Consider the following 461,373-nt stretch of genomic DNA (forward strand, 5'->3'; position numbering starts at 1 on the left):
GCACACCGTGGCACGCATCGGTGACGGCGGCGATCTGCTCAAGTGCTCGTTCTGCGGCAAGAGCCAGAAGCAGGTCAAGAAGCTCATCGCAGGGCCCGGTGTGTACATCTGCGACGAGTGCATCGACCTCTGCAACGAGATCATCGAGGAAGAACTCGCGGAGACCAGCGAGGTCCGCTGGGAGGAACTCCCGAAGCCTCGCGAGATCTACGAGTTCCTCGAGGGCTACGTGGTCGGCCAGGAGGCCGCCAAGAAGGCCCTCTCCGTAGCGGTGTACAACCACTACAAGCGAGTCCAGGCCGGCGAGAACGGCGGGGCGAACGGCCGTGACGACGCCATCGAGTTGGCGAAGTCCAACATCCTGCTCCTCGGCCCCACGGGCTCCGGCAAGACCCTCCTCGCGCAGACCCTCGCGCGCATGCTGAACGTCCCCTTCGCGATCGCCGACGCCACGGCGCTCACGGAGGCCGGCTACGTCGGCGAGGACGTCGAGAACATCCTGCTCAAGCTGATCCAGGCGGCCGACTACGACGTCAAGAAGGCCGAGACCGGGATCATCTACATCGACGAGATCGACAAGGTCGCGAGGAAGAGTGAAAACCCCTCGATCACGCGCGACGTCTCGGGCGAGGGTGTCCAGCAGGCCCTGCTGAAGATCCTGGAGGGCACCACCGCCTCGGTCCCGCCGCAGGGCGGCCGTAAGCACCCCCACCAGGAGTTCATCCAGATCGACACGACGAACGTGCTGTTCATCGTGGGCGGTGCCTTCGCCGGTCTCGAGAAGATCATCGAGTCCCGGGCGGGCGCCAAGGGCATCGGCTTCGGCGCGCAGATCCGCTCCAAGCGCGAGATGGAGTCCAAGGACCAGTTCCAGGAGGTCATGCCGGAGGACCTGGTCAAGTTCGGCATGATCCCCGAGTTCATCGGCCGCCTCCCGGTCATCACCTCGGTCCACAACCTCGACCGCGAGGCCCTGCTCCAGATCCTCGTCGAGCCGCGCAACGCGCTCGTCAAGCAGTACGAGCGCCTCTTCGAACTCGACGGCGTGGAGCTGGACTTCGAGCGCGAGGCCCTCGAGGCGATCGCCGACCAGGCCATCCTCCGCCAGACCGGCGCGCGCGGCCTGCGCGCCATCATGGAGGAAGTCCTCCAGGGCGTGATGTACGAGGTCCCGTCCCGCAAGGACGTGGCCCGGGTCGTCATCACGGCGGACGTCGTCCAGTCGAACGTCAACCCGACGCTGATTCCGCGGGATGCGCGGGGGCGGGGGCCGGGGGAGCAGAAGACCGCCTAGTCACCCACCGCACGCGAAGGCGCCCGGCACAGCTTGTGCCCGGGCGCCTTCGTCGTTGCCTTCGTCAGGTCTTGACGCGGACTTCCTCGCGGACCTTCGTGGTGAGGTCGATCGCCACGTCCTTGGTGACGCCCTGCGCCGCCTCAGCCGGCGACACGATGGCGATCGTGCTGTAGTCGGCCCACGCGCAGAACCAGTTGATCTTCTCCTTCTTGGTCAGCTGGTCCTGTGACTTGGCCGACTGGCACTTCATGGCCGCACCGTCGAGGTCGGCCTCCTCGGGCTCCCCGATCAGTTCGGGCTTGCCGGACCCGGACGAGGCCTCCTTCTCCGACGACTTCTTGAAGTTGGCGAAGAACAGGTTCAGCGTCGCCTCCGGGTCGGAGATCTCACCGTAGGCACCCGCCACCGTAAGGGTCTTGGCCGACGCCATCTTCGCAGCGGACGACGGATCGTCGGGGTCGTAGTCGCTCAGGTCCACCGTGGAGTAGAGTCCCGCGGCGGTCTTGGCGCCCTTGACGCCGCTCTGCTCCAACTCCGACGCGTTTCCGGCGGTCTGCCCGTCCTTCGTGGTGCGCTTGTACTCGCTGAGCACGGTCGCCGGCGTCGCGATCTTGTGCGGCCCGTCGTCCTCCAGGCCACCACCACTGCCGCCGATCACGAAGTACGCGCCGACACCGATCGCGGCGACCACGGCCACCGCGCCGAGGATGATGCCGGTCTTCTTCTTGCCGCCGCCCGGAGCCGGGGGCTGGGGCACGCCGTACGGGGCCTGGCCGTAGGGCGGCTGCTGGCCGTACGGGGGCTGCTGGCCGTAAGGCGGCTGCTGGGGCGGGACGCCCTGCGGGGGCTGCTGGGGGTAGCCGTAGCCGGGCTGGGGCGGAGGGGCCTGCTGGGGATAGCCGTAGCCGGGCTGGGGCGCCTGCGGCGGCTGGCCGTACGGGCCCGGCTGGCCGTACGGACCGGGCTGCTGGGGCTGCCCGCCGTACGGGCCCGGCTGGTTGTAACTCATGTTCTGGGTTCCCCTCCAGATGCTTATGTGTTCCGGACATCCTGGCGCAGACCCGCCGTGTGCATGGCATCGGGGCCCCCACCGTTACAAACGAAACGCGTTTCGGGACCGGTCGGTGACACCTCTAAACTGACCCCCGTGACCGAGAACGCTCAGCAGCAGCCACCAGCGCCCAGCACCGACCTGCCGACCCAGTACGCGCCGGCCGACGTAGAGGGGCCGCTGTACGAGCGCTGGGTAGAGCGGGGTTACTTCGAGGCGGACGAGAAGAGCGACAAGCCGCCGTACACCATCGTCATCCCGCCGCCGAACGTCACGGGCTCGCTCCACCTGGGGCACGCCTTCGAGCACACGCTCATCGACGCCCTGACCCGCCGCAAGCGCATGCAGGGCTACGAGACGCTGTGGCAGCCCGGCATGGACCACGCCGGTATCGCCACGCAGAACGTCGTCGAGCGCGAGCTCGCCAAGGAGGGCAAGTCCCGCCACGACCTGGGCCGTGAGACGTTCGTCGAGCGCGTCTGGCAGTGGAAGGGCGAGTCCGGCGGGCAGATCAGCGGCCAGATGCGCCGGTTGGGCGACGGTGTCGCCTGGTCCCGCGAGCGCTTCACGATGGACGAGGGCCTGTCCCAGGCCGTCCAGACCATCTTCAAGCGGCTCTACGACGACGAGCTCATCTACCGCGCCGAGCGCATCATCAACTGGTGCCCCCGCTGTCTGACGGCCATCTCGGACATCGAGGTCGAGTACCAGGACGACGACGGCGAGCTCGTCTCCATGAAGTACGGCGACGGGGACGACACCATCGTCGTCGCCACCACCCGTGCCGAGACGATGCTCGGTGACACGGCCGTCGCGGTCCACCCCGGCGACGAGCGGTACAAGCACCTGATCGGCAAGCTGGTCAAGCTGCCGCTGACCGACCGCTCCATCCCGGTCGTCGCCGACGAGCACGTCGACCCCGAGTTCGGCACCGGCGCCGTCAAGGTGACCCCGGCGCACGACCCGAACGACTTCGAGATCGGCCAGCGCCACGACCTCCCGGCCCTGACGATCATGGACGAGCACGCGGTCATCACCGCCCACGGCCCCTTCCAGGGCCTGGACCGGCTGGAAGCGCGGTCGGCGATCGTCGCCGCGCTGCGCGCGGAGGGCCGGATCGTCGCCGAGAAGCGGCCGTACGTCCACTCCGTCGGCCACTGCTCGCGCTGCAAGACGACCATCGAGCCGCGGCTGTCCATGCAGTGGTGGGTCAAGGTCGGCCCGCTCGCGAAGGCCGCCGGTGACGCCGTCCGCGACGGCAAGGTCAAGATCCATCCGCAGGAGATGGAGAAGCGCTACTTCGACTGGGTCGACAACCTCCACGACTGGTGCATCTCGCGGCAGCTGTGGTGGGGCCACCGCATCCCGGTCTGGTACGGCCCGAACGGCGAGGTCGTCTGCGTCGGCCCCGACGAGGAGGCGCCCGGGACCGAGGCCGAGGGCTGGCGTCAGGACACCGACGTCCTCGACACCTGGTTCTCCTCCGGCCTGTGGCCGTTCTCCACGCTCGGCTGGCCCGAACAGACCGAGTCGCTCGCGAAGTTCTACCCGAACTCGGTCCTCGTCACCGGCTACGACATCCTCTTCTTCTGGGTCGCCCGGATGATGATGTTCGGCCTGTACGCGATGGACGGCACCCCGCCGTTCCACACCATCGCCCTGCACGGCATGGTCCGCGACCAGTTCGGCAAGAAGATGTCGAAGTCCTTCGGAAACGCGGTCAACCCGCTGGACTGGATGGACAAGTACGGCAGCGACGCCCTCCGCTTCACCCTCGCCCGCGGCGCCAACCCGGGCGTCGACGTCCCGATCGGCGAGGACTGGGTCCAGGGCTCGCGGAACTTCGCCAACAAGATCTGGAACGCGACGCGTTTCGCGATGATGAACGGCGCGACGATCGAGGGCCCGCTGCCGGACGCCGCGAAGATGTCGGCGACCGACCGCTGGATCCTGTCCCGGCTGAACTCCGTCGTCGCCGAAGTCGATGCGTTCTACGAGGACTACCAGTTCGCGAAGCTCTCCGACGCCCTGTTCCACTTCGCGTGGGACGAGGTCTTCGACTGGTACGTCGAGCTGTCCAAGACGACGTTCCAGGCGGGCGGCGAGGCGGCCGAGGTCTCCAAGCGGGTCCTCGGTGAGGTCCTCGACGTCACGCTGAAGCTGCTGCACCCGGTGGTCCCGTTCGTCACCGAGACCCTGTGGACCACGCTCACCGGCGGCGAGTCGGTCGTCATCGCCGACTGGCCGAAGGACAGCGGTTTCCGGGACGCCGATGCCGAGCGTGAGATCGAGAGCCTCCAGTCGGTCATCACCGAGGTCCGCCGCTTCCGCGCCGACCAAGGTCTCCAGCCCGGCCAGCGGGTCCCGGCCCGGCTGACCCTGGACGGCACGCGGTTCGCGCCCCACGAGGCCGCCATCCGCCAGCTGCTCCGCCTTCAGCCGGAGGGCGACGCCTTCACGGCCACGGCGACCCTCCCGGTCGCCGGCGCCGAGGTCGCCCTCGACCTGTCCGGCACGATCGACGTGGCGGCGGAGCGCAAGCGCCTGGCGAAGGACCTCGCCGCGGCGGAGAAGGAGAAGTCCCAGGCCAACGGCAAGCTCGGCAACGAGGCGTTCCTGGCGAAGGCCCCCGACCACGTCGTCGACAAGATCCGCACCCGCCTCGCCAAGGCGGAGGAGGACATCGCCCGCATCCAGGCCCAGCTGGAGAGGCTGCCGCAGGGTTAAGGGTCCGTACGGTGTGCGAGGCCCCCGGAGCCGTCAGGCCCGGGGGCCTCACCTATGTCTCAGGGGCACGTCCCTGCTGTTCGGGGGCGCGGGGAACTGCGCGAGCGACCCCCACCGGCCCGCAGCCGCCCAGGGGCGCAAGCCACCGCGAACAATGTCAGTCGGTCTCCGTAGACTGGGCCCCGTGAGCGAGCTCCCTCCAGACCACAACGCCGACGACCAGCCCGACCCCCTCGACCCCTTCGACGAGATCATCGCGGAGGAAACCGACCGCGACCCCGACCTCGCGGTCATCGAAGCCGGCAGCCGCACCCTGCGCACCCAGGGCGGCCCGCCCGACGCCGACATCCCCACGCGTCCCGCCGACCCCGAGGTCGACAAGGCCCTGCGCGAGGTCGAGACCGAGCTCGCCACCCGGTGGGGCGAGACCAAGCTGGAGCCCTCCGTCAGCCGTATCGCCGCGCTGATGGACGTGCTGGGGGAGCCGCAGCGGTCGTACCCGTCGATCCACATCACGGGGACGAACGGCAAGACCTCCACGGCCCGCATGATCGAGGCCCTGCTCGGCGCCTTCGAGCTGCGCACCGGCCGCTACACCTCGCCGCACGTGCAGTCGATCACCGAGCGCATCAGCCTCGACGGCGCCCCCATCGCGCCCGAGCGGTTCATCGAGACGTACCAGGACATCAAGCCGTACGTGGAGATGGTCGACGCCTCCCAGGAGTACCGGCTGTCCTTCTTCGAGGTGCTCACCGGCATGGCGTACGCGGCGTTCGCCGACGCCCCCGCCGACGTGGCCGTGGTCGAGGTCGGCATGGGCGGCTCCTGGGACGCGACGAACGTGATCGACGGGGACGTCGCCGTCGTCACGCCCATAGACCTCGACCACACCGACCGGCTGGGCTCCACGCACGCCGAGATCGCCACGGAGAAGGCCGGCATCATCAAGCAGGGTGCGACGGTCATCATGGCGCAGCAGCCGGTCGACGCGGCGCAGGTGCTGCTGAAGAAGGCCGTCGAGGTGGACGCGACGGTGGCCCGGGAGGGGCTGGAGTTCGGTGTCGTCGAGCGGCAGGTGGCGGTCGGCGGACAGCTCGTGACGCTGCGCGGACTGGGCGGCGAGTACCCCGAGGTGTATCTGCCGCTGCACGGCGCGCACCAGGCGCACAACGCGGCCGTCGCGCTCGCCGCCGTCGAGGCGTTCTTCGGCGTCGGCGCGCAGCGGGCCGACGCGCTGGACCTGGACACGGTCCGCAAGGCTTTCGCGGCCGTCGCCTCGCCGGGCCGGCTGGAGGTCGTGCGCCGGTCGCCGACGGTCGTGCTGGACGCCGCCCACAACCCGGCCGGTGCCCGGGCCGCGGCCGAGGCGATCGGGGAGGCATTCCAGTTCAGCCGCCTCATCGGTGTGGTCGGCGCGAGCGGCGACAAGAACGTCCGGGGGCTGCTGGAGGCCTTCGAGCCGGTGTTCGCCGAGGTCGTGGTCACGCAGAACTCCAGCCACCGCGCGATGGACGCCGACGAGCTCGCCGGTATCGCCGTCGAGGTGTTCGGCGAGGAGCGCGTCCAGGTCGAGCCGCGGCTGCCCGACGCCCTGGAGGCGGCCATCACGCTGGCCGAGGAGGAGGGCGAGTTCTCCGGCGGCGGTGTGCTCGTCACCGGTTCCGTCATCACCGTCGGCGAGGCCCGACTGCTCCTGGGGAGGGGCTGAGTCCCGTGCGCACGCTCTGTTCTTCGACCCTGATCGGCGAGTTCTTCGTCATCGGGTTCGCCGGTCTGGTCGCCATGAAGGACCCCGACCTGTCCATGACGACCGTGTGGACGGTCAGCGGCATCGCGATGTTCCTGTGCCTGGTGCTGTGCGGCCTGGTGACGCGCCCGGGCGGGGTGGCCCTCGGCTGGGCGCTGCAGATCGCGCTCATCGCGTCGGGGTTCATCGTGCCGACCATGTACTTCCTGGGGGCGATCTTCGCGGCCCTGTGGTGGGCGTCGGTGCACTACGGCCGGAAGGTGGACGAGGCGAAGGCGAGATTCGCTGCCCAGGCGAGTTCCTCCACACCTGACGCTGCGTGACAGTCGCCCCGACACGCCGGGTAATCTCGTCCCACCGCTAAACCTTTACGTACAAGGAGCCCGTAGTGAGCCAGCGCACCCTCGTCCTCCTCAAGCCCGACGCCGTCCGTCGAGGCCTGACCGGCGAGATCATCAGCCGCATCGAGCGCAAGGCGGGCTGGACGATCACCGCGCTGGAGCTGCGCACCCTGGACCAGGACACGCTGGAGCAGCACTACGGCGAGCACAAGGGCAAGCCCTTCTACGAGCCGCTGGTGGACTTCATGGCCTCCGGTCCGGTCGTGGCGCTGATCGTCGAGGGTGAGCGGGTCATCGAGGGCGTGCGCGCGCTCGCCGGCCCGACCGACCCGATCGCCGCGGCGCCCGGCTCCATCCGCGGCGACTACGGCGTCATCGTCCGGGAGAACCTGATCCACGCCTCCGACTCCGAGGAGTCCGCCGAGCGCGAGGTGAAGATTTTCTTCCCCGGCCGGGCGTAGCGTCCGCACCTCACCAGCACATACGGCAGGTCCGGGGGCCGCAGCCCTCGGACTTTGCGGCATATGCGTGGCGATCGAGGGAACGATGGTCCCCAAACGCCCGTCTCCAGAAGCGAATGCGGACGGCATCTGCTGACAATGGCGGAGACCCTCCCGCAGTGTTCGCGAAGGCGCGTCTACGATGGAAGCCTTCACGTCACAGCACCCACCTTTGCCTACCTGAAAAGCCCTCAAAAGCTAGTGGGAAGGCCAGACGAATCCTGATGGGGAACTCAATGTCGTTCATCGGCCGTGACATGGCTGTCGACCTCGGGACCGCCAACACGCTGGTGTACGTCAGGGGTCGCGGGATCGTACTCAACGAGCCGTCCGTCGTCGCGATCAACACCAACACCGGTGGCATCCTCGCGGTCGGCGCCGAAGCGAAGAAGATGATCGGGCGCACGCCCGGCAACATCGTTGCCGTTCGTCCGCTGAAGGACGGCGTGATCGCCGACTTCGAGATCACCGAGCGGATGCTCCGCTACTTCATCCTGAAGATCCACAAGCGGCGGTATCTGGCTCGTCCGCGGGTCGTCGTCTGTGTGCCCTCGGGCATCACGGGCGTCGAGCGCCGCGCCGTCATCGAGGCGTCGTCCCAGGCCGGCGCCCGCCAGGTGCACATCATCGAGGAGCCGATGGCCGCGGCCATCGGTTCCGGCCTGCCGGTCCACGAGGCCACGGGCAACATGGTGGTCGACATCGGCGGCGGCACCACGGAGGTCGCGGTCATCTCCCTCGGCGGCATCGTCACCGCCCAGTCCATCCGTGTCGCGGGCGACGAACTGGACAACGCGATCATCCAGCACATCAAGAAGGAGTACTCCCTCCTGCTGGGTGAGCGCACGGCCGAGCAGATCAAGATCACGATCGGTTCGGCGTACGACCTCGACTCCGACGAGCACACCGAAATCCGCGGCCGGGACCTCGTCTCCGGGCTGCCGAAGACCGTCGTCATCTCCGCCGCCGAAGTCCGCAAGGCGATCGAGGAGCCGGTCAACGCGATCGTCGACGCCGTCAAGACGACCCTCGACAAGTGTCCGCCGGAGCTGTCCGGCGACATCATGGACCGAGGAATCGTTCTGACCGGCGGCGGAGCGCTGCTGCGCGGTCTCGACGAGCGGCTGCGCCGGGAGACCGGCATGCCGATCCACATCGCCGAGGACCCGCTGGACAGCGTGGCGCTCGGATCCGGAAAGTGCGTCGAGGAGTTCGAGGCGCTCCAGCAGGTGCTGGACGCCCAGCCGCGCAGATGACATAACTCTTCGATTCCGCCGTACGGGACGATCTCCTCTCGTACGGCGGATCGTTGATACATCTGCATAAGCTCCCACAAAGCAGCCCCTCGGGTTTCCCTGGGGCTTCCCGAATTCCTATGAGGAAGGGCACGGCCGCCGCACGTGAGGGACACACGAGAGAGCCGGCTGCTCCTGGTGCTGCTGATCGCCATCGCGTTCGCGTTGATCACGGTGGACATCCGCGGCGGGGAGGACTCGCCCGTCGACGGTGCCCGGCAGGGCGCGGCGACGGTCTTCGGCCCGATCGAGAGCGGCGTCTCGGCCGCGGTCGACCCGGTCGGCAACGCGGTCTCCGCCATCCGCGACTCCGGTGAACGGCACGACCGGCTCGCCGCGCTGGAGAAGGAGAACGCGGCCCTGAAGGCGCGACTCGGCAGCGACGACCGCAGCCGCAGCCGCCTCAAGCAGCTCGACAAGATGCTGAAGATCGCCGGCCAGGGCCAGTACGGCATCAAGGGCGCCGAGGTCATCGCCATCGGAGCCGCGCAGGGCTTCTCCTGGACCATCACCGTCGACGTCGGCGCCAACGACGGCATCAAGCGCGACATGACCGTCCTGAACGGGGAGGGGCTCGTCGGCCGGGTCACCACCGTCGGCCCCAACACCGCCACGGTCCTGCTCGCCAGCGACCCCGACTTCACGGTCGGCACCCGGATGGAGTCCGGCGACGAGCTCGGCTTCGCCTCCGGGCAGGGCGACCGCCCGCTGCGCGTCGAACTCCTCAACGGCAAGGCCGAAGTGAAGAAGGGCGACCGCCTGGTCACCTTCGGCTCGCAGGCCGACCGGCCGTTCGTGCCCGGCGTGCCCGTCGGCGTGGTCTCCCGCGTCGACCCCTCCGGCGGCGGCCTGACCCGCACGCTCTACGTCACGCCGTACGTCGGCTTCACCAAGCTCGACATCGTCGGCGTCGTCGTCGAAGCCCCGAAGAAGGACCCGCGTGACACGGTCCTCCCGCCCAAGCCCAAGCCGACCCCCAGGCCGACGGTGACGGTGACCGTGACGCCGTCGGCCGAGGCACCCGTGGACGGCCAGAACCAGCAAGAGCAGTAGGAGCTGTCACCCCATGCGCGTCAACCGGATCCTGCTCTCCTCCGCCCTGGTCGTCGTCGCCCTGGTGATCCAGGTGAGCGTCCTCGCCCGCCTCCATCTGCCGGGCGCCGTGCCCGACCTGCTGCTGCTCACCGTGCTCGGCCTCGCGCTGGTGTACGGGCACGTGGGCGGTGCCCTCGTCGGGTTCGGCGCGGGCCTGCTCGCCGACCTGGCCCCGCCCGCCGACCACGCCGCCGGGCGCTACGCGCTCGTGCTGTGCGTCATCGGCTACCTCGCGGGCCTGGTGAAACCCGAGACCGGCCGCCTCAAGTCCGCGACCGGCCCCATGGTCGTGGTGGTCGCCGCAGCGGTCGGCTCCACGCTGCTGTACGCCGGGGTCGGCGCCCTCGTCGGCGACACCGCCGCCCGCCACGTGGGCCTCGGCAGCCTGTTGTTCACGGCCGCCCTGTACGACCTGCTGCTCGCCCCGTTCGTGGTACCGGGGATCATGGCCCTGGCCCGGCGCGCCGAGAACGATCCGCTCGCCGAGTCGACCTCGGCCGCCGCGAAGGCCACGGACATCTCCTCGGGCTGGCTCTCCGGCGGCACCGGGCTGAAGATCGGCAGCCAGCGCAACGGGCTGCGGGTGAAGGCGGCCCGGGCGCGCATGGCACGCGCAGGGCGCATCAAGGGGGTCAAGCGGCTGTGACCGCAGGGAAGTTCACCCGAACGGGTCGGTCCAGTAGGAACGCCGGCTCGTGGGCCCGTCGTTCATCACTCGTATCCGCACATCCGTGCCCGGAGGCACGGTCGCACCCGCACACCCGTACGCGCACCGAGAGGGGGAGGCAGCCGCAGTGACCAACATTCCCGAGACCGGCAGGAACTCACGGGTCCAGATCCGGCTCGTCGTCATCCAGGTCCTCGTCCTCTCCCTCCTGCTCACCCTCGGCGGACGCCTGTGGTACCTCCAGATCCGTGAGGGCGCCGCCTACGCCAAGGAGGCCTCGGGCAACCACGTCCAGCAGGTCGTCCAACCGGCCGTCCGCGGCTCGATCCTGGACGCGCGGGGCGTGGCGATCGCGGACAACGAGACGCGGCTGGTGGTCTCCGCCTCCCGCACCGACCTGCTGAAGATGAAGGACGACGGCAAGGAAGTCCTCACCAAGCTCGCCGGGGTCCTGGGCATGACACCCGAGGACGTCCAGATGAAGGTCCGGCTCTGCGACGCCAAGACGCCGCAGCCCTGCTGGAACGGCTCGCCGTACCAGCCCATCCCCATCACCGACGAGGCCACCGCCAAGCAGGCCCTGCAGATCCGCGAGCGCGCCGAGGACTTCCCCGGCATCACCGCCGAGCCGGAGGCCGTGCGCCGCTACCCGAGCCCGGGCAAGGCCAACACCGCCCAGGTCCTCGGCTACCTCTCCCCGGTCACCGACGAGGAGATCAAGAAGGCGCAGAACACCAACTCGCCGTATCTGCGCTCCGACCAGGTCGGCCGCTCGGGCCTGGAGCGCCAGTACGACAAGGCGCTGCGCGGCAAGGCCGGCGTGACCCGCTACGAGGTCGACAACCTCGGCCGGGTCATCGGCCAGGCCGAGGCCGACCCGGCCCACCCCGGCGACAACCTCGTCACCAGCATCGACTCCCGGGTCCAGCGCATCGCCGAGTACCAGCTGAACGAGGCGATGAAGGAAGCCCGCAAGCAGCACGACCGCAACACCGGCACCAACTACAAGGCCGACTCCGGCGCCGTCGTGGTGATGGAGGCAAAGACCGGCCGCGTCGTCGCCATGGCCTCGAACCCCACCTACGACCCCAACGCCTGGGTGGGCGGCATCTCCGCCAAGGACTACACACGCCTCACCGGCAAGAGCTCGAACTACCCACTGCTCAACCGCGCCATCCAGGGCCAGTCGGCCCCCGGCTCCATCTTCAAGGTCATCCCGACGGCCGCCGCGGTCAACGCCGGGTACTCCTTCAACGGCCCCTACAACTGCTCCAGCTCGTACTCGATCGGCGGCCAGGTCTTCAAGAACTTCGAGTCCCAGAGCCACGGCCCCATCAGCCTCGGCCGCGCCCTGGAGGTGTCCTGCGACACCGTCTTCTACGCCCTCTCCCACGAGGAGTGGAAGCGCGACGGGGGCACCAAGCCGAAGAAGAAGCCCCACGACTGGTTCTACAAGACCGCCCACCAGTTCGGCCTCGGCAAGGAGACCGGCATCGACCTCCCCAACGAGGTCACCGGCCGCGTCCCCGACCGCCAGTGGAAGCTGAGCTACTGGAAGGCCAACAAGGACGCCTGGTGCCGCACCGGCAAGCGCAACGGCAGCTACGCCGAGAAGATCGCCTACGAGAACTGCCTCGAAGGCAACCGCATGCGCGCCGGTGACTCCGTCAACTACTCCATCGGCCAGGGCGACACGCTCGTCACGCCCATCCAGATGGCCACCATCTACTCGGCCATCTCCAACGGCGGCACCCTCTACAACCCCTCCGTGGGCAAGGCCGTCATCAGCGCCGACGGCAAGACGGTCACGCCGATCAAGCCCGAGTCGCACGGCAAGCTGCCGATGACGCAGAAGACGCGCGACGAGATAGACGAAGCCCTCGCGGGAGTCGCCACCCGCGGTACGGCCGCCTGGAGGTTCGGCGGCTGGCCGCAGGACAAGATCCCGATGCACGCCAAGACGGGTACGGCGGAGGTCTACGGCAAGCAGACGACCTCCTGGTTCGCCACGTACACCAAGGACTACTCGATCGTCATGACGATCTCCCAGGGTGGTACGGGTTCCGGCGCCTCGGGCCCCGCCGTCCGCAACATCTACAACGCGCTGTACGGCGTCTCCGAGGACGGCGACATCGACCGGAAGAAGGCCCTGCTGCCCACCCCCCAGAAGACCCTGCCGAAGGTCAAGACGGACGGCACCATCGCCTCCCCGAAGGTCCCGAAGGACCCGGCCAAGGACCAGAAGGCCGACAAGAAGGACCCCAACGCCCCGGCGGACCCGCTCCAGCCGGTCACGTCGGCCCCGCCGTCACCCGAGAACCGTGACACCCGAAGGCGGCGCCGCCGGGGAAGCCGGAGGTGCCCAGCATGACCGGCGGAGTGAACAGCTTCCAGGTCTCCGGCTACGGGCCCGAGCGCTCCGGCTGGACCCGACTGCTGGCCCGTGACTCTGTGGCGCGGCGGCTCGACTGGCCCATCCTGCTGTCGGCGGTGGCCCTGTCGCTGCTCGGCACGCTCCTGGTCTACTCGGCGACCCGCAACCGCACGGAGCTCAACCAGGGAGATCAGTACTACTTCCTCGTCCGGCACCTGCTGAACACCGGCATCGGCCTCGTCCTGATGGCCGGCACGATCTGGCTCGGCCACCGCGCCCTGCGCACGGCCGTCCCGGTCCTGTACGGCTTCTCGCTGCTGCTGATCCTGCTGGTGCTCACCCCGCTCGGCTCCACGATCAACGGCGCCCACTCCTGGATCAAGCTGCCCGGCGGCTTCTCGCTCCAGCCCTCGGAGTTCGTCAAGGTCACGATCATCCTGGGCATGGCGATGCTGCTGGCGGCCCGGGTCGACGCGGGCGACAAGCAGTACCCCGACCACCGCACGGTCGTGCAGGCGCTCGGCCTGGCCACCGTGCCGATGCTGATCGTCATGCTGATGCCCGACCTCGGGTCGGTCATGGTGATGGTCATCATCGTGCTCGGCGTGCTGCTGGCCTCCGGGGCGTCCAACCGGTGGGTGTTCGGCCTGCTCGGCGCGGGCACCCTGGGCGCGGTCACCGTCTGGCAGATCGGGATCCTCGACGAGTACCAGATCAACCGCTTCGCCGCCTTCGCCAACCCCGAGCTCGACCCGGCCGGCGTCGGCTACAACACCAACCAGGCCCGCATCGCCATCGGTTCGGGCGGGCTGACCGGCTCCGGCCTCTTCCACGGCTCGCAGACCACCGGCCAGTTCGTGCCCGAACAGCAGACGGACTTCGTCTTCACCGTGGCGGGAGAGGAACTGGGCTTCCTCGGCGGCGGCCTGATCATCGTGCTCCTCGGCATCGTCCTGTGGCGGGCCTGCCGCATCGCCCGGGAGACCACGGACCTGTACGGCACGATCGTGGCCGCGGGCATCGTCGCCTGGTTCGCCTTCCAGACGTTCGAGAACGTCGGCATGACACTCGGCATCATGCCCGTCACGGGCCTGCCGCTGCCGTTCGTGTCCTACGGAGGATCGTCGATGTTCGCCGTGTGGATAGCGGTGGGGTTGTTGCAGTCGATCCGGGTGCAGCGGCCGATGTCGGCCTAGCGGCCCGAACGGGGGAGCGGAATGTCCGGGGAGCGCGTCGCCCTGTGCCCGGTGACCGAGGAGCTGGTGAGCCATCTCCTCGCACTGGCGGAGCTGGACCTGACCGACGACGACGCCGTCGAGGCGCGGATGCGGGAGGCCGGCTGGCCCGACTGGTCGCAGGCGGTGCGGGGACCGGCGTACGAGGACGCACCCGATGTCCCCGACGCCACCCACATCAGCCCGCAGGGCCACTTCGTCACCTGCGACGGCGACGGCTCGCTCCACCTGCCGTTCGCCTACCTCTACTCCGTCGACGGCGGTCTGCTCGACGAGGACTGCTGGGGCCCGTTGCCCGGCTGGACCAGCGAGGAGGGCGCCTGGCGGCCGGAGTTCGACGCCCACTTCGCCGCCGTGGTGCGGCAGTTCACCGAGCGGCTGGGCCTGCCGGACCACGACGTCCGGCAGCCCAGGTACGACACCCGGTATGTCAGCTGGCGCCTGGAGCACAACGTGCTGATCGTCGGACAGGGCCCGGAGCCGCTGTCGTACCACCAGTTCGAGGACGCCCACGTGTACCTCGTTTCCCGGACGGTGAAGGACGCGCCGTTCCCGGACGGCGAGGAGATGCGGGCCCTGCTGACGGCCTGAACGCGTTGCCCCCTGGGGCACGCACCACTGCTGTACCGGCCGATCAGCCACTAGATTTGGTTCATGGCGGAGACGAAACGCGAGATCGAGCGCAAGTACGAATCCGACGAGAGCGGCCTCCCCGACCTGACCGGCGCCGGCGGGATCGCCGCCGTGGTCGACAAGGGCGTGGCCCACCTCGACGCCACCTACTACGACACCGGAGACGAGCGCCTCGCCGCGTCCTCGGTCACCCTGCGCCGCCGCACCGGCGGCTCCGACGCCGGCTGGCACCTGAAGTTCCCGATCGCGCGCGACGTCCGCGACGAGATCCACGCCCCGCTCTCCGACACCCTCCCCGACGACCTCGCCGCGCTGGTCCGCTCCCGCGTCCGCGACAGCGAGCTGCTCCCGGTGGTCCGGCTGCGCTCCGCCCGCGACGTACGCCACCTGCTCGACGCCGACGGCCGGCTGCTCGCCGAGCTGAGCGTGGACACCGTGCACGCCGAGCGGCTCACGGGACGCGGCGGCAAAGCACAGTGGACCGAGATCGAGGTGGAACTCGCCGACGGGGGAGACCCGGCCCTGCTCGACAAGGTGGAGAAACGGCTGCGCAAGGCGGGCGTACGGCCGTCGGCGTCGTCGTCGAAGCTGGCCCGCGCCCTGGAGGAGACGGCGCCGGGCAAGCGGCGCAAGTCCCCGCACGTCCGGCGGCCGGTGACGGCCGGAGACCATGTGCTGGCCTACCTGCGCACCCAGCGGGACGCGATCGTCGAGCTCGACCCCGCCGTCCGCCGGGACGCCGAGGACTCCGTGCACAGCATGCGCGTGGCCACCCGCCGGATGCGCAGCACCTTCAAGTCGTTCGGCGCGATTCTCGACCGGGCCGTCACCGACCCCGTCGCCGACGAGCTGAAGTGGCTCGCCGGCGAGCTGGGCCTGGACCGGGACCGCGAGGTGCTGACCGAGCGGCTGACCGCGGCCGTCGACGAGGTGCCCGCCGGCCTGGTCCGCGGCCCGGTCACCGAGCGCGTGCACTCCTGGGCCGGCGCCGAGCACGGCGGGGCCCGCGGCCGCCTCCTCGGGATCCTGGACTCCCGCCGCTACCTGGCCCTGCTCGACACCCTGGACGCGCTGATCGCCGACCCACCGCTGCTCGAGGCGGCCGGCAAGGAGCCCCGCAAGCCGATCGCCAAGGCCGTGCGCAAGGACTTCCGCAAGGTGACCGGGCTGATCGGGCAGGCGGCGGACCTGGAGCCCGGCACCGACCGGGACGTCGCACTGCACGAGGCACGCAAGAAGGCCAAGCGCACCCGCTACGCGGCGGAGGCGGCAAAGCCCGTCCTCGGCAAGCCCGCCAAGACCCTGGTCAAGTCCATGAAGGCGCTGCAGAACCTGCTCGGCGAGCACCAGGACAGCGTCATGGCCCGGCAGGCCCTGCGCGAGCTGTCCGCGGTCGCCCACGCGGCGGGGGAGAGCGCCTTCACCTACGGCCTCCTCCACGAGCGCGAGGAGCAGCGGGCGGTGCGCGTGGAGGCGGAACTGCCCGGGTTCTGGGCCGGGATCAAGGACGGTGCAGCGGGCTTCTGATCTTCCGGCGTACGGAGGTACCCCGCGACCGCGTTAGTCTGGATGGTCACCCCTGTCAGTTCAGTCCAGCTCACGAAGGTGCGCGACATGCCTGCCGAAGTCGCTGCGTCGGTCTTCCCGCAGCTCGAAGCTCTGCTCCCGCATGTGCAGAAGCCGATCCAGTACGTCGGCGGAGAGCTCAACTCCACGGTCAAGGACTGGGACTCCTGTGACGTCCGCTGGGCGCTCATGTACCCGGACGCCTACGAGGTCGGTCTGCCCAACCAGGGCGTCATGATCCTCTACGAGGTGCTCAACGAGCAGCAGGGCGTCCTCGCCGAGCGCACCTACAGCGTGTGGCCGGACCTCGAGGAGCTCATGCGGGAGCACCACGTCCCGCAGTTCACGGTGGACAGCCACCGGCCCGTGAAGGCCTTCGACGTGTTCGGCCTGTCCTTCTCCACGGAGCTGGGCTACACGAACATGCTCGCCGCGCTCGACCTGGCCGGCATTCCGCTGGAGTCCAAGGACCGCGGTCTGGACGACCCGATCGTCCTGGCCGGCGGCCACGCGGCGTTCAACCCCGAGCCGATCGCCGACTTCATCGACTGCGCCGTGATCGGCGACGGCGAGCAGGCGGTCCTGGAGATCACCGCGATCGTCCGCGCCTGGAAGGCCGAGGGCCGCCCCGGCGGCCGCGAGGAGCTCCTCTTCCGCCTGGCGCGGACGGGCGGGGTGTACGTCCCCGGCTTCTACGACGTCGAGTACCTGCCGGACGGCCGTATCGCCCGTGTCGTGCCGAAGCGCAGCGGGGTCCCGTGGCGGGTCTCCAAGCACACCGTCATGGACCTCGACGAGTGGCCGTACCCGAAGCAGCCGCTGGTCCCGCTGGCCGAGACGGTCCACGAGCGCATGTCGGTGGAGATCTTCCGCGGCTGCACCCGCGGCTGCCGCTTCTGCCAGGCCGGGATGATCACCCGCCCGGTGCGCGAGCGCTCCATCACGGGCATCGGCGACATGGTCGAGCAGGGCCTGAAGGCGACGGGCTTCGAGGAGGTCGGCCTGCTGTCCCTGTCCTCCGCCGACCACACGGAGATCGGCGACATCGCCAAGGGCCTCGCCGACCGCTACGAGGACGACAAGATCGGCCTGTCGCTCCCCTCCACCCGCGTGGACGCCTTCAACATCGACCTGGCGAACGAGCTCACCAGGAACGGCCGCCGCTCCGGCCTGACCTTCGCCCCCGAGGGCGGCTCGGAACGCATCCGCAAGGTCATCAACAAGATGGTCTCGGAAGAGGACCTGATCCGCACGGTCTCGACGGCGTACGGCAACGGCTGGCGCCAGGTGAAGCTGTACTTCATGTGCGGCCTGCCGACCGAGACCGACGACGACGTCCTGCAGATCGCCGACATGGCGACGAAGGTCATCGCCAAGGGCCGCGAGGTCTCCCGCTCCAACGACATCCGTTGCACGGTCTCGATCGGCGGCTTCGTCCCCAAGCCGCACACGCCCTTCCAGTGGGCCCCGCAGCTCTCCGCCGAGGAGACCGACGCCCGTCTGCAGAAGCTGCGGGACAAGATCCGCGGCGACAAGAAGTACGGCCGCTCCATCGGCTTCCGCTACCACGACGGCAAGCCCGGCATCGTCGAGGGCCTCCTCTCCCGCGGCGACCGCCGCATCGGGGCGGTCATCCGCGCGGTCTACGACGACGGCGGCCGCTTCGACGGCTGGCGCGAGCACTTCTCGTACGACCGCTGGATGGCCTGCGCCGACAAGACGCTGCCCGCCTTCGGCGTGGACGTCGACTGGTACACCACCCGCGAGCGCACCTACGAGGAGGTCCTCCCGTGGGACCACCTCGACTCCGGCCTGGACAAGGACTGGCTCTGGGAGGACTGGCAGGACTCCCTCGACGAGACCGAGGTCGAGGACTGCCGCTGGACGCCGTGCTTCGACTGCGGGGTGTGCCCGCAGATGGACACCCAGATCCAGATCGGCCCGACGGGCAAGAAACTGCTGCCCCTGACGGTCAAGAACGCGGCACCGGCGCCGAGCGGGCACTCGCACTGAGCGGAGCCGGCCAGGTCCGGTCCTGATGTCGGCCGCCGAGGAGCGGCCGACATCCTTCTGCGGCCTCCGTGCTCGTGTCGCACCCCACGCCCGAGAGCCCGGAGGTGAGAGGTCCGTCCTGTGGGGGACCCGCTCAGCAGGCCGGGTTGGTGACGCTCCCCTGGGGGGCTGACCCGGTCAGGTTCCCCCAGTTCAGAATGTGTGCTGGGGGAGCCGTCAGGTCAGGCGGCCCTCCTCGCGGACCCGAGGGGCGACCTCGCGGAGCTTGATGTTCCTCTCCTGGGAGTAGCCGCGCAGCGCCAGAAGCCGGCCGGCTGTCTCGCCGGCGTCCGTGAAGAAACCCCGGGCGCTGCGAGTAGAGGTTGAGCGCGCCGAGATCCTCGTCGTCGGGGTGCGGCAGAAAGCCCATCAGCCTGCCCACGCCCAGGCCCTGGGTCTCCCGTGCGAACACGCGCCAGTCCACTGCCGTCCTTCTCGGTCCGAGTGCCGGGCATGCGTACGGGACGGACTCCTTGCGCGGCCTATCGAATCTCGATAGATTTCCATCGCGGCTCGATCGAGGGAGTGGTGATGGGGAAGCTGGCGGTGGCGGCGTTGCGCGGGGTGCTCGTGGTGTTGCTCGCCGGGTCGCTGTTCGTGCAGGCGGTGATGGTGCCGCTGCTGGCCGTCGACATGAACGGTCTCAGGCCCGAGTACGCGTATCTGCGCACCCCGATCCTCGTGATCACGATCCTGGGTATTGTGACGGCCCAGGTCGTCGTGGTCTGTGTGTGGCGGCTGGTGACGATGGTGCGTCGCGGGACGGTGTTCTCCACCGCCGCCTTCCGCTACGTGCACATCGTGATCGGCGCGTTCGTTGCGGCCGCCCTGCTGGTCTTCGCGCTCGCGGTCGTGCTCGCGCCGGGCGAGGCCGTCGCACCCGGGGTGGTCCTTCTGCTGTGCGGGGTCGTGATGGCCGTGCTGGGCGTCGCGCTGGTCGTGCTCGTGCTGCGGATGCTGCTCGCGCAGGCCGTCGCACGCGACATCGAGGCGGCCCGAATGCAGGCCGAGCTGGAAGAGGTCATCTGATGCCGATCGCCGTCGACATCGACGTGATGCTGGCCAAACGCAAGATGTCCGTGGGCGAACTGGCGGAACGCGTCGGCATCACCCCCGCCAACCTGGCCGTCCTCAAGAACGGCCGCGCCAAGGCGGTCCGCTTCTCCACCCTCGCCGCGCTGTGCGAGGTGCTGGAGTGCCAGCCGGGAGATCTCCTGCGCTGGGAGACGGACGGGGCAGCGGACTCCACCATGCTCTGATGGAGAACATCGGCATCCGCCCCGCCCGCCCCGCCGAACTCGCGGCCGTGGCCAGCCTGAGGTGGGCGTGGCTCGTCGAGAACGGCTCGGAGGACCTCGGCGAACCCGACGACTTCGTACGGCACTTCGTCGCCTGGGCGGAGGAGAACGCCCGGACCCACCACTGCACGGTGGTCGTCCGCGACGACCGGGTCATCGGCATGGCCTGGCTCGCGGTGGTGCAGCGGGTGCCCACGCCCCGTGCGCCCCGGCGGCCTCCGGCGATCTGCAGTGCGTGTACGTCGTACCCGAGGCGCGTGACGGCGGACTCGGCGGGCGGCTCGTCCGGGCCGTCCTGGACGTGGCCCGCGAGCTCGGCCTGGAGCGGGTGACCGTGCACTCCAGCTCGCGGGCCATCCCCGCGTACGCCCGCAGCGGCTTCGAGGAGTCGCCCCGGCTGCTGCAGGCGCGGATCACCCGCGCGTAAGCCGTATGATCTTGCGGCCGAGTGGAGGAATCGCGGGAGAACGGGGCGGGGTTGTGCGGTGCTGGATCCGGACGGGCCCCTGAGGGCGTCTACGACGGTATGGATCTGGAGAAGCATCCCCACGAGGGCTTTGAGGCGCGGGTCGATCCGGGCAAACGGCCTGCCGAGCCGCAGGTCCGGCGCGAGCCGGAGGCGGTCGAGGGGTGTCTCGCCGTCGCGATCCGGATTCCCGTGCGGATCATCGTGCTCGTCCTCGTCGTCCCCGTACGGATGCTGTGGGACGCGCTCGTCGTCACCGGCCGGTTCCTGAACGACGCACTGCTGCGGCCGCTCGGCCGGGCGCTGCTGTGGCTCGGACGGGCGGTGTTCGTCTGGCCGTTCGTGGGGCTGTGGCGGTACGTCGTCGTCCCGGTGGGCAAGGCCCTGGGGTGGCTCGGGAACGTCCTCCTCGTCGTGCCTCTGGTCTGGCTGTACCGCTGCGTCCTGACACCGGTGGGGCACGCGCTCGCGTGGGTCGCGCGGGGCGTCGGGGCGGCCGTCGCCTGGCTCGCGAGGGGCGTCGGAGCCGCGCTCGGCTGGGTGTACGCCCAGCTGCTCACGCCCGTCGGACACGCGGTGGCATGGGTCCTGAAGGGGCTCGGCGCCGGGCTCGCGGCGCTCGGCTTCGGCCTCTGGACGGCCGTGGCCTGGCTCGCCAGGTACCTCGTCGTCGTACCCGCCGTCTGGCTGTACACCTGGCTGCTCGCGCCCGTCGGCCGCGCGGTCGTCTGGTGCGGCAAGGGGCTCGTGTGGCTGGTGAGCACGATCGTCACAGGCATCGGCAGGGCCCTCTACTGGATCGCCCGCATCCTGCTCGTCCTGCCCGCGCTCGCCCTCTGGCGGTGGATCCTCACGCCGGTCGGACGCGTCCTCGCCGTCATCGGCCGGGAGGTGTGGGACGCCCTGGGCCACGCCTGGCGCGTCGCCGGGCACATCTCGCTCGCCGTCGGGCGCTTCCTCGGCACCCTCCTCCGGTGGATCTTCGTCGAACCGGTGCGGTGGGTGTACCGCAGCGTGCTGACGCCCGTCGGGCACGTCGTGCGGGACGCCGTCCTGCGACCCGCCGCCGAGGCCGCCCGCAGCGTGGGACGGGCCACCCGGCAGGCGCTGGCCGCCGCCCGGGAGTCCGTACGTCAGGCCCGCGCCGACTTCCGGCGGATGCTCTTCGGCGAGCCGCGGCAGCCGCAGCCGGTCGGCCGGAGGGAACCATCGGGGCGCGAGACACGTACTCTTGGTAGCAGTACGACCGCTCTCACGAAGGACTGAACGACACTGGGCAAGCGACAGCCCGAAGGCCCGCCGCCCGCACCCGCGGTGCAGCGCATCCGACTGCGCTACACCAAGCGCGGCCGCCTCCGGTTCACCAGCCACCGTGACTTCCAGCGCGCTTTCGAGCGTGCGTTGCGCCGTGCCGAGGTGCCGATGGCCTACTCGGCGGGCTTCACACCGCACCCGAAGGTGTCGTACGCCAATGCCGCACCCACCGGCACGGGCAGTGAGGCGGAGTACCTGGAGATCGCGCTCACCGCACCGCGCGACCCGGAGCAGCTCAGGGCCCTCCTCGACGATTCGCTGCCCACCGGGCTCGACATCACCGAGGCGGTCGAGGCCCGCACCTCGGGACTCGCCGACCGGCTCACGGCTTCCGTCTGGGAGCTCCGGCTGGACGGAGTGCCGGTCGAGGAGGCCCGCCGAGCGGCGGACGTCTTCAACGCGGCCGAGACCGTCGAGGTCCAGCGCCTCGCGAAGAACGGCGTCCGTACGTTCGACGCCCGTTCCGCGGTCGCGAGCCTGGAGGTCCGCGGTCCGGAGGAAACGCACAGTTCGCAGGCTGATAGGCCGACCGACCAGCCCTGTGCGATACTGCGGCTGGTTGTTCGGCACGTGACGCCTGCCGTACGACCCGACGACGTCCTGTCCGGTCTCCGCGCCGTGGCCGACCTGGCGCCGCCGGTCCCCGCTGCGGTGACCAGGCTGGCGCAGGGGCTGTTCGATGAAGAGACCGGCACGGTGACCGACCCGCTCGCGCCCGACCGCGAGGCAGTCGAGGCCCACTCAACGGCCGAACCGACTGCCGCCGCGACGGCGTCGGCGTAAGGAAGGTCCCGCGTAGGGACGGATGTCGTAGCGCCGCCCTCGGACTCGGGAGCCACCTGGGTCGGGCAGCGCACCGACCAGAAGACTTTCGCCAGGCCGTACGCATTCGGTGTACGGAACCGGCGAGACAGGACACAGAGAGCTCCCGTGCGGCGCCCGCGCCCCGGACGGCGGCGAACGCGCACAGCGCGCGCCGCGGACGTCACCGGCATCGCCGGACCAGGCGCGGCGCCCGGGAGCCTGACGGGAGATAAGCCCGCATGCTCGAACCGACCGAACCCACAGAGGGTTCCGAACAGAACACTCCCAGCGACACCCTGCCGCCCCGCCGGCGGCGGCGTGCCGCGTCCCGCCCGGCGGGTCCGCCCACCGGTGCCTCTTCCGACGCGCCGGTGGAGACCGTCGCGCCGGCCATACCGGTCGCCGAGGCCGAGGATCTCGCGGCCGACGTCGTGGAGGCAGACGAGGTCGAGGAAGCCACGGCCGAGGCGGACAAGGCTCCCGAGGCCGTTGTGAGCGACGAGGCCGCCGCGCCCGCCCCGCCCAAGCGGCGTCGCGCCGTGCGCCGTGCCTCCGCGCCCACCGGCGCTCCGGAGGCGGCCGAGGCCGCCGAGACCGTGGTCAAGGCGACGGCCGGAACTCCCGCCGCCGAGCCGGCCGAGGCCGTCACCCTCGCCGCGTCCACCGACGTGACCGAGGACGCCGCTCCCAAGCGCACCCGCCGTCGCGCCACCCGCACCGTGACCTCGCCCACCGCCGCTCCGGCGGAGACCGCCGAGACCGTCGCCGCTCCGGCGCAGGCGGCCGAGACCGTCGCCGCCCCGGCCGTGTCGGAAGCCCCGGAGCCGACGGCCGTGGCCGAAGGTGCCGAGGCCGCTGAAGCTGAAGAGGCTGCTCCGCGTCGGACTCGCCGGCGTGCCTCGCGGCGGGCGTCCGCGCCCGCCGGGGCGCCTTCCGCCGCGGACGCGGTGGGGGGCAACGCCGAGGAGGCGAAGGCACCCGTGACCGAGAACCCCGCCGCCGAGCCCGCCCGCGCGTCCGAGGCGACCGCCTCCGAGACCGCTGCCGCGGAGCCCGCCCGTGCTGCCGACGCCCCCGTCGAGGCCGCCGAGTCGGCCGAAGAGGCCGGACCGCGGCGCCGTCGCCGCGTCGTGCGCCGGGCCGCCAGTGGCTTCGCCGAGCCCGCCCAGCCCGCCAAGGGCGCGAAGGCCTCGAAGGCCGCCGCCCGGGCGACCGCGGGTGCGGCCGACGGCGAGAGCGAGCCGACGTCGCGTCCGAGGCGGCCCGCCGTCGCGCTGTTCCAGGCGCCCGTCTTCACCGAGCCCCAGTTCCAGACCCCGGAGCGGGCCGCTGCAGCGGCCGCCGCCGAGGCGGCCGGGGCCGAGGAGCCGCAGGAGGCCGAGGAGTCCGAGGAGTCCGCGCCGGCCGAGGCCCAGCGCGAGGAGCAGACCGGCGGCTCCCGCCGTCGGCGCCGTCGCCGGGGTGCCGGCGACGAGCCCGAGACCCAGGCCCCCGAGACCGCCGCCGCCGACACCTCCGCCGATGAGGCGGAGGAGGCCGACGAGTCCGCCGAGGACCAGGCCGACGGCGACGACCAGGACGAGTCCGAGGGCACCGGCTCGCGCCGCCGCCGTCGCCGGGGAGGCCGCCGCCGCAGGCGCGGTGAGTCCGCCGACTCCGACGGTGAGGGCGGCGAGGACGCCGAGTCCGAGCAGGGCGCCGCGCAGGACACCGAGGACGGCGCCGAGGAGGACGACGAGGACTCCGACGACGCCACCGACCGCGACGAGTCCGGCGGAGGCGGCTCCAGCAGCAGCCGCCGGCGCCGTCGCCGCCGTCGCCGCGCCGGTGACTCCGGCACCGACTCCGAGCCCTCCGACGACGACCCCGAGCGCACGGTCGTCAAGGTCCGCGAGCCCCGCCCCAAGGCCGAGCCGTCCGACGAGGTGCAGTCCATCAAGGGCTCGACCCGTCTGGAGGCCAAGAAGCAGCGCCGCCGCGAAGGCCGCGAGCAGGGCCGCCGGCGCGTGCCGATCATCACCGAGGCCGAGTTCCTGGCCCGCCGCGAGGCCGTCGAGCGTGTCATGGTCGTCCGCCAGCACGGCGACCGCACGCAGATCGGCGTCCTCGAGGACGACGTGCTCGTCGAGCACTACGTCAACAAGGAGCAGGCGACCTCGTACGTCGGCAACGTCTACCTCGGCAAGGTGCAGAACGTGCTGCCGTCGATGGAGGCCGCCTTCATCGACATCGGCAAGGGCCGCAACGCCGTCCTGTACGCCGGTGAGGTCAACTTCGAGGCGCTCGGCATGGCCCACGGGCCGCGCCGTATCGAGTCCGCCCTGAAGTCCGGCCAGTCCGTGCTCGTCCAGGTGACGAAGGACCCGATCGGTCACAAGGGCGCCCGCCTGACCAGCCAGGTCTCCCTCCCGGGCCGCTACCTCGTGTACGTGCCCGAGGGCTCCATGACCGGCATCAGCCGCAAGCTGCCCGACACCGAGCGGGCCCGGCTGAAGACCATCCTCAAGAAGATCGTCCCCGAGGACGCGGGCGTCATCGTGCGCACCGCCGCCGAGGGCGCGAGCGAGGACGAGCTGCGCCGGGACGTCGAGCGGCTGCAGCAGCAGTGGGAGGACATCCAGAAGAAGGCCAAGGGCGGCAACGCTCCGACGCTGCTGTACGGCGAGCCGGACATGACCGTCCGGGTCGTGCGCGACATCTTCAACGAGGACTTCTCCAAGGTCGTCGTCAGCGGTGACGAGGCGTGGTCGACCATCCACGGCTACGTCTCGCACGTCGCGCCGGACCTCGCCGAGCGGCTGTCGAAGTGGACCTCCGAGGTCGACGTCTTCGCCACCTACCGGATCGACGAGCAGCTCGCCAAGGCCCTCGACCGCAAGGTGTGGCTGCCCAGCGGCGGTTCGCTGGTGATCGACCGGACCGAGGCGATGGTCGTCGTCGACGTCAACACCGGCAAGTTCACCGGCCAGGGCGGCAACCTCGAGGAGACCGTCACCAGGAACAACCTGGAGGCGGCCGAGGAGATCGTGCGTCAGCTGCGGCTGCGCGACCTCGGCGGCATCATCGTCATCGACTTCATCGACATGGTGCTGGAGTCCAACCGGGACCTGGTGCTGCGGCGCCTGCTGGAGTGCCTGGGCCGGGACCGTACGAAGCACCAGGTCGCGGAAGTGACCTCGCTCGGGCTCGTGCAGATGACCCGCAAGCGGGTCGGGCAGGGCCTGCTGGAGTCCTTCTCCGAGACCTGCGTCCACTGCAACGGACGCGGCGTCATCGTGCACATGGAGCAGCCGACGGCCGCCGGGGGCGGCGGCAAGCGCAAGAAGCGCGCGCGTGCCGGCGCCGCCGAGCAGCCGCACGTGCACGAGGCGGCCGTCGAGACCGCCGAGCAGGAGGCCGAGACCGAGGCCGAGGTCGGAGCCGAGGCCGCCGAGCCGATCGCGCTGCCCGAGCCGTCCTTCGAGCCCGACGAGGAGCTGTACAGCAGCGCCGCCGAGGCGGAGGCCGCGGCCGGCCGCGGACGGTCGCGTCGCCGGGCCGGCCGGCGGGCGTCGGCGCCGGCGGGCTCCCCGCGCGGTGAGGCCGCCGAGCCGAAGGCCGAGCAGGGCAGGGACCGCACCCGGCGCGGCCGGGGCCGGGCCGAGCAGGCCGAGGCCGAGGCGCCGACGGCTCAGGAGGTGACCGCCGAGCAGGAGGTCGCCCGTCCGGTGCAGCCGGAGACGGCCGCCGAAGCCCAGGCCGAGCCGATGGCCATGGAGGACCCGGTGGTCGAGGCCGCTCCGGTCGTCGAGGCCGCTCCGGCCGAGGAGGCCGCGCCCAAGGGCCGTACCCGGCGTCGGGCCACCCGCAAGGTGTCCGCTCCGGCCGGTTCCCCGGCGGGGGCCGAGGCGACCGTGGTGACGGTCGCCGAGACCGCGCCCGCGGCCACCGAGGTGGCCGAGCAGGCCGAGGCCGCCGAGCCGGTCGCCGAGGCGCCCGCGGAGAGCGCCGCCCCGGCCCGTCCGCGTCGCCGCGCCGTGCGCAAGCCCACGGTGTCCACGGCGTCCGAGGACACGGCCGTCGTGGTCGTCCCGTCGGCCGCGTCCGAGGAGGCTCCGGAGGCTCCCGTGTCCGCGGAGGCGCCCGCGTCGGACGGTGCCGTCACCGAGGAGGCCGCCGAGGAGTCGGCGCCCGCCAAGAAGACGGCCCGCAAGACGGCCAAGAAGGCCACGGCGAAGAAGGCCGCCACCACCAAGAAGACGGCGGCGAAGAAGACCGCCGCCAAGAAGACGACGGCCAAGAAGGCGGCGAAGACCACCAAGACCGCCGCCAAGAAGACCACGTCGAAGAAGACCGTGGCGGCGGAGCAGTCGGCCTCGTCCGCGTCCTCCGTCTCGGCCTCCACCGACGAGGGCTGAGATCCACTGCCTGTGCGACCGGCGTGACCGGTCGCACAGGTGGCGGGCCCGGCTCGGTTTGACCCCTTCGGCCGCGGCCCCGTAACCTTGACCGTCGGCGTGTCGACTGACGCGTCTACATCCCCGTAAACCTCATCCTCCGGGCGCCGGGCGCCAGGAGAGGCTGCTCGCTGAGTCGGGCGGCTGGCCTGCGGGGGTGCCGTTTCCCGAGCTAGAGAGTGAGTCCCGCGTGTACGCCATCGTGCGCAGCGGTGGTCGCCAGCACAAGGTTGCTGTCGGCGACATCGTTGAGGTTGACAAGATTTCCACTGCCAAGGTTGGCGACTCGGTCGAGCTCTCGACCCTGCTCGTTGTCGACGGCGACGCCGTGACCAGCGACCCGTGGGTGCTGGCCGGCATCAAGGTCCAGGCCGAGGTCGTGGACCACCACAAGGGCCAGAAGATCGACATTCTGCGCTACAAGAACAAGACCGGTTACCGCCGTCGCCAGGGCCACCGCCAGCAGTACACGGCGATCAAGGTCACTGAGATCCCCACGGCTGCGAAGTAAGGGACTGAGGAGAAATGGCACACAAGAAGGGCGCATCGTCCACCCGGAACGGTCGCGACTCCAATGCCCAGCGGCTCGGCGTGAAGCGCTTCGGCGGTCAGGTCGTCAACGCGGGTGAGATCCTGGTCCGTCAGCGTGGCACCCACTTCCACCCGGGCTCCGGCGTCGGCCGTGGCGGCGACGACACGCTGTTCGCCCTCGAGGCCGGTTCGGTGCAGTTCGGCACCCACCGTGGCCGCAAGGTCGTGAACATCGTTCCGGTCGCCTGATCGGAAGCTTTCGCGAGGCGGACCTCACTTCCCTCACGGGAAGCGGGTCCGCCTTTCGCGTGTTACGCAGAGAGCAACCCCGTACAACCTCGTACACATACGTACGCACCTGGAGGCACACACCATGACCACCTTCGTGGACCGCGTCGAGCTGCACGTCGCCGCGGGTAGCGGAGGCCACGGCTGTGCCTCCGTCCACCGTGAGAAGTTCAAGCCCCTCGGCGGGCCGGACGGCGGTAACGGCGGGCGCGGCGGGGACGTGATCCTCACCGTCGACCAGTCGATCACCACGCTGCTCGACTACCACCACTCCCCGCACCGCAAGGCCACCAACGGCAAGCCCGGCGAGGGCGGCAACCGCTCCGGCAAGGACGGTCAGGACCTCGTCCTGCCGGTGCCGGACGGCACGGTCGTGCTGGACAAGGCGGGCAACGTCCTCGCCGACCTGGTCGGGCACGGCACGTCGTACGTCGCCGCGCAGGGTGGCCGGGGCGGACTCGGCAACGCGGCGCTGGCCTCCGCACGGCGCAAGGCGCCCGGATTCGCGCTCCTCGGCGAGCCGGGAGACCTGCGGGACGTCGTCCTGGAGCTGAAGACCGTCGCCGACGTGGCCCTCGTCGGGTACCCGAGCGCCGGCAAGTCGTCGCTGATCTCGGTACTGAGCGCCGCCAAGCCGAAGATCGCCGACTACCCCTTCACCACGCTCGTGCCGAACCTCGGTGTCGTCACGGCCGGTTCGACCGTCTACACGATCGCCGACGTGCCCGGTCTAATCCCCGGCGCCAGCCAGGGCAAGGGCCTGGGTCTCGAGTTCCTGCGGCACGTGGAGCGGTGCAGTGTGCTCGTGCACGTCCTCGACACCGCGACGCTGGAGTCGGAGCGTGACCCCGTCTCCGACCTCGACATCATCGAGGAAGAGCTGCGGCAGTACGGCGGGCTGGACAACCGGCCGCGCATGGTCGTCCTGAACAAGATCGACGTACCGGACGGCAAGGATCTGGCCGAGATGGTGCGCCCCGACCTGGAGACGCGCGGCTACCGCGTGTTCGAGGTCTCGGCCGTGGCGCACATGGGCCTGAAGGAGCTGTCCTTCGCGCTCGCCGAGCTCGTGGCGCAGTCGCGGGCCGCGAAGCCGAAGGAAGAGGCCACCCGGATCGTCATCCGGCCCAAGGCCGTGGACGACACCGGCTTCACCGTGACGCAGGAGGCCGACGGCCTGTTCCGGGTACGCGGTGAGAAGCCCGAACGCTGGGTGCGCCAGACCGACTTCAACAACGACGAGGCCGTCGGCTACCTCGCCGACCGGCTCAACCGGCTCGGTGTCGAGCAGGAGCTGATGAAGGCGGGCGCCCGGGGCGGCGACGGCGTCGCCATCGGCCCCGAGGACAACGCGGTCGTCTTCGACTGGGAACCGTCCATGACGGCCGGCGCCGAGATGCTCGGCCGGCGCGGTGAGGACCACCGACTCGAGGGGGAGCGGCCCGCCGCGCAGCGCCGCAAGGACCGGCAGGCCGAACGGGACGAGGCGCAGCAGGAGTTCGACGACTTCGAGCCGTTCTGAGTTAACAAACAGCAAATTCGCAACGGACTTCGGTGCAACCAAGTCGTTCTTCGGTGAGTCGTACAGGGTGGCGCCGGTGGGGATCTTGTTCCCCACCGCGCCGTAACTGCCCAGCGGATCAACGGAGTTGACGTGCCTCAGTCCATGAGCAAGCGCAGGGTCGGCCGAGCGGTCGCCGCGGCCATCGCCGTCGTCGCGGCCGTGACCACCCCGGTGGCCGCCGCCCCGGCCGCCCCGGCCGCCCCGTCCGTCGCGAAGAAGCTCCAGGACGACTTCAACGGCGACGGCTACCAGGACCTGGCCGTCGCCGCCTCGCGCGGAAAGGTCGACGGGCAGGCCCAGGCCGGTTACGTGGCCGTCGTGTACGGCTCGGCCAAGGGTCTCGACCTCACCCACAAGCAGGTCCTCAGCCAGAACACCCCGGGTATACCGGGTGCCGCGGAGACGAACGACGACTACGGCGACGGTCTCGCCGCCGGCGACCTGGACGGCGACGGCTACGCCGACCTGGTCGTGGGTGCCCCGGGTGAGAGCGTCGGAGACGTCAGGGCGGCCGGCACGCTCGCCGTGCTGTGGGGCGGGAAGCAGGGCCTGTCCGGCGGCACGGCCGTGGCCACCGGCACCGAGGAGGACCGGGTCGACCCCGAGACTCCGGCGCTCGGCGACTTCGACGGCGACGGCCAGCTGGACCTCGCCACCGGCAACCGCCTGCTGTCCGGGCCGTTCGACCGCACCACGGGCGCCGCGAAGAGCCGGACCCTGGCCATCGAGCCCGCGTACGTCACGGACGACGTGGCGGCCGGGGACGTCGACCACGACGGCATCACGGACCTGGTCGCGCTCATCCATGACGTCAGCGACGACGACATGCACGACCCCGACTACAGGCACCGGCGCGCGGTCTTCCTGCGGGGCACCCGTGACGGCCTGAGCGCCCCCGCCCCGGTGAACAACCCCGACGGCACGCGCATGCGCGGCGGCGAGAGCCTCGGCGTCGGCGACGTGGACAAGGACGGGTACGCCGACCTCGTCATCGGCCGCCCGAACGACGGCTTCGGCGAAGTCGACCTCGACGACCCGCTGTTGAAGGGCGGCCAGATCGGCGTGGTGCACGGCTCGGCGAACGGACCCGACACCTCCCGTACGACGATCATCACGCAGGAAACCCCGGGTGTGCCCGGAAGCTCGGAGTGGTCCGACAGTTTCGGCGGGTCCATCTCCGTCGGTGACGTCAACGCCGACGGCTACGCGGACGTCTCCACCGGCAGCTCGAGCGAGGACCTCGGCGAGGTGTACGCGGCCGGCCAGGTGACCATCCTGCGCGGCGGCAGGTCCGGGCTCACCGGGAACGGCGCCTACAGCATCAGCCAGAACACCGAGAACGTCCCGGGCACCGCGGAGCAGAACGACTTCTTCGGCGCCGACACCAACCTGCTCGACGTCAACGGCGACGGCCGGGCCGAGCTGTTCGCCGGCGCCACCGGCGAGAACCGGGACGGCGGCGTCTGGGCGTTCCCCAACCCGGTGAACACCCCCACCGCAACCGGCTCGGTCAGCTTCGGCGCGGGCACCCTCGGCACGGTCAAGAGCGGCTCCTCCCTCGGCAGGGGTTTCGCACGCTGACCCGTTACTGATCACTTGTCAGACTCGCCCCGGCAACGGCTTGTTCCGATGCTGGCGGCGAGTCTCTCTTTGTCTGCTTAGTTGTCATGTACGTGAACCCCGGCGTTCAGCGGGCGGACCGCCCGCGAGCGTGAAGCTTCCCAGTGTCCAAGTGGCCAGCGAGGTAAGGGAGTCAGCCGATGACCGGAGCAGTATCCCCCGACCGACGCCGCTTTCTGACCGCAGGAGCCGCGGTGCTCGGCGCCGCGGCCTCCGCCCAGCTGTGGCTCCCGGCCGCCGCCCGAGCGGCCGAGACGCCGTTGCCCGACGGTGTGTTCAGCCTCGGCGTCTCCTCGGGCGACCCGCTGCCGGACGGCATCGTGCTGTGGACCAGACTCGCCCCGGACCCGCTGAACGGCGGCGGCATGCCCGACCGGCCGGTGCCGGTGGAGTGGCAGCTCGCCGAGGACCCCCGGTTCAGAAAGCTCGCCCGACAGGGCACCGCGCAGGCACGGCCCGAGTACGGACACAGCGTTCACGTGGACGTACGCGGGCTGCGCGCGGACCGTACGTACTGGTACCGCTTCCGCACCAGCGGGCAGCTCTCGCCCGTCGGCCGCACCCGTACCGCGCCCCACCCTCACAGCTCCGGTGGCTCCCTGCGCATGGCCCTCGCCTCCTGCCAGAACTGGCAGCACGGCTATTTCACGCCATACGCAGACATGCTTGATCAGGACCCGGACGTCGTGGTGTTCGTCGGCGACTACATCTACGAGTCCACGCCCTCGGCGACGGGCGTACGGCGGCACGAGGGCACCGGTGAGCCGTTCAGCCTCGTCCAGTACCGCAACCGCTACGCGCAGTACCGCACCGACCCCGACCTCGCGGCGATGCACGCGAGCGCGCCCTTCGTGGTGACCTTCGACGACCACGAGGTGGACAACGACTTCGCCGGCGAGATCCCGCAGGACCCGGACAAGCAGCCGCACGACGCGTTCGTCGCCCGGCTGACCGCTGCCTACCAGGCCTTCTACGAGCACATGCCGGTCCGTGCCACCGCCGTCCCGGACGGCCCGCACATCCGGATGTACCGCCGCCTGGAGTTCGGCCGCCTGGCCCGGCTCAACGTCCTGGACACCCGCCAGTACCGCAGCGACCAGGCAACCAGCCAGGCCGGCGCCCAGGACCCGTCGCTGACCATGCTCGGCGCCCGGCAGAAGCGGTGGCTGCTGAACGGGCTGCAGGACTCGCCCGCCCGCTGGAACCTCATCGCCTCCCAGATCATGATGGCCGAGACGGACCTCCAGGTGGGCGAGGGCAAGCTCTGGTTCTACGACGCCTGGGACGGCTACCAGGCCGAACGCAACGCGTTCATGGAGGAGTTCCGGCAGGTCCGCAACCCCGTGGTGCTCTCCGGCGACCGGCACCTGACGATGATCAGCGACCTCAAGGAGGACTACGCCGACCCGGACTCCAGGGTCGTCGGCGCCGAGTTCGTCGGCACCTCCGTCTCCAGCAACGGCGACCAGGACCAGGCCGCCTTCCGTAAGGAGTGGGACCCGCGGCGCCCGGACAACCCGCACTGGAAGCTGCTCGACGCCCACCGCGGCTACCACCTCTTCGACGTCCGCCGTGACGGCATCGACGCCCAGGTGAGGGTGGTCGACACCGTGCGGCAGCCGACCTCGACGCCGAGCACGCTGGCGAGGCTGCGGGTCGAGGCGGGCCGCCCGGGCGTCGAGGTCGTCTGACCCGCCCCGCGAGGCGCGTGAGCCCGGGACTCCTCGGAGTCCCGGGCTCTTCGTCGTACGGGACGTGTGAGATGTGTGAGAAGTCCGACCCGGTCTCGCGGTGTATTGCTCGCGCCGAGACCGAAATGCTGCGCAATCGCAACCAGGAATTCGGCAATGAGCTGCCGGGAGAGCGGTATTCGCGGTCGGCCCGCATCAAGAACGCGTGCCGCCACGGGTCCCGGGAAGTGCGGATCCGCACACCGCGGCCCCGTGACCGCCCCGGCGAGCGGCGGCCGTGGTGCACGGGGCGCCGTCAAAGCGCGTACCGTGCACAGGACATCGTCCCAAGGAGCCCGTGAGGGCCCTCGGTCACCGCCGCCCCGAGCGGCTCCGCTGTCGCTGGGCTTCTGTGCAGTTACTCACAGCGCATTTCCCGGGGCTCGCGCAGCCGTCTCGCAATCAGCGGCGTCTCCAGGTGAATGAGAGGTTGCGCGCACATATGCGGTGGAGGTCGCTCACCTTGCATTGCGGTAACCACAAGTGGGACCATTTCCAAGTTCCCTGTCGCCCCAAGGTAGGTCACCTGTGTCCCAGCACATAGCCAAGCCCCGTACCACCGCAGTGATCCTGGCCGGTGGTACCGGTCAGCGCGTGGGTCTGTCGATCCCCAAGCAGCTGCTGAAGATCGCCGGCAAGGCAGTCATCGAGCACACGCTGACCACCTTCGAGAACACCGACTCGATCGACGACATCATCGTGCTGATGGCGCCGGGTTACGTGCCCGACATCGAGAAGATCGTCGCGAAGGCCGGATTCAAGAAGGTCTCGAAGGTCATCGAGGGCGGCTCCACGCGGAACGAGACCACCGAGCGCGCCATCGCCGCGCTGGGCGAGGGCCTGGCCGAGGGCGAGGACGCCAACGTCCTCTTCCACGACGCCGTGCGCCCCCTGCTCTCGCAGCGCGTCATCGACGACTGCGTCGTCGCCCTGGAGCGCTACCAGGCCGTCGACGTGGCCATTCCGTCCGCGGACACCATCATCGTCACGCGCACGCACGGCGAGGACGGTGAGTTCATCACCGAGATCCCGGACCGCTCCCGGCTGCGCCGCGGCCAGACGCCGCAGGCGTTCAAGCTGTCCACGATCAAGCGCGCCTACGAGGTCGCCGCGGGTGACCCCAACTTCCAGGCGACCGACGACTGCTCCGTCGTGCTCAAGTACCTGCCGGACGTGCCGATCCACGTCGTCGCGGGTGACGAGTACAACATGAAGGTCACCCAGCCCGTCGACGTCTTCATCGCCGACAAGCTCTTCCAGCTGGCCTCCACGGCCGCCCCCGAGCAGGTCTCCGAGGAGGCCTACCGCGAGCTGCTGACCGGCAAGACCATGGTCGTCTTCGGCGGCAGCTACGGCATCGGCAAGGACATCGCCGAGCTCGCCGAGTCCTACGGCGCCAAGGTCTACGCGCTCGGCCGCTCCACCACCGGCACCCACGTGGAGAACCCGGAGGAGGTCGACGACGCCCTGTCGAAGGCGTACGCCGAGACGGGCCGCATCGACTACGTGGTCAACACCGCCGGCGTGCTGCGCATAGGCAAGCTCGCCGAGACCGACAACGCCACCATCGAGGAGGCGCTGAAGGTCAACTACCTGGCCCCGGTGCAGATCGCCCGGTCGTCGTACAAGTACCTGTCCGAGACCAAGGGCCAGCTGCTGCTCTACACCTCCAGCAGCTACACGCGGGGCCGTGCCGAGTACAGCCTGTACTCCTCCACCAAGGCCGCCATGGTGAACCTCACCCAGGCCCTGTCCGACGAGTGGGCCGGCGACGGCGTCCGCGTCAACTGCATCAACCCCGAGCGCACCGCCACCCCCATGCGCACCAAGGCGTTCGGCCAGGAACCCTCGGGCTCCCTGCTGTCCTCCGAGGCCGTGGCCCGCACCTCGCTCGACGTGCTGCTCTCCGAGCTCACCGGCCACGTCATCGACGTCCGCCAGCAGGACCCGACGGCCGGCGCGGCCCGGGCCTCCGGCTTCGAGCAGGCACTGGCCACGGTGCTGGACCGGCAGGACGGCGTGTAATAATTGGCGCCAAATAGACTTCAGTAATTCAGGCCTCTGCGCCCTCCTGTCAACGGCTTTTGTCGTCGAACGGAGTGTTCGCAGGGGCCTGAATCCATACCGTCTCGCGAATATTCACAGACCAGCCGCATTCTCGAACCAAGACCGGCACACCCCTCCCAAGAGCAGGTTTCTCCGTGATATCCACCGCTATTCGCGTCGCCCGGGTGGGCAGCGCGGCCGAGCTGGCCGCGGCGATCCTCATGGTGGCGGGCTTCCCCGCCCTCATGCTGGCCGCGCTCGTCCCGAGCGTTCCCGCCTTCGCGGCAGCGGCCGCCGTGACGTACCTGGCGGACCACTATCTGCACCGCAAGGGCAGCTACCTGATCAACCGCCTCGGCAAGGTGCGGGCCGGTCTGTCGATCCGCTTCCTGATAAGGCAGCTGCTGCTCGTCCTGCTGCTGGCCCGGCTGTCCCTCGCGGACAACCTGATCTACTACGGGGCGATCGCCTGCTTCATCGCCTTCTACGGCCTCCAGGCCCCGCACGGCGCACTGGTCCAGCTGATCCGCAACCGCCGCCGCATGCCGGTCGCCACCCGCAACGTCGACCTGGCCTCGCGCATCTGCATCCCGGACGCCCCGCCGCGCAAGCTGCTGCACCGCTCCGCCGAGAAGATGCTCCACCTCGACCTGGTGGCGGTCGTCGGCATCCTGGTCGCCGCGCAGGTCAAGTCGGCCCTGATCGGCTTCATCGGCATCGGTGTCACCGTGGCCCTGGCCACCCTGTACGTCCTGGCGCTCGTGCCGTACGTGCGCGGCCATAAGATCCCGCCGAAGGCGGAGACGGTCCTGGCCGCCGTCGACGACTGGCTGGGCGAGTACAAGCCGGAGACGGTCCTGTACTTCTCGGGTTCGAAGGACTCCGCCTACCAGGTCAACATGTGGCTCGACACCATGGAGAAGCTGGAGTCCAAGCCGCTGATCATCCTGCGTGAGCGGGCGATCCTGAACAATCTGGCGCCCACCACGGTCCCCGTCATCTGCGTGCCCGGAGGGGTGCACCTGATGAACCTGGACCTCTCCACGGTGCGCGTCGCGCTCTACGCGGCCAACGTCGGCAAGAACATCCACCTGCTGCGCGTGCCCACCATCAAGCACGTCTTCATCGGCCACGGCGACAGCGACAAGCTCGCCAGCGTCAACCCGTACAGCAAGGTCTACGACGAGGTGTGGACGGCCGGCCGCGCGGGCCGCGACCGCTACGCCATCGCCGACGTCGGTGTCCGCGACGACGACATCGTCGAGGTCGGCCGCCCGCAGCTCGCCCCGATCCAGACCTGGCAGGGCGTGCCCGAGGGGCGCATCCCCACGGTTCTGTACGCCCCCACCTGGGAGGGCTGGGACGGCAACCCGGGCAACACCTCGGTCGTGCTGGCCGGCGAGAACATCGTGAAGCAGCTCGTGCAGGCCGACCCGCCGGTCCGCGTCCTGTACAAGCCGCACCCGTTCACCGGCAACGTCAGCAAGGAGGCCGGCGCCGCTCACCGGCGGATCACCGCCCTGGTGCAGAAGGCCGCCGCGGAGCGCGCCATCAACACGCGCTTCATCGCCGACACCGCCGCCCAGGCGCAGGCCAAGGCCGAGCTGGAGCGGATCGAGGCCCGGCTCGCGCAGCTGTCCGGCTCCGGCGGCGACCGTGGCGACGAGGCCGTGGCCACCCGTGACGGGCTGGTCGACGTCGCCCGGCACGAGGAGGTCGCCCGGCTGCGCGCCGAGTGGAACGACGCCTACTGGCGTTCCTTCCCGTCCTGGGAGCACCGCGTCATCACGGGCGCCGAGCCGCGCCTGTACGACTGCTTCAACGTCTCCGACGCGATGGTCTCCGACATCTCCAGCGTGGTGTCCGACTTCATCGCGAGCGGCAAGCCGTACGCGGTCACCGACTCCGCCGAGGTGGGCGTCGAGGAGTTCAAGCGGAACAACACGGCGGTGCGTGCCGCGGTGATCCTCTCCAACAGCGCGTCCGAGCTGGGCGAGCTGCTCGGCGCGGTCCGCGCCCCGGACGCCGACCGGCTGGCCGAGGACCGCAAGGAGCTCAAGCGGTACCTGCTGGGCCCGGACGAGCCGACCTCCCTCGAGCAGTTCAACACCGCCGTCGCGAACCTCGCGGTCAAGGCCGAGACGCGCAATGTCGGCCAGCAGTCCCGGGACGTGGCCGCCCTCGCGGAGAGCGAGGCCGAGCTGGCGAACGCCGTGCCTGGGCAGCGGGTGGCCGCTGCCGGTGACACGGACGGGGTCGGAACGGCCTGAACTTCCGCAGCTGACTGAAGAGTTCGGCCCCGAGGAGCTTCTCCTCGGGGCCGAACTCTTTCTGCTTCCCGGGTCCTGTCGGCGCAATGTGTGACGTGTCCCACTAACACCCGTGTGCGAGGCAACCGCTTGCCTCGATCACCCGTCTACCAAGTAGCGAATGAGGCGATACGGGGGGAATATCCCGTTGACTAGGGGGAAACGTGACCGTGACGCAGCCTGATGTGAGTGTGATCATCGGTGCGTACGAAGCGATGCCGTATCTGATCGAGTGCCTCTCGTCCGTCGAGGCGCAGACCATCGATCCGACACGCGTCGAGGTCATCGCGGTGGACGACGGTTCGACGGACGGGACGGGGGAGTACCTGGAGGAGTTCGCCGAGCGCGCTCCCATGCACGTGCTGGTGATCCGGCAGGAGAACTCCGGCGGCCCCAGCGGCCCGCGCAACGTGGGCCTGGGCAAGGCCACCGGACGCTACGTCTTCTTCCTCGACGCGGACGACCGGCTGGGCCCCGAGGCCCTGGAGCGGATGGTCGACATGGCCGACCGCGCCGGCACGGACGTGGTGCTCGGCAAGGTCGAGGGCGTCAACCGCTCGGCACCGAAGTCCATGTGGGGCAAGACGGTGGAGCGGACGGACGTCTTCTCCTCCAACATCAAGTTCACGCTCAGCGCGCAGAAGCTGTTCCGCCGCGCCCTGCTGGACCGGCACGGCATGCGCTTCGACGAGTCGCTGTTCACCGGCGAGGACGCGCTGTTCACCATGGAGGCGTATCTGCGGGCGGACGGCGTCTCCGTGGTCGCCGACCACACCTGCTACTACCTGGTCGGCCGCGACGACGGCAAGCACGTGACGAAGAGCGGCAGTTACACGCTGCGCTTCGACTCCGCGCGGGCCCTGATGGAGCTCATCGCCGATCTCGTCCCCGCGGGCGGCCGACGCGACCAGCTGATGATCCGGCCCTTCCTCGTCACGCTGCTGCCGCAGTTCGGGCCCAAGTACCTGACGGACAGCGAGGAGGTCCGCCGGCACAAGTTCGAGCTCGCCAAGCCGCTGATGGACACCTACTGGACCGAGGGCGTCGCCCAGCGCCTCAAGGTGCACGAGCGGCTGCGGCTGCACCTGGTCGCCGAGCAGCGCCCCGAACTGCTGCCGGACGTCGTGCGGTTCGTCAAGGCCAAGAAGCAGGCGGCGGCCCTCCTCGAGAGGAAGGGCCGCCGTGTGTACCTGGCCTACCCGCACTTCCGGGACCGCGCCGCCGGCGTCCCCGATGCGGTCTACCTCGCCGAGCCCCGGGAGGCCCGGGCCTTCCCGGGCTACCGCGAGGGCGGTGTCGACACCTTCATGCGCCGGGCGGTGCGCAAGGCGCGGCGGGTGCTGACGTCCCGCGAGATGCGGCACGCGGCGTGACCGCGCGTGCCGCTGCCCAACGCGGTGTGGTCGGGCCACAGCGGTGCGGTCGGGTCCTCCGTCGCGGTGCCGCTCGACGCGGTGCGGTCGGGATCTGGAACGCGGTGCGGTCGGGATCTAGAACGCGATGCCGCTCAACGCGGTGCGGAAGGGACCTGGAACGCGGTGCCGCTCAACGCGGTGCGGTCGGGACCTCGGTCGCGGTGCGCTGACCGGGCACCGCGGCCAGCCGCTCCGCCACCCGGGCCCTGTGGTCCCGGGCCGCCCCGCACAGCGCCCGGACGGCGTCGTTGAAGCGCTCCTGCGACGAGGGCTCCGCCGGGCCGAGCAGCCGCAGTTTCAACTCGGCTCGTGCCTCGGCCAGCTCGTCGCGCTCCGGGTGCCGGACGGCGTCCAGCAGGTCCGGCACCCCGGCGGCGTCCGGCGTCAGCACCGTCGCCGCGACCACCGTCGGGAACGCGACACGGAAGGCGTCCTCGGACAGCCCACTGGTGTTGGCCACGGCGTACGGCTTCGCACTGGCGAGGAAGTCGCTGATCACGCTCGACACATCGCTGATCAGCAGGTCGGCCACGTTGAAGCAGGAGTACAGCGTGGGCCTGGCGTCCGTGATGATCTGGTGCTCACCCTCCGGCAGCGAGGCCCAGTACGCCTCCTCCCACGCGGCCGTCGCCCGCGCCACCGCCTCCGCGCGGCCCGGCTCCGGCGCCGACTGCACCAGCATCCGCTCCACGGTGTCGGCCCCGGCCCGGAACACCGACGTGGTGAGCCGGTCCAGCTCGGCGGTGCGGAGGGTGAGTTCCGCGCTGTCCGAGGGGCGTGCCCCCGCCCGCTCCCGGTTGGCCGCCCGGATCAGCTCCCGGATCCGCAGATCGGCCGCGCCGGCGCGCGGGTCCACCGAGCCCGTCAGCGGGTGCGGCTTGTACAGGAGCCGCACGCCCGGGTCGGCGAGCAGCGCCCGGACCAGGTTCTCCCCGGCCGCGATCACCGAGGTGTTGCCGGGATTGCCGTCCCAGCCCTCCCAGGTCGGCGCGTACAGCACGGTCGTGCGCGGCCCGGCCGGCGGGCCCGCGTAGGGCAGCACGCCGTCCAGCTGCGGGCGGCCCGTCTCCACCACGTCCTTGTCCTCGACCCCGACCTCGGCCAGGGCGTAGCGCTCGCGCGCGGCGGGCCCGGCCACCCACACCTCGTCGTACGCCTTCGCGTACGGGTTGCAGGACGACAGCTTGTCGCTCTCGCCGTGGTTGACGAAGGTGTGCTTGATCGTGGGGATGCGCAGCACCTGAGAGGTCTTGCCGGAGTTCGACGGGTGGATGAGGACCTGGAGCGTGGAGTGCTCCAGGCGCATCAGCGTCGACACCTTCGGCAGGCACACGATGGGGATGTCCGTCGCAGCGATCTTCTGCACCATGAACCGCTCGCGCAGGATGATGACCGGCCTGCCGTCCAGTCCGGCGAGCGGCTCCAGCCACATGTTCGCCTGGTAGGCCGAGGCGGCACCGCCGGAGAAGTACAGGCCGGCGGTCGGCCGGTACGCGGCCAGCCAGGCGTCGAACCAGTCGAGCACCTCCTGCTCGTCCGCCGGGCGGCGACCCGGCAGCAGGCGCAGGAGCAGCGCGCCGAGGCCGATCAGTCCGAGGGCGAGGGAGAGCGCGATGCCCGCCGCCGCGTAGACCGGCCGGTCGCCCGGCGCGCTGGCCAGCAGCCCGGCCGTCGCGGGCAGGCCGAACACGAGCAGTCGGTGGCCGGGGCGGCGCAGCAGCACGGACGGGGCGGGGGACAGCCGCAGTGCCGAGGCGTCGATGTTCCGGGTCACCACGGGCAGCGTGCGGGTGCGGCGGACCAGCACGGAGACCGCCTGGATCGCGCAGTGCAGCACGTAGAAGACGAGCAGCCCGGCCACCAGCGGGGCGTACACCGTCTCCCGGTCCTGCTCGCCGAGCCGCAGCAGGGCCACGACCAGCAGCAGGTCCCGCAGGACGTGCCGCACGGTGATGTCGGCGTGCGACTTGGCGAACAGCGACAGCACCCCGCGCTGCCACCGGTACAGCACGCCCTCGGTGGCCAGGGAGACGGCCGTCGCGGCGATCAGCAGCGGGACGTGGGGCAGCAGCGCCGCGACCGCCTGTGCGGCGAAGGCGGCGGCCAGGACGACGGTGACCAGCCCCTTGAGGAGGGCCTGCGGGCGGGGGAGAGGTACGGGCACTGCGGTCACTCCAGGAGCGTCGGGTCGGCGCAGGTCGGCCGTCCGGGTTAACGCGCGGCGACCTCTCTACGACACGCGCGTGTCGTAGGGGCGTGGGGGCGGTTGCCGTCTCGCGTGTCGTCGGACCGTAGCGGAAGATCCTGTTCCTGTCGCGGGCGGGGGTCGAAGAAGGTCGCGGTGAGGTTCGAGAGGGGCGAAAGGTCACGTCATGGGGTGGAAGAAGGGCGGCAGCGCTCCCGTGACGACGGCGGCACTGCTCCCGTGCGACGGCGGCAATGCACCCGTGACGACGGCGGCAGCGCCCCCCTTACGTCGGCAGAGTCGTTCCCGTGCCGACGGCGGCAGCGCTCCCGTGACGCCGACGGCACCGTCCGTAGCGTGGACCGGCGCCGCACCCCGCCCGGCCGTCCCGTAGATTTCCTGGTGAGCGACCGAATCGATGCGAGGGGACGGACGGCGACGTGGCAGGGGCAAGGCAGGCCGTGGGCGAGGCCCGCAGGATCGTCGTCAAGGTCGGGTCCTCCTCGCTGACCACCGCCTCGGGCGGCCTGGACGCGGACCGCGTGGACGCGCTGGTCGACGTCCTCGCCAAGGTCCGCAGCGGCGGGGAACGCGAGATCGTCCTGGTCTCCTCGGGCGCCATCGCCGCCGGCCTCGCCCCGCTGGGCCTGCGCCGCCGCCCCAAGGACCTCGCCCGGCAGCAGGCCGCCGCCAGCGTCGGACAGGGACTGCTGGTCGCCCGCTACACCGCCTCGTTCGCCCGCTACGGCGTCCGCGTCGGGCAGGTCCTGCTGACTTCCGACGACATGAGCCGCCGCTCGCACCACCGCAACGCCTCGCGCACCCTCGACAAACTGCTCGCCATGGGCGCCTTCCCGATCGTCAACGAGAACGACACCGTCGCCACGGACGAGATCCGCTTCGGCGACAACGACCGCCTCGCCGCCCTCGTCGCCCACCTCGTCCACGCCGACCTGCTGGTCCTGCTGTCCGACGTGGACGGCGTCTACGACGGCGACCCGGCAAAGCCCGGCACCTCCCGCATCGGCGAGGTGCGCGACCCCTCCGACCTCGCGGACGTGGAGATCGGCAGCACGGGCAAGGCCGGTGTCGGCACCGGCGGCATGGTCACCAAGGTCGAGGCCGCCCGGATCGCCGCGGCCGCCGGCGTCCCCGTCGTCCTCACCAGCGCCGTCCACGCGGCCGACGCCCTGACCGGCCAGGACACCGGCACCTTCTTCCACCCCACCGGCAAGCGCTCCGCCGACCGGCTGCTGTGGCTCCAGCACGCCTCCACCCCGCAGGGCGCGCTGACCCTCGACGACGGCGCCGTGCAGGCCGTCGTGGACCGCCGCAAGTCGCTCCTGCCGGCCGGGATCGCCGCCGTCGAGGGCGAGTTCAGCGCCGGCGACCCGGTCGAACTGCGGGACGGCACGGGGCACGCGGTGGCCCGCGGGCTGGTCAACTTCGACGCCAAGGAGATCCCGCGGCTCATCGGCCGCTCCACCCGGGAACTGGCCCGCGATCTCGGACCCGCGTACGAACGTGAGGTCGTACACAGGGACGACCTGGTGGTCCTGCACCCGTAATGGGTCGAAACGTCCGCCCCCGGTGGTGGACGTTCCGCAAAACCGCCACGCGACGCCTTGCGGCCTGCTCAACTTTGTCCCAGGGAACTGTTCCGCAGCAGCGCCAAGCGCAAAGGAGGCCGTCGTGAGACGAGTGCGCCCTGGGACTCAAGTGTCCCGCGGTGGTGCCGGCTCCCGTGCGGCCGGTGAGGAGCGCGCCCTGACGAGCGTGGCGGCCGGGGACCGGTTCCAGGGCGAGGAACCCGGCGACACCCCGCGGCTGTGGCACGTCACCCTCAGCGTCTCCGGCAAGGAGGCCCCGCTCCCGGAGGTCCGGCGCGCCCTGGAGCAGCTCGCCCACGACCATCCCTTCTTCCTGACCAGCCGATACGCGGTCGACCACGCGGAGATCCGCTACTGGGAGGAGGCCCGCGACCTGCACGACGCGGCCGCCGTCGCCCTGCGCCTGTGGGGGGAGCACCGGCAGACCGCCGGGCTGCCGCCCTGGGAGATCGTCGGCCTGGAGGTCATCGACCGCGCCACGTACCACCAGCGCATCGCGGAGGGGTACGGGCCGCCCCCGGCCTCGCCCGTCGGAGTTCACCCGTTTTGATCCGGTCCGGGAAACGTCTCGGGGTGTGAAACGCGCGATGAACGGATCCGCCGGGCGCACTACGCTTCCCTCATGACCACGCTTTCGCCGTACGACTCCATGTCCCCGGTCACCGAGGCCGCCTACCGCGCCAAGGCCGCCGCCGCGACCCTCGCGCCGCTGCCCCGGGCCGAGAAGGACGACGCGCTGCTCGCCATCGCGGACGCGCTGGAGGTCCGTGCGAGCGAGATCGTCGAGGCCAACTCCAAGGATGTCGCCAAGGCCCGCGAGGCCGGCATCAGCGAGGGCATGATCGACCGGCTCACGCTCACCCCCGAGCGGATCCGCGCCATCGCCTCCGACGTGCGCGACGTGGCCGCGCTGCCCGACCCGGTCGGCGAGGTCGTCCGCGGCTCCACGTTGCCCAACGGCATCGACCTGCGCCAGGTCCGCGTGCCGCTCGGCGTCGTCGGGATCATCTACGAGGGCCGCCCGAACGTCACCGTCGACGCCGCCGCCCTCTGCCTGAAGTCCGGCAACGCGGTCCTGCTGCGCGGCTCCTCCTCGGCGTACCAGTCGAACACCGCCCTGGTGCGCGTCCTGCGCGACGCCGTCGGCGGGGCCGGACTGCCCGCCGACGCCATCCAGCTCGTCCCCGGCGAGAGCCGCGACAGCGTGCGCGAGCTGATGCGCGCCCGCGGCCTGGTCGACGTGCTCATCCCGCGCGGCGGCGCCTCCCTGATCAACACGGTCGTCCAGGAGTCCGTCGTCCCGGTCATCGAGACCGGCACCGGCAACTGCCACGTCTACGTCGACGCGCAGGCCGACCTCGACATGGCCGTCGAGATCCTGATCAACTCCAAGGCCCAGCGGGTCGGCGTCTGCAACGCCGCCGAGACCCTGCTGGTCCACCAGGACATCGCCGCCGCGTTCCTGCCCCGCGCCCTGGACGCCCTCGCGGAGGCCGGCGTCACCGTGCACGCCGACGAGCGCGTGCAGGCCTACGCCGGGGACTCCAAGGCCACCGTCGTCGAGGCGACGGCCGAGGACTGGGAGACCGAGTACCTGTCGTACGACATCGCCGCCGCGGTCGTGGACTCCCTGGACAAGGCCGTCGAGCACATCCGGCTGTGGACCTCCGGCCACACCGAGGCCATCGTGACGACCTCCCAGCAGGCCGCCCGCCGCTTCACCCAGCTGGTCGACTCGACCACCGTCGCCGTGAACGCCTCCACCCGCTTCACCGACGGCGGCCAGTTCGGCTTCGGCGCCGAGATCGGCATCTCCACGCAGAAGCTGCACGCCCGCGGCCCCATGGGCCTGCCGGAGCTGACCAGCACGAAGTACATCGTCACCGGGGACGGGCACGTACGGCGCTGACCCGCGCTTCCCCGCAGCGCGGGGGTATGCAAGCAGCCGTATGACCGTGCAGGTCATCCTGATGGCGCAGACGCGCGCGACCGGAGTGCCCGGGCGGGACTGCGCCGTCCGGGCCCCGCGCGAGCCGTCTCAACCGGCGGATGAATTTCCGTACCGTCTGCCCAAATTGACCCCCCAGGTCTACTCTGGATTCGTGCCGGAGGACGTGGGGGGCACGCCGTTTCCGGACGGCCGGGAGCCCGACGACGACCACGACCGCGGGGTGTCGGACGAAGAGTTCGCCTCCGTGGTCTTCGACGAGGCCTTCGTACGCGCGGCCGTGGTGCACGAGCCGACAGCGGTGGAGCGCCTCCTGGCCGCGGCGCAGGCGAGAGCCGAGGCCTCCGAGGCGGAGTCGCGCCGCGCCCACACCAGAGGCGAACGCTTCGACGACCGGTACGGTCCGGACGGGCGGGGAGATTTCGGCCATGATCCCGACCTCGACGAGTTCGACGACCCCGATGTCATCGAGGGCCACTACGGCAGCACCGGGCCGTACTCCAAACAGGTCCGCTGGCACCGCCCCGTCGCCTGGCTGCTCGCCCTCGTGATGGGCATCGGCATGGTCGCCCTGGCCTTCACGGCGGTCTACCGGGGCGCGTCCTCCAACCGGGACGAGCCCGCGCCACCGCCCGCCTCCACCGGCCTGGAACAGGGCAGCGGAGCCGCCCCTTCGGCTTCCGCCGACTACTCCCAGCCGGCCGTCTCGGTGATCCCCCGCAGCCCCTGACCGGAACCCGCCCATCCTGGTGAGAACCTGTCAGAACTTGTGGAGCAGCCGGGCGTTTACCCGAGCTTCCGGCGACCTACCCTGAAGATATGGGCGGGCCAGGAAACCCACCTGAGGGGGGTCCCGAGGGCGCCCCCGGAGGTGGAGAGGACGAGTACCGATCCGTCGTCTTCGACGAGTCGTTCGTCCGTGCTGCCCGCCTCCAGGAGTTCTCCGCGCAGGAGCGCATCGCCGACCACGCGCCCGCCGTGCGACGCCGGCCGCCCCTGCGCCGGGGCCTGTCCCGGCAGGCCCTGGTCCTGGTCCTGCTGATCGCCGTCGCCTTCGGCACCGCGATCTACATGGGCGTACGGCACCCCTACCAGGCCCCCGCCGCCAGGGAGCCCATCGAGCCTCTGCGGATGACCGTCATCCCGCTCGCCCCCGAGGGCAAGGTGCCCGGCACTCCCGACCTGGCGAACCTGTACGAGCACAGCCCCGCCGCACAGTTCCGGACCGGCGCGGAGGGCGTGCCACTGCCCGCCTCGCGGCGCACCGCGCACTTCTCGGACAGCCAGGTCGTGAGCGCCCTGAGCACCGCCAAGGACTACATCGTGCGGTCGGCCCTCGACCCGGAGGTGCTCACGGGCGGAGAGGTCAGGGCCGTCCGCGTACTGCTCGACCCCGAGCAACTGGACCAGTTCGACCAGAGCTTCACCCGCCCCACCGCCGACGGCCGCCACGCGCCCACCGGCTGGCTGGTCCGCTTCGACCCCTCGCGCGCCCAGCTCGCCGACCACAAGGTCCGGGTCCAGGGCACGCTGCAGGCCGCCGAGGCCGACGCGTCCACCCTCGAGGTCACCGCCGACCACACGTTCGTGTACGCGCTGCGGGCGACCGGGTCCGGCTCCGGTGGCAAGGACGAGGTGTCCCTGTTCACCCTCCGGCGCGAGCTGCACTTCCGCTTCGACCGCGACGACCTGCGGCTGCACCAGACCCAGCTCGTCGTCTCCTACGTCCAGGCCGGCCCGCTCTCCTGCGCCGAGGACTCCACGAACCATCTGAGACCCCTCCTGGCCGGCCAGACGGCCAAGGAGGGCGGCCCCGCGGGCACCGACCCCTACGCCACGGGCAGCGCGACGGCCCTGTGCGGCACGCTGGCGACGAGCGCGCAGCCGAAGGTCTGAGGGGCCGCAGGGCCGGAAGGGGTCTAGCTGTCTAGCTGCCCTCGCGCGGCGGCCGGTCGTCCCCCGAGGAGTCCGACGGGCCCGTCTGTGGCCCCTGGGGCGGCTTCGGGGACGCGTTCGTGAAGCCGCCGAAGCCGCGGCGGACCCGGTCGCCCAGGTCGCCGGCGCCGCCCGCGAGGTCGGTGACCAGCTTCATCAGCGGGTCCTTGGAGCTCTTCACATGGCTGCCGTAGTGGTTCGCCGACTCGCGCCAGGAGTCCCGGACCGAGGTGTCCTTGTCCTCGTCGCGCCGCGGGTAGTGGCCGTCCATGATCCGCTGGTAGTCCCGCGACTCGGCCCACTTCTTCAGCTCGGCCGCCCGCACGGTGGTGAAGGGGTGGGAGCGGGGCAGCACGTTGAGGATCTTCAGCACCGAGTCGCGCAGGTCACCGCCCGCCTCGTACTCCTCGGCCTGCGCGAGGAACGCGTCCACGTTCATCTCGTGCAGGTGGTTGCCGCCCGCGATCTTCATCAGACCCCGCATGGAGGCCTGCAGATCCTGCCCGACCAGCAGCCCGGCCCGGTCCGCTGAGAGCTCCGACTTGCGGAACCACTCCCGCAGGCCGGTCACGATCGCCATGATGGCGAGGTTGCCCAGGGGGATCCAGGCGACCCGGACGGCGAGGCTGGTCAGGAACAGCAGGATCGTCCGGTAGACCGAGTGACCGGACAGCGCGTGGCCCACCTCGTGCCCGACGACCGCCCGCATCTCCTCCTCGTCGAGGAGCTCCACGAGGCCCGTGGTGACGACGATGATCGGCTCGTCCAGACCGATGCACATCGCGTTCGGCTGCGGGTCCTGGTTCACGTACATCGGCGGGACCTTCTCCAGGTCCAGGATGTAGCAGGCGTCCCGCAGCATCACGTTCAGATGGGCGAACTGCTGGTCCGAGACCCGCACCGAGTCGGACAGGAACAGCAGCCGCAGACTGCGCTCGGGAAGCAGGCCGCTGAGCGCCTTGAACACCGTGTCGAAACCGCTCAGCTTGCGCAGCGCCACCAGGGCGGAGCGGTCGGCCGGGTGCTCGTAGGTGCGCGAGGAGATCCCGGGGAAGCGCCTGCGCTGCCTGCTCGGCACGTGCTCGTGCCCGTTGTGCTCGTGGCCGTCGGACATGTCTTCCCCCAGCGTCTGGTGTGACCTTTGCGGCCCTTTGTGCGGGCTTTTGCTTCCCCGAGGCAGAGCCCAGCCTAGGCGGAGTTACGGTGGTCGGGCAGTACAGCGAAGGAGACCACCGTCATGGAGCACCACCCCGCATCCGCCTGGCTCGCCGGGGCCGCGAACGCCGCCGGGGGACAAGGACCGGGGATGCTGCGGATCGTGCTGATCGTGATGATCCTGGGCTGTGCGCTGACCGCGTGGTTCCTGCTGCGTGGCTACAGACGGAAGGACGACTGAGGCCACGCGAAGGTTCCCCGCCGGGCCCCCGGGACCGGCCCCGGCGGCGGCACGCGTGACGGCCCGCGGCGTGAACAAGCGGAGTCGGGGTGATCGCGGAACGGGCGCCCGCTTACGATGAGCCGACGTCTTTAACCCGCCCTCACGCGATAGGTCCTGCCGAAGATGAGCTTCCACAGCACCGCTGCCCAGTTGGTCACCCTCGCCGCCGAGGGTGAAGAGCACGGCGGAAATCACGAGAGCCTCAGCCCCTACCTCACCGGCGGTGGCGCCCTCTTCATCCTGCTGCTCCTGCTGTGGATCACCACCCGCTTCAACCGCGACCGCTGAGACCGGCGGGGCATCCCGCCGAGGATGCCCGGGGGACCACGGGGGCGGCCGGAGCCCTCAGGCAGGGCCGGTAGGGTCTGCACGCATGGGAGAGCAGGACATGCCTACCGGTCCGGCGAACGAGACGCCGCACGACCCGGCACGGGACACGGCGAGCGGAACCGAGCGACACTCGGAGCCCCGCCGTGCCTCCGCGGTGGCCGGCCGGACCGGCGGCCCCGGAAAGAGCCCGTCGCGACCGGGCAAGCGTCGCCTCGGTGTCATGGGCGGCACCTTCGACCCGATCCACCACGGGCACCTGGTGGCGGCCAGCGAGGTCGCCGCGGCGTTCCACCTCGACGAGGTGGTCTTCGTGCCGACGGGCCAGCCCTGGCAGAAGACCCACCGCAGCGTCTCCCCGGCCGAGGACCGCTACCTGATGACGGTCATCGCGACCGCCGAGAACCCGCAGTTCTCCGTGAGCCGCATCGACATCGACCGCGGCGGCCCCACCTACACCGTGGACACGCTGCGCGACCTGCGCGCGCTCAACCCGGACACGGACCTGTTCTTCATCACCGGCGCCGACGCGCTCGCCCAGATCCTGACCTGGCGGGACAGCGAGGAGCTGTTCTCCCTGGCGCACTTCATCGGGGCCACCCGGCCGGGCCACCACCTGGACGACTCCGGACTCCCGGAGGGCGGTGTCTCGCTCGTGGAGGTTCCGGCTCTGGCCATCTCCTCCACGGACTGCCGTGCGAGAGTCGCCAAGGGCGACCCCATCTGGTACCTGGTGCCGGACGGCGTCGTGCGCTATATCGACAAGCGCGAGCTGTACCGCGGCGAGTGAGCCGAGAGGGGCACCGGTGAACGACCGATACGACGCGGGGTCCGCGGGATACGGCGCCGACCAGTACGAGCTCGTCGGCTACGACGAGTACGGCCAGCCTGTCTACCGGCAGGTCCCGCCACAGCAGACCCAGCAGCAGACCTACGACCCGTACACCCAGCAGCACCAGCAGGGCTACGGCTACGACCCGTACGCGCAGCAGGGGCAGCAGCAGGGACAGCAGCCCCCGCCCGCCTACGACTACGGCACCGGCGGGCAGCCCGCTCCCGACTACGGCTCCTACGACCCGTACGGCACCGCCACGCACCAGGGCGGTGCCGCGCAGGGCGCCCCGCACGACCCCTACGGCCAGACCGCCGCCGGTACCACCACCGGCCGGCAGCCCCGAGTCGCCGAACAGACCGCTCACATCCCGCAGCAGGCCGGCCCCGACCACGACCGGGAAGCCCCCGACGAGCCGCAACGGGATTACCACACCGAGCAGTTCGCCTTCGTCGAGGAACCGGACGCCAACTCCGAAGACGTCATCGACTGGCTGAAGTTCACCGAGAACCGCACCGAACGCCGCGAGGAGGCCCGGCGCCGGGCCCGCGGCAGGATCGTGGCCCTGGTGGTCGTCCTCGCACTCGTCGTGGCCGGCGGCGTCGGCTACCTCTGGTACGCGGGGAAGCTGCCCGGTCTGTCGTCCGAGGACTCCAAGGCGGGCACCGCGACGGCCGCCGGCGCCCAGAAGCGCGACGTGATCGTCGTCCACCTGCACGACACCAAGGGCGGCGGCACCTCCACGGCCCTCCTCGTCGACAACACCACCACCGAGCGGGGCACCACCGTCCTGGTACCCAACTCCCTCGCCCTGACCAGCGACGACGGCACCACGACGACGCTCGCCAAGTCGGTCGAGGACGACGGCTCCGACGGCACCCGCGACGCGCTCGACACGGTCCTCGGCACCGACATCGAGGGCACCTGGCGCCTGGACACCCCCTACCTGCAGAACCTCGTCGACCTCGTCGGCAACATCGACGTCGACACCGACGCCGAGGTGCCCGACCCCGCCGCCAAGAAGAAGGGCGAGGCCCCGCTGGTCAACAAGGGCCGGGACCAGACCCTGAGCGGCAAGATGGCGGTCGCCTACGCCACCTACCGCGCCCCCGGCGAGGCCCAGAACGCCCAGCTGGAGCGCTTCGGCCAGGTCATGCAGGGCGTCCTGCGCAAGATGTCCTCCGACCCGCAGGCCGCGACGACCACCATCCAGACCCTCGCGCAGATCCTCGACCCGTCCCTCACCGACAAGGACCTCGGCACCTTCCTCGCCGGGCTCTCCGACCTCGCCAAGGGCGGCGACGTCAAGACCGATCTGCTGCCCGTCCAGAACGACGGCACGCTCAGCGCCCAGGCGAGCGCGCGGGTCGTCAAGAACGTCCTCGGCGGCACCGCCAAGAGCCCCGACAAGGACGCCGCCGTCAGCGTCTCGGTGCAGAACGCCACCGGCGTCAAGGACAACACCGAGAAGGCCCGCGTCGTGCTCCTCAACGGCGGCTTCACCTTCCTGGAGGGCGGCACCGGCACCGCCCGGACCATCTCCCAGGTCGTCTACGCCGACGCCGCCGACAAGGCGAACGCCGCCGAGGTCGCCAAGACCCTCGGCCTGTCCGCGGGGTCCGTCTCGAAGGGCAAGACCTCGGGGAGCGCGGACGTCTCCGTGGTCCTCGGCCAGGACTACAAGCCGTCCGCCGGCTAGTCGACGGGAGCGCGCTCCCCACGTGATCCCCGTAATCGCGTGGGGGGCTCGCTGCGGTCCGTGAGACCCTTGGTGTCAAGTGTCCGCCGACCGAAAGCCATGCAGTGACCGTGACCGACCGCTCTCACGAGCTGATCAACACCGCCGCCCAGGCGGCCGCCGACAAGCTGGCCCACGACATCGTCGCCTACGACGTCAGTGACGTGCTGTCCATCACGGACGCCTTCCTGCTGGCCTCGGCACCCAACGACCGCCAGGTCAAGGCGATCGTCGACGAGATCGAGGAGCGCCTCTCGAAGGAACTCGGCGCCAAGCCGGTGCGCCGCGAGGGCGACCGCGAGGCCCGCTGGGTACTGCTCGACTACGTCGACATCGTCGTCCACGTCCAGCACAGCGAGGAGCGCGTCTTCTACGCCCTGGAGCGGCTGTGGAAGGACTGCCCCGAGGTCGAACTGCCCGAGGAGGCCAAGGCCACCCGCGGGAAGGCCGAGGAGCACGCCAAGCTGCGGGCGGCCGAGGAGGCGGCGGAGCTGGACGGTGACTGGCGGTGACCTCCTTCAGTGAGGCGTCCGCCGGGAAGGGCCGTGGCCGTCGCGTCATCCTGTGGCGGCACGGCCAGACCTCGTGGAACGTGGAGCGCCGTTTCCAGGGCAGCACGGACGTCGAGCTGACCGAGACCGGCCTCGCCCAGGCCCGCCGCGCCGCCCGGCTGCTCGCTTCCCTGAAGCCGGACGCCGTGGTCGCCTCCGACCTGCGGCGCGCAGCGGCCACGGCCGCCGAGCTCGCCACGCTCACCGGCCTCGACGTCACCCACGACGAGGGGCTGCGGGAGACCTACGCGGGCGCCTGGCAGGGCCTGACGCACGACGAGATCATCGCCCGGTACGGCGAGGAGTACGCCGCGTGGAAGCGCGGTGAGCCCGTCCGCCGCGGTGGTGGCGAACTGGAGACCGAGGTCGCCGACCGAGCCGCCCCCGTGGTGCTGCGGCACGCCGAGAAGCTCCCCGACGACGGCACGCTCGTCGTGGTCAGCCACGGCGGCACGATCCGCACCACCATCGGCCGCCTGCTGGGTCTCGATCCCCACCACTGGGAGAGCCTCGGCGGACTCTCCAACTGCTGCTGGTCCGTGCTCGGCGAAGGCGCCCGCGGCTGGCGTCTGCTGGAGCACAACGCCGGCACCCTGCCGGAACCGGTGCTCGGCGACGACGACTGACCCCCGGATTTCACTTTCCGGCAGGTCGCAGGCTAAAGTTCTTCTTGTTCGCCCCGCCAAGCGGGAAGAGCACGAGGGGCTATAGCTCAGTTGGTAGAGCGCCTGCATGGCATGCAGGAGGTCAGGAGTTCAATTCTCCTTAGCTCCACGTCAAGATCCCGTTCCCGCGCAGGGGGCGGGATTTTTCGTGCTCCGGCTTGAGTCACTCGGGCTCGCTCAGGCGTATACCTCTACGGCTCCGCCGGGTGCCGTGTCCGGACTGGTACTGAGGCGTCGCTGACCGTATTGGTCCGGCCGTGGCAGAATCAAACGGCCGGAAGGGGGCGCGGCCCGACGGGAGGAGTAGCGATGCCTGCGAGCATCCGCGAGGAGGTCGACCACCTCCTCGAAGCAGCGTTCACACGGGAGATGTCCACCCGCCTCAGCTGCCCTTCCTGCGGTTCCGCGCATGTGGCCCAGATGCTCGGCGACAACGGCGGGATTTCCTACGTGTGCACGGCCTGCGGCCACAGCTGGAGCTGATCGATGGGTGCACACAGGCGGAAGTGCGACTGGTGCGGCAGCGGGACTCCGATCGTCCGCGACATGGAGCCGATCAATCCCGACTACCAGTACTGGTGCGAGGAATGCGCGCGGGCGCTGATCATAAAAGGCGACCCGATCGAGACGTACCGCGAGTTGGAGGGCGAGCCGATCTACGGCCGGCTTCTGGAGGAGCACTGCACGCTCAAGCGGTTCTACTCGTTCGTCACGGCATAACGGGCATTTCGGGCAAAGCGAAACCGATTTGGTGTTGGGCCTGATGGGCCAGTAATGTTGGCGTCGCCGCCGGGGAAACCCGGAGGAGCACTGGCAAGGGGCTATAGCTCAGTTGGTAGAGCGCCTGCATGGCATGCAGGAGGTCAGGAGTTCAATTCTCCTTAGCTCCACAGCAGATGAGAAGGCGGGCCATCCGAATCGGATGGCCCGCCTTCTTCGTGTGCGTCGTCCTGAGAAGTGTCGCCCGGGTGTGCTCACGGCGGGCCCCGCGGGGCCCGCCGTGTCTGTGCTCAGCGGCCGAGAGCGCGGCGGCCGCGGCCCTGGGAGAGGACCGGGAGGTTGCGGGACGGCGCTCCCGGCGCGCTCGCCTCCTCGAGGCGCAGCGCCAGCGCCGGGCAGCGGCGCACCGCGCGTAGAGCCTTGGCCTCGGCGTACCGCGGGACCTGCGCCTGCGCCACGGTCGGGAAGCCGTCGGCGCCCAGCTGGAACACCTCGGGGAGGATGTCCGCGCACAGTCCGTGGCCCCGGCACAGCGTCCAGTCCACGTAGATCTTCTGGCGGCTGGGGCCGTTCTCCTCGGACTCTCCGCCGCCCGGGATGCCCGTGGGGGCCCTGCCCCCCTCGAAGAGCGGCAGAACGCCCTCCACGGGCCGCCCGCAGCCGTTGCCGAGGACGTGGGCGGCCAGGTCGTCGGTGAAGGCCTTGATGGTCGACTCGATGAACATCGCGGAGCCGTCCGGGTGCGAGCACGCCCCCCGCCGCTTCACGTTCTTGGCGACCTGCTTGAGGGCCTCCAGGGCGGCCGGCCCGCCGCCGTTGAGGATGTCCTCCAGGCCGCGTGCGGCGGCCGGCAGGCCGAGGTAGCAGGGGCCGCACTGGCCCGCGCTCTCCTCGGCCAGCCACTGCGCCACCCGCAGCGACTCGCCCAGCGGGCAGGTGTCCTGAGTGATCGGCAGAATCGCGCCGGCGCCGAGCGCGCCGCCCACCGCGTCCAGGGAGTTGCGGGAGACGACCGCCTCGTTGACCGTCGCCGCGTCGATCCACTTGCCGTGGTAGCCGCCGGTGAGCACGCCCTGCGGCACCGGCGGCGCGCCGGCGAGCTGCAGGACGTACCGCAGCGGCACGCCCGTCGGGACCTCGATCACCATGGGGCGGGCGACCGCGCCGGAGACCGTGAGCATGACGGTGCCCGGCTCGTCGTACAGGCCGGTGTTGCCGTAGCGCTCCGGGCCGATACGGGCGGCGATCGCGAGCTGGGCGAAGGTCTCGGCGTTGGACAGCAGGGTGGGTGCGCCGCCGACGCCGTTCTGCGAGGCGCTGACCTTGCGGCCGGGCGGGACGGCCGGGCCGCCGTCGATCGAGCGGATCAGCGACGCGGCGGCACCGGTGACCATGCGGACCGGGTTGCGCTGGACACGCGCGCGCAGCGCCGACCGGCGGCCGTTGCTGAGGCCGCGTTCGGCGAGCGCGGCCTCCATGGAGCGCTGGGTCGACTCACGGGTGACCCCCACCACGAGCGTGCGGGCACCCAGGGCCTCGGCGCACAGCAGCGCGCCGTCCAGGATCAGATGCGGGGCACGGTTGATCAGCACCGTGTCCTTGCGGCAGGCCGGCTCGTCCTCACTGCCGTTCACGACGACGACCGGCCGGACGCCGCGCTTGATCGCCGCATCGGCGACCGAGCGCAGCTTCTTGTGGAAGGGGAAGCCCGCGCCGCCGCGGCCCTTCAGGTTGATGCGTTCGGCGAGTTGCGCGAGCTGCTCGCCGCCCATCGGCTCGAGCGGCCCGTGCACCTTGAGATGCATGGGCAGATCGAGCCGATCGACAAGGTCGAAGCCCGACGTGAGCTGGGGAAGACCGACTACACGGACTTCGGGTACGTCGGGCAGGGCCTCGTTCACTTAAAGCCTCCGGAAGGCGTGTTCCAAGGTTCGCCCGATCCCGGTGCGTCGAAGTCATAGGACGCACCGGGGTTTGTTTCATTGGCGGGACCGCTGTTGTACGTGTCGTTCGGGTAGTACGTGTCGTAGACGGCATTCGTCTCACCCGTGTCGTACACATCACTCGATCCGTAGCCGGCGGCGCCTGGATTGCCATAGGCCGGGATGCTTTGTCCAGTGTCCTGGAAGGGGTCGTAGGGCGGGATGTTGAAGCCCGTGTCCTGGAGCGGGTCGTAGGCCGACGGCGGGGCCTCGCCGACCGGGGGCGGGGACGGGATCGGCCAGTTGCCCGAGGTGCTGGAAGGACCGTCCACGGTCGGGATGACCTCGGTGGGCTGCATGTCCAGCGGCAGTTGCATGCTGGTCGTCGGCCCGGGCGCGAAGGCCTGCCCGCCCTGGGGAGGGCCCGAGACGGCCCGGTAGGCGGCGGCGAAGCCGTTCGCCGGTTCCTTGGCCGCGCCGCGTTCCGCCTTCTCGTACAGCGGTCCCGTCGGGGACGCCGCGGCGCGCGCGGAGGCTCCCCGGCCCTCCTGGTCGCCGCGCGCGAACCCGCCCGCCGCCCGGGCCCGGCTTTCCTCCAGGTCCCTGCGGCCCAGGCCGTCGCCGGGTCCGATCATCGAGGCGATCTTGTCGGCGACCTTGCGCTTGACCTGGCGCGGGGCAGCGCGCAGGGCGAGCGCTCCGGCCACGCCGGCCAGGGACAGGCAGTACAGGATGACGAAGATCGGCTTGGCGGAGCGACCCGCGTAGAGTCCGTGGACCAGGGCGGCGCACCAGGCCGGGTAGGCCAGCATGTGCATGGCTCGCCAGCGCGCCGCGACGGGCGCGGGGGACGCGAAGCGGTTGCGCAGCACGCCGGTGATGCCTACGAAGATCATGAGCATGCCCGCCAGGGTGCCCAGCCCGATCAGGAACGACCTGCCCCCGACCACTTCCTCGTCGGTGAACACCAGCCCGAAGGGGATCACCGCGGCGATCCACGAGGTGTGGGCCAGCGCCAGCTTCACGCCGATGTGCACCAGCAGGAAGACGATCGAGGCGACGGCCGTGGTCCGGTGCACGGCCTGCGCCAGGATGCGGCGGCGCGTGTCGAGGAGGACCCGGTCCTGGGCGATCAGGCCCCAGATCACCGAGCACGTCAGACACACGAGGGACAGCACGCCCGCACCGAAGTTGAGGAACTCGGCGAACGAGTCGTCTGCCGTGGAGTCGTAGGGGTTCACGACAAGCCTCCCCACGTCCCGGCGACCGGGTGTAGGGAGGTGTTACTGCGATGAGGGTTCATGGGGGCAACTCCGAGCGGTTCGGGAAAGCAGCGGTCCCGCTGCCGAACTCTAAGCGGAGTCATACCGATCAGTACGAGGTTTGAGTTATTGCGTTGTTATCAAAGGACAATGTGCTTGTTGTGATGTCCTTTAGCGGCTGTTACGCGAAGTAACTATTGACCTTGGTTCAGGTTTTCGGGCGCCGGGGTGGCCCCGAAAGTGCGTCGCGACGCGCTGAGGGCCTGCGGTACCCTAGCGCCATGCGTGCCGTACGCCTTCTGCTTAGCGGGCCGCGCTGATCAGTCCCGGCCACCGGACGAGTCGAGTGGCCGGCATCGGCGCGGCGTCCCCTCCTGTGTGAGGGGATTTTTCGTTTCTCGAACCAGACAGCCGCAGGCAGAGACGATCGATGGAGCTTTGAGGATCATGAGCGAGACGAACCCCGCCGTCACCTCCGAGGTGGCGGCGCCGCACCGCTACACGGCCGCCATGGCTGCCGAGATCGAGGCACGCTGGCAGGACTTCTGGGACGCCGACGGCACCTACGCCGCGCCCAACCCCAAGGGCGACCTGGCCGGTGACCCGGAGATCGCCGCCCGCCCCAAGAAGTTCATCATGGACATGTTCCCGTACCCCTCCGGTGCGGGCCTGCACGTCGGTCACCCCCTGGGCTACATCGCCACGGACGTCTTCGCGCGCTTCCAGCGGATGACCGGCCACAACGTCCTGCACACCCTGGGCTTCGACGCCTTCGGCCTGCCCGCCGAGCAGTACGCGGTGCAGACCGGCACGCACCCGCGCGTGTCCACCGAAGCCAACATGGAGAACATGAAGTCCCAGCTGCGCCGGCTGGGCCTGGGCCACGACAAGCGCCGGTCGTTCGCCACGATCGACCCGGACTACTACAAGTGGACCCAGTGGATCTTCCTGCAGATCTTCAACTCCTGGTACGACCACGACGCCCGCCGGGCCCGCCCGATCGCCGAGCTGGTCGCCGAGTTCGAGTCCGGTGAGCGTCCCGTACCGGGCCACACGCGCGCGTGGAGCGAGCTGAGCGCCGCCGAGAAGGCCGACGTCCTGGGCGAGTTCCGGCTGGCCTACGCCTCCGACGCGCCGGTCAACTGGTGCCCCGGGCTGGGCACCGTGCTGGCCAACGAGGAGGTCACCGCCGAGGGCCGCTCCGAGCGCGGCAACTTCCCCGTCTTCAAGGCCAAGCTGCGCCAGTGGAACATGCGCATCACGGCCTACGCCGACCGCCTGCTGGACGACCTGACCGAGCTGGACTGGCCCGAGGCCATCAAGCTGCAGCAGCGCAACTGGATCGGCCGCTCCGAGGGCGCCCGCGTCGACTTCCCCATCGACGGCGAGCGCATCACGGTCTTCACCACCCGCCCCGACACCCTGTTCGGCGCCACCTACATGGTGCTGGCGCCCGAGCACCCGCTGGTCGAGAAGTTCACCCCGGCCGCCTGGCCGGAGGGCACCCACGAGGTGTGGACCGGCGGCCACGCGACCCCCGGTGAGGCCGTCGCCGCCTACCGCGCCCAGGCCGCCTCGAAGTCCGACGTGGAGCGCCAGGCCGAGGCCAAGGACAAGACCGGCGTCTTCATCGGCGCGTACGCCACCAACCCGGTCAACGGCGAGCAGGTCCCGGTCTTCATCGCCGACTACGTCCTGATGGGCTACGGCACCGGCGCGATCATGGCCGTCCCGGCCGGCGACCAGCGCGACTTCGAGTTCGCGCGCGCCTTCGAGCTGCCGATCCACTGCATCGTCGAGCCGACCGACGGCCGCGGCACGGACACCTCGACCTGGGAGAACGCCTTCGCGTCGTACGACGCGAAGATCATCAACTCCTCGAACGACGAGGTCAGCCTGGACGGCCTGGACGTCGCCGAGGCCAAGGCCCGCATCACCGAGTGGCTGGAGCGGTCCGGCGTCGGCGAGGGCACCGTCAACTTCCGGCTGCGCGACTGGCTGTTCAGCCGCCAGCGCTACTGGGGCGAGCCCTTCCCGATCGTCTACGACGAGGACGGCATCGCGCACGCCCTGCCCGAGTCGATGCTGCCCCTGGAGCTGCCCGAGGTCGAGGACTACTCGCCGCGCACCTTCGACGCGGACGACGCCGACACCCAGCCCGAGACCCCGCTGTCGCGCAACGAGGACTGGGTGAACGTCACCCTGGACCTGGGCGACGGCCGCGGCCCGCGCCCGTACCGGCGCGAGACCAACACCATGCCCAACTGGGCCGGTTCCTGCTGGTACGAGCTGCGCTACCTGGACCCGCACAACTCCGAGAAGCTGGTCGACCCGGAGATCGAGCAGTACTGGATGGGCCCGCGCGAGGGGCAGCCCCACGGCGGTGTCGACCTGTACGTCGGCGGCGCCGAGCACGCCGTGCTGCACCTGCTGTACGCGCGTTTCTGGTCCAAGGTCCTGTACGACCTGGGCCACGTCTCCTCCGCGGAGCCGTTCCACAAGCTGTTCAACCAGGGCATGATCCAGGCCTACGTCTACCGCGACAGCCGTGGCATCGCGGTGCCGGCCGCCGAGGTGGAGGAGCGCGACGGCGCCTACTGGTACCAGGGCGAGAAGGTCTCCCGCCTGCTGGGCAAGATGGGCAAGTCCCTGAAGAACGCGGTCACTCCGGACGAGATCTGCGCCGAGTACGGAGCCGACACGCTGCGCTTGTACGAGATGGCGATGGGCCCGCTGGACGTCTCCCGGCCGTGGGACACGCGCGCGGTGGTGGGGCAGTTCCGGCTGCTGCAGCGGCTGTGGCGCAACATCGTCGACGAGGCGACCGGCGAGCTGACCGTCGTCGACGCCGAGACCGACGAAGAGACGCTGCGCGCCCTGCACAAGGCGATCGACGGGGTCCGCGGCGACCTGGAGGGTATGCGGTTCAACACCGCCATCGCCAAGGTCACCGAGCTGAACAACCACCTGACCAAGGTGGGCGGGGCCGTGACCCGACCGGTCGCCGAGGCCCTGGTGCTGATGGCCGCGCCGCTGGCCCCGCACATCGCCGAGGAGCTGTGGCGCCGGCTGGGGCACACGGACTCGGTGGTGCACCAGGACTTCCCGGTGGCCGACCCGGCGTACGTCGTCGACGAGACCGTAACCTGCGTCGTGCAGGTCAAGGGCAAGGTCAAGGCCCGGCTGGAGGTCTCGCCGTCGATCTCCGACGACGAGCTGGAGAAGGTCGCGCTGGCCGACGAGAAGGTCGTCGCCGCGCTGGGCGGTGCGGGGATCCGGAAGGTGATCGTGCGCGCGCCGAAGCTGGTGAACATCGTTCCGGCGTAGCCGCCGGGCGTACGGCTGCTCTCGAGGTGGTCCGCCTGGGCTCGGACCGTTCTCGGTTCCGCTCAAGGGGCAGGGCGGCTCTCGGGGTGGTCCCCTACGGGCAGGTTCGGGGTTTTTCTGGAACTCCGGACCTGCCCGTTGCGTTTACCGTTGAAGAGCGACGTGAGGCGCCGCGACGTCCTGAGGAGGAGCCCTTGTGGAAGCAGTGATCGCAGTCTTCGCCCTGCTCTTCGTGCTCTTTGTCGGGCTCGGGGTGTACGCGACGGTGAAGGCGGTCGGCGCCGCCAAGCGCGGCGTGGACCGCGGTATCACCCAGGCCCGCCGCACGGTCGAGGACCACACACTGCGCGCCAGGTCCTTCGCCCAGCCCGGCGCCGCGGGCGAACTCGCCCAGCTCCGGCTGAAGCTGCGCACCTCGATGCGGGCCACGCAAGAGGCGCTGCAGGCGGCCGTCGCCGAGGACGAGTCCCTGAAGGAGTCCCTCGGCCTCTTCGAGCGGCTCAGTGCGCACGGGCACGAGCTGGACGACGAGCTCAAGCGCCTGGAGTCCGAGCCGGACCGCGCCGCGCTCACCGAACGGCTGCCCGGGCTGCGCGAGCGCACCGAACGCATCACGCACTCGGCGGACTCGCTGCGCTGGGCGGCCCGCGACCGCGCCCGCCGCTTCGCGGACGACGACCTGGACTCGCTCAGCGCCCAGATCGACCTGGAGTCCGGGGCCCTGCGGCACTGGACGGCGCCGGAGCCGCAGCCCGCGTCCTCGCCGCAGCCCGCGTCCTCCGGGCAGCACGCGTCGTCCTCGCGGCCGGGCTCGGCGTCGCAGTCCGCCGCGCCGCCGCCCTGGCCCGAGGCGCCCGCCGCCGATGCCACCACGGCCGGGCAGACCTGGCAGGACGCCGCGCAGTCGAGCCCCGAGCAGGAGCCGGTGCGGCCCGCCATCACGCCGCCCGCAGCGCGCCCGACCTACCCCTGGCAGAAGAAGCCCCGTCCCGAGAGCACCACTTGATCCGGCCAGTGGCCCCGCAGGGCGCGGGGGCCGGGCTGCCGCACGGGCGCTACGGCAGGTAACCTCCAGCTCATGTCCCGCCATGTCGCGATCGTCACCGATTCAACGGCCTACCTGCCGACCCGGACGATGGAGCGTCACGGCATCACCGCGGTACCTCTGACCGTGGTCCTCGGCGACCGGGCGCTGGAGGAGGGCACCGAGATCTCGACCCGCGCCCTCGCTCAGGCTTTGCAGAAGCGGCGCCCCGTGACGACCTCGCGGCCCGGTCCCGCCGTCTTCGAGGAGACCTACCGCAAGGTCGCCGAGTCCGGCGCCACCGGCATCGTCTCCCTCCATCTCTCCGCCGAGCTCTCCGGGACGTACGACGCGGCCGTCGTGGCCGCACGGCAGGCGCCGGTGCCGGTGCGGGTGGTGGACACGGGCATGATCGCGATGGCGCTCGGGTTCTGCGCGCTCGCCGCGGCGGAGACCGCGGAGTCGGGCGGGACGGTCGACGAGGCCGTCGCGGCCGCCGAGAAGAGGGCCGCGGGCACCTCCGCCTACTTCTACGTCGACACCCTCGACTACCTGCGGCGCGGTGGGCGGATCGGCGCCGCGCAGGCCCTGCTGGGCTCGGCGCTCGCGGTGAAGCCGCTGCTGCAACTGGCCGACGGCCGTATCGAGCCGCTGGAGAAGGTGCGGACCGCGTCCAAGGCGATCGCCCGCCTCGAGGAGATCGCGGCCGACCGTGCGGGCAGCGCCCAGGTGGATGTCGCCGTCCATCATCTCGCCGCCCCGGACCGGGCGTCGGCTCTCGCCGACCGGCTGCGGACGCGGGTGTCCGGGCTGGCCGATCTGCATGTCAGCGAGGTCGGGGCGGTGATCGGGGCGCATACGGGACCCGGGCTGCTGGGGGTCGTGGTTTCGCCCCGGTGAACGTTGCTGTGGGACTCCGGCCGCCCGTGTGAGTGACGGAGTTATCCACAACCGGGGGATTGTCCCCGGGAATTGACCAAGATCATCGCGGGTGGGCCGGAGTGGCCGATCCTCGTCGCATGGCACTTCGATCACGTTCACGCACAGCGACCGCGACCAGTGGGCCGGGCCGTCATCCGGCGTCCGACGGGCGCGTCCGTCATCACCGACGCCCGCCTGTCGCGCGCGGGCGGGCCCGGCAGCGCCATGCCTCTGCGGAGGAACTGCGGCGGCGGGCGGGGGTGTTGTTCGGCGAGCACGCACGGCAGGCAGAGCGGGCAGGACACGCAGAGCGGGCAGAGCACGCAGGGCCGGCCGGGCCTCCTGGGCGTGCCGAGCCGGTCGAACCGGCCGGGGAGCGGCGGGAGTCGGGGCAGGGACCGCCGGGCTGGGTCGGCCTCGACGGGACTCCGCGAGGACGTGCTGGCCGCCCCGCGCTCGCGGAGCCCATGGATGGTCACCCGGAGGCGGAACCCATGGGCGGTCTCCAGGGCGAGGACGTCCGCGTGGGTGGGGGAGTCTGGCGGGAGCGGGCCAGGTCGGCGCTGCGGGAGCGCATGCCGCTGTGGTTGCAGGCCAGGTGCGGTCTGGAGCGGCGGAGCGTGCTGGCGCTGGCGGTGGTGCTCGTCGTCGCCGCGGCCTTCGCCGTGCAGCACTTCTGGGCAGGCCGAACCCAGTCCGTGCGGCCGCCGGAGGTGGTGCGGGCGGCGGTGCCGTACGGGGTGGGGCAGGAGAGCGGGCAGACCGGAGGGAAGGACGGCCCGGGCGCCGCGCGGGCGCCTGCCGGTGCCGCCTCGGGGGCTTCCACCGGGTCCGTGAAGGCGGGGGCGCCCGAGATCGTCGTCGATGTGGGCGGCAAGGTGCGTGAACCAGGGATCCACCGGCTGCCGGCCGGCTCGCGGGTCGCGGACGCGCTGCACGCGGCGGGCGGGGTGAAGCCCGGCACGGACACCGACGGGCTCAACCGCGCCCGGTTCCTCGTGGACGGCGAGCAGGTGATCGTCGGAGGGCCGGCTCCCGCACCGGCTCCCGGGGCGGGTGGTGGTTCGGCTCCGGGCGGCCCGGCCGGTGGGGTGGCCGGGCCGGCCACCCCCATCCCCCTCAACACGGCCACCGCGGACCAGCTCGACACCCTGCCGGGGGTCGGTCCGGTGCTGGCGCAGCACATCATCGACTACCGCACGCAGCACGGCGGTTTCCGTTCCGTGGACGAGCTGCGCGAGGTGAATGGCATCGGCGATCCGACGTAGACAGGGAGACCTCCAGGCCGGTCCGGCTTAGGCCACCCCACCCGTGGGCGGTGCCGACGTTTGTCGGAGCTATCTAGGGAATGGCCTACCTTCCAGACCAGCGCATAGCACGACATGTCTGGATGGTGGTCTCAGTGGACGCCACGCCGCAGCGAGCGGTCCTGCTCGTACGAATAAGTGACGACAAGGCCGAGGACGCGGCAGGCGTCGGCCGTCAGGAAGCGGACGGCCGCAAGCTGGGCGACCGTCTGGGGTGGGGTATCGCCGAGGTGCTCGTCGAGAACGACACCTCCGCCTTCAAGCGTCGCAAGATCAAGCTTCCAGACGGCACCACGGCCCTCCGGACCGTCCGGCCGAAGTTCCGTACTGCACTCGACAAGCTCAGTTCCGGGGAACGTGACGGACTGCTTGCGTACGACCTCGACCGCATCGCCCGCGACCCACGCGACCTCGAAGACCTGATCGACGTGGTGGAGTCCCACGACCCTCGCATCCCCGTCCAGAGCGTGACGGGGTCGCTTCGGCTCTCCAACGACGCCGACGTGACCATGGCCCGCGTCATGGTTGCCGTCGCCAACAAGGCCAGCCGCGACACCCGCCGACGCGTCGCCCGCAAGCATGTGGAGCTGGCGGCCGAGGGGAAGTGGAACGGCGGCGGCTTCAGGGGCTACGGCTTCACCCGCAAGGGCATGGAGATCATCCAGGAAGAGGCCAAGGTCATCCGAGACATCGCCGCATGGGTGCTGGACGGCCGCTCCCTCAACTGGATCAAGGACGTACTGAATCGCCTGAAGGTGCCCACGGTCACCGGAAAACCGTGGAACGCACGGAGTGTCCGGAGCGTCGTCACCAAGCCGTCTGTGGCCGGGTTGAGGGCTCACAGAGGCGAAATCGTCGGCCCCGGCCAGTGGGAGGCGATCCTCGACCGCGCCACATGGGAGGCCGTCTGCGCCACGTTGGCGGGACGGGTGCGCAACGTCGATCTGACCCTGAAGCGGTGGCTCACGGGCGTCCTGCACTGCTCTCAGTGTCACCGTGAGATCTCTGGTGCGCAGGGCAACGGCGGCCCCCGGTACTGGTGCTCGACGCCGCACGGTGGCTGCGGAAAGATCGCCGTCAACGCGGCCAAGGCCGAGGCGGAGGTCGAGCGGCAGGTGCTCGACCTCATCACCCGGCCGCGCATCCTTGAACGGCTGGATCACATCAGCCGCAGCGAGGTGACCGATGACGCCCGGCGTGAGCTGGTCGACGATGAAGCCCAGTTGAAGGAGCTCGCCGGGATGTGGGCACGCAAGGAAATGACCCTGGGCGAGTACCGCGAGGCGCGGAAGATCATCGAAGACCGGGTCAAGGGCTCCCGCGCCCTGATCAACGCGTCGGCCCCGCGTGCCCTGCGCCGCCTGCTGGCCGGGGACGTGCGTGCCAACTGGGCGGCGCTGTCGGCGGCGGACAAGCGTGACATCGTGCTGACCCTGGTGCCCGAGGGGTACGAGGTGCTGCCGCACGACCGCTCGCGCGGTAATCCGTTCCAGCCCGAGCGCCTGCGGCCCGAGCACGTCACCTCAGCGGCGTGAGGCCCCGTCGTCGTCCTCCAAAGAACGAGGGCGACACCCTCGAAGTGCTCAACGTCGACCAGCTTTGAGCGAAGGTCTCCTCTTCAAGATCCACCGTCCTGACATTGAGGAGTCCAACCGGAGGTTCAAAGCAGCCCTTCGCCTTTGGTGTTGTGGGAGGTCAAGGCCCGGACGGTCCCACGAGGAACGTCACTCGACGCCTACTGAGCGGCACACCGACCCCGCCGGGGTCTGTGCATGGGATGGCCTGGCGTGTTTTGGAGATGAGGTGCATAGCGGGGCAATACGGGTCTGCACCCCGAGCGGCACGCGGAGTCAATGTCGCGGGGGCGGCAGAGGCTAGTCGTCAACCGCTAAGCCCACCAGGGAGGAGACGCCAATGCTTCCCGATGTTCCGTTCTCCGGCCGGAAGCTCCGGACAGTCCGCAAGGCCAAGGGGATGACGATCCTCGGACTGTCTCACGCAGCCGGATCTACGCCCGCCACCATCGCCAACTACGAACACGGCCGCTTCCGACCGGCCACTCCCGACCGGCTGTCTCGTCTCGCCACTGCACTGGGCGTGAGCGTCGAGGACCTCCTCGACGACGCCGCATGAGGGCCGACGACGAGCGCCCCGACAACCCCCTCGTGCATGCCGTAGGCGACCTGTCGGACACCCAAATCCGGAGGCTTGCCGCGCTGCTGCGACTCGGAGAGGGGCGGGACCGGGACTCCGAACGACACGAGGAGGCGGCGTGACTCGAAGGCAACTGGCCACCTTCCACCCCGCCGAGTGGCTCGACGGCTGCGTGCCGACGACCCGTGCCGACGTGCTGGCCGCGTTCGCCGCCTGGCGCCGAGCCCGGAGGTCGCACCGGCGGGAACGGGCGGCGTGCGGCGAACCGCCGGTGTCGGCGTGGTTCGAGGCCCAGCAGTTCGCGGAGGCGCTGGCGGCCCTGGCAGCAAGCAACGACGACGACGAAAAGCCGCCCAGATCGTGACACCGCCCCCGGCCGGTAACCGGGGGCGGCATCCCACATCAACACGACCCGCAAGAAAGTCGAGCAGATGATCAATTGGATACCGAATAATACCGCCCCTCGTCCTAGCCTCGCCTTCACCGATCCGCCGGCGTACAACCGCATCAGCTTCCTCGCCGACCACGCGGCGATGCTCACCGAGGAGGGCCAAGCCAAAGTCCGCGCGTCGGTCGAGCTCGCGCACTTGGCCGCGTTCGACGAGGCGCTGCGCATTGCCACGGACAAGGCAACGGAGGGCACGTACGGGAAGCTGGTCCGGGCGCTCGTCGATGCCTCCGACGTCGACTTGCTGCCCGATCCGGAGCCGCTCATCGACGCCATCCTCGACAGGGACACCCTTGTGTGGATGTACGGGCCGCCTGCCTCATACAAGTCGTTCCTGGCACTCCACATGAGCGGGTGCGTGGTCACAGGGGACCGCTTCTGCGGCCATGCCGTGATGCGCACCGGGACGGTCCTCTACCTCTGCGCCGAGGGCAAGCGCGGTCTCAAGAAGCGCGTGAAGGCGTGGGAGCGGCACCACGGCAAGACGATGAAAGGGGTCAAGTTCCTCCCCGTGGCCGTCCAACTCCTCGATGACGAGCAGGTCGACGCCCTTGTCCGGCTGTGCGGGGAGACCGGCCCCGTGCTAGTCGTGATCGATACTCAGTCGCGGTGCACGGTCGGCATGGACGAGAACTCCAACGGCCAGATGGGGCAACTGGTGGACGCCGCAGACCGGATACGGAAGGCGACGGGGGCGTGTGTGCTGCTCCTCCACCACACCGGACGGGACGGCAAGGGGCTGCGCGGGGCGTCGGCCATGGACGGCGCTGCCGACGCAATGATCAAAGTCGAGGCCGACAAGGGCGCGGGCGCGGTGACGATGTCCAGCGGCAAGCAGAAGGACTCCGCCGAATTCCCGCCCATCACGCTACGTGTCCAGGTGGAAGCGGAGAGCCTCATCTTGTCTCACGAGCCCGTAAGAATTTCCACCGGGGGTGAAGGGGAAGTTCTCAGGGTTCTCACCGAATGTTTCACGACGGCGGCAGCTAGCCCGAGCAAGATCATCGAACTCGCGGACGCATCCAAAGCGACCGTGTACCGCGCCCTAGAGTCCCTGGTCGCAAAGGGTGCAGTGATCAACTCTGGCAGCAAGACGCGACCGCAGTACAGCCTCGCCCAAGGGCAAGATCAGATCCCAAATTCTCACTCGTCTAACTGAGGTTTCTCATCGGCCGTCAAATTCTCACGGCCCCCCATCCCTAGATGGGGCCGGGACGAGAAACTTCGCCGACATCGATACCAACACCGAAAAGGAAAGGGCTATGAACCCTGTCTATGATGCCATTTACAAGATCGGCGACGACATTCAATTCCTCCCCGTCATTCGCTGGACCGAAGACGGGAAGCCCCTGGTCGTCGACGAGGCCACCGGCCAGTTGGTCGAAGCGCGGTCGCTCCCTGGATTTGTCCAGCTGGCCGAGAACCGCCACTGGCGCTTCAAGGCCCGCTCTGGGCGCCCTGAGACCAAGGGTGGGCGGTGGCCGAGGTGATGGCCGCAGCCTTTCCTCCGGGGTCGCCAGAGGCAAACCTGGTCCACTTCGCCGTGATGGCGGTCTTGTCGAGCGACCCAGCCCGATTTGCGCGACGACTGAACCTCGTCCAAAGGCAGGAACTACGGCACATCGCCGATGAACTCGTCCAGCGGAAGACAGAAATGCGTCCGGACTCGGACACTGGGCGACACTTGATAAGTGCAGCAGATACCGCCGAAATCCTTCGGGTGACAGCGCGGACAGTTACGCGCAGGGCAGTCCAACTGGGCGGCACCCAGATTGGCGGCCGGTGGTTTTTCGACAAGGCCTATGTGCTGGAGAAGGCGAGAGAGGTAAACGGGTATGGAGCGTAAGACCTACGAGGCGGCGGACGTTGAGCTCAAATCGACCGGTACCAGGGGTGAAGTATTGGCGGCGTTCTCAATTTTCAACGAAGTCGACAGCGATGCGGACGTTGTGCTGCCGGAGGCGATACCTCACGGAATTGAGGTCCCCATGTCAGCCTTCAACCATAAGAGTTGGGAGGGGGCGCTACCCGTCGGCAAGGGAGTTGTTAGCGTCGACAGCCGGCGAGCGACGTTTACTGCGAAGTTCTTCGATACGACGGGCGGGCGGGACACTTACGAGACCCTGCGGCAACTCGGTCCTTTGGCACAGTGGAGCTGGGGATTCGACGTAACCGAAAGCGAACGCGGCACGTTCGAAGGCCGCCGCGTCAGATTCATCAAGAGGGTGCGGCTCTACGAGGTTAGTCCCGTTCTCGTCGGCGCGAACCAGAACACGCGCACCCTGGCTATCAAGAGCGCGGATGCCACTCGCGCCGATCTGCTGCGGATCCGGGAGAACCTGTACCGCGAGGTGCTGGCCGATTCCAAGCGTCGTTTCGAGGACGACTGCCGCCGTGAAGCTATGCAGAGTGAGGTGGAGCGTTTGCACGACAACTACGTCAAGGCCGTGGGCGTCGGCTACAGCTACGACCGCGAATCGATCGTGCCGGGGGCGGTCCGCGCCGCCGCACGTGCCGCCGTCGGCGTCTATGCCGCTGAACTTGGTCTTGACCGTAACCAAATCAGGATTCGTTGGTTCTCGGCGGAGGATGACACGGGCGCAGCGATGAAGGGCGAGTTCGTTGATTTCTGGTCGGAGAGGCCACTCCTCGGACGGTGCCGTCCCAAGATGACACCCAATGTCATCGAACTCAACTCCTCCCTTACGGAAGACGACTGCTGGAACGTCGTTCCCCATGAGTTGAAGCATCTCTCTGACCCCGAAGCGTCAGAAGAGGACGTGCGTCTTTACGAGAGCCGGGTACGGCTGGAACGGATGGGTTACTCAGCATGAATAACATCGACGACCGGCGGCGCGGCCCGTCGAAGACGGAACTCAAGCAGCAGGAACTCCGCGAGGTGTTGCACCTCTCAGAGGACTTGCACGAACTCGAATCCAACGCCCGAACCCTGCTGCGCAGCGTACTGCTCAACAGGGATATCCCGGAGACGCAGTACCTCATCGACGTGGTGAGGCGCGCGAAGGAAATCTATCTGACCGAGGGGCGATGACGATGCGAACTCCCCAACAAAACAAGTCCGTTCGTGCGCCGAGGACCAAGGCCGGCGCCTCTGTCGCGTGCCCTAAGCCGGGGCCCTGTGGCGACGGCTGGGCCATCGACGGGAAGGGCGCCAACGCTGGTGTTGCCGTGGCATTTTACTGCCGGACCCATGGCCGTTCCGACCTGGTTCACGTCCGCCCTACGTCCGACCTCATAACGGAGGCGGAGGCGGCGGCCATTGCGGAACACGCGCCGCTCGTCGAGGCGGCCCAGAAGGCCGAATCCGAGGCCGAGACCGCATATGAGGCGGCGTCGAAAACCTGGGCGGACTCAGAGTTGGCTGTACGCGCCGCCGAGGCGCAGGACGCAGAGGCACGGTGGCGGGCGCAGCACGCGGGACAGCGGGCCTCGCAGCATCCCCAACTGGCCAGACTTCGGGGCGAACTCGCAAATCGGCGGGACGAGTTGAGGGAAGCGGAAAGGGCTTTGTCGAGGGCCAGGGGCAAGGCGGGGCAGGCAATGCGCGCTGCTGAACAGGCGCGGCGCGTTGCCCGAGATCGGGAGATATGGCCGGACGCGTGAGACGACGAGGGAAGCGGAAGAGCGTGCACCCCCCAACCTGCCCCCTCGGGAGTGGGCGGGTTGGGGGTGGGGTGCCCCCTTCCCATCCCCACCCACCCACTCGTTCCTATGCCTCTTCGTACCTTCTTCAGTCTTGAATCAACAATCAAATTCAATCACAAATTGAAAAAACACCTAAAGGAAAAATAGTTTGATTTCGTTCGAGGTCGAGCGCGCCCCCCGGCTGCGGGGTACGGCGCGCTTAGGGATGGGGGGGGGAGGGGGGTCGACTCAATTTCAAGCCGCTCCGACCCGACCCGACCTCGAACGCGTTTTTTCCCGGACCCCAAAAAAGCTGGCTGGTTACTCGCGGCGTCGCATGGTTGGCGATGGCCCCAAGCCAGAGCAAGTCACGGTCTCGTGCCGTCATCATCCAGAGCAACGCTTGCAGCTTCGACAAATCTATCTATCACTTCGTCCAAACGCATCTGGCGCTCATGTATCTCCCGGAGGACTTCCGCGAGGGCCTCTCGCCCCGGGAATCGGCGTTCGGATGGTAGCGCCGCCATTGAACCCATTACTGCGAAAGAGCTATTGCAGACGCTTTTTGCGGCTGCGCCTATATCAGCTGGCCCGCCAGCCAGTTGGACGCGCGTAAGGATTTTCTCTATCTTGCCGTGGAGAGTGTATGATTCCATTATTAGGCTATCGGTTTCCTGATTTCCTCCCTCTCGGACGAGTTGCCTAAATTCTTCTTCATTCTGCGGCATAGGTCCGATCGATAAATGTGTGGCATGGGCGGCGTGAGTCCTTGCGGCGTCGATGAACTCCTCGTAGACGGCCTGCCGCGCGTCCCGCCGCTGCCGACGGTGCTCGGCCCGTGCTGCGATCTTCGCCTGTTCGCGTGCCGACCACCCCGTGGCGAACGCCGCCCCCGTCGTCGCAACCGCACCCGCCAGCGCACCCAACACTGCCGCCAACCCAGCATCCATACGGGAGAGTTTGGCACTGCCCTGCTGAACCGCACGGACGAGTCGTCCCAGCAGTCCAAGTTTGCCTACGTCAACCGTCCCGGCTCGCGTACACGTTCGGAGTAACGCTCCGTCAACCCCGTAGGAAAACATGCAGGTTGACGCCTATCACTCGAACGGGTGAATGGTGAGTAACAGCACATAAGTCCATTTGGATTCGCTCTACTGGCCGGTAGCCGTAGATGATCCTCGTCACCTCGCCAGTGACGGTGGGGCGGTCCGACGGACGCCGAGTCCTGCCGCTGTCCGGATCACGGGTGACATATGAGATCGGCAGGAGTGGGGGACCCAAGCATGACGGGTCGCTCGGAGCGATCTTTCCGAGCAGCCCTTGGGGTGAAGCCGCAGACGTGCGGCCGGGCAACTTCGCCAGCCCGAATCCGACAGGTCATCCTTCACAGGCGGCTGCAGAAGGTGAAGGTTGCACATGTGTGCGACGCAGAACGGCCCGCAGGTCTCGGGGTCTGAGGCGGTTTCCGGTTCCGGTGGCGGGAGCGGAGACAATGACCGCGAGGCTAAGCAGATCCGGAAGTTCGAAGCGGTGATCATCATCCTGGTGGGGATCATCGGCGGAGGCTTCGCGGGCGTCGTCCGTCGGACGATGGATCATGCCTCGTACTACGAGGCCATCAGCACGGGAGTTGTGGGTGCGATCGTGCTGTCCGGTTTCATCATCGGAATCATCAAGTACATCCGCAACCAGTCTTGACCAGGCCGTACATGCGTAGTTCCACCTAGTCCCCTCCACTGCCAGGGGGCATTGAGATCATGGTCTTCACGGCGATCCCGTAACAGACCTTCAGGCCGCAAGAGGGGTCTCGGCGCACAACGTCGGGGCCCCTTCCTCTTTGGAGGCCAACGAAGGTCGGATGAAACCGTCACGCTGTCGTACAAGCTGGCTTGATCTTCAGCCCAGGGTGCCGAGAGCCCGGGTGATCCGCAGTCTCGCGTTGGCGCCGTGTACCGCGATCCTGGACAGCTCGGCGAACGCCTTCAGGTACATGCGGATCTCGCCGGGAGTCGTGATGTTGACCTCCGCCGTCAGCGTCTCGACCGCCACCTGTCCGTCGTCGAAGGCATAGAAGGCCTCCAGCGGCCACACGGTTCGGCGGGCCGTGAAGGGGATGATCCCGAGGGACACATTCGGCCGGGACATGATCTCCAGCAGATACCGGAGCTGTCCCGCCATCGCAGCGTCGTCGCAGACCCGGTAGTAGAGCACCGCCTCTTCGAGCAGCAGGGCGAACCGGTGGTTGCCCTCGTGGACGACGCGAGAGCGGTTCAGGCGCGCCTGAACGGCATCGGCCACGTCATCGGGGGTGCCCTGAAAGTCCGTGATGGACCGCAGGAGCCCTGTCGCGTAGTCGGCGGTCTGGAGCATGCCGGGCACCAGGTTCGAGGCGTAGACGCGGAAATGGGCTGTCCGCTCGTAGAGCGGCAGAGTCTTCTCGTGGACGCGACGCATGCCGTCCCTGTGGATCTGCCGCCATTGCACGTACATCGACTCGGCAGTGCGGGAGGCGGCGATCAGATCCGTCGCCTGATCCTCCGCGCCACACGCCCTGCACCACGCCCGTATGTCGGCATCGGACGGAGCGGTCTTGGCACGGGCGATGCGGGATGCCTTCGACTTGTGCCAGCCGCACCGCGTCGCCAGTTCAAGCCCACTGAGCCCGGCGTCCCTCCGGATCTCGTCCAGGCGAGCAGCGATAGCGGCACGGGCAGCCTGCGCGGTGGACAGCGGGGACGTGGACATGAACTGGCGTACCGGCTTCTCAGATGGCGTACTTCTCGTGCGGGATGGCCCGCTCCCAGACGGCGTCGAACGCGGTGGCACATAGGCGAGCAACCGCCGGCTCGTTGGTCTCGTCGGTGTGCACCCAACGCCCGTCGCCGTCGAAGATGTTGAACTGCACGATACGACCGTCGAAGAGCCAGAAGTCGTTCCCCGGAAGGGTGAGGTCGGAAGCCTGCCGCCTCGGGAGCCAGCGGATCTCCTCGCCTGCGGCGACGTTGGTGAACGTGAACGAGTGCTCGTACCGGATGTACTCGCTGTGTGGCTCACCTACGATCCTCGCGCGGCGCATAACAACGCCCTTGGCGGTGACCTCCTGGACGAGGTCGAGCCAGGGGCGCCACCACGACTCGCGGTCTTCCGGGTCGAGCCGGTGACCCTGCTTCCACGCCGCGAAGCCCTCATCCTCGTTGGAGATCGCGTATGTGTCCCGCATCTCCAGGTGCACAGCGGAGTGCTTCACGGACCGGATCAAGTCCGCAAAGCTACTGAGGCTTTGCGCCATCAAGTGCCTCCCTTAGCAGCGGGATCATGCGCTGCGGTAGCCGGATTACTCCCTCATGCTCCGGGAGCGGACTGTCCTGGACGGTCCGGGCGACCGTGTCGGCATCGGCCGTGACGCCCTGGATGACAAGGTCTCGCGTCTCCTCGTCCACCCACACGGCCGGACAACCGTGATCTCCGGACTCCGGATCTTTGCCGACGAACCGTAGCTGCATTGCCTCTCCCAACGTCGAGTCGGTTGCTGCCGGTTGCACGGTGAGCCTCACCTGGTTGGAAGGGCTGGTCAAGGATGCTCATGCCCTCGTGCAACCGCGTGCAACTTCGTGGACCGCCCATCTCCCGGCTTCCTACAGTCGTATCTGGAGTCACACGAGTCGGGGAGACACGATGGCAGCCACGCGCCACAAGACCACCCAGGAACCGCCCGTAGTACTGCCGATCGGCCTGGACGCCTGGTTGCTGGACTGTGCGCCGGTCAGTGACTGCACGACGTGTCAGTCCGAATGGCGGAAGCTGAACACGGCGAAGAAAGCAGGCCGCATCGCCCAGGCCGCCCGGCACGCCACTGCGGTCAGGGATCATGCCGGGGGCGCGCACTCGTGACCATGGACATGGATACGTACAGGGACGGCCGCAGGCAGGCCACCGATGCTGCGGAGGCCATCAGGGCGGCCTTGGCCGCTCTCGGCCTTCCCGAGCGCGTGTGGGGCAGCGTGCGCCCGATGGTGACCCACAGCGGCAAGCCGTACGTCCACCTGGGCATGGTGCGCGCCGACGTGGCCGAGCGAATGGCCGAGGCTATGCAGGCCCCGGCGGAGCGTGCTGAAGCCGTTCAGGCGGCTCCGCCGAGTGGTGGTCCCCACCCCCACACGGTCTAACGCCAGAGGCGACCCCCAGTCGAGTCACATAGCGTCGCGATCGGTGACTCTATGCGACTCACAGGAGGTCAGCATGCGAACAGCGTCATCCCGCAGTGACAAACCGCGAATACGGCCGACTCGCCGGATCGCCCTAATGGCCGCCGCCAGTCTGGCGGCGGGCTCCCTGGTCCTCTCATCCGGACTCCCGGCCATGGCCCAGACGCCCGAACCCACGCCGTCCGACGAGCACACCACTACTTCCCCGACGCCGAGCCCTTCGACGCCCACGCCGGAACACACGACTGCATCGCCGACGGCGCCCAGCCCGTCAACACCCGCCGCGCGCCCGCCCTCGGTGCCCCCGTCGCCACCGACGCCCGCGCTGCCACCGACGCCCCCACGGCCATCCGGTGAAACGACACACACGGTGGTGCCTGGAGACACCCTGTGGGGCATCGCAACGAGGTTCCTCGGCTCTGGCCCTCAGTGGCCGACCATCTACGACACGAACCAATCGGCGATCGAACAGGCTGCCAGGAATCATGGGCACCCATCGAGTCGTCGTGGCGGGCTGATCTTTCCGGGCACGACCCTGCGCGTGCGGCACGAGGAAAGACGGGGGTTGTTCCACTACCTGACTCGCCAGCAGCAGCAGGTCGTGAGCTGCACGGCCGACATCCTCATTCTGCGCCGAGCAGGAGGCTCCCCCAGCGCGTTGCGCAGCGCCCTGACTAAGAGCGCTGCAGGAAGGGCTCTCAATGCCGCCGAGAGGCGGGCCCTCAATGCAGCCGAGAAGCTGCTGGGCGTCGTCGGAGGCTGCGAGGATTTGCTCTCCGAGGCTGGGGGCTTGGTGGGCATCCTGCGCGAGGGCCTGGAGTCCCAGGAAGGTGGGCTGCTTGCCATCGTGCGCGACGCTGCAACGACAGATTCGGTGCTTGCGCGGACACTGAACGACGCGCTGACACGCTATAACGGGCTCCAGTGCGTCAGGTCCATCCGCGATGTGGCCGTCGCCGTGGGGACGTCCAACCGCCCCGAGGCACTGCCGAGCGGACTAGAAGCTGTGCGCGGTGTGTTCACGAGCTGCGAAGAAGCGGCGAACGGGTTCAGTGAGTCCCTCAGCCGTCCGGAGCGATTCATCGTTCCCTGACGACCGTGTCGAGACGGCCCCACGGGCCGACTCTTTGGGCACCTCAGCTCGAAGGGTCGGCCCGTCGCATTGCTAGGTCGGCTTGACTAAGTCGGCGACCGCCGCTTCGCCGACCTGCGCGACCTCGTACGGCCATGAGGAGCCTCCCGGGCCCGCCGGTGCGGCAGGACGAGCCCGCGTCCGGGCTCCGTCCCACCCGGTCGCCCGTGCACGCCTCCTCCGGCACCCGTCTCGGCACCGCCCGGCCACGCCAGGAGGGCCCGACCGACCTGCGGCTCGTACCACCCGCCCTCGCGGCCTGGGGCACGGCGGCGCTGGTCCTGGACGCGCATCCGGCGTGGGCGTTCGGCCTCGTGATCGGCTGCCTGGTGGCCGTCGGACTGCTGCCGTTGGCCCGGCGGGCCCGCGGGGCGCGGGTGGCGTCATGGCCGCGCGCCTCCGCCGCCGCCCTGCTGCTGTGTGTCGCGGCGGCTGCCGCCTCGGCAGGGCTGCACGGGGCGGATCTGCGCCGGGGTCCGGTGCCCGGCCTGGCGCGGGAGTACGCGACGGTGACGGCCGAGGTCGAGCTCTCGTCCGACCCTCGGCTCACCCGGCCCAAGGTCAGGGGCGATCACGTGGCCCCGACGGCCGTGCTGATCGACGCCGATGTGCTGCGCGTCCAGGAGGCGGGCGGCACAGCGGTGACGACACGGGCGCCGGTGCTGGTGATCGTGGACGTGGACGCGGCTCCGCCCGGTCGGGTCGCCGATGGGCGGGGCCGGTCACCGTGGCTCGGTCTGCTGCCGTCGACGCGGCTGCGGGTCAGTGCGCGGCTGGCACCCTCGATGACGGGCGGCGACCGCGTCGCGGCCGTGCTGCGGGTGCGGGACCAGAGCGAACCGGAGGTGGTGGGAGAGCCCTCGGGGCCGCAGCGGCTCGCCGGGCGGCTGCGCGCCGGGCTGCGGGAGGCGACCGACGGGCTGCCGGCGGACCCTCGGGCGCTGCTGCCCGGCCTGGTGATCGGGGACACCTCGCGGATCACTCCGGAGCTGGAGGAGGCGTTCAAGGAGACCGACCTCACGCACACGCTGGCCGTGTCCGGGGCCAACTTCACGATCCTCCTCGCGCTGCTGCTCGGCCCGCCGGGCCTGGCGCAGCACGTCGAGCGGCGGGGCCTCGCGCCCCGGCTCGGCATCTCCCTGCGCGGGACGGCGGTGCTCGGGGGCGTGCTCTCGCTCGGGTTCGTCATCGTGTGCCGACCGGATCCGAGCGTGGTGCGCGCCGCGGCCTGCGGAGCCGTGGCGCTGCTCGCCCTGGCGACCGGCCGTCGGAGGTCGATGATCCCGGCGCTCGCGACGGCGGTCCTGCTGCTGGTGCTGTACGACCCGTGGCTGGCGCGGAGTTACGGATTCCTGCTGTCCGTCGTGGCGACCGGCGCCCTGCTCACACTCGCGCCGCGCTGGAGCGCCGGACTCCGGCGGCGCGGAGTACCGCCGCGACTGGCCGAGGCGCTGGGCGCCGCCGCGGCCGCGCAGGCCCTGTGCGCGCCCATCGTCGCCGTGCTGTCGGCGCGGGTGAGTCTGGTGGCGGTGCCCTGCAATCTGCTCGCGGAGTTCGCGATCGCGCCGGCGACGGTGCTGGGGTTCGCGGCGCTGGCCACGGCGCCGGTGGCGATGCCGGTGGCCGAGGCCCTCGCGTGGTGCGCGCACTGGCCCGCCGGATGGATCGCGCGGATCGCCCGGGCGGGGGCGGCGCTGCCGGGCGGGGGAGTGGACTGGCCGGGCAGTTGGGCGGGCGCGGCGCTGCTCCTGGCCGCGACCCTGGTCGTGGTGCTCATCGGACGGCGGCTGCTCGGGCATCCCTGGTGGTGCGCGGCCTGCGGACTGCTGCTGGCGCTGGTGGTGGTGCAGCCGCCGCCGCTGACCCGGGCGGTCACGGGCTGGCCGCCGCCGGGCTGGCGGCTGGTGATGTGTGATGTGGGGCAGGGCGACGCCATGGTGCTCGCGGCGGGTGAGGGGACCGGCGTGGTGGTGGACGCCGGGCCCGACCCGCAACTCGTCGACCACTGTCTGCGCTCACTGGGCATCAGCAGGATCCCGCTGGTCGTGCTCACCCACTTTCACGCCGATCACGTGGCCGGCCTGCCCGGGGTGCTGCGTGGCCGGGCCGTGGGCGCGATCGAGACGACGGGGTTCGAAGAGCCCGCCGACCAGGCCGCGTTCGTGCGGAGACTGGCGGCGGCGCGGCGGATCCCCGTGACGCGGGCGGCGGCCGGGGAGGGGCGGCGGACGGGGGAGTTGTCCTGGCAGGTGGTGTGGCCGCCCCCGAGTCCGCCGCCGGACTCGCCTCCGTGGAGACCGCCGGGGGCACCTCCGGGAGTCCTTCCGGTCCATCCGCCTTCGCCGGAGGGGCCGAACGACGCCAGCGTCGCCATGCTGGTCCGCACGGCCGGACTGCGCCTGCTGCTCCTGGGAGACCTGGAGCCCCCGGCGCAGCGTGCGCTGGCGAGATCACCCGCGGCCGAGGCACTGGAGGGTGTGGACGTCCTGAAGGTGGCCCACCACGGCTCTGCCTACCAGGACCCAGGGCTCATACGCCGGGCGGCCCCGCGGCTGGCCCTCATCTCCTGCGGCGAGGACAACTCCTACGGGCACCCGGCGCCCGGCACCGTCGCGGCGCTGCGCGCCGGGGGCGCGGCGGTGCTGCGGACGGACCGGGACGGCGCGCTCGCGGTCGCAGGAGAGGGCGGAGAGCTGAGGGTGGCGCGAGACTGAGGGCATGAACTCAGCACAGGTTGATGCCTATCTCCGCCGACTGGGAGCCGAGCACCCGGCGTGGCCCACCGTCGACGCGCTGCGCGAACTGCACCTGCGTCACCTGCGGACCGTGCCGTTCGAGAACCTGTCGATCCATCTGGGCGAGGAGATCGTGCTGGAGGAGAAGCGGCTGCTGGACAAGGTGGTGGGCGCGCGGCGGGGCGGGTTCTGCTACGAACTCAACGGCTCCTTCGGGGCGTTGCTCGCGGCACTGGGGTACGACGTGGCGCTGCTGGCGGCGCGGGTGTACGGGGAGGAGGGGCGGCTCGGGATCCCGTACGACCATCTCGCGCTGCGGGTACGGACGGTGGACGGGGGTGACTGGCTGGCCGATGTCGGGTTCGGGGCGCACAGCCACCTTCCGCTGGCGTTCGGGGACCGGGGTGAGCAGAAGGACCCTGGGGGCACGTTCCGGATCGTCGAGGCGGGGCCGGACGCGGCCGGGGTGCGCGGCGGGCACGGCACGGTGGAGGCGGCGGACCTGGACGTGTTCCGGGACGGCAGAGCGCAGTACCGCCTGGAGACGCGGCCGCGGGTGCTCGGTGACTTCGTGGCCGGGGCGTGGTGGCACAGCACGTCGTCGGTGTCGCATTTCACGCGGTCGCTGGTCTGTTCGCGGGTGACGGAGGAGGGAGGGCGGATCACGCTCAGTGGGCGCAAACTCACGGTGACGGCGGCCGACGGGACGCGGGAGGAGCGGGAGCTGGAGGCGGACGAGGAGATCCTCGGGGTGTACCGGGAGCGGTTCGGGATCGAGCTCGACAAGGTGCCGGCGCTGCGAAATCCCGCGTAGACATCCATTCCGGCCACACGGGGCTACTCGTGTGTAGTACCAGCACATGTGCTGGATTCCCGTGATGTGGTCCCGTGTTGCCCCGAAAGCCTCACCGGTGGTCGAATGCTCCTTCGGTAAGTGTGATCAACAGTGATCAACAGGCGATTTCGAGCCACTCAGGGAGTCGTGGATGATCGGCCGCTGGCGGGGAAGCCGCACCGACCGGGTGCAACGAACGAGTCCCCTGGCGGCGGTGCCGACCCCGCCCAGTGCGGGGGTGCTGGCCTGCCGGGTGCTGGACCCGGTCAACGAGCCGGTCAGACACGCGGAGTTCGCGGTCACGGACGCCGTGGGGCGGCCGGTGGTCAGCGGGGGAGCGGATCCGTACGGGTCGTTCGTGACGACCGTGCCCGCCGGGGAGTACCGGCTCGCGGTGTCGGCGGAGGGATACACGCCGTACCGGGCGACCACGCAGGTCGCCGAGAACGCGCTCGCGTCGCTCGGGGACGTGACGCTGCAGGTGGCCCGGCCGCCGGAGCTTCCCGATGCCGGTGACTGGGACATCGAGTCGGCGCACTCCTCGATCGGCTTCACCGCGCGGCACATCGGACTGGCCCGGATCCACGGGCGGTTCAAGTCGTTCGCGGGGGTCATACGCGTCGCCGATCCGGTGGAGCGGTCGGCGATGCACGTGGTGATCGACGCGGCGTCCATCGACACCGACATGAGGATGCGCGACGACCATCTGCGCTCGGCGGACTTCCTGGACGTCGAGAACTTCCCGACGCTGGAGTTCTACAGCGAACGGTTCGTGCACAAGGGCGGCAACCGGTGGGCCGTGACCGGGGCGCTGACGCTGCACGGCGTGACACGGACGGTCACGCTGGACACGGAGTACCTGGGGCTGGGCAACGGCATGGAGGGAGAGGTGCGGGCGGCCTGCCGGGCCACGACCGAGCTGCACCGGGACGACTTCACCGTGAGCTGGCAGACCATGCTGGCGCGGGGCATCGCGGTCGTGGGGCCGAGCATCAGGGTCGACCTCGATGTGCAGGTCGTCCGCAAGGGCTGAGCGGCCGGGCCGCGAGGCGGTGTCGGACAATGTCCGGCGTGAGTGATGTGCGACATGTGCTGGTGCTGCCCGACCGTGACGCCGCGGAAGAGGTGGTGGAGGCGCTGCGGGAGCGGTTCGGGGTCGTCGAGGAGCCGCAGCTGGTGCGGGACGCGCTGGCCGGCGAGGACGACGCCGAGGACGCGCAGTGGCTGGTCGTCCTGCGGGACGAGGACGAGCGGCTGGATCCCGCGGAGCTGGACGGGCTGGCCGGCGAGTGGGAGGGCTGGCGGGAGGAGCCGTAGCGGCTCCCTGTCCCGCGTGCGCGCACGGACCGGCCCGCGTGCGCGCACGGCGCGGTCCATGAGGACCCCCGCCCGGTCCGTCGGGGTCCGTTGTCAGTGGCGCGTGGGATGCTTGGCGCGATGGCCAGGAAGACTGCGAATGACGACCCCCTCGCCCCGGTGACGCTCGCCGTGGGCCAGGAGGACCTGCTCCTCGACCGTGCCGTGCAGGAGGTGGTGGCCGCCGCGAAGGCCTCCGACGCCGACACGGACGTACGGGACCTGACCCCGGACCAGGTGCAGCCCGGCACGCTCGCCGAGCTGACGAGCCCGTCGCTCTTCGCGGAGCGCAAGGTCGTGGTCGTACGCAACGCGCAGGATCTGTCGGCCGACACGATCAAGGACGTGAAGGCGTACCTCGGTGCCCCCGCCGAGGAGATCACCCTGGTGCTGCTGCATGCCGGCGGGGCCAAGGGCAAGGGGCTGCTCGACGCCGCGCGCAAGGCCGGGGCGCGTGAGGTGGCCTGCCCGAAGATGACGAAGCCGGCGGACCGGCTGGCGTTCGTGCGGGGCGAGTTCAGGACCACGGGGCGATCCGCCACGCCGGAGGCGTGCCAGACGCTCGTCGACGCGATCGGAAGCGATCTGCGGGAGCTGGCCTCGGCGGTGTCGCAGCTGGTCGCGGACGTCGAGGGGACGATCGACGAGGCGGTCGTCGGACGGTACTACACCGGGCGGGCCGAGGCGTCGAGCTTCACCGTCGCCGACCGGGCGGTCGAGGGGCGGGCGGCGGAGGCCCTGGAGGCGCTGCGCTGGTCGCTGGCGACCGGGGTCGCGCCGGTACTGATCACGAGCGCGCTCGCACAGGGAGTCCGGGCGATCGGGAAGCTGTCCTCGGCCCGCGGGGGCCGCCCGGCCGACCTCGCGCGGGAGCTGGGCATGCCGCCGTGGAAGATCGACCGGGTGCGGCAGCAGATGCGCGGCTGGACTCCGGACGGGGTGTCGATCGCGCTGCGCGCCGTGGCCGAGGCGGACGCGGGGGTGAAGGGCGGCGGCGACGACCCCGAGTACGCGCTGGAGAAGGCGGTGGTCACCATCGCCAGGGCGGCCCGCTCCAGGGGACGCGGCTAGCGGGATCCGGGCCGATCGGCCCCAGGCCTCGGCGGCACCTTGCTCCACGGGCCGTCCCGGTACGGCTTCAGGGCCCGCCCCGCGATGGGCCTTCCCTCTGCGCCTCGTTCCAGGCCCCGCCCCTCCACGGGCCGTCCCCGTACGGCTCACTTCAGGGCCCGCCCCGCGATGGGCCTTCCCTCTGCCCCTCGTTCCAGGGCCCGCCCCCTCCATGGGCTCGCCCGACACGGCTCGCTCCGTGAGCCGCCCGCCTCAGAACACCGGCTCCCCCATCCCCAGCAGGTTCCCCTCGCTGTCGTGGAACCAGGCGCCGCGTTCGCCCCGTGCGCCCTTGCTCGGGTAGTTGCCCTCGATCTCGGCGATCCCGCCCCGGGTCCGCAAGCCGGGGGCGTCGACCTCCTCGAAGACCACGCCGCGCCGCTTCAGCTCGGCGACCGCCGCCTCGATGTCCTCGACCTCCAACGCCATCTGCGTGAAGGTGCCGGGCGAGGCTCCCGTCGACCGGAACAGTACGAACTCCGCGTCGCCGCAGCGGTAGAGCAGCCCGCCGGGGCGTTCGTCCACGGGGTCCAGACCGAGTTTCTCCGAGTAGAAGCGCCGCGCCCGCTCCAGGTCCTGGGCGGGGAGCCTGGTCGCCGCGCGGACCAGGGCCGGCGCGCTCGTGTCGTCTGCGTCCATGTCTCCACTGTGCCGTGATCGAGTCGCCCTCCTCCTGCCGAAGAGGAGAATCGGGTGTATCAGCCGTACGTCGCCAAGTGACGGAGAGGTGGCGAGGGTCATGGCTGAACACCCGCATGCTGCGCTGGTCCGCAAGGGGTTCGAGGCCTTCTCGCGCGGTGACATGGACACCCTGCGGGAACTGATCGCCAAGGACGCGACACATCACGTGCCCGGCAGTCACCCGCTCTCGGGTGACTTCAAGGGCCAGGACGCGATCATGGACATGTACCGGCGGCTGGGCGAGGAGACCGCCGGATCGATGCGTCTGGAGATGCTCGGCATCGCCGTCGACGGCCGGGGGCACGCGGTCGGCATGTGCAGGTTCACGGCCGAGCGGCAGGGCAGGAAGCTGGACGACACCGGCTGCATCGTCTTCCGGATCGTCGGCGACAAGGTCACCGACCTCGACGAGTGCGTCGAGGACATCGAGAAGAACAACGAGTTCTGGTCCTGAACAGGCCGAAGGCCCCGCCGGCCGCCCTGGGGAAGGGCGGAAAGCGGGGCCTTCGGTTCAAGCTGCGGGATCCGCGCCCGCGTGGCGAACGCAGGCCGCGCGCGGATCCGGGGGTGCCGGACGGGAGCGGATGAGAGAGGGCCCGCTCGATTCCCTCCGGCGTCACATCAGATGTCAGCCCTTGAGCGCGTCGACCTTCTGAGCCAGCGCGGACTTCTTGTTGGCGGCCTGGTTCTTGTGGATGACGCCCTTGGAGACGGCCTTGTCGAGGTGACGCGCGGCGAGGCGCTGGTACTCGGTGGCCTTCTCGACGTCACCCGCGGCAGCAGCCTCACGGGCCTTGCGGATCGCGGTCTTGAGGGAGGACTTGACGGCCTTGTTGCGCAGCCGCGCCTTCTCGTTGGTCTTGATCCGCTTGATCTGGGACTTGATGTTCGCCACGAATGAGCCTTCTCAGGTTCTGGCACGAGGCCGCACGGACACCGCACGATTCCCGCACCGGGTGATTTCTTGGGTCGCGCCTCCTGCGAGAGGGCATGAGGCACAGCCACCCAGGCTACCAGCGGCCCCTTCCGCGGCCCAAACCCGTCCGCGGTCCCCACCCGTGGGACCATGGAGGCTACGTATCGATCCGACCCGAGACCGCAGACACTGCGGACGCCTCAAGAATCAGGACCCTGCGTGCCCGCGATCCCCAGCCACGTGCCCGAGCCGAGCCGTACCGACCCGGCTCTGATCCGCAACTTCTGCATCATCGCGCACATCGACCACGGCAAGTCCACGCTCGCCGACCGGATGCTCCAGCTGACCGGAGTGGTCGAGCAGCGGCAGATGCGCGCCCAGTACCTCGACCGCATGGACATCGAGCGCGAGCGTGGCATCACGATCAAGTCACAGGCGGTGCGTCTGCCGTGGGCCCCGACCCACGACAAGAACGACACGCACATCCTGAACATGATCGACACCCCCGGGCACGTCGACTTCACCTATGAGGTCTCCCGGTCGCTCGCCGCCTGCGAGGGGACCATCCTCCTGGTGGACGCCGCCCAGGGCATCGAGGCGCAGACCCTCGCCAACCTCTACCTGGCGATGGAGAACGACCTCAAGATCATCCCGGTGCTGAACAAGATCGACCTGCCGGCGGCGCAGCCCGAGAAGTTCTCCGAGGAGCTCGCCAACCTGGTCGGGTGCGACCCCGACGACGTGCTCAAGGTGTCCGCCAAGACGGGTCTGGGCGTCGAGGCGCTGCTCGACAAGGTCGTCGCCGAGATCCCCCCGCCGGTCGGTGTCGCGGACGCGCCCGCCCGCGCGATGATCTTCGACTCGGTCTACGACTCCTACCGCGGTGTCGTGACGTACGTCCGTGTCATCGACGGTCAGCTCAACAAGCGCGAGCGCATCCGGATGATGTCCACCGGCGCCACGCACGAGCTGCTGGAGATCGGCACCAACTCACCGGAGATGCTGGCGGCCGACGGCCTCGGCGTGGGCGAGGTGGGCTACCTCATCACGGGTGTGAAGGACGTCCGTCAGTCCAAGGTCGGTGACACCGTCACCAGCCAGCACAAGGGCGCCGAGGAGGCGCTCGGCGGCTACAAGGACCCCAAGCCGATGGTGTTCTCCGGCCTCTACCCGCTGGACGGCTCGGACTACCCGGAGCTGCGCGAGGCCCTGGACAAGCTCCAGCTCAACGACGCCGCGCTGGTCTACGAGCCGGAGACGTCCGCGGCCCTCGGTTTCGGTTTCCGTGTCGGCTTCCTCGGCCTGCTGCACCTGGACGTGATCCGGGAGCGGCTGGAGCGCGAGTTCGGCCTCGACCTCATCGCCACCGCGCCGAACGTGGTCTACCGCGTCCTCATGGAGGACGGCACCGAGCACACCGTCACCAACCCGAGCGAGTTCCCCGAGGGCAAGATCTCGGAGGTCTACGAGCCGGTCGTGCGGGCCACCATCCTGGCGCCCAGCGAGTTCATCGGCTCGATCATGGAGCTGTGCCAGACCCGGCGCGGCACCCTGCTCGGCATGGACTACCTCTCCGAGGACCGGGTCGAGATCCGCTACACCCTGCCGCTCGCGGAGATCGTCTTCGACTTCTTCGACCAGCTGAAGTCCAAGACCCGCGGCTACGCCTCGCTCGACTACGAGCCCACCGGCGAGCAGACCTCCAGCCTGGTCAAGGTCGACATCCTGCTGCACGGCGACAAGGTCGACGCCTTCTCGGCGATCACCCACAAGGACGCCGCGTACGCCTACGGTGTGCGGCTCGTCGCCAAGCTGCGCGAGCTCATCCCGCGGCAAGCCTTCGAGGTGCCCATCCAGGCCGCCATCGGCTCCCGGGTCATCGCCCGCGAGACCATCCGCGCCATCCGCAAGGACGTCCTCGCCAAGTGCTACGGCGGTGACATCTCCCGTAAGCGGAAGCTGCTGGAGAAGCAGAAGGAGGGCAAGAAGCGAATGAAGATGGTGGGTTCCGTAGAGGTTCCGCAGGAAGCCTTCATCGCGGTCCTGTCCAGTGATGACAGCGCGGGGTCGGGCAAGGGCAAGAAGTAACCACGGATTACCGTGGGTTACACCGCAATCCGGGTTGAACAGGGGCTCGTCGTGCGAAAGTGCGGCGGGCCCTGTGCGTATGCGGGGTAGCTCTCTGTACGAAGTGACAGGCCGCGAACCCTTACGCGGCGGCCGGTCGCCCTTTACTCTGATCCCTGCTCGTTAGTTACTCACGAGTTAAACAACGGGCGTGACCTGCACCTCGTGAGTGCCACCCAGCCGCACCTGAGCCAGCCGCATCGTCGCGGGCCCCGGAGGATGTCGTGAGCGACACACAGACCCTGATCGAGAACCGTCCCCCGTCCGTGGCGGGCCTCTTCCTGGAGCGCGTCACGGCCACGCCGGACGCCGAGGCCTATCGGTACCCGGTCCCATCGTCCGCGGGCCAGGGCCCGGACGAGTGGAAGTCGCTGAGCTGGGCGCAGGCAGCCGAGCGGGTCTACGCCATCGCGGCGGGGCTCATCGAGCTGGGCGTGCAGGCCGAGCAGCGCGTCGCCCTCGCCGCCGGCACCCGGCTCGAGTGGATCCTCGCCGACCTCGGCATCATGTGCGCCGGCGCGGCCACGACCACGGTGTATCCGCAGACCAACGCCGAGGAGTCCGCGTACATCCTGTCGGACTCCGAGAGCCGGGTGCTGATCGCGGAGAACGCCGAGCAGCTGGCCAAGGCCCAGGAGAAGCGCGCCGAGCTGCCCGAGCTGACGCATGTCGTGGTGATCGACGCGGCCGGGGTCGAGACCGCCGACTGGATCCTCACCCTGGACGAGCTGGAGAAGCGCGGCGCGGCCCGGCTGGAGAAGGACCCCGACCTGATCAAGGAGCGGGTCGGCGCGATCACCAAGGACCAGCTGGCCACCCTCATCTACACCTCCGGCACCACGGGCCGCCCCAAGGGCGTGCGCCTGCCGCACGACAACTGGTCGTACATGGCGAAGGCGATCGCCGCGACCGGGCTGGTCAGCGCCGAGGACGTGCAGTACCTCTGGCTGCCGCTCGCGCACGTCTTCGGCAAGGTGCTGACCTCCGGGCAGATCGAGGTCGGGCACGTCACCGCCGTGGACGGCCGGGTCGACAAGATCATCGAGAACCTGCCGGTGGTGCAGCCGACGTACATGGCGGCCGTGCCGCGCATCTTCGAGAAGGTCTACAACGGCGTGGCCGCGAAGGCCCGCGCAGGCGGCGGCGCCAAGTACAAGATCTTCCAGTGGGCCGCCGAGGTGGCCCGCGAGTACGCCAAGGTCGCGCAGGACAACTTCCGGCGGACCGGGACCGCGTCCGTGCCGTTCGGGCTGGGCGCGAAGCACAAGGCCGCCGACGCGCTGGTCTTCTCCAAGATCCGCGAGGCCTTCGGCGGCAACCTGCGGGCGTGCGTCTCGGGCTCCGCAGCACTCTCGCCGGAGATCGGCTACTTCTTCGCCGGCGCAGGCATCCACATCCTGGAGGGCTACGGCCTGACCGAGTCCTCGGCCGCGTCCTTCGTGAACCCGGGCGAGGCCTACCGCACCGGCACGGTCGGCAAGCCGCTGCCCGGCACGGAGGTGCGGATCGCCGACGACGGGGAGATCCTCCTGCGCGGCCCGGGCATCATGGAGGGCTACCACAAGCTGCCCGAGAAGACCGCCGAGGTGCTGGAGTCGGACGGCTGGTTCCACACCGGGGACATCGGGGAGCTGTCGCCCGACGGGTACCTGCGGATCACCGACCGCAAGAAGGACCTCATCAAGACCTCGGGCGGCAAGTACATCGCCCCGGCGGAGGTCGAGGGGCAGTTCAAGGCGGTGTGCCCGTACGTCTCCAACATCCTGGTGCACGGGGCCGACCGGAACTTCTGCACGGCGCTCATCGCGCTCGACGAGGCCGCGATCACCGAGTGGGCCAAGGAGAACGGGCTCGAGGGGAAGCCGTACGCGGAGATCGTCGCCGCGCCGGTGACCGTCGAGATGGTCGACGGGTACGTGAAGCAGCTCAACGAGGGGCTTCAGCGGTGGCAGACCATCAAGAAGTTCCGGCTGCTGCCGCGTGACCTCGATGTCGAGCACGGCGAGATCACGCCGAGTCTGAAGCTGAAGCGGCCCGTTGTGGAGCGGGAGTACAAGCACCTGATCGAGGAGATGTACGAGGGCTCTCGCGAGGCGTAGGGGGTGCTGGGGCTGATCGAGCGGCTGCGGGTTCGTTGTGGTCGCTCGCGCCCACGCGGCGGAGCCGCAGATCGATACAGCCCCGCGCCCCTAGGGGACGTCACCCACCCGGCGTCGCAAGTCCTGGACCTCCGTGCGCAGGCGTTCCACTTCCCTCCCCTTGCGGTAGAGGTCCAGGAAGACGCTGACCTTCGCCCTGAGGACCCACGGGTCGAACGGCTTGGTCACGTAGTCGGCGGCGCCGGTCGCGTAGCCGCGGAAGGCGTAGCCCGAGTCGTCGTCCGCGCCGGTGAGGAAGATGATCGGGACGTCACGGGTCTGGTCGAGGCGTTTGATGTGGGACGCCGTCTCGAAGCCGTCCATGCCGGGCATGCGGATGTCCAGCAGGACCAGGGCGATCGGCCGGCGCAGGAGGGCCTTCAGGGCCTCCTCGCCGGAACGGGCCCTCAGGAGCGGCTCGTTGAGCGAGGCCAGCACGGCCTCCAGGGCGGTCAGATTGTCCTCCATGTCGTCGACCAGGAGGATTCCGGCGCGTTCGGGGTGAGTGGCCGTGCTGCTCATGCCTCTTCTTCCATGCCCTCGGGGTCCAGCAGTTCGCACACGACCGTCAGCAGGCCGTCGATGTCCACCGGTTTGGGCACGTAGTCGTTGGCGCCGCGGGCGATGGACTTCTCCCGGTCACCGGGCATGGCCTTGGCGGTCAGCGCCACGATCGGCAGGCCCGTCCAGCGGGGTGTGCGGCGGATCGCGGAGATGGTCTCGTAGCCGTCCATCTCCGGCATCATGATGTCCATCAGGACCAGTTCGACGTCCGGGCTGCGCTCCAGCGTCTCGATGCCCTCGCGGCCGTTCTCCGCGTAGAGCACGGTCATGCCGACCCGGCCCAGGACATGGGTGAGGGCGAAGACGTTGCGGATGTCGTCGTCGACGATCAGCACCCGTCGGCCGGCCAGGATCCTGCCCGGCCTGCCGGACGTCCATGCCTCCAGTTTCGTGGGGGACGGCCAGGCGTCGTCCGTGTCGTGCGCGACCGGGAAGGGCCCGGTGGTCGGCTGGAGCGGCAGGGGCAGGTCGGCGCGGTCCTCGGGGAGGGGCGCGGGAGCCGTGTGCCCGGGGCTGACGACCGGCACGTACAGGGTGAACGTAGAGCCCTTGCCGGGTTCGCTCTCGGCGACGATCCGGCCGCCGAGCAGGCCCGCGATCTCCCGGCTGATGGACAGGCCGAGCCCGGTCCCGCCGTACTTGCGGTTGGTGGTGCCGTCGGCCTGCTGGAACGCCTCGAAGATCACGGGGAGCTTCTCCGGCGCGATCCCGATGCCGGTGTCGGACACGGTGAACGCGATGACGTCGCCGGTGTCCCGGACGTAGCGGTGCTCGGCGTCCTCCACCCGGTCCACCCGCAACTCGACCTTGCCGTTCGCGGTGAACTTGATCGCGTTCGAGAGCAGGTTGCGCAGGATCTGCTGGAGCCGCTGCTCGTCCGAGAACATCTCGCGCGGTACGCCCTCGCCGACCGCGACCTCGAAGGCCAGCCCCCGGTCCAGGGTGAGCGGACGGAACGTGGCGTGGACGTAGTCGAGCAGTTTGATGAGGGGGAGTCGCTTGGGGCGTACGTCCATCCGGCCGGCCTCGATCTTCGACAGGTCCAGGATGTCGTTGATCAGTTGCAGGAGGTCCGAGCCCGAGCGGTGGATGGTCGTCGCGAACTGCACCTCCTGGTCGGAGAGATGGCCGTCGGGGTTGTCGGAGAGCAGACGGGCCAGGATCAGCAGGGAGTTCAGCGGTGTGCGCAGCTCGTGCGACATGTTGGCCAGGAACTCGGACTTGTACTGGGAGGACGTGGCCAGCAGGGCGGCCTTCTCCTCCAGTTCGGCGTTGGAGCGCTGGAGTTCGCCCTGCTGCTTCTGGAGTTCGTCCGAGCGCTCCTGGAGCTGCATGGCCAGGCGCTGGGACTCGCCGAGCAGGGACTCCGTGCGGGAGTTGGCGATGATCGTGTTGATGGCGACGCCGATGGTGTTGACGAACTGGTCGAAGAACGCCAGGTGGACGTCGGAGAAGCGGGAGAACGAGGCGAGTTCGATGACGCCGAGGAGCTTGTCCTCGAAGAGGATCGGGATGATGACGATCGTGGTCGGGGCCGCCTCGCCGAGGCCGCTGTTGATCTTGATGTAGTCGGGCGGGGCGCCCTCCACCAGGATCCGCTTCTTCTCCCGGGCCGCCTGCGCGACCAGACCGTGCACCGGCAGGCCGCCGGTCTCGACGGTCGCGTCCTGGGCGGCGCCGTACCCGGCGATGAAGGCCAGGCCCTTGATCGGCACGGTGGTGCGCGGGGCCGCGCTGTCCTCGTCCGGGTCGGCCAGATAGAACGCGCCGTACTGGGCGTTCACCAGCGGGGTCAGCTCGCGGAGTATCAGGTCGGCGACCTCCATCAGGTCCCGGTGGCCCTGCATCAGGGCGGCGAGCCGGGCCAGGTTGGACTCCAGCCAGTCCTTCGCGCGGGTCGTCTCGCGCAGGTTGGCCACCATCAGGTTGATGTTGTCCTTCAGCTCGGCGACCTCGCCCTGCGTCTCCACGGTGATCGAGCGGGACATGTCGCCCTGGGCCACGGCGGAGGCGACCTCGGCGATGGCGCGGACCTGGGTGGTGAGGTTGGACGCGAGTTCGTTGACGTTGGTCGTCAGGCGCTTCCAGGTGCCGTAGACGCCCTCGACCCGGGCCTGGCCGCCCAGTTGTCCCTCGGAGCCGACCTCGCGGGCGACGCGCGTGACCTCGGAGGAGAACGAGGAGAGCGTGTCGACCATGGTGTTGATGGTGGTCTTCAGTTCCAGGATCTCGCCGCGTGCGTCCACGTCGATCTTCCGGGACAGGTCGCCCTGCGCCACGGCCGTCGCGACCTGGGCGATGTTGCGCACCTGGGACGTGAGGTTGTCGGCCATGTAGTTGACGTTGTCCGTCAGGTCCCGCCAGACGCCGGAGACGCCCAGCACCTGGGCCCGGCCGCCGAGCCGCCCGTCGGTGCCGACCTCGCGGGCCACGCGGGTCACCTCGTCGGCGAAGGCGCGCAGCTGCTCCACCATCGTGTTGACGGTGTCCTTCAGTTCCAGGATCTCGCCGCGCGCGTCGACCGTGATCTTCTTCGACAGGTCGCCGTTGGCCACGGCCGTGGTGACCTGGGCGATGTTGCGGACCTGCGAGGTCAGGTTCAGCGCCATGAAGTTGACGTTGTCGGTGAGGTCCTTCCAGACGCCGGAGACGCCCCTGACCTGCGCCTGCCCGCCGAGGTTGCCTTCCGTGCCGACCTCGCGGGCGACGCGGGTGACTTCGTCGGCGAAGGCGGAGAGCTGGTCGACCATCGTGTTGATCGTGGACTTCAGCTCCAGGATCTCGCCCTTGGCCTCCACGGTGATCTTCTTGCCGAGGTCGCCCTGGGCGACGGCAGTGGAGACCAGGGCGATGTTGCGCACCTGGGAGGTGAGGTTGTCGGCCATGAAGTTGACGTTGTCGGTGAGGTCCTTCCAGACGCCGGAGACGCCCCTGACCTGTGCCCGGCCGCCGAGGTTGCCTTCCGTGCCGACCTCGCGGGCGACGCGGGTGACTTCGTCGGCGAAGGCGGAGAGCTGGTCGACCATCGTGTTGATCGTCGACTTCAGCTCCAGGATCTCGCCCTGCGCCGCGACCGTGATCTTCTGGGACAGGTCGCCGTTGGCCACGGCCGTCGTCACCTGGGCGATGTTGCGGACCTGGGAGGTGAGGTTCGACGCCATGAAGTTGACGTTGTCGGTGAGGTCCTTCCACACCCCGGACACGCCGCGCACCTGGGCCCGGCCGCCCAACTGGCCCTCGGTGCCGACCTCGCGGGCCACGCGGGTCACCTCGTCGGCGAAGGCGGACAGCTGGTCGACCATCGTGTTGACGGTCAGCTTCAGCTCCAGCAGCTCGCCGGTCGCCTCCACCGTCACCGTGCGGGTCAGGTCGCCCCGGGCCACCGCCGTCGTCACCGCGGCGATGTCCCGCACCTGGGCCGTCAGCCGGGAGGCCATCGTGTTGACGGCCTCCGTCACGTCCCGCCAACTGCCCGACAGGCCCTGCACCTTGGCCCGGCCGCCGAGCCTGCCCTCGGTGCCGACCTCGCGCGCGACCCGCGTCACCTCGCCCGTGAACAGGGAGAGCTGGTCCACCATCGTGTTGACGGCCCGGCCCAGGCGGCGCAGGTCGCCCCGCAACTGCCGTGTCCCGTCGTGCAGATCGACCCGCTGGGTCAGATCGCCGCCGGCCACCGCGTCCAGCACGCGCGTGGCGTTCGCAGCCGGGGCGACCAGGGCGTCGAGCAGCTGGTTCACATCGTTGACCCGGGATGTCCACAGGCCCTGGCCCGGGCTTGCCGAGAGCCGCTCGTCGAGCCGGCCGTGCCGCACCAGCTCCCGTCTGACGCGCCGCGTCTCGGACGTGAAATGGACGCTGCGGTCCATGATCTGGTTGAAGACCGCGGTGAGTTCGGCCACCATCCCGTGGCCGGATTCGGGCACCTTGGTGAAATCACCGTCACGTGCCGCTGTCATGGCTGCGAGCAGGGGACGCAGATCGGATGCACGAATCTGACCGTCTTCGTGCCGGTCTTCGACCACAGGAGTAGCACTGTTCTCACTCATGGCGGCCCACTTCGGTAACTCGGCGCTTATGGGCGGGGTCAGTCTGTCACTCTGTCGGCATCGACTGTGGCGTATTCGTACGAACTGCCCGGGGAGCTGTCCATGGGGGCCATTCCGACGCAACGGGAGACCGCTTCCCGTGCCTCAGAGGCGCCTGCACCCGCTTGGGAGACGACCGTGCCCGTCCAGGAGGGGCCCGTTTCCGAGGAGCCCGCACCGTCCGCGGAGGTGATCACACCGTCCATCGGGGCGCCCGCACCGGAGTGCGCGCGGGCGCACGCGACCCTGCCCGGCAGTTCCCTCGCGCCGGGCGCCGCACGCGCCCTGGTGCGCGCGGCCCTCACCGAGTGGACCGGGCTCGGCCTGCCCGGCGCCGAGCACCTCACCGACCGCCTCGCCGACGACGCCACGCTCGTCGTCAGCGAACTCGTCACCAACGCCGTCGTGCACGCCGGCACCGACGTCGAGATGGAGTGCCGGCTGGAGGGCGACACCTCCGACACGGCCGCGCTCGTCGTCGAGGTCTCCGACCACCACCCCTCCCGCGCCCCGCGCGGCAGCGAGCCGGAGACGCCGCACGACACCCCCGAGTACGGGCGCGGCCTGCGGCTCGTCGGCGCGCTCTCCGAGGCGTGGGGGATCACGTACCGCACGGGCCGCAAGACCGTCTGGGCGCGGCTGCCCGCCGGGGGGTGCGCGGCGGGCGAGCAGATCGAGGCGTACGCCGGGGAGCACGCGCTGGCGCGCGGCCTCCGGGTGGCGGAGATCCTGGCGCCCGAGCCGCGCCCGGACGACGAGACCGCGGAGACCCAGGCACCCGAACCACGCCAGGGCGACGAGGCGGTGGAGGCCCTACGGGCCTGGCGTGGCGCAGGCGACCCGTGGGACCTGCACGACGGAGGAGAGACATGGGACTCGCGGGAGGGCGGAGAGGCACGGGACTGGCCCGCCTTACGGGAGGCTCGTGACCTGCGTGACTGGAACGACCTACGGGACTGGCGGGACCGGCACGAGAACCGCGACGGACGCAACGGGCCCGACGGCGCCTGGCTCGGCCGCGGCGCCCTCTCCTTCCTGGCCGAGGCCTCCGACCTGCTCGCCGGGCAGCTCGACGAGGACCTGGTCGCGGCCCTCGCCGGGCAGCTGATCGTGCCCCGGCTGGCCGACTGGTGCGCGGTGTGGCTGGAGGACGAGGCCACCGGCGGCGGCTGGAGCGGCGGAGCGGGCGCGGGCGGACCACGCCTCGCCCGGGTCTGGCACGGCAGCGAGAACCGCATCGAGGAGCTGCGCCGCGTCCTGGAGAAGGACCCGCCGCAGCCGTTCGACCCGACGGGGTCGTCGTCGCCGTTCGAACGCAACCGGGAGCGGGGCAGGTCCGGGCCCGTCGACTACCCCTGGCCCGGCGAGGCGCTCGGCGACGGCGAGCCCGGCTCGGCCCTCGCGTACCGGCTGGTCGCCGGGGGACGCCCGCTGGGCACCCTCGTCATCGGGCGCTCCGGGAAGGCCGGCTTCCCCGACGAGATCACCGGCCTCGCGGAGGACCTCAGCCGCCGGGTGGCCCTCGCCATCGGCGCCGCCCGCCAGTACGCCCGCCAGGCCACCATCAGCGCCGTCCTGCAGCGCGGCCTGCTGCCCGGCGCCGTGGCGGAGATCCCCGGCATGCGCAGCGCCCTCGTCTACGAGCCGTGCGACAAGGGCGGCCCGAGCGGCGACTTCTACGACCTGTTCCCCGCCGGCGACGGCCGCTGGTGCTTCGCCGTGGGCGACGTCCAGGGCAAGGGCCCCGAGGCGGCCGTCGTGATCGGCCTGGCCCGGCCCTGGCTGCGACTGCTGGCCCGCGAGGGCTACCGGGTCGCCGACGTCCTCGACCGTCTCAACCAACTGCTCCTCGACGACGCCACGGAGGCCGCCGACGCGGCGGCCCGGGCGCTGGTGGCCGCGGGCGCGCGTCCGACCCCGCCCGGCGACGGCCCCCAGACGCGCTTCCTGTCCCTGCTGTACGGCGAGCTCGTTCCCTTCGACGGCGGCGTCCGCTGCACCGTCGCCTCCGCCGGGCACCCACTGCCGCTGCTGCTCGGGGCGGGTGGCGAGGTCCACACGGCCGCGCAGCCCCAGACCCTCCTCGGTGTCGTGGAGGACGCCACCTACACCAGCGAGACCTTCGAGCTGCGCTCCGGCGACACGCTGCTGTGCGTCACCGACGGTGTGACCGAGCGCCGCTCGGGCTCCCGCCAGTTCGACGACGGGGACGGGCTCGCGACGGCGCTGGCCGGGTGCGCCGGGCTGGACGCGGAGCTGATAGCCGAGCGGATCAAGCGGCTGGTGCACGAGTTCGGGGCGCGTCCGCCCGCGGACGATCTCGCGCTGCTGGTCCTCCAGGCGGACTGACAGCCGCTCCGGGCGGAGCCGGCGCGCCGGTGCTGGACAATGGAAGGCATGCCTTCCGCACTCCCCGACGGCGAGCCCGTCCCCGACGACGGCGCGCTGCCCGCGTCCGCGCTCGCCGGGGCCGCCGACCGCCCGCTCGGGTTCTACCTGCACGTCCCGTACTGCGCGACCCGCTGCGGCTACTGCGACTTCAACACGTACACCGCGACCGAGCTGCGCGGCACCGGCGGGGTACTGGCCTCCCGCGACAACTACGCCGAGACGCTGGCCGACGAGGTCCGGCTGGCGCGCAAGGTGCTGGGCGACGATCCGCGGCCGGTGCGCACGGTGTTCGTGGGCGGGGGCACGCCCACCCTGCTGGACGCCGGGGATCTCGTACGGATGCTGAAGGCCGTGCGGGACGAGTTCGGGCTGGCGGAGGACGCCGAGGTCACCACCGAGGCGAACCCGGAGTCGGTCGACCCCGCGTATCTGGCCGCCCTGCGCGAGGGGGGCTTCAACCGGATCTCCTTCGGGATGCAGAGCGCGCGGCAGCACGTGCTGAAGGTGCTGGACCGCACGCACACGCCGGGGCGGCCCGAGGCCTGTGTGGCGGAGGCCCGGGCGGCCGGGTTCGAGCACGTCAACCTCGACCTGATCTACGGCACGCCGGGGGAGTCGGACGACGACTGGCGGGCCTCGCTGGACGCGGTGCTGGGGGCCGGGCCGGATCACGTCAGTGCGTACGCGCTGATCGTCGAGGAGGGGACGCAGCTCGCGCGGCGGATCCGTCGCGGCGAGGTGCCGATGACCGACGACGACGTGCACGCCGACCGGTACCTGATCGCGGACGAGGTTCTCTCGGGCGCGGGCTTCGAGTGGTACGAGGTGTCGAACTGGGCGACCTCGCGGTCCGGGCGGTGCCTGCACAACGAGCTGTACTGGCGGGGGGCCGACTGGTGGGGCGCCGGGCCCGGTGCGCACAGTCACGTGGGCGGGGTGCGGTGGTGGAACGTCAAGCATCCGGGGGCGTACGCGGCCGCGCTGGCGGCGGGACGGTCGCCGGGGGCCGGGCGTGAGGTGCTGAGCGATGAGGATCGGCGGGTCGAGCGGATTCTGCTGGAGTTGCGGCTCAGGGAGGGCGTGCCGTTGTCGCTGCTGCGGGAGGAGGGTCTTGCGGCCTCGCGCAGGGCGCTGTCAGACGGGCTCCTGGACGCCGGGGCGTATGAGGAGGGGCGAGCTGTGCTCACTCTGCGCGGGCGGTTGCTGGCGGACGGGGTCGTCCGGGACCTCGTGGACTGAGGTGCTGGGCGTGCGGGCTGAGGGGGGTGGGTCCGCAGCCCGGCGGCGCGGGGTGCCGATGCCCCACCCGTGCCGCCCCAAGCGGCACGCATGCCCGCAGCGGGGGCGGGGCGGCACGCATGCCCGCAGCTGGGCGGCAGCGCGCGCCCGCAGCTGGGCGGCTGCGCACGCTCGCTGTCAACAGCTGCGCAGCTGGGTGGCTGCTGCGCATGCCGCAGTCAGGGTGCCGTAACGAAGTCGATCAGTTCTTCCACCCGGCCCAGCAGTTCCGGCTCCAGGTCCTTGTACGAGTGGACCCCTGACAGGATCCGCTGCCAGGCCGCACCGGTGTTCTCCGGCCAGCCCAGAGCCCTGCACACGCCCGTTTTCCAGTCCTGGCCGCGTGGGACCCGTGGCCAGGCGGCGATGCCCTGGGACGACGGTTTCACGGCCTCCCAGATGTCGATGTACGGGTGGCCGACGACCAGCGCGTGCTCGCTCGTCACCGACTGGGCGATGCGCCACTCCTTCGAGCCCGGTACGAGGTGGTCCACCAGGACGCCCAGCCGTGCGTCCGGGCCGGGGGCGAACTCGGAGACGATCGACGGCAGGTCGTCGACGCCCTCCAGGTACTCCACGACCACGCCCTCGATGCGCAGGTCGTCGCCCCACACCTTCTCGACCAGCTCGGCGTCGTGCCGGCCCTCGACGTAGATGCGGCCGGCGCGGGCGACACGCGCGCGTGCGCCGGGGACGGCCACCGAACCGGAGGCGGTGCGGGTGGGACGCGCGGGGCCGCCCGGCGAGGGGCGGACGAGGGTCACCACCCTGCCCTCCAGCAGGAAGCCGCGCGGCTCCATCGGGAACACCCGGTGCTTGCCGAAGCGGTCCTCCAGCGTCACCGTGCCGGCCTCGCAGCGGATCACCGCGCCGCAGAAGCCGGTCCCCGGCTCCTCCACCACCAGGCCCGGCTCCGCCGCCACCTCGGGCACCGGCTTCGGCTTCTTCCACGGCGGGGTCAGATCGGCGGAGTACTGGCGCATTCGGATGACGATAGGAGAAGGCGAACGGTGATCACCGCGACACGCCGAAACGCGCCGCCAGCGCGTCCCGTTGAGCCCGCACGAACGCCGCGTCCACCACCGCTCCGTGACCGGGCACGTACACCGCGTCCTCGCCGCCCAGGTCGAGCAGCCGGTCCAGGGCGGCCGGCCAGTGCGACGGCACCGCGTCGGGGCCCGCCTGCGGCTCACCGGACTCCTCGACCAGGTCGCCGCAGAACACCACCTCCGGATCACCCGGCACCAGCACCGCCAGATCGTGCGCGGTGTGCCCCGGGCCGACGTTCGCCAGCAGCACCTGCCGTCCGCCGCCCAGGTCGAGCGTCCACTCGCCGGAGACCAGGTGGCCGGGCGGGGTCAGCCGCTCCGCCGCCTCCTGGGCCGTGGGCGCCGCCAGGCCCTGGCGCACCCCGTCCTCGCGCAGTTCCTCGCGGTCCCGCACCCGCGTCAGCAGCGCGTCCACGCCCACCGCGCCGAACACCTCGGTGTCCGGGAGCGCCGCGGCGCCGAAGACATGGTCGAAGTGCGGGTGGGTCAGCGCGAGATGTGTCACACGGTGACCGGTGAGTGCCCGCGCCTGCGCGCCCAGTTTCGCGCCCTCGGCGAGGCTCGACCCCGCGTCGATCATGAGGACCGCCCCCTCCCCGGCGACCAGCCCGATCGTGCAGTCCCACACCGGCAGCCGGCACCGTCCCACACCGGCGGCCACGCGCTCCCATCCGAGGTCTTCCCAAGTCACCGTCATACGGCGACGCTAGCGGTGCGCCCCGCTCGGGGCACGGCGCCGCACGACCAGCCTTGCCGGGGGTGTACCCCACCGCCGTACACTGGGCCGGGGAATGCTGGCACTCGCACGCGCAGAGTGCCAGGCTCGACAGGCAGGACCACGGGCGGACGACTTCTGGAGGTGTGCGCGATGCTCAGTGAACGCAGGCTTCAGGTGCTGCGCGCCATCGTCCAGGACTACGTCGGCACCGAGGAGCCGGTGGGCTCCAAGGCCCTCACCGAGCGGCACAGCCTCGGCGTCTCTCCGGCCACCGTCCGCAACGACATGGCGGCCCTGGAGGACGAGGGATACATCGCCCAGCCGCACACCAGTGCCGGGCGCATCCCCACCGACAAGGGCTACCGGCTGTTCGTCGACAAGCTCGCCGGCGTCAAGCCGATGACCGCGCCCGAGCGGCGCGCCATCCAGAACTTCCTGGAGGGCGCCGTCGACCTCGACGACGTCGTGGCGCGGACGGTGCGGCTGCTCGCGCAGCTGACACGTCAGGTCGCCGTCGTGCAGTACCCCTCGCTGACCCGTTCGACGGTGCGGCACGTGGAGCTGCTCTCCCTCGCGCCCGCACGCGTGATGCTCGTGCTGATCACGGACACCGGGCGGGTCGAGCAGCGGATGGTCGACTGCCCGGCGCCCTTCGGCGACGCCTCGCTCGCGGATCTGCGCGCCCGGCTCAACAGCCGTGTGGCGAACCGCCGTTTCGCGGATGTGCCGAGTCTGGTGGAGGATCTCCCGGAGGCGTTCGAGCACGAGGACCGGGGTACGGTCTCCACGGTGCTCTCCACACTCCTGGAGACGCTCGTCGAGGAGAACGAGGAGCGGCTGATGATCGGCGGCACCGCCAATCTGACCCGCTTCGGGCATGACTTCCCTCTCACGATCCGGCCGGTGCTGGAGGCGCTGGAGGAGCAGGTCGTGCTCCTCAAGCTGCTCGGCGAGGCGCAGGATCCGGGCGTGACCGTACGGATCGGTCATGAGAACGCCCACGTAGGACTCAACTCCACGTCCGTCGTGTCGGTCGGTTACGGTTCGGGCGGCGAGGCAGTCGCCAAGCTCGGCGTGGTCGGACCGACCCGCATGGACTACCCGGGAACGATGGGAGCGGTACGCGCAGTGGCACGGTACGTCGGACAGATCCTGGCGGAGTCGTAGTGGCCACGGACTACTACGCCGTACTCGGCGTGCGCCGCGACGCGTCGCAGGAAGAGATCAAGAAGGCCTTCCGGCGGCTCGCGCGCGAGCTGCACCCGGACGTCAACCCCGATCCGAAGACCCAGGAGCGGTTCAAGGAGATCAACGCCGCTTACGAGGTGCTGTCGGACCCGCAGAAGAAGCAGGTCTACGACCTCGGCGGCGACCCGCTCTCGCAGGCCGGTGGCGGCGGCGCGGGCGGCTTCGGAGCCGGCGGTTTCGGGAACTTCTCGGACATCATGGACGCGTTCTTCGGTACGGCGTCGCAGCGCGGACCGCGCTCGCGCACCCGCCGCGGCCAGGACGCGATGATCCGCATCGAGGTCGAGCTCGACGAGGCAGCCTTCGGCACGACGAAGGACATCCAGGTCGACACGGCCGTCGTCTGCAACACCTGCAACGGCGAGGGCGCGGCCCCGGGCACCTCCGCCCAGACGTGTGACATGTGCCGCGGCCGCGGTGAGGTCTCGCAGGTCACCCGGTCCTTCCTGGGTCAGGTCATGACGTCCCGCCCCTGCCCGCAGTGCCAGGGCTTCGGCACGGTGGTCCCGACCCCGTGCCCGGAGTGCGCGGGCGACGGCCGCGTCCGGTCCCGCCGTACGCTCACGGTCAAGATCCCGGCCGGTGTCGACAACGGCACGCGGATCCAGCTCGCCGGCGAGGGCGAGGTCGGTCCCGGCGGTGGTCCGGCCGGTGACCTCTACGTCGAGATCCACGAGCTGCCGCACAGCACGTTCCAGCGGCGCGGCGACGACCTGCACTGCACGGTGACGATCCCCATGACGGCGGCGTCCCTCGGCACGAAGGTGCCGCTGGAGACGCTCGACGGCATGGAGGAGGTCGACATCCGCCCGGGCACCCAGTCCGGCCAGTCGATCCCGCTGCACGGCCGGGGCGTCACGCACCTGCGCGGCGGCGGACGCGGTGACCTCATCGTGCACGTCGAGGTCCAGACCCCGACCAAGCTCGACCCCGAGCAGGAGCGCCTGCTCCGCGAGCTCTCCAAACTCCGCGGCGAGGAACGCCCCACGGGTCAGTTCCAGCCGGGGCAGCAGGGGTTGTTCTCGCGGTTGAAGGACGCGTTCAACGGGCGCTGACGCCGGTGGTCCGGCTGCTGCCGGGGGTCCGGGGGGCGTCCCCCGGGCAGGCGCAGTCAGCCGGGGCAGCAGGGGTTGTTCTCGCGGTTGAAGGACGCGTTCAACGGGCGCTGAGACCGAGCGTGCTTCTGGTCTATGCCAGTCGGCAGGCCGGTTTCGGGGTTGTTCGGAGGACGTGACAACATGCGGTCATGTCCTCCGCACTGACCGATCTCTTCCCCCTCCCGATCGTGCAGGCCCCCATGGCGGGCGGCGTCTCCGTACCCCAGCTCGCCGCGGCCGTGTGCGAGGCGGGCGGGCTCGGGTTCCTCGCCGCCGGGTACAAGACCGCCGACGGGATGTACCAGGAGATCAAGCAGATCCGGAGCCTCACCGGCAGGCCCTTCGGCGTCAACGTCTTCATGCCGCAGCCGGAGTATGCCGACCCGGCAGCCGTCGACGTCTACGCCCACCAGCTGGCCGGCGAGGCCACCTGGTACGAGGCCGAGCTCGGTGATCCGGACAGCGGACGCGACGACGGTTTCGAGGCCAAGCTCGTGGTGCTGCGCGACAACCCCGTCCCGGTGGTGTCCTTCCACTTCGGCGTCCCGAGCGGCGAGGTCGTCGACGCCCTGCACCGCGTCGGCACCTTCGTCCTGGCCGCCGCGACCACCCCCGACGAGGCCCGGGCCGTCGAACGGGCGGGTGCGGACGGGGTCATCGCCCAGGGCGTCGAGGCCGGCGGCCACCAGGGCACCCACCGGGACATCCCCGAGACGGACGGATCCGGCATCGGGCTGCTGTCGTTGATCGCCCAGGTCCGTGAGGCCGTGAGCATCCCGATCGTCGCCGCCGGCGGCATCATGCGCGGCGGCCAGATCGCCGGGGTCCTCGCGGCGGGCGCGAGCGCGGCCCAGCTGGGCACCGCCTTCCTCGCCACCCACGAGTCGGGCGCGAACGCCCTGCACAAGCAGGCGCTGACCAACCCGCTGTTCGTCCGCACCGAGCTGACCCGGGCGTTCTCCGGGCGGCCCGCGCGCGGCCTCGTCAACCGGTTCCTGCGCGAGCACGGCCCGTACGCGCCCGCCGCATACCCCGAGATCCACCACCTCACCGCGCCGCTGCGCAAGGCCGCCGCCAAGGCCGGTGACGCGCAGGGCATGGCGCTGTGGGCCGGGCAGGGGCACCGGATGGCGCGGGAGCTGCCCGCCGGGCAGCTGGTCGAGGTGCTGGCCGGGGAACTGGCCGCCGCCCGGGCCTCGTTGACGGGCGGGGGCGCGCTGTGACCGCGCCGGTGTTCGTGGTCGAGCACTTCGACGCGGGCGGCGGCGGCCGGTACGTCCTCGACGGGCCGGAGGGGCGGCACGCCGTCTCCGTGAAGCGGCTGCGCGCCGGTGAGGACGTCGTCCTCACGGACGGAGCGGGCCGCTGGGCGGACTGCGTCGTGCTCGACACGGAGGGCAAGGACCGGCTGATCCTCCAGCTCGACTCGGTGTACGAGGAGCCCGCGGAGCAGCCCCGGGTCACCGTCGTCCAGGCCCTGCCCAAGGGCGACCGCGGCGAGCTCGCCGTCGAGACGATGACCGAGGTCGGGGTCGACGCGATCGTGCCGTGGGCGGCGGCGCGCTGCATCACGCAGTGGAAGGGCGACCGCGGGGCCAAGGCGCTGGGCAGGTGGCGGGCCACGGCCCGGGAGGCCGGCAAGCAGTCCCGCCGGGTGCGCTTCCCGGAGGTCGCGGAGGCGGCGACGACCAAGCAGGTCGCCGCCCTGCTGGCCGGGGCGGACTTCGCCGCCGTGCTGCACGAGAGCGGCGACGCGCCGCTGGCGACGGCCGAACTGCCGGCCACCGGTGACATCGTGCTGGTCGTGGGGCCCGAGGGGGGCGTCGCGCCGGAGGAGTTGGCGCTGTTCGAGGAGGCGGGGGCGCAGGCGTATCGCCTCGGGCGCAGTGTGCTGCGCACATCGACTGCCGGGACGGCCGCCGCGGCCGTGCTCCTGGCACGCACCGGACGCTGGTCCTGACCGTTCCCAGAGACTGAGCGGGGGTGAGTCCTGTTGCCAGAACTCATGCTCGGCCGAACGCCCCGGACGGTGTTGGACGTTCTGATTGCCCGCGTTCGCTCCGCGTCCGGCGCCGACGGATCGTGTCCGTGGTCCGGGGATGCGGGGGCGGGTTTCCTCACGTCCAGGAACACGCCGGTCGGCCTGGACGGTCCGATGCCCCACCGCATCACTCCGGTGCGGTGGGGGCGGTGCTGTCCGTCGCCGGATCGGGTGTCGCTGGGCGCGCCTTCCGATCGCCACGGCGGCAGCGTCATGGCGAGTGGTTGTACGAGTCATGCTGGTGAGGGGTTTCTGCCAGTGCTGGGCACCCCAGCGGCTGGTGTAGGCGGGGTCGACGGCGATGACCGCGATACCCGTCTGATCCGCCATCGAAGCCAGCCGGGCGCGCAGGCGGCCCGTGGGCATGCCGGAGATCAGCTGCCGGAAGCGCTTCTTACGGCCGTGCTTCTCGCGGGTCTTCTCCGCGGTGAAGTCCAGATCCTCTACCGCGATCGCCTTCACGCCACAGGCTTGTGCCCAGTGCAGGAGGCGGGTGAGGGCGTGGCGCACCTGGGCGTCACGGTGGTGGGCACTGCCGGTCAGATCGTAGAAGAAGCGGCGCGGGCTCCCGGTCGGGTTGCCGTGGACATCCAGGCGCCAAGCGGCCACGTGGTCGGCGTTCATGTCCACCCCGATCACCCCGTGGGCGAGGGCGGCCTCGATCGGAAGGGTGGGGGTGGGCGGGATCTGCCAGGCGGCGGTCACATACCAGCGATCGCGGCCAGTATCGAAATGGATACGGTAGGCGACCGCCCGGTTGGCCGCGACACGGTCGGCCCACTCGCGGCCCCGATGCGCGAACACGATCCGGCAGGCCAGCACGTATCGGCCGTGTGGGGCGTTGGCCAGATGCGTGAGCGGAGCGGGGAGTTTGATGCTCACCTCACCGTCGGGGGTGATGCGGAACGTCTCGTTGTCGTAGCGTTTGCCCGACCCGCCGTCGGCCTGACAGAACCAGCGCTCCGCCTCCCAACGCCCACGCCACACGCACTCCGTGAGCCCGGCCTCGTCCAGGTGGTGTGTCATGAGTGGCCTTGGTGATACTGCCCGCCCACCTGGACGACGAGAGCGGGGTCAGCTCCCGCTTGCGCACCGCCCACGCCTCAGCCGAGTGCTCCAGACCGTCCCGGCAGCGCGCCTTGAGATCCTTCGACGCCAGCGACCCCGAATGTCCGCCCATCAGGCGCAGCACCTCCGCTTCGCCGGGCGTCAGGTGCTTGAGGCGGGCACGGACGGCCACACCAGAGGGGCCGGACGCGACGAACGGCGCCGCGATACTCCTCAGCTCGCCCGCCCCTGTCACCCCTCTGCCCGGCACCACCCGAAGTGTTCTCGTCATGGGGAACGAGTGTCACCCGCGAAGGTCACGCATTCGATGCAAGAACATCAGTTCCCGCCGGAAACGACTCCAGGTCCAAGGCCCACGACACGACACGGACCAGTAGCACTCATCCCCTTGGAGGCACCGTGGAACTCGCCCAGGTTCGTCTGCTCGTGACCGACTTCCCCGCCTGTTACCACTTCTACGGCGAGGTCCTCGGCCTCAAGCCGCAGTCGGGGGCGGCGCAGGGGCCGTACGAGAAGTTCAGCCCCGCGGTGGGCTCCGCGGGGATCGCGTTGCAGGACCGGTCGATGATGGCCGAGGTGCTCGACGAACTGGGCGACACGGCGGCCGGTCACCGCTCCCTGGTGGTGCTGCGGGTGGACGGGCTGGACGCGTACTGCGAGGAGATCACGATGCGCGGCGCGACGGTCCTGCACGGCCCGGCGCCCATGACGGACCGCATGCGGGTGGCGCATCTCAAGGACCCCGAGGGCAACGTGGTGGAGCTTCAGGAGTGGCTGCTGCTGCGCGGCTGACGCCTTTGCGCCCTACCGCGCGGCCCCCGTCAGTGGCAGGCTCCCCTCCATGGGGGCTTCGACGAGGTATCGACTGGGGCCGCGCGGGCGGCGCGTGGCGGTCGCGGCGACGTTCGCCGTGCTGGCGGTGGGCGGCGCTGTCGCCTGCGAGCCCGGCGCCATCAGTTCCGCGTCCGTCGCGTACACCACCGACGAGACCGTGACCAAGGAGCTCAACCGGCAGAAGGCGGGCGTGCGTTGGCTCACCTGTACCGCCTCCTACGGGGAGAACGGCGGGAAGTCGTCACCCTCGGCGCGTGAGCGGACCGTCGCCACCGTCGACTGTGAGGGCGAGACCGACGACGGCAAGGACATCACCGTCGACGGCAAGGTCACGCACGCGGTGGACGGCGCCTGCGTGCGCGGGAACATCACCGCCAAGGTGGACGGCAAGGTGTGGTTCCAGGTCGACGGCCTCGGCGACTGCAACTCCACCACCCCGCCCCCCGTCGGCGGGCCCGCCGACGGCCGGCCCGGGCCGACGGTCACCGTGACCGTCACCCAGACCGTCTGGTGCGACCGGTACCCGGACTGCCGCCCCGTCGAGGGCAAGTGATCCGAACCCTGTCCGCGCGGCGCGGTCCCTGCATAGGGTGATCAGGTGACATCGTCTGCTTACCTCCGGTTCCCCCATGTGCACGGCGACCTGGTCGCCTTCACCGCCGAGGACGACGTGTGGCTCGCTCCACTCGACGGCGGCCGGGCCTGGCGGGTCAGCGCCGACAACATGCCGGTGACCCAGCCCCGCATCTCGCCCGACGGCACCACCGTCGCCTGGACCTCCACCCGCGACGGCGCCCCCGAGGTGCTCATCGCCCCGGTCGACGGCGGCCCGGCCAAGCGGCTGACGTACTGGGGGAGCCTCAAGACACAGGTGCGTGGCTGGACCCCGGACGGCGAGGTGCTGGCGATCAGCACGCAGGGGCAGGCGAGCCTGCGCCGCACCTGGGCGCGCGCCGTCCCGCTGGACGGCGGCCCGGCCACCACCCTGCCGTACGGGCCCGTGGGCGACGTCGCCCACGGCCCGCACACGGTGCTGCTGTCCGCGCCGATGGGGCGTGAGGCGGCCTGGTGGAAGCGCTACCGCGGCGGTACGGCGGGCAAGTTGTGGATCGACCGCGAGGACGACGGGGAGTTCACGCGGCTGCACGAGGACCTCGACGGCAACCTCGAGTACCCGCTGTGGGTGGGGGACCGGGTCGGCTTCCTCTCCGACCACGAGGGCACCGGAGCGCTCTACTCCTCCCTCGCCGACGGCTCCGACCTGCGCCGGCACACGGCACTCGACGGTTTCTACGCCCGGCACGCCGCGACCGACGGCACCCGGGTCGTCTACTCCAGCGCCGGTGAACTGTGGGTGCTGGACGACCTGGAGGGGGCCGAGCCGCGGCGGCTGGACGTGCGGCTGGGCGGACAGCGCGCCGACCTGCAGCCCTTCCCCCTGAACGCCTCCCGGTGGTTCGGATCGGCGTCCCCCGACCACACGGCGCGTGGCAGCGCGGTCGCCGTCCGCGGCTCCGTGCACTGGGTCACCCACCGCGCCGGACCGGCCCGCGCACTGGCCGCGACACCCGGGGTGCGGGCCCGCCTGCCGCGCACGTTCCGGGCGGACGGCGAGCAGTGGGTGGTGTGGGTGACGGACGCCGAGGGCGACGACGCCCTGGAGTTCGCACCCGCCACCGGACTCGCCCCCGGGGCGACGCCCCGCCGGCTCGCCGCAGGGCAGCTCGGCCGGGTACTGGACCTCGCCATGGCGCCCGACGGCAGCCGGGCGGCCGTGTCCTGCCACGACGGGCGCCTGCTGCTCGTGGAGCGGGAGACGGGCGAGGTGCGGGAGGTCGACCGCAGTGAGGACGGCGATGTGTCGGGCCTCGTCTTCTCGCCCGACTCGTCCTGGCTGGCCTGGTCCCACCCCGGCCCCCGGCCCCTGTGCCAGCTGAAGCTCGCCAACACCACCGACCTGTCGGTCACCGAGGCCACCCCGCTGCGCTTCCAGGACTACGCGCCCGCGTTCACGATGGACGGCAAGCACCTCGCGTTCCTGTCGACCCGCTCCTTCGACCCGGTCTACGACGAGCACGTCTTCGACCTGGCCTTCGTGGTGGGCGCCCGGCCGCATCTGATCACCCTCGCGGCCACCACGCCCTCCCCGTTCGGTCCGCAGCGGCACGGCAGGTCCTTCGAGACGCCCGACCGGGAGGAGACCCCCGACAGCGAGGGCACCCCCACCACCCGCATCGACCTCGAGGGCCTCGCCGACCGCATCGTGCCCTTCCCGGTCGAGGCCGCCCGCTACACCAACCTGCGCGCCGCCAAGGACGGCGTCCTGTGGCTGCGCCACCCGGTCGCCGGTGTGCTCGGCGCGTCCCGGGCCACTCCGGACGACCCCGAGCCCAAGTCCGAGCTGGAGCGCTACGACCTCGCCCAGCAGCGCGTCGAGCATCTCGCCGTCGACGCCGACCACTTCGCGGTGAGCGGCGACGGCAAGCGGGTGCTGCTGTGGACCGACGGGCGGCTGAAGGTCGTCCCCAGCGACCGGCGGGCATCGAGCGACGACGACAGCGACTCCAACATCACCGTCGACCTGGGCCGCGTACGCCAGTTCGTCGACCCGGCGGCCGAGTGGCGCCAGATGTTCGACGAGAACGGCCGCATCATGCGGGACCACTTCTGGCGGCCCGACATGAGCGGCGTCGACTGGGACGGCGTCCTCGACCGCTACCGCCCGGTCGTGGACCGGTGCGCCACCCACGACGACCTCGTCGACCTGCTGTGGGAGGTGCAGGGCGAACTCGGCACCTCCCACGCCTACGTCACCCCGCGCGGCGGACACGGCGGCGGCCCCCGCCAGGGCCTGCTCGGCGCCGACATCTCCCGCCACGAGGACGGCAGTTGGCGCGTCGACCGGATCCTGCCCTCCGAGACCTCCGACCCGGACGCCCGCAGCCCGCTGGCCGCGCCGGGCGTCGCGGTACGCCCCGGGGACGCCATCGTGGCGATCGCGGGGCAGCCGGTCGACCCCGTTCTCGGCCCCGGCCCGCTGCTGATCGGCACGGCCAACAAGCCGGTGGAGCTGACCATCTCCCCGTCCGGCGGCGGCGACCCCCGGCACGCCGTCGTCGTCCCGGTCGCCGACGAGGAACCCCTGCGCTACCACGCCTGGGTCGCCGACCGCCGCGCCTACGTCCACGAGAAGTCCGGCGGCCGCCTCGGCTACCTCCACGTCCCGGACATGCAGGCCCCCGGCTGGGCCCAGATCCACCGCGACCTGCGCGTCGAAGTCGCCCGCGAGGGCCTGGTCGTCGACGTCCGCGAGAACCGCGGCGGCCACACCTCCCAGCTGGTCGTGGAGAAACTGGCCCGCCGCATCGTCGGCTGGGCCGTCCCGCGCGGCATGCGCCCCTACAGCTACCCGGAGGACGCCCCGCGCGGCCCCGTCGTGGCCGTCGCCAACGAGTTCTCCGGCTCCGACGGCGACATCGTCAACGCGGCGATCAAGGCCCTGGGCCTCGGCCCGGTCGTCGGCACCCGCACCTGGGGCGGCGTCATCGGCATCGACAGCCGTTACCGCCTGGTCGACGGCACCCTGGTCACCCAGCCCAAGTACGCCTTCTGGCTGGAGGGCTACGAGTGGGGCGTGGAGAACCACGGCGTGGATCCCGACGTGGAGGTCCTGCAACGCCCGCAGGACCACGCGGCGAACAGGGACGCCCAACTGGACGAGGCCATCCGACTGGCACTGGAAGCGCTGGAGGCAGTACCGGCGAAAACGCCCCCAGGCCTGCCCACCTAAGGGGCGCGGGGAACGGCGCGACCAGCCACAACGCACCCGCACCCGACGACGATAGGATTCCCGGCAAGACCGATCTCGGCCGACCCCCGGAGGGAAAATGGCAGGGGAGCCCCAGGAAGACTGCCTGTTCTGCAAGATCGTCGCAGGCACCATCCCGGCGACCATCGTCCGCCAGACGGAGACGACCGTCGCGTTCCGCGACATCAACCCCCAGGCCCCCACCCACGTCCTGGTCATCCCCAAGGCGCACTACGAGAACGCCGCCGCCCTGGCCGCCGCCGACCCGGACCTCACCGCGGACGTGGTCCGCGAGGCCCAGGCCGTCGCGGACGAGGAGAAGCTCGACAGTTTCCGTCTCGTCTTCAACACCGGCAGCGGCGCAGGTCAGACGGTGTGGCACGTGCACGCCCACGTGCTCGGCGGCCGCGGCCTCGACTGGCCTCCGGGGTAGTCCGCCTTGTCCGTACGTGAACTCGTGGTACTCGGCACCGCCAGCCAGGTCCCGACCCGGCACCGCAACCACAACGGCTACCTGCTGCGCTGGGACGGCGAGGGCATCCTCTTCGACCCCGGTGAGGGCACGCAGCGCCAGATGCTGCGTGCCGGGGTCGCCGCGCACGACCTGAACCGGGTCTGCGTCACGCACTTCCACGGCGACCACTCCCTCGGCCTCGCCGGTGTGATCCAGCGCATCAACCTCGACCGGGTGCCGCACGAGATCACCGCCCACTACCCACGCTCCGGACAGCGCTTCTTCGACCGGCTCCGGTACGCCACCGCCTACCGCGAGACCGTCGGCATCACCGAGGCCCCGGTGGCCGCCGACGGGCCCCTCGCCCGCACAGGCGGCTACACGCTGGAGGCCCGAAAGCTGTCGCACCCGGTGGAGTCGTACGGCTACCGGATCGTCGAGCCCGACGGCCGCCGCATGCTGCCCGAGCGGCTCGCCGCGCACGGCATCAAGGGCCCGGACGTCGGCCGGCTCCAGCGCGAGGGCTCGCTCGACGGGGTCTCGCTGGAGGACGTCAGCGAGGTGCGGCGCGGCCAGCGGTTCGCGTTCGTCATGGACACCCGGCTCTGCGACGGCGTGTACGCGCTCGCCGACGGCTGCGACATGCTCGTCATCGAGTCGACGTTCCTCGACGAGGACGAGGAACTCGCCGTCGAACACGGTCACCTGACGGCTGGTCAGGCAGCCCGGGTGGCCCGGGACGCCGGCGTTCGGCACCTCGTGCTGACCCACTTCAGCCAGCGCTACACCGACCCGGACGAATTCGAGCGGCAGGCGCGGGCCGCCGGGTACGAGGGTGAGCTGACCGTGGCCCATGACCTACTGAGGGTGCCGGTTCCGAAGCGTCGGTGAAACGGCCGTACGATGAATTGATGTCCCTCCCCAAAGCCGAACTGCACCTTCACATCGAAGGCACCCTGGAACCGGAGCTCGCCTTCGAGCTCGCCGCGCGCAACGGCGTCACGCTGCCGTACACCGACACGGACGAGCTGCGCGAGGCCTACCGGTTCGAGGACCTGCAGTCCTTCCTGAACCTGTACTACGAGCTCATGGCCGTCCTGCGCACCGAGCGGGACTTCGAGGACCTGGCGAACGCCTATCTCGCCCGGGCCGCCGCGCAGGGCGTGCGGCACGCGGAGATCTTCTTCGACCCGCAGGCCCACACCGGCCGCGGCCTGGAGATCGGCACGGTCGTCGAGGGGCTGTGGCGCGCGCTGGGGAGCAGCGAGGCGAACCACGGCGTCTCGACCCGGCTGATCCTGTGCTTCCTGCGCGACGAGTCCGCCGAGTCGGCCCTCGCCACGCTGGACGCCGCCAAGCCGTACCTGGACCGGATCACCGGCGTCGGCCTCGACTCCGCCGAGGTCGGGCACCCGCCGGTGAAGTTCCGCGAGGTCTACGAGGCCGCCGCCGCGCTCGGCCTGAGGCGGGTCGCCCACGCCGGTGAGGAGGGCCCGCCCGAGTACATCACCGAGGCGCTGGACGTCCTCGGCGTGGAGCGGGTCGACCACGGGCTGCGCTGTGTGGAGGACCCGGCGCTGGTGGAGCGGCTGGTGCGCGACCGGGTGCCGCTGACGCTGTGCCCGCTGTCCAACGTCCGGCTGCGCACCGTCGACACCCTCGCCGACCACCCGCTGCCCGCCATGCTGGACGCCGGTCTGATGTGCACGGTCAACTCCGACGACCCCGCCTACTTCGGCGGCTACGCCGGCGACAACTTCGACGCCGTGCGCGCCACCCTCGGCCTCACCGAGGAGCGGCTGCGTGAGCTGGCCCGCAACTCCTTCCTCGCCTCCTTCCTGGAGGACGACGAGGAGCTGCGGGCGCGGTATCTCGCCGAGGTGGAGGCCTACACCTTCGGTTAGCCCCGGGCGGGTCTCAGAAGACCTCCGACCCCGCCTTGCCGTAGGCACGCTGGGCGGGGACGGCCGGGGTCTCGACCGGGATCTCCACCACCGGCTGTTCCGGGGCGCCGATCTCGGGGATCGCGCCGGTGGGCGTGCCCGTGGCGGCGGCGACCAGGGCGGCCGGGTGACCGCCGCGGCGGCGGATCGCGCCGGGCAGCAGCGGGCGTCCGCCGGTGTGCAGGGCGACGGCGGTCATCGGCAGGGCGATCACCAGCAGCCCGACGCCCAGGACCGCGCCCATGATTGGAAATCCGGCCTGCGCCGACAGCACGCTGCCGGTCAGCGGCCCGGCCGCCGTGCCCAGCGAGGACGCCGAGCCGACCAGCACCGCCCAGCGGCCGCGCGGGTCGAGTGAGGCGGCGAGCCCGATGAGGTACGACAGCACCACCGGGTAGAGCGTGTTCCAGGCGATCTCGCCGGCCGCGAAGCTCCCGAGGTCGGTCGCGGAGGCGCTGAGCGCGATGCAGGCGGCGATGAGGACGGTGCCGCCGCCGATGGGTATCGCGCGTCCGAGCCGGGCCCCGAGGGCGCCCGCCGCGAGGACCCCGGTCAGTCCGGCGCCCAGGCCGAGGGCGAAGACCACGCCGACGGTGGCCTCGCCGAGGTGCGCCTGCTCCAGGCCGATGCGTCCGCTGACGCCCCACAGGGAGTTCTGGGCGAGCGACCAGCACACCATGGCGGCGGCCAGCAGCAGCCCCGAACGGGCGTGCGGCAGCCGGGCCTTGTCGTGCCGGGCGGGCGCGACGGGCGTGCCGGTGGGGAGGCTGCCGGTGAGCGGCCAGACCGCCAGGGCCGTGAGGGCGATCGCGGCCAGCGGCAGGCCGTGCCCCGGGCCGAGGTGCGGCACGGTCAGATACACGGCGCCCGCGAGGGCGGAGACGGTGAGCAGTCCGGCCGTGGAGGCCCGGTGCGGATCGCGCTGTCCCGCGATGAGGGTAGCGGCGACGGTCGTGGCCGTGCCGGAGCCGAACCCGCCGACCATCGCGCCGGCGACGACGGCGGGGACGGCGGTGGTCAGGGCGGCACCGCCGTAGCCGAGCAGGGCCAGGGCGAGGCCGAGCCGGGCGAGGGTGCGGGCTCCGAGCCGTTCGACCCGGGAGGCCAGGACGAATCCGGCGGCGGCCGAACTCAGCAGCAGGGCACTGCCGACGGCGCCGGCCTGGGTGGCGGAGAGCGGAAGGTCCGAGTCGAGTCTGCCGACGGTGGTGGGCAGCAGATACGGAGCGAGGTACCCGGCCGTGAAAAGGGCGACGAGGGGCCAGGGAGTGGTGCGGGGGGCGAACACGGGCGTTCCCAGGGCATGCGAAAGGAGCGGGGGAAAGGGGGGGTTGGGCGACGACCGTCGACGGACAGGAACGCGCGAGCAATTTGTATCAAGCACGTAGTCGCACACGGGAACCCGGGGCGTGTGATCTGGAGCACGTTGCGTTTGGTGTGGTGAAGCCCGGGTAAACGAGCGCCTTTCGTCAGGCGGCGACGGCGTTTCCGCTAACGCCAGTGCACCGATCCGGACCCCGACGGAACGGTCGCCTCGGCCTTGATCCGGATCTCCCGCATCACCGCGACGATCCGCTCCTCGTGCGCGGGCGTGAGCCGGGCGACGGGTACCGAGCAGCTGATCGCGTCCAGCGCCGGGCTGTCGTAGCGCAGTGCGAACCCGAAGCCGACGATGCCGGTCACGCCCTCCTCACGGTCCACGGACCAGCCGCGCGAGCGGGTCTCCGCGAGGTCGGCCAGCAGGGATTCCCGGCTCGTGTGCGAGTTCGGGGTCAGTGCCTCGTAGGGGCCCTCGGGCAGCTCGGCGTCCGGGCGCTGAGCCAGCAGGGCCTTGCCCAGGGCCCCGACGTGCGCGGGCAGGCGCCGTCCCACCCGGCTGATCGTGCGCAGGTACTCGTGCGACTCCCGCGTGGCCAGGTACGCCACGTCCCGGCCGTCCAGCCGGCCCATGTGGATGGTCTCGCCGAGCGCCTCGGACGCCTCGTCGAGGTAGGGCCGCACGGCCCGGACCCGCGGGTCGGAGTCGAGGTAGCTGGTGCCGGTGAGCAGGGCGTGGATGCCGATGCCGTACAGGGAGCCGGTGACGTCGGTGCGGACCCAGCCGCGCGAGATCAGCGTCTGCAGCAGCGCGTACATCGAGCTGCGCGGCACGCCGAGTTCGTCGGCCAGCTCCTGGAGCCGGGCCGGGCGGTCGCCGCGCGCGGCGAGGAGTTCCAACAGCTCCACCGTGCGGGCCGCGGACTTCACCTCGCGGACGCCCCCTGTGTCTGACATGTGCCGATGGTAATCGGGCCGCCCGGGCGGTTGACGTCTGCATACTCAGCCTTCATTCTCATATATAGATGACGTCTACATAAGGAGATGACTGGGAGATGACCGTGAGCGCTGGACCGGTGGCGGTCGCGCAGCGGCTGCGGGACGGCATGGCGGGCGGCGTGCTGTCGTTCCCGCTGACCGCCTTCCGCGACGACGGCGCCCTCGACCCGGACGGCTACCGCGCCCATGTCGCCGAGCGGCTCGCCGCCGCGCCCGGCGCCGTGTTCCCGGCCTGCGGCACCGGCGAGTTCTTCTCGCTCGACGAGGACGAGTACCGGCAGGTCGTCACCATCACCGTCGAGGAGGCCGCCGGCCGCGTTCCCGTCGTCGCGGGCACCGGCTACGGCTGGGCGCAGGCCGTCCGGTTCGCGCGCATCGCCGAGGACGCCGGAGCCGACGCACTCCTGGTGCTGCCGCACTACCTGGTCACCGCCCCGCAGGACGGACTGGTCGCCCAGCTGGAGCAGATCGCCGCCCGCACCCCGCTGCCCCTGATCGCCTACCAGCGCGGCCAGGTCGCCTTCACCGCCGACTCGCTCCGGCGCATCGCCGCCGTGGCGAACGTCATCGGCCTCAAGGACGGCCACAGCGACCTCGACCGGCTCCAGCGCCTCACCCTGGCCGCACCCGAGGACTTCCTGTTCTTCAACGGCGCCTCCACCGCCGAGATCCAGGCCCGCGCCTACGCCACCGTCGGCGTCCCCGCCTACTCCTCCGCCGTCCACGCCTTCGCCCCCGAGATCGCCGGCGCCCTCTTCACCGCCCTGCGCGACGACGACCACGGCACCGTCGACAAGCTGCTGCGCGAGTTCTACGTCCCGCTCGTCGAACTGCGCGACCGCGTCCCCGGGTACGCCGTGTCGCTGGTGAAGGCGGCGGCCCGGATCCGCGGCCACCGGGTCGGCCCGGTCCGCGCCCCGCTCACCGACCCCTCGCCCGCCGACCTGGCCGCCCTCACCGCCCTCCTCACCACCGGACTCGACCTCGTGGGAGCCACCCTGTGAACCTCACCATCACCGACGTGACGCTCACGCCGATCCTGGTCGCGGACCCGCCGCTGCTGAACACCCAGGGCGTCCACCAGCCGTACACGCCCCGGCTGATCGTCGAGGTCGTCACCGCCGACGGGATCACCGGCGTGGGGGAGACCTACGGCGACGCCAAGTACCTGGAGCTGGCCCGCCCGTTCGCCGACCGGCTGAAGGGACGCCAGGTCAGCGATCTGAACGGCCTGTTCACGGTCGCGGACCAGGTCGCGGTGGACGCCTCCCGCGTCGAGAACGCCGTCGACGTCGGCGGGCTGCGCGGCGTCCAGACCGCCGACAAGCTGCGGCTGTCCGTCGTCTCCGGCTTCGAGGTCGCCTGCCTGGACGCCCTCGGCAAGGCGCTCGGACTGCCCGTGCACGCCCTGCTCGGCGGCAAGGTGCGCGACGCCGTCGAGTACAGCGCCTACCTGTTCTACAAGTGGGCCGGCCACCCCGAGGGCGTACCCGCCGAGAAGGACGACTGGGGCGCCGCCGTCGATCCGGCGGGGGTCGTGGAGCAGGCCCGCCGCTTCACGGAGCGCTACGGCTTCACCTCCTTCAAGCTCAAGGGCGGCGTCTTCCCGCCCGACGAGGAGATCGCGGCGATCAAGGCCCTGGCCGAGGCGTTCCCCGGACATCCACTGCGGCTGGACCCCAACGGCGCCTGGTCGGTGGAGACGTCGGTGAAGGTGGCCCAGGAGCTCGGCGACGTCCTGGAGTACCTGGAGGACCCGGCGCTCGGCACGCCCGCCATGGCCGAGGTCGCCGAGCGCACCGGCGTGCCGCTCGCCACCAACATGTGCGTGACGACCTTCGCCGAGATCCGGGAGGCCTTCACCCGGGGCGCCGTCCAGGTCGTGCTCTCCGACCACCACTACTGGGGCGGACTGCGCAACACCCAGCAGCTCGCCGCCGTCTGCCGCACCTTCGGCGTCGGCGTGTCGATGCACTCCAACACCCACCTCGGCATCTCGCTCGCCGCGATGACCCACGTGGCGGCCACCGTCTCGAACCTCCACCACGCCTGCGACTCCCACTACCCCTGGCAGTCCGAGGACGTCCTCACCGAGCGGCTCACCTTCGAGGGCGGCAAGGTCGCCGTGTCCGACGCGCCCGGCCTCGGCGTGGAGCTCGACCGCGCGCGGCTGGCCGAACTGCACCGGCGGTGGCTGGACGACGACGGCGCCCTGCGCGACCGTGACGACGCGGCGGCGATGCGGATCGCCGACCCGAAGTGGGTGACGCCCGCGATGCCCCGCTGGTGAGGCCCGCCGAGGCCGGGGCAGGGGGCGTGCGGGGGCCCGGTGTGAGCTGACGGGACGGGTGGGTCCGGCGTGAGCGGCGTCACGTTGTCGGTGATGTGGTGCAGACTGGCCTGATCCGCACCACGTCAGGGAGCGCACAGTGACCGCGTCCACCGCCCCGGCCGGAAAGGGCCCGGCCGGAAAGGGATCGCACCGCCAGAGCCAGGTCGATCCCCTCGCCCCGCTGCGCACACCGGACGACCCGCCCTGGGACGTCTATCTCACCGGCACCGTCTTCCTGGACATCATCTTCACCGGGCTCGACTCCGCCCCGGTGCGCGGGACGGAGTCCTGGGCGCGCGGCATGGGGTCGAGCCCCGGCGGCGTCGCCAACATGGCCACCGCACTGGCCCGCCTCGGCCTGCGCACCTCCCTCGCGGCCGCCTTCGGCGACGACCACTACGGCGACTACTGCTGGGACGCCCTGGAGCACGGCGAGGGCATCGACCTCTCCCCGTCGCGCACGGTGCCCGGCTGGCACTCCCCGGTGACCGTCTCCATGGCCTACGAGGGCGAGCGCACCATGGTCTCGCACGGCCACGAGCCACCCCCCGAGGAGCCCGCGCCCGCCTGCCCGCCACGCGCGCGTGCCGCCGTCGCCTCCCTCGCCCCCGGCATGAGCGCGCCCTGGATCGCCCAGGCCGCGAGCAACGGCACCCGGGTGTTCGGCGACGTCGGCTGGGACGACACCGGGGAGTGGGACCTGGCGGGGCTCCCCGACCTGCGGCACTGCGAGGCGTTCCTGCCCAACGCGCAGGAGGCGATGCGGTACACGGGCGCGGACTGCCCCCGGGCCGCCGCGCACGCCCTCACCGAGTACGTGCCCCTCGCGGTGGTCACCCTCGGCGCGGACGGGGCCTATGCGGTGGACCGGCGCACGGGCGAGACGGCGGAGGTGCCGGCCATCGCCGTCGAGGCGCTCGATCCGACCGGGGCCGGTGACGTGTTCGTCGCCGGGTTCGTCGCCGGGACGCTGGCGGACTGGCCGCTCGCCGACCGGCTGGCCTTCGCCGGGCTGACCGCGGCGCTGTCGGTGCAGGAGTTCGGAGGGTCGCTGTCGGCACCGGGCTGGTCGGAGATCGCGGCGTGGTGGCGCAGGGTGCAGTCGGTCGAGGGGCAGTCGCCGGTGGCGCTGGAGAGGTACGGGTTCCTCGCGGAGCTGGTGTCGGAGGAACTGGTGCGGCCCTGGCCGCTGCGCAGGGCCGTGCCGACGATCGGCTTCCGGCGCTCGGCGTGAGGCTCCCGTGGCTCCCGGGTGACAACCGGCCCCCAAAACCCCTACGGCGTTGTCACTCCCCCGTCGTACCCTGGGAATCGCGAGGCCGCCCTCAGCTGTGCGGCCATGACGAGGAGGAACCGCAGGCCTTAAGCGCCGGCCCATGACTCAATCATCGACAGCTCACACCCCCGCGCAGGAGCAGGCGAGAGCGCAGCTCACCGTCCCCGCCCAGCACCCCATGGTGACCGTGCTGGGGTCCGGCGACTCCCTCCTGCGCGTGATCGAGAAGGCCTTCCCGGCGGCCGACATCCACGTCCGGGGCAACGAGATCAGCGCGGTCGGCGACCCGAAGGACGTCGCCCTCATTTCGCGCGTGTTCGACGAGATGATGCTGGTGCTCCGCACGGGGCAGCCGATGACGGAGGACGCAGTGGAACGCTCGATCGCCATGCTGAAGGCGAGCGACAACGGCGAGAGCGACGGCCAGGAGACCCCCGCCCAGGTGCTCACACAGAACATCCTGTCCTCGCGCGGCCGCACGATCCGCCCCAAGACGCTCAACCAGAAGCGCTACGTCGACGCGATCGACAAGCACACGATCGTCTTCGGCATCGGCCCCGCGGGCACCGGCAAGACCTACCTGGCGATGGCCAAGGCGGTGCAGGCCCTGCAGTCCAAGCAGGTCAACCGCATCATCCTGACCCGCCCCGCGGTCGAGGCCGGCGAGCGGCTCGGCTTCCTCCCGGGCACGCTCTACGAGAAGATCGACCCGTACCTGCGCCCGCTCTACGACGCGCTGCACGACATGCTCGACCCGGACTCCATCCCGCGGCTGATGGCGGCGGGCACCATCGAGGTCGCGCCGCTCGCCTACATGCGCGGCCGCACCCTCAACGACGCCTTCATCATCCTGGACGAGGCCCAGAACACGAGCCCCGAGCAGATGAAGATGTTCCTCACCCGACTCGGCTTCGACTCGAAGATCGTGATCACGGGTGACGTGACCCAGGTCGACCTGCCGGACGGGACGAAGAGCGGCCTGCGCCAGGTGCAGGACATCCTGGACGGCGTCGAGGACGTCCACTTCTCCCGGCTGTCGTCCCAGGACGTCGTCCGGCACCGGCTCGTGGGCCGTATCGTCGACGCGTACGAGAAGTACGACACCACGCACGGCACCCAGAACGGCGCGCACAAGAGCCGCGGCAAGTCCGGGCACAAGGGGAAGTAGACACACACAGCACCATGTCGATCGACGTCAACAACGAGTCCGGCACCGAGGTCGACGAGCAGGCGATCCTCGACATCGCCCGCTACGCGCTCGCTCGGATGCGCATCCACCCGCTGTCCGAGCTCTCGGTGATCGTCGTGGACGCCGACGCCATGGAGCAGCTCCACATCCAGTGGATGGACCTCCCCGGTCCGACGGATGTCATGTCCTTCCCGATGGACGAGCTGCGCCCGCCCTCCAAGGACGACGACGAGCCGCCGCAGGGCCTGCTCGGCGACATCGTGCTGTGCCCCGAGGTCGCCGAGAAGCAGGGCAAGGACGCGGAGACGCAGCACTCCATGGACGAGGAGCTCCAACTGCTCACCGTCCACGGGGTGCTGCACCTGCTGGGCTACGACCACGAGGAACCGGACGAGAAGGCCGAGATGTTCGGCCTCCAGGCGGCCATCGTGGACGGCTGGCGCTCGGAGCGGGGCCTGACCGGCCCGTCCCCGGCGCCGACGGTCTCGTAACGCCGCCGATGAGTCCGCAACTCGTCCTGGGCGCCGTCGCCCTGGTCGTCGTGGCCTGGCTCGCCGCCTGCGCGGAGGCGGGCCTCGCCCGCGTCTCCAGCTTCCGCGCCGAAGAGGCCGTGCGCTCCGGCCGCCGCGGCAGCGCCAAGCTCTCCCAGGTCGCCGCCGATCCGACCCGCTACCTGAACGTGGCGCTGCTGGTCCGCGTCGCCTGCGAGATGGCCGCCGCCGCGCTGATCACCTACGGCTGCCTGAAGGAGTTCGACGGCACCACCGAGGCCCTCCTGGTCGCCATCGCGGTCATGGTCCTCGTGTCGTACGTCGCCGTCGGCGTCTCCCCGCGCACCATCGGCCGCCAGCACCCGCTGAACACCGCGACGGTCTCGGCGTACGTCCTGGTGCCGCTGGCCCGGATCATGGGCCCGATCCCGTCGCTGCTGATCCTCATCGGCAACGCGCTCACCCCCGGCAAGGGCTTCCGCCGCGGCCCCTTCGCCTCCGAGGCGGAACTGCGCGCCCTGGTCGACCTCGCCGAGAAGGAGTCCCTCATCGAGGACGAGGAGCGCCGCATGGTGCACTCCGTCTTCGAACTGGGCGACACCCTCGTCCGTGAGGTCATGGTCCCGCGCACGGACCTGGTCGTCATCGAACGCTTCAAGACCATCCGCCAGGCCCTCACCCTCGCCCTGCGCTCCGGCTTCTCACGCATCCCGGTGACCGGGGAGAGCGAGGACGACATCGTCGGCATCGTGTATCTGAAGGACCTGGTCCGCAAGACGCACATCAGCCGCGACGCCGAGTCCGAGCAGGTCTCCACGGCCATGCGCCCGGCGTTCTTCGTGCCCGACACCAAGAACGCCGGCGACCTGCTGCGCGAGATGCAGAAGGAGCGCAACCACGTCGCCGTCGTCATCGACGAGTACGGCGGCACCGCGGGCATCGTCACCATCGAGGACATCCTCGAGGAGATCGTCGGCGAGATCACCGACGAGTACGACCGCGAACTGCCGCCGATCGAGGAGCTCGGCGACGACCGCTTCCGCGTCACGGCCCGCCTCGACATCAGCGACCTGGGCGAGCTGTACGGCCTGGAGGAGTTCGACGACGAGGACGTCGAGACGGTCGGCGGCCTGCTGGCCAAGGCACTGGGGCGTGTCCCCATCGCCGGAGCCTCGTCCGTCGTGGACCTCCCCGACGGCCGGGAACTGCGGCTGACCGCGGAGGCCGCGGCCGGCCGCCGGAACAAGATCGTGACCGTGCTGGCGGAGCCGGTGGGCCCGGCGGACCCGCCCGAGGAGGAGAAGCCGGAGTGACCCCGCAGGAACTGCGCGCGTTCTGCCTGTCGTTCAACGCGGCGGTGGAGGACTTCCCGTTCAGCCCGGAGATCTCGGTCTTCAAGGTGCAGGGCAAGCTGTTCGCCCTGTCACACCTCGACGCGCGCCCCCTCAAGGCCAACCTCAAGTGCGACCCGGACGAGGCGGTCCGCCTCCGCGGCGAGTACGAGGGCCTCGTCGTCCCCGGCTGGCACATGAACAAGCGCCACTGGAACACCGTCACGGTCGACGGCGAGCTCCCGGACCAGCTGGTCCGCGAGCTCATCGAGGACTCGTACGACCTGGTCGTCGCGGGCCTGCCCCGAGCGGACCGCCTCCGCCTCGACCGGCCCTGAGACGGGGCCGGGGCGGCCGCTACGTATGCTCGGATCATGACCGACAGCAGCGCGCTCGACCCCGAGGACCGCAAGATCGTCACCCTGGCCCGTTCCGCGCGGGCCCGCAACGGCGTGCCCGAGGGCGCGGCCGTACGGGACGAGACCGGACGCACCTATGTCGCGGGCACCGTGGCCCTCGACTCCCTGAAGCTCAGTGCCCTGCAGACGGCGGTGGCGATGGCGGTGGCCTCGGGCGCGACGTCCCTGGAGGCGGCGGCGGTCGTGACGGAGGCGGAGACCGCGTCCGACGCGGACCGGGCGGCCGTACGGGACCTCGGTGGCGCGGAGACGCCGGTTCTGGTGGCGGGGCCCGACGGAACGGTCCGGACCACCGTCGCCGCCGGCTGAACTTCGCTGTAACCGGCGGTAATTAGGCCAGTTTTCAACCTTGCCGCCGTCTGCCCCACACGCATCAATGGAACCGTCCATTCCGACGGACCGTCAGATTCGACTCTCGGCGGTGTGCCCGCATCCATGCGCCGAGCGGTCCGCCCCCCACGGAAACGGAGCCGGAATCCCATGAGATGCAAGCGAATCGGAACAGGTGCGGCACTGGCGGCCGGGGCCCTCGCGGTCACCGGACTCGCCTTCGCCCCCGCGGCCCTCGCCGTCACCCCCCAGACGGCGACGATCAGCGCGGACTGCGGCACCTTCGGCAGCGGCGAGGCCACCCTCACGGCCACGCAGGACGGCACCGCCGCCACGCTCACCGTCAAGTCCTCCGCGATCACGGCGCCCATCGCGCTGGGAGAGGACTCGATCTCGTCCACCCTCACCCTGGTGAAGGCCGGCGGCGGCACCGTCGACTTCGCCGGCACGGAGAACCCGGCGATGGCCGCCGGCGCCCCCGTCGAGGTCGGCCCGCTCAGCGGCACCGTGGCCTCCGGCGACAGCCTGGAGGCCTTCGGCGGCTCGCTGAAGATGACCGTCTTCGGCATCACCATCACCTGCACGGCGACCGGGCCGCAGTCGCCGGGCCCGTTCGTGTTCGACTGAGCCAGGAGCGGCGCGGCCCCGGTGTCAGAGCGCGTCGGGGCCGCGCTCGCCCGTCCGTACCCGCACGACCGTGTCGACGGGCAGCGCCCACACCTTGCCGTCGCCGATCTTGCCGGTGTGCGCGGCCTTCACGACCGCGTCGATGACGTCCTCGGCCACCGCGTCCTCGACGACGACCTCGATACGGACCTTGGGCACCAGGTCGACCTGGTACTCGGCGCCGCGGTACACCTCGGTGTGACCGCGCTGCCGGCCGTAGCCGCTGGCCTCGCTCACGGTCAGGCCGTGCACGCCGAGTTCCTGCAGGGCGTTCTTGACCTCGTCGAGGCGGTACGGCTTGACGATCGCGGTGATGAGCTTCATGCCTGGGGGGTGACCTTCTGGGCGGGGGAGACGACGGAGGAGGAGACCGGGGCACCGTGGCCCAGGACCCCGTGATCGTAGGCCGTCTCGGCGTGCACCGTAAGGTCCAGGCCGGTCTGCTCCTGCTCCTCGGTGGCGCGCAGGCCCATCGTGGCGTCGATCAGCCTGCCGATCCCGTAGGTCACGCCGAACGCGTACACCGCCACCACGACCACGGCCACCAGCTGCTTGCCGAGCTGGCCGAGCCCGCCGCCGTAGAGGAGGCCCTCGGCGCCGCCCGTCATCGACTCGACGGCGAAGACGCCGATGAGCAGCGTGCCGATGACACCGCCGACCAGGTGGACGCCGACGACGTCCAGGGAGTCGTCGTAGTTCAGCTTGAACTTCCAGCTCACGGCGTACGAGCAGACGACACCGGCGGCGAGGCCGACGACCAGCGCGCCGAGCAGCGAGACGGACCCGCAGGACGGGGTGATGGCGACCAGACCGGCGACCGCGCCGGACGCGGCGCCCAGGGTCGTGGGGTGGCCGTCGCGCTTCTGCTCCACGAAGAGCCAGCCCAGCAGGCCCGTGCAGCCCGCGGCCAGGGTGTTGAGGAACGCGGCGGCCGCGAGACCGTTGGCGCCGAGCGCCGAGCCGGCGTTGAAGCCGAACCAGCCGAACCAGAGCAGACCGGCGCCCAGCATCACCATGGGCAGGTTGTGCGGACGCATGGCGTCCTTCTTGAAGCCCATCCGCGGGCCCAGGACCAGGCACAACGCCAACCCCGAGGCACCGGAGACGATCTCCACGGGCAGCCCGCCCGCGAAGTCCAGGGCACCCAGCCGCTCCAGGATCCAGCCGCCCGGCCCCCATACCCAGTGCGCGACCGGAACGTATACGAGCAGCGCCCACACCGGCACGAAGACCAGCCAGGCGGCGAACTTCGCCCGGTCGGCGACCGCGCCGCTGACCAGCGCGGCCGTGACGATCGCGAAGGTGAGCTGGAAGGTGGCGAACAGGACCGTGGGGACCGTGCCCTGGACGCTGTCCGGGCCCAGGCCGCTCATGCCGACGTGTTCCAGCCCGCCGATGAGTCCGCCCGCCGCGTCCTCGCCGAAGGCCAGGGAGTATCCGGCCGCCAGCCACACCACCGTCACCAGGGCGATCGACACGAAGCTCATCATCAGCATGTTGAGCACGCTCTTCGTGCGGACCATGCCGCCGTAGAAGAGGGCCAGGCCCGGGGTCATCAGCAGGACGAGGGCGGTGGCGGCGAGCAGCCAGGCGGTGTCACCGGTGTCGGCGCTTGCGGCGGCGAGGGTCACGGTTGTCTCCAACGGTGCGGGGGCTCGTCAGAGGTTCACCGGCCCTCGTTTCCGGTTGCGTACGGGTGTGTTTCCGTGACGTTTCGTTGCGTGAGGGTTTCGGAAAGCTCACGGAATGCGTCCGGTACGGGGCGGCTCCGGGGATCAGGGAGAATGGGCGGCATGAGCGTTCGTACCCAGTCATCCGAAGAGCCGGCCGGAGCTGTCCACAGGGCCGGTTTCGCCTGCTTCGTGGGCCGTCCCAACGCGGGCAAGTCCACCCTCACGAATGCTCTGGTCGGCCAGAAGGTGGCGATCACGGCGAACCAGCCGCAGACGACGCGGCACACCGTGCGGGGCATCGTGCACCGCCCGGACGCCCAGCTGATCCTGGTCGACACCCCGGGGCTGCACAAGCCGCGCACGCTGCTGGGCGAGCGGCTCAACGACGTCGTGCGCACGACGTGGGCCGAGGTCGACGTGATCGGCTTCTGTCTGCCGGCGAACGAGAAGCTCGGCCCCGGTGACCGGTTCATCGCGAAGGAACTGGCGTCCATCAAGAAGACGCCGAAGATCGCGATCGTCACCAAGACCGACCTCGTGGACAGCAAGACGCTCGCCGAGCAGCTGATCGCCATCGACCAGCTCGGCAAGGAGCTGGGCTTCGAGTGGGCCGAGATCGTGCCGGTGTCGGCGGTCGGCGACCAGCAGGTGGGTCTGCTCGCCGACCTGATCGTGCCCCTGCTGCCCGAGGGCCCGGCGCTCTACCCCGAGGGCGACCTGACCGACGAGCCCGAGCAGGTCATGATCGCGGAGCTGATCCGCGAGGCCGCGCTGGAAGGCGTCCGCGACGAGCTGCCGCACTCCATCGCCGTCGTCGTCGAGGAGATGCTCCCCCGCGAGGACCGCCCCGCCGACAAGCCCCTCCTCGACATCCACGCCTTCGTCTACATCGAGCGCCCCAGCCAGAAGGGCATCATCATCGGCCCCAAGGGCAAGCGCCTGAAGGAGGTCGGCATCAAGTCCCGCAAGCAGATCGAGGCGCTGCTCGGGACTCCCGTCTTCCTCGATCTGCATGTGAAGGTCGCGAAGGACTGGCAGCGGGATCCGCGGCAGTTGCGCAAGCTGGGGTTCTGAGGTTGCGCGAGGCCATGGCGTGAGCCTTGGCCTCGTGACGTCCCGCAGCACGTCATCAAGCCGTCCGCAGGCTCGCCCACACCGCGTTTCCGCCCGTGAGGGTCGAGTGGGTGATGCCCCAGCTGTCGGCTATCTCCCGGACGAGCAGCAGGCCGCGGCCTCCCTCGTCGTCGAGGCCGGGGCAGCGGTCGGGGATGCCGCGGCCCGTGAGGTCGCCGTCGTGGACCTCCAGCCGGAAGCGCGCGTCCGTCATCAGCTGGACGCCGCACAGGACCCGCTCGCTGAGCGTGTGCAGCACGGCGTTGGTGACCAGCTCGGACACGAGCAGCACGGCGTTCGCGCACACCTCCTCGGGCACCTGCCACGAGGCCAGCCGCGCACGCATGGCATGGCGGGCGACTCTGACGCTGGTCCGCTGTGGGGACAGCTCCAGCCAGTCGGTGCGATCCGGGCGCACCGCGTCCAGGAACCGGGGAGTGGATGTCGTGTGGGGGGACACGGCGATCGCCTTCCGTGGGGGGTGGGCGCAGTCAAGGAAGGGGCGAGCGGACAACGGACCGGCCGGTTGGGGGAGTTGCTGCTTCCGGAACCCTGGTCACACAAGTAACTATGCTCGTAGAGCAGTTCACGCTGCAACTATCTGCCTGACACTTCAGCGGAATCTCGCGAGGAACCCCGGGGCTTCAGCCCCGGGAGGAATCGCGTCTGGTGACTTCCCGAACGCCCTCGGGGGCGACGCCCCGACGGACGCCGAGGTCAGCCTGTGGACCGGGGTGGGCATCAAGCCGTAGGCGCCTGCGCCCTCAGCAGCTCCCGGTACCAGTGGTAGGACGCCTTGGGGGTGCGCTCCTGGGTGTCGAAGTCGACGTGGACCAGGCCGAAGCGGCGTGCATAGCCCTCCGCCCACTCGAAGTTGTCGAGCAGGGACCACACGAAGTAGCCGCGCACGTCGACGCCCGCCTCCACCGCCCGGTGCAGGGCCCGGACGTGGCCGTCCAGGTAGGCGATGCGGTCCTGGTCGTCGACGCCCGGGTAGGAGCAGCCGTTCTCGGTGATGACGACGGGCGGGAGCCGCTCGCCGTAGCGGTCGCGGAAGGTGGTGAGGAGCTCGGTGAGCCCTTCGGGGACGACGGGCCAGCCGAAGTCCGTGACCGGGTGGCCCCCGATCTCACGGACGGAGAAGGGCAGTTCGGCGGGCATGGTGATCCCGCCGAACTCGATCTCCGCGCCCTGCGGGGCTCCCACCCGGGTCGGGGCGTAGTAGTTGATCCCGTACCAGTCGAGCGGCTCGGCGATCACCTTCAGGTCCGCTTCCACGTCCCCGGGCATCAGTTCGCCGATGCCGTCCGGGTAGCGGCCCAGCAGCAGCGGGTCCGCGAACAGGCGGTTCAGCAGCAGGTCGTAGAAGTCCGCCGCCTCCACGTCCGGCGCCTCCGTGGACGCCGCCCAGGTCGGGCCGTGCGAATTGGCGATGCCGATGTCCGACGCGCCCGAGGCGCGCAGGGCCCGGACGGCCAGGCCGTGGGCGAGGAGCTGGTGGTGGGCGGCCGGCAGCGCGTCGAACAGCAGCTGCCGGCCCGGGGCGTGTACGCCCAGGGCGTGGCCCAGCAGGGTGTGCTCGGCGGGCTCGTTCAGGGTGATCCACTTCGTCACACGGTCGCCGAGGCGGTCCGCGACCCGCGCCACGTGCTCGGCGAAGCGTTCGGCCGTGTCCCGCTCCAGCCAGTCGAGGTCCGCGGGCAGGTCCCAGTGGAACAGTGTCGGGACGGGACGGACCCCCGCCGCGCACAGGTCGTCGACCAGCCGGTCGTAGAAGTCCAGGCCCTTCTCGGAGCGCGCCCGCGGCCAGGAGATCGAGAAGCGGTAGGCGTTCACGCCCAGACCGGCCAGGAGGGCCACGTCCTCGCGGTGACGGTGGACGTGGTCGCAGGCCACCGCCGCCGTCGAGCCGTCCTTCACCCGTCCCGGCTCGGCCGTGAAGGCGTCCCAGACGGACGGCTCGCGCTCGTCCGCGGCGCCCTCGATCTGGTGCGCCGAGGTGGAGACGCCCCAGAGGAAGCCGGCCGGGAAACGGGGGATCGGATTGCCTGCGTCAGTCGCCATGCGCTGGATCATCCGTACCGGCGGTAACGGAAGTCAACGGCCGGGCGGAAAGGAGCTGTTGCCCGGCCGGTGACGTGGACCCGTCACGCCCCTTCCTTCAGCACCCGCGAGATCAGCTTCCGCTGCTCGTCCGTCAGCCGGGGATCCGCGCAGTACACGGTCTTCCCGTCCACGGTGAGCTGGTAGGTGAACCCGTCCGGGACCCCGACCGGCGGTGTGCTCCGGCCGGCGGCCACGGCCTGCTCCGCGAGGGCGTGCCACTCGGAGGCATCGGGCCGGTCCGAGGTGTTCACCTCGGCATGCCGCTCGATGCCCGCGAACCCGCCCGTGCGCCGCACCTGAATACGCATGGAACCTGTCTAGTACGGAACTACAGGGTCCGCACCCCGACCTGCTCCCAGGCCTTCGACACGGCGTCCAGTTCCTCCCCGTCGCCGAAGCGCTCCCGGGCGGCCTTCACGGTGAGCGTGGCGAAGTCGGCGAACATCGCCTGCTGCTTCAGGCGACCGCTCGTGAGGACGTCGTACCAGACCTGTCCGGCCCGCTCCCAGGCGTGGCCGCCGAGGGCCGTGGCCGCGAGGTAGAAGGCGTGGTTCGGGATGCCCGAGTTGATGTGGACACCGCCGTTGTCGCGTCCGGTGCGCACGAAGTCGTCCATCGTCGCCGGCTGCGGGTCCTTGCCGAGGACGTCGTCGTCGTACGCCGTGCCCGGCGCCTTCATGGAGCGCAGCGCCGTGCCGGTCACGCGCGGGGCGAGCAGGCCCGCGCCGATCAGCCAGTCGGCCTCGGTGGCGGTCTGGCCGAGCGTGTACTGCTTGATCAGGGCGCCGAAGACGTCCGACAGGGACTCGTTGAGCGCGCCGGGCTGGCCGAAGTAGGTGAGGTTGGCCGTGTACTGCGTGACGCCGTGCGCGAGTTCGTGGCCGATGACGTCGATCGGGATGGTGAAGTCCAGGAAGATCTCGCCGTCCCCGTCGCCGAAGACCATCTGCTCGCCGTTCCAGAACGCGTTGTTGTAGTCGCGGTCGTAGTGCACCGTCGCGTTCAGCGGGAGGCCGTTCCCGTCGATCGAGTCGCGCCGGTAGGCCTGGAGGAACAGCTCGAAGGTCGCGCCGAGACCGGCGTAGGCGCGGTTGACGGTGGCGTCCTTGCCGGGCTTGTCGCCCTCGCCGCGGACCTTGTGGCCGGGCAGGTCGGTGCCGTGCCGGGCGTCGTGGATCGTGCGCTGCGGCTTGCCGTCGGCGACCGCGGCGACGGCACTCGCGCCGATGACCGTGGTGAGGCGGCGCTGGGTGCGTTCGAAGGCGTCGCGCTGCAGGGTGCGGCGGGCGGGACCGGCGAGCGAGGAGTCCTCGGCCTGGGCGAGCTTGTCGAGGACATGAGGCGGAACGATGGTGCAGAAGACGGGCTCGAAGCCCCCGTGAGTCGTCATGCCCGGCACCCTTGCACTGCGTGACGAAACTGTCACTAGCCGCCACCATGATTGGTGAAATACCGGGACAACGCCCTTCACGCTCCGTGGTGAGTGCTATGGAGAAGTGGCGTAGCGCACTTTTTGTCCCGAATGTGCGCCGGGTCCCGCATACTGATACGACCCCACGCGCCGGGAGAGGCTCGGCTAGCATGCTGCGCATCATGCGTTTCGGGCTGCTTCTCCTTAGCTGCCGCGGCGAGGGCCTGTAGTCGAGGCCGACTCCCTCCCCGCGGAGCTTGGTGCTGCGTCGTCGGCCGTCCTTCCGGACACCCTCTGAGGAGCCCTAAGCATCATGGCGAACCGCCAGCAGCCCAGTTCCCTGCCGATCCACAAGTACGGCCGCTACGAGCAGGTCGACATCCCGGACCGCACCTGGCCGGAGCAGCGCATCACCACCGCCCCCCGCTGGCTCTCCACCGACCTGCGTGACGGCAACCAGGCCCTGATCGACCCCATGTCGCCCGCCCGCAAGCGCGCCATGTTCGACCTGCTGGTGAAGATGGGTTACAAGGAGATCGAGGTCGGCTTCCCGGCCTCCGGCCAGACCGACTTCGACTTCGTGCGCTCCATCATCGAAGAGCCCGGGGCCATCCCCGACGACGTCACCATCTCCGTACTGACCCAGGCCCGCGAGGACCTGATCGAGCGCACGGTGGAGTCCCTGAAGGGCGCCAAGCGCGCCACGGTCCACCTGTACAACGCCACGGCCCCGGTCTTCCGCCGGGTCGTCTTCCGCGGCTCCAAGGACGACATCAAGCAGATCGCCGTCGACGGCACCCGGCTGGTCATCGAGTACGCCGAGAAGCTGCTGGGCCCCGAGACCGAGTTCGGCTACCAGTACAGCCCCGAGATCTTCACCGACACCGAGCTGGACTTCGCGCTGGAGGTCTGCGAGGCGGTCATGGACGTCTGGCAGCCCGGCCCGGGCCGCGAGATCATCCTGAACCTGCCGGCCACCGTGGAGCGCTCCACGCCCTCCACCCACGCCGACCGCTTCGAGTGGATGGGCCGCAACCTCTCCCGCCGCGAGCACGTCTGCCTGTCGATCCACCCCCACAACGACCGCGGCACCGCCGTCGCCGCCGCCGAGCTGGCCCTGATGGCCGGCGCCGACCGCGTCGAGGGCTGCCTGTTCGGGCAGGGCGAGCGCACCGGCAACGTCGACCTGGTCACCCTGGGCATGAACCTGTTCTCCCAGGGCGTCGACCCGCAGATCGACTTCTCCGACATCGACGAGATCCGTCGCACGTGGGAGTACTGCAACCAGATGGAGGTCCACCCGCGCCACCCGTACGTGGGCGACCTGGTCTACACGTCCTTCTCCGGCTCCCACCAGGACGCCATCAAGAAGGGCTTCGACGCCATGGAGGCCGACGCCGCCGCCAAGGGCGTCACCGTCGACGACATCGAGTGGGCCGTCCCCTACCTGCCGATCGACCCCAAGGACGTCGGCCGCTCCTACGAGGCGGTCATCCGGGTCAACTCGCAGTCCGGCAAGGGCGGTATCGCCTACGTCCTGAAGAACGACCACAGCCTGGACCTGCCGCGCCGTATGCAGGTCGAGTTCTCCAAGGTCATCCAGGCCAAGACCGACGCCGAGGGCGGCGAGGTCACGCCGAAGGACATCTGGGCGGTCTTCCAGGACGAGTACCTGCCGAACCCCGAGAACCCGTGGGGCCGCATCCAGGTCCGCACCGGACAGTCGACGACCGACACCGACGGCGTGGACACCCTGACGGTGGAGGCCACGGTCGACGGGCAGGACACCGTTCTGACCGGTACGGGCAACGGTCCGATCTCGGCCTTCTTCGACGCCCTGCAGTCCGTCGGCATCGACGTACGCCTGCTGGACTACCAGGAGCACACGATGAGCGAGGGCGCCTCCGCCCAGGCCGCCTCCTACATCGAATGCGCCATCGACGACAAGGTCCTGTGGGGCATCGGGATCGACGCCAACACGACGCGGGCCTCGCTGAAGGCGGTCGTCTCGGCCGTCAACCGCGCGGCTCGCTGACCAGCCGTACGGGTTCGCGGCCGCAGGCCGCTCACCGGTGCCACAGGGGCTCCGTCCGCCGATGTACGGCGGGTGGAGCCCCGTCGTATACCGGCCATTTGCTGTGGAGGTCACGGAAAGGTCTCCTCCGGGGTGCTGACTCCTCGTCTCTGATGTGGCTAACATCACGCAAGCGCGGCGACGTTGCCGTGCGGCGTGACGGAGGTGCGACGTGCTGCCAGGACGGGGACGAAACGGCCATGCCGCCAGGCTTTCTCGCGTCCTGGGCACCCGGACCGCGTGGACGGCCGCCGGTGACGGGGAGTTCTTCTGCCCCGGCTGCGGCGGCGACCGCAACTACCAGCGGCTGACGGGACAACGCCGCTTCACCCTGCTCGGCCTGCCCGTGCTGCCGCGCGGCGAGACCGGCCCGGTCGTGGAGTGCGCCGCCTGCCGCCGCCACTTCGGCACCGACGTCCTCGACCATCCGACCACCACCCGCTTCTCCGCGATGCTCCGCGACGCCGTGCACACGGTCGCCCTCGCGGTGCTCGCCGCGGGCGGCGCCGGGTCCCGTTCGGCCCTGGAGTCCGCCGTGCTCGCCGTGCGCGCGGCCGGCTTCGACGACTGCACAGAGGAGCAGCTGGCCGCCCTCGTCGAGGCGCTGGAGGCCGACACCGGCCGGATCGTCGGCGAACCCTGCGGCGCGGGGCTGGCCATAGAGCTGCACGAGGCTCTGGACCCCCTCGCCCCGCACCTCGCCACCGTCGGCCGCGAATCGATCCTGCTGCAGGGCGCCCGCATCGCCCTGGCGGACGGGCCGTACACCCCGGCCGAGCGGGATGTGCTGGCGACGGTGGGCGCGGCGCTCACGATCTGCTCCGACGACGTGACCCGCCTGATGGCGGCGGCGGCCCGCACCCCCTCGTAGGATCCGCCTCCGCGTTACTCCCCGGGGAGTAACGCGCGGCCCGGACCGCCCGCCGCAGTACCCCTCGACTCGACCTCACGTCCGACGAACCGGCGCACGACCGGCGGGAGTCCGGAGACCGATCCAGACACCCGACCGGAGGTGCGTCGCCCCGTACCACGCCCTCGACAACACCCACTCCGCGCCGACCCCGGCCACGTACATCGCCCTGTACACCGTCGCGGTGACCGGCCGTCCGCTGCGCACCGTCCTGGTCGGCGCGGGAGTCATCGGCCTCTCGGCCAGCGTGATGCTCACCGTCGGCATGCACCAGGCGCTGGAGGTGCTCCGGATATCGGGCTGGGTCGTCGCCGTGCTGTTCTGCGGGGTCGACGTGCGCGTCTACGGCCAGTACGTCGCCTCCATCGTGGAACGCGCCGAACGGGCCGAACGCACCCGGGAGGAGGAGGCCCGGCGGCGGGTCGCCGAGGAGCGGCTGCGCATCGCCCGGGATCTGCACGACCTGCTCGCCCACAGCATCACCCTCATCGGCGTGCAGACCTCCGTCGCCGCCCATGTGCTGGCCGCCGACCCGGAGCGGCTCCACCGGGAGACGGTGGCCAAGGCCCTCGACGACATCGCCGAGACCTGCCGCAGCGCCCGCGGCGAACTCCGTACGACCCTGGAGGTGCTGCGCGAGCACGGCCCCCGGACGTCCGCGGCCCGCTGCCCGGCCTCGACGGGCTGCCCGACCTGGCTCAGGCAGCGCGGCTGGCCGGTGCCCGGGTCGAGCAGACGGTACGGACAGCGCAGGCACCGCCCGCCGTCGGCGCCGCCGCCTACCGGATCGTGCAGGAGGCCCTGACCAACGCGGTACGGCACGCGGGACCCGGACCGGCCGTCCACGTCGAACTCGACGAGCGGGACGGTGCCCTGCACCTGTCGGTCCGCGACGACGGCACCGGACCGGCCCCGGGCGGCACCCCGGGCTTCGGACTCGTGGGGATGCGCGAGCGGGCCCGCAGCGTCGGTGGCACACTCGACGCCGGACCGCGCACCGGGGGCGGGTTCGAGGTCACCGCGGTCCTGCCGCTGGCCACGACGGGGGAGAGGACCGGATGACCGTACGGGTGCTGCTCGCGGACGACCGGACGCTGGTGCGGGAGGCGTTCGCGATGCTCGTGGAGTCGGCCCGCGACATGGAGGTCGTCGGCCAGGCCGCCACCGGCCGGCAGGCCGTCGAACTGGCCCGCGGCGCCCGCCCCGACCTCGTGGTGATGGACATCCGCATGCCCGACCTGGACGGCATCGAGGCGACCCGGCTCATCGCGGCCGACGAGGACCTCGCGGACGTACGGGTGCTCGTCCTCACCACGTACGACACCGACGAGAACATCGTGGACGCCCTGCGCGCCGGGGCCTCCGGGTTCCTGGTCAAGGACACCCGGCCGGCCGAACTCCTCGACGCCATCCGCACGGTCGCGGCCGGCGAGGCCCTGCTGTCGCCCGGGCCCACGGCACGGCTGATCGAGCGGTTCCTGCGCAGCCCCTCGGCACCGGAGACGGGCGGACCCGAGTGCCTGTCCGGCCGGGAGCGCGAGGTGCTCGCGCTGGTCGGCCGCGGCCTCAACAACACGGAGATCGCCGACGCGTTGGGCCTCAGCCCGCTCACCGCGAAGACCCATGTCAGCCGCATCATGGGCAAGCTGGCGGCCCGGGACCGGGCGCAACTGGTCATCGTCGCCTACGAGTCGGGGATGGTGACCCCGGGGACCGTCTGACGCGCGGGCACGGCCCGGCCGCTAGAGCAGACCGGCCGCCGCGAGGTACTTCCCGACCTGCTCCACCTCGTCCGGCGACAGCGGGATCTGCGGCTGAGCCGTCGCCGGGGAGTCGATCACGCCCCGCAGGTGCAGCGCGGTCTTGAAGGCGCCGATCGCCGAGGAGTTCGGGCCCATCCGGGCCGGGTCGCCGACGGTCACCATGCCGAACAGGGCGCACAGCCGCTCCTGTTCGGTCCGGGCCCCCTCCCAGTCCCCGGCACGGCACAGACCGTCCAGGCGGACGTAGCCGTGCGGGTCGACGTTGCCCAGGCCCGGCACCGTGCCGTCCGCGCCGATCGCGAGGGCCGCGTCGACGATCAGCTCGGAGCCGGTCAGCACGCTGAAGCCCGTGATGCCCCGGCGCTCCCGCACACCGGTCACGATCTGGCGGAAGGCCGCCAGATCGCCGCTGGAGTCCTTGAGCCCGGCCACCACACCGTCGGCGGCCAGCTCCAGCACCACGTCGGCCGGCAGCTTCGTGTGGACGGCGACGGGAAGGTCGTAGGCGATCACCGGGACCGGGCTCGCGGCGGCGACCGCGCGGTAGTGGCGGGCGATCTCCGCGGGGTGGGTGCGGGCGTAGAACGGGGCGGTGACCACGACCGCGTCCGCGCCCGCCGCCGTCACCGCCGCGACATGGTCCAGGACCCGGGGCGTCGTCATGTCGATCGCCCCGGCCAGCACCGGGAGCTGCCCGCCCACATGGGCCGTGACCGACTCGACGACCAGCCGGCGCTGCCGGTCCGGCAGATACGCGGCCTCCGAGGTCGAGCCGAGCACGAACAGGCCGTGCACCCCGCCGGCCACCAGATGGTCGACAAGCCTGGTCAGCGACGGGACGTCCACCTCGCCGTCCGATGTCAGGGGCGTGCAGACGGGCGGGATGACACCGGTCAGCGGGGCGAGAGTCATGGGGCCTCCATCGGGTCGCGTCGAAGGACGAGGTCGCGGGTCGACTCGTCCTCCCGGACAGGATGGTGGCAGCGGAAGCGGTGCGCGGGCGCCGACGCGGCGGAGAAGCCCGGCATCTCGTCCGCGCACACCCCGTCCGCCTTCCAGCAGCGGGTGCGGAACGGGCAGCCGCTCGGCGGGCGGGTCGCCGACGGCAGCGGACCGGCCAGCTGAATCGGGTCGACCGGGTCGAGCAGGCCCGGCGTGGCGGAGAACAGGGCGCGGGTGTACGGGTGCCGGGACCGGTCGGTGACCAGGGCCGCCGGGGACTCCTCCACGATCCGGCCCAGGTACATGGTGATCACACGGTCGCTCATCCGCCGTACCGTCTGGATGTCGTGCGAGACGAACACCAGGGCCAGACCCAGGCGTTCCTTCAGGTCCAGCAGCAGATTGAGGATCTGGGCGCGGACCGACACGTCCAGGGCGCTCGTCGGCTCGTCGGCCACGACCAGGTCCGGGTCCAGCGCCAGCGCCCGGGCGATCGCGACGCGCTGGCGCTGCCCGCCCGACAACTGCGCCGGCAGGGCCCCGGCGAGGGCACGGGGGAGGCCGACGAGGGACATCAACTCGCGTACCCTCTCGTCCCGCTCGCTCCTCGTGCCGCGGTCGTGCACGTCCAGCGGGTCCCGCAGGATCTGCCGGACGGCCAGGCGGCGGTTCAGGGCCGTCGACGGGTCCTGGAAGATCATGCCGATGCTGCCGCCGACGGCCCGGCGGCGCTCGGCGGCCGGCATCGCCCACAGGTCCCGGCCCCGGAACGCCACCGTCCCCCGCGTCGGCGGCTGCACCCCGACCAGGACCTTCGCCAGCGTCGACTTCCCGCAGCCGGACTCGCCCACCACGCCGACGGTCTCGCCGGGCGCGATCGCCAGGTCGGCACCGGTCAGGGCGTACACGCGGTCCCGGGTGAAGAGGCCGCCGCTGCGGGCCTTGTGGACGACGTGGGTGCCGGACAGCTCCACCAGGGCGTTCATGTCACGGCCTCCGACAAGGCGTTCATGTCACGACCTCCGAGGTGACCAGGTCGATCGCGGGATGGTGGCAGGCCGCCGTGTGCGTCGGCGTGCCCAGCGGGTCGGGGGGTGTCGTACGGCAGGTCTCGGTGGCGAGCGGGCAGCGGTCGGCGAAGCGGCAGCCCGCCGGGAAGTCCGCCGGGGACGGCACGACGCCCTTGATCTGCGTCATCCGCTCGGCCGCCGACTCCAGCGACAGCACACTGCCGAGCAGTCCGCGGGTGTAGTGGTGCGCCGGGGCCTCCACCAGGTCGGCGGTCACGCCCGTCTCCACGATCTGCCCGCCGTACATCACCACCACCCGGTCGGTGACGTCCGCGACCAGCGCCAGGTCGTGCGAGACGAGGATCAGTGCGAAGCCCAGCTCCGCACGCAGCCGCAGCAGCAGCTCCATGACCTGCGCCTGCACGGTCACGTCGAGGGCGGTCGTCGGCTCGTCGGCGACGATCAGTTTCGGGTCGCGGGACAGGGCCATGGCGATCAGGACGCGCTGGCGCTGGCCGCCGGAGAGTTCGTGCGGATAGCTGCGCAGGGTGCGGTCGGGGTCGAGGCCGACCAGGGTGAGGAGTTCGGCGGGGGTGCGGCGGCCGCCTCGGCGTACGACCTGTTTGAGCTGGGCGCGGATCGTCATCGCGGGGTTGAGGGACGACAGCGCGTCCTGGTAGATCATCGCCATCTCGTGGCCGAGCAGCTTGCGGCGCACCCGCATCGGCTCGGCGAGCAGGTCCCGCTGGTGGAAACGGACCTGGCCGCCGATCCGCGCCCCCTTCGGCTGGAGTCCCATGATCGCCAGTGCGGTGAGCGACTTGCCGCAGCCCGACTCACCGACCAGGCCCAGGACTTCACCGGGGAGCACCTCGAAGCTGACGCCGTCGACGATGTCCACCCCGCCGTGCCGGCCCCCGAAGCCGACGGCGAGGTTCTCGACCGCGAGGACCGGTTGCCGCCCCTGGGGCAGGGGGCGGGCCCGCGCTCGCAGCCGTTGCGCGGCTGCCGCGAGGCCCGGCAGTGGCAGCACCTCGCCGCTGCCCGGCTCCGGGGCCTCCAGGGGGTCGTCGTTCTCGCGTACGTCCACCTCCCGCGCCGACGGAACCGCCCACGCGTCGGACACGCCCTCGGACAGGATGTTCAGCGAGAGCACCGTCACCAGCATCAGCAGCCCGGGGAACACCGTCGCCCACCAGCCGCCGGTCAGCACCATGTTCTTGCCGTCCGCGATGACACTGCCCCAGGACGGGTCGGGCGGCCGTACGCCCGCCCCGATGAACGACAGCGACGCCTCGAACACGACCGCCTCGGCGACCTGGACCGTGCAGAACACCAGCACCGGCGCGGCGCAGTTGACCGCCACGTGCCGCAGCACGATGTGCGGGGTCCGCGCGCCGATCACCCGTTCCGCCGTCACGTAGTCCTCGCCGTACTGGTCGAGGACGTTCGCCCGCACCACCCGCGCCACCGGCGGCGTGAACAGGAACGCGATCGCGCAGATCAGCACGGTGATGCCGCCGCCGAACACCGCCACCAGCACGGCGGCCAGCGCGATGCCCGGGAACGCCATCACCACGTCCAGACAGCGCATCAGCATCTCGTCGACCGCCTTGCGCGAGGTCGCCGCGACCGCCCCCAGCAGCGCACCGGCCACCAGCGCCAGCCCGGTCGCGCCGAGCCCGATCGCCAGCGACCAGCGCGCCCCGTACATCAGCCGGCTGAGGATGTCCCGGCCGAGGCTGTCCTGGCCCATCCAGTGCCCGGCCGACGGATGCCCGGTGCCGTCGGCCGGCGGCTGCTGGTCGAGCGGGTCGTGCGGGGCGAGGAGCGGCGCGAGCAACGCCATCAGGACGACGACCGCCAGGAAGCACACGGCGATCTTCGACAGCGGCGGCAGCCTGCGCCAGCCGCGCAGCCGGATGCCGGGGCGGGACAGCTCCGCGGTGAGACTCTTGCGGGTCATCATGTGGTCGCATCCCTCAGTCGCGGGTTGACCAGCAGATACAGGACGTCGATGACGAGGTTCACGACGACGAACCCGGCCGCCGTCGTCAGCACGACTCCCTGGACGACGGCCGGATCGCCGTTCTTCACGGCGTCGATCATCAGCTTGCCCATGCCGGGCAGCGAGAAGATCGTCTCGATGACGACCGCGCCGCCCAGCAGATAGCCCACGCGCAGCCCGAGCACGGTGAGCGGGTTGATGAGCGCGTTGCGCAGCACGTTCCGCCCGACGACCACCCGCGGCGGCAGGCCGCTCCCGATCGCCGTGCGCACATAGTCCTTGTCCAGCTCCTCCACCACGGCCGTGCGCACGATCCGGGTCAGCTGCGCCGCCACCGGCAGCGACAGCGCCAGGGCCGGCAGGGTCATGGTCCTCAGCCAGCCGGTGAAGGAGTCGGCCGGGTTGATGTAGCCGCCGGTCGGGAACCAGCCCAGGTCGACCGCCAGGTACTGGATCATCAGCAGGGCCAGCCAGAAGCCGGGCGCGGCGACCCCGGTCAGCGACACGACCCGGATGATCTGGTCGGGCAGCCGGTCCCGGTAGATGGCCGCGGTCACCCCGCCCACGAGGGACAGCACGACCGCGATGCCCAGGCCGAGGAACGTCAGCTGGAGGGTGAGCGGCAGCGCGGTGGTGACCTGGTCGATCACCGGTGCCCGGGTCAGCGCGCTGGTGCCCAGGTCGCCGTGGAGCAGGGCGGAGACGAAGTCCGCGTAGCGCACCGGCAGCGGATCCAGCAGGCCGTGCTCCTCGCGGAAGTCGTGCAGTTGTCGCGGCGTCGGGTTGGCGCCCTGGAAGAACGCGGACGCCGGGTCGACGTCCGAGAACCGCATCACCAGGAACACGAACAGCACGATCCCGAGCATCAGCGGCACGAGCAGGGCGACGCGACGGAGCAGGATCCGCAGGACGGCCGTCACGGCGCTAGGCCCACTTGGCCTGGAGCAGGTTGATGCCCGGGTACGGCTGCGCCCTTATCCCGCTGAGCCGCGCCGGGTTCCAGGCGGTCATCAGCTCGTTGTGGACGACCGGGTAGAGCACGGCCTGTTCGGCGACGACGTCGATGTAGTCCTGGACGATCGCCTTCTTCTTCGCCGGGTCGGGCTCCCGGGTGGCCCGGTCCATGTCCTTGAAGAGCTGTCTGGCGACGGGGTCGGCGGCCCAGCGGGTGTACTGCATCCAGAGGTTCTCGGGCCCGTAGTTGTAGTGCATGATCAGGTCGGCGTCGAGGCCGAACTGGTTGGGGTTCGAGGCGGCGGCGACGACCTGGTAGTCCTGCTTCTGGTCCATCTTGGTGAACACGGCCGTGGTCTCCTGCGGGGACAGGGTCGTGCGCACCCCGATCGCGTCCCAGGACGCCTTGACGGTCGGCAGGCAGTCGGCGATCCAGCTGACGTTCACGGCCAGGATCTCGATGCTCAGCCCCTTGACCCCGGCCTCCTTCAGCAGCGCCTTCGCCCTGTCCGGGTCGTGGTCGTAGACCGTCTTCGCCCGGCGGTAGGACGGGTTGGCCTCGTCGAGGAAGGAACTGGACGGCTTGCCGTGGCCCTTGAGCGCGACCTCGACCATCTCCTCGGTGTCGATGGCGTAGTGCAGGGCCTGGCGCACCCGCACGTCGTCGAACGGCTTGTGCCTGGTGTTGAACATCAGGAACAGGTTGTTCATCCCGGCTCCGCCGGCCACCGTCATCCCGCCGCTCTCCAATCGGCCGATGTTGGCGTACGGGATGTTGTCCGCGATCTGCGCGCCGGCACGGGAACCCGAGATCTTCGCGACCCGGGGGGCCGCGTCCACGATGGTCAGCCAGTTCATCTTCCGGAAGGCGGGCTTGCGCGGGCCGTTGTAGCCGTCGAACGCCTCGAAGGTCGTGTTCGACTTCGGGTGGTGCGCGGTCTGCCGGTACGGCCCCGAGCCGATCGCCTTGCCCTTGATGGCGTCGTCCCAGGCGCCCGGCCGGGAGAACACGTGCTTCGGCATGATCTTCGCGAGCGTCAGCCGCGAAAGCCCGTCCGGGAACGGGAACTTCAGCACCAGCTCCACGTTCTGCGCGTCGATCTTCCGGACCTCCTTCAGCCAGCTCGCGAAGAAGCCCTTGGCGAGGGTCTGGGTGTCCGGGTCGAGGATCCGCTGGAAGACGAAGACCACGTCGTCGGCGGTGACCGGCTTGCCGTCGTGGAACGTCGCACCCGCCCGCAGCGTGAACGTCCACGACGTGCTGTCCGGGTCCTTCGGCACCTCGGTCGCCAGGGCCGCGTACGGCTCACGGGAGATCGGATCCGTGTCCAGCAGGCCCTCGTAGACGTGGTTGTTGGCGGCCATGCAGAACGCGGACGCCGTCTGGGTGGGGTCCCAGCTGCCGTCGTTGCCGTAGCCGATCACCGCGGTGAGGGTCCGGTCCCGGCCACTGCCCGTACCGGTGTCGTTGGTGGACTCCGGCCCGGACGAACAGGCCGACAGCGACGCGGAGACGGCGGCGGCCGCGCCCAGGGCGCCGGTGTGCTTCAGGAACGACCGGCGGTGCAGCGCCGGCACGTCGGGGGTCTCGTCGCGCACGGGTCCTCCAGCGAGGTCTGGGGGGAAGGGACGGGCAGAGGAGATACGACGTCCTACGTCCTGCGGTCAGCGCGACCATAGGAGGGGGTTCGGGGGCGGTCAAGGGGTCGCACACGAATGGCGTATCCGTCAGAGGTCGGACCAATGACGCCGTACGCGTGGTGAGTTGAGGTGCCATCAGGGTAGGTCCGGCACCGGGTACCGCCAGAGGTGGGACGTGGGACGTCCGGGGCGCGTACGATGCGGCGCATGTCCGAGGAGCCCAGGACCAGCCGGATACAGCGCCAGGTCGTCCAGCTCATCCTCGACCGCAGACTCACCGCCGGGGCACCGCTGCCCACCGAGGCCGCACTGATGGAGGACCTCGGCGTCAGCCGCAACTCCGTCCGCGAGGCGCTCAAGGCCCTCCAGGCCCTCGACATCGTCGAGGTGAGACACGGCTACGGCACCTACGTCGGCCGGGCCTCCCTCACCCCGCTCGTCGACGGCCTGACCTTCCGCGCCCTGGCCCGCCACGACGACGACACCGCCGCCCTCGCCGAGATCCTCCAGGTGCGCGAGGTGCTGGAGGAGGGCCTGATCCGCCGGGTCGCCACGACCGCCACCGAGGCGGAACTGGACCGGCTGGAGGACGTGGTGGCCCGCATGGAGTCCGCCCGGGGCACGGGCCGCTCCTTCCCCGAACTCGACCGCGAGTTCCACGAGGTGCTGTACGCGTCCCTGGGCAACGACCTCGTCCCGCAGCTCCTCGCCGCGTTCTGGACGGTCTTCCGCCGGGTGTCCGGGGCCCGCGGCCTGCCCGGCGACCCGCCCCCCGAGATCACGGCCCGCCGCCACCGCGACATCGTCACGGCGCTGCGGGCCCGCGATGTGGAGGGGGCGCAGCGGGCGATGGCGGTGCACTTCCGGGGGATCGAGGCGCGGGCGGGGCAGCAATCGCGAGGGGTGGGCTGATTCCGCCCCCCGGCAAGCGAACGCGGAGCATGATGAGGGCGTGAGCGAGCTGTGGAGCGAGAGTGACACGGGCGTCCTGAGGTTGCCCTCCGGCCTGCTGGTCCGGGGCCGGGGCCTGCGCCACCCCTTGGACCCCACCGCGCCCCTTCCCTCCTACGGCGTCTACCTGCTCGGCCGGCAGCCGCCGGAGGTCCCATGGGAGTCGGGCTGGATCCGCTGGCCCGACTTCCGCATCCCGTCGGACCCGGCGGCGGCCCGCACGCAGCTGGCCGCCGTACGGGAGCGGGCCGCCGGGGAGCGGGTGGAGATCGCCTGCGGCGGAGGGCGCGGCCGCACGGGAACGGCGCTGGCCTGCCTGGCGGTGCTGGACGGGGTGCCGGGGGAGGAGGCGGTGGCGTACGTCCGCCGGCACTACGACCGGCATGCCGTGGAAACGCCCTGGCAGCGGCGGTACGTGCGCCGGTTCGGGGAGGGATGAGCCTCTCCTTCGGCACGGCGCCTCATACCTTGGTCGCACGGCCGTAGACCGACGGCCGACAGCAGAGCCGGTGCCGCGCTCGGCACAGTGGGCCGCATGGCAGAGACCAAGGGGACCAGGCAGGCGAAGGGGATCAGCCGGGCGCAGTTCCTGGCCGGGGCCGCGGCGGTGGGGGCCGCCGGGGTGGCGGGACCGGCCGGGCAGGCCCGGGCGGCGCAGGCACGACCGGGCCGGGGGCTGCGCAGACGGGGCGTCGTCTACACGGTCGGGGCGGGGGAGACTCCGGGGACCGCGTGGAGTGCCCGGCGGATGCGGCACGACATCCGGGCCATCCGGGACGACCTGCACGCCGACACCGTCGACGTCACCGGCGACGGCGTCGAACGCCTCACGAAGACCGCCGCCGAGGCCGCCGAACGCGGGCTGCACGTCTGGCTGCAGCCCACCCTCGGGGACGCGCCGCAGCGGGACATCCTGGAGCACATCGCCGAGACCGGCCGGTTCGCGGAGCGGCTGCGGAGGCAGGGCGCGAGTGTCGACTTCAGTGTCGGCTGCGAGTTCTGGCTGTTCGTTCCCGGCATCCTGCCGGGCGAGACGGTGCTGGAGCGCATCGAGAACCTCCGGAACGGCACGGTCGACTGGCCGCAGACGCGGCGGCGCCTCGCCGATTTCACGGTACGGGCGGCGAAGGTCGGCCGGTCCGTCTTCCGGGGGAACATCGGCTATGCGGCGGCCCAGAGCATCGACGCCCCGGACTGGAACCTCTTCGACATCGTCGGCATCGACTACTACGCGCACTTCGACACCCCCGCCGACCACGTCCGGGAGCTCCGGCAGTACCTGAAGTGGGGCAAGCCGCTCGCCATCACCGAGTTCGGCACCTGCGCGTACGTCGGTGCGCCGGAGACCGGCGGCATGGGCTGGGACATCGTCGACTACGCCAAGAACCCGCCGGAGATCAAGGGGAACCCGGTCCGCAGTGAGCGTGTCCAGGCCGACTACGTGGGCGGGTTGCTGGACGTCTTCGCGTCGATGGGCCTGTACGCGGCGATGGCCTTCGAGTTCATCAGCGCGGACGCCCCGCACCGCCCGGACGCGCCCCGCCTCGACCTCGACATGGCGTCGTACGCCCTCACCAAGGTGATCAGGGACCGCCCGGACGACCCCGCCTCCGGCTGGCACTGGGAGCCGAAGGAGGCGTTCCGCGCGGTGGCCCGCCGATACGGGGCGGCGGGCCACCGCACCTCTCAGCCGCAGGAGAGGTCGGAGGCCGGCCGTTCGCCGGTGGCCAGGAAACGGGAGACGGCCCGGTCGCCACAGGCGTTGCCGTTCGCCAGATAGGCGTCATGGCCGGTGGAGTTCACGGTGACCATGACGGCCCGGTCGCCGAGGGCCCGGCGCAGCTTCAGGGCTCCGGCGAGCGGAGTGGCGACGTCCCGCCGGTTCTGCACGAGCAGGATGGTGGAGGGGCCGCGGTCGGTGATCCGCACGGCCGGCTCCCTCGGCGCGTACGGCCAGGCCGCGCACACCATCGGCCCGCGCGGCATGCCCGCGGTCAGCGGGTGGGCGGCCCGGCTCTCCGCGACATCCTTCTGATACGCGGCGGCCGAGTCGGGCCAGTCGACGTCGTTGCAGATGGTGCCGACGCCGACCGCGGCCACGTTCTGCAGGACCGACTCGGGCGGGGCCTCGGGCGCGGGCGGCACGGTGCCCTCGCGGGCGGCCCGGATGGCCTTGGCCAGGGTCGGGTAGTCGTCGGGGTCGTAGAGGCTGGACAGCATGGTCTGACGCAGCGCGTTGCCGTCCAGCCGCGGGGGGTTGGCGCCGGGCCAGGGGAGGGGCTCGCGGTCCAGCCGGGCGGCGAGCCGCAGGAAGCCGGACCGTACTTCTGCGGGCGTACGGGCGACCCGGTACGGATTGCCGGGGCGGGAGGCCCACCTGGCGAACTCGGGGAAGTTGTCCTCGACACCGACCTCGAAGGCGGCGAGCCAGTTGCGGGTCACGCGCGTGTGGTCGGGGTTGTTGTTGCTGTCCAGCACGATGCGGTCGGTGCGGTGCGGGAACAGCTGGCTGTAGACGGCCCCGACGTAGGTGCCGTACGAGACGCCCCACGCGGAGATCTTCTCCTCGCCGAGGGCGGCCCGCAGACGGTCCAGGTCGCGGGCCTCGTTGGCGGTGCTGATGTGCCGGATCAGCTCACCGCCGTTGCGGGCACAGGCTTCGGCCGTACGCCGGGCGGTGGCCATGTTCTCGTCGACGGAACCGTCCGGGGCGGGCCAGGGCAGGCGCTTCGTCATGCTGATGTCGGCGGGGTCGAGTGCGCAGTCGACGGCGGTGGACGGTGCCATGCCGCGCGGCGCGAACCCGACGAGGTCGTAGGCGTTCCGCACGCTCTGCGGCAGCTTCTGCCCCTTGCCTGAGGGGTCGGTGAGACTGTCCCCGCCGGGGCCGCCCGGGATGAGCAGCAGGGCGCCCCGCCGGGCGGACGGTTTCTCACTGGGGATCCGGGAGACGGCGATCCGGATCTTCGGGCTGTCCGGGTCGGAGTAGTCCATCGGGACGTCGAGGGTGGCGCACTGCTGTCTGGGGTCGAGACCGGGGCCGCTGCACTCGCCCCAGTCAAGAGGGCCGGGTCCGGCGGCGGACGCCCCACCGGGCCCGGCAAACCCGAGCACCGCACCGGCGGCGGCGACCAGCGCCGCGAATTTCGTGATCCTCTTCATGTCCAGCAGCGTGACCGACCGGGGGAAAAGGCCACATCCGGGTAACTGCCCTCTATCGCAGGGGGATTACCCCAGGTTCTCCGGAACATCGGGTGTCTGCACGAAGTAACTGTCGTGCCGTACCTGGAACTCCCGCAGTTCCTCGCCGCCGCGCTGCGCGAACTCCGCGACCCGCTCGAAGTACTCCTCGCGCGGGGCGCCCGGGGAGAACAGCATCAGCATGGACACCGGGTCGTCGCTGTCATTCCGGAAGGCGTGCAGCCCGCCCACGGGCACATACAGGAAGTCCCCCTGCCGCCCGGTCACCCAGCTCTTGCCGTCATAGAGCCGGATCTCGCCGGACAGCACGTAGAAGGACTCGGAGATGGTCCGGTGAAAGTGCGTCTTCGCCCCCGGCGCCTTCGGCCCCATGTCCACCTTGTACAGCCCGAACTCGCCCCCGGTCGTGGTGTGACCGGCGAGGTAGTGAGTGGCGGTGCCGCCCGGGGAGACGATGTCGGGCGGGGTGCCGGCGGACCTGAAGACGGCGTTGATCTCCCCGTTCTCACCGAGGTAGCGGGGTTCTGGGTACGACATGACGGTCCCTTCACGTGGCGATACCGGGAACTCTTCCACGCCGGCCCTCGCCGGACATCGGGCTCGGAGCGGAGGGCGATGGGGCCATGGACCTAGGGCGCGCCGCGGACGGCGCGCAGCGCAGCACGTCGTCCGTTACCCGCCAGCACCTTTCCCCCACGGTGATCAGGCTGAAGGCATGACGACACAGCCCACCACCGACTCGACGGCGGTCCTCACCGGCATGTACGCGGCGGAAGCGGAGTACCTCGCGGACCAAGGCCCCGGCGAGGCCTCGTTCGCGCTGCTCGCGCCCTTCTTCGCGGCGGATGTGGAGGTGCGTCAGGCAGCCGCCCTGCCCTACGGCGGCACCTGGCGGGGGCACGACGGACTGGCCCGGTTCTTTCGGAGGATGGGGGAGGTGTGGGAGGCGTTCGACATGGTGGAGCAGGAGTTCCTGGCCACCGGGGAGACGGCCGTCGTGCTGACCCGGGTCCGTGCGCGGGCTCGTGCGACCGGTCGTGAACTCGCCTTCCCCATCCTGCAGACGATCACCGTGAAGGACGGACGGATCACCGAGGTCCGCCCGTTCTACTGGGACACCATGGCCATCGCCGAAGCGTGCGCCGTGCCCGGGGCAGCGGGCTGAGGCGGAGAGGGGGACCCGTCAGCGCCACAAGTCGTTCGCGCCCCGGGCCTGTCCTGCCTGCCCCTCAGGCGTGCTTCCTGGTCGCTTCGCCCCTCCGGTCGGCCCCCGGTCGGCGCAGCATGAAGACGTCGATCGCGTCCTGCGTCTCCACCGTGAAGCCGTGGCGCTCGTAGAGCCGGCGGGCCGGGCTGCCCACGAGGACGTTCAGCCGGACGAGGTCGCCGGAGGTGTCCGTCCTGGTCAGCAGGGTTTGTAGGATCGCCGACCCCAGGCCCCGGCCCTGGAGCGCCGGGGCGAGGTAGAAGTGCTCCAGCCAGTGGCCGCTGTCGGACGGGCGCAGGGTGACGCTGCCCGCGAAGGTGCCGGACGACGTGATGATCGACGTGTGCCGCGGGGAGAAACCGTCCCGCAGGCGCTGCCTGACCCGCTGCTCGTCGTAGCGGCCCAGCCGCTCCAGGTCCGGGCGCATCACCACCGCCCGCAGTTCCGCTATCGCCTCGACATCCGCCGGCCGCGCGGGGCGGATGTCCCATTCCGGTTCCGGGTGACCCTCTGACGTTCCCACCGCCGGATTGTTTCATCGGCTCGTGGTGCCCTCTCGTCCGCGGTCTCCAATACGCCGTCGGCGGGCCGCATTTTCGTCAATCGGCCGCCTGCCCAACCGCTCGAAAATACCCCCGGTTTGCGACGTCTCGTGCCGAACCCCTTTGTGTCGCCGCGCAGTTGTAGGACACAGACCCCTCCGGAGTGTAGTCGCGGAGCGTCACTGCAGAGATGCGAAGAGTGAAACCGCGAAAGGAAGGGGAGCACGGTGGAGGCACGACACTCGGCGCTCTGTGCCGAAGAAGCGGAGGACGCGGTGAAAGAATTGCGGGCAGAACTCGCCAAGGCCGGAATTATCCTGCCCTCACTGGGACTTGACCCGGTGAGTCTTGTGCGGGAAGCGCCCTGCCCGCTCGTCGCATCGGCCCGGCGTTCCCCGGGAAGCGCCCGGCGGCTCACGGCGGTGCGGCGATGAAGCCTCCCGTCGGCGCCTACGTCGTGGACACCCGCAGCGGACGCATCGGCATCGTCATGGGGCATGAGGGGCCCTACGTGCAGTTGCGGCCGTACGGGGGCGGCAGGGAGTGGGACGCCGACCCCGGGGCCGTCCGGCACGCCACCCCGGCCGAGCGGCTGCGCGCGGCCACCGCGTACGCCAACGCCCGCAGCAGGGGCGAGGTCCCTTGACGTGACGGCCCTGCCAGAATGGCTCCATGAGTCTGTTCCGCGACGACGGCATCGTGCTGCGCACCCAGAAGCTGGGTGAGGCGGACCGGATCATCACGCTGCTCACGCGCGGTCACGGACGGGTACGCGCGGTGGCCCGGGGTGTGCGCCGGACGAAGTCGAAGTTCGGCGCACGCCTCGAGCCGTTCTCCCATGTCGACGTGCAGTTCTTCGCCAAGGGCAGCGAGCTCATCGGGCGGGGGCTGCCGCTGTGCACCCAGAGCGAGACCATCGCGCCGTACGGCGGCGGGATCGTCACCGACTACGCCCGGTACACGGCCGGGACCGTCATGCTGGAGACCGCCGAGCGGTTCACCGACCACGAGGGGGAGCCGGCCGTGCAGCAGTACCTGCTGCTGGTCGGCGGGCTGCGGACCCTCGCCCGGGGCGAGCACGCACCGCACCTCGTGCTCGACGCGTTCCTGCTCCGCTCCCTCGCCGTCAACGGGTACGCCCCGAGCTTCACCGACTGCGCGAAGTGCGGGATGCCCGGGCCCAACCGGTTCTTCTCGGTCGCCTCGGGCGGATCCGTCTGCGTGGACTGCCGCGTACCCGGCAGCGTCGTACCCTCGCCCCAGGCCCTGGAACTCCTCGGCGCCCTGCTTACGGGAGACTGGGAGACCGCGGACGCGTGCGAGGCGCGCTACGTCCGGGAGGGCAGCGGGCTGGTGTCCGCGTATCTGCACTGGCACATGGAGCGCGGGCTGCGCTCCCTGCGCTACGTCGAGAAGTAGTGCGGCGGCGGAGCAGAACAGCACAGAAGCAAGCGAGCACGAGGAGACGAGAAACACATGGCCGTACGCGGGATCCTGGGGCGCCAGCGCCGGGAGTACAGGACGCCGGAGCCGCACCCGTCCGGCGCGCGGCCCCCGAAGATCCCCGGGGAGTTCGTACCGCAGCATGTGGCGATCGTCATGGACGGCAACGGCCGCTGGGCCAAGGATCGGGGGCTGCCGCGTACCGAGGGTCACAAGGTCGGTGCCGAGCGCGTGCTGGACGTCCTCCAGGGGGCCGTCGAGATGGGCGTGGGCGCCATCTCCCTGTACGCCTTCTCCACCGAGAACTGGAAGCGGTCGCCCGACGAGGTGCGCTTCCTGATGAACTTCAACCGGGACTTCATCCGCAAGACCCGCGACCAGCTCGACGAGCTGGGCATCCGCGTGCGCTGGGTCGGCCGGATGCCCAAGCTGTGGCGCTCGGTCGCCAAGGAGCTCCAGATCGCCCAGGAGCAGACCAAGGACAACGACCGGCTGACGCTGTACTTCTGCATGAACTACGGGGGCCGGGCCGAGATCGCCGACGCGGCCAAGGCTATGGCGGAGGACGTGAAGAGCGGAAAGCTCGACCCCTCCAAGGTCAGCGAGAAGACCTTCGCGAAGTACATGTACTACCCGGACATGCCGGACGTGGACCTGTTCCTGCGGCCCAGCGGCGAGCAGCGCACCTCCAACTACCTGATCTGGCAGAGCGCCTACGCCGAGATGGTCTTCCAGGACGTGCTGTGGCCGGACTTCGACCGGCGTGACCTGTGGCGGGCCTGCCTGGAGTTCGCCTCCCGCGACCGGCGCTTCGGCGGGGCCGTCCCGAACGAGGAACTGCTGGCCATGGAGGGCGAGCAGCAGTAACACGCCGACCCCGGCAGCCTCCCCTCCGCCGCAGCCGACGCCGAGGCCCGGGAACCTCCTCCCGTCGCAGCCGCCGCTGCGGCCCGGCAGGCCCCTCCGGTGGCAGCCGGGCCGCGGTGGCGCTGTCCTGGTGGCATGGGTTCGACCGCCGTCGGCGCACCCCGGCGGACCACGAGACAGGCCGGGGTCTTCATCGCGGCCTCGCTGGCCCTGCTCTGCATCCAGCTGGACTTCTTCGCGCTCAACCTGGCCATCCCCGGGATCGCCGACGAGCTGGACACGACCGTCTCCGCGGCCCAGTGGACGCTGTCCGCGTACATGCTCGCCGTCGGCTGCCTGTTCATCGTCGGCGGGCGGCTGGGTGATCTCCTCGGCCGGCGTCCGGTCCTGCTGGCCGGGACCGGGCTGTTCGCCGCCGCCTCCGTCGGCTGCGCCCTCGCGCCGAGCCTCGGTGTGCTCGTCACGGCCCGGATCGTGCAGGGCGCGGGCGCGGCGCTGATCTTCCCCGTGTCGGTCTCCGTGATCACCAACGCCTTTCCCGAGGAGACCCGGACCCGGGCGCTCGGGGCGATGTTCGGGATCGCCAACGTCGGCACCGCCCTCGGACCGTTCGTCGGCGGCGGCTTCACCGACGGGCCGGGCTGGCGGTGGATCTTCTGGCTGCTGGCCCCGCTCAGCGCCCTTTCCCTGCTGATCGCCCTGCGGTACGTCCCGGACTCGCGGGACGAGAGCGCGCCCCGCCAGATCGATCTGCCGGGCTGTCTGGCCGTCGTGACGAGCCTGGCCGCCCTGACCCTGGCCGTGGAGCGGGGGAGCGCATGGGGCTGGGACCACGCCCGCACGCTCGCCCTGCTCGGGATCGCCGTGGTGGCCGGCGCCCTCTTCGCGCTGCGGGAGCGGACCTGCCGCCATCCACTCGTCGACTTCCGGCTCTTCCGCAACATCCGCTTCGACCTCGTCACCGTGATGGGGTCGGTCGCCAACATGGGCTACGCCGTCACCGTGTTCCTCGCCACGCTCCAGTTGCAGCAGGTGCGCGGCCTGTCGGCGATCCTGTCCGGCACGGTCTTCCTCGCCCCGGCCGTGATGGTGGCCTGCTCGGGGCCCATCGGCGCCTGGCTGTCCGGCCGGATGCGCGCCACCAGCGTCATGGCCCTGGCCGGGACCATCGCCGGCACCGGCATGATCGGGCTGAGCTTCGCCTGGTCCTGGTGGGTCTACCTGCCCGTCTTCACCTGGTGCGCGCTCGGGCTGGGCCTCGGCTGGACCTTCGCCAGTGTCGCCACCCAGCAGGTCGTCTCGCCCGCCCGCGCCGGAGAGGCCTCGGGCGTCGTCCTCACCGCTCTCGTCACGCTCGGAGCCATCGGCCTGGCGGCCGTCGCGGCGGCCATCACCTCACTCACCCCCGAGACCGGCCCGGAACGCGCCTACGACCTCATCCTGCGCGTCGGCGGCACCGTGATCCTGGCCTCCACCGCCCTGTCCCTGCTCGTCCGCCGCCGGCTCAGCGCCCGGAGCGCGTAGGAAACAGGAGACTTCCGCCCTCAGGGGCGCGGGGAACTGCGCGGGCAACCCCCACGCACCCGCACCCGGCCACGAACCCGCACCCACGGCGATCAACCGCTCAACCGCCGGAGGCTCCCGCGCAATCCGCACAGGTCCCGAAGATCTCCACCGTATGAGCCACGTTCACATACCCGTGCTCCGCGGCGATGGACTCGGCCCACTTCTCCACAGCCGGCCCCTCCACCTCGACCGCCTTGCCGCACCCGCGGCACACCAGGTGATGGTGATGGTCGTCGGTGGAACAGCGCCGGTACACCGACTCACCGTCGGCCGTGCGAAGGACGTCGACCTCACCGGCGTCGGCGAGGGACTGCAGGGTGCGGTAGACCGTGGTGAGCCCGACCGAGTCGCCCTTGTGCTTGAGCATGTCGTGCAGTTCCTGCGCGCTGCGGAACTCGTCGACCTCCTGCAGGGCCGCCGCCACAGCGGCCCGCTGCTTGGTGGCGCGGCCCTTCACGGACGGTCCAGCGGTCGTCACCGTTGCCTCCTCACGTCTGCCTTGCCCGGGCCATTGTGCCAGCCCGGGGTGGGGGCGGTCAGACGCCGACTTCGTCGGCCGCCGCCCGGCTGCCCGGGATCGCGCACTCGGCGGGGTCGGCCGTCGCGTCCGAGACCGCCGCCGCGCGGGCGCGGCGCCGGGCCAGCGGGGCCGCGATCGCCGTCAGCACGATGAACGCGCCGATGGTCAGCAGCACGATCGTCGCGCCGGGCGGCACGTCCTGGTAGTACGAGGTGACCGTACCGCCGATCGTCACGCTGACGCCGATGGCGACGGCGATCGCGAACGTGGCGGCGAAGCTGCGGGTGATCTGCTGGGCGGCCGCGACCGGCACCACCATCAGCGCGCTGACCAGCAGCAGCCCGACCACCCGCATCGCCACGGTCACCGTGACGGCCGCGGTGACGGCCGTCAGCAGGTTCAGGACGCGCACCGGCAGGCCCGTCACCCGGGCGAACTCCTCGTCCTGGCTGACGGCGAACAGCTGCCGCCGAAGGCCCAGGGTGACCAGGACGACGAACGCGGCCAGGACGCAGATCGCGGTGACGTCCGACTGGGACACCGTCGACAGGGAGCCGAACAGGTAGGACGTCAGGTTGGCGTTGGAGCCCGTCGGCGCGAGGTTGATGAACATCACACCGCCGGCCATGCCGCCGTAGAACAGCATCGCGAGGGCGATGTCGCCGCGGGTCTTGCCGTACCAGCGGATCAGCTCCATGAGGACCGCGCCGAGGACGGAGACGAGGGTCGCCATCCACACCGGGGACCAGGTCAGCAGGAAGCCGAGGCCGACGCCGGTCATCGCGACGTGGCCGATGCCGTCGCCCATCAGGGCCTGGCGGCGCTGGACCAGGTAGATCCCCACCGCGGGGGCGGTGATGCCGACCAGGACGGCGGCGAGCAGCGCCCGCTGCATGAAGGCGTAGTCGAGGAAGTCCATCAGCTCAGCAGTCCCGTGCGGATCGGTTCGGCGCCCGCGGGTGCGTGCGGGTGTACGTGGTCGTGGCCGGGCAGGGCGTGCTGGCCGACGGCCTTCGGGGGCGGCCCGTCGTGGACGACGCAGCCGTCGCGCAGGACGACCGCCCGGTCGATGAGGGGCTCCAGGGGGCCCAGTTCGTGCAGCACGAGCAGCACCGTCGTGCCCTGGGAGACCTGCTCGGTGAGGGTGTGCGCGAGGACTTCCTGGCTGGCCAGGTCGACGCCGGCCATCGGCTCGTCCATGATCAGCAGCTCGGGTTCGGAGGCGAGCGCGCGGGCGATCAGGACACGCTGGTGCTGGCCGCCGGAGAGGGCGTCGACGGAGTCCTTGGCCCGGTCGGCCATGCCGACGAGGTCCAGGGCGCGTCGTACGGCCGCGTGGTCGGCCTTGCGCAGGACGCCGAAGCGGGCCCGGGACAGGCGGCCGGAGGAGACCACCTCGGTCACCGTGGCGGGCACGCCGCCGGCGGCCGTGGTGCGCTGAGGGACGTAGCCCACGCGGTGCCAGTCGCGGAACCGCCCGCGGTCCGTGCCGAACAGCTCGATGGCGCCGGCGCCGGTCTGCACCTGGCCGATGATGCTGCGCACGGCCGTGGACTTGCCCGAGCCGTTCGCGCCGAGCAGCGCGACGACCTCGCCGCGGTGCACGGTGAGGTCGATGCCGCGCAGCACGGGGCGCGAGCCCAGGTCCGCGCGGACGCCGCGCAGGGATACGACGGGCTCGGTCATGCCGTCCTCCGATGGGTCGATCACTTGGCTCCCAGGGCCGTCTGCAGGGCCTTGAGGTTGGCTTCCATGACCTGGACGTAGTCGTCGCCGCGGGACTTGTCCGTGATGCCCTCGATCGGGTCGAGGACGTCGGTCTTCAGGTTCGCGTCGCGGGCCAGGGTCTTCGCGGTCTTGTCGGAGACCAGTGTCTCGTAGAAGACGGTGGTGACGCCGTCGGCCTTCGCCTCCTGCTGGAGCTCCCGGACGCGGGCGCCGCTGGGCTCGCTGTCGGGGTCGACGCCGGAGATGGCCTCCTGGGTGAGGCCGTAGCGCTCGGCGAGGTAGCCGAAGGCGGCGTGGTTGGTGAAGAAGACCTTGGACTTGGTGTCCTTCAGGCCGTTCTCGAAGTCGCCGTCGAGGCCCTTCAGCTTCGTGACCAGGGCTTCGGTGTTCTTCTTGTAGTCGGCCGCGTGGTCCGGGTCGGCCTTCTCGAAGGCCTTGCCGACACCCTGGGCGATCTCGGCGTACTTCACCGGGTCGAGCCAGACGTGCGGGTCGCGGCCGTGCTCGTCCTCCTCGGAGTGGCCTTCCTCGCCCTCGTGGCTGTGGCCGCCGGTGCCGTGGTCCTCGAGGTGGGTCAGCGTGGCCGCGTCGATCTTGGTCTCGATGCCGGTCTGGTCGAAGGCCTTGTCGACGGCGGGCTGGAGGCCCTTGAGGTAGAGCGCCGCGTCGGCCTCCTCCAGCTGCGCGCGCTGCTGGGTGCTGATCTCCAGGTCGTGCGGCTCCTGGCCGGGCTCGGTCAGGCTGGTGACGTTCGCGTGGTCGCCGCCGATCTGCTCGGCGAGGAAGGCCATCGGGTAGAACGACGCGACGACGTCGAACTTGTCCGTGTTGCCCGTGGCCGCGCTGTCGCTGGAGCAGGCGGTCAGGGCGCCGAGGCCGAGAGAGGCGGCCGCGGCGGCGGGTATGAGGCGTCGTCGTACGTTCATGACACTCATTTTCAACAAATATGGAAACCGTTGTCAACAAACAACCTGACCGGGACCTTGAGGGCGCCGGAGGGGGAGCGATTTGATTGAGGGGGCGCCCCCGCCGGTAACCTGAGTCATTCGCTGGAAGCAACTCGCTTCGTCGCCCGTCGTCGTAATGAAGAGAGCACCGTGGCCGCCGACAAGATCGACACCATCGTCAGCCTGAGCAAGCGCCGTGGCTTCGTATTCCCCTGTAGTGAGATCTACGGCGGCCAGCGCGCCGCTTGGGACTACGGCCCGCTGGGTGTCGAGCTCAAGGAGAACCTCAAGCGCCAGTGGTGGCGCTACATGGTGACGTCGCGCGAGGACGTCGTGGGCATCGACTCGTCCGTGATCCTGGCCCCCGAGGTCTGGGTCGCCTCCGGTCACGTCGCCACCTTCACGGACCCGCTGACCGAGTGCACCTCCTGCCACAAGCGGTTCCGCGCGGACCACCTGGAGGAGGCCTACGAGGCCAAGCACAAGCGCCTGCCGGAGAACGGCCTGGCCGACGTCAACTGCCCCAACTGCGGCAACAAGGGCCAGTTCACCGAGCCCAAGCAGTTCTCGGGCCTGCTGTCCACCCACCTCGGCCCGACCCAGGACTCCGGCTCCGTCGCCTACCTGCGGCCCGAGACCGCGCAGGGCATCTTCACCAACTTCTCCCAGGTGCAGACCACCTCGCGCCGCAAGCCGCCGTTCGGCATCGCCCAGATGGGCAAGTCCTTCCGCAACGAGATCACGCCCGGCAACTTCATCTTCCGCACCCGCGAGTTCGAGCAGATGGAGATGGAGTTCTTCGTCAAGCCGGGCGAGGACGAGAAGTGGCAGGAGTACTGGATGGAGCAGCGCTGGAACTGGTACACCGGTCTCGGCCTGCGCGAGGAGAACATGCGGTGGTACGAGCACCCGAAGGAGAAGCTCTCCCACTACTCCAAGCGCACCGCCGACATCGAGTACCGGTTCTCCTTCGGCGGCAGTGAGTGGGGCGAGCTCGAGGGTGTGGCCAACCGCACCGACTACGACCTCGGCGCCCACTCCAAGGCCTCCGGCCAGGACCTCACCTACTTCGACCAGGAGGCCGGCGAGCGCTGGACTCCGTACGTCATCGAGCCCGCGGCCGGTGTCGGCCGCGCGATGCTGGCGTTCCTCCTGGACGCCTACATCGAGGACGAGGCCCCCAACGCCAAGGGCAAGATGGAGAAGCGCACCGTGCTGCGCCTCGACCACCGCCTCGCCCCGGTGAAGGTCGCGGTGCTGCCGCTGTCCCGCAACCCGGAGCTGTCCCCGAAGGCCAAGGGCCTCGCCCAGGCGCTCCGGCAGAACTGGAACATCGAGTTCGACGACGCCGGCGCCATCGGCCGCCGCTACCGCCGCCAGGACGAGATCGGCACGCCGTTCTGTGTGACCGTCGACTTCGACACGCTCGAGGACAACGCGGTGACCGTCCGCGAGCGCGACACGATGAAGCAGGAGCGCGTCTCCCTCGACCAGATCGAGGGCTACCTGGCCTCCCGCCTGATCGGCTGCTGACCGCCGTTCGCCGCGTCACGGTGCCGGGTTCCTCCTCGGAGGGGCCCGGCACCGCCGCGTCTCACAGGTCGAGGTCGACGTAGACCGCCGCGTGGTCCGAGGCGCGGTTCCACTTCGAGGTGACGGTGTCGAAGGACTTGATGGTGGACGGCGCCCAGACCCCGCGCCGTTCGACCTCCACGTGCTGCACCTGCTCCCACAACGGCGGCGGCAGCATCACGTAGTCGAGCTTCTGGCTCTCGGAGGTGCCCGTGCCGTGGGTGCCCGGGGCGCCCCGGTAGGAGGGGTGACTCATCACGTCCCGCAGGCCCGTGCCCAGCAGCGCCCCGATCGCCTCGCTGGACGGCTCGTCGTTGAGGTCGCCGGCGACCACGACGTAGGGGGAACGCTCCAGTGCCGTCTGGTAGATCGACGCCACCCGCCGGGCCTGGGCGACGCGCAGTTCCGGGTTGTCGCCGCTCTGGCTCTTGAGGTGGTTGCCCAGCAGCCACAGTGGGGTGCCGCCGATCTGGAGCTCGTACTCGGGGCAGTCCCTGCTGAACAGGCGCTCGCCGGGGTGGTCCGGGTCCGGGTCGAAGACGTAGGACCGCAGGGACGTGATCGGGTGGCGGCTGAGGACGCCCACGTCGATGCCCCGCGGGTCGTTGCCGTCGATCACCATGTCGTACGGGTACGGCGTCTTCTTCAGATCGGCGCCCAGCACCTGCTCGTTGAAGCGGCGCAGGGTCGTGCGGTCCTCCACCTCCACCGTGAGCAGGATGTCGGCGTCGACCTCGGCGATCACCCGGCCGGTGTTGTGCACGGCCTCCCAGTCGAGGTCGTCACGGACCAGCTCCACCCAGCCCGTCCACCCCGAGCGGCCCTTGGCCACGATCTCGAAGGTGACGTTCTCGCCGCTGCCCTTCGTCTTGAAGAGCGTGCCCTGGCCGCGCGTCTCGTTGACGAAGAACGGCCTGTCCCGGCGCGAGTCGTGCACGCGGTGCTTCTTGAGGAGTGCGGCGACGCGGGTCTTGGTGTCGGCGTCGTAGGTCTCCTTCTCCAGGAGGGAGACCAGCTCGGCGTAGTCGTCGAGGACCTCGCGGCGCTGCTTGTCGCCCGGGAGGCGGAAGACCAGGGGGCGGCGGAAGAGGTTCTCCGTGTTGAAGGTGGCGATACGGATCGTCATGGCGCGCTCCCTCGGGCGGCGCAGAGTTCCGCGACCGGTGGGCGGGCGCCGCCGGGGAGACCGCTCACCGGCACTTTCCATTGTCCGAGCGTGTGTGAAGTGTGTCGAACGGTGGGGCCCTTGGGGTCGCTGAGGTGCGGGGGATTGGTCCCGTAGCGCCGGGGCCGATTGGTCCTGTTCCCGGGCCGCAGGCGCGCGCCAGGGTGAGGGCATGAGCATCGCGTTCCTGCTGACCACCCTCGTCGTCGTCGCCACGCCGGGCACCGGCGTCGTCTACACCCTCGCCGCCGCGCTCTCCCGGGGGCGCCGCGCGAGTGTCGTCGCGGCCGTCGGCTGCACGCTCGGGATCGTGCCGCACCTGCTGGCCACGGTCACCGGCGTCGCCGCGCTGCTGCACGCGAGCGCGACCGCCTTCCAGGTGCTGAAGTACGCGGGGGTCGCCTACCTGCTGTACATGGCGTGGGCGACGGTGCGGGACAAGGAGGCGCTCGTGGTGGAGGAGCGGGAGGCGGCCCCGGAGGTGTCGGCGCGCCGGGTGATCGTGCGCGGCGTGCTGATCAACATCCTCAACCCGAAGCTGACGATCTTCTTCTTCGCGTTCCTGCCGCAGTTCGTGAGCCCCGGGGAGCCGCGCGCGGTGCCGCGCATGGCGGGGCTCGGCGGGGTCTTCATGCTGGCGACCTTCGTGGTGTTCGCCGCGTACGGGGTGCTGGCCGCGTCGGTGCGCCGGCACGTCGTGGGCCGCCCGCGGGTGATGGCCTGGCTGCGGCGGGGCTTCGCGGGCTCGTTCGTGGCCCTGGGCGCGAAGCTGGCGCTCACGGCGCGGTAGCCACAGACAGCAGCCGGACGTATGCCGTATTCAATATCGCTGCATGTATAGACCAAGGCTGTCCTAATGTGCAGGAATTCGGCCACGTCCGGGGTCGTGATCTGTGTATTCATTTATCAGGGGAGGCGGTGGCCGAAAACAGATGATCCGGCGTCGAGGTCGACGTTCGTGGTGGTCCTACAAATCCCCTTCGAACATCCTGTCAGCTTCCCTGGAACCCTTGGAAACCCTGGCAGACCGCGGGAAACGGCAATGATGTGACACCGGTCACCCTGGTCGCTTCAGTGATTACGAGTCGCGCCACTGCCTGATAGATATCGCTCTGCCTGCCGCTCAATTCGGCCGCTCCGGCAGGCGAAAGGGACAGCATCATGGGAATCGAGCTGATCATTGTCGGGCTCATTTCCGGGGTAACTCAGGCGATGGCATCGGAATCATGGACCGCCGCTCGTGACCGCATCGCCCGCACGCTCACGGACAACGCCGCTGACCGCCACGACCTCCTCGTGCTCCTCGACGGGGACCGTGCCGCCGTCCGGGCCGGCGACGTCGGCGGTGTGGAGACCCGCCTCGCCCACCGCTTCCGCCGGTACGCCGAGAGCCGTCCGGATGCCGAGGCCGGCCTCCGGCAGCTGCTGGTCAGCCTGTCGAACGGATTCCCGGCAGCCCAGGACAACAGCATGCACATCCACGGGAACGTGGGCTCGATCATCGCCGCGGCGCCCGGTGCGACCGCCGCAGCGGGCAGCGTCAACCACGGGACCGTCACCAGCGGCGTCATCGACCACGGCCCCATGAAGACCGGTGCGCTCGCCGGCCAGGCCACGCAGACGCCGTCATCGAAGGAGACGGGGGACGCCCGCCCTCGCCTGCTCGCCCGCACCCTGATCACCCTCGTACTGGCCGGTGGCATCGTGGGCTTCGTCTACGGTTTCGACTGGGACGGCACCGCTGACGGCGGGGAGGTCAAGACCTGCCGTCAGTTCCTGGACATGGACACCGCCTTCCAGAAGAAGGCGCTCCTCGACATCGCGCGTGCGGTCGGCAACAAGGAGGCGGCGACCGACGAGAGCATCGTCGAGCACACGCGCTACGAGTGCATAGGCGCCGAGAGCGCGGTCCTCACGGACGTCCTCGCCCCCAGCGCGACTCCATAAGGCCCTCCGGCCGCACGACGACCAGGCCCGCCCGGCGCACCGCCGCGGCGGGTCTTCTCTCTGCCCGTGCGGATCACCACGCCCGCCTCGGCGGCCCGAGCCGCGCGTGTCCTCACGCCGCCGTCGGGTCCACCGTGGCCTGGTGGGCCTCTGCCAGGTGTTCCTCCGCCTTCAGCCAGGGCAGGAACTGGGCGCCTCTGTGCCAGCCGCAGGTGTCGCATCTGATCGTGCGCTGGACGCCCGTCCGGTGCACCCGCACCACGTGCTCCCGGCCGTGCTGGTCCCACCGGCTGACCTTGCTCGTGTCGATCTGCGTCATGGCCCCTCCCACGTCGAGAAATCCGGCGTTCCGGTCTGCTCGCAGCAAGGAGTGTGCAGCAAGACCGACATCAACAGGGTTTCCCCGGAGATGAGTTATCAGGCCGTGAGAGACCTCAGGCGACGGTGCGGGGCAGCCGCAGGCTCAGCAGGCCGGTCAGTACGACGCCGCCGAGCTGCACCAGCAGGGTCGTGACCAGGGCGTCCCGCATGCCGATCCCGGGAACCAGGGACAGGAACAGCGTGCCCAGGGTCGCCACGCCGAGGGCCAGTGCCGACTGCTGGGTGGTGATCATCACGCCGCTGCCGACACCGGCCCGGGCGGGCGGCACCTCGGAGAGGATCACCCGGTAGACGACGGGGAGTTGCAGCGCCTGGCCCGCACCGGCGACCGCCGCGCCCGGGAGCAGCTCGACGAAGCCGAGGTGCGGCCAGAACCGCCAGGCGGCCAGCGCCATCAGGGCCAGCCCCACGCCCTGGAGGGCGGCACCGGCCGTCACCACGCGGGTGCCGTACCGGGCGACCAGGCGCGGGCCCAGCAGCGAGAACACGAAGAACACCACCGCCAGCGGCGCGAGCGCCAGCCCCGCCGCCACCGGACCGAGCCCGGCGCCCTGCTGCAACGCCACCGCGATCACGAACATGAAGCCGCTGAAGCCGATCGAGAACGGCAGCACCAGCAGCAGCCCGCGCCGCAGCGAGGTGAGCGCGAACAGGCTCGGCGGCACCAGCGGCGTACGGCCCTCGCGGTCGGCCCGGCGCTCCACCGCGTAGAACGCCGCCGTGACGAACGGGAACGCCGCCAGCGACAGCCACGTCCACAGCGGCCAGCCCGCCGCCCGGCCCTCGGTGAGCGGCACGAGCAGGGTGAGGAGCGAGGCCGCCAGGAGGAACGTGCCCGGGACGTCGACCGGCTCGGGTCGCGGCGACCGCGTCTCGGGGACCACCCGGACGGCCAGCACCAGCCCGGCGAGCACGACGGGCACGTTGACGAGGAACACCGAACGCCAGCCGGTCCCCGCGATGTCGGCGGCGACCAGCACCCCGCCCAGGATCTGCCCGGCCACCATCGACAGCCCGGCGGTCGCGCCGTAGAGGCCCATGGCCTTGGCGCGCCGGGGGCCGGTCGTGGTCGCCTGGATGGTGGCGAGCACCTGGGGCAGCATCGCGGCGGCCGACGCGCCCTGGGCGACCCGGGCGGCGACCAGCGACCAGGCGCCGGGTGCCAGCCCGCAGGCCAGCGACGTCAGCCCGAAGGCGGCCATGCCGGCGAGGAACAACCGCCGCCGGCCGAACAGGTCGCCGAGCCGGCCCCCGAGGACCAGCAGGACGGCGTACGACACCCCGTACCCGGCGACGACGAGTTCCAGGACCGACTCGCTCGCGGCGAGGTCGGTGCCGATGGTGGGCAGGGCGACGTTGACGATGAAGAAGTCGACGAGGGGCAGGGCCGCGGCCAGCAGCACGGCGAACAGCCCGAGACCGCCGAGCGCGGGGGACGGCGCGGCGGGGGAACGTACGGGACTGGGGGCGAGGGATTCGGTGGTCACGCTCCCGAGCCTGCGACGTCACTCAGGCTGGTACCAGAGTGTCCTTATCCTGGTAGCAGCACCACCTGGAAACAGGGTCCGCACGGCGGCAGGCTGGAGACCATGACGACCATGGCGCGTGAGACGACGCCGCGCACCCCCGAGGCGCCCCGCGACGCGGATGTCCGCCGGCACGAGCTGGCGGCGTTCCTGCGCAGCCGCCGGGAGCGGATCGCCCCCGAGCAGGTCGGCCTGCCCCGGGGCCGCCGGCGCCGCACGCCGGGGCTGCGCCGCGAGGAGGTCGCCCAGCTCTCGGCGGTCGGCGTCACCTGGTACACGTGGCTGGAGCAGGCCCGCGACATCCAGGTCTCCGTGCAGGTCCTCGACGCGCTCGCCCGCGCCCTGCTGCTCGACCCCAGCGAACGCGCCCACCTCTTCCGGCTGGCCGGGGCCGCCGACCCGACACCGGCGACCACCTGCCCGTCGGTCACCCCGGCGATGCGGACGCTGCTGGAGCAGGTAGAGCCGTTCCCGGCGTGCCTGCAGAACAGCCGGTACGACATCCTCGCCCACAACCGCACCTACGGGCTGCTGCTGTGCGACCTGGACGCGGTCCCGCCCGAGGACCGCAACTGCATGCTGCTCTCCTACACCCACGCCGAATGGCAGTCCTCGATCGTGCACCTGGAGGAGACCCAGCGCCTCATGGCCGCCCGCTTCCGCGCCACGATGGCCGGCCATCTCACCGAGCCCGCCTGGAAGATGCTCCTCGACCGTCTGCACGCGGAGTCCCCCGCGTTCCGCACGGCCTGGGACCGCCACGAGGTCGTGTCCCACCGCACCAAACGCAAGGAGTTCCGCAACCGCCACGTGGGCCGCGTCACCGTCGACCACACGGACCTGTGGCTGACGCCGGGGACGGGGCCGCGGATCGTCACCTACGTCCCGGCGGACGAGGAGTCCCGGGAGCGGCTGGACATGCTCCAGGCGATGGCGCTGGGCAGAGAGACGGGCCCTCAGCCTCTCTCCCGGTAGTTCATGAACCCAGTGGGTGTCGAAGTAGCGGGCCATGGTGAACCGGTGGTGCGGTTCGGTGGGGACGCGGCAGACGAACCGTGGTCCGGTGGGCGGGGGGACGTCCTCGCCGCCGAAGGACCGCATCACGACGGGCCACCGGTCGAGGTCGTAGCCGGGCGGGCTCGCTCCAGCCGGTGATGCGGGTGAGCCGCTCCATCCAGTCGACGCCGGCGCCGGCGTCCCCGTCCCGGGCGGGCGCCGGGGGCTGCGGCATCTCCCGGTGGGCGACGACCAGCACCGGCCGCTCCACCCCCGCACCGTCCCGCGCCGTGCCCGTGCCGATCCACCGGTCTCCGTAGGCCCGCGCCCGGATGGTCACGGCCCCGTCCCCGAAGGGGACGAGGAGGGCCGCGCCCCTGGACTCGTCGGATGTCGGGTCGGTGAAGCCGTCGAGAACGAGCGTGCGCGGCGCGCCGTACCTGCCGCCGAGCAGGTCGGTCAGGGCCTGTGGGTCCAGGTCACCGGGCAGGTGGAGGTGGCCGTTCTCGGTCCGAGCCGGGCCGGCAGGTCGTTGACGGACGCTTGTGTGAGCTCCATGGCGGACAGAAGCGCACGGCACCGACAGTCAGCGGTCCGCGGTCACCACCGCGTCCCGCACCTCCGCCGACTCCAGGCGCCGCGCGGCCCGTTCGGCCGTGCCCCGGGCCCACCGCCCGTTCGTCACCGCTCCCAGCGCCAGCACCGCGAACCCGCACACGGCGAGGATCCACCACCCGGGCCGGGCCGCGGACACGAACACCTCCCGGTACGAGGAGGAGCCGACGCCCGAGGCGAGGACCGCGCCCACCACGGCCACGCCCAGCGTCTGCCCGAGCTGCCGGCTCGTGGAGGCGACCGCGGCGGCGACGCCCGCCTGGGCGCGCGGCATGCCGGACACCGCCGTGTTGGTGATGGGCGCGTTGACGAAACCGAAGCCGATGCCGAACAGGACGTAACCGGCGAAGAGCGTGACGTTGGAGGTCTCGGCCTCGAACGCGGCGAACAGGACACCGCTCGTCGTCATCGCGAAGCCCGCGATCAGCAGCGGCAGGCGCGGGCCGCGCGTGCCCACGAGACGGCCCGACAGCGGCGCGCACAGGAACGTCGGGACCGCCATCGGCAGCATCCACAGGCCCGCCTCCAGGGCGGTCAGTCCGCGGACGTTCTGCAGGTACAGCGTCGACAGGAACAGGAAGCCGCCGAGCGCGGCGAACGCGCTGATGGCGATGACCGTCGCGCCGCTGAACGGCGCCGAGCGGAAGAAGCGCAGGTCGATCAGCGGTTCCTTGCGGCGCGGCTCGTGGACGAGCAGCCCCGTGAGGGCGGCGAGGGCGACGACGACCAGCGGCGCGATCGACCCGAACGAGGTGCTCGGCGCCTCGATGATCGCGTACGTGAGCGAGCCGAACAGCGCGATCACCAGCACCTGCCCGACGGGGTCGGGGCGGCGGGCGCGCGGCGCGCGGGACTCGGGCACGAAGCGCAGGGTGAGCAGCAGGGCCGCGAGGCCCACCGGCAGGTTGATCCAGAAAATGGAGCGCCAGCCGACGGAGTCGACCAGGAGCCCGCCGACCAGCGGGCCGGCGGCCATCGATATGCCGACGACCGCGCCCCAGACGCCGATGGCCCGGGCCCGCTCGCGCGGGTCGGTGAAGGTGTTGGTGATGATCGACATGGCGACCGGGTTGAGCATCGAGCCGCCCACCGCCTGCACCATCCGGAACGCGATCAGCGCCTCCAGGTTCGGCGCGAGGGAGCACAGGACCGAACCGAGGGTGAAGACGACCAGGCCCGCCATGAAGACCCGCTTGCGGCCGATCCGGTCGGCCGTGGAGCCCGCGAGCATCAGCAGGGAGGCGAGGACCAGCGTGTACGCGTCGATCGTCCACTGCAGGCCCGAGGTGCTCGCGTGCAGGTCCTGCTGCATGGACGGCAGGGCCACGTTCAGGACCGTGTTGTCGAGGCTCACGATCAGCAGGCTCATGCAGCAGATCGCGAGCACCAGCATGCGGCGGCGGGGGCTGAGCTCGGGCATGCGGACCATCGTAGCCGACTTCGATAGTGTTGCTAACTAATGAATTGTGTCCTCTCATTGCACGGCACAATGGAGGCATGTCCACGCCCCTCCAGATCGGTCCGCACACCGTCCGGCCCCCCGTCGTCCTGGCCCCCATGGCCGGGATCACCAACGCGCCCTTCCGCACCCTGTGCAGGGAGTTCAGCGGCGGCAAGGGCCTGTTCGTCAGCGAGATGATCACGACCAGGGCGCTGGTCGAGCGCAACGAGAAGACCATGCAGCTCATTCACTTCGACGCGAGTGAGCGCCCCCGCTCCATCCAGCTGTACGGCGTGGACCCCGCGACCGTCGGCAAGGCCGTCCGCATGATCGCGGAGGAGGACCTCGCCGACCACATCGACCTGAACTTCGGCTGCCCCGTGCCCAAGGTCACGCGCAAGGGCGGCGGCTCCGCGCTGCCGTACAAGCGGAACCTGCTGCGGGCCATCCTGCGCGAGGCCGTCAGCGGCGCCGGCGATCTGCCCGTGACGATGAAGATGCGCAAGGGCATCGACGACGACCACATCACCTTCCTCGACGCCGGCCGGATCGCCGTCGAGGAGGGCGTCACCGCCATCGCCCTGCACGGCCGCACCGCCGCCCAGCACTACGGCGGCACCGCCGACTGGGACGCCATCGCCCGGCTGAAGGAGCACGTGCCGGAGATCCCGGTGCTCGGCAACGGCGACATCTGGTCGGCCGAGGACGCCCTGCGGATGGTGCGCGAGACCGGCTGCGACGGGGTGGTCGTGGGCCGCGGCTGCCTGGGGCGGCCCTGGCTCTTCTCCGACCTGGTCGCCGCCTTCGAGGGCCGCACCGAGGACATCGCCCGCCCCGCCCTGCGCGAGGTCGCCGACGTCATGGTCCGGCACGCCACCCTGCTCGGGGAGTGGATCGGCGACGAGGCCCGGGGCGTGATCGACTTCCGCAAGCACGTCGCCTGGTACCTGAAGGGCTTCGCGGTCGGCTCCGAGATGCGCAAACGCCTCGCGATCACCTCGTCCCTGGAGGAACTGCGCTCCGGTCTGGACGAGCTGGACCTCGACCAGTCCTGGCCCACCGGCGCCGACGGGCCCCGGGGCCGCACGTCCGGCAACAACCGCGTGGTGCTGCCGGACGGCTGGCTGAAGGACCCCTACGACTGCGCCGGGGTCGGCGAGGACGCCGAGCTCGACACCTCGGGCGGCTGATCAGCCCTTGGAGGGGCGCGGTGTGGAGCCGAACGCCTTGAGGAAGCGGTCGCGGAAGGAGCTCATCTTCCACACGGGCGCGTCACGGTCGGGCTTGAGGCCCTCCGTCCAGTTCCAGTCGGCGACCTTGTCCAGGACCTTCGGGTCCTTCGCGACGATCGACACCGGCACGTCCCGGCTGGCGCCGTTCCCGCTGACCCGGGCGATGGGCTGGTGGTCGCCGAGGAACACCAGGACGGTGTCGTCGGTGCCGTAGCGCTCCAGCCACTGGGTGAGGCTGGTGACCGAGTACTGGATGGACTTGCCGTACTCCTCGCGGGACTTGGTGGTGTCGGTGATGACGTCCGACGCCTTGTTGCCCGCCTTCTGGATCGCGTCGAAGACCGAACCGTCGCCGAGTTCGTCCCAGCCGACCATCCTCGGGATGGGAGCCCAGGGCTGGTGGCTGGAGGTCAGGATGACGAACGACATCAGCGGCTTGTCCCGCTTCTTCCCGTGCACCTGCCGCTGGAACGCCTCCAGCGCGTACTGGTCGGGCATGGTCGACCAGCTGAACTTCGGCCCCTCGTAGCCCAGGTCGAAGGCGTCGTAGAGCTTGTCGAGGCCGTACCACTTCTCCTCCGGCCAGCCCTTCTGCACGCCCGGCATGACGCCGACCGTGTCCCAGGCGCCGGTCTTCTGGAAGGCCTTGGTGAGGGTGAGGTGGTCGCCGGCGCTGACCGTGCGGTAGCGCCGCTGGTTGTCGATCCACAGGCCGGACATGGTCGTGGAGTGGCCGAGCCAGCTGCTGCCGCCGTACGTCGCCGAGGTCAGCCAGCCGCTGCGGGCGGCGAACCCGGCCTTCTCCAGGGCGGCGGTGCTCGCGTCCAGGGTGCGGTCGACGCCGGGTGCCATGACCGGGTCCTCGATGGCGCTGCGGCCGTAGCTCTCGATGAACGTGAAGATCACGTCCTTGCCGCGCAGGTCCGGGAGGAGTTCGCCGGGCGGGGTGTTGCCGAAGGTGTCCGCCTTCGACTGCCGCGCGAACGCGGCCTCGTCCCGCAGCGACTCCACCGTCCGCTGCGCGTGCACCCGGAGGGCACCGGCCCCGCGCTCGGAGGCGATCGGGCCGCCGAACAGCGTCAGGCCCAGTGCGGAGCAGGTGACCCAGACGGTGCCGGCGATCAGGGCGCCCTTGGTCGCCCGCACCCGGTGGCGGGCCAGCACGTGCGCGAGCCGGATCGTCGCCGCGACCATGACGGCCGCCACGAGCAGCACGAGCACCACCGCGCCGACGGTGACGGCGGTCGCGACGCCCCCGCCCAGCGTGTCCTCGACGTACGCCTGCGCGTCGGGCAGCAGATCCCAGTCGAGCGCGGCGTTGAAACCCCGGCCCAGGTACTCGTTGAACCCCATGTCGAGCAGGTTCACCGTGGTCAGGACGGTGAGACCGAGCCCGTACAGCACCGCCGCCACCAGCCGGGGCCGGCGCGGCAGCGCCAGCACGACGACGGCCCCGATGACCGCCTCGGCCGGGATCCGCGCGAAGCCGGCCGCCTTGAGGGCGGGGAGGGTGTTGGGCAGCAGCAGCGCCCCGAGGACCAGGGCGGCGGCGAGGGCGGTGGTGGCGAGGCGGAGGGCGCGGGCGGTCCGGGGGTGGCGGGCGCGCCAGGCGCGGAGGCGAGTGAGGCGGTGCCCGAGCAGCGTTCGTGAGGGGGCAGGGCCCGGACCGGATGCCGCCGCTGCCTCTCTCTCGTCCTCCCCCCTCTCCCCGCCCGCCTGCTCCTCCTCGGCCTCGGACACGCCGTCGCCCGGCTGCGACGCATCGCTGGAGCGTGTGAAGACAGGCACCCGGAGGTCCTTCCCGTACGGAACCGGTGAGGTGGCGGACCCGGGTGGGGGTGCGGGTCCGCCACTGTTCCCTACGGTGCGTCCGCCAGGTGTGTTCAGCCCGCCGGGCCAGCGCTCGGCAAACACCCGGCAAACGGCTGACCAACCGGCCCTCAGACCACGCCGACCGCAGTGAGCAGCGCCAACGGGGCGGACGCGGAACGGGATTCACGCACGCACGCGTACGGGTACGGCACCGGCTCCGGGTGCGTGTCGCGGCCGTAGCCCGCCAGGACCTCCGGGAGCCGGTGGCCGGTCGCGCCCGCCGCGTCGACCAGACCGCGGGCGATCGCGCGCGCCTCGTCGTGCAGCCCGTAGCGGGCCAGGCCCAGCGCGATCAGCGCGTTGTCGTGCGGCCAGACCGAGCCGCGGTGGTACGAGAGCGGGTGGTACGCCGGCTGCCCGGCGGCCAGGGTGCGCACGCCCCAGCCGGAGAAGAAGTCCGCCTCGAGGAGCCGCCGTCCGACGAGTTCGCCGTACTCCTTGTCCAGCAGCCCCGACCAGAGCAGGTGCCCGGCGTCGGAGGCCAGCGCGTCGACCTGCTTGCCCCGGCCGTCCAGCGCGAGGGCGGGGAAGGACTGCTCCGGCATCCAGAAGTCCCGCTGGAAACGGTCGCGCAGGTCGCCGGCCGTCTGCTCCAGCAGGTGGGCGTACGTGGTGTCCTGCCACACCGTGCGGGCGAGGCCCGCCGTGCGGCGCAGGGCGTCGTAGGCGTAGCCCTGGGCGCCCGCGGCCGTCACCGGGCCGTGCGGGCGGGTGCCTTCGGCGGAGCAGATGGCGCCGGGGGAGTCCTTCCAGTTCTGGTTGGCGAGGCCGCCCTGGTCGGCGCGGTAGACGAGGTAGCCGCGCGAGGTGAGGCCGCCGTGGTCGAGCATCCAGGTGACGGCGGCCCGGGCGTGGGGTTCGAGGCGGCGGGCCGGGCCCGTGTCGCCGGTGTGCTCGGTGTACGCGCCGAGCAGGACGAGGAACAGCGGGGTGGCGTCGACCGAGCCGTAGTAGCGGCCGTAGGGGACCTGGCCGAAGTGGGCCAGTTCTCCGTGGCGTACCTCGTGCACGATCTTGCCGGGCTGGGCGATCCCGTCGGGGCCGGTCCCGGTGGCCTGGGTCGCGGCGAGCGCGGCCAGGGTGGCGGCGGCCGGCCGCGGCCGGTAGGGCAGGGCGAACAGCGAGGTCAGCAGGGCGTCCCGGCCCAGCAGGGTCAGGAACCAGGGGGCGCCGGCGGCCGGGACGCGCAGCTCCTCGCCGTCCGGGCCGGTCGCCGGGACCTGGAGGGCGGCGAGGTCGGCGAGCCCCCGGGTGCAGGCGGCGGCCAGCTCGGGCCACCCCTCCGGGAAGGCCACACCCTCGACGAACTCGTCCTCCCGGGCGCGCAGTTGCTCCCGGGCGGCGGCGGGGGAACGGGGCACGCGCAGGGCGCGCCGGTCGCCGTGCGGGCGGGCCATGACCCGCAGGGTCAGCTCGGCGGTGCCGTGCGGTTCGAGGTCCAGGGTCCACGACAGACGGCGGGCGCCGGTGCCGGTCTCCTCCACGGCGTCCGGCCGGGGCTCCGCCGTCACGGTCGTGACGGAGCGCCACTCGCCGCGCCGGTAGGCGAACTCCACACCGTGGGTGAGCGTGTGGCGGGAGCGGACGGCCCCGGCCTTGGTGTAGGTGCGGTGGTCGGAGCGCAGCTCGAACTGGTCGGTGAAGTCGGCGTCGGCGGTGACCGCGAGGTGGACCGTCGTCGGCACCGGGCGGTTGCTGGTGACGCGCAGCGACTCCACGAACGAGGAGTCCCCGACGGCCTGTTCGCGGAAGAGCGTGTACGCGGGCGGTTCGTCGCGGCCGCCGCGCGGGACGAGAACGCAGCGCGCGGTGTCCCCGTCGGCCACCGGGGTCAGTGTGTCGGGCACCGCCCCGTCGACGGTGAGCTGCCACCGGCTCAGATGCCGGGCGTCCCGTACGAACATGCCGTCCGGGGCGCTGCCGCCCCGGTAGCCGCTGATGTCGCCGCGATCGCCGACGGCGGCGAACGTCCGGCCGTGCACGAGCAGATGATGCCGGTCCGTCATGCCGGGTCCTCTCCCTTGATCGCCGTGAGGCCGTTCCTGCCCCGTGCGGGCCGGTCGTGCAGCAGGTCGAGTGTGAGCGCGGCGGTCCAGCCGAAGCCGGTGACGCCGCAGGCCTGTGCCGTGTACGGGTCGACGTACTCCGCGAAGCCGGAGGCGCCGGCGGTGTGCAGCATGCCCTTGCGCAGGGCGTCGGCCCGGCCGCGCTCGCCGTGCCGACGCAGCCCGCGCTCCAGCAGCCAGTTGGTGTTGAACCAGGCCGGGCCGCGCCAGTAGCGGTGCGGGTCGAAGGCCTCGCCGAGCAGGTCGTAGCTCGGGACCAGGCGGGTCGTGCCGCCGAGGCCGAAGTGCGGGCCGCACATCGTGCGGACCAGGGTGGCCGCGAGGCCGCGGGGCAGGGCCGGCAGCAGCAAGGGGATCAGCCCGGAGACACCGCGCTGAGGGATCAGTTCCCCGGCGCGCACGTCCCGGCACAGGAACATCCCCGCCGCCGGGTCCCACAGCCGCTCCACCAGGGCCGCCGTCAGGCACTCCGCACGGTCCCGCCGCGCCGCGCCGGTCACGCCGAGCTCGTGGGCGATCCGGTCCAGGGCGTACTCGGAGGCGGCGAGCAGCGCGTTGAACGCCGGGTCCTCCACGGCGAAGTCGCCGGGGCCGTCGGCGTATCCGCGGTCCCGGTAGTCGGCCGCCAGCCGCACGTACCGCCCGTAGTCCAGATCCGTCGGCCGGTCCTCGGGGGAGCCGTGGTCGAGGTCGGCGCGGCGGAAGGAGCGGGCCGGGGCGGGGGTGACCCGGGACAACGGGCGGTCCCAGCAGGGGCTGTTGTCCATACCCTGTTCCCAGGGGTGCACCACGGACACCAGCCCGCCCCCGCCGAGGTCACGCCGGTGCAGGAGGTAGTCGTGCCAGGCGGCCAGCCGGGGGTACGCACGGGTGAGGAAGCCGCGCGCCCTGGACAGGCCCGGGTCGGCGAGGTGCACCAGCCACGCGGCCAGGGCGTGGACCGGTGGCTGCACGATCCCGGAGGTCTGTACGGTGCGCGGGGCTCCGGCGGTGCGCTCGGCGGTCGACGAGCACCAGAAGTCGGGGCTCGGGAAGTACGCGTCGAGCGGGACGGAGGGGTTGAAGACGATGTGCGGGATCCGCCCGTCCGCCCACTGGGCCGCCAGCAGCGTCTCCAGCTCGGTCTGGGCCCGTAACGGCGAGAGGTGCCTCAGGCCGATCGCGATGAACGCCGAGTCCCACGACCACTGGTGCGGGTACAGGCCGCGCGAGGGCACCGTGGACGTCCCCGTCCAGCCGGCCTCCAGCACGGCGGCGGCCCTCACGTGCAGGGGCGGCGCGGTGCCGGGCGGTTCGTATGCAACGGTGCGTCCTGGGGGACGCGGGGCGCGTTGGGCGATGCGGTCCACTCGGGGCTCTCCGGAAAGACGTCCGGCCGGCTGGTTCGGCTGCGGCTACGGTGGGGTTACGTCTATTTAACACGCAAAACCCACTATGTAAGGCAAGGTTGGGAAACACAAGGGGGTGTGCATGACCGGACAGCCCGGGAGAACCGGACGAGGCGCGGGTCAGGCGAGCGCCGGCGACCTGCTCGAACTGGTGCGCAGCCGACGCGCCGTGACCCGGGGTGCCCTGCAGCAGGTGACCGGACTGTCCCGGGCCACCGTCGGGCAGCGGCTGGACCGGCTCTTCCGCGCGGGCTGGCTGCGCGAGGGCGCCGGGGGGCCGGTCGACTCCCCGCTGGGCGGGCGGCCCTCCATCACCCTGGAGTTCGACGACGAGCACGCGGTGGTCCTGGCCGCCGACCTGGACACCCGGCACGCCCGGGCGGCCGTGCTGTCGCTGAGCGGCGAGATCCTCGCCGAGCACGCGGGCACCCTCGTCATCGAGGACGGACCGGACGCCGTGCTCGGCGAACTCGGCGGCTGGTTCGCCGAGTTGCTGGTCAAGACCGGGCACGGCGCCGAGGCGGTCTGCGGGGTCGGGCTCGCGCTGCCCGGCCCGGTCGACACCGAGACCGGCCGTGTCGTCCAGCCGCCGATCATGCCCGGCTGGGACGGCTACGACATAAGAACCCGGATGGCCCGGGCGCTCACCGAGCACGCGGGCGCCGCCGGGGTGCCGGTGCTGGTGGACAACGACGCCAACCTCATGGCCTACGGCGAACAGCGCACCGGCCACCCGGACTGCTCCGCCTTCGTGCTGGTGAAGGTCTCCACCGGCATCGGCGCCGGGGTCGTGGTGGACGGCGCGCTGTTCCGGGGCATCGACGGCGGCGCCGGCGACATCGGGCACATCCGGGTGCCGGAGGGCGCCGAGGCGCTGTGCCGGTGCGGTTCCTACGGCTGCCTGGCCGCCGTCGCGAGTGGCGGCGCCGTGGCGCGGCGGCTGGCGGAGGCCGGGGTGCCGGCGGCCTCCGGCTCGGACGTACGGGATCTGCTGGCGTCCGGGCACCCGGAGGCGGTCGGACTCGCCCGGGAGGCCGGGCGCCGGGTCGGGGACGTCCTCGCGACGGTCGTGACGCTGCTCAACCCCGGCGTGCTGATGATCGCCGGGGATCTGGCCGGAACTCCCTTCCTGACAGGGGTGCGCGAACTGCTGTACCAGCGGGCGCTGCCCCGCTCCACGGCCCACCTGGAGGTGGTCACCGCGCGGCTGGGTGAGCGGGCCGCGCTGGTGGGAGCCGGTGCCATGGTCGTGGAGCACCTCTACGCGCCCGAGCGGGTCGAGGAGCGGCTGCGTGTGCTCGGGGTGTGACGGCCGTGTTTCGGTCCCGGGACGCGTCCGCATGGTGAAATCCCGGCGGCTGTGGCAGCGTGATTCTCGCCACCCCTGATAAGGGTTGCGCTCAGATGAGCGGATCTTGAGCGGCTGCACTTCTCCAAAGGGTGGCACTGAGTGCCACCCTTTGATCGTTCATCGAGCGAAATCAAATGTGCGGAAACTCCGCTCAGATGAGCGATTGGTGAGCCTCAGGAAGGCTCTTGCGTTCAAGAAGTGAAAACATGCGGCTGCGATCGCTTGCTCAGCCTTGACTTTCGATCCGCTGGCGGACGAGTGGTTACAGGCGCATGACGCACGAGTGGACGTACCCAGACGCCTTTGATCTGGGTATGTTCCTGCCCGTCAGGGCAGCCACCGCGTCCTCGAGGAGTCGAGACCCGTGTCGGAAAACAAAGATCTTCAGGTAGCTGAGCACGGCACCAGCGTTGAGGGCGTGAAGTTCGTCTACGACTTCACCGAGGGCAACAAGGACCTCAAGGACCTCCTCGGTGGCAAGGGCGCGAACCTCGCGGAGATGACGAACCTGGGCCTTCCGGTCCCTCCCGGCTTCACCATCACCACCGAGGCCTGCAAGGTCTACCTGGAGAGCGGCGAGGAGCCGGCGGCACTGCGTGACGAGGTGAGTGCACACCTCGACGCGCTCGAGGCCCGCATGGGCAAGAAGCTCGGCCAGGCCGACGACCCGCTGCTGGTGTCGGTGCGCTCGGGCGCCAAGTTCTCCATGCCCGGCATGATGGACACCGTCCTCAACATCGGCCTCTCCGACAAGTCGGTGCAGGGCCTGGCCAAGCAGGCCGGCGACGACCGGTTCGCGTGGGACTCCTACCGCCGCCTCATCCAGATGTTCGGCAAGACCGTCCTGGGCGTCGACGGCGAGCTCTTCGAGGACGCGCTGGACGCGGCCAAGGCCGCCAAGAAGGTCACGGTCGACACCGAGCTGGAGGCCGCCGACCTCAAGAAGCTCGTCACCAAGTTCAAGAAGATCGTCAAGACCGAGGCCGGCCGGGACTTCCCGCAGGACCCGCGCGAGCAGATGGACCTCGCCATCCACGCGGTCTTCGACTCCTGGAACACCGACCGGGCCAAGCTCTACCGCCGTCAGGAGCGCATCCCCGGCGACCTCGGCACCGCGGTCAACGTCTGCTCCATGGTCTTCGGCAACCTCGGCCCCGACTCCGGCACCGGCGTAGCCTTCACCCGCGACCCCGCCTCCGGCCACCAGGGCGTCTACGGCGACTACCTCCAGAACGCACAGGGCGAGGACGTCGTCGCGGGCATCCGCAACACCGTGCCGCTCGCCGAGCTGGAGCAGATCGACAAGAAGTCCTACGACCAGCTGATGCAGATCATGGAGACGCTGGAGAACCACTACAAGGACCTCTGCGACATCGAGTTCACCATCGAGCGCGGTGTGCTGTGGATGCTCCAGACCCGCGTCGGCAAGCGCACCGCGGGCGCGGCCTTCCGCATCGCGACCCAGCTGGTGGACCAGGGCCTGATCGACGAGGCCGAGGCGCTCACCCGCGTCAACGGCGCCCAGCTCGCGCAGCTGATGTTCCCGCGCTTCGACGAGGACGCGAAGGTTTCCCAGGTCGGCCGTGGCATCGCCGCCTCCCCGGGCGCGGCCGTCGGCAAGGCCGTCTTCGACTCCTACACGGCCGTGAAGTGGTCGCGGTCCGGCGAGAAGGTCATCCTGATCCGCCGCGAGACCAACCCCGACGACCTGGACGGCATGATCGCCGCCGAGGGCATCCTGACCTCCCGCGGTGGCAAGACCTCCCACGCGGCCGTCGTCGCGCGCGGCATGGGCAAGACCTGTGTCTGCGGCGCCGAGGAGCTGGAGGTCGACACCAAGCGCCGCCGGATGACCGTGCCGGGCGGGCACGTCGTCGAGGAGGGCGACGTCGTCTCCATCGACGGCTCCTCCGGCAAGGTCTACCTCGGTGAGGTACCGGTCGTGCCGTCGCCGGTCGTGGAGTACTTCGAGGGCCGGATGCACCCGGGCGCCGACGACGCCGACGAGCTCGTCGAGGCCGTCCACCGCATGATGGCCTTCGCCGACCGCAAGCGCCGCCTGCGGGTGCGCGCCAACGCCGACAACGCCGAGGACGCGCTGCGCGCCCGCCGCTTCGGTGCCCAGGGCATCGGCCTGTGCCGCACCGAGCACATGTTCCTCGGCGACCGGCGCGAGCTGGTGGAGCGGCTGATCCTGGCCGACACGGACACCGAACGCGAGGAGTCCCTCAAGCAGCTGCTCCCGCTCCAGAAGCAGGACTTCGTCCAGCTCTTCGAGTCGATGGACGGCCTCCCGGTCACCGTCCGCCTCCTGGACCCGCCGCTGCACGAGTTCCTCCCGGACATCACCGAGCTGTCCGTCCGCGTGGCCCTCGCCGAGTCCCGCCAGGAGCCGCACGAGAACGAACTGCGCCTGCTCCAGGCGGTCCACCGCCTGCACGAGCAGAACCCGATGCTGGGTCTGCGCGGTGTGCGTCTCGGCCTGGTCATCCCCGGCCTGTTCACCATGCAGGTCCGCGCGATCGCCGAGGCCGCGGCCGAGCGCAAGGCCGCCAAGGGCGACCCGCGCGCCGAGATCATGATCCCGCTCGTCGGTACGGTGCAGGAGCTGGAGATCGTGCGCGAGGAGGCCGACGCGGTCATCGCCGAGGTCGAGGCGGCCTCGGGCACGCAGCTGAAGCTGTCCATCGGCACGATGATCGAGCTGCCGCGTGCCGCGCTGACCGCCGGTCAGATCGCCGAGGCGGCGCAGTTCTTCTCCTTCGGCACGAACGACCTGACCCAGACGGTGTGGGGCTTCAGCCGGGACGACGTGGAGGCGAGCTTCTTCACGGCGTACCTGGAGAAGGGCATCTTCGGTGTCTCCCCGTTCGAGACGATCGACAAGGACGGCGTGGGCTCCCTCGTGAAGCTGGCCGCCAAGGCCGGCCGCGAGACCCGCCCCGACCTCAAGCTCGGCGTCTGCGGCGAGCACGGCGGCGACCCCGAGTCGGTCCACTTCTTCCACGAGGTCGGACTCGACTACGTCTCCTGCTCCCCGTTCCGCATCCCGGTGGCCCGCCTGGAGGCGGGCCGGGCGGCGGTCCAGTCCCAGGGCAGCGACCACCGCTGACCCGGGGGTAGAGAACCCGGAGCCGTCGGCGGTCCCCGACCCTCACCGATCGCGGCGGCTCCGGCGCACGAGGAAGAGCGGGGCGGCACCTGTGCGGAGGTGCCGCCCCGCTCTCGCGCGTTCCGTCCCCGCGTTCCGTTCAGGGCCCGGCGACGGTCACCGCGGCAGGCCGTCGCGCAGGCACACGACCGTGCCGGTGCGGGCCGCGGTCAGCAGGGCGGCGAGCGTGGGCAGCCCGGTCGCCAGCGGGGTGGACTCCAGGTCGGCGAGGGCGAACAGGCCGTGGTGGTCGTGCTCCGAGCTGCGCCGGACGGGCTGCCCGGCCGGGAGCCTGCCGCCGTGGAAGTAGAAGTCGATCACCGGCCCCGTGCCCAGCACATCCGCCCGGTGGTCGTACCCGATGAACCGCAGGTCCTCTTCCAGGACGATGCCGGTCTCCTCGTGCAGTTCGCGCCGGGCGGCGCCGACGGGGTCCTCGCCGTGGTCGAGCATGCCGCCGGGCAGCCCCCAGAGGCCCGCGGCGGGCTGGCCCCCGGCGTAGCGCAGCAGCAGGAGCCGGTCCTCGGTGTCGAGCAGCAGGACGCAGGACGCGACGATGGTCTGCGGCAGCGTCTTGACCCACTCGGCACGGGGCAGCACACCCGGCGCGTTCGGGGCGGGCACGGTCGTGTCCACTACGGTGTTCCTTCCGTCGGCTGGGCAGCCCGGAACGAACTGCCCCGAACGGTGGAACGGCCGGGCCCGCCGATGGTCACCGGCACGCCGGGCTCAGATGTCGCAGGCGACCCCGTCGTTGTCCCGGTCCAGGTGGGAGGCGTACCCGGGCTCACCCCGGTGGATGGGGGCGGCCCCGGCGGCCCGGACCTCGCTGCAGTTGCCGTAGTACACGTCCGCGCCGCCCCCGGAGCCACCGTCGTCGGACCCGCCGCCCGCCGCCGGCTGTGCGGTGACCGTGGTGGTGACCTTGACGGTCTTCGTGGCGGTGACGGTGGGAGCGGGCTCCGGCTCCTTCGCGGGCGGCGTCGCGGTGGCGGTGGCCGTCGTGGTGACCGTGACGGTCGGCCGGGGCTCGGCGGACGCGGGCTTCGCGTCGTCCGTGGTCTTCCCGCCGCTCGCGCCGATGCCGATGCCGATGAACAGGGCCAGCCCGAGGGCGGGCAGCGCGTAGCGCTTCCGGGCCCAGCGGGGTGCCGGTCCGCCGGGCTGCGGCACCGGCGGCGGTGCGGGGTACGGGCCGGTGTACGGATGGGTCATGGTCATCCCCCCAGGGCTGGTACGTGAGGGGATGACCGTAGGACCGGGCGGCCCGGCGTGAGGAAGGAGTGGCCAACTTGTGATGGTTGCGTGAAGCCCGCCTCGTCGGCTACGAGCGGAACGGGCCCGTCACCTCGTACGTGATGCCGGCCGAGGACGAGCCGCTGGTGCCGCGCTGGCTGGAGAAGTAGAGGCGGGTGCCGTCCGGGGAGAAGGCGGGGCCGGTGATCTCCGAGGCCGACTGGCCGTCGATGCGCAGGAACGAGGCGACGACGTCGTCCGGGGTGATCACGCAGATCTCCATGTTCCCGCCGTCCTCGGCGACGAACAGGTCGCCTGAGGAGGTGCCGGTGATGTTGTCGACGCCGGTGAGCGGGGCCGTGCCGTTGACGAGGGAATCGTCGTAGGCCAGCTCGTAGGTGTGGTCGAGGAGGTTGAGCTGCCAGACGCGGTTGTCGCCCTTGGTGGTGAACCAGACCGTGTCGTTCGCGTAGTGGCAGCCCTCGCCGCCGTTGAAGGACTTCGAGCCGGAGACCTGGGAGCGGGTGGCGGTGGGGGAGCCGTCCGGGTCGGGGACGTCGGTCCAGGTGAAGGAGCCGCTGGTGGCGCTGCCCGCGACCATCACCTGGAGTGTGCCGGACGACAGGTCGCCCCAGGTCGTCGGGACGAAGCGGTAGAAGCGGCCGTTCGTCTCGTCCTCGGTCAGGTAGATCACCCTGCGCACCGGGTCGGCCGCCGCCGCCTCGTGCTTGAAGCGGCCCATCGCCGCGCGCTGCGCCGCCGCGTTCACGCCCCACGGGTCGGTCTCGTAGACGTAGCCGAGGGACACCTCCTCGCAGGACAGCCACGTGTTCCACGGCGTCTTGCCGCCCGCGCAGTTCTGGCGGGTGCCCGAGAGGATGCGGTACGCGCCGGTGATCGCGCCCGTCGACGAGAACGTCACCGCGCTCGCGCCGCCCGAGGGGTTGATCTCGGAGTTGGAGACATAGATCCAGCCCGTGCCGTCGGCGTAACAAGCGCCGCCGTCCGGGGCGTTGTGCCAGGTGTACGACGTGGTCCCGACCCGCTGGCCCGACCGGGCTATGACGCGGCTGGTGAAGCCGGCGGGGAGTCTGATGCCGTTGGTGTCCGGGGAACCCAGCGGCCCGTAGGGGCCGGTGCCGGGCTGTGCCGGGGCCGCGTACGCGGCCCCGCGCCACAGGGTTCCGCCCAGAGCGGCCGATGTGCCGCCGAGGACGGCCGCACGCAGGAGGCTACGACGTTCCACTCTCGCTCCAAGAGGTGCCGTATCGCCCCGCCGCCGGTCGACGGCGGGGTCGTGCGTGGGGGGAGGCGGAAAGGACGCTAGAGGTACCGGATTGACGGGGCGTGGACAACTCGTGGCCGTGGGGCGGCATGCTGTGTACCGCCTGTGCCCCATGGCCCGGTCGGGCAGCGCGGGAACCTTCCGTACTCGCCTACGCCGGCAACGCCGGGGCCTGCCGTCTCGGCCTCCTCGGGCGGTCCCCGCCCGGCTCGGGGGTGCCCTCGCCCGGCGGTCGCGCGGACGGCAGCCGGATCACCACGTCCAGACCGCCGGTCGCCGCCGCGCGCAGCGCCGCCTCGCCGCCGCTGGCGTGGGCGAGGCGCTGCACCAGGGCGAGACCGAGACCCGTACCGCCCTTCGGGGCGCCCGGGGCACGCCAGAAGCGGTCGAAGGCCCGGGCCCGCTGCTCCTCCGTCATGCCCGGCCCCTCGTCGGTGACATGCAGGTCGACCCAGCGGGGCCGGCTGTCGCGCAACGCCCGCCGGGGCGGGGCCTGGAGCCGCAGCTCGATGGTGACGGTGCTGCCCGCCGGGGACGCCCGCAGGGCGTTGGACAGCAGGTTGTCCATGATCTGCTCGACGGCCCCCGGCACCGCGAGCACCGGGCCCACGCTCCCCGCGAAGAGCACGAGGGAGACGTGCTCCCGGGCGAACAGCGGCTGCCAGGTGCGGTGCCGCTCCGCGCAGACCGCGCCCAGGTCGACGGTGGTGGGGATGGCCGCGTGCTCCTCCAGCCGGGCCATGGCCAGCAGGTGCTCGACCATGCGGGCCAGCCGGTCCGTCTCGGTGACGGCGGCGGTGAGGCTGCCCCGGGCCCGGGCGGCGATGTCCGGCTCCAGGTTCTCCAGGCGCAGCCGCAGCGCCGCCAGCGGGGTCTTCAGCTGGTGCGAGGCCTCGCCCGCGAACGCCCGCTGGGACGCCAGCAGATGGGCGAGCCGGGCCGCCGTGTGGTTGAACGCGGCCGCCAGACTGCGTACTTCCGGCGGCCCCTTCGTGATCGTCACCGGCGCGAACCGGCCGCCCTCGGCCAAGTCGTGCGTGGCCTGCTCCAGTTCACGGATGGGGCGGCCCGCCCAGCGGGCGAAGGCGAAACCGACCCCGGCGACCGCCGTCAGCACGGCGAACCCGCCCAGTGCGAGCAGCAGCCAGACGTGGTGCACCCGCTCGTGGACCGTCCTCGTCGGCACCGTCAGCCACACCGCACCCACCGGCCGCGCCTCCTGTCCGACCGGCGCGGCCACCGACAGATACTCCACCCCGCCGATCGTGGAAGTCCGGACGTCCACCGTCGACGTGCCGCGCAGCGCGGCCGCGATGCCCGGCCGGGCGGCCAGGGTGCCGGACATCCCGGCGTCCAGCCGGTGCGAGGCGGCGAGCAGCGTGCCCGCCGCGTCGACGATCACGACCTTGCCTCCGATGCGCTGCGCACAGTGCGCCACACGCCCGGGCAGGTCCCGCTCGGCCCGCCCCGCCGCGAGGGACAGCGCGGCGTACGCGGACACCGACTCGGCCTCGTCCTTCGCCGCGTTGACGACCTGCTCCCGCTCGCCGCGCGAGTACACGAAACCCAGTGGGATCTCCAGGCAGAGCAGCACCAGCGCCGCGAGGCTGAGGTAGCTGAGCAGCAGCCGGCGGGTCACGAAGAGGCCACCTGCGCGGTCGGCCCCGTGTGCACCGCCAGCCGGAAACCGACGCCCCGCAGCGTCCTGATCCACGCCGGGTGCCCCAACTTGCGGCGCAGCGCGGCCACATGGACGTCCAGGGTCTTGGTCGGGCCGTCGTAGTGCGGGTCCCAGACCCGGTCGAGGATCTGCTGCCGCGAGTAGACCGCGCCCGGGTCCTCGCTGAGCAGCGCCAGCAGGTCGAACTCCTTGGGCGTGAGCAGGACGGGGGCGTCGCCGACCCAGACCTGGCGGGTACGGCGGTCCACGACGAGCGGGCCCGGGTCGTGCGGCGCTTCGGGGGCGGGGTCGTGCGCGGCGGTCGCGGGGGGTTCGTAGGAGAGGGCCGGGGCCGGTTCGTACGCGGGGGCGGGAGCAGGTTCGTAGGCGGGCGACGGAGTCGGTTCGTACGCGGGGGCCGGGGCCGGTTCGAACGGCGGTGGCTCGGGGACGCTCCGGGCGCCCGGGGCCTCGGGGAACGCCTGCTGGGCGCGTTGCGTGCGACGGGTCACCGCGCGGACCCGGGCGACCAGTTCCCGCACGCTGAATGGTTTCGCCAGGTAGTCGTCGGCGCCCAGTTCCAGGCCCAGCACACGATCGGCCTCCTCGCCGCGTGCGCTGAGGATGACGATGGGCACGTCCGAGACCCGCCGGATGCCGCGACAGACGTCGATGCCGTCCATGTCCGGCAGCCCCAGGTCGAGCAGGACGACGTCGTTGTACGGGCCTCTCAGACCCTCCGTGCCGGTGGCGACGTGGTCGACCGCCAGTCCGAAGTTGCCGAGCCCTTCCATGAGCGGCTCGGCGATCGTCTCGTCGTCTTCGATGAGCAGCACTCGTAGGCCCATACGTCCTGTCTCTCCGTGAAACCGGCATGAATCCGGGCAGGATGAATTCACATTCCCTGCCACGGAGTTCACACGCTACAAGAAGACGCTGCGTCTGGGAATCCGGGCAAAGAATGTTCAATTGCTGGCCGGGCTCTGGAGTTTGCTTAACCTTCTGCTGTAGGTCGGCGGTCTACGGTGGGGTGCACAGGATGAACTCCCAGCTCAGGAGGCTGCCTTGAAGGCTTTGCTGGATCGTGCCCGCACGTTCAGGACGCGCGTCGATTTCGACAGCGCCGCATACCGGAAACTGGCCGAAGGGCAATATCCGGAGGCGCTGTTCATTACCTGCTCGGACTCGCGTGTCATACCCGCGATGATCACGGGTGCACAGCCCGGTGAGATATTCGAGTTGCGGAACGCGGGCAATATCGTGCCGCCCTACGGACGGCCCGGGGCCTGTGGAGAGGCGGCCACCATCGAGTACGCGCTGGAGGTGCTCGGGGTTCAGGACATCGTGGTGTGCGGTCACTCACACTGCGGTGCGATGGGTGCGCTGAAGTCCGGCGACGACCTCTCGTCCCTGCCCGGCGTGGACGCCTGGCTCCGCCTGGCCCGCCCGGAGCTGACCTCCGTACTGGAGACCGCGCCGGACGACCCGTCCCTGCCGGAGGTCTCCCAGGGCAATGTCGTCAACCAGCTGGCGGCCCTGCGGAGTTACCCCGTGGTGCGGCAACGCCTCGACTCGGGCCGGCTCCGGCTGCACGGCTGGTACTACGAGGTCGACACCGGCTTCGTCTACGAACTCGGCGACGAGGGCGACTTCCGGGTGCACGCCGCGTGAGCGGGGCGCACGCGCGGGGGAGGGGACGGGGCGGTCGGCCGGCCTACCCGGCGGGGGGTGCTGCGGACCGGGGGGCCGCCGACACCGGGGGCTGGGGGACGGCCGACACCGCGGGCTGGGGCACAGCCGCCGACACCGCGGGCTGGGGACCACCGGAGCCCCTGGAGGGGGCCGGGGGATGGGGGACGGCCGGAGGGGAGGGAGGGACCGGGAGTCGGCCGGCGGGTGATCCTGCGGGGGGCGGGGGAGCCGCCTGGGGGCCGGGGGGTGGTTCACCGGGAGGTGCGCCGAGTGGTCCCGGGGGCGGCCCGGGGGGCTTCTCCGAGGGCTTTGCCGGGGACTTCGCCGGGGGCGGCGGCGCCGGGGGAGGCCCGGCCGGTGGGGCGGGCGGCTGGGGGACGGGCGGGGCGGCAGAAGGGGGGCGCTCGGCCCGTGGAACGGGCGGGAATCCTCCCGGCGGCCCGGTCGCAGGCCGTGCGGGCGGTGGTGCCCTGGGCGGGCTGATCCGCGGAGCGGTGAGCGGCGCCAAGGGCCTGGGGGGCAAGGGCGCCGGCGGCAAGGACCTCCGTGGCGAGGTGCCCGGCGGCAAGGGCCTCGGTGGCAAAGGTGGCGCCAGGGGGGACCTCGCCACCGACATCACCGCCTCCCTCGTCGTCTTCCTCGTCGCCCTGCCGCTGTGCATCGGTGTCGCCGTGGCCTCCGGCGTCCCCGCCGAACTGGGGATCATCTCCGGGGTGATCGGCGGCCTGGTCGTGGGCGCGGTCCGGGGCAGCACGCTCCAGGTCAGCGGCCCGGCCGCCGGTCTCGCCGCGCTGGTCGCGGAGACCGTCGCCGAGGTCGGCGTGGCCATGCTCGGCGTGATCGTGCTGTTCGCCGGCATCCTCCAGATCATCCTGGGGCTGGTCCGGCTCGGCCGGATGTTCCAGGCCATCTCCGTCGCCGTCGTCCAGGGCATGCTCGCCGGCATCGGTGTGCCGCTGATGTTCAGCCAGGCCTATCCGATGGCCGACGCCAAGGCCCCCGGCACCGCGCTCGAGAACATGGCCGGCATCCCCGGGCTGCTGGCCGGCGTCCTGACGAACCCGCAGGCGATGATCGCCACCCTGCTCGGCGTCGTCACGATCGTGCTCAGCTTCGTGTGGAAGAAGGTGCCCGGGCCGGCCGGGAGGGTCCCCGCCGCCCTGGTCGCCGTGGGCATCGGCATGGTCGTCGCCGCGTTGCCCGGCGTGGACGTGAAGACGCTCCAGGTGGGCAACCTGCTCAACTCCGTCCAGGTGCCCGGCGCATCCCAGTTCGCCGCGCTCGCCGACGGGACGATCATCACCGCGATCCTCACCTTCACGGTCATCGCGTCCGCGGAGAGCCTGTTCACGGCCGCCGCCGTGGACCGGATGCACAGCGGCCCGCGCACCCGCTACAACACCGAGCTGATCGCCCAGGGCGCGGGCAACACCGTCGCGGGCATCCTCGGCGCGCTCCCCATCACCGCGGTGGTGGCGCGCAGTTCGGCGAACGTCCAGGCCGGGGCCAAGACCCGGCTCTCCCGCACCCTGCACGGCCTGTGGCTGCTCCTGTTCGCGCTGCTGCTGCCGCAGGTGCTCGCGCTGATCCCGATCTCCGTGCTCGCCGGCGTCCTCGTGCACAGCGGCTGGAAGCTCTTCGGGCCCGCCGAGTTCCCGAAGATGTGGCGGCAGGACAGGGGCGAGTTCGCGGTGATGACGCTGACCATGCTGGTCATCGTGGCGACCGCGCTGCTGGAGGGTGTGCTGTTCGGTCTCGCCGCGGGGATCGTCCTGGCCGCGCTGCGCATGTCGCAGACCGTGATCCGCCAGCACGTGGAGCAGGACACGGCGAAGGTCGTCATGGCGGGCAACGCCACGTTCCTGCGGCTGCCGAAGGTGATCGACGCGCTGGAGGCGGCCGCCGCGTCCGGGAAGCCGCGGATCCGGCTCGACCTGACCGGCGTGACCCACCTGGACCACGCCTGCCGCCAGCAGGTCGAGGAGTTCACCGCCCAGCAGCGGGGACTGGGGCTGCGGGTGGAGCTGCTGATGCCGGGGGAGGCGAAGCAGGCCGGTGCCGCGCCGCCCGCCTTCGAAGGTCCGGCGACGACGCCGCTGCCCAGGCGTCCGGTCACCGCCACCGAGGAGGCCGCGGCGGAACCGCCGCCCTGGCCCCCCGCGGACGCCGAGTGGTTCTACCTCGACACGAGGCCCCTCCCGGAGGAGCACGCGCGCTCACCCCTCGTGGGCTGACCCGTCCGCGTGGGACATGCCGAGGTGGCGTGCACGCCCGAGCGGGCGTGCACGCCACCGCGTTCGTGCCGGGGCCGGATCAGCCGCAGCTGCCCGAGATCCACTTGTGGGAGCGGACCTTGTACGTGCCGGCCAGGTTGCCGCCGTGCTGCTGGCGGGTGCAGCCGACGCGGTCGGAGTAGTTGGCGCCCCGGTAGTAGGCGACACCGGTGGAGCTGCTGGTGCCGGCGTTCCACACCGACTTCACGTTGGTCGTGGCGGCCCAGGAACACCTGACGGCACCGCTCTGCCAGTCGGGGTCGGCCACGTCCCACGCGCACTTGCTGCCGGTGAAGTTGGCTCCGGTCCAGAAGCAGATGTGCCCGGACGCGCAGTCCACCGCGGCGGGCGCGGCCGGGGCCGCCGACGCGGAGCTCGGCACGGCCAGGGCGGTGACGGCGGCGGCGCTGACGGTGAGAACCGCGAGCAGCGAGTTCGTACGGGAGTGCCGGCGTACGGAAAGGCGCATGAGCCTGGTCTCCTCGGAGGTCGGGGACGGTGGAGCGGACTGCCCGACGCTGGCAAGGCACGACCGGGCCGGGCAAGGACGCGGGGGCCGTCTGGGATGCCGGGACGGCGTCCCGGCGCCTGCCTGGCGCGTTCCACAACCGTTGGGACGGCCATGGGACGCCTTTGGTGGCACAGTGTCGGCACGAGACGCCCGACCAGCGTCCGTTGGGGATTCCCGAGGGGGGAATGGCGTTGTCCGCATGCCCTGAAACGGAGCGGTTCGCCGCGCTGTTGCGTTCACTCAAGAGCCGGTCCGGACTGAGTTACGAGGCCCTCGCCAGGAAGTCCGGCCTGGCGGGCTCGACGCTGCACCGCTACTGCCGTGGTACGTCGGTGCCCCAGGACTACGGCAGCGTGCACCGGCTGGCCACGGTCTGCGGCGCGACCCCGGACGAACTGCGCACCCTGCACCGCCTGTGGGCCCTGGCCGACGCGGCGCGGGCCGCCGCGGCGGCAGCCGGTGCGGGTGCCGGTGCCGGTGTCGGTTCCGCGGCCCGTGCCGGTTCCGTGGCCGGTGCCGGTTCCGTGGCCGGTGCCGGTTCCGCGGCCGGTGTGGAGACAGAGGAGGACGACCGAGCGGGACTCGAGGCCGCAGGGCGGGCAGGCGCCACGGACGCGGCCTCGGGCCGGACCGCCGGGCCCGTCACGGACTCGGGCCTGGGGCGGACCGACGGGCCTGGTACGGATTCGGCCTTGGGGACCGACGGGCCTGGTACGGATTCGGCCCTGGGCCGGACGGACGGGCCCGCCCCGGAATCGGCCCTGCACCGGGCCGCGGAGGCCGCCACGGACGCGGCCCCCGGCCGGGGCACCGGGCCTGCCACGGATTCGCACCCGTGCCGGGTCACCGGGCCTGCCACGGATTCGCACCCGGGCCGGGTCACCGGGCCTGCCACGGATTCGCACCCGGGCCGGGCCGCCGAGCCCGCCACGGATTCGGCCCTGGGCCGGGCCGCCGAACCCACCACGGACGCGTCCCGCGGCCGGGACACCGTGCCCACCAAGGACGCCGCCCCCGGCCGGGACGCTGGCCCGGGCATCGAGCCGAGCCCACGCCCCGCCGGGTCGTCGCGGCGGCGCCGGCTGCGCACCTCCTTCGTCACCGCCGCGATTGTCGCCGCCGTCAGCGTCTCCGTCTGGGCCCTGACGAACGGCCGGTCACCCTCCGGCGGCGGAGGGCGCGGCACCGGCGAGGACCGGCCGTTGTTCTCGGCCAACTGCTCGCCCGTGATCGCGATGGGCCAGCACGACGAGTGCGTGCGGGAGGTACAGCGCCTGCTGCACGCCAAGGGCGCGGACATCGGCGTGGACGGGGACTTCGGGCCGCAGACCCTGCGCCGTGTCACGGCCTTCCAGGTGCTCGCCGGACTCCAGCCCAACGGAGTCGTCGGGGAACCCACGAAGAAGGCGCTGTACACCTCGCGGATCCGGATGGCCGTGTGGTCGCCGCAGAAGGTGCGGCAACGGGTCCGGGACGTGTTCCCCGAAGTGCCGGACAAGGCGGTCGCCATCGCCGACTGCCAGTCCTTCCTCGACCCGCTGCACATCCTCCCCAACACCAACGGCACCCGGAACTGGGGCCTGTTCCAGATCTCCGACGCCCGGCTGCGCGAGCTGGGCGGCACACCGCGCGAGGCACTGGACCCGGAGTGGAACATCCGGGCGGCACACAAACTGTGGAGCCGGGACCGCGACTTCGGCGACTGGCCCCACTGCGAACGCGCCGCCGACGCCCCCCGCTCCCCGGCGGCAGCCAACCCCGGGACGTGATCAATGCAGAGAGCACCCCTCCACGAAGAAGGGGTGCTCCTGTTCCTGGACTGCTGCGGTCGAGCGGCTACGCCGTGCGCACCTTGTACGCCGTCACCCGGACCGTCTCGTCGTCCAGGCACTCGCCCGACGCCAGGTCGAAGCGCTGCTTCAGCAGAGGGGAGGCGACGAAGGGGCGGCCCTGGTGGGTGCCGGTGAGGCCTCGGGAGAGGACCGCCGCGCCGGTGAAGGGGTCGCGGTTGTCGATGGCGAAGAGGTCGCCGGAGCGGTCGCGGAAGATCGCGGCCTGCCGGCCGTCCGGCAGCAGTGCGGCCACCCCGCGGCCCGGCAGCAGCGCCGTCAGGTCGCAGACCGTGAACCAGTCGTCGTCCAGGGCGAGTTCGATCTTGAGGTCGGTGGTCTCGAGTGCCAGGGTCATCGCTGGGCGCTTCCTTCCAGTACGTCAGCGGCGGGTCGCATGCCGATGGACAGCAGCGGCAGGTCGGGCTTCATCTGGTCGCGCTCGGGCACGAAGGCGACGACGGGGTCCGGGGTGTCCGGGGCGTTCACGAAGGACACGAACCGGGCGAGCTTCTCGGGGTCGTTGATGGTCTCGGACCACTCGTCGCGGTAGTGCGCGACATGAGCCCGCATCAGCTGCTCCAGCTCGTCGCAGATGCCGAGCGAGTCGTGGACGACGACGTCCCGCACGTGGTCGAGGCCGCCGGGGATCCGCTCCAGCCAGGTGGAGGTGCGCTCCAGGCGGTCGGCCGTACGGATGTAGAACATCAGGAACCGGTCGATCAGGCGGATCAGTTCGGCGTCCGACAGGTCCTGGGCGAGCAGGTCCGCGTGACGCGGGGTCGCGCCGCCGTTGCCGCCGACGTAGAGGTTCCAGCCGTTGGCCGTGGCGATCACGCCGAAGTCCTTCGACTGGGCCTCGGCGCACTCGCGCTGGCAGCCGGAGACCGCCGACTTGAGCTTGTGCGGGGAGCGCAGGCCCCGGTAGCGCAGCTCCAGGTCGATCGCCATCTTCACCGAGTCCTGGACGCCGTAGCGGCACCAGGTCTGGCCGACGCAGGACTTCACCGTGCGCAGCGACTTGCCGTAGGCGTGGCCGGACTCGAAGCCGGCGTCCACCAGCCGGGCCCAGATCAGCGGCAGTTGCTCGACGCGGGCACCGAACATGTCGATCCGCTGACCGCCGGTGATCTTCGTGTAGAGGCCGAAGTCGCGGGCGATCTCTCCGATCACGATCAGCTTCTCCGGGGCGATCTCGCCGCCGGGGATGCGCGGCACGACCGAGTACGAGCCGTTCTTCTGCAGGTTGGCCAGGAAGTGGTCGTTGGTGTCCTGAAGGGCCGCCTGCTCGCCGTCCAGGACGTAGCCGCTCGCGCCGATCGTCGGGGCGAGTGAGGCGATGATCGAGCCGACGGCCGGCTTGCAGACCTCGCAGCCGTCACCGCCCCGGGCCTCCTCGCGGCCGTGCCGGTCCAGCAGGTCCTGGTAGGTGGTGATGCGCAGGGCGTGGACGATCTCGTAGAGCTCCTCGCGGGTCTGCCCGAAGCAGCCGCACAGGCCCTTGTCGACCTCGACGCCGCTCGCCTCCAGCTCGGCGTTGACGAGCTGGCCGAGGACCTTGACGCAGGAGCCGCAGCCGGTGCCGGCCTTGGTGCACTTCTTCACCTCGGGCACCGTCGTGCACTGGTGGTCGGTGACCGCGCCGCGGATCGTGCCCTTGGAGACGTTGTGGCAGGAGCAGACGATCGCCTCGTCCGGCAGCGCGGACGGGCCGAGCTGCACGGACTCCCCGGCCCCGGCGGGCAGCACCAGCGACTCGGGCGAGACCGGCGGGACCGAGCCGGTGAACGCCTTCAGCGTGCCGTAGGCCTCCGCGTCGCCGACCAGGATGCCGCCGAGCAGCGTGCCGTCCCGGCCGATGACCAGCTTCTTGTACAGGCCCGCGCGGGAGTCGGAGTAGACGACGTCCAGGCAGTCCTCGGCGGTGCCGTGCGCGTCACCGAAGGACGCCACGTCCACGCCGAGCAGCTTCAGCTTGGTGGACAGGTCGGCGCCGGTGAAGGACGCCTCGTCCGAGGCGATCGTGGCCGCCGCCGTCTCGGCCTGCTCGTAGCCCGGGGCCACCAGGCCGTACACCCGGCCGTCGGAGGCCAGCGCGCACTCGCCGATCGCGAAGACGTGCGGGTCGGCGACCGTACGGCACTGCTCGTCGACGGTGATGCCGCCGCGCTCCCCGACCGTCAGACCGCAGTCGCGGGCCAGCTGGTCGCGGGGGCGTACACCGGCGGAGAACACCACCATGTCGGCGGCGAGTTCGGAACCGTCGGAGAGCTTCATGCCGGTGACGGCACCCTCGGCGTCGACCAGGACCTCCTGCGTGCCCACGCCCGTGTGGACGCTCAGGCCCATCTCCTCGATGGTGCGCAGCAGCGCGGCACCGCCGCCGTCGTCCACCTGGACGGGCATCAGCCGGGGCGCGAACTCCACGATGTGCGAGGTGAGTCCGAGGCCCTTCAGCGCACCGGCGGCCTCCAGCCCGAGCAGACCGCCGCCGACCACGGCACCCACCTTGGCCTTCGACTTCGCGTACTCCTCGATCGCGAGGAGGTCCTCGATCGTGCGGTAGACGAAACAGCCCTCGGCGTCCTTGCCCGGGACCGGCGGGACGAAGGGGTAGGAGCCGGTGGCGAGGACCAGGGTGTCGTACGAGAAGACCTCACCGGACTTGGCGGTGACCTCGCGGGCCTCGCGGTCGACGGAGACCGCCGGGTCGCCGACGCGCAGCTCGATGCCGTGCGTCGCGATGAACTCCATGTCCGTCATGGAGAGGTCCTCGGGGGTCTTCCCCGAGAAGTACGAGGTGAGGGCGACGCGGTCGTAGGCCGGGCGCGGCTCCTCGCAGAGCACGACCACGCGGTGCGTGGCGGTCAGGCCGCGCTCGGCGAGCGCCTCCAGGAAGCGCTGGCCGACCATGCCGTGTCCGACGAGCACGATCGTGGGGGTGGCCTCCGTGGCCTCCGGGGTGGCGGTCATCAGGAGCCTCCATCGTTGGTGAGCAGGTGGAGCAGCGGGCCGCCGTCGGAGGGGAGCGGCTCTGCTCCCTCCCAGGCGCGGGCGAGCGCGCCGACGGTGCCGAGTTCGCCGACGAGGACCCCGCCGACCAGGCGGTCGTCGCGGACGACGACCTTGCGGTAGGTGCCGCGGGTGGCGTCGGCGAGCTGGACGACGTCGTCGCCCGGGAGGGCCTCGGTCTCGCCGAACGCGGCGAGGTCGAAGGGGCTGTCGTGCCCGTTGAGCGTGAGCCGCGTCAGGGAACGCGTGCCGGTGTACCGGGCGGTGGGATCACCGGCCAGCAACTCGGCCAGCGCGTCGGCCTGTTCGAGCGCCGGAGTGGCGAGGCCGTACACCGTGCCGTGGTGCTGGACGCAGTCCCCGAGGGCGTGGATGTGCGGGTCGGAGGTGCGCAGCTCGTCGTCGACGACAATGCCCTTGCCCACCTCCAGGCCGGCCGCCTGCGCCAGACCCACCCTCGGGTGGACCCCGCAGGCCAGGACCACGAGGTCGGCGTCGAGGGCGTATCCGTCGGCCATCTCCACCGAGCGGACCGCGCCGCCGACGCAGCGCACGTCGCGGACGCGCAGATGGGTGTGCACCTCGACGCCGAGGTCGGTGAGGTGACGCCGGACCAGCTTCGAGGCGGCCGGGTCGAGCTGGCGCTCCATCAGCCGCTCGGACTGCTGGGCGAGTACGACCTGGGCGCCGCGCAGCGCGAGGGCGCGGGCGGCGGAGACTCCGAGGAGTCCGCCGCCGATCACGACCGCCTTCGTGCCCGGCCGGACGGCCTTGGACAGCCCCAGGCAGTCGTCCATGGTGCGGAACGCGTGCACGCCCTCGGGCAGTTGGTGGTTCTCGGTGAACAGGCCGCGCAGGGGCGGCAGCACGGGGTTGGATCCGGTGGCCAGGACGAGCGTGTCGTATGCGATCACCGAGCCGTCCGCGCACCGCACGGTCCGCGCCTCGCGGTCGATTCCGGTGACCCGGCCGCGGGTCAGTGCCGCGGGCGAGGGCAGGGCGATCACCTCGGGGCTGTACCGTCCGGCCAGCACCTCGGCGAGCAGCACCCGGTTGTAGGGCCGGTGTTCCTCCTCGCCGATCAGCAGCGCGGGCGTGCCGAGCTCACCGAGCCGCCGGGCGAGCCGTACGCCCGCGAGGCCGGTGCCGATCACCACCACACGCTCATTCGAGGTCATGTCCTTGAGCGTGCGGTGCCGGTGTTACCCGGCAGCATCACCTCTGTTTCCCGCGGGGAACGCTGCCCTCAGCGGGCGGGGGCGCCGGGTGTGAGGCTTCCTGAGGTGCGGGGACGGCCGGCTGTGAGGGGTTCCGCGGTGCGGGGGCGGCGGGCTGTGAGGGGTTCCGCGGAGCGGGGACGGCGGTCTGCGACGGTTCCTGCGACACGGCGAGGGCGGGCTGCGACGATCCCGCGACGCGGCGAGGGCGGGCTGTGACGGCTCCTGCGACGCGGCGAGGGCGGGCTGTGACGGGTCCTGCGACGCGGCGAGGGCGGGCTGTGACGGGTCCTGCGACGCGGCGAGGGCGGGCTGTGACGGGTCCTGCGACGCGGCGAGGGCGGGCTGTGACGGATCCCGCAGCGGGGCGACGGCGGGCTGTGAGGGGCGTCGCAGAGGCGGCGTACCGGCCTCGCATAGGGTCGCGATCATGCCCGACATATCGCTGACCATGATCGTCCTGCTCTGCGTCGCGGCCCTCGCCGCCGGCTGGATCGACGCCGTGGTCGGCGGGGGCGGCCTCCTGCTGCTGCCCGTGCTGCTGCTCGGGCTGCCGGCGAACACCCCCGCCGCGCACGCGCTCGGCACCAACAAGGCCGTCGCCATCGTCGGCACCACCGGCGCGGCCGTGACGTACGCCCGCAAGGCTCCCGTGGACGTCCGCACCGCCGTCCGCATCGGGCTGGCCGCCCTCGCCGGATCCTCGGCCGGGGCGTTCTTCGCGGCGGGGATGAGCACCGACGTCCTCAAGCCGGTGATCATGGTGGTGCTGCTGGGGGTCGCCGCCTTCGTGATCCTGCGGCCCGCCTTCGGCACGGCCCCCGCGACCGGCCCGGCCACCCCTCGCCGGATCCTCGCGGCCATCGGCCTGGCCGGACTCGGGATCGGTTTCTACGACGGACTCATCGGCCCCGGCACCGGCACCTTCCTGGTCCTCGCGCTCACCGCGATCCTCCACCTCGACCTCGTCACGGCCTCGGCCACCGCCAAGATCGTCAACTGCTGCACCAACGCGGGCGCCCTCGCCACCTTCGCCTGGCAGGGAGCGGTCCTGTGGCAGCTGGCCGCCCTGATGGCCGTCTTCAACCTGGCGGGCGGCACCCTCGGCGCCCACACCGCCCTCAAGCAGGGCAGCGGCTTCGTCCGCGTCGTGCTGCTGACGGTCGTCTTCGCCCTGGTGGGGAACCTGGCGTACGAACAGTGGCTGGCCTAGCGCCCCCGCACGTCCAGCAACTCCACCGTCCCCGCGCCGTCCTCGTCCCCGTGCCCCAGGGCGAGCCACCGCTCCATGAGCTCCGTGTACGGCGTCAGCAACTCCGGGCTGACCCGCTGCTCCTCGGCCGTGCGCAGCAGGGTGGCGTTGCCGGCGACCTGCATCGCGAGGTTGGAGACGACGCCACGGGTGTAGTCGCCGCTCTGCAGCTGGTCCGCGCTCTGGTGCACGGCCGGGGCCATCGCGGTCAGCCAGTCCGCGAGGAGCGGCGCGAAGTCCTTCGGCGCGATGTCCTCCGGGCGGATCAGCGCGAAGGCGTGGGTGATGCCCGCGAACATGCCGCTCATCGCGCTCAGCAGCGCCACGTCGTGCAGCGCCGCGAAGCCCGGGTCGGCCCCGACGAAGCGGGTGCCGGCCGGGACGCCGAGGGTGTCGCGGTGCTCCTCGAACAGCTCGGGGGAGCCGCTGTAGAAGACGTAGCCGTCGGAGTCCGGGGCGCCGATCATCGGCGGGACGGCCATGATCCCGGCGTCCAGGAAGCGCGCGCCGCGCGCCTTTGCCCAGGCGGCCCGCGCCCGTCCCTCGGCCGGGGTGCCGGTGGTGAGGTTCACCAGGTCCCGTCCGGCGAGATCGGCCCCGTCGAGGGCCTCGCCCACGGAGGTGTCGTCCAGGAGGCAGACGATCACCAGGCGGTTCGCCGCCACGGCGTCGGCGGCGCTCGCGGCGACCGTGGCGCCCTCGGCGGCGAGGGGCTCGGTCCGGGCGGCGGTGCGGTTCCAGACGGTCACCTCGTGTCCGGCGGCCATCCAGACGCGGGCGAGGGCGGTGCCCATGGCGCCGGTGCCGAGAAGGGTGAGAGGGGTTCGAGGAGCAGGAGGGGTGAGGGGAGTACGGGGAGCAACCGCGTTGTCTGTCATGGCGTTTAGGCTCGTCACGGGGAAGCGCCTGCTCAAGTACGTACTTGGAAGTGGGTGGTTACCCCGGGGGAAGGGTGCAGGCAGCGGAAGGGGAGGGACGGGGCATGGGGACGACCGGGCGGCGGCCGGGGGCGTACGTGTGCGGGATCGACGCGGCGATGGACGTGATCGGCGGCAAGTGGAAGGTGCTGATCCTCTGGGCGCTGAACGAGCGGCCGTGCCGCTTCGGGGAACTGCGCCGCGAACTGCCGGGTGTCACCGAGAAGGTGCTCGCCTCGCACCTGCGGGAGATGGAGGCCGACGGCCTGGTGCACCGGGAGGCCTACGACGAGGTGCCGCCGCGGGTGGAGTACTCGCTGACGCCCCGGGGCGTGTCCCTGAACGAGGCGCTGGAGCCGCTGGGGGCCTGGGGGCGGGCCCATGTCCTGGGCGTGTCACCGGCTGCCGGTCAGGTGCGCGAAGACGACGACGTTCCCCTGGTACCCGGTGCCGCGTGAGTACCCGCCGCCGCAGGTGATGACCCGCAGTTCGGGGCGGCGGGCGGCGCCGTAGACCTTCTCGTCGGGGAAGTCCTTCGCGGCGTACACCTCGACGGCGTCCACGGTGAACACCGCGACGCCGCCGTCCCGCCGGTCCACCTCGATGGTGCTGCCCCGGGCCAGGGCGCCGAGGTCGTAGAAGACGGCGGGGCCGTCGGCGTTGTCGACGTGGCCGGCGACGATCGCCGTGCCCGGCTCACCGGGGGTGGTGCCGGCCTCGTACCAGCCGGCCAGGTTCTCGTCCGCCGCGGGCGGTACGTCGAGGCTGCCGGTCTTCGTCAGGCCGAGCCCGGTCAGCGGGGCGTTCACCCGGATCGCCGGGATGCGGATGCGGTCGGGCGGCGCGGGCGGCAGCGCGGGCACGGCGGGCCGCTCGCCGGCCCGGCCGTCCAGCCCGGCCCGGGCCTGCGCGGCGGAGGGCTGCGGCGGGGCGTGCGCCCCGGAACCGTCGCGCAGCAGCCACACCCCCGAGCACAGGGCGAACACCGTGACGGCCGCCATGGCCGCGTTAGCGGGATCGCGGAGGCCGCTGCCGAACCTGGGGAACCTGCGCACACCCACCCCTTTCTGAGCTTCGGCCCCGTACCCCCCTCCGGGCCGCGAGGGGCGTCGGACCCGGAGGGGGAGGGGACATGCGGTACCGGCGACGGACAGCGGAGGGTGTCCGTCAGATCCTGTCGCCTCTCGCCCGGCGATGCAGGAGCCAGGTACCGCCCGCGGCGGCGACGGCGAGGGCCGCCACACCGGCCGCGGTCTGCACGGGGTCGGGGCCCAGTGCGCCGCCGACCCCCGTCTTCACGCTCCCCCGTGGATGCACCTGCCCGCGCATCGACGTCAGCGTGACCACCAGGTCCCCGGTGGTCCGCCGGCCGCTGCCGCCGCAGGTGGCGGTGATCTCGTACGTCCCCGGCTGCGCGCTCGGCGGCACCCTGAACCGCCCGGTCGCGTCCTGCCCGTGCGCGTCCGGCGCCAGGCTGAAGGAACCGGCCCCGACCGCGCTGGCGTCACCCGTCGCCGAGCCGCCGTCGCCGCAGGCCGCCGTGCGCACCGTGACCTGACCGCCGGGCACGACCGAGGCGGGGGACACCTCCAGGCCACCGGCGGACGCGCCGTACGCGGGGGCGGCGGCGAGAGCCGTGGCGGCGACGGCGAGCGCGATGCCGGTCAGCGGCCGGGCGGTACGTCGCATCGGTGCTCCCCCTTCGAGCGGGTCGGTCGTGCGCCTGCCCTTCGAGGTAACGGGCAGCGGGACCGCCGCGCTTGCTGAGGGGGCGTCAGAAGTGGGGTGAATGGGTGTCAGGGGGAGGTGAACCGGTGGCTTCTCGCGGTCGTTTCGGCAGGTCACGGACGTTCGGCGGGCGGGGTGCGGAAATGCGCGGGGTGCGCGTGTGAACGGGTGACTCGGGTTCACGGATCGCCGCTTGACCTCAAGGATGGTTGAGGTACAAGGCTGTGTCGCATGAACCCAACCACCACCGAACCGCCCGCCCGTCAGCAGACCGCGACGGACCCGGCTGCCCGTCAGCAGGCCTCGACCGACCCCCTCCGCCTGACCCTCGTCGTGGGCAGCAACCGGCACGGACGCTTCGGCCCCGTCGTCGCGGACTGGCTCCTCGACCGCATCCGGGACCGTGACGACGTGGTCGCCGAGGTCGTGGACGTCGCCGAGACCGCCCTGCCCATGTCCCTCGAGCCGACCCCGGAGGCGACCGCCGCGCTCTCCGGCATCACCCCGAAGCTGGCCCGCGCGGACGCCTTCGTGGTGCTCACCCCCGAGTACAACCACTCCTTCCCGGCGGGCCTGAAGAACCTCGTCGACTGGCACTTCACCGAATGGCAGGCCAAGCCCGTCGGCCTGGTCTCCTACGGCGGTCTGTCCGGCGGCCTGCGCGCGGTGGAGCACCTGCGTCAGGTCTTCGCGGAGCTCCATGCCGTGACGGTCCGCGACACCGTCTCCTTCCACAACGCCGGTGCCTCGTTCGACGACCGGGGCGCCCTGCGCGACCCGTCCGGCCCGGACGCGGCGGCGAAGACCATGCTGGACCAACTGGTGTGGTGGGGGCGTGCGTTGCGGGAGGCCCGGGTGAATCGGCCGTACGGGGGCTGAACCCGCTTCAGCACCCCTCCCGCACCTCGCCCCTCACACCCGCGCCCGCCAGTCCCCGCCCGCGATCGCCCGCCCCCGGGCCCGCAGCCGCGCGGCGACGGCGGGCGCGGCCAGGTACACCCAGGCCGGCACGGCCGCCCCGTCGGCCTCCCGTACGACCTGCCGCTCGACGCGCACGTACAGGCTGCGCGGATCCCCCGGCACGTACTCCTCCAGCCGGTCCAGCTCGGCGAGCAGCCCCTCGTACGCCTCCGGCAGCGCGGTGACCAGTTCCCCGCCGACCACGCCGCCGCCCGGCTCCTCGACCGCGTACGGATAGCCCGGCCCCTCGTACAGCACCGCGTCCGCGAGCCTGCCCGACTCCTCGGAACGGGTGCGGCCGCGCAGGAAGAGGTCGTGGTTGACCTCCCCGGGGCGGAGGGTGCCGTAGACGAAGAAAGGGAGGGTCACAGGAACGATTCTGCACCCTCACGCACCTCCACAGCGGGGCTATGGACATGCCATGTCCGCGCCGCCTTAACTCGCGGTCAACATCAACGCCGCCCCCGGTCGACCCCACGCGACCGGGTGCGCCCGTATGAGGAGACCGATGAGTCGGATACGTCATGTCCGCGGTTCCCGTCTCGCCCTCGCCGGTGTGGCCGTCACCGGCACCACCGCCCTGCTGGCCGCTGTTCTCTCCCCGGCCGCCGGCGCGGCGGACCGGCCGACCAGGTCGGCCGCGATCGAGGACGCGGAGGCGGTGCTCGCGGACCGGGCCGGAGCCCTGGGCCTCACCTCGGCCCAGGAGACGAAGGTCCGGGACGTCGTCGTCGACGATGACGGCACCCGGCACGTCCGCTACGACCGCACCTACCACCGGCTCCCGGTCCTCGGCGGGGACTTCGTCCTCCACCTGAACCCGGACGGCACGTACCGCGGCACGAGCCGTGCCACGAAGTCCGCGCTCTCCCTGGCGAGCGTCACCCCGAAGGTGACCGCCCCCAAGGCCGCCGACCTCGCGGCGAACCTGCTGCGCGCGGCCCACCTCGGCGAGACCCTGAAGAGGCTGACCGCCAAGCCGCGGCTGGTCGTCGACGCCCTGCACGGCGCTCCGAAGCTGGCCTGGCAGACCGACGCGGTGGCCCACGACGAGATCGGCAACCCCGTCGGACGCACGGTCCTGACCGACGCGACGACCGGCGACCGAATAGACGCCTGGGACACCATGGAGTCGGCCTCGGGCGACGGCAAGTCCCTCTACGGCGGCTCTGTCCCGCTGGAGACGACGGCGTCCGGCTCGTCGTACCAGCTCAAGGACGCGACGCGCGGCGGCACGTACACCGGCGACGCCGAGAACAAGACGGACAAGTGCCTGCTGACCGTCTGCCTGACCCGCGCCCCCGCGACGCTCTTCACGGACGCCGACAACCAGTGGGGGACGGGCGCGACGGCCGACCGGTCCACGGTGGCGGTGGACGCCCAGTACGGCACGGACGTCACCTGGGACTACTACAAGAAGGTCCACGGCCGTAACGGCATCGCCGGCGACGGCAAGGGCTCCTTCAACCGCGTCCACTACGGCAAGGCCTACAACAACGCCTTCTGGGACGACAACTGCTTCTGCATGACGTACGGCGACGGCGACGGCAAGCTGATGGGCCCGCTGGTCTCACTGGACGTCGCCGGGCACGAGATGTCCCACGGCGTGACGTCGAAGACGGCGGCGCTGACCTACTCGGGCGAGTCCGGCGGCCTGAACGAGGCCACGTCGGACATCTTCGGCACGCTGGTGGAGTTCCACGCGGCCGACGCCGAGGACCGGGGCGACTGGCTCATCGGCGAGAAGGTCGTCCGCTCCGGCCTCGGCCGCGAGGCCCTGCGCTTCATGGACAAGCCGTCCAAGGACGGCAAGTCGGCGGACTGCTGGAAGGCGAAGCTCGGCGACCTCGACGTGCACTACTCCTCCGGCGTCGGCAACCACTTCGCCTACCTGCTCGCGGAGGGCAGCGGCAAGAAGTCCCTGGGCGGCGTCGCCCACAACTCCCCGACCTGCGACGGCTCCACGGTGACCGGCATCGGCCGGGCCAAGCTGGGCAAGATCTGGTACCGCGCGCTGACGGTCTACATGACGTCCTCGACGACCTACGCGGACGCGCGCACGGCGACCCTGAGCGCGGCGAAGGACCTCTACGGCGGCGACAGCGCCGAGCAGAAGGCGGTCGCGGCGGCCTGGAAGGCCGTCGCCGTGAGCTGATCCCCGGTGTCTGTCGCCCTACCCCTCGACGGTCTCCAGCCGCACCGCGCACGCCTTGAACTCCGGCATCCGGGAGGTCGGGTCGAGCGCGGGGTTGGTGAGGGTGTTGGCGCGGCCCTCGCCCGGCCAGTGGAAGGGCATGAAGACGGTGTCGGGCCGGATGGCGTCCGTGATCCTCGCGGGGGCCACGGCCCGGCCCCGCCGTGACACGACGGCCACCGGGTCGCCCTCGGCCGCCCCCAGCCGGGCGGCCAGCCTCGGGTGCAGCTCCACGAAGGGCCCGGGCGCGGCGGCGTTCAGCTCCGCGACCCGCCGGGTCTGCGCCCCGGACTGGTACTGCGCCACGACCCGCCCGGTGGTCAGCAGCACCGGGTACTCGTCGTCCGGTTCCTCGGCGATCGCGCGGTGCGAGACGGGGACGAAGCGGGCGCGGCCGTCGGGCGTGGCGAAACGGTCGAGAAACAGGCGGGGCGTGCCGGGGTGGATCCGTACCGGTCCGTCGGTCGTGACCGCCGGGCGGCCCGGCGCGCGCCCTTGCGCGCAGGGGCCACCCGCCGCGTCGTCGGACCCGGCCGTCTCTCCCGGCGCGGGCCGCGCGGGCAGGCCGGGCGCCGGGACCCCTGACCCCGTCGTCACGGGGGAACGGCCCCCCGGAGCCTCCGCCCCTTCCGCCCCTTCCGCCTCTTCCGCCGGACAGGGCCAGAACACCCCGTCCTCCTCCGCCAGCCTCCGGTATGTGATCCCCGAGTAGTCCGCAGCCCCGCCCGCCGACGCCCGGCGCAGCTCCTCGAAGACCTCCTCCGGGTCCGTCGGGAAGCCCTTCTCCACGCCCAGGCGGGCGGCCAGTTCGTGCAGCACCTCCAGGTCGCTGCGGATGCCGTCCGGCGGGGTGACCGCCCGGCGCCGCAGCAGCACCCTGCCCTCCAGGTTCGTCGTCGTGCCCGTCTCCTCGGCCCACTGGGTGACCGGCAGGACCACGTCCGCGAGCGCCGCGGTCTCCGACAGCACCACGTCGCAGACCGCCAGGAAGTCCAGCGACCTGATGCGCTCCTCGACGTGCGCGGCACGCGGCGCCGACACCACCGGGTTGGACGCCATCAGCAGCAGCGACCTGATGTCGCTGCCCAGCGCGTCCAGCAGCTCGTAGGCACTGCGCCCCGGCCCGGGCAGGCTGTCCGGGTCGACTCCCCACACCTCGGCGACATGCGCCCGCGCGGCCGGGTCGTCGAGCTTGCGGTAACCCGGCAACTGGTCGGCCTTCTGCCCGTGTTCCCGCCCGCCCTGCCCGTTGCCCTGCCCGGTCAGACAGCCGTACCCGGACAGCGGGCGGCCCGCCCGGCCGGTCGCCAGGCACAGGTTGATCCACGCGCCCACCGTGTCCGTGCCCTTGGACTGCTGCTCGGGCCCGCGCGCGGTGAGCACCATCGCCGACTCCGGCTCGCAGAACAGCCTTACGGTCTCCCGCAGTTGAGGAACGGACACCCCCGTGATCCGCTCCACGTACTCCGGCCAGTGCGCCATCGCCGCGGCCCGGGCGTCCTCCCAGCCGGCCGTGCGCTCCCGGACGTACTCCTCGTCCACCCGGCCCTCGGCGATCACCAGGTGCAGCAGGCCCAGGGCGAGGGCCAGGTCCGTGCCCGGCCGGGGCGCCAGGTGCAGGTCCGCCTGCTCGGCGGTCTTCGTGCGGCGCGGGTCGATGACGATCAGCGTGCCGCCGTTCTCCCGCAGCTCGGTGAAGAACCGCAGCGACGGCGGCATGGTCTCCGCGAGGTTCGACCCGACGAGGATCACGCAGCCGGACTTCGGGATGTCCTCCAGCGGGAACGGCAGCCCCCGGTCGAGACCGAACGCCTTGATGCCGGCGGCCGCCGCCGACGACATGCAGAAGCGGCCGTTGTAGTCGATCTGGGACGTGCCGAGCACGACCCGCGCGAACTTGCCGAGCGTGTACGCCTTCTCGTTCGTCAGCCCGCCCCCGCCGAACACCCCGAGCGCGTCCGGCCCGTACTCCGCGCGCGTGCGTCCCAGCCCCGCCGCGATCCGGTCCAGCGCCTCGTCCCAGGAGGCGGGCATCAGCGTGCCGCCCTCGTCCCGCACCAGCGGGGAGGTCAGCCGCACGCCGGGCGCGAGCACCGCCGCGGCCGTCCGGCCCTTGCCGCACAGAGCACCCCGGTTCACGGGGAAGTCCGCGCGCTCGCTCACCTCGACGGTCCCGTCCGGCGCGGGCGTCAGGTTCATCCCGCACTGCAGGGCGCAGTACGGGCAGTGCGTGGGCGTCACGGTGCTCTGCATACCGTTCAGCGTGCGTCGGCCGTGTTACGCCCGGGACGGTTCCCTGTTACGCGGCCGGGACGGCAACCTCCCCGCCGCCGGCCCACCCGCGTGAGGCAGGAGCCCGCCGCCCTGGTCAGGCACAGGCCCGCCCTCCTTCAGGTTGCCGCCGACCGGCACGGACGTTGCCTGTGGGACAAGAAGCGCCACATGTGGCTCATTGCGTTCCTTTCTTGGCCGATCCGGCCTCGTTGAGAGTTGAATCAGCCGCACTACGCTCTCGCTACGCGCAGCGCTCGCACGACTCCGCACGGCGTTCGACCCGGGCATGCCCGCCACTCACGGCTGCATCCACCCGCGGCATTGCCGCGGGTGGCAATCCGACCTCGAAACAGCCAGGAGGCCACCCGATCATGCCTCTGCGCCACTTGACCCCCCACGACCAGCAGCTCTTCCGGCAGTACGGCCGAGGCCCCACCGTCCCCGTCCCCGACCCGCTCCTGCACCACGCCGTCGCCCGGCACGCCCTGGTCACCCCGCACGCCGTCGCCGCCGAACACCGGGGCGCCCGCATCACCTACGGCGAACTCGACCGGTACGCCGGTGCCCTCGCCGACCGCCTGGTCCGCGAGGGCGTACGCCCCGGCGACCACGTCGCCCTGTTCGTCCGCCGCTCGATCCCGATGCTGGTCGGCCTGCTCGGCATCCTGAAGGCCGGCGCCGCGTACGTCCCGCAGGACATCGGCCTCGCACCCCCGGCCCAGCTCACCCACGTCATCCGCACCGCCCGCACCCGGGTCGTCCTCACGGTCGCCGAGCACGCCCACCGCGTGCCCCTGCCGGACGGCCATCTGCTGCTCCCGCTCGACGAGCCGCTGCCGTACGCCCCGGCCCCGCGCGTCCGCGTCACCGGCGACGACGGCGCCTACGTCCTGTTCACCTCCGGCACCACCGGCCGCCCCAACGGCGTGAAGGTCACCCACCGCAACGTCGCCAACCTCCTGCTCACCGCCCCGGGCGGCCTCGGCGTCCGCCCCGGCGACCGCGTCGCCCAGCTCCTCAACATCGCCTTCGACATGGCCGCCTGGGAGATCCTCGGCTGCCTCGTCCAGGGCGGCACGCTCGTCATCCGGGGCAAGGACCTCGCCGCGGCGGCCCGCACCGCCGACGTGCTGATCGCGACCCCGACCGTGCTGTCCGGCCTCGACCCGGCCGCCTGCCCGCGGGTGCGCACGGTCGCCGTCGCGGGGGAGCCCTGCCCGCGCCCGCTGGCCGACCGGTGGGCCCGGCAGGCCGCCTTCTTCAACTGCTGCGGCCCCACGGAGACGACGATCGTCAACACGATGAGCCGCCACGACCCGTCCGCCCCGCTGCTCACCATCGGCCGCCCCACCCCCAACAACACGGTCTACGTCCTCGACGCCGACCGCCGTCCCCTGCCGATCGGCGAGGTGGGCGAGATGTGGGCCGGCGGCGCCTGCGTCTCCGCCGGCTACCTCGGCGACGACGCCCTCAACGCCGAGCGCTACGCCCCCGACCCGTTCCTCGGCGGCGGCCGGCGCATGTTCCGCACCCGCGACCTCGGCCGCTGGACCCCCGGGGGCGAACTGGAGCACCTGGGCCGCACCGACGACCAGGTCAAGGTGCGCGGCTTCCGCGTCGAGCTGGACTCCGTCTCCTCCGTCCTGGAGTCGGCCGCCGGCTGCACCCGCGCCGTCACCCTGAAACGTGACGCCCGCACCCTGGTCTCCTTCGTCTGCCCGGCGGACGTCGACCCGGACGCGGCCCGCCGCGCGGTCGCGGACGCCCTGCCCTACTACTGCGTCCCCGAGCAGGTCCTGCCGCTGGCCCTGCTCCCCGAGACCGACCGCGGCAAGGTCGACAAACAGGCGCTGCTGCACATGATCGAGGAGCGCGTGGCGGTGGCCCGATGACCACGTCCCCGCCCCGGAACCAGCAGGCCACCGGCGGACTCCCGCCGCTCCTGTCCGGCCCGCGCCGCCTGCTCAAACACCCCCGCCTGATGCACTACAACCGGCTGGCGGCCCTGGTCCTGCTGGCCAACGCGGTCTTCGCGGCGACCGCCTGGCCGCTGACCGCGCCCACCCTCGGGCACGCCGCCCTCGCCAACCTCGCCCTCGCCGTCGTCGTACGCCAGCAGTACGTCGTCAACCTGCTGTTCCGCCTGGCGACCTCGGCGCCGACCAGCTGGCCGCTGCGGGTCCGCTGGACGCTCGGCAAGGTGTACCACTTCGGCGGACTGCACGTCGGCGGAGCGCTGGCCGGCACGGCCTGGTTCCTGGCGCTGACGATCACGACACCCAGCGGTCCCCTCCGGGCCGTCGGCTGGACCCTGATCGCCCTCCTCGCCCTGATCATCGCCACCGCCCTGCCGCCCTTCCGCTCCCGCCGGCACGACCACTTCGAGAAGATCCACCGCTTCGGCGGCTGGACGGCCCTGGCCCTGTTCTGGACGCACACGCTGCTGGCGTCGCCGGGCCCCTGGGAGGTCGGCACACTCGCGGTGGTCACCTTCAGCGTCGCCCTGCCCTGGCTGCGGCTGCGCAAGGTGGACGTCCGCCTCGAACGCCCCTCCTCCCACGTCGTCCTGGCCCGCTTCGACCACGGCGAGACCCCCTTCGCGGGCTCGTCCACCGCGATCAGCCGCAGCCCGCTGAAGGAATGGCACTCCTTCGCCAACGTCCCCGCCCCCGGCGAGTCCGGCTTCCGGCTCACGATCTCCCGGGCCGGCGACTGGACCGGCTCCTTCATCGACGACCTGCCCCGGCAGGTGTGGGTCAAGGGCATCACCACGGCCGGCGTCGCCAACATCGAGGTCCTGTTCACCAAGGTGGTCTACGTCGCCACCGGCAGCGGCATCGGCCCCTGCCTGCCCCACCTGCTCGCCGCCCAGGTGCCCTCCCGGCTCGTCTGGGCGACCCGCGACCCCCGCACGACCTACGGCGACGCCCTGGTCGACGAGATCCTCGCCGTCCAGCCACACGCCCTGATCTGGGACACCTCCCGGCACGGCAAGCCCGACATGGTGCGCCTCGCCCACGAGGCCTGCCGGGACTTCGGCGCCGAGGCGGTCATCTGCATCTCCAACAAGAAGCTGACCTGGCAGGTGGTCCACGGCCTGGAGCGGCGGGGCATCCCGGCGTACGGCGCGATCTGGGACTCGTAGAAGGGGATACCGATGAACAACCTGAAACTGGAACGGGACGGCCGGGTGGCGACCGTACGTCTGCACCGCCCGCACGTACGCAACGCGCTCAGCTCGGCGCTGCTGTCCGAACTCCTCGACACTCTCCGCCCGTTGGACGCGGACCCCGAGGTCGGCTGCTTCGTCGTCACCGGCTCGGACACGGTCTTCGCGGCGGGTGCCGACATCAAGGAGATGGCGGGGAAGTCGGCCGTCGACATGGCGGCCGAGGACTACTTCGCCGCCTGGGAGGAGTTCGCGGACCTCCGCACCCCGAAGATCGCGGCCGTCAACGGCCCTGCCCTGGGCGGGGGTTGCGAGCTGGCGATGATGTGCGACCTGATCGTCGCGGGGGAGTCGGCGGTCTTCGGCCAGCCCGAGATCAAGCTCGGCGTGATCCCCGGCATCGGCGGCACCCAGCGGCTGACCCGGCTCGTCGGCCGGGCCACGGCCATGGACCTGGTCCTCACCGGCCGCACCATGGACGCACGGGAGGCTGGGCGCTGCGGTCTCGTCTCCCGCGTGGTCCCGGACGACCGGGTCCTGCCCGAGGCCCTCGAAGCGGCGACGGCGATCGCCTCCTACGGCCGCGCGGCGGTCAGGGCGGCCCGCGAGTGCGTCGAGATGGCCCTGGAAACCGGCCTGCGCGACGGCATCCGCTTCGAACGCCGCGTCTTCCACGCCCTGTTCGCCACCGACGACCAGAAGGAGGGGATGACGGCGTTCCTGGAGAAGCGCCCCCCGCGCTTCCGCGGACGCTGACGGCGGCCCGGCTATCCGAGAGGGTCTTCGGCCGACGCCAAGGCCCTCTCCACTCCCGGCTCCCGCGGCCCGAGGAACCGCGGGTCCGGCCGGAACACCGCGTCCAGTGCGGCCTTCCCGGCGGCGAAGATCTCCCGGGTGCCCCCGTAGTACCAGGTCGCGTCGTGCACGGCGTCCACCCCGACCCCGTACGACGCGACCCCCGCCGCCTCGCACAGCGCCACCGCGCGCCGGATGTGGAAGCCCTGGCTGATGAGCACGGCCCGGTCCACCCCGAAGATCTTCTTCGCGCGCACGCACGAGTCCCAGGTGTCGAACCCCGCGTAGTCGCTGACGATCCGCCCGTCGGGCACCCCGTGCCGGGTCAGGTACCCGCGCATCGCGTCCGGCTCGTCGTAGTCCTCGCGGCTGTTGTCCCCGGTGACGAGCACCACCTCCACCCGCCCTTCCCGGTACAGCTTCGCCGCCGCGTCCAGCCGGTGCGCGAGGTACGGCGAGGGCTCGCCCTCCCACAGCCCGGCACCGAACACCACGGCCACATCGGTACGCGGCACATCCGCCGTCGTACGCAGCCGGTCACCCGCCACGGTGTACATCCAGGTCGCCGGAAGCAGCGCGAGCACGCACCCGGCCATCACGGCCTGCACCAGCCGCCGCTGCCCCCGCCGGGTACGCGGCAGCCGGGGTCTGCGCAACGTCACACGACGCATCGGACGGTCCCTCCCCAGGTCGGCCCCTCGACAGTCAGGGACGCCCTCCGGGGCCGCCCGGTTCATCCGCGGCCGCGTGACCAGCTTCACTCCATTCACCGAAACCGCAGGTCACGACACCTCACACACCCCTGTCCCGGATCGTGAACCGCTGGAAAACACCCGTGACGCCCAGGCAACGGGAAGGCAACGCGCCGCCGCCACCATCGGTGCATGCCCCGTCAGCTGAGCCTCGTCCCGCCGCCCGCCCCGCGCCGCCCCGCCGCGCCCGCCCTCGTGGTCGTGGCGCACGGCAGCCGCGACCCCCGCGCGCTGAGCACCGTGAGCGCGCTCCTCGACCGGGTCCGGGCCCTGCGCCCCGACGTGCCGGTGCACCTGGGTCACATCGAACTCAACGCCCCCCTGCTCCCCGACACGCTCGCCGCCCTGGGCGACACGGAGGCGGTCCTCGTCCCCCTCCTCCTCAGCCGCGGCTACCACGTCAAACAGGACATCCCCGAGATGGCCGCCGCCTCCCGGGCCCGCACCCACCTGGCGGCCCCCCTCGGCCCCCACCCGCTCCTCGTCGACGCCCTCCAGGCCCGCCTGACGGAGGCCGGCTGGGGCGGGACACCCCCACGCACCAGCGCGGTGGTCCTCGCCGCCGCGGGCTCCCGCGACCCGGACGCGAAAACGGACACGGGCCGCACGGCCCACCTCCTCGCGGCCCGCCTCGGCGTTCCGGTCATCCCGGCCTACGCCTCCGCCGCGACCCCGACGGTCGACACAGCCGTCCGCACCCTCCTGGCGAGGGGCCGCCGCCACATCGCCCTCGCGTCCTACTTCACGGCCCCCGGCCGCTTCGCCACGGAGTGCACCCAGAAGGCCCCCTGGATAGCAGCGGCCCCCCTGGGCACCCACCCGAAGATGGCCCAGCTCCTCCTCCACCGCTACGACGAGGCTTTGGCAAACGCGGCCTCCAGGGAACTGGCCTCAGCCTGATATCGGGGGAGCGGGGCCATGCCCCCAGGGGCGCGGGGAACTGCGCGACCAGCCAAAAACCACCCGCACACGCCCCACAACAGAACCCGGCACACGCGTTGGCGCTTACTGTCGAGCCATGGACGGCACCGCACAACACCCCCCCGCCTACGACCCGACGTCAGTCGACCGCTGGGCCCCGGAACCCGACAAACGCCCCGGCCGCACAGCCTTCCAACGCGACAGGGCAAGGGTCCTCCACTCCGCCGCCCTCAGAAGACTCGCCGGCAAGACCCAAGTCGTGACACCCGGCACCATGGGCCCCGCCTGGGACGCCAGCCCCCGCACCCGCCTCACCCACTCCCTCGAATGCGCCCAGGTCGGCCGCGAACTGGGCGCGGCCCTCGGCTGCGATCCCGACCTCGTGGAAGCCGCCTGCCTCTCCCACGACCTCGGCCACCCACCCTTCGGCCACAACGGCGAACAGGCCCTCAACGAGTTCGCGGCGGACTGCGGCGGCTTCGAGGGCAACGCCCAGTCCCTCAGACTCCTCACCCGCATCGAGCCCAAACGGTTCACCCCGGACGGCTCCGTCGGCCTCAACCTCACCCGCGCCGCCCTCGACGCCGCCACCAAGTACCCCTGGCCCCGCGGCGCCCACCCCACCGACCCGGCGTCCCACAAGTTCGGCGTCTACGAGGACGACCGCCCGGTCTTCGACTGGCTCCGCAAGGACGCCCCCGGCACCCGCACCTGCTTCGAGGCGCAGGTCATGGACTGGTCCGACGACGTGGCCTACTCCGTGCACGACGTCGAGGACGGCCTGCACGCCGGCCACATCGACCCGAACTGCCTCCAGGCGGACCCCGAACGCCGGGACGTCTTCGAGGTCGCCCGCGGCCGGTACGTGCCCGCCGACACCGACCCCGCCGAGCTCGCCGAGGCCCTGGACCGGCTCCTGGCCCAGGAGTGGTGGCCGCACGGCTACGACGGCACCGCCGTCGCCCAGGCCCGCCTGAAGGACGCCACCAGCCAGCTCATCGGCCGCTTCTGCCTGGCCGCCGAGACCGCCACCCGCACCGCGTACGGGGCCGGGCGGCTCACCCGGTACGCCGCCGAGCTGGTCGTCCCGCGCGAGACCCGGATGGAGTGCGCCGTCCTCAAGGCCGTCGCCGACCTCTACGTCATACAGCGCGCCGAGCAGGAGCGGCTGCGCGCCGACCAGCGGATCGTCGTCGCCGAACTGGCCGAGGCGCTCACCGCCCGCGCCCCGGACGGCCTGGACCCGCAGTTCCGCGCCCTGTTCGACCGGGCGGCGGACGACAGGGCGCGCAAGCGGGTGATCGTCGACCAGATCGCCTCCCTCACCGACACGTCCGCCCGCTCGCTTCACGCCCGTCTGACGGGGCAGGGATGACACTGACGCGACGGGTGGGACGCGAGCACCCCCGAATGTGACCCTCCGTGGCCTGATCGGGTCACTCCCTCTTCCCGCATCACGCTCCGTGCGGGACGCTCGCAAGTGGCGACACCCTGACGAGGAGGCAACAAGTGGTCGACGCGGATCAGACATTCGTCATCGTCGGAGGCGGACTGGCCGGCGCGAAGGCGGCCGAGACGCTCCGCGCGGAGGGCTTCACCGGCCGCGTGATACTGATCTGTGACGAACGCGACCACCCCTACGAGCGCCCGCCCCTGTCCAAGGGCTACCTCCTCGGCAAGGAGGAACGCGACAGCGTCTTCGTGCACGAACCCGCCTGGTACGCGGCCCACGACATCGAGCTGCACCTCGGCCAGACCGTCGACGCGATCGACCGTACGGCGAAGACGGTCCGCTTCGGCGAGGACGGCACCCTCGTCCGCTACGACAAGCTGCTCCTGGCGACCGGCGCCGAGCCCCGCCGCCTGGACATCCCGGGCACGGACCTGGCCGGCGTGCACCACCTGCGCCGCCTCGCCCACGCCGAGCGCTTCAAACACGTCCTGACCAACCTCGGCCGGGACAACGGCCACCTCGTCATCGCCGGAGCCGGCTGGATCGGCCTGGAGGTCGCGGCGGCGGCCCGCGAGTACGGCGCGGAGGTCACGGTCGTCGAACACGGGCCGACCCCGCTGCACGGCGTGCTGGGCCCGGAGCTCGGCGGGCTCTTCGCCGACCTGCACCGCGAGCACGGGGTGCGTTTCCACTTCGGCAGGCGGCTGACGGAGATCGTCGGCCAGGACGGCATGGTCCTCGCGGCCCGTACGGACGACGGCGAGGAGCACCCGGCGCACGACGTGCTGGCGGCGATCGGCGCGGCCCCGCGCACCCACCTCGCGGAGGCGGCCGGCCTGGAGATCGCCGACCGGGCCCACGGCGGCGGCATCGTCGTCGACGAGCGGCTGCGCACCTCCGACCCGGACGTCTACGCGGCCGGCGACGTCGTCTCCTTCCCGCACCCCCTGTTCGGCACGCGGGTGCGCGTCGAGCACTGGGCCAACGCCCTCAACGGCGGACCGGCGGCCGCGCGCTCCATGCTGGGCCGCGAGGTGACGTACGACCGGGTGCCGTACTTCTTCTCCGACCAGTACGACCTGGGCATGGAGTACTCCGGCTGGGCGCCCGCGGGCGCTTACGACCAGGTGGTGATCCGCGGGGACGCCGGGAAGCGCGAGTTCATCGCGTTCTGGGTGAAGGACGGCCGGGTGCTGGCCGGGATGAACGTGAACGTATGGGACGTCACGGACAAGATCCAGCGCCTGGTCCGCTCCAAGGCGAGGGTGAACACGGAGTCGCTGGCGGACCCGCACGTCCCCCTGGAAAGCCTCGCACCGTAGCTGTCACACCACCCCCGTAGACTTCACGCGTGGCAGGACGGATCAACGACGAGGACGTGAAGGCGGTACGGGACGCGGTCCCGATCGACGCCGTGGTGTCCGAGTACCTCCAGCTGCGCAACGCGGGCGGCGGGAACCTCAAGGGTCTCTGTCCCTTCCACGACGAGAAGTCGCCGTCCTTCCAGGTCAGCCCGAGCAAAGGGTTCTTCCACTGCTTCGGCTGCCAGGAGGGCGGCGACACCATCACGTTCGTGATGAAGATCGACCACCTCACCTTCTCGGAGGCGGTCGAGCGCCTGGCCGGCCAGGCGGGCATCACCCTGCGCTACGAGGAGGGCGGCTACAACCCCTCCCACCAGCGCGGCGAGCGGATCCGCCTGGTCGAGGCCCACAAGATCGCCGCCGACTGGTACGTGGAGCAGCTCGCGACCAGCCCCGAGGCCGACACCGGCCGCCAGTTCCTCGCCGAGCGCGGCTTCGACCAGGCCGCCGCCCAGCACTTCTCCGTCGGCTACAGCCCCCAGGGCTGGGACCACCTCACGCGCTTCCTGCGCGGCAAGGGCTTCACCGACAAGGAGCTGGTCCTCTCCGGCCTCTCCCAGGAGGGCCGCCGCGGCCCCATCGACCGCTTCCGCGGCCGTCTGATGTGGCCCATCCGCGACATCGGCGGCGACGTCGTCGGCTTCGGCGCCCGCAAGCTCTACGAGGCGGACAACGGCCCGAAGTACCTGAACACGCCCGACACGGCGATCTACAAGAAGTCCCAGGTCCTCTACGGCATCGACCTGGCGAAGAAGGATATCGCCAAGGCGTCCCGCGCGGTCGTCGTCGAGGGCTACACGGACGTCATGGCCTGCCACCTCGCCGGAGTGACGACCGCGATCGCCACCTGCGGCACCGCCTTCGGTGGCGACCACATCAAGATCCTCCGCCGGCTGCTCATGGACAACGGCTCGGCCCGCGTCATCTTCACCTTCGACGGCGACGCCGCCGGCCAGAAGGCCGCCCTGCGCGCCTTCGAGGACGACCAGAAGTTCGCCGCCGAGACGTACATCGCCATCGCCCCGGACGGCATGGACCCCTGCGACCTGCGCCTCGCCAAGGGCGACGAGGCCGTCGCCGACCTCGTCGAACCCCGCACCCCGCTCTTCGAGTTCGCGCTGCGCCAGATCGTGAGCCGCTACGACCTCGACACCCCGGCGGGCCGCGCGTCCGCGCTGGACGAGGCCGCCCCGATCGTCGCCCGCATCAAGAACAGCGGCGCCCAGCACGAGGTCGCCGTCCAGCTCGCCGGCATGCTCGGCATCCTCGACACCCAGTTCGTGGTCAAGCGCGTGGCCCAGCTGGCCCGCTGGGCCCGCGACCGCGGCGGCAAGGGCCCCGCCCCGGAGCGGCACCACCAGGGGCAGCAGTACGCCGGCCCGCCCCAGAGTGCCGCCCCCCGCGGCCCGGCCCTCAACCTCCGCAACCCGGTCTTCGCCACCGAACGGGAGCTCCTCAAACTCGCCCTCCAGCGCCCCGAGTTGGTCTCCCCGGCCTTCGACGCGTACGGCGTGGACGAGTTCACCGCCCCGCCTTACGCCGCCGTCCGCCAGGCCATCCATGACGCGGGCGGCGCCGAACCGGGCGTCGCCGACCCCCAGGACTACCTGGTCAGGGTCCGCGAGGCCGCCCCCGACGACGCGGTCCGCGCGATGGTCACGGAGCTGGCCGTCGAGGCGATCATGCTGCACAAGGGCGTGAAGGGCGCCGACGAGGTCTACGCGGGCGCCCAGTTGGTGACGGTCCGCCGCCGGGCCGTCGAGCGCCGTATCCGCGACATCACGGGCCGGCTCACCCGCCTCGGCACCCACGGCGACCCGGCCGAGCTCGCCGCCGTACAGAACGAACTGTGGGTCCTCCAGCAGTACGACCAGACCCTCCGGGAGCACGGCGCCGCCGCGCTCTGAGGTCACCGCGCGGTCACGGACCGGAAGCAAAAAGTCATCGCACGCCCCTCGTGGCGACGATGTGTCTTACCCCACACTGGGTTCCGGTGCCTGAGTCCTCGGAGCGCGGCCGATCCGTCACCGACGGGTCCCAGACCCCCGCGGTTCCGCTCATCGCGTACGGGACGGAAAGCGGCGAGGCCGACTCCGCCCCCGAAGTACCGCTGCCGTACTCCTTGGCAGCGATCATCCTGGAGGTCGCCCCCGTGCAGACCCAGACCCTCACCCAGACCGACGCCGGTGCCGCGCCCGGCGCCGACGGCACCGCGCCGGACGCGGAGGCCGACGCCCTGTCCGCGGTCCCGGCGCAGAGCCGCGCCGTGCACCACCCCGAATCGGAACCGGAGCCGGACGAGCCGCCCGCCGAGGCCGTCGAGGCGGCCGAGCCCCCGGAGGTCGTCGTACCGACCCCGACCCGTACCGAGTCCGGCAGCCCCTCCTCGGACCTGTTCCGCCAGTACCTGCGGGAGATCGGCCGCATCCCCCTGCTGACCGCCGCCGAGGAGGTCGAACTCGCCCGCCGCGTCGAGGCCGGCCTGTTCGCGGAGGAGAAGCTGCGGCTCACCCCCGACCTGGACAGCCAGCTCGCGCTGGACCTGGACCGCCTCGTCGTCATGGGCCGCATGGCCAAGCGCCGCCTGATCGAGGCGAACCTGCGCCTGGTCGTCTCCGTCGCCAAACGCTACGTCGGCCGCGGCCTGACGATGCTCGACCTCGTCCAGGAGGGCAACCTCGGCCTGATCAGGGCCGTCGAGAAGTTCGACTACGCCCGCGGCTACAAGTTCTCCACGTACGCGACCTGGTGGATCCGGCAGGCGATGTCCCGCGCCCTGGCCGACCAGGCCCGCACGATAAGGGTCCCGGTCCATGTCGTGGAGCTCATCAACCGGGTCGTCCGCGTCCAGCGCCGCATGCTCCAGGAGCGCGGCTACGAGCCGACGCCCGAGGAGGTCGCGGCCCACCTGGAGCTGCCGCCGGAGCGGGTCAGCGAGGTCCTGCGCCTCGCCCAGGAGCCGGTGTCGCTGCACGCGCCCGTGGGCGAGGAGGACGACGTCGCCCTCGGTGACCTGATCGAGGACGGCGACGCGACGTCTCCGGTGGAGTCGGCGGCGTTCCTGCTGCTCAGGGAGCACCTGGAGGCGGTCCTGTCGACCCTGGGGGAGCGGGAGCGGAAGGTGGTCCAACTCCGCTACGGGCTGGCGGACGGCCGCCCCCGCACCCTGGAGGAGATAGGCCGCATCTTCGGCGTGACGCGGGAACGGATACGGCAGATCGAGTCCAAGACCCTCAACAAGCTGCGGGACCACGCCTTCGCGGATCAGCTGAGGGGCTATCTGGACTGATGCCGCCTGCGGGCCGGTGGGGGTTGTTCGCGCAGTTCCCCGCGCCCCTGAAAGGGCGTCAGCTGCACGTACCCAAGGGGCGCGGGGAACTGCGCGACCAACCACAACGGCCCCGCAGCCGCCCCACGACACCATGCGGCGCCCCCGAACGCGCATCAGTCCACCTCGGCCACCGCCTGCGCGAACTGCGCCTGGTACAGCCGCGCATACGCACCGCCCGCCGCGAGCAGCTCCTCGTGCGCACCCTGCTCCACGATCGACCCGTTCTCCATCACCAGGATCGCGTCCGCGTCCCGGATCGTCGACAACCGGTGGGCGATGACGAACGACGTGCGCCCGTGGGCGAGTTTCGCCATGGCCTTCTGAATGAGCACCTCGGTCCGCGTGTCGACCGAGCTCGTCGCCTCGTCCAGCACCAGGATCACCGGGTCGGACAGGAACGCCCGGGCGATGGTGATCAGCTGCTTCTCACCGGCACTGACCCCGGTGCCCTCGTCGTCGATCACCGTGTCGTACCCGTCCGGCAGCGTCCGGACGAACCGGTCCGCGTGCGCCGCCCGGGCCGCCTCCTCGATCTCCCCGCGGGTGACCTCCCGGGACGCGCCGTACGCGATGTTCTCCGCGATCGTGCCGCCGAACAGCCAGGTGTCCTGGAGCACCATGCCGATCCCGGCCCGCAGTTCGTCCCGGGACATCCGCGCGATGTCGACGCCGTCGAGGGTGATGCGCCCGCCGGTGACGTCGTAGAACCGCATCAGCAGGTTCACCAGGGTCGTCTTGCCGGCACCCGTGGGGCCGACGATGGCGACCGTGTGCCCCGGCTCGACCTTCAACGACAGGTCCTCGATGAGCGGCTTGTCGGGGTCGTAGCGGAACGACACGTGCTCCAGCGCCACCTGCCCGCGCAGCTCCTCGGGCCGCAGGCCCGGCACCGGGTCGGCGCCCTGTTCCTCCGCGTCGAGCAGCTCGAAGACCCGCTCCGCCGAGGCGACACCCGACTGCACCAGGTTCGCCATGGACGCGACCTGCGTCAGCGGCATCGAGAACTGCCGCGAGTACTGGATGAAGGCCTGCACATCGCCGATCGACAGGGTGCCGGAGGCCACTCGCAGTCCGCCGACCACCGCGACCAGCACGTAGTTGAGGTTCGACACGAACATCATCAGCGGCTGCATGACCCCGCTGTTGAACTGCGCCTTGAACCCCGCCTCGTACAGCGCGTCGTTCTGTTCGGCGAACTGCCGCGCCGACTCCTCCTGCCGTCCGAACACCTTCACCAGGGTGTGGCCCGTGTACATCTCCTCGATGTGCGCGTTCAGCTGGCCCGTCGAGCGCCACTGCTGCACGAAGTGCGGCTGCGACCGCTTGCCCACGCGCGTGGCCACGACGAACGACAGCGGCACGGTCACCAGCGCGACCAGCGCGAGGATCCAGGAGACCCAGAACATCATGGCGAGCACGCCGATGATGGTCAGCACCGAGTTGATGAGCTGCCCCATCGACTGCTGGAGGGTCTGACCGATGTTGTCGATGTCGTTGGTCGCCCGGGACAGCACCTCACCGCGCTGGCGCTTGTCGAAGTACGACAGCGGCAGCCGCGACAGCTTCGTCTGGACGTCCTCGCGCATCCGGAACATGGTCCGGTTCACGGCACGGTTCACCAGCCGCGTCGCCACCGCCATCAGCACCCCGGCCACCGCGAACACGCCCAGCGCCAGCAGCAGCACATGACCGACGGCCGTGAAGTCGATGCCCTCGCCCGGGGTGAAGTCGGTGCTGCGCAGCATGTCGGCGACGTCACCGTCCCCGCGCTGCCGCATCGAGTCGAGGACCTGTTCCTTGGTCGCCCCCTCCGGCATGCCGCGCCCGACGATGCCGGCGAAGACCAGGTCGGTCGCCTTGCCGAGGATCTTCGGCCCAACGACGCTGAGGCCGACGCTGAGCACCACGCACAGCAGCAGCACGTAGATGGTGATCCGCTCCGGCCGGAATTGCGCGACGAGCCGTTTGCCCGATCCCTTGAAGTCGAGCGAGCGAGAATCGGGGCCGCCCCCGGCCATCATCCGCCCCATGGGCCCCGCCATCAGGCAGCCTCCGCTTCCGTCAGCTGGGAGAGCACGATCTCCCGGTAGGTCTCGTTGTCCGCCATCAGCTCGTGGTGCCGGCCGGTGCCGACGACCCGGCCTTCGTCCAGGACGACGATCCGGTCGGCGTCCCGGATGGTCGCCACCCGCTGCGCGACGATCACCACGGTCGCCTCGGCGGTCTCCTGCCCCAGCGCGGCCCGCAGGGCGGCGTCCGTGGCGTAGTCGAGCGCGGAGAAGGAGTCGTCGAAGAGGTAGATCTCCGGCCGCTGCACCAGCGTCCGGGCGATCGCGAGCCGTTGGCGCTGACCACCGGAGACGTTCGTCCCGCCCTGCGCGATCGGCGAGTCGAGACCGCTCTCCAGCCGCTCCACGAAGTCCTTGGCCTGCGCCACCTCCAGCGCGTGCCACAGCTCCTCGTCGGTCGCGTCCGGATTGCCGTAGCGCAGATTGGTCGCCACCGTCCCCGCGAACAGGTACGGCTTCTGCGGCACCATCCCGACGGTCTTCGCGAGCAGCTTCGGCTCGATCTCCGCCACCTGGACACCGTCGACGAGCACCTGCCCCTCGGTCGCGTCGAACAGCCGCGGGACCAGCCCGAGCAGCGTGGACTTGCCGCTGCCGGTCGAGCCGATGACGGCGGTCGTCTCACCCGGCCTGGCGACCAGGTCCACGCCCCGCAGCACCGGCTCCTCGGCACCCGGATAGCGGAAGCCCGCCCCGCGGATCTCCAGATGCCCGTGCCGGCGCAGCTCCCGCACCGGCGCCGACGGAGGCACGACGCTGGAGGAGGTGTCCAGCACCTCCTGGATGCGCTCGGCGCACACCTCCGCGCGCGGCACCATCATGAACATGAAGGTGGCCATCATCACGGACATGACGATCTGCATCAGATAGGCCAGGAACGCCGTCAGGTCGCCGATCTGCATCCCGCCGCTGTCGATCCGGTGCGCGCCGAACCACACCACGGCGATCGACGACAGGTTCACCACCGTCATGACGATCGGGAACATCAGCGCGAGCAGGTTGCCGGTGCCCAGCGCGAAGTCGGTGAGATCGGTGTTGGCCTTCCGGAAGCGCTGCTGCTCGTACTCGTCCCGGACGAAGGCGCGGATCACACGGTTGCCGGTGATCTGCTCGCGCAGCACCTGGTTCACCGAGTCCAGCCGCTCCTGCATCGACCGGAACAGCGGGCGCAGCCGCCGCACGATCAGCGTCACACAGATGCCCAGCACCGGTACGACCGCCACCAGCACCCCGGACAGCGGCACATCGAGACCGAGCGCGAGCACGATGCCGCCCACGCACATGATCGGCGCCGACACCAGCAGCGTGAACGTCATCAGCGCCAGCATCTGCACCTGCTGGACGTCGTTCGTCGTCCGCGTGATCAGCGACGGCGCCCCGAAGTGACCGACCTCACGCGCGGAGAACGACTGCACCCGGTCGAACACGGACGCCCGCAGGTCCCGCCCCAGCGCCGAGGCCGTACGGGCGCCGTAGTACACGGCGCCGATGTTGCACACGACCTGGACCAGCGAGATGCCGATCATCAGACCGCCGTAGCCCAGGATGTAGCCGGTGTCGCCGTTCACGACGCCCTGGTCGATGATGTCGGCGTTCAGCGTGGGCAGGTAGAGCGTGGCGCAGGTCTGCAGGAACTGCAGCAGCACCAGGAGAGCGATGGGTCTCTTGTAGGGCCTGAGACAGGTCCGCAGAAGTCGTATGAGCACGCTGCTTCTCTCGGAGTGGACGACGGGGCGAGTGGTTGCCCCTGGCCCCTATCGTCGAACACTCCACCGGCGTTACCTCAAGCGAATTAACCCAACAGGCGGTCAAACCCGTCAGAGGGCCCCGGGGTGCGTCTGCTCCCGCACCGCCACGAACTGCTGCCGCACCGCCTGCCCCACGGCCAGCTCGTCCCCGGGCTCCAGCACCTGCGCCACCGCGCCCTGCCAGGCCGGCGGGTTGCGCACATCGAGCGTGCCCTGCGACGCCCCGAGCGCCCAGGCCGCCTGGCGGGCGGCGCCGATCGCCGCGTAGTCGGCGGGCTGCGGCACCACGACCTGCGTCCCGAACAGCGCGGGCGCGGCGGCCTGCACGGCGGGCAGTTCGGCGGCCGGCCCGAGCAGGAACACCCGCCGCACCTCCACACCCCGGCCGCGCAGCACGTCCAGCGCGTCCGCGAGCCCGCACAGCATCCCCTCGAACGCCGCCCGCGCCAGATGCTCCGCCTTCATCGACTCGCGCCTGAGCCCGGCGAGCGTCCCGGCGGTGTGCGGCAGGTTCGGCGTCCGCTCACCCTCCAGATAGGGCAGCAGCACCAGCCCGTGCGACCCGGGCGTCGACTTCATCGCGAGGTCGGACAGACTCTCCAGATCGGGCAGCCCGAGCAGCTCGGCGGCCCCGCGCAGCGTCCGTACGGCGTTCAGCGTCGTGACGACGGGCAGGTGCATGCCGGTCGCGTCCGCGAGCGCGGTGATCATCCCGGACCCGTCGACCAGCGCCTCGGGGTGCACGGCCATCACCGACCCGGACGCGCCCAGCGACACCACCGCGTCGCCGAGGCCGATGCCGAGACCGAACGCCGCCGCCATGGTCTCGCCGGTGCCCACGGAGATGAGCAGCCCCTCCGGCGTCGTACCTGCGGCGTCCGCCGGGCCGATCACCTCCGGCAGCATCACCTGGTGCCCGAGGGCCAGCTCCACGAGGTCGGGCCGGTAACCACCGGTCGCCGCCGACCAGTAACCGGTGCCGGACGCGCCGCCCCGGTCGGTGGTTCTCCTGACCGGCCGGCCCAGCAGCTGCCACACCAGCCAGTCGTGCGCCTGGAGGAGGATCGCGGTGCGCTGGGCGTTCTCCGGCTCGGTCCGGGCCAGCCAACGCAGCTTGGTGACCGGCTGAGCGGCCTGCGGCACACAGCCCACCGCCTGCGCCCACGCCTCGCGCCCGCCGAGCGCGTCGACCAGATCGGCCGCGGCCACCTGCGTGCGCTTGTCGCCGCCGACCATCGCCGGCCGCACGGTGTTGCCCTGCGCGTCCAGCGGCACGACGGCGTTCTGCTGCGCCGACACGCCGATCGCCTGCACGCCCTCCAGCAGCCCGCCGCCCGCGGCCTCGCCCAGGGAGAGCAGCCAGGCCTGCGGATCGACGTCCGACGGCCGGCCGCCGCCCTCGGGGCTCTCCACCGGATGCGGTGCATATCCCTGCCTGAGCACGGCTCCGGAGTCCGTGTCACAGACGACGATACGAGTGAAATCGGGTGAACTGTCCAACCCGGCGACTATCCCCATGGCCAAAATTCTGCCGTACCGCTGCGCCGGCCGGAGCCGTGGGCGCCGTGGGGGGTGTCGCCGGGTTTCGGGTGCGGGCTCGTCGTGGCTGGTCGCGCCCGCGCGGCGGAGCCGCACATCGATACAGCCCCGCGCCCCTTTTCAGGGGCTCGGGGCTGCTCGGCATCAGAGGATCACGTGTTGCTCGTGCCCCAGTCGTCCTCGCCGCCGTTGTGGGTGGCTCGGTCGCGGAGGTGACGGACGCGTTCCGCCACCGAGTCGGGGACGCGGTCGCCGACCTTGTCGCTCACCACGTGGTACGCCTTGCCCGCGAACTCGCGGCCCTGGTGGGCCGCCGTCTCCGCGGTGTTGCGGACGGCGGGGTTCTGAGCGAACTGCCGGGCTGATTTCTTGAGCTGCTCGTAGCGCTCGCGTCCGGCCCTCGTGCCCAGCACGTAACCCAGGACGACTCCGGCGACGAACGTGAGCCGGTAACGCATGGCGGCCACCCTTTCCTTGCGTAGGTCTCCGGTGCGGCGTCGGTGCCGGGGAGTACCGATTGGCGGAGCACCCCCCTGCTTGCGCTAATGTATGTGTCGCAGCGAACGAGCGCCCCCTGGCGGATACCCAGGTGGGTACGTTCGATGCAAACGAGACCTTCCTCGGTAGCTCAATTGGCAGAGCAGCCGGCTGTTAACCGGCAGGTTACTGGTTCGAGTCCAGTCCGGGGAGCTCGGTCCTCCGTAGCTCAATTGGCAGAGCAGCCGGCTGTTAACCGGCAGGTTACTGGTTCGAGTCCAGTCGGGGGAGCAGGTTGAAAAAGGACCCCTCTCAGGGGTCCTTTTTCATGTCCGTCTCCCTGGTCCGGGAACCGCGCGGCACCCGGCGCAGTCCTCAAGGTCACGCAGGCCGTGCGAAGCCGCCCAGCCGAAGCAGGAGATCGTATGAGCGGCTATGCTGCGGCAGACGGCGCGCACACATGTACGCGACACGCCGCTATGGGGCGGTAGCTCAGCCGGTTAGAGCAGCGGACTCATAATCCGTCGGCCGTGGGTTCGAGTCCCACCCGCCCCACCACGCGCTACACGCGCAGAACCGTTTCTACTCGCGGGAGTGCGAGAAGGGCGGTGCCGCTCCAGAGCGGCTCATCCGGTTCACCCGCCCGGCCCCGCAGCAGGGGCCGTCGAGCAGTGGGCTGCTGACGGTCCGTCGCTGGGGGACGTGGCCGGGGTCGCGCCGTGGTGGCGCTGGCGGTGGGTGTACGCGGTGAGCGCCTGCCAGAGGTCGCGGCGGTCGGTGTCGGGCCAGAGGCCGGGCGTGAAGTGCAGCTCCGCGTAGGCCGTGTGCCAGGGCAGGAAGTTGGAGACGCGCTGTTCGCCGCCCGTGCGCCAGAGCAGGTCCACGTCCGGCATGTCCGCCAGGGGCAGGTGGCGCGCGAAGTCGTCCTCGGCGATCAGGCCGGGCTCCAGACGGCCCTCCCGGGCCCGGCGGGCCAGGGCGGCGGCCGTGCGGGTGAGCTCGTCCCGGCCGCCGTAGTCGATGCACATGGTCAGGGTCAGGCCGGTACGGGCGCGCGTGGTGCGCTCCCTCAGGTGGAGCAGGTCGACCAGGTCGGGCGGCAGACGGCCGGCGCGGCCGTGCCAGCGCAGCCGGACGTCGAGGTCGCGGAAGGGGTTCTCGGTCAGTTCGCGGCGCAGCAGGTCGAGGATCGCGTCGACCTCCTCCGGGTCACGGTGCCAGTTCTCGGTGGAGAAGGTGTAGAGCGTCAGATGGCGCAGGCCGAGGTCCAGGGCGCCATGGACCACCTCGCGGACCGCGGTGGCACCGGCGCGGTGACCCTCGTGCCGGGGCAGACCGCGCTGTTGGGCCCAGCGGCCGTTGCCGTCCATGATCACGGCGACGTGGGCGGGCAGATCGCCGGGCGGGATCTCGGGGGGCCGCGCGCCGCTCGGGTGGGGCGGCGGCAGCCGGAAGGTGCCGGGGGCGGGTGCCGGCCGGGCCGGTGCCGGTGGACGGTGGGCGCCGGGGTGTTGCGGCGGCGGCACGGTCAGCGGGGTGAGGCTCCAGGCCAGGGCCGCGCGGGCCCGGGCGGGGGCGAGGATGCGGGCCCGGGTGCGCAGCGCGGGCCGGGGCGGGGAACGGAGCAGGGCCGGACCCGCGGCGTCGATCGCGTCGAGCTGGGCGCGCAGCAGGGCGGCCATCGTGTGCAGGACCGTGGCGGGGCCGGGGTGCATGCCGCGGGTGAGCGACTCGTGGCTCACCCACTGGCGGGCCAGACCGGTCAGGTGCGTGACCAGGGCGGTGACGGCGGGACTCCAGCGCCGCCGCGCCAGGTCGGCCGCCGAGCCGGGGTGGAGGTCGAGGGCCTCGGGGGGCAGCAGGAGGTCGCCCTGGGCGAGGTCGGCGGCCAGGTCGGTGAGGATGTCGGTGAGCCGGACGCCGTCGAGGAACTCCTCGTAGGCCTCCCGGGTGTCCAGACGCAGGGCGACGGGGACTCCGGCCCGGTCGAAGACCGTGCGGACCAGGCCGAACCAGGGCAGGAGGTTGTCCCGGCCCCAGGTGCGCCACTCGGCCCAGTCGGTGAAGTGCCTGCCGTCGGTGTCGTCCTGGACCTGGGCCATGGCGTCCCGCAGCTCGGACAGGTCCAGGCGCCAGCGGTTCGCGGTGTCCACCAGGGCGCGTCGGATCGGGTCCGGGCTTGAGCCGGTGGGCAGTTCGCGGTGCAGGGCGGTGATCCAGGCCCCGACCCGGGCGGCCCGCTCGGCGGCGGGCGCGGTGCGGTCGTCGCCCAGGTCGTCCAGGGCGTTGGCGGCCGCCCACAGGGCGTGCAGCGCCGGGCGCAGGGCCGCGGGCACCAGCTGGATCAGCCCGTACTCCGCCGGGTCCTCGTCCTTCGTCCGGCGCCGGCACAGTCGGTAGGCCGCCCGCAGGGCCGGGTCGTCGCCGGTCACCGGGGGGCCGGCCGGTCCGGGGGGTGTGGAGGTCGCTTCGAGGTCTGCCGGTGCTGTGGTCGCGGGGGGCACGTCGCTCACACCGAGGACGATACGTCCTGGTTCTGCGTGGTGATCACAGGGGCCGGGCGCGCGTCAGCGGTGGACGTCACGGGCCCGGTCCCGGGTCCGGGCGCACGGCCTCCGTGATGCCGGCCCGGGCCGCCTCCAGCTGAGCGGCGAACGCGATGCCGAGGAACAGGACCACCCCGGTCAGGTTGGCCCACAGCAGCAGGGCGACGAACGCCGTCAGCGGCCCGTACACCGCGCCGAAGGAACCGCTCTCGGCGACGTAGACGGCCAGCAGCCAGGTGGCCGTGATCCACAGCACCAGATGGACCGCCGAGCCGAACGCCAGCCAGGTGTATCCCGGTTGGTCCCGGCGGGGCGCCCAGCGGAAGATCGCCGACGAGGCGACCCAGGCGAGCACCACGCCCAGGGGCACGTCGAGGGCGCCCCACCAGTCGAGCAAGGTGCGGGACCAGCCGTAGGCCTCCACCACCGCACTGCCGACGGCGTCGCCCGCGACGAGCACGAGGAACCCCAGCACCATCGGCATGCCCGCGGCCAGGGCGAGGAGCAGGGCACGGCCGTACTTGGCCAGGAAGGGCCGGTCGCGCTCGATGCCGTAGATGCGGTTGGCGCCCCGCTCGACCTGGGCCATCGCCGAGGCCAGGTTGAGTACGGCGAAGGCCAGGCCCGTCCACATGGCGACGGCGCCCCAGGCGCCGGAACCGGCGCTGCGCTCGGTGCCGTCGAGGGCGTCCTCGATCAGCTCCGCGCTGGCGCCGGGCACGATCCGGCCGAGGGTGAGTTCGATGATCCGCCCCACGCTCTCGGTGTGCACGGTGGTGGCCACGCCGACCAGGGCGATGGTGAACGGCACCATCCCGAGGACCACCTGGAAGGCGAGGGAGCGGGAGTTGCTGAAGCCGTCGGCGTAGCGGAACCGGGTGAACGCGTCGACGAGCAGCCGGCGGCCCCCGTAGCGCCGCAGCGCGGTGAACGCCTCGTCTCCGGAGAGTTCCTCCCCGATCATGTCCCGCGTCTGCGGGACATGCACTGCGGTGCCCATCGAGAAGGTCTCCTTCTGGCTGCCCTGCTGTACCGGACCAGCATGCCGCGCAGGCCGGCCGGGCGGTACGTCAGAAGGGCATGCGGCCGCGGGTGCGGCGGCCGGCCGAGCCGCTGCGGCTCACCGCGCGGGAGCTCGTGTGGAAGGGCTTGCTGAAGAGCCTGCCCAGGACGCCGGGGGCCTTGCTTCCGGCGCGGGCGCCCGCGCCGAGCGAACGCTGGGTGCCGCGCTCGGGGTGGCGCGAGAGACGGGGGACGAGGAAGGCGAGCACGGCCAAGAGCACGCACCCGGCGATGACGACCGCGATGATCACGAATAACTCCCTTGACTGGTTGGGGAGATACGGGTGCCCCGTCGCGCCGCCTCTATGTGGCCTTCTGCGTTCAGCCCCGGCGGCGCCGCGCGAGAGCCCGCTGCAGCGCAGTGCGCAGCTCGGGGGACGGCGGGTGCCCGTCCGCTTCCGCGCTCGCCGTCACCGCCGCCGCGACATCGCGCAGCTTGGTGTTCGACAGCTGGGACGCCTCCCGCAGGATGTGCCACGCCTCGTCGGACGTGCAGCCGTGCGTGGCCATGAGGATGCCCCGGGCCTGGTCGATGACCGGGCGGGAGGCGATGGCATGGCGGAGCTGCTCGACCTCCTCCTGCAACACGTGCAGGCACTCCGCGCGTTCCAGGGCGACCGCCGAGGAGGCGGGAGCGGTCGGCGGCCCGGCGGGAACCGGGCCCGTGACGGCCAGACCGGTCAGCGGGTCCGTCGTGTCCAGGCCCGCCAGCTCCAGGATCCGGCGCGGCTGGCCGTTCCAGTTCGTCGCCGTCACCGTCAGCGACCGCTGCCGGCCGTGGTCGGCCAGCAGGTCAAGGAACTGCAGACCGGCCGTGTCCATGAAATGCACGCCCGCCATGTCCAGGTCGACCCGGGTGACGGTGGCCGGCAGACCGGCCAGGGTCCGGGCCAGGATGTCGGCGCAGCCGTGAACGAGCTCACCCCGCGGGGTGAGCTCGGCGCGGTCCGCGTCGACGCGGCCACGGATGACCAGGGTGTCCAGCCCTCCTGTGAGATGTGGTGATGCCGCTGAGGTCATGTCACCGCCTTGTCGGTCCTCGTCGGTCGTGTTCGTCTCGGTCGCCGGACTGCGCGACTCGCCCCCGTGGACGTCGGTGTGAGGGTGCGCCTGCCCGCCGTACGGCGTACTACACACCCTTTGGGGGAATGAGCTTTCGTCGTACGGGTACGAGCGCAGTGGTCCAGAAGCATCGGGAGAGGGCCTTGAACACTCGGCAACAGCTGTCGCAGACCGGCCCGCGAGGTCCGGTGCCGGGCCTCGCGGTGTTCCCGCTGGCCGGGCAGCGGGGCGTCCGGGCGGCCGGCGAGGTCGGTCTGACGACCCGGGCGATCTGGGAAGGCGTACTGGAACAGGCCGTTCGCGAGGACGATGACGTGTATTACCTGGAGCTGTCCGGCGTGACGTTCGTCGACGTCGCGGGCGCCGGCGCGCTCGCGGCCGCCGCCGGGCAGCTCCGGGACGGCCGGCGGTTCGTGGTGCGCAGGCCGCCGCCCGCCCTGCGGCGCACGCTGGACCTGCTGTGGCCGGGCCAGACGGGAATCGAGGTGTCGACGTCATGACCGCTGCCGTCACCGAGCCCTTCGGGCCGCTCGACCCCTTCGCCCACCCCGCGCTCTTCTACCGGGACGAGCAGGAGTACCTCGACGGCACCCTGCCGTTCGTGCACGACGGCCTGGACGCCGGCGAGCCGGTCGCCGTCGCCGTGCCCGGCAAGAACCTCGCCCTGATCAGGGACGCGCTGGGGGACGCCGCCGGAGCCGTGCGGCTGCTGGACATGCGCGAGGCCGGACGCAACCCCGGGCGGATCATCCCCGGCGTGCTGCGCGCCTTCGCCGACGCCCAGCCCGCCGGCCGCCGGGTGCGGATCATCGGCGAGCCCGTCTGGGCGGGCCGCTCCGACACCGAGTACCCGGCCTGCGCCCAGCACGAGGCGCTCATCAACGCCGCCTTCCGGGGCCGTACGGCGACGATCATGTGCCCGTACGACGTGGCGCGGCTGCCCGAGCACATGGTCGCCGACGCGTACGCCACCCACCCCGCCGTCATCCACCCCGGCTCCCGCACGGCGCGGGACAACGACGCGTACGCCCCCGAGGACGTCGTCAGCCGCTACAACGAGCCGCTGGCGCCGGTGCAGGACGCGCTGACGTTCTCCTTCGTCTCCGACTCGCTGTCCCACGCCCGGCACGTGGCCGTCGGGGAGGGCGCGCGGCTCGGCCTGGCCGGCGTGAAGCTGGACGACCTGGCCCTCGCCACGGCCGAACTCACCACCAACAGCGTGGTGCACGGCGGTGGTTCGGGCGTGCTGCGGGTGTGGGCCGAGGACGGGTACGTGGTGTGCGAGGTCCGCGACGAGGGGCAGCTCGCGGACATCCTGGCCGGACGCCGGCCAGTGCCCCGCGAACAGCGCGGCGGGCGCGGGGTCCTGCTGGTCAACCTGATCGCCGACCTGGTGCGGGTGCACCGCAGCGACACCGGGACGACCGTGCGCTGCTGGTTCGCCCGCTGACCGCCCGCTGACGCTCAGGTGCTCAGCGGGTCCAGCGCCAGCGGCGCGATCCGGCCCTCCAGCATCGCGCCGAGACCCTGCACGGCGCACACGTCCGGGCGCTCGGCGATGTGCACCGGCATGCCCGTCGCCTGACGCAGCATCTGGTCCAGGCCCGGCAGCAGGGCGCTGCCGCCGACCATCATGATCCCCCGGTCGCCGAGGTCGGCGACCAGGTCGGGCGGGCAGGACCGCAGTACCTTGCCGATGCCGTCCAGGATCGCGGTGAGCGGCGTCTGGATGGCGTCCCGGACCGCCGCGGTGTCGACCTGGACGGAGCGGGCCAGGCCGGTGGCGACATCCCGGCCGTGGATCTCCGTGGAGGCCGGGCCCTGCGCGGTGAGGCCGTTGCCGGACAGGGCCAGTTGCAGCGGCCGTACCGACTGGCTCGGCAGCATCAGCTCGTGCTCGTGGCGCAGGTGCTGCACGATCGCGTGGTCGACGGCCTCGCCGCCCACCGGGATGCGCTCGGCGGTGACGATCGAGCCGAGGGACAGCACGGCCACCTGGGTGGCCGCCGCCCCGCACACCATGATCATGGTCGCCTCGGGCTGCTCCACGGGCAGGCCGCAGCCGACGGCGGCGGCGATGAGCGTGTCGACCAGCTCCACGCGGCGCGCACCGAGGCCGACGAGCGTCTCGATCGCGGCGCGCTGGGCCAGCGGGTCGGCGTCGTGCGGGGTGCAGGCGGCGGCGCGCAGGATCGGCTTGCGGCGCAGGCCGCGGCGCATCTTGTCGCCGAGCAGGTGCCGCAGCATGCGCTGCGCCATCTCGATGTCGACGACGGTCCCGCCGGAGACCGGCCGGACCACCCGGATGTAGTGCGGGGTGCGGCCCGTCATCTTCTCGGCGAGCTCGCCGACCGCGATCAGCGCGCCCGTGCGGGTGTTCACGGCGGCGGCGGACGGCTGGTCGACGACGAGCCCGGCGCCCTTGACGTAGACGCGTGTGCGGGCCGCCCCCAGGTCGACGGCGAAGTGGCAGCGGCGCAACTGCTCCAGACTGGCGGTCATGGCAGGTCCTCCCGAGAGCACAGACCGTGGGGGGCCGCCAGGTGGCGGGCCTCGCAGACGTGGGTCCGCCGGGTTGGCGGGCCTCTTTCGCATCGTGCGCGGCAGGGGGCCGGGCCGCCTTTCCTGGGGGGCCGGGCGGGGTGCCGCCGAACGGGGGGTTCGCCGTTCGGTCACAGGGAGTGCGCGGCCTCCAGCAGGGGCGCGAGGGAGGTCACGGTGGTCTCGCAGCCGGCCTCGCGCAGCTGCCGGTCGGTGGTGGTGTTCCGGGCGAGGCCGACGAAACGCAGCCCGGCCCGCTGGGCGGCGGCGAGCTCGGCGACCGTGGAACCGATGACCAGGCCCGTCGCGGCCGACCCGGCGCAGGCATCGAGGGCGCGCAGCATGCAGTCCGGGTGCGGGGTGAGCAGCGCGAGGTCCTCGGCGCGTCCGTGCACGCCGGCCAGGGGCAGGGAGCCGTAGGGCCGCAGATAGCGGGGTACGGCCTCGGCGCAGACGTCCGTGATGACGCAGACGCCGCGGCCGGAGGCGTGCAGGGTGCGCACCAGGGGCGCGGAGTTGTGGGTCGCCGGGGCGTGCGGGACCGCCCGGAGTTCGATCTCGTCCAGGCGTGCGCGCAGCAGCGGCCCGAGCGGATCCCGCGCGAAGGCGCGGAGCACGTCCAGCGGATGGGTGAGCGTCTCCCGCACCGCGTCGGGCAGGGCGTGCCGCGCGTCGCGGTGCTCGTCGACCAGGGCGAGCAGGCCGAGCACGGCCTCGCGCGCGGTGCTCGCCGAGAACAGACGGGTCATCGGGCCGTCGAAGCCGACCAGGACCGTCTCGGCCTCGCCGAGGAGCCGCGGCAGCGGGAGCTGCGCGGGAGCGGCCCCCTGCGGTCCGGGCAGGGCCGTGCCCTCCCGGTCCAGCTGCACCGACGCCGTCACCGACAGCCCGGGCACCGGCCAGCGGCTCAGCCCGGCGTTGACCGCGCGCTGGGCGGCGCCCGCCCGGCGCAGCGGATGCCGGCGGGTGATGCGGGCCGCCTCCTCCAGCAGGTGGCCGAGCAGCGGCTCGGACACCCGGCCGACCTCGGCCCGCACGAAGGCGACCGGGTCCTCCACGTGCCAGGACAGCTCGACCGCGGCGGCGAAGACGCCCTTGCCGGAACTCGGCAGGGAGACCCGGTGGTGGGCCTGGTGCGTGGTGAGGTCGACCTCGTAGTACGTCACCAGCCGCGGCTTGCCGTCGCCGTGCGGCCGGGCGGGGTTGAGGAGGGTCAGCGGGCCGTCGGGCCGGGTGTGGACGACGGCCGTGCGGCCCGGGGCCGGTATGCCGAGCCGGCGCAGGTCGCGTGTGATGAAGGGGCCCTGCACCAGGTCGCGGGCCTCGGGCTCGGGGGTCGTGGCGGGGGACAGCGGGCAGTACCAGGCGACGGGCGGGGTGTCCGTGGCGCCGTCCTGGTAGAGGGGCTGGAAGCGCTGGGGGCCCTGGGCGGCCGAGCTGGCGGCGAACTGCTCGTAGACGGCCGGGGAGACGATCACCTGGATGTCGGCGGGCACGGGCGGTGGCTCGGGCGGCGGGACGGGCCGGTCCCAGAACGTGACGGTCAGGGGCGGCGGGTCCACGAGTCCGGTGAGCACCTCGGGCAGGCCGCGCAGGACGGCGACCAGCACGGGGAGGAGATAGGTGCCGGGTTCGGTGTGGACGTCGTAGCCGCTGCCGCGGACGCGTACGTCGAACCGGTGGGGGGCGAGCGCGCCGCGGGAGAGCATCTCGTGCACCGCGTACTCGAGGGTGATACGGGCCTCGGGGTGGCCGGTGAGGTCGTCGGACTCGAAGAGGATCGTGGGGGCGACGGCCCCTGTGTCCGATTGCGGGTCCGTCCCGCCCAGCCGCCGCACGGTTTCCTCGCTGACCGTCGCGAACGCCGGGCCGGCCTCGCCGTGTCCGTCGCCCGTCTCGGCCCGGAACTGACCGGCCGCGAGCCCCGCGCGCTCGTCGATCAGGCCCCCGACCCGGGCGAGGAACTCCCGGGTCCGGCCGCGGGCCGTGCGGGGCAGGGAGCGCAGCAGCAACTCCCGTACGCCGGGCCGGAACGCGTAGGAGCCGGGCGGGCCGGGGACGGAGGTGAGCATGCCGCTGACGATCACCTCGGCCAGGTGCTGGGGGCGCGGGTCGCGGTCCAGGGTGCGCTGGACGAGGCGCATCACCGGCACCGAGGGGACCGCCAGCGCGAGGTGCCCGGCCAGACGGAAGGCCTCGGGGGAGGCGGTCGCGCGAAAGCGCAGGACCAGGTCCTCGGGGGAGGCGGTGGTGAGGTCGGGGGCGGGCTCGGCGGGGGGTGCGGGAGCGGGCGGCAGCCAGGCCACCGCGCCGGGTGTGCGGGCACCGCCCGGGTCGGCGAGCAGGGCGGCCCAGTGGGCGAGCCAGGGGGCGCCCGGTTCCAGGACCGGAAGCGGGAGGGCCCCGTCCGGGGGCGGTGACGCGTCGTACGGGGTGAACGCGAGGGTCGCCGTGGGGGCCGCGGTGGTGGGGGCCGTCAGCAGGCCCGGCTCGGCGGGCAACGCCGTGGTGGGCCACAGGTGTTCGGGGAGGGGCTGGACCACGGCGAGCGGCATGCGGTGGGACCAGTTCCGCAGGGTGCGGTACCAGCGGTCGCCCGCCTCGCCCGGGCGCCACTGCGGGCCCATGCAGTCGCTGACGACGAGGGTGGCCGTGCGGCCGTCGTCGAGGACGGGGACCTGGCGGGCCCGGCCGTCGGGCGTGGCCGGGTGCAGGGTGACCGTGCGGAAGATGCCCGACTGGGCGAGCGCCGCGTGCAGTTCGCTCACCAGGGGACGCCAGACCGGCATGGTGGGGCCGGTGTCGTGTACGAGGTTCAGGCGCAGCCAGCGGTCGGGTGCCGGGCGCAGCACGGGGAGCCACACGTCCGGGTGGGCGCCGAGCCGCGCGATCCGGTCGGCCGTCGCGCGCTCGTCCAGCAGGCGCGCGTGCGGGGAGGGCACCTTGCGCTGCAGCGGACGCAGGGCGCGCTGCAGCGCGAGGGGGTGGGGGAGCATCGGGGGCGCGGGTGCGAGCAGGGGGGATCCACCGGCGCCGGGGTGGTGCTGCGGTCCGTCCGGGGACCTCGGGGCGGGGAGGCGGAGGGGCACGCGGTCGTGAGCGGCCCGGACCGGGGGCTCGGTGGGGTGCGCGGGTGCGGGGGCGGCGAGTGCCCGCTCGGCGGGGCCGGGCGGGTCTTCAGCGGTGGCGGGAGTTTCGGGAGCGGCCGGTCGACCGGCCTCGGGCTGCCCGGCCTCGGGCTCCCCGACGAGGGGCTCCTCTGCCGGTTGCTCCAACTGGCCCGCCAGCCACAGCAGTTCGGCGATCTCCCGGGGCGTCGGAGCGGCGCCCGCCGCCGAGAGGGCCGCCGCCAGCCGGGCGAGCGGGGACGGCCCGGATCCGGCCTCAGAAGCCATCGCCGTCGGCCGCCGCGCTGAGGTACGGCATCAGCTGCTCGGCGAGGTCGTCGCGCGACTCGGCGTCCAGGCCCGCCACTCCCGTGAGGTAGAGGGCGTTCAACAGCTGGTCGGTGGCCAGTTCGCCGCCGGCGGCCCGCTCCAGGAAGCGGCTGATCAGGCGGTCCGCGTCACCGTCCGGCGGGTCCAGATGGGCCCGGACGATGTGGGTGAGCTGGTCCCGGCCGGGGCGGCGCAGCTTCAGCCGGACGCAGCGGCGCAGGAAGGCGGGCGGGAACTCGCGCTCCCCGTTGCTGGTCAGCACGACGAACGGAAAGGCCCGGCAGCGGACCCGGCCGCGGCGGACGGCGACCGGGGTGTCCGTGCCGTCGGCGAGGACCTCGGCCGTGCCGTCGCCGGAGTGCCGGGCGGCACGGACCAGTTCCGGGATCTCGTACTGGCCCTCCTCCAGGACGTTCAGCAGGTCGTTCGGCAGGTCGAGGTCGCTCTTGTCGATCTCGTCGACGAGCAGCGCGCGGGGCCGGTCGTAGGGGAGCAGGGCGGTGCCGAGCGGGCCGAGCCGCAGGTGGTCCTCGACACCGCCGGGCCCCTCCTGCCCGTCCCGGGCCGCGTACAGCCGGGACAGCGGGTCGTACTGGTAGAGGCCGTCCGCCAGCGAGCTGCGGCTGGTGATGTTCCAGCGCAGCACCGGGCCGAGCCGCAGCTCGCGCGCCACCGCGTAGGCGAGGGACGACTTGCCGGTGCCGGGCGGGCCGGTGACGAGCAGGGGGCGGCGCAGGCAGAGCGCGGCGTTGACGAGCCGGACGCTCTCCTCGCCGGCGACGTACGACTTCGCCCGGTGCACGCGGTCGGGGGAGACGGCCGTCGCGTCGTCGCCGTCGTGCGGCGGCGGCAGGGCCGGCCCGCCGTCGAAGGCACGCCAGGGCGGCGGGGCGGGCAGGTCGTCGATGCCGTCGTGCGGCTCGTTGCGGCCGGTGTAGACGGACCAGTGCGGCATGGGGAGTGGTCTCCGCTCTCCGTTTTCGTGCGGGTGTTCTCGAGGCGCGTCGCGTGCGGGTGTTTTCCCGAAGCGCGTCGCGTGCGGGCGGGTCAGGCCACCGGCGACCTCGCGTGCGCGGCGGTGACGGCGTGCGGGTCGGCGAAGAGCCGCGGGTCGTCCCAGAGCAGCTGGATGCCGTGGGCCCAGTGGTCCTCCTCGGCCAGCGCCTCCTCGCGCAGGGCGAGGACGTGACGCGGGAGTTCGGCGGGGGGTACGGCCATGACGTGGGCGTCGAGCGCGTCGAGGAACGCCTTGCCGGTGCAGCCGTCCGCCCCGGCGCACTCCTCCTGCCCGGAGCCGCAGCCGCCCCGCGACCACACGATCACCGGGGCCGGTGCGGCGAGCGAGACGTCGAAGTGGGGCCGGGTGCGGACGGCGGCCGGGGCGGTGCCGAACCCGGCGAGGCAGGCGTCGCTCTGCCGCAGCCGCAACCGCAGCCGCCCGGGCTCCTCCGGCCCGCCGCACTCCACCCGGTGCATCCGCGCTCCCGGCCAGGAGTCCAGACGCTTCCACGTCCGGGTCAGCACATGCCGGGTGCTGGCCTTGCGGCGGGCGTGGTCGGTGACGACCAGCGGGTAGACGCAGCCGAGCGGTGTGTCGTCGTCCGGGGCGCTCTCCCAGCGGTCGACCGGCCAGTCCAGCCAGTCCCGGGGCAGCGCGAACGCGACCAACTCGTCGGCGCCGGGCGTCAGATGGCGAAAGGCCGCCTCGATCCCCTCCTGCACGTATGCGTGCAGCCGGTGCTGCTCGACCGTGCCGGACTGGACAGGGTGCCGCCGCCCCTCGCTGTACGCCGACACCTCGACCCGGACCAGGCCGTCACCCGCCCCGCTGTGCCCGAGCTCCACCAGGATCGGCGACCAGTCGGGCGCCGACGGCTCCACGGCCGGGGCGTGCAGCAGATCCTGGAGCCGGTCGGCGAACCGGGCGACGGTGCGGGCGGCGCCCGGGCCGTCGAGTTCGCACAGCACGAACAGGGCCGCCGACCACAGCGAGCCGAATCCCTCCTCCGGCGGCGGGGGATCGAACGGATCGGCCGCCGCCGTGTACAGCCGCGCCGGGTCGCAGTCGACGCCGGCCCGGGCCGCCTTCTCGACCAGGGCGCGCAGCCGGGCCCGGTCGGCGCTGGTGTGGTCGGAGGTGGGGACCAGGCTCCGCAGGTCCGGCCAGTAGCGGGCCATGACCTGGGTGGGCATCATCCGGCCGGTGCGCACCTCGCCGCTGCCGGAGTCGGCCGTGACCATGCCGACGACCTCGCCGGTGTCGGCCAGGGTGACGGCGGCTCCGCTGAAGCCGGGGGCCAGGGGCTGGCCGCCCTGGTGCCAGGCCTCCAGCTGGAACCACTCGCGTCTGATCAACTGTGGTGCGGTGACCCGGCATTCGGCGAGGGTGCCCTCGTCCCAGCCGTCCGGGAAGCCGTAGACGACGAGCCTGCGGGCCGTCGGGCCGTGCGCCGCGTCGACCGGGGCCAGCGCGGCCGGGGCCATCGGCATCTCCCGGTCGAGCTCCAGCACGGCCAGGTCGCCGGGGTCGGTGACGCCGCCGCTCCAGCCGCCGTGCGCGACGACCCGGGCGGGGACGGCCGGGGTGCCGGGCCGTTCGGTGAAGGTCACCGCCAGGTCCTCGCCGCCGCCCACGACATGAGCGCACGTCAGCACCGTGCTCGGGGTGACCAGGAAACCCGCTCCGGCCACCCGGCCCCGTAACTCGATCCGGGCGTGCCACTCGGCGCTGTTCAGGGCGCCCGTCGCCGCACTGTCCACGGCCCTTCTCATGAGGCGGCGCCGGCCCCCGGCGCGGACGCGGCATCCGGTGTGACGGCTTCCGGGGTGGGCGGGACGTGCGGCGCGGAGGCGGCTTCCGGGGTGGGCGGGACGTGCGGCGCGGAGGCGGCCTCTGTGGACGGGGACCAGGTCAGCTTGACCACCAGATGGCCCTCGGCGGTGCCCTTGGCGATGAACGCGCCCGTCTCTGCGGCCAGTTTCACCCCGAACTCGATCTCCACGCCGTCGGGCCTCAGTGAGCCGTCCCGGAAGACGCGCAGCGCGGACTCGGCCGCGGCCCGCACTCCGTCCAGGGCGCCCTCGAACGTGCGGGCCGCCTGGACCGTGCCGTCGCCGCGGGAGACCAGGCGCGAGCCGGACCGCTCCTCCACCGCCTCGACCGCGACCACGGCCCCGTCACCGGTCTTGAACTCGATCAACCCGTCCACGACACCCCCGTCGTCCGATTGCGCTGGGCAGCACCATTGTGACGGAAGGTACGTGAGGACGCCGAGGGCATTCACGGAACTCACCCACCGACCGTCCCCCGGATCACCCCCAGCTCCACCAGGTCCTGCGGCCGGATGCGCAGTTGGTCCGCCGTCGACTCGACCTCGCGCGGGGGCCGTTTGAGGATGGCCGCGGCCAGTTCCGGCGCGATCACCGAGAAGTAGCTGTCGGGCGTGGCCCACGTGTTGCCGGGGGCGGCCAGGGCAAGGGCGCCGCCCGAGCCCCCCTCGCCGATCACCAGCGTGGTCACCGGGGTGCGGGCGCTCGCGACCGCGCCGAACAGGTCGGCGATGGCCGCGCCCGCGCCCTGCCGCTCCGCCTCCGCGTCGTTGGCCGCGCCCGGGGTGTCCACGAGGGTCAGCACCGGGACGCCGAGCCGGTCCGCGAGGCGGATCAGCCGGGCGGCGGTGCGGTATCCGGCGGGGCGGGTCGCGGTCCCGGTCTGCGCGGCGTACGCGACCGTACGGCCCTCGTGCGTGCCGAAGCCGCACAGCATGCCGTCCGGGTCGGTGCCGCCGCAGCGGTCGCCGCTGATCTCCGTCCTCTCGGTGAAGTAGGCGTCCAAGTAGGCGTCGGCGCGCGGGCGTTGCGGGGAACGGGCCCGGCGGACGGCGTCCCAGCCGGTGACGGGCAGGACCGCGCACTCGCCGAGCGGTTCGGGCGGCGGTGCGGGCGTGGTGGACGGGCAGGTCAGCAGCCGCAGCCACCGCCCGAGCGTCTCGCGCAGCTCCTGAGGCCGTACGACCGCGTCCGCCGCGCCGGCCGCGACCTGCGCCTCCGCCGTGTACGCCGCCGGGTCCGCGTCCGCGGGCCGCACCCGGGACCCGGCGAAGCCCACCTGGGCCCCGGGCAGCGCGAGCACCACGTCCGCGCCCGCGCCCAGGGTGGCCCAGCCGCCCCCGGTCGTCGGGTCGCGCAGGACCGCGACCTGCGCGAGACCGGCCTCCCGGGTGAGCGCCGACTGGCGTGCCACCCGCTGGAGTTGGGTCAGCGCGAGCATGCCCTCCTGCATGCGGCTGCCGCCCGTCGCCACCAGGGGCACGACCGGGAAGCGCCGTTCGCGGGCGTACGCGTACGCCGCCTCCAGCCGGTCGCCGGTGCGCTGCCCGAGGGAGCCGCCGAGGAAGCCGAACTCGAACGCGATCAGCACGGCCCGGACGCCGCCGACGCGGGCGGTGCCGCAGACCACGGACTCCTGTTCGCCGGTGCGTTCGGCGGCCCGGGCGCGGGAGTCGTCGTAGCCCGGCCAGGCGAGCGGGCCGTCGGGCCGCGACTGGCGTGCCGGGGCGGGGAGTTCGGCGAAGGTGGCGTCGTCGGCGAGGGCGGTGACGACCTCGCGCGCGGAGAGGCGCTCAGCCATGGGCCAGCGCCCGCTTCATGATCTTCCCCATGTCGTTGCGGGGCAGCGCGTCCAGGTGGTGCACGACCCGCGGCCGCTTGTGCGGCGCGAGCCGCTGCGCCACATGGTCCGCCAACTCCTCCAGCGTCGGGGGCGCCTGGGGATCCGCCGGCACGATCCACGCCACGATCCGCTCGCCCAGGTCGGCGTCCGGCTCCCCGGTGACGGCCGCCTCCCGCACTCCGGGGTGTTCGAGGAGCGCGTTCTCGATCTCACCGGCCCCGATCTTGTAACCGCCGCTCTTGATCAGGTCGGTGGCCTTGCGGCCGACGATCCGGACGTAGCCGTCGGGATCGCGCACCGCCATGTCGCCGGTGCGGAACCAGCCGTCGGCGGTGAAGGCGGCGGCGGTCGCGTCGGGGCGGTTGAGGTACTCGGTGAACAGGTTCGTCCCGCGCACCTGGATCTCGCCCACCGTCTCCCCGTCGTGCGCGGTGACCTCCGAGCCGTCCTCCTCGACCAGCCGCAGCTCCACGCCCGGCAGCGGCACGCCGACCGTGCCCGGGCGGGCCTCGCCGTCGGCACGGACGCTGGTGTTCATCAGCGTCTCCGTCATGCCGTACCGCTCGATCACCCGCCGCCCGGTCGCCGTCGCGATCCGGCCGTGGTCGTGCACGGGCAGCGCGGCGGAACCGGAGACCAGCAGCCGGGCCCCGGTCAGCGCCTTCACCAGGTCCGGGTCGCTCGTCACGGCCTCGGCGATGCGGTGGTACATCGTCGGCACGCCGAACAGCATGGTCGCGCCGCCGTTCAGCTCGCGGGCGACGCCCTGGGTGCTGAAGCGGCCCAGGTGCCGCACCGATCCGCCGCGCCGCAGCGGGCCGAGGGTGCCCAGGACCAGGCCGTGCACGTGGAACAGCGGCAGCGCGTGGACGAGGACGTCGTCGCCGGTCCACTGCCAGGCGTCGGCCAGCGCGTCCAGGGTGCTCGCCACGGCCCGGCGCGGGATGACGGCCCCCTTGGGCGGGCCGGTGGTGCCGGAGGTGTAGACGACCAGGGCCGGGTCCTCATCCGCGGCGCGGTCCTCGGGGGCCGGGCCGGTGGCGTGTACGTCGACGTCCACGCGGGTGAGGTCCCGCAGGGGCGCGGGAAGCAGGTCGTCGGGAGCGGTGAGCACGAGTTCGGGGGCGCTGTCGGACAGGATGTGCCCGAGTTCCTTCTCACCGGACTTGGGGTTGAGCGGCACGGCTGGGACTCCCGCCAGCAGCGCGGCGACCACGGCGACGGCCGTCTCCATCGTGGGCGTCGCCCAGACGGCGACCCGCGTGGCTCCGCCGATGCGGCCCGTGAGCGCTCCGGCCGCGGCGGCGAGCTGCGCGTAGGTGAGGGAGCGCTCGCCGAACCGGAGGGCCGGACGGTCGGCCGGGCTGTCGGTCAGGGCCGGGAAGAGAGGGGGCACGCGTCACATCTCCTTGACTGTTGCCTGCTGGTGCCTGCTGTTGTCCGTGGGCGGTGGGCCCGGCTGGTGATGGTCATCCCCAGCCGGGGACGACCATCACCAGCCAGGCCGCCGCCGGTACGACCGCCACCACAATCCCTCCGTACACCATCAGCTGCCGGAAGAAACGCTCGCGGTCCACGTCCGGGGCGGCGGCCAGGACGAGGGCGCCGTTCGTGGAGAACGGGCTCACGTCCACGACGGTCGCCGACACGGCGAGCGCGGCGATCATGCCGATCGCGCCGATCTCGCCCCGCTCCAGGAACGGCACGACCAGGGGGATCAGGGCGCCCATGATCCCCACGGAGGAGGCGAACGCGGAGACCAGGGCGCCGATGTAGCAGAGCAGGACGGCCGCGAGGAGGGGGACGCCGATGCCGCCGACGCCCTCGCCGGCCCAGGTGATGGTGCCCATCTCGTCGAGGACGCCGACGTAGGTGAGGACGCCGCAGATGAGGAGGACGGTGGGCCAGGCGATTTCGCCTACGGCCCTGCGGCTGTCTTCGGGCCAGGCCGTGCTGAGTATGACGGCGAGGGTGATGGCTGTCAGTCCCGCGTCCAGGTCGAAGACGAGGACGGCGACGACCAGGGCCAGGAGGGAGGTGAGGGTGGCTGTGCGGGCCGGGGTGAGGCGGGCTTCTTCCGGGCTCCGGGTGGGAGCGGCTGGGGCGGGGTGGGTCCGCAGCTGGGCGGTGCCAGGTGCCGCCGCGCCCACCCGTGCCGCCCCAGCGGCACGACTGCCCGCAGCGGGGGCCGCCGGGGTGGGGCCGTCACCGGCGCTGTCGCTGTCGGTCACCGCCCCCCGCGCCCACAGCTTCAGCCCCCCGCACACCACGAACACCACCGCCGCGATCACCAGGTTCGCCGCGAGTGACGCCAGGAACAGGACGACCTCGTTGCCCGGGAGCTTCTCGCGTTCCACGATGCCGTTGACGATCGAGCCGTAGATGCTGATCGGGGAGAAGCCGCCGGCCTGGGCGCCGTGGACGACCATCGCGCCCATCAGCAGCGGGCTGATCCCGTAGCGCGCGGCGAAGCTCAGGGCGATGGGGGCGACGATCGCGACGGCGGCCGGGCTGACCGCGCCGATGGCCGTGAGCGTGCCGGTCAGGGCGAACATCACCCAGGGGATGAGCGCCACCCGCCCCCGCACGAGCCGGACGGCGGCGTGCACCAGCCAGTCGGTGGTGCCGTTGGCGCGGGCGATCGCGAAGAGGTACGTGACGCCCACCAGGACGACGAACAGGTCGCCGGGGAACCCGGCGAAGATGCCGTCGGCGTCGAGGTCCGCGACCAGCCCTCCGACGGCGAACGCGGCGGCGAAGGCGAGCGCGCCCATGTTGACGGAACGGGTGGTGGCGATGACGAACACCACGACGAGGACGAGGATCGAGATGAGTTCGGGGGACATACGGGCTCCCGTCGTTGGGCCCCGGAGCGGCTGGGCGCACCTCCAGTGGACGAGTGGCTGAGCCACTTGAGGTGCATTGGTCGAACAGCGTGGGTGCGGGCCGGGCGCCCGTCAAGGGGGTGCGCGAGAATTGGCTCAGCCACTCCGCCACTGTGAAGGGCCGGTGTTAGGCTCCCGGCGAGAGGGGGAGCCCGTGACCGACGCCCTGCGCCCCATGACGAAACAGCGCCTCTACGAACAGGTGCTGGAGCGGCTGCGCCAGTACGTCGCCGAGGGCGGTCTGCGGGCCGGTGACCGGTTGCCGCCCGAGCGGGATCTCGCCCAGCGGCTCGGGGTCAGCCGGGCCTCGGTGAAGCAGGCGATCGTGGTGCTGGAGGTCCAGGGCCTGGTGGAGGCCCGGCACGGCGGGGGCACCTACCTCGTGCGGGACAGCCTCGACACCGAACCGGTCGAGCGGATGGTCGAACGCCGCCGGCGCCTTCCCGACGTCCTGGAGGCACGGGAGGCGCTGGAGACGAAGCTCGCGGAGCTGGCCGCCGAGCGGCGCACCGAGGACGACCTGGCGGCGATGCGCTCGGCGCTCGGCCTGATGACCGAGGAGATCGAGGCGGGCGGCCACGGCGTCGAGGGCGACCGGCTGTTCCACGCCGCCGTGACGGCGGCGGCCCACAGCAGTCTGCTCGCCGAGTTCATGCGCTCCATCGCCGAGCAGATCGCCGAGAGCCGCACCGAGTCACTGCGCCAGCCCGGCCGGCCGTCCCGCTCCCTCTCCCAGCACCGGGCGATCCTCGACGCGATCGCCGCCGGGCAGCCCCGGCAGGCCGCCTCGGCCATGCGACGCCACGTCCGCACGGTGGCGAAAGTGCGGCTGCTGGACTGGGAGCCGGGGGAGGAGAGCTAGGACCCTGGGGGCGGTCCGGTCCTGGGCCGTCCGGGTCAGCTCTCCACCACGTCCGCCACCACACAGCTGACGTTGTCCGGCCCGCCCGCCGCGTTCGCCGCCGCGACCAGGGCCTGGACGGTCTCGTCCGGGGACGCGGGCGTGACGAGGAGTTCCCGGACGCGGTCCTCGGGAACGACGCCCGACAGGCCGTCGGAGCAGAGCAGATAGCGGTCGCCGGGGAGGGCGTCGTGCAGGCGCAGGTCCGGGGCCGTGCCGGTGCCGCCTCCGGTGAGGGCCTTCAGGAGCATCGCGCGCTGGGGGTGGGAGACCGCCTCCTCGGGCGCCAGCCGGCCCTCGTCGACCATCGACTGCACCATCGTGTGGTCGTGGGTGATGCGGAACAGCTCGCCGTCGCGCAGCAGATACGCCCGGGAGTCGCCGATGTGCACCAGCGCCAGCCGTGAGCCCGTCCACAGCAGGGCCGTCAGGGTCGTGCCGATGTCGTCGGAGCCGTCGGCGACGTCCCGGACGGCCTGTTCGGCGCCCCGCACCGCGTCCTCCAGGACGTTGAGGACGCCGCCGGCCGGCACCTCGTCCGTGTCCAGGAAGCGCAGGGCCTCCACGGCGGCGCTGCTCGCGGGCGCGCCCGCCGGTCCGTAGCCGTCGGCCACGGCCAGCAGCCGGGTGCCCGCGTAGGCGGTGTCCTGGTTGGCGGGGCGCACGCGGCCGGTGTCCGAGTGGGCGGAGTAACGCAGTTCCAGCATGGCGGTGTCCTTCCCGGGCCCGTTCGGGTCCGTCGTCAGGTGATCGACCAGGAACGCGGCGAGGTCCCGCCGGACCGCCGTCTCCGCCTCGACCCGCGCCCAGTAGGCACGGATCTCGCGGGCGGCGGCCGACGGATCGCGGTCGTGCAGGAGACACACCCGGCGGATCTCGGCCAGCGGCATGCCCAGCCGCCGCAGCCACGCCACCAGCCGGGCCCGCTCCAGTTGGCCGGCCGCGTAGTACCGGTATCCGGTGTCCGGGTCCACGCGGGCGGGCCGCAGCAGGTCCAGCTCGTCGTACAGGCGCAGTGCCTTCGGCGAGAGCCGGCACGCCTTCGCGAACGCGCCGATCGTGAGCATGGCCATAGGTCCCCCCGCGGTTCGCGCACCTCGCGCTCGTCCGTTCCGCCACCGATGCTGGGGCTTCACCAAAGGTGAAGGTCAAACGGGGTGTCGCGGTTCCGGACGGGATTGTTAGCCTGCGACGGACATCGAATCGATCGCCCGTACGAGGATGGAGTCGCCGTGACCGGCACCCCGCGCATCGCCGTCGTCACCTACGACCCCCGCGGCGAGGAGCACAAGGACAGGGACCTGCCGGTGCTGGTGGCGGCACTGCGGGCGGCCGGGGCCGACGCCGTCGCCGTCCCCTGGGACGACCCTGCGGCCGACTGGGCCGCCTTCGATCTCGCCCTGATCCGCTCCACCTGGGACTACAGCTGGCGCGCCGAGGAGTTCACGGCGTGGGCCGAGCGGTGCGGGAAGGCGACCCGGCTCGCCAACCCGGTCGGTGTCGTGCGGTGGAACGCCGACAAGCGCTACCTCGGGCAGCTCGCCGAGGCCGGAGTGCCCACCGTGCCCACCCGGTACTTCGCTCCCGGCGACCCCGTCGAGCTGCCCGCCGAGAGCGAGTTCGTCGTGAAGCCCGCCTCCGGGGCCGGAGCCCGGTACGCCGCCCGCCACCCGGCCGGGGAGCGCGACGCCGCCGAACGGCAGGTCGAGCGCATGCACGCCGAGGGGTTCACCGTCATGGTGCAGCCCTACCTGAGCAGCATCGACACGCACGGCGAGCGGGCCCTGCAGTTCTTCGGCGGACGTCTGCTGCACGCCAGTGTCAAGGGCGCCGTCCTCGCGCCGGGCACGCCGTACGACGCGGACAAGGTCGCCCACCCCGACCTGCGCCGCTGGGAGCCGACCCCCGCCGAACTCGCCGTCGCCGAACAGGCACTGGCCGCCGTGCCCGTCGACGCGGATCTGCTGTACGCGCGCGTGGACCTCGTCACCGGCCCGGACGGCGAGCCGTGCGTGATGGAGCTGGAGCTGATCGAGCCGAACCTGTTCCTCGATCTGCACCCGGACTCCGTGCCGCCGGTCGTGCGGGCGGTGCTGGCCGCCGCCGACTGACCCCACGGGTGGGGCATACATCCCTCGGTGGGGCTTTTGGTGTACAGGTAGGGCCATGCCCTCTCCCGAGCCGGCCCCGCAGCCCGCGCGACGGTCCTGGGCACCGCTGCTGGCGGTGTGCGCCGGGTACTTCATGGTGATCCTGGACGTGACGGTCATCAACGTCGCCGTGCCGGTGGTCGGACGGGAGCTGTCGGCCTCGCTCACCGGCATCCAGTGGATCACCGACGGCTACACCCTGGTCTTCGCCGGCTTCCTGCTGACGGGCGGGGCACTGGGGGACCGGCTGGGCAACCGACGGGTCTTCTGCTGGGGCGTGGCGGTGTTCACCGCGGCCTCGGCGGCCTGCGCGCTCGCGCCCGGCACGCCCTTCCTCGTGGTGGCCCGGCTGGTGGAGGGGCTGGGCGCGGCGCTGATCGTGCCCGGTTCGCTGGCCCTGCTCCAGCAGGCCTACACGGAACCGGACGTCCGCTCGCGGGCCTTCGGGCTGTGGGGTTCGATGGCGGGCATCGCGGCCTCCGCCGGGCCGCTGCTGGGCGGGCTGCTCGTCTCCACGGTGGGCTGGCGCTGGGTGTTCCTCATCAACCTGCCCGTCGGCGCCGCCTGCCTGGCACTCACCCTGCGGCACGTGACCCGCTCACCCCGGCGCGCCGACCGGGCCCTGGACTGGCCCGCGCAGGTCGCCGTCGTCGCGGCGGTGGCGCTGCTGACCGCGGGGCTCAACGAGGCCGGGCGGCGCGGCTGGTCCGACCCGGCCGTGCTCGCCGGCCTGGGCCTGGCCGTACTGTCCGCCGTCGCCTTCGCCGTGCGTGAGCGACTGGCCCGGTCCCCGGCCCTCCCGCTCGGCCTGCTGCGCTCGCGCGCGATGGGCGGCGGCGCCGTCATCGGCCTGCTGTTCAACTTCGGCTTCTACGGCATGGTGTTCACCGCCAGCCTGGAGTTCCAGCACCAGCGCGGCTACAGCGCCCTCGGCACCGGTCTGGCGCTGTTCCCGGCGGTGGCGATGACCATGTTCGCCTCGGTGCTGTCCGGTCGGCTGTCCCGCCGTACCGGCGACCGGCCGCTGGTGATCTCGGGCATGCTCCTGGCCGCCCTGGGGCTGGCCGGCTGGGCCGCGGCGGGCGCCGATCCGGCCTACGCGCTGCTGGTCGCCCCGATGATGGCCGCGGGCTTCGGCACCTCCTTCGCCCTCACCGGCTCGACCGCCACCGTGATGGGCGCGGCGCCCCCGGCCTACTCGGGCGCCGCCTCCGCCCTGTTCAACACCACCCGCCAGGTCGGCAGCGCCACCGGCGTCGCACTCGGCGGCAGCCTCCTCGCCTCGGCCGCGAACTACGGCACCGGGATCCGGACCAGCATGGGCATCGGGGCCCTCGCCTATCTGGGCGCGGCGGTCCTCGCGTGGTGGTGCGTACCGGCGAAGCCCCGCCGCCCTCCAGGACTCGCGTAGCTCAGACCTGAGCGCCGGTGACCGACACCCGCTGCACCAGCCCCCAGGTGAACTCCGCGACGGCCTCCCGCCGCACCCCCTGCGCGTCCGGCGCGGTGAACGCCAGACCCCACCGGGTCGGTGCCGTGCCCTCCAGGGGGCGGGCCGGGGCGAAGGCGCGGGCCGCCTCGTCGACCGTGCAGGACCAGGGCGTGAGGTCGTCCAGCGTGCGCAGCTCGGGGCCCTTCGCGCCCGGCGCGCGGACCAGCCACTCGTTCCACACCGCCCGGTTCGGGGCGGTCAGCACCTCGAAGCGCAAGGAGGGCCACAGGGGCACCGGCCACAGCCAGGCCTCGCAGTCGAGATCGCCGATCCGCCGCGGCGTACGGGACTCCGGCTCGCCCAGCACCTGGCGGTAGCGGGACAGGGGCGCGCGGGAGCGCGGGGAGCGGACCATCGCCTGCCACCTTCGGTTGGCCTCACGCATGTCCGCGATCGACACCCCCAGTTCATGGCGGGCGTCCTCCACGAGCCCGGGATTGTGGTCGGCCATGCGGCGCAGCAGCACCAGCTGGAAGTCGAGCGGGGTGAAGGGGCTAGCGGGGTGCTTTGCGGAGGGCATGGGACCCATGGTCGCCCACCGGGGCCTTGCCGGGGCGGCGGCCGTCGGGCAGGAACAGGACGGAGTTGACGTAGCGCGGGCCGCGCAGGAGCGGGGAGGGCAGGACGCGGCGGAGCAGGCCGTGGGAGACGACGTAGGACGCGCGGGCCTGGTGGTCCTCCAGCGGGAACTTCGCCAGTGGCACCCAGGTGTCGCCGGGCAGCACCCAGCCGTCGTAGCCCAGCAGCGACAGGTAGGTCACCACCGGCGCGATCGGCTGGATGCGGGACTCCAGTTCCACGAACAGGGCCGGACGGTCACGGGCCAGCAGGCCCGTCGCGCCGCGCAGCACGGCGGGCTCGTTGCCGTCCACGTCGATCTTGACGAAGCCGACATCGCGCAGGCCCAGCTCGTCCAGCGTGACGCAGGGGACGTCCAGCGCGCGGCCGTGGATGTCGCGCCGCACCAGCGAGGACACGCCCCGGTCGCCCGAGTCGTCCGACGGCAGCCACAGGCGTGCGATGCCCGGCCGGTCCGAGGCCGCCGCCCGGATCACCCGGACGTTCGGCGGGGCGGCGGCGGTCAGCAGCCGCGCCAGATGGGGCACCGGCTCCAGCGTCACGACCTGCTCGGCGAGGGCGGACAGGCGGTGCGTCCAGGGCCCGTACCAGCCGCCGACGTCCACCGCCGTACCGCAGCCCGGCGGACACAGCTCGGCGAGCCGGGCCAGCTCCGGCTCGAACCGGGGGTACAGCGCCCGGGCCGTCGCGGCCACCAGCCGGGTGGGCAGCAGAGGGGCGACCCGGGCCGCCAGGCTGGTCACGGCGCCATCCTCTTCAGGAGTTCCTCGTGCTCGTCGTCCGGCACCTGCTCGCCCGAGGACGGCAGCAACTGCGGAATGCCGTCGGTGATCGGGTAACGGCGGTGCAGACGCGGGTTGTACAGCGCCTCCTCCCGCCCGGCCTCCTCGGCGAGCAGATGCAGCGGCCCCTTGTCGAGCGGGCACGCCAGGATCTTCAGCAGCGGGTCGTCGGGCTTCAAGGGGATGTCAGCTCCTTGGCGGGTGGGGAGGGTTGGGGAGCGGTGTCGTGCTTGGGCATGGTCAGCAGCACGGCCACCGCCAGGGCCGTGCCCGCCACCCGCAGCGCGAGCCGCAGCGGCTCGCCCGGCAGGGCCTCGCCGAACGACAGCGTGCCGAGCACCGCCGTGAACAGACTCGTCACGGTCGTGCACACCGGCACGATCAGCGAGGCCCGGCAGCGCTGCAGTGCCGCCTGCGACATCACCAGGCCGAACACACCGGTGAACAGCAGCAGATACGGATAGGGGGAGCTCAGCAGGTCCAGCACCGCACCGCCGATCCCGCGGGTCGTCAGCCGGCTGGAGACGCCCTTGATGGCCAGCGAGCTGACCCCGTAGAGCAGACCCACGGCCACGCCGTACTCGACGCCGGTCGTCGGCCGCCGGTGCCGGTTGCGGGTGCGCCGCTCGGCCGAGGCGTACAGCCACACCCCGGCCGCCAGCGACGGCACGCACACCAGCAGGATCAGCGGGTAGGGCGCGTCCTGGCTGACGGTGTCCGACCCTTCCCGCAGCGACAGCACCACCATCAGCAGCGCCAGCAGGATCGCGCCCAGGGCGTACCGCTCCCGGCCGGACGTCTCCTCCCCGAGCAGCCGCGCCGACAGCAGCACCAGCAGCACCAGGCCGGAGACGAAGATGCCCTGGGCGGCGGCGATCGGCAGGGTGCGGTAGACGACGAGCTGCGCGGCGAAACCGGCCGCGAGGGCGAGGGACCCGCCGATCCACAGGGGGCTGCCGAGGACGAGGCGCAGCAGCCGGGCCGGCTGCCGGATCGTCACCTCGGGCAGGGCGGTGAGGGCACGTTTCTCCAGCACGAAGCCCAGGCTGTAGAGGGTGTTCGCCAGCAGGGCCGCGGCCACTCCCCACCACATGGGCTACGTCCTCCTGGCGTGCAGCAGCAGGATCGACGCGAGCTGCGGCCGGGCGCAGGCCAGCCGGTCCAGCGGGCGCAGCGGGCGCGGCACGCCGTGGAAGGGAGCCCCTTCGAGTCGTACGACGTCGAATCCGGACGCGGCGACGAACTCCTTCAGCGCGCGGGCGGTGTAGAGCCGCAGATGCCCCACGACCTCCTTGCCCGGGCGGCCGTGGATGCCGCGCAGGCTGACCTCCGAGAACACCGGCTGCACCCCGGCCAGCAGCAGGCCGCGGTTGTACCAGGCGGCCAGGTTCGGCGTGGACAGCATCAGATGGCCGCCGGGGCGCAGGATCCGCCGGATCTCGTCGAGCGCGGCGTCCGGGTCGACGAGGTGCTCGACGACCTCACTGAACAGCACGGCGTCGGCCGACCCGGAGGCGAACGGCAGCCCGCCGCCGGTGAGTTCGCCGCGCACCGCGTACGGGATGCGGGTGCGGGCGCGGCGCAGGGCGTCCTGGGACCAGTCGACGCCGATGACGCGGTGGCCGGGCAGGAGCGGGGCGGCGGTGGCGGCGGCGGTGCCGTCCCCGCAGCCGATGTCGATGATCGTCCGCGGGTTCGTGGTCGCCGGGCCGCTCAGGGCCCGGGCCAGCATGCGGGCCTGGCGGAGGCTGCGCGGGGTGCCGGAGGCGACCGGCACGGCGGGGTTCTCGTAGAAGTCGCGCAGGTCGCGGGGCGGGGGCCCGGTGGTGGCCGGTGCGGTCACGGGGTCACCTCCGTGGTGTGCAGGTAGTGCTCGAAGAGGTCGCGGAGGTGGACGCCGTCGCCGTGGCTGAGCAGGGCCTTCGACCAGCGCAGGGCCAGGTGGAGACGGCCGGCCGTGGACGCGGTGGTGACGGTCAGGCCGCGTGGCATCCGGGCCGGTGCCGAGAACCAGACCGCGTGCGCGCGGCCCGCCTCCTCGCCGAAGTCCAGGGGGTAGGGGATGCGGCCGATGTTGCTGAGCAGGGTCGTCGACGTCCAGGGCGCGGCGGCCCGGCGCAGGGTGCGGGTGAGGGCGGCGCGGGCGGTGACGGGCGCCCAGGGGGAGGTCAGGAGGGCCGCGCCGTGGCCGAGTTGGGGGCGGGGGAGGGACTTCAGGGCGCGGGTCCGCTCCGCGGTGCGGCGCAGCAGGGCCGGCATGTCGGTGACGTCCAGCTCCCGCGGCGCGTACGGGACTTCCACCAGGCGGGTGCCGTTGCCGATGGGCATCGTGGTGTCGCGGGGGCGGTCGTCCACCGGCATCGTGATGCGCAGGGGGCGGGGGCGGGCGCCGTGCTCCCGGTTCCAGTGGGCGATGGTCAGGGCCGTGGTGACCATGAGCTGGTCGTTGACGGTGTACGGGGAACCCTTGGGGCGGTGCGGGAGGGGGAGTTCGGTGACGAGCAGGCCGTTGCCGGGGGAGGGCTCGGGGGTGCCGTGCGCCACCCGCGCGGGGGGTGACCAGGTGCCCGGGGTGTCCGGAACCTCCTGCCGGGGTTCGGCGGGGCGGGTCGGGGGCGCCGCCGGGGCGTTGTCCCGGCCCCCGTACAGCTCGGCGGCCGTGGCCAGCACGCGCAGGCACGCCGGGCCGTCCAGGGCGGTGTGGTTGATGGTGAGCAGCAGGACCGAGTCCACCACCTCGAGCCGGATCGGCGGGGACATCGACAGCGGCGGGGCCGCCGCGAGGGCCCGGACCCGGGCGTCGTGCAGGGCGCGGGGGCCCGGCGGGGTGAAGGTCACGACCTCCACGTCGGGCTCCGGGGTCAGCTCCCACTCGTACTGCCGCCGGTACCAGGGCCCCCGCGCCTCCCGCATCAGGATCCGCGGGTGCCGGTGCAGGGCCTCCAGGAACGCCTTGCGCAGCCGCGCGTGGTCGAGGGGGCCCGGGAGGTGGACCTCGATGTGGACCGTCTCCGGTTCGGCCTCCTGGAGGCAGTGCCGGGACACCTCGTCCACCACCGGGAACGGGATGCGTACCGGTGCCGTCATACGGGCTTGCCCTCCCCGGTCTCCGTCCTCGGCAGCTGTTGCGTCGGCGCCTGCGAGGGCGGCTCCTCGCGCAGGCTCACCAGTCCCGCGAACAGGCCGATCAGCGCCAGCAGTTGGGCCAGGTGCCCGAACGCCCCCCCGCCCGCGCCCACCGGCTCCCCGGCCCCGAACGCCGCGACGATCCCGGCAGCGGCCAGGGCGGCGAAGGCGATCGGCACCAGCAGGGCGTGCCGCCGCGCGGCGAGCAGCGCGAGCGCCGGGACCAGCAGCGCGAACCAGCCCGCGATCACCACCCCGACCAGCGTCAGCGCCACCGTGCCGAGCCACAGCCCGGGCAGCGGCGGGACCGGCTGCGGGGCGTCGGGGTTGGGGGCGCGGCGGCGCCACAGCGCCAGACCCAGCAGGACCGCGATGCCGGCGCCGCTGCCGATCAGGGCGGCGTCGTACGTCGTGGCCGGCTCGTAGGTCAGCGTCACGCTGCCGCCCGCCCCTGCCGGGACCCGCCAGCCCTGCTGCCAGCCGTCCAGCCGCACCGGGGTCAGCTCCTTGCCGTCCAGGGTGGCCTTCCAGCCGTCGTTGAAGTTCTCGTACGTCGTGAGGTACGAGGCCGCGCCCGAGCCGACCGTCACCGCGCGCCGGTCGCCCAGCCAGTCCCGGATCCTCAGGTCGCGCCCGGCCGCGGCGGCCTCGGGCACCGTGCCGCGGGTCAGGGTCACGTCCGTCAGGGCGAGCGGGCCGGCGTCTCCGCCCTCCAGCCGGTGGTCGCCGGAGGAGAGCCGCACCTCGGTGTCGTCCCGGCCGTCTTGGCAGAGGGTCACCTCCACGCCCCGGCGCTCCGCCAGGTCCCGCACGGTGCCCTTCGCGCTCGTCTGGTACAGCTCGCCGTCCAGCGCCACGTCCGGGCCCTTGCCGCACGGGAGGGAGAACTTCCGGGTGCCGTCCGGCCGCGGGGTGCGGTACTGGTCGAGGGAGGGCAGGTAGGCCTCCGTGAGGCCCACCGGGAGGCGCAGGTCCTCGTCGGCGACCGGATTGTGCAGGGTCAGCGGGGCCGTCTCGGTGATCGTGATGTCGAGCCGGTCGGTGGTGATCGGCGGGAAGCGGACCCAGCCGTTCTCGTCGACGCCGGCGATGGTCGCGCCGTCCGGGGAGCTGATGTGCACCTCGGAGGCCCGGGCGGACAGGCCGCCCGCGGGGGCCAGGACCAGTTCGCCGACCGGCTGCTTGCCCTCCCAGCGCAGGTGGATCGTCGGCCGGTCGCCCGCGACCCACGCCGTCGTCAGGTCGCCGTCGGTGAGGTTGCGTGCCGTGAGGCCCGCGCCGAGGCTCGCCGTGGAGTCGGCGGTGGCGACGATCCGGGCCTGCTGCTCGGGCGCGACCTCGTAGAGCAGTTCGTCGAACTCCTCCCCCGGCACCGGCACCGCGCTCGCCTTCACCTCGTACGTCCCGGAGGCCGGGGTCGTGAAGCGGCGGTGCAGTCCGGCCTCGGTGCCGGTCGCGGAGAGACCCGTCGGGTCGGAGGCGCGGTGCAGGGAGACGACGGTCGCGGCCGACGTGGCGTCCTCGGCGTCCGCCGGGAGCCGCAGCAGGCGTGTCACCTGCACGTCCGGCAGGTCGATCTCGGAGAAGCCGGCGCCGGTCAGACCGGCCCGGCGCTCCACGGAGTCCACGATCGTCAGCTTCATCCAACGCGTCGCGCCCTCGGGGGCCTTGATCCGCTGGGTCATGCCGTTCGGCCGGAGGAAGCTGGTCCTCTCGCCCTTCTCGGTTTCCACCCGGACCTTCGTCGCCGCCGCGCGCACACTCTCCTGCGGCAGCGGCGTGACCTTGAAGGAGGACGGCATGTCGAAGGGGCCGGTGAAGCCGATGCGCAGCCACTGCCCGTCCGGTGTGTCCGGCGCGCCCTCCGCCCACGCGGTGTCCGGGTTGCCGTCGAAGGCGTTCACCGGGTCGTACTGCGGGAGGTGGAACAGCCAGTTGCCGTAGGAGGACGCCGACACCGAGCGGGCGCCGCGCAGTTCGGCCACCGTCTGGTGACCGGTGCCCTCGGCGGGCAGGATCTGGCGCGGTTTCTCGCCCGGGTCCTGGAGGGCGTCCGGCGCGTTGCGCTCGTCGCGCGTGTACGTGTACGAGGTGCCGGCGTTGACCAGCCCGAACCGGGTGTCCGCCCGCCGCAGCCCGTCGCCCACCACCTGGAGGGCAGGGGTGCCGAGCCCCGGGTGGTTGTCGCCGGTCAGGACGGTCGCCCGCCCGCGCAGCCGCTCCGCCAGCGGCAGCAGCGCCTCGGGCCCGCCGGACACCACGGCCGTGTCGGCGACCGGGGCGAGCCCGGCCTGCCCGGGCCGGAGCACATCCTGACCCGTGGGCCGGTAGATCTCCACGGCCCGCTGCCGCGGGTACAGCCCCTCCACCTGGAGCGGCGCGTCCTGCGCGATCCGGCCCCCGGTCATCACCGGCCCGAGGCCCGTCACCCGCTCGTACCCCGACTGTTCGAGGGTGCGCTTGACGGTCGTGGTGGGCACGTAGCCGATCTGGTCGGGGTCGAGGTCGTTGCGGACGACGACGTAGTACAGCCCGGCCCGGCTCAAGTAGTCGGCGAGACCCGGTACGTGGGAGCCGGACAGCAGCGCCTGCTCGACGGCGTCCATCGCGCGCCGGTTGCCGGGCGTGCCGAACGGCACGTAGTCGCGCTGCGCCCACCGCGACTCGGCGAGCACGTCGAGCGGCTGGTCGACGGGGGAGCCCCAGGAGTAGACGCCGTGCGCGGTCGCCGGGACGACCAGGGCACGCGAGTCGGGCGAGTACTTCTCCAGCCAGTCGGCCGTGGCCTGCCAGTAGGTGGGGAGCTTCTGGAACGAACCCGGGTTGAGGATCGAGCCGTTGAGGTAGGGCCACAGCAGTCCGGGCAGGATCAGCACGGCCGCGATCAGCGGGGCGAAGCGCCGGCCGCGCACCCGCCGGGCCCCGCGCGGCTCGGCGGCCACACCCACCAGATGCGCCAGACCCAGTGCGAGCGCCAGCGCCACACCGGTCTGGAACTTGTAGATGTTCCGGAACGGCGACAGCCACCCGTCCAGCCAGCCCTGCACGACCCCGTGGAACGGCGCCCCGAACGCGCCGCCGTACCCGGCGAGCAGCACGAGCGCCGCCACGAGCACCGTCAGTACCAGCCACCGCCGCTCGGGCATGTCCCGACGGGCGAGTCCGGCGAGTCCGAGTCCGGCCGCGAGGGCCGAGCAGAGGATCACGATCACGGAGGAGGCCACGGCCCAGCCGGCCGGCAGCCACGCCTCACCGAGGTGCAGATAGGCGACCCAGTTCCCGGCGCCGCGCAGTGCCTCGGTCGCCGACATGGTGTCCGTGGTCGTCTGCGCCGTCTCTATATAGGGGAGGAAGTTCTCGCCGTAGACCCCGAGCAGCAGCAGCGGCACCCACCACCAGGCGGTCACCACGATCACGGCCGGGGCCCACCAGGCGATCAGCTTGCGCTGCCGGGGTCCGGGCGGCCGGGACAGCAGATACAGTCCGGCCGGCAGCAGGGAGGCCAGGGTCGCCGACGCGTTCACCCCGCCCATGAACGGCACGAGCAGCGCCGACCGCAGGGCCGCGACCCGGGCCGCGTACCGCTCGTTCGTCAGCGGCAGCAGCACCCACGGCAGGAAGGCGCCGGGCAGCGCCGCGGCGGACGTCGACCCGATGACGGTGGTGAACACCGGCCACAGCGCATAGGCCACCGCGCCCAGCAGCCGGGACGCCCCGCTGCCCACCCGCAGCCGCTCCGCCAGCCGCAACGCTCCCCAGAAGGCGACGGACACGATCAGCGACAGCCACAGCCGCTCCGCCAGCCACACCGGCAGCCGCAGAAGGTCGCACAGCCAGTAGAACGGCAGCATCGGCCACAGATAGCCGACGTACTGGTCCTGGATCCCGCCGAACCCGGCCCGGTCGTGCCACAACTGGCCGAGATCGGCGAGGAACTGCCCCGGATCGACCGTGACGCCGAGCTTGGTGTCGAAGGTCTGCCGCCCCGGCCGCACCGCGAGGAACAGCACGAACGCCACGGCCCAGAAAGCCGCCAGCCAGCGCCGCGACCGCGGGCCGTCGGGCGGGCCCGCGGTGGTCGCGGTGGTGGGGACGGCTGCCGGGGGAGGAGCCTGGACCGTGGTCGTCATGGGGGACACCGCCGCAGTATGAGGAGGAGGTTCCAGGTGGCGAACTCGCGGATGCCGGGCGCCTTGACGACGGTCTCCGCGAGGAAGGGCCAGTAGCGGGAGCGCGCCGAGACGACCGTGACGTCGTCCCGGGCGCGCACCTGCCGCAGGGTGGAGCCGATGTGCACCGCGAACAGGTTCTCGCCGAGCGTGTGCTTGGCGGGGGTGCCGGTGCGCCGCAGGTAGCGGGCCCGGGCCCGTTCGGCACCGAAGTAGTGCCAGGGGGCCCATTCGTGCCCGCCCCACGGCGACAGCCAGTTGGTGAAGGACACGTAGATCAGCCCGCCGGGCCGCGTCACCCGGGCGAGCTCGCTGAGGAACGTCTCCGGATCGGCCACGTGTTCCAGCACGTTGGAGGAGAAGGTGACGTCCGCGACGCCGTCCCGCAGGGGCAGCAGGTACCCGTCGGCGACGACCGTGCCGTCGGGTGGCTTCTCGCCCAGCTCGGCCATGTCCGGTTCGAACAGATGGGCATGGGCACCGCGGCGCCGGAACTCCTCGGTGAAGTAGCCGCTGCCGCCGCCGATGTCCAGGACGGTACGCCCCGCGACAGGACCGTCGTAGGCCTCGACCTGGTCCACGGCGTCGCGCGCGAGCAACGCGTAGCAGCTCTCGGGATCGTCCTGTTCGTGGAGGAAGGCACGGAAGAGGGCAAGAGATCTCCGGAGCGAGGGGTCGCGGTGCGAGGGGCGCGGGGCTGCACCGTGCGCGGCTCCGCCATCTGGGCGCGACCGGCCACGGACCACCGCACGCCGCCTCAAGGCCCCCAGCCCCTCACCGCCTCCGCGGCGACGACCCGAAACGCCCGCACAGTCCGGTCCCACCGGAACTGCGCCGCACGCTCGCGCGCCGCCTTCCCCATCAACTCCCTTTCCCGCCCGGCCAGGGCAAGCGCACACCAGGCCGCGGCGAACGACGACTCGCCGCGGGCGAGAACGCCGGTCTCACCGTCCACCACGGAGTCCTTCAGGCCCGGCACGTCGAAGGCCACGCTCGGCGTCTCGCGGGCCGCGGCCTCCGTCACGACCAGGCCCCACCCCTCCACGGCGGAGGGGTGCAGCAACAGCCAGGCCGCGCACAGCAGCCGGTGCTTCTCGGCTTCCGTCACATACCCGGTGAACTCCACACCGGGACCGGCGAGCCGTTCGAGACGTTCCCGTTCGGGCCCGTCTCCGACGATCACCAGCCGGCCTCCGGTCACCGGCCGCACCCGCTCCCAGAGCCGCAGCAGCAGATCGATGCGCTTGTACTCGACCAGCCGCCCCACGGCGACGAACAGCGGCTCGGCCGAGCGGTCGGCCCGCGGGCCCGGCTCCTCGACCCCGTTGTGCACGACCCTGATCCGGTCCCGCTCGACCCCGATCGCGCGCAGCGCGTGGGCGGTCGAGGAGGACACGGCGACGAGCAGGTTCCGCTGCTGCGCCCCGGCCAGTGCCCAGTGCTCGAGTCTTCGGCCGATCCGTGCCGCCGGTGCCAGCGGCCCGCCGAAGCGCATCTTCCACAGGTCCGTGTGGACGTGGTTGACCAGGGTCAGCGTGGGTCCCTGATGCCACAGCGGCGCCAGGTACGGCATGCCGTTGCACACCTCGACCAGCAGGTCGCAGTCGCCGACCCGGCGGGCGAAGGCCGACCGTGCGCGCAGGTAGTGCCCGTACGGGCCGCCCGCCGAGACGACCCGGTAGTCGCGGAAGGCCGCGGGCCCCCCGCACAGCAGGGTCACCTGGTGGCCCAGGCGGGTCAGGCCGTCGGCGAGCTTGTCGACCAGCAGCTCGGAGCCGCCGGCGGACGGGTTGTCCAGATCACGATGGGCGAGGAAGACGATCCGGCGCGGATGTGGGGGGAGCGCCGGGGGGTGCTGCGCGCTGGGGGACGCGGCGCGGTGGGGGTCCCCCCGCTCGAGCGCAGCCGAGAGTGGGGGAGTGGAGGGTACGTGCTGGGGCATGGGTGCTCCAACTCGTCTCGGGGTGCGGAACTCAGCGTGGGGAAAACGTGGGGGGTGGGGTCGTCACTGAGGGGTCGGCTCGTGGGGAGCCTGAGCTCTTCCTGGGAGGGGAGTGTGGACGGGATGTGCTGGGGTGGGGTTGGACAGTTTTCGCCCGGACGTTCGCCACGGCTACTCACCGACGTGACAATTTCGGGCTTTGTTAGAGCTGACGTCACATCACTTCGTGAGAGTGGGCTGGGGCGTTCCGGACGTATCGGCCGGAACGGGGTTCTCCGGCTCCTTCCGCCCGCGCGCCACGAGAACGCCACCCACCACCGCGAGCACGAAGCCGCCCACCGCCGCCCCGATCGGCAGTGTCGTGCCCACCATCCGCAGCTGCCCGCTGTCCCGCTTCGCCTGCCGCACGGCCTCCTTCTGGGTCGCGGTCGTGAACGAGACCTTCGGGCTGTCCAGCAGCACCGCCGCGTCCTTCTTGCCGCCCGGCGCCCGCAGGGTTCGCCTCGGGCCGGTCTGCGCGTAGATCACCCGGCCCGTCGCCTGGTCCACGACCAGCTCGAAGCCGTGGTTGGAGTACCACTCCTCGGCCAGCACCTGCGGCCGGTTCGGCTGGTCGACGAGGCTGCCGGGGACCATGCGCGTGCCGGTCCTGGCCGGCGGCACGGAGCCGGTGAACTTGTAGCCGGTGTACCCCTGGACCTTCGCGGTGCCGCGGTAGCGCAGCACCACCGTGTCGCCGAGGGTGTTGTCCCACCACTGGTAGGAGCGTTTCTGCACGTCGAAGGGGAACTTCAGATACGCCTCGCCCTCGATGTACGGCTTCTCCCCGCAGCAGTGCACCGGCCGCGTGGTCTTCCGGTCCATCACCCAGCGGTGCGGCACGAAGTCCAGCGCGTCGTGCGGATCGGCGGCCGGCAGCGACTTGTCGGTGTCGACCGTGGTCGTCACGTCCCAGATCGCGTTGCCGCTGCGTTCGCTGTCCTCGACGTTGCCCCGCACCCGCTGGGTCACGGTGATCGTCCGGTCGGGCACCGTCTCGATCCGGTCAGTGTCGAAGACGCTGCCCCGGCCGGTGTAGACGGCGGTGGTGTCGATGTCGATCGGGTTCACCGCGGCACGCGGCTCCACGTACCAGGCGAGCAGGGGCGCCAGCACCAGCAGGAACGTGCCGAGACCCAGCAGGACCAGGGAAAAGGGAGAGGTTGTACGGCGCATCCGGGCACTCCAGTGGCTTGGGACGGCTCGACGTACGAGAGGGCCGACACGGCGGAGGAAACGGCGCGTGCGGTTGGGCCGGGAACCGTAGGCCGCTCTTGACGGGGTGTCAATGCTTGTCGAGACTGGGCGCGACAGGCAGGGACGGGATGCCGGGGTGGGGAAAACCTCCGGATGTTCTCCGGACGAATCCGGACAGAGAGGCTGACCCTGCGATGTCCAGACTGCTCGCTGCCGCGCTGACCGTCGCGCTCGGCGCCGCCCTCGCCGTGGGCGCCGCCCTCGGCGTGGTCGCAGTGCTCGAAGCCACACCCGACCAACCGAACACCCCCCTGATCACGTACGAGCAAGACGGCCAGGGGAGTTGACGGTGACGGCCGCCCGCACCGCAGCCGTCACGACCCGCTCGGCCTGGCACGACGTACCGCGCTTCCAGGTGCGCCGGTTCGCCGCGATCGCCATGGCCGAGGCACCCGCGCTCGCCGAGGAGATCCTCTGCGAGATCCAGCGCGAGTACCCGCATCTGCCCGTCGTCCTCGACGACTCCGGCGAGCCGATGGCCCTGGTCGGCATCCGCCGCGCCATCGAGGTGTTCGTACAGCACCTGGAGCACGCGGAGGGCCGCCCGACCGTCCCGCCCGGCGTCTTCCAGGACTTCGGCCGCGGCGAGGGCAGAGACGGCCGCTCCCTCGACTCCCTCCAGGCCATCTACCGCATGGGCGTACGCCTGGCCTGGCGCCGCTTCGCCGACATCGGCCAGCGTGTGGAGATCCCGCCCCCGGCGATGTACGAACTCGTCGACGCGGGCTACGAGTACCTGGACGGCCTGGTCGACCAGTCGGTACGCGGCTACGCCGAGGCGGCGGCCCGCCAGGCCGGGGAACGCCTGCGCCTGCAACGCCGCCTGATGGAGCTGCTGCTCGCCGAGCACCACCGCGGCGACCCGGCCGAGGCCCTGACCGAACGCGCCGCCCGCATCGGCTGGCCCTTACCGGCGAAGGTCGCGGTGGGCGTGCTGCTCCGCCCGGCCCGTGAGGCGATGGCCCCCGCGGTCGGCCAGGGCGTCCTGCTCGACATGGAGTACGAGCAGCCCCGCATGGTCGTGCCCGAGCCGGACGCGGCGGGCCGCCCCGAGCTCGTCTACCGGGCCCTGGCCGGCTGGTCCGGCGCGATCGGCCCGCCGGTGCCGCTCACCGACGCGGCGAAGTCCCTGCGCTGGGCGGAGGCGGCGGTCCGCCTGATGGAACGCGGCCTCCTCCCCTCCGGCGAGGTCCTCTACTGCACCGAGCACACCGAGGCCCTGGTCCTCCTCCAGCCCGAGGAACTCATCGACGACCTGGCCCTCAGGTGCCTGGCCCCCCTGACCCACTGCGGCCCCACCCACGGCCGCCGCCTCGCCGAAACCCTCCTGGCCTGGCTGGAGACCCGCGGCGGCGCCCCCGAGGTCGCCACTCGCCTCGGCGTCCACCCCCAGACCGTCCGCTACCGCCTGCGCCAGATCCGCGAACTGTGGGGCGACGAGATCGACGACCCCGACCGCCGCTTCGAACTGGAACTGGTGCTGCGGGCCCAGCGGTTGCGCGGGGAGCTGGGAGTGATGCGGGAGCGGCGTGCCCGGTGAGGCCCGCCGCCCGGGTGTCACACCGCGACCCGCTCCTTCGCCGCCGTCCGCCCGGAGGCGGGAGCGTCGAGGTGGACCACCACCGAGGTGTAGAAGCGGTGCACGGCGTCGTCGACACTGCGGATGAACCCGGACTCCGCGCTGCCGCGACCGCTTCCCATGCCCTTGAAGAGAGACAGCCGGAAACCGGTGATGCGGTTCGAGTCGTCCTTGGGGAGCAGATCCGCCGGTTCGGGGCGCAGCCGCTCCAGCGTGCCCCGCGGGCCGCCCGCCGCGCCCTCCACCAGAGTCTCGACGTGCAGATCCGCCGGAGCCTCGGCGAGACGACGGACCAGCCGCTTGGCCCAGGTCAGCGGATACCCCTGCTCGGGTGCCGGGACCTCCACGGACGTGCGCAGTTTGGCGGTCCGCAGATCGGCGCTGATGGTGAGCAGTCCGGGCGCCCCCTCGACACGCAGCTCGGCCTGGAGCCGGCCTTCCCGGCACAGCTGGTCGGCCAGCCGGGCCCGTCGGGCCCCGGGATCCGTGCCGCGCCGGGTGCGCTGGGCGGGCAGCACCTTCTGCCCGAGCTCGCCCCCGAGCCGCAAGCACACCTGCCGGATGAGTCGCTCCCAGCTCTCCACGACCTCCAGAGCACGGGGGTCGCCCTGGCAGAGGGTCTCGTCGTTGATCCCGTTGCGCACGGGCACCCATGCCGCGCCCATGTTCTGGAAGCCGTGGCAACCGGAGTTGTCGTGCTGGAGGTAGTGCAGCAGATCCTGGAGCAACCAGGTGCGCGCCGCGTTGCCGACGCCCTCGTGCCGGATCAGCATCTGGGCCTGGTGGGCCACTTCGGCCCAGGACAGGTGCCAGAGCGCGACCTGGTGCTTGCGCCGCCGGTCGGTCTTCACGTCGACCAGCGGGCTGCCCTCGAGTGCCACGTCGTTCGACAGGGTGATCACGGCTTCGTAGCCACGCCGGGCCGCGATGTCCATGTAGGCCTGCACCTGGTCGGACTTCAGAGGGTTGCCGTTGGTCTTGGTCTCGACGAGCGCCGTCCACAGCTTGCCTGCGCGCTCGACGCGGATCACCCCGTCCGGGCGCCTGGGTGTGTCCCCGTGCGGCAGGGAGACCTCGGTGAACGTCTCCATGCGGCCGGACGGCGCACCGAAGGGCGCGGTGACGCGTCTGCCGAACCGCGGCACCTGGGCCATCACCGACAACAGCACCGAGGTGGCCCGCGTCTCCCGGTCCCGGTCGTTCTTGAGCGCCGACACCGGAAAGAGCCGGGCCTGTCTCCAGGACTCGTTCTCCGCCAGGCTCTTCACCGGTGCCTTGGGCGGTGCGGCCTTCCTCTTCGCCGTCCGGGGCCGGGCCGCCCGCTTCCTCGGCGCGGCCTCCTCCCCGGCCGGTGGGCGGGGTGCGGGGACCGCCTCCAGCGTCGCCTGCGGCGGTGCGGCGGGCGCCACGACGGTGGGTTCCCGCGCGGCCTCCGTCCCGGACTCCGCCTCGTCGTCCTCGATGTCGACACCAAAGTCCGTCGCGAGTCCGGCCAGTCCGCTCTCGTACCCCTGGCCGACGGCCCGGAACTTCCACTCCTCGCCTCGCCGGTACAGCTCACCGAAGATGATCGCGCTCACCTGGCCGGCGTCCTCGATGACGAACCGCAGGAGACTCTCGCCCACGGCGTCGGCCAGCGTCACCTTCAGATCGTCCAGCTCGCCGAAGCGCGCCCCCTCGTAGCGGCTCGCGGCCACGACGATGCGCTCCACCTCGGCAGGGACCGCGGTCAGGTCGAAGCTGATCCGGTCCTCGCTGCCTTCTCCCGTCGGCTCCTTGCCGAGCAGTTGCACGCTGCCGTCGGCGGCCACCGGGTTGTTGTAGAAGTAGAAGTCGGCATCGCTGCGTACCTTGCCGCTTCCGTCCAGCAGCAGGACGGACACATCGGCGTCGCCCTCCCCGGTCGGGTCGGACCAGCCCAGACTCACGATCGCGGAGCCTACGTTCTCGCTCAGGGCCGCTAAGGACACGTTCGAGCCCATGGTCATGTCACGCACAGAAATCCCCCCACCTCTGCGACACCTGTGACGTGTCGCACACACGGCACTTTAATGTGCACACCACGCGCACGTGGGGTGCTCGGGGGTTTCCGCCCACGGGACTCTGCCCATTGCCCGGGCATTCCTCTATGGCTAGCCTGTGTTCGTCATGCCGATCGCCTGTTGAAATCTCGAACGCAGGCGCCTGAGACATTTAGGGAGGGTGCCGGTCGTGGGACGCCTCGTACCAGCCGTGACCCGGGCTCTCGACATTCTCGAGCTCTTTCTCGACGGGGACGGGACGCTCTCCGCCCCCGACATCGTGCGCCGGCTCCAGCTGCCGCGCACCACCGTGCACGAGCTGGTGACCACGCTCGCCGCCCGGAAGTACATCGTTCCGATGCCCGGCCAGCCCGGACGCTACCGGCTCGGCGTGCGCCCCTACCAGCTCGGTGCGCGCTACTCCGAGCAGCTCGACCTCGCGGCCGAGGGCCAGCAGGTCGCCCGGACCGTCGCCGAGACCTGCGACGAGACCGTGCACGTGGCGATCCTCGAGGACACGGACGTCATCTACATCGCCAAGGTCGACTCCACGCACGCCGTGCGGATGGTGTCGGCGGCAGGCCGCAGGCTGCCCGCCCACTGCACGTCCGTCGGCAAGATGCTGCTGGCCTCCCTTCCCGAGCCGGAGCTCACCGCGCGCATCCCCGACAGCGCCGAGCTGGTCGCGATGACCCCCAACAGCATCACCGACCCGGCCGCCCTGCGCGAGGCCCTGGCCGAGATCCGTGAGCGGGGCCTCGCCGTGGAGAACCGCGAGTCCAACCCCGACGTGTCCTGCGTGGCCGCGCCGGTCCGCGACCGCACCGGGCAGGTCGTCGCCGCCCTGTCGATCTCCGTGCCCATGATCCGCTGGAGCGAGGAGCGCCGGGCCGAGCTGGAGCAACTCGCCGCCAAGGGCGCCGCCGAGCTGTCCGAGCACCTCGGGCACCGGGGCGTGGCATGACCACGTCGTACGAGGTCGCGGTGCGTGCCGAGGCCGAGCTCGGCGAGGGACCCACCTGGGACGCGGCGACCGGCCGTCTCCTGTGGATCGACATCCTCGGCTCCCGCCTGCACACCTACGACCCGGCCACCGGACGCCGCGCCGTACGCCGCACGGAACAGCACATCGGCGCCGTCAAGCCGCGCGCCGGCGGCGGGCTGGTGCTGAACCTGCGTGACGGGATCGGCCTCCTCGACCCCGACGGCGGCTTCCGCTGGCTCCACCACGAGCGGGTCCCCGGCCGCCGGGCCAACGACGCCGCCGTCGCACCCGACGGCACCCTGTGGACGGGCACGATGCGCTACGACGAGGCACCGGGCGGCGGGACGCTGTCCCGCGTCACCGGGGACGGCTCGGTCGACGTGGTGCTCGACGACGTGGCCGTCAGCAACGGCACGGGGTGGAGCCCCGACGGGCGCCTCATGTACTACATCGACTCCCCGACCCGGCGGGTCGACGTCTTCGACCACGCGGACGGGCGGATCACCGGGCGGCGGACCCTCGCCGAGATCGAGGAGAGCGCGGGCTTCCCGGACGGGCTGACCGTGGACGCCGAGGGGTGCGTGTGGGTCGCCCTGTGGCAGGGGTCTGCGGTGCGGCGGTACACCCCCGACGGTGAGCTGGACCGGGTGATCGAGCTGCCGGTGCCCCTGGTCACGGCCTGCGCCTTCGGCGGGGCCCACCTGAGCGATCTGTACATCACCACGGCTCGCGTGGGGCTCACCGAGCCGCCCGCGCTCGCGGGGTCCCTGTTCGTGGTGCCCGGGGCGGGGAAGGGACTGGCGCACCCGCCGTTCGCGGGCTGATGTGAGGCAGGGCGGGGCGAGGGCGGCCGGGTCCCCGAGACGCCCGCAGGCGCGTACGCCGACGGAGCGCGGACCCCGGACGGACACGCCGGCCCCAGCCCCGGTCCCGGCCTCAGCGTCCCGTGCGGTCCAGCCGCCGCAGGACCGTCCGCTCGTCCTCCGTCAGCGGCGCCCCCACCGCCGCCGGCAACGGCGGCCCGCTCAGCGTCGCCAGCACGGTCGAGGGCCGTAGCAGCCGCGTCGGAGGCGTCGTCATGCTCATCACGTCCCAGAGCGCCGACGCCGCCGTGTACGAGCCGGTCGCCGTGCGGATCATGCGGCGGGTGTAGGCGGTGACCAGGCGGTCGGCGACCCCGGGCGAGCCCCCGCGCGTCCCGGGGTACCAGACGTCCTGGCTCACCGCCATCGTCCACGCGGCCTCCACCGGTCTGGCCGCCCGCAGTTGCACACGCCGCGCGAGCCCGGGCTCGCCGAGTCCGGACCGCCGCAGCTCGCGGTCCAGCTCCCGGGCGCCCAGCGCGGCCACCGACATGCCCTGTCCGTAGGCGGGGTTGAACGTGGCCAGCGCGTCACCGAGGACCACGAGGCGGTCGGGCCAGGAGCGGACCTTCTCCAGGTACCGGCGGTGATTGCTGGTGCTGCGGCTGACGTGGACCTCGGTGAGCGGTTCCGCGCCGGAGATCAGCCGGCCCACGATGGGGTCGGGCAGGTCCAGGGTGTACCGGAGGAACGCGTCCGGGTCGGACGGCGGTTCGCCGCCGCCCCGCGTGCCGGCGAGGCTGACCATCCAGCGGTCCCCCTCGATCGGCAGCACCATGCCGCTGCGGCCGGGCCGTCCCCGATACGGATCGGCCTGCACCATGGTCAGGGGGAAACGCCCGGCCCCCTCGGGAGTGCGGTAGAGACGGGTGGCGTTCACCAGGCCGGCGTCCACCGTCTTCTCGCGCACGTCGTCGACGCCCAGTCGCGCCAGCCAGTGCACGATCCGAGAGCCGCGTCCGCTCGCGTCCACCACGAAGTCGGCGGCGAGGTCCTCCTCTCCGGCGGCGGTCGACAGGCGCACTCCGGTCACACGCTGCCGCGACCCCGTCAGCTCCAGCACCCGCGCCTTGCGGATCACCACCGTGGTGTTGTCCAGCACGGCGCCCCGCACCGCCCAGTCGAGCAGGGCCCGGGTGCAGGTCAGCATCCGCGGCCCGGGGTGACGCCAGCGCCGCAACCAGCCCTCGGGCGTGAGGGCGACCATGCCCGAGCCGAGCGGTATCTCGTGCGCGCCCGCGGCGAGCAGGTGCTTGCGCATGCTCACGCCCGGCACCAGTTCCTCCATGGGGGCCAGTCCGCCGGCCATGAGGAGATGCGCGTGACGTCCCTGCGGCAGGCCCTTGCGGTGCTCCGGCCCCTCGGGCAGATCGTCGCGGTCGAGCACGACCACCTCGTCCGCGACGGCGGACAGCGCCGCCGCGGCCAGCATTCCGGCCAGACCCGCACCGATGACGACTGCTCTACGCGACATGCGACTCCTCGCACTCAGCCATGAAGGCTCCTTTGCCCTGCGGGCATTCCCCGTCGTCCGGCCACAGCCGCGCAGCGCACAACACCCTCCGCCGGCACCGGTTTCGAGCCATGCGGGCCCCGCTCCGGACGGCTCTCACCGTACCTTCACGTACCGTGCCCGCGGCCCCCCTGTGCGGTTCAGCCGGTGAGCGACTTGCCGTCCGTGGTGTCATGGGCCAGGGCGCGGATCGCCCGGAGGTCCTCCGGGCGGCGCAGCACCCGGGACACGGCGCCGATCTCGCGCAGCAGGTCCGTGGTGTCGCGGGCACCGGTGCCCGCGTCCTCCCCGGTCCGGTTCCTGGCGTCGACCGCGTCCAGGATCGCCGCGGTGGCTGCGAGTGCCTTCGCCAGGTCGGGCGGGTGGCCGAGGGCGAGGGCGGCATGGTGGAACCGTTCGCGCCGGTCCTCGTCGATGTGCCGGGCGAGCGGCAGCAGCACGTCGCGGATGAACGTCTCCCGGCGCACCAGCCGCAGTTCCGGCGTCGCACGCAGCAGGAACGGGACCCCTGCGCCGTTGACCGTCTTCATCAGCAGGTACAGCGGCCGCAGTTCGTGGAGGGCGAGCCGGACGTGCCAGCGGCCGTGCAGGTACTGCCCGGCGTGCGGGAGGATGAAGCCGACCGCGATGAGCACGGCGGACAGGCAGGCGAGCGGCGGGGCGACGGCCGTGCTCAGCCAGTCCACGTTCCGCCCGGCCCAACGGGCCACCACGGCACTGATCTTGGCGGCGTCGAAGAACAACTGCGCCGCGTAGCCCACGCCGAGGAACTTCAGCCCCCAGCGCAGCAGCGAGTCGAGCCCGTCCGTGCGCACCCAGTTCCAGATCAGCCCGTTGGTGACCAGTGCGGCCAGGGTGTGCGCGAGCAGGTAGAGCACGATCATCTCGCGCATGAACGGGGTGTTCGCGTAGTACGTGTCGAGATCCCGCAGCCGCTCCTCCGGTACGTCCGCGAGAGCGAACAGCACCCACATCGCGACGATCACACTCGCATAGACCACCACGACCCCCCGCATCGCGCGCCGGGTGTGGTCCGAGCGGTCGGACAGGCCGTTGCGCCAGGAGATGATCAGCAGCAGGCAGGAGGCGCAGAACGCGGTGAGCAGCGAGTAGACCCAGGGGCCGGAGAAGTTCGCGACCCCGGTGAGCCGGTTGACCCGGGCGATCGTCGACGGCGCCACGAAGACGAACACCGCGCAGGCGAGCAGCAGCAGCCCGCCGACCGCGCGCAGCAGCGGGTCCTTCCAGAGCCGGATGATGCTCGGCAGCTTGATGGCCAGGGCGGCGGCGAGGACCCCCGCGGGGATCCACCAGAAGTTCGGATAGAACTGGTTGACGAACTCGGCCGGGGTGAGCGCCACCGTCGTCACGGGGCCGCACCTCCTCGCGGTCCCCGGTAGCCCAGTGACCGCTGCAGGGGTTCGAGGGGTACGTCCGGTCCGCGTCCGCCCGGCAGCAGTGCCCGGCAGCGCGCCGCCAGTTGATGTCCGAAGGCGTCGGCCTCGGACTCGTCCCGTTCCCGGGAGCCGTTGCGGGCGGCCACGGTCAGCGCGATGTCCTCCCACCCCGGCCGGTCGGCGAACGCGTCGGCCGCCGCCGCACCCGCCCCCGGGTGATGGCGGTGCCCCGCGTGCAGATGCCACAGCTCGTGCCCGAGTATGACCAGTTGCTGCACGGCCTCGGCCCGTTCCTCGACGATGACGAGGTCGAAGTCCTGGAACTCCACCCACAGGCCGGTCACTTCGATCTCGTCCGGGAAGCGTTCGAAGCGGAGCTCGACGGGCCGTCCGCCGCGCCGGGAGCTCATCTCCTCGCACAGCGCCCGGCACAGCGACCGTACGTCGGTGGGGTAGCGGGGTCTCGCCCGGACCGCGGTGGCGAGCTCGGCGGCCAGGCCGCGCAGGGCTGAGCCACTGCGTGGGCGCCTGAGCGCGGCGGTGACTCGGGCGGCCCTGATCCGCGCGCCCGCGATGTCCATCGCTCCCCCTTCTCACCGCCGGCCCGTCGACCGACGACGGCCCTGCCGGCGCGTCCGAGACTACGCGCCCGAAAGTGTGCGCGTCATGCGATCCGACGTCCGATGTTCAACGCGGAACGACCGTTCCTGCCCGGAACGTCCTGTCCGAAATCTGGCCGGACCATTGACGCGCAAGCGCTTCGAATTTACGGTCCCGTTCGAAGTAACGAGCGCCATCCGAAATACCGAACGGTTTCTGATCATCGATCGTAAGGGCAGGGCATGGGACGACCTGACCTGAACCGCAGGCAGCTTCTGGGCGGGCTCGGCGGCCTCTTCGTCGCGAGCAGCTTCGGCTTCGCCGCGCTCGGCACCGGCGCCGACGCACTCGCCTCCGACGCCGACACCCGGGTGCGCTACTGGAACCTCTTCAGCGGCGGCGACGGCTCCAACATGATCGCGATGCTGGACGCCTTCCGTGAGGCCAACCCGGACATCGCCGTCAAGGACTCCACCCTCCAGTGGGGCAGCCCCTTCTACACCAAACTCGCCATGGCGGCGGCGGGCAACCGCGCCCCCGACCTCGGCGTCATGCACCTCGGCCGCGTCACCGGCTTCGCACCCGGCCGCCTCCTCGACCCCTGGGACGTCGGCCTGCTCGCCAAGTACGGCGTCCGGGAGCAGGACTACAACCCCACCCTGTGGAAGCGCGGCGTCATCGACGGCAAGCTCTACGCCCTCCCGCTCGACATCCACGTCCAGCTCTGCTTCTACCGCAAGGACGTCCTGAAGAAGGCGGGGCTGCTCGGCGACGACGGCCGGATCGTGCCCGTCACCTCCACCGACGAGTGGTTCGACGTCCTGAAGGAGGCCAAGCGGGCCACGAAGAAGGGGCTTCAGACCATCGGCATGTGGAACGCCGACCAGAACTTCCAGTGGTGGTTCTTCGTCGCCTTCTACACCCAGCTCGGCGGCACCTGGTTCAACGCCGCCGACACCGAGGTCACCTTCGACACCGACAAGGCCGTCCAGGTCCTTCGGTTCCTGCGCCGGCACGTCACCGACGGGTACTCCGACCCGGGCTTCGGAGGCCTCGCGAGCGCCGAACAGTTCATCAACGGCTCCCCTTTCGTCTGGGAGGGCAACTGGTCGGTCCCGGTCTACTCCGGAGCGAAGCTCGACTACGGAGCGACCCCCCTGCCGCCCGTCTTCGGCAAGCAGGCCACCCACGCCGAGTCCCACGCCTTCGTCCTGCCGCACCAGTCCGACCGCGGCGGCGCCGCCAACGAGGCCGCCCACCGGCTCGCCGCCTACGTCGTCCAGCACGCCCGGCAGTGGGCGGCCGGCGGCCACATCCCCGCGTACACCCCCACCCTGTCCACGGCGGCGTACAAGAAGCTGGACCCGCAGAGCGAGTACGTCTCCGCCATGGACCACCAGGCCACCGAGCCCAAGGTGTGGTTCGCGGGCTCCACCGGCATCCTCGCCCAGCGCGTCGGCCCCCTCGTGGTCTCCTCGACGATGGGCTCCGCCAAGCCGGAGACCGCGGCCGACCGCATGAAGAGGGCGCTCACCCAGCTCCTCGCCACGAAGAACCCCATGGACGGGAAGACCGCCGCAGAAGGAGGTGCCGTCTGATGGCGACCAGCGCCCACACCCTCGCCGCACCCGCACGCGCGAGGACCGCCGCCGGCAGTGCCACCCTCCGCCGCAAACAGGGCTTCCAGCACGGCGGCTGGTTCGTCGCCCCGTTCCTGCTGCTCTTCGCCGTGTTCGTGATCTGGCCGCTGCTGCGCGGCGTCTACCTCAGCTTCACCGACGCCAACATCACGGGCGAGGGCGCGAGCTTCGTCGGCCTCGACAACTACCGTGAGGCCCTGGACGACCCCCTGGTGTGGGACTCCCTCGGCCACAGCGCGTACTTCACGCTCCTGGTCGTCCCCTGCATCACCGTCCTCGCCTTCCTCCTCGCGATGCTCGCCCACCACATCGAACGCGGCAAGTGGCTGTGGCGGCTCTGCTTCTTCGCCCCGTTCCTGCTGCCGTCCACCGTCGCGGCCAACCTGTGGCAGTGGCTGTTCAACCCCGGCACCGGCATGATCGACCACGTCTTCGGCCTGCAGACGCCCTGGCTGACCGACAAGTCCTACGCGATGCTCGCCATCGTCATCACCACCCTGTGGTGGACCGTCGGCTTCAGCTTCCTGCTCTACCTCGCCGCCCTCCAGGGCATCCCGGACCACCTCTACGAGGCCGCCAGACTGGACGGCGCGAACGCCTGGCACCGCACGGTCCACATCACCCTGCCGATGCTGCGCACCATCACCGGCCTGGTCATCGCCCTCCAGGTCCTCGCCTCGCTCCAGATCTTCGACCAGGCCGTCGTGATGATGGACTTCCTCCCCGGACCCGAGGGATCGACCCGCACCTTCGTGCAGTACACCCTCGAAGAGGGCTTCACCAGCTACCGCGTGGGCTACGCCTCCGCGATCTCCGTCATCTTCTTCGTGATCATCGCGGCCGTCGCCCTCGCGCGGATGTGGCTGCTGCGCAACGTCAAGGAGACCACCCGATGAGCACGGCCGCACAGCCCCGCAAGCCGTGGACCCCGAGTCAGATCGTCCTGACCCTCCTCGGCGCCGCCGTCTCCGTCATCTTCCTCGCCCCTTTCGCCTGGGGCCTGTTCACCTCGCTCAAGTCCGAGACCGAGGCGGTCCAGGTCCCGGCGCACTGGCTCCCGAAGGACTGGACGGGCCAGGCCTGGAAGGCCCTGTTCGAGTCCGGCAACATCACCAACTGGTTCGTGAACTCCCTGGTCGTCTCGGTCTGCGTGACGTCCGTGGTGCTCCTCGTCAGCGCCCTCGCCGGCTACGGCTTCGCCCGCACCGAGTTCCGCGGCAAGAACGTCCTGATGGGCCTGGTCATGGCGGGCCTGATGATCTCGCCCGCCGTGCTCGGCGTGCCGCTGTTCACCACGGTCCAGCAGATGGGGATGGTCGACACCTACTGGGGCATGATCCTGCCGCAGTGCGCGCCCGCCGCGATGGTCTACATCCTCTACAAGTTCTTCCAGGGCATCCCGCGGGAGCTGGAGGAGGCCGCGTTCATCGACGGCGCGGGCCGCTGGCGGGTCTTCTTCACCATCGTCCTCCCGCTCTCCCGCCCCTCCCTCGCCGCGGTCGGCATCTTCACCTTCATCGCCTCGTGGAACAACTTCCTCTGGCCGTACATGGTGACCAACAACCCCGACCTGATGACCATGCCGAACGGCATCGCGACCGTCATGAACTCCTACGGCATCCAATGGGCCCAGCTCATGGCCGGCGGCCTGATGGCGGGCCTGCCGCTGATCATCGTCTTCGTCTTCTTCCAGAGGCAGATCGTGGCGGGCGTAGCGCACACAGGCCTGGCAGGCCAGTGATGATTTCGGCTGCCGCGCCGTCGTGGTTGCTCGCGCAGTTCCCCGCGCCCCCAAGGGGCGCGGGGCTGTGCTCAATGTGCGCTCAATGTGCGGCTCCGCCGCGTGGGCGCGACAAGCCACGACCCACCCGCAGCCGCCCACGAAAGACGAACCACCCACCCCGAAAGGCGAACATGCACAAGGCCCGCTTCACCCTCGACCCCGCATTCACGGTCGGCGAGGTCAACCCCCGCCTCTTCGGCAGCTTCGTGGAACACCTCGGCCGCTGCGTCTACACCGGCATCTTCGAACCCGGCCACCCCACCGCGGACGCGGCAGGCCTCCGCCAGGACGTCCTGGACCTCGTCAAGGAACTCGGCGTCACCGCCATCCGCTACCCCGGCGGCAACTTCGTCTCCGGCTACAAGTGGGAGGACTCGGTCGGCCCGGTCGAGGACCGCCCCCGCCGCCTCGACCTCGCCTGGCGCTCCACCGAGACCAACCGCTTCGGCCTCTCCGAGTACATCGCCTTCCTGAAGAAGATCGGCCCCCGGGCCGAGCCCATGATGGCCCTCAACCTCGGCACCCGGGGCGTCGCCGAGGCCCTCGAACTCCAGGAGTACGCCAACCACCCCGCCGGCACGGCCCTGTCCGACCTCCGTGCCGCGCACGGCGACAAGGACCCCTTCGGCATCACCCTGTGGTGCCTGGGCAACGAGATGGACGGCCCCTGGCAGACCGGCCACAAGACCGCCCAGGAGTACGGCCGGACCGCCGCCGAGACCGCCCGCGCGATGCGCCAGATCGACCCGGGCGTCGAACTCGTCGCCTGCGGCTCCTCCAGCCAGTCCATGCCGACCTTCGCCGCGTGGGAGGCGACGGTCCTGGAGGAGACGTACGACCTCGTCGACTACATCTCCCTGCACGCCTACTACCAGCCCGAGGACGGCGACCTCGACTCCTTCCTGGCCTCCGCCGTCGACATGGAGTCCTTCATCGAGAACGTGGTCGCCACCGCCGACCACATCGGCGCGAAGCTGAAGTCGAAGAAGAAGATCAACCTCTCCTTCGACGAGTGGAACGTCTGGTACATGTCGCAGTGGCACGAGATCGAGAACTCCGGCGCGCGGGACTGGGCCGAGGCCCCGCGCCTCCTGGAGGACAACTACAGCGTCATGGACGCGGTCGTCTTCGGCTCGCTCCTCATCGCCCTGCTCCGGCACGCCGACCGTGTCACGGTCGCCTGCCTCGCCCAGCTCGTCAACGTCATCGCGCCGATCATGACCGAGCCGGGCGGCCCCGCCTGGCGCCAGACCACGTTCTTCCCGTTCGCGCAGGCGAGCACGTACGGCCGCGGCCAGGTCCTCGACGTCCGCGTGGACTCGCCGAAGCACGAGACGAAGAAGTACGGCGAGACGGACCTGCTGCACGCCACCGCCGTGCGTGCCGAGGACGGCACCGTCACCGTCTTCGCCGTCAACCGCAGCCGCACCGACGCCCTGCCCCTCGACGTCGCCCTGAGCGGCCTCGACCTCACACGGGTCGTCGAGCACAGCGCCCTCGCGGACGCCGACCCCGACGCCCGCAACACCCTCGACGACCCCGAGCGGGTCGCCCCGCACACGGTCGACGGCACGGCTCTCCAGGGCGGTACGCTCAGCGCCGTCCTGGAGCCGCTGTCCTGGAACGTGATCCGCCTGGCGTGACGGCCCCGGTCAGCGTTCGATGTGCGGCAGGGCGGTCGAGGACGCCGAGGTCGAGGTCGTCCCGACCGCCCAGTAGCCGTCCGAGCCCGGCACCTTCGCCAGGGCGTTCATGAAGACGGGGGTCGCGGCCACCGGCCCCCGCTCGCTCACCCAGGCCGTGCCGTCCCAGCGCAGGTAGTGGGCCCGGGTCTGGTCCCAGAAGTCCCAGCCGGCGATCCGGTCGGGCCGTCCCTGCGCGTCGGCGACGATGCCGGACAGCATGCCGACGCCGAACGGCGCCTTGACGTACTCCCAAGCGCCGCCGTCACCGCGCAGCAGCAGGACGCCCGGAGGCTTGCCGGGCGGGCCGCCGATGCCGTAGTCGTAGCCCGTCAGCCAGATGTCGTCGCGGGCGACCGGAAGCAGCCCGGTGAACCCGGCGCGTATGCCGCCGGGTGACGGCAGCACGGTCCAGGCCTCTCCGTCCCAGCGGGCGACGAGTTCGCCGCCGTAGACCCAGATGTCGCCGCAGAGCGCGCGGTGGATGCCGTAGGGCGGGGTGGTGGTCGTCGCCGGGGGCGCCTCCAGCCAGGTCCACTTGCCCCGGTGGCCGTGCAGCAGCACCGAGCCGTCGCTGTTCCGGCCGGAGACCCAGACGTGGCCCCGGGGGCCGGTCGTGACGGCGGCCAGGGTGGTCCCGGTCGCCCCGCGCCCGGGGTAGTCGGTCTCCCGCCAGGTCAGTCCGTCCCATGCGAGGAGCCGGGCGGTGCCGGAGGTGTCGGAGCCGACGGCCCAGGCGGATCCGTCGGACGCGGCGGCGACCGAGCCCAGGTAGCCGCTGAAGTCAGGGCTGGTGCGCTGCCAGGCCGCGCCGTCCCACACGAGGGCGAGTGCCATCCCCCGTACGCCGCCGTTGCGGCCCTCCTCGCCCACGGCCCAGGCGAGGCCGGGGCCCGAGGCCGCCACCCGGCGCAACTGCGCCGCGGGGGTGGCCTCGGGGGCCGTGACGGCCTGCCACTCACGAGCCTCACCGACCGGGCCGGGAGCCGCCCAGGCCGTCCCGCCCCGCGCCGAGCCGAGCCCGGCCCCGGCCACAGCGCCTAATCCGCTGATGAAACGCCGTCTTCGCACGATGTTCCCCTCCCTGCCGGAAGCCCTGAAGGGCCCACACGGTGAACCAGCGTCCCGGACAAGGCAAGGCAAGGGTACGGCCCGATCCGGTCACACCGGTTTCACGGGCACCCCTCCGGCCGCCGCGCCCAACAGCGTCAGCCGGACGTCCCCGGGCCCGGACGGTGTGGTCCCGTCGGACAACACCGCCAGCGCCAGTGTGTTGGCACCCCGTGTGCGCAGGATCCCGTTGGGCAGCACGAAGGTGTGCTGCGGGCCCACGTCGTTGATGTACTGGCCCATGTTCCAGCCGTTGAGGAAGATCTGGACGCGGTAGGCCCGGCCCGGGTCGTCGTCGAGGACGAGCCCGATCGAGGCGTCGACACCCGGGGCGACGTCCAGCCGGAAGTCCGTCCGGTACCAGGTGACGCCCTGCCGCCGGTCGGCCCGGGGGAGCTCGGCGTCCTTCCAGTCCCCGTCGTCGAACTCGGGCAGATGCCAGCCCTCGCGCTCCCCGTGCAGCCCGCCGGTGTTCATCGGCCCGCGCACGGGATCGGGCGCGGAAGCGCCCTGGATACGCCACGTCACCTCGGGGGAGCCGCCCTCGAAGGTGACGGCGGTCAGACCCCGCGCGGCCTTGTGCGTGTCGAGGGCCTTGCCGTCCATGTCGTGCTGCATCCGCCGCACGAGCACCGAGAGCACATGCCGGTCACGCTTCCCGTCCCGCGCCTCACGGAGCCTCTCCCGCAGCTTCTCCGGCAGGTCGAAGCCGGCCTTCGCGGTCCATGTCCCCTGCCGCGCCCGCTCCTTGCCGGGGACCGGCATGCGGTGCGTGCCCAGCGGCTCGCCGTCCAGCCAGGCCATGAGCAGGCCCTGGGTGCCCGTGCTGTAAGCGAGGGACACGGACTCGATGCCGTTCTCGTCGTTCCACTCGCCCCGGTACCAGACGTCGCCGTAGTGGAAGCCGTAGTCGTCCGCGAACAGGACGGGCTGCCCGTCGGGCACGGGCGTGGTGCTGAAGGTCGTCTCCTTGTCGGCCGTCGTCCAGTCCGAGTCGTCGAAGTCCGGCTCGGATTCCGGGTTCCCGGCCCGGCGCCGCCAGCCGTCGAGGGCGGGCAGGGACGGCCGGGTCACCCCGGGCAGCGGCCGCAGCGCCAGCAGGCTGCCGGAGGCGCTGATCCGGGTCGCGACCGGGCGCCCGTTCCAGGTGACGTGGGTGATCCCGCGCGGCCCCCACACCTCCAGGCCGGTCTGCCCGGTGGTGTCGCCGGTGAGGTGGACCGTGGAGTCGCGCAGCTCCGCCGAGCGCAGCAGGGCGGGGCCGTAGACGAGGAGCGGGCCGGACGGGGTCTCGTGGGGCCACAGCCGCAGCGCGGTGGCGTCGTCGGCGAACAGCACCAGCATCGGGGTGTCCACCCCGTCGCCCTCGACCCGCACCCGGCTCAGCCCGCCCGCGCCGAGCGGTGCGGTGATGTTCAGCTTGTTGAGGTTCCAGGACCACGCGGGCTCCGCGTCCAGCCGCATGGGAGTCGGCTCGTCGGGGCACTCCAGCACGACCTGCGCGAGATCGCCCCGGCGGCCCGCGAACACGGCGATGTCCTGCCGCCCGGCGGTCAGGCTCAGCATCGGCTGCACGGTGGCGTGCACCAGCGTCCGCTTCCCGAGCCTCAGATCGGCGGCGATCAGCTTGGCGTCCCGCGCGGGGACCATGACCGGCACGTCGATCCCGGCGTCCGGCAACGTCACGGAGACCGCCTCGGCGGAGTCGTTGCGCAGGACGTAGAAGTGGGCCCCGGTGTCGGGGTTGGTCAGGTGGTAGACCTTGATCCGCTCGTCGGTCGCGCGCACCGGCTTCGCCCGGTGCAGCTTGGCGAGGTCGGACACGAACCGCAGCAACTGCCCGGTCTGGTGCATCGGCGCGAGCTTCGGGGTGGCGTTGCGGGCCTCGTCGAACGCGGCGCCGTAGTCGTACGAGGTGTAGACGGCCGGCGCGGGCAGCCAGCCCCAGGAGGTGCCGCCGAAGGTCATGTAGACGTTGTGCAGGGTGATGCCGTTGGCGAGGTTGGTGAGGTGGAAGCGCCGCTCGTACGCCGCGTCCCGGGTCCGGCGCGCCTCGGCGTACCCCTTGCCGTCGAACGCCGACCCGCCCCACGGATCGAACCAGCCCCCGCCGAACTCGGGCACGAACCCGGGCGTCTTCGGACTGGCCGTGGCCCCGCCCGTCGCGCCGCCGCTCCCGAAGAGCCCCCAGTCGGGCGGCACCCGGTCCGGCTCCGGGTATCCGTCGAACCCGTACAGCCAGCGCCCCTTCTCCCCGCCGGTGCCGAACGACCCCGGGGTCCAGTGGCCGCCCGGCCCCTTGTCGTTGTGGAACAGCGGTACGTCGATGCCGTCGGCGCGGACCTTCTCGTACAGGTACGACATGTAGGCGCGCCCGGACGGCTCGTCGACGTGCGCGTCGTACTCGTTCTCGATCTGGTAGAGCAGGACCGTGCCCGTGCCCTGCGTGAACAGGCGTTTGGCGACGACGGCGTTGACGGCGGTCAGCCACTCGTCGACATAGCGCAGATACGTCGGGTCGGAGGTCCGGGCCCGGCCCTCGGTGGCGGTCAGCCAGCCCGGGAAGCCGCCGGCGTCGACCTCCGCGTTGATGTACGGCCCGGGCCGCAGGATCACGTACAGCCCCGCCTCGGCGGCCGTCCGCAGGAACAGGTCCAGGTCGCGCACGCCGGTGAAGTCGTAGCGGCCGGGGGCGGGGGAGTGGTGGTTCCAGGCGACGTACACGCTGACGGCGTTGTAGCCGTGGGCCCGCATCTTCTCCAGCACGTCCCGCCACAGCGACGGGCTCGGCAGCCGGAAGGGATGCATCTCGCCCGACCAGAGCACCAGACGGCGGCCGTCGACCAGCAGCGAGTAGTGGTCGAAGCCGATCTCGTGCGGCCGGCCGTCCGCGCTCGGCACCGGTGGCGGTGGGCCGGTGGGCGCGGTGCGTGCCGGGTTGGCGGAGGTGGGCGACCCGCTGCCGGTCAGCGCGAAGCCGAGCGCCGCCGTGCCGGCCAGAGCGTGGAAGGTACGCCTGCTGAGCTCCAAGGGAGCGCCTCCTGTTGTGCCTTGCGATACGTGGTGCGTGGTGCGTGTGGTCGTCGTGCGAGGTGCGTGTGCTCGCTGTGGTGCGCGGTGCGTGTGCTCAATGTCTACAGGGTCACGGGGACAATGGTCCTATGAGGATCTCGGCACGAGCGGACTACGCGGTACGAGCGGTCGTGGAGCTGGCCGTCCGGCAGGGGGAGGGGCCGGTCAAGGCGGAGGCCGTCGCCACCGCGCAGGACATCCCCCACAAGTTCCTGGAGGGGATCCTCGGGGATCTGCGGCGCGGCGGGGTCGTCGACAGCCGGCGTGGCGGGGGCGGCGGATACCGGCTGGCCCGGGAGGCCGCGGAGATCACGGTCGCGGACGTGATCCGGGCCGTCGACGGGCCGATCGTCTCGGTGCGCGGCGAACGGCCGACCGGTCTCGCCTACTCCGGCACCGCCGAGCCGCTGCTGCCGCTGTGGATCGCCCTGCGGGCCAATGTGCGCAGGATCCTGGAGGGCGTGACGATCGCCGACCTCGCGGCCGGGGCGCTGCCGGAGCCGGTGGAGCGGCTGGCGGCGGAACCGGCGGCCTGGGAGAACCCCTGAGGGGCTGCGGCCGTGCGCGGCGCTGTGCGTGATCCTCATTCCGTCCTCGGGATGTCCTCGGTCTGACGCACTGGTGCAACGCACCCTATGTGCCTGCCGGTATCCCAGTGAATTCCCGCCAGTGTGAATGGCCGGAGAGCGACCTGGCCCACCCCTGCCGCGCTGCGTACGATGCGACCGCTCCCGCTCTTCACATCCCCTTCATGGAATGGTCACAGGTCGGGGGCGCGTACGCCTGTCGCTTTGACATGCACATGATCCGCCTCTGTCACGATCCACCCCCCACGAACCGATGGGAGAACCATGGCCGGTGGCCTGCTCCTGAGCGGTGCGGTAGCCGCGCTCCTCACCAGCGCACTTCCCGCACAAACCCCGTCCTCCGGGTTCGACGACCCGCCCCCGGACAAGATCATCATCCAGGTCGCCACGGTGAACGGCTCCGGCTGCCCGCAGGGCACCGCAGCGGTCGCCGTCTCCGAGGACAACACCGCCTTCACGGTGACCTACAGCGACTACCTCGCCCAGGCCGGCGGAAGCTCCGACCCGACCGCGTTCCGCAGGAACTGCCAGCTCAACCTGAAGGTCCACGTCCCCGGCGGCTTCACCTACGCCATCGCGAGCGCGGACTACCGGGGATTCGCCTCACTCCAGCGGGGCGCGAGCGCCAGTCAGCGGGCCTCGTACTACTTCCAGGGCTCGCCCAGCACGGTGTACAAGAACCACCCCTTCAGCGGCCCCCTCAACGACAACTGGCAGGCCACCGACGAGACCGACTGGGCCCAGCTGGTCTACGCACCCTGCGGAGTCCAGCGCAACTTCAACATCAACACCGAGATCCGCGTCAACGCCGGCACCCAGTCGGCCGACAAGGTCAGCTTCATGACGATGGACTCCACGGACGGGGACATCAGCACGGTGTACCACCTGGCGTGGAAGGAGTGCCCGAAGAAGTCGTGACGGTGTGAACGGGGGCGGCCTCACCGGGCCGGTGGTCCGGTGAGGCCGCCCCTCGTGTTCCTGCGTGGACGATGCGGCGAGGGCCGGTCAGCCCCGGGGTGTCAGCGCCGCCGCGGTGGCCTGCGCGAAGGCCTCCGGGTTGTCCAGCATGATGTTGTGGCCGCAGTCGGGGATCGCGACGACGGACACACCCGCCTCGCCGAGGGCGTCGGAGCCGGGGAGCGGCCCGTCCGCCTCGGGAAGCAGGAAGGTCCGGGGGGTCTCCAGCTCCAGCAACAGCTCCCGCATCGTGGGCTGCGTGCCGCGCGTCAGATGGAACGCGCTGCGGTGCAGGGCCTCGCGGCCGGCCAGACGCATCGTGGACCACCAGTGGGCACCGACCCGGTCGCGGACCTCCTCCCAGCCGCCGCCCGACACGAACTCCTCCTCGGAGTAGGCGGCGATGCCGCTGCTGCCCGGGGAGCCGGGCGTGCGCGGGATCGGGTCGAGGTTGGCGTCGATGAGCACCAGCCGGGAGACCAGGTGGGGGTGGCGGGCCGCCAGGACGATCGCCACCGAGCCGCCCATGCTGTGCGCGATCACCTCGGCGCCCGAAACCCCCGCGGCGGTCAGGGCGCCGGCGAGCGCGTCGGCATGCGATTCGAGCGTGTAGTCGAAGGACGTAGGACGGTCGCTGATGCCGTGGCCCAACAGGTCGACCAGCAGCGACCGGTGCCCGGCGAGCAGCGGATGGACCGCGGCCTCGGTGAAGTAGGGGGGCGATGTGGCGCCCAGTCCGTGCACGTAGACGCGCGGCGGCTCCTGTCCTGGCAGTTCGACCCAGCGGATCTGGTCGCCTTCGGGGGTTACGGCGGCGCTGCGCACGGTCTGCTCTCCTGTGGTCACGACGACGGGAGACACGAGATTGACATGCTCCTCGGGCTGAAGCCCGAGGATTTTGGCCGTCCTCACCTGTTGCCGTGTCGCTACGCGGCACAGGTTCGGGTGGGGGTTCCATGGCTTCCTGTTTCTTCGCGCTGTGCCGGGACGAGTCCCGGTCTTACCGGCGCTCCGCAGGCCGATGCCGCCAGTCCGGCGGCCTGTTTGACGTTGATCGCGGCGTTGTGGTCGCGGTCGTGGAGGGTGCCGCAGGCGGGGCAGGTCCATTCCCGTACGTGCAGGGGTTTGGGTCCGTCCCGATGCCCGCAGGTGGAGCACACCTGGCTGGTGGGCTCGAACCGGCCGATCTGGACGAAGGCCCGCCCGTACCGCTGTGCCTTGTACTGAAGCATGGCCACGAACTGCGACCAGCCCGCGTCATGCACACTCTTCGCCAGCCAGGTGCGCGCCAGTCCCGAGACCGCCAGATCCTCCACCGCGACCGCTTGGTTCTCGCGAATCAACTGAGTGGAGAGCTGGTGGTGAAACTCCTTGCGCGCGTCAGCCACGGCCGCGTGAGCACGGGCGACCTTCGAGCGGGCCTTGGCCCGGTTCTTCGATCCCTTCTGTTTGCGGGACAGCTCCCGCTGGGCCTTCATCAGCTTCTTCTCCGCGCGGCGCAGAAACCGCGGGGAACAGATTTTCGTCCCGTCGGAGAGGACCGCGAAGTGTGTGAGCCCCAGGTCGATGCCGATGGCGCTGTCTGGCTCCGGCTCATTCCAGCGCGCCCGGTCCGTATCGGAATCGGTGTCGATGACGAAGGAGGCGAAATACCGCCCCGCCGAGTCCAGGATCACCGTCACACTGGAGGGCACGGCGGGCAGGGCCCGCGACCACTTGGCCCTCACGTCACCGATCTTCGGCAGGGACAGCCGCCCCGTCTCGGTGATCTTCCAGCGGGCGTTGGCGGTGAACCGGATCGACTGCCGGGTGTCCTTGCGTGACTTGAAACGCGGCACACCCACCCGCTTCCCCTTGCGCTCCCCTTTGTGGGAGGCGAAGAAGCTCTTGTACGCGCCCTCCACATCCCGTAAGGACTGCTGCAGCACCACCGAGGAGACCTCACTCAGCCAGCAGCGCTCGGCCGTCTGCCGGGCCCGGGTGATCAGCCGTTTCGACAGCTCGGCCGCGTTCGGGAACGGCAGACCCGCGGCGCGGGCGTCCTCCCGGGCCCGTACGGCGTCGTTGAACACCACCCGCGCACACCCGAACGCCCCCGCCAACGCGGCGGGTTGACCGGGCTCCGGGTACAGGCGAAAGGCGTACCGAAGCTGCATTCGGCGATCGTACGAACACGTGCCACTCGATGTCGCCGGGAACACCCGTTTCCCCGCCTCACCCCCATGACGCAGTGTCCGGCTCCGCCGGAACGACACCGCGACGCTCCGCGCCGCCGTCACGAGATTCGCTTCACCACCGGGCTGAAGCCCGATGCACTGCGAATGAAACTCGGTAGCCACTGCGGTTGGATGAGCCATGGAGTTCTTCTGCTACCACCGCGACCGACCCGGCTCCCTGCCACTGCGGGAGGAGCTGGGTGAGGCGCACTGGGCCTATATGGACCGGTACGAGGCGGAGTTGATCGCCCGGGGGCCGACCTTCGCCGAGGACGGGGAGACACCCACCGGCAGCGTGCACATCGTCGACCTGCCGGATCCCGCCGCAGCACGTGCGTTCGCCTTCGACGAGCCCAACTACCAGGCCGGGGCGTACCGGGACGTCCTGCTGCGCCGCTGGCGGAACCTGCTGGGCCGGACCATGTGGGAGTTTCCGGGCGGGCGGACCGGTGGTGACCGCCATCTGGTGCTCGGACTCGGGCCCTTGACCGGAACCGCCCTCGAAGTGCCGTCCGACCGCGACGAGCTGATCGCCTACGGGCCCCTGCTGTCCGACGACGGTGAGGTCTGGGTGGGCACGGCCGCACTGGTCCGGGCCCCCGACCCGGAGGCGGCGCGTGCCGTGCTGCCCCGGGGGCGGTACGCGGCCATCGAGGTGCACGCGTGGGAGTTCGGCGGGCGACGGTGATACGAGCTCCCGGAGCCCGCCGCGGCGGGTGGGCTCCGGGCCGTGGGCCGTGTCAGCCCTGTTCCACTCCCAGGGTCAGCGCACCGGCGTAGCCCGCCGACGTCGTGCTGCCGAGGGGCGTGAGGGTGAGGAGGCCCGAGGCCGCGCCGCCCTCGTCGTAGATGGAGTCCTGGGCGAGTGTGGTGCGCGGGACCGTGTTGACCCTGTACGCGGCGAGTGCCGCGACCTTGGCCGTGATCGTCTCGGCGAAGAAGAGCTGGCCGGTGTGGAGTTCCTCGCCGCCGGTGAAGGAGCCGTCGGGGGTCAGGGTCACGTCCGTGTGGACCTTGATGTGGATGTGCACGCAGCGACCCCGGTACCAGCCGGGGTAGACGGTGGTGATCGCCGCGACGCCGGCGGCGTTGGTGAGGACGCCGCCGCGCAGGAACGTGCCGTTGTCGGGTTCGTCGTGGCCGTTGTTGCCCACGAAGCCGGAGTACTCGCCGAGGGCGTCACAGTGCCAGATCTCCACCAGGGCGTCGCTCAGGGGAGCGCAGGTGTCGTCGTCGACGACGGTGAGCGTCAGCTTCAGTGGGATGCCGGTCTTGTCCTCCCGGATGTCGGAGCGGATGTACTGCCCGTCGAGGTAGTAGGGGCCTTCGGTCATCTCCTTGGTGAGGGTGCACACGGCTGCGGCGACCGGGGTGGTCGCGGCACGGCCGGCAGGGGCCTCGGTGCCGGGAGCTGCCGCGCCCACGGCCAGGGCGGCCGCGGTGGCGCCGGTGGCCAGCAGGACGGTGCGGCGGCCGATGGACGTGTCGGGGTGGTCCTTCGAGGTATCTGTCATGAGCACGGCACCCTAGAGAGGCTTTCTGTCGGGGAGCTGTGGATCCGGCAAAGTGACGGTGCGTCAAGTAACTTGTGAGACGGACGTGAAATGCCTTGGCGGGCACGGGTGTTGAGCACGGCATGACGAAGAATCCGGGACCTCGTCCCCTGTCCGACGCAGCCCTCTCCGACCTGCTCGGCAAGCAGCAGTTCGGCACGTTCGCCACCGTCAAGCGCAGTGGCCACCCGCATCTCACCACCATGCTGTACAGCTGGGACGCCGAGTCCCGCACGGTGCGCTTCTCGACCACCGCCGACCGTGTCAAGGTCAAGCACCTGCGCCGTGGTCCGCGTGCGGCGTTGCACGTGCAGGGCGGGGACGTCTGGTCGTTCGCCGTCGCTGAGGGCGAGGCCGAGATCTCCGAGGTCACGGCGGTCCCCGGCGACTCGGTCGGCCGGGAGCTGCTCGCGATGATCCCGGCGGGCGCCGAACCGGAGGACGAGGACGCCTTCCTCCGGCAACTGGTCGACGAGCGGCGCGTCGTCATCCGGCTGAAGGTGGACCGGCTGTACGGGACCGCGCTCGACATCGAGGGATAGAGCTGCGGCACGATGAGCGCATGAACGCACAACGGGGCAGCACTGAAGAACAATCGCTCGCGGACCTCGCTCGGCGACTCCGCGCGGCGGACACCGGCGGCTGGACGCCGGACGGGGTGAACGCCCTGGCGGACGGGCTCGGCTGGGCCCGGGGCGGCACCGCGGACCATCCCGTCCTGGTCACCGGCCGGTCCTCGGGTGACGCCCGTCTGCGTCCCGTCGGCACCTACGAAGAGCCTTACACCGACGGCGAGTCGTACGTGGAGCTCGCCGTGCCGGTGGGCACCGCCGCACCTGACGTCGCAGCGCAGGCCGCCGCCTTCCGCGCCGCCAACGAGGAACTGACCGCGGCCCTGGGCCGGCCGTCCGTCATGGGTTCGCACGGCGACATGGGCCCCTTCTACGGCAGCGGGCCGCACTGGGGCGCCCCCTTCCTGCGCTGGCGCGGCAGTACGGACACCCTGGAGCTGCGCGCCGGGAAGGCGGGACCCGAGCTGGTCCTGCAGCCCACCGGCCCGGCGGAGAACTGGTTCTGGCGTCAGGGCCACGGCGAAGAGCACGCGATCAGCGGATTCTTCGGCAGCAATCGCGACCCGGCCAATGCCGGCCTGGGCTTCCCCGGCGGCTGGACCGCCCGCAGTTGGGAGACCGTCACCCGGTCGCTGGGCGACTTCCTCGAGGCCCTGCCCGCCGAGGCCATCGCCCTCGGTGTCGGTTTCGGGATGCCGTTCTACGGGCGCACCCGCGGCAGCGCGCCCCTCCTCTTCGACGTGACGTGTGACGACCGGCTCGCGATCGGCTGCTTCGCCCCCGACGGCGTCGAAGCGGCCTCACTCGGCTGGGGCACCGTCGCCGAACACCCGGGCACGGCCTCGATCTGGAGCGACGACGATCCGGTGTGGCGCGTGGACGCCGGAGGCCCCGGCGAACCCAAGGGCCGCGCCCTCGCGGAGATGCTCGTGGCGACGGCCAGGGCGGCGGGGGTGACCGAGCCGGCCGGTCTGATCGTCGGCGGCGAGGCGGAGTACGTGGACACCTACCACGTCAGGTACTACGGCCTGGGTCTGCCCACCGGCTGACGCCTCGACGGCACGGGCCGGCTTCCCGGCCCGTCTCCCATGGTCCGCGCAGCCGATGCTGCGCGGACCATTGCTGCGCGGACCATTGACGCGCAAAGCGTTCGATTCTACGGTCCCGTTCGAACTTGCGATCGCTGTTCGAGATATCGGCCAGTCACCCCCACCGCAAGGAGAACCCGCATGAGCCGCTCGATCGTGCGCAGGCGAACCGCCCTGCTCGCCCTCCCCGCAGCCTTCCTGCTCGCCCTCGTCCCGGGCACGGCGTCCGCGTACCCCAACCCCGGCCGGGTCACCGGTGACGTCGTCACCCACGACCCCTCGATGATCCGCACCTCGTCCGGGCAATACCTGCTGTACGCCACCGGCGGCGGCATCGCGAGCAAGACCTCCGGTGACCGGACCGCCTTCCGCAACGGCAGCGACGCCTTCACCAGCAGGCCGAGCTGGTGGAGGAACTACTCGTCCGTCCCGGAGGCCTGGGCGCCGGACATCTCGTACCACGGCGGCAAGTACCTGATGTACTACTCCGTCTCGAAGTTCGGCTCGAACACCTCCGCCATCGGCCTCGCCACCTCCAGCACCGGTCAGCCGGGCAGCTGGACCGACCAGGGCACGGTCCACACCTCGAACTCCGGGAGCGACTTCAACGCCATCGACCCGAACCTCTTCGTGAACGACGACGGCACGTGGTGGCTGTCGTTCGGCAGTTGGTGGACCGGGATCAAGATGATCCGGATCAACCCGTCCACCGGGAAGCAGCTCTCCTCCAACACCACCCGCTACTCGCTCGCCTCCCGCCCCACCGGGACCAAGGCCGTCGAGGCGCCCTTCATCGTCAAGCGGGGCGGCTCCTACTATCTCTTCGCCTCGTACGACACCTGCTGCGCCGGCACCGGCTCGACGTACAAGGTGAAGGTCGGGCGCGCCTCCAGTGTCACCGGGCCGTACCGCGACAAGAACGGCGTCGACCTGATGAACAACGGCGGCACGCCCGTCCTGGAGTCGCACGGCAGCGTCATCGGCCCCGGCGGCCAGTCGATCCTGAAGGACGCCGACGGCGACCTGATCGTCTACCACTACTACGACGGCAACGCGAACGGCACGCCCAAGCTCGGCGTCAACCTCCTGAACTGGAGCAGCGGATGGCCCGTCGCCTACTGACCCTGCTGGCGGCCCTGCTGCTCGCGCTGAGCGTCGGCCAGCCCTCCGCGAGCGCCGCCTCCTTCTCCAACCCGGTCAAGTCCGTGAAGGGCGCCGACCCCTGGATCTCGTACCACGACGGCACCTACTACCTGGTGACGACCAGTTGGACCGACGTCATCACCATCCGCAAGTCCGCCACCCTCGCCGGGCTCTCCACCGCCCCCAGCGTCCAGGTGTGGAAGGGCGACGCCGCCTCCCGCTGCTGCAACATCTGGGCGCCGGAGCTGCACTTCCGAGGCGGCCGCTGGTACCTGTACTACGTCGCCGGGCAGAACGTGTCCGACTACAACCCGACGCAGCGCAGCCATGTGCTGGAGAGCGCGGGCTCCGACCCCATGGGGCCGTACACCTACAAGGGGCAGCTCAACAGCGCCTGGATGCTCGACCCGAGCGTGCTGGACGTGGGCGGCCGGCTGTACATGCTGGGCAGTGCCGTCACGGGTGGGACGCAGAACCTGGTCATCGCCCCGATGACCAACCCGTACACCGTCAGCGGCTCCTACTCGACGATCTCGACTCCGACGTACGCCTGGGAGCGGCAGGGCGGCACGGTCAACGAGGGCGCGGAGATCCTGCAGCGGAACGGCCGGACCTTCCTGATCTACTCGGCGAGCGGCTGCTGGACGCCCGACTACAAGCTCGGGCAACTGGAGCTGACCGGCTCCAACCCGCTGTCGGCCGCCTCCTGGACCAAGAAGTCCGCGCCCGTCTTCGAGCGCAGTGACGCAGACGGGGTCTACGGCCCCGGTCACAACGGCTTCTTCACCTCGCCCGACGGCCGCGAGAACTGGATCGTCTACCACGCCAACGACTCCGCGTCCGAGGGCTGCGACAACGGCCGTACGACCCGGGCGCAGAAGTTCACCTGGAACTCCGACGGTACGCCGAACCTCGGCACGCCCGTCCGGCTCGGGGCGGGCATGGCCGGGCCGTCGGGGGAGCCGGCCACCGCCTCGACGACCTACACCGTCACCAACCGCAACAGCGGCAAGTGCCTGGAAGTGGCGGGAAGTTCCTCGGCCGACGGAGTCAACGTCCAGCAGTACGCGTGCAACGGAGGGGCCAACCAGCGCTGGCGTCTGGAGGACCTCGGCGACGACACCCACCGCCTGGTGAACGCCGCCACCGGCAAGGTCCTCGACACCGCCGACTGCTCGACGGCCGACGGCGCCGACCTGCGTCAGTGGTCCTGGCTGAACAACACGTGCCAGCGGTTCCAGTTCGTGGCGACGGACGGGGGTCATGTCCGCATCACCAACAAGGCCACGGGGAAGGTGGCGGACGTCGCCGGTTGCTCAACGGCCGACGGAGCCGACGTACGCCAGTGGTCCTGGCTCAACAACAACTGCCAGCAGTGGAAACTGGCTGCGACATAGGCACCTCAGGGGCGCGGGGAACTGCGCGACAGGCCACGTCGGGCCCGCACCCGCCGAACTACCCCGCCTGCCCCATCCCCGCCGCGTTCGGCCAGCTCTGCGCCGCGGGCCACCCCGTGGCCGGCGCCGGCGTCAGCCCGTTCGTCCCCCGCACCTGCGCCGCCGTCAGGCCCCCACGGGCCGGAACACCGGGCGGCGTGGGCCCGGTGAACGGAGCGGCCATGGGTGACGGCGCCGGAGCCGGGGCCGGAGCAGGGACCGGCGCCGGAGCCGGGGCCGGAGCAGGGACCGGCGCCGGAGCGGGCACCGGGGCCTGGGCCACGGGCGCCAGGGGCGGCGCCGGGGCGGCCACCGGCTGGGGAGCGGGCTGCGGCATCGCCTGCGGCATCTGGGGCTGGGGCATCTGCGGCTGCGGCATCTGCGCCGCGGCCGGCATCGGCATCCCGCCGCCCGTACCCGCCGGCACGGCGGACGCGGCGGCGGGGAGCGGCATGCCGATGCCGGTGGCCGGAGCGGGAGCCGGGGCGGCGGCCGCCGCGGCGGGAGCGAACCCCACCCCACCCGTGCTCGCGGCCGCCGGGGCGAGCCCCGGCCCCCCGGCCCCCGTGGTCGCGGCGGCGGCCGGCGCGGCGGCCATCCCCACCGCCTGCGCCGCGAGCCCCCGCATGCCCGACCCGTTCGTCTCGCTCACCAGACGGTCCACGGCCGCCGTACCCGAGCTGTAGCTGGTCCCATTGCCCAGCTCGGGTACGGCGGCTCCCCTCCTGGACGTCCCGTAGAGCACCTGTTCCAGGCCGGACACCAGGCGACGCACGTCCACCTGGGGGCGCACCACGAGACGCAGGAAGCGACTGGACGAACCGATCTTGTTGCCGCACTCGCGGACCAGGATCCGGTGCTCGGTGAGCATCCGGTCCCGGACCACGGTGCCCTCGGCGCCCACGGGGAGGCGCACGAAGAGGAAGTTGCCCTGCGAGGGGTAGACCGTGAGCCCGGGCAGGGAGGAGAGCTGGCCGGCCATGTCGAGACGGTCGCGGCGCACCTGCTGGAGGCTCTGCATGTACTCGGCGCCGTGCTCCTTCAGCATGAAGACGACGTGCTCGGCGAAGGAGTTGAGGTTCCACTTCGGGAGCATCGAGCGGACCCGGCCCGCGAGCGCCGGGTTGGCGACGAGGTAGCCGAAGCGGATGCCGTGCAGGCCGAAGTTCTTCCCGAGGCTGCGCAGCACGACGACGTTGGGCCGCAGCATGGCCTCCTGGACGACCGACGGCTCGGCCTCGGCGTCCGCGAACTCCAGGAACGACTCGTCGATGACGATCAGGTCGAGGTCGGCCATGGCGTCCATGAACTGCACGATGGCGTGCTTGTGCAGAAAGCCGCCGTCGGGGTTGTTGGGGTTGCAGATCACCGCGACGCGGGTGCCGCGGGCCCGGATGAACTCGGCGTACTGCGCGAGGTCGAGGGCGAAGCCGCTGGACTCCTGGAGCGGGAACATGTCGACCCGCTTGCCGGTCTCCATGGGCTGGTCGGTCCAGCGGCCGAAGGTGGGGACGGGGACGGCGAGCGACTCACGGACCAGCAGGTGGTCGATCCAGGTGATGAGCTCGGTCGAGCCGTTGCCCATGGCCACGCACTGCGGGGGCAGCTGGAGCAGGCTGCACAGCTCGGCGGTGATCGTGTCGGCGCTGCTCGGGTAGTACGTGATGATGTCGCGCAGCCGGCCCGCCATGTCCTCGAACATGGCCGGGGTCGGGAAGTACGGGTTGCAGGGGATACAGAAGTCCACGGGGCCGGCTCCCTCGCCGCCCTCACGTGTCAGAGCCGCCATCGACGGGCTGTGTGCCGCGGTACTGCGGAACAGCGACGTGACGTTGTCGGCCATGGAACCTCCGTATGGGGCGGGTCCGTTGGGGACGGACGGACCCGACGTTTAAGGGCGGCCCGCGCGGGGGAGCGCGGGCCGCCCTTTCATACGGAGGCCACGGGGACACTGTTCAACCGTCGTGAAAGCGGTCGGAACATGTGCCCCTTCTGTGAAGGCCTGTCAGGGGCCTCAGCAGCCGAACGTGTGGATCGTGGTCGTGCGGTACGTCTGCCCCGGTCGCAGCACCGTGGAGGGGAACTTCGGCTTGTTCGGCGAGTCCGGGAAGTGCTGCGTCTCCAGGCACAGCGCGTCGCCCTGCCGGTAGGTGCGGCCGGACGGGCCGGTCAGCGTGCCGTCGAGGAAGTTGCCGGAGTAGAACTGCAGGCCCGGCTCGTTCGTGGCGATCTTCAGACTGCGGCCGGAGGCCGGGTCGCGCAGGGTCGCGACGTGCTCCGGCCGGGCGGTGATGCCCTTGTCGAGGACCCAGTTGTGGTCGAAGCCCTTGGCGGTGACCAGCTGCGGGTGCGAGGTACGGATGTCCCGGCCGATCGGCTTGGCACGGCTGAAGTCGAAGGGCGTACCCGCGACCTTGGCCAGCTCGCCCGTGGGGATCAGGCCCGCGTCGGTGGGCGTGTAGCGGGACGCGGCGATGTGCAGCTCGTGGTCCTCGATCGTGCCGCTGCCCTCGCCGGCCAGGTTCCAGTAGACGTGGCTGGTGAGGTTGACGACGGTGGCCTTGTCGGTGGTGGCCTCGTAGTCGATGCGCCAGTCGCCGTGCCGGGTGAGCGTGTACGTCACCTTCGTCTTGAGCGTGCCCGGGTAGCCCATCTCGCCGTCGACGCTCGTGTAGTACAGGTGCAGGCCGACGTCGGAGCCCTTCACGAACGGCTCGACGTCCCACACGCGCTTGTCGAAGCCCTGGGCGCCGCCGTGCAGGCTCTGCTCGCCGTCGTTCACGGACAGCTGGTAGTTCTTGCCGTCGAGGGTGAACTTGCCCTTGCCGATGCGGTTGCCGTACCGGCCGATCAGGGCGCCGAAGTACGGGGTCTTCGCGACGTAGTCCTCGAGGTTGTCGAAGCCCGCGGAGACGTTGGCGTACCGGCCGCGACGGTCGGGGATCTCCAGGGACTGGACGACACCGCCCCAGGAGAGGACCTTCAGGCGGGTGCCGCCGTTCTCCAGCGACCAGCTGTAGACCTTGGTGCCGTCGGCCAGCTTGCCGAAGAGCGTCTTCACCGGCTTCCTGCCTCCCGTGGCGTGCGCCGTGCCGCCGAGCGTGGTGGCGGCTATGCCCGCCGCCGCCGCTCCGGCGATGACCGTGCGTCTGTTCAGTTCCATGTGTGCGGCTCCCGATAAGGAGAGGGCCCCGCCGTTGTGGCGGGGCCCCGATCTGACTTACGAACCGACCTTGCGCTTGTTCCACACGTCGAACCCGACCGCCGCCAGCAGCACCAGGCCCTTGATGACCTGCTGCCAGTCGGTGCCGATGCCGACGAGGTTCATACCGTTGTTCAGCACGCCCAGGACCAGGCCACCGATGATCGCGCCGAGCACGGTGCCGACACCGCCGCTCATCGACGCACCGCCGATGAACGAGGCCGCGATCGCCTCCAGCTCGAAGTTGAGGCCGGCCTTGGGAGAGGCCGCGTTGAAGCGGGCGGCGAAGACCAGACCCGCCAGGGCCGCGAGCATGCCCATGTTCAGGAAGACAAGGAAGGTGACCTTCTTGTCCTTCACACCCGACAGCTTGGCCGCCGGGAGGTTGCCGCCGATCGCGTAGATGTGGCGGCCGATGATCGCGTTGCGCATCACGTAGCCGAAGCCGACGAGCAGCACGCCCAGGATGAGCAGCACGATCGGGGCGCCCTTGTAGCTGGCCAGCAGCATGGTGAGCGTCAGCACCGCGGCGCCGATCGCGACCAGCTTCAGCAGGAACAGCTTGGTGGGCGGGACGTCCAGGTTGAACTCCTGCTGCCGCTTGCGGTCACGGACCTCCTGGAAGATCACGAAGGCGATCATCGCGAAGCCGAGCAGCAGGGTGAGGTTGTGGTAGTTCGTGTGGGGGCCGACCTCGGGCAGGAACCCGTTGGCGACCTTCTGCAGCCCGTCCGGGAAGGGGCCGAGGGTCTGGCCCTCCAGGAAGATCTCCGTCAGGCCGCGGAAGATCAGCATGCCCGCGAGGGTCACGATGAACGACGGTATCCCGCCGTACGCGATGAAGAACCCCTGTACGGCACCCGCGACCGCGCCCACCGCCAGGCACAGCACCACGGCGAGGGGCCAGGGCAAGTCCTGTTTGACCATGAACACGGCGGCCATCGACCCGACGAACGCCGTCAGGGAGCCGACCGAGAGGTCGATGTGGCCGGCGATGATGACCAGCATCATGCCGATCGCGAGGATCAGGATGTAGCTGTTCTGCAGCACCAGGTTGGAGACGTTGCGCGGCAGCAGCAGGTCACCGTCGGTCCAGACGGCGAACAGGACCACGATCAGGCCCAGCGCGATCAGCATGCCGTACTGCCGCATGTTGCGGCGCATACCGTCCATCACCAGCTGCAACAGGCCGTCGCCCGCGGCCCCTCCGCTCTTGCCCGGCGGCGCGGGGGCCGGGCTCTTGGCGGTCACGTCCGTGCTCATCGGGATACCTCTTTGTCCTTCGTCATCTGACGCATCAGCGATTCCTGGGAGGCCTCGTCCCGCGAGAACTCACCCGTCAGCCGCCCCGCGGCCATCGTGTAGATGCGGTCGCACATGCCGAGCAGCTCGGGCAGCTCGGAGGAGATGAAGACGACCGCCTTGCCCTGGGCGGCCAGCTGGTCGATGACCGTGTAGATCTCGTACTTGGCGCCGACGTCGATACCGCGCGTCGGCTCGTCCAGGATCAGCACGTCCGGACCCGAGAAGATCCACTTGCTGAGGACGACCTTCTGCTGGTTGCCGCCGGACAGCTTGCCCACCGGCTCGAACACCGTCGGGGCCTTGATGTTCATGGACTTGCGGAAGCCCTCGGCGACCTGCCGCTCCTCGTGCTCGTCGACCACACCGCGCCTCGCGACCTTGCCCAGGGCGCTCAGCGAGATGTTCCGGTTGATGGTGTCGATGAGGTTGAGGCCGTAGTGCTTGCGGTCCTCGGTCACGTAGGCGATGCCGTGCTTGACCGCCTCCGGGACGGTCTTCGTGCGGATCTCCTTGCCGTCCTTGAGGACCGTGCCGTCCGCGTACCGGCCGTAGGTCCGGCCGAAGACGCTCATCGCGAGTTCGGTGCGGCCGGCGCCCATCAGGCCCGCGATGCCGACGATCTCCCCGCGCCGCACGTGGAGCGAGACGTCGTCGCACACCTTGCGCTGCTGGTCGATCGGATGGTGCACGGTCCAGCCGCGGATCTCCAGGGCCGGCGCCGCGCCCTCCTCGGGCTCGTGCGGCGACCGCTCCGGGAAGCGGTTCTCCAGGTCGCGGCCGACCATCCCGCTGATGATCCGGTCCTCGGTGGTCTCCGCGGCCTTCACGTCGAGGGTCTCGATGGTCTTGCCGTCGCGCAGGATCGTCACCGAGTCGGCGACCTTGCGGATCTCGTTGAGCTTGTGGGAGATGATGATCGAGGTGATGCCCTGCTTCTTCAACTCCAGGATGAGATCCAGGAGTTTCCCGCTGTCCTCGTCGTTCAGCGCGGCGGTCGGCTCATCGAGGATGAGCAGCTTGACCTTCTTCGACAGGGCCTTCGCGATCTCCACGAGCTGCTGCTTGCCCACGCCGATGTCGGTGACGCGGGTGTCCGGGTGGTCGGACAGGCCGACCCGGCGCAGCAGTTCGGTGGCGTGCCGGAGGGTCTCGGTCCAGCTGATGATCCCCCGGGTGGCGTGCTCGTTGCCGAGGAAGATGTTCTCCGCGAGGGAGAGGTAGGGCACCAGGGCCAGTTCCTGGTGGATGATCACGATGCCGTGTTCCTCGCTGGCCCGGATGTCCTTGAACTGGCAGACCTCTCCCTCGAAGAGGATGTCGCCCTCGTACGTGCCGTGCGGGTGGACGCCGGAGAGGACCTTCATCAAGGTCGACTTGCCGGCGCCGTTCTCCCCGCAGATGGCGTGGACCTCGCCCTGCCGGACGGTCAGCGTGACGTCCGACAGCGCCTTGACGCCGGGAAAGGTCTTGACGATCGAGCGCATTTCCAGGACGGGTCCCGCCATGGTCGTGCCTTCCAATCAGTGGTGAATCGTCGGTCGGTGGCGGGGACTACTTGACGTCGCTCTCCTTGAGGTAGCCGGAGTCGATGAGCTCCTTCTGGTAGTTGCTCTTGTCGACGGCGACCGGCTCCAGCAGGTAGGCCGGGACGACCTTCGCGCCGTTGTCGTAGGTCTTGGTGTCGTTGACCTCGGGCTTCTTCTTGTTGAGCAGCGCGTCGACCATGTTCGAGGACACCTTGGCGAGCTTTCGGAGGTCCTTGTAGACGGTCATCGACTGCTGGTCGGCGATGATCGACTTCACCGAGGCGACCTCGGCGTCCTGGCCCGTCACGACCGGCAGCGGCTTGGCCTTGGAGCCGTAGTCGTCCGACTTCAGTGCCGACAGGATGCCGATGGAGATGCCGTCATACGGGGAGAGGACCGCGTCGACGCGCTCGCTCTTGTAGGCCGAGGTCAGGATGTCGTCCATGCGCTTCTGGGCGGTGCCGCCGTCCCAGCGCAGGGTCGTGACCTGGTTGAGCTTGGTCTGGCCGGAGCGGACGACGAGCTGCTTCTTGTCGATGTAGGGCTGCAGGACCTTCATCGCGCCGCCGAAGAAGTAGCGGGTGTTGTTGTCGTCGTTGGAGCCGGCGAACAGCTCGATGTTGAAGGGACCCTTCTTGCTGCCGTCCTTCAGGCCGAGCTTCTCGACGATGTAGGTGCCCTGGAGCTCGCCGACCTTCTCGTTGTCGAACGACGCGTAGTAGTCGACGTTCTTCGTGCCGAGCATCAGGCGGTCGTAGGAGATGACCGGGATGTTCGCGTCCTTGGCCTGCTGGAGCACGTTGTTCATCGACTTGTTGTCGATGGCGGCGATGATCAGCGCCTTGACGCCCTGCGTGATCAGGTTCTCGACCTGTGAGACCTGCTGGTCCGGGTCGTCCTCGCCGTAGACCAGCTTGGTCTTGTAGCCCTTGGACTCCAGTTCCGTGACGACGTTCTTGCCGTCGGCTATCCAGCGCTCGGAGGACTTGGTCGGCATCGCGATGCCGATGGTGGCGCCCTTGGTGTCGCCTTCGCTCTCCTTGCTGCCCCCCTCGCCGCTCTGTCCGCAGGCGGACAGGGTGAGGGCGAGGGACGCGGCTCCGGCGATGGCGGTGAGAGCGGCTCTGCGGTTACGCATGATCATCATCCTTGATGTGTGTGCAGGGCTCGGTCTGGAGGGCGCGAAGTCGCTCCGGGTGGTCGTGCCGGAAAGACCGAGAAGATGTGTGGGATTGTGCGCGGCTGTGTCGTCTTTTGTAAGGCGAGTTTCCGGAACGTTATGACGAGATTTCGAAACGCTGGAGATCGCCCGGCAGCCGCGAGCCGAGCGGCGCCATGTCGCCGTCCGCCCCGTGGCGGGCCAGGAGGTCCAGGGCGAGCCGGCCGCGCCGCACGCGTTCCTTGGCTGTGGCCAGGGTCAGCTCCCGCATGTGGTGTCCGTACGGGTAGATCCCGGGCGCCTTGGAGAGGCCGAACTTCAGGTACAAGGGGGCGCCGCGGCGGATGAGTTCGGCGACCTCGTACATCCGCACATAGCCGCCGAGGTCGTCCGGGGCCTCGATGTACATGTCCATCGGAGCGCCCGACGCCCGCCGGATCTCGGTGAGGTGATCGAGCGTCAGGTCGCTGGGCACGTTGACCGAGTCCGCGCCCAGACGCTCGTAGACCGCGTACGCCGCCGGGTTGACCGGGCCGATGAGCGCGGAGACCTTGAGTGTCGTGTCGGCCGGGATGATCCCGGCGGCCCGTGCCCGGTGCAGCGTCCACAGCACGCCCTCGTCGGCGACGAGCAGGCACTTCACGCCCAACTCCGTCGCTCTGACGGCGTCTTCGACACAGCCGGCGACGGCGTCGTGGCCGCGGGCGCGCAGACCCGCCCCCCGCGAGTCGGTGCGCGTGGACCCGCCGATGTCCCAGGTGCCGCGCGGGCCGGTGAACAGGCAGAGCTCGATGTCGCGTTCACCGGTCGACTCGACCATCTCGGTGATCTCGGCGTCGGTCAGCATCCACACGCCGCTGCCCTGGCTGATCCGGTGGATCGGGACGTCCAGCCGCGAGGCCTCCTTCAGTACCACCGCGAGCGCCTCGGGGCCCTCGCAGGAGGGGATCTCGGTGCGCCAGCGGCCGCCGCCGGGGAAGGAGTGCGGCGAGGCATCGGCGGGATCGGGGGCGGGTGCGCTCAGGCCCAGGGCGGTGAGCGCCTGCTCGCCGGGCCTGCGGGCGGCCGGGGCGGAAGCGTCGGTCACAGGAATGTCCTTCGGTTCGATATTTCGGACGGGGTTCGCGGCTCTGGGTAGGGCGAGGCTGGGTGTACGCCGGTACGGGAGCCGTCAGGTTGCCCCCGTACCGGCGTACGTCTAGGGGCGGAGCAGGACCTTGCCCACCTTCGGATCGCCGGCTCCGACCAGCTCGATGGCCTGCGAGAACTCGGTGAGCGGCAGCTCGTGCGTCACCAGCGGCAGCGGATCGAGCAGACCGGCGGCGAACACCCGCACCGTGTGCGCCCAGGCGTCCGGCGGCGCACCGAAGACGGTGTGCACCTCCAGCTGCCGTACGACGAGGTCGGTCGGGTCGAGACCGTCGGCGTCCGGCGCCGGGATGCCGGTCAGGACCAGCCGGCCGCCCCGCCGGAGCAGGCCGGCCGAGATCCGGGCGGCGTCCGCGGACCCGGCCGTCTCGATCACCACGTCGAAGTCGTCCGGGAGTTCCTGGTCCTTCGTCCGGAAGTCCGTCGCGCCGTACTGCCGCGAGAGCGCCTCACGGTCCCGGCGGGTGCCGACGACCAGCAGCGCGGCCGGCGAGTTCGCCTTCAGGAACTGCACGGCGAACATGCCGAGGGTGCCGGTGCCGACCACGGCGACGCGCTCGCCGGGCTGTGCGTTGCCCTTCAGCGCGGCGGCCGCGATGCACGCGGCGGGCTCCAGGAGTGCCGCGGCCGTGAGATCGCAGTCGTCCGGGAGGGCGTGCAGGAGACGGGCCGGGAGGGTCAGCGTGGCCGCCATCGCGCCCGGCTGGGTGAATCCGGTCTCCTCGTATCCGGCCGTGCACAGGGTCGTGTCGCCCGCGTGGCAGCGGTCGCAGACCTGACAGTTTCGAAAGCCCTCACCGACCACCTTGCGGCCCACGAGGGACTCCGGGACACCGGCGCCCACGGCCTGAACCGTCCCGGACCACTCGTGGCCCGGGGTCAGCGGGTAGCGCACATAGCCCTCGGGGCGGTTGCCCTGGTAGACCTCGCGGTCGCTGCCGCAGATACCGGAGGCGTGCACCCGGACCAGCGCCTCGCCGGCCTCGGGCCGCCGGGGCTCGTGCGGGACGAGACGATGCTCGCCCGGGGCGTCGATGACGACCGCGGTGCTCACTGCGCGCCCTTCGGCTTGCGCTGTTCCCAGCCCTCCGCCCAGAGGTCGAAACGGGCCTGCTGCTGGGGGAACTCGGCGGCGGCGTCGACGTCCAGCTCCACCCCGAGGCCCGGGGCGTCGGAGAGGTGGAAGCAGCCGTCCTCCGGGTTCACCTGCGGGGCGCCCTTGACCACCTTCTTGATCTCCGCGTCGGCGAAGTCGTTGAAGTGCTCCAGGATCTTGAAGTTCGGGGAGGTGAAGCCGACCTGGAGGGACGCGGCGGTCAGGACCGAGCCACCCACGTTGTGCGGGGCCACCAGCATGTAGTGCGTCTCGGCGGTCGCGGCGAGCTTCCTGGTCTCCCAGATTCCACCGATATGGCCGACGTCCGGCTGGATGATGTCGACGGCCTGGCTCTCGAACAGCTCCCGGAACTCGATCCGGTCGTGGATGCGCTCACCGGTGGCGACCGGCATGTCGACCTTGGCGGCGACCTTCTCCAGCGCCTTCAGGTTCTCCGGCGGGACCGGCTCCTCCAGCCACGCCGGCTTGAACGGCGCCAGCTCCTTGGCCAGGCGCACGGCCGTGGCGGGGGAGAAGCGGCCGTGCATCTCCAGCATCAGCTCGGCCTCGGGGCCGATGGCGTCCCGGACCGCCTCGATCAGGGAGACGGCGTACAGGGTCTGCTGGTGGTCCAGCTCGAAGTGGCCGGTGCCGAAGGGGTCGATCTTGAGCGCCCGGTAGCCGCGCTCCATCACGCCCTGGGCGGCCTTGTGGTACGCCTCCGGGGTCCGCTCGGTCGTGTACCAGCCGTTGGCGTACGCCTTGACCTTGTCGGTGACCTTGCCGCCCAGCAGCTGCCAGACGGGGACGCCCAGGGCCTTGCCCTTGATGTCCCAGCAGGCCATCTCGATCACGGCGATACCGGACATGACGATCTCGCCCGCTCGGCCGTAGTCGCCGTACTTCATGCGCTTGACGAGGTCCTCGACAGCGAAGGGGTCGGAGCCGAGAATGTGATTGGCCTCGGCCTCCCTCAGATATCCGAGAAGGGCGTCGGTGTGTCCCAGCATCCGGGTCTCGCCGACTCCGGTGATCCCCTCGTCGGTGTGCACCTGGACGTACGTCAGGTTGCGCCAAGGCGTCCCGACCACGTGTGTGCTGATTCCGGTGATGCGCACGGCGGTTGTCCCTCGCAGCTTCGTCGGCTCAGTTTTCGTCAGTGTGTTGCGTCAGCGTCCCGCTCGTGCCCCGGCAACTCGGTTTGTTCGAGATTTCGGCACACGTTCGAAATGCTGGCGTGACAGTAAGGATCGGGCGGTGGGGGTGTCAATGGGTCGCGCGCATAACGGTTTCGACAGTTTCGAAACCACGGGTGGACCGTGTCCCTACAGAACCTTCACAGCTGGATCTAGGAACGTGACCTGCGCGGAACTTAATCTTCCCGCGTCATGGACTACTGCGACCCGTGCCGACGGCACCTCAACGGCGCCCTTGCCTGCCCGGGGTGCGGCACCTCGGCCGAAACGCTGCGCAGGCGCGGGCAGGAGTACGGCGGGTACGGCGCCACCGCGGCAGGGCACCCCGGTGCGGAGCCGGGACGGCCGACAGGGGCGGGCGGGCCGCAGGGGTCGGATGCACCGGGCGCCTCCGGCTATGGGCGCGACGAGCACGACGGATTCGACGGGCACGACGGGTACGACGACACCTTCGACGGCCCCCATGCCGACGACGACAGCGACGACCACGCCGATGACGACGGCGATGACGACGCCGAGCACCTCGGGCGCGCCGCCCGCCGCCGTGGCCGCGGGCGTGGGCACGGTCCGGCAGTCGACGGCCCGGGCGGGTCGAGCCGGCGGGACCGCAAGGCCGCGGCACACCGACGGCGGCGGCGCCGGACCCTGTTCGTGGCGGCCGGGTTCGTGCTGGCGGCCGGTGGTCTCAGCCTCGCGGAACTCGGTATGGACGCCCCCAGTTCGACGCCGAAGCCGGCCGCGGCCGGGGACGAGTCGGCGGACGGGGACGCCTCGGTGGAGGCGGGGGAGACGGGCCGTGGCCCGGACGGAAAGACACCAGGGGCTGACGGCACGTCAACGTCCGCCTCTCCCAGCGCATCTGATGGGCCGTCCGCTTCGAAATCCCCGAAGGGCGAGAAGTCGGAGTCCCCCAAGGACGACGAACCGTCGAAGGGCCCCGAGTCGGCGACGGTGGGAGGCGCCCCCAGCCGCCCGGCGTCCGATCCCACGGCCGCCCAGCCCGCCCCGGAGCCGGCCCCGACCTCGGGCCCGACCACGCAGGCCCCGGAACCGGAGCCGTCCGCGTCCGAGCCGTGCAAGCGGTTCCTGTGGTGGTGCGCGTAGGGCCGGCCCGGCCGACCTCGCCGGCGTCGTAGGAGCGCAATCGCTGCTTCCTGTCCTTGGAACCCTTTCGCAAACGTCGAGTTCGCGGCACCCCGGACCGTGCCGGGGTTCCAAGCGCCCCTTCTCCGAAGCGCGGGCGCCGTGGACACCTTTCCTGGTCCGCGCAGGATTCACGCGCAAGGACCCTCCCTCATCCAGGGCGACCAGGGCGAGGTCGTCGAGGGGAGGACACCGCGCGCACGTCGCACTCGCGAGGACCGGGAGCCGCCCCTGGATCATCGTCGAGGAGAGCGGGCGCCGATCAGCCCAGCATCCGCCGCAGCGTGTCCCGCAGTGCCACCCGTTCTCCCTCGGAGAGCCCCGCCAGGGGCTCGCGGGCGAATCGGAGTGACTCCCGCAGGCTCCGGGCCACCCGGCGTCCCTCCTCCGTCGCCGCCGCCACCTTCACCCGGCGGTCGGCGGGGTCCGGCCGGCGCTCGACCAGCCCCCGCGCCTCCAGCCGGTCCACGATCCCCGTCACGTTGGACGGCTCGCACTTCAGCTGCTGGGCCAGCCTGCGCATCGGCAGCGGTTCGAGGCACAGCAGGCTGAGCAGCCGCGCCTGCGCGCCGGTCAGAGCGTGTTCCGCCGCCCCCGACTCGTAGTCCTCGTGGAACCGCGCCACGACCTCCCCGATCAGCTCGACGACCTCGAGGGTCAGCGGATCCGGGCGGTTGGTCGTCTCTTGGGGCGTCGGTGTGGTGGAGGCCATGCCATCGAGGGTACCCGGTTATTTGACAACCTGAAATTTTCAGGAGCATGGTTGTTTCAGGTACTGAAACATCCGCATCGAGCCAGTGAGGTAAGGCGCACCATGACCGACACCCCCACCCTCCCCGCCGTCAGCCGCGAGTGGCACCTGGCGAGCCGTCCCGTCGGCTGGCCGAAGCCCGAGGACTTCGCCTTCGTCGAGGCGGAGGTCCCGCAGCCGGGTGAGGGGCAGGTCCTCGTCCGGAACAAGTACCTCTCCGTGGACCCGTACATGCGGGGCCGCATGAGCGATGCCAAGTCCTACGTCGCCCCGTTCGAGCTCGGCAAGGTCATGCAGGGCGGTGCCGTCGGCGAGGTCGTGGCCTCGAACGCCGAGGGGCTGTCCGTCGGGGACCACGTGCTGCACTTCTTCGGATGGCGCGAGTACGCGGTCGTCGGCGCGAAGAACGCCGTCAAGGTGGACCCGGACGCCGCGCCGCTGTCGACGTACCTCGGCGTGCTGGGCATGACCGGCCTCACCGCCTACGCGGGTCTGCTGCGCACCGCCGCCTTCAAGGAGGGCGACACCGTCTTCGTGTCCGGCGCCGCCGGAGCCGTGGGCGGCCAGGTCGGGCAGATCGCCCGGCTGAAGGGCGCCTCGCGCGTCATCGGCTCCGCCGGGTCGGACGAGAAGGTGAAGCTCCTCACGGAGGAGTACGGCTTCGACGCCGCCTTCAACTACAAGGACGGGCCCGTCGCCGAGCAGCTGCGCGCCGCCGCCCCCGACGGCATCGACGTCTACTTCGACAACGTCGGCGGTGACCACCTGGAGGCGGCCATCGGCTCCCTCAACGAGGGCGGCCGGATCGCCGTCTGCGGCATGATCTCCGTCTACAACAACACCGAGCCCGCCCCGGGCCCGAAGAACCTCGCCCGCCTGATCGCAACCCGTGGCCGTATCGAGGGCTTCGTGGTCACCGACCACTACGACCTGCAGTCGCAGTTCGTGAAGGAGGTCGCCCCGTGGGTCGCCTCCGGCGAGCTGAGGTACCGCGAGACCGTCGTCGAGGGCATCGAGAACAACCTGGAGGCCTTCCTCGGCGTCCTGCGCGGCGCCAACACCGGGAAGATGATCGTCAAGCTCTGACGCCTTCCTTCAGGATTCCGGCATGCGGTAACTTGTTTCCGAATCCGTCCCGGCCCGGGCGCGAGCCGCGGCGGACGACCTAAGGAACACAACCGCATGCCGATCCAGCAGTCCGACGTCCTGTACACCGCCGTCGCCACCGCAGAGAACGGGCGCGACGGCCGGGTCGCCACCGACGACGGCACGCTCGACGTCGTCGTCAACCCGCCGAAGGAGATGGGCGGGAGCGGCGCCGGCACCAACCCGGAGCAGCTCTTCGCCGCCGGGTACAGCGCATGCTTCCAGGGCGCTCTCGGTGTCGTCGCCCGTCAGGAGGGGGCCGACCTGACCGGTTCGACCGTGACCGCGAAGGTCGGCCTCGGCAAGAACGGGGACGGCTTCGGGATCATCGTCGAGATCTCGGCCGACATCCCCAAGGTCGACCGGGGCACCGCGCGGTCGCTGATCGAGAAGGCGCACGAGGTCTGCCCGTACTCGAAGGCGACCCGCGGCAACATCACCGTGACGCTGGTCTGACGCCAGTCGTTGCACACGCGGAGGCCGCACCCTTGGACGTGGGGTGCGGCCTCCGCCCTTGCTCAGGCCTCTCTGCTGGTCCTGCTCCGGCTTCTTCGCCCGCGCTCAGGCCTCTCCGCCCGTGCCGGGCCTCAGAGGGCGAGCGCCGCCGCGTGCACCGCCCGCGCCAGCCGGTCGTTCTCCGGGGCCGCCCCGCCCGGGAAGGCGAACCGGCGGCGCGTGTAGCCGTAGGCGAGGCCGCTCCAGGGGTCCGCGAAGGCCTGGGAGCCGCCCGCGCCGCTGTGCCCGATCGTCCCGGCACCGAGGAACGGGTGCCACGTGTCAGCCGTCATCTGGAAGCCGAGCCCGAACGACTTGTGGGCCCGGGCCACCAGGTCGTAGCCGGCCGAGTGGAACTGGCCGAACTCCGCCACCGTGTCCGGCTTCAGCAGCGCCGGTTGCTCACCCACCTCGCTGATCGCCGCCGCGTACATCCCCGCCAGGCCCCGCGCGGACGCCACCCCGCCCACCGATGCCGGGCCCTTGGCGCGGATCAGCGGCATGTTCGGGAGGGAGACGAGGTCGGTCGGCTCCGCCGCGTTGCGGTTGAACGCGATCGAGGCCAGCGCGTGCGGGCCCGTGGGGGCGGCGTCGAGGGCGGCCTGCTGCTCGGGCGTCGGATCCATCGGCTGGGTGGTGCGGAAACGCGGTTCCCCGGGCGCGGGCAGTCCCAGGTGGACGTCCAGTCCGTACGGAGTCCTGATGCGCTCCTGGTAGACGTCCTGGAGCGTGCGGCCCGTCGCGCGGCGTACGACCTCGCCGGCCAGGGCGCCGCCGACCAGCGCGTGATAGCCGAACGCCGTGCCCGGGCGCCAGAACGGCCGCTGGTCGGCGAGCCGCTCGGCGAGCTGGCGGTCGTCGGCCAGCTCCGCGAGCGAGAAGCCGGTGTCCGTGCCGACCACGCCCGCCCGGTGCGCCAGCAGATCCCGCAGGGTCAGGGCGCCCTTGCCCTCGGCCGCGAACTCCGGCCAGTAGTACGTCACCTTGCGGTCCAGTTCGAGCGTGCCGTCCTGGACGAGCAGAGCCACGACCAGGTAGGCGGCGCCCTTGGTGGACGAGAACACACCGTAGAGGGCGTCCGCGTCGGTCCCCGCCCACAGGTCGACGACCTTCCGGCCGTGGACGTAGGCGCACAGCTGCCCCTCGTAGTCGGCTCGCTCCCCGGCGACGAACGCGGTGAACTCCTCGCGCACCGCCTCGAAGCCGTCCGCCACGGTGCCGTGGATCTCTTGCGTCATCCGCTCTCCTTGACTGAAGCGCTGTGTGCCACTGTGAACAATGCCCTCGCCACCTGCGGGAATTCCCCCTTGGGGTGGTTCCGGAAGAGTGGTTCGGTGCCGAAGAGGACCGTGTTGCCCCCGCTGACGACCGAGGCCTGCCCGGCGGCAGCGGCGGGACCGCCGGTGCCGTCCCGCAGCGGCCGCCAGTGCCCGGAGACCAGCGGATTTCCGGTCGCGTACGACTGCTCCACGCGGACGCCGGGGCCCGGGTCGGTGAACCAGAGCGGGGCGTAGACGAAGCCGTGGTCCGGTGCGTCGCGCGTGATGCCGCCCGTGTTGGTCACCTTCACCACACCGTTCGCATCCGCGTTGCCCTCCACCGGCTTGACGGCCAGCCGGCCCGCCGCCGCGTTCAGGGCCGCCCCCGTGGCGCCCCGGCCGACCAGGCCGTGCCCGTCCAGGAAGGTGTCCAGGGCCTGCCGGGCGGGGGCGGTCAGGTCCGCGTGCTCCAGGCCGGCGGACACGAACAGCACGTCCGTGCCGGACCAGTCGAAGCCCGCGTTCAGGACGCCCGTCGAGACCGGTGTGACGTCGAAGTCCATCTCCCGCAGGGCGAACAGCTCACCCGGCGTGACGGCGGCGGCGACACGCAGGCGGTGCAGCGGTGCCGCTCCGGTCTGCCGCGTGCCCGAGAAGGAGACGTCGTGGTCGCGGGCGGCCGTGCGCGCCGCCCGGCGGGCCGACGCCGGGACGACCACGCTGCCGTCGTCCGCCCGCCGGACCGGGACGCCCTGCCGGAGCAGGGAGTTGAGGGCGGCGATCTCGCGCGGGTCGGTCAGGGCCAGCCGGAGGTTGCCGCGCGCGGGCACGTGGGCGACCGGCGCGGCCTCACCGATCGCGCGCAGCGGAGCACCCCGCAGGCTGCCCGACGGCACCCGCTCGACCGTGGCGCCCCACAGACGGCCCAGGCTCCAGCCGGAGATGTCGTACATCACCGAGACCTTGCCGCTGATGTCCCGGCCGTCGGCCAGCAGCACGTTCGCCATGCCGCGCTTGGGCTGGTGCATGTCGACGACGTACGAGCCCGTGGGGTAGGTCCGTCCGGCGAGCCGGAAGGGGCGGGTGGCGCGGGTGACCCGGACGTCGTTGGCGATGAGGTGGTCGACCAGACGGGCGGCGGCGGGCCCCGAGCGCCGGCTGCGGGCGTCGCCGGGCGGGATGACGTAGGCGCGCGGGAACCTGGTCGTGTAGACGTCCTCCGGGCCGATGCCGGGGACGCCGGGGACCGTCTGTGCCGACACCGGCACCTGCGCGGCGCCCGTCGCGCCGCGGCGGAAGACCTCGATCTGGTCGGTGATCAGGGTGCCGCGGTGCTCGCGGACATGGGCCAGGGTCGCGCCGATCGCCGCGCCCGCCACGGCCGTGTTGATCGCCGAGCGGCGGCGCAGCTCCGGGACGGGCAGCTCGTCGTACTCCTCGTTGTTCACCGCGAGCGGGATCTCCACCGTGTGGGCGGCCACCGTGCCGTGGAAGGCCGCGTACTGCGGGGTGAAGATCGGCGGCCAGTCGTCCCAGCCCTCCTCCTGGTCGCGGAACGGGATCTGGGCCGCCTCCACACCGTCCTTCGCCGGCGTGTAGCCGAGGGCGTTGACCGCGGACTCCATGCCGAGGGCGTTGGCGTAGGTGTTCTTCAGGAAGAGGTCGTACTCGTAGTTCTCGCCGTGCGGGGGAGTGGTGGGCTCGATGAGGGTGCCGTTGACGTAGCCGTGCAGGTCGAGCAGGACGGCCGGCTGCGTACCGAGTTCGATCTGCCGCATCGCCCGCGTCTCGGGCTGGGAGGCGGTGACGAAGTCCCGGTTCAGATCGAAACCGTTCGCGTTGGCGCGGGTCCCGGCGATCCGGCCGTCCGGGTTGGCCGTGATGTTGAAGTACAGGCGGCTGTGCGCGAGGAGGTCCCTGGTCTTCGTGTCCTTCGCCGTCGCGAGCCGCTCGATGGTCTTCAGGGAGGCGTCCGTGCCCTCCCACTCGTTGCCGTGGATGTTGTTGTTGACGAAGACCGGCGTCTTGTAGTCGCGCTTGATCTCCCGGGACGTGGCCGCCGCGGCGGGGGCGTCCCGGATCAGCTCGCGCATCCGCTCCTGGGCGCGGGCCTCCCGAGTGGTCTCCGGGGCGGTGACGGTGACGAGGTAGAGGCGGTGGCCGCCGGCCGAGCGGCCCGTGACCTCCACGCTCACCCGGTCGCCCAGACGCTGTAACGCGTTCAGTTTCGGCGCGATCGCGTGGTACGGCGTGAGACCCAGCTTCAGGGACGTGTCGCCGGGGTTCTCCCGATCGGGGGAGAGAACCAGGCGGCGGGGGTAGGCGCGGGTGGTGGTGCCGGTGGGGACGTCCTCGGTCAACGCGCGTCGCGTCGCGCTCGAGGGAGCCTGTGCCGCGTGGTCGTCCACGGCGGCGCCCTCACGGGTGACGGGCTTCGGGTCCGCGCCCGCGGCGCCGGGGGTGAGCAGGAGTGAACCCGCCGTGGCCAGGGCCAGGGCGGTGATCAGTACAGGTCTCGCAGGAACGCTTCTCGTGGTGCGCACGCGTGCCTCCTCCGGGGCTTCCTGAGATCGGTACGGCGAGGTGTACCGCTTCGACTCAACGGCAACAAGGGCGCCTTGGTGTCACCGGAGCCCCGTACGGCCCTGTCGGGAGTGGCCGGGCCTGCCCGGATAGGGTTTCCCCATGCGCGATCTAGGGGCGGGTTTCCGGTACCTCCTGAAGGGCCAGCGATGGGTGGCCCGGCACGGAAGGCAGTACGGCTTCGGGCTGCTCCCGGGCCTGATCACCCTCGTCCTGTACGCGGCGGCGCTCGTCGCGCTGGCGCTGTGGGGCGAGGACCTCGTGGGCTGGGCGACGCCCTTCGCGGACGACTGGTCCAGCCCGTGGCGCGGGCTCTTTCGCGGCTTCCTGACCGCCGTGCTGTTCGCCCTCGGCCTGCTCCTGTCCGTCGTGACCTTCACCGCCGTGACCCTGCTGATCGGGCAGCCCTTCTACGAGAACCTCTCCGAGAAGGTCGACCGGGACGTGTCCCCGGACGGGCACGCCCCCGAGTCGGGGCTGCCGCTCTGGCGCGAGCTGTGGATCTCCGCCCGGGACAGCCTGCGGATCGTGGTGCGGGCCGCCCTGTGGGGTGTGCTGCTGTTCGGGTGTGGCTTCATCCCGGTGGTCGGGCAGACGGCCGTCCCGGTGATCGGGTTCTTCGTCACCGGGTTCTTCCTCACCGAGGAACTGACCGCCGTCGCCCTCCAGCGCCGCAGCGTCGAACTGCGCACCCGCCTCACCCTGCTGCGCTCCCGCAAGACCCTCGTCTGGGGCTTCGGCACACCGCTCGCCGTGTCCTTCCTGGTGCCGTTCGTCGCGGTGTTCCTGATGCCGGGCGCGGTCGCGGGCGCCACCCTCATGGCGCGTGACCTGCTGGGTGAGGAGATCGACGAGGGTGGCGAGGCGGGCGACCAGGCCGCTACGACGTTTCCACAGCCACCTTCAGGATCGCCCGCACCTGGGCGATGATGTCCAGCCGGTTCCGCACGAACTCCGGGTCGGTGACCTCGGAGGTGTTCCCGGCGGCGAACTGCAGCACGGGCGTGTGCACATGCCCGCCCGGCAGCGTGCCGTGCAGCCCCAGGCGGTCCCGCAGCAGCGTCGCCCGGTAGGCGATCTCGTTGGACAGGTAGTCCCCGCCCCCGCCCGCACGGGCGGTCGAACCGGGCGTCGGCCCGTCCGGGCGCACGACGGACTCGGTGCCGTCGGCCGGGATCTCGGTGACGCTCGTGTTGTCGTACACCGGGAAACGGCCGGTCTGCGCGGCGGTGATCGCCGCGTACGGCAGCGTGGTCGTCGTCCACTGCGGCTGCGAGGCCGGGTCGATCACCGGCACGGTCTCGGTACGGCCGATGGTCTCGTTGTCCCCGAAGCCGCCCCGCCAGGCCCCGTTGGTCCGCTCGATGTCGAACCGCCCGACCCGGCCCTGGCTCACCGTCGTGAAGAGGTCGACCTTCGGCAGGTGCGGCCGCAGGGCCCGCTCCACCGTGCCGTCGGTGAAGTCCTGCCAGCGCACCGGGAACACGGCCGTCTCGACCCGGGCCGGGCCGTCCGCCGTCTCGATCACCGTGCCGTCGAGGGCCAGCGCGGTGGCGCCCGAGGGGTTGGAGATGCGGATGTCCCGGTCCAGGGTGAACGGGTCGAAGCCGGTGAGCAGGATCCGCTTCAGGCCCTTGCCGTGCGGATACCGGATGGCGTCCTGGCCGCGCGAGGTGCGCTCCAGCTCGTCCAGCAGCGCGGCCCGCTGCCCGTCCGTCAGGCCGAACTCCGGCTCCCAGGTGCGCACGTCACGCGTCATGCCGAGCCGCGCCCAGTACAGCGGCCGGTCGTCGTCCCGGCTCAGGCCCGCCCGTCGCCCACCACCACCCTTCCAAGGAAGCGCTTCGCGCCCTTCATATTCGGCCGGCCCGCGCCCCTGCGCCCGGTCGACCGCACGCTGCCACAACCGCGCGCCCTCACGGCTGACCGCCCGGCGCGCCTCCCCGTAGGAGCGGGCCCCCTCCAGCGCCCGGGCCAGCCGCGGGGCCGCGGTGTCGAACCCGGAGCGGCGCAGGATCTCCTGGGGGGCGGCTCTGCCGAGCCGCTGCTCCTCGACGGTGGGGGAGGGGGCCGCCTGGGCGGCGCTCGCCGCCGTCGGGGTGGTGAAGCCGGTCAGCAGGGCGAGGCCGAGGACGCCGAGGCGAACGCGTAGGGAGTTCAAGGGTGTTCAGGCCTTCCGTCGCGGTGGGGGGTCGGTGCCGGACGGCCGAAGTATCGCGTGACGGGTGTGGTCCACGCCATGGGCGGGGCTCAGGCGGGGATCGTCGCCGTCGCCTCCCGCACCGCGTCCAGGAACGCCGAGGCCGCAGGGGTCAGGGACCGGCCGCGCAGGGTCGCCGCGTACACCGCCCGGGCCGGGGCGCCGTCGTCGAGGACCCGCAGCAGCGTGATGTCCGGACGCACGGACGCGGCCGCGAGCGCCGGTACGAGGGTCACGCCGAGCCCGGCGGCGACGTAGCCCTGCTTGGCGGTCCACTCGCCGACGACATGGGCGACCCGCGGGCTGAAGCCCTGGCGCAGGGCCGCGTCCAGGAGGGTGCCCTCGGGCCGCGGGCTGCCGGAGATCCAGTCGGCGTCCGCGAACCGGCCGAGCGGCACCGGGCCTTCGTGTCCGGCGAGGGGATGGCCGGCGGGCACGGCGACGTACAGCGGCTCGTCGAGGAGGTGGTGGAGCTCGTACGACTCCAGCGGCGCGCGGCCCGTCGTCGAGACGACCGCGAGGTCCAGGTGACCGGCCGTCAGCCGGTCGAGCAGCGCGGGCGTGAACCCCTCCTCGCGGACGACCCGGACCCGCGGGTGGCGGGCACGGAAGAGGGCCAGGGCGTGCGGCACCAGGGCCGCGTCGGCGGTGGCGAAGGCGCCGAACCGGAGCCGCCCGCCGGCCGCCTCGCGCAGGGCGCCCAGGTCGCGCCGGGCGTCGCGCAGCGCGCCGGTGACCGTCTCGGCGTAGGGCACCAGCAGCCGTCCCGCCTCCGTCAGTGCCACTCCGCGCGGCAGCCGGTCGAAGAGCGGGCCGCCGTCCAACGCGGCCTCCAGCGAGGCGACCTGCCGGGACACCGCGGACTGCGTCCAGCCGAGCGTCCGCGCCGCCACCGTGAACGAGCCGTGCCGGGCGACCTCCAGGAAGACCCGCAGCCAGACGCTGGAGAGTTCGGGCCCGGTCTCACGCGTGTTCGGCAGGGGAGTCTCATGCGTATTCGGCATGGCAGCCATGCTAGACATTCGCTTGTCGCATCGCGGACGTCCGCCTAGCGTCGGCGGCATGCAGATCAGCCTGGACAGCCCCGCCTCCGCGCCCCAGCCCCTGAGCCCCTACTACTCCCAGGTCGCCCGCATCGAACATCCCGACGGCAGCGCCCTGTTGTTCGTCTCCGGGCAGATCGCCGAGGGTGCCACGCTCGCCGAGCAGACCCGGGGCGTCTTCGAGACTCTCACCGCGCTGCTCAAGGCCCACGGCGCCGGACTGGCCGACGTCGTCAACATCCGCACCTACCTGACCGACATCTCCAAGCTGGACGAATACGGCGCCGTACGACGGGAGTTCCTCACCGGGACCCCGCCGACCAGCATGACCTTCGAGGCCGCCCGGCTCTTCCGCCCGGAGGCCCTCGTCGAGGTGGAGGTCGTCGCCGCCGTACCGGCCCGCTAGTCGGTGCTCTCGCCCAGCAGCGTCAGGAAGTCGCGGAACGCGGCCGCCATGTCGACCGACTCCGGGTCCAGCAGCCACTGGTACTGCAGCCCGTCCAGGATCGCCACGAGGAGCGGTGCGGCCCGCTCGGGGGTGAGGCCGCCCGGCAACCGGTCGCCGTACTCGGTGCGCAGCACCTCGGCCATGCCGGCCCGCACCCCGACGTAGCGCTCCGTGAAGTACGCCCGGGCCGGATGCCCCTCCGCCACGCTCTCGCCGAGCAGCGCCGAGAAGGTCTGGACGATGGCGGGCCGCATGGCGTTGTACTCGACCAGCGAGGCCAGCAGGTCGAGCCGCAGCCGCCCGGCGGGCATCGCGTCCCAGCGGTCCCGCTCCCGGAGCACCGCCACCAGCAGCGCCTCCTTCGTCGGGAAGTGGTGCAGCAGCCCCTGCTGGGTGAGCCCGACCCGTTCGGCGACCGCGGCCAGGCCGGCCCCCCGGTAACCGCGCTCGGCGATCACCTCCAGAGCGGCCCGCACGATCTCCGCGCGCCGTGCCCTCCTTTGCGGCTGAACCGCCGCCGCTCTCGCGGAGGTGGTTGCTCGCCATGGGGGTTGCTCAATGATTGGTTGCGGTCGCGAGTCCTTCGCATGCTGCCGAGGCAGGATGATGACGTACATCGACTTCGACGAGGAGGCCGACGTGGCGGAGACGATACCGGCAATGCAGGATGCGGCCCGTGAGGTCGCCGTCGAGGCCGCCCTCGGCGCACTCGACCTGGACGCCAAGACGCGGCTGCTGGCCGGCCGGGACCTGTGGAGCCTGCCCGCGATCCCGGAGGCCGGACTGGCCTCACTGGTCATGTCCGACGGCCCGATCGGCGTCCGGGGCGTGCACTGGAGCGCCGACGACCCGTCCGTCGCCCTGCCCTCCCCGACCGCCCTCGCCGCCACATGGGACCCCGAACTGGCCCACCGGACCGGGGTGCTGCTGGCCCAGGAGGCCCGCCGCAAGGGCGTCCACGTCCTGCTCGCCCCCACGGTCAACCTGCACCGCTCCCCGCTCGGCGGCCGCCACTTCGAGGCCTACAGCGAGGACCCGTACCTCACCGGGCGGATCGGCGCCGCGTATGTCCGGGGCGTCCAGTCCGGCGGCGTCGGCACCACCGTCAAGCACTTCGTCGCCAACGACGCCGAGACCGACCGCCTCACGGTGAACAACCTCGTCGGCGAACGCGCCCTGCGCGAGCTGTACCTGGCCCCCTTCGAGGCGATCGTCGAGAACGCCCACCCCTGGGGCATCATGACCGCCTACAACTCCGTCAACGGCCCGACCATGACCGAGCATCACCACCTGGTGAACGAGGTCCTGCGCGGCGCATGGGGCTTCGACGGGGTCAACGTCTCCGACTGGACCGCCGCCCGCTCCACCACCGGCGCCCTCACCGGCGGCCTCGACATCGCCATGCCCGGCCCCGGCACCGTCTACGGCGAGGCCCTCGCCCGGACGGTGCGGGACGGCGAGGCGGACGAGGCCCTGGTCGACGAGGCCGTCCGCCGCGTCCTGCGCCTCGCCGCCCGGGTCGGCGTGCTCCGGGGCGCCGAACCGGCCGTCACCGACCTGCCCGCGACCGTCGACGGCGAGGCCCTCGCCCGGGAGATCGCCCGCCGCTCCTTCGTCCTCGTCCGCAACGACAACGGCGCGCTGCCGCTGAAGCCGGGCCGGGTCGCGCTGATCGGCGCCGCCGCCCGCGACGCCCGCGTCCTCGGCGGCGGCTCCGCCACCGTCTTCCCCGCCCGGGTCGTCTCCCCGCTCGACGGCCTCACCGCCGCCCTCCCCGACGGCACCCTCACCTACGCCCTGGGCGCCGACCCGAACACCGAACTCCCCGTCGCGGACCAGGGCTTCGAGCTGCGCGCCGTCTGCCGGGACAGCCATGGCACCGTCCTCGGCAGCCGCTCCGCCCCCAGCGGCCACATCCAGTGGATGGGCGACGACCTCCCCGACGGCGTCACCCACGACGCCCTGCACAGCGTCGAACTGACCGGCACCTTCACCCCGCGCGAGACCGGCACCCACACCTTCGGCATCAAGGGCCTCGGCCCGTTCCGGCTGACCGTCGCGAACACCACGTACTACGACGACGTCCAGCGGCCCGACGGGGACGACCCCTTCCTGACGTTCTTCGGCGCCCCGGTGCCCCACGCCCGGCCCGAACTCACCGCGGGTGAACCGGTCGAGGTGTCCCTCACCTACACGGTCCCACCGCTCGGCGACCACCCCATGCGGGTCATCGGCTTCACCCTCGCCCACCAGGACCCGCAGCGCGACGCCGAGGAACTCATCGCCGAGGCCGCCGCGGCGGCCCGGGCCGCCGACACGGCCGTCGTCGTGGTCGCCACCACCGAACGCGTCGAGTCCGAGGGCTTCGACCGCACCGACCTGCGCCTGCCCGGCCGCCAGGACGACCTGGTCCGCGCCGTCGCCGCCGCCAACCCGAACACCGTCGTGGTCGTCAACTCCGGCTCCCCGGTGGAACTGCCGTGGCGCGACGACGTCGCCGCCGTGCTCCTGTCCTGGTTCCCCGGACAGGAGGGCGGCGCGGCCCTCGCGGACGTTCTCACCGGCGCCCACGAACCCGGCGGCCGCCTGCCCACCACCTGGGGCAGCCTCACCGACGCCCCGGTCACCCGGGTCGTCCCGGAGAACGGCGAACTCCCCTACGACGAGGGTGTCTTCATCGGCTACCGCGCCTGGGAGAGGCACGGCCGCAGCCCCGCCTACCCCTTCGGTCACGGCCTCGGCTACACCGACTGGACCTACGAATCCGTCGAGGTGGAGGAGAGCGCCGAGGGAGCCACCGCGAAGGTCCGCCTCCGCAACACCGGCGACCGCCCCGGCCGCGAGGTCGTCCAGCTCTACCTCACCCCCGGCGACCCCGACCCCACCCGCCCGGCCCGCTGGCTGGCCGGCTTCGCGAGCGTCGAGGCAGCCCCCGGCGAGAGCGGCGAAGCCACCGTCGAAGTGCCACGCCGCGCCTTCGAGATCTGGGACGAAGCGACCGGCTCGTGGTCATATGTGAAGGGTTCGTACGAGATCCAGGCCGGACGCTCGATCACGGACCGCAGGATCACCGCGACGATTAACGTCTGAGCCGGGACACGTTCCCCACCAAGCAGCCCCGGTCCGGGACCTGACCTCCGGACCGGGGCTCGTGGTTCGTCAGGGGGCCGTCCTTCAGCGGACGCCGAAGCCGTACACCGTCTCCGAGCGGAACACCTCGCCCGGCCGCAGCACGGTCGTCGGGAACTCCGGACGGTTCGGCGAGTCCGGGAAGTGCTGGGTCTCCAGTGCGATGCCGTCGCCGGGCGCGAAGGGGCCGGACAGGTGGTCGGCGGTGTACAACTGGAGGCCGGGCTCGGTGGTCGCCACCGTCAGCAACCGCCCGGACGCCGGATCGTGCAGCTCGGCGACCTCCACCGGAGTGCCCGTCACACCCTTGTCGAGCACGAAGTTGTGGTCGTAGCCGGAGCCGGTCTTGCGGGTCTCGCGGAAGTCGAAGCGCGTGCCGGTCACGTCCTGCGGGCCACCGGCCGGGATCAGGTCGGCGTCCACCGGCGTGTACCGGGAGGCGGCCAGCCGCAGTTCATGACCGCCGGCGTCACCGGAACCGGCCAGGTTGAAGTAGCTGTGGTTCGTCAGGTTCACCACGGTCGGCGCGTCCGTCACCGCCTCGTACGCGATCCGCAGCGCACCGGACTCGTCCAGCGTGTACGTCGCCGACACCTCGAGCCGGCCCGGGAACCCCTCCTCGCCGTGCGCACTGATCCGCGTGAGCCGCACCCCGTGCCCGACCGGCTCCGCGTCCCACAGTCGTTTGTCGAAACCGCGCTCCCCGCCGTGCAGCGAGTTCGGCCCGTTGTTCGGCTCCAGCGCGTACGTCCGGCCGTCGAGGGTGAACCGGCCGCCGGCGATCCGGTTGGCGTACCGCCCGACCAGGGCACCGAGGTACGGCTCCGGATGGGCGAGATACCCGTCGAGATCCGGGAACCCCAGCACCACGTCCCCGGCCCGGCCCTCCCGGTCCGGCACCTCCACGGACTGCACGATCCCGCCGTACGACAGGACCCGCACCCGCACTCCCGCCCGCTCCAGGGTCCAGCGGTGCACCGGGGTCCCGTCGGAAAGTGTTCCGAAGAGTTCGTTCATGTGCGGAACTCTAAGTCAGGGGATTTTTCGCGGTGACGGTGCGGTAGGCGATCTCCGCCAACCGGGCCTGTCCGTTCACGCTGGGGTGGAAGTAGTCCCAGCGGCTCAACTGGGTGGTGCCGAAGCGGTAGTCGTACACCGCGCCCCCGTCGTAGCGGCACCGCTTGTCCTCGGCGCAGACCTCCTTCAGGACCTTGTTGTAGTCCTCCACCCGCTTCTGCACCGTGTCCCGCCGCAGGGTCGCCGCCGAGTCCAGGGCGTCCGCGTCGCCCAGCATCGACGGGCAGATGCCCAGCTTCCACACCTGTTTGCCCATCGGGCTGCTCCGGCCCTCCGACCACAGCCGCTTCAGGTTGGGCACGCTCGCCACGAACACCTGCGCCTTGGGCAGGGCCTTGCGCAGGGAGCGCAGGGAATCCTCGAAGTCGGCGCGGAAGGCGGAGACCGGAGTCATCGCCGAAGGCGTCCGCCGGCAGGCGTCGTTCGCCCCCACCATCACCGTCACCAACTGCGGCTCGCGCCGCACCGCCTGCGCCATCTGCCCGGGCAGATCGGCCATCCGCGCCCCGGTCACGGCGTAGTTCCAGCTGCGCTGCGCGGCCCCCGCCCTGCCCAGCAGCCGCACCGCGAGCGAGTCGACCTCGGGGCTGGCACCGGTCGCCCAGGACGCCTCCGGACAGTCCGACAGCACGTCACAGGCGTCGAACCCCCGTGTGATGGAGTCCCCGACGGCCGCGACGGAACCCGGGCTGCGGTCCCACAGCGGCGTGGGCTTCGGCGACGGCTTCGCCTTCTGGGACGGGGCCGCGGAATCACCCCCCACGGCATCACACCCCGCGACACCCAGCACGGCCGCCGCGACCACGGCCAGAACGCCCCGTGTACGACGGCCTCGCTTCCGCATCCCTGGTCCATCCCCTCGCCACGCCGTGCCTGTCTCCCCCACCAATAACAACGCACGAGGGTTCCCGACCGATCAGGTGCAACGGCTCACACCCGTACAAGCGTCCCCCTGGGTGAATGGCAGGCGTTTCCCGGCACCTGGACCGACCGTACGTCACACTCCTTGCGCCCCCGCACGGTAGCCTCGCCATCAACGTGACCCGCCCGGTCACAGCCGTTCCGCCCGTTTGCACCATGTCCCGCTCTGCCCGGAGGTTCCGGTGACGACACGTGGAGTTCTGTACGTGCACTCCGCGCCGCGCGCGCTGTGCCCGCACGTCGAGTGGGCCGTCGCCGGGGTGCTCGGCACACGCGTCAGCCTGGACTGGATCCGGCAGCCGGCCGCCCCGGGCACCTGGCGCTCGGAGTTCTCCTGGCAGGGCCAGGTCGGCACGGCGTCCAAACTCGCCTCCGCGCTCCGCGGCTGGCACCTCCTCCGCTTCGAGGTCACCGCCGAACCCTGCGCAACCGCCGAGGGCGAGCGCTACAGCTGCACCCCCGACCTCGGCATCTACCACGCTGTCACCGGCATCCACGGCGACATCCTCATCCCCGAGGACCGGCTCAGAGCGGCCCTGACGCGCTCCCAGCGCGGCGAGACCGACCTGGAAGCCGAACTCAGCAAACTCCTCGGCAAGCCCTGGGACGACGAACTGGAACCTTTCCGCTACGCAGGAGAAGGCGCCCCGGTCCGCTGGCTCCACCAGGTGGTGTAGACGGACCTGAGGGGGGACGTGCCGTAAGGGGCGCGGGGAACTGCGCGAACAACCCCCACCGGTCGGCACCCGGCACACCACGTCACCGAAACGGCGAATGGCCCGAACCCCCCACCGGGAGTTCGGGCCATTCAACGCTCAGGATCAAACCGTCCGGAACGCCAACACCACGTTGTGCCCACCGAACCCGAACGAGTCGTTCAGCGCGGCGATGCGCCCCTCGACGGGCAGCTTCCGAGCCTCACCCCGAACGACATCGGCATTCGCCTCGGCCTCGGGGTCGAGGTTCTCCACGTTGATCGTCGGCGGAGCCACCCGGTGGTACAGCGCCAGCACCGTCGCCACCGTCTCGACACCACCCGCACCACCCAGCAGATGCCCGGTCATCGACTTCGTCGCGGACACCGCGAAGTGGTCGGCGTCGTCGCCGAACACCTTCCGCAGCGCCTTCAACTCGGCGATGTCACCCGCCGGCGTGGACGTCGCGTGTGCGTTGACGTGCACGATCTCCGCCGGGTCCAGGTCGTTGCGGTCCATCAGGTTCTGCAGGGCGTGCGAGATGCCCCGCCCCTCCGGCTCCGGCTGCACGATGTCGTGCGCGTCGGCGGAGATGCCCTGCCCGACCGCCTCCGCGTACACCCGGGCACCGCGCTTCGCGGCGTGCTCGGCGGACTCCAGGACCACGACACCGGCGCCCTCACCGAGGACGAAGCCGTCGCGGGCCGTGTCGTAGGGACGCGACGCGCCCTGCGGGTCGTCGTTGTTCTTGGACATCGCCATCATGTTGCCGAACGCGGCGATGGGCAGCGGGTGGATCGCCGCCTCCGTGCCACCCGCGACGACGACGTCGGCGCGGCCGGTGCGGATCATCTCGATGGCGTAGCCGATGGCCTCGGCGCCCGAGGCGCAGGCGGAGACCGGCGTGTGCACGCCCGCACGGGCGCCCACGGCCAGGCCCACGTTCGCCGAGGGGCTGTTGGGCATCAGCATGGGCACGGTGTGCGGGGAGACGCGGCGGACGCCCTTCTCCTTCAGCACGTCGTACTGGTCGAGCAGTGTCGTCACGCCGCCGATACCGGAGGCGATGACCGCGCCGAGCCGGTCGGGGTCGATGTTCGGGTCCTCGCCGGCCTTCGCTTCGAAACCGGCGTCGGCCCAGGCCTCCTTGGCCGCGACCAGCGCGAACTGCGCCGAGCGGTCCAGTCGGCGGGCCTGCGGCCGCGGGATGACCTCGGTCGGCTCCACGGCGACCGGGGCCGCGATCTTGACGGCCTGGTCGGCCGCCCAGTCCTGCTCCAGGGGCTTGACGCCGGACTTGCCGGCGATCAGGCCCTCCCAGGTAGAGGCTGCGTCGCCACCCAGCGGTGTGGTTGCGCCGATACCGGTGACGACCACGGTGTGATTGGTCGGGCTCACGGGAATTCTTTCTCCAACGGTTACGAGGATTAAGCGGCGCCACCGCCGGGTGGCGGGGCAGTCAGCCCAAAGGCCGGATCGGCCGATCAGCCCTGGTGCTTGAGGATGTAGTCGGTCGCGTCGCCGACGGTCTTGAGGTTCTTGACGTCCTCGTCGGGGATCTTGACGTCGAAGCGCTCTTCGGCGGCGACGACGACCTCGACCATGGACAGCGAGTCGACGTCCAGGTCGTCGGTGAAGGACTTGTCCAGCTGGACGTCCTCAACCGGGATGCCGGCGATCTCGTTCACGATCTCGGCGAGACCGGCGACGATCTCTTCCTGAGTGGCGGCCATGTTGGCGCTCCTTCGTAGATATCCAGAGGGTGTGGCAGGTGTTTCCTCGCGTGCCGGATCGCATGATCCGGCACGGAGTGCCTAGGGGAGGGTAACGACAGTCGCGGCGTAGACGAGACCCGCCCCGAAGCCGATGACGAGCGCGGTGTCGCCGCTCTTCGCCTCTCCGGTCGCCAGGAGCCGCTCCATCGCGAGCGGGATCGAGGCGGCCGAGGTGTTGCCGGTGGTGCGTACGTCACGGGCGACCGTGACGGACTCCGGCAGCTTGAGTGTCTTCACCATCGAGTCGATGATCCGCTCGTTGGCCTGGTGCGGAATGAAGACGTCCAGGTCGTCCGCGGTGATGCCGGCGGCATCCAGCGCCTCCTTGGCGACCTTCGCCATCTCGAAGACGGCCCAGCGGAACACCGCCTGGCCCTCCTGCGTGATGGCGGGGAACTTCGCGACCTCGCCGGAACGGTAGTCCGTCCACGGCACGGTCTGCTTGATGGTCTCGGACTTGTCGCCCTCGGAGCCCCACACGGTGGGGCCGATCGCGGGCTCCTGGGCCGGGCCGACCACGACCGCGCCGGCACCGTCACCGAACAGGAAGGCCGTCGCGCGGTCCTCCAGGTCGGTCAGGTCGCTCAGCCGCTCGACACCGATCACCAGGACGTACTCCGCCGAGCCCTCGACGATCATGCCCTTGGCGAGCGTGAGGCCGTAGCCGAAGCCCGCGCAGCCGGCCGAGATGTCGAACGCGGCGGCCTTGTTCGTGCCGAGCGTGTCGGCGATCTCGGTGGCGACGGCCGGGGTCTGCTTGAAGTGCGAGACGGTCGAGACGATCACGCCGCCGATCTGCTCGGCGGAGATCCCCGCGTCGGCGATCGCCTTGCCGGACGCCTCGATCGACATCGCGGCGACGGTCTCCTCGTCGTTCGCCCAGTGCCGCGTCTGGATGCCGGAGCGCGAGCGGATCCACTCGTCGGACGAGTCGATCGTCTCGAGGATCACCTCGTTCGGCACGACCCGGGTCGGGCGGTAGCCGCCGACGCCGAGGATGCGCGCGTACGGGGCACCCTTGCTGGGCTTGATCTTCGCCATGCGGTCGGCTCCTTGGGGGCGGCGGTCAGGCGTGCTCGGCGATGAGCTCGCGAGCCGCGTCGAGGTCGGCGGGGGACTTCAGGGCCAGCGTCTTCACGCCGGGCAGGGCCCGCTTGGCGAGGCCGGTGAGGGTGCCGCCGGGGCACACCTCGATCAGGGCCGTGACGCCGAGCTCCTTGAAGGTCTCCATGCACAGGTCCCAGCGGACCGGGTTGGCGACCTGGCCGACCAGACGCTCCAGCACCTCGGCGCCGCCGTCGACGGTCCGGCCGTCCTTGTTCGAGACGTAACGGACCTTCGGGTCGCCGGGCGCCAGGGCCTCGGCGGCCTTGGCCAGCGTGTCGACGGCCGGTGCCATGTGGTGCGTGTGGAACGCGCCGGCGACCTTCAGTGCGACGACCTTGCGCACGCCCTCGGGCTTGTCCGCCTCCAGCGCGGCGAGCTGCTCCTTCGTGCCGGCCGCGACGATCTGGCCCGCGCCGTTGATGTTCGCCGGGGTCAGCCCGAGCTTCTCCAGGTGCGCAACCGTCACCGCCGGGTCGCCGCCCAGCAGCGCGGCCATGCCCGTCTCGGTGACGGCCGCGGCCTCGGCCATGCCGAGCCCGCGGGTGCGGACCAGGCGGAGCGCCTCCTCGTGGGGGAGCACTCCGGCGAGCGAGGCGGCGGTGAACTCACCGACGCTGTGTCCGGCGATCGCGCCGACCTTCTGCGGCAGCTCGGCCGGGTCGTCGAACAGCAGGGCGGCGGACGCCAGTCCGGCCGCGACGAGCAGCGGCTGCGCCACCGCGGTGTCGCGGATCTCCTCCGCGTCGGCCTCGGTGCCGTAACGGATCAGGTCGAGTCCCGCGGCGTCGGACCAGGCCTCGAGGGCACCGCGAACACCGGGGAAGTCGAGCCATTCGGTCAGGAAGCCGGGCGTCTGAGCGCCCTGGCCGGGAGCGACGAGTACGAGCACTCTCACACTCTCTCTTGGGTACGGGCACGGCCGCCCGTGGGGACAGGGACGAAGAACACGGGGGGGTTTTGTCGAGCCCCGACAAAACCTTAGGGCTGGAGATCTCCATCGACCAGACGCCCCAGGATCAACGCGATCCGCAGTGTGAACGCAGAGCGTACATCGGAGGGTGACCAGCCGGTGACGTCAGTCACACGTCGAAGCCGGTAGCGGACGGTGTTGGGATGGACGAACAGCATCCGTGCGGCGCCCTCGAGACTGCTCGCCTGTTCGAGATAGACGCTGAGGGTCTCCAGGAGCGCGGCCCCGGCCTCCTCCAGCGGTCTGTAGATCTCCTCCACCAGCTGCTCACGGGCCGAGGGGTCCCCGGCCATCGCGCGCTCCGGGAGCAGATCGTCCGCCAGGACCGGGCGCGGGGCGTCCTGCCAGGCGGAACACGCCTTCAGCCCGGCCGCGGCGGCCTGCGCGGACCGGGTCGCGGCCAGCAGGTCCGGCACCACCGGGCCCGCCACGACCGGCCCGGCCGCGAACGGGCCGATGAGCGACTTGGCGACGGCCAGCGGGTTGTCGCTGCCGCCGGCGATGACGACCAGCCGGTCGCCGAGCACCCCGGTGAGCACCTGGAGCTTGGCGTGCCGGGCCGCGCGCCGTATGGCCTCCACGGTCAGCTCGCTGTCCCCGTCGGGCGCCGTACCGAGCACCACGCACACGTGCTCCGGGGAGTTCCAGCCCAGGGCGGCGGCCCGGGACACGGCCCCCTCGTCGGCCTCGCCGCTGAGCACGGCGTTCACGACCAGGGACTCCAGCCGGGCGTCCCAGGCACCGCGTGCCTCGGCGGCCTGGGCGTACACCTGGGCCGTGGCGAAGGCGATCTCCCGGGCGTAGACGAGCAGCGCCTCGCGCAGTACCCGCTCGTCGCCCGGGGCCGCGACCTCGTCGATCGCGCTCTCCATGACCTCGATGGTGGTGCGCACCATCTCCACGGTCTGGCGCAGGGTGATCGCCCGGGTCAGCTCGCGCGGCGCGGTGCCGAACACGTCGGTGGAGATGGCCTGCGGGGCGTCCGGATGCCGGAACCACTCGGTGAACGCGGCGATGCCCGCCTGCGCGACCAGACCGATCCAGGAACGGTTCTCCGGGGGCATGGCCCGGTACCAGGGCAGCGTCTCGTCCATCCGCGCGATGGCCTGCGCGGCGAGCGATCCGGACGACTTCTCCAGCCGCTTCAGCGTCGCGGCATGGGCATGGGCGTCGTGGGCTGCGGCTTCGTTCTTGCCGGTTTCGGGTTCGGGCACGGGGACAAGACTGCCTTATCCGGACGGGAGGGTGGGCCGCCGGGTCTACGGTGGACTTCGTGATGGACGTCAGGCGCGCGGACGGGCGCTACCCCGGAGGGGATCCGGCCGCAGGGATCGAGTCGTGGCACGCCTTCTCCTTCGGGTTCCACTACGACCCGGACAACCTCCGGTTCGGCGCGGTGCTCGCGTGCAACGAGGAGCGCCTCGCGCCCGGGGCCGGATTCGACGAACACCCGCACAGCCACACCGAGATCGTGACGTGGGTGGTGGAGGGCGAGCTGACCCACCGGGACTCCACCGGACACGAGTCGGTGGTACGCCACGGGGACGTGCAGCGGCTCAGCTCGGCGGGCGGGGTGCGACACGTGGAGCGCAACGACGGCCCGGAGCCCCTGACCTTCATCCAGATGTGGCTGGCACCCCTGCGGCCCGGCGGCGACCCGTTCCACGAGGTCGTCCACGGCATCGCCGACTCCACGCCGTACGCCGTCCCGGAGGCCGGCGCGATGCTGCACGTGCGGCGCCTGGGGGCGGGGGAGCGGACGGCGGTGCCGGACGGGCCGTACGCGTACGTGCACGTCGTACGTGGTGACATCCGCCTCGACGGCGAGGAACTGGGCGCCGGTGACGCCGCCCGGATCACGGACGCCAAGGGCCTGGAGGCCGAGGGCGTGACGGAGGCGGAGCTGCTGGTCTGGGAGATGACCTAGCGCCCGGGGCCCCTCTACAGCTCCGCGAGCACCGCGTCCGTGAAGGCCGGCCACGCCTCGGTCGCCCAGGGCCCGAACGCCCGGTCCGCCAGGGCCACGCAGGCCGCGCCCGCGTCCGGGTCGATCCACAGGAACGTACCGGACTGCCCGAAATGCCCGAACGTGCGCGGTGAGGACGAGGAGCCCGTCCAGTGCGGCGACTTGGAGTCGCGGATCTCGAAGCCGAGCCCCCAGTCGTTGGGATTCTGGTGGCCGTACCCCGGCAGGACGCCCTTGGTGCCCGGACAGTGCACGGTCATCGCCGAGGCGACCGTGCGGGGGTCCAGCAGCCGCGGCGCCTGCACCTCGGCCGCGAACCGCAGCAGGTCCTCCACCGTCGACACCCCGTCCTTGGCCGGGGAGCCCTCCAGGGTCGTCGAGGTCATGCCCAGCGGCTCCAGCACGGCCTGCCGCAGGTACTCCCCGAACGGGATGTCGGTGGCCTTCGCCACATGGTCGCCCAGCTGTTCGAAGCCGGCGTTGGAGTACAGCCGCCGCTCCCCGGGCGGGGCCGTGACCTTGTGCTCGTCGAAGGCGAGGCCCGAGGTGTGCGCGAGCAGGTGCCGGACCGTCGACCCGGTGGGACCCGCCGGCTCGTCGAGCTCGACGGCCCCCTCCTCGTATGCCACGAGCACCGCGTAGGCGGCCAGCGGCTTGGTCACCGACGCGAGCCGGAACCGCTGCGCGGCCGGCCCGTGGGTGCCGAGGACCGTGCCGTCCGCCCGTACGACACCCGCCGCAGCGGTGGGAACCGGCCAGTTATCGATCAACGCGAGGCTCTTCAGCGACATGCGTTCGAGCCTATGCGCTCAGAGCGCGAGCTCCAGCAAAGGGTCGGGCTTGGGGCGGAACCCGAGGGAGACGTACAGCGGCTCCGCCTCCGGTGACGCGGTGAGCTGCACGCGCCGGGCACCGCGCTCGCGGAACCACTCCAGCAGCGTGGTCATGCAGGCCCGCGCATACCCGCGGCGCCTGGCGTCCGGGTCGGTGGCGACGCTGAACACGAAACCCACCATGCCCTGCGGGTCGCCGGCCTTGCCGATGCGGTAGTCGATCGTCCCGGCCACCAGGCAGGCCAGCGCCCCGGGCCGCTCCGGGTGGTCCACGACGAACGCCGTGAAGTCCCCGTCCGGGTCGCCCAGTTTGACCCGCAGGGTGGGCAGGGACTCCCCGTGCCAGGCGATGGAGGGGTCGGCGGCGAACATCGAGTCGATCATGATCTGGCGCAGGCGCAGGACTTCTTCGGCGTCCTCGGGCAGGGCGCGACGAACAACACTCATGAGTCCGTACGCTAACCAGCCGGATCAGGAAACGTCCTGCCGATTTCTTACCGTCGGCGCTTGCTTGGAGTGCACTCCAAGGTTCTAGCGTTGGGGCCATGACGGTGATGGAGACCACGGGGACCAGGACCGATACCTGCGCCGGCCCGACGCAGCAGCAGAACCGGCGCCCGGACGGTGACGACCACTACACGATCAGCGAGGTCGTCGCCTTCACCGGCCTGACGGCACACACCCTGCGCTGGTACGAGCGCATCGGCCTGATGCCGCACATCGACCGGTCCCACACCGGCCAGCGCCGCTACACCAACCGCGACCTCGACTGGCTCGACCTCGTCGGCAAGCTCCGCCTGACGGGCATGCCGGTCGCGGACATGGTCCGGTACGCGGAACTGGTGCGCGAGGGCGACCACACCTACGGCGAGCGCTTCGAACTGCTCCAGACGACCCGCGAGGACGTCCTGGCCAGGATCGACGAACTCCGGGGCACGCTCGCCGTGCTCGACCGGAAGATCAGTTTCTACGCGGACGCCGGGCGTGCCCTGGCGTCGGAGAGGTCCCGATGACGGACGGCAGGATCACGACGGCGAAGCTCGGCGACCACGGTCCCGAGGTGAGCGTCCAGGGCCTGGGCTGCATGGGCATGAGCTTCGGCTACGGCCCCTCGGACGCGGACGCGTCCCGGGCCACGCTGGAACGGGCGCTCGAACTGGGCGTCACTTTCTACGACACGGCCGACGCGTACGGCGCCGGCGAGAACGAGCGGTTCCTGGCGCCCTTCTTCAAGGCCCACCGCGACGAGGTCGTCATCGCGACCAAGTTCGCTCTGTCGATACCCCCGGACGACCCGACGCGCCGTGTCATCCGCAACGACCCGCCCTACATCCGCCAGGCCGTCGAGGCGAGCCTGAAGCGCCTGGACGTCGACGCCATCGACCTCTACTACATGCACCGGCGCGATGTGAACGTGCCGATCGAGGAGAGCGTCGGCACCATGGCCGACCTGGTCCGCGAGGGCAAGGTCAAGCACCTCGGCCTGAGCGAGGTCACGGCCGGTGAACTGCGCGCCGCCCACGCCGTCCACCCCATCGCCGCCGTGCAGTCGGAGTGGTCGCTGTTCAGCCGCGACATCGAGACGCACGTCGTCCCCGCGGCCCGCGAGCTGGGCGTGGCCCTCGTCGCGTACTCACCCCTCGGCCGCGGCTTCCTCACCGGCTCCTTCACCAACGCCGACCAGGACCTGAGCGACGGCGACTTCCGCCGCCAGCAGCCCCGCTTCACCGGCGACAACGCCACGGCGAACGCGACCCTGCTGGAGCTGATCCGCTCGGTGGCCAAGGCCCATGACGCGACCCTCGGTCAGACGGCCCTGGCCTGGGCCCAGCAGCAGGCGACGATCCACGACCTCCCGGTCATTCCGATCCCGGGCACCCGCAAGCCCTCCAGGGTCGAGGAGAACACGGCGGCGACCAGGATCGTCCTGACCGGCGAGCAACTGGACCTGCTGGACGGCATAGCGGCCCAGGTGGCGGGCACGCGGTACGCGGACATGACCTTCACCTCGGCAGGCAGGGAGTAGTGAAGCGCCCCCAGGGGCGCGCCCTCAGGGGCGCGGGACTGTGTCGATGTGCGGCTCCGCCGCGTGGGCGCGATCAACCACGCACGAACCCGCGCCCGCCCACGGCGAGATCCCGGCAGATGCTAAAGCTCCGCCAACAACTCGGCCTTTTTGACCGAAAACTCCTCATCCGTCACCAACCCGGCCTGATGTAGCTCACCCAGGTGACGAATGCGCTCGGCGATGTCCGCGGGATCCCGCCGCGGCGCGGGCACGGCGGCCACCGGACTCGACGTCCGCACCGCCGCCAACACCGCGGCGGCGAACGGCAGCGACTCGTGCACGGGGCCGTACCCCAGCCCGAACACCACCGCCGCGGGATCCTGATCGGCTTGGGTCCCCGACACTCCCGCATCCCGGCGCAAAAGCCGCAAATGCCCCTCGAAGACCTCCGGCGACCGCCACTCCACGCCGTTCAGCTCCCCGACGGAGAAGCTCTGGTCGCCGGCCTTCCACTTCGCCGACGACGCCCCCGTCCAGAACCACCGGAAGTTCACGGTGCGTCCGTCGAAGGTCGCCTTCCCGTCGTACGCCTTGAACGACAGCGGCCCCTCGGGCGGCTTCACGAGGAAACGATCGGCGGGCCCGGACTCCGTCAGCAGACCCCGCAGTTCGTCGGCGTAGTACTCCGCGAGGACTTCCCGGTCGGCGGGCAGCACCAGCCGGTACGGGTCGACGTTCTCCTTCAGCTGACCGGCGGCCGCCTCCAGCAACGGGTCCGCCCCGGGGCGCGGCTCCACGCGCAGGACCACCGTGCCGCGTTTCCCGCGGGTCAGCGTCACCCCGGCGATCGCCTCCAGGGGCACACGGCGTTCCCCGAGGGCCTGGAAGAGCTTGGGTGCTCGAATCCCCCGTTCATAGCGGATGCACACGGAGTCGGACTCGAACTCCCAGGCGGCATGAAATCCGGCCAGCACGTCACCCATGCGGCTCATCGTATGCGGCACGAGCTCCTCCGTCCCCCTTCCGAGCAGACCGCAATTTCTTCGCCTCTACGCGCGTCAGGCCGCCGCCGTGCCGGACAAACCGGTACGGCAGACGCCGTCTTCGTGCGCGCAGTGCACCGAGCGGTATGCGCCAACGCCGATCTCTGCGAAATTGAACAGACTTGCCGTGCCCGGCTCGAAGTAGCCCGCGTGGCCCTTCGCGCCCTCGGCCGACAGCACCCGCGCCCCGAAGCCGGCGGACACCGGATCGGCGCCGTGGCCCAGCCCGCCGACCTCCAGGTAGGGCACGTCCTGGATCCAGTCGTCGGAGTCCCGCATCGCCCACACCCGGGCACCGGTGTGCAGCTGGGCGGCCTTCTCGACCCGCATGCCGGGGCTGCCCGCCACCGCGATGTCGGACACCCGGCCCGGCAGTGAGTGCGCGGCGACCCCGCACACCACGGAGCCGTAGCTGTGGCAGAACAGCGAGACGGACGAGTCGCCCGGCAGGGCCCGCATGAGGGCGTTCAGCCGTACGGCCCCCTCCTCGGCACGCATCGCCGTGGCCGAGTCGATACCGAGTCCGCTGGGCGCCGTGTAGTCGGCCCAGGCGATCACGGCCGTACGGGTCGAGGGGCTCACCTTCCGCTCGGCCGCGTACAGGGACTTGGCCATGCCGACGGGCGCGGAGTACTTGCGGTCGGTGCGCTGGAAGGTGAGCAGGTTGGTGTCGACGCCGGGCACGACGACCGAGACCCGCTCGGCCCTGCGCAGGTTGCCGAACACCTCCGCCACCCGGCCCGAGCCTTCCGGGTCGAACGCCAGGATGTGACGGCCCGGCTCCATGAGGTCCTCGAAGCGGTGCATCCTGCGGCCCGCCTCGTGCTGCCCGGCCGGGGTGAGGCGCTCGTCGTGCATGCGTTCCCGCTCGACCTTGCGCGCCTTGGCGAGCGCGAGATGGTTGGCGCGGTAGCGCACCTCGACCGGCGCGCCGTTCATGTTGCCCACCGCGAGCGGGTACGTGCGGATCAGGGTCGAACGGTCCTGCTCGGTGAGCGAGGAGAAGAAGCGGGCGAGCTTCGTCGGCTCGGACTGCGGGTCCGGCAGCTTGTGCCCGCCGATCCGGCCGTGCTCCCAGGCGGAGAGCGAGGCTTGGAGCGGCGTGGCGCCCCGCTGGTTGCGCAGGGCCGTCCAGCCGGTGGTCGCCAGCATCACGAACACGACGGCCAGAGCGAGCAGTGCGCGCCAGACGTTCAGTTGCGGGGAGGTGTCGAAGGAAGTCACTGAAAGGACACACTAGGAGAACGAGAGGGTCTCGCGTTAACCAAGTGACTGGGATCACGTTTCGGTGGAGGGGCTAAGGGGACTGCTCCGCACGCCAGTTCCCGGCCAGTGCGGGACCCACTTGATCCAGGTATGTCGTGGTGAGTTCGCGCATTCCGTCGAGGGTGACGTCGTCCCCCGCGGACCACAACCGTTCGGTGACGCGAATCACCCCGCCGAAGAGGGCCACGACGATCCTCGGCCGGGGGTCCGCGTCCACGTCGAGACCCTCGCGCTCGGCGATGATGCCGGCGAGCTGCTCCTCCAGCTCCGCCGAGCGCCGCAGATGGGCGGCGAGCAGTGCGGGCGTGGACTCGATCACCCGGTAGACGCGCATGTGGAGGTCGATCGGCACGAGCTCCTCTACGGCCTCGTTGATCGCGTCCCAGCTCTCCAGCACGGCCCGGCGCAACGCCTCCAGCGGCACCTCGCCCGGCGGGCGGGTGCGCAGGGCCTCGACGACGAGCGTCTCCGCCAGGCGCGGCACGAAGAACGCCGTCTCCTCCTTGCCGGCGAAGTAGCGGAAGAAGGTGCGCTGCGAGACGTCCACGGCGGCGGCGATGTCGTCGACGGTCGTTTCCTCGTACCCGCGCGTGGCGAACAGTTCCAGCGCGGCCCGCAGCAGTGCGTCCCGGGTGCGCCGTTTCTTGCGTTCGCGCAGGTTCAAGACATGCCTCTCATCCGAAGTGTTCTCGCAGTTCAGGCTATACGGGGATGTCGTGTCAGTTACCGACTAGTGAATTGGTTTGTCAATTGTCAGTGGCTGTCATTAGCCTCGCGGTATGACTAGTCAGACCACCATCGACACGACGGGGTCGGGGGGCAAGGTGCCGGCCTCGCCCTCGGACGCGACGCCGGGCAAGGGGCTGCGCGGGCACCCCTGGCTCACCCTCATCACCGTCGCTGTGGGGGTCATGATGGTGGCCCTCGACGGCACCATCGTGGCCATAGCCAACCCGGCGATAGGCAAGGACCTGGGGGCCTCCTGGTCGGATCTCCAGTGGATCACCAACGCCTACTTCCTCGCTCTCGCCGTCTCCCTCATCACCGCCGGCAAGCTCGGTGACCGTTTCGGTCATCGGCAGACCTTCCTCATCGGCGTGGCGGGCTTCGCCGCCTCCTCGTGCGCCATCGGGCTGTCCAAGGGCATCACGGCGGTCATCGTCTTCCGCGTCTTCCAGGGCCTGTTCGGCGCGCTGCTGATGCCGGCCGCGCTCGGCCTGCTGCGGGCCACGTTCCCGGCCGAGAAGCTGAACATGGCGATCGGCATCTGGGGCATGGTCATCGGCGCGTCGACCGCGGGCGGCCCGATCCTCGGCGGCGTGCTCGTCGAGCACGTCAACTGGCAGTCGGTGTTCTTCATCAACGTGCCGGTCGGTGTCCTCGCCGTCGTCCTCGGCGTGCTGATCCTGCTCGATCACCGTGCCGAGAACGCCCCGCGCTCCTTCGACCTCCTGGGCATCGCCCTGCTGTCCGCCGCGATGTTCTGCCTCGTCTGGGCATTGATCAAGGCCCCCGAGTGGGGCTGGGGCGACCTGAAGACCTGGGCGTTCATCATCGTTTCGCTCGTCGGCTTCGGACTCTTCGCCGTCTGGGAGACGAAGGTGAAGGAGCCGCTGATCCCGTTGGCGCTCTTCCGCTCCGTCCCGCTGTCGGCGGGAGTCGTCCTCATGGTCCTGATGGCCATCGCCTTCATGGGCGGCCTGTTCTTCGTGACGTTCTACCTCCAGAACGTGCACGGGATGAGCCCGATCGACGCCGGTCTGCACCTGCTGCCGCTCACCGGCATGATGATCGTCGGCTCCCCGCTCGCCGGCGTGATGATCACCAAGCTCGGCCCGCGTATCCCGCTGGCGGGCGGCATGGCGTTCACCGCGATCGCCATGTACGGCATGTCCACGCTCGACGCGCACACGGGCAGCGGTGTCATGTCCGTATGGTTCGCCCTGCTCGGCCTCGGCCTCGCACCGGTCATGGTCGGCGCCACCGAAGTCATCGTCGGCAACGCCCCGATGGAGCTCTCGGGCGTCGCGGGCGGTCTCCAGCAGGCCGCCATGCAGATCGGCGGCAGTCTGGGTACGGCCGTGCTGGGCGCGGTCATGGCGTCCAAGGTCGACAGCGAGTTCGCCGGCAACTGGGCGGATGCCGGGCTGCCGCCGCTCACCCCGGCCCAGTCCGAACAGGCCGCGCTGAGCGTCCAGCAGGGGGCCGCCCCGGTGCCCCCGGGCACGCCCGAGCAGATCGCCGCGAAGATCACCGAAGTCGCGCACACCACGTTCATCGACGGCATGAGCCTGGCCTCCCTGACGGCCGCGGGCGTGGCGGCCGTGGCCGTGTTCGTCGCGTTCCTCACCAAGCGCGGTGAGAACGCGGAAGCCGGCGCGGGCGCGGCGCACATCTGACGGTCCCCGGCGGTTCGTTCCCTCATCAGGGTGAACGCGGCCGCCGAACCCTCCCCTCCGGCCCGCGCCGCAGGTCACAGTGGGTCAAGTCCTCCGCAGGACATGGAGGACGGACGCTGCGGCGCGCTGCCGGAGGGGGGTGGCGCGCAGGCAGCGGGATTAACGCGCACCGACGGGGTACCCGTCATGTCATACCCGAAGAGAACCCCAACCGATCGAGGGTTTACGGGAGTTGATGATGGCGAGCTTCGGACACGGCACGCGCAGGCACCCCCGCTCACGTGGCCGGACGTGGTCACGGGCCGGGACGGATCGCGCGACACTCGGACTCATCGGAGTCATCTGCGCCGTTGCAGGCTTCTTCGTGCTGGGGATCGTGCTCGGTCCCGCCGCGATGGTCTGCGGCTGGCTCGCCATGGGCCGCGCGTGGTCGGGCTCCCGCCCCACCGCGGCCGTCGTCGCCCTGGTCCTGGGCGCCATCGACACGCTCCTGGCCATCATCTGGCTGTCCGGAGCGGCCACACCGGGCATGGGCATGTTCTGACCCGGGTGAAGAATGTGGGAAGAGCCCCCGGCCGCCTGGCCGGGGGCCCTCTCATCGCTCCACCCGGTGCATTGCTCCACCGGGGTTCCCCTTGAGCTCCGCCAACTCCCCCCGCAGCGCCCGCACCTCCTCGGTCAGTTCCCGGATCGCCTCGGTCTGGCGCCGCTCCTCGACGTCGTCCTTCTCGAACCGGGCGATGAACCAGGCCGCGATGTTCGCCGTCACCACACCGAGCAGCGCGATCCCGGAGAGCATCAGCCCGACCGCGAGCATCCGTCCCAGCCCGGTGGTCGGCGCCATGTCCCCGTACCCCACGGTGGTCATCGTGGTGAACGCCCACCAGACCGCGTCCCCCAGCGTGTGAATGGAGGCACCGGGCTCGTCCCGTTCCACCTCGAGCACGGCCAGCGCACCGAAGACGAGCAGTCCCAGGCACGACCCCGCGACGTACGTGGTGACCCGCACCTGCGATGCCATCCGCGCCCGTTGCCCGGCGAGGAAGAGCATCGATACCAGCTTCAGCAGCCGCAGCGGCTGCGCCAGGGGCAGCACCACGGCCAGCAGCGCCAGCGGATTGCCGCGTACGAACCGCAGCCGGTCCTCGGCCAGCCACAGGCGGACCAGATAGTCGGCGGCGAAAGCGGCCCACACCGCCCAGTTGGTGACATGGCAGGCGGTGAGCAGGTCCTGCGGAGCCCTCGGGGCCACGATCGGTATCGCGTAGGCGATCGCGAAGAGCACGGCCAGCGCCAGCAGCGGGCCTTGGGTGCGCCGTTCCCAACGGGCCAGAGTGGTCGAGGCGGTCATCGGGAGCGTCATGGAAGCATGGTAGGAAACGCGTGGGGCGGCACCCCTCGGGTGCCGCCCCACGGGAATGGCCGGATGTCCTACGCGTCGCCGCCCGCGGCCCCCGGGTCGGCCGCCGACACGTCGAGCAGCTGGTACCGGTCGATGGCCTGCTTGAGCACGGAACGGTCGACCTTGCCCTCACGGGCCAGCTCGGTCAGCACCCCCACCACGATCGACTGCGCGTCGATGTGGAAGAACCGCCGGGCGGCGCCGCGCGTGTCCGCGAAGCCGAAGCCGTCGGCGCCGAGCGACTGGTACGTCTGCGGCACCCAGCGCGCGATCTGGTCCGGGACGGACCGCATCCAGTCGGACACGGCCACGACCGGCCCCTGCGCGTCCGCGAGCTTCCGCGTCACGTACGGCACCCGCTGCTCCTCCTCCGGGTGCAGCAGGTTGTGCTCCTCGCAGTCCACGGCCTCGCGCCGCAGCTCGTTCCAGGAGGTCGCCGACCAGACGTCCGCCTTGACGTTCCACTCCTCGGCCAGGATCTTCTGCGCCTCGACGGCCCAGGGGACCGCGACACCGGACGCCAGGATCTGCGCCGGGATCGAGCCGGCCGTGCCCTCGCTGAACCGGTGGAGGCCCTTGAGGATGCCGTCGACGTCGACGTTCTCGGGCTCGGCCGGGTGCTGGATGGGCTCGTTGTAGACGGTCAGGTAGTAGAAGACGTCCTCGCCGTGCGGGTGCTCCTCGGAGCCGCCGTACATCCGGCGCAGGCCGTCCTGCACGATGTGCGCGATCTCGAAGCCGAACGCCGGGTCGTAGGAGACGCAGCCCGGGTTCGTGGAGGCCAGCAGCTGCGAGTGGCCGTCCGCGTGCTGGAGGCCCTCACCGGTCAGCGTCGTACGGCCGGCGGTCGCGCCCAGGACGAAGCCGCGCGCCAGCTGGTCGGACATCTGCCAGAACTGGTCGCCGGTGCGCTGGAAGCCGAACATCGAGTAGAAGACGTAGACCGGGATGAGCGGCTCGCCGTGGGTCGCGTACGCCGAGCCGGCCGCGATCAGCGACGCCGTGCAGCCCGCCTCCGAGATGCCGTCGTGCAGCATCTGGCCGTTCGGCGCCTCCTTGTAGGCGAGCAGCAGGTCACGGTCGACCGACTCGTACTGCTGGCCGAGCGGGTTGTAGATCTTCGCGCTCGGGAAGAACGAGTCCATGCCGAACGTGCGGTACTCGTCCGGCGCGATCAGCACGAACCGCTTGCCGATCTCCTTGTCCCGCATGAGGTCCTTCAGGAGCCTCACGAAGGCCATGGTCGTCGCGATGGACTGCTGACCCGAGCCCTTCTTCACGGTCGCGTACGTCTTGTCCTCGGGCAGCGCCAGCGGCTTGGAGCGGACCACGCGCGTGGGGACGTAACCGCCCAGACCCTTGCGGCGGTCGTGCATGTACTGGATCTCCTCCGAGTCCCGGCCCGGGTGGTAGTACGGCGGCACGCCGGACTCCAGCTCCTTGTCCGGGATCGGCAGGTGCAGACGGTCGCGGAAGCGCTTGAGGTCGTCGACCGTCAGCTTCTTCATCTGGTGCGTGGCGTTGCGGCCCTCGAAGTTCGGGCCCAGCGTCCAGCCCTTGATCGTCTTGGCGAGGATCACCGTCGGCTGGCCCTTGTGCTCCGCGGCCGCCTTGTACGCCGCGAAGATCTTCTTGTGGTCGTGGCCGCCGCGCCCCAGGTGCAGGATCTGGTCGTCGGTCATGCCCTCGACCATCGCCCGCAGCCGGTGGTCGTCACCGAAGAAGTGGTCGCGGATGTAGGCGCCGGTCTCCGTGGCGTACGTCTGGAACTGTCCGTCCGGCGTGGTGTTCATCTTGTTGACCAGCACGCCGTCGCGGTCCTGGGCGAGCAGCGGGTCCCAGCTGCGGTCCCAGACCAGCTTGATCACGTTCCAGCCGGCCCCGCGGAAGATCGACTCCAGCTCCTGGATGATCTTGCCGTTGCCGCGCACCGGGCCGTCGAGGCGCTGCAGGTTGCAGTTGACGACGAAGGTGAGGTTGTCCAGGCCCTCGCGCGCCGCGATGGACAGCTGGCCCAGCGACTCCGGCTCGTCCATCTCGCCGTCGCCGAGGAACGCCCAGACCTGCGACTTCGAGGTGTCGGCGATCCCGCGCGCGTGCATGTAGCGGTTCATCCGCGCCTGGTAGATCGCGCCGATCGGGCCGAGGCCCATCGACACCGTCGGGAACTCCCAGAAGTCCGGCATCAGCCGCGGGTGCGGGTACGACGACAGGCCGTGCGGCGCCTTCGACTTCTCCTGGCGGAAGCCGTCCAGGTTCCCCTCGTTCAGCCGGTCCAGCAGGAACGCGCGGGCGTAGATGCCCGGCGAGGCGTGCCCCTGGAAGAAGACCTGGTCACCGCCGAGGCCGTCGTCCTTGCCGCGGAAGAAGTGGTTGAAGCCGACGTCGTAGAGGGAGGCGGAGGACGCGAACGTGGCGATGTGGCCGCCGACGCCGATGCCGGGGCGCTGGGCCCGGGAGACCATCACCGCCGCGTTCCAGCGGGTGGCGTTGAGGACCTTGCGCTCGATCTCCTCGTTGCCCGGGAAGAACGGCTCGCTCTTGGTGGGGATGGTGTTGACGTAGTCCGTGCTGCGCATCTCCGGCACGGCCACGCGCTTCTCACGGGCCCGCTCGATCAGCCGCAGCATCAGATAGCGGGCCCGCTCCCGGCCGCGCTCGTCGACGGCGGCGTCGAGGGAGTCGAGCCACTCCTGCGTCTCTTCGGGATCGAAGTCAGGAACCTGACTCGGAAGGCCGCCAATGATGATCGGGTTGCGATCGGATGCGGAAGCCACGCTGTTCCTTACCTGTCAGAGGGCCTGCGAGGGCCGCTGTTTCGCTGTCGTCGCCGGGGCGTCGTCGCTGGGGGGCGCGCCGCTCCCATGGTCCACCTCGGGGCCGGGAAACGTCATCTCTACCCAGCGGTAACCCAGACGTGAGATCGACTCCGTGACGTATGGGGCGAATACCTTCGAGTCTCGTACCCATAGACGATTCCCAAACGCGCAAACAGGGCAGAAAGGTGTGGTGTGTGTCACGTCGGAGCATGATGGTGTGCCTGGAGTTGCGGTGACACCGCCAGGATCGTCACCGTTTCGGCGGTCTGAACGGCCGGGTACTTGCGCGATCCGTCCCGCCCGTGTGGACTACGGCCAATGCTTCGCGCACGCGCGTGGCTGAGTTATTCCCAAAACATGATCAGGAGGCAACCCGTGAGCGCGACCGCGGACCACGCGGAGGAGCGGACGAACCCTGCCGCCAGGCTGGGGTTCCAGCCCGGGCAGGTGGTCCAGGAGATCGGCTACGACGACGACGTGGACCAGGAGCTCCGCAAGGCCATCGAGGGCATCATCGAGGCCGACCTGGTGGACGAGGACTACGACGACGTGGCCGATGCCGTTGTGCTGTGGTTCCGTGACGACGACGGCGACCTGACGGACTCGCTGGTCGATGCCACCACGTACATCGAAGAGGGCGGCGCGATCCTGCTCCTCACGCCGAAGACCGGCCGTTCGGGGTACGTGGAGCCGAGCGACATCTCGGAAGCCGCCACCACGGCGGGTCTGACGGCGTCCAAGAGCGTCAGCGTCGGCAAGGACTGGAGTGGCAGCCGGCTGGCGACGCCGAAGGCCGCCAAGTCCAAGCGTTAGTCGTACGGCGGGGCGGGTCGGCGTTGTCGGCCCGCCCGTCGGCCTGTGCCGGTGTCTGCGTAGGGTGGTCTCACCCGAAAAGCCCCACGAAGGGACACCCACAGCGATGGCGATCCAGGTCGGCGAGAAGGCCCCCGACTTCGAGCTCAAGGACAACCACGGCCGGGCCGTGCGGCTGTCCGACTTCCGGGGCCGGAAGAACGTGGTGCTGCTCTTCTACCCCTTCGCCTTCACCGGCGTGTGCACCGGCGAGCTGTGCGAGCTGCGCGACAACCTGCCCCAGTTCTCCGACCGCGACACCGAGCTGCTCGCCGTCTCCAACGACTCCATCCACACCCTGCGCGTCTTCGGCGAGCAGGAGGGCCTGGAGTACCCGCTGCTGTCGGACTTCTGGCCGCACGGCAACGTCTCGCGCGCCTACGGCGTCTTCGACGAGGACAAGGGCTGCGCCGTGCGCGGCACCTTCGTCATCGACAAGGAGGGCGTCGTGCGGTGGACCGTCGTCAACGGCCTGCCGGACGCGCGCGACCTGAGCGACTACGTGAAGGCGCTCGACTCCCTGTGACGCCGGTCGGGCGGCATGCGCCCGACACCCGCTGAAATGTGGGCTCCAGGGCCTGCGAGGGGCGGGAACCCGTCACTAGGATCGACTCGTTGATCCGACATCCGAGCACAACGGGGCATCCGCCCCTGGACACCAATGGAGGACTCGTGGGAGTCAGCCTCAGCAAGGGCGGCAACGTATCGCTGAGCAAGGAGGCGCCGGGCCTGACCGCGGTCATCATCGGTCTGGGGTGGGACGTCCGCACCACGACCGGCACGGACTTCGACCTGGACGCCAGCGCGCTGCTGCTGAACAACTCCGGCAAGGTCGGCAACGACCAGCACTTCATCTTCTTCAACAACCTCAAGAGCCCGGACGGCTCCGTCGAGCACACCGGTGACAACATCACCGGTGAGGGCGAGGGCGACGACGAGCAGATCAAGGTCAACCTCGCGACCGTCCCGCCGGAGATCGAGAAGATCGTCTTCCCGGTCTCCATCTACGACGCCGAGACCCGCCAGCAGTCCTTCGGCCAGGTCCGCAACGCGTTCATCCGCGTGGTGAACCAGGCCGGCGAGGCGGAGATCGCCCGGTACGACCTGAGCGAGGACGCCTCCACCGAGACCGCCATGGTCTTCGGTGAGCTCTACCGGCACGGCGCGGAGTGGAAGTTCCGCGCCATCGGCCAGGGCTACGCCTCGGGCCTGCGCGGCATCGCGCAGGACTTCGGCGTGAACGTCTGAACCACCTGAAGGGCCCCGGCGACGGGGCCCGAAAGGTCTTCCTGTCCGGCGCCGCACGGTTTACGTGCGGCGCCGGACGTGCAGGACCACCTCAGTGACACCACCGGGCCTGTGGCCCCAAGGGGAGGGACAGCATCATGGGCGTCACGCTCGCCAAGGGGGGCAATGTCTCCCTGTCCAAGGCCGCGCCGAACCTCACTCAGGTGATGGTCGGGCTCGGCTGGGACGCGCGCTCCACCACCGGAGCGCCCTTCGACCTCGACGCCAGCGCCCTGATGTGCAGCAGCGGGCGCGTGCTCGGGGACGAGTGGTTCGTCTTCTACAACCAGCTCAAGAGCCCGGACGGCTCGGTCGAGCACACCGGTGACAACCTCACCGGCGAGGGCGACGGCGACGACGAGTCGCTTCTGATCGACCTGCCCAAGGTGCCGCCGCAGTGCGACAAGATCGTCTTCCCCGTCTCGATCCACATGGCCGACGAGCGCGGCCAGACGTTCGGCCAGGTCAGCAACGCCTTCATCCGCGTGGTGAACCAGGCCGACGGCCAGGAGCTCGCCCGCTACGACCTCAGCGAGGACGCCTCCACGGAGACCGCGATGATCTTCGGCGAGCTCTATCGCTACCAGGGCGAGTGGAAGTTCAGGGCCGTGGGACAGGGGTACGCGTCGGGGCTGCGGGGCATCGCGCTGGACTTCGGGGTCAACGTCTCATAACGCGTTATGAGCAAAATCCGGGGCCCAGTGGGGTGCCGCGGGGGGACGACTAGACTTCGGCTTCAAAAGTTCGTAAAGCCGGGTACGGCGCGGGGGAGCCCCGTACACACACGATTGGGTAGCCAGTGGTTCTGAAAACCTTCGGGTGGTCGTTCGCGGTCACCGCGCTCGGCCTGGTCGCGGCGGTCCTGTTCGGCGGGTGGACCGCGCTCGGCGTCGTCGCGATCCTGTCCGTCCTCGAGATCTCGCTGTCCTTCGACAACGCGGTGGTCAACGCCGGGATCCTGAAGAAGATGAATGCCTTCTGGCAGAAGATCTTCCTCACCGTCGGCATCCTGATCGCCGTCTTCGGCATGCGACTGGTCTTCCCCGTCGTGATCGTCGCGGTCAGCGCCCAGCTGGGCCCGATCAAGGCCGTCGAACTCGCCCTGAACGACAAGGACCGCTACCAGCAGCTGGTGACCGACGCCCACCCGTCGATCGCCGCCTTCGGTGGCATGTTCCTGCTGATGATCTTCCTGGACTTCATCTTCGAGGACCGGGACATCAAGTGGCTCGGCTGGCTGGAGCGCCCGCTGGCCAAGCTCGGCAAGGTCGACATGCTGTCGGTCTGCATCGCGCTGATCGTCCTGCTGATCTCGGCGATGACCGTCGCCACCCACGCCCACCAGCACGGCGGCACCCACGTCGACAAGGCGGAGACGGTCCTGCTCGCCGGCATCGCCGGTCTGATCACGTACATGATCGTCGGCGGGCTCTCCGGCTACTTCGAGGACAAGCTCGAAGAGGAGGAGGAGCGCGAGCACGAGGCCGAGGAAGAGGCCGAGCGCACCGGCAAGCCCCGTTCCGCCGTCGCGCTGGCCGGCAAGGCCGCGTTCTTCATGTTCCTCTACCTGGAGGTCCTGGACGCGTCCTTCTCCTTCGACGGTGTGATCGGCGCCTTCGCCATCACCAACGACATCGTCCTGATGGCTCTCGGCCTCGGCATCGGCGCCATGTACGTCCGGTCGCTGACGGTCTACCTGGTCCGCCAGGGCACCCTGGACGACTACGTCTACCTGGAGCACGGCGCGCACTACGCCATCGGCGCCCTCGCCGTACTCCTGCTCGTCACCATCCAGTACCAGATCAACGAGATCATCACCGGCCTCATCGGCGTCGTCCTGATCGCCGCCTCCTTCTGGTCCTCCGTCCGCCGCAACAAGGCGCTGGCGGCGGCCGAGGGAAAAGCCGGCTCGGACGAGAAGACTGAGGTCTCGTCCGGGGTGTGACACCCCTTTCTGTGAGGAACGCTCTGTGCGGGGCGGTTACCGAGGACTCCTCGGCGGCCGCCCCGTTCGGTCGTCATGGGCCGTGGGTACGGCGATGACCTGCGGTCTCCAAGTGAACGTGGGGGCGGAATGGGCCTGTTCGACGGACTCCGGCGCGGCGATGTGCAGTTCGACTCGGGCGACGCGTCGACCAACGCGATCGAACTGACCAAGCGGCGGGCGCAGATATCACTCACCAAGCAGGGCGCGGCCACCGGCCACCTGCGCGTCAACCTCAGCTGGCGGATGCGCACGTCCGACATCGGCGGTTCCCAGCGCGAGAGCCTGCTGCGCCATCCCTTCCGGGCGCTCAAGCCCCCCGAGGTCGTCGGCCACAGCCAGAGCATGGTCAACGTCGACCTCGACCTCGGCTGCCTCTACGAACTCCAGGACGGCAGCAAGGGCGTCGTCCAGCCCCTCGGCGGCTACTACGGCGACGTCAACGCCGCACCGTACGTCAAGCTCAGCGGCGACGACCGGTTCGGCTCCGGGTCCGGCGAGACGATGTACATCAACCTCGACCACCGCGACAGCATCAAGCGGCTGCTGGTCTTCGTCTACATCTACGACCAGACACCCGCCTTCGACCGCACGCACGCCAGCGTCACCCTGTACCCGAGCAGCGGCCCCCGCATCGAGGTCCACCTCGACGAACGTCAGCCGCAGGCCCGCTCCTGCGCCGTCGTCATGATCGAGAAGGTGAAGGACGAGATCGTCGTCCGCCGCGAGGCGAAGTTCGTCTACGGCTTCCAGGCCGAGCTCGACCGGTTGTACGGGTGGGGACTGCAGTGGGGGCGCGGCTACAAGACCAAGGTCGACCGCTGACCGCGCGGCCCCGGTGCGACCCGCTTCGCGGCCGTGCGCAGGGCCAGCCACCCATCACCCGCGTCAACAACCCTGCGGGTCAATATACCTAGCGCCCGATGAACTGCGGGCCCTGCGGGGGCAGCCGGAAGTCGGGGTCGGGGACCGCCGTGACCGGCGGCGGGTAGCCGTAGCCGGTCTGGGCCCCCGCGGCGCCCGCCGCGGCCGGCGCCTGAGGGTAGCCGTACGCGGGCCGGCCGGTGGGCTGCGGGTAGCCGTAGGCCGGCTGCGTCGTCGGCGGCTGCTGCGGGTAGCCGTACCCGGGCTGCGCGGGCGCCGCTGTCGGCTGCTCCGGGGGCAGCGGCAGGGAGACCTCGGGAGACTGCTGTGCGGGGCCGGCGGTCGTCGGCTGCGCGGGCGTGTTCGTGGTGGGAGGAGCGGGGACCGTCGTGGTCGCCTCCTCCAGCCCCTCCGACTCGTCGACCGAGATGCCGAAGTCGGTCGCGAGCCCCTTCAGCCCGTTCGAATAGCCCTCGCCGAGCGCCCGGAACTTCCAGCCCTCCCCGCGCCGGTACAGCTCTCCGCAGATCAGCGCGGTCTCCTCGCCCGTCTCCGGCTTGACGTCGAAGTACGCCAGCGCCTCCGCGCCGGTGTCCGCGGCGTCGTACAGCAGGATGCGCAGAGCCTGCACCCGGTCGAACGTCACGCCGTCAGCCGATGCGACGAGCAGAATCCGGCCGACCTCCGACTCGACACCGGTGAGCTCTGTCTGGATCGTGTCGGTCAGGCCCTCGGCGACCCGCTTCTTGCCGAGCCGCCACACCTTTCCGGCCGGGTGCCGGGGCTGGTTGTAGAAGACGAAGTCCTCGTCGGAGCGCACACGGCCGTCGGGGCCGAGGAGCAGCGCGGAGGCGTCGACGTCCGGAACCCCCTGCCCGGGCGTCCAGCGCAGCACGGCGCGCACCGTGGTGGCTTCCAGCGGGACGTTCGACCCCTTCAGCATCGCGTGCGTCATGCGGTCATCCTGCCTGCTCGGTCCTGCTCACGACAACGCGGGGGGCCGCGGTCACGAGCGGCGCCGACGGCCGTCGGGGACTACCGTCGTCATGACGGGGTACTGGCTGTGATTGCCCGCGTTACCTGAAGTTCATGCCTGATGGGAACCTCTGACACGGACTTCTACGTACTATTACCGGCCACCTTTCGTCGATTCGCAGGTCGCACAACCACCACGGGGGAGTTTCATGCGTCATTTCGGGCACGTCGCCCCTGAGGTGCGGAAGCGTCTCTTCTTCCGCGAGCCGGGCGTGTTCACCCCGGACTCCCCGGCCCGGCTGCTCGCGGCCGCCCTGGGCGCCACGCTGTACAGCCCGGCCACCAGGCCACGCCTCGCCGACGACGTCCTCAAGCAGGCCGGGCGGGGCGTGGTGTCGATGGTGCTGTGCCTGGAGGACTCGATCGACGACGCGGACGTCGGCCCCGGCGAGGAGAACCTCGTCCGTCAGCTGACGGCCCTGGACGACCTCCCGGACGCCGATCTGCCGCTGCTGTTCATCCGGGTCCGTACCCCCGAGCAGATACCCGACCTGGTGCGCCGCCTCGGCCCCGCCGTCCGGCAGCTGTCCGGATTCGTCCTGCCCAAGTTCACCGAGGAACGCGGCATCCCCTTCCTGGAGGCCCTGGCCATCGCCGAGGCCGAAAGCGGCCGTCGCCTTTTCGCCATGCCCGTGCTGGAGTCCCCGGAACTGCTCTACCGGGAGTCGCGCGTGGAGACCCTGGAGGGCATCTCCCGGGCGATCGACAAGTACCGCGAGCGGGTCCTCGCCCTGCGCCTCGGCGTGACGGACTTCTGCTCCTCCTACGGGCTGCGCCGGGGCCCCGACATGACGGCCTACGACGTGCAGATCGTCGCCTCCGTGATCGCCGACGTGGTGAACATGCTGGGCCGCGCCGACGGGACCGGCTTCACCGTGACCGGGCCCGTGTGGGAGTACTTCCGGGTCCAGGAGCGCATGTTCAAGCCGCAGCTGCGGCAGAGCCCCTTCCTTGAGGTGCAGGCCGCGGAACTGCGCGAGAAGCTGATTGAGCACGCCATGGACGGCCTGCTGAGGGAGATCTCCCTGGACCATGCCAACGGCCTGCTGGGCAAGACCTGCATCCACCCCTCGCACGTGCTGCCGGTGCACGCCCTGTCGGTCGTCAGTCACGAGGAGTTCTCGGACGCCCAGGACATCCTGCGGCCCGAGCGCGGTGGCGGGGGTGTGCTGAGATCGGCGTACACGAACAAGATGAACGAGGTGAAGCCGCACCGGGCCTGGGCCGAGCGGACCCTGCTGCGGGCCGAGGTTTTCGGCGTGGCGAACCAGGACATCGGCTTCGTGGAACTGCTGGCGGCGGGTCTGCCGGGCTGACGGCACGACGCAAGGGATCCATGGAGAAGGCTGAGAAGGCAGTGAACGAGGGGGAGCATCAGGTGTGCGACGAGGGCGACCGCGTCTGGTCCGGCAGCTGGGTCGCCGAGCGGCTCGGCGTCGAGCTCGTCGGCGAGGACCCGCTGACCGGCCTGCTGGGGCTGGCGCTGCGCCGCAACCCCAAGCGGGCCCATCTGCTGGTGTCGAACGTGCTCGGCAAGCATGTGCCGCAGTCGCCGTCCGTCGTCTACGGCTACGGCGTCGAGCTCGGGCGCCGGGTGCGGGAGCTGCTGGGCGCGGAGGAGGCGGGCAGGGCCGTCGTCCTCGGCTACGCGGAGACCGCGACGGGTCTCGGCCACTCCGTCGCCGACGGGCTGGGTCTCGCCCCCTACCTGCACTCCACCCGCCGCCCGGTCGCCGGTGTCGCGGCGGCCGGAGGCTTCGAGGAGGCCCACTCCCACGCGACCTCGCACCTGCTGCTGCCGGAGAACCCCGCGCTGCTCGGCGGTGACGGGCCGCTGGTCCTGGTCGACGACGAGTTCTCCACGGGGAACACGGTGCTGAACACCGTGCGCGATCTTCATCAGCGGTATCCGCGGCGGCGGTATGTCGTGGTGGCGCTGGTGGACATGCGGTCCGCGGCGGACGCCGGCCGGCTGGAGGAATTCGCCCGTGAGATCGGTGCGCGGGTGGATCTCGTGGCAGCGGCTTCGGGGACTGTGCGGCTGCCCGAGGGGGTGCTGGAGAAGGGGCAGGAGCTGGTGGCGCGGCACGAGGGGTTTGCTTCTTCTGCGTCGGCGGGTGCGGCGCCGTCGGGGCCGCGCGCGCAGTTCCCCGCGCCCCCGAACAGCGGCGTTGCCGTCGAAGCCGACCAGGAGGCCGACCCCCTAGGGGCGCGGGGAACTGCGCGACCAGCCCCCACCCACCCGCAGCCGGACTGCGACCGCATCGACCTGCAATGGCCCGCCGGCCTGCCGGACGGTGCCCGGCACGGGTTCACGCCCGCTCACCGCGCCCGGCTGGAGGCCGCCCTGCCCGCGATGACGGCCAGGATCGCCGAGGCCCTGCCTCACAACGCCCGCCGCGTGCACATCCTCGGCTTCGAAGAGCTGATGTACACGCCGCTCAGGCTGGCCCGGGAGCTGGAACGTGTGACGGACATCGAGGTCCGCTACTCCACCACCACCCGCTCACCCGTCCTGGCCGTCGACGACCCCGGCTACGCGATACGCACCCGCCTCGCCTTCCCCGCCCACGACGACCCCGCCGACGGCCCCGGCGAGCGGTACGCCTACAACGTCGCCGGCGCCGGATTCGACGCCGTCGTCGCGGTGGTCGACTCGGCCGGGGACACCCCCGCGCTGCACGCGCCCGACGGTCTGCTGGCCCGCCTCGCCGCGCACACGCCGAGGGTCCTGCTCGCCGTCATACCGTCGTACGCCCCCGAAAGGCCCTCCATGCTGCCCGAGCCCCTCCGCGGCCCCGCCTTCTCCTCGTACGCGCCCGAGGAGGTCGGCTGGCTGCTCCAGGACCTCTCGGACGTGACACTGGAGGCGCCGACCGAGGAGCGCGAGGAGGCGATCCAGAGCGGCGGCGCGCACTACGCGGAGTCACTGCCCGTGGAGTACCAGCCGAGCGAGCAGTACCAGGAGCTGTTCCACGCCGCGCTGGAGGACTCGGCGGTCCGTATCGCCCAGGCGGTCGGCGTCGTCACCGAGACGGTCCTCGCCGAGCGGTCCCCGCGCCCCGTGCTGGTCTCCCTGGCTCGCGCCGGTACCCCCGTCGGCATCCTCATGCGCCGCTGGGCCCAGCACCGGCACGGCCTCGACCTGCCGCACTACGCCGTGTCGATCGTCCGCGGCCGCGGCATCGACGCCAACGCGCTGCGCTGGCTCGCCCGGCACCACGACCCCCGGGACGTCGTCTTCGTCGACGGCTGGACCGGCAAGGGCGCCATCACCCGGGAACTCGCCAAGGCCCTGGAGGAGTTCGAGGAGTCCGACGGCATCACCGGCTTCGACCCCGAGATCGCCGTCCTGGCCGACCCGGGCTCCTGCGTCCGGACCTACGGCACCCGCGAGGACTTCCTCATCCCCTCCGCCTGCCTCAACTCCACCGTCTCCGGCCTGATCTCGCGCACCGTGCTGCGCGCGGACCTGGTCGGTCCGGACGACTTCCACGGCGCGAAGTTCTACCGCGAACTCGCCGGCACCGACGTCTCGGTGGCCTTCCTGGACGCCGTGTCCGCCCGCTTCCCCGAGGTCGCCGACGCCGCCTGCGCCCAGGCCAAGGAACTGCTCGCGACCGACCGCTCACCCACCTGGGAGGGCTGGGCCGCCGTCGAGCGCATCAGCGAGGAGTACGCCATCCACGACGTGAACCTCGTCAAGCCCGGCGTCGGCGAGACCACCCGGGTCATGCTGCGCCGCGTGCCCTGGAAGGTGCTGGCGCGCGCCGGGGCGGGCAGCGACCTCGACCACGTGCGCCTGCTGGCCGAGCAACGCGGCGTGCCCGTGGAGGAGGTCGACGGACTGCCCTACACCTGCGTCGGCCTGATCCACCCCAAGTACACCCGGGGCGCGACCGGCGCCGACGGCAAGGCGGTGTCGGTCTGATGCCCGTCCTCGTCGCGAGCGACCTCGATCGCACCCTGATCTACTCCGCCGCCGCCCTGGCGCTCACCATGCCGGACGCGCGGGCGCCCCGGCTGCTGTGCGTGGAGGTGCACGAGAGCAAGCCGCTGTCGTACATGACGGAGACGGCGGCGCAGCTCCTCACCGACCTGGGCGACGCGGCCGTGTTCGTGCCGACGACGACCCGGACGCGCAAGCAGTACCAGCGCATCAACCTGCCGGGCCCGGAGCCCACGTACGCGATCTGCGCGAACGGCGGGCATCTCCTGGTCGACGGTGTCTCCGACCCCGACTGGCACGCGCAGGTCACCGCACGGCTGGCCGACCAGTGCGCACCGCTGGCCGAGGTGCAGGAGCACCTGCTGAGGGCCGCCGATCCGGTCTGGGTGCGCAAGCACCGCGTTGCCGACGACCTCTTCGCCTATCTCGTCGTCGAGCGCGAGCTGCTCGACGAGGACTGGGTGAAGGAACTCGCGGTGTGGGCGGAGAACCGCGGCTGGACCGTGTCCCTCCAGGGCCGCAAGATCTACGCCGTTCCCAAGCCGCTCACCAAGAGCGCGGCGATGCGGGAGGTCGCGCGGCGGACCGGTGCCGATCTCACGCTCGCCGCGGGTGACTCCCTGCTCGACGCCGACCTGCTCCTCGCGGCCGACCGGGGCTGGCGGCCGGGGCACGGGGAGCTGGCCGACACCGGGTTCACGGCTCCCTCGCTCAGGGCGCTTCCCGACCGGGGTGTCCTCGCCGGGGAGCGGATCCTGAGGGAGTTTCTGGGGGCAGTACGGGGCGCTGGCGCTGGGCCTGAGCCGGGCGCCTGAGGACTCGGGTGTCCTGGTCGTCGTGCGGGTGCGGCGTGTCGGTGGCTTGTCGCGCAGTTCCCCGCGCCCCTTTGGGGCGCGCCACCTTGGGGCGTCGCAGGAGCCGGACTCCCACGAAGGCCACCACCGCCACCGCCGCCACGGCCAGGACCACCTTCGAGTACGTGGAGACGATGTCCGAGACCTGGTGCCAGTTCGCGCCGAGGAAGTAGCCCGCGAGGACGAACACCGTGTTCCAGATGGCGCTGCCCAGGGTGGTCAGTCCCAGGAACACGGGCAGGCGCATGCGCTCGACGCCCGCCGGCACCGAGATCAGGCTGCGGAAGATCGGGATCATCCGGCCGAAGAACACGGCCTTGGTGCCGTGCTTCAGGAACCAGGCCTCGGTCTTCTCGATGTCCGAGACCTTCACCAGCGGCAGCCGGGCCGCGATCGCCACCGTCCGGTCACGGCCGAGCAGCGCGCCGACCCCGTACAACGCGAGCGCGCCGATCACCGAGCCGGCCGTCGTCCACAGCAGGACGGCGAGCAGGCTCATCCGGCCGCTGCTCGCGGCGAACCCGGCCAGCGGCAGGATCACCTCGCTGGGCAGCGGCGGGAACAGGTTCTCCAGGGCGATGGCGAGACCGGCTCCCGGCGCGCCCAGCGCGTCCATCAGGTCGTTGACCCACTGCGGCCCGGCGTCCGCTGCGATGGCTGTCATGCCACCACGCTAGGAAACCGAAGCTGAAGGGTTCCTGAGGAAGCCCGGGAGGCGTCAGCCGCAGCAGCCGCCTCCGCAGCAGCCGCCCCCACCGCCGCCGCTCGCGCGGGGCGCGGACGCCGGGGCGGAGGCGGAGCCGCCGACCGCGACCGTGGAGAGGAGTTTGACCGTGTCGTCATGGCCCGAGGGGCAGGCCGCGGGGTCGGACGACTCGGCCATGGGACGGCTGAGTTCGAAGGTGTCGCCGCAGGTCCGGCAGCGATAGTCGTAGCGAGGCATGAGGACAGATTAATCCGGGCCGACGTAAATGCCGCCTTTCGCGAACCCGTCCGGCCATTGTTGCCGTACCGGTGTGGAGGACCTGTAAAGGCCGCTGATAACTTTCGAACGCGCGAGGAGCCGTACAGGCGGGGGATGACGAGGGATCGCTGCCGTCGACCACTGCAGCCAAGCCCTTCCGCGCGAGCACCACCGTAAGCGGGAGGGAGACGCAGCCGTGTCGAAGGCTGGGCGGGAACCGGACGAGACCATGCAGTTGAAGGTCCCCGACTCCGTGCAGGCGGACGAGACCATGATGTTGCGCGTCGTCGGGGCGGCCTCGACCGACCGGGTGGACACGGCGTCCGGCGCGGCGAAGGACGGGAGCGCACCGGACAGATCGCGCCGCCGGCGCAGAGCTCCCCGGCCCTCCCCCCTGTCCCGTCTGCAGGCCGTGGCCCCGGGGCCGGCCCGAATAGTCACCCGCATCGTCTCCGACACCCGCCGTCTGCGGCCCTGTTACCCGCACGCCGACCGCACCGGCTGGCAGCGCTGGGCGCCCTCCTGGCGGCAATGGCTCGGTGCCGCGCTGACGTTCACCGGTCTGACCGTCGTCCTCCTGGGCTCCGCCTACGCCGCCACCGACATACCGGAGAACCTCAACTCGTACGCCACCCAGCAGGACAACGTCTACTTCTGGTCCGACGGGACGCCCATGGCCCGCACCGGCTGGGTGCGGCGGCAGGCGATGCCCCTGAAGGACATACCCGAGGACGTCCGCGGGGCCGTGCTGGCGGCGGAGAACGCGAGCTTCTACAGCGACCCCGGCATATCCTTCAGCGGCCTCACCCGCGCCGTGTGGCGCACCCTCGGCCAGGGGGAGACCCAGGGCGGCTCCACCATCACCCAGCAGTACGTCAAGAACGTCTACCTCAACCAGGACCGTTCGGTCGGCCGCAAGTTCACCGAGGCCATGCTCGCCCTCAAGCTCGACAACGGGATGAGCAAGGACGACATCCTCGAGGGCTACCTCAACACGAGCTGGTTCGGCCGCGGCACCTACGGCATCCAGCGCGCCGCCCAGGCCTACTACGGCAAGGACGTCGGTGAACTCGACGCCGGCGAGGCCGCCTTCCTCGCCTCACTCCTCAAGGGCGCCGCCCTCTACGATCCGGCCGTGAGCCAGGCCAACCACGACCGGGCGGTGGAGCGCTGGTCCTGGATCCTCGACCGCATGGTCGAAACAGGCGCTCTCTCGAAGGCCGAGCGGGCCCGCTACAAGGAGTTCCCCGAGCCGCTGAAGCGGGCGCCCGGGTTCGACACCGGCAAGCAGAGCGACTACCTCGTGGAACTGGCCGCCCAGTACGCCAAGAAGGCGGCGCACCTCTCGGCCAGGGAGTTCGACCTCGGCGGCTACCAGATCTACACGACCTTCGACCGCAAGCAGGAGACCGCGCTCACCGACGCCGTGGACGAGGCCCGCAAGAAGGCGCGCAAGGACGACCCGGCCAAGGCGAAGTCCCTGCACTTCGGCGCCTCCTCGGTGGCCACCGACGGGCGCATCCTCGCCGTCCACGGCGGCCCCGACCACCGTGAGCAGGGCTACAACGAGTCGAACGCGACCACCGTCCCCGCCGGTTCGGCCTTCCTGCCGTTCGTCTACGCCGCCGCCCTGGAGCACGGTGTGCACACGACCCGCGACGGCGCCGCAGCCGAGGTCACCCCCCAGACGCTGTACGACGGGGACGACGGCATCGCCGTCAGGACACCCGAGGGCCCCTACTGGGACCGCGGCGGCAAACAGGTCACCTCCCACAACGACGGCGGGAAGTCCTACGGGCGGATCGGCCTGGGCCGGGCGCTCGCCCTGTCGGTGAACACGCCGTTCATGCAGCTCGGCATGGACACCGGCCTGGACACGGTGCGGGACACCGCCCAGCGGGCGGGCCTGCTCCCCTCCAGCTTCGGCCCGCAGGTGCCCGCGATGTCCCTGGGCAGTGCCACGCCCAGCGCGATCCGCATGGCGAGCGGATACGCCACGTTCGCCGCCGCGGGCAAGCACGTCGAGCCGTACTCGGTGGCCCGGATCACCCGCAACGGCTCCGGGGTCCCGCTCACCAAGCCCGGGTCCCGTCGTGCGATGAAGGCGAGCGTGGCCGGGGCGGTCCAGTCCGCCCTCACGGACGCCTTCCGCACGGCCCGCCCGGGGGCGGTCACGACCGCCACGGTGGCAGGCAAGGCCGGCACCACGCAGAACGACACCGCCGCCTGGTACGTCGGCACGGCCAACTCCGTGTCGACGGCGGTGGTCGCCTACCGCATCGACCTCACCAAGAGCCTCGAACCGCTGCCGCTGGACGGGATCGCGGGCTCGGTCGGCGACAGCGTCCCGTACCGCATCTGGTCCGGTGCCCGCGGCATCGGCTGACCCCCGAGCCCGGTACCGCACACCCCCCCCCACTCTCTCCCCCCTCGCAGAATGAGCCGCGCATGAAACAGCCGTCCGGCCGCCGCCGCCGACCCCGCGCACCCCGCCGCACCACGCCCCCGGGGGTCCTGACCCTCGCGGCGCTCCTCGTCGTCGCGTCCCTGGTCGCGGGCTATCTGGCCCTGACCCGCTCGGACACCACCACCCCGACCGCCTCCTCCGGAGCCCGCAAGGGAACCTCCCCGAAGCCGCACCAGGAGCCGCGCTGGGACGGCAAGACGAAGGTCCTGGGGGACGGCTCCACCTCCTACACCGGCCCGCAGAAGGGGCAGTTGAAGCCGGTGCCGCTCAAGCCGGGGGAGAAGCCGCCCCAGTTCGTGGTCTTCTCCTGGGACGGCGCGTTGCAGGGCGACGACGCGCTCTTCTCGCACTACCGGGAGCTGGCCGAGGAGTACGACGCCCACATGACCTTCTTCCTCACCGGCATCTACCTGCTGCCCAAGGCCAGGAAGGAGCTGTACTCCCCGCCCCAGCACGCCAAGGGCTCGGCGGCGATCAGCTTCGCCACCGACGAGCACATCCGCACCACACTGGAGCAACTCGGCAAGGCGTGGCGGGACGGCAACGAGATCGGCACGCACTTCAACGGCCACTTCTGCGGCAAGAAGGGCGGCGGCGACTGGAGCGTCGCGGAGTGGAAGAGCGAGATCGACCAGTTCTACGCGTTCACCGAGAAGTGGAAGACCAACACCGGCTTCCAGGACGTCGACCCGCTGCCGTTCGACATCAGGAAGGAGGTCACCGGCGGCCGTGCGCCCTGCCTGGAGGGCCAGAAGAACCTGCTGAAGGCCGCCAAGGACTACAAGTGGCGCTACGACGCCAGCTCCGCCGGCGACTTCCAGATATGGCCCGCCAAGAAGAACGGCATCTGGGATTTCCCGTTGCAGATGCTCCCGTACGAGGGCGGCAAGTACCAGGGCCTCTCGATGGACTTCAACTTCCTCTACAACCAGTCCGAGGGCGAGACCGAGGGCGACCCGGCGAAGTACCCCGAGTGGGAACAGCAGACCGTCGCCTCCTACATGTCCGGCTTCAACCGCGTGTACTACGGCAGCCGGGCCCCGCTGTTCATCGGCAACCACTTCGAGGACTGGAACGGCGGCATCTACATGCGGGCCGTCGACCAGGTCGTCAAGGACATGTGCACCAGGAAGGACGTCAAGTGCGTGTCCTTCCGGGAACTGGCCGACTGGCTCGACGTGCAGAAGCCCGGGACCCTCCAGCGGCTGCGCGGCCTGGACCCGGCGCAGTCGCCCGACTGGCCGACGGTCGTGAAGTGATCACGCCAAAGTAACGGCGGCAACACCCTTCACAGCAGCCACACACTCCATGCAAAGATCTCCTACCCCGGCAACCCTTTGGCCGGGGCAAGAGGGGAAACACCAGTGAAATCACGGAAATTGAGCGGGACGCGACGGCGCGTCACGATACTCGGGGCCGCGGCGACCTCGGTCGTCGCCGGAGTCGCCCTGCTGCCCAACTGGAGCGCGGGCGCGGCGGTCGTCGACGATCCGACGGTGGACGCGCGGACCAAGGCCACTTTCCAGCGGCTGGCGGACGCGGTCTTCACCGACCGCACCAACGCCCTGGTCGACGGCGGGCGGGCCGGCGCGGACAAGCCGCTGACCGACGGCTTCTCCGGCGACGTCGCCCTGTCCTCCGGCACGGCCCGCACCGAGGACGCCACCCTGTCCGAACTGGGGCAGCGCAAGGAGAGGCTGGCGAAGGCCGGCGAGACGTACGGCAAGGCCAGCACCACCGTCACCCTGAACGCCACGCGGGTGACGGGCCGTACGGCCAAGGCGGACGTCACCGAGACCACGACCCTGACCTACGCCGGGGCCCGCGGCAACGCGCCGAAGACCACCGGATTCCAGGCCCGGCACGAGCTGACCTTCAAGGCCGACCGGCAGGGCGACTGGCGGCTGACCGGCGTCCGCGACACCGAGCAGGGCGGTCTCGCGGTGAACACGCTCTCCAAGCCGGCCCCCGTCAAGGCGACCACCGCCGCCGACAACACGACGCCGAACGCCCCGCGCGCGGCGATCACCCGCAACCCGGCCGCCGCCCCGAAGACCGCTACGACGTACGACTACAAGGCCATGGCGGCCTACGCCGAGAAGTACTGGAACGTCTACAACAAGGACTACCCGGACTTCAGCGGTCACGGCGCCGGCGGCGACTGCACCAACTTCGTCAGCCAGTCCCTGAAGGCGGGCGGCTGGAAGCACGCCCCCGGCTACGTGTACGACTACACCAAGTGGTTCGGCAACGCCGACATCCAGTCCGACTCCTTCGTCGGTGTCAACGAGTGGTCCTGGTTCGCCCAGAACTCCAAGCGGACCAAGCCGCTCGCCAACGTCTTCCAGCTCGAGGTCGGCGACGTCCTCCAGATGGACTTCGACCGGGACGGGTCCAAGGACCACACGATGATCGTCACGTACAAGAGCGGCGGTGTGCCGTACGTGACCTACCACTCCAACAACACCCTCCGCAGGTCGGTGGCGAGCCTCGTCGCGTCGTACCCGAACGCGTACTACTACGCCTACCGCACCTGAGAACGGGCCGGGGCCGGGCTCAGTGTCCGGCCCCTCGCTCCTCGCGGATCCCGGAGACCACGTGGGCGACTGCCCGGCGGACCGCTTCGGTCTCCGTGAGGAAGTGCCAGTAGTCGGGGTGGCGGCCCTCCAGGGTGGCCACGGCACGGTCCAGGCGGGCCACGGCGTCGTCCAGGGGGCGGGCGTGGCGTGGGTCGGGGGTGTTGCGGCCGGCCATGGCGAGGCGCTGGGCGTCGCGGATGGCGAAGCGGGTGCGGTCGATCTCCTGCTGGGGGTCCTTCTGCACCGCGTTCAGCCGGTGCAGACGGTCACCGGCGGCCGAGACGGCCTCGTCGGTGCTGTTCAGCAGGGCCCGCACGGTCGACAGCAGGGCCGTGGCGTCGGCCCAGCGCTGTGCGCCGCGTGCAGTCTGGGCCTCGGCCAGTTTCGCCTCGGCCTGGCGGACGTTCTCGGCGGCGGCGTCGGGGACGTGCTGCAGGTCCTGCCAGCAGGCCGCGGTGAAGCGGCGGCGCAGTTCGCTCAGGGTCGGTTCGACCTGCTCGGAGCGGGTGGTGAGGGCCTGGGCGCGGGTGCGCAGGGAGACGAGACGGTGGTCGATCTCGGCGGCGCGGTCCGGCAGCCGCTCCGCCTCCACGCGGACCGCCTCCGCCTCGCGGGTGACCCGCTCGGCCCGCTCCAGGGTCTGCGGGACGCCGTGCTGTCCGGCGCCCTGGTTCAGCTTGGTGAGCTCCGGGGAGAGGGCGGCGAGGCGGGCGGCGAGGTCGTCCGCCCTCAGACCGGACGCCCGGACGGAGTCGAGGGCGTTGGAGGCGGCGAGCAGGGCCTGGCGGGCGCGCTCGACCGCGGGGGCCAGGCGGGCCAGCTGGGTCTCGGCCTTGCCGAGGAGAGGGCCGAGGCCGTCGGTGAACCGGTCGAGCTCCTGCTTGACCCGGCCGAGTTCCTCCTTGGCGGCGGTCAGCTCGCCGCGGGCGCTGGAGGCGGCGGAGGCCTCCAGGTCGTCACGGTCGAGGTCGTGGGCGTCGACGGCGTTGATGTAGCGGTGGCTGGCCTCGTCGATGCGGTTGCCGAGGGCGGCGAAGTCGGCGACGGCGCGCCGGGCGGCGGGGGAGTCGTCGACGGCGGTGATCGTCTCGATCGAGATGCGCAGGTCGCGCTGGGCGGTGTCCAGCTCGTAGAAGGCCGCGGCGGCGGCGTCCTTGGCGGCCTGGGCCTCGGCCCGCTGGTTCTCGGCCCGGCCGCCGAACCAGCGCCGGGTGCCCCCGCCGGCGAAGGCGGCGGGCAGGGCCAGCGCGGCCAGCAGCGGGAGCCCGACCAGGGTGAGCGTGTCGCGCAGCGGGCCGGGGGTGCGGGGGATGCGGCGGCGCGCACGATGTGCGCGCGGCACCGACGGCGAGTCCGGCTGTCCTGGTGTCGCCGTCACATCCCTCTCCCGTGCTGTGGTCCGCCCTGCCCGGTGTCATTCTCCCACCGGTTAAGGACGAACACACGGGCCGGTCAGTTCGCTGTTCGGACCGTCACTTTGCCGTCGCCGGTGTGGGCGGACACCACATGGGGGCTGGTCTCGTCGCGGGGCACGGACACGTCGAGGCCGCCGTCGCCGGTCTCGGTGGTCACGCGGTAGGTGGACCGGGGCACCGCGATGGTCACGGAGCCGTCGCCGCTGCGGGACTCGACACGGTCCGGTACGACGCCGAGTTCGAGGCGGACGGAGCCGTCGCCGGTGTGGGTGCGGACGTCGCGGGAGGAGACGTCCGCCCGGATCGATCCGTCGCCGGTATGCAGCTGAAGGGGGCCGGTGGTGTCGGTGACGCGGACGGAGCCGTCGCCCGTGCGGATGCTGAGGGAGTCCCGGAAGCCCCGGGCGCGGACGCTGCCGTCGCCGTCCTCGACCCTCACGGCGACGCCGCGGGGCACCTCGATGCGGTGCTTGGCCGAACAGTCGGCGACGACGCCGGAGCATTTCAGGCGCAGCACCAGGCGGTCGTCCCGCATGGCCCAGGTGACCTCGGGTTCATCGCCGACGACGACCGACCCCTTGAACCAGCGGGTGACCCCGACCTTGCCCGCCGGGTTGTCGTCGGCGGCGACGATCTCCAGGGCGGAGTCGTCGGAGTCGACGGTGAGGGTGCGGCCCTGGAGGCCGAAGGACCGGTGATCGGGGTCCGTGTCGTCCCCGGCGGACGCCCCGCAGGCGCTGAGCCCGGCGACGAGCACCACGACGGCACCGGCGAGGGCGACGGTGCGGGCGGTGGTGGTGCGTGTGGTCATGACGATCTCCCCCTGGACGGACGACGGGCGCTCTGGGGCGCTCTACGACCGTATGGATCGGGGGCCCGCCGGGGGATCCGGGTCGCTCCCGGATGTGAGGTGGGGTTAACCCCAGGCGCGGGACCCGCCACGGCCCCGCGAAACGGGTTTGCGGGACCGTGCCCCGGGCCATGTAGGCTGTCGACTCGTCCTGGGCGCGAGGCCCGGGAGCCGGGTGCGTAGCTCAGGGGTAGAGCGCCTGCCTTACAAGCAGGATGTCGGCGGTTCGAAACCGTCCGCGCCCACCACAGCGAGTTTTCACGGCGGAGGCCCTCCAGGGATGTACCTGGAGGGCCTTTGCCGTTGGTGCCCGCCGGCGGGAATCAGTAGTTCGCGTTGGCGAGGAGCTCCCCGTCCTTGTCGTACACCGTGACGAGGCCGTTCTCCGACTCGTAGCACGAGGTGAACGCGGAGGCGATGAGCTTGCCCTCGCCCTGGTGGGGGCCCATCAGGCCGCCGCTGAAGTCGGTGAAGACCTCCGCCGCGTCGAGGATGTCGTTGCGCTTGTCCGCGCCGGTCACCTTCGTGACGTGCTCGACCGCGGCCTTCTCGGTTGCCGTGCCGTTCTCGGCGACGCAGTCCCTGAACTGCTCGGCCTGGGGCTTCTCCTCGGCCGACCCGGCCTTCTTGGCGCTGTCACCCCCGCGCTTGCCGTCGGCGGCGACGGCCTTGTCCTTGTTCGAGTTGTCGCCGCTGTCGTCGCCTCCGCCGCCTGTGGCGACGGCGGCGATGACGAAGAGGGCGATGATGCCCGCGCAGCCGAGGCCCGCGATCTTGCCCACGCCGCGCTTCTTGGGCGGCTGGGGTGCCGGGGCGCCGTAACCGGGCTGCGGCGGGTGGGGCTGGGTCGGCTGCTGCGGGTACTGCTGGCTCATGGGTCCCCCTCGGGATCATTCGTGTCGTGCGTACGACCTGCCGGGGGAGCCGCGTGGTTGTAGAAGGCTGAACGAGTTCACCTGATGGAGGTACAGCCGGTCGCACATCGTGTGGCCGCCCGTACGCGCGTGCGCCCCGGATCAATGCCGGCTCCGGGCCCTTCTCTACGATGAGCGCGTGAACAGCCCCGGGCAGCGTGCTCCGCGAACCGTCGTGCGGCGGTGGCATGTGCTGTGTGTGCTGGGGCTGTTGGTCGGGTTGCTCGGGATGCACGGGCTGGCGCCCGGTGGTGGTCTGCCCGGTCAGGGGCACGGGGAGCAGGCGCACGCTCCGCAGGCGGCCGCGCCCCGGAGCCATGTGCGCGAGACCCACGAGCCCCGGACCCAGGTCATGCCGTACGGGCACTGCGGTGACTGCGGGCATGTTCAGCACGCCGACGCGACCTGTGCGTCGGGTGCCGTGGGTGGGGGGCCGGTATTGCCGCCGCTCGTTCCCGACCCGGTCCCCGTGGGGGAGGGGGAGAGCGCCGTTCGGGCGTATGCCGTCGTGGATACGGAGGGTGCCCGGGCCCCGCCTTCCCTCTCCGAGCTCCAGCTTCTGCGGATCTAGACACGTCGTGTCCGAGATCCCCAGTTCCTCGTAGAAGCAGGAGTTCACGCATGAGCAGCAGCATTCGTACCCTGGCGCGCCGTGCCGCCCTGGTGGCGGCGACGGGCGCCGCGGCCGTCGTCCTCTCCGCGTGCGGCGGTGACGGCGCCGACCGTGCCGGGCACGCCGACGCCGGTGGCCACGCCCCCGCCGGAACCCCGTCGCCCGCAGGCGCCCACAACCCCCAGGACGTCGCCTTCGCGAAGGGCATGATCCCGCACCACCGGCAGGCGCTGGAGATGGCGCGGCTGGCCGCGGGCCGGTCCTCCTCCGGGACGGTCAAGGACCTCGCGGGGCGGATCGAGAAGGCGCAGGACCCGGAGATCCGGACCATGACCGGCTGGCTGAAGTCCTGGGGCGAGAAGGTCCCCGGAGGGAGCGGAGGCGGCGGCATGGACCACTCCGCGTCGGGTCACTCCGGCATGCCCGGCATGAGGGGCGGCGAGGACATGGCCGCGCTGGAGAGGCTGACGGGCAAGGCGTTCGACGTCCAGTTCCTGACCCTGATGGTCGAGCACCACGAGGGGGCCGTGGAGATGGCCAGGACCGAGCAGAGCAAGGGCCGCCACGCCCCCGCCAAGGCCATGGCCGGCGACATCGTCACCGCCCAGAACGCCGAGATCGGCGAGATGAACAAGCTCCTCGGCAAGAGCGAGAGCACGAGCGCCGGCTGACCTGACGGCCGGGCGTCACGGGGTTCCGCCGGTCTCCTCCGGCGGAACCCCCTGCGTGTGCTTCAGTTGCGAGCGGGCCGCCACCCGCTCGGAGCCGGCGAGCTCTGACCAGTAGCGGTGCGTGCTCACGAACACCGCGAGCTCGTGCTCCCGCTGCCGGAGCTTCTCCACCTCGGCCTGTTCGTCGGCGGTCCAGCCGGGGGAGGCGGGGCGTTCCACCTTGCGCCAGCCGTTGTCGTCGCTGAAGCCGTCCAGCGGCTCCACCGACCAGGGCAGCCGCTTCAGCAGGGCCGACAGCTCGGCCCGGACCTGATGGAGTTCCTCCTGACCGGCCAGGAGGTCACTCGGAAAGTCATAGGTCGTAGCCACGCCCCAATGATACGCCTGTTCGAATTTGGCAGGCGAGTTCCTTCCTGCGGTTCAGGCGAACGGGTGTACCTCGTCCACCACCCGGGCCGCCACCGGAGCCGGGATCCCGTGCCGTTCGGCCGCGCGGAGCAACGCGCCGCCGATGGCGTCCAGTTCGAGGGGCCGCCCGGCCTCGGCGTCGCGCTGCATCGAGGACTTCGTCGACGGCGGGAAGGCGTCGTAGCGGGCGAGGGCCTGGGCCGGGTCCGCCGGGCCGCCGCACGCGCGGCTGATCGCGGCCGTCTCCTCCACCAGGGCGGTCAGTTCGTCGCGGTGGCGGGTGCGGACGTCGCCGAGGGGGAGGCCGTAGCGGGTGGTCAGCAGGGCGAAGGGCGCCAGGAACGACATCTTCGCCCACAGGGCCGCCGTCTCGTCCTCCAGGACGCGGGTGGCCGGACCGGCCGCGGCGAAGGCGTCGGCGAGGGCGTCGAGACGGGGCCGGGGCACGTCCGTGCCGGTCAGGTCGATCTCCGCGAAGGGGCTGCCGTGTTCGACGACGCCCGGAGCGACCCGGGTGGACTCGACGCGGATGACGGCGGGGGCCACCCGGTCGGGCCGGTAGCGGGCGCGCAGGGCCGCAGGATGCTCGACGCCGTTCAGGAACGGTACGACGAGCCCGTCGGACAGCACCGGGGCGGGAACCCGTGCCAGGGCGGCGTCGAGGGCGGTGTGCTTCACGGTGACCAGGCACGCGTCGACCGGCTCCCGCAGCTCGGTGTCGGCCTCGACGCGGGCCGTGAAGTCGCCGAAGCGGGCGCTGCGGACCCGGATGCCGTCGGTGCGCAGGGCCTCGGCGGTCTTCTCGCCGGACAGACAGATCACGCGGTGGCCGGTGCGGGAGAGCAGGGCGGCGAGCAGGCCGCCCACGCCGCCGGGGCCCAGGACGGCCACGCTGAGTTCGTTCGCCACGAGGAGTTCCTCTCGTCGGTCGGCCCCGGGATGGTGGCCGCCTCGGGGCGATCATGGCAGGCATCTCTGTCGTACGAGGGCCGGACGGGTGAGACTGGGGGCATGTGCCGGAGTATCAAGACGCTGCGTCCGCCCGCGATGCCCGAAGAGGCCACCGAGGCGGACGTGCGCGCTGCCGCCCTGCAGTACGTGCGGAAGGTGTCGGGATTCCGCGCCCCCGCCGCTCACAACCAGGAGGTGTTCGACCGCGCCGTGGCGGCCGTCGCGCAGGCCACGGCCGACTTGCTGGACGGTCTGGAGGTGCGCGGGGCCGGGGCGCGGAAGGCGAGCTAGGGGGCGGACACCCCACAGCGCCGGTCCGGCCGGCCCCGAGCCGGCCTCAGACCGCCGGTTCGGGCTGCGGCTCGGCGCGCGGTGCGGGTACCGGCGCCGCTTCCCACCCCCTGGTGGTCCGCCGGTAGCCGTAGACCACCGAGGCCATCGCCAGCAGGAGGAGGGGGCCGGACATCCACGGGTACGCGGCCATCTCCAGCGGCACGAAGCGGTAGGACGCCAGCAGCACGGCGAAGACGATCGTCCCGTAGCCGATCAGCCGGAGCCCCGCCCGGTCCCAGCCGCGGTCGTACGTGCGCAGTCCTGCCTCGACCGTGTACGCGAACACCACGCCGGCGATGAGGTCCACCCCGTAGTGCCAGCCGAATCCCAGCGTGGCGGCGAGGGTGGCGACCAGCCAGAACGTGCCGGCGTACCGCAGGGCACGCGGCCCCTTGCGGGAGTGGATGAAGATCGTGGTCGCCCAGGCCGTGTGCAGGCTGGGCATGCAGTTGCGCGGGGTGATCTCGTCGAACGGCATCGCGTACGGGGTGATCACCGGCGGCAGGGTGTCCGGCCACAGGTTGGCCACCGCCCAGTGCCCGCCCTCGGGGCCGTAGGCGAACATCGGCCCGACCACGGGGTAGATCATGTAGAAGGCCGGTCCGAGCAGGCCGATCAGCAGGAACGTGCGGACCAGGTGGTGGCGCGGGAAGCGCTGCTCGGCCGCCACGTTGCGCAGCTGGTACAGCGCCACGCAGACCGCGGCCACGGCGAGCTGGGCGTAGATGTAGTCGAGGGCGTGCTCGCCGACCGGGCCGCTCGCCCGCAGGAGCCGGCCCGCCAGCCACGACGGGTTGCCCAGCGCGTGGTCGGCCATGGCGACGTACGGGTCGAGGGTGAGCGGGCGGGTCTTCGACGTGATCAGCAGCCAGGTGTCACCGGTCTTGCGGCCGGTCACCAGCAGCAGGCCCAGTCCTACGCCCTTCAGCATCAGGACGCGTTCCGGGCCGGTGCGCCGGGTGAGGGCGATGACCGCGAGGCCCAGGATCACCCACAGCGCGCCGTTGCCGAACGGGTGGCCTTCGTCGGGGTAGGTGCCGGTCAGCCACCGCACCAGCAGGAAGACGAGGTCGATGCCGATCGCGGCGCCGAGGGCGATGAGCCGTTGCCGCCAGGTGAGCACCACCATCGTCAGCGCCAGGCTGGCGTACAGCAGGAACCCGGACTTGGGGGCGTAGATCACCTCGCGTGCCTGCGCGGTGATCGGCCCCTGGGTGCCGAAGTGGTGCGCGGCGATCTGGAGCGCGACGAGGAACCCGAGCGTGACCACACCTGCCGCGACCCACAGCAGCGCCCGTGGGTGCCGCCTCGCGGCGAGCGCGATCCGTCTCGTCCGGGAGGCTTCCCGCGACTCCGTGATGGTCAATGTCTCAGCCGCTTCCAGGTCTGGGTGGTCGTGGTGGTGAACCGGAGCCCGGTCTACGACGTCCGCGGCTCGCGCCGCATCAGGAACGCCGCCCCCGCCCCGGCACCGAACAGCGCCCCCACCGACACCGCCGTCGCCAGCCAGGTCGCGCCCAGCCAGTGGGCGCCGAACCAGCCGAGGGCGACGCTGTACACGGCCCAGGTGAAGCCGGCCAGGGCCGACCAGGGCAGGAAGTCACGGGCGCGGCGGTGGGCGGCGCCCGCGCCGAGGGAGACCACGGAGCGGCCGGCGGGAGCGAAACGGGCGAGGACGACGAGGGCGCCGCCGCCCCGGGCGAGGGCCGCGCCGAGTCGTTGCTGGGCGGTGGTCAGCCGCCGGGAGCGGGAGATCGCCCGGTCCAGGCGGTCGCCGCCGCGCCAGGCGAGGCGGTAGGCGACCAGGTCGCCCAGGACGGAGGCGGTGGCCGCGCAGAGGGTCAGGGCGAGGATGTCGGGCACGTCGGTCGCCGTGCCCGCTGCCGCCGCCGTGGCCGCCGTGATCACCAGGACGCCGCTGGGCAGCACCGGCAGGAACACGTCGAGCAGCACGGACAAGGCCACCACCGCGTATATCCATGGGCTGCCGATCAGCAGCCCCACTTGCTCCAGCACCGCAACTCCCCGTGACTCCCCCGTGGGCCAGACCGAGCCGCGGTGGCGCGGGGGGCGGCAGGGGTGGCCATGACAGCCATAGAGCGTACGCCTGGGGTGTGACGGGCGGTTCACGGGGGGCTCATACGTTCGGTGCGGACTGTTCATCTCGTTGCGGCTCGTCCGGCTGTGTCGCCATAGGTGCGGGTTTCTCCGCTGATGCGCTGATCATGGGTTGATACAGACGGAACGGCGCCTCCCCCCGAGGGGAAGGCGCCGCTGTGCGTTCGACGGTGCGGTTCAGGCGGCCACCGGGGTCTGGTCCGCGGAGCGCTGCCCTTGGGCCGAGGTGCGCTTGGACAGCAGCCGGTCCACGCCGAACGCGCCGGAGCCGGTGAAGATCAGCAGGAACATGGCCCAGCAGTACATCGCCGCGCCCTCGCCGCTGTTCTCGATCGGCCACAGGCCCTGGGGCTGGTGGACCTTGAAGTACGCGTACGCCATCGCCCCGGAGGAGATGAACGCCGCGATACGGGTGCCGAGGCCCAGCAGCACCAGGATGCCGCCGACGAGCTCGATGACGGCCGCGTACCAGTTCGGCCAGGCGCCGGTCGCGGCCGTGCCGCCCTTGCCGTCCGCGCCGCCGAGGACGCCGAAGAGTGCGACGGCGCCGTGGCAGGCGAACAGCAGGCCGACGACGATCCGGAACAGGCCGAGCGCATACGGCTGGGCGCCGTTGAGGCGAGCGGTCATGTGGGGGGTCACTCCTTCGGTTGGCCGGCCCTGGGGAGGCCGGTCGGGGACGGATACCGCGGAGTAGCCCACGTTAGGTGTGCCTAATTGATGCTTGCAAGTTCAACATTTGGCCACTGCTTTGCCTCCCGTTGGGGCTCGATATCGGGCCCAGCAGCACGTAGAGCGGCTCTCGCCACCGCGTCCGCGTCCGAAAGAGTGACCGAATCCACCCCTGGGCGGGCTCCCGCGGCGGTCACCCAGTGCACGCCTTCTGTCGGCACACCGAACGCGAACCGCCTTGTGTGTGCAACTCCTTGACGATCCATCAGTCGATACGGGCGCGCTGTGACGTCCAACCCCCCTGTCTCATAACCGTCCACGACGTGCGGGCGGCACTGTCCGCTCCGCAGCAGACCGGCCAGGAGGTCGTCGGCGGTGTGCCGCAGGTCGGGCTCCGGCAGGCGCGCCTCTATGAGGGTTCTCACACGGACCGCCGGTCCCGGCACGTCGGGGGAGTGCGCCGCCCAGCCGCCGTCCTGCTCCGACACCCGCAGCCGCGGCCCGAGCACCCGCACCACCCCCGCCTCCATCAACGCCACGAGTTCCTCGATGCGGCGGCGCGGCGGGCCGATGGACAGGAACGCGTTGAGCGGCGTGTACCAGCGGTCCAGGTGCTCGCGACGGGAGGTGCCGGCGAGGCCGCCGTGGTCGACGATCAGCCGGAGTTCGTTGCGCAGGTCGCGCAGCACGTCCAGGGCCGCCTTCAGCGGGCCGTGCACATTGCCCAGGGCGGCCTGGGCGGCGTCCTCGCGCAGATGCGCCAGCAGCCACTCGCGCCACTCTCCGCAATGCGCGAAGTCCCGGCCCGCGTACGGGCGGGAGATCCGCTCCCAGCACCAGCGCTCGGCCTCCGGCACCCCGAACTCCGCCAGCAGCGAGGCCTCCAGGGGATCACCGTGCGGGACGGCGAGGAAGCGGTCGGTGAACTCCCGCTCCGGCTCTTGTTTCCGCTCCCGCCCCGCGCGGGACGCGGCCCGCCGGATCAGCGCGCCGTAGTAGACCGCCTCCACCTCCTTCGCCACCAACGGCCATATCTCCGTGAGGAAATCGGGCGCCTCTCCGGAGTCCGCGCGCTTGCGGCAGCCGGCGATCCCCTCCGGGGTGAGGGCGAGCGGGACGTGCCGGCCGTAGGCGCCCTTCGCGTTGTCGCCGCGTGCCTGGTACGGCACCCCGCGCCGCGAACCGGCGAAGAGCCGCGGCTCACAGCCGGAGGGCAGGTAGCGCAGACCCCCGTCGTCCCGGACGAAACGGCCGCCCCGGCCGGTCGTCAGCAGGGCCGTGTGGTCGAAGAAGTTGAGACCGAGGCCGCGCAGCAGGACGGGTTCGTCCGGGGGTATCGCGGACAGGTCGACATCGGCCGGGTTCGCGGGCGGGACGTGGCGCAGGCCGTGCCGGGCGGCGTGGGCCGCCGACCTCAGCAGGTCCGGGCCGGCGGTCCTCGGCAGGTGCCCCTGGGCCAGCATCACCGCGGACAGGCCGGTCAGGGTGAGGCCGTCGTCGAGGGTGAGGGTCTGGCGGTCGCCGGGAGCGTCGTCGAGACGCACCGCGCGTGCCCGGTGCGTCTCGACCCGGACGGCCGGCGGCGCCTGGCGTACGACCTCGGTGAACACCCACTCCAGATAGCGGCCGTAGTCGGCCCGGGTCGGGTACTCGTCCGGGCCCAGCCTGCCGCCCGCCCACTCGTGCAGGCTCGGACCGGGGCGGATCGGGCCCGAGCAGTCCACGCTGTCGTCGGTGAACAGGGTCACCTGGCAGGCGACGGTGTTCATCAGCAGCTCGGGCGACTGGGAGGTGCGCCAGACGCGGCCGGGGCCGGGCGGGTCCGGGTCGATCACATGGACGGTCAACCGGGCACCGGGCGGCAGGAGTTCCGGGGCGGAGGCGCACAGGCGTTCCAGGACGCTGGTGCCGCGCGGTCCGGCGCCGACCAGGGCGACGGAGACGCCCGCGGGTCTCGCGGCCGGTCCGGGACCCTCGGGCGGTACGGATTCCTCGGTTTCCTCGGGCGGCGCGGACAAGGGTGGGACTCCCGGGCGTGTGGGGCGCGTGTCGGCGGTCCGCCGGGCTGGAAGCGGACGGTCCGCCTCATCATGCCGTCGCCGGGAGCGGTAACCGAGTCTCGTGGGAAAGGATTGACGGTCGCTGTGGGATGCCTCACCAGCCTTACGGGGCATCACCGGACACAGCGCAACAAACAGGCGGAACAGGGGGTTAGGGGGCGAGCTCGGAGTCCAGCAGTGTCGTCAGGCTGGGGCCCGCCCCCTCCCGGGTCTTGGCGTGCTCCAGGCGCAGCCGGGCCGAACGGCCGCGCAGGGTCAGGGTCATCAGCTGGTTGCCGAACCAGGGGCCGCCCGTCTTGCGCCAGCCGACCGGCGGGCTCGGAAGACGGCCGTGCCGGGCCAGGCCGCGGCCGATGCCCCGCGCCATCGCGCTCCAGCCGATGCGGAAGGCCAGCCGCATCGACAGCGGCACCGAGTTGTGGACGGGGGAGCAGACGAGCTGCAGCACCCGGGCGTCCGGGCCCCGGCCGGGCCAGGAGGGCTCGGCGATGTAGGCGTGGTGCACGTCCCCGGACAGCACGCACACCGTCGCCGGCGCGTCCCGCCCCGAGCCCGCCTCGGCGATCAGCTCCGCCAGCCCCGCGAAGGACTCGGGGAACGCCGACCAGTGCTCCAGGTCGGCGGCGCGCCGCACCTTCTCCCCGAACCGCGCCCAGCGCTCGCCCCGTTCGCCGCCGCACATGGCCGCGTTCCAGCCCTCGGCGTCGTGCACCAGGTGCGGCAGCAGCCAGGGCAGCGAGGTGCCGATCAGGAGGTGGTCGTAGGTCTCGGGTCCGTCCAGCACCTGCTCGCGCAGCCAGGCGTCCTCGTCCGGGTCGAGCATCGCGCGCTCGCCCTCGGCGAGGACCCGGGCGGCCCGGCTGTCCACCATCACCAGACGAACGCGCCCGAAGTCGCGCCGGTAGCTCCAGCGGGCCGTGGCCGCGTCGGCGTCGGCCTTGGCTGCGAAGGCGCGGAGCACATCGGTGCCGTCGGGGGTCTCGCGGACCGCCTCGTACACCGGGTCGGCCGCGAGCTCCTCCAGGGACAGGTTGCCCAGGTGCTGGTGGACCCAGTACGACATCAGGCCGCTGAGCAGCCGCTCCTGCCACCAGCCGGTGGAGCGCATGTCGGCGAGCCAGGCGGCGGAGGTGTTCCAGTCGTCGATGACGTCGTGGTCGTCGAAGATCATGAAGCTGGGCACGGTGGACAGCAGCCAGCGGATGCGCGGGTCGAGCCAGGACTCGTAGTAGAGGTGCGTGTATTCCTCGTAGTCCGCGACCCCGCTGCCCGGCCCCTCCTTGATGTCGCGGCGGGCCGCCAGCCAGTGCTGCGTGGAGTCGGAGGTCTCGTCGGCGTACACCTGGTCGCCGAGCAGCAGCAGGACGTGCGGCCGCTCGCCCTCCGGGTCGGCGGCGAGGCGGGTGGCGAGGGCGTCCAGGGCGTCCGGGCCGACGGGGTCGTCGCCGCCCGCCGGCGGGGAGGCCCAGCGGCAGGAGCCGAAGGCGGCGTTGAAGTCGCCGTCCGGGCCCGGGGCGTGGATCGCCGAGGGCGGGAAGGGGGAGCCGGGCAGTGGCCACACCTGTACGCCGTCGAGGAGCACCTCGTACGTCGTGGTCGTACCGGCCGTCAGGCCCGTCACCGGGACCAGCGCGTAGTGGTGGCCCGCGATCTGGAAGCTGCGGGCCGAGCCGCCGGCGCCGTCGGCGCAGCGCACCTCGGCGGTGCACGGACGGCTCGTCTCGACCCACACGGTCGCGGACGAGCCGTCGGTGTACCTCAGCAGCGGTCCGAGGCGCAGTGCGCTCATGTCGTTCCCCTCTCCGTCGCCCCGTACGGTACGCAGCGACGGAGGTCAGCGGGGAGGTCCCGACACGAATCAGCGTGTCAGCAGCTCGCGAGGTAGTTCTGCAGCGCGGACTTCTCGGCCGAGTCGACCGAGAGGCCGTAGTAGTACTTCACCTGCACCCAGGCGCGGACGTAGGTGCAGCGGTACGTCGTCCGGGAGGGCATCCAGGTGGCGGGGTCCTGGTCGCCCTTGGCCTGGTTGACGTTGTCGGTGACCGCGATGAGCTGCGGGCGGGTGAGGTCGTTGGCGAACGACTGGCGGCGGGACGTCGTCCAGGAGTCGGCGCCGGAGTCCCAGGCCTCGGCCAGCGGGACCAGGTGGTCGATGTCCAGGTCGGAGGCGGCGGTCCAGGTCGCGCCGTCGTAGACGGAGTACCAGCTGCCGCTGGTGGCGGCGCAGGAGGAGTCCTGCTGGACGTTCGTGCCGTCGCGCTTGAGGACGACCTCGCGGGTGTTGCACGAGCCGGACTGGGTGATCCAGTGCGGGAAGAGGTCGCGGTCGTAGCCGGTGCGGTCCTCGGTCGCGACGGTGAGCGAGGCGAGGTACGTGCGGGCGGTGGCGGCGCTCACCGGGGTCGGCAGGGCGGCGGAGGCCGTGGGGGCGTTGAAGAGGGCCACGGAGGATATGAGCGCGGTGGCCGCCGCGGCCAAGCTCAGCCGTCGACGCGCGTAGAACCTGGGCATGCGAACTCCCTGGGGAGAGGGGGGTGTTGGCTAGCGAGCGAGGGGAATGCTCGCGGAGCCGTGTTGCGCACAGGTGTGCGCCCGGTGAGAAGTTAGTGACGCGGTCATGACATGACAAGGTTCGAGGCGGAAGTTTTCACTTCGGGCGCGTCCCGTACCATGGACGGCGCAGAAGGGGAGTAGCTCTTCGCCGGACCGTCGACATACTGCTCAGCCCGCCTGAGCCGGCGCCCGGAGGCGGTCCTTTCCCAGGACCCGCCAGCGAGACCTTCGGCAAAGCAGTGCACGCCCGTGCCCCCCGGCACGGGTCCCGAGTGTGCTGCCGTGCCGAGGTGTCGTGTGCGAAGGTCCAGCACTCTCGGTGGGGCAGCCCCGACCGATTGAGGAACCCTTGATCAGCCTGACCGTGACGGCCGTCGTCTTCGGCGTCGTCTTCCTCGCAGAACTGCCGGACAAGACCGCCCTCGCCGGCCTCGTCCTCGGCACCCGCTACCGCGCCTCCTACGTCTTCGCCGGTGTCGCCGCCGCCTTCGCGCTGCACGTCGTGCTCGCCGTCGCGGCGGGCAGTGTGCTGACGCTGTTGCCGCAGCAGATCGTGCAGGCCCTCACGGGCGTGCTCTTCCTGGGCGGGGCCGCGGTGCTGCTGTTGAGGAAGGGCGAGGACGAGGAGGAGGTCCGCAAGCCGGAGAGCCAGTCCTTCTGGAAGGTCTCCGGTGCCGGTTTCATGCTCATCCTGGTCGCCGAGTTCGGCGATCTGACCCAGATCATGACCGCGAACCTGGCCGCCCGTTACGACGACCCGCTCTCCGTCGGCCTGGGTGCGGTGCTCGCGCTGTGGGCCGTGGCGGGGCTCGGCATCGTCGGCGGCAAGGCGCTGATGAAGAAGGTACCGCTGCGGCTGATCACGCAGATCGCGGCGCTGGTCATGCTGGCGCTCGGGCTGTGGAGCCTGTGGGAGGCCGTGACCGGCTGAGCCGGACGGGCTGAACAGTGGGTGAACGTCCGAGGGGGCCCCTGGCGCGAAGACGGCCTTGTTTTGTACCGTGGGGGAACAAAGTGGCCTCCGCCCGTTTTCCCTGACCGGCGGGCGGGGCCGCCTTGTCTCCCCGGGGCGTGCCGGTCGCGATCCGTCGGCCGCCCCCCTCCCGCGCTGGAACGCGCCCCGAGCCTTGGAGCTGCCGATGACGGCCACCGCCGTGCTCACCGCCCGCGCCCTCCTGTTGGACATGGACGGCACCCTCGTCAACTCGGACGCCTCGGTCGAACGCGTCTGGCGGCGCTGGGCCGAGCGTCACGGGCTCGACGGGGACGAGGTCATGAAGGTCGTCCACGGCCGGCAGGGCTACGCCTCCATGGCGCTGCTGCTGCCCGAGCGGCCGATGGAGCAGAACCACGCCGACAACGCCCGGATGCTCGCCGAGGAGACGGCCGACACCGACGGCGTCGTCGCGATCCCGGGGGCGCCGGAGTTCCTGGCCTCGCTGGCGGGGCTGCCGCACGCGCTCGTGACCTCCGCCGATGTGCCCCTCTCGACGGCACGGATGACGGCGGCCGGTCTGGATCTGCCCGAGGTACGGGTGACGGCGGAGTCCGTCGGGGCGAGCAAGCCCGACCCGGAGGGCTTCCTGAAGGGCGCCGCGGAGCTGGGGATCGCCCCCGGGGACTGCGTGGTGTTCGAGGACTCCGGAGCCGGGATAGCGGCGGGGCGCGCCGCCGGGATGACGGTCGTCGGGATCGGGCCCCGGGCCGCGATCCACGAGCCGGACGTGGTGGTGGAGGACCTGACTCAGGTACGGGTCGAGGCCGTGGGCGACGGGACGATCCGCTTGCACATCGGGTGAACCCGGGCTGCCCGGCTCGGCCGGGCGGCGAGGTGCGCGCCACGCGGTGGCGAGCGCGCGCGTGGCGGGCGGTGAGGGGAGGCGCATGCCTCCCTCGGTCGGCGAGGCCCCGGCCGTCTCGGGACGGCGAAGGTGCGCCCGTCGCGCCGGCGGCAAAGGCGCCTGCCTCATGTGGCACGGCGAAGACGCCCGCCCTACTTGGACTCCGCAGGCCGGCGCGTCACCCGCGCGGCGATGACGCGCGCGCACTCCAGGGACTCGGTGTGGGTCGTGTCCACCTCCACGTCGTAGCTCATGCCCTCGTGCACGACCAGGGCCTGTGACGCCGCCATGCCTCCGACACGGTCTCCCCGGGCGATCTCGCGCCCCGCGGCGACCGCGCCGTCGCACCGGACGCCCACCCACAGCACGGTGAGGCCGGACAGAACCTTCTCCCACCGCTGCCGGGACGCCGGGCCGCCGAGGAAGACGTCGTCGACGATGATCCCGGCGCCCGCGCGGGCCATGGCGGCGATGCCCTCGGTCCAGGCCGCGTCCAGAGCCCGGAACTCCGCACCCACGCTCACGCCGCCGTCCGCCGTGAACGTGATCCCGCCCTCCGAGTCCCGCAGCCTCGCGGGCAGCGCGTCGACGAACGAGTCGACGCCGAAGGCCAGCCACGGATCGGGCAGGACCTGTTGCAGACACCGGACGATCCCGGACTTGCCCGAGCTCGAACCGCCGTTGAGAACGATCACCTGAATGGTCACCGCGTCACGGTAGAGCGGCCGAGCCGGTCAAGGCTCGCGAGTTTCCGACTCCAGCTTCTCCCGGGTCGCCCGGTCGTAGACGCCGAGTTCGTCGCTCTGGACGCCGCGTGACCACTGGTAGGTGCGGACCGCGTCCGCCAGGCGGTCGTCGAAGGAGCCGTCGGCGTCGTCGTCGTAGAGGTACAACTGGCGCAGGCGGAGCTGGAGTTCGGTGACCTCCGGGCCGCGGTCGCCGAGCCGCAGGACAGTGGGGCCGGCCTTCTGGCGGCCGTTGTCCGGGGGTGCCTGCTCGGGGCCGGTCGCCGAGCCGGACGGCTGCGGAGCCGACGGTGAGGGCGACTGCGACGGGCTCGCCGAGGCACTCGGCGCGGACGACGACGGCGAGGCGGACGGGCTCCCGCTGCGGGACGGCGACGGCGGCGGTGCGGCCGGTGCCGGGGGAGCGGCCGAGGCGCTGCCCCGCGGGGGCGTGGACGCCGCGCTGCTCGACGGGGCGTCCGGCACGCTCGCGCGGATGTCGTCCGGCAGGGCGGTGTCGCGGGACGGACTCTCGTAGGAGAACAGCCCGCTCGCGTACCCGGCCGCCGCGACGACGGCCACGCAGGCACCGGCCGCGGCGACGAGGAGGTTCCGGCGCCGTCGCCCGGGCCTCCGCGCGCCGGACCCGCCCGCTTCCGCGGCGCCGCGATCCGCCCCCGCCGTGCCGTCGAACATGCGCAGATCGGTGACGCTCGGCTCGGTCGCGGCGGGAGCCAGGGGCGTCGGAAGCGCCGAGCCGGCGGAGGCCGCCGGCAGTACGGCGGTCGCGTCCGGGTCGACGGGGCGCAGGGGCACGGTGGCCTCGGCGGGAGAGGGCGTCCGGGCGGCACGGGGGGCCTCGGAGTGCGGGAGGCTCCCGGCGCTGGCCGACGCGGCGGCCGGGCCCGGTGTGGCTCCGGCCGGAGACTGCGAAAGCGTTCCGCCGGTGTCCGTCGCGGCCCGGCCCGGTGTGCCTTCGGCTGCGGGCCCGGGGTCTTGGGGCCGGGGTGCCTCTGCAGAACCGTTTCCCGGCGGCCGGAATCCGGCCCCGTACGGGGGTGTGGCGCCCTTGCCCGTTGCGGTTGGACCCTGCGTGCCCTCGGGCGTCTGCCCGGGGCCCTGGGCCCGCGTTGCCTCTACGGAACCGTTTCCCGGCGGCCGGGGGGCGTCTCCGTACGGAAGGGCGGCGGTGTCGTCCGCTGCGGCTCGGCCTCGTGCGCCCTCGGCCCTCGCACCGGGACCCTGGGCGGGTGATGCTTCCGCCGCGCCGGTTCCGGGCCGCAGGGCGGTGTCGTCCATGGCGTGCGGGGTGGGCTCGACGGAGTCGTTCGCGGGTGCCGTACCCCCGTCCGGACCGCCGGAGGCCCCGGCGTCGATCTCCACGTACGGGCGGATCCGCAGCGGGTCGAAGTCCTCCGCTGCCGCCGCCTCGGCCGTGCGGGCGTCGCGGAGGGCCTCGGCGGCACGGTGCGTGCAGGCGCAGGCGGGGGTGTTGTCCCGCTGTCTGGGTGCGCCGCACTCCGGGCACGGGTGGCCGTTGGGCGGTTCCACGCGTTCCTCCCTCCCCTCGCGAACTCCAGAGATTATCCAGATCTTCTCCACAGTGCGGTCGAGGAGCCCCCGGAAGCACAGCTTCCAAAAGGGCCCGGCGGGCCATAACCGGTCACAGCGGTCACGATGGAAAATGTCACAGGAGACTCGGGAGGTCGTATGGCCGGGGACGCGAACGCCACCACGCTGACGCCCCCGGGCGCGGCCCCTCAGGAGCAGGTGCCCGGGAACGTCCTGGTCTCCATCGGCGCCCTGCTCCTCGGCATGCTGCTGGCCGCCCTCGACCAGACCATCGTGTCGACCGCGCTGCCCACGATCGTCAGCGATCTCGGCGGCCTGGACCACCTGTCCTGGGTGGTCACCGCCTATCTGCTGGCCGCGACCGCCGCCACCCCTCTGTGGGGCAAGCTCGGCGACCAGTACGGGCGCAAGAGGCTGTTCCAGACGGCGATCGTGATCTTCCTGATCGGGTCCGCGCTGTGCGGCGCCGCGCAGGACATGGCTCAGCTGATCGCCTTCCGGGCCCTTCAGGGACTCGGCGGCGGCGGGCTGATCGTGCTGTCGATGGCGATCGTCGGAGATCTGGTGCCGCCTCGTGAACGCGGCCGCTACCAGGGCCTGTTCGGGGCCGTGTTCGGCGCCACCAGCGTGCTCGGGCCGCTGCTCGGCGGGCTGTTCACCCAGCACCTGAGCTGGCGCTGGGTGTTCTACGTCAACCTGCCCGTCGGCGTCGTCGCGCTCGCCGTGATCGCCGCCGTCCTGCACATCCCGCGCACGGCGCAACGGCACGTGATCGACTACCTCGGCACCTTCCTCATCGCCGCCGTCGCCACCTGCCTGGTACTGGTCGCCTCGCTCGGCGGGACGACCTGGGCGTGGGGGTCCTGGCAGATCGTCGGCCTCGCGGTCCTGGGCGTGCTCCTCGCCGTCGCCTTCGTGGCGGTGGAGCGGCGGGCCGCCGAACCCGTCCTGCCGCTCAAGCTGTTCCGCGTACGCACCTTCACGCTCGCCGCCCTGATCAGTTTCGTCGTCGGGTTCGCCATGTTCGGCGCCATGACGTATCTGCCGACCTTCCTCCAGGTCGTGCAGGGCATCAGCCCGACCATGTCCGGTGTGCACATGCTGCCGATGGTGCTGGGCCTGCTGCTGGCCTCGACGGCCTCCGGGCAGATCGTCAGCCGCACCGGCCGCTGGAAGGTGTTCCCGATCGCCGGCACCGGCATCACCACGCTCGGGCTGCTCCTGCTCCACCAGCTCGACGAGCACAGCTCCACCGCCGAGCTGAGCGGCTTCTTCTTCGTCTTCGGGCTCGGACTCGGCCTGGTGATGCAGGTCCTGGTGCTCATCGTGCAGAACGCCGTCCCCTACGAGGACCTGGGCGTGGCCACCTCCGGCGCGACCTTCTTCCGCTCCATCGGCGCCTCGTTCGGCGTCGCCGTCTTCGGCACCGTCTTCGCGGGCCGGCTCGGCGACCAGCTCACGGACGCCTTCCGGGGCGTCCGGCTCCCGCCCGGCATCTCCGTGGACACCCTGGAGGCCGACCCGCGCGGCATCGCCGCCCTGCCGTCCGGCCTGCGCCCGCCCGCCCTGCACGCCTACGCCGTCTCCATCACGGACGTCTTCCTGTACGCCGCCCCCGTCGCGCTCCTCGGCTTCGTCCTGGCCTGGTTCCTGAAGGAGGACCGGCTGCGCGGCTCGGTCACCGCGCCCGACGTCACCGAGACCCTCGCCAGCAACCCCGTCGAGCGGACTTCGTACGACGAGGTGTGCCGGGCGCTGTCGGTGCTCGGCACCCGCGCGGGGCGGCGCGAGATCTACCGGAAGATCACCACCCGGGCGGGCTACGACCTGCTCCCCGCCACGAGTTGGCTGCTGCTGCGGATGCGGCGCAACGGCTCCGTGGAGCCGGGCGTGCTCGCCGACACGATGCCCATACCGCTGACCGTGGTCATGGAGGCCGCCCGCCAGGCCGAGGAGCGCCGCCTCGCCGTGCGCCGGGGCATCGACATGGTCCTGACCCACCAGGGGCGTGGGGTCGCCGACCGGCTGGCCGAGGCCCGTGAGGAGTCCCTCGCCGAGCTGCTCGGCGACTGGTGGGGACCGGACCGGCCGACCGACCTGGAGCGGCTCGTGCGGGAGCTGACCGGCGAACTGTGCGGATCGCGGCGCGAGCGGCCGTACAGCGTGGGCTCCACGCAGGAGAGGGCCTGACGTCAGGCCAGCTCCTTGCTGAACCAGTGCTCCGCGTACCGGTCGTCGTTGTGGGGTGCGGTCTCCGTGTAGCCGAGGCGGGCGTAGAGGCCGCGGGCCTCGACGAGGTCGCCGCGGGTGTCGAGGATCATCCGGGCGGCGCCGAGCGCGCGTGCGGCGTCCTCGGCGGCCCGGACCAGGAGCGGGGCGCCGCCCCGGCCGCGCATCGGCTCGTGCAGGAACACCCGCTTGAGCTCGGCGGTGGTGCCGTCCAGCAGCCGTACGCCTGCGGTGCCGGCCGGCTCACCGCCGTACCGGGCGACCAGCAGCCTGCCACGCGGGGGCGCGAGGTCGGTGCCCGGCTGGGCGGCGATCTCCCGCTCCAGCTCGGCCGGTTCGGTCCGGCGCCCCTCGTGCAGCAGGTACCAGCGGTCGCTGACCTCGGTGTAGTACGCCCGCCACAGCGCGGCGGCCACGGGGGAGTCGTACGGCTCCGGAGCCACGGTCCAGGTCATGGACCGCATTCTCCTCAGGCACCCCACCGGACACGCAAGCGAATAGTCCCGGCCACCCGTTCGCGCCCCGGTTGCGCCCGGGAGCCGTTTGGAGACGGGCTTTGGGGACACCCGACGGGCGAACCGGCTCGCGAGGAGAGCCGGTTGGGCCGAGAACCCGGAAGGCATTCATGTCCACTGGCCTGATCATTGCTCTGATCGTGATAGCGGCGGTCGTCATCATCGCGGCCGTCATGACCCTGCGCGCCCGCGGGCCTCGGCGTGGCCCGAGCCTGAAGCGGCGCTTCGGACCCGAGTACGACCGGGCCGTGGCCCGGCACGACGGCGACGCCAAAGCGGCCGAGCGCGAGCTGACCGAGCGCGTCCAGCGCCACGGCGACCTGCGCGAGCGGTCGCTGGAGCCGGCGCAGCGCGAGCAGTACGAGGCGCGCTGGACGGCCGCGCAGGAGCGGTTCGTCGACTCGCCGCGCGAAGCCGTCGCCGAGGCGGACCGGCTGCTCGCCGAGGTCGCCGGTGTCCGGGGCTTCCCGGACGGCGGGCAGTACGAGGAACAGCTGGCCGCGCTGTCCGTGCACCACGCCCACCACGTGGACGGCTACCGGCGCGTGCACCGCGCGGCGCATCTGCGCGCGGAGGACGCCCGCGACGGCGGCCAGGGCACGGAAGACATGCGCGAGGCCTTTGTGGCGGCCCGCGCCCTGTTCGAGGAGCTGGTGAAGCCGGTCCGCCACGACGGCGGCGGTCACACCGGCGGACGGCACGACGGCGGCCGCGAGCGCGCCGAACTGAACGGGGGCCGCAAGGCTCCGGCCCGCGGCGGTCACATGCCGTGGGCGATGAACCGACGTCAGGCGAAGGAGAGTTGAGGCAATGACCGACATGACCCGACCGCCGGGCGACCACACGCCGGACGCCCGCGGCGAGAGCGTCCTGGGCACCGGCCACCGCACGACCGCGCCGGGCACGGACCACGACACGGCCCGGGACCTGGACGCGGACCGCGGCGCCACGCGCGGCATCGAGACCGACCGCGGCGCCCCGCACGGCACCGACGCGGACCGCGCCGCGGCGCACGGCACCGACGTACCCGCTGCCGACCGGCACGGTACGGACCTTCCGGGCACCGACCGGCACGGCACGGACCTGCCCGGCACCGACCGGCACGGTACGGACCTTCCGGGCACCGACCGGCACGGTTCCGACGTGCCCGGCAACGACCGGCACGGCACGGACCTGCCCGGCACCGACCGGCACGGCACGGACCTGCCCGGCACCGGTCGGCACGACACGGACCGGCTCGGTGGCGAAGTGCACCGCGGCGACCACGGCACCGGCCCCGACAAGGTCGGCTCCGCCAAGAACCGGGCGCACCTCCTCGGCCACGACGACTCCGACAAGTTCGGCTCGCAGTTGCAGCACGCCGTCGCCGGGTTCGTCGACGGGCCCCGGGCCGCCGTCGAGGAGGCCGACCACGTGCTGGAGGAGATCGCGGCTCGCTTCACCGAGGCCGTGACACAGCGCCGTCGCACCCTGCGCCACTCCTGGCAGTCCGTCGAGGGCGGCGAGGGCAGGTCGGTCTCGTCGGCCGACACCGAGCAGCTCCGGCTGGCCCTGAAGGACTACCGCGAGCTGGCCGAACGGCTGCTGCACGTGTGATCCGGGGGGCATCCCCCGGTCGTCAGTGCTCCGCCCGGCGCTCCCGCCACTGCCGTACGACGTCCTCGACGTCGTACGGCTTCTTTCCCAGCGGGGGGCCGGGCGGCGGCTTGAACATCATCTCGCGGACCTTGTCGTTGATCTCGCCGATGATCTTCCGGACGATCCGCTCCGAGGGGGCCGCGAGCGCGGCCTCCAGCGCGTCCTCCGCCTCCTTGCGCAGTGCCAGCGTGGGCGGGAGGACGGAGAAGCCCTCGCGGGCCATCTTCCGCTTGACCCACCACAGTTCGTCGTAGGTGCTCTCGATGTCGCGGGGGAGGGGTTCGCCCGCGCCCGGCAGCCGTTCGAACTCCCCGCGCGTCTCCGCGTCACGGATCTGCTTGTCGACCCAGGACTCGAAGTCGACGCCTGGTGGCTTTCGCTCGGTCATGAGGCCATTGTGCCGGACACCGTGCGGCCAGGCGTTCTATCATTCGGCGGGCTTGCAGTCCCACCCAGGACGTCTCGGACAAGGAGCGCACGTGCTCGAACTCACCATGGCCACCGTCGCGGAGGCGGAGGCGGGAGCCACGGCCGGCATGCTCATGGCCGACGCGCCGAGCGAGCCGGGCGCGGTGCTGCGGGTGGGCCGTGACAAGTCCGTGTGCCGGCTGAGCACGCCGGACGACTGGCTGTTCGTCTCCCGCGTGCACCTGGAGTTCCTGTGCGGGCCGGAGGGCACCTGGCAGCTCACCTGGCTGCGCGGCTCCCAGCCCGACCCGTCCTCCGAAGTGCGGCTGACCATGGGGGAGTACGTCCAGCCCCTCGCCTACGGCGGTACCGTCCCGCTGCCCAGGGGCGGCAGCGGCGAGATCATCATCCAGGACCGCACCGCCCCGCGCAGCGTCAACGTGGGCTTCTACCACGAGGTGTGACGGCGGGGCCGCATGCAGTGTCACGCCGGGCATCACGCCGCGTGAGGCAGGGCCTCAGATCGTCTGACGGCGGAGCCTCACGCCAGCACGCGCGCCAGGGCGAACCCGTCGTAGCCCTTCATGCCCACCGTCTGGATCGCGGTGCCGCTCAGCCTCGGGTGGGCGGCGATCAGCTCGATCGCGGTGCGGGTGCCCGTGACGTCCGGGGCGGTGCTGTCCGCGTCGACGACCCGGCCGCCCCGTACGACGTTGTCGAGCACGATCAGGCTGCCTGTGCTGGTGAGCCGGATCGCCCACTCCACGTAGTGCGGATTGTTGGCCTTGTCGGCGTCGATGAAGACCAGGTCGAACGGGGGCGGGTTCTCGTCGGCCAGCTTGGGCAGCGACTCCAGGGCCGGACCCACCCGCACCTCGACCAGCTTGTCCAGGCCGGCGCGGGCGAGGTTGCGGACGGCGACCTCGGCGTGCCGCGGGTCGTACTCCAGGGAGACCAGCCGCCCGTCGGCGGGCAGGGCGCGGCCCAGCCAGATGGTGCTGTAGCCGCCGAGCGTGCCGATCTCCAGGATGTGGCGGGCGCCCTGGATCTGGGCGAGGAGCTGGAGGAGCTTGCCCTGATTTCCCGCGACGTTGATGTGCGGAAGCCCGGCGGCGTCGCTTTCTCGCAGGGCGGCCGCCAGGGCTTCGTCGTCCGGTGCGAGGTGGGCGGTGAAGTAGGCGTCGACCTCGTCCCAGACGTGCGACTCGCTCATGCACCTCTACCTTTCGTCAGCATAGTTAGCATCCCTAACTACTGGCGCTGACGAAGATAGTTGGTGCGCGGGTCGCTGTCAGCGGGATTTCACTCGGCGTGTCGACCCGCCACCGAGGGCGCCGAGCCGGGCAGCGGGCGCCCCGCCGACTCCGTCATCCGCCACACGGCGAAACCGCCGATCACGGCCGCCGCCATCATGTAGTACGCGGGCATCATCATGTTCCCGGTCGCGCCGATCAGGGCCGTGACCACCAGCGGGGTCGTGCCGCCGAACAGGGACACCGAGACGTTGAAGCCGATCGACAGCGAGCCGTAGCGGACCTTCGTCGGGAACAGCGCCGGCAGCGCGGAGGGCATCGACGCCGTGAAGCAGACCAGCAGCATGCCGAGGGCGCCCATGCCGAGCGCGACCGCGAGCAGGCTGCCCTCGCGGATCAGCAGCAGGGCCGGGACGGACAGCAGCAGGAAGCCCGCGCAGCCGGTGGCGATCACGGGGCGGCGGCCGACGCGGTCGGTCAGCGCCCCGGCGAACGGCTGGACGATCATCATCACGGCCATCACGCCGAGGACGACCAGCAGGCCGTGCGTCTCGTCGTAGTGGAGCTGGCCGGTCAGGTAGCTCGGCATGTACGACAGCAGCATGTAGTCGGTGACGTTGAAGACCAGCACCAGGCCGACGCAGAGCAGCAGCGCGCGCCACTGGCCGGTGACCATCTCGCGCAGCGGCGTCTTCGGGCGGTTGTTCTCGGCCTTCTCGGCCTCGGCCGCGAACGCCGGGGTCTCCTCCAGGCGCAGCCGCAGGTAGAGGCCGATGATGCCCATCGGGCCCGCGATCAGGAACGGGATGCGCCAGCCCCAGGAGGTCAGGTCGTCGGCGGAGAGCAGGGCGGTCATGATCGTGACCAGGCCCGCGCCGCCGATGTAGCCGGCCAGCGTGCCGAACTCAAGCCAGCTGCCGAGGAAGCCGCGCCGCTTGTCGGGGGCGTACTCGGCGATGAACGTGGAGGCGCCCGCGTACTCGCCGCCGGTGGAGAAGCCCTGCACGAGCCGCGCCACGAGGAGCAGGATCGGCGCGCCGACACCGATCGTCGCGTACGACGGGATCAGACCGATCGCGAAGGTGCCCGCCGCCATCATGATCATGGTGAGGGCGAGGACCTTCTGGCGGCCGACGCGGTCGCCGAGCGGGCCGAAGACCATGCCGCCGAGGGGGCGGACCAGGAAGGCCGCGGCGAAGGCGCCGAACGTGGAGAGCAGCTGGGCGGTGGGGTTGCCCGAGGGGAAGAAGACCTTGCCCAGCGTGACCGCGATGTAGCTGTAGACGCCGAAGTCGAACCACTCCATCGCGTTGCCCAGCGCGGCCGCCTTCACGGCGCGCTTGACGAGCGCGGGGTCGGTGACGGTGGGGTCGGGGGTCTTCGCCTTGCGGGACTTCACGAGGGACGCGGGGGCGACGACTGAGGCAGTCGACAAGACTCGCTCGCCTACCTTTCGACGGGGACAGGGACGCGGTCCCGCGCGGCGGCGCTGTCGTACGGGCCGAAAAAGCGACGATAGGCGAATTTGATCCGCTTACGGGCGGTACGGCGTTGGCTGCATACTGCACGTAAATCGGCGCTGTGCTGGTGCTTCTGCCCCGCAGGAGGCGGTTCACAACCGATCTTCATGTGACCCTTATCGCTTCCTCGCTGCTTCCTCGTCGCTTCCGCGCCGCCTCCGCGAGAGGCCGTCACGCCGCCTGCGCACGGTCGATGCCGCCCGCGCCTCCTTCCCCGAAGCTGCACGATCCCCATAGGGTTCGCAGGAGGAATATCCACATTCGGGACATATGAGATGGACTGGTGCGGGAGGCCGACGAGGCGTGGCGAATGGGGATCACGGCGGCGGACGGCCGGCGGAAGGCTTCGGGGCGACGGCCGCCGGCGGGGCCCGCACACGTCTGCGCGTCGCCCGCGTGGGCCTGTGGCTGATCGCCGCCCTCCTCGCCGCCCGGCAGGTGGCCGTCGTGCTCGCCACCCCGCGCGGTGAGCGGCTGACGGACCTGGAGACCTGGGTCGGGCCGAACGGCGTCCTGCACGTGAACGGCTCGCTGTACGACTCGACCCGCTTCACGGGCACGCCCTTCGGCGGGCTCGTCCTCAAGCCCCTCACCCGTTCGGCCGAACAGGCCCTCGGCTGGGGCTGGACCTTCGGCACGCTGCTGCTCGTCGTCGCCCTCGGCCTGATCGCCGCCCGCGCCCTGCCCCAGCCGGTCAGCCGCCGTACGGCACTGCTGGCCGCGCCCGTCGCCGTCAGCCTGCTGATGCTGTCCCTGCCCGTACGCAGCACCCTCTCGCTCGGCCAGACCAGCATCATCCCGGTCCTGCTCGTCCTGCTCGGCTGCTTCACCGCCCGCGGCCAGCGCACCAGCGGCCTGCTCATCGGCCTCGCGGCGGCGCTCCAGCCGACGCTGCTGCTGTTCACGCCCCTGCTGTGGTGCACCGGCCGCAGGCGCGCCGCGCTCGCCACCGGCGTCACCTTCGCCGTCGGCACCGGGCTCGCCTGGGCGGCGATGCCGCACGACTCCCACCGCTACTGGGTCCACCACATGGCGGGCGTCGGCCTCGGCGGCCCGGCCGACGACCTCGCCAACCAGTCCCTGCACGGCGCCCTGCTCCGGCTCGGCCTGAACGGCCCCCTGGAGATCGCGCTCTTCCTGACGCTCGGCGCCGCCGTCGCCGTCCTGGCCCTGCGCCGGGCCGTGGCCTGCTTCCGCGACGGGCGGATGCTGCTCGCCGTCGCGATCACCGGCTGCGCCGCGATCGTCGTCTCACCCACCGCCTGGCAGCACCAGCTGCTGTGGGTGCTGCTCGCGGTCGTCGGTATCACCGGCACCCGCGCCGGCGACCGCTACGTGTGGCCGGTCGCCGTCGTCCTGGTCATGACGCTGCCCGCGGGCATGCTGCTGCCGGACATGGACACCCTCCGCCCGCTGCGGGACAACGTCGTGCTGCTGGCCGCGCTCGCCGCCGCCACCGCCGTGCCGTTCCTGCCCCGCGGCTCGCCCTTCTACCGGTCGCCGAAACCGGCCGCGTACGCACCCACCGCCGCGACCCGCTTCCGCCACGTACCGCTGGTGCCGTTCCTGCGCCGGGCCCTCACCAGGCCGAACGTCCTCCTGGAACTGCTCCTCCTCCGCGTCACCTACGCCGCCTACTCCCAGGTCCGCCTCGCCGCGGGCGGCGGCAGCAACTCCGCCGGGCGCGCGGAGGCGGAGGAGCACGGATGGCAGGTCTACGACCTCGAGCGCGTCCTGCATCTCGACATCGAGCGCTGGGTCAACCACACCGTCGTCGGGATCGGATGGCTGCGGGACGTCCTCGACCAGTACTACACGTCGTTCCACTTCGTGGTCCCGCTGGCCGTGCTCGCGGTCCTCTACTGGCGCCGCCCCGGCGACTACCGCTGGGCCCGCTCCGCGCTGGGCTTCGCCACGCTGCTCGCCCTGGTCGGCTTCTGGCTCTACCCCCTGGCCCCACCCCGTCTGATGCCGACGCTCGGCTTCATCGACACCGTGCACGGCGTCCAGGACTTCTCCCAGCCGGACTACGGCACGCTCACGGCCCTCACCAACCAGTACGCGGCCATGCCGTCCCTGCACTTCGGCTGGTCCCTGTGGTGCGGCGTCGTGATCGCGGTCCTGGCCTCACGGTGGTGGGTGAAGGCGCTGGGCGTGCTGCATCCGCTGCTCACCCTCGCCTCGATCGTGGCGACGGCGAACCACTGGGTGCTGGACGCGGCCGGGGGAGCGGTGGTGATCGCTGCGGGCTTCGGCCTCACGTACGTCCTCCAGGGGGCGCGGGCGCGGGCGGTGGCGGCGGCCGACCGCGAACACACACCCACCCGGAAACCCGTACACGGCTGACAGGACCCCGAGGCCCACGCCGCCTGGCTCCACCCCCCTGGCGCGGCCATCCCCGAGATGCAACCCGGGTGAGGGCCGCGCACGATGAGAAAGGGGCACCCTCTGTGGAGGTGATCGGGATGCGACGTGTGCTCACCGCCGTAGCGGCGCTGGCCGTGCCAATCTCCCTTGTGGGAGCACCGGCTGTAGCGGCATCACCTGGAACCTCTGCGACCGCCGTGGTGAAACCCGCCCAGGCCGCAGACAAGTTGAACCGCCCAACAGCCCTGGTGGCCCAGGGGCCCGACGACATATGTGATTTCACCATCAACCGACCGAACCTCCGTCTGGGGTCGTCCGGGGCGGTGGTCCAGCAGGCCCAGTGCTACCTGAACCAGGCGATCGACGCCGGTCTGGACGTGGACGGGGACTTCGGTCGACTGACGCAATCCGCGACGAGGGCCTTCCAGCAGTGTGCCGGCATCGTCGTGGACGGTCGTATCGGAGCCCAGACCTGGTCGTTCCTTTCCTTCTGGGCCAACGCGCCGGACGCTCCCTTCTGTTAGTGGGCGGACTCGCCTCCGCACTCGAACCACACGGTCTTCCCGCCCCCGGACCACAGCGACACGCCCCACTTGTCGGCCATCGCGTCCAGCAGGAGCAGACCCCGGCCGTTCACGGCTTCCGTGTCCAACGTGTCTGGCAGGCGCGGCAGTTCATCGCTGGCGTCCGTGACCTCCACCCGTACGCCGGTGCGCTGCCGCAGCAACAGCAGCGCGCAGCGGCGGTCCGGGACGTGCCGTACGACGTTGGCGAGCAGCTCGGTCACGCCCAGTTCGACGGCGTCCGACAGCTCGGGCATGTCCCACTCGCCGAGGAACGAGCGGACGATGCGGCGGATGTGCCGGGGGCGTGCGAGCCGACGGTGAGGCGCATCGCGTACTGGGCGGGAATGTATTCGTTCACGGGACGAGGCTGACGTGCGCTGACTACCCTCGGCTACGGAACGGATACAACCGGTTCCGTTGTGGACCGAGTTGCGTGAGAGGGGCTTTCGCCGTGACCCACATCAACGCCCTTGACCCGGGTGCGTCGCCGCTCGACTACTACGGCTTCGAGCTGCGGCGGCACAGGGAGGCCGCCGGGCTGACGCAGCGCCAGTTGGGGGACATCCTCAACTACACCGGCTCCTTGGTGGGCCAGATCGAGACGGCTCGGAAGCTTCCGACGCCGGAGTTCAGCGAACGGGCGGATGCGGCGCTGGGGACGGACGGTATGTTCTCCCGGCTCGTCGAGTTGGTGCTGCGGAGTCGGCTTCCGGCGTGGTTTCAACGGGTTGCGGAGTTGGAGGCGCGGGCGACGGAGATCAGTACGTTCCAGATGGGCATGTTGCACGGCTTGCTCCAGGCTGGCACGTACGCGCGAGACACGCTCGGCGCGCTGGACCGGACCGACCTCGACGACCGGACTGCTGTTCGTCTGGCTCGTCAGCGCATCTTCGAGAAGGAGGAGCCGCCGGTCTTCTGGATGGTGCTGAGTGAGGCCGCGTTGTACCAGGAGATCGGCGGTCCCGAGACCATGCGCGGTCAACTGGAGCACCTGTTGGCCTTCGACAGCAACCCTCGAATCAATGTCCAGGTCTTGCCGTTTTCGGCCGGAGCGCATGCGGGGCTTACAGGCTCATTCACCCTCTTCCACTTCGCGAGCGACCCGGCCATCGTCTACACCGAGGGCTATGGCAGCGGGCACCCCACCGCGAATCCGGACACCGTTAAGGACTGCTCGCTCCGTTACGATCATCTACAGGCCGCCGCGCTCTCCCTCAGGGACTCGGCGAAGTTGATCCGGCGAGTGATGGAGGAACGCTATGGCGAGCATCGCGATTCCGGCGGAGACTCAGTGGCGTAAGTCCAGCTACAGCAGCGATCAAGGCGGCGAATGCGTCGAATGCGCGGCGATCGGCATGCTGGCCTGGCGCAAGTCCGCGCACAGCGGTGACCAGGGCGGCGATTGCGTTGAGATCGCCGAAACCCCGCACACCACCGTCGCAATACGCGACTCCAAGACCCCGGCGGGACCGATCATCACCCTCGATCCCGCCGCCTTCACCACCTTCGTCAACTGGACGTCTACAACCGCTGAATGATCGTGCCGGTGGCCAAGCCGCCCCCCGCGCACATGGTGATCAGCGCGAACTCCTTGTCCGCGCGCTCCAGTTCATGCAGGGCCGTCGTGATGAGCCGGGCCCCGGTCGCTCCCACCGGGTGCCCGAGCGCGATCGCGCCGCCGTTGACGTTCACCTTCGACAGGTCCTGGTCGAAGACCCGCGCCCAGCTCAGCACCACCGACGCGAACGCCTCGTTGATCTCCACGAGGTCGATGTCCCGCAACGACATCCCGGCCTTGCCCAGCACCGCCTTGGTCGCGTCGATCGGGCCGTCGAGGTGGAAGTGGGGGTCGGAACCCACGAGGGCCTGGGCCACGATCCGGGCGCGAGGGCGGAGCTTCAGCGCCCGGGTCATCCGTTTCGACGCCCACATCACCGCCGCCGCCCCGTCGGAGATCTGCGACGAGTTCCCGGCCGTGTGCACCGCCGTCGGCATGATCGGCTTCAGTGCGGCCAGCGCCTCCGCCGTCGTGTCGCGCAGGCCCTCGTCCTTGTCGACCAGGCGCCACATGCCCTGCCCGGCGTGCTGCTCCTCCTCGGTCGTGGGGACCTGGACCGCGAACGTCTCTCGTTTGAAGCGCTCCTCCGCCCAGGCGTGGGCGGCCCGTTCCTGCGAGGCGAGGCCCAGCGCGTCGACGTCCTCGCGGGTCAGGCCCCGGTGGCGGGCGATGCGCTCGGCCGCCTCGAACTGGTTGGGCAGGTCCACGTTCCACTCGTCGGGGAACGGCTTGCCCGGCCCGTGCTTCGAGCCCGACCCCAGCGGCACCCGCGACATCGACTCCACCCCGCAGGAGATGCCGACGTCGATCACCCCGGCCGCGACCATGTTGGCCACCATGTGCGAGGCCTGCTGGGAGGACCCGCACTGCGCGTCGACGGTCGTCGCGGCGGTCTCGTAGGGGAGCCCCATGGTCAGCCAGGCGGTGCGCGCGGGGTTCATGGACTGCTCGCCGGCGTGGGTGACCGTACCGCCGACGATCTGCTCGACGCAGTCGGCGGGGATGCCGGTGCGGCCGAGGAGTTCGCGGTAGGTCTCGCCGAGGAGGTAGGCGGGGTGCAGATTGGCGAGCGCGCCGCCGCGCTTGCCGATGGGGGTGCGTACGGCTTCGACGATCACGGGTTCGGCAGCCATGGGTGCGGGTCCTCTCCGGGAGGCTCAGCGGAACTAGTACGCGTTCTAGTTCTGTGAGTAGTGTGCTGAGGCCCGCTCGGTGACCGCAATAGTCATGCGGGCAATTGGCGGGCCCGTGCCTCTTGCTACTTGTAGAACCCGTTACTACCGTCACCGCAACTCCGCACAGCTGATGGGCCGTCAGACCTCAGAGTCGGTACGAGTGGTGGGAGCCGCCCATGCCCTGTCCCGCGCTGCCCGACGGGTTCGACTTCACCGACCCCGACCTGCTGCATCAACGCGTGCCCCTGCCGGAGTTCGCGGAGCTGCGCCGGGCCGAACCGGTCTGCTGGGTGGCGCAGCCGACCGGTCTCGCCGGCTTCCAGGACGACGGCTACTGGGCGGTCACCCGGCACGCCGACGTCAAGTACGTCTCCACGCACCCGGAGCTGTTCTCGTCGTCCCTCAACACGGCGATCATCCGCTTCAACGAGCACATCGAACGCGACGCCATCGACGCGCAGCGGCTGATCCTGCTGAACATGGACCCGCCGGAGCACACCCGGGTCCGGCAGATCGTGCAGCGCGGGTTCACGCCCCGGTCGATCCGGGCGCTGGAGGACCGGCTGCGGGCCCGGGCCCACGCCATCGTCGCCTCCGCCCGCGCGCACACCGGGCCGTTCGACTTCGTCACCCAGGTCGCCTGCGAACTGCCCCTCCAGGCGATCGCCGAGCTGATGGGCGTCCCGCAGGAGGACCGGGACAAGATCTTCGACTGGTCCAACAAGATGATCGCGTACGACGATCCCGAGTACGCCATCACCGAGGAGGTCGGCGCGGAGTCGGCCACGGAGATCATCGCCTACGCGATGAACATGGCCGCCGACCGCAAGCAGTGTCCGGCCCACGACATCGTCACGCAGCTCGTCGCGGCGGAGGACGAGGGCAACCTCAGCTCCGACGAGTTCGGCTTCTTCGTGCTGATGCTGGCCGTCGCGGGCAACGAGACCACCCGCAACGCCATCACCCACGGCATGCACGCCTTCCTCACCCACCCGGAACAGTGGGAGCTGTACAAGAGCGACCGCCCGGAGACGGCGGCGGAGGAGATCGTGCGCTGGGCCACCCCGGTCGCCGCCTTCCAGCGCACGGCCACCCAGGACACCGAACTGAGCGGCAAGCGCATCCGCGAGGGTGACCGGCTGGGGCTGTTCTACGCCTCCGCCAACCACGACCCCGAGGTCTTCGACGACCCGGACAGCTTCGACGTCACCCGCGACCCCAACCCGCACCTCGGGTTCGGCGGCGGCGGTCCGCACTACTGCCTGGGCAAGTCCCTCGCCGTGCTGGAGATCAACCTCATCTTCAACGCGATCGCCGACGCCATGCCCGGGCTGAGGCTGGTCGGGGATCCGCGCCGGCTGCGGTCCGCCTGGATCAACGGGGTGAAGGAGCTTCCGGTGAGCACGGGCTGAAGCCCTCCCGGCGGGAACCGGGCATGGCGAAGGCGACGGCCCCGGGGATCAGGGGGCCGCCGCCTTCGGTCTGTGGGGTGGAGCCTGCGTCCGCGGCCGGCTCAGTAGGAGCCGTTGGCCTGCCAGAAGTCCCAGGCGCCACAGGCGCTGCCGTAGCGGTCCTTCATGTAGTCCAGGCCCCACTCGATCTGCGTGGCCGCGTTGGTCTTCCAGTCGGAGCCCGCCGAGGCCATCTTGTCGCCCGGCAGGGCCTGGACCAGGCCGTAGGCGCCGCTGGAGCTGTTCTTCGCGTTGACGTTCCAGTCGCTCTCGTGCTCGACGATCTTGGAGAAGCACTCGTACTGCGCGTCGTCGCCGATCATCTTCTTCGCGACCGCCTGCGCCGAGGAGGTCTGCGCCGAGGGGGCCTGCGCCGGGGCGGCCTGCGCGGGTCCGGCGGCGATCACGGTGCCGCAGGCGGCCGCGGCCAGGGCGGCGCCGGCGAGGGCCTTCTGCGGGGTGGCGACACGGCGGAGGACGGAAGCGGCGGGCACGGGCGACCTTTCGTAGGGGGCAGCAGCCGTCCACGGAAACAGCCACACCGGATGCGCGCAATGACCCCTTTTACTAGGTATGGCCGCATGTGCGGGGTGGGCCGACGGCGATGACCGGGGGCTTGTCCCTACGGCCCCGCTTCGTACGTGACCCGGGTCATGTGGGCAGCCTCACTTCTCGGCGGCGTCGAACGTGACCGGCGTCTCGAAGGCCGCCCGGCGCGTGGCCCGGCGCAGCGCCCTGAGCACCGCCGGACCGAGGGTGAGCGTCAGGACGACCGTGACGACGGCCCGGCCCAGGTCCCAGCCCAGCGACGTGGCCAGGCAGTACGCGACGAAACGGGCCAGGTTCGCGGCGACCGGCGCCTGCGGGTCGAAGGCCACGTTCGAGGCGAGGGCGCTCATGAAGGGCCAGCCCGCCATGTTCATCACCGTGCCGTAGGCGAACGCGGCGAGGAAGCCGTAGCCGGCGAGCATCACGAGCTCGGCCCGGCCGCGCAGCCGGTCCGGGCCGGGCAGCAGTCCCGCGCCCATCGCGAACCAGCCCATAGCCAGCATCTGGAACGGCAGCCACGGCCCGACCCCGCCCGTGAGCAGCGCGGACGCGAACATCGTCACCGAGCCGAGGACGAACCCGAAGCCCGGGCCGAGCACCCGGCCGCTCAGCACCATCAGGAAGAACATCGGCTCGATACCGGCGGTACCGGCGCCGATCGGCCGCAGGGCCGCTCCCGTGGCGGCCAGCACGCCGAGCATCGCGACCGCCTTCGGGCCGAGACCGGACTCCGAGATCGCCGCGGCCACGACCGCCACGAGCAGCACCAGCACGCCCGCGAAGAGCCAGGGCGCGTCCTGCGCGTGCGCGCCGATCCGCGAGGTGGGCGGGGCGAGGAAGGGCCAGCCGAAGCCGGCCACGCCCACCGCGCTGACCAGGGCCAGCGCGGCGACGGAGCGGGGGCCGAGCCGGACGGCCCGGGCCTGCCGCTGCGCGGGCGGGCGGGTGGTCGTCTGGAGACTCATCGGCCGGTCTCCTCCTGTGCCGCGCGGACCTGGGCGACCGTGAGCCAGTGCTGGGGCGCCAGGATCTTGGTGACCTGCGGGGCGAAGGACGGCGAGGAGACGACGACGTCGGCCGTCGGGCCGTCCGCGATCACCTCACCCTCGGCCAGCAGCACCACCCGGTGGGCGAGCTCGGCCGCGAGCTCCACGTCGTGCGTGGCCAGGACGATGGCGTGGCCCTCGGCGGCCAGCGCCCGCAGCACCGTGACCAGGCGGGCCTTCGCCGCGTAGTCCAGGCCCCGGGTCGGCTCGTCCAGCAGGAGCAGCGGGGGCCGGGCGGTCAGTACGACGGCCAGGGCGAGCGCGAGCCGCTGCCCTTCCGAGAGGTCGCGGGGGTGGGTGTCGTCGGTGACGCCGGGCAGCAGCTCGGTGACCAGGGCACGGCAGGTGCCGGGGTCGGTGCCGGCGTCCTGGTCGGCCGCCGCGCACTCGGCGGCGACGGTGTCGGCGTAGAGCAGGTCGCGGGGTTCCTGGGGGACGAGGCCGACCTTGCGGACGAGGTCCTTCGGGGCGGTGCGGTGGGGGGTGGCTTCGCCGACTCGGACGGTTCCGGAGCTGGGCTTGACCAGACCTACGAGGGAGTTGAGCAGGGTGGATTTTCCGGCGCCGTTGCGACCCATGAGGGCGATCGTCTCGCCCGGGGTGATGGTGAGGGTGATGTCGTGCAGGGCTTGGATGCGGGCGCGGGTGACCGAGAGGGCTCGTGCTTCGCCTGAGGGGGTGGGGGGTGCCGAGTGGTGGCGGGTGCGGGTTGTCCGTGGCTGATCGCGCAGTTCCCCGCGCCCCTGAAGGGCGCTGCCCTCGCTTGCCTCAAGTCGTTGGCGTAGATCGCCCGCCCTGCGGCGGGCGTCGCGGACCGTCAAGGGCAACGGGGACCAGCCCGCCAGGCGGCCCAGGGCCACCACCGGGGGGTACACCGGGGACACGGCCATCACCTCGGCCGGGTCGCCCAGGATCGGGGGCGCGCCCGGGGACGGAAGCAGGACGACCTGGTCGGCGTACTGGATGACGCGTTCCAGGCGGTGTTCGGCCATGAGGACGGTCGTGCCGAGGTCGTGGACGAGCCGCTGGAGGACCGCCAGCACCTCCTCGGCGGCCGCCGGGTCGAGCGCGGAGGTCGGCTCGTCCAGGACGAGGACGCTCGGGTGCGGGGTGAGGACCGACCCGATCGCGACGCGCTGCTGCTGGCCGCCGGAGAGCGTGGCGATCGGCCGGTCGCGCAGGCCGGCCAGACCGAGCAGGTCCAGCGTCTCCTCGACGCGGCGGCGCATCACGTCCGGGGCGAGGCCCAGCGACTCCATGCCGTAGGCCAGTTCGTCCTCGACGGTGTCGGTGACGAAATGGGACAGCGGGTCCTGGCCGACCGTGCCCACCACGTCGGCCAGCTCGCGCGGCTTGTGGGTGCGGGTGTCGCGGCCGGCCACCGTGACCCGGCCGCGCAGGGTGCCGCCGGTGAAGTGCGGGACGAGCCCGCTGACCGCGCCCAGGACCGTGGACTTGCCGACGCCGGACGGGCCGGCCAGCAGGACGAGTTCGCCTTCCGGGACCTCGAAGTCGATGCCCCGGACGGTGGGTTCGGGAGCCCCGTCGTACGTCACGGAGACATCCTCGAAGCGGATCACGACGGCTCCTTGGGATCGGGGGCGACGAACGCGGGCAGCAGGCCGAGCAGGACGGCCGCGGCCGGCCAGAGGGGGAGGGTCGGGGCGACCAGGGGGACCACACCCGGGTGCAGGGCCGCGGGGTCACGGGCCGCGGCGAGGGCGAGCAGGGCCGCGACCGCGACGCCGGAGGCGACGACCAGCCAGGCGCGCACGTCCCAGCGGTCCGGGCGGTAGCGGGTGCGCGGCGAGCGGCGTCCGCCGAGTCTGAGACCCGCGAGGGCGGCGGCGAGACCCGCGAGGAGCAGGGGGAAGCCGTAGGCCGCGCCTTCGGCGGTGAGCAGGCCGTACGTTCCCGCGCAGACGCCGAGCAGACCGCCGAGGGTGAGGGCGGCGGTGGTACGCCGTACGGCGGGCGGGACCTGGGCGGTACGGCCGTAGCCGCGGGCGTCCATCGCGGCGGCGAGGGAGACCGAGCGCTCCAGCGCGCCCTCCAGGACCGGGAGGCCCACGTGCAGCAGGCCCCTCAGGCCCTTGTCCGGGCGGCCGCGCAGACGGCGGGCGGCGCGCAGGCGCTGGACGTCGGCGATGAGGTTCGGGGCGAAGGTGAGGGCGACGACGACCGCGACACCCATCTCGTACAGGGCGCCCGGGAGGGACTTGAGGAGGCGGGAGGGGTTGGCGAGGGCGTTCGCGGCGCCGACGCAGATGAGGAGGGTGGCCAGTCGCAGACCGTCGTACAGGGCGAAGGTGAGGGCCTCCGCGGTCACCTCGCCACCGAGACGGATGCCCTGGGCCCAGGCGGGGAGGGGGAGTTCGGGGAGGGTGAGGAGGGTCTGCGTGCCCGGGATGGGGGAGCCGAGGACGATCGCGAAGAGCAGGCGGATGAGGATCACGGCGAGGGCGAGCTTGACGAAGGCGCCGTAGGAGCGGGACCAGGGGGTGTCGGGGCGGCGGGTGGCCACGACGTAGGCGGAGACCGTGATGAGGAGGGCGAGGAGCAGGGGGTTGGTGGTGCGGGTGGCCGCCGTGCCGAGGGCCAGCGCCCAGAGCCACCAGGCTCCGGGGTGCAGTTGTGCCCGACGCCGGCGCTCGGGCCGGGTCGGGTGCGCGGCCCGGCGCTGCGGGGCGCCGCCCGCGCCCGCCCGTGCTGCCGCCCCATCGGCACGACCGCCCGGGGGCCGGGCGGGACGGCTACCCACGCCGCCGTACCTGCCAGATCGCCGCCCCGCCCAGGAGCACCACCACGGCGATGCCCGCGACCAGGCCCAGGGACGGGCCGTCGTCGTCGGACGGGGTCTTCTGCTCCGCCGTGGGCTTCCGCTGCCCCGGCGTCTGCTTCTGCGAGACCTGGTCGCCGCAGCCCTTCTCCGGATAGCCCGCGATCGCGCACAGCAGGGCGTTGGTGTCGTAGCGCAGCGGCTTGGCCACCGCCGCCAGGGCCTCGGCCGTCGTCGCGTCGGGGGAGACCCGGGCGCAGGCCGTGCGGGCGGCGGGCGGGGTTTCGCCCTCGGGGGCGTCCGACGGGGTGCCGAAGTCGATGACCAGGGCCACCCGCTTGCGGCCGTCCTGCGCGGGCGTCTTCGCGCAGATCGCCGCGAAGTCGGCCTTGCCGCGCGGCCGGGACGCGTTCGCGGAGTCCTCGCTCACCGCGAAGCGGAAGCCCTGGACGTCGCCGTCCGAGGGGCGGGCCAGGGACGGGCCCTGGGTGGCGTAGACCCACTGGCCGCCGTCGCGCTCCCAGAACGACCAGTACCGGTAACCGGCGGCCTGGGCCTGGCCCGCGCCCGCGCACAGCAGGAGCGAGGCCAGGAGGAGCAGAAGGGCCCGGCGGATCACGGCTGCTGCTTCTTCTTGCGGCCGGTGAACAGGAAGCCGATGCCGATGCCCGCGACGAGGCAGACGCCGACGTACCACCAGACGCCGAAGAAGTCCGAGCCGGAGTCCTCCTTCTCGTCCGCGGCCTTGGTCTTCTCCGCCGTCTGCGGGGCCGGGCCCGTCGCGCCCAGCTGCTTCACGAGGTCCGCGCCGCCGAAGTCGCGCGGGTTCGTGCCCGTCGCGTGGGCGGCGAAGATCAGCTGGGCGTAGGCGGCCGGACCGCTCTGCGCGGCCCAGGCGGCGGAGTTCTTCTCCAGCCACCGCACGGACTTCTCCGCCTGCGCGGTGGCGCCCTGCGCGGCGAGCGCGACGACCGCGTCGGCGGTGTTGCCGTAGTCGGGCTGGGGCTCGGCACCGGCCAGCGCGGACATCAGGTGCCCGTCGTCCTTGGCCAGGGCGGCGGTGAGGTAGCCCGCGCCGTTCGCCGCCGCCTGCTCCGGCGTCCCGGCCTTCTCGCAGGTCGCGTCGGACTTCTTGCCGGGCTCGACGACCATGCCCTTGCCCAGGGAGGCGAGCACACCGGCCGCGGTGGCGTCCGCGTTGGCGGCGAGCTCGCCCTTCTTGTCCGGCTGGAACGCGAAGGCGCCGTCGCTTTCCCCGCCGCAGGGCAGGGCGAGCTTCAGCAGCGCGTCGTAGGGGGACTTGCCGTCCTTCTCCACCTGGTCCGGCTTCTCGCCCGCGGCGGCGAGCGCGCCCACGACGACCGAGGTCGAGTTGGTGTCGCTGGCACCGCCGGGCGAGTAGCCCCAGCCGCCGTCCTTGTTCTGCACGGACTTCAGCCAGCCGACGGCCTTGCCGGTGACGTCGTCGTGCCCGCCGAGCGCGGTGAGGGCCTGCACGGCTGCGGACGTGGCGTTGGTGTCCAGCATGGTCTTGGCGTCGCACGCGGCGGTGGGGTCGGGGCGGTACGCCGCGAAGGAGCCGTTCTCGCACTGCTGCCGCGCCAGCCACCGCACGGACTTCGCCGCCGGCTTCACACCCACGGTGTCCTGCGCGAGCAGCGCGAGCGACTGGCGCCAGACACCGTCGTACTTCGGGTCCGTGCCGCCGTACAGGGCGGACGGGAACGCCTGGGAGGGCGACGGGGACGGGTCGGCGGCGGCCGGGGTGGCGGCGCCGATCACGGCGACGGCGGCCAGGACCGCGGCGCTGCGGCGGACGTTCATGATCGGCGGGTGCCTCTCCCTGTGGGGGAGCCGGGCAGCACGGGGCACCCCCCCGGCGGCTCGGCTCCGTATACCTCGACGGTGCCGTGCACCGGCGGACTGCCGGGCACGTGAGCCGGTCACGAACCGTACGAAGCGATCCGGCTCACCGCCGCGGCGGACGGTTCACGGTTGCGGGTCAGCGCCGGAATTGCACCGGCTTCCCCCCGTACGGTGTGATGACGACCCGCTCACTGTACCCGCACGTAGGAAACGGGCCGAGGGGGGCGGAGTGGGGGGGCTCGGGCCCTGGCTCATGGGAAGCTCCTGAAGTGTTCGATTTCGGGATCGACAACTACCGGCCGCGTTGGCTGAACGGCCGCTTCGCGGTCGAGGCGGCGCATGGTCGGCGATTGCGTGCTCTCATCGGCCGCCCGATGACCCGCGTCCGGCTTGTCCGGGACGTCCAGGACGACGAGTGGTTCTCCGACTGCCCCGTCCTGTTCGACTTCACCGGAGAGCAGGTCGAGATCAACCACCAGAAGTTCGACGACCTCTCGATCACCTGGAACACGGTCGACCCTCACCAGCCGGTCCGATGGGCCGACTTTGATCTCCAGTGGCGTCACGACAGGCGCCCCGAGCTGCACGCTCTTCAGGACCAGGTCCTTGAGGACGTACAGCTCCTCGAGTGGACGGGCGACGACATGGCCCAGGGAGCAGTCGCCGTCAGCTTCTGCTTCCCCCGCGGCCGGCTGACCATCGCCAACGCCCTCGACGAGAACGAACTGACCCTTGGGCCACCCGGTGTGCACTACCGGCGTCACTCACTGCGCTGAAGCGCGGTGATGCCGTGACGCCGCCCGAAGTCGAACTCCTCGATGCCGCCGCCGAGTTGATCCTCTTCCGGGCGCAGACCGGCTAACGTGGGGCTCCCCGACCACACACGCAGGAGCGTCCATGACCGAGCAGGTGGAGAACGCCGAGCAGGAGCCGTTCCCCAAGATCGACACCTCGGTGCCGCACTCGGCCCGGATCTGGAACTACTGGCTGGGCGGGAAGGACAACTACGAGGTCGACCGGGTGGCCGGTGACGCGTTCCGTGAGGTCTTCCCCGGGATCGAGACCGGTGCCCGCGCCGCCCGCTACTTCCTCGCCCGCGCTGTGCGCCACCTCGCCGCCGAAGAGGGCATCCGCCAGTTCCTGGACATCGGCACCGGCCTGCCCAACGTGGACAACACCCACCAGATCGCCCAGCGGGTGGCCCCGGAGAGCCGGATCGTCTACGTCGACAACGACCCGCTGGTGCTGGCCCACGCCCGCGCCCTGCTCACCAGCACGCCGGAAGGCGTCACCAACTACGTCGACGCCGACCTGCGCGACCCCGGCGCCATCGTCCGGGAGGCCGGGAAGACGCTCGACTTCGACCAGCCCGTCGCCCTCATGCTGATGGGCATCCTGGGCCACATCGAGGACCACGACGAGGCCCGCTCGATCGTGCGCCGGCTGGTGGACGCCCTGCCCCCCGGCAGCTACCTCGTGCAGTACGACTCCACCGACACCAGCGAGGAGTACGTCCGGGCCATCCAGCACTACAACGACGGCGGCTCGATCCCGTACATCCTGCGCAGCCCCGAGCAGATCGCGCGCTACTTCGACGGCCTGGAACTGCTCGACCCGGGCGTGGCGTCCTGCTCGCGCTGGCGTCCCGACGCGGCGGCCCTGGGCCTGCCCGCGGAAGTGCACCAGTACGGCGGCGTCGCCCTCAAGCGCTGACCCTCAGGTCTCCTGAAGGACGCGGTGCAGGATGGTCGGAGTCTCGTCCGGCGACTCGGCTTCGACCACCAGCCGGTTCATGGCGTCCCAGTAGCACTCGATCTCGGCCGGCCGGTCGGGGTAGAGGGCGCCGGTGAGCTGCTCCAGATAGACCACGTCGGGCAACTGCCCGCCGGGCAGCCGCAGAATGGTGACCGGTCCGCCCTCCGCGGCGTGAGCACCGGCGGCGAACGGCAGGATCTGCACCGTCACATGCGGAAGCCGGCAGATCTCGATGAGATGCCTGAGCTGGTCCCGCATGACACGGATGCCGCCCACCGGGCGGCGCAGCGCCGCCTCGTCGATCACCGCCCACAGCCGGGTCGCCGGCTGCCGGTGCAGGATCCGCTGGCGGGCCGTCCGCAGGGCGACCCGGCGGTCGATCTCCGCCGCACCGGCGTCCGGATGCACGAGCCGCAGGGCGGCCCGGGCGTAGTCGGCGGTCTGCAACAGGCCGGGGACGCGCTGTACCCGGAAGCAGCGGATGAGGCTCGCCGCCTGCTCGGCCCCGAGATAGGTCTGCGTCCAGGCCGGCACGACATCGCTGTACGACCGCCACCAGGCAGGGGTGTTGGCCTGCTCGGCGAGCGCCAGCAGGGTGGCGCGCTCGGCCTCGTCCGTGAGGCCGTAGAGGGTGAGCAGATCGGCGACGTCACGCAGTTTGAAGCCGTGGCGGCCGGCTTCCATCCGGCTGATCTTGGAGGAGGAGGCGCGGATGACGTGCCCCGCGTCCGCCCGGCCGATGCCCCGTTCCTCCCGCAGCGCGCGCAGCCGGGCACCGAGGGCCAGGCGCGGCACCATGGGCCCGGCGCACCCGCCGTCCAGGGCCCCGCTGCCGGTCGTCGTGCGTGCGGCCTCTTCGGTGCCCATGGGCATCTCTCCCGGTGCGAGCGTTGCTTCCGACCATCCTAGGGGCGCTTCGCAGCGTCAAGAGCCCTATGACGCGGGCACGTTCACTCGCGGTGTTGGACCTCCGAAGGGCAGGTGAAGGGTCCGCGAGGCGAGCAGCCAGGCCCCGCCGGCCCGGTGGAACGTGTCCTCGTAGTGCCCGATCTGGACCGGCGGCCCGGCCGGGACGACGCCGCCCTCGTAGCCGTCGACGCGGTAGGTCGTGAAGCAGGAGATCGCCTCGGCCGTGTCCGGCGAGGTCACCGTGACCAGGACGTTGGACATCATGCGGCGGGAGAGCCGGTCGGCCGGACGGGAGCCGAAGTACGTGCGCAACGCGTCGCGGCCCTCGACCAGCCGCCCGTCGTGCGGCCACCGCCAGACGCCGTCCTCCGTGAACAACTCGGCGACGGAGGAGGGCTCGCCGAGGTCGAGCCGGTGGACGAAGTCGAGGATCAGGCGCTCGCAGGCGCGTTCGGTGAGCAGACGTTCCATGGGGTCCATGGGAGTTTCGTAGCAGCCCGGCGGGCCGCCCGGCGACGCGGTTTCACCTCACGTCGCACCTTGCCTGCGCCGCGTTCACACCGCCACGTACGTCACCGGCTCGCTCCCCGGTACCGCCTCCGCCCGGCCCAGCTTCACCAGTCGCCGCAGATGCGCCTCGGCCTCCGAGACGGCGATGGTGCGGGAGCCGTACGGGATCTCGGACCAGGGGCGGTTCCACTCCATGCGCTCGGCGAGCTGCCAGGGGGTGAGGGGCCCGGCGAGCAGGGCCAGCAGGTCGGTCAGGCGGGACTCGTGGTGGGTGAGCAACTCCCTTACACGGGCCGCGGCGTCGGAGAACGGGTGCTGGTGGGCCGGGAGGACCTCGGCGGGGGCCAGTCGGCCGACGCGTTCGAGGGAGTCGAGGTAGTCGCCCAGGGGATCGGTGACCGTGGTGTCCTCGGGATCCTCGTAGAGGCCGATGTGCGGGGTGATCTCGGGCAGCAGGTGGTCACCGGAGAACAGGCGTCCCCGGCCCGGGAGTCGGGCCGGATGGTCCTCCTCCAGGTGGAGGCAGACATGGCCCGGAGTGTGCCCCGGGGTCCAGATCGCGCGCAGCCGGCGGCCGGGCAGCGCCAGGAGCTCGCCGGGGACGATGTCGCGGTCGGGCAGGGCGGGGGAGAGGCCGGGCAGCGTGCGGCTGCGGGGCTGCCGCAGGGGCGCGATGTGCTCCTCGGGGGCGCCGGCGGCGGTGAGCTTGGCCGCCATGTACGTGAACCAGCGCTCGGGACGGGCCTCGCGGGTCCGCCGTACGACCGCGGTGTCCGCCGCGTGCATCGCGATCCACGCGCCCGAGGCCTGACGGACCCGGCCGGAAAGCCCGTGGTGGTCGGGGTGGTGGTGGGTGATGACCACGCCGTGGATCTCGGCCGCCGAGGTGCCGCAGGCCGTGAGGCCCTGCGCGAGGGTGTCCCAGGACTCCGGGTCGTCCCAGCCGGTGTCGATCAGCACCGGGCCGCGGTCGGTGTCGACGACGTACACCAGCGTGTGGCCGAGCGGGTTGTCCGGGATCGGGACCCGGAGGGAGAGGACGCCTCCGCCGTGGTCGGTCACCTGTGTCATGGGCTCCCCTGTCGCCGACTCCCCGTCACTATAACTAGAACGGGTTCCAATGGGAGTCTCCCCGTGGTGCGCGGTCCGTGGACTCCTCGGGGCGGGGCTGGTATCAGTGGGCGTATCTGATGAACCGTCAGAGAACGCTCCCGGGGAGGCAGTCGGCCATGACCGAGCTCGTGGAACACGGACAGCTGTTCATCGGCGGGGAGTTGACCGACCCCCTGGGCCAGGACGTCATCGAGGTGATCTCGCCGCACACCGAGGAGGTCATCGGACGCGTCCCGCACGCCTCGACGGCGGATGTGGACCGGGCCGTGGCGGCGGCACGGCGGGCGTTCGACGAGGGGCCCTGGCCGCGCATGAGCCTCGACGAGCGGATCGAGGTCGTGGGCCGGATCAAGGACGCCATCACCGTCCGGCACGACGAGATCGCCCGCGTGATCTCCGCCCAGAACGGCTCGCCGTACTCCTGGAGCGTCCTCGCCCAGGCCCTCGGCGCGGTGATGGTCTGGGACTCGGCGATCGCGGTCGCCCGGAACTTCACCCACGAGGAGCGGCGCGACGGCGTCCTGGGCAGGATCCTGGTGCGGCGCGAGCCCGTCGGGGTCGTGGCCGCCGTGGTCCCCTGGAACGTCCCGCAGTTCGTCGCCGCCGCCAAGCTCGCCCCCGCGCTGCTCAGCGGCTGCACGGCCGTCCTCAAGCCCTCGCCCGAGTCCCCGCTCGACGCGTATCTGCTCGGCGAGATCGCCCGCGAGGCCGGGCTGCCGGAGGGCGTGCTGTCGATCCTGCCCGCCGACCGGGACGTCAGCGAGTACCTGGTCGGGCACCCCGGCATCGACAAGGTCTCCTTCACCGGGTCGGTCGCGGCAGGCAAGCGCGTGATGGAGGTGGCCGCCCGCAACCTCACTCGCGTGACCCTCGAACTCGGCGGCAAGTCCGCGGCCGTCGTCCTGCCCGACGCGGACCTCGAGACGGCCGTCGCGGGCATCGCCCCCGCCGCCTGGATGAACAACGGCCAGGCCTGCGTCGCCCAGACCCGCATCCTCCTGCCGCGCTCCCGCTACGACGAGTTCGCCCACGCCCTCGCCGCCGCCGCGGGCGCCCTGACGGTCGGCGACCCGCTGGACCCGGCCACCCAGGTCGGCCCGCTGGTCGCCCGTCGGCAGCAGCAGCGCAACCTCGACTACATCCGCATCGGGCAGGAGGAGGGCGCCAAGATCCTCACCGGCGGCGGACGCCCGGCCGGCCTCGACCACGGCTGGTACGTCGAACCGACCCTCTTCGGCGACGTCGACAACTCCATGCGCATCGCCCGCGAGGAGATCTTCGGCCCGGTGATCTGCCTGCTCCCCTACGACGACGAGTCCGACGCCGTGAAGATCGCCAACGACTCCGACTACGGGCTGAGCGGCAGCGTCTGGACCGCGGACGTCGAGCACGGCATCGACATCGCCCGCCAGGTCCGGACGGGTACGTACTCCGTCAACACCTTCAGCCTGGACATGCTGGGCCCCTTCGGCGGCTACAAGAACTCGGGCCTGGGGCGGGAGTTCGGGCCCGAGGGGTACGGTGAATACCTGGAGCACAAGATGATCCACCTCCCGGCGGACGCGTAGCGATGGGCGACCGCTGGCACGTCGAGGTCGACCGCTCCCTGTGCATCGGCTCCGCGCAGTGCCTCCACCACGCGCCGGGCGGCTTCCACCTGGACGCCGCCCGCCAGTCCCATCCCGCCGCTCCCGACATGGACGCGAACGAACGGGTGCTGGAGGCGGCGGAGAGCTGCCCCACGGAGGCGATCACGATCACGCTGGGGGACAGCGGGGAGGCGGTGTTCCCGCCCGAGGAGTAGAGCGCGGGCGAGCCCAGAAGTGCCCGGAAAATCATGGTTGAGGGGGTTTCATTCCCTCATGGGCGTTCTATCCTGGAAGTCGGCCTACGAGGCGAGTGAGGGAGTCCGACCGGAGTAGCCGACGTCGGCGGGAAGTGAAGTTAGGGCTTCCGCTGGTGCCGACTGCGACGGTAGGGCTGAGAGGCGTAAGGGAGCCGAGCCGAAACGCGGCACCCCGAGGCGACCCCCATCACCTGATCCGGACCATACCGGCGAAGGGAACCCGTCTCGTAGGTCCTTGCCGTGCCCGGGGATCTATGGGCCGGTCGGCGCCGTCAGGTCGATCAGGCGGCACACCGTCTCGATGTCGATCTTCACCTGGGCGATCGAGGCGCGGCCCGACAGCCAGGTGATCAGCGCCGAGTGCCAGGTGTGCTCGATGACCCGGACCGCCGACAGCTGCTCCGGGGTCGGGTTCTCCTGGCCCATCGCGTCCAGGATGATCGCCGTCGTCTGACGGGAGACCTGGTCGACCTCCGGGCTCACGCTGCGGTCGGCGAAGGTCAGCGCCCGGACCATCGCGTCGGCCAGGTGCGGCTCTCGCTGCAACGCCCGGAAGGCCCGCATCAGCGTCTCCGCGACCCGCTCGGCGGCCGTCGCGCCCTGCGGGGGCTTCTTCCGCAGCGTGCCGTGCATGTGCTCCAACTGGTCCTGCATGGTGGCGACCAGCAGGTGGATCTTGGAAGGGAAGTAGCGGTACAGCGTGCCGAGCGCCACCTGGGAGGACTCCGCGACCTCGCGCATCTGCACGGCGTCGAAGCCGCCCCGGCTGGCCAGCTGGGCACTCGCGTGCAGGATGCGGCGGCGGCGGGCCTCCTGCCGCTCCGTGAGGGGCGGGGAGGCGGGCACTGCCGCTCTGGCTTCCACCTTGGCCGGCTTGTTCACCTTGGCGCTCACCTTGGCTTCTGCGGGCATGGGTCGGTCCCGTTCCGTGACCGTCCGTGAGGACGAGTGATCACACAGCATGGCACGGCGCCGGTCGTGGCGTGAATCACCTGATCCACTGCTCACAGCACCCTTACCTGCCGGTAGATTCAGAGCCTCCGGACGATCAAGTCTGAAACTTGTTCTAGATTAGCGTCCCGGCGTAATCTCGCGGGACAGTGCAGGGAGAAGGGGGCCCAGAGTGACCGCTGAGGCCAGGGAGGCCGGGGCTCCTCAGGACCCCGCCGCCGACGGCTTGCGACCGCTCCACATCGCGCTCCTCACCTATAAAGGGAACCCGTTCTGCGGCGGGCAGGGCGTCTACGTCCGGCACCTCTCGCGCGAACTGGCCCGTCTCGGCCACCGGGTCGAGGTCATCGGTTCCCAGCCGTATCCCGTCCTCGACGAGGGCTACGACGGGCTGAGCCTCACCGAGCTGCCCAGCCTCGACCTGTACCGCCAGCCGGACCCCTTCCGCACACCGGGGCGCGGCGAGTACCGCGACTGGATCGACGCGCTGGAAGTCGCGACCATGTGGACGGGCGGCTTCCCGGAACCGCTGACGTTCTCGCTGCGCGCCCGCCGCCATCTGCGCGCCCGGCGCGGCGAGTTCGACGTCGTGCACGACAACCAGACCCTCGGCTACGGCCTGCTGGGCGACGTCGGCGCGCCCCTGGTGACGACCATCCACCACCCCATCACCGTCGACCGGCAGTTGGAGCTGGACGCCGCGGACGGCTGGAAGCGGCGCGCCTCGGTGCGGCGCTGGTACGCCTTCACGCGCATGCAGAAGCGCGTCGCACGCCGCCTGCCGTCCGTGCTCACCGTGTCCGGCACCTCGCAGCAGGAGATCGTCGACCACCTCGGCGTCCGGCGGGACCGCGTCCACGTGGTCCACATCGGCGCCGACACCGACCTGTTCTCGCCGGATCCGTCCGTGCCGGTCGTGCCGGGCCGCATCGTGACGACGTCCAGCGCGGACGTGCCGCTGAAGGGCCTGGTGCACCTCGTCGAGGCGCTGGCCAAGGTCCGGACCGAGCACCCCGGCGCCCATCTCGTCGTCGTCGGCAAGCGGCCCGCCGAAGGACCGGTCGCCCAGGCGATGGAGCGGTACGGCCTCGCCGGTGCCGTCGAGTTCGTCAAGGGCATCTCCGACGCGGAGCTCGTCGACCTCGTGCGCTCCGCCCAGGTCGCGTGCGTGCCGTCGCTCTACGAGGGCTTCTCGCTCCCGGCCGCCGAGGCCATGGCGACGGGCACGCCCCTGCTCGCCACGACCGGCGGCGCCATACCCGAGGTCGCCGGCCGCGACGGCGAGACGTGCCTGGCGGTACCGCCAGGCGACGCGGGCGCGCTGGCCACCGGCCTGGGCCGCCTGCTGGCCGACCCGGACCTGCGCGCCCGCCTCGGCGCGGCCGGGCGCGAACGGGTGCTGCGCCGCTTCACCTGGGCCAGGGCGGCGGAGGGCACGGTGGCCCGCTACCGCGAGGAGATCGACAGGGCCGGGACCGGCACCGTGCCGCGGACCTCCGGCCGTTCGGCCCCCTCGACGGGTGCCGTACCCACAGCCCTCACGGGCGCGGCGGGTGCTGTCCCCACGGCCCCCGCAGGCACGGCAGGTGCTGTCTCCGCAGCCCCGGCAGATGTAGAAGGCGTCAACTCCGAAAGCAGGGCCACGTGCTGACCGTCGACTTCTCCCGGTTCCCGCTCGCCCCGGGTGATCGAGTCCTGGATCTCGGCTGCGGTGCCGGGCGGCACGCCTTCGAGTGCTACCGGCGTGGCGCGCAGGTCGTGGCGCTGGACCAGAACGCCGAGGAGATCCGCGAGGTCGCGAAGTGGTTCGCGGCGATGAAGGAAGCCGGCGAGGCCCCCGAGGGCGCCACCGCCACGGCGATGGAGGGCGACGCCCTCGCGCTGCCCTTTCCCGACGAGTCCTTCGACGTCGTGATCATCTCCGAGGTGATGGAGCACATCCCGGACGACAAGGGCGTCCTCGCGGAGATGGTGCGGGTGCTGAAGCCCGGCGGGCGCATCGCCGTCACCGTCCCGCGCTACGGCCCCGAGAAGGTCTGCTGGAGCCTCTCCGACGCCTACCACGAGGTCGAGGGCGGCCACATCCGCATCTACAAGGCGGACGAACTGCTGGAGAAGATCCGCGAGGCCGGCCTGGAGCCCTACGGCACGCACCACGCCCACGCCCTGCACTCGCCCTACTGGTGGCTCAAGTGCGCGTTCGGCGTCGACAACGACAAGGCGCTGCCGGTGCGGGCGTACCACAAGCTGCTCGTCTGGGACATCATGAAGAAGCCGCTGGCCACCCGGGTCGCTGAGCAGGCGCTGAACCCGCTGATCGGCAAGAGCTTCGTGGCGTACGCGACCAAGCCGCACCTGCCGCGTCTGGCCGACACCGGGGCGGACGCCAAGTGACCACTCCCCGGACGGAACATCTGGTCCTGCCCGGGGTCCTCACCGCGGGGGAGGCCGCCGAGACCGTCGCCGGCATCCTCGCCGTGCAGCGCGAGGACGGTGCGATCCCGTGGTTCCGGGGGCACCACCTCGACCCGTGGGACCACGTCGAGGCGGCCATGGCCCTGGACACCGCCGGCGAGCACGAGGCCGCCGAGCGGGCCTACCTGTGGCTGGCCCGGCACCAGAACGAGGACGGCTCCTGGTACGCGGCCTACACCGACGGCGAGGCCGACGCGGTCACCGACCGGGGCCGGGAGACCAACTTCGTCGCCTACATAGCCGTGGGCGTCTGGCACCACCACCTCTCCACCGGCGACGACGCGTTCCTGGACCGGATGTGGCCTGCGGTGTACGCGGCGATGGAGTTCGTGCTGCGCCTCCAGCAACCCGGCGGGCAGATCGGCTGGCGCCGCGACGACGACGGCACGGAGACGACGGACGCCCTGCTGACCGGCAGCTCCTCCATCCACCACGCGCTGCGCTGCGCACTGGCCATCGCCGAGCAGCGGGAAGAGCCGCAACCGGACTGGGAGTTGGCGGCGGGCGCGCTGCGGCACGCCATACGCCACCACCCCGAGCGGTTCCTCGACAAGAACCGGTACTCGATGGACTGGTACTACCCGGTGCTCGGCGGCGCGCTGACCGGCGCGGAGGCCAAGGCCCGGATCGAGGAGGACTGGGACCGGTTCGTCGTCCCCGGGCTGGGGGTGCGCTGTGTCGTTCCCAACCCGTGGGTGACGGGGGGTGAGTCCGCGGAGCTGGCGCTCGCGTTGTGGGCGATGGGGGAGTCCGACCGGGCGTTGGAGATCCTGCAGTCGATCCAGCATCTGCGGGACGAGGACAGCGGGCTGTACTGGACCGGGTACGTGTTCGACGACGACGCGATCTGGCCGCGGGAGCTGACCACGTGGACCGCGGGGTCGTTGTTGCTGGCGGTGGCCGCGCTGGGTGGGCATGAGGCGACGTGCCAGGTGTTCGGTGGTGCGGAGTTGCCTGTCGGGCTCGAGTCGGAGTGCTGCGCCTGAGAACTCGGGTGGTTGTGATGGGTGTGCGGGCGCGGGTCGTGCGTGGCTTGTCGCGCAGTTCCCCGCGCCCCTAGGGGGCCGAGCCCCCTGACCGCGTTCTCAATGCCGGTGCGCGCGATTGGCTATCGCGTGGCCTATGAACAGGTACACCACCGCTGCGAGGCCGTAGCCGCAGACCACTCGGGCCCATGCCTCGTCGAACGTGAACAGGTCGTGCGACCAGCCGGCGAGCCAGCGTGCCGCGTCGTGGATGAACTGGACGAACGAGTTGCCGGGGTTGGCGTCCAGCAGGTACATCAGGATCCAGAGACCCAGGATGAGGGCCATGATGTCGGCCACGACCGCGACGATCGTGCCGGCCTGATTCGCACCGTTGCGATAACGAGGGGACATACTCTCCGGATTGCCCTTGAACTCTGAATGAAACCCGGCTCGTCGAGCCGCGTCCCCAGGCCTCCTCCGCGGGCTTCCCCGTGCCGCCAACCCACGTTCCCCGAAGGGCAGTTCGGGGTACACCCGCATCACCGACGATCCTGGCCCGGCCACTCGGGGAGGACGCCGGTGTCACGGGGGGAGCATGCAGGTGCCCGCGAACAGACCCGCCGCCGAAGAGCCGCGGCTGACCGTCACCAGACCCCCGCGCCGACGTCTGCGCAGAGCGCTGGCGTCGGCGCTGCCCGTCCCGGTCGTCGGGCTGGCCCTGCTCGTGGCCTCCGGGAACCTGCTGCTGCCGCTGCGGGAAGTGGTCACCATCGAGGCCAAGATGGCCTCGAAGAGGGACTTCTTCCAGGACCCCGTCGTCGAGCGGCTGCTGATGAAGCACGGCTTCCGCGTGCACATCACCAACATGGGCTCGCGTGAGATCGCCAAGCAGGACTACGAGGGATACGACGTCGTCTTCCCCTCCGGCCAGCCGGCCGCCGACCTGATCAGCCGGGAGCGCGCCCGGGCGAACCGTCCGGTGCTGCTGTACCGCCCGTTCGTCAGCCCCATCGTGCTGGCCACCTACCGGGACTACGCCGAGGTGCTCACGGCGGAAGGCGTCGCGAAGCGCCTGCCGGGTCCGGCGGGCAGGCCGATGTACTACACCCTCGACATGCGGAAGTTCATCGACCTGGCCCGGGGCGAACGGGCGGGCGCCCGGCGCGACCCCGACAACGGCTACCGCTGGGACGAGATCGACCGCGACGACCGCGTCCGCAACGGCAACAAGATCCTCGCCCAGACCTCCGACATCTGCGAAGCCAACTCCGCCGGCACCTACCTCGGACTCGTGGCCTTCGTCGAGCACGGGAACGACGCGCCGGACAACGAGGCCGAGGCGGAGCAACTCGCCCGGAAGATCAAGCCGCTCCTCGTCGAACAGGGCCTGCCGTCGTCCGAGCGGGCCGAAACGTATCTGTCACCCGACGGGCAGAGCATCGCCCCGGTGACGGTGATCTACGAGCACCAGTTCCTCGCCCACCAGATCGGGCGCCAGGCCGACGAGGGCGCGACCGACGACGAGCGCGTCCTGCTCTACCCGTCCACCCGCTTCGTCACCGAACCCCAGCTCGTCGCGCTGACCGGCGAGGGCGCCCGGCTCGGCGAACTGGTCACCAAGGACCCCGAACTCCAGCACCGGGCCATGGAGTTGGGCTTCCGTGCCCGCAACGCCACCGGCGGCGCGACCGGCGACGAACTCGCCCGGTTCCTCACCGAGCGGCACATCCCGGTGCCCACCACCTCCTCCGACGACACCCGGGCGGTGCTGCCCAGCCTGCCCCTGCTGGAGAGGATGATCGAGATCGTCGGCGACTGCCAGGACCGGGCGGACAGCCGGTGAGGCGCGGCTGGGGTCTGCCGGCGCTCTGCCTGGCGCTCGTCGCGAGCCTCCTCACCGCCTGCTCGGGCGACGGAGACGGCGACACGGTCCGGCTGCGCGTGCTCGCCGGCCCCGACCTCGCCGTACTCGCGCCGCTGCTGGACGAGTTGAAGGACGAAACCGGTGTCGACCTGCGTCTGGACCACCGGGCCGACGCCGAGACCAGGGCCCCGGACCGCGGCCGGTACGACCTCGCCTGGCTGTCCTCCGACAGCTATCTGCGTCTCACCGACAAGAACGCGGTCCGGGGGCTGCAGCGCACGCCCACCATGACGTCCCCCGTCGTCGTCGGCCTGAAGCCGGACGTGGCGCGGCGGCTGCGTGCCCAGGTGCCCGGCTCCCGGCTCAGCTGGGCCGACATCGCCGACGCCGCCGCCACCGGCACCGTCCGCTTCGGCATGGCCGACCCCGGGCACGCCGGCAGCGGACTGGCCGCCCTCGTCGGCGTCGCCACCGCCGCGGCCGGCACCGGAGCCGCGCTGCGCCCCGAGGACGTCTCCTGCGACCGGCTGCGCGGCTTCCGCTCCGGCCAGACCCTCACCGCCGACACCGGCCCCGCCCTCGTCGATTCCTACGCCGGCCACCAGGACGAGGCGAACGCCCTCATCACCTACGAGTCCGATCTGCTCGCCCTCAACGCCGGCGGCCGCCTCGACGACCGCCTGGAGATCGTCCGTCCCGAGGACGGCACGGTCCTGGCGGACTTTCCGCTGCTCCTGCTGAACCCGGCCCGGCGCACCGCGTACGACAAGGTCACGCAGTGGCTGCGGCGCGACTCGGTGCAGCGGCAGATCATGCGGCACACGCTGCGCCGTCCCGTGAACACGACGGTCACCCGGGAGGCCCGGCTGCGCGAACCGGTGGGCAACGCCCTCTACTTCCCCGACCGGCCCGTCGTCCTGCGCACCCTGTTGGCGGACTACGGCGACCCCGACCGGCGCACCACCAGCCAGGTGGTCTTCCTGCTCGACTTCTCCGGCTCGATGCGCGGCGCCCGGATGGCCGCCCTGCGCGAGGCCTTCGCCGGGCTCAGCGGCGCGGACTCCACCGCCTCCGGCAAGTTCGCCCGCTTCCACCGCGGCGAGCGGCTCACCGTCGTCCGGTTCGGCGGCCGGGTGCTGGGGGAGAGGACCGTCACCGTCACCGGCCCGAAGGACCTGACGGCCCTCGCCGACACCGTCGCCCGGGGCGGCTACGGCGACGCCACCGCCGTATGGTCCGCCCTCGACCACGGCTACCGCACCGCCGCCCGCGCACTGGCCGCCGACCCCGACCGCTCCGTCTCGCTCGTCCTGATGACCGACGGCGAGAACAACGCGGGCCTGCCCTATGCGGAGTTCGTGCGCCGCCACCGGGCGCTGCCCGCCGCCGTGCGCGGCGCCGTCCACACCTACCCCGTCCACTTCGGCGACGCCGACGCCGGCGAGCTGCGGCGCGCGGCGGCGACCACGGGCGGACGGATGGTGGAGGCCGCCGACTCGTCCCTTTCCGAGGCTTTCAAGGAGATCCGTGGCTGTCACTGACGCACTGTGGTGGAGCCTGTGGTGGCCGTGGATGACGGTCTGGCTGGCGACGGCCGCCGGCGCGGTGGTGCTCGCGGTGGTGCTGGTGCGCCACGCCCGGGAACGGCGCAGGAACCTGCGGCGCTGGCAGTCGGCGTACAGCATCTGCCTGTACCTGGACGAGCAGGCGGTGATGGACCTGTACGAGCTCGGCAACTACCGGTCCGCGCTGGAGGAGGCCGTCGAGCTGCGGACGAAGGTCGACACGAGTGTCGGCTTCTGGAGCCGGGTGCTGACGTTCCTGTTCAAGTTCCGGCTGAAGCGGGACGTCAGCCAGGAGACGTTCCGCAAGTTCGTGCGCAAGGACAAGCCGATCAACGTGATCGGCGTGGTCATGGAGGCCTTCGACCGGGCCGACGCCATCGTGCACGCCGACCTGACCACGCTGACGGTCGTCCCGAACCGCAACCTCGCCGCCAACCTGGCGGACGGCCGTGCGGTGACCCTGAGCCGCATCGGCGAATTCGTCTCCGTCAAAGGGGTGTTCACCCGCGTGCCGGACGCGGCGGAGGGATTCGTCCTGCGGGCCGAGTACGGCGCCGGACAACCCCCGGTGTACATGCGCGTCGTGGCCCCCGGGGACGCGCGCCGCTCCATCCCGGCCGGCTCCTTCACGGCCCGCTGCCTCGGCAAGATGACCGGCTGGCGCGAGGACACCCGCGAGGTGACGCTGGAGGCGATCGCGATCTTCTGGTGACGGCAGCTCACCGGGAGTTGAGCTCGGCGAGCACCCGCAGGGTCTGCGGGTCGGGCGCGAGGGCCAGGAGATCCGTCACCGGCCCCTTTCGCCACGCCTCCAGCCGCTCCGCGATGCGTTCACGCGGCCCGACCAGGGAGATCTCGTCGGCGAAGGCGTCGGGGACGGCGAGCACGGCCTCCTCCCGGCGGCCGTCGAGGAACAGCCCCTGGATCCGGCGGGCTTCCTCCTCGTAGCCCATGCGCGCCATCAGGTCGGCGTGGAAGTTGCGGGCCGCGTGGCCCATGCCGCCGATGTAGAAGCCGAGCATCGCCTTGACCGGCAGCAGCCCCTCGGCGACGTCGTCGCACACCCGGACCTGTGTCATCGGCGCCACCATGAACCCCTCGGGCAGCTCCGCGAGGGCCGGGCCGTAGACCTCCGGCCGGGTCGGCGACCAGTACAGCGGCAGCCAGCCGTCGGCGATCCGGGTCGTCTGGGCGACGTTCTTCGGGCCCTCGGCGCCCAGCAGGACGGGCAGATCGGCGCGCAGCGGGTGGGTGATCGGCTTGAGGGGCTTGCCGAGGCCCGTGGCGTCCGGGCCGCGGTAGGGGTGGGAGTGGAAGCGGCCGGCCAGTTCGACGGGGGCCTCACGGCGCAGCACCTGCCGTACGACGTCGACGTACTCGCGGGTGGCGGTGAGCGGTGAGGCGGGGAACGGGCGGCCGTACCAGCCCTCGACGACCTGCGGGCCGGAGAGACCGAGGCCCAGCAGCACGCGGCCGCCGGAGAGGTGGTCCAGGGTGAGGGCGTGCATCGCGGTCGTGGCCGGGGAGCGGGCCGCCATCTGCGCGACCGCCGTGCCGAGCCGGATGCGGGAGGTGTGCGCCGCGATCCAGGTGAGCGGGGTGAACGCGTCCGAGCCCCAGGACTCCGCCGTCCAGACCGAGTCGTAGCCGAGCCGTTCGGCCTCCTGCGCGAGGCGCACATGGTCGGGGGAGGGGCCGCGGCCCCAGTAGCCGAGCGCGAGACCGAGCCGCATACCTGGCTCCTGACGGTGTGTCAGTTGACGGGCAGCCGACTGTACGGCAACGGCCCCCCACCCGGAAGGGCGAGGGGCCGTGCGTGGGCGTGGGGCTCAGCCGCGCTGGATGCCCGACGTGTCCTGGAGGACACCGCGGCGGCCGTCCTGCGTCTGGGCGACCAGGGCCGCTCCGCGCTGCTCGACCGCCAGGTACCAGGTACCCGGGGCGAGTTCGGCGATCGGCGTCGGCGAACCGTCCTCCGCGAACAGCGGCCGCGGCACCGGCACCGCGAACCAGAACGGGGAGAAGTCCCCGGCCGGCGGCTGCGGGGCCTGTGCCTGCGCCTGCTGGGGCTGCGGCTGACCGCCGTACGGCTGCCCCGGCTGCGGCTGACCGTAGCCACCGGGCTGCTGCGCGCCCGGGTAGCCGTAACCACCGGGGGGCTGGGCGCCGTAGGGCTGCGGGGCGGCCGGGCGGGGAGCCGGGAGGAGGGCGGCCTTGAGGGCCGGGACGAGCGGGGTGGTGATCGCGGCGGCGGCCATCAGCAGCGTGGCGATGAGGGCGAGGATCATGCCGATGCCGGGGCTCGGGAGGAAGTCGCTGTTGGTCCCCTCGATGTTGTCGTAGCCGCCGGTCACGTCGAAGATGTTGCCGAGCGCGCTCCACGCGGCGAACACCGTGAAGGCGGCACCGAACTGGCCCAGCTCGATCCCCGCGACCTTGGGGGCCTGCGGCAGGCCCCGGGAGACGACGACCAGCGCGGCGCCGATGATCCCGGCCAGCACGACGCTGAACACGACCGGGCCGCTGCCCCACAGCATGGGGAGGTCGACGCTGTCGGGGACATTGTCGAACGAGTAGAGGTCGAGGAACGACGCGATCAACAGCAATACCGCTGCTCCGATCACCACGCCGTCGCCCCGAGTGAGGGAGCGGATATTCACTTCAGGTCCTTCGTAAGTCGTCTCATCGTCGGTAGAGGCGTCGCTGTCACCATGCCGCCGTCCGGACTCGGTGTGAAGCGCGGGGGTGGCCCCTCATCGTAAGGAGGACCCTATCGTCCGCCAGGTCAGGGTGTCCGCCGGGATCTGCCGGTCCACACCTACCCGCGCAGGAAACTCACGATTCCCTCAGAGATCCCTTGCGCAGCCTTCTGTCGCCACGCGCCGCTGGTGAGCAACGCCGCGTCCTTGCTATCGCGCATGTTGCCGCACTCGATGAACACCTTGGGAACCGTTGACAGATTGAGACCGCCCAGGTCCTTACGCGTGACGAGTCCGCCGCCGTCGCCGATGTAGTTGGAGGGCGCGCTGCCGGTGACGGCCACGAAGCGGCCCGCGACGCGCTCGCCGAGATCGCGGGAGGGGCCGACGATCGCCCGGGTGTCCGCGGCGCCAGCGTGCACCGCGCCGGGCAGGATCACATGGAAGCCGCGGTTGCCGGCGCCCGAGCCGTCCGCGTGGATCGAGACCACGGCGTCCGCCTTCGCCTGGTTGCCGATCCGGGCCCGCTCGTCCACGCACGGCCCGAACGGCCGGTCGCCGTCCTGCGTCAGCTTCACCGTGGCGCCCTGCTCCTGAAGGAGCGTGCGCATCCGGTGCGCGACGTCCAGTGTGAACTTCGCCTCGGTGTAACCGTCGTTGGTGGACGTGCCCGTGGTGTCGCACTCCTTCGCGTTCGTCCCGATGTTCACCTGGCGGTTGATCTCGGAGGCGTGCTGGAAGTTGCCCGGGTTGTGCCCCGGGTCGATGACGACGACCTTGCCCTTGAGCGGGCCGGAGGCGGCGGGCGCGGAGGCCGAGGGCGTGGCCGTGGGTTTCGGTGAGGCGCTCGGCTCCTTGGCGTCGTCGGAGGGCGCGCTCGACGCGGCGGGCGAGGAGGACCGCACGCTCGCCTGTCCCGAACCCCCGTCGTCCCCCGAGCCGCCCACCGTCTCGTACACCAGCCAGCCGAGCAGCGCCCCCGGCACCAGCGCGGCGAGCGCGACGGTCAGGGGGCCGCGACGGCGGCGGGGCTGGGGAGGTTCGAAGTCCGGGCCTACGTACGACACGCCAGCCACCCTAGCGGCCGTGAGCGGGGGCGGCGGCCCGAGGACGGCCCGACGGGTGGCGGCTACGCCCCGTTCCCGCCGCCGTCCCCGTGCCGTACCGCCTCCTTCACCCGCGCCTCCACCTCCTGGCGCGGTGTGCCCTCCTGCTTCGCGTACCCGGTCACCGCCGCCTGGACGTCCCGGGCGAGATCGCGCCAGGCGCGCCAGGCCGTCTCCCAGGTGGTGGTCTGCTGGTCGCTCCACTTGGTCTGGGTGGGCGGCCCGTACGCGTCCTGGAGGTGACGCACGCGGGTGTACGCCTCGTCCGCCGCGCGCTGCTTCTCCACGAGCTCTTCGAAGGTGTGTGCCACGCGCCCGGATCCTTGGGCAGTGGCTCCCGCCCGCCGACTCGCCACGCCGCCCGTGGGCCGACCGGGAAGGGGTGTCGGGGGTGCGGTTCACCCGCCCAGCCGCCCGGCGCGTGCCGGTGCGTCAGATGCCCGGGCCCGTGCGCCGCAGGACCCGCAGCGAGTCCGTCACCGAGACCTCGGTGAACGCGCCGGAGGCGAGCGCCCGCAGGTAGATCCGGTAGGGAGCCTGGCCGGTGAACTCGTCCTGCGGGTCGGGGAAGACGTCGTGGATGAGCAGCAGCCCGCCCTCGGCGACGTGCGGCGCCCAGCCCTCGTAGTCGGCCGTGGCGTGCTCGTCGGTGTGGCCGCCGTCGATGAAGACGAACCCCAGCGGCGTCCGCCAGAACGCGGCGATCCGCGGGGAGCGCCCGACCAGCGCCACCACGTGCTCCTCCAGGCCCGCCCGGTGCAGCGTGCGGCGGAACGTGGGCAGCGTGTCCATCAGGCCGATCTCGGGGTCGACCGTCTCAGGGTCGTGGTACTCCCAGCCCGGCTGCTGCTCCTCGCTGCCGCGGTGGTGGTCGACGGTGAGCGCGCTGACCCCGGCCTCGCGGGCCGCGTCGGCGAGCAGGATCGTGGACCGGCCGCAGTACGTGCCGACCTCCAGCAGCGGCAGTCCGAGCCGCCCGGCCTCCACGGCCGCCGCGTACAGCGCCAGGCCCTCGCCGGCGGGCATGAACCCCTTCGCCGCCTCGAACGCGGCCAGGATCTCGGGCTTCGGCGCCGCGGGCATGGGGTTCCTCTCGGTCGTACTACGGTCGGGGCGCCATCGTGCCCTACCCCCTGCCGCGGGGCGACAGGGGGTACCGGTGAGTAACGGGGGCGGGCGGCGGGTCAGGCGGGGACCGTCTCGCCCGGCAGCGACAGGTCCAGGTCGACCGGGCGCTCGTCGCCCGCGTGGGTCGCGGACGAGGCGAGCGGGCCGTGGCCCGTGGCCCGGGCGGCCACGACGTAGGAGCCCCGGTCGGGGACGGTGAGCGCGTAGCTGCCGTCCTCGGCGGAGAGCGTCGCCCCGGCCTGGCGGCCACGGCGGTCGATCAGCGTGACCTTGGCGCGGGCGACCGGGGAGCCGTCGGCGCCCAGCACCCGGCCGCGGAAGCCGCGCAGCACCTGCTCGGCGCGCTCCAGCGCCGCGTCCTCCTCGCTGCTGGCCCGCAACTGCGGCTTGTTCGAGGGCCGTCGGCCCGGCAGGAACAGCGCCAGGAGCAGACCCACGGCCACCGCGCCCGTCGCGATCAGGAACGAGACCCGGAAGCCGTGCATGGTCGGGATCTCGACGCCGCCGACGTTGTTCGCGGTGTTCGCCAGCACCATGCCGATCACGGCGCTCGACACCGACGTGCCGATGGAGCGCATCAGGGTGTTGAGGCCGTTGGCCGCGCCCGTCTCCGACGCCGGGACCGCACCCACGATCAGGGCGGGCAGCGAGGAGTAGGCCAGGCCGATGCCCGCGCCCAGCAGGACCGAGATGACCAGGCTCTGCCAGGCGGCGCTCATCAGGCCGAGGCCGGCGCCGTAGCCGATCGCGATGATCAGCAGGCCGAGGATCAGGGTGACCTTGGGGCCGTACTTCGCGGACAGCCGGGCGTAGACGGGCGCCGTGAACATCATCGTCAGGCCGAGCGGCGCGACGAGCAGCCCCGCGACGACCATCGACTGGCCGAGGCCGTAGCCGGTGGACTTCGGCAGCTGGAGCAGCTGGGGCAGGACCAGGGAGACGACGTAGAAGGAGACGCCGACCATGATCGAGGCGAGGTTGGTGAAGAGGACGGCCGGGCGGGCCGTGGTGCGCAGGTCGACCAGCGGGGCCTTCACGCGCAGCTCCATCACGCCCCACAGCACGAGCACGACCGCCGAGGCGGCGAACAGGCCGATCGTGGTGCCGGAGGCCCAGCCCCAGTCGCTGCCCTTGGTGATGGGCAGCAGGAACAGGACGAGCCCGGCGGACAGGCCGATCGCGCCCGGCAGGTCGAAGGTGCCCTCGGCGCGCATCGGGGACTCCGGCACGACGAGGAGGGTGAGGGCGATCGCGAGCAGGCCGAGGCCGGCGGCGCCGTAGTAGAGGGTGTGCCAGTCGCTGTGCTGGGCGACCAGGGCGGCGGCGGGCAGGGCGAGGCCGCCGCCGACGCCTATGGAGGAGCTCATCAGGGCCATCGCCGAGCCGAGCTTCTCGCGGGGCAGCATGTCGCGCATCAGGCCGATGCCGAGCGGGATCGCGCCCATCGCGAAGCCCTGGAGCGTACGACCGGTGATCATGAGCAGCAGATCGCTGGTGAGCGCGCTGACCAGGGCGCCCACGACCATCACGGCCAGGCTCAGGATCAGCATGCGGCGCTTGCCGTAGAGGTCGCCCAGGCGGCCCATGATCGGGGTGGCCACCGCGCCCGAGAGGAGGGTCGAGGTGAGGACCCACGTGGCGTTGCTGGGGGCGGTGTCCAGCAGTCGCGGCAGATCCTTGATCACCGGAACGAGCAGGGTCTGCATCACCGCGACAACGATGCCCGCGAAGGCGAGCACCGGGACCACGGCCCCGCTCGCTCTGCCGGCGGGGCGGTCTGTCGTCGTCTGCGTCATTGAGGAGGGCCTCCAGGCCGGGGATCGTCGGGGTACATGGGACCTGAACCTCGTACGTCCAGGCAACTATTCCGTTGCTTTGGCACCCTAATGAAAACTTGACCTTTCCTTGGTCTTGCCGGGGGATTGCGGGGGCATTCGCGGTGGTTTGCCGGAGTCCTAGGTCCCGGGACCGAGAACCGGGCCCGGCGAAATCCCGATGCAAGGGGCGCAAGGCGGTTGAGAGCATGACACCCATGCTCGAATCCGCCGATGCCGCCCCCGCCCGCATATCCCGCCTGTCCGCCCGGCTGCGTCCGCGCGGAGCGCCGCCGATGTGGCTCGTCGTGGCGCTCACCTGCGCCGGTCAGTTCCTCGTCGTCCTGGACGTCTCCGTCGTCAACGTGGCGCTGCCGTCGATGCGGACCGGGCTGGGACTCGGCGAGCAGGGGCTGCAGTGGGTGGTGAACGCCTACGCCATCGCCTTCGCCGGGTTCATGCTGCTCGGCGGACGCGCCGGGGACCTCTACGGCCGCAAGCGGATGTTCCTCGTCGGGCTCGGCCTGTTCACCCTGGCCTCGGCGGCCGGCGGGCTGGCACAGGACGACTGGCAGCTGCTGGTTGCGCGGGCCGTGCAGGGGCTCGGCGCGGCGGTGCTGGCGCCCTCGACGCTGACGATCCTCACAGCGTCGGTGCCGGAGGGCGCCGCCCGGGCCCGCGCCATCGGGACCTGGACCGCGGTCGGGGCCGGCGGCGGCGCGGCGGGCGGTCTGGTCGGCGGGCTGCTGGTGGAGACACTGTCCTGGCGCTGGGTGCTGCTCATCAACGTGCCCGTCGGCGCCGTGGTGCTGTGCGCCGCGGCCTGGTTCCTCACCGAGGGCCGGGCCGGGGACGGCCGCCGCCTCGACCTGCCGGGCGCGCTGCTCGTGACGGCCGGCCTCGGCGCGCTGGCCTACGGCATCTCCCAGACGGAGGCGGCGGGCTGGACGGCACCGGCCACCCTGCTGCCGCTGCTCGCCGGGCTGGTGCTGCTCGGGGCGTTCCTGGCCGTCGAGGCCCGCACGGCGAGCCCGCTGATGCCGCTCGGCCTGCTGCGCGTCCGCGCGGTCTCCTCGGCCAACGTCTCGATGTTCCTGTGCGGTTCGGCGATGTTCTGCATGTGGTTCTTCATGACCCTCTACGCGCAGAACGTCCTCGGCTACACCCCGATCGAGGCCGGCCTGGCCCTGGTCCCGAGCTCGCTCGCCGTCATCCTCGGTTCCAAGCTCGCACCCCGCCTGATGCGGCCCGTCGGCCCGCGCAACGTCGCCGCGCTGGGCACCCTCGTCGCCGTGGCCGGCTTCGCCTGGCAGTCCACGATGACCGCCGACGGCTCCTACGCCACGGCGATCCTCTTCCCCGGCGTCCTCATGATGCTCGGCGCGGGCCTGGCGGCGACCCCCCTCGCCTCCCTGGCCACCTCCGGGGCGGCCCCCGAGGAGGCGGGCCTGGTCTCCGGCCTCGTCAACACGTCCCGCACGATGGGCGGTTCCCTGGGGCTGGCGGTCCTGTCCACCCTGGCGGCGTCCGAATCGGCGGGCAGCACGACCCCGCAGGCCCTGACGGAGGGCTACGCCCTCGCGTTCCGGGTGGGCGCCGGGGTGCTGGCGGCCGGAGTGGTGCTGATGTGGGTGTGGCTGCCGCGGCGGGCGGCCCAGGTGCCGTGAGGGGTGCCGGGGCGGGTGACCCGGGTGCCGTGGTCGGCCTCTGTGCCTTTCGTCGAGCGAGTCGGGGGCTTCCGGGTTGGTGGAAGGTTCCGTCGCGGAGCATGGCGAAACAGGACGCTGATGCGGTGGCGGGCGAGGTGGGGGACATTTTCGGTGGTGGTGCCGCTTTCGTCGGCGAGCGCGACGGCGGAGCCGGTCGCGCCGGTGAGGTGGCAGTACGACGTGCCCCCGGTTGCCGATTGAACGTCGACGGCATCGGTCCCGGCCCCTTCCGGAGCCGGGACCGATGCCGGATGAAGCACGCGCGAAAGGCGCGCACTCATGACGGGCCTCTGTTGTTCGTCGTCGACCCGAAGGCGATGCACAGGAACGTCGTGATCTTCGCCGTGGCTGTGAGCCACGGAGCGAAAGGAGCTTCAGCCCTCTTGTCGTCCACCTCGGCGAGGATCACGCCCCCGGTACCTTCGAGCCTTCCCTTCTATTTTCCTCGGCCTCGCATGAGGCTCACGGCGAAGAAGATGACTCCGATCACCACAAGGACGCCGAAGGCAATACCGAGCCACGGCGGGCCGTCAGGCCCTCCGCCGGGGGCCGCCAGTTCCACTGCAAGCATCTCTCGCCCTCTCTGTTACCAGGTCTTCTTTATCTTGGCCGAGCACCCCGGCTTGCCACTGAACGAAGTGCTGGCTCCGGCCGCTGTCTCGCCCTGCGTACTGGCCGATGCGCGGTAGTGGCCCGCTGAGCACTCCGCCTCGCCCGTCCAACCGGCGGAGGCGTCACTGGCGCTCGCTTCGTACCCCCCGCTCACTCCCGGGGTGCCCGCCCCCGCGGAGAGGCTGGGATGGATCGCGCCGTCGTCATTGACGCTGACGCCACCCCCGAGGCACGCCCCAAAAGCACACACCTCGAGATTCAGGCCTTGAGACGCCAGGCCGCTGGGGTCGATGCGGTTGACCGGGTCGCCTTCGGCGTAGAGGTAGGGGTTCTTCTCCTGGCCTGAGGGGTCAGGGCTGGTGAAGCGGCCGATGTTGGGATCGTAGTAGCGGGCCTGGAAGTGGTACAGCCCGGTCGGGTCCTGGAAGCCGCCGGCGAACCGGTACGGCTGGGGGGCCTTCTCGGTGGTGGTGCCACGCTCGACGCCGCGGGGGCTGTAGGCGTAGGTGTTCACCTTGGTGCCGGTCCCGTCGGCGAGCGCGACGACGGAGCCGATCGCGTCGGTGAGGTAGTAGTACGACTTGCCCCCCGGTCGTCATGGAGTTCAAGGTGCCCCCGGGCTCCCGGTTGAATCCCATGTCGACTCCGGCCGTGGTCTTGGCCGAGAGGCCGAGCGGGCCGTTGTGGAAGAAGGTGTCGCCGAGCTTGATGCGTTCGCTCTGGTCGGTGGAGCCGTACTGGCCGGCGTAGGTCTTGCCGGCGACGGTGAGCGAGGTCAGCTGACTGTAGTCGGACCAGGTCTCCCCGGTCCGGGTGCCCTCGGGTGTGGAGGCGCCGGCGGTCTCGTTACCGATCTTGTCGTAGGACCAGTTGGCGGTGGAGCCGTTCTTGGCGGTGATCTGCTGGGCGTCGTTGATGGTGTAGGTGGTGCCGCGGGGGCAGCCGGGGTCGACGCCCTGGCTGGTGAGGTTGCCGGCCTGGTCGTAGCAGTACTGCCAGGAGGAGTTGAGCGGGGTGCCCTTTTCCTCCTTGGCGTAGGAGAAGCGGCCTGCGCTGTCGTAGGTGTAGGTGGTCTTGAGCCCGGCGACGGCGTCGGTGCGGGTGCGGATCTTTTTGCCGTCCGTACCGGCGTTGGAGTAGGAGTAGGCGAGGTCGACCAGGGTGCCCTTGGGTGAGGTCGCCTTGATCTTCTCCGGTCGGCTCGACTCGTCTGGAGTGACCTCCTGGACCGTGCCGCCAGGGTAGGTCGTCGTGGTGCGGAAGTCGTTGGCGTTGTACTTGTACGTGGTGGTCTTGCCGGTCGGGTCCTTCAGCTCGGAGAGCTTGTTGACTTCGTTCCAGGTGTAGTCCGTGACGCCGGCCGGGTCCTCGTAGGTGTCGACGTTACCTGCCGGGGTGTAGGTGAGTTTGGTCTGCGAGCCGTTCTGCAGGGTGCGGACCGTCTCCCTGGACAGCGGGTCGAACTCGTACGTGGTCACGCCGGTGCTGTCGTCGCGCTGTCTGAGGTTGCCGTCGCCGTCGTAGTGGTAGCGCACCGTGGCGTTGGTGGAGGACACCAGGACGACGCGGTCACGCTTGTCGTACTGGTACACCGTCTTGATGCCGCGCCCGTCGGTGACCGTTTCGGGACGGCCCTGCGCGTCGTAGGTGTAGGTGGTGGCGCCGAGCGGGGCGGGCGGGGTCACCTTGGACAGATTGCCCTTGGCGTCGTAAGTGAACGACGTGGAAACCGACTTGGTCGTCGTCAGGGTCGTGGTGGCCTTGCAGATCTGGCCTTCGAAGCCGCCGCAGGTCGGCGTGGCCGCGTTGTAGTCGAAGGTCCGCTTGCCGCCGCCGGTGCCCGTGACCGCGACGGACTTGGTGTTGCCCGCGGTGTCATAGGTGTAGTCGGTCTTCTCGCCGTCGGCACTGGTCAGCGTGGCGGGCAGGTCCGCACCGGAGATGGTCTGATACCCGGTCAGTGATGCGGTGGCCCCGCTGGGCAGTTTCGCTGAGGTGAGGTTGTTGCGGGTGTCCCAGCCGTAGTCGGTGACGTTTCCGGCGGCGCCGCCGACGCCCATGGCGTCCTCGGCGGTGTCGACGTTGTGATTGGGATCGAACGTCCGCTTGCGGGTGTGATTGAGGGCGTCGACGACCTTGGTGACGCCGCCGTCGGCGTTGTGCTCGTACTTCGTTGCGTGCTGCTCGGGGTCGGTGACCGTCGTGGTCCCTGCCGCGGAGGGGTCGGTGTTCGAGTAGGCGTAGGTGTAGGTGGGGCCGGTGTGGCCGGAGCCGTTGAAGTCGGTGGCCCGCAGCATGGACCGCACGCGGTTCTGGTCGTCGTAGGTGAAGACCGTGACGCGCCCCTCGGGCGTCGTGATCTTCGTCAGGCGCCGGGAGGAGTCGTAGCCGAAGAGGGTCGCCTTGCCCTCGGTGTCCGTGGTCCTCGTCAGGTTGCCGGCCGCGTCGAGGTCGAAGACGGCGGTGCGGCCGGTGTGGTCCTTGGCCTGCCATTGGCTCGCGTCGGTCTTGACCAGGTCGATCCAGCGCCCGGAGCGGGTCTCGGTGAGCTTGAAGCCCCTGTGCTCGGTTCCGTCGTCGTGCTGTTCGACGGTGATGGCGCCCTTGTTCTTGTCCGTGACCTTGGTCAGGGTGCCGTGCTCGTCGTAGGTGTCCTTCGAGCCGGACTTGCGGTCGGTCAGTGTGTAGGTGCCGTCGGCGTTCTTCTTCAGGTCCTTCGAGTAGCCCTTGGGCGTGGTGTAGCTGCCGTCGGCGTTCTTGGTGAAGCGGACGGTCGCGCCGGTGGCGTCGTAGAGGACGACTTCATCGGTGAAGAGATGCAGGTAGCGCTCGTACTCCTGCCACCACCGCTGGGACACCTTGCCCCAGGGCGCGTCGAAGGAGTTGTACGTCCGCGCCAGACGCAGCTTCTGACCCACGCCGGCGATCTCGAAGTCGGTGGCAGCCAGCATCAGATTGCCGGTCGAGAGGTTGATGCGGGCCACCAGTGAGTCGGTGATCCGGAACTACAATCGCCCTCCCCGGCCGCACGGGTCGCGCAGGCCTACAGCCAGCCCTGGTGGCGGGCCTCGCGCAGGGCCTCCATGCGGTTGCGGGTGCCCGTCTTGCCGATCGCGGAGGACAGGTAGTTGCGGACCGTGGACTCCGACAGGTGGAGTCGGGCGGCGATGTCGGCGACCGTCGCGCCGTCCGCGGAGGCCTTGAGCACGTCGCTCTCGCGGGTCGTGAGGGGGTTGGGGCCCGCGCTGAGGGCGGCGGTGGCCAGGGCGGGGTCGACGACCGTCTCGCCTGCCAGGACCCGGCGGATGGCGGCGGCGAGTTCCTCCACGGGGCCGTCCTTGACCAGGAAGCCGGTGGCACCCGCCTCCATGGCGCGGCGCAGGTAGCCGGGGCGGCCGAACGTCGTGAGGATCAGCACCCGGCAGCCGGGGACCCGCACGCGCAGGTCGGCGGCGGCGTCCAGACCGCTCCTGCCCGGGAGTTCGATGTCGAGGAGGGCGACGTCCGGGCGGTGGGCGAGGGCCGCGTCCAGGATCGCGTCGCCCGCGGCCACCTGAGCGACGACCTCGATGTCGTCCTCCATCCCCAGCAGCAGCGCGAGCGCGCCGCGCATCATGCCCTGGTCCTCCGCGAGCAGGACGCGGATGGGCCGCCCGGTCACGGGCCCGGGTCGGGTCGGGGGGTGTCCAACAACGAGGTCAGCGTCCGGATGAAGGACGACGCCGAGTGGTCCGCGTGGTCGCGGATGCGCGCCGCGACGGTCCCGGCGCCGCCGCCCTCCAGGAGCCGTACGAGCCGGTCGAGATCCTGCCCGTGCCCCTCCTCGGTGGTCAGGTAGAAGTCCGTCGCGTCGTACGCCATGTGGAAGACGTGCTTCTTCACATCGCTCAGCGTCAGGTAGTCGTCGTGCGTCTTGGGTGTCGGCTCGGGCGCGCCCACGCACACCGCCGGGGTGCCGGCGCCCCAGGAGTTGACCGCCAGGTGGTAGGTGTCCGTGACGACCAGCCGGTAGCGGGGCAGGACCCCGACCAGGTCGCCGACGGTGGGGTTCCCCGGGCGGGCCGCGATGTGGCGCACCGGGTCGGGGACCTCCCGGTCGAACCAGGGCAGCCACTCCAGTGGGACGCCCAGGCGGTCGGACAGGCCCTGGCAGAAGCCGGGCAGCCAGTCGGGGATCGGCGTCCGGGCCCCCAGGAAGACGCCGATCGCACCGCCGTCGGGGACCGACCGGGACCACTCGGTGACCGGGAGGTGGTCGAGGTCGCCGGGGCGGGAGAGCAGCGCCGCGTCCGAACCGAAGTGGTCGGTTGTACGGTCCCGGCGCAGATGCGCGATCTTCGCCGCCGAGAGCGGGTCCCGCACCCACATCCGGTGGCTGCGGGTCACCAGGCGCGAGAACAGCGGGCCGTACTCCTTGTCCTCGTAGTCGGACTGCGTGTTGTGCAGGATCGTGCCGCCGTAGCTGACGGTCCGCGCGAGGACCTCGTCCGGCTGGTCCGCGAACAGCAGGGCGCGGTTCAGCTGTGCTCGGGCGTCGTCCCGGTCCGTGGCGAAGCCGAAGTCGAGCAGGCGGTTCGTCGCGTCCTGCGCCAGGTAGTGCCGTGTGTGCAGGAAGTCGCCCCAGAAGACGACCGCGTCGTGGTCCCGGAGCGTGTCGAGGTGCTCGGCCAGCGGGTGGAAGCGGAACGGGAACTCGATGCCCCGCGCACCGTCGCGCAGCGGCACCATCTCCGGCGTGTGCAGCGTGTACCAAGTGGCGTCGAAGCCGGTGTCCATCCGCCGCCGCAGGGACTCGAACGCCAGGTCCACGGTCAGCATGCCCGTGTTGCGGTACCCGATGTTCGGCGCGGTGATGACGGCGACGCGTCCCATGTGCTCCCGTTCCCCCGGCCGTTGCCGGTGCTCGACGTGTAGGTCGCGCGGATCACCGGCCAACGTACACGTCCGCGTCGCTGCGAAAACGTCCCGCCCCCGCAGGCCGGGCGTCCTCCGCGTCGAGCGGAAGCTCCGCCGTCACGCCGAAGCCGCCTGCCGTTCGCGCTGCCGCCGTCAGCGAGCCGCCCGCCGCCGCGAGGCGCTCCGTCAGCCCGGTGAGACCCGTGCCGGTGGAGGGGGCCGGACCCGTGCCGTCGGGGCGGGTCACACCCGTGCCGTCGAGGTCGGCCGCTCCCGTGCCGTCGAGGTCGGTCACACCCGTGCCGCCGCTGGAGACCCCCGCGTGCCCGGCGACCACCCCGCCCCCGCCCCCGTCGTCGGAGACCGTCAGCCGCACCCGTTCCCCGCAGCCCGACAGGGTGATCTCGCAGCGCTCCGCCCCGCTGTGCCGTACGACGTTGGTGACCGCCTCCCGGACCACCCAGCCCAGCAGCGCCTCCGTCTGCGGTCCGAGCGGCGGGCCGGAGCGGCTCACGACGAGGGTGACGCCCGCGGCCGTCAGGACCGAGTGCGCCCGGTCGAGTTCCGTGGCGAGGCTGCCCTGCCGGTAGCCGGTCACGGCCTCCCGGATCTCCGTCAGCGCCTGCCGGCCCACGGCCTCGATGTCCGTGATCTGGGCCAGTGCGGCGTCCAGGTCACGGCCGGCCAGCCGCCGGGCCGCCTCCGACTTCACCACGATCACCGACATCGTGTGCCCGAGCAGGTCGTGCAGGTCGCGGGAGAAGCGCAGCCGCTCCTTCTCGACCGCCCGGTGGGCCAGCTCCTCACGGGCGGCGCGCAGCTCCCGCACCGCCTCGGAGAGGCGCATGATCGCGGCCGTCACCATCGTCGAGATCCAGGTGGCGTACGCGATGTCGAGCCCGCCCCAGCCGTCGTGGAAGCAGGCCACCGCACCCGCCAGCACCGCCACGGCCGTACCGGCGGGCCGCAGGTGCGACAGCCGCAGGGCCGCGCCGGTCGCGAGGCCGAGCAGCGGGAAGAACAGCAGCCAGGTGTCGCCGTACCCGGCGGCCAGCGCGCAGGTCACGACCGCCAGCAGGGCGAGTGCGACCTGGGTGGACCGGGCCTCGCGCTTGTGCTTGTCGAACGAGCGGAACGCCACGTAGATGTAGAGGCTGTTGAAGGCCAGCAGCCCCAGGCCGCCGATCCACGGGTTGGCCGTGCGGCCCTGGAAGAGGTTGGAGAACGCGCCCATGCCCATCAGCAGCCACGGCAGCAGGGCGAATCCGGTGGGCGGCGGGCCGGCCACCGCGTCGGGACCGCCCGCCTCCCGGGCCGCCCGCCACTCGGCCTTCAGCCGTCCCTTGTTCGCCCGGTAGTGGCGCTGGTGCTCCCGGGCCTCGCGGACGTCCGACCGCACCGCCTCGAACCGGCACCTGACCTTGTCCCTCCAGGACACGTTTCCGCCCTCCGTCCCCACTGCGCCGACCGGGGACACGGCCCCCGGACCCTGCGTGGTCATGGCAGCGACGTTACGGACCGGGCCGGGCCGGCGGCAGAGGCGGTTGTACGGACTCCGGCAGGACAAATGTCATCGCCACGCCGATCCGGCCCGGCTGGATCTGACACAGTGTCAGGAGTCTTCACAAGTGCCGGGGCCTCGGCTATACAGAGGGCGCGGGACTGGAACGCGTTTCAGTTCGCGTCCCGGTCCGGCACCAGACGGCCTCGGTGCGGCCGACGGTGCGGACGGCCGTACCGAGGTCCTTCCTCCGGCGATCAGGAGCCCCATGCCCATCGACGCAGCCAAGGCGCTCGCCGCCGGACCCCGGACCGGCGAGATCTCCTGGGACCACAGGGACGTGCAGCTCTACCACCTCGGCATCGGCGCGGGCAGCCCCGCCACCGACCCCGACGAACTGCGCTACACCCTGGAGTCCCGGCTGCACGTCCTGCCGAGCTTCGCCACCGTCGCGGGAGGCGGAAAGCCCGGCGTGACCAGCGGTCTGTCCATGCCCGGCATCGAGGTCGAACTGGCCCGCGTCCTGCACGGCGGCCAGAGCCTCGTCATCCACCGGCCCCTCCCGGCGACGGGCACCGCCACCGCGGCCGGCCGGATCGCCGCCGTGTACGACAAGGGCACCGCGGCCGTCCTCGTGCTGCGCACCGACGTCGCCGACGCCGACGGCCCGCTGTGGACCAACGACGCTCAGATCTTCATCCGCGGCGAGGGCGGCTGGGGCGGCGACCGCGGCCCCTCCACCCGCCTCGAACCGCCCACCGGCGCACCCGACCGGACCGTCGAGCGGCCCGTCCGCGACGACCAGGCCCTGCTCTACCGCCTCTCCGGCGACTGGAACCCGCTGCACGCCGACCCGGAGTTCGCCAAGCTCGCCGGCTTCGAGCGGCCCATCCTGCACGGCCTGTGCACCTACGGCATCACGCTCAAGGCGGTCGTCGACACGCTCCTCGGCGGTGACGTGACCCGGGTGCGGTCCTACGCCACCCGGTTCGCCGGGGTCGTGTACCCGGGGGAGACCCTGCGGATCCGCATGTGGCACACACCGGAGTCCACCCGGGTCGCCGTCAGCGCCGTCGAGCGGTCGGACGCGCCCGTCCTCGCCGACACCGTCGTCGAACACACCTGAGTCCACAACGCCGTACGAGGGGAGCCCGCACCATGCGCGCAGCCGTACTGCACGAGATCGGCCAGGACAAGCTGGAGGTCCTCGACGACGTCGAGGCGGTGGGGTTCGGACCCGGCAAGGTGCGGATCCGGGTGCGCGCCACGGGGCTGTGCCACTCGGACCTGTCCGCGATGGGCGGGGTGCTGCCGCAGCCCGCGCCGTTCGTGCCCGGGCACGAAGGGGCCGGCGAGATCGTCGAGGTCGGCGAGGGCGTGAGCCATCTGAAGGCCGGTGACCGGGTCGTGGTCTGCTGGCTGCCCGCCTGCGGCGCCTGCCCCGCCTGCAAGCGCGGCCAGACCCAGCTGTGCCTGGCCGGGTTCATGAACGCGGGCACCCCCAACTTCAAGCGCCCCGGCGGGGACGTCTTCGGCTTCGCCGGCACCGGCACCTTCACCGAGGAGGTCGTCGTCGACGCCGGCTGCGCGGTGCCCATACCCGACGACGTGCCCTTCGACATCGCCGCCCTCATCGGCTGCGGAGTGACGACCGGCCTCGGCGCCGCGCTCAACACGGCCGATGTGGAGGCCGGTTCGTCGGTGGCCGTCATCGGCTGCGGGGGCGTCGGCATCTCCGCGATCCAGGGGGCCCGGCTGAAGGGCGCCGCGGAGATCGTCGCCGTCGATCCGGTGGCCTCGCGTCGCGAGTCGGCGCTGAAATTCGGCGCGTCGCGGGCCGTCTCCCCGGAGGAACTGCCCGATGCCAAGCAGCAGGTGACCGGCGGAGAGGGCTTCGACTACGTCTTCGAGGTCGTCGGCAGGTCCGTCACCGCCCGCACCGCCTACGAGAACACCCGGCGCGGCGGCACCCTCGTCATCGTCGGCGCGGGCGCCATGGACGACTTCCTCCAGCTCAACATGTTCGAGCTGTTCTTCGACGAGAAGCGGATCCTGCCGTCGATGTACGGCGGCGGTGACGTGCTGACCTCCTACGAACGCACCGTCGCCCTGTGGCGGGCGGGCCGTATCGACCTCGCGGGCCTGATCACCCACCGGGTGCCGCTCACGGACATCAACGAGGCCCTGGACCAGATGCGCACCGGGACCGCCCTGCGTACCTGCATAGAGATCTGAGGGCTCCGCCGATGTCACTGCCACTTCAAGGGCTGTCCGCCGTCGTCACGGGCGCGGGCCGCGGGCTCGGCCGGGCCGAGGCGCTGGAACTCGCCCGGCTCGGCGCCGCCGTGGTCGTCAACGACTACGGGCAGCCCGGCCGCGACGGTTCGGGCGAGGCGTCCGCGGGGCCCGCCGAGGAGGTCGCCGCCGAGATCCGGGCCTCGGGCGGTACCGCGCTCGCGCACACCGGCGACGTCTCCGACTTCGCACAGGCACGCACGCTCGTCGAGTCGGCCGTCGACGCGTTCGGCAGGCTCGACATCCTCGTCAACAACGCGGGCATCCTGCGCGACCGCATGGTGTTCTCCATGGCCGAGGAGGAGTGGGACTCCGTCCTGCGCGTGCACCTGAAGGGACACTTCAACACCATCCGGTTCGCCGCCGCGCACTGGCGGGAGCGGTCCAAGCGGGCCGGGGAGCCGGTGTTCGGGCGGATCGTGAACACCTCCTCGGAGGCGTTCCTCGCCGGTTCCGCCGGGCAGCCCAACTACGCCGCCGCCAAGGGCGGGATCGTCGGCCTCACCACGTCCACCGCCCTCGCCCTCGGCAGATACGGCGTCACGGCCAACGCCATCTGCCCCCGCGCCCGCACCCGGATGACCGAGGACGTCTTCGCGGGCGTCACGCAGCCCTCCGGCAGCGGTCTCGACCCGCTCGCCCCCGAGCACGTCGCCCCGCTCGTCGGCTATCTCGCCTCACCCGCGGCCGCCCACGTCAACGGGCAGCTCCTCGTGGTGCACGGCGGGATGGTCGCCGTCGTCGAACGGCCGCGTCTCGCCGCGAAGTTCGACAGCAAGCAGGACGCCTTCACCTACGACGAGCTGGAGGCCGTCCTCGGGCCGTACTACGCGGACCGGCCGGCCGGGGAGACGTTCGCGGCGGCGGAGGTGCTGGGCCTGAAACGCGGGTGAGGATACCGAAAGCACGGAACGGCCCTCCCCGCTTGTGGCGGGAAGGGCCGTTCGCCGTCTGGTGACCGGCGTGCCGTCAGGCCGCAGTCACGGCCTGCTCGGTCTCCGCCGCCGGCTTGCGGTGACGTCCGCGCGGAGCCGTCTCGCCGTCCCGCGTGGAGACCTCTCCACGGTGCCGGCCGGGGCCGGTGGAGGACTGCTGGACGTCGGCATTGCGCGGCTGGTTCGTGCTGGCGTCACTCATCGGATGGAATTCACCCCGTCAACATGATCTTTTTTACAGCCGGGTGAGTCTAACCGGCCCCCCTGACCTCGGATCCAGGCAGCCACGCCAACCGGCACTAGTTCGTTACAAGGCGTCCCAACGGCGCTTCCTGAAGGGGCACAGGGCGTGGAGCGGAGGGCGCCGGAGGCTCGGTGTGCCGAGCCGATGGTTCCGCGGGCTGTACGGAGTGTTCCGCGACCGGGGCCACCGGCTCGGGCTCCGGAAGCGGCGCCGTCGCAGCCCCGGGCTCCGGTTCGGCGGCCGGCGGCGGACTCACCTGCGCCACCCCGCACGGCACGGCCTCCGTCGCGTACGGCAGCCGCAGCACCCCCTCCGGCGTCCACAGGCCCGCGCCCGCCAACCACCCCTCGGGAGCCCGGAAATGGTGCACCCGCCGCTCGGCGGGCCGCCAGACGGCGACCCAGCTGCCCGTCGGCCCGTCCACCCGCAGCGCCACCGCACAGCTCTCCGGCGTCAGCACCTGCCCCGGCTGGATCGCGAACGGCGTGACGGAGCAGTCCCGCACCCGCAGGCACTCCGGGAAGCGCACCGGCAGCGAGCTGCCCAGGACACCCCAGCCCAGCCGGTCCTGCCCCGGCGAGGGCGCGTCCGAGCGGACGATCAGCAGCCCGCTGTCGTGGTCGGCGAGCAGCAGCCGGTCGTCGCTCTCGGCGGCGATCTGCAGCAGCGGCGACACCTCGCCGCCACCCTCCAGGTCCACCACGACGGACTTGGTGTGACCGCCGGTCTCCCGGTCCAGCGCCAGCAGCCGTCCCGACCGGTCCAGCCAGACCCCGCCCGAGCAGCGGCCGGGCAGTTCCGCCAGCCGCTCGGGCCCGAAGGCGCCGCCCGCCACCAGCCACACCGACGTCGCACGCGGCCCGACGGCCAGGGCGTAGGCCCGCTCCCCGCCCGGGGCGGGCGGCAGCAGCCGCAGCCGGGCGGCCTCGTCCGGGCACTCGACCGCGCCCAGCGGCAGTTCGCCGGTGCCGGGCCCGGTCGGATAGAGCAGCGAGAAGGCGTGCCGCCCGGCCACCACCCGGTGGATGAGGACCCGCCCGTCGGCCATCGGCTGCACCTCGGTGCCGGGCTCCTCCGGCTGGTTGCGGGGCAGCGGCACCGCGTACGGCTCGGGGCCGTCCAGGGTCCAGCGCTCCGGGAACCAGGAGTCGCCGGCCGACGCGAGGCGGGCGCCGTAGGCACCGTCCGCGGTGAGCGTGCAGCCTGTCGGCGCGATCACGTCCTCGTCCTCGTGTCCCGCCGAAGGTTCGATCACACAGGCCGTCATCGTTCGGTCACCTCCAGTGACGAACGCTAGGTACCGCACGCGCGAACGGGGAATTCCTCGGGCACAGGCTTCACACATAAGGGTGTTCCAGGAACGATTCGCCTGAGGAAAAGGGGGCGATTGTGCTGAGCGGGGCCATGGGGGCCGGGAGCGGGCGGTGGCGGTGCAACGCCACAGATCAGGCGGGTAGCCTTGCTCCCGTGCCCCGTCTGTCTGAAGTCATCGCCGCCCTGGAGACCCTGTGGCCCGCCGAGCGGGCCGAGTCCTGGGACGCGGTCGGCACCGTCGCGGGCGACCCGGACCAGCAGGTCACGCGGGTCCTGTTCGCCGTCGACCCGGTCCAGGAGATCGTCGACGAGGCGGTGAAACTGGGCGCCGACCTGCTCGTCACCCACCACCCGCTCTACCTGCGCGGCACGACGACCGTCGCGGCGACGCACTTCAAGGGCCGCGTCGTGCACACCCTCATCAAGAACGACATCGCGCTGCACGTCGCCCACACCAACGCCGACACCGCCGACCCGGGTGTCTCCGACGCCCTCGCGGGCGCGCTGGACCTGCGGGTCACCGGGCCGCTCGTGCCGGACCCCACCGATCCCGCGGGCCGCCGGGGCCTCGGCCGCCTCTGCGCGCTGGACCACCCGGTGACCGTCCGCGAGCTCGCCGCCCGCGCCGCCGAGCGGCTGCCCGCCACCGCGCAGGGCATCCGCGTCGCCGGCGACCCCGAGGCGCTCGTGCGCACGGTCGCCGTCAGCGGCGGTTCCGGCGACGGCCTCTTCGACCAGGTCCGCGCGGCCGGGGTCGACGCCTTCCTCACCGCGGACCTGCGCCACCACCCCGTCTCGGAAGCCCGCGCCCACAGTCCCCTCGCGCTGCTCGACGCCGCGCACTGGGCCACCGAGTGGCCCTGGTGCGAGCTGGCCGCGAGCCAGCTCGACGAGATCTCCGACCGGCACGGATGGGACCTGCGCGTCCACGTCTCGAAGACGGTCACCGACCCCTGGACCGCGCACGCGGCCTCGCCCCCTTCTGATCCCCTTGGAGCCCCGAACTGAACGCCGCGCCCGCCGACCAGATCCGACTCCTCGACGTCCAGGACCTCGACGTCCGCCTCCAGCAGCTCGCGCACAAGCGCAAGTCGCTGCCCGAGCACGCCGAGATCGAGTCGCTGACCAAGGACCACACCCAGCTGCGCGACCTGCTCGTGGCCGCGCAGACCGAGGAGAGCGACACCGCCCGCGACCAGACCAAGGCCGAGCAGGACGTGGACCAGGTGCGCCAGCGCGCCACCCGCGACCAGCAGCGCCTCGACTCGGGCGCCGTCACCTCCCCCAAGGACCTGGAGAACCTCCAGCGCGAGATCGCCTCCCTCGCCAAGCGGCAGGGCGATCTGGAGGACGTGGTGCTGGAGGTCATGGAGCGCCGGGAGTCCGCGCAGGAGCGGGTCGCCGAGCTGACCGAGCGCGTCACCTCCGTCCAGTCGAAGATCGACGACGCGACCGCGCGCCGCGACGCCGCCGTCGAGCAGATCGACGGCGAGGTCGCCACGGTCACCAAGGAGCGCGAGGTCGTCGCCGCCTCCATTCCGGCCGATCTGCTGAAGCTCTACGACAAGCTGCGCGGCCAGCAGGGCGGCGTCGGCGCGGCGAAGCTGTACGCGCGCAGCTGCCAGGGCTGCCGGCAGGAGCTCGCCATCACCGAGCTGGCCGAGATCCGCAAGGCCGCGCCCGACACGGTGGTCCGCTGCGAGAACTGCCGTCGCATCCTGGTGCGCACGTCCGAGTCCGGTCTCTAGGCCTTCAAGGAGCCCTTCCGGTGCGGGAGTTCATCGTCGAGGCCGACGGCGGCTCGCGGGGCAACCCCGGGCCCGCCGGCTACGGGGCCGTGGTCAGCGACGCGGCGACGGGGGAGACCCTGCGGGAGACCGCCGAGTACATCGGCGTCGCCACGAACAACGTCGCCGAGTACCGCGGCCTCCTCGCCGGCCTGCGCGCCGCCCACGCGCTGGACCCGGCGGCGACGGTCCACGTCCGGATGGACTCCAAGCTCGTCATCGAGCAGATGTCGGGCCGCTGGAAGATCAAGCACCCCGACATGAAGCCCCTGGCCGCGCAGGCGGCTCGGATCTTCCCACCCGGCCGGGTCACGTACGAGTGGATCCCGAGGGCCGAGAACAAGCACGCCGACCGGCTGGCCAACGAGGCGATGGACGCGGGGGCCAGGGGCGAGCAGTGGTCGGAGACGGAGTCCATGGCGGAACTGGACACGGCGGGTGGGGGTGCCGCCGGGGGTGCCGCCGGGGGTGCTGGGGCCTCCGGAGGGGCTGGTGGCTCCGGGAGTGCCGGTGCCCCCGGGAGTGCCGTGGGTGCTGTCCCGCAGGAGCCGCCCGGCGACGCGGCGGCGGGTGCGGCGCGAGTGCGCGGAGCTCTGGCGGAAGGCCGCGCGGCGGCCGCGACGGCCGGCTCGGGCCCGGATGCCGCGCGGGCCTCGACGGAATCCGCCCGGGGCGTCCCGGCCACGGAGGCTTCCGGCTCGGCGACGGATGACGCCGATGCGCGTGCCGCGAGGGCCGTCGAGGGTGCGCGTACCGCGCAGGCGGACGCCGATGGCGACACCCGTGCCGCGAAGGCCGATACCGATGCTCGTGCCGATACCGTTGCCGTGAACGCCGATGCCGAGACCCGCGCCGCTCAAGCCGTGAAGGCCGGCGCCGACACCCGTGCCGCCACAACCGTCGCCGCTCCCGGCTGGGCCCCCGCCGACATGGGCGCGCCCGCCACCTTCGTGCTGCTGCGGCACGGCGAGACGCCGTTGACGCCCCAGAAGCGGTTCTCCGGCAGTGGTGGCACCGACCCGTCCCTGTCCGACGTGGGGCGGGACCAGGCCGAGCGGGCCGCCGCGATGCTGGCCCGGCGGGGCACCATCCAGGCCGTCGTGTCGTCGCCGCTGGCCCGTACGCGGGAGACCGCCGGGATCGTCGCCGCCCGGCTCGGACTCGATGTGGGCATCGACGACGGACTGCGCGAGACCGACTTCGGCGCCTGGGAGGGACTCACCTTCGCCGAGGTGCGCGAGCGCCACCCCGAGGACCTGAACGCCTGGCTGGCCTCACCGGACGCCGAACCCACCGGCGGCGGCGAGAGCTTCGCGGCGACGGCCACCCGGCTCGCCGCGACCCGCGACAGGCTGGTGGCGGCCCACGCCGGCCGCACCGTCCTGCTGGTCACGCACGTGACCCCGATCAAGACGCTGGTCCGGCTCGCCCTGGGCGCCCCGCCGGAGTCCCTGTTCCGCATGGAACTGTCGGCCGCGTCCCTGTCGGTCGTCGCGTACTACGCGGACGGCAACGCCAGCGTGCGCCTCCTCAACGACACGTCCCACCTGCGCTGAGCCCCGCCGCCGCACGGGCCAGCTCCTCGACGCGCCCCCAGTCGCGGGCGGCGAGGGCGTCCTGCGGCAGCATCCAGCTCCCGCCGACGCAGCCGACGTTGGGCAGGGCGAGATAGTCCGGGGCGGAGGACGGGCCGATCCCGCCCGTGGGGCAGAAACGGGCCTGGGGGAGCGGCCCCGACAGCGACTTCAGATACGCCGTGCCGCCCGCGGCCTGCGCCGGGAAGAACTTCATCTCCCGCACCCCGCGCTCCAGCAGCGCCACGACCTCGGACGCCGTCGACACCCCCGGCAGGAACGGCACCCCGGAGGCCCGCATCGCGTCCAGCAGCACGTCCGTCCAGCCCGGACTGACCAGGAAGCGGGAGCCCGCGGCCACCGCCTCCGCGACCTGCGCGGGACGGATCACCGTCCCGGCCCCGACCACCGCCCCGGGCACCTCCCGGGCGATCTCCCGGATCGCCTCCAGGGCCGCGGGCGTCCGCAACGTCACCTCGATCGCGGGCAGCCCGCCCGCGACCAGCGCCCGCGCGAGCGGTACGGCGTCGCCGGCATCCTCGATGACGACGACGGGGACGACGGGCGCGAGGTCCAGCACGGAGGCGGGCAGGGCAGGGGAGACCATGGCGTCATCCTGCCGTCGGCATGCAGGGTGCGCAAAGGTCGTTGCGTATCCTGCAACGATCGCTAGTGAACCTCGTTCATGATCGTTAGTGAACCTCGTCCACCAGCACGTCCAGCGACCAGCTCTGCCCCGACTTCGCCGGAGCCTGCGCCTCCACGACGTACCCGAGATCCTTGAGCGCCTCCACCAGCTCGGCCGGCCCCTTCGGCTCGGCCCCCGAGGCCAGCAGGCTCCGCACGATCCGCCCCTTGGTCGCCTTGTTGAAGTGGCTGACCACCTTCCGGGTCGGCGCGTGCAGCACCCGCACGGACGCCGTACGCCCGGCGACCTCGCCCTTCGGCTTCCATGCGGCGGCATACGCGGCGGACCGCACATCCAGCACCAGCCCACTCCCGGCCACCTCGGGCAGCACCGACGCCATCGGCGTACGCCAGTGCGCGCCCAGCGCCCCGAGCCCCGGCAGCTTCACGCCCATCGAGCACCGGTAGGACGGAATCCGGTCCGTCACCCGCACCGCACCCCACAGCCCGGAGAACACGAGCAGCGACCGCGCGGCCCTCCGCTTGGCGGCCGTATCCAGGCTCGCCAGACCGAGGGAGTCGTACAGCACGCCGGTGTAGATCTCCCCGGCCGGCCGCGCCCCCGCCGTGCGCAGCTCCGCGTTCTTCGCGACCTCGCCCCGCAGCCCCTCGCTCAGCCCCAGCACCTCACGCGCCTTGTCCTCGTCGCCGGCGCACAGCTCGACCAACTCGGTGAGAACGGCCTCCCGGGCAGCGGTCAGCCCCGGCAGCGACAGCGACTCCGGCTTCAGCGGGGCACCGCGGCCGGAGGAGGCCTTGCCTTCGGACGGCGGCAGCAGGACAAGCACGGGTACTCCTTCGATCGAACTCCGCCGACAGCGTACGGGGGCGGACGAGGAGCTCAGACGCGCGCCCGGCCGAGGGCGCGGACGAGGCCGTCGGGGTCGTCGGCGTGGAAGCGGACGACCCGCACCTCCCGGCTCCGCCCGAGGAAGCCGACGTGCGTGACGGGTTCCGTCAGTTCGAGCGTGACGCTGGTCTGCGAGCCCACCTCCACATCCAGCTCCCCGTCGGCCCGCTCGTGCGTCATCCGCAGCTCACGCCGCACGGCACCGACCCGCTCCAGCGGCACCAGCAGATCGACATGGACGTACCGCCGGATCCGCAGGGTCCCGCGGTCCGCATCCAGCACATGCGGCCGCACGACGGACGAGGCGTGCAGCGCGACGACGAACACGACCGTGTACACGTCCAGGAAGAGGAACGCCGCGTGCACGGCGGGCCAGTCGCGCAGCAGCACGGACAGCGCGACCGTCTCGACGACACACACGAAAGCGAACCCGGCCATCATCGCGCCCTGCCCCCGCGCGTACCCGAAGGCCACTCCGCTGCCCGTTCCGTGCCTACGCCGCGCCACCCACAGGGCCAGACTCGCGAGCAACCGCACCTCGTGCCGGACCAGCAGCCACCCGACCCTCATCGCCGCTCCTCGGCGAGGATCCGCAGCGTGCGGCGGACGGCCTCCGCCTGGGCCGGGGCGAGATCGTCGTAGAAGGCGCGCAGGAAACCGTCGTCCGGGTCGAGCTCCCCGGCCTCCGGGAACAGCCCCGGCGGAATGCAGCCGGCCAGCGTCACGGCGGCCTCCTCGACGCGCGGGTCATCGGGCTCGGCGCCGACGAGCGCGTCGAGCAGCGCGTACGCCTCTCCGGCCCGCGCCATGGCCCCCGGGCTCCCCAGCGCCTCACCCACCGACGCCACCATCCGCTCCCGGTCCCCGGCCGGCATGGCGGTCTCCAGGAAGGCGATGATCTCGCGGTCCTTCACGGCCATGGGCGAGTCCGACAGATGCGAGGTCCCGGCGAACAACGCGGCCAGCTCGGGCGACACCGGCCCCTCGGCGGGCATCCCGCCCTCCGCGTCCAGCAGGGTCCGCAACCGCGACCGCCGCTCCCGCAGGGCCGCCTCCTGACGCGCCAGATCCTCGTCCAGCTCGGTCAGCACCTCGACGAGGTCCTTCCCCGCATCGTCCGCGAGCACGTCCCGCACCTCGGCGAGTCCCAGCCCCAGCTCGGTCAGCCGCCGGATCCGCGCCAGCACGACGGCATGCCGCAACCCGTACTCCCGATACCCGTTGGCCCGCCGCTCGGGCTCGGGCAACAGCCCCAGATGGTGGTAGTGCCGCACGGCCCGCGTGGTGACGCCGACGACGGCGGCGAGTTCTCCGATCCGCATACGACCAGTGAAGACGTTGACGCTGCGGCAAGGTCAAGCGAGCCGTTCGGCCTTCTGACGAGGACCGTGCTCGTGTGCCACGATCGAGGGAAGGGATCCCGATCTCACGGACAGGTGATCAGCCGATGTCCCAATCTGGCGGGCGACAGAAGGAGGGGCGTGACATGACTGCCATGGCCCACGAGCCGCTCTCGCAGGCAGACGTCCTGCTGGAGGGCTTCCTCGCCCTGGACACGCCAGAGGGCTTCCGGGCCGAGCTGATCGAGGGGGAGATCGTTGTGACGCCGCCGCCGGACGGGGATCACGAGGACTACATCGGTCTGATCGTGAACCAGGTGATCAGACGCTCCCGGACCGACATGCAGTTCTCAGGCAACAAGGGGTTGAAGCTGCGCAGCGGAGGCGGCTGCCCGAAGAACCACTTGGTCCCCGACGGCACGTTCGCTCCCATGGAACTGCGCCTGTACCGGGGGGCCGACTCCTGGATGCCCTGCGACGGCGTCGCCATGGTCATGGAGGTGACCTCCACCAAGCCGCAGGCCGACCGCGAGGCCAAACGCCGCTGCTATGCACGCGCGGGCATCCCGCTCTACCTGCTCGTCGACCGCGACACGGCGCAGGTCACGGTGTTCAGCGAGCCGAAGGACGACGACTACCGCGAGCACTGCGCCCGCCCCTTCGGCAAGCCCATCGCTCTTCCGGAACCGTTCGCCTTCGACCTGGACACGGCCGACCTCGTCTGATCCCCTGTGGGCGGGGGTGCGACATGGGGATGCGCGAACGGACCAGCTGGACAAGGGCACGCCTGGGCCGTGCCGGCCCGCCCCTCGACCTCCTCACCGCCCACTTCGACAGCCACGTCTACGCGCCCCACGCGCACGACGAGTTCACCATCGGCGTCACGGTCGGCGGCTCGGAGGTCATCGCGTACCGGGGTGGTCACATCCACTCCTACCCCGGCTCGATCGTCGTCCTGGAGCCCGGCGAGATGCACACCGGCGGCCCGGCCGCCTGCGACGGCTACGCCTACCAGGCCCTCTACGCCGAACCGGCCCTCCTCACCGACGGCACCCTCGGCGGCCTGACGCACTTCCGCGACCCCGTCCTCCACGACCCGGAACTGGCGACAGCCCTGCGCGCCGCCCACACCGACATCAGCGCCTGCCCCGACCCGCTGGAGGCCGAGTCCCGGCTGCCCTGGCTGCTCACGGCACTGGCCCGCCGCCACTCCACGTCCCGGGCGGCGAGCGACACGGTGCCCGGTGCCGACCACATCGCCAGGTCCGTACGCGACCGCCTGGCGGACGAACTGCTGGACCCGCCGTCCCTGGCCGCCCTCGCCACCGACCTGGGCCTGTCCCGCTACCAGCTGCTGCGGGCCTTCCGCACGACGATGGGCGTACCGCCGTACGCCTGGCTGGCCCAGCACCGGGTGGCCAGGGCCCGCGGCCTCCTGGAGGCCGGACTGCGCCCCGCCGAGGTCGCCGGTCTCGTCGGCTTCGCCGACCAGGCGCACCTCACCCGCTGGTTCCGCCGGGTGCTGGGGGTGACCCCGGCGGCGTACCGCAACAGCGTTCAAGACACCAGGGGGTGACAAGGCCGAGACTCGTCGCATGACTGCACGCGGCTGGTTCCTGTTCTCCCTCATGGGAGTGATCTGGGGTGTCCCCTACCTGATGATCAAGGTGGCGGTGGACGAACTGTCCCCGTCCATGGTGGTGTTCGCACGCTGCGCCCTCGGCGCCGCGCTCCTGCTTCCCTTCGCCCTGCGCCAGGGCGGCTTCGGCCGTACCGTCCGCACACACTGGAAGCCGATGCTGGCCTTCGCCGTCATCGAGATCATCGGCCCCTGGTGGACCCTGACCGACGCCGAACGCCATCTGTCCAGCTCGACCGCGGGCCTCCTCATCGCGGGAGTCCCGATCGTCGCCCTGCTCCTGGCCCGCTTCTTCGGCGCGGGGGAGCGGGTGGGCGCCCGCCGCATCGCGGGCCTGGCCCTCGGCCTCGCGGGCGTCACCGTCCTGACCCTGCCGCACCTCACCGGAGGCGACACCCTGTCGATGGCCGAGGTGCTGGTGACGGTCGTGGGCTATGCCACGGCCCCGCTGATAGCGGCCCGCTACCTCAAGGACGTCCCGACCCTCCAGCTGATCACCCCGTGCCTGACGCTGGCCGCTGTGGTCTACGCCCCCGCGGCATTCCTCACCCGCCCCGCCACGATGCCGTCGGGCGAGGTCCTGGCAGCGCTCGCCGGCCTGGGAGTGGTCTGCACGGCGATCGCGTTCGTGGCCTTCCTGGAGCTGATCAAGGAGGTCGGCCCGACCCGGGCCGGCGTGATCACGTACGTCAACCCGGCGGTGGCCGTCGCCGCGGGCGCGCTGTTCCTGGACGAGAAGCTGACGCTCGGCATCGGAGTGGCCTTCACCCTGATCCTGGCGGGCTCGGTACTGGCCACGGTGGCCGCGGCGCCGAAGCGGGACGTGCGCCGGGTACGGGTACCATGGTCGACACGGCAGACGAGCCGGGCGGACGGCCGCGTGGAGTCCCCCTGACGGGGAGCTTCCCGAGGAACGTCCGGGCTCCACAGGGCAGGGTGGTGGCTAACGGCCACCCGGGGTGACCCGCGGGACAGTGCCACAGAAAGCAGACCGCCGGGGACCGTATCCGTACGGCCCTCGGTAAGGGTGAAACGGTGGTGTAAGAGACCACCAGTGCCCAGGGTGACCTGGGCAGCTAGGTAAACCCCACCCGGAGCAAGGTCAAGAGGAGCCGCCGTAAAAAGCGGCTCTGCGCGGACGATCGAGGGCTGCCCGCCCGAGTCCGCGGGTAGACCGCACGAGGCCGGTGGCAACACCGGCCCTAGATGGATGGCCGTCGCCCCGGCTCCCGCGAGGGAACCGGGGAACAGAACCCGGCGTACAGCCCGACTCGTCTGCCGCTACCGGCGGCTTTGCTTGCGAAAGGGCCTCTGACCTGCGTCGGAGGCCCTTTCTGATCTTTCGGAGGCTTGCCGCTTTACGCGGCGGAAAGTCCCTCGGAAGTCCCTCAGACAGGGCTGAAAGTCCCTGAAAAGTCCCTGGCACAGAGGCGCGGGGGACGCCTCTGACCTGGGCCAGATCATAGTTCCGTCGATCTTGGTGTGGGTCCGTTGCAGTATGGGACCGAAGGTGGTGGTTGCAGGCTCCCAGTTCCGGGTGAACGCCAGCCGCGTCTTGCCGTGCCCAGTAGCCTCGGGCCCATGACCGAAGAGACGATCATCGCGCTGAAGAACTACGACTGGCTCGTTCGGAACAAGGGCTTGGACGAGGTTGAGTTGCACTGGGACAGCGACTCGCTCATCTCGGGCGAAGGCGGCTACGAGATCTCGCTGTTGACCGATCCTGGGTTCACGCCGGCGACGCGGCAGGGATCCTGAAAAGCGATTCCGTTCGGCGTGATCTTGCGATGAGCTGGCTTGACGGTCACGCTTGATTGCTTCTGGCCAGTACGTTCAACGGCTTGTCCACCAGGCTGCCCCGGCTCCCGTGGCTGTGGTGACAGTTGTGACGAGCCACGTGGGTATCCGTCGTATGACCAAGTGCATTCCGCCGCAGCGGAGTTCGAACTGCGGCGGCGTGCTGGTCGTACTGCTCACCGGCGTCATGCATTCAGTGGAGCGCGAAGGGACGGCGGACAGTTGATCGTTTTCTCGGAGGTGTTGCGAGCTTCCTGTCATGTGCGTAGCAAAACACCCTGCCGGACGGCGCATTGATCTTGGTGGATAACTCGGGGGTTGTGGATAACCCGTCCTGAACACCTTCCGCTTGCCGCGTGGGGCCCAGTGCGACGGCGACACCTCGTTCTTCGGTCCTGAGGACCGACTGTCGGGTATGCATGTGAAACGTCGGCTTCAGCGGCGACTACGGCGAATCTTGGCCATCAAGCGTTCGGCCTTCTCGCGGGACCTTTCGACGCCGCCCCGCCCGCCTGACCTGTTCGTCGACCGGTACCGCGTCAATGGTGGACGCCACCGGGCTGCCACAGCCAGCACCTCATCGTTGCCGACCGTCGTCTGCAGACCCTCGATGACCACGACCTCGACGACGTCACCGCCGAAGAAGAGTCGAGCCCCCGGGAACAAGGTCATCGCGTAGGTGCTCATGCCGCCACCCGGATTCGGCTCGCACGGTTGAGCGGTGCACGCAGGTCGGTGACGAGCTGGCCGGACCAGACCAGGTGCAGGACGACCGGACGGACGATCTCGCACGGCTGTCCGGCCAGCGCGGCCTCGACGCCGCCGATCGTCGGCTGGTCTACCGCGGCGTCCAGCACGCGCGCAATGAGCGAGGTCTCCACCAGGTCGCGGCGCCGGTAGCCGGCCAGGAAGCGCACGTTCTCCACGACTGCAGGCTCGGCCCCCGACCAGGTCTCATAGACCCAGCCGCGACGCGAACACATCTGGCGTGTCCAGTCGAACTGTGCGATCACCTTGGGATCCTTCATGCGTGAGGGGGCTTTGACGTCCACGACGGTCACTAGACCGTCGGCGTGGACAAGGAACAGATCGGGAACATGGCGGCGGACGCGCGTTCCGTCCGAGCCGACCAGTTGGAAGGGCTGGGCCGCGATCTGCGCGACGTCACCGGCGAAGTCGGCGATCAGGATGCGGGCGAGCTCCAACCGGCTCTCGTAGGCCACCATTCGGCCCGTCGTCGAGGCGTGGTACCAGCCCGAATAGTGCTTCCGGCCCTGGTACCAACGGAACTCGCGTACGGGCAGTCCGCCGGCGACCTCGTCCACCGGAACCCGGTCGAACGGGGCCTCGATCAGCCGTCCGTCGCCCCGTCGATACGTGGCCCGGACCGTCCGGATATCTGTCGCGTCCTCGTCGCCCGCACCAGTCCCCATGGTCGCCCCTTCGTGTCCGATGTCTTCGACACCAGGACACTGGCCGCCACCAGTGTTAGCCCGAGCGGAAAGGCGGACAAACTAAACGAAAGACTGGACCGCGGACTGCCAGCGTGACGCTGGTGCCGAGGCGGGGGCGGCACGGGGCCGGAGAAGCTGCAAAGGTGCGCGGATGTTAGCTTCCTTCCCATGGTGGAGCACCAGGAACAAACCAGGGTGGCCTACGACGGAGTCGTCGAGCTGTATGCGTCGATGTTTGCCAATCGGCTGGAGACGCAGCCGTTCGCGCGGAACATGATCGGCACCTTCGCCGAGCTGGTGCGCGGGACGGGAATTTCGCGGGCGGCCGACGTCGGGTGCGGACCCGGACATCTGACGGCCATGCTGCACGACTTGGGGCTGGACGCCTTCGGACTCGACCTCTCCCCGGCTATGGTCGAACACGCCCGGCGGGCCCATCCGGCGCTGCGGTTCGACGAGGCGCGGATGGAGGCTCTGCCGGTCGAGGACGGCGCGCTCGGCGGCGTACTGGCCCACTACTCAATGATCCATACCCCGCCTGGGGAACTGCCCGCGCTGCTTGCCGAGCAGGTACGTGTCCTGGCGCCTGGGGGCCTGCTCTTGGTCTCCTTCTTCGCGACCCACGGACCGGAGCCGGTCCGCTTCGACCACAAGGTGACGCCTGCCTATAGCTGGCCGGTGGACCGGTTCGCCGAATTGCTGGCCGGGGCTGGGCTCGTCACGGTCGCGCGGCTGATCCACGACCCGGCCTCCGAGCGGGGCTTCCTCGATGCCCACTTGCTGGCCCGCCGCCCCTAGAGCGGGGTAACGCCAGCTCATCTGCCAGCGCATCGCGGGCGTCGCCTTGATCCGCATCTGGCCCCTAGACCCGGTCATATGGTCACGGGCCAGGCCGTAGTAGAGACTCAGCTGGACGAGTCGGACGACAAGTTGATGACAAATCACTTGGACAACGACATCTCTATTCGGAACCTACAGAAGCGCCGGTCAGACGACTCGGCAGGCCGCGAGAATCTGCGGCTTCCAGGACGCGACGGTCGCGAGGCGGACCACGTCGCCGGTGTGCGGGGCGTTCACGATCAACCCCTGGCCGATGACCATCCCGACGTGTTCCGGGACTTCGGCGGTCCCCTCGGTGAAGACGAGGTCACCGGGCTGGAGAGCGTCGACCGAAACCGGCTTGCCCTCCTTGACCTGCGTGTACGTCGTCCGCGAAAGGGCGACCCCGGCGGCCTTGTACGCCTGCTGCATCAGGGAGGAGCAGTCGCAGCGGCCCATGGGGTCGCTCCCGTGGGAGTCCGTGCAGCTCCCGCCCCACTGGTACGGGGTGCCGAGTTGACCGAGCGCCCAGCGGATCGCCGTCTGGACCTTGGGGGGAGCGTCAGCCGGAATCTTGTATCCGGCCGGCACCGCGCCGGGCGGGATGGTTCCGAAGTCGGTGCCGTCCCCGTCGGCCGTACAGCTGCCCGCGGCACTCGGCGGAGCACTGGCCGTGCTGTCCGAGCCGGAGGGCGAGGGGCTCGGCGACGTGCCGCCGGCCTTCGACAACAGCGGCTCGATCGCCTGCTGCAAGGCGGTGGCCAGAGGCTCCCACTTCGCGTAAGCCTCGGGGGAGCCGGACTTCTGCACCGCCTGGGCGGCCTGGGTGACGGACAGGGACTGCCAGCCCGAGACCTTCTCCAGTGCCTCGTAGAACATCGTCGAGGCGTGCACCGGGTCGAGGATCTCGTTCGCGGTGCCCCACCCCTGCGACGGTCGTTGCTGGAACAGGCCCAGTGAATCGCGGTCGCCGTAGGTCAGGTTCCGCAAGCCGCTTTCCTGCAGGGCGGTCGCCAGGGCCACGATCTGGCCCCGGGCCGGGATGTTCATCGCGACGCCGGTCGCCTGGATGGTCTTGGCGTTGGCGATCTGCTCCGCCGGTTCTTCCAGACCCGGCACGGAGACCGTGCCCTTGCCGCCGCCGTCCAGGATCGCCTTCACCTGAGCGGCAACGGCCGAGGTGTCCACAGCCTGTGGACCGCCGGTCGAGCAGGAGGCCGCAGCGGTTCCGGCCCCGACCACGAGGATCGGAACGGCCAGCAGAAGCGGACCGGAGGCGAAGAGACCGACGACCGCTCCGGTGGTCTTCTTCATCGCCGCCGCCGTTCGCCGGGGCGGACAGCCCGGCCGGGCAACGGTGTTGGGTCAGGACGTGGGCGTACCAGGGCGTGCTGCATCGCAGCGGCTCCTCGTGGTTCGTAGGAGACGCGGTGCCGACTTCTCGTGCAAAGCCGTCGGCACCGCGCCGATGTGAATCCGCCTCTCAGGGCGGGCCAGGGTCAGGGGAGTTGGTAGCTCCCGGACGCCGGGTTCAGGCCAAGCGCGGCAGCCAGCCGCGCTCGTAATCTCAGGTGGTGCACCGGGTCTCCTCACGGCTACGGCAGCGGGGGTCAACGTGCCTTCCAGCCCGTGTCCTTGGACGCGGCAACACGGGTCAGCACAGGTCAGCGATGGTGGAGCTGGGCTCCGCCTCGGTGACGTGGCGAGACAGTAGACCGGGATTCCGGCCGCACGAAACGACCACCGAGCCCGGGCCCGAAGCACGGCACAGGCTCGTTAGGTGCGGCCGGAAAGCGCGGCTACCCTCCGGCGCATCACCGCTCCGAACGGCCGCTGTTGACCGCCGTCCGGAGCTGGCCCAGTCCCGTCGCGTCTTGAAAGAGGCCCCGCGCATGAGCTACACGCTGCACCGAGGCGACGCCCTCACCGTGCTGAAGACCCTCCCGGACGAGAGCGTCAACGCCGTCATCACCGACCCCCCGTACAACTCCGGCGGACGCACCAGCTCGGACCGCACCGGCCGCACCGCTCGCGCCAAGTACGTCACGGCCGGATCGGCGCACGACCTGCAGAACTTCCCCGGCGAGAACCGCGACCAGCGGAGCTATCGAAGCTGGCTGACTGCACTTCTCACCGAGGCGTACCGGGCCGCGACCGAGCACTCCGTCGCCATGGTCTTCTCCGACTGGCGCCAGTAGCCGACCACGTCCGACGCCCTGCAGATGGCGGGCTGGACTTGGAGCGGCACGATCCCGTGGATCAAGCCCGCCAGCCGGCCCCGCAAGGGCGGTTTCAAGCAGTCGGCCGAGTTCATCGTCTGGGGCGTCAAGGGCAGCCTCGAAAAGGACCGGGACCTCTACCTGCCCGGCCACTTCATAGCCTCCCAGCCCCGCAAGGACCGGGTCCACATCACCCAGAAGCCCGTCGAGATCATGCAGCAGCTCGTGCAGATCTGCCCCGAAGGCGGCACCGTCCTGGATCCCTTCACCGGTAGCGGCTCCACAGGCGTCGCAGCCTTGCGCGAGAGCCGGCAGTTTGTGGGAGTCGAGCTGTCCGCGCACTACGCAGAAGTCGCTGAGGCGAGGCTCCGCGCGGAGCTGACCCAGGACGACTTCGTCCTGGCAGGACCGGAGGCATGAGTATGAGAACGACCGGACCGGGGCCAACGGACCGCAGACGGACAAGGGCGGCTGGTGCATCGAGAAACCGATGCACCAGCCGCCCTTCTTCTTGCGGCCGCCTCGAACGCCCGCCGGATCAGCGGTCCAGCCTTTTCCAGGTCGGCTGCCGAGGCGATACGCACTTCCAGGTCGCCGGTCCCGAGGTGGCCGATACCGCGCATGTCACGCGAGAAGCTCTCCTCCAACTCGACCATGTCCGGGTCGACCTTGAGGTAGACCAGGATCGCCTCGTGCTTCGGACGGAAGATAACGGAGGCGACGTTCACCATCCGGCGGTAGGCGATGTAGTGCCGAAGCTGAGCCACCTCGACCTCGCCCCAGGCGGTGAGGGCCTCGTCCACCTCGGCGTACAGGTCCTGCAGACAGCCAGGAACCCCACCCGCGGTGGCAGTTACCTGAGCGGACGTCTTCCCGCCTCCGCCGGCGGCACCAGCCGTGACCTCCAGCCCTCGGCTCTGGCGACGATCCGAGACCGGTCTCATGGATCCAGGCGTGGACTCGATCAGCAGCAGGCTCAACAGCCCACCCTCGAAGACGCGGTAGCGCACCAGGTCGACCCGCTCGCGCAGACGGTGCACTGCGACTCGGTCGTGGTGCGAGAAGCCAGCGGCGATGCAGACCACACGAGGGCTCCGCCAGTCGATCGACTCGGCGGCTTCGGAGCCCAGCTTCTCCTTGACCAGCGCCTCGAACTCGTGACGCGCGGAGTCCAACCACGACAGGTAGGAGACCGCCTGCGACAGGACACCGCTGTCAGCGCCCTTCTTGTACTCGATCAGCGCAGGTGTGCCGTTCTCGTCCAGGCCGAGCGAGTCGATCCGGCCCCGGTGCCAAGGCCCCGTCGGGTACTCCGACGCCAGGAAGCGGATGCCGAGCATGGCCTCCATGCCTGCCTCGACCCGCCGCTGCAGTTCCACCTCCAGCGTCACCGTGGAGCCGCGCAGCTCGACGTCTTGGCCGTCGGCATCCAGCCGGAACAGCTTCAGGTCGGTCACCAATGTCCCCCTCTGCGCGATCTCTACAGGAGAAGCAATGGAAACCGGACCCCTGGCTATTCCGATTGGGCTGTGAGCCTGCTTCGTCTGCCGGGCCTGCTCTCAGGACAGCAACGCGTACATCTGTGGGCCTCGCTGCGGAATCTGGATGAAACCAGGGTGATATTCCCTGAAGCCATCGAGCCACATCTATAGCGGCCTGATTCCAGACATAGAGCCTGGAGGCTGGCCGCGGTCCGATGTGATCACTTTCTCCTGCGGGATGCCGATCAGTAGGCTGTAGCGGTGATTCGTCGGTGTCCATGCCCCTCGTGCTTCGCTTCTTCCACGGCGGAGTGGGGGCATGCGCCGAGCGAGGGTGTGCTTTCGCTGCGGGAGTCAGGGGGTGTGCGGTGAGCGGCGCGTCTATACCGTCGCGTATCGGGCCGTACCTCGTCGAGCGGCGGCTCGGCGCGGGCGGGATGGGGGAGGTATACCTCGCCTACTCGGTCGCGGGTGAACCAGTCGCCGTGAAGGTGATCCGGCCCGACCGCACGGATCCGCACACGCGCGCCCGATTCGAACGCGAGGCGACGATGGCGCGCACGATCTCTGGTACGGGTCGTGTGGCCCGTTTCATTGAGGCAGACCCGTTTGCCGAGCAGCCCTGGCTGGCCATGGACTACGTTCCCGGCCGCCCGCTCTCCGATGTCGTGAAGGACAACGGTCTGCTGTCCGCGCCACTCGTGGCGAGCCTTGGTGCGCTGCTGGCCGAGGGGCTTGCCGCCGTACACGCCGCGGGCCTGGTACACCGCGACCTGAAGGCGCAGAACGTCATTCTCGGAGACTTCGGTCCGGTGATCATCGACTTCGGCCTCGGTGCCTTCGTCGGGGCGTCCAAGGGATCGCTTACGCAGGCCGGCGTGGTCATCGGCACAGTTCGCTGTATGCCGCCTGAGCAGGCCCTGGGTGAGCTGGAGGTGACGCAGGCCGCTGATGTGTACGGCCTGGGCACCGTGCTCCTGTACGCGGCGACTGGGCACTATCCGTACGACGGTGCCCGGTGGGAGGCGGTGGCCGCGCAGGTGGTCAACGCCGAGATCGGCCCGGACCTGTCCGGGCTGCCGGCCGAACTGACCCCCGTCGTGTCGGCCATGTTGGCGCACAAGGCGGAGGACCGCCCCTCCCTGGAGGAGGTGACCCGGCAGTGTGCCGATCTGATGCGTCTGCTGGGTACGAGTCCGGCCCGGGCACGGCGTGCTCTGATCCAAGAGACGACGCCGAAGGACCATCCCACGATGGTGCTGCCTCAGCCTGACATCCCCATGCTGGATCGGCTCGACTCGCTGGAGAGGCTGCTGCGCAGGGAGTCGGCGTCGTCGGCGGAGAACGTCCTGGCCCCGTCCGGCGGTGAATCCGGCCCGGAGGCTTCGGCCGAGAGCGATGTCCGGAGCGACGTCGAAAGCTCGCGTGTGTCCGTGCCGGAGCCCCCCGGCGGACGCCCGGCCGAACCCGCGCCGAAGAAGGGCCGTCCCCCCGCTTCCCGGCGGGTCGCCGACGAGCTGCGCAAGCGCTACGCGATGGGGCCGGCGCTCGCCTGGTCGAAGCGCTGAACCGCTCTTCCTCGCCTTTCGCCGACGGGGCCGGTCCAGGGCGATACAAAGGGTGGGCGGCAGCAACACCGCACATCAAGAGCACACAGTCCGCAGAGGAGCACCACGTGACCACGGCGATGCAGCCCGAGGTTCCTGAGGCGCGCGACGCCGAGCCGGCGCAGTCGGCGTACCGGGCCGGTACGAAGCCGACCTTCGCGCCCGGCGCCCAGGTGCGCATCCGTCACGAGCAGTGGCTCGTGAAGTCCGTCGACGAGTCCCGCGACGGACTGATGGTCGAGGTCAGCGGGGTGTCCTCGTTCGTCCGGGGCACGGACGCGGTGTTCTACTCAGGCCTTGACCAGATCGACGTACTCGATCCGCGCAAGACAAGGCTCGTGCCAGACGAGACCTCCAGGCACGCCAAGGCCCGCCTGTACCTGGAGGCGGTGATCCGCAAGACCGCCCTCCCCCAGACCGAGCACGGCATCGCGCTCGCCGATTCCTTCCTCATGGACCGGCAGGAGCACCAGCTGCGCCCCGCCGAGCTGGCGCTGTCCATGCGCAACCCGCAGCCCCGGCTGCTGATCGCCGACGTGGTCGGGCTGGGCAAGACGCTGGAGATCGGCATCACACTCGCGGAGCTGATCCGGCGCGGGCGTGGCGAGCGCATCCTCGTGGTCACGCCCGCCCATGTGCTGGAGCAGTTCCAGCGCGAGCTGTGGACCCGCTTCGCCCTGCCGCTGGTACGCCTGGACTCCACCGGCATTCAGCGCATCCAGCAAGAGATCCCGGCGGGCCGGAACCCGTTCGCTCACTTCAAGCGCGTCATCGTGTCCGTCGACACCCTCAAATCGGCGACGTACGCCCATCACCTGGAGAACATCACCTGGGACGCGGTGGTCATCGACGAGTCGCACAACCTCGTGAACAAGGGCACCCGCAACAACCTCCTCGCCCTCCGGCTCGCCGAGCAGACCGATGCGCTGATCCTGGCCTCCGCGACCCCGCACAACGGCAATGCCGAATCCTTCGCCGAGCTGATTAAGATGCTCGATCCGGCGGCGATCGCCGACGCCAAGAATTACAAGGTCGCCGACCTCGACCACCTCTACATCCGACGTACCAAGACCGACCGCGAGGTGCGCGACGGACTCAAGGGCAAGCCCTGGGCTGAACGAGGTGCCTCCCTTCCGGTGTCGGCTCCGGCGACGCCGAAGGAGATCGCCGTCCTGGAGAAGCTCGAAAAGGAGTGGACCCCGGGGGATCCGAGCCGTTCGTCGGTCTGTGCCGAGCCGATCATCGCCTACGGCTTCCTGAAGGCGTTCCTCTCCTCCCACGTTGCGCTGCGGAAAACCCTCGCCAATCGCCGTGCCTACCTCGACAATCCGAAAAGTCGTACGGCGAAGGGCAAGGCCAAGACAGCGGCGGACACTCCTGAGCGCCGCGCCGCTATCGCTGCAGAGAGCAAGGCCCTCGCGGAGCTGGAGGCGCTAGTAGCGGAGTTCACCGACCAGGACTCCGCCAAGCTCGACGCACTCGTCAGCACACTGAAGGACGACCTTGGTGTCGGCCCGCACTCCGAGCGCCGCGTCGTGATCTTCTCCGAGCGGGTACACACCCTGGACTGGCTGGCCCAGGAGGTCCCGGCCCGCCTCGGCTTCAAGAAGAAGAACCTGGCCAAGCCCGACAAGACGCGTCCTTGGAAGGCGTATGACGGCGTCGTCGAGGTCATGCACGGCGACACCACCAACGACCAGCAACAGCGGGAGATCGTCGACCGCTTCGGCCGGCGCGAGGAGCCGGTACGGCTGCTGTTCACCGGTGACATCGCCTCCGAGGGCGTCAACCTCCACCACCAGTGCCACGACCTTATCCACTACGACCTGCCCTGGTCCTTGATCCGCATCGAGCAGCGCAACGGGCGCATCGACCGCTACGGGCAGGCGGTCAGCCCCGAGTTCCGGGCTCTCACCCTCACCGCCGACGTGCCCTGGCGGCGCGACGAGGAGACAGGCGAGATGCTCACGCTCGACGACCGGCTCGTCGGCACCCGGCTGCTGCGCCGCGAGGCCCAGGCGCACGAGATCGAGACCGGCGAGGGCAGCGCCGAGGCCCTCACCGGTCTCTACAACGACAAGAAGGAAGAAGACCGCCTTACCTACGACCTCATCAAGGGTGGCACCGTCGAACGCTCCATCAAGCAGTCCCAGCAGGAGTCCGGCGGAGTCCTCGCGGGGCTCCTCGCCGGCGCCAACGCCCGGCTTGCCGACCCGACGGCCGCTCCGGCCACCCTCGGCACGGCCGCGGTGCCCGAGGCCGACGTCCCTCATGTGTTCGCCGATACCAAGGCGTACTTCCACACAGCCGTGGACCTTATCTACCCGCAGGCCGAGCGCGAGGCACTCGACTGGAAGCCCGAGACGGCAGGCGGCCGCATCGAGTTCACTCCGCCCGACGACCTTCAGTACCGCTTCCGGGAGCTGCCGAAGTCGTATCTGGAGCAGGAGAAGATCCTCACGACGCCCAAGTACGACGGGACGCTGCGTATCACCTTCGACAAGCAGTACGCCGCCGACCGGCTGGAGGCCGCCCGCAACGCCAAGCAGGGCAAGACCGACGAGCCCACGTCGCAGTGGCCCAATGTCTCCTACGTCTCTGACATCCACCCTGTGCTCGACTGGGTGACGGACAAGGTCCTCGCCAAGCTCAAGTACGACGAGGCGTTCGTCCTCGCCTACCAGCCGGACGCCGACAAGGCCAAGCGGATCGACGCCACTCTGCCCGCGGCCTTGACCGGCCCGGTCTACCTCCTCCAGGGCGTCTACTCCAACGCGGCAGGCAAGCCGACGGTCGTGGAGTGGATGGCCGTCACCGGCCTCGCCGAGGCCACTCCTCGCGTGTGGCGCATGGACTCGGCATTCCTCGCCGCCTGCGGCGTGGGCCCTGACATGCCCGGCCGCGCCCAGCCCGTCGACCGCGACTTCCTCCAGGAACTCGTCCCCCCGGCCGTCGACGCCGCCGAGACCCACCTGCGCGAGCGCCGCGCCGACTACGACAAGCAGGTCGACTCCTACCTGGCCCCGTACGAGGACCGGGTGCAGGTTTGGGAGCAGGGTGCCCTGATCGCCGTCGGCAACCAGGAGCATCGCCGCAAGCAAGTGTCCGACACCGCCAAGCGCCGCCGCGACCTCGTACACCGTCTGCGGACCGACGGCGATCCGATGCTGCGGGTCCTCGCCGTCCTCGAACCCCTCCACCCCGCCACCGCACACGCCGAGGAGTCCGCGCGATGAGCTACACCTACGACTCCTTCGCCAACCGCGGCGAATACCTCTCCGCCCACTACTTCAGCGAGGAGCTGGAGAACACCCTCAAGAAGAGCAAGGCGGGCGACGAGGGCCTGTTCACCATGTGGACCAGCCGCGAGACCGACCCTCACGACCCGCAGCCCACCCCGCGCGAACTCCTCCCTCGGCTCCGCGGTGAGTACCTGGCCACCGTGCGCCCCTTCCTGGCCTCCCGCGCCCAGCAGGAAGAACTCGGCAGCACCTACGACGACCCCACAGGCGAGTGGGCCGAGTGCCTCACCACCTGGCACACGGCCGTCCTCAAGGCCCTCGGTTACGGCGGTGACCGGCCGAATCCCATCACTGTGCACAACGCGGGCAAGGAGTACGAACTCCAGGTCGCCTGGCACGGGGACGGCATCCTCGCCGTCGACTGCGGCTGGACCGCCAAGCTCGACGACGCCCTCGACCCCGACGAGGCCGGACAGCTCCTCTACCCCCTCAAGACCGCCGACGGCCTCCTCGAAGTCGGCGAGAAGCTGGCGGGCTGGCTCTTCCAGAGCGAACTGCACGAGCCGGGCGGCGACGCGCCCCGCTTCATCCTGCTGCTCTGCGGCGGCGTACTCGTCCTCGCCGACCGGGGCGCCTGGGCCGAAGGCCGCTATCTCGCCGCCAGCCTGGACGCGGCTCTCGCCCGCAACGACACGGCGAAGGCTGGCGAACTCGCCCTCCTCGCCGTCCTCTTCTCCCATGACATGCTCGCGCCCCGCCCCGACGGCAAGGGCCGACGCCTCGACGACCTGCTCAAGGCCTCCCGCGACAACGCCGTCGGCGTCAACTCCGAGCTGCGCAAGGGACTCCAGCACTCGGTCGAAATCATCGCGAACGAGGTACTCGCCCGCCTGCGCGAGGCAGAGGTCGAGCCGCGGGAGATCGAGGACCTCAAGAAGGGCCCGTTCGCCAAGCAACTCACCCGCGAATCGCTGCGCTACCTCTACCGCATCCTCTTCCTCCTCTACGCGGAGGCCCGCCCCGAACTGGGCATCCTGCCCGCCGACGACTCGACGTACCAGACCGGGTACTCGATCGCCCGGCTGCGCGAACTGGTGGCACGCGAGCGAAAGCTGGTCGAGGAAGACAGCCGTAGAGGTTTCCACCTCTACGCCTCCCTCGATGTCCTCTTCAACAAGGTCAACTACGGCCACCGCCCGCACGGCACCGAGACTGACGACGACAAGCCCGTCGAGGAACGCAGCGAACTACGCGGCCTGCGCTTCGAGCCGCTCCGCAGCGAACTGTTCGACCCTAAGGCGATCACCCTCATCGGCCGCCGCATTCTCCACCCCCACTGGGATGAGGACGGCGACGAGCCGCCGCGGTGGCTGGACCTGCGACTGCGCAACGCAGCGTTGCACCAGGTGCTGCGCCTACTGACCATGAAGGAGGCCGGTCAGAGGGGCAGACAGGGCGGCTTCATCTCCTACCGCAACCTCGGCATCAACCAGCTCGGCGCCGTCTACGAGGGCTTGATGTCCTACACCGGCATCATTGCCAAGGACGAGCTGGCCGAGGTCGCCAAGCCTGGCGCGAAGAGAGGCGACAAGCAGTACGGCGACCCCGAGAAGGGGTCCTGGCTCATCCCCGCCGACCGGCTGACCAAGTACAGGGAGAACACGTACGTTGTGTACTCCGCCCAGGACGCCGAACAGTACGGTCTGCGTGGCCCCAAGAAGTACGACAAGGACACCTTCGTTTACCGACTGGCCGGCCGCGACCGCGAGACGTCCGCCTCGTACTACACCCCTGAGTCTCTTACGAAGGTCACCGTCGAGCTGGCACTCAAGCACCGCCTAGACCAGGAGAAGGACGCCGACGGCAACACGGTCAAGACCCGCGCGAGTGAGCTACTGCGCTACACGATCTGCGAACCGGCCCTGGGGTCCGGCGCGTTCCTCAACGAGGCGATCAACCAGGTCGCCAAGGAGTATCTGAAGCGCCGTCAGGATGAGCTGGGTGTCAGCCTGGACACGTCGAAGACGCTCGATGCCCAGCAGAAGGTGAAGGCGTACATCGCCCTTCACAACGCGTACGGGATCGACCTGAACTCGACGGGTGTGGAGCTGGCGGAGGTGTCGCTGTGGCTCAACACTATGCACCCCGGCATGCGTGCGCCGTGGTTCGGACTGCATTTGAGGCGAGGCAACTCGCTTATCGGAGCACGGCGTTGGGTGTACGAAGCCGAGCGCATCAAGAAGGAGCGGACGATCGGTGCACACACGCCGATCAAGCTGCCGTTCCGGGCAGCTGCGGATGGTGCGGAGCAGTTGCTGCCGGATGGAGCTGTGCACCAGTTCCTTCTGCCCACCCCTGGGTGGGGTGCCGTCGCGGGAGCGAGCGGGGATGCGAAGAAGCTGGTGGAGCAGCTCGCCGGGGCGCAGGTGGAGCAGCTGAAGGCGTGGAAGAACAGCATCAAGGCGAAGCCCAAGACAACGGGCGGCAAGGGCAGCCAGCTTGCCCGGCTGCAGGCTGCGGCCCTTCGCGTCGAGTTCCTCTGGAGGCTGGTCGCCAAGCGCATGGAGCTGAGCGAGCAGGAGATCGCCCGCACCATCGATATGTGGGGGACGGATCGCGAGGAGGATGCGGAGGAGTACGCCTTCCTCCGCCGCGACAAGCAGAACCCGGACCAGAGCCTGCCACTGACCAAGGAGCAGGTCTTCAAAGACCTCTTCGCGGCGGAGGGCTCCCCGTACTGGCGGCTCAAGCAGGTCATGGACGCGTGGTGCGCGCTGTGGTTCTGGCCGCTGGAGAAGGTAGGGCTGCTGGACGGGGCGGACGCCGAGTACGCGACGGCTCCGGTAGTGACGGCGCAGGCCGGGGCCGACCTGGATGCGTTGCTGTCGTCGGTGGCCGGTCCGACGGCGGAGGTCGAGGAGCGCGCGCCCGAGCCAACGCCTGTGCCGCAATTCCTTGAGCCCGGCCTGCTGTTCACCATGGATGGCGACCAGATTTCCCTGGGCGAGGCTGAGAGCGACGACGAGGCCGGGAAGACGAAGGTGGCCAAGAAGAAGCGCGCCTCCTCCGCTCCCAAGAAGGCCAGTGGACCGACACGCCGCCGCGAAGTCATTCCGCTGGCGGACATGGACGACTGGATTGCCTTCCTGGAGTCCATGCTCGGCACGGGATCGGTGCCGGAGGACACTTTCGCCACGACGGTCGACTCTCTGAAGGAGTTGAAGAAACTCGAAGACCTGATCCAGGCCGAGATGGGCATGGATGATGCCCGTAAGGCGGTTGAGACGCGGTACCCGTGGATGCGGGTCGTTCGCGATATCGCTGAGGAACAGGGGTTTCTGCACTGGGAGTTGGACTTCGCAGGTGTCTTCGCCGGTGAGGCGGGGGGCTTCGACCTTCAGGTGGGTAACCCGCCGTGGGTGCGGCCGGAGTGGAAAGAGGATCCGGTCCTAGCGGAGTACGAGCCTTGGTTCATGCTCACGGAGAAGCCGAAGGCGGAGGACAAGAACCGGCGGCGGGATGTCGAACTCGCACGCGAGGAGGTGCAGGAGTACCTACTCGGCGAGGTGACTAACACGGTGACCATGGCGAGCTACCTCTCGTCGGCGCCCGTGTACCCGCTGATTTCGGGAAGCCAGCCGGATCTGTATCGGGCGTTCATGTGCGAGGTGTGGGATCACGCGGGGAGCGGCGGGGCCGCCGGGATGGTGCACCCAGACACTCACTTCGCGGGGGACAAGGAGGCCGCGCTGCGGGCGGCGGCATACCGGCGGCTGCGGGTGCATGGGGACTTTGTCAACGCGGGCAACCGGTTCTTCCCGCCGCCGGTCGGGCGGTCGAGCCATTTCGGTGTGCACATCTACGGGGCCGAAGGAGAAATCTCCTTCGACTCGTTGTCGTGGCTCTTCACTGTCGATTCACTTCGCTTGTCCGCCTCCGCCGAGAACACGGGCACCGACCCCGGCGTTAAGTACGACGGCGACTGGGACGAACGTCCGCACCCGAAGCGGGTCGTCCGCGTGACCCCGGAGACCCTCAAGCGGTGGCGTCGGCTGGCAGGTGATGAAGGGCCCCTGGAGCACACGCGTCTGGTCACGCCAGTGAGCACGGCGGAGGACCCGGCGATCGACGCACTTGGTACTTATCCCTTGCGTCTCGGTGCACTGTCCCCGGACATCACCCGTGGGTACGACGAAAGCGCTGCCAAGAAGGCGAAGTTCGGCCCGAACAAGGATCAGCGACTCATCGACTACAACACCGGCATCGACGGCCAGGAGGATTACCACGCGAAGGCGTGGAACGACGTCATCTTCAAGGGGCCGCAGATCGGCGTGGCCAACCCAATGTTCAAGCAGCCTAGCCAGGGCGGAGGTGAGGTACGAGGCCTTGACCCGAGGGCGCTCACAGACGATGCGGTTCCTGAGTCGGAGTACCGGTGCGTGGCTCCCCACGACGTGTTCCTGGGCGAGCAGGACAGATGGCCCGACTGGGAGAGGTACGAGGCGCTGCTCGCGTCCGAGGAAGAGAGGGCGCAGGCCCGGCTCCGGATTGCGGATCGGCGCAAGGTGCAGCCGGAGGAAGTCGAGGATGAGCAGGTCGAGAAGTTCCTGCTCGCCAAAGCGAGTTATCCGTACAGCGAAGACTTTCGGGTTGCGTGGCGCGAGAGGGTTGCGGCTGACACCGAGCGCGCGCTTTACGGAGCGCTGCTCCCGCCTGGGACAACGCACATTCACGCAGTGCGTTCCGCCCGACTGGCGACAAGGAGCCTCACCGCTCTCACCGCAGGCTTCCTGGCCTCGCTGCCTATCGACTACCTGCTTCGGACGGCGGGAGTCGGACACCTCGACGTTGCTCAGGCCAAGCGGCTTCCGGCACCACAGAGCGAACACCCTCTCGCCGCTGCCCTCCTCCTCCGTACCCTCCGCCTGAATCTTCTGACGACTGCCTACGCTGACCTCTGGGAAGAGCTCTACGACCCCAAGTGGCTCGGCTACGAGCCTTGGGCGATCAACTGGCCCAACCTCAAGACCGAGTTGCACAACGTGACTCCCACCTGGCAGCGGGACACCCCCCTCCGTACTGAGTACGCCCGCCGTGCTGCCCTCGTCGAGATCGACGCGCTCGTTGCTGTCTGGCTCGGGATCGACGCGGACACACTCATCGTCATGTACCGGGCTCGCTATCCGATTACGCAGGACTTCGACCCGGTGACCTGGTTCGATGCCAACGAGAGGAAGATCGCTGGGGACCGGTACACCTACGGCTTCGACCAGACCAAGGACCACTGGACCCAGTTCGAGAAATACCGCGAGGCCCACGAGAAGGACCCGAACACCGGCACCCCCGTCCCCGACGGCTACACCGCCCCCTTCTACAAGGCGAACCGGGAACGCGAAATGCGTGAAGCCCATGCCTACTTCAAGAAGCGCCTCGACGAAGCCGTCGCCAAGGGTCTCTGGGACCCGGAGAAGATGGAGGTCCCGACCCCGTGAGGCCCACCCTCGAAGCACAGGGACTCAAGGAGAGCCTGCTCCAGTACCTGTCCACGACGTACGGGCTCGCGGACGAGGGCGCCCGTAAGGCGTTGAACGCCTTCCTCGAGGACGAGACGACGGGCATGTTCCGCGGACCGTACCTCCGCCTGCGTACCCCCTTCACCCCGGCCGACGACGGCTGGCAGCAGCACCTGGACTGGGTCCGTACCGACGACTGGACGCCGTACGCTCACCAGGCCCGCGCCTTTGCCCGGCTCACCTCCAAGGACGGCCACACACCTCAGCCCACGCTCGTAACGACAGGCACCGGCTCCGGCAAAACCGAGTCGTTCCTGTACCCCGTTCTCGATCACTGTGCCCGCGAGCGCGCGGCCGGGAACAACGGGGTCAAAGCGGTCTTCCTGTACCCGATGAACGCCCTGGCTACGGACCAGGCGGCCCGTATCAACGATCTGCTCACCGATTACGACGAGTTGAGCGGTGTCCGCGCCGGCCTGTACATCGGGGAGAAGGCGGCGACGCACTACGACCGGGTCTACACCCGCCGCCAGGACATGCAGCTATCTCCGCCGGACATCCTGATCACCAACTACAAGATGCTCGACCTGCTCCTGCAGCGCGCGGCCGACGCCTCGCTGTGGGACGGCAGCGACATCCGCTACGTCGTCGTCGACGAGTTCCACACCTACGACGGCGCGCAGGGCACCGACGTCGCCATGCTGCTACGCCGTCTCGCCATCGCCGTCGATGCCAACCGGCCTGGCATGCCGCTGGGCTCGATCACCCCCATCGCCACCTCCGCGACCCTCGCCTCTGGTACCGATGAGGACGGGGTACAGCAACTCCTCTCCGTGGCCACCAACGTCTTCGGCACGGAGTTCACCGAGGACGCGATTGTCGGCGAGAACCGGCTGACGGTCGACGAGTTCATCCTGGGCGAGGACGAGTCGATCCCGGACGCGAGATTCCTCCCTGGTCAGGCCACGCCCCCCGAGACCCTCACCGCTCTGCCGGATCCGGCATCAGGCCCCGAAGAACTCGCGGACCTCGCCGAGGCCGTCACCGGAAGCCGGATCACTGATCCGGTCGCCCTCGGCGCCGCGCTCAAGCGCAATCGGCTCACGTACGCCGTCCTGAACGCCTTCGACGGCACGGTGCGCACTTACGACGAGGTGCTTGACGTGATGCGCCGCAGTGGGGCGAAGAGCTGGGACGAGGCGATCACGACACGGCCCCAGATCGCCGCGCTGGCACTCGCCCGCTTCGTCGCGCTGCTGTCCGTGGCGCGTGACCCTGACGCGCCGGCCGCGATCAGCCGCAGCTTTGTCCAGGTCGAGGTGCACCAGTGGGCGCGGTCCGTCACCCGAATGCTGCGGGGCGTACTGCCATGGCCGAAGGCCGAGTTCGCGTGGGACACGGCCGGAGCGCAGAGCCAGTCGCGTACGACGCCGGACACCACCACCTCCCGCGACACCAAGATCTTCCTACCCGCGGTGTACTGCCGTGAGTGCGGGCGTTCCGGCTGGTCGGTCCTCGCTCCCGAGTCGGACTTCGAGGAGCTGAACTTCGAGGCCCACAAGATTCGCCGGGCCACCGTCACCGCCGAGAAGGCCAAGGTGCGCACCCTGGTGGCGGCCACCGACAACGAGGCCCGTGAGGGCAACGGCCGTACCGCCATGGACCCGGCGGCGCAGAGGTCGCTGACCACCGGCGGCGCGGGCGTGCTCATGGTGCTCGACGGCCTGTCCCAGCGCCTGCGGCTGCCCGACCCCCAGGGCGACTACGACGACGAGGGCAACCCGGCGCCCGCCGGCCCCGACTCTGCCTTCGTCCTGGTCCAGCTCGGCGACACCGCGGAACGCGCCGCCAAGGACGACTGGTGCCCTGCCTGCGGCACCCACAACGCGGTCCGCTTCGTCGGTACGGGTGCCGCCGCGCTCGCCGCCGCCTCCGTCACCCAGCTGTTCACCGGCGGGGAGATGGACAAGAAGCAGCGTGAGACGAAGACGCTGATGTTCAACGACTCGGTGCAGGACGCCGCGCACCGGGCCGGGTTCGTCGCCTCCCGCTCATACACATTCTCCTTGCGGGCCCTGTTCACCAAGCACCTGAGCGAACAGCAGCCCAGCGCCCTCAACGACCTCGTCGCCGACGTCGTCGCGGCCACCACTGACCGTGAGACACTCGCCGCCGTCGTCCCGCCGGACCTCCACGACGACACGGGCGTAGCACGCCTGCTGTCCGGCCAAGGACGAGGCGGGGACAAGAAGACCTGGGACCTGATCGGTGAACGGTTCGCGTTCGAGGCAGTCATGGAGTTCGGCCACCGCTCCCGCAACGGCCGTACCCTCGAACTGACCCGTACCTCAGCCGCCTGGGTGGACATCCCCGACGAGCAGGCGGCCGTGGCGCTCGTACGCGCCGCTCATGAGGAGGCCGCCCTCCGCGGGTTGACGCTCACCGAACACGACGACGCCCGCTATCTGGCCTTCCTGCGCGGCCTGTTGGAGCGGCTGCGTACGCGCGGGGCGGTTGGGCACCGGTGGCTGGAGAAGTTCCTCGACGAGGCGGGCACCAGCCGCTACTTCATCTGGGGAGGTCGCCCGCGCGGTATGAAGGCCTTCCCTAAGGGGGTGTCCGCACCGAGCTTCCTGCTCGCGCGGCCCAAGCCGAGCAGCGAGTTCGACTTCGCCGCCGGACGTCTGTCCTGGTACCAGACCTGGGCCCAGCGCTGCCTCGACATGACCCGCGAACAGGCCGACGAGTTCTGGGTGCGACTGCTGCCCCGGCTCACCGACGCCGGGTTGCTTGCAGCACGTACCCCGAGCGACACGGCCGCCCGTCTGTACGGCCTCCAGCCAGGGGCCATCCGGTTGCAGTTGCTGACCGACGCCCAGGTCAACGAGGCCTATGTGCGCTGCCCGAAGTGCTTCTGGGAGCAGACCGTCCACCCCTCGCTGCTGGACCAGTACCACGGGCAGCCCTGCCAGGCGTATCGCTGCACGACGGGGCGGCTGGTCGCCGGCGACCGGTGGCTGGAGACGGTGGACCGGCACGACCGAGACCGCGACTACCGTGACGACTACTACCGCAGCCTGTACCGGCGAGCGGGTACTTACCAGGTCATCACCGCCGAGCACACCGGTCTGCTTTCCCGAGGCAAGCGCGAACGTGTCGAGGACGCCTTCCGTAACGGCGGAGGATTCAACGACCCCAACGTGCTGTCCTGCACACCCACCCTGGAGATGGGCATCGACATCGGCGACCTGTCGGCCGTCGTCCTCGGCGCCCTGCCGCGCCGTCCGGCCAACTATGCCCAGCAGGCGGGTCGGGCTGGACGCCGTACCGGCAACGCCTTCCTGCTGACCATTCCCGACCGCAGGCGCCGCGACCTGTACTTCCTCGACCGGCCACGGGACATGATCGACGGGCGGATCGTGCCGCCGGGCTCGTATCTGTCGGCCATCGAGATCCTGCGCCGCCAGTACACCGCCCACCTCCTCGATCTCGCGGCGCGCGGCCGGCTGCTGCGCGAGGACGGCAGGCCGCTGGCCGCGCTGTCGCGCCGGGTCGACGAGCTCTTCGGTCCCTCCGGCTATCTCGCCGACTTCACCGACGCCGCCCTCGCCCACGGCGAGGAACTCGTCGCCGGCTTCCTCGCCTTGTTCCCGACCGGCGTGAGCGACACCGCCAAGGCGGAGCTGGAGAAGTACGCGGTCCGCGGCATCCGCAGCGCGATCGAGAAGGCCGAACGGGAGTGGGAGCGCGAGAACCAGAAGCTGCGCACCCGCCTCCGTACGATCCGCTCCGCGATCGACGAGCTCAAGGACGGCGACGACGAACAGGCGAGCACAAAGGCGGAGTTGGAGGCCGAACTCGGAGCCATCTCCAAGCAGGGAGCCACACGGCAGCGTCAGCCCGCCCAGACAGTGCTGTGCGACCTCGGCCTGCTGCCCAACTATGCCCTCATCGACGCCACGACCACCCTCGACGCCACCGTTTTCTGGCCCGAGGGCACCACGCCCGAAGGCCGGCCCCGCTACAAGTCGAAGTCGTTCTCCCACGGGCGTCCGCGTGGCTTCGCCCTGTCCGAACTCGCCCCCGGAAACACCTTCTACGCAGAGGGCTACAAGCACCGGATCACCGGCATCGATATCGTCACCGGCCGGGACCAGGACTGGCGCCACTGGCGCTTCTGCCCCTCGTGCGGCTACGTCCGCACCGAGAACGCCGAGAACGACATCACGCCCTGCCCGCGCTGCGGGGAGGCGGGCATCGCCGACTCGGGCAGCCTTTGGCAGATCGTCCAGCCGAGCGTCGTGACGGCCCGTGACAAGCGTGAGGACGCCAGGATCGGCGACGAAAGCGACGACCGCGACCGCCGCTTCTACACCGTCGTCGACATGGTCGACATCCACCCCGACCACTTCGCCAAGGGCAAATCCTGGCGGCACACCAAAGAGGTCTTCGGCGTCGACTACACCCGCCGTGCCGTCATCCGCCGTATTAACGCTGGACCGCTCAGCATCGGCGCCCAGGAGAACGAGCAACTCGCCGGGAAGCCGGTGCGCATCGCCCCCTTCCACGTGTGTACTGCCTGCGGAGCCGCGAGCGCCGACGGACGACCGGTCTTCGACGACGACAGGGACGCCGTCGACAACTCCGCCAACCGCCAGCGCGAACTCAAGCACCACACTCCCTGGTGCCCGCTGCGGCGCGGTAAGAAGGGCGTACCCCAGGAACCGGTCCTGCTCGCCCACGAGCTGGAGACCGAGGCCCTGCGCATCCTGCTGCCGGCCGCGACCGTCCTCGTTGAGGAGAAGGTCCACTCCTTCCAGGCGGCCCTGCGCCTGGGCGTGGACGGCGCCTTCGGCGGCGACCCTCAACACCTCGCCACCACCCTCGCCACCATGCCGGACCGCGACACCGCGGAGAAACGGCACTTCCTGGTCTTGTACGACCGTCTCCCGCACGGCACCGGCTACCTTGACCGGCTCACCGATGCCAGTGCCTTCCGGCAGGTGCTTGAGGGCGCGCGCCGACTGCTCGTGGAGTGCCCCTGCAACGAGGAGGGCGGGCCGGCCTGCCACCGCTGTCTGTACCTCTACGCCGACGAGCAGTACATCGAGCGCGTCTCCCGTCAGGCTGCCCTGGAGATCCTCGACGAACTCCTGGGCACGGACACCGACGCCTGGGACACCAAGAAGGTCGGGAACACCGATCAGATCGGTCTGGACGGGCAGGTCGAGTCCGATCTGGAGGCACGCTTCCTCAAGGCCCTGCGTGGGTGGGCCGGACAGCGCGGCGACGCCGTGCTGGAGGAGAGCGGCGACAACAGCGCCTATCTGCGTCTCGACGAAATCGGCACCGTGCACGGCTGGCGTCTGACAGCGCAACGAAATGAGGGTTACACCCGTACCGACTTCACCTTCGAACGCGTCGACGGTCCCAAGCAGAAGATCACCGTCTACCTCGACGGACACCGCTTTCATGCCTCTCGCCGGAACAACCGGCTCGCCGGCGACGCCGACAAACGCAACCGGCTCCGGGCCGAGGGGAGAATCGTCTTCCAGCTCACCTGGCACGACCTCGACGCCTTCGAGCGGCAGACGAACAGGGCGGAGTCCGGCGCGGGGCGCGAGACGGCCGAGCCGGTGTGGCCGCCGTACCCGCGCAGTGCCCAAGACCTCGCCAAGCAGCTCTACGCCGACCGTGGTGGCGACGACGACCTCGCGGCCACCGCCTTCACCGACCCGATGACCATGCTCCTCGCCTACCTGCGCAGCCCGGACGACGCGGCCTGGGGCAAGCGGGCATCAGCCATGGTCGGCGGGCTCCTCGGAACCGGCCAGGAGATCCTCGTAGGCAACGGCACGCCCGACCAGACGCGTCAGACGCTCATCGGTCTCCTCGACGCCTGGGGCCGCACCGACGGCATCGAGCCCGCGCCCGTGCAGGGCACTGGCACGCTCAACCTGTTCCAGACCAGCGACCAGTCCGGTCTCCCCGTCGCCTTCCTCGTCGATGCAGCCACTGGCCACTGGTCAGCACTGGCCTGCCTTGACGACACCGCACACGACCAGCTCGGCACGCCCGAACACAAGGCGCGCTGGCGCTCCTGGCTCCAGTGGTCCAACATCCTGCAGTTCCTCGCCCACGACGGCGGCGACGGCATTCAACTCACCACAGCCACCGCAGCTGGCTTCGACATCTCGGTCCTCAAGGCCTTCGGCGGCCTCGGTGAACTTGAATCCCTCGTTGTGCGCTACGGCACCGGCACACCCGCACCGCAGCCCGTACCCGCGGAAGCCTCCAACGAGACTCCTCTCGAAGCAGCGGTGCGGGATCTGCTGTGGGACCGGGAGATCCTCGAATACCTCGACGAGGACGACCCTGATTCCCCCATCACCCGCCTAGCCCACGTGTTGGCCGACGGCGGCAAGAAGGCCCCCGCTTACGGCTACGAGCTCGGCGAACGAGGCTGGCTCGCCGACTTCGTCTGGGACCACGGCACTCCGCGGATCGCCGTCCTGGCCGAGCCGTACGACCAGGAGGACAAGGAGAGCGACAAGACCTGGAGCGCCTACCGTGACGCCGGGTTCACCGTCCGCTCGGCCGACGACTGGCTCGCCGATCTTGATGCTCTGCTGGGCATGCTCCCCGACGCCACCGCCCGTCCCGACTCCGAAGAACAGAGTGCCGCACGATGACCGCACGCCTGAGCCTCTACCAGAAGGCCGAGAACGAGCTCTACAAGATGGACTCGTCGGTCAAGACGAAGTTCTACGACTTCTGCCACCAGTTCCGTCTCGACCCCGATCACCCCAGCCTCGACTTCAAGCCTCTTAAGGGCGACGGCCGGATCTTCCGAGCCAAGATCGACCGTTCGTACCGGGCACTGCTGGCCAGGGCGGGGGTCGGCGCCGATGGCGTCCAGCAGTGGCTGATTGTCGCCGTCCGCCACCGCAAAGACGTTTACGAAGAACTCACCGTCGCCATCAACCGGATCACCGGCGAGATCGAGTTTGTCGATCTCGGCGTCGTCGGTCAGAGCGTCCTCCAGCGCGCGGGACTCCAACTCACGCCGGCCCAGGACGAGCACACCGCACCGGTCGAGCCCACGCCTGCCCCAGTCGTGACGCCCCAACCGGCTGCCCCCGCCGAACCGCTCCTCGTCGGCTGCACCCCCGAGGACCTGCGCCGGCTTGGTGTCGCCGACGCCCTCATCGGCCCGGCCCTCGCCGTCACGACCGACGAGGAATTCGACCAGCTCATCGCCGGCGCCCCGCGCCTGACCGCCGAGGTCCTCACCGGCCTCGGCTCCGGCATGTCCGTCGACGAGGTCGAGCGTGAGATCACCCAGCCTGCCTCCACCGAGCTCGAACCGGGCTTCGAGAACGACATGGCAGCGGCCCTCACCCGTACCGCGGTCACCACGGTCGACGACGACATCCGCAACGTCCTGGCCGAGGGCGACTTCCGAGCCTGGAAGGTCTACCTCCACCCCACCCAGCGCAAGATCGTCGAACGGAACTACAGCGGCCCCGGCCGGGTCAGCGGCGGCCCCGGAACCGGCAAGACCATCGTCGCCCTGCACCGGGTCGCCCGCCTCGCCGCAGCTCTGCCGCCCGGCCACGGCAAGCCGATCCTGCTGACCACGTACACCAAGAACCTCACCGCCGACCTGCGCTCCCGGCTCACCTCGCTCATGGACCCCGCGCTGCTCGGCCGCGTCGACATCAAGCACATCGACCAGCTCGCCCAGAGCGTCCTCAACGAGAACACCGCGCCCGGTGCGCAGCGCAGCCTGATCACCGACGACCGGGCCTTGGACGTACTGCGCGAAGTCCTCTTCGAACACGACGAGCAGCGTTGGGACGCCGAGTTCCTCTTCGACGAATGGGAGCAGATCGTCCTGGGCCAGTCCCTCGGTACCCGTCAGGACTACTTCAAGGCTCGTCGCGCCGGTATGGGCCGCGCTCTCAACCGCCCCGAACGCGCAGTCGTCTGGAAACTGCTCGAGCAGTTCGCCCTGCGCCTCAACGGCATGGGCCGGGAGACCTGGGCCCAGGCCGCCGAGCGGGCGGCGCGGTACGAGATGGAACGCGCCCGCAAGATCCAGGCGAGGGCTGAGCGCAAGGCGGACATCGGCGGCGGCGACCTGGCCCATCTCGACGACAACAGCTCCGCGATGCGCTACCTGCGTCACCGCTACCGTCACATCGTCGTCGACGAGGCTCAGGACCTCGGCCCCGCCCACTGGAAGATGCTGCGCGCCATGGCCGCCTCCGGCCCGGACGACCTGTTCATCGCCAGCGACACCCACCAGCGGATCTACGACCGGCAAGTCACCCTTTCCACCGTCGGCATCAACATCCGCGGTGGCCGCTCTTCGAAACTGACGCTGAGCTACCGCACCACCCAGGAGATCCTCGACCAGGCCGCTAAGGTCGTCCGCGGGGGCACCTACGACGACCTCGATGACGGCACGGACACCCTCGACGGCTACCACTCCCTGCTGCACGGCCCCGCCCCCGAGTACGTCGCCTGCGCAGACTGGACCGACGAGATCACTCAGCTAGCCGCAGCCCTCAAGCAGTGGCGCGCGGACATCACCCAGCCCACCGAGGACGGCACCGTACGCGACCCCAGCGGCACCATGGCCGTCTGCGTCGCCGACGGCGACATGGCTGGCCGCGTCGCGGCCGACCTGGAGACGAAGCACGGCATCACCACAGCGACCCTCACCAAGGAAGGCCCGCAAGGTGGCGGCGAAGTCCACATCGGAACGATGCACCGTTTCAAGGGACTTGAGTACCAGAAGCTGGCGATCATCGGCGCGAGCGACGGCATCCTCCCGCGCACCGCTGTCGTCGAGAAGTACGCGACGACTGACCCCAAGCGGTACGAACGCGAACTCAAGAAGAGCCGCAACCAACTCTTCGTCGCCACCACCCGAGCCCGCGATGCGCTGCGCATCTCCTGGCACGGCAAACCTAGCCCGTTTCTACCCTTGTAGTTTGGGGCGCCTCTAACCGCATGCCCGAGGGATCTGGCCGGGCCTCGCGGAGCAATTAAGCGCAAACTGCGGCACAACCCGCTGTTGCTCGTAGGGACGGTCGCGGGTCTCGTGTTCGTCTATCTGGCTCCACCGGTGGCCCTGGTAGTCGGCGTCCGGAGCGGGAATGCGGTGACGGCGTGGCTGGCGCTGCCGCGTGGGCGGTGATGGCGGGGACGTACATGCCGATGCTCCGCTATTACCGTCAGCCGCTGTGGTTCGTTCCGCTGTTGTTGTTCATCGCTTTCCTGTATCTCCTGATGACGGTGGACTCGGGGGTGCTGCACCGGGCGCTGCGTGGAAGGGGCCAATGTACGCGTGCTCGGAGGCGGCGCCGGACCGGCGAACGGCATGACTTCCGATCGACGCCAGGCGATACGCTGGAGAGCCGGACAACCAGCCTCTCGCGTTGGAGACTTAGCCTTGCCGCAGCTCGCCGTCGTGCACACCTTCTGGACCGACTACGAGCAGTTGGAGAAGCCCGTCCGGGCCGGGGTTCGCAAGGCGATTACCAAGTTCCAGTCGCTGACGGTGCCCGAGCTGTACGCGGACAAGGGGCTGGGGTTGTCCGTCGCGCGCATGGCCCGTGATCCGCGGATGAGGACGATACGCATCACGGCCTTCTGGAGGGGCGTGCTCCTCGCGCCCGACGACGGAAGTGAGACCTTTCTCCTCCTCACGGTGCTGCCACACGACGAGGCCCTGCAGTGGGCCGCCACCCGGCTCGTCTCCGTGAACTCCGCGATGGGAAGCCTGGAGGTGCGGGACGTCGCTGCCATGGAGCGGCTGGTCACTTCGCGGCCCGCCTCCCACGTTCCCATGACTCTCTTCGCTCGGTTCTCCGCCACCGACCTCACAGCGCTGGGCATCGACGGCCAGACTCTGGAGGCCATCCGCACCATCACGGACAGGGCGCAGTTCGACGCCTTCCAGCCGCTGCTGCCCGAGGACCAGCGCGAGGTGCTCCAGTACCTCGCCGAGGGGTTCGATCCCGCAGAGGTCTTCCAGAACGTCGTCGCTCCCCGGCGGCCAGTAGACGCGAACCCGCCGGCTTCGGCGAGCCTCGCGGATGCCATCGCTCACACGAGTGACCGGATCACCCTTTTCTCGGAAGCTGGGGAACTGGAGGAGATCGCTGGCAAGCCGCTGGTCGCGCCACGAACCGGAGAGCTGCTCAGCCCCTCCAGACGGGGCGAGCGCAAGGACTACGCGTGTGAACGGCTGCCCCTCGCCGACGGCGGCCAGGCAGACGTCTTCAAGGCGGTGCACAAGCCCAGCGGCAAGGTCGTCATCCTCAAGAAGCTTAAGGACAAGTACCCGCCCGGCCGTCAAGTTGCCCGCATGAAGCGAGAGATCGAATTCGGGCGAAGCCTGACCGGGAACCCGCACGCGATGCCGATCCTGGACTTCGATCGCAAGTACACCTGGTTCGTCATGCCGTACGCGGAGGCCACCGCCGAGAGCCTCCAGGAGGAATTCTCCGATGATGCGGCCCTGCGGGAGCTGCTGGAATCCCTCTGCTCGGTCCTCGAGGTGGCGCACCGTGAGGGATGGATCCACCGGGACATCAAGCCGGCCAACGTCCTGCGCCTGAACGGCCGCTGGGTTCTGGCGGACTGGGGGATCGTGCGGCGGCCCCTGGGCCAGACGACCGATCCGCAGCGCACCCGCGTGGGGGTCTTCCTCGGCTCCGAGGGTTTCGCGGCCCCTGAGCACTACAACGACGCCCACCACGCGGGCCCCACCGCTGACATCTACAGCCTGGGGCAGCTCATCGGATGGGCCGTCACGGGCGAGATGCCCCTCGTGAACGTCCCGTTGCTCCCCAAGTCGGGCCCATGGCGTGCGATCGTCCGGGAGGCGACCCAGAGGGACCCGGAGCGACGTCCGGCCACGGTTTCCGCCTTCCTCGATTTCGTCGCGCAAGAGCTGGACGAGCCGGCGGAGCCCGTTGCGCTACGCGGCGAGCACCTCCAGCGGGAACTGTTCGCCGGTTCGACGGGTGCGGGGTCCGACCTCCTAACGCTGGCCGCTAGGCATCCCGACGATGCTGCTCTCTACTTCGACGTGGTGATCAAGGTTCCCGTTGCCTCGATCATGGCGGACCTGCTGGCCGACGCCGCTCGTGCTGTAGAGGTCGTGTCCGCGATGGCGACACTCTTCGGTTCGGACGTCTCCCACGGTTCCGAGGAACTCGACGCCACCGTTAGGTGGCTGGCCAGTATCGCCGAGGAGGCGGCCCGGGCGAGGGAGCTCGATCTCCTGGAAGCGTGCTGCGGTGGCGCGTTCGAATGGATCCCCCTCCTGGACGACCAGAGCGGGCAGGCCGATGGCTTCTCCTGGTGGACGACCCTGAGCGGGGACGCCGCCAGCTCGGTGGCGGCGATGCTGCGACAGCACCCGGAGTGCGTGACGTACTTCGGCCACCTGGTGCACGACCTCCGCGTCGACCACCGGATTCGCGCGGCCATCGCCCAGCAGTAGACCGGTTCGGCGCAGTCGGCGCGGTGCAGCGCCCCAGCGCTCAGGTAGCCGTACTCGTCTCGGATGTCCTATGCATGTGCCAACTCGTTAGCGGCGTCGAAGCTCGGTCGGCTCATACATGAGCTGATACACGTGTAGGGCCGAGTGTTTCATTCGGTAGATGGTGATTTTTGAGAGAAAGTCTGTCTTCACTGCGGCACTCCGCCGTTGCTGTCCGTCCTCATCAGCGCCGACGATCCAGTCCTCGATGTGTTGCGGCAGTGTGAATGTGAGGTGATAGGAAGCAGCGTCATCATTCCTCGGGGTGATGACCCACTCTGCGTCACCATGATCGGCCGTGCGTCTGATGCGGACTGGGTGCGTTGGATTCCGGGAGGCGTAGTCGAGAAATCCCTTTCGGTTGGTGGTGTGCAGGGGAAGAATGAATGGTGCTGCAGGAAATCCGATCAGCAGCTCCGCCTCGCCGTGTTCGTTGATGACCTGAACGAAGTTGTTCAGGGCGTCCTGTATGGCCCGATCGGCGGGAGCCGGCAGTCCCTCATCGATCAGCGCAAACGAATCGCCAGGCACTTCCCGCGGTGTCTCTAGGCCCAGCCGCACCATGGTGCGTACCCAGTTCACGATCCGGTTGGGGACATCTTGCCCCGGCGACGCGGCGCAGAGCGCGGAGGCCAGAGTGTGGATGTGGTCCCGTAGCCATGTGAACGAGTCCCCCGATAGATCGATCAGCGAAATTTGGTGTGCAAGGGCGAACTGCTGGGCACTCTTGCTGAATCCACTGGTCGAGAAAAGGGCGTAGGAGTAGTGGTACCGGCGTCGAGGACGGCTGCTACCCCCATACGTGAAGTTCTGGTTCACATCACTGATGACACCGTGCGCATTGCGGACGATGTCCAGTCCGCAGGTGCGCTTCTTGTCGTAGAACTTCGCTTCCAGGAACAAGCGGATAGGCAATGAGAACGCCGGAGTGAAAGGGAACTCGCCGAGGGCATCGACCTGGTGTTCTGTTCCCCGCCCGACGACGTGGAGCGTGTTCCGTCTCTTGACGAGTTCGGATCCATCCTTATCTCCCTGGGTCAGGAGGCTGTAGCCGCTGTTGCGGAGCAGCCATGCCAGAGCCTCTTCGAGTAGATAACCCCTCAGTGCCTGTGTGGTGGCCATGGCAATACCCCTTTGTCGTCCCCGGGTGCTTCTGGGCAGGCTACGTCACGGCTTGTACAACTAGCCACGAAGCCATGTGAGTTGACCTGCATCCGCTGCTGGCCTCGCCCTATCACGACGGGGCAGCCGCACCAAACCGCTGAATTCCCGGATTCTGAACCTGCTCGCCGACGATGTTCCGCGCGGCTTCGCTGCGCGGTGGGCGGGAGGACGAACGACCGCTGCTCTGGCAGCGATTACCCCGGAGAGACGCGATGCGTAGCCAGTCCAAGCCGACCGTTGAGGCTGCCTTCCTGAATGTTCAGGACACTGCGAAGTACATGGGCATCTCGGTGAACACCCTCTACGTCTGGCGTCACCGCCGGCAAGGGCCGCCCAGCTTCCGGATGGGGCCGGGCGGGAGGGTCATGTACCGCCGGGACCTGCTTGATGCGTGGCTCAACGAACAGCAGCAGGCGGACTCGCGGTCGAACCCGGCTCTCAATCCAGTGAGCAAGGCGCCGCAGCAGCGCGAACGACGCCGGGCTGTTTGACCTGGGAGAACGGTTCCGAGGAGTTCAGCAGCACTCGGAATTTCATGCGCGCGGAGATCGTCTGTGTGTCTGATCGCGACGTAGGTCGTGCCGAGAGAACCATGACCAGGCCAAGGAGAAGACGCGCATGGCGGGCTACATCGAGGACCGATGGCTCAAGAAGCGGCCGAACAAGGAGACGGGCAAGCGCGAACGCACTGCGCTCTGGGGCAAGTGCACGCGTTACCGCGTCAAAGGGATACCGGGGGTCCGTGACCGGTCCTTCGATACGGTCGCGGACGCCAAGGCGTGGCTGGCCGAGGCACAGACCGACACACGTCGAGGGGATTTCGTCGACGCGCGCGACGGTGCGATCAGCCTTCGTGAGTACGTCGATAAGCACTGGTGGCCCTCCCAGGTGCACCCCGCTCAGACGCTGGAAAGCATGAGGCACAGGATCTGGGGGCAGGTGCTGCCGCAGCTTGGAGATCTGGCGCTCAGGGACATCGGCGTCGCGGAGCTGCGCAAGTGGTCGGCCGACGTGCAGAGGGCGGTGGCATCGAGCACTGCCTATGTCGCGTGGGTGTACCTCAAGGCGATCATGCAGGCCGCGGTCGAGGACAAGCGGCTGTACCGCAACCCGTGCAAGGGCAACAGCTCGATCAAGCCGCCGAAGAAGCCGGAGCGCAAGGCTCGCGCCTGGGAGCAGCACCGTGTCGACGCGGTGCGGGACGCGCTGGCCGACCGCTACCAGATCGCGCTCGACCTCGGCGTCGGATGCGGACTTCGACAGGGTGAGACGTTCGGCTTCAGCCCAGGTGATATCCGTGGCGACTTCGTCCACGTGGAGCGGCAGATTCTTATGTACAAGTCACGGCTGTACTTCGGTCCGCCCAAAGGCGGTAAGGAACGCGATGTGCCGCTGCCGAAGACGCTCGCGAAGCGACTCCTCACTCACCAAGAACGCTTCGAACCAATCGACGTCACCCTGCCGTGGCTGGACCCCGAGGAGCCTGACCTCGCGCGCGAGGACCGGCGGAAGGTCACCGTCCCGTTGCTCGTGTACACCGGCCGGCGCGGCGCGATCAACCGCACCACCTGGAACACCAAGGCGTGGAAGCCCGCGCTCGCCGAAGTGGGAGTCATCCCGCCGCTGCCTGAGCGGCAGCCGGGCGAGAAGCCGTCGCGCGTGTGGGAGCCTAGCCGCGAGCACGGCTTCCACGTCTTGCGCCATACGTACGCCTCGGTGATGCTCGAAGCCGGTGAGTCGATCGTCTCCCTCGCGAAGTGGATGGGGCACTCCGACCCAGCGTTCACGCTCCGGACGTACACGCACTTCATGCCGCAGGCCGGCGCCCGGGGACTGTCCGCCATCGAGGCGTGGCTTACGGACTCGGCCGAAAGTCCCTGAGAAGTCCCAGAGGGCTGGATCAGCCGCCGGATCCCCGCAAAGATGCAGGTCAGAGCGTGATCGCTCCCTGAGCGGAACAGAACCCGGCGTACAGCCCGACTCGTCTGCCGCTCCCTGCGTCTTTGCCTCGGAGCGTGGGCCGGGCACAAGCTGCGCGGCGAGTTCGTCGTGGTCCGCCCCAGCTCCGGCCGCCGGATCGGTCTGCCGCACGTCGACTCCCGATCCGTATCCTCGCTCGCGGATGAGGTGCGGCCCTGCGCGACTGTGGGAGTAACTGCGCGGCCCGGACAGGACGCCCTCCCGCCGCTGAGGGGACATCGGACGCGAACAGCCCGGCCACGTGGTGCTGTTCACGCCCGATCTCACGGAAGCGTGACCGTTCGCAGCACCTCTGTCACCGCCCGCGCCTCCCCGCGGCCCGGCGGGGAGGCCGCCCGCATGACCAGCCGAGTTCAGCAGTGCCTCGCCGCGGCAGCCCTCATGATCTGGCTTCGCTCGTGATCGCCAGGACGCTCCCTGATCGGCCTCGCTGAACGTCCGCGAGGGTCCGCGCGGCAGAGCCCCTTCTATTGATCATCGTCATCGATGGGTTCGGGCTCGCGGGTGTAGGTGAAGTCGAGGACGTAGCGTTCGGTGACGGGGCAGTTGTTCCAGGCTTCGGTGAGCTGGTCGTCCGGGGAGTCGTCGGTGAACTGGCCGAGGGTGGTGTTGTAGTAGTCGGCTGCTGCTTGGCGGTTCTGCCACCAGGCGTGGCCTTCGTAGACGCCGGGGCGGGGCAGGGTGATCTCGTCGGCGGGCCCGCGGTCGAGTTGACCGATGACGAGGATGCCTGTTTCGGATTCCAGGCTGACTTCGGTGTGGCCCTCAGCATCGGCGGGCGGGGCGGTTGGGGAGTCCCAGATGCGGATGGTCATCTGGACTTTCATGTCCGGTTGCAGGCTGAGGAGGTACAGGTGGTAGCCGTTGCCGGCCACCACCTGTGTCTCTGCGGCGTCCAGGGCTGCTTCGTCGCCGAGGTAGGCGTCCGCGTCGTAGACCTCCAGCACACGGCGGCCGGGCGTGGCGGTGACGTTGTGTTCGGCGAGAAGCGCCATGGTCAGTGGTGTCTTCCTGCTAGTTGGTGATCTTCACGTAGAAGGGATCGTCGTTCAGGACGCGGTTGAGGGTGTACATCTCGTTGAGGCGCTCCCCGCTCTTGCGGTTGTCCTTACCGTCGATCAACCGGACGGAGAAGCGGTTGTCGCCCTTCGTGGACCCTTCCTGGGTCGAGGCGAAGGGGTACTCGTCGCACTCCAGGCCTAGGCTTGAAGGGCCTGCTGGTCCATGCCGTTGAAGGTGGCGGGCAGGCTGGCCGCAGCGGCCTCCCGGCTGTGCGTCAGGGCAGCGGGCACGGCAGCCGGAGAGCCCGCGGCGGCGGCCTGCCGGCGCGGCTTGCCCACGGTCCCCTGGGTGAACTTGCTGTTGTCGATCAGCTTGGTGGTGAAGCAGTTCGGCGGTGTGTGGGTCGTGCTGCACACGGGGAGCGTGACGGACTTGGCCACGTCGGGCGTCGCAACCCGCTGCCACACCTTGTTCCCGGTCATGAACTGCATGCGGTTCGCGATCGAGGGGATGTCGATGTACTTCGGTCCCATCACCTCGAGACCGACGTCGATGCGGTTGGTGTTGCCGCCCAGCACCTTGAGCTGTTTGGTGGTGGAGCCGACCTTGTTGAAGTCGTAGAGCACGTCCCACTGGTTGCCGCTGTCCTGGCGGACGGTCATGTAGGTGTGGTTGCGCTTGTCGGGCTTGTTCGGGTTGACCCCGGCCTTGATGGCTGTCGTACGACCACCGCTGGTGGTCAGCTCGACCAGCGTGGCCCGTAGGTGTGAGTGGTCTTCCCCGTCTTCTCCGCGTACAGGCCGATCTCGATGTTGGGAGCAAGCGGACCGCTCGACGTGTTCGGGCTGACGCGCAGGTAGTTGGCCACCTGCACGGTCGTGGACCCGGTGTCGACCTGATCGAAGGTGATCGGTATCTTGCGCCAGGTGGCGAAGCCGCCGATCATCGGCTCGCCAGGCTGACTGCACGTCATCGCCCAGAAGGTGATCCGGGCGTTGTAGAGGCCGGTGCAGGCCTCCTTGGGTGCGGCGGCACTCGCGGAGGGGGCGGTGCCGAGGATGGTGAGTGCGGTGACCCCGGCGCATGCCGAGGCCAAGAATCTCGCGCGCGAACGCGACAAGGTTCCCCTAGGAACGATCAAGGGTGGTCACAGGGGAACCTACAGTTGCATCTGTCCCAACCTGTCTGTTAATGGGATGAGTTGACTGAATCTGGACGCGTGATCCGCGTCACGCCAATCACGGCGAACGCGCAGGAAACTTTTGACGCCGTTTCAGTTGGTGATGCGGCGATGGCCGATCAGGGCTGCGGCTATGCCGACGAAGGCGGCGATCTGGAGGCGGATGTCCCGCAGGGCCGGGGAGACGATGTCGTCGCCGGCGATGGGGTAGTAGTCCTGCTCCGGGCCGCTGCCGGGCAGCCGCGTCAAGGGGTTCGCGCTCGCCTCGGCCGCCTCTCGCCGCAACTCCGCGATCGCCGAGACGACGTCGACACGCTGGATGAAACCCATCCGGAAGTCTGGCTGAACGAGGCAAGGAACGCACTGCGCTGATGACCAACATTTCCCACGTGGACGACGACCGCGGCTGCCTCCGTGTGGTCCTCGCCGTACCCCTCACCCTGCTCACCCTCATCGCCGCGTACTTCTGCTGGACGGCGCTGGCCATCACGCCGTCCGGCACCTGGGACGACGGCGCGTACGCCGGAATCGTTCTGTCATGCGTCGTCACCATCGCGGCCGCCGGGGCTACGGGGGCGCTATGGCTGGTGCCTTCGGTGCGGAGGACCATGTCGTGGTGGTGGATATGTCCGGCTCTGCTGTTGGGCGTGGTTGCGGGAGCGCGGTGGGCGGTGGGTGGTTAGGCCCACCGCCCACCGTCGCGGTGTTTGGGCCCACCACCACCGTCTCCTGTTACATCCGCCGTGCCTGGCGATCAGGTCACCGCGTGGTGCGGCGGGAGTGGGCACTGTGGGGGACGAGTTCACCATCACGGCACTCCCGGAGAGGTGAACCTTCGCATTGTGGGACCTGGAGCTGTGATGGCGGACGCGGGAATCCCGGCCGGAAAAAGCCCGGGTGACGAAGAAGCCGACGTACTGGACCGACTCGACCCCATCGTCCTGCATCACAGCGTGCGCGGGCTGAAATTCTCCGCCGCTCTTCCGGAACGCCTCGCCACGGCCACGGTGGCGGCCCGACTGGCCGACTTCGAGAGTGCCCGCTCGGTGCTCGGCGAGTTGGTGCGCTTTCAGCACGACGGCTGATGCGGAGAAGCTGCCATGGCCGTCCGCTGGCATACGCGGCCGGCAGGCATTCATTCCCGTGTCAGATGCTGGATGAGGCGTTGGAACACGCTCACGGAATGGGTGGTGAATCCGTTGCCGAAGACATAGTGGAGTGCGGGTTTGCCTGCGGGCCCGAGCCCAGTCGGCGTGGGCCCGAGAGGCGGGTGTCCCGCACGGGACTGCCCGATGGCCTCGACCTCGGCACTGCCGAGCGTGAACGCGACCGGAACGGGCGGGGCTTCCAAGCGCGGCGGCACCGTGAGGTCGCGGCGCGCGGCGCGCAGGGACGTGAGCAGCGTGACGAGGCCGTGCTTGGCGTCGAGTACGGTCGCGAGTTCCTCGATGGCGTCCAACGGCGGTGTCTCGTCACCGCCGTAGCCGAGCGCGAGCGTGATGTCCTCCTCCACCCCCGCCGGTGTGCGCAGCACTCGGACGGTGGCCACGGCGGGGCGGTCGGGGTGTCCGACCGCGACGAGCCAGGTGGGCCGGGGAGCGCGGGAGCGGGCCAGGTCCGTCAACTGGCGGGCGGACCACGGGAGGTTGACCGGTTCTGCCGTGCTCCACCCTGCCGGCGGTGCGCCGGTCAGGTGCCGGAAGGCCGTTTCGAGGGCGCGGCCCAGGACGAGGTTCTCGTCGGCGGGGTGGCGGGTGCGCAGGGTGAGGATCAGCTGGCGGCCGTCGGTGTCGGGCCTGGGGCCGAAGGCCTCGGCGACCCTGGTGGCGCCCTGCTCGTCGTGTACGGGGGTGAAGGTGCCGTTCTTCCAGTGGAGTACGGCGCCGGACAGGCCGTCGTAGTAGCCGTGCTCGGCGTCTTGGACGACCCAGCGGTTGGGCAGGCCGCGGAGCGCCGCGCGGGTGGGGAGGGTGAGGCGCGCTGTGGGCGGGGTGACGATCTGCAGCGCGCGCTCGGCTGTGGCGGCGCTGCGCAGGGCGTCGGAGAGCCAGCTGGTCATGGCGATCAGGGGACGGTCCTGGATGACCACGGCGGTCGTGGCCGTGAGGACGTCCACGGCAGGACTGCCGGTGGCCGGGGCCGGGATCGCGGAGACGTCGGTGGTGAGGGGGACGACGTCGGTGGTGGCGGCCTCCGGTGGCCATACCGTCCCGCCCAGCACGGTGGCCAGCCGTCCGGCGAAGGAGCCCGCGAGGCGTGCCGCTTCGGCGACGGCGGTCGAGGCGCGGGCCTCGGTCCACCACACCGGCCCGTCCGCGACCGTGTGGCCCAACAGGCGAAACGTCTCGCCGGGGACCTGGACGAGGATGGGCGCCTCGACCGAGACCAGGGGGCGGCCGTCGGGACCACAGAGCTGCACGACTGCGCCGTCGGCCGTGGTGTTCACGCCGAGGTCGGGGCCGCCGGCGTACAGGCCCGCGAGCAGGGTGGGCAGGTCCGGCATCTCGGGGGTGAGGGCGATGACGTCCTTGGTCACGAGTCTTCTTCGTCTGCGAGGGCGGTCTGGATGAGCTGGTGGGGGCGACCTCTGCGGACGAGGGCGCCCCGGCCGGGTGGCTGCTGGGACGCGTAAAGGCCGGGAAAGAGCTGGCCTTCGGCGCGGTCGCCGGTCATGACGAGGGCGGTGGTGCCGGTCTCGCGCAGGGTGGTGAGGAGGGGTTCGTAGAGTGCGCGGGAGGATCCGGCGGCGCGGCGGGCGATGACGAAGTGCAGACCGATGTCCTGCGCGGAGGAGACGTAGGGCAGGAAGGGAGCCAGGGGCTGCTGGCCGGCCGCGGTGAGGACGTCGTAGTCGTCGACCAGGATCACGATGCGCGGCCCGGTGAAGGCGGGTTCGCCGGTCTCGGGAGCGTCGGGGTCCGCCGTCTCCGGCAGTCGTTTCTCCAGCTCCGCGGAGATACCCGTCGACAGCGCGTTCGCGAGCTTGGCGTTGTGGGCGTAGCCGCCGCGGTAGGGCTCCGGGACCACGCCGCGCAGACCGCGGCGGGGGTCGTAGACGCCGAAGACGAGTTCCTTGTCGCCGTAGCGTTCGACGAGTTGCGTGGCGATGAGCTTGAGCAGGTTGGTCTTGCCGCATTCGTTGTCGCCGAGGATCAGCAGGTGCTGGTCCATGCCGAACAGGTCGAGCAGGACCGGCCCGAGGCCCTCCTGGTCGACGCCCACGGGAATCGCTGCCGGTTCGATGGCCGGTGAGGGCAGCTGTGCCGCAGGCAGGCGGGTGGGCAGTACGCGTACGGGCGGAGCGAGTTCACCGTGCCAGGACGCGCGGATCGTGCGGGCGGCGCGTTCGAGGGCCGGGCCCAGGTCGCCGGTCTCCGGCCGGTTGTCGATGCGGGGCAGGGCGACCTGCGCGAACAGCTTGCCATCGGTCAGGACGCGGCCAGGGGTGTCCGGGGTGAGGGTCTCCGACAGTTTGCGGTCGATGGAGGAGTCGGCCGGGTCGTTCAGGCGCAGCTCGACGCGGGTGCCGAACATCGACTGGGTGGCGATCCGGACGTCGTTCCAGCGCAGCATGCCCGCTACGACGTGAATGCCGTAGCCGCCGCCGCGCTTGAGCAGGTCGGCCACCGCGTCATCGAGATCGGCGAACTCGTCACGCAGGGCGCCATATCCATCAATGATCAGCACGATGTCAGTGGCAGGCAGCTCCGGCAGCCGGCCCTGGGAGCGCCGGTGCCGCAGTTGGTCGACGGAGTCGATGCCGTGCTCGCGGAACAGTGCCTCGCGTGCTGCCAGCATGCCGCGCACCTCGGCGACCGTGCGGGCGGCGCGCTCGTGGTCGGCGCGGCTGGCGATGCCCCCGACCTGCGGCAGTCCGGCGAGGGCGGACAGGCCGCCGCCGGACAGATCGAGGCCGTACACGGCGACGTCGTGCGGAGTGTGGCTGAGGGCCAGGGAGAGGGCGAGGGTGCGCAGGAGCGTGGTCTTGCCGGACTGCGGGCCGCCGATGACGGCCACGTGCCCGCCGGCGACGGTCAGGTCCAGCTGCCACGGCTGCTGCCACTGGCGGGCCGGGTCGTCCAGGACGCCGAGCGGGACGCTCATCGCGCCGCTCGTGCGGGTGAGGCGCACACCGTCCGCGCCGGCTCGGAGGGGGCCTGCGGCCGTGTCGAGGGTGGTGACGTCGGGCAGCGGGGGCAGCCAGATGCGTCGTACCGGCGGTGCCGCGGTGGCGAGTTGGCCGACCATGACGGACAGGACGGTCGAGCCGGTTTCCCGCTGGGTGGCGACAGGTTCCTCCACCGCCTCGGCCTCCTGAGGGGTGGTGTTGTACGCCGGATAGGGACGGGCGAGCGGCTCGGCGTCGTGTTGGTCGCGCCGCGCTGGTCCCCGGTAGGCCCCGGAGACGTATCCGGCCTTGAAACGCTCGTAGGTGGAGGTGTCGACCTTGAGGTAGCCGAAGCCCGGCAGCGGCGGGAGGTGGAAGGCGTCGGTGGTGTCCAGGACGGTGCGGGACTCGTCGGCGGAGAAGGTGCGCAGGCCGAGCCGGTACGAGAGGTAGGTGTCCAACCCCTTCAGTTTCCCGCCCTCGATGCGCTGGCTCGACAGCAGCAGATGGACGCCGATGGAGCGGCCGATGCGGCCGATGGACAGGAACAGGTCGATGAAGTCCGGCTTGGCGGTGATGAGTTCGCCGAACTCGTCGATGACGACGAAGAGATGGGGGAGGGGTTCCAGGGCGGGGCGGGTCGTGGCACGCAGAGCGGCGTAGTGGCCGACGTCGGCGATGTTCCCGGCGTCCTTGAGGACCTGCTGGCGTCGCTTGACCTCGCCGGCCAGGCTGGAGTGGACGCGTTCGACAAGGCCTGCCTGGTTCTCCAGGTTGGTGATGACGCCGGCCACGTGCGGGAGTTCGGCGAAGGGAGCGAACGTCGCGCCGCCCTTGTAGTCGACCAGGACGAGGGCCAGGTCTTCCGGGGAGTGCGTGGCGGCGAGCGCGAGCACGAGGGTGCGCAGCAGCTCGCTCTTGCCGGAGCCTGTGGCGCCCACGCACAGTCCGTGCGGACCCATGCCGAGCTGCGAGGACTCCTTCAGATCCAGCAGCACCGGCCCGTGGCGGTCGGTGACGCCGATAGGGACGCGCAGGAAGTCCCGTTCCCCGCGAGGTGCCCACAGGCGTTGCAGGTCGAGGCCGGCCGGGTCGTCGATGCCGAGGAGCGCGGGGAAGTCGACCGGGCCGGACACGGGTGTGCCCTCGGCCGCCGACTCGGCCGACAGACGCAGTGGGGCGAGCATGCGGGCGAAGCCCTCGGCTCCTGCGGTGGTCATCGCGTCGACCGTGCCGTGGGCGGAGGGAAGGTGCGGGGCGCGCAGGTCGTCCACGGTGATGCGGCCGCCGTCGACGGTGATGCGCACGCTGACCTGGTCGGGCTCGTGCACCTGCTGCTGGAGCAGGTGCAGCACGGTGACACCCATCTCCGGGAGCGCGATCGCCGAGTCGGGGCGAAGCAGTTCGGCCGCGGTGTCGCCGTAGGAGTCGCTGATCACGAGCATGCGGGAGGTCAGGCGCAACGCGTCCTTGGTCCTGCCTGACAGTCCGCGGCGCACCTCGGCCGCATAGGCGGCGCGCTGCCGCAGGTCGGGGCCGCACAGCCGGGCCAGCTCGGCCAAGTCGGATGCGATACGGCGGGCGGCGACCGGCCCATCGTAGGTCTGCGGATCGAGAACGTGGGGCAGCCACTTGGCCCAGGCCCACTCCGACTCGTCGCTCGTGCCGAGGGCGACGGCGACGTCGTCCGGCGCGTGCGTCACTGCGGTCTGCAGCAACAGCGCGCGGGCGACCCTGAGGACACCGTCCCGGTCGCCGATGATGCTGACGTTCCCGGCCCGGTCCAGCGGCACAGTGAGCGGGAAGTCGGTGGCCGTGCCGAAGCGGCCCTGCAGGGCGCGAGCCTCGTTCAGCATGAACGGGTCCGGTGGGGTGAGGACGCCGCCGGTGCTGTTCTGGGCGATGGTCAGCTCATGCGCCGGAACGTCGCCGGTGCCGGCCCGCACCGAGAGGAAGTCGGCGTCCTGGCGCCGCCGCTCCCACAGCCTGGCCGGGTCCCGGACGAGGTCGTACAGGGCCTCGGGCGGAGGGTTCAGCTCGCGTGCCGCCTGCCGCCGCTCCCGCTCGGCGGCGCCCAGATCCTCGCGCAGCTCCTCCAGATACTCCAGATAACGCTCACGCTGCACCCGCCGGGTTCGCTGCGCCTTGCCGCGCTGGGACAGGAACAGTGCCACCGCCCCGAACAGGGCGACGACCAGCACGATCGCGCCGATCGCGGCGAACTGGCTGTTACGGATGACCGTCATCAACACGACCGAGCTGACGACACCCGCCATGGGCAGCAGCGCGGTGGCCGCGTTGCCGACCTTGCCCTCCGGGAGGTTCGGGGGCGCCTCGATCGTGCGGGCCGGCGGGGGTTCGAGGGGGCGGGTGCTGCGGGCGGGCCGGTGGATCACCTGCTGCGTCATCGCACCCTCACCGCCCGCTGCATCGCCTCGGCCGCCAGACGGACGGCCGCGTCCCGGGTGCTCCGGCCCAGCATGGCGGTGTGGATGGGGCCTCCTTGGGCGAGATGACGGTCGTAGGGGAGCAGGACGACGGGCACGCCGGGCTCGCGCAGGTGCGCGGCCGCCGTCTTCGGATCGAGGGTGGTGTCGGGAGAGCTCGCGCTGAGGGCAACCACGGTCGTGGCGAGCGCGGAGTGCGGCAACTGGCCCAGCCAGTCCAGGACCTGGCGGGTGCCGTGGATGCCCTCGGCGGTCATCGGTGCGACGACGACGCGTGCGTGGGCGGTGTCCATCGCCGTTCGCGCCACTTCGCCGGGCAGCGTCTCGCAGTCCACCACCGTCACCGCGAAGTACCGGCGCAGGGCCAGCGTCACCGTCCGGTAGGTGCGCATGTCCATGGGGGCGCCGACCCGCCCCTGACTCGCGGGCAGCAGCCAGCCGCCGTCCGCCACAGGCACCAGGTAGCCGGTGATGTCGGTGAGCTGCATCGCGGGCGTCAGGATCCGGGCCAGGTCGGCGCAACACCAGCGCACGCTGTCCGCGCCCATCCGTACCGGGAGGGTGCCGAGGGCCGCGTCCGCCTCCAGGGTGAGCACCGGGTCGTGTCGGTAGTGGTTGAAGATACGGCCGAGCAGTGCGGCGATGGTGGACTTGCCGACGCCGCCGCGGATCGAGGTGATGGCGATGACGCGACCGGTGGTGACGGGCTGCTGCAACTCCTGGGCGAGACGGGTCTGTTCGGCCACCTCTTGGGTGGCGGAGGCGGTGAGGCGGCGCAAGGAGGCTCCGGCGCGGCGTGCGGCCGAGTCGCCGTGCTGCGGGCTGCCCAGGGCGATGGCGAGGCGGGGGTCGACGGTGGGGTGGGATTCGGGGGCCGGCACCGGGACGTGAGGGACGTGCGCCCGGCGAGGGGCCGGTGCCGGGGGAGGTGCGGAGTCGGAGAGGCCGGAGGCAGCGGCCTGGACCACCGGAGACCCGGGCACGGCAACCGTCTCCGGGTCGGTGCGCTCACGCGTCTCCGGGTCGTTGAGCTCACGCGTCTCCGGGTCCGTGCGCTGGCGCGTCTCCCGGTCGGTGAGCTCGCGCAGCACGTCGCGCTGCCAGTCCCCGCCTCCTGTCACGCCGGTCACCCTGTCCTACGCGAAGGTGCCGAGCAGCCGCCCGTACACCCCGAACACGCCGATCACCAGTGGGAACAGGGCGATCACGGCCACCGACTCCAGCAGGTCACCGGCGCGCCGCAGCCGCACCCGCACATGCTCGGCCGGCTCCACGGCAAGCACTCCCAGCGGCACGACGGCGAGCAATCCGAGCACGGCGACGGGCCCTGCCGCTGCCGAGACATGGTGCCCCCACACCGCGGCGAGCCTAACCGCGACCACGGCCGCCGCCACGAGCAGCACCACGACCTCGGCGGTGAGCGGGAAGGCCCGCGCCCGCAGGGCGAGCACCACCATGACCGTGATGCCGAGCGGCACGCTCCACACCGACACGGTGCCCAGGACCAGCACGCCGGCCGCACCCGCGGAAGCCGCGAGTACGACGGTGGCCAGCACCAGCCCGCGATGGGTGGCCGCGAGCGCCGTGCCCACTCGGTACCGGCTGACCGACACCCCGCCCGTGCGACGGTCGTCCAGACCGGTCAGCCCCGACGCCATCAGCGCGAGCCGAGGCAGCATCCCTAGGGCGAGGACGGAGACCACGGCGAGCAACGCACCCATCCGGGTTTGCCCGGCGGCGGTGCCTGCCCCGGTCTGCAGCCCGAGAGCCGCCTCCCACGCGACAAGACAACCGGCGACAGCCCCGGCACCGATCAGCGCCCCGCGTCCGAGGGGTGTGAACCACCCGGCGAGCAGCAGGGCGAGCGTCAGGGCACCCGCGACGCATGCCAGTCGCACCGCGCCGCCCCAGTCGTAGGCGTCGGCGCAGCTCCAGGCGCCCAGCACGGCCAGGGCCGCGGCCGTGACGATCAGGGTGGCGGCCGGCGCGTGCCGCCGGACCCGCCCGAGGAGGGCACCGGCCAGGGCGCATGCCGCGGCAATGGCGAGGAGCCCGGTGCCGACTGAGGACAGCGCGAAGGAGCCGCGGGCCAGGACCCCCGCGGCCAAGGCCCACAGGACGGTTGCGCACCCGGCGACGACACGCCGCGCCGAGGGCTGCCACCGCCAGGCCCGCACGCCGAGGTCGTCGGCGACCTCGTCGGTGACGTCATGGACGACGGGTGCTGAGGGGGCGTCCTCCGCCCGCACGAGCCGCAACACGGCCCCGTCGGCCACGCCGGCCGACTCCAGGGTGCTGTCGTGGGCGAGCGCGGAGCCGTCCGGTGTGACCAGATGCCGCAACTCGGGCCGGTCCGCGACACGATCGTCCAGAAGCCGCATGACCTCCGGCAGCAGAATCCCTACGGGTTCCCGCGAAGGCAGCACGAGATCGACCCGACGTCGCTCCCCGACCAGGGTGACCCGGCTGAGCGCCGTACGGCTGCTGGTCGCCGAACGACTCAAGGACCCCGTGGACATCACGCGTTCGAACCTATCATCGAGAAGGGGAGGCGGAAGGGGCGGCAGTGCTGGGGGAGTTGTGGCCCGAAGACGGCACAGACGTGCCGTACGGGCTCTTCCCGATGACCCTGTGCGAGACGAACGACCACCCCACACACCCGGCGCACATCACCGCCGCGATCACGATCCCTGCGAGCACCTTGCCCACCCGCTCATCGAGCGACCGCCGTTGGCGCTGGGCGCCGAAGAGAAGGGCGTCGCGGAGGCGACGGCGGCGGACGGAGACGGATTCGAGGAGTTGACTGTCGTAGTCCTGCGCTGCCACGGCTTTTTGCTGTCTGCCTTTCGTTCTCGGATGTCACGCTTGCGCACACTGGGCCCGCTAATTGGCCTGTCCCGTGACGTCTTCGATGAACGCGACCGCTTCTGCTTCGCTGATCTCGGCGTGGTCGACCTCGTTGTGCCCCAGTTGGTAGAGCCGAAGGTACTCGGTCGGTTCCCAGCGAAGGTTCCTGGTGAACGCCTCGTCATGCGCTACGCCATTCACCAGGCGGCGCCTGACGATGCCCTGCGGATTGCTGCGAGAGTAGCCCTCACTGAACTTGGCGTAGTAAGTGATGGCCACGGAGCGTGGGGTGAGAACACGAACTCTCGCTCCGCGGCGGTTCAGCCACCGCTCGAGTTCGAGCCCGTCGATCTCGCGCCGCACGCCTGCCTGGCCGATCGTGGCCGGGCCGAACAGAGTGCC

The 461,373-nt window shown here is 71.2% G+C and carries 390 protein-coding genes, 6 tRNA genes, 1 other RNA gene, 7 pseudogenes and 1 riboswitch (1 of these 405 cut by a window edge); of the genes and pseudogenes, 218 read left to right on the top strand and 186 right to left on the bottom strand.

Annotation, left to right across the window (positions count from 1 at the left end; all coding sequences use genetic code 11):
* Positions 1-7: 7 nt before the first annotated feature.
* Positions 8-1,294, top strand: coding sequence for an ATP-dependent Clp protease ATP-binding subunit ClpX (clpX, locus tag IE153_RS07175; RefSeq protein ID WP_086853897.1), 1,287 nt, complete (start codon positions 8-10; stop codon positions 1,292-1,294).
* 64 nt (positions 1,295-1,358) lie between these two features.
* On the opposite strand, the gene IE153_RS07180 is transcribed toward clpX, so the two are convergent.
* Positions 1,359-2,306: a hypothetical protein gene (locus IE153_RS07180; RefSeq protein ID WP_189588912.1), complete on the bottom strand. Its 948-nt coding sequence runs from the start codon at positions 2,304-2,306 to the stop codon at positions 1,359-1,361.
* A gap of 138 nt (positions 2,307-2,444) precedes the next feature.
* On the opposite strand from IE153_RS07180, the gene IE153_RS07185 reads away from it, so the two are divergent.
* The 26 genes and pseudogenes from IE153_RS07185 (at position 2,445) to IE153_RS07310 (ending at position 38,359) form a co-directional block, all read left to right on the top strand.
* On the top strand, positions 2,445-5,075 hold the full coding sequence (locus tag IE153_RS07185) for a valine--tRNA ligase (RefSeq protein ID WP_189588913.1): 2,631 nt from the start codon (positions 2,445-2,447) through the stop codon (positions 5,073-5,075).
* Between the two features lie 184 nt (positions 5,076-5,259).
* Positions 5,260-6,783: a bifunctional tetrahydrofolate synthase/dihydrofolate synthase gene (gene folC, locus IE153_RS07190; protein WP_097216599.1), complete on the top strand. Its 1,524-nt coding sequence runs from the start codon at positions 5,260-5,262 to the stop codon at positions 6,781-6,783.
* A 5-nt stretch (positions 6,784-6,788) separates the two neighbouring features.
* On the top strand, positions 6,789-7,145 hold the full coding sequence (locus tag IE153_RS07195; RefSeq protein WP_030836239.1) for a DUF4233 domain-containing protein: 357 nt from the start codon (positions 6,789-6,791) through the stop codon (positions 7,143-7,145).
* A 65-nt stretch (positions 7,146-7,210) separates the two neighbouring features.
* Positions 7,211-7,624 (top strand): nucleoside-diphosphate kinase, encoded by a 414-nt coding sequence (ndk, locus tag IE153_RS07200; protein ID WP_030836243.1) that lies wholly within the window; start codon positions 7,211-7,213, stop codon positions 7,622-7,624.
* Positions 7,625-7,899: 275 nt separating this feature from the next.
* On the top strand, positions 7,900-8,919 hold the full coding sequence (locus IE153_RS07205; RefSeq protein ID WP_004001297.1) for a rod shape-determining protein: 1,020 nt from the start codon (positions 7,900-7,902) through the stop codon (positions 8,917-8,919).
* Between the two features lie 144 nt (positions 8,920-9,063).
* Entirely contained in the window at positions 9,064-10,011 is a 948-nt protein-coding gene (mreC, locus tag IE153_RS07210) for a rod shape-determining protein MreC (RefSeq protein ID WP_031104814.1), read from the top strand.
* A gap of 13 nt (positions 10,012-10,024) precedes the next feature.
* The gene (gene mreD / locus IE153_RS07215; protein ID WP_189588914.1) at positions 10,025-10,699 is read left to right on the top strand and encodes a rod shape-determining protein MreD; all 675 of its coding nucleotides are present in this window, start codon (positions 10,025-10,027) and stop codon (positions 10,697-10,699) included.
* Positions 10,700-10,847: 148 nt separating this feature from the next.
* A complete protein-coding gene (mrdA, locus tag IE153_RS07220) occupies positions 10,848-13,091 on the top strand; it encodes a penicillin-binding protein 2 (RefSeq protein WP_189588915.1) in 2,244 nt (747 codons plus the stop codon).
* On the top strand, positions 13,088-14,290 hold the full coding sequence (gene rodA, locus IE153_RS07225) for a rod shape-determining protein RodA (RefSeq protein WP_189588916.1): 1,203 nt from the start codon (positions 13,088-13,090) through the stop codon (positions 14,288-14,290). Before mrdA ends, rodA begins: the two co-directional genes overlap by 4 nt.
* Positions 14,291-14,311: 21 nt before the next feature.
* Positions 14,312-14,920: a hypothetical protein gene (locus tag IE153_RS07230; protein ID WP_189588917.1), complete on the top strand. Its 609-nt coding sequence runs from the start codon at positions 14,312-14,314 to the stop codon at positions 14,918-14,920.
* 63 nt (positions 14,921-14,983) lie between these two features.
* A complete protein-coding gene (locus tag IE153_RS07235) occupies positions 14,984-16,489 on the top strand; it encodes a CYTH and CHAD domain-containing protein (RefSeq protein ID WP_189588918.1) in 1,506 nt (501 codons plus the stop codon).
* An 87-nt stretch (positions 16,490-16,576) separates the two neighbouring features.
* The gene (locus IE153_RS07240; protein WP_189588919.1) at positions 16,577-18,541 is read left to right on the top strand and encodes a TIGR03960 family B12-binding radical SAM protein; all 1,965 of its coding nucleotides are present in this window, start codon (positions 16,577-16,579) and stop codon (positions 18,539-18,541) included.
* Positions 18,542-19,111: 570 nt separating this feature from the next.
* Positions 19,112-19,609 carry a DUF2975 domain-containing protein gene (locus IE153_RS07245; protein WP_031104805.1) on the top strand — a complete coding sequence of 166 codons (498 nt, stop codon included), beginning with the start codon at positions 19,112-19,114 and terminating at the stop codon, positions 19,607-19,609.
* Positions 19,609-19,839, top strand: coding sequence for a helix-turn-helix domain-containing protein (locus IE153_RS07250; protein ID WP_189588920.1), 231 nt, complete (start codon positions 19,609-19,611; stop codon positions 19,837-19,839). The genes IE153_RS07245 and IE153_RS07250 overlap by 1 nt, the downstream gene beginning before the upstream one ends.
* Positions 19,840-20,113: 274 nt before the next feature.
* Positions 20,114-20,209 (top strand): annotated as a pseudogene (locus IE153_RS41520) (GNAT family N-acetyltransferase); the annotation flags it as partial.
* A gap of 195 nt (positions 20,210-20,404) precedes the next feature.
* Positions 20,405-21,610, top strand: a complete 1,206-nt coding sequence (locus IE153_RS07260; RefSeq protein WP_189588921.1) for a hypothetical protein — start codon at positions 20,405-20,407, stop codon at positions 21,608-21,610.
* 48 nt (positions 21,611-21,658) lie between these two features.
* Positions 21,659-22,441 (top strand): TIGR03936 family radical SAM-associated protein, encoded by a 783-nt coding sequence (locus IE153_RS07265; protein WP_189588922.1) that lies wholly within the window; start codon positions 21,659-21,661, stop codon positions 22,439-22,441.
* A 260-nt stretch (positions 22,442-22,701) separates the two neighbouring features.
* Positions 22,702-26,859 (top strand): Rne/Rng family ribonuclease, encoded by a 4,158-nt coding sequence (locus IE153_RS07270; RefSeq protein WP_189588923.1) that lies wholly within the window; start codon positions 22,702-22,704, stop codon positions 26,857-26,859.
* A 229-nt stretch (positions 26,860-27,088) separates the two neighbouring features.
* Positions 27,089-27,409 (top strand): 50S ribosomal protein L21, encoded by a 321-nt coding sequence (rplU, locus tag IE153_RS07275; RefSeq protein WP_030836278.1) that lies wholly within the window; start codon positions 27,089-27,091, stop codon positions 27,407-27,409.
* 14 nt (positions 27,410-27,423) lie between these two features.
* Positions 27,424-27,678 carry a 50S ribosomal protein L27 gene (gene rpmA, locus IE153_RS07280; protein ID WP_031107501.1) on the top strand — a complete coding sequence of 85 codons (255 nt, stop codon included), beginning with the start codon at positions 27,424-27,426 and terminating at the stop codon, positions 27,676-27,678.
* Positions 27,679-27,802: 124 nt separating this feature from the next.
* Positions 27,803-29,239, top strand: a complete 1,437-nt coding sequence (gene obgE, locus IE153_RS07285; RefSeq protein ID WP_189588924.1) for a GTPase ObgE — start codon at positions 27,803-27,805, stop codon at positions 29,237-29,239.
* Positions 29,240-29,383: 144 nt separating this feature from the next.
* Positions 29,384-30,862 carry an FG-GAP-like repeat-containing protein gene (locus tag IE153_RS07290; protein WP_229828892.1) on the top strand — a complete coding sequence of 493 codons (1,479 nt, stop codon included), beginning with the start codon at positions 29,384-29,386 and terminating at the stop codon, positions 30,860-30,862.
* Positions 30,863-31,041: 179 nt separating this feature from the next.
* Positions 31,042-32,592 carry an alkaline phosphatase D family protein gene (locus IE153_RS07295; protein ID WP_189588926.1) on the top strand — a complete coding sequence of 517 codons (1,551 nt, stop codon included), beginning with the start codon at positions 31,042-31,044 and terminating at the stop codon, positions 32,590-32,592.
* 567 nt (positions 32,593-33,159) lie between these two features.
* On the top strand, positions 33,160-34,656 hold the full coding sequence (locus IE153_RS07300; RefSeq protein ID WP_189588927.1) for a bifunctional cytidylyltransferase/SDR family oxidoreductase: 1,497 nt from the start codon (positions 33,160-33,162) through the stop codon (positions 34,654-34,656).
* 176 nt (positions 34,657-34,832) lie between these two features.
* Positions 34,833-36,947: a CDP-glycerol glycerophosphotransferase family protein gene (locus IE153_RS07305; RefSeq protein ID WP_229828894.1), complete on the top strand. Its 2,115-nt coding sequence runs from the start codon at positions 34,833-34,835 to the stop codon at positions 36,945-36,947.
* Between the two features lie 203 nt (positions 36,948-37,150).
* Positions 37,151-38,359, top strand: coding sequence for a glycosyltransferase family 2 protein (locus IE153_RS07310; protein WP_189588928.1), 1,209 nt, complete (start codon positions 37,151-37,153; stop codon positions 38,357-38,359).
* Between the two features lie 172 nt (positions 38,360-38,531).
* On the opposite strand, the gene IE153_RS07315 is transcribed toward IE153_RS07310, so the two are convergent.
* A complete protein-coding gene (locus IE153_RS07315) occupies positions 38,532-40,565 on the bottom strand; it encodes a CDP-glycerol glycerophosphotransferase family protein (RefSeq protein WP_189589259.1) in 2,034 nt (677 codons plus the stop codon).
* Between the two features lie 482 nt (positions 40,566-41,047).
* On the opposite strand from IE153_RS07315, the gene proB reads away from it, so the two are divergent.
* The 5 genes from proB to IE153_RS07340 all read left to right on the top strand — a co-directional run bounded on the left by proB (position 41,048) and on the right by IE153_RS07340 (position 46,040).
* The gene (gene proB / locus IE153_RS07320; RefSeq protein ID WP_189589260.1) at positions 41,048-42,154 is read left to right on the top strand and encodes a glutamate 5-kinase; all 1,107 of its coding nucleotides are present in this window, start codon (positions 41,048-41,050) and stop codon (positions 42,152-42,154) included.
* A gap of 124 nt (positions 42,155-42,278) precedes the next feature.
* Positions 42,279-42,746, top strand: coding sequence for a DUF8830 family protein (locus IE153_RS07325; protein ID WP_436849274.1), 468 nt, complete (start codon positions 42,279-42,281; stop codon positions 42,744-42,746).
* A 72-nt stretch (positions 42,747-42,818) separates the two neighbouring features.
* Positions 42,819-44,105: a glutamate-5-semialdehyde dehydrogenase gene (locus IE153_RS07330; protein ID WP_189588929.1), complete on the top strand. Its 1,287-nt coding sequence runs from the start codon at positions 42,819-42,821 to the stop codon at positions 44,103-44,105.
* Positions 44,106-44,298: 193 nt separating this feature from the next.
* The gene (locus IE153_RS07335) at positions 44,299-44,874 is read left to right on the top strand and encodes an SCO2584 family spore wall biosynthesis protein (RefSeq protein ID WP_455755061.1); all 576 of its coding nucleotides are present in this window, start codon (positions 44,299-44,301) and stop codon (positions 44,872-44,874) included.
* Between the two features lie 89 nt (positions 44,875-44,963).
* Positions 44,964-46,040 carry an SCO2583 family membrane protein gene (locus IE153_RS07340; RefSeq protein ID WP_189588931.1) on the top strand — a complete coding sequence of 359 codons (1,077 nt, stop codon included), beginning with the start codon at positions 44,964-44,966 and terminating at the stop codon, positions 46,038-46,040.
* Positions 46,041-46,071: 31 nt separating this feature from the next.
* Here the strand turns inward: IE153_RS07340 and IE153_RS07345 are convergent, their stop codons facing one another.
* Positions 46,072-47,193 (bottom strand): M48 family metallopeptidase, encoded by a 1,122-nt coding sequence (locus IE153_RS07345; RefSeq protein ID WP_189588932.1) that lies wholly within the window; start codon positions 47,191-47,193, stop codon positions 46,072-46,074.
* A 123-nt stretch (positions 47,194-47,316) separates the two neighbouring features.
* On the opposite strand from IE153_RS07345, the gene IE153_RS07350 reads away from it, so the two are divergent.
* The 10 genes from IE153_RS07350 (at position 47,317) to IE153_RS07395 (ending at position 52,520) form a co-directional block, all read left to right on the top strand.
* Positions 47,317-47,475, top strand: a complete 159-nt coding sequence (locus IE153_RS07350; RefSeq protein WP_189588933.1) for a hypothetical protein — start codon at positions 47,317-47,319, stop codon at positions 47,473-47,475.
* A 165-nt stretch (positions 47,476-47,640) separates the two neighbouring features.
* Entirely contained in the window at positions 47,641-47,805 is a 165-nt protein-coding gene (locus IE153_RS07355; protein WP_003990192.1) for a hypothetical protein, read from the top strand.
* An 85-nt stretch (positions 47,806-47,890) separates the two neighbouring features.
* Positions 47,891-48,634 carry a nicotinate-nucleotide adenylyltransferase gene (nadD, locus tag IE153_RS07360; RefSeq protein ID WP_189588934.1) on the top strand — a complete coding sequence of 248 codons (744 nt, stop codon included), beginning with the start codon at positions 47,891-47,893 and terminating at the stop codon, positions 48,632-48,634.
* Positions 48,635-48,650: 16 nt separating this feature from the next.
* The gene (locus IE153_RS07365; RefSeq protein ID WP_189588935.1) at positions 48,651-50,375 is read left to right on the top strand and encodes an LCP family protein; all 1,725 of its coding nucleotides are present in this window, start codon (positions 48,651-48,653) and stop codon (positions 50,373-50,375) included.
* 104 nt (positions 50,376-50,479) lie between these two features.
* Positions 50,480-50,926, top strand: a complete 447-nt coding sequence (gene rsfS / locus IE153_RS07370) for a ribosome silencing factor (protein ID WP_031108827.1) — start codon at positions 50,480-50,482, stop codon at positions 50,924-50,926.
* Positions 50,917-51,591, top strand: coding sequence for a histidine phosphatase family protein (locus IE153_RS07375; RefSeq protein ID WP_435811843.1), 675 nt, complete (start codon positions 50,917-50,919; stop codon positions 51,589-51,591). The genes rsfS and IE153_RS07375 overlap by 10 nt, the downstream gene beginning before the upstream one ends.
* 75 nt (positions 51,592-51,666) lie before the next feature.
* A tRNA-Ala gene (locus IE153_RS07380) sits at positions 51,667-51,739 on the top strand.
* Positions 51,740-51,939: 200 nt separating this feature from the next.
* Positions 51,940-52,113 (top strand): hypothetical protein, encoded by a 174-nt coding sequence (locus IE153_RS07385; protein ID WP_101927779.1) that lies wholly within the window; start codon positions 51,940-51,942, stop codon positions 52,111-52,113.
* Between the two features lie 3 nt (positions 52,114-52,116).
* Complete coding sequence (locus tag IE153_RS07390) at positions 52,117-52,350, top strand: hypothetical protein (protein ID WP_006136074.1); 234 nt, start codon at positions 52,117-52,119, stop codon at positions 52,348-52,350.
* A gap of 97 nt (positions 52,351-52,447) precedes the next feature.
* Positions 52,448-52,520, top strand: a tRNA-Ala gene (locus IE153_RS07395).
* A gap of 120 nt (positions 52,521-52,640) precedes the next feature.
* Here the strand turns inward: IE153_RS07395 and IE153_RS07400 are convergent.
* Positions 52,641-54,251 (bottom strand): NADH-quinone oxidoreductase subunit NuoF family protein, encoded by a 1,611-nt coding sequence (locus tag IE153_RS07400; protein ID WP_189588937.1) that lies wholly within the window; start codon positions 54,249-54,251, stop codon positions 52,641-52,643.
* On the bottom strand, positions 54,248-55,513 hold the full coding sequence (locus IE153_RS07405; protein WP_189588938.1) for a ferric reductase-like transmembrane domain-containing protein: 1,266 nt from the start codon (positions 55,511-55,513) through the stop codon (positions 54,248-54,250). Before IE153_RS07405 ends, IE153_RS07400 begins: the two co-directional genes overlap by 4 nt.
* 468 nt (positions 55,514-55,981) lie before the next feature.
* Between IE153_RS07405 and leuS the strand changes: the two genes are divergently transcribed.
* The 11 genes from leuS to IE153_RS07460 all read left to right on the top strand — a co-directional run bounded on the left by leuS (position 55,982) and on the right by IE153_RS07460 (position 67,767).
* A complete protein-coding gene (gene leuS, locus IE153_RS07410; RefSeq protein ID WP_189588939.1) occupies positions 55,982-58,861 on the top strand; it encodes a leucine--tRNA ligase in 2,880 nt (959 codons plus the stop codon).
* Positions 58,862-59,057: 196 nt separating this feature from the next.
* Positions 59,058-59,867 carry a hypothetical protein gene (locus IE153_RS07415; protein WP_189588940.1) on the top strand — a complete coding sequence of 270 codons (810 nt, stop codon included), beginning with the start codon at positions 59,058-59,060 and terminating at the stop codon, positions 59,865-59,867.
* A gap of 72 nt (positions 59,868-59,939) precedes the next feature.
* Positions 59,940-60,785: a DegV family protein gene (locus IE153_RS07420; RefSeq protein ID WP_031111637.1), complete on the top strand. Its 846-nt coding sequence runs from the start codon at positions 59,940-59,942 to the stop codon at positions 60,783-60,785.
* A 119-nt stretch (positions 60,786-60,904) separates the two neighbouring features.
* Positions 60,905-62,074 (top strand): ComEA family DNA-binding protein, encoded by a 1,170-nt coding sequence (locus tag IE153_RS07425; protein ID WP_189588941.1) that lies wholly within the window; start codon positions 60,905-60,907, stop codon positions 62,072-62,074.
* 122 nt (positions 62,075-62,196) lie between these two features.
* Positions 62,197-63,648: a recombinase family protein gene (locus IE153_RS07430; RefSeq protein WP_189588942.1), complete on the top strand. Its 1,452-nt coding sequence runs from the start codon at positions 62,197-62,199 to the stop codon at positions 63,646-63,648.
* 379 nt (positions 63,649-64,027) lie between these two features.
* Entirely contained in the window at positions 64,028-64,246 is a 219-nt protein-coding gene (locus IE153_RS07435; RefSeq protein WP_189588943.1) for a helix-turn-helix domain-containing protein, read from the top strand.
* Between the two features lie 139 nt (positions 64,247-64,385).
* Positions 64,386-64,631, top strand: a complete 246-nt coding sequence (locus IE153_RS07440; protein ID WP_189588944.1) for a hypothetical protein — start codon at positions 64,386-64,388, stop codon at positions 64,629-64,631.
* A 67-nt stretch (positions 64,632-64,698) separates the two neighbouring features.
* Positions 64,699-65,874 carry a helicase RepA family protein gene (locus tag IE153_RS07445; protein WP_189588945.1) on the top strand — a complete coding sequence of 392 codons (1,176 nt, stop codon included), beginning with the start codon at positions 64,699-64,701 and terminating at the stop codon, positions 65,872-65,874.
* Positions 65,875-65,977: 103 nt separating this feature from the next.
* The gene (locus IE153_RS07450; protein WP_189588946.1) at positions 65,978-66,205 is read left to right on the top strand and encodes a hypothetical protein; all 228 of its coding nucleotides are present in this window, start codon (positions 65,978-65,980) and stop codon (positions 66,203-66,205) included.
* Positions 66,206-66,550: 345 nt separating this feature from the next.
* Entirely contained in the window at positions 66,551-67,549 is a 999-nt protein-coding gene (locus IE153_RS07455; protein ID WP_189588947.1) for an HK97 family phage prohead protease, read from the top strand.
* Positions 67,546-67,767: a hypothetical protein gene (locus IE153_RS07460; protein WP_189588948.1), complete on the top strand. Its 222-nt coding sequence runs from the start codon at positions 67,546-67,548 to the stop codon at positions 67,765-67,767. Before IE153_RS07455 ends, IE153_RS07460 begins: the two co-directional genes overlap by 4 nt.
* A gap of 961 nt (positions 67,768-68,728) precedes the next feature.
* Here the strand turns inward: IE153_RS07460 and IE153_RS07465 are convergent.
* The gene (locus IE153_RS07465; RefSeq protein ID WP_189588949.1) at positions 68,729-69,310 is read right to left on the bottom strand and encodes a hypothetical protein; all 582 of its coding nucleotides are present in this window, start codon (positions 69,308-69,310) and stop codon (positions 68,729-68,731) included.
* A gap of 269 nt (positions 69,311-69,579) precedes the next feature.
* Positions 69,580-69,768, top strand: a riboswitch (cyclic di-AMP (ydaO/yuaA leader).
* 8 nt (positions 69,769-69,776) lie between these two features.
* Here IE153_RS07465 and IE153_RS07470 point away from each other — a divergent pair.
* Complete coding sequence (locus IE153_RS07470) at positions 69,777-70,058, top strand: hypothetical protein (RefSeq protein ID WP_189588950.1); 282 nt, start codon at positions 69,777-69,779, stop codon at positions 70,056-70,058.
* 198 nt (positions 70,059-70,256) lie between these two features.
* On the opposite strand, the gene IE153_RS07475 is transcribed toward IE153_RS07470, so the two are convergent.
* Together IE153_RS07475 and IE153_RS07480 are read right to left on the bottom strand one after the other, a co-directional pair.
* Positions 70,257-71,105, bottom strand: a complete 849-nt coding sequence (locus IE153_RS07475; RefSeq protein WP_189588951.1) for a helix-turn-helix domain-containing protein — start codon at positions 71,103-71,105, stop codon at positions 70,257-70,259.
* 19 nt (positions 71,106-71,124) lie between these two features.
* Complete coding sequence (locus IE153_RS07480; RefSeq protein ID WP_189588952.1) at positions 71,125-71,649, bottom strand: DUF6879 family protein; 525 nt, start codon at positions 71,647-71,649, stop codon at positions 71,125-71,127.
* 386 nt (positions 71,650-72,035) lie between these two features.
* Here IE153_RS07480 and IE153_RS07485 point away from each other — a divergent pair, with 386 nt between their 5' ends.
* The 8 genes from IE153_RS07485 (at position 72,036) to holA (ending at position 79,694) form a co-directional block, all read left to right on the top strand.
* A complete protein-coding gene (locus IE153_RS07485; protein ID WP_189588953.1) occupies positions 72,036-72,251 on the top strand; it encodes a hypothetical protein in 216 nt (71 codons plus the stop codon).
* Positions 72,252-72,259: 8 nt separating this feature from the next.
* The gene (locus IE153_RS07490) at positions 72,260-72,526 is read left to right on the top strand and encodes a hypothetical protein (RefSeq protein WP_229828896.1); all 267 of its coding nucleotides are present in this window, start codon (positions 72,260-72,262) and stop codon (positions 72,524-72,526) included.
* Between the two features lie 412 nt (positions 72,527-72,938).
* Entirely contained in the window at positions 72,939-73,658 is a 720-nt protein-coding gene (locus IE153_RS07495) for a LysM peptidoglycan-binding domain-containing protein (protein ID WP_189588955.1), read from the top strand.
* Positions 73,659-73,792: 134 nt separating this feature from the next.
* Positions 73,793-76,411, top strand: coding sequence for a ComEC/Rec2 family competence protein (locus tag IE153_RS07500; RefSeq protein ID WP_189588956.1), 2,619 nt, complete (start codon positions 73,793-73,795; stop codon positions 76,409-76,411).
* A gap of 4 nt (positions 76,412-76,415) precedes the next feature.
* Entirely contained in the window at positions 76,416-77,246 is an 831-nt protein-coding gene (locus IE153_RS07505) for an arylamine N-acetyltransferase family protein (protein ID WP_189588957.1), read from the top strand.
* A gap of 172 nt (positions 77,247-77,418) precedes the next feature.
* Complete coding sequence (locus tag IE153_RS07510) at positions 77,419-78,300, top strand: YceI family protein (protein WP_189588958.1); 882 nt, start codon at positions 77,419-77,421, stop codon at positions 78,298-78,300.
* 38 nt (positions 78,301-78,338) lie between these two features.
* The gene (locus tag IE153_RS07515) at positions 78,339-78,584 is read left to right on the top strand and encodes a hypothetical protein (RefSeq protein WP_097222973.1); all 246 of its coding nucleotides are present in this window, start codon (positions 78,339-78,341) and stop codon (positions 78,582-78,584) included.
* 120 nt (positions 78,585-78,704) lie between these two features.
* Complete coding sequence (gene holA, locus IE153_RS07520; protein ID WP_189588959.1) at positions 78,705-79,694, top strand: DNA polymerase III subunit delta; 990 nt, start codon at positions 78,705-78,707, stop codon at positions 79,692-79,694.
* A 252-nt stretch (positions 79,695-79,946) separates the two neighbouring features.
* Here holA and IE153_RS07525 read toward each other — a convergent pair whose 3' ends face one another.
* Positions 79,947-80,372 (bottom strand): VOC family protein, encoded by a 426-nt coding sequence (locus tag IE153_RS07525; protein WP_189588960.1) that lies wholly within the window; start codon positions 80,370-80,372, stop codon positions 79,947-79,949.
* Between the two features lie 100 nt (positions 80,373-80,472).
* Here IE153_RS07525 and IE153_RS07530 point away from each other — a divergent pair, with 100 nt between their 5' ends.
* Positions 80,473-80,868 (top strand): nuclear transport factor 2 family protein, encoded by a 396-nt coding sequence (locus tag IE153_RS07530; RefSeq protein ID WP_031103819.1) that lies wholly within the window; start codon positions 80,473-80,475, stop codon positions 80,866-80,868.
* Between the two features lie 174 nt (positions 80,869-81,042).
* Here the strand turns inward: IE153_RS07530 and rpsT are convergent, their stop codons facing one another.
* The gene (rpsT, locus tag IE153_RS07535) at positions 81,043-81,309 is read right to left on the bottom strand and encodes a 30S ribosomal protein S20 (RefSeq protein ID WP_031103817.1); all 267 of its coding nucleotides are present in this window, start codon (positions 81,307-81,309) and stop codon (positions 81,043-81,045) included.
* Positions 81,310-81,549: 240 nt separating this feature from the next.
* On the opposite strand from rpsT, the gene lepA reads away from it, so the two are divergent.
* Positions 81,550-83,418: a translation elongation factor 4 gene (gene lepA, locus IE153_RS07540; RefSeq protein ID WP_189588961.1), complete on the top strand. Its 1,869-nt coding sequence runs from the start codon at positions 81,550-81,552 to the stop codon at positions 83,416-83,418.
* A 263-nt stretch (positions 83,419-83,681) separates the two neighbouring features.
* Positions 83,682-85,556 carry an AMP-dependent synthetase/ligase gene (locus IE153_RS07545; RefSeq protein WP_189588962.1) on the top strand — a complete coding sequence of 625 codons (1,875 nt, stop codon included), beginning with the start codon at positions 83,682-83,684 and terminating at the stop codon, positions 85,554-85,556.
* A gap of 90 nt (positions 85,557-85,646) precedes the next feature.
* On the opposite strand, the gene IE153_RS07550 is transcribed toward IE153_RS07545, so the two are convergent.
* A complete protein-coding gene (locus IE153_RS07550) occupies positions 85,647-86,117 on the bottom strand; it encodes a response regulator (protein ID WP_189588963.1) in 471 nt (156 codons plus the stop codon).
* Positions 86,114-90,115, bottom strand: coding sequence for a HAMP domain-containing protein (locus IE153_RS07555; protein ID WP_438817903.1), 4,002 nt, complete (start codon positions 90,113-90,115; stop codon positions 86,114-86,116). The genes IE153_RS07550 and IE153_RS07555 overlap by 4 nt, the downstream gene beginning before the upstream one ends.
* A 192-nt stretch (positions 90,116-90,307) precedes the next feature.
* Between IE153_RS07555 and IE153_RS07560 the strand changes: the two genes are divergently transcribed.
* A complete protein-coding gene (locus tag IE153_RS07560) occupies positions 90,308-92,593 on the top strand; it encodes a SpoIIE family protein phosphatase (protein WP_189588965.1) in 2,286 nt (761 codons plus the stop codon).
* 48 nt (positions 92,594-92,641) lie between these two features.
* Positions 92,642-93,874 (top strand): radical SAM family heme chaperone HemW, encoded by a 1,233-nt coding sequence (gene hemW / locus IE153_RS07565; protein ID WP_189588966.1) that lies wholly within the window; start codon positions 92,642-92,644, stop codon positions 93,872-93,874.
* A 218-nt stretch (positions 93,875-94,092) separates the two neighbouring features.
* On the opposite strand, the gene IE153_RS07570 is transcribed toward hemW, so the two are convergent.
* Complete coding sequence (locus IE153_RS07570) at positions 94,093-94,896, bottom strand: DUF3097 domain-containing protein (protein ID WP_189588967.1); 804 nt, start codon at positions 94,894-94,896, stop codon at positions 94,093-94,095.
* A 31-nt stretch (positions 94,897-94,927) separates the two neighbouring features.
* Positions 94,928-95,659, bottom strand: coding sequence for an MBL fold metallo-hydrolase (locus IE153_RS07575; RefSeq protein ID WP_189588968.1), 732 nt, complete (start codon positions 95,657-95,659; stop codon positions 94,928-94,930).
* A 171-nt stretch (positions 95,660-95,830) separates the two neighbouring features.
* Here IE153_RS07575 and hrcA point away from each other — a divergent pair, with 171 nt between their 5' ends.
* The 4 genes from hrcA (at position 95,831) to IE153_RS07595 (ending at position 99,985) form a co-directional block, all read left to right on the top strand.
* Entirely contained in the window at positions 95,831-96,847 is a 1,017-nt protein-coding gene (hrcA, locus tag IE153_RS07580; protein WP_097216549.1) for a heat-inducible transcriptional repressor HrcA, read from the top strand.
* Positions 96,847-97,983 (top strand): molecular chaperone DnaJ, encoded by a 1,137-nt coding sequence (dnaJ, locus tag IE153_RS07585; RefSeq protein ID WP_031103804.1) that lies wholly within the window; start codon positions 96,847-96,849, stop codon positions 97,981-97,983. The genes hrcA and dnaJ overlap by 1 nt, the downstream gene beginning before the upstream one ends.
* 191 nt (positions 97,984-98,174) lie before the next feature.
* Positions 98,175-99,248 (top strand): nitronate monooxygenase, encoded by a 1,074-nt coding sequence (locus IE153_RS07590; RefSeq protein ID WP_189588969.1) that lies wholly within the window; start codon positions 98,175-98,177, stop codon positions 99,246-99,248.
* Positions 99,245-99,985: a 16S rRNA (uracil(1498)-N(3))-methyltransferase gene (locus IE153_RS07595; RefSeq protein ID WP_189588970.1), complete on the top strand. Its 741-nt coding sequence runs from the start codon at positions 99,245-99,247 to the stop codon at positions 99,983-99,985. Before IE153_RS07590 ends, IE153_RS07595 begins: the two co-directional genes overlap by 4 nt.
* Positions 99,986-100,038: 53 nt before the next feature.
* Here IE153_RS07595 and IE153_RS07600 read toward each other — a convergent pair.
* Positions 100,039-101,405: pseudogene (locus IE153_RS07600) on the bottom strand (IS200/IS605 family accessory protein TnpB-related protein); the annotation flags it as partial.
* Between the two features lie 128 nt (positions 101,406-101,533).
* Between IE153_RS07600 and IE153_RS07605 the strand changes: the two are divergent.
* From IE153_RS07605 to IE153_RS07630, 6 genes are all read left to right on the top strand, one after another.
* Positions 101,534-101,926, top strand: a complete 393-nt coding sequence (locus IE153_RS07605; RefSeq protein ID WP_189588971.1) for a VOC family protein — start codon at positions 101,534-101,536, stop codon at positions 101,924-101,926.
* Between the two features lie 49 nt (positions 101,927-101,975).
* A complete protein-coding gene (locus tag IE153_RS07610; protein WP_189588972.1) occupies positions 101,976-102,521 on the top strand; it encodes a hypothetical protein in 546 nt (181 codons plus the stop codon).
* A gap of 45 nt (positions 102,522-102,566) precedes the next feature.
* Positions 102,567-105,758, top strand: coding sequence for a S41 family peptidase (locus IE153_RS07615; protein WP_189588973.1), 3,192 nt, complete (start codon positions 102,567-102,569; stop codon positions 105,756-105,758).
* A gap of 97 nt (positions 105,759-105,855) precedes the next feature.
* Positions 105,856-106,209 (top strand): histidine triad nucleotide-binding protein, encoded by a 354-nt coding sequence (locus IE153_RS07620; protein ID WP_189588974.1) that lies wholly within the window; start codon positions 105,856-105,858, stop codon positions 106,207-106,209.
* Positions 106,210-106,215: 6 nt separating this feature from the next.
* Positions 106,216-107,121 (top strand): ribonuclease Z, encoded by a 906-nt coding sequence (locus IE153_RS07625; RefSeq protein WP_189588975.1) that lies wholly within the window; start codon positions 106,216-106,218, stop codon positions 107,119-107,121.
* A gap of 20 nt (positions 107,122-107,141) precedes the next feature.
* On the top strand, positions 107,142-108,134 hold the full coding sequence (locus tag IE153_RS07630) for an adenosine deaminase (protein ID WP_189588976.1): 993 nt from the start codon (positions 107,142-107,144) through the stop codon (positions 108,132-108,134).
* Positions 108,135-108,147: 13 nt separating this feature from the next.
* On the opposite strand, the gene IE153_RS07635 is transcribed toward IE153_RS07630, so the two are convergent.
* Both IE153_RS07635 and IE153_RS07640 read right to left on the bottom strand, forming a co-directional pair.
* Positions 108,148-109,461, bottom strand: coding sequence for an MFS transporter (locus IE153_RS07635; protein ID WP_189588977.1), 1,314 nt, complete (start codon positions 109,459-109,461; stop codon positions 108,148-108,150).
* A 203-nt stretch (positions 109,462-109,664) separates the two neighbouring features.
* Positions 109,665-110,447, bottom strand: coding sequence for an IclR family transcriptional regulator (locus IE153_RS07640; protein ID WP_189588978.1), 783 nt, complete (start codon positions 110,445-110,447; stop codon positions 109,665-109,667).
* 98 nt (positions 110,448-110,545) lie between these two features.
* On the opposite strand from IE153_RS07640, the gene IE153_RS07645 reads away from it, so the two are divergent.
* The 9 genes from IE153_RS07645 to IE153_RS07685 all read left to right on the top strand — a co-directional run bounded on the left by IE153_RS07645 (position 110,546) and on the right by IE153_RS07685 (position 118,484).
* Positions 110,546-111,493, top strand: coding sequence for a 5-dehydro-4-deoxyglucarate dehydratase (locus IE153_RS07645; protein ID WP_189588979.1), 948 nt, complete (start codon positions 110,546-110,548; stop codon positions 111,491-111,493).
* Complete coding sequence (locus tag IE153_RS07650; RefSeq protein ID WP_189588980.1) at positions 111,490-112,779, top strand: glucarate dehydratase family protein; 1,290 nt, start codon at positions 111,490-111,492, stop codon at positions 112,777-112,779. Before IE153_RS07645 ends, IE153_RS07650 begins: the two co-directional genes overlap by 4 nt.
* A 139-nt stretch (positions 112,780-112,918) precedes the next feature.
* On the top strand, positions 112,919-114,055 hold the full coding sequence (locus IE153_RS07655) for a carbohydrate kinase family protein (protein ID WP_189588981.1): 1,137 nt from the start codon (positions 112,919-112,921) through the stop codon (positions 114,053-114,055).
* 142 nt (positions 114,056-114,197) lie between these two features.
* On the top strand, positions 114,198-115,265 hold the full coding sequence (locus IE153_RS07660; RefSeq protein ID WP_078885178.1) for a PhoH family protein: 1,068 nt from the start codon (positions 114,198-114,200) through the stop codon (positions 115,263-115,265).
* A 14-nt stretch (positions 115,266-115,279) separates the two neighbouring features.
* Positions 115,280-115,777 (top strand): rRNA maturation RNase YbeY, encoded by a 498-nt coding sequence (gene ybeY, locus IE153_RS07665; protein ID WP_031106287.1) that lies wholly within the window; start codon positions 115,280-115,282, stop codon positions 115,775-115,777.
* 8 nt (positions 115,778-115,785) lie between these two features.
* Positions 115,786-117,090: a hemolysin family protein gene (locus tag IE153_RS07670; protein WP_189588982.1), complete on the top strand. Its 1,305-nt coding sequence runs from the start codon at positions 115,786-115,788 to the stop codon at positions 117,088-117,090.
* A complete protein-coding gene (locus IE153_RS07675) occupies positions 117,087-117,446 on the top strand; it encodes an MmcQ/YjbR family DNA-binding protein (protein ID WP_189588983.1) in 360 nt (119 codons plus the stop codon). The genes IE153_RS07670 and IE153_RS07675 overlap by 4 nt, the downstream gene beginning before the upstream one ends.
* Positions 117,447-117,482: 36 nt before the next feature.
* Entirely contained in the window at positions 117,483-117,836 is a 354-nt protein-coding gene (locus IE153_RS07680; RefSeq protein WP_189588984.1) for a cytidine deaminase-like protein, read from the top strand.
* Positions 117,837-118,007: 171 nt separating this feature from the next.
* Complete coding sequence (locus IE153_RS07685; protein ID WP_189588985.1) at positions 118,008-118,484, top strand: hypothetical protein; 477 nt, start codon at positions 118,008-118,010, stop codon at positions 118,482-118,484.
* 24 nt (positions 118,485-118,508) lie between these two features.
* Here IE153_RS07685 and IE153_RS07690 read toward each other — a convergent pair whose 3' ends face one another.
* Positions 118,509-118,847: a P-II family nitrogen regulator gene (locus IE153_RS07690; protein WP_030836455.1), complete on the bottom strand. Its 339-nt coding sequence runs from the start codon at positions 118,845-118,847 to the stop codon at positions 118,509-118,511.
* The gene (locus IE153_RS07695; RefSeq protein ID WP_189588986.1) at positions 118,844-120,154 is read right to left on the bottom strand and encodes an ammonium transporter; all 1,311 of its coding nucleotides are present in this window, start codon (positions 120,152-120,154) and stop codon (positions 118,844-118,846) included. Before IE153_RS07695 ends, IE153_RS07690 begins: the two co-directional genes overlap by 4 nt.
* 153 nt (positions 120,155-120,307) lie before the next feature.
* On the opposite strand from IE153_RS07695, the gene era reads away from it, so the two are divergent.
* Positions 120,308-121,270 carry a GTPase Era gene (gene era / locus IE153_RS07700; RefSeq protein ID WP_097216527.1) on the top strand — a complete coding sequence of 321 codons (963 nt, stop codon included), beginning with the start codon at positions 120,308-120,310 and terminating at the stop codon, positions 121,268-121,270.
* Positions 121,271-121,325: 55 nt separating this feature from the next.
* Here the strand turns inward: era and IE153_RS07705 are convergent, their stop codons facing one another.
* The 4 genes from IE153_RS07705 to IE153_RS07720 form a co-directional block, all read right to left on the bottom strand.
* The gene (locus IE153_RS07705; RefSeq protein WP_189588987.1) at positions 121,326-121,769 is read right to left on the bottom strand and encodes an ATP-binding protein; all 444 of its coding nucleotides are present in this window, start codon (positions 121,767-121,769) and stop codon (positions 121,326-121,328) included.
* A 281-nt stretch (positions 121,770-122,050) separates the two neighbouring features.
* Entirely contained in the window at positions 122,051-123,385 is a 1,335-nt protein-coding gene (locus IE153_RS07710) for a GH1 family beta-glucosidase (protein ID WP_189588988.1), read from the bottom strand.
* A 71-nt stretch (positions 123,386-123,456) separates the two neighbouring features.
* Positions 123,457-123,723: a protealysin inhibitor emfourin gene (locus IE153_RS07715; RefSeq protein ID WP_189588989.1), complete on the bottom strand. Its 267-nt coding sequence runs from the start codon at positions 123,721-123,723 to the stop codon at positions 123,457-123,459.
* 20 nt (positions 123,724-123,743) lie between these two features.
* On the bottom strand, positions 123,744-124,805 hold the full coding sequence (locus tag IE153_RS07720; RefSeq protein ID WP_189588990.1) for a M4 family metallopeptidase: 1,062 nt from the start codon (positions 124,803-124,805) through the stop codon (positions 123,744-123,746).
* 334 nt (positions 124,806-125,139) lie between these two features.
* Between IE153_RS07720 and leuA the strand changes: the two genes are divergently transcribed.
* The 4 genes and pseudogenes from leuA (at position 125,140) to IE153_RS07740 (ending at position 129,531) form a co-directional block, all read left to right on the top strand.
* The gene (gene leuA / locus IE153_RS07725; RefSeq protein ID WP_189588991.1) at positions 125,140-126,861 is read left to right on the top strand and encodes a 2-isopropylmalate synthase; all 1,722 of its coding nucleotides are present in this window, start codon (positions 125,140-125,142) and stop codon (positions 126,859-126,861) included.
* Positions 126,862-127,072: 211 nt separating this feature from the next.
* A complete protein-coding gene (locus tag IE153_RS07730) occupies positions 127,073-127,771 on the top strand; it encodes a tellurite resistance TerB family protein (protein WP_189588992.1) in 699 nt (232 codons plus the stop codon).
* A 145-nt stretch (positions 127,772-127,916) separates the two neighbouring features.
* Positions 127,917-128,872: pseudogene (locus IE153_RS07735) on the top strand (sensor histidine kinase); the annotation flags it as partial.
* Positions 128,869-129,531, top strand: a complete 663-nt coding sequence (locus IE153_RS07740) for a response regulator (RefSeq protein WP_189588993.1) — start codon at positions 128,869-128,871, stop codon at positions 129,529-129,531. The pseudogene IE153_RS07735 and the gene IE153_RS07740, both read left to right, overlap by 4 nt.
* A gap of 21 nt (positions 129,532-129,552) precedes the next feature.
* Here IE153_RS07740 and IE153_RS07745 read toward each other — a convergent pair whose 3' ends face one another.
* From IE153_RS07745 to IE153_RS07765, 5 genes are read right to left on the bottom strand one after another with little or no spacing between them, the layout of a single operon-like run.
* Positions 129,553-130,485 (bottom strand): dihydrodipicolinate synthase family protein, encoded by a 933-nt coding sequence (locus IE153_RS07745; protein ID WP_189588994.1) that lies wholly within the window; start codon positions 130,483-130,485, stop codon positions 129,553-129,555.
* The gene (locus tag IE153_RS07750) at positions 130,482-131,501 is read right to left on the bottom strand and encodes an oligopeptide/dipeptide ABC transporter ATP-binding protein (protein WP_189588995.1); all 1,020 of its coding nucleotides are present in this window, start codon (positions 131,499-131,501) and stop codon (positions 130,482-130,484) included. The genes IE153_RS07745 and IE153_RS07750 overlap by 4 nt, the downstream gene beginning before the upstream one ends.
* A 22-nt stretch (positions 131,502-131,523) precedes the next feature.
* The gene (locus IE153_RS07755) at positions 131,524-133,494 is read right to left on the bottom strand and encodes a dipeptide/oligopeptide/nickel ABC transporter permease/ATP-binding protein (RefSeq protein ID WP_189588996.1); all 1,971 of its coding nucleotides are present in this window, start codon (positions 133,492-133,494) and stop codon (positions 131,524-131,526) included.
* Positions 133,491-134,453, bottom strand: a complete 963-nt coding sequence (locus IE153_RS07760; protein WP_189588997.1) for an ABC transporter permease — start codon at positions 134,451-134,453, stop codon at positions 133,491-133,493. Before IE153_RS07760 ends, IE153_RS07755 begins: the two co-directional genes overlap by 4 nt.
* 4 nt (positions 134,454-134,457) lie before the next feature.
* On the bottom strand, positions 134,458-136,086 hold the full coding sequence (locus IE153_RS07765) for an ABC transporter substrate-binding protein (protein WP_189588998.1): 1,629 nt from the start codon (positions 136,084-136,086) through the stop codon (positions 134,458-134,460).
* A gap of 240 nt (positions 136,087-136,326) precedes the next feature.
* Between IE153_RS07765 and IE153_RS07770 the strand changes: the two genes are divergently transcribed.
* The 3 genes from IE153_RS07770 to IE153_RS07780 all read left to right on the top strand — a co-directional run bounded on the left by IE153_RS07770 (position 136,327) and on the right by IE153_RS07780 (position 138,859).
* On the top strand, positions 136,327-137,040 hold the full coding sequence (locus IE153_RS07770) for a FadR/GntR family transcriptional regulator (RefSeq protein ID WP_189588999.1): 714 nt from the start codon (positions 136,327-136,329) through the stop codon (positions 137,038-137,040).
* Between the two features lie 40 nt (positions 137,041-137,080).
* Positions 137,081-137,518 carry a protein-tyrosine phosphatase family protein gene (locus IE153_RS07775; RefSeq protein ID WP_189589000.1) on the top strand — a complete coding sequence of 146 codons (438 nt, stop codon included), beginning with the start codon at positions 137,081-137,083 and terminating at the stop codon, positions 137,516-137,518.
* A gap of 96 nt (positions 137,519-137,614) precedes the next feature.
* Positions 137,615-138,859: a glycoside hydrolase family 113 protein gene (locus tag IE153_RS07780; RefSeq protein ID WP_229828898.1), complete on the top strand. Its 1,245-nt coding sequence runs from the start codon at positions 137,615-137,617 to the stop codon at positions 138,857-138,859.
* Here the strand turns inward: IE153_RS07780 and IE153_RS07785 are convergent.
* Together IE153_RS07785 and IE153_RS07790 are read right to left on the bottom strand one after the other, a co-directional pair.
* Positions 138,766-140,241: an alpha/beta hydrolase gene (locus tag IE153_RS07785; protein WP_189589001.1), complete on the bottom strand. Its 1,476-nt coding sequence runs from the start codon at positions 140,239-140,241 to the stop codon at positions 138,766-138,768. The genes IE153_RS07780 and IE153_RS07785 overlap by 94 nt on opposite strands.
* 66 nt (positions 140,242-140,307) lie before the next feature.
* Entirely contained in the window at positions 140,308-140,817 is a 510-nt protein-coding gene (locus IE153_RS07790; protein WP_189589002.1) for a cupin domain-containing protein, read from the bottom strand.
* Positions 140,818-140,995: 178 nt separating this feature from the next.
* On the opposite strand from IE153_RS07790, the gene IE153_RS07795 reads away from it, so the two are divergent.
* The gene (locus IE153_RS07795; RefSeq protein ID WP_189589003.1) at positions 140,996-141,445 is read left to right on the top strand and encodes a nuclear transport factor 2 family protein; all 450 of its coding nucleotides are present in this window, start codon (positions 140,996-140,998) and stop codon (positions 141,443-141,445) included.
* 64 nt (positions 141,446-141,509) lie between these two features.
* Here the strand turns inward: IE153_RS07795 and IE153_RS07800 are convergent, their stop codons facing one another.
* Entirely contained in the window at positions 141,510-141,971 is a 462-nt protein-coding gene (locus tag IE153_RS07800) for a GNAT family N-acetyltransferase (RefSeq protein WP_189589262.1), read from the bottom strand.
* Positions 141,972-142,459: 488 nt separating this feature from the next.
* Between IE153_RS07800 and IE153_RS07805 the strand changes: the two genes are divergently transcribed.
* The 4 genes from IE153_RS07805 to IE153_RS07820 all read left to right on the top strand — a co-directional run bounded on the left by IE153_RS07805 (position 142,460) and on the right by IE153_RS07820 (position 145,863).
* The gene (locus IE153_RS07805; RefSeq protein WP_030836519.1) at positions 142,460-142,675 is read left to right on the top strand and encodes a hypothetical protein; all 216 of its coding nucleotides are present in this window, start codon (positions 142,460-142,462) and stop codon (positions 142,673-142,675) included.
* 26 nt (positions 142,676-142,701) lie between these two features.
* Positions 142,702-143,448 carry a DNA repair protein RecO gene (gene recO / locus IE153_RS07810; RefSeq protein WP_030836523.1) on the top strand — a complete coding sequence of 249 codons (747 nt, stop codon included), beginning with the start codon at positions 142,702-142,704 and terminating at the stop codon, positions 143,446-143,448.
* A 57-nt stretch (positions 143,449-143,505) separates the two neighbouring features.
* Positions 143,506-144,339, top strand: a complete 834-nt coding sequence (locus tag IE153_RS07815) for an isoprenyl transferase (protein ID WP_031107515.1) — start codon at positions 143,506-143,508, stop codon at positions 144,337-144,339.
* 135 nt (positions 144,340-144,474) lie between these two features.
* Positions 144,475-145,863 carry an MFS transporter gene (locus IE153_RS07820; RefSeq protein WP_189589004.1) on the top strand — a complete coding sequence of 463 codons (1,389 nt, stop codon included), beginning with the start codon at positions 144,475-144,477 and terminating at the stop codon, positions 145,861-145,863.
* A 100-nt stretch (positions 145,864-145,963) separates the two neighbouring features.
* Here the strand turns inward: IE153_RS07820 and IE153_RS07825 are convergent, their stop codons facing one another.
* Genes IE153_RS07825 through IE153_RS07840 form a run of 4 tightly spaced genes read right to left on the bottom strand, consistent with a single transcriptional unit; the run spans position 145,964 to position 149,079 of the window.
* The gene (locus IE153_RS07825; RefSeq protein WP_030836532.1) at positions 145,964-146,383 is read right to left on the bottom strand and encodes a Fur family transcriptional regulator; all 420 of its coding nucleotides are present in this window, start codon (positions 146,381-146,383) and stop codon (positions 145,964-145,966) included.
* A gap of 58 nt (positions 146,384-146,441) precedes the next feature.
* The gene (locus tag IE153_RS07830; RefSeq protein WP_189589005.1) at positions 146,442-147,344 is read right to left on the bottom strand and encodes a metal ABC transporter permease; all 903 of its coding nucleotides are present in this window, start codon (positions 147,342-147,344) and stop codon (positions 146,442-146,444) included.
* A complete protein-coding gene (locus IE153_RS07835; protein ID WP_189589006.1) occupies positions 147,344-148,111 on the bottom strand; it encodes a metal ABC transporter ATP-binding protein in 768 nt (255 codons plus the stop codon). The genes IE153_RS07830 and IE153_RS07835 overlap by 1 nt, the downstream gene beginning before the upstream one ends.
* Before the next feature lie 20 nt (positions 148,112-148,131).
* Positions 148,132-149,079, bottom strand: coding sequence for a metal ABC transporter substrate-binding protein (locus IE153_RS07840; RefSeq protein ID WP_189589007.1), 948 nt, complete (start codon positions 149,077-149,079; stop codon positions 148,132-148,134).
* Positions 149,080-149,250: 171 nt separating this feature from the next.
* On the opposite strand from IE153_RS07840, the gene IE153_RS07845 reads away from it, so the two are divergent.
* Complete coding sequence (locus IE153_RS07845; protein ID WP_184911345.1) at positions 149,251-150,633, top strand: glycine--tRNA ligase; 1,383 nt, start codon at positions 149,251-149,253, stop codon at positions 150,631-150,633.
* 61 nt (positions 150,634-150,694) lie between these two features.
* Here IE153_RS07845 and IE153_RS07850 read toward each other — a convergent pair whose 3' ends face one another.
* A complete protein-coding gene (locus IE153_RS07850; RefSeq protein WP_189589008.1) occupies positions 150,695-151,798 on the bottom strand; it encodes an endonuclease/exonuclease/phosphatase family protein in 1,104 nt (367 codons plus the stop codon).
* Between the two features lie 211 nt (positions 151,799-152,009).
* Here IE153_RS07850 and IE153_RS07855 point away from each other — a divergent pair, with 211 nt between their 5' ends.
* Positions 152,010-152,627 (top strand): LysE family translocator, encoded by a 618-nt coding sequence (locus IE153_RS07855; RefSeq protein WP_189589009.1) that lies wholly within the window; start codon positions 152,010-152,012, stop codon positions 152,625-152,627.
* A 422-nt stretch (positions 152,628-153,049) separates the two neighbouring features.
* On the top strand, positions 153,050-153,784 hold the full coding sequence (locus tag IE153_RS07860) for a hypothetical protein (RefSeq protein ID WP_189589010.1): 735 nt from the start codon (positions 153,050-153,052) through the stop codon (positions 153,782-153,784).
* Positions 153,785-153,896: 112 nt separating this feature from the next.
* On the opposite strand, the gene IE153_RS07865 is transcribed toward IE153_RS07860, so the two are convergent.
* Both IE153_RS07865 and IE153_RS07870 read right to left on the bottom strand, forming a co-directional pair.
* Positions 153,897-154,103, bottom strand: coding sequence for a hypothetical protein (locus IE153_RS07865; protein WP_030836562.1), 207 nt, complete (start codon positions 154,101-154,103; stop codon positions 153,897-153,899).
* A gap of 115 nt (positions 154,104-154,218) precedes the next feature.
* Entirely contained in the window at positions 154,219-155,652 is a 1,434-nt protein-coding gene (locus IE153_RS07870; RefSeq protein WP_189589011.1) for an MFS transporter, read from the bottom strand.
* Positions 155,653-155,754: 102 nt separating this feature from the next.
* Between IE153_RS07870 and IE153_RS07875 the strand changes: the two genes are divergently transcribed.
* Positions 155,755-156,666, top strand: a complete 912-nt coding sequence (locus tag IE153_RS07875) for an MmyB family transcriptional regulator (protein WP_189589012.1) — start codon at positions 155,755-155,757, stop codon at positions 156,664-156,666.
* A 607-nt stretch (positions 156,667-157,273) separates the two neighbouring features.
* Here the strand turns inward: IE153_RS07875 and IE153_RS07880 are convergent.
* Positions 157,274-158,722: an MFS transporter gene (locus IE153_RS07880; RefSeq protein ID WP_189589013.1), complete on the bottom strand. Its 1,449-nt coding sequence runs from the start codon at positions 158,720-158,722 to the stop codon at positions 157,274-157,276.
* Positions 158,723-158,799: 77 nt separating this feature from the next.
* Between IE153_RS07880 and dusB the strand changes: the two genes are divergently transcribed.
* Positions 158,800-159,933: a tRNA dihydrouridine synthase DusB gene (gene dusB / locus IE153_RS07885; RefSeq protein WP_189589014.1), complete on the top strand. Its 1,134-nt coding sequence runs from the start codon at positions 158,800-158,802 to the stop codon at positions 159,931-159,933.
* On the opposite strand, the gene IE153_RS07890 is transcribed toward dusB, so the two are convergent.
* The 3 genes from IE153_RS07890 to IE153_RS07900 all read right to left on the bottom strand — a co-directional run bounded on the left by IE153_RS07890 (position 159,934) and on the right by IE153_RS07900 (position 165,262).
* Positions 159,934-161,763, bottom strand: a complete 1,830-nt coding sequence (locus tag IE153_RS07890; RefSeq protein ID WP_189589015.1) for a sulfatase-like hydrolase/transferase — start codon at positions 161,761-161,763, stop codon at positions 159,934-159,936.
* Between the two features lie 152 nt (positions 161,764-161,915).
* Positions 161,916-163,853, bottom strand: coding sequence for an amylo-alpha-1,6-glucosidase (locus IE153_RS07895; RefSeq protein WP_189589016.1), 1,938 nt, complete (start codon positions 163,851-163,853; stop codon positions 161,916-161,918).
* Positions 163,850-165,262: an MGH1-like glycoside hydrolase domain-containing protein gene (locus IE153_RS07900; RefSeq protein ID WP_189589017.1), complete on the bottom strand. Its 1,413-nt coding sequence runs from the start codon at positions 165,260-165,262 to the stop codon at positions 163,850-163,852. The genes IE153_RS07895 and IE153_RS07900 overlap by 4 nt, the downstream gene beginning before the upstream one ends.
* Before the next feature lie 121 nt (positions 165,263-165,383).
* Between IE153_RS07900 and IE153_RS07905 the strand changes: the two genes are divergently transcribed.
* Together IE153_RS07905 and ppdK are read left to right on the top strand one after the other, a co-directional pair.
* Entirely contained in the window at positions 165,384-166,610 is a 1,227-nt protein-coding gene (locus tag IE153_RS07905; protein ID WP_189589018.1) for an ROK family protein, read from the top strand.
* A gap of 406 nt (positions 166,611-167,016) precedes the next feature.
* Positions 167,017-169,764 (top strand): pyruvate, phosphate dikinase, encoded by a 2,748-nt coding sequence (gene ppdK, locus IE153_RS07910; protein ID WP_381457029.1) that lies wholly within the window; start codon positions 167,017-167,019, stop codon positions 169,762-169,764.
* A gap of 156 nt (positions 169,765-169,920) precedes the next feature.
* On the opposite strand, the gene IE153_RS07915 is transcribed toward ppdK, so the two are convergent.
* The 5 genes from IE153_RS07915 to IE153_RS07935 all read right to left on the bottom strand — a co-directional run bounded on the left by IE153_RS07915 (position 169,921) and on the right by IE153_RS07935 (position 174,832).
* Positions 169,921-170,439: an NUDIX hydrolase gene (locus tag IE153_RS07915; protein WP_189589019.1), complete on the bottom strand. Its 519-nt coding sequence runs from the start codon at positions 170,437-170,439 to the stop codon at positions 169,921-169,923.
* A gap of 93 nt (positions 170,440-170,532) precedes the next feature.
* Positions 170,533-171,018 (bottom strand): excalibur calcium-binding domain-containing protein, encoded by a 486-nt coding sequence (locus IE153_RS07920; RefSeq protein ID WP_189589020.1) that lies wholly within the window; start codon positions 171,016-171,018, stop codon positions 170,533-170,535.
* A gap of 109 nt (positions 171,019-171,127) precedes the next feature.
* Positions 171,128-172,285 carry an alkaline phosphatase PhoX gene (locus IE153_RS07925; protein ID WP_189589021.1) on the bottom strand — a complete coding sequence of 386 codons (1,158 nt, stop codon included), beginning with the start codon at positions 172,283-172,285 and terminating at the stop codon, positions 171,128-171,130.
* A 190-nt stretch (positions 172,286-172,475) separates the two neighbouring features.
* Positions 172,476-173,963, bottom strand: coding sequence for a sensor histidine kinase (locus IE153_RS07930; protein ID WP_189589022.1), 1,488 nt, complete (start codon positions 173,961-173,963; stop codon positions 172,476-172,478).
* A complete protein-coding gene (locus IE153_RS07935) occupies positions 173,960-174,832 on the bottom strand; it encodes a response regulator transcription factor (RefSeq protein ID WP_189589023.1) in 873 nt (290 codons plus the stop codon). Before IE153_RS07935 ends, IE153_RS07930 begins: the two co-directional genes overlap by 4 nt.
* A 217-nt stretch (positions 174,833-175,049) precedes the next feature.
* On the opposite strand from IE153_RS07935, the gene IE153_RS07940 reads away from it, so the two are divergent.
* Both IE153_RS07940 and IE153_RS07945 read left to right on the top strand, forming a co-directional pair.
* Complete coding sequence (locus tag IE153_RS07940; RefSeq protein ID WP_189589024.1) at positions 175,050-175,655, top strand: carbonic anhydrase; 606 nt, start codon at positions 175,050-175,052, stop codon at positions 175,653-175,655.
* 575 nt (positions 175,656-176,230) lie between these two features.
* On the top strand, positions 176,231-177,910 hold the full coding sequence (locus IE153_RS07945) for a SulP family inorganic anion transporter (RefSeq protein ID WP_189589264.1): 1,680 nt from the start codon (positions 176,231-176,233) through the stop codon (positions 177,908-177,910).
* Positions 177,911-177,989: 79 nt separating this feature from the next.
* Here the strand turns inward: IE153_RS07945 and IE153_RS07950 are convergent, their stop codons facing one another.
* Positions 177,990-178,418: a peptidase inhibitor family I36 protein gene (locus IE153_RS07950; protein ID WP_189589025.1), complete on the bottom strand. Its 429-nt coding sequence runs from the start codon at positions 178,416-178,418 to the stop codon at positions 177,990-177,992.
* Between the two features lie 227 nt (positions 178,419-178,645).
* Between IE153_RS07950 and IE153_RS41540 the strand changes: the two genes are divergently transcribed.
* Positions 178,646-180,229: a helix-turn-helix domain-containing protein gene (locus IE153_RS41540; protein ID WP_229828903.1), complete on the top strand. Its 1,584-nt coding sequence runs from the start codon at positions 178,646-178,648 to the stop codon at positions 180,227-180,229.
* A 67-nt stretch (positions 180,230-180,296) separates the two neighbouring features.
* On the opposite strand, the gene nirD is transcribed toward IE153_RS41540, so the two are convergent.
* Genes nirD through IE153_RS07975 form a run of 3 tightly spaced genes read right to left on the bottom strand, consistent with a single transcriptional unit; the run spans position 180,297 to position 184,479 of the window.
* On the bottom strand, positions 180,297-180,647 hold the full coding sequence (gene nirD, locus IE153_RS07965) for a nitrite reductase small subunit NirD (RefSeq protein ID WP_189589026.1): 351 nt from the start codon (positions 180,645-180,647) through the stop codon (positions 180,297-180,299).
* Positions 180,644-183,262, bottom strand: a complete 2,619-nt coding sequence (gene nirB / locus IE153_RS07970; protein WP_189589027.1) for a nitrite reductase large subunit NirB — start codon at positions 183,260-183,262, stop codon at positions 180,644-180,646. The genes nirD and nirB overlap by 4 nt, the downstream gene beginning before the upstream one ends.
* Positions 183,262-184,479: an NAD(P)/FAD-dependent oxidoreductase gene (locus IE153_RS07975; RefSeq protein ID WP_189589028.1), complete on the bottom strand. Its 1,218-nt coding sequence runs from the start codon at positions 184,477-184,479 to the stop codon at positions 183,262-183,264. The genes nirB and IE153_RS07975 overlap by 1 nt, the downstream gene beginning before the upstream one ends.
* 469 nt (positions 184,480-184,948) lie before the next feature.
* Between IE153_RS07975 and IE153_RS07980 the strand changes: the two genes are divergently transcribed.
* Positions 184,949-185,731: a sulfite exporter TauE/SafE family protein gene (locus IE153_RS07980; protein WP_189589029.1), complete on the top strand. Its 783-nt coding sequence runs from the start codon at positions 184,949-184,951 to the stop codon at positions 185,729-185,731.
* Here IE153_RS07980 and IE153_RS07985 read toward each other — a convergent pair.
* On the bottom strand, positions 185,728-186,648 hold the full coding sequence (locus IE153_RS07985; protein ID WP_189589030.1) for an NAD(P)-dependent oxidoreductase: 921 nt from the start codon (positions 186,646-186,648) through the stop codon (positions 185,728-185,730). The genes IE153_RS07980 and IE153_RS07985 overlap by 4 nt on opposite strands.
* A 104-nt stretch (positions 186,649-186,752) precedes the next feature.
* Here IE153_RS07985 and IE153_RS07990 point away from each other — a divergent pair, with 104 nt between their 5' ends.
* Positions 186,753-187,145 (top strand): winged helix-turn-helix transcriptional regulator, encoded by a 393-nt coding sequence (locus tag IE153_RS07990; protein WP_189589031.1) that lies wholly within the window; start codon positions 186,753-186,755, stop codon positions 187,143-187,145.
* On the opposite strand, the gene IE153_RS07995 is transcribed toward IE153_RS07990, so the two are convergent.
* Complete coding sequence (locus IE153_RS07995; protein ID WP_189589266.1) at positions 187,083-187,688, bottom strand: class F sortase; 606 nt, start codon at positions 187,686-187,688, stop codon at positions 187,083-187,085. The genes IE153_RS07990 and IE153_RS07995 overlap by 63 nt on opposite strands.
* Positions 187,689-187,854: 166 nt before the next feature.
* A complete protein-coding gene (locus IE153_RS08000; protein ID WP_189589032.1) occupies positions 187,855-188,376 on the bottom strand; it encodes a GVDTG sorting domain-containing protein in 522 nt (173 codons plus the stop codon).
* Between the two features lie 270 nt (positions 188,377-188,646).
* On the opposite strand from IE153_RS08000, the gene IE153_RS08005 reads away from it, so the two are divergent.
* Positions 188,647-189,294 carry an NADPH-dependent FMN reductase gene (locus IE153_RS08005; protein ID WP_189589033.1) on the top strand — a complete coding sequence of 216 codons (648 nt, stop codon included), beginning with the start codon at positions 188,647-188,649 and terminating at the stop codon, positions 189,292-189,294.
* A gap of 33 nt (positions 189,295-189,327) precedes the next feature.
* On the opposite strand, the gene IE153_RS08010 is transcribed toward IE153_RS08005, so the two are convergent.
* On the bottom strand, positions 189,328-189,744 hold the full coding sequence (locus IE153_RS08010; protein ID WP_189589034.1) for a gamma-glutamylcyclotransferase family protein: 417 nt from the start codon (positions 189,742-189,744) through the stop codon (positions 189,328-189,330).
* Positions 189,745-189,883: 139 nt separating this feature from the next.
* On the opposite strand from IE153_RS08010, the gene IE153_RS08015 reads away from it, so the two are divergent.
* Positions 189,884-191,530 (top strand): M4 family metallopeptidase, encoded by a 1,647-nt coding sequence (locus IE153_RS08015; RefSeq protein ID WP_189589035.1) that lies wholly within the window; start codon positions 189,884-189,886, stop codon positions 191,528-191,530.
* 18 nt (positions 191,531-191,548) lie between these two features.
* On the opposite strand, the gene IE153_RS08020 is transcribed toward IE153_RS08015, so the two are convergent.
* Complete coding sequence (locus IE153_RS08020; protein ID WP_189589036.1) at positions 191,549-193,822, bottom strand: molybdopterin oxidoreductase family protein; 2,274 nt, start codon at positions 193,820-193,822, stop codon at positions 191,549-191,551.
* 392 nt (positions 193,823-194,214) lie between these two features.
* Between IE153_RS08020 and IE153_RS08025 the strand changes: the two genes are divergently transcribed.
* The 3 genes from IE153_RS08025 to IE153_RS08035 are packed head-to-tail and all read left to right on the top strand — an operon-like array spanning position 194,215 to position 197,768.
* On the top strand, positions 194,215-195,735 hold the full coding sequence (locus IE153_RS08025; RefSeq protein ID WP_189589037.1) for an amino acid adenylation domain-containing protein: 1,521 nt from the start codon (positions 194,215-194,217) through the stop codon (positions 195,733-195,735).
* Positions 195,732-196,988 (top strand): FNR domain-containing protein, encoded by a 1,257-nt coding sequence (locus IE153_RS08030; protein WP_189589038.1) that lies wholly within the window; start codon positions 195,732-195,734, stop codon positions 196,986-196,988. Before IE153_RS08025 ends, IE153_RS08030 begins: the two co-directional genes overlap by 4 nt.
* A 12-nt stretch (positions 196,989-197,000) precedes the next feature.
* Positions 197,001-197,768, top strand: a complete 768-nt coding sequence (locus IE153_RS08035) for an enoyl-CoA hydratase-related protein (RefSeq protein ID WP_189589039.1) — start codon at positions 197,001-197,003, stop codon at positions 197,766-197,768.
* Positions 197,769-197,779: 11 nt separating this feature from the next.
* On the opposite strand, the gene IE153_RS08040 is transcribed toward IE153_RS08035, so the two are convergent.
* Positions 197,780-198,478: a SanA/YdcF family protein gene (locus IE153_RS08040; RefSeq protein ID WP_189589040.1), complete on the bottom strand. Its 699-nt coding sequence runs from the start codon at positions 198,476-198,478 to the stop codon at positions 197,780-197,782.
* Positions 198,479-198,691: 213 nt separating this feature from the next.
* Here IE153_RS08040 and IE153_RS08045 point away from each other — a divergent pair, with 213 nt between their 5' ends.
* The 5 genes from IE153_RS08045 to IE153_RS08065 all read left to right on the top strand — a co-directional run bounded on the left by IE153_RS08045 (position 198,692) and on the right by IE153_RS08065 (position 205,586).
* Positions 198,692-199,459, top strand: a complete 768-nt coding sequence (locus IE153_RS08045) for a sirohydrochlorin chelatase (protein ID WP_189589041.1) — start codon at positions 198,692-198,694, stop codon at positions 199,457-199,459.
* A gap of 118 nt (positions 199,460-199,577) precedes the next feature.
* The gene (locus IE153_RS08050) at positions 199,578-200,855 is read left to right on the top strand and encodes a deoxyguanosinetriphosphate triphosphohydrolase (protein WP_189589042.1); all 1,278 of its coding nucleotides are present in this window, start codon (positions 199,578-199,580) and stop codon (positions 200,853-200,855) included.
* Positions 200,856-200,989: 134 nt separating this feature from the next.
* On the top strand, positions 200,990-202,255 hold the full coding sequence (locus IE153_RS08055) for an NAD(P)/FAD-dependent oxidoreductase (RefSeq protein ID WP_189589043.1): 1,266 nt from the start codon (positions 200,990-200,992) through the stop codon (positions 202,253-202,255).
* A 29-nt stretch (positions 202,256-202,284) separates the two neighbouring features.
* A complete protein-coding gene (gene dnaG, locus IE153_RS08060) occupies positions 202,285-204,204 on the top strand; it encodes a DNA primase (protein WP_189589044.1) in 1,920 nt (639 codons plus the stop codon).
* Positions 204,205-204,290: 86 nt separating this feature from the next.
* Positions 204,291-205,586: an RNA polymerase sigma factor gene (locus IE153_RS08065; protein ID WP_189589045.1), complete on the top strand. Its 1,296-nt coding sequence runs from the start codon at positions 204,291-204,293 to the stop codon at positions 205,584-205,586.
* 155 nt (positions 205,587-205,741) lie between these two features.
* Here IE153_RS08065 and IE153_RS08070 read toward each other — a convergent pair whose 3' ends face one another.
* The 4 genes from IE153_RS08070 to IE153_RS08085 form a co-directional block, all read right to left on the bottom strand.
* Positions 205,742-207,670: an ABC transporter ATP-binding protein gene (locus IE153_RS08070; protein WP_189589046.1), complete on the bottom strand. Its 1,929-nt coding sequence runs from the start codon at positions 207,668-207,670 to the stop codon at positions 205,742-205,744.
* Complete coding sequence (locus tag IE153_RS08075; RefSeq protein WP_189589047.1) at positions 207,670-209,403, bottom strand: ABC transporter ATP-binding protein; 1,734 nt, start codon at positions 209,401-209,403, stop codon at positions 207,670-207,672. Before IE153_RS08075 ends, IE153_RS08070 begins: the two co-directional genes overlap by 1 nt.
* A gap of 111 nt (positions 209,404-209,514) precedes the next feature.
* Complete coding sequence (locus tag IE153_RS08080) at positions 209,515-210,963, bottom strand: xylulokinase (RefSeq protein WP_185013272.1); 1,449 nt, start codon at positions 210,961-210,963, stop codon at positions 209,515-209,517.
* A 173-nt stretch (positions 210,964-211,136) separates the two neighbouring features.
* Positions 211,137-211,442 (bottom strand): YtxH domain-containing protein, encoded by a 306-nt coding sequence (locus IE153_RS08085; protein WP_030836676.1) that lies wholly within the window; start codon positions 211,440-211,442, stop codon positions 211,137-211,139.
* A 159-nt stretch (positions 211,443-211,601) separates the two neighbouring features.
* On the opposite strand from IE153_RS08085, the gene IE153_RS08090 reads away from it, so the two are divergent.
* The 3 genes from IE153_RS08090 (at position 211,602) to IE153_RS08100 (ending at position 212,019) form a co-directional block, all read left to right on the top strand.
* Positions 211,602-211,674: transfer RNA gene (locus IE153_RS08090), tRNA-Asn, on the top strand.
* A gap of 5 nt (positions 211,675-211,679) precedes the next feature.
* Positions 211,680-211,752 (top strand) — tRNA-Asn (locus IE153_RS08095).
* 190 nt (positions 211,753-211,942) lie between these two features.
* Positions 211,943-212,019, top strand: a tRNA-Ile gene (locus IE153_RS08100).
* A 77-nt stretch (positions 212,020-212,096) separates the two neighbouring features.
* Here IE153_RS08100 and uppS read toward each other — a convergent pair.
* The 4 genes from uppS to IE153_RS08120 all read right to left on the bottom strand — a co-directional run bounded on the left by uppS (position 212,097) and on the right by IE153_RS08120 (position 216,089).
* Positions 212,097-213,974, bottom strand: a complete 1,878-nt coding sequence (uppS, locus tag IE153_RS08105; RefSeq protein WP_308432147.1) for a polyprenyl diphosphate synthase — start codon at positions 213,972-213,974, stop codon at positions 212,097-212,099.
* A gap of 67 nt (positions 213,975-214,041) precedes the next feature.
* Positions 214,042-215,007, bottom strand: a complete 966-nt coding sequence (locus IE153_RS08110; RefSeq protein WP_189589048.1) for a YihY/virulence factor BrkB family protein — start codon at positions 215,005-215,007, stop codon at positions 214,042-214,044.
* A gap of 70 nt (positions 215,008-215,077) precedes the next feature.
* Positions 215,078-215,320: a DUF6411 family protein gene (locus tag IE153_RS08115; protein ID WP_031111933.1), complete on the bottom strand. Its 243-nt coding sequence runs from the start codon at positions 215,318-215,320 to the stop codon at positions 215,078-215,080.
* A 70-nt stretch (positions 215,321-215,390) separates the two neighbouring features.
* Complete coding sequence (locus IE153_RS08120; RefSeq protein ID WP_189589049.1) at positions 215,391-216,089, bottom strand: ANTAR domain-containing protein; 699 nt, start codon at positions 216,087-216,089, stop codon at positions 215,391-215,393.
* Positions 216,090-216,274: 185 nt separating this feature from the next.
* Here IE153_RS08120 and IE153_RS08125 point away from each other — a divergent pair, with 185 nt between their 5' ends.
* Complete coding sequence (locus tag IE153_RS08125; protein ID WP_229828905.1) at positions 216,275-216,631, top strand: STAS domain-containing protein; 357 nt, start codon at positions 216,275-216,277, stop codon at positions 216,629-216,631.
* Positions 216,628-217,581 carry an anti-sigma factor RsbA family regulatory protein gene (locus IE153_RS08130; RefSeq protein WP_189589051.1) on the top strand — a complete coding sequence of 318 codons (954 nt, stop codon included), beginning with the start codon at positions 216,628-216,630 and terminating at the stop codon, positions 217,579-217,581. The genes IE153_RS08125 and IE153_RS08130 overlap by 4 nt, the downstream gene beginning before the upstream one ends.
* A gap of 14 nt (positions 217,582-217,595) precedes the next feature.
* Here IE153_RS08130 and IE153_RS08135 read toward each other — a convergent pair whose 3' ends face one another.
* The 8 genes from IE153_RS08135 to IE153_RS08170 form a co-directional block, all read right to left on the bottom strand.
* Positions 217,596-218,633, bottom strand: a complete 1,038-nt coding sequence (locus IE153_RS08135; RefSeq protein WP_189589052.1) for a rod shape-determining protein — start codon at positions 218,631-218,633, stop codon at positions 217,596-217,598.
* Between the two features lie 170 nt (positions 218,634-218,803).
* The gene (locus tag IE153_RS08140) at positions 218,804-222,067 is read right to left on the bottom strand and encodes an SAV_2336 N-terminal domain-related protein (RefSeq protein ID WP_189589053.1); all 3,264 of its coding nucleotides are present in this window, start codon (positions 222,065-222,067) and stop codon (positions 218,804-218,806) included.
* Entirely contained in the window at positions 222,057-223,064 is a 1,008-nt protein-coding gene (locus tag IE153_RS08145; protein WP_189589054.1) for an AAA family ATPase, read from the bottom strand. The genes IE153_RS08140 and IE153_RS08145 overlap by 11 nt, the downstream gene beginning before the upstream one ends.
* Before the next feature lie 92 nt (positions 223,065-223,156).
* Positions 223,157-224,845, bottom strand: a complete 1,689-nt coding sequence (locus IE153_RS08150) for a VMAP-C domain-containing protein (RefSeq protein WP_189589268.1) — start codon at positions 224,843-224,845, stop codon at positions 223,157-223,159.
* Between the two features lie 32 nt (positions 224,846-224,877).
* Positions 224,878-225,318 carry a CU044_2847 family protein gene (locus IE153_RS08155; protein WP_229828908.1) on the bottom strand — a complete coding sequence of 147 codons (441 nt, stop codon included), beginning with the start codon at positions 225,316-225,318 and terminating at the stop codon, positions 224,878-224,880.
* A gap of 80 nt (positions 225,319-225,398) precedes the next feature.
* Entirely contained in the window at positions 225,399-226,739 is a 1,341-nt protein-coding gene (locus IE153_RS08160; protein ID WP_189589055.1) for a carboxyl transferase domain-containing protein, read from the bottom strand.
* Positions 226,732-228,177 (bottom strand): acyl-CoA synthetase, encoded by a 1,446-nt coding sequence (locus tag IE153_RS08165; RefSeq protein WP_189589056.1) that lies wholly within the window; start codon positions 228,175-228,177, stop codon positions 226,732-226,734. The genes IE153_RS08160 and IE153_RS08165 overlap by 8 nt, the downstream gene beginning before the upstream one ends.
* Before the next feature lie 73 nt (positions 228,178-228,250).
* A complete protein-coding gene (locus tag IE153_RS08170) occupies positions 228,251-229,627 on the bottom strand; it encodes an SLC13 family permease (protein ID WP_189589057.1) in 1,377 nt (458 codons plus the stop codon).
* Between the two features lie 193 nt (positions 229,628-229,820).
* Here IE153_RS08170 and IE153_RS08175 point away from each other — a divergent pair, with 193 nt between their 5' ends.
* Positions 229,821-230,528 carry a FadR/GntR family transcriptional regulator gene (locus IE153_RS08175; protein WP_189589058.1) on the top strand — a complete coding sequence of 236 codons (708 nt, stop codon included), beginning with the start codon at positions 229,821-229,823 and terminating at the stop codon, positions 230,526-230,528.
* Positions 230,529-230,563: 35 nt separating this feature from the next.
* Here IE153_RS08175 and IE153_RS08180 read toward each other — a convergent pair whose 3' ends face one another.
* Complete coding sequence (locus tag IE153_RS08180) at positions 230,564-231,640, bottom strand: MerR family transcriptional regulator (RefSeq protein WP_189589059.1); 1,077 nt, start codon at positions 231,638-231,640, stop codon at positions 230,564-230,566.
* Positions 231,641-231,799: 159 nt separating this feature from the next.
* Here IE153_RS08180 and IE153_RS08185 point away from each other — a divergent pair, with 159 nt between their 5' ends.
* Positions 231,800-232,678 (top strand): ATP-grasp domain-containing protein, encoded by an 879-nt coding sequence (locus tag IE153_RS08185; RefSeq protein WP_189589060.1) that lies wholly within the window; start codon positions 231,800-231,802, stop codon positions 232,676-232,678.
* 55 nt (positions 232,679-232,733) lie between these two features.
* A complete protein-coding gene (locus tag IE153_RS08190) occupies positions 232,734-234,128 on the top strand; it encodes an MFS transporter (protein WP_189589061.1) in 1,395 nt (464 codons plus the stop codon).
* 1 nt (position 234,129) lies between these two features.
* Here IE153_RS08190 and IE153_RS08195 read toward each other — a convergent pair whose 3' ends face one another.
* The 10 genes from IE153_RS08195 to pgfA all read right to left on the bottom strand — a co-directional run bounded on the left by IE153_RS08195 (position 234,130) and on the right by pgfA (position 246,022).
* Positions 234,130-234,729, bottom strand: coding sequence for a hypothetical protein (locus IE153_RS08195; RefSeq protein ID WP_388318305.1), 600 nt, complete (start codon positions 234,727-234,729; stop codon positions 234,130-234,132).
* Positions 234,704-235,531 carry an FkbM family methyltransferase gene (locus tag IE153_RS08200; RefSeq protein ID WP_189589063.1) on the bottom strand — a complete coding sequence of 276 codons (828 nt, stop codon included), beginning with the start codon at positions 235,529-235,531 and terminating at the stop codon, positions 234,704-234,706. Before IE153_RS08200 ends, IE153_RS08195 begins: the two co-directional genes overlap by 26 nt.
* A complete protein-coding gene (locus IE153_RS08205; protein ID WP_175432374.1) occupies positions 235,528-235,749 on the bottom strand; it encodes a Trm112 family protein in 222 nt (73 codons plus the stop codon). The genes IE153_RS08200 and IE153_RS08205 overlap by 4 nt, the downstream gene beginning before the upstream one ends.
* Positions 235,746-236,651 carry a hypothetical protein gene (locus tag IE153_RS08210; protein ID WP_189589269.1) on the bottom strand — a complete coding sequence of 302 codons (906 nt, stop codon included), beginning with the start codon at positions 236,649-236,651 and terminating at the stop codon, positions 235,746-235,748. The genes IE153_RS08205 and IE153_RS08210 overlap by 4 nt, the downstream gene beginning before the upstream one ends.
* Positions 236,652-236,666: 15 nt before the next feature.
* On the bottom strand, positions 236,667-237,413 hold the full coding sequence (locus IE153_RS08215) for a class I SAM-dependent methyltransferase (RefSeq protein WP_189589064.1): 747 nt from the start codon (positions 237,411-237,413) through the stop codon (positions 236,667-236,669).
* Positions 237,410-238,657, bottom strand: a complete 1,248-nt coding sequence (locus tag IE153_RS08220) for a condensation protein (protein WP_189589065.1) — start codon at positions 238,655-238,657, stop codon at positions 237,410-237,412. Before IE153_RS08220 ends, IE153_RS08215 begins: the two co-directional genes overlap by 4 nt.
* The gene (locus IE153_RS08225) at positions 238,654-242,826 is read right to left on the bottom strand and encodes an alpha-(1->3)-arabinofuranosyltransferase domain-containing protein (RefSeq protein WP_189589066.1); all 4,173 of its coding nucleotides are present in this window, start codon (positions 242,824-242,826) and stop codon (positions 238,654-238,656) included. Before IE153_RS08225 ends, IE153_RS08220 begins: the two co-directional genes overlap by 4 nt.
* On the bottom strand, positions 242,823-243,611 hold the full coding sequence (locus tag IE153_RS08230) for a class I SAM-dependent methyltransferase (protein WP_189589067.1): 789 nt from the start codon (positions 243,609-243,611) through the stop codon (positions 242,823-242,825). Before IE153_RS08230 ends, IE153_RS08225 begins: the two co-directional genes overlap by 4 nt.
* 11 nt (positions 243,612-243,622) lie before the next feature.
* Complete coding sequence (locus tag IE153_RS08235) at positions 243,623-244,807, bottom strand: glycosyltransferase family 4 protein (RefSeq protein WP_189589068.1); 1,185 nt, start codon at positions 244,805-244,807, stop codon at positions 243,623-243,625.
* A gap of 219 nt (positions 244,808-245,026) precedes the next feature.
* Entirely contained in the window at positions 245,027-246,022 is a 996-nt protein-coding gene (gene pgfA / locus IE153_RS08240) for a cell envelope lipid trafficking protein PgfA (RefSeq protein WP_189589069.1), read from the bottom strand.
* Positions 246,023-246,237: 215 nt separating this feature from the next.
* Between pgfA and IE153_RS08245 the strand changes: the two genes are divergently transcribed.
* On the top strand, positions 246,238-246,390 hold the full coding sequence (locus IE153_RS08245) for a hypothetical protein (RefSeq protein ID WP_189589070.1): 153 nt from the start codon (positions 246,238-246,240) through the stop codon (positions 246,388-246,390).
* A 2-nt stretch (positions 246,391-246,392) separates the two neighbouring features.
* Positions 246,393-247,643, top strand: a complete 1,251-nt coding sequence (locus IE153_RS08250) for a PucR family transcriptional regulator (RefSeq protein ID WP_189589071.1) — start codon at positions 246,393-246,395, stop codon at positions 247,641-247,643.
* 17 nt (positions 247,644-247,660) lie between these two features.
* Here the strand turns inward: IE153_RS08250 and IE153_RS08255 are convergent, their stop codons facing one another.
* Complete coding sequence (locus tag IE153_RS08255) at positions 247,661-249,670, bottom strand: TerD family protein (RefSeq protein WP_189589072.1); 2,010 nt, start codon at positions 249,668-249,670, stop codon at positions 247,661-247,663.
* 223 nt (positions 249,671-249,893) lie between these two features.
* Here IE153_RS08255 and IE153_RS08260 point away from each other — a divergent pair, with 223 nt between their 5' ends.
* Positions 249,894-250,667 (top strand): IclR family transcriptional regulator, encoded by a 774-nt coding sequence (locus tag IE153_RS08260; protein ID WP_189589073.1) that lies wholly within the window; start codon positions 249,894-249,896, stop codon positions 250,665-250,667.
* A complete protein-coding gene (locus IE153_RS08265) occupies positions 250,664-251,512 on the top strand; it encodes an SMP-30/gluconolactonase/LRE family protein (protein WP_189589074.1) in 849 nt (282 codons plus the stop codon). Before IE153_RS08260 ends, IE153_RS08265 begins: the two co-directional genes overlap by 4 nt.
* A 112-nt stretch (positions 251,513-251,624) precedes the next feature.
* On the opposite strand, the gene IE153_RS08270 is transcribed toward IE153_RS08265, so the two are convergent.
* The 3 genes from IE153_RS08270 to IE153_RS08280 all read right to left on the bottom strand — a co-directional run bounded on the left by IE153_RS08270 (position 251,625) and on the right by IE153_RS08280 (position 255,042).
* Positions 251,625-253,025: an NAD(P)/FAD-dependent oxidoreductase gene (locus IE153_RS08270; RefSeq protein ID WP_189589075.1), complete on the bottom strand. Its 1,401-nt coding sequence runs from the start codon at positions 253,023-253,025 to the stop codon at positions 251,625-251,627.
* Between the two features lie 179 nt (positions 253,026-253,204).
* Positions 253,205-254,434 carry a DUF6545 domain-containing protein gene (locus IE153_RS08275; protein WP_189589076.1) on the bottom strand — a complete coding sequence of 410 codons (1,230 nt, stop codon included), beginning with the start codon at positions 254,432-254,434 and terminating at the stop codon, positions 253,205-253,207.
* Positions 254,431-255,042 carry a toxin-antitoxin system, toxin component family protein gene (locus tag IE153_RS08280; RefSeq protein WP_189589077.1) on the bottom strand — a complete coding sequence of 204 codons (612 nt, stop codon included), beginning with the start codon at positions 255,040-255,042 and terminating at the stop codon, positions 254,431-254,433. The genes IE153_RS08275 and IE153_RS08280 overlap by 4 nt, the downstream gene beginning before the upstream one ends.
* 261 nt (positions 255,043-255,303) lie before the next feature.
* Here IE153_RS08280 and IE153_RS08285 point away from each other — a divergent pair, with 261 nt between their 5' ends.
* From IE153_RS08285 to arfA, 4 genes are all read left to right on the top strand, one after another.
* Positions 255,304-256,659, top strand: a complete 1,356-nt coding sequence (locus IE153_RS08285) for an extracellular solute-binding protein (protein WP_189589078.1) — start codon at positions 255,304-255,306, stop codon at positions 256,657-256,659.
* The gene (locus IE153_RS08290) at positions 256,659-257,597 is read left to right on the top strand and encodes a carbohydrate ABC transporter permease (RefSeq protein WP_189589079.1); all 939 of its coding nucleotides are present in this window, start codon (positions 256,659-256,661) and stop codon (positions 257,595-257,597) included. The genes IE153_RS08285 and IE153_RS08290 overlap by 1 nt, the downstream gene beginning before the upstream one ends.
* Positions 257,594-258,442 carry a carbohydrate ABC transporter permease gene (locus IE153_RS08295; RefSeq protein ID WP_189589080.1) on the top strand — a complete coding sequence of 283 codons (849 nt, stop codon included), beginning with the start codon at positions 257,594-257,596 and terminating at the stop codon, positions 258,440-258,442. The genes IE153_RS08290 and IE153_RS08295 overlap by 4 nt, the downstream gene beginning before the upstream one ends.
* 173 nt (positions 258,443-258,615) lie before the next feature.
* Positions 258,616-260,127, top strand: coding sequence for an arabinosylfuranosidase ArfA (arfA, locus tag IE153_RS08300; protein ID WP_189589081.1), 1,512 nt, complete (start codon positions 258,616-258,618; stop codon positions 260,125-260,127).
* Positions 260,128-260,136: 9 nt separating this feature from the next.
* Here the strand turns inward: arfA and IE153_RS08305 are convergent, their stop codons facing one another.
* The gene (locus IE153_RS08305; protein WP_189589082.1) at positions 260,137-261,201 is read right to left on the bottom strand and encodes an NHL repeat-containing protein; all 1,065 of its coding nucleotides are present in this window, start codon (positions 261,199-261,201) and stop codon (positions 260,137-260,139) included.
* A 126-nt stretch (positions 261,202-261,327) separates the two neighbouring features.
* Positions 261,328-264,306 carry a glycoside hydrolase family 35 protein gene (locus tag IE153_RS08310; RefSeq protein ID WP_189589083.1) on the bottom strand — a complete coding sequence of 993 codons (2,979 nt, stop codon included), beginning with the start codon at positions 264,304-264,306 and terminating at the stop codon, positions 261,328-261,330.
* A gap of 131 nt (positions 264,307-264,437) precedes the next feature.
* Here IE153_RS08310 and IE153_RS08315 point away from each other — a divergent pair, with 131 nt between their 5' ends.
* Both IE153_RS08315 and IE153_RS08320 read left to right on the top strand, forming a co-directional pair.
* Positions 264,438-264,896 (top strand): RrF2 family transcriptional regulator, encoded by a 459-nt coding sequence (locus IE153_RS08315; RefSeq protein WP_020272842.1) that lies wholly within the window; start codon positions 264,438-264,440, stop codon positions 264,894-264,896.
* A 303-nt stretch (positions 264,897-265,199) separates the two neighbouring features.
* On the top strand, positions 265,200-265,853 hold the full coding sequence (locus tag IE153_RS08320; protein ID WP_189589084.1) for a DUF4360 domain-containing protein: 654 nt from the start codon (positions 265,200-265,202) through the stop codon (positions 265,851-265,853).
* 87 nt (positions 265,854-265,940) lie between these two features.
* On the opposite strand, the gene IE153_RS08325 is transcribed toward IE153_RS08320, so the two are convergent.
* Positions 265,941-266,717 carry an alpha/beta fold hydrolase gene (locus IE153_RS08325; RefSeq protein ID WP_189589270.1) on the bottom strand — a complete coding sequence of 259 codons (777 nt, stop codon included), beginning with the start codon at positions 266,715-266,717 and terminating at the stop codon, positions 265,941-265,943.
* Between the two features lie 101 nt (positions 266,718-266,818).
* Complete coding sequence (locus tag IE153_RS08330; protein WP_189589085.1) at positions 266,819-268,048, bottom strand: RNA-guided endonuclease InsQ/TnpB family protein; 1,230 nt, start codon at positions 268,046-268,048, stop codon at positions 266,819-266,821.
* Positions 268,049-268,247: 199 nt separating this feature from the next.
* On the opposite strand from IE153_RS08330, the gene IE153_RS08335 reads away from it, so the two are divergent.
* A complete protein-coding gene (locus IE153_RS08335) occupies positions 268,248-268,796 on the top strand; it encodes a YciI family protein (protein WP_189589086.1) in 549 nt (182 codons plus the stop codon).
* Between the two features lie 52 nt (positions 268,797-268,848).
* Here the strand turns inward: IE153_RS08335 and IE153_RS08340 are convergent, their stop codons facing one another.
* Entirely contained in the window at positions 268,849-269,622 is a 774-nt protein-coding gene (locus IE153_RS08340; protein ID WP_189589087.1) for an intradiol ring-cleavage dioxygenase, read from the bottom strand.
* A gap of 122 nt (positions 269,623-269,744) precedes the next feature.
* Here IE153_RS08340 and IE153_RS08345 point away from each other — a divergent pair, with 122 nt between their 5' ends.
* From IE153_RS08345 to IE153_RS08360, 4 genes are all read left to right on the top strand, one after another.
* Positions 269,745-270,203, top strand: coding sequence for a pyridoxamine 5'-phosphate oxidase family protein (locus IE153_RS08345; RefSeq protein ID WP_189589088.1), 459 nt, complete (start codon positions 269,745-269,747; stop codon positions 270,201-270,203).
* 20 nt (positions 270,204-270,223) lie between these two features.
* Positions 270,224-271,282 (top strand): hypothetical protein, encoded by a 1,059-nt coding sequence (locus tag IE153_RS08350; protein ID WP_189589089.1) that lies wholly within the window; start codon positions 270,224-270,226, stop codon positions 271,280-271,282.
* Positions 271,283-271,462: 180 nt separating this feature from the next.
* Entirely contained in the window at positions 271,463-272,443 is a 981-nt protein-coding gene (locus IE153_RS08355) for an arabinan endo-1,5-alpha-L-arabinosidase (protein ID WP_189589090.1), read from the top strand.
* Complete coding sequence (locus IE153_RS08360) at positions 272,425-273,861, top strand: family 43 glycosylhydrolase (protein WP_189589091.1); 1,437 nt, start codon at positions 272,425-272,427, stop codon at positions 273,859-273,861. Before IE153_RS08355 ends, IE153_RS08360 begins: the two co-directional genes overlap by 19 nt.
* Positions 273,862-273,919: 58 nt before the next feature.
* Here the strand turns inward: IE153_RS08360 and IE153_RS08365 are convergent, their stop codons facing one another.
* The 8 genes from IE153_RS08365 to IE153_RS08400 form a co-directional block, all read right to left on the bottom strand.
* Complete coding sequence (locus IE153_RS08365) at positions 273,920-275,743, bottom strand: pyridoxal phosphate-dependent aminotransferase (RefSeq protein ID WP_189589092.1); 1,824 nt, start codon at positions 275,741-275,743, stop codon at positions 273,920-273,922.
* Between the two features lie 171 nt (positions 275,744-275,914).
* Positions 275,915-277,063, bottom strand: coding sequence for an aldose epimerase family protein (locus tag IE153_RS08370; protein WP_097216424.1), 1,149 nt, complete (start codon positions 277,061-277,063; stop codon positions 275,915-275,917).
* A 57-nt stretch (positions 277,064-277,120) separates the two neighbouring features.
* Positions 277,121-278,365 (bottom strand): multiple monosaccharide ABC transporter permease, encoded by a 1,245-nt coding sequence (mmsB, locus tag IE153_RS08375; protein ID WP_189589093.1) that lies wholly within the window; start codon positions 278,363-278,365, stop codon positions 277,121-277,123.
* Positions 278,362-279,912 carry a multiple monosaccharide ABC transporter ATP-binding protein gene (mmsA, locus tag IE153_RS08380; RefSeq protein WP_189589094.1) on the bottom strand — a complete coding sequence of 517 codons (1,551 nt, stop codon included), beginning with the start codon at positions 279,910-279,912 and terminating at the stop codon, positions 278,362-278,364. The genes mmsB and mmsA overlap by 4 nt, the downstream gene beginning before the upstream one ends.
* A gap of 46 nt (positions 279,913-279,958) precedes the next feature.
* Positions 279,959-281,071: a multiple monosaccharide ABC transporter substrate-binding protein gene (gene chvE / locus IE153_RS08385; RefSeq protein WP_356230054.1), complete on the bottom strand. Its 1,113-nt coding sequence runs from the start codon at positions 281,069-281,071 to the stop codon at positions 279,959-279,961.
* 139 nt (positions 281,072-281,210) lie between these two features.
* Positions 281,211-282,179, bottom strand: coding sequence for a hypothetical protein (locus IE153_RS08390; RefSeq protein WP_189589096.1), 969 nt, complete (start codon positions 282,177-282,179; stop codon positions 281,211-281,213).
* 111 nt (positions 282,180-282,290) lie between these two features.
* Complete coding sequence (locus IE153_RS08395; RefSeq protein WP_189589097.1) at positions 282,291-283,295, bottom strand: zinc-dependent alcohol dehydrogenase; 1,005 nt, start codon at positions 283,293-283,295, stop codon at positions 282,291-282,293.
* Positions 283,292-284,455 (bottom strand): mandelate racemase/muconate lactonizing enzyme family protein, encoded by a 1,164-nt coding sequence (locus IE153_RS08400; protein ID WP_031108125.1) that lies wholly within the window; start codon positions 284,453-284,455, stop codon positions 283,292-283,294. The genes IE153_RS08395 and IE153_RS08400 overlap by 4 nt, the downstream gene beginning before the upstream one ends.
* A gap of 270 nt (positions 284,456-284,725) precedes the next feature.
* Here IE153_RS08400 and IE153_RS08405 point away from each other — a divergent pair, with 270 nt between their 5' ends.
* Positions 284,726-285,637: an SCO2400 family protein gene (locus tag IE153_RS08405; protein ID WP_189589098.1), complete on the top strand. Its 912-nt coding sequence runs from the start codon at positions 284,726-284,728 to the stop codon at positions 285,635-285,637.
* Between the two features lie 301 nt (positions 285,638-285,938).
* Here IE153_RS08405 and IE153_RS08410 read toward each other — a convergent pair whose 3' ends face one another.
* Positions 285,939-286,388, bottom strand: coding sequence for a MarR family winged helix-turn-helix transcriptional regulator (locus IE153_RS08410; protein ID WP_031108124.1), 450 nt, complete (start codon positions 286,386-286,388; stop codon positions 285,939-285,941).
* Between the two features lie 102 nt (positions 286,389-286,490).
* On the opposite strand from IE153_RS08410, the gene IE153_RS08415 reads away from it, so the two are divergent.
* Both IE153_RS08415 and IE153_RS08420 read left to right on the top strand, forming a co-directional pair.
* Entirely contained in the window at positions 286,491-287,513 is a 1,023-nt protein-coding gene (locus tag IE153_RS08415; protein ID WP_189589099.1) for an NADP-dependent oxidoreductase, read from the top strand.
* 96 nt (positions 287,514-287,609) lie between these two features.
* Positions 287,610-288,029, top strand: coding sequence for an organic hydroperoxide resistance protein (locus IE153_RS08420; RefSeq protein WP_031108122.1), 420 nt, complete (start codon positions 287,610-287,612; stop codon positions 288,027-288,029).
* 131 nt (positions 288,030-288,160) lie between these two features.
* Here IE153_RS08420 and IE153_RS08425 read toward each other — a convergent pair whose 3' ends face one another.
* Together IE153_RS08425 and IE153_RS08430 are read right to left on the bottom strand one after the other, a co-directional pair.
* Positions 288,161-289,306, bottom strand: coding sequence for a serine hydrolase domain-containing protein (locus IE153_RS08425; RefSeq protein WP_189589100.1), 1,146 nt, complete (start codon positions 289,304-289,306; stop codon positions 288,161-288,163).
* A complete protein-coding gene (locus IE153_RS08430) occupies positions 289,303-291,870 on the bottom strand; it encodes a M14 family zinc carboxypeptidase (protein WP_189589101.1) in 2,568 nt (855 codons plus the stop codon). Before IE153_RS08430 ends, IE153_RS08425 begins: the two co-directional genes overlap by 4 nt.
* Before the next feature lie 142 nt (positions 291,871-292,012).
* Between IE153_RS08430 and IE153_RS08435 the strand changes: the two genes are divergently transcribed.
* Positions 292,013-292,840 carry an EI24 domain-containing protein gene (locus tag IE153_RS08435; protein ID WP_189589102.1) on the top strand — a complete coding sequence of 276 codons (828 nt, stop codon included), beginning with the start codon at positions 292,013-292,015 and terminating at the stop codon, positions 292,838-292,840.
* On the opposite strand, the gene IE153_RS08440 is transcribed toward IE153_RS08435, so the two are convergent.
* The gene (locus tag IE153_RS08440; protein ID WP_189589103.1) at positions 292,791-294,071 is read right to left on the bottom strand and encodes a pyroglutamyl-peptidase I; all 1,281 of its coding nucleotides are present in this window, start codon (positions 294,069-294,071) and stop codon (positions 292,791-292,793) included. The two genes, IE153_RS08435 and IE153_RS08440, sit on opposite strands and share 50 nt — an antisense overlap.
* A gap of 89 nt (positions 294,072-294,160) precedes the next feature.
* Positions 294,161-295,114, bottom strand: a complete 954-nt coding sequence (locus IE153_RS08445; protein ID WP_435811897.1) for a LysR family transcriptional regulator — start codon at positions 295,112-295,114, stop codon at positions 294,161-294,163.
* A 58-nt stretch (positions 295,115-295,172) separates the two neighbouring features.
* Here IE153_RS08445 and IE153_RS08450 point away from each other — a divergent pair, with 58 nt between their 5' ends.
* Positions 295,173-295,559, top strand: a complete 387-nt coding sequence (locus IE153_RS08450; protein WP_189589105.1) for a RidA family protein — start codon at positions 295,173-295,175, stop codon at positions 295,557-295,559.
* Here IE153_RS08450 and IE153_RS08455 read toward each other — a convergent pair.
* Complete coding sequence (locus IE153_RS08455; protein ID WP_308432148.1) at positions 295,556-296,077, bottom strand: TetR/AcrR family transcriptional regulator; 522 nt, start codon at positions 296,075-296,077, stop codon at positions 295,556-295,558. The two genes, IE153_RS08450 and IE153_RS08455, sit on opposite strands and share 4 nt — an antisense overlap.
* Positions 296,078-296,207: 130 nt before the next feature.
* Between IE153_RS08455 and IE153_RS08460 the strand changes: the two genes are divergently transcribed.
* Positions 296,208-298,691: a beta-glucosidase H gene (locus IE153_RS08460; RefSeq protein WP_229828910.1), complete on the top strand. Its 2,484-nt coding sequence runs from the start codon at positions 296,208-296,210 to the stop codon at positions 298,689-298,691.
* Between the two features lie 84 nt (positions 298,692-298,775).
* Here the strand turns inward: IE153_RS08460 and IE153_RS08465 are convergent, their stop codons facing one another.
* Entirely contained in the window at positions 298,776-299,747 is a 972-nt protein-coding gene (locus tag IE153_RS08465; RefSeq protein ID WP_189589106.1) for an aldose epimerase family protein, read from the bottom strand.
* Between the two features lie 10 nt (positions 299,748-299,757).
* The gene (locus IE153_RS08470) at positions 299,758-300,651 is read right to left on the bottom strand and encodes an SGNH/GDSL hydrolase family protein (RefSeq protein ID WP_189589107.1); all 894 of its coding nucleotides are present in this window, start codon (positions 300,649-300,651) and stop codon (positions 299,758-299,760) included.
* Between the two features lie 259 nt (positions 300,652-300,910).
* On the opposite strand from IE153_RS08470, the gene IE153_RS08475 reads away from it, so the two are divergent.
* Positions 300,911-301,405, top strand: a complete 495-nt coding sequence (locus IE153_RS08475) for a DUF3145 domain-containing protein (protein WP_030836890.1) — start codon at positions 300,911-300,913, stop codon at positions 301,403-301,405.
* 144 nt (positions 301,406-301,549) lie between these two features.
* On the opposite strand, the gene fabF is transcribed toward IE153_RS08475, so the two are convergent.
* From fabF to fasR, 5 genes are all read right to left on the bottom strand, one after another.
* On the bottom strand, positions 301,550-302,821 hold the full coding sequence (gene fabF / locus IE153_RS08480) for a beta-ketoacyl-ACP synthase II (protein ID WP_189589108.1): 1,272 nt from the start codon (positions 302,819-302,821) through the stop codon (positions 301,550-301,552).
* A gap of 86 nt (positions 302,822-302,907) precedes the next feature.
* Positions 302,908-303,156, bottom strand: coding sequence for an acyl carrier protein (locus IE153_RS08485; protein ID WP_003989952.1), 249 nt, complete (start codon positions 303,154-303,156; stop codon positions 302,908-302,910).
* A gap of 81 nt (positions 303,157-303,237) precedes the next feature.
* Positions 303,238-304,239 carry a ketoacyl-ACP synthase III gene (locus tag IE153_RS08490; RefSeq protein ID WP_189589109.1) on the bottom strand — a complete coding sequence of 334 codons (1,002 nt, stop codon included), beginning with the start codon at positions 304,237-304,239 and terminating at the stop codon, positions 303,238-303,240.
* Between the two features lie 25 nt (positions 304,240-304,264).
* Entirely contained in the window at positions 304,265-305,194 is a 930-nt protein-coding gene (locus IE153_RS08495; protein WP_097216402.1) for an ACP S-malonyltransferase, read from the bottom strand.
* Positions 305,195-305,283: 89 nt separating this feature from the next.
* Positions 305,284-306,489, bottom strand: coding sequence for a fatty acid biosynthesis transcriptional regulator FasR (gene fasR, locus IE153_RS08500; RefSeq protein ID WP_189589110.1), 1,206 nt, complete (start codon positions 306,487-306,489; stop codon positions 305,284-305,286).
* Between the two features lie 62 nt (positions 306,490-306,551).
* On the opposite strand from fasR, the gene IE153_RS08505 reads away from it, so the two are divergent.
* Positions 306,552-307,202 carry a pirin family protein gene (locus IE153_RS08505; RefSeq protein ID WP_189589273.1) on the top strand — a complete coding sequence of 217 codons (651 nt, stop codon included), beginning with the start codon at positions 306,552-306,554 and terminating at the stop codon, positions 307,200-307,202.
* Positions 307,203-307,216: 14 nt separating this feature from the next.
* On the opposite strand, the gene IE153_RS08510 is transcribed toward IE153_RS08505, so the two are convergent.
* Positions 307,217-308,032: a serine hydrolase domain-containing protein gene (locus tag IE153_RS08510; RefSeq protein WP_189589111.1), complete on the bottom strand. Its 816-nt coding sequence runs from the start codon at positions 308,030-308,032 to the stop codon at positions 307,217-307,219.
* A gap of 18 nt (positions 308,033-308,050) precedes the next feature.
* Complete coding sequence (locus IE153_RS08515) at positions 308,051-308,521, bottom strand: GNAT family N-acetyltransferase (protein WP_189589112.1); 471 nt, start codon at positions 308,519-308,521, stop codon at positions 308,051-308,053.
* Between the two features lie 98 nt (positions 308,522-308,619).
* Here IE153_RS08515 and IE153_RS08520 point away from each other — a divergent pair, with 98 nt between their 5' ends.
* Both IE153_RS08520 and IE153_RS08525 read left to right on the top strand, forming a co-directional pair.
* Positions 308,620-309,087, top strand: coding sequence for a MerR family transcriptional regulator (locus IE153_RS08520; protein ID WP_031104091.1), 468 nt, complete (start codon positions 308,620-308,622; stop codon positions 309,085-309,087).
* Positions 309,084-310,100, top strand: a complete 1,017-nt coding sequence (locus IE153_RS08525) for an aldo/keto reductase (RefSeq protein WP_189589113.1) — start codon at positions 309,084-309,086, stop codon at positions 310,098-310,100. Before IE153_RS08520 ends, IE153_RS08525 begins: the two co-directional genes overlap by 4 nt.
* 122 nt (positions 310,101-310,222) lie before the next feature.
* On the opposite strand, the gene IE153_RS08530 is transcribed toward IE153_RS08525, so the two are convergent.
* The 3 genes from IE153_RS08530 to IE153_RS08540 all read right to left on the bottom strand — a co-directional run bounded on the left by IE153_RS08530 (position 310,223) and on the right by IE153_RS08540 (position 313,055).
* A complete protein-coding gene (locus IE153_RS08530; protein ID WP_189589274.1) occupies positions 310,223-311,074 on the bottom strand; it encodes a DUF4429 domain-containing protein in 852 nt (283 codons plus the stop codon).
* A gap of 66 nt (positions 311,075-311,140) precedes the next feature.
* A complete protein-coding gene (locus IE153_RS08535; RefSeq protein WP_189589114.1) occupies positions 311,141-312,349 on the bottom strand; it encodes an alpha/beta hydrolase in 1,209 nt (402 codons plus the stop codon).
* A gap of 73 nt (positions 312,350-312,422) precedes the next feature.
* Complete coding sequence (locus tag IE153_RS08540; RefSeq protein WP_229828912.1) at positions 312,423-313,055, bottom strand: TetR family transcriptional regulator; 633 nt, start codon at positions 313,053-313,055, stop codon at positions 312,423-312,425.
* 115 nt (positions 313,056-313,170) lie between these two features.
* Here IE153_RS08540 and IE153_RS08545 point away from each other — a divergent pair, with 115 nt between their 5' ends.
* Both IE153_RS08545 and IE153_RS08550 read left to right on the top strand, forming a co-directional pair.
* Positions 313,171-314,790 (top strand): MFS transporter, encoded by a 1,620-nt coding sequence (locus tag IE153_RS08545; RefSeq protein WP_189589115.1) that lies wholly within the window; start codon positions 313,171-313,173, stop codon positions 314,788-314,790.
* Positions 314,791-315,025: 235 nt separating this feature from the next.
* The gene (locus IE153_RS08550) at positions 315,026-315,334 is read left to right on the top strand and encodes a small hydrophobic protein (protein WP_104780803.1); all 309 of its coding nucleotides are present in this window, start codon (positions 315,026-315,028) and stop codon (positions 315,332-315,334) included.
* 51 nt (positions 315,335-315,385) lie between these two features.
* Here the strand turns inward: IE153_RS08550 and IE153_RS08555 are convergent, their stop codons facing one another.
* Both IE153_RS08555 and aceE read right to left on the bottom strand, forming a co-directional pair.
* A complete protein-coding gene (locus IE153_RS08555; RefSeq protein WP_229828914.1) occupies positions 315,386-316,153 on the bottom strand; it encodes a potassium channel family protein in 768 nt (255 codons plus the stop codon).
* A gap of 68 nt (positions 316,154-316,221) precedes the next feature.
* Positions 316,222-318,969: a pyruvate dehydrogenase (acetyl-transferring), homodimeric type gene (gene aceE / locus IE153_RS08560; RefSeq protein ID WP_189589116.1), complete on the bottom strand. Its 2,748-nt coding sequence runs from the start codon at positions 318,967-318,969 to the stop codon at positions 316,222-316,224.
* 417 nt (positions 318,970-319,386) lie between these two features.
* Here aceE and IE153_RS08565 point away from each other — a divergent pair, with 417 nt between their 5' ends.
* The 6 genes from IE153_RS08565 to IE153_RS08590 all read left to right on the top strand — a co-directional run bounded on the left by IE153_RS08565 (position 319,387) and on the right by IE153_RS08590 (position 323,959).
* Positions 319,387-319,824 carry a DUF3052 domain-containing protein gene (locus IE153_RS08565; protein WP_031104104.1) on the top strand — a complete coding sequence of 146 codons (438 nt, stop codon included), beginning with the start codon at positions 319,387-319,389 and terminating at the stop codon, positions 319,822-319,824.
* A gap of 106 nt (positions 319,825-319,930) precedes the next feature.
* Complete coding sequence (locus IE153_RS08570) at positions 319,931-320,389, top strand: peroxiredoxin (RefSeq protein ID WP_189589117.1); 459 nt, start codon at positions 319,931-319,933, stop codon at positions 320,387-320,389.
* A gap of 146 nt (positions 320,390-320,535) precedes the next feature.
* Entirely contained in the window at positions 320,536-321,111 is a 576-nt protein-coding gene (locus tag IE153_RS08575) for a TerD family protein (RefSeq protein ID WP_030836938.1), read from the top strand.
* 137 nt (positions 321,112-321,248) lie between these two features.
* A complete protein-coding gene (locus IE153_RS08580) occupies positions 321,249-321,824 on the top strand; it encodes a TerD family protein (protein WP_030836941.1) in 576 nt (191 codons plus the stop codon).
* Between the two features lie 125 nt (positions 321,825-321,949).
* Positions 321,950-323,095 (top strand): DUF475 domain-containing protein, encoded by a 1,146-nt coding sequence (locus tag IE153_RS08585; protein ID WP_189589118.1) that lies wholly within the window; start codon positions 321,950-321,952, stop codon positions 323,093-323,095.
* Positions 323,096-323,224: 129 nt separating this feature from the next.
* Positions 323,225-323,959, top strand: a complete 735-nt coding sequence (locus IE153_RS08590) for a TerD family protein (RefSeq protein WP_189589119.1) — start codon at positions 323,225-323,227, stop codon at positions 323,957-323,959.
* An 88-nt stretch (positions 323,960-324,047) separates the two neighbouring features.
* Here IE153_RS08590 and IE153_RS08595 read toward each other — a convergent pair whose 3' ends face one another.
* On the bottom strand, positions 324,048-324,953 hold the full coding sequence (locus IE153_RS08595; RefSeq protein WP_189589120.1) for a TerD family protein: 906 nt from the start codon (positions 324,951-324,953) through the stop codon (positions 324,048-324,050).
* A 229-nt stretch (positions 324,954-325,182) separates the two neighbouring features.
* On the opposite strand from IE153_RS08595, the gene IE153_RS08600 reads away from it, so the two are divergent.
* The 3 genes from IE153_RS08600 to IE153_RS08610 are packed head-to-tail and all read left to right on the top strand — an operon-like array spanning position 325,183 to position 329,797.
* Complete coding sequence (locus IE153_RS08600; RefSeq protein WP_189589121.1) at positions 325,183-326,349, top strand: HpcH/HpaI aldolase/citrate lyase family protein; 1,167 nt, start codon at positions 325,183-325,185, stop codon at positions 326,347-326,349.
* 20 nt (positions 326,350-326,369) lie between these two features.
* On the top strand, positions 326,370-328,964 hold the full coding sequence (locus IE153_RS08605; RefSeq protein WP_229828916.1) for a phosphoribosyltransferase: 2,595 nt from the start codon (positions 326,370-326,372) through the stop codon (positions 328,962-328,964).
* Positions 328,964-329,797 (top strand): HAD family hydrolase, encoded by an 834-nt coding sequence (locus IE153_RS08610; RefSeq protein ID WP_189589122.1) that lies wholly within the window; start codon positions 328,964-328,966, stop codon positions 329,795-329,797. The genes IE153_RS08605 and IE153_RS08610 overlap by 1 nt, the downstream gene beginning before the upstream one ends.
* Here IE153_RS08610 and IE153_RS08615 read toward each other — a convergent pair.
* Complete coding sequence (locus IE153_RS08615; RefSeq protein WP_189589123.1) at positions 329,694-330,500, bottom strand: DedA family protein; 807 nt, start codon at positions 330,498-330,500, stop codon at positions 329,694-329,696. The two genes, IE153_RS08610 and IE153_RS08615, sit on opposite strands and share 104 nt — an antisense overlap.
* 54 nt (positions 330,501-330,554) lie before the next feature.
* The gene (locus IE153_RS08620; RefSeq protein ID WP_189589124.1) at positions 330,555-330,779 is read right to left on the bottom strand and encodes an FmdB family zinc ribbon protein; all 225 of its coding nucleotides are present in this window, start codon (positions 330,777-330,779) and stop codon (positions 330,555-330,557) included.
* A gap of 250 nt (positions 330,780-331,029) precedes the next feature.
* Between IE153_RS08620 and IE153_RS08625 the strand changes: the two genes are divergently transcribed.
* The 3 genes from IE153_RS08625 to IE153_RS08635 all read left to right on the top strand — a co-directional run bounded on the left by IE153_RS08625 (position 331,030) and on the right by IE153_RS08635 (position 335,804).
* Positions 331,030-333,186 carry a transglycosylase domain-containing protein gene (locus IE153_RS08625; RefSeq protein ID WP_189589277.1) on the top strand — a complete coding sequence of 719 codons (2,157 nt, stop codon included), beginning with the start codon at positions 331,030-331,032 and terminating at the stop codon, positions 333,184-333,186.
* Between the two features lie 62 nt (positions 333,187-333,248).
* Positions 333,249-334,526 carry a polysaccharide deacetylase family protein gene (locus tag IE153_RS08630; protein WP_189589125.1) on the top strand — a complete coding sequence of 426 codons (1,278 nt, stop codon included), beginning with the start codon at positions 333,249-333,251 and terminating at the stop codon, positions 334,524-334,526.
* A gap of 120 nt (positions 334,527-334,646) precedes the next feature.
* The gene (locus IE153_RS08635) at positions 334,647-335,804 is read left to right on the top strand and encodes an amidase domain-containing protein (protein ID WP_229828918.1); all 1,158 of its coding nucleotides are present in this window, start codon (positions 334,647-334,649) and stop codon (positions 335,802-335,804) included.
* A 19-nt stretch (positions 335,805-335,823) separates the two neighbouring features.
* Here the strand turns inward: IE153_RS08635 and IE153_RS08640 are convergent, their stop codons facing one another.
* Positions 335,824-337,224, bottom strand: coding sequence for a hypothetical protein (locus tag IE153_RS08640; protein ID WP_189589127.1), 1,401 nt, complete (start codon positions 337,222-337,224; stop codon positions 335,824-335,826).
* A gap of 74 nt (positions 337,225-337,298) precedes the next feature.
* Positions 337,299-338,072: a DUF4097 family beta strand repeat-containing protein gene (locus IE153_RS08645; RefSeq protein ID WP_189589128.1), complete on the bottom strand. Its 774-nt coding sequence runs from the start codon at positions 338,070-338,072 to the stop codon at positions 337,299-337,301.
* A 212-nt stretch (positions 338,073-338,284) separates the two neighbouring features.
* Between IE153_RS08645 and IE153_RS08650 the strand changes: the two genes are divergently transcribed.
* Positions 338,285-338,359, top strand: a tRNA-Val gene (locus tag IE153_RS08650).
* A 75-nt stretch (positions 338,360-338,434) separates the two neighbouring features.
* On the opposite strand, the gene IE153_RS08655 is transcribed toward IE153_RS08650, so the two are convergent.
* Positions 338,435-338,986, bottom strand: coding sequence for a hypothetical protein (locus IE153_RS08655; protein ID WP_189589129.1), 552 nt, complete (start codon positions 338,984-338,986; stop codon positions 338,435-338,437).
* Positions 338,987-339,224: 238 nt separating this feature from the next.
* Here IE153_RS08655 and IE153_RS41545 point away from each other — a divergent pair, with 238 nt between their 5' ends.
* Together IE153_RS41545 and IE153_RS08660 are read left to right on the top strand one after the other, a co-directional pair.
* On the top strand, positions 339,225-339,596 hold the full coding sequence (locus tag IE153_RS41545; protein ID WP_308432150.1) for a DUF6153 family protein: 372 nt from the start codon (positions 339,225-339,227) through the stop codon (positions 339,594-339,596).
* 50 nt (positions 339,597-339,646) lie between these two features.
* A complete protein-coding gene (locus IE153_RS08660; protein WP_189589130.1) occupies positions 339,647-340,309 on the top strand; it encodes a DUF305 domain-containing protein in 663 nt (220 codons plus the stop codon).
* 15 nt (positions 340,310-340,324) lie between these two features.
* Here the strand turns inward: IE153_RS08660 and IE153_RS08665 are convergent, their stop codons facing one another.
* The gene (locus IE153_RS08665; RefSeq protein ID WP_189589131.1) at positions 340,325-340,678 is read right to left on the bottom strand and encodes a DUF8825 domain-containing protein; all 354 of its coding nucleotides are present in this window, start codon (positions 340,676-340,678) and stop codon (positions 340,325-340,327) included.
* 51 nt (positions 340,679-340,729) lie between these two features.
* Positions 340,730-341,626, bottom strand: coding sequence for a ketopantoate reductase family protein (locus IE153_RS08670; RefSeq protein ID WP_189589132.1), 897 nt, complete (start codon positions 341,624-341,626; stop codon positions 340,730-340,732).
* A gap of 102 nt (positions 341,627-341,728) precedes the next feature.
* On the opposite strand from IE153_RS08670, the gene IE153_RS08675 reads away from it, so the two are divergent.
* The gene (locus IE153_RS08675; protein ID WP_189589133.1) at positions 341,729-341,959 is read left to right on the top strand and encodes a DUF2277 domain-containing protein; all 231 of its coding nucleotides are present in this window, start codon (positions 341,729-341,731) and stop codon (positions 341,957-341,959) included.
* A gap of 46 nt (positions 341,960-342,005) precedes the next feature.
* Here IE153_RS08675 and IE153_RS08680 read toward each other — a convergent pair whose 3' ends face one another.
* From IE153_RS08680 to IE153_RS08705, 6 genes are all read right to left on the bottom strand, one after another.
* Complete coding sequence (locus IE153_RS08680; protein ID WP_189589278.1) at positions 342,006-343,271, bottom strand: phosphatase PAP2 family protein; 1,266 nt, start codon at positions 343,269-343,271, stop codon at positions 342,006-342,008.
* Between the two features lie 149 nt (positions 343,272-343,420).
* Positions 343,421-344,017, bottom strand: coding sequence for a DedA family protein (locus tag IE153_RS08685; RefSeq protein ID WP_189589134.1), 597 nt, complete (start codon positions 344,015-344,017; stop codon positions 343,421-343,423).
* Positions 344,018-344,296: 279 nt separating this feature from the next.
* Positions 344,297-344,749, bottom strand: a complete 453-nt coding sequence (locus IE153_RS08690) for a DoxX family protein (RefSeq protein ID WP_189589135.1) — start codon at positions 344,747-344,749, stop codon at positions 344,297-344,299.
* Positions 344,750-344,832: 83 nt separating this feature from the next.
* Positions 344,833-346,722: an FAD/NAD(P)-binding protein gene (locus IE153_RS08695; RefSeq protein ID WP_229828950.1), complete on the bottom strand. Its 1,890-nt coding sequence runs from the start codon at positions 346,720-346,722 to the stop codon at positions 344,833-344,835.
* A gap of 280 nt (positions 346,723-347,002) precedes the next feature.
* Complete coding sequence (locus IE153_RS08700) at positions 347,003-348,640, bottom strand: alkaline phosphatase D family protein (protein ID WP_189589137.1); 1,638 nt, start codon at positions 348,638-348,640, stop codon at positions 347,003-347,005.
* Positions 348,641-348,717: 77 nt separating this feature from the next.
* Positions 348,718-349,362, bottom strand: coding sequence for an HNH endonuclease family protein (locus IE153_RS08705; protein ID WP_189589138.1), 645 nt, complete (start codon positions 349,360-349,362; stop codon positions 348,718-348,720).
* 391 nt (positions 349,363-349,753) lie between these two features.
* Here IE153_RS08705 and IE153_RS08710 point away from each other — a divergent pair, with 391 nt between their 5' ends.
* Positions 349,754-350,335 (top strand): TMEM165/GDT1 family protein, encoded by a 582-nt coding sequence (locus IE153_RS08710; RefSeq protein WP_189589139.1) that lies wholly within the window; start codon positions 349,754-349,756, stop codon positions 350,333-350,335.
* 208 nt (positions 350,336-350,543) lie between these two features.
* Entirely contained in the window at positions 350,544-351,203 is a 660-nt protein-coding gene (locus IE153_RS08715) for an HAD-IA family hydrolase (protein ID WP_189589140.1), read from the top strand.
* 194 nt (positions 351,204-351,397) lie between these two features.
* Here IE153_RS08715 and cpt read toward each other — a convergent pair whose 3' ends face one another.
* Both cpt and IE153_RS41550 read right to left on the bottom strand, forming a co-directional pair.
* Positions 351,398-351,952, bottom strand: coding sequence for a chloramphenicol phosphotransferase CPT (gene cpt / locus IE153_RS08720; protein ID WP_189589141.1), 555 nt, complete (start codon positions 351,950-351,952; stop codon positions 351,398-351,400).
* 27 nt (positions 351,953-351,979) lie between these two features.
* Positions 351,980-353,521: a peptidoglycan-binding protein gene (locus tag IE153_RS41550; RefSeq protein WP_229828920.1), complete on the bottom strand. Its 1,542-nt coding sequence runs from the start codon at positions 353,519-353,521 to the stop codon at positions 351,980-351,982.
* Between the two features lie 159 nt (positions 353,522-353,680).
* Between IE153_RS41550 and IE153_RS08730 the strand changes: the two genes are divergently transcribed.
* Positions 353,681-355,732, top strand: coding sequence for an MDR family MFS transporter (locus tag IE153_RS08730; RefSeq protein ID WP_189589142.1), 2,052 nt, complete (start codon positions 353,681-353,683; stop codon positions 355,730-355,732).
* A gap of 2 nt (positions 355,733-355,734) precedes the next feature.
* Here the strand turns inward: IE153_RS08730 and IE153_RS08735 are convergent, their stop codons facing one another.
* On the bottom strand, positions 355,735-356,226 hold the full coding sequence (locus IE153_RS08735) for a GNAT family N-acetyltransferase (protein ID WP_189589143.1): 492 nt from the start codon (positions 356,224-356,226) through the stop codon (positions 355,735-355,737).
* 170 nt (positions 356,227-356,396) lie between these two features.
* On the opposite strand from IE153_RS08735, the gene IE153_RS08740 reads away from it, so the two are divergent.
* Both IE153_RS08740 and IE153_RS08745 read left to right on the top strand, forming a co-directional pair.
* Entirely contained in the window at positions 356,397-357,092 is a 696-nt protein-coding gene (locus tag IE153_RS08740) for a hypothetical protein (RefSeq protein ID WP_189589144.1), read from the top strand.
* Between the two features lie 4 nt (positions 357,093-357,096).
* Positions 357,097-357,882: a hypothetical protein gene (locus IE153_RS08745; protein ID WP_189589145.1), complete on the top strand. Its 786-nt coding sequence runs from the start codon at positions 357,097-357,099 to the stop codon at positions 357,880-357,882.
* A gap of 22 nt (positions 357,883-357,904) precedes the next feature.
* On the opposite strand, the gene IE153_RS08750 is transcribed toward IE153_RS08745, so the two are convergent.
* Complete coding sequence (locus IE153_RS08750; protein ID WP_097216364.1) at positions 357,905-358,312, bottom strand: DnaJ family domain-containing protein; 408 nt, start codon at positions 358,310-358,312, stop codon at positions 357,905-357,907.
* A 91-nt stretch (positions 358,313-358,403) separates the two neighbouring features.
* On the opposite strand from IE153_RS08750, the gene IE153_RS08755 reads away from it, so the two are divergent.
* A complete protein-coding gene (locus IE153_RS08755) occupies positions 358,404-358,796 on the top strand; it encodes an FHA domain-containing protein (protein ID WP_030837054.1) in 393 nt (130 codons plus the stop codon).
* A gap of 77 nt (positions 358,797-358,873) precedes the next feature.
* On the opposite strand, the gene IE153_RS08760 is transcribed toward IE153_RS08755, so the two are convergent.
* Both IE153_RS08760 and proP read right to left on the bottom strand, forming a co-directional pair.
* A complete protein-coding gene (locus IE153_RS08760) occupies positions 358,874-359,545 on the bottom strand; it encodes an O-methyltransferase (protein WP_189589146.1) in 672 nt (223 codons plus the stop codon).
* An 89-nt stretch (positions 359,546-359,634) separates the two neighbouring features.
* Positions 359,635-361,020, bottom strand: a complete 1,386-nt coding sequence (proP, locus tag IE153_RS08765; RefSeq protein ID WP_189589147.1) for a glycine betaine/L-proline transporter ProP — start codon at positions 361,018-361,020, stop codon at positions 359,635-359,637.
* A gap of 388 nt (positions 361,021-361,408) precedes the next feature.
* Here proP and IE153_RS08770 point away from each other — a divergent pair, with 388 nt between their 5' ends.
* Together IE153_RS08770 and IE153_RS08775 are read left to right on the top strand one after the other, a co-directional pair.
* Positions 361,409-363,451 carry a bifunctional glycosyltransferase 87/phosphatase PAP2 family protein gene (locus IE153_RS08770; protein ID WP_189589148.1) on the top strand — a complete coding sequence of 681 codons (2,043 nt, stop codon included), beginning with the start codon at positions 361,409-361,411 and terminating at the stop codon, positions 363,449-363,451.
* Positions 363,452-363,570: 119 nt separating this feature from the next.
* Complete coding sequence (locus tag IE153_RS08775; protein WP_189589149.1) at positions 363,571-363,996, top strand: peptidoglycan-binding domain-containing protein; 426 nt, start codon at positions 363,571-363,573, stop codon at positions 363,994-363,996.
* Here the strand turns inward: IE153_RS08775 and IE153_RS08780 are convergent.
* Entirely contained in the window at positions 363,993-364,292 is a 300-nt protein-coding gene (locus IE153_RS08780) for an ATP-binding protein (RefSeq protein WP_438817904.1), read from the bottom strand. The genes IE153_RS08775 and IE153_RS08780 overlap by 4 nt on opposite strands.
* A 197-nt stretch (positions 364,293-364,489) precedes the next feature.
* Between IE153_RS08780 and IE153_RS08785 the strand changes: the two genes are divergently transcribed.
* Positions 364,490-365,338: a helix-turn-helix domain-containing protein gene (locus IE153_RS08785; RefSeq protein ID WP_189589150.1), complete on the top strand. Its 849-nt coding sequence runs from the start codon at positions 364,490-364,492 to the stop codon at positions 365,336-365,338.
* Positions 365,298-365,576 carry a DUF397 domain-containing protein gene (locus IE153_RS08790; protein ID WP_189589151.1) on the top strand — a complete coding sequence of 93 codons (279 nt, stop codon included), beginning with the start codon at positions 365,298-365,300 and terminating at the stop codon, positions 365,574-365,576. The genes IE153_RS08785 and IE153_RS08790 overlap by 41 nt, the downstream gene beginning before the upstream one ends.
* Here the strand turns inward: IE153_RS08790 and IE153_RS08795 are convergent.
* Positions 365,560-366,729 carry a steroid 3-ketoacyl-CoA thiolase gene (locus IE153_RS08795; RefSeq protein ID WP_189589152.1) on the bottom strand — a complete coding sequence of 390 codons (1,170 nt, stop codon included), beginning with the start codon at positions 366,727-366,729 and terminating at the stop codon, positions 365,560-365,562. The genes IE153_RS08790 and IE153_RS08795 overlap by 17 nt on opposite strands.
* Before the next feature lie 218 nt (positions 366,730-366,947).
* On the opposite strand from IE153_RS08795, the gene IE153_RS08800 reads away from it, so the two are divergent.
* Positions 366,948-368,183, top strand: a complete 1,236-nt coding sequence (locus IE153_RS08800; RefSeq protein ID WP_189589153.1) for a cytochrome P450 — start codon at positions 366,948-366,950, stop codon at positions 368,181-368,183.
* A 101-nt stretch (positions 368,184-368,284) separates the two neighbouring features.
* Here the strand turns inward: IE153_RS08800 and IE153_RS08805 are convergent, their stop codons facing one another.
* The 6 genes from IE153_RS08805 to IE153_RS08830 form a co-directional block, all read right to left on the bottom strand.
* The gene (locus tag IE153_RS08805; protein WP_189589154.1) at positions 368,285-368,716 is read right to left on the bottom strand and encodes an aggregation-promoting factor C-terminal-like domain-containing protein; all 432 of its coding nucleotides are present in this window, start codon (positions 368,714-368,716) and stop codon (positions 368,285-368,287) included.
* Positions 368,717-368,887: 171 nt separating this feature from the next.
* The gene (locus tag IE153_RS08810; RefSeq protein WP_189589155.1) at positions 368,888-369,736 is read right to left on the bottom strand and encodes an ECF transporter S component; all 849 of its coding nucleotides are present in this window, start codon (positions 369,734-369,736) and stop codon (positions 368,888-368,890) included.
* On the bottom strand, positions 369,733-371,397 hold the full coding sequence (locus tag IE153_RS08815; RefSeq protein ID WP_189589156.1) for an ABC transporter ATP-binding protein: 1,665 nt from the start codon (positions 371,395-371,397) through the stop codon (positions 369,733-369,735). Before IE153_RS08815 ends, IE153_RS08810 begins: the two co-directional genes overlap by 4 nt.
* Positions 371,394-372,578: an energy-coupling factor transporter transmembrane component T gene (locus tag IE153_RS08820; RefSeq protein ID WP_189589157.1), complete on the bottom strand. Its 1,185-nt coding sequence runs from the start codon at positions 372,576-372,578 to the stop codon at positions 371,394-371,396. Before IE153_RS08820 ends, IE153_RS08815 begins: the two co-directional genes overlap by 4 nt.
* Positions 372,571-373,215 (bottom strand): SCO2322 family protein, encoded by a 645-nt coding sequence (locus IE153_RS08825; protein ID WP_189589158.1) that lies wholly within the window; start codon positions 373,213-373,215, stop codon positions 372,571-372,573. The genes IE153_RS08820 and IE153_RS08825 overlap by 8 nt, the downstream gene beginning before the upstream one ends.
* Positions 373,212-374,420: an SCO2321 family membrane protein gene (locus IE153_RS08830; RefSeq protein WP_189589159.1), complete on the bottom strand. Its 1,209-nt coding sequence runs from the start codon at positions 374,418-374,420 to the stop codon at positions 373,212-373,214. Before IE153_RS08830 ends, IE153_RS08825 begins: the two co-directional genes overlap by 4 nt.
* 311 nt (positions 374,421-374,731) lie before the next feature.
* On the opposite strand from IE153_RS08830, the gene IE153_RS08835 reads away from it, so the two are divergent.
* Positions 374,732-375,238 carry a hypothetical protein gene (locus IE153_RS08835; protein WP_189589160.1) on the top strand — a complete coding sequence of 169 codons (507 nt, stop codon included), beginning with the start codon at positions 374,732-374,734 and terminating at the stop codon, positions 375,236-375,238.
* A gap of 121 nt (positions 375,239-375,359) precedes the next feature.
* On the top strand, positions 375,360-376,175 hold the full coding sequence (locus tag IE153_RS08840) for an SAM-dependent methyltransferase (RefSeq protein WP_189589161.1): 816 nt from the start codon (positions 375,360-375,362) through the stop codon (positions 376,173-376,175).
* Between the two features lie 3 nt (positions 376,176-376,178).
* On the opposite strand, the gene IE153_RS08845 is transcribed toward IE153_RS08840, so the two are convergent.
* From IE153_RS08845 to IE153_RS08855, 3 genes are all read right to left on the bottom strand, one after another.
* On the bottom strand, positions 376,179-377,084 hold the full coding sequence (locus IE153_RS08845) for a Sco1979 family transcriptional regulator (protein ID WP_189589162.1): 906 nt from the start codon (positions 377,082-377,084) through the stop codon (positions 376,179-376,181).
* Between the two features lie 66 nt (positions 377,085-377,150).
* Positions 377,151-377,606, bottom strand: a complete 456-nt coding sequence (locus tag IE153_RS08850) for a nuclear transport factor 2 family protein (RefSeq protein ID WP_189589163.1) — start codon at positions 377,604-377,606, stop codon at positions 377,151-377,153.
* Between the two features lie 75 nt (positions 377,607-377,681).
* Positions 377,682-378,707 carry a Strvi_7410 family MBL fold metallo-hydrolase gene (locus IE153_RS08855; RefSeq protein WP_189589164.1) on the bottom strand — a complete coding sequence of 342 codons (1,026 nt, stop codon included), beginning with the start codon at positions 378,705-378,707 and terminating at the stop codon, positions 377,682-377,684.
* A gap of 158 nt (positions 378,708-378,865) precedes the next feature.
* Here IE153_RS08855 and IE153_RS08860 point away from each other — a divergent pair, with 158 nt between their 5' ends.
* Positions 378,866-380,317 (top strand): aldehyde dehydrogenase, encoded by a 1,452-nt coding sequence (locus tag IE153_RS08860; RefSeq protein WP_189589165.1) that lies wholly within the window; start codon positions 378,866-378,868, stop codon positions 380,315-380,317.
* Positions 380,318-380,319: 2 nt separating this feature from the next.
* Positions 380,320-380,553 carry a ferredoxin gene (locus IE153_RS08865; RefSeq protein ID WP_189589166.1) on the top strand — a complete coding sequence of 78 codons (234 nt, stop codon included), beginning with the start codon at positions 380,320-380,322 and terminating at the stop codon, positions 380,551-380,553.
* A gap of 294 nt (positions 380,554-380,847) precedes the next feature.
* Here the strand turns inward: IE153_RS08865 and IE153_RS08870 are convergent, their stop codons facing one another.
* Positions 380,848-381,507, bottom strand: a complete 660-nt coding sequence (locus IE153_RS08870) for a TetR family transcriptional regulator (RefSeq protein WP_189589167.1) — start codon at positions 381,505-381,507, stop codon at positions 380,848-380,850.
* 211 nt (positions 381,508-381,718) lie between these two features.
* Here IE153_RS08870 and IE153_RS08875 point away from each other — a divergent pair, with 211 nt between their 5' ends.
* The 3 genes from IE153_RS08875 to IE153_RS08885 are packed head-to-tail and all read left to right on the top strand — an operon-like array spanning position 381,719 to position 385,007.
* Complete coding sequence (locus IE153_RS08875) at positions 381,719-383,197, top strand: glycosyltransferase family 4 protein (RefSeq protein ID WP_189589168.1); 1,479 nt, start codon at positions 381,719-381,721, stop codon at positions 383,195-383,197.
* Complete coding sequence (locus IE153_RS08880; RefSeq protein WP_031103643.1) at positions 383,191-383,940, top strand: class I SAM-dependent methyltransferase; 750 nt, start codon at positions 383,191-383,193, stop codon at positions 383,938-383,940. The genes IE153_RS08875 and IE153_RS08880 overlap by 7 nt, the downstream gene beginning before the upstream one ends.
* Positions 383,937-385,007, top strand: a complete 1,071-nt coding sequence (locus IE153_RS08885; RefSeq protein WP_189589169.1) for a prenyltransferase/squalene oxidase repeat-containing protein — start codon at positions 383,937-383,939, stop codon at positions 385,005-385,007. Before IE153_RS08880 ends, IE153_RS08885 begins: the two co-directional genes overlap by 4 nt.
* 99 nt (positions 385,008-385,106) lie before the next feature.
* On the opposite strand, the gene IE153_RS08890 is transcribed toward IE153_RS08885, so the two are convergent.
* Complete coding sequence (locus IE153_RS08890) at positions 385,107-385,400, bottom strand: hypothetical protein (protein WP_030837127.1); 294 nt, start codon at positions 385,398-385,400, stop codon at positions 385,107-385,109.
* A 184-nt stretch (positions 385,401-385,584) separates the two neighbouring features.
* Between IE153_RS08890 and IE153_RS08895 the strand changes: the two genes are divergently transcribed.
* Genes IE153_RS08895 through IE153_RS08905 form a run of 3 tightly spaced genes read left to right on the top strand, consistent with a single transcriptional unit; the run spans position 385,585 to position 389,130 of the window.
* Positions 385,585-386,832, top strand: a complete 1,248-nt coding sequence (locus IE153_RS08895) for a hypothetical protein (protein ID WP_435811902.1) — start codon at positions 385,585-385,587, stop codon at positions 386,830-386,832.
* Complete coding sequence (locus IE153_RS08900; protein ID WP_189589170.1) at positions 386,829-388,394, top strand: vWA domain-containing protein; 1,566 nt, start codon at positions 386,829-386,831, stop codon at positions 388,392-388,394. The genes IE153_RS08895 and IE153_RS08900 overlap by 4 nt, the downstream gene beginning before the upstream one ends.
* A complete protein-coding gene (locus IE153_RS08905; RefSeq protein ID WP_189589171.1) occupies positions 388,381-389,130 on the top strand; it encodes a hypothetical protein in 750 nt (249 codons plus the stop codon). Before IE153_RS08900 ends, IE153_RS08905 begins: the two co-directional genes overlap by 14 nt.
* A gap of 7 nt (positions 389,131-389,137) precedes the next feature.
* On the opposite strand, the gene IE153_RS08910 is transcribed toward IE153_RS08905, so the two are convergent.
* From IE153_RS08910 to IE153_RS08935, 6 genes are all read right to left on the bottom strand, one after another.
* Positions 389,138-390,151 (bottom strand): LLM class F420-dependent oxidoreductase, encoded by a 1,014-nt coding sequence (locus IE153_RS08910; protein WP_189589172.1) that lies wholly within the window; start codon positions 390,149-390,151, stop codon positions 389,138-389,140.
* 96 nt (positions 390,152-390,247) lie between these two features.
* On the bottom strand, positions 390,248-391,078 hold the full coding sequence (locus tag IE153_RS08915) for a DUF5336 domain-containing protein (RefSeq protein ID WP_189589173.1): 831 nt from the start codon (positions 391,076-391,078) through the stop codon (positions 390,248-390,250).
* 158 nt (positions 391,079-391,236) lie between these two features.
* Positions 391,237-392,184 carry an N-acetylmuramoyl-L-alanine amidase gene (locus tag IE153_RS08920; RefSeq protein ID WP_189589174.1) on the bottom strand — a complete coding sequence of 316 codons (948 nt, stop codon included), beginning with the start codon at positions 392,182-392,184 and terminating at the stop codon, positions 391,237-391,239.
* A 62-nt stretch (positions 392,185-392,246) separates the two neighbouring features.
* Positions 392,247-392,534 (bottom strand): hypothetical protein, encoded by a 288-nt coding sequence (locus IE153_RS08925; protein ID WP_189589175.1) that lies wholly within the window; start codon positions 392,532-392,534, stop codon positions 392,247-392,249.
* A 121-nt stretch (positions 392,535-392,655) separates the two neighbouring features.
* A complete protein-coding gene (locus IE153_RS08930) occupies positions 392,656-393,306 on the bottom strand; it encodes a class I SAM-dependent methyltransferase (RefSeq protein WP_189589176.1) in 651 nt (216 codons plus the stop codon).
* 101 nt (positions 393,307-393,407) lie between these two features.
* A complete protein-coding gene (locus tag IE153_RS08935) occupies positions 393,408-395,147 on the bottom strand; it encodes an MFS transporter (RefSeq protein ID WP_189589177.1) in 1,740 nt (579 codons plus the stop codon).
* A 227-nt stretch (positions 395,148-395,374) separates the two neighbouring features.
* Between IE153_RS08935 and IE153_RS08940 the strand changes: the two genes are divergently transcribed.
* Positions 395,375-396,832, top strand: coding sequence for an MFS transporter (locus tag IE153_RS08940; protein ID WP_229828924.1), 1,458 nt, complete (start codon positions 395,375-395,377; stop codon positions 396,830-396,832).
* 628 nt (positions 396,833-397,460) lie between these two features.
* Here the strand turns inward: IE153_RS08940 and IE153_RS08945 are convergent.
* The 4 genes and pseudogenes from IE153_RS08945 to IE153_RS08960 form a co-directional block, all read right to left on the bottom strand.
* A pseudogene (locus IE153_RS08945) lies at positions 397,461-400,485 on the bottom strand (RHS repeat-associated core domain-containing protein).
* A gap of 44 nt (positions 400,486-400,529) precedes the next feature.
* Positions 400,530-401,102, bottom strand: coding sequence for a response regulator (locus IE153_RS08950; protein ID WP_229828952.1), 573 nt, complete (start codon positions 401,100-401,102; stop codon positions 400,530-400,532).
* Between the two features lie 41 nt (positions 401,103-401,143).
* Entirely contained in the window at positions 401,144-402,358 is a 1,215-nt protein-coding gene (locus IE153_RS08955; RefSeq protein WP_189589179.1) for a hypothetical protein, read from the bottom strand.
* Positions 402,359-402,410: 52 nt separating this feature from the next.
* Entirely contained in the window at positions 402,411-403,820 is a 1,410-nt protein-coding gene (locus IE153_RS08960) for a sensor histidine kinase (RefSeq protein ID WP_438817909.1), read from the bottom strand.
* 331 nt (positions 403,821-404,151) lie between these two features.
* Between IE153_RS08960 and chsH3 the strand changes: the two genes are divergently transcribed.
* From chsH3 to IE153_RS08975, 3 genes are read left to right on the top strand one after another with little or no spacing between them, the layout of a single operon-like run.
* Positions 404,152-405,009, top strand: coding sequence for an enoyl-CoA hydratase ChsH3 (chsH3, locus tag IE153_RS08965; RefSeq protein ID WP_030837166.1), 858 nt, complete (start codon positions 404,152-404,154; stop codon positions 405,007-405,009).
* A gap of 32 nt (positions 405,010-405,041) precedes the next feature.
* Positions 405,042-406,118 carry a Zn-dependent alcohol dehydrogenase gene (locus tag IE153_RS08970; RefSeq protein ID WP_189589181.1) on the top strand — a complete coding sequence of 359 codons (1,077 nt, stop codon included), beginning with the start codon at positions 405,042-405,044 and terminating at the stop codon, positions 406,116-406,118.
* An 11-nt stretch (positions 406,119-406,129) separates the two neighbouring features.
* Complete coding sequence (locus tag IE153_RS08975) at positions 406,130-407,071, top strand: 3-oxoacyl-ACP reductase (protein WP_189589182.1); 942 nt, start codon at positions 406,130-406,132, stop codon at positions 407,069-407,071.
* Positions 407,072-407,147: 76 nt separating this feature from the next.
* On the opposite strand, the gene IE153_RS08980 is transcribed toward IE153_RS08975, so the two are convergent.
* Both IE153_RS08980 and IE153_RS08985 read right to left on the bottom strand, forming a co-directional pair.
* Positions 407,148-407,315 (bottom strand): hypothetical protein, encoded by a 168-nt coding sequence (locus IE153_RS08980; RefSeq protein WP_189589183.1) that lies wholly within the window; start codon positions 407,313-407,315, stop codon positions 407,148-407,150.
* A 97-nt stretch (positions 407,316-407,412) separates the two neighbouring features.
* Positions 407,413-408,624, bottom strand: a complete 1,212-nt coding sequence (locus IE153_RS08985; protein ID WP_189589184.1) for a hypothetical protein — start codon at positions 408,622-408,624, stop codon at positions 407,413-407,415.
* 200 nt (positions 408,625-408,824) lie between these two features.
* On the opposite strand from IE153_RS08985, the gene IE153_RS08990 reads away from it, so the two are divergent.
* The 3 genes from IE153_RS08990 to IE153_RS09000 are packed head-to-tail and all read left to right on the top strand — an operon-like array spanning position 408,825 to position 412,014.
* Entirely contained in the window at positions 408,825-409,679 is an 855-nt protein-coding gene (locus tag IE153_RS08990; RefSeq protein ID WP_189589185.1) for a Nif3-like dinuclear metal center hexameric protein, read from the top strand.
* Positions 409,676-410,419 (top strand): zinc ribbon domain-containing protein, encoded by a 744-nt coding sequence (locus IE153_RS08995; protein WP_189589282.1) that lies wholly within the window; start codon positions 409,676-409,678, stop codon positions 410,417-410,419. Before IE153_RS08990 ends, IE153_RS08995 begins: the two co-directional genes overlap by 4 nt.
* A 20-nt stretch (positions 410,420-410,439) precedes the next feature.
* Complete coding sequence (locus IE153_RS09000) at positions 410,440-412,014, top strand: bifunctional RNase H/acid phosphatase (RefSeq protein WP_189589186.1); 1,575 nt, start codon at positions 410,440-410,442, stop codon at positions 412,012-412,014.
* Here the strand turns inward: IE153_RS09000 and IE153_RS09005 are convergent.
* From IE153_RS09005 to IE153_RS09020, 4 genes are all read right to left on the bottom strand, one after another.
* On the bottom strand, positions 411,989-412,639 hold the full coding sequence (locus tag IE153_RS09005) for a bifunctional 4-hydroxy-2-oxoglutarate aldolase/2-dehydro-3-deoxy-phosphogluconate aldolase (RefSeq protein ID WP_189589187.1): 651 nt from the start codon (positions 412,637-412,639) through the stop codon (positions 411,989-411,991). The genes IE153_RS09000 and IE153_RS09005 overlap by 26 nt on opposite strands.
* Positions 412,640-412,724: 85 nt before the next feature.
* The gene (yaaA, locus tag IE153_RS09010; RefSeq protein WP_189589188.1) at positions 412,725-413,507 is read right to left on the bottom strand and encodes a peroxide stress protein YaaA; all 783 of its coding nucleotides are present in this window, start codon (positions 413,505-413,507) and stop codon (positions 412,725-412,727) included.
* A 53-nt stretch (positions 413,508-413,560) separates the two neighbouring features.
* Entirely contained in the window at positions 413,561-414,139 is a 579-nt protein-coding gene (locus IE153_RS09015) for a hypothetical protein (protein ID WP_189589189.1), read from the bottom strand.
* The gene (locus tag IE153_RS09020; RefSeq protein ID WP_189589190.1) at positions 414,136-414,891 is read right to left on the bottom strand and encodes a MerR family transcriptional regulator; all 756 of its coding nucleotides are present in this window, start codon (positions 414,889-414,891) and stop codon (positions 414,136-414,138) included. Before IE153_RS09020 ends, IE153_RS09015 begins: the two co-directional genes overlap by 4 nt.
* A gap of 173 nt (positions 414,892-415,064) precedes the next feature.
* Between IE153_RS09020 and IE153_RS09025 the strand changes: the two genes are divergently transcribed.
* The 5 genes and pseudogenes from IE153_RS09025 to IE153_RS09050 all read left to right on the top strand — a co-directional run bounded on the left by IE153_RS09025 (position 415,065) and on the right by IE153_RS09050 (position 418,306).
* Positions 415,065-415,634 (top strand): Uma2 family endonuclease, encoded by a 570-nt coding sequence (locus IE153_RS09025; protein ID WP_189589283.1) that lies wholly within the window; start codon positions 415,065-415,067, stop codon positions 415,632-415,634.
* A 29-nt stretch (positions 415,635-415,663) separates the two neighbouring features.
* The gene (locus tag IE153_RS09030; protein ID WP_438817905.1) at positions 415,664-416,485 is read left to right on the top strand and encodes an AraC family ligand binding domain-containing protein; all 822 of its coding nucleotides are present in this window, start codon (positions 415,664-415,666) and stop codon (positions 416,483-416,485) included.
* 82 nt (positions 416,486-416,567) lie between these two features.
* Positions 416,568-417,287 (top strand): annotated as a pseudogene (locus IE153_RS42715) (DMT family transporter); the annotation flags it as partial.
* 121 nt (positions 417,288-417,408) lie between these two features.
* Positions 417,409-417,826, top strand: an RNA gene (gene rnpB, locus IE153_RS09045) — RNase P RNA component class A.
* 303 nt (positions 417,827-418,129) lie between these two features.
* Positions 418,130-418,306, top strand: a complete 177-nt coding sequence (locus IE153_RS09050) for a hypothetical protein (protein WP_166663384.1) — start codon at positions 418,130-418,132, stop codon at positions 418,304-418,306.
* Between the two features lie 474 nt (positions 418,307-418,780).
* On the opposite strand, the gene IE153_RS09055 is transcribed toward IE153_RS09050, so the two are convergent.
* Positions 418,781-419,032, bottom strand: a complete 252-nt coding sequence (locus IE153_RS09055; protein ID WP_189589192.1) for a hypothetical protein — start codon at positions 419,030-419,032, stop codon at positions 418,781-418,783.
* Positions 419,029-419,778: a TnsA-like heteromeric transposase endonuclease subunit gene (locus IE153_RS09060; RefSeq protein WP_189589193.1), complete on the bottom strand. Its 750-nt coding sequence runs from the start codon at positions 419,776-419,778 to the stop codon at positions 419,029-419,031. Before IE153_RS09060 ends, IE153_RS09055 begins: the two co-directional genes overlap by 4 nt.
* Positions 419,779-419,967: 189 nt before the next feature.
* On the opposite strand from IE153_RS09060, the gene IE153_RS09065 reads away from it, so the two are divergent.
* Complete coding sequence (locus IE153_RS09065) at positions 419,968-420,597, top strand: class I SAM-dependent methyltransferase (RefSeq protein ID WP_189589194.1); 630 nt, start codon at positions 419,968-419,970, stop codon at positions 420,595-420,597.
* Between the two features lie 189 nt (positions 420,598-420,786).
* Here IE153_RS09065 and IE153_RS09070 read toward each other — a convergent pair whose 3' ends face one another.
* Positions 420,787-421,932 (bottom strand): C40 family peptidase, encoded by a 1,146-nt coding sequence (locus tag IE153_RS09070; RefSeq protein WP_189589195.1) that lies wholly within the window; start codon positions 421,930-421,932, stop codon positions 420,787-420,789.
* Between the two features lie 578 nt (positions 421,933-422,510).
* Here IE153_RS09070 and IE153_RS09075 point away from each other — a divergent pair.
* Positions 422,511-423,257, top strand: a pseudogene (locus tag IE153_RS09075) (DNA-methyltransferase).
* Here the strand turns inward: IE153_RS09075 and IE153_RS09080 are convergent.
* A complete protein-coding gene (locus IE153_RS09080) occupies positions 423,179-424,294 on the bottom strand; it encodes a DUF5655 domain-containing protein (RefSeq protein ID WP_229828926.1) in 1,116 nt (371 codons plus the stop codon). The pseudogene IE153_RS09075 and the gene IE153_RS09080 sit on opposite strands and share 79 nt — an antisense overlap.
* A 392-nt stretch (positions 424,295-424,686) precedes the next feature.
* Here IE153_RS09080 and IE153_RS09085 point away from each other — a divergent pair, with 392 nt between their 5' ends.
* The 7 genes and pseudogenes from IE153_RS09085 to IE153_RS09110 all read left to right on the top strand — a co-directional run bounded on the left by IE153_RS09085 (position 424,687) and on the right by IE153_RS09110 (position 446,204).
* The gene (locus IE153_RS09085; protein WP_189589196.1) at positions 424,687-425,886 is read left to right on the top strand and encodes a serine/threonine-protein kinase; all 1,200 of its coding nucleotides are present in this window, start codon (positions 424,687-424,689) and stop codon (positions 425,884-425,886) included.
* Positions 425,887-425,993: 107 nt separating this feature from the next.
* On the top strand, positions 425,994-429,161 hold the full coding sequence (locus IE153_RS09090; protein WP_229828927.1) for a DEAD/DEAH box helicase: 3,168 nt from the start codon (positions 425,994-425,996) through the stop codon (positions 429,159-429,161).
* On the top strand, positions 429,158-434,659 hold the full coding sequence (locus IE153_RS09095; protein WP_189589197.1) for a hypothetical protein: 5,502 nt from the start codon (positions 429,158-429,160) through the stop codon (positions 434,657-434,659). Before IE153_RS09090 ends, IE153_RS09095 begins: the two co-directional genes overlap by 4 nt.
* Complete coding sequence (locus tag IE153_RS09100) at positions 434,656-441,372, top strand: DEAD/DEAH box helicase (protein ID WP_189589198.1); 6,717 nt, start codon at positions 434,656-434,658, stop codon at positions 441,370-441,372. The genes IE153_RS09095 and IE153_RS09100 overlap by 4 nt, the downstream gene beginning before the upstream one ends.
* The gene (locus IE153_RS09105; protein WP_189589199.1) at positions 441,369-443,681 is read left to right on the top strand and encodes a UvrD-helicase domain-containing protein; all 2,313 of its coding nucleotides are present in this window, start codon (positions 441,369-441,371) and stop codon (positions 443,679-443,681) included. Before IE153_RS09100 ends, IE153_RS09105 begins: the two co-directional genes overlap by 4 nt.
* A gap of 63 nt (positions 443,682-443,744) precedes the next feature.
* A pseudogene (locus tag IE153_RS41555) lies at positions 443,745-444,075 on the top strand (glycosyltransferase); the annotation flags it as partial.
* On the top strand, positions 444,039-446,204 hold the full coding sequence (locus IE153_RS09110; protein WP_189589200.1) for a serine/threonine-protein kinase: 2,166 nt from the start codon (positions 444,039-444,041) through the stop codon (positions 446,202-446,204). The pseudogene IE153_RS41555 and the gene IE153_RS09110, both read left to right, overlap by 37 nt.
* 87 nt (positions 446,205-446,291) lie before the next feature.
* On the opposite strand, the gene IE153_RS09115 is transcribed toward IE153_RS09110, so the two are convergent.
* Positions 446,292-447,365 (bottom strand): PDDEXK family nuclease, encoded by a 1,074-nt coding sequence (locus IE153_RS09115; RefSeq protein WP_189589201.1) that lies wholly within the window; start codon positions 447,363-447,365, stop codon positions 446,292-446,294.
* A gap of 254 nt (positions 447,366-447,619) precedes the next feature.
* Here IE153_RS09115 and IE153_RS09120 point away from each other — a divergent pair, with 254 nt between their 5' ends.
* Positions 447,620-447,898 (top strand): helix-turn-helix domain-containing protein, encoded by a 279-nt coding sequence (locus tag IE153_RS09120; RefSeq protein WP_189589202.1) that lies wholly within the window; start codon positions 447,620-447,622, stop codon positions 447,896-447,898.
* A gap of 127 nt (positions 447,899-448,025) precedes the next feature.
* Positions 448,026-449,288 carry a tyrosine-type recombinase/integrase gene (locus IE153_RS09125; protein WP_189589203.1) on the top strand — a complete coding sequence of 421 codons (1,263 nt, stop codon included), beginning with the start codon at positions 448,026-448,028 and terminating at the stop codon, positions 449,286-449,288.
* Positions 449,289-449,854: 566 nt separating this feature from the next.
* Here IE153_RS09125 and IE153_RS09130 read toward each other — a convergent pair.
* The 5 genes from IE153_RS09130 to IE153_RS09145 form a co-directional block, all read right to left on the bottom strand.
* On the bottom strand, positions 449,855-450,382 hold the full coding sequence (locus IE153_RS09130) for a hypothetical protein (protein ID WP_189589204.1): 528 nt from the start codon (positions 450,380-450,382) through the stop codon (positions 449,855-449,857).
* 19 nt (positions 450,383-450,401) lie between these two features.
* The gene (locus IE153_RS09135) at positions 450,402-450,584 is read right to left on the bottom strand and encodes a NucA/NucB deoxyribonuclease domain-containing protein (protein WP_229828953.1); all 183 of its coding nucleotides are present in this window, start codon (positions 450,582-450,584) and stop codon (positions 450,402-450,404) included.
* A 2-nt stretch (positions 450,585-450,586) separates the two neighbouring features.
* On the bottom strand, positions 450,587-451,051 hold the full coding sequence (locus IE153_RS41560; protein WP_229828954.1) for a hypothetical protein: 465 nt from the start codon (positions 451,049-451,051) through the stop codon (positions 450,587-450,589).
* A gap of 77 nt (positions 451,052-451,128) precedes the next feature.
* Positions 451,129-451,485, bottom strand: a complete 357-nt coding sequence (locus IE153_RS41565) for a hypothetical protein (protein ID WP_229828928.1) — start codon at positions 451,483-451,485, stop codon at positions 451,129-451,131.
* A gap of 177 nt (positions 451,486-451,662) precedes the next feature.
* Entirely contained in the window at positions 451,663-451,899 is a 237-nt protein-coding gene (locus tag IE153_RS09145) for a hypothetical protein (RefSeq protein WP_229828930.1), read from the bottom strand.
* A gap of 41 nt (positions 451,900-451,940) precedes the next feature.
* Here IE153_RS09145 and IE153_RS09150 point away from each other — a divergent pair, with 41 nt between their 5' ends.
* Entirely contained in the window at positions 451,941-452,252 is a 312-nt protein-coding gene (locus tag IE153_RS09150; protein ID WP_189589205.1) for a hypothetical protein, read from the top strand.
* A 177-nt stretch (positions 452,253-452,429) separates the two neighbouring features.
* The gene (locus IE153_RS09155; protein ID WP_189589288.1) at positions 452,430-452,654 is read left to right on the top strand and encodes a hypothetical protein; all 225 of its coding nucleotides are present in this window, start codon (positions 452,430-452,432) and stop codon (positions 452,652-452,654) included.
* Positions 452,655-452,704: 50 nt separating this feature from the next.
* Here the strand turns inward: IE153_RS09155 and IE153_RS09160 are convergent, their stop codons facing one another.
* The 6 genes in view from IE153_RS09160 to IE153_RS09180 are tightly spaced (at most 57 nt apart) and all read right to left on the bottom strand, a layout consistent with a single transcriptional unit that may run on beyond the window.
* A complete protein-coding gene (locus IE153_RS09160) occupies positions 452,705-454,105 on the bottom strand; it encodes a DUF6177 family protein (protein ID WP_189589206.1) in 1,401 nt (466 codons plus the stop codon).
* Positions 454,102-458,085 (bottom strand): type VII secretion protein EccCa, encoded by a 3,984-nt coding sequence (gene eccCa, locus IE153_RS09165; RefSeq protein WP_189589207.1) that lies wholly within the window; start codon positions 458,083-458,085, stop codon positions 454,102-454,104. Before eccCa ends, IE153_RS09160 begins: the two co-directional genes overlap by 4 nt.
* Positions 458,082-459,245 (bottom strand): CpaE/TadZ family protein, encoded by a 1,164-nt coding sequence (locus IE153_RS09170; RefSeq protein ID WP_229828932.1) that lies wholly within the window; start codon positions 459,243-459,245, stop codon positions 458,082-458,084. The genes eccCa and IE153_RS09170 overlap by 4 nt, the downstream gene beginning before the upstream one ends.
* Positions 459,246-459,260: 15 nt before the next feature.
* Positions 459,261-460,643: a type VII secretion integral membrane protein EccD gene (gene eccD / locus IE153_RS09175; protein ID WP_189589209.1), complete on the bottom strand. Its 1,383-nt coding sequence runs from the start codon at positions 460,641-460,643 to the stop codon at positions 459,261-459,263.
* Positions 460,644-460,659: 16 nt separating this feature from the next.
* Positions 460,660-460,950, bottom strand: a complete 291-nt coding sequence (locus IE153_RS41570; protein ID WP_229828934.1) for a hypothetical protein — start codon at positions 460,948-460,950, stop codon at positions 460,660-460,662.
* A 57-nt stretch (positions 460,951-461,007) separates the two neighbouring features.
* On the bottom strand, positions 461,008-461,373 hold the 3' end of the coding sequence (locus IE153_RS09180) for a pentapeptide repeat-containing protein (RefSeq protein ID WP_229828936.1). It continues 495 nt past the right edge of the window; only the last 366 of its 861 coding nucleotides appear in the window; its start codon lies beyond the right edge, outside the window — the gene reads right to left on this strand; its stop codon occupies positions 461,008-461,010.

The sequence above is a fragment of the Streptomyces massasporeus genome (assembly GCF_014648995.1).
In the GTDB taxonomy this organism is placed as follows: Bacteria; Actinomycetota; Actinomycetes; order Streptomycetales; family Streptomycetaceae; genus Streptomyces; species Streptomyces massasporeus.

Coding starts and splice junctions, on each gene's coding strand:
- IE153_RS07780 (WP_229828898.1), top strand. CDS start 137,615: ATGGCAGAGACCAAGGGGACCAGGCAGGCGAAGGGGATCAGCCGGGCG.
- IE153_RS09155 (WP_189589288.1), top strand. CDS start 452,430: ATGGCGGACGCGGGAATCCCGGCCGGAAAAAGCCCGGGTGACGAAGAA.
- hemW (WP_189588966.1), top strand. CDS start 92,642: ATGCCTTCCGCACTCCCCGACGGCGAGCCCGTCCCCGACGACGGCGCG.
- IE153_RS07550 (WP_189588963.1), bottom strand. CDS start 86,117: ATGAGCAGCACGGCCACTCACCCCGAACGCGCCGGAATCCTCCTGGTC.
- IE153_RS08715 (WP_189589140.1), top strand. CDS start 350,544: ATGACGGCCACCGCCGTGCTCACCGCCCGCGCCCTCCTGTTGGACATG.
- IE153_RS08485 (WP_003989952.1), bottom strand. CDS start 303,156: ATGGCCGCCACTCAGGAAGAGATCGTCGCCGGTCTCGCCGAGATCGTG.
- IE153_RS08600 (WP_189589121.1), top strand. CDS start 325,183: ATGCGTCATTTCGGGCACGTCGCCCCTGAGGTGCGGAAGCGTCTCTTC.
- IE153_RS08580 (WP_030836941.1), top strand. CDS start 321,249: ATGGGCGTCACGCTCGCCAAGGGGGGCAATGTCTCCCTGTCCAAGGCC.
- IE153_RS07505 (WP_189588957.1), top strand. CDS start 76,416: ATGAACTCAGCACAGGTTGATGCCTATCTCCGCCGACTGGGAGCCGAG.
- IE153_RS08145 (WP_189589054.1), bottom strand. CDS start 223,064: ATGCCGCACTGGTCCGTCTACACCGGCCGCAACGAGCCGCACGACGGC.
- IE153_RS07815 (WP_031107515.1), top strand. CDS start 143,506: ATGGCCGTACGCGGGATCCTGGGGCGCCAGCGCCGGGAGTACAGGACG.
- IE153_RS08795 (WP_189589152.1), bottom strand. CDS start 366,729: ATGGCTGCCGAACCCGTGATCGTCGAAGCCGTACGCACCCCCATCGGC.
- IE153_RS07385 (WP_101927779.1), top strand. CDS start 51,940: ATGCCTGCGAGCATCCGCGAGGAGGTCGACCACCTCCTCGAAGCAGCG.
- nadD (WP_189588934.1), top strand. CDS start 47,891: ATGGGAGAGCAGGACATGCCTACCGGTCCGGCGAACGAGACGCCGCAC.
- IE153_RS08735 (WP_189589143.1), bottom strand. CDS start 356,226: ATGACCTGGACCGTGGCTCCGGAGCCGTACGACTCCCCCGTGGCCGCC.
- IE153_RS08405 (WP_189589098.1), top strand. CDS start 284,726: ATGGACTACTGCGACCCGTGCCGACGGCACCTCAACGGCGCCCTTGCC.
- IE153_RS08415 (WP_189589099.1), top strand. CDS start 286,491: ATGACCGACACCCCCACCCTCCCCGCCGTCAGCCGCGAGTGGCACCTG.
- IE153_RS08930 (WP_189589176.1), bottom strand. CDS start 393,306: ATGCCCGCGGCGCCGAAGCCCGAGATCCTGGCCGCGTTCGAGGCGGCG.
- IE153_RS08985 (WP_189589184.1), bottom strand. CDS start 408,624: ATGACGGCCTGTGTGATCGAACCTTCGGCGGGACACGAGGACGAGGAC.
- IE153_RS09065 (WP_189589194.1), top strand. CDS start 419,968: ATGGTGGAGCACCAGGAACAAACCAGGGTGGCCTACGACGGAGTCGTC.
- IE153_RS08410 (WP_031108124.1), bottom strand. CDS start 286,388: ATGGCCTCCACCACACCGACGCCCCAAGAGACGACCAACCGCCCGGAT.
- rodA (WP_189588916.1), top strand. CDS start 13,088: ATGACCGGCGGAGTGAACAGCTTCCAGGTCTCCGGCTACGGGCCCGAG.
- IE153_RS08555 (WP_229828914.1), bottom strand. CDS start 316,153: ATGACGCTCCCGATGACCGCCTCGACCACTCTGGCCCGTTGGGAACGG.
- IE153_RS08865 (WP_189589166.1), top strand. CDS start 380,320: ATGGGCGACCGCTGGCACGTCGAGGTCGACCGCTCCCTGTGCATCGGC.
- IE153_RS08860 (WP_189589165.1), top strand. CDS start 378,866: ATGACCGAGCTCGTGGAACACGGACAGCTGTTCATCGGCGGGGAGTTG.
- IE153_RS09050 (WP_166663384.1), top strand. CDS start 418,130: ATGACCGAAGAGACGATCATCGCGCTGAAGAACTACGACTGGCTCGTT.
- IE153_RS08610 (WP_189589122.1), top strand. CDS start 328,964: ATGCCCGTCCTCGTCGCGAGCGACCTCGATCGCACCCTGATCTACTCC.
- IE153_RS09095 (WP_189589197.1), top strand. CDS start 429,158: ATGAGCTACACCTACGACTCCTTCGCCAACCGCGGCGAATACCTCTCC.
- IE153_RS08050 (WP_189589042.1), top strand. CDS start 199,578: ATGGACGGCACCGCACAACACCCCCCCGCCTACGACCCGACGTCAGTC.
- IE153_RS09070 (WP_189589195.1), bottom strand. CDS start 421,932: ATGAAGAAGACCACCGGAGCGGTCGTCGGTCTCTTCGCCTCCGGTCCG.
- IE153_RS08950 (WP_229828952.1), bottom strand. CDS start 401,102: ATGATGCGCGGCGCGCTCGCGCTGCTGCTGGGGATGGAGGACGACATC.
- IE153_RS07855 (WP_189589009.1), top strand. CDS start 152,010: ATGAGCATCGCGTTCCTGCTGACCACCCTCGTCGTCGTCGCCACGCCG.
- IE153_RS08460 (WP_229828910.1), top strand. CDS start 296,208: ATGACGTACATCGACTTCGACGAGGAGGCCGACGTGGCGGAGACGATA.
- IE153_RS07490 (WP_229828896.1), top strand. CDS start 72,260: ATGGATACGTACAGGGACGGCCGCAGGCAGGCCACCGATGCTGCGGAG.
- IE153_RS09145 (WP_229828930.1), bottom strand. CDS start 451,899: ATGGGTTTCATCCAGCGTGTCGACGTCGTCTCGGCGATCGCGGAGTTG.
- IE153_RS08030 (WP_189589038.1), top strand. CDS start 195,732: ATGACCACGTCCCCGCCCCGGAACCAGCAGGCCACCGGCGGACTCCCG.
- IE153_RS08615 (WP_189589123.1), bottom strand. CDS start 330,500: ATGACAGCCATCGCAGCGGACGCCGGGCCGCAGTGGGTCAACGACCTG.
- IE153_RS07590 (WP_189588969.1), top strand. CDS start 98,175: ATGTCCTCCGCACTGACCGATCTCTTCCCCCTCCCGATCGTGCAGGCC.
- IE153_RS09125 (WP_189589203.1), top strand. CDS start 448,026: ATGGCGGGCTACATCGAGGACCGATGGCTCAAGAAGCGGCCGAACAAG.
- IE153_RS08220 (WP_189589065.1), bottom strand. CDS start 238,657: ATGACGGCACCGGTACGCATCCCGTTCCCGGTGGTGGACGAGGTGTCC.
- mmsA (WP_189589094.1), bottom strand. CDS start 279,912: ATGGCGGGACCCGTCCTGGAAATGCGCTCGATCGTCAAGACCTTTCCC.
- IE153_RS08345 (WP_189589088.1), top strand. CDS start 269,745: ATGACGAAGAATCCGGGACCTCGTCCCCTGTCCGACGCAGCCCTCTCC.
- IE153_RS07270 (WP_189588923.1), top strand. CDS start 22,702: ATGCTCGAACCGACCGAACCCACAGAGGGTTCCGAACAGAACACTCCC.
- IE153_RS08790 (WP_189589151.1), top strand. CDS start 365,298: ATGGCGAGCATCGCGATTCCGGCGGAGACTCAGTGGCGTAAGTCCAGC.
- IE153_RS07475 (WP_189588951.1), bottom strand. CDS start 71,105: ATGTCCACGTCCCCGCTGTCCACCGCGCAGGCTGCCCGTGCCGCTATC.
- IE153_RS08000 (WP_189589032.1), bottom strand. CDS start 188,376: ATGCGACGTACCGCCCGGCCGCTGACCGGCATCGCGCTCGCCGTCGCC.
- IE153_RS07660 (WP_078885178.1), top strand. CDS start 114,198: ATGACTCAATCATCGACAGCTCACACCCCCGCGCAGGAGCAGGCGAGA.
- IE153_RS07785 (WP_189589001.1), bottom strand. CDS start 140,241: ATGAAGAGGATCACGAAATTCGCGGCGCTGGTCGCCGCCGCCGGTGCG.
- IE153_RS08195 (WP_388318305.1), bottom strand. CDS start 234,729: ATGCCCTCCGCAAAGCACCCCGCTAGCCCCTTCACCCCGCTCGACTTC.
- IE153_RS07510 (WP_189588958.1), top strand. CDS start 77,419: ATGATCGGCCGCTGGCGGGGAAGCCGCACCGACCGGGTGCAACGAACG.
- IE153_RS08130 (WP_189589051.1), top strand. CDS start 216,628: ATGACCGCTGCCGTCACCGAGCCCTTCGGGCCGCTCGACCCCTTCGCC.
- IE153_RS07350 (WP_189588933.1), top strand. CDS start 47,317: ATGGAGCACCACCCCGCATCCGCCTGGCTCGCCGGGGCCGCGAACGCC.
- IE153_RS08630 (WP_189589125.1), top strand. CDS start 333,249: ATGAAACAGCCGTCCGGCCGCCGCCGCCGACCCCGCGCACCCCGCCGC.
- IE153_RS08975 (WP_189589182.1), top strand. CDS start 406,130: ATGTCACTGCCACTTCAAGGGCTGTCCGCCGTCGTCACGGGCGCGGGC.
- IE153_RS07985 (WP_189589030.1), bottom strand. CDS start 186,648: ATGACAGACAACGCGGTTGCTCCCCGTACTCCCCTCACCCCTCCTGCT.
- IE153_RS07470 (WP_189588950.1), top strand. CDS start 69,777: ATGTGTGCGACGCAGAACGGCCCGCAGGTCTCGGGGTCTGAGGCGGTT.
- IE153_RS08730 (WP_189589142.1), top strand. CDS start 353,681: ATGGCCGGGGACGCGAACGCCACCACGCTGACGCCCCCGGGCGCGGCC.
- nirB (WP_189589027.1), bottom strand. CDS start 183,262: ATGACCGCCACCCCGGAGGCCACGGAGGCCACCCCCACGATCGTGCTC.
- holA (WP_189588959.1), top strand. CDS start 78,705: ATGGCCAGGAAGACTGCGAATGACGACCCCCTCGCCCCGGTGACGCTC.
- IE153_RS07340 (WP_189588931.1), top strand. CDS start 44,964: ATGGGCGGGCCAGGAAACCCACCTGAGGGGGGTCCCGAGGGCGCCCCC.
- IE153_RS08510 (WP_189589111.1), bottom strand. CDS start 308,032: ATGTCGCTGAAGAGCCTCGCGTTGATCGATAACTGGCCGGTTCCCACC.
- IE153_RS08295 (WP_189589080.1), top strand. CDS start 257,594: ATGAGCACGGCCGCACAGCCCCGCAAGCCGTGGACCCCGAGTCAGATC.
- IE153_RS41560 (WP_229828954.1), bottom strand. CDS start 451,051: ATGACCGTCCGCCAGGACAGCGGCAACCAGTGGGACGTGCTCTACGAC.
- IE153_RS07450 (WP_189588946.1), top strand. CDS start 65,978: ATGAACCCTGTCTATGATGCCATTTACAAGATCGGCGACGACATTCAA.
- IE153_RS07530 (WP_031103819.1), top strand. CDS start 80,473: ATGGCTGAACACCCGCATGCTGCGCTGGTCCGCAAGGGGTTCGAGGCC.
- IE153_RS08760 (WP_189589146.1), bottom strand. CDS start 359,545: ATGAGCGAGTCGCACGTCTGGGACGAGGTCGACGCCTACTTCACCGCC.
- IE153_RS08645 (WP_189589128.1), bottom strand. CDS start 338,072: ATGACCACACGCACCACCACCGCCCGCACCGTCGCCCTCGCCGGTGCC.
- IE153_RS07990 (WP_189589031.1), top strand. CDS start 186,753: ATGGGGACGACCGGGCGGCGGCCGGGGGCGTACGTGTGCGGGATCGAC.
- IE153_RS07500 (WP_189588956.1), top strand. CDS start 73,793: ATGAGGAGCCTCCCGGGCCCGCCGGTGCGGCAGGACGAGCCCGCGTCC.
- IE153_RS07260 (WP_189588921.1), top strand. CDS start 20,405: ATGGATCTGGAGAAGCATCCCCACGAGGGCTTTGAGGCGCGGGTCGAT.
- IE153_RS08855 (WP_189589164.1), bottom strand. CDS start 378,707: ATGACACAGGTGACCGACCACGGCGGAGGCGTCCTCTCCCTCCGGGTC.
- pgfA (WP_189589069.1), bottom strand. CDS start 246,022: ATGCGCCGTACAACCTCTCCCTTTTCCCTGGTCCTGCTGGGTCTCGGC.
- IE153_RS08170 (WP_189589057.1), bottom strand. CDS start 229,627: ATGTCCCCCGAACTCATCTCGATCCTCGTCCTCGTCGTGGTGTTCGTC.
- IE153_RS07995 (WP_189589266.1), bottom strand. CDS start 187,688: ATGGCGGCCGTCACGGTGTTCGCCCTGTGCTCGGGGGTGTGGCTGCTG.
- IE153_RS08675 (WP_189589133.1), top strand. CDS start 341,729: ATGTGCCGGAGTATCAAGACGCTGCGTCCGCCCGCGATGCCCGAAGAG.
- IE153_RS07790 (WP_189589002.1), bottom strand. CDS start 140,817: ATGTCGTACCCAGAACCCCGCTACCTCGGTGAGAACGGGGAGATCAAC.
- IE153_RS07445 (WP_189588945.1), top strand. CDS start 64,699: ATGATCAATTGGATACCGAATAATACCGCCCCTCGTCCTAGCCTCGCC.
- IE153_RS07240 (WP_189588919.1), top strand. CDS start 16,577: ATGCCTGCCGAAGTCGCTGCGTCGGTCTTCCCGCAGCTCGAAGCTCTG.
- IE153_RS08355 (WP_189589090.1), top strand. CDS start 271,463: ATGAGCCGCTCGATCGTGCGCAGGCGAACCGCCCTGCTCGCCCTCCCC.
- IE153_RS07980 (WP_189589029.1), top strand. CDS start 184,949: ATGCCCGACATATCGCTGACCATGATCGTCCTGCTCTGCGTCGCGGCC.
- IE153_RS07820 (WP_189589004.1), top strand. CDS start 144,475: ATGGGTTCGACCGCCGTCGGCGCACCCCGGCGGACCACGAGACAGGCC.
- IE153_RS07560 (WP_189588965.1), top strand. CDS start 90,308: ATGGGGGCCATTCCGACGCAACGGGAGACCGCTTCCCGTGCCTCAGAG.
- IE153_RS08550 (WP_104780803.1), top strand. CDS start 315,026: ATGATGGCGAGCTTCGGACACGGCACGCGCAGGCACCCCCGCTCACGT.
- IE153_RS07715 (WP_189588989.1), bottom strand. CDS start 123,723: ATGCGTATTCAGGTGCGGCGCACGGGCGGGTTCGCGGGCATCGAGCGG.
- IE153_RS08435 (WP_189589102.1), top strand. CDS start 292,013: ATGCGCGATCTAGGGGCGGGTTTCCGGTACCTCCTGAAGGGCCAGCGA.
- IE153_RS08015 (WP_189589035.1), top strand. CDS start 189,884: ATGAGTCGGATACGTCATGTCCGCGGTTCCCGTCTCGCCCTCGCCGGT.
- IE153_RS07645 (WP_189588979.1), top strand. CDS start 110,546: ATGACCGTGAGCGCTGGACCGGTGGCGGTCGCGCAGCGGCTGCGGGAC.
- IE153_RS08465 (WP_189589106.1), bottom strand. CDS start 299,747: ATGAACGAACTCTTCGGAACACTTTCCGACGGGACCCCGGTGCACCGC.
- eccD (WP_189589209.1), bottom strand. CDS start 460,643: ATGTCCACGGGGTCCTTGAGTCGTTCGGCGACCAGCAGCCGTACGGCG.
- era (WP_097216527.1), top strand. CDS start 120,308: ATGGGCGGCATGAGCGTTCGTACCCAGTCATCCGAAGAGCCGGCCGGA.
- IE153_RS08745 (WP_189589145.1), top strand. CDS start 357,097: ATGACCGACATGACCCGACCGCCGGGCGACCACACGCCGGACGCCCGC.
- IE153_RS08545 (WP_189589115.1), top strand. CDS start 313,171: ATGACTAGTCAGACCACCATCGACACGACGGGGTCGGGGGGCAAGGTG.
- IE153_RS08450 (WP_189589105.1), top strand. CDS start 295,173: ATGCAGATCAGCCTGGACAGCCCCGCCTCCGCGCCCCAGCCCCTGAGC.
- IE153_RS08070 (WP_189589046.1), bottom strand. CDS start 207,670: ATGGCGGGGCCCATGGGGCGGATGATGGCCGGGGGCGGCCCCGATTCT.
- IE153_RS07485 (WP_189588953.1), top strand. CDS start 72,036: ATGGCAGCCACGCGCCACAAGACCACCCAGGAACCGCCCGTAGTACTG.
- IE153_RS07770 (WP_189588999.1), top strand. CDS start 136,327: ATGCGGCGCATGTCCGAGGAGCCCAGGACCAGCCGGATACAGCGCCAG.
- IE153_RS08445 (WP_435811897.1), bottom strand. CDS start 295,114: ATGCCGAATACGCATGAGACTCCCCTGCCGAACACGCGTGAGACCGGG.
- IE153_RS09055 (WP_189589192.1), bottom strand. CDS start 419,032: ATGAGCACCTACGCGATGACCTTGTTCCCGGGGGCTCGACTCTTCTTC.
- IE153_RS08320 (WP_189589084.1), top strand. CDS start 265,200: ATGGCCGGTGGCCTGCTCCTGAGCGGTGCGGTAGCCGCGCTCCTCACC.
- IE153_RS08080 (WP_185013272.1), bottom strand. CDS start 210,963: ATGGGGATAGTCGCCGGGTTGGACAGTTCACCCGATTTCACTCGTATC.
- IE153_RS07290 (WP_229828892.1), top strand. CDS start 29,384: ATGAGCAAGCGCAGGGTCGGCCGAGCGGTCGCCGCGGCCATCGCCGTC.
- IE153_RS08780 (WP_438817904.1), bottom strand. CDS start 364,292: ATGCCCGAGCTGTCGGACGCCGTCGAACTGGGCGTGACCGAGCTGCTC.
- IE153_RS08810 (WP_189589155.1), bottom strand. CDS start 369,736: ATGAGTCTCCAGACGACCACCCGCCCGCCCGCGCAGCGGCAGGCCCGG.
- IE153_RS08120 (WP_189589049.1), bottom strand. CDS start 216,089: ATGACCTCAGCGGCATCACCACATCTCACAGGAGGGCTGGACACCCTG.
- IE153_RS07180 (WP_189588912.1), bottom strand. CDS start 2,306: ATGAGTTACAACCAGCCGGGCCCGTACGGCGGGCAGCCCCAGCAGCCC.
- IE153_RS08350 (WP_189589089.1), top strand. CDS start 270,224: ATGAACGCACAACGGGGCAGCACTGAAGAACAATCGCTCGCGGACCTC.
- IE153_RS08845 (WP_189589162.1), bottom strand. CDS start 377,084: ATGGGCACCGAAGAGGCCGCACGCACGACGACCGGCAGCGGGGCCCTG.
- IE153_RS08370 (WP_097216424.1), bottom strand. CDS start 277,063: ATGGAACTGAACAGACGCACGGTCATCGCCGGAGCGGCGGCGGCGGGC.
- IE153_RS08525 (WP_189589113.1), top strand. CDS start 309,084: ATGACGGACGGCAGGATCACGACGGCGAAGCTCGGCGACCACGGTCCC.
- IE153_RS07860 (WP_189589010.1), top strand. CDS start 153,050: ATGGCATCGGAATCATGGACCGCCGCTCGTGACCGCATCGCCCGCACG.
- IE153_RS08040 (WP_189589040.1), bottom strand. CDS start 198,478: ATGCGTCGTGTGACGTTGCGCAGACCCCGGCTGCCGCGTACCCGGCGG.
- IE153_RS07640 (WP_189588978.1), bottom strand. CDS start 110,447: ATGTCAGACACAGGGGGCGTCCGCGAGGTGAAGTCCGCGGCCCGCACG.
- IE153_RS08775 (WP_189589149.1), top strand. CDS start 363,571: ATGCGACGTGTGCTCACCGCCGTAGCGGCGCTGGCCGTGCCAATCTCC.
- IE153_RS08870 (WP_189589167.1), bottom strand. CDS start 381,507: ATGCCCGCAGAAGCCAAGGTGAGCGCCAAGGTGAACAAGCCGGCCAAG.
- IE153_RS07390 (WP_006136074.1), top strand. CDS start 52,117: ATGGGTGCACACAGGCGGAAGTGCGACTGGTGCGGCAGCGGGACTCCG.
- chsH3 (WP_030837166.1), top strand. CDS start 404,152: ATGCCCATCGACGCAGCCAAGGCGCTCGCCGCCGGACCCCGGACCGGC.
- IE153_RS08590 (WP_189589119.1), top strand. CDS start 323,225: ATGGGCCTGTTCGACGGACTCCGGCGCGGCGATGTGCAGTTCGACTCG.
- IE153_RS07235 (WP_189588918.1), top strand. CDS start 14,984: ATGGCGGAGACGAAACGCGAGATCGAGCGCAAGTACGAATCCGACGAG.
- IE153_RS08315 (WP_020272842.1), top strand. CDS start 264,438: ATGAGGATCTCGGCACGAGCGGACTACGCGGTACGAGCGGTCGTGGAG.
- IE153_RS08895 (WP_435811902.1), top strand. CDS start 385,585: ATGCAGGTGCCCGCGAACAGACCCGCCGCCGAAGAGCCGCGGCTGACC.
- IE153_RS08245 (WP_189589070.1), top strand. CDS start 246,238: ATGTCCAGACTGCTCGCTGCCGCGCTGACCGTCGCGCTCGGCGCCGCC.
- IE153_RS07720 (WP_189588990.1), bottom strand. CDS start 124,805: ATGACGACTCACGGGGGCTTCGAGCCCGTCTTCTGCACCATCGTTCCG.
- IE153_RS07935 (WP_189589023.1), bottom strand. CDS start 174,832: ATGGGCCTACGAGTGCTGCTCATCGAAGACGACGAGACGATCGCCGAG.
- IE153_RS07345 (WP_189588932.1), bottom strand. CDS start 47,193: ATGTCCGACGGCCACGAGCACAACGGGCACGAGCACGTGCCGAGCAGG.
- IE153_RS07610 (WP_189588972.1), top strand. CDS start 101,976: ATGGGGGCTTCGACGAGGTATCGACTGGGGCCGCGCGGGCGGCGCGTG.
- IE153_RS07865 (WP_030836562.1), bottom strand. CDS start 154,103: ATGACGCAGATCGACACGAGCAAGGTCAGCCGGTGGGACCAGCACGGC.
- IE153_RS08595 (WP_189589120.1), bottom strand. CDS start 324,953: ATGACGCACGCGATGCTGAAGGGGTCGAACGTCCCGCTGGAAGCCACC.
- IE153_RS07230 (WP_189588917.1), top strand. CDS start 14,312: ATGTCCGGGGAGCGCGTCGCCCTGTGCCCGGTGACCGAGGAGCTGGTG.
- IE153_RS07620 (WP_189588974.1), top strand. CDS start 105,856: ATGGCAGGGGAGCCCCAGGAAGACTGCCTGTTCTGCAAGATCGTCGCA.
- IE153_RS07425 (WP_189588941.1), top strand. CDS start 60,905: ATGGCACTTCGATCACGTTCACGCACAGCGACCGCGACCAGTGGGCCG.
- IE153_RS08270 (WP_189589075.1), bottom strand. CDS start 253,025: ATGTCGCGTAGAGCAGTCGTCATCGGTGCGGGTCTGGCCGGAATGCTG.
- leuA (WP_189588991.1), top strand. CDS start 125,140: ATGGCGAACCGCCAGCAGCCCAGTTCCCTGCCGATCCACAAGTACGGC.
- IE153_RS07875 (WP_189589012.1), top strand. CDS start 155,755: ATGACGACCATGGCGCGTGAGACGACGCCGCGCACCCCCGAGGCGCCC.
- obgE (WP_189588924.1), top strand. CDS start 27,803: ATGACCACCTTCGTGGACCGCGTCGAGCTGCACGTCGCCGCGGGTAGC.
- IE153_RS07850 (WP_189589008.1), bottom strand. CDS start 151,798: ATGACGATCCGTATCGCCACCTTCAACACGGAGAACCTCTTCCGCCGC.
- ybeY (WP_031106287.1), top strand. CDS start 115,280: ATGTCGATCGACGTCAACAACGAGTCCGGCACCGAGGTCGACGAGCAG.
- IE153_RS07295 (WP_189588926.1), top strand. CDS start 31,042: ATGACCGGAGCAGTATCCCCCGACCGACGCCGCTTTCTGACCGCAGGA.
- IE153_RS08660 (WP_189589130.1), top strand. CDS start 339,647: ATGAGCAGCAGCATTCGTACCCTGGCGCGCCGTGCCGCCCTGGTGGCG.
- IE153_RS07950 (WP_189589025.1), bottom strand. CDS start 178,418: ATGCGCCTTTCCGTACGCCGGCACTCCCGTACGAACTCGCTGCTCGCG.
- IE153_RS08910 (WP_189589172.1), bottom strand. CDS start 390,151: ATGCGGCTCGGTCTCGCGCTCGGCTACTGGGGCCGCGGCCCCTCCCCC.
- IE153_RS07920 (WP_189589020.1), bottom strand. CDS start 171,018: ATGACCCATCCGTACACCGGCCCGTACCCCGCACCGCCGCCGGTGCCG.
- IE153_RS08530 (WP_189589274.1), bottom strand. CDS start 311,074: ATGAGCCGCATGGGTGACGTGCTGGCCGGATTTCATGCCGCCTGGGAG.
- IE153_RS08470 (WP_189589107.1), bottom strand. CDS start 300,651: ATGCGGAAGCGAGGCCGTCGTACACGGGGCGTTCTGGCCGTGGTCGCG.
- IE153_RS07480 (WP_189588952.1), bottom strand. CDS start 71,649: ATGGCGCAAAGCCTCAGTAGCTTTGCGGACTTGATCCGGTCCGTGAAG.
- IE153_RS08970 (WP_189589181.1), top strand. CDS start 405,042: ATGCGCGCAGCCGTACTGCACGAGATCGGCCAGGACAAGCTGGAGGTC.
- IE153_RS08135 (WP_189589052.1), bottom strand. CDS start 218,633: ATGACCGCCAGTCTGGAGCAGTTGCGCCGCTGCCACTTCGCCGTCGAC.
- IE153_RS07570 (WP_189588967.1), bottom strand. CDS start 94,896: ATGCGCCAGTACTCCGCCGATCTGACCCCGCCGTGGAAGAAGCCGAAG.
- IE153_RS08490 (WP_189589109.1), bottom strand. CDS start 304,239: ATGGCGAAGATCAAGCCCAGCAAGGGTGCCCCGTACGCGCGCATCCTC.
- IE153_RS07830 (WP_189589005.1), bottom strand. CDS start 147,344: ATGGACTTCCTCGACTACGCCTTCATGCAGCGGGCGCTGCTCGCCGCC.
- IE153_RS41540 (WP_229828903.1), top strand. CDS start 178,646: ATGGCGTTGTCCGCATGCCCTGAAACGGAGCGGTTCGCCGCGCTGTTG.
- IE153_RS08750 (WP_097216364.1), bottom strand. CDS start 358,312: ATGACCGAGCGAAAGCCACCAGGCGTCGACTTCGAGTCCTGGGTCGAC.
- hrcA (WP_097216549.1), top strand. CDS start 95,831: ATGCTCAGTGAACGCAGGCTTCAGGTGCTGCGCGCCATCGTCCAGGAC.
- IE153_RS09005 (WP_189589187.1), bottom strand. CDS start 412,639: ATGGTCTCCCCTGCCCTGCCCGCCTCCGTGCTGGACCTCGCGCCCGTC.
- IE153_RS07435 (WP_189588943.1), top strand. CDS start 64,028: ATGCTTCCCGATGTTCCGTTCTCCGGCCGGAAGCTCCGGACAGTCCGC.
- IE153_RS08625 (WP_189589277.1), top strand. CDS start 331,030: ATGCAGTTGAAGGTCCCCGACTCCGTGCAGGCGGACGAGACCATGATG.
- IE153_RS08265 (WP_189589074.1), top strand. CDS start 250,664: ATGACCACGTCGTACGAGGTCGCGGTGCGTGCCGAGGCCGAGCTCGGC.
- IE153_RS07355 (WP_003990192.1), top strand. CDS start 47,641: ATGAGCTTCCACAGCACCGCTGCCCAGTTGGTCACCCTCGCCGCCGAG.
- IE153_RS08505 (WP_189589273.1), top strand. CDS start 306,552: ATGGACGTCAGGCGCGCGGACGGGCGCTACCCCGGAGGGGATCCGGCC.
- IE153_RS08020 (WP_189589036.1), bottom strand. CDS start 193,822: ATGCAGAGCACCGTGACGCCCACGCACTGCCCGTACTGCGCCCTGCAG.
- IE153_RS08290 (WP_189589079.1), top strand. CDS start 256,659: ATGGCGACCAGCGCCCACACCCTCGCCGCACCCGCACGCGCGAGGACC.
- IE153_RS07905 (WP_189589018.1), top strand. CDS start 165,384: ATGACCGGACAGCCCGGGAGAACCGGACGAGGCGCGGGTCAGGCGAGC.
- IE153_RS07690 (WP_030836455.1), bottom strand. CDS start 118,847: ATGAAGCTCATCACCGCGATCGTCAAGCCGTACCGCCTCGACGAGGTC.
- nirD (WP_189589026.1), bottom strand. CDS start 180,647: ATGACCCTGGCACTCGAGACCACCGACCTCAAGATCGAACTCGCCCTG.
- IE153_RS09020 (WP_189589190.1), bottom strand. CDS start 414,891: ATGCGGATCGGAGAACTCGCCGCCGTCGTCGGCGTCACCACGCGGGCC.
- rpmA (WP_031107501.1), top strand. CDS start 27,424: ATGGCACACAAGAAGGGCGCATCGTCCACCCGGAACGGTCGCGACTCC.
- IE153_RS08025 (WP_189589037.1), top strand. CDS start 194,215: ATGCCTCTGCGCCACTTGACCCCCCACGACCAGCAGCTCTTCCGGCAG.
- IE153_RS08940 (WP_229828924.1), top strand. CDS start 395,375: ATGACACCCATGCTCGAATCCGCCGATGCCGCCCCCGCCCGCATATCC.
- IE153_RS08705 (WP_189589138.1), bottom strand. CDS start 349,362: ATGCCCAGGTTCTACGCGCGTCGACGGCTGAGCTTGGCCGCGGCGGCC.
- IE153_RS07840 (WP_189589007.1), bottom strand. CDS start 149,079: ATGAACGTACGACGACGCCTCATACCCGCCGCCGCGGCCGCCTCTCTC.
- IE153_RS08110 (WP_189589048.1), bottom strand. CDS start 215,007: ATGGGCACCGCAGTGCATGTCCCGCAGACGCGGGACATGATCGGGGAG.
- IE153_RS07455 (WP_189588947.1), top strand. CDS start 66,551: ATGGAGCGTAAGACCTACGAGGCGGCGGACGTTGAGCTCAAATCGACC.
- arfA (WP_189589081.1), top strand. CDS start 258,616: ATGCACAAGGCCCGCTTCACCCTCGACCCCGCATTCACGGTCGGCGAG.
- IE153_RS07710 (WP_189588988.1), bottom strand. CDS start 123,385: ATGATCCAGCGCATGGCGACTGACGCAGGCAATCCGATCCCCCGTTTC.
- IE153_RS08035 (WP_189589039.1), top strand. CDS start 197,001: ATGAACAACCTGAAACTGGAACGGGACGGCCGGGTGGCGACCGTACGT.
- IE153_RS08335 (WP_189589086.1), top strand. CDS start 268,248: ATGGAGTTCTTCTGCTACCACCGCGACCGACCCGGCTCCCTGCCACTG.
- IE153_RS08840 (WP_189589161.1), top strand. CDS start 375,360: ATGACCGAGCAGGTGGAGAACGCCGAGCAGGAGCCGTTCCCCAAGATC.
- IE153_RS08140 (WP_189589053.1), bottom strand. CDS start 222,067: ATGGCTTCTGAGGCCGGATCCGGGCCGTCCCCGCTCGCCCGGCTGGCG.
- mmsB (WP_189589093.1), bottom strand. CDS start 278,365: ATGAGCACGGACGTGACCGCCAAGAGCCCGGCCCCCGCGCCGCCGGGC.
- IE153_RS08690 (WP_189589135.1), bottom strand. CDS start 344,749: ATGACCGCTCGCCTCAACGGCGCCCAGCCGTATGCGCTCGGCCTGTTC.
- IE153_RS08280 (WP_189589077.1), bottom strand. CDS start 255,042: ATGGACATCGCGGGCGCGCGGATCAGGGCCGCCCGAGTCACCGCCGCG.
- IE153_RS08955 (WP_189589179.1), bottom strand. CDS start 402,358: ATGGGACGCGTCGCCGTCATCACCGCGCCGAACATCGGGTACCGCAAC.
- IE153_RS07205 (WP_004001297.1), top strand. CDS start 7,900: ATGTCGTTCATCGGCCGTGACATGGCTGTCGACCTCGGGACCGCCAAC.
- IE153_RS08890 (WP_030837127.1), bottom strand. CDS start 385,400: ATGTCCCCTCGTTATCGCAACGGTGCGAATCAGGCCGGCACGATCGTC.
- IE153_RS08160 (WP_189589055.1), bottom strand. CDS start 226,739: ATGGCTGAGCGCCTCTCCGCGCGCGAGGTCGTCACCGCCCTCGCCGAC.
- IE153_RS09105 (WP_189589199.1), top strand. CDS start 441,369: ATGACCGCACGCCTGAGCCTCTACCAGAAGGCCGAGAACGAGCTCTAC.
- IE153_RS07975 (WP_189589028.1), bottom strand. CDS start 184,479: ATGACCTCGAATGAGCGTGTGGTGGTGATCGGCACCGGCCTCGCGGGC.
- leuS (WP_189588939.1), top strand. CDS start 55,982: ATGAGCGAGACGAACCCCGCCGTCACCTCCGAGGTGGCGGCGCCGCAC.
- IE153_RS07880 (WP_189589013.1), bottom strand. CDS start 158,722: ATGCCCGAGCTCAGCCCCCGCCGCCGCATGCTGGTGCTCGCGATCTGC.
- IE153_RS07555 (WP_438817903.1), bottom strand. CDS start 90,115: ATGACAGCGGCACGTGACGGTGATTTCACCAAGGTGCCCGAATCCGGC.
- dusB (WP_189589014.1), top strand. CDS start 158,800: ATGTCCACGCCCCTCCAGATCGGTCCGCACACCGTCCGGCCCCCCGTC.
- eccCa (WP_189589207.1), bottom strand. CDS start 458,085: ATGACGCAGCAGGTGATCCACCGGCCCGCCCGCAGCACCCGCCCCCTC.
- IE153_RS09025 (WP_189589283.1), top strand. CDS start 415,065: ATGGCCCACGAGCCGCTCTCGCAGGCAGACGTCCTGCTGGAGGGCTTC.
- mreD (WP_189588914.1), top strand. CDS start 10,025: ATGCGCGTCAACCGGATCCTGCTCTCCTCCGCCCTGGTCGTCGTCGCC.
- IE153_RS08005 (WP_189589033.1), top strand. CDS start 188,647: ATGAACCCAACCACCACCGAACCGCCCGCCCGTCAGCAGACCGCGACG.
- IE153_RS09060 (WP_189589193.1), bottom strand. CDS start 419,778: ATGGGGACTGGTGCGGGCGACGAGGACGCGACAGATATCCGGACGGTC.
- IE153_RS09115 (WP_189589201.1), bottom strand. CDS start 447,365: ATGGCCACCACACAGGCACTGAGGGGTTATCTACTCGAAGAGGCTCTG.
- IE153_RS08980 (WP_189589183.1), bottom strand. CDS start 407,315: ATGAGTGACGCCAGCACGAACCAGCCGCGCAATGCCGACGTCCAGCAG.
- IE153_RS08520 (WP_031104091.1), top strand. CDS start 308,620: ATGACGGTGATGGAGACCACGGGGACCAGGACCGATACCTGCGCCGGC.
- IE153_RS07685 (WP_189588985.1), top strand. CDS start 118,008: ATGAGATGCAAGCGAATCGGAACAGGTGCGGCACTGGCGGCCGGGGCC.
- IE153_RS08620 (WP_189589124.1), bottom strand. CDS start 330,779: ATGCCTCGCTACGACTATCGCTGCCGGACCTGCGGCGACACCTTCGAA.
- IE153_RS07795 (WP_189589003.1), top strand. CDS start 140,996: ATGACGACACAGCCCACCACCGACTCGACGGCGGTCCTCACCGGCATG.
- IE153_RS08045 (WP_189589041.1), top strand. CDS start 198,692: ATGCCCCGTCAGCTGAGCCTCGTCCCGCCGCCCGCCCCGCGCCGCCCC.
- IE153_RS07465 (WP_189588949.1), bottom strand. CDS start 69,310: ATGGATGCTGGGTTGGCGGCAGTGTTGGGTGCGCTGGCGGGTGCGGTT.
- IE153_RS08740 (WP_189589144.1), top strand. CDS start 356,397: ATGTCCACTGGCCTGATCATTGCTCTGATCGTGATAGCGGCGGTCGTC.
- chvE (WP_356230054.1), bottom strand. CDS start 281,071: ATGCGTAACCGCAGAGCCGCTCTCACCGCCATCGCCGGAGCCGCGTCC.
- IE153_RS07670 (WP_189588982.1), top strand. CDS start 115,786: ATGAGTCCGCAACTCGTCCTGGGCGCCGTCGCCCTGGTCGTCGTGGCC.
- IE153_RS08255 (WP_189589072.1), bottom strand. CDS start 249,670: ATGACCATGGGCTCGAACGTGTCCTTAGCGGCCCTGAGCGAGAACGTA.
- IE153_RS07525 (WP_189588960.1), bottom strand. CDS start 80,372: ATGGACGCAGACGACACGAGCGCGCCGGCCCTGGTCCGCGCGGCGACC.
- IE153_RS08800 (WP_189589153.1), top strand. CDS start 366,948: ATGCCCTGTCCCGCGCTGCCCGACGGGTTCGACTTCACCGACCCCGAC.
- IE153_RS09120 (WP_189589202.1), top strand. CDS start 447,620: ATGCGTAGCCAGTCCAAGCCGACCGTTGAGGCTGCCTTCCTGAATGTT.
- IE153_RS08850 (WP_189589163.1), bottom strand. CDS start 377,606: ATGGACCCCATGGAACGTCTGCTCACCGAACGCGCCTGCGAGCGCCTG.
- IE153_RS08340 (WP_189589087.1), bottom strand. CDS start 269,622: ATGACAGATACCTCGAAGGACCACCCCGACACGTCCATCGGCCGCCGC.
- IE153_RS08235 (WP_189589068.1), bottom strand. CDS start 244,807: ATGCCCCAGCACGTACCCTCCACTCCCCCACTCTCGGCTGCGCTCGAG.
- IE153_RS08360 (WP_189589091.1), top strand. CDS start 272,425: ATGGCCCGTCGCCTACTGACCCTGCTGGCGGCCCTGCTGCTCGCGCTG.
- IE153_RS08285 (WP_189589078.1), top strand. CDS start 255,304: ATGGGACGACCTGACCTGAACCGCAGGCAGCTTCTGGGCGGGCTCGGC.
- IE153_RS08700 (WP_189589137.1), bottom strand. CDS start 348,640: ATGAGCGCACTGCGCCTCGGACCGCTGCTGAGGTACACCGACGGCTCG.
- IE153_RS09015 (WP_189589189.1), bottom strand. CDS start 414,139: ATGAGGGTCGGGTGGCTGCTGGTCCGGCACGAGGTGCGGTTGCTCGCG.
- IE153_RS07575 (WP_189588968.1), bottom strand. CDS start 95,659: ATGACGGTGACTTGGGAAGACCTCGGATGGGAGCGCGTGGCCGCCGGT.
- IE153_RS09030 (WP_438817905.1), top strand. CDS start 415,664: ATGCGCGAACGGACCAGCTGGACAAGGGCACGCCTGGGCCGTGCCGGC.
- IE153_RS07330 (WP_189588929.1), top strand. CDS start 42,819: ATGACCACGCTTTCGCCGTACGACTCCATGTCCCCGGTCACCGAGGCC.
- IE153_RS08365 (WP_189589092.1), bottom strand. CDS start 275,743: ATGGCCGACAACGTCACGTCGCTGTTCCGCAGTACCGCGGCACACAGC.
- IE153_RS07630 (WP_189588976.1), top strand. CDS start 107,142: ATGTCCCTCCCCAAAGCCGAACTGCACCTTCACATCGAAGGCACCCTG.
- IE153_RS09150 (WP_189589205.1), top strand. CDS start 451,941: ATGACCAACATTTCCCACGTGGACGACGACCGCGGCTGCCTCCGTGTG.
- IE153_RS09130 (WP_189589204.1), bottom strand. CDS start 450,382: ATGGCGCTTCTCGCCGAACACAACGTCACCGCCACGCCCGGCCGCCGT.
- IE153_RS07750 (WP_189588995.1), bottom strand. CDS start 131,501: ATGAACGCCCTGGTGGAGCTGTCCGGCACCCACGTCGTCCACAAGGCC.
- IE153_RS08935 (WP_189589177.1), bottom strand. CDS start 395,147: ATGACGCAGACGACGACAGACCGCCCCGCCGGCAGAGCGAGCGGGGCC.
- IE153_RS07680 (WP_189588984.1), top strand. CDS start 117,483: ATGACCGACAGCAGCGCGCTCGACCCCGAGGACCGCAAGATCGTCACC.
- IE153_RS08605 (WP_229828916.1), top strand. CDS start 326,370: ATGGAGAAGGCTGAGAAGGCAGTGAACGAGGGGGAGCATCAGGTGTGC.
- IE153_RS07245 (WP_031104805.1), top strand. CDS start 19,112: ATGGGGAAGCTGGCGGTGGCGGCGTTGCGCGGGGTGCTCGTGGTGTTG.
- IE153_RS08425 (WP_189589100.1), bottom strand. CDS start 289,306: ATGACGCAAGAGATCCACGGCACCGTGGCGGACGGCTTCGAGGCGGTG.
- IE153_RS07755 (WP_189588996.1), bottom strand. CDS start 133,494: ATGATGACCCGCAAGAGTCTCACCGCGGAGCTGTCCCGCCCCGGCATC.
- IE153_RS08225 (WP_189589066.1), bottom strand. CDS start 242,826: ATGACGACCACGGTCCAGGCTCCTCCCCCGGCAGCCGTCCCCACCACC.
- IE153_RS08190 (WP_189589061.1), top strand. CDS start 232,734: ATGCCCTCTCCCGAGCCGGCCCCGCAGCCCGCGCGACGGTCCTGGGCA.
- IE153_RS08515 (WP_189589112.1), bottom strand. CDS start 308,521: ATGAGTGTTGTTCGTCGCGCCCTGCCCGAGGACGCCGAAGAAGTCCTG.
- IE153_RS08655 (WP_189589129.1), bottom strand. CDS start 338,986: ATGAGCCAGCAGTACCCGCAGCAGCCGACCCAGCCCCACCCGCCGCAG.
- IE153_RS07430 (WP_189588942.1), top strand. CDS start 62,197: ATGGTGGTCTCAGTGGACGCCACGCCGCAGCGAGCGGTCCTGCTCGTA.
- IE153_RS07745 (WP_189588994.1), bottom strand. CDS start 130,485: ATGACTCTCGCCCCGCTGACCGGTGTCATCCCGCCCGTCTGCACGCCC.
- IE153_RS07460 (WP_189588948.1), top strand. CDS start 67,546: ATGAATAACATCGACGACCGGCGGCGCGGCCCGTCGAAGACGGAACTC.
- IE153_RS08570 (WP_189589117.1), top strand. CDS start 319,931: ATGGCGATCCAGGTCGGCGAGAAGGCCCCCGACTTCGAGCTCAAGGAC.
- IE153_RS07420 (WP_031111637.1), top strand. CDS start 59,940: ATGTCCCGCCATGTCGCGATCGTCACCGATTCAACGGCCTACCTGCCG.
- IE153_RS07835 (WP_189589006.1), bottom strand. CDS start 148,111: ATGACCGAGCCCGTCGTATCCCTGCGCGGCGTCCGCGCGGACCTGGGC.
- recO (WP_030836523.1), top strand. CDS start 142,702: ATGAGTCTGTTCCGCGACGACGGCATCGTGCTGCGCACCCAGAAGCTG.
- IE153_RS08830 (WP_189589159.1), bottom strand. CDS start 374,420: ATGAACGTCCGCCGCAGCGCCGCGGTCCTGGCCGCCGTCGCCGTGATC.
- IE153_RS07805 (WP_030836519.1), top strand. CDS start 142,460: ATGAAGCCTCCCGTCGGCGCCTACGTCGTGGACACCCGCAGCGGACGC.
- IE153_RS07250 (WP_189588920.1), top strand. CDS start 19,609: ATGCCGATCGCCGTCGACATCGACGTGATGCTGGCCAAACGCAAGATG.
- IE153_RS08180 (WP_189589059.1), bottom strand. CDS start 231,640: ATGGCCATGCTCACGATCGGCGCGTTCGCGAAGGCGTGCCGGCTCTCG.
- IE153_RS07740 (WP_189588993.1), top strand. CDS start 128,869: ATGACCGTACGGGTGCTGCTCGCGGACGACCGGACGCTGGTGCGGGAG.
- IE153_RS07895 (WP_189589016.1), bottom strand. CDS start 163,853: ATGACGGACCGGCATCATCTGCTCGTGCACGGCCGGACGTTCGCCGCC.
- IE153_RS08420 (WP_031108122.1), top strand. CDS start 287,610: ATGCCGATCCAGCAGTCCGACGTCCTGTACACCGCCGTCGCCACCGCA.
- IE153_RS08330 (WP_189589085.1), bottom strand. CDS start 268,048: ATGCAGCTTCGGTACGCCTTTCGCCTGTACCCGGAGCCCGGTCAACCC.
- IE153_RS08085 (WP_030836676.1), bottom strand. CDS start 211,442: ATGCGTTACCGGCTCACGTTCGTCGCCGGAGTCGTCCTGGGTTACGTG.